The 461,373-nt window shown below is 38.4% G+C and carries 481 protein-coding genes, 1 tRNA gene, 6 pseudogenes, 5 riboswitches and 3 other annotated features (1 of these 496 cut by a window edge); of the genes and pseudogenes, 335 read left to right on the top strand and 153 right to left on the bottom strand.

Annotated elements, in window-relative coordinates; all coding sequences use genetic code 11:
- Positions 1-171 precede the first annotated feature (171 nt).
- The 4 genes and pseudogenes from RGB74_RS13495 to RGB74_RS13480 form a co-directional block, all read left to right on the top strand.
- Positions 172-882 carry a M15 family metallopeptidase gene (locus tag RGB74_RS13495; protein ID WP_310759820.1) on the top strand — a complete coding sequence of 237 codons (711 nt, stop codon included), beginning with the start codon at positions 172-174 and terminating at the stop codon, positions 880-882.
- A 745-nt stretch (positions 883-1,627) separates the two neighbouring features.
- Positions 1,628-1,747: pseudogene (locus RGB74_RS20140) on the top strand (excalibur calcium-binding domain-containing protein); the annotation flags it as partial.
- Between the two features lie 255 nt (positions 1,748-2,002).
- Positions 2,003-3,019 (top strand): DNA/RNA non-specific endonuclease, encoded by a 1,017-nt coding sequence (locus RGB74_RS13485; RefSeq protein WP_310759818.1) that lies wholly within the window; start codon positions 2,003-2,005, stop codon positions 3,017-3,019.
- Positions 3,020-3,236: 217 nt separating this feature from the next.
- A pseudogene (locus tag RGB74_RS13480) lies at positions 3,237-3,531 on the top strand (alpha/beta fold hydrolase); the annotation flags it as partial.
- Positions 3,532-3,554: 23 nt separating this feature from the next.
- Here the strand turns inward: RGB74_RS13480 and RGB74_RS13475 are convergent.
- The gene (locus RGB74_RS13475) at positions 3,555-4,007 is read right to left on the bottom strand and encodes a MarR family winged helix-turn-helix transcriptional regulator (protein WP_310759817.1); all 453 of its coding nucleotides are present in this window, start codon (positions 4,005-4,007) and stop codon (positions 3,555-3,557) included.
- Positions 4,008-4,195: 188 nt separating this feature from the next.
- On the opposite strand from RGB74_RS13475, the gene RGB74_RS13470 reads away from it, so the two are divergent.
- Together RGB74_RS13470 and RGB74_RS13465 are read left to right on the top strand one after the other, a co-directional pair.
- A complete protein-coding gene (locus RGB74_RS13470; RefSeq protein WP_310759816.1) occupies positions 4,196-4,624 on the top strand; it encodes a carboxymuconolactone decarboxylase family protein in 429 nt (142 codons plus the stop codon).
- A 148-nt stretch (positions 4,625-4,772) separates the two neighbouring features.
- Positions 4,773-5,348 carry a histidine phosphatase family protein gene (locus RGB74_RS13465; RefSeq protein WP_310759815.1) on the top strand — a complete coding sequence of 192 codons (576 nt, stop codon included), beginning with the start codon at positions 4,773-4,775 and terminating at the stop codon, positions 5,346-5,348.
- A 209-nt stretch (positions 5,349-5,557) separates the two neighbouring features.
- Here the strand turns inward: RGB74_RS13465 and RGB74_RS13460 are convergent, their stop codons facing one another.
- Complete coding sequence (locus RGB74_RS13460; protein WP_310759814.1) at positions 5,558-6,481, bottom strand: AraC family transcriptional regulator; 924 nt, start codon at positions 6,479-6,481, stop codon at positions 5,558-5,560.
- A gap of 368 nt (positions 6,482-6,849) precedes the next feature.
- Here RGB74_RS13460 and RGB74_RS13455 point away from each other — a divergent pair, with 368 nt between their 5' ends.
- A complete protein-coding gene (locus tag RGB74_RS13455) occupies positions 6,850-7,833 on the top strand; it encodes an aldo/keto reductase (RefSeq protein ID WP_310759813.1) in 984 nt (327 codons plus the stop codon).
- A gap of 36 nt (positions 7,834-7,869) precedes the next feature.
- A complete protein-coding gene (locus tag RGB74_RS13450) occupies positions 7,870-8,721 on the top strand; it encodes an aldo/keto reductase (protein WP_310759812.1) in 852 nt (283 codons plus the stop codon).
- A gap of 331 nt (positions 8,722-9,052) precedes the next feature.
- On the opposite strand, the gene RGB74_RS13445 is transcribed toward RGB74_RS13450, so the two are convergent.
- From RGB74_RS13445 to RGB74_RS13430, 4 genes are all read right to left on the bottom strand, one after another.
- Positions 9,053-10,615: a SagB family peptide dehydrogenase gene (locus RGB74_RS13445; protein ID WP_310759811.1), complete on the bottom strand. Its 1,563-nt coding sequence runs from the start codon at positions 10,613-10,615 to the stop codon at positions 9,053-9,055.
- 39 nt (positions 10,616-10,654) lie between these two features.
- Positions 10,655-12,595: a TOMM precursor leader peptide-binding protein gene (locus RGB74_RS13440; RefSeq protein WP_310759810.1), complete on the bottom strand. Its 1,941-nt coding sequence runs from the start codon at positions 12,593-12,595 to the stop codon at positions 10,655-10,657.
- Positions 12,592-14,508 carry a putative thiazole-containing bacteriocin maturation protein gene (locus RGB74_RS13435; RefSeq protein WP_310759809.1) on the bottom strand — a complete coding sequence of 639 codons (1,917 nt, stop codon included), beginning with the start codon at positions 14,506-14,508 and terminating at the stop codon, positions 12,592-12,594. The genes RGB74_RS13440 and RGB74_RS13435 overlap by 4 nt, the downstream gene beginning before the upstream one ends.
- A gap of 119 nt (positions 14,509-14,627) precedes the next feature.
- Positions 14,628-14,918: a hypothetical protein gene (locus tag RGB74_RS13430; RefSeq protein WP_310759808.1), complete on the bottom strand. Its 291-nt coding sequence runs from the start codon at positions 14,916-14,918 to the stop codon at positions 14,628-14,630.
- Between the two features lie 658 nt (positions 14,919-15,576).
- Positions 15,577-15,680: riboswitch (purine riboswitch) on the top strand.
- Between the two features lie 168 nt (positions 15,681-15,848).
- Between RGB74_RS13430 and RGB74_RS13425 the strand changes: the two genes are divergently transcribed.
- The 5 genes from RGB74_RS13425 to RGB74_RS20135 all read left to right on the top strand — a co-directional run bounded on the left by RGB74_RS13425 (position 15,849) and on the right by RGB74_RS20135 (position 19,029).
- Positions 15,849-16,727 carry a 5'-methylthioadenosine/S-adenosylhomocysteine nucleosidase gene (locus RGB74_RS13425; protein WP_310759807.1) on the top strand — a complete coding sequence of 293 codons (879 nt, stop codon included), beginning with the start codon at positions 15,849-15,851 and terminating at the stop codon, positions 16,725-16,727.
- A gap of 165 nt (positions 16,728-16,892) precedes the next feature.
- Positions 16,893-17,444, top strand: coding sequence for a GNAT family N-acetyltransferase (locus RGB74_RS13420; RefSeq protein WP_310759806.1), 552 nt, complete (start codon positions 16,893-16,895; stop codon positions 17,442-17,444).
- Between the two features lie 127 nt (positions 17,445-17,571).
- The gene (locus RGB74_RS13415) at positions 17,572-18,102 is read left to right on the top strand and encodes an RNA polymerase sigma factor (protein ID WP_310759805.1); all 531 of its coding nucleotides are present in this window, start codon (positions 17,572-17,574) and stop codon (positions 18,100-18,102) included.
- Positions 18,083-18,739, top strand: a complete 657-nt coding sequence (locus RGB74_RS13410; protein WP_310759804.1) for a hypothetical protein — start codon at positions 18,083-18,085, stop codon at positions 18,737-18,739. Before RGB74_RS13415 ends, RGB74_RS13410 begins: the two co-directional genes overlap by 20 nt.
- Positions 18,740-18,846: 107 nt before the next feature.
- Complete coding sequence (locus tag RGB74_RS20135) at positions 18,847-19,029, top strand: cysteine-rich CWC family protein (RefSeq protein ID WP_396135972.1); 183 nt, start codon at positions 18,847-18,849, stop codon at positions 19,027-19,029.
- Positions 19,030-19,555: 526 nt separating this feature from the next.
- On the opposite strand, the gene RGB74_RS13405 is transcribed toward RGB74_RS20135, so the two are convergent.
- Positions 19,556-20,020, bottom strand: a complete 465-nt coding sequence (locus RGB74_RS13405; protein WP_310759803.1) for a DinB family protein — start codon at positions 20,018-20,020, stop codon at positions 19,556-19,558.
- A 91-nt stretch (positions 20,021-20,111) separates the two neighbouring features.
- Between RGB74_RS13405 and RGB74_RS13400 the strand changes: the two genes are divergently transcribed.
- From RGB74_RS13400 to RGB74_RS13390, 3 genes are all read left to right on the top strand, one after another.
- Positions 20,112-20,399 (top strand): hypothetical protein, encoded by a 288-nt coding sequence (locus RGB74_RS13400; RefSeq protein ID WP_310759802.1) that lies wholly within the window; start codon positions 20,112-20,114, stop codon positions 20,397-20,399.
- Between the two features lie 100 nt (positions 20,400-20,499).
- Complete coding sequence (locus tag RGB74_RS13395; RefSeq protein WP_310759801.1) at positions 20,500-21,297, top strand: putative protein N(5)-glutamine methyltransferase; 798 nt, start codon at positions 20,500-20,502, stop codon at positions 21,295-21,297.
- 62 nt (positions 21,298-21,359) lie between these two features.
- Positions 21,360-21,875, top strand: coding sequence for a DUF3189 family protein (locus tag RGB74_RS13390; protein WP_310762879.1), 516 nt, complete (start codon positions 21,360-21,362; stop codon positions 21,873-21,875).
- A gap of 46 nt (positions 21,876-21,921) precedes the next feature.
- Here RGB74_RS13390 and RGB74_RS13385 read toward each other — a convergent pair whose 3' ends face one another.
- From RGB74_RS13385 to RGB74_RS13375, 3 genes are all read right to left on the bottom strand, one after another.
- The gene (locus RGB74_RS13385; protein ID WP_310759800.1) at positions 21,922-22,743 is read right to left on the bottom strand and encodes an STAS domain-containing protein; all 822 of its coding nucleotides are present in this window, start codon (positions 22,741-22,743) and stop codon (positions 21,922-21,924) included.
- Between the two features lie 177 nt (positions 22,744-22,920).
- Positions 22,921-23,841: a heme o synthase gene (gene cyoE, locus RGB74_RS13380; RefSeq protein WP_310762878.1), complete on the bottom strand. Its 921-nt coding sequence runs from the start codon at positions 23,839-23,841 to the stop codon at positions 22,921-22,923.
- A 384-nt stretch (positions 23,842-24,225) separates the two neighbouring features.
- Positions 24,226-25,017, bottom strand: a complete 792-nt coding sequence (locus RGB74_RS13375; protein WP_310759799.1) for a hypothetical protein — start codon at positions 25,015-25,017, stop codon at positions 24,226-24,228.
- Between the two features lie 469 nt (positions 25,018-25,486).
- Between RGB74_RS13375 and RGB74_RS13370 the strand changes: the two genes are divergently transcribed.
- Entirely contained in the window at positions 25,487-25,993 is a 507-nt protein-coding gene (locus RGB74_RS13370; RefSeq protein ID WP_310759798.1) for a competence protein ComK, read from the top strand.
- 45 nt (positions 25,994-26,038) lie between these two features.
- Here RGB74_RS13370 and RGB74_RS13365 read toward each other — a convergent pair whose 3' ends face one another.
- Together RGB74_RS13365 and RGB74_RS13360 are read right to left on the bottom strand one after the other, a co-directional pair.
- On the bottom strand, positions 26,039-26,548 hold the full coding sequence (locus RGB74_RS13365) for a hypothetical protein (RefSeq protein ID WP_310759797.1): 510 nt from the start codon (positions 26,546-26,548) through the stop codon (positions 26,039-26,041).
- 14 nt (positions 26,549-26,562) lie between these two features.
- Positions 26,563-26,985 carry an NUDIX hydrolase gene (locus RGB74_RS13360; protein ID WP_310759796.1) on the bottom strand — a complete coding sequence of 141 codons (423 nt, stop codon included), beginning with the start codon at positions 26,983-26,985 and terminating at the stop codon, positions 26,563-26,565.
- A 115-nt stretch (positions 26,986-27,100) separates the two neighbouring features.
- Between RGB74_RS13360 and RGB74_RS13355 the strand changes: the two genes are divergently transcribed.
- From RGB74_RS13355 to RGB74_RS13345, 3 genes are all read left to right on the top strand, one after another.
- Positions 27,101-27,328, top strand: a complete 228-nt coding sequence (locus RGB74_RS13355) for a hypothetical protein (protein WP_310759795.1) — start codon at positions 27,101-27,103, stop codon at positions 27,326-27,328.
- 104 nt (positions 27,329-27,432) lie between these two features.
- Positions 27,433-27,930 (top strand): 2,4'-dihydroxyacetophenone dioxygenase family protein, encoded by a 498-nt coding sequence (locus tag RGB74_RS13350; RefSeq protein ID WP_310759794.1) that lies wholly within the window; start codon positions 27,433-27,435, stop codon positions 27,928-27,930.
- Between the two features lie 314 nt (positions 27,931-28,244).
- The gene (locus RGB74_RS13345) at positions 28,245-28,571 is read left to right on the top strand and encodes a hypothetical protein (protein ID WP_310759793.1); all 327 of its coding nucleotides are present in this window, start codon (positions 28,245-28,247) and stop codon (positions 28,569-28,571) included.
- 34 nt (positions 28,572-28,605) lie between these two features.
- Here RGB74_RS13345 and RGB74_RS13340 read toward each other — a convergent pair whose 3' ends face one another.
- Positions 28,606-28,923 carry a hypothetical protein gene (locus RGB74_RS13340; RefSeq protein WP_310759792.1) on the bottom strand — a complete coding sequence of 106 codons (318 nt, stop codon included), beginning with the start codon at positions 28,921-28,923 and terminating at the stop codon, positions 28,606-28,608.
- A 189-nt stretch (positions 28,924-29,112) separates the two neighbouring features.
- On the opposite strand from RGB74_RS13340, the gene RGB74_RS13335 reads away from it, so the two are divergent.
- Together RGB74_RS13335 and RGB74_RS13330 are read left to right on the top strand one after the other, a co-directional pair.
- Entirely contained in the window at positions 29,113-29,538 is a 426-nt protein-coding gene (locus tag RGB74_RS13335) for a GNAT family N-acetyltransferase (RefSeq protein ID WP_310762877.1), read from the top strand.
- A 40-nt stretch (positions 29,539-29,578) separates the two neighbouring features.
- Positions 29,579-29,821 carry a zinc ribbon domain-containing protein gene (locus tag RGB74_RS13330; protein WP_310759791.1) on the top strand — a complete coding sequence of 81 codons (243 nt, stop codon included), beginning with the start codon at positions 29,579-29,581 and terminating at the stop codon, positions 29,819-29,821.
- A gap of 34 nt (positions 29,822-29,855) precedes the next feature.
- Here the strand turns inward: RGB74_RS13330 and RGB74_RS13325 are convergent, their stop codons facing one another.
- Positions 29,856-30,245, bottom strand: coding sequence for a YkvA family protein (locus tag RGB74_RS13325; RefSeq protein WP_310759790.1), 390 nt, complete (start codon positions 30,243-30,245; stop codon positions 29,856-29,858).
- Between the two features lie 114 nt (positions 30,246-30,359).
- On the opposite strand from RGB74_RS13325, the gene RGB74_RS13320 reads away from it, so the two are divergent.
- The 11 genes from RGB74_RS13320 to RGB74_RS13270 all read left to right on the top strand — a co-directional run bounded on the left by RGB74_RS13320 (position 30,360) and on the right by RGB74_RS13270 (position 36,610).
- The gene (locus RGB74_RS13320) at positions 30,360-30,644 is read left to right on the top strand and encodes a hypothetical protein (RefSeq protein WP_310759789.1); all 285 of its coding nucleotides are present in this window, start codon (positions 30,360-30,362) and stop codon (positions 30,642-30,644) included.
- Between the two features lie 11 nt (positions 30,645-30,655).
- Positions 30,656-31,462, top strand: coding sequence for a CPBP family intramembrane glutamic endopeptidase (locus tag RGB74_RS13315; RefSeq protein WP_310759788.1), 807 nt, complete (start codon positions 30,656-30,658; stop codon positions 31,460-31,462).
- Positions 31,463-31,477: 15 nt separating this feature from the next.
- A complete protein-coding gene (locus RGB74_RS13310) occupies positions 31,478-31,984 on the top strand; it encodes a chloramphenicol phosphotransferase CPT family protein (protein WP_310759787.1) in 507 nt (168 codons plus the stop codon).
- 141 nt (positions 31,985-32,125) lie between these two features.
- The gene (locus RGB74_RS13305; RefSeq protein WP_310759786.1) at positions 32,126-32,371 is read left to right on the top strand and encodes a hypothetical protein; all 246 of its coding nucleotides are present in this window, start codon (positions 32,126-32,128) and stop codon (positions 32,369-32,371) included.
- 10 nt (positions 32,372-32,381) lie between these two features.
- A complete protein-coding gene (locus tag RGB74_RS13300; protein ID WP_310759785.1) occupies positions 32,382-33,221 on the top strand; it encodes a DUF1835 domain-containing protein in 840 nt (279 codons plus the stop codon).
- A 27-nt stretch (positions 33,222-33,248) separates the two neighbouring features.
- The gene (locus RGB74_RS13295; protein ID WP_310759784.1) at positions 33,249-33,815 is read left to right on the top strand and encodes a GNAT family N-acetyltransferase; all 567 of its coding nucleotides are present in this window, start codon (positions 33,249-33,251) and stop codon (positions 33,813-33,815) included.
- Between the two features lie 115 nt (positions 33,816-33,930).
- On the top strand, positions 33,931-34,224 hold the full coding sequence (locus RGB74_RS13290) for a hypothetical protein (RefSeq protein ID WP_310759783.1): 294 nt from the start codon (positions 33,931-33,933) through the stop codon (positions 34,222-34,224).
- Between the two features lie 98 nt (positions 34,225-34,322).
- Positions 34,323-34,490: a DUF3934 family protein gene (locus RGB74_RS13285; RefSeq protein WP_310759782.1), complete on the top strand. Its 168-nt coding sequence runs from the start codon at positions 34,323-34,325 to the stop codon at positions 34,488-34,490.
- 125 nt (positions 34,491-34,615) lie between these two features.
- Positions 34,616-35,020: a hypothetical protein gene (locus RGB74_RS13280; protein WP_310759781.1), complete on the top strand. Its 405-nt coding sequence runs from the start codon at positions 34,616-34,618 to the stop codon at positions 35,018-35,020.
- A gap of 146 nt (positions 35,021-35,166) precedes the next feature.
- The gene (locus RGB74_RS13275; RefSeq protein WP_310759780.1) at positions 35,167-35,856 is read left to right on the top strand and encodes a hypothetical protein; all 690 of its coding nucleotides are present in this window, start codon (positions 35,167-35,169) and stop codon (positions 35,854-35,856) included.
- Position 35,857: 1 nt separating this feature from the next.
- Entirely contained in the window at positions 35,858-36,610 is a 753-nt protein-coding gene (locus RGB74_RS13270) for a hypothetical protein (RefSeq protein WP_310759779.1), read from the top strand.
- A 56-nt stretch (positions 36,611-36,666) separates the two neighbouring features.
- On the opposite strand, the gene cphA is transcribed toward RGB74_RS13270, so the two are convergent.
- Positions 36,667-39,288, bottom strand: coding sequence for a cyanophycin synthetase (cphA, locus tag RGB74_RS13265; protein WP_310759778.1), 2,622 nt, complete (start codon positions 39,286-39,288; stop codon positions 36,667-36,669).
- Between the two features lie 16 nt (positions 39,289-39,304).
- A complete protein-coding gene (locus RGB74_RS13260) occupies positions 39,305-40,099 on the bottom strand; it encodes a cyanophycinase (RefSeq protein ID WP_310759777.1) in 795 nt (264 codons plus the stop codon).
- Positions 40,100-40,382: 283 nt separating this feature from the next.
- Between RGB74_RS13260 and RGB74_RS13255 the strand changes: the two genes are divergently transcribed.
- The 3 genes from RGB74_RS13255 (at position 40,383) to RGB74_RS13245 (ending at position 42,122) form a co-directional block, all read left to right on the top strand.
- The gene (locus tag RGB74_RS13255; RefSeq protein WP_310759776.1) at positions 40,383-40,877 is read left to right on the top strand and encodes a competence protein ComK; all 495 of its coding nucleotides are present in this window, start codon (positions 40,383-40,385) and stop codon (positions 40,875-40,877) included.
- Between the two features lie 127 nt (positions 40,878-41,004).
- A complete protein-coding gene (locus tag RGB74_RS13250) occupies positions 41,005-41,877 on the top strand; it encodes an alpha/beta fold hydrolase (RefSeq protein ID WP_310759775.1) in 873 nt (290 codons plus the stop codon).
- Between the two features lie 5 nt (positions 41,878-41,882).
- Positions 41,883-42,122: a hypothetical protein gene (locus RGB74_RS13245; protein ID WP_310759774.1), complete on the top strand. Its 240-nt coding sequence runs from the start codon at positions 41,883-41,885 to the stop codon at positions 42,120-42,122.
- Positions 42,123-42,195: 73 nt separating this feature from the next.
- Here the strand turns inward: RGB74_RS13245 and RGB74_RS13240 are convergent, their stop codons facing one another.
- Entirely contained in the window at positions 42,196-43,377 is a 1,182-nt protein-coding gene (locus RGB74_RS13240; protein ID WP_310759773.1) for a DHH family phosphoesterase, read from the bottom strand.
- A 142-nt stretch (positions 43,378-43,519) separates the two neighbouring features.
- Between RGB74_RS13240 and RGB74_RS13235 the strand changes: the two genes are divergently transcribed.
- The 4 genes from RGB74_RS13235 to RGB74_RS13220 are packed head-to-tail and all read left to right on the top strand — an operon-like array spanning position 43,520 to position 47,153.
- Positions 43,520-44,806, top strand: coding sequence for an MFS transporter (locus tag RGB74_RS13235; RefSeq protein WP_310759772.1), 1,287 nt, complete (start codon positions 43,520-43,522; stop codon positions 44,804-44,806).
- A 17-nt stretch (positions 44,807-44,823) separates the two neighbouring features.
- The gene (locus tag RGB74_RS13230; RefSeq protein WP_310759771.1) at positions 44,824-46,116 is read left to right on the top strand and encodes an MFS transporter; all 1,293 of its coding nucleotides are present in this window, start codon (positions 44,824-44,826) and stop codon (positions 46,114-46,116) included.
- A gap of 59 nt (positions 46,117-46,175) precedes the next feature.
- Entirely contained in the window at positions 46,176-46,415 is a 240-nt protein-coding gene (locus RGB74_RS13225) for a hypothetical protein (protein ID WP_310759770.1), read from the top strand.
- A gap of 54 nt (positions 46,416-46,469) precedes the next feature.
- Positions 46,470-47,153: a DEAD/DEAH box helicase family protein gene (locus RGB74_RS13220; RefSeq protein WP_310759769.1), complete on the top strand. Its 684-nt coding sequence runs from the start codon at positions 46,470-46,472 to the stop codon at positions 47,151-47,153.
- 389 nt (positions 47,154-47,542) lie between these two features.
- On the opposite strand, the gene RGB74_RS13215 is transcribed toward RGB74_RS13220, so the two are convergent.
- From RGB74_RS13215 to RGB74_RS13205, 3 genes are all read right to left on the bottom strand, one after another.
- Positions 47,543-48,964, bottom strand: a complete 1,422-nt coding sequence (locus RGB74_RS13215) for a sensor histidine kinase (RefSeq protein WP_310762876.1) — start codon at positions 48,962-48,964, stop codon at positions 47,543-47,545.
- Complete coding sequence (locus RGB74_RS13210) at positions 48,954-49,640, bottom strand: response regulator transcription factor (RefSeq protein WP_310759768.1); 687 nt, start codon at positions 49,638-49,640, stop codon at positions 48,954-48,956. The genes RGB74_RS13215 and RGB74_RS13210 overlap by 11 nt, the downstream gene beginning before the upstream one ends.
- 80 nt (positions 49,641-49,720) lie before the next feature.
- A complete protein-coding gene (locus RGB74_RS13205) occupies positions 49,721-50,767 on the bottom strand; it encodes a hypothetical protein (RefSeq protein WP_310759767.1) in 1,047 nt (348 codons plus the stop codon).
- A 339-nt stretch (positions 50,768-51,106) separates the two neighbouring features.
- Here RGB74_RS13205 and RGB74_RS13200 point away from each other — a divergent pair, with 339 nt between their 5' ends.
- Positions 51,107-52,276, top strand: coding sequence for an acyl-CoA dehydrogenase family protein (locus RGB74_RS13200; RefSeq protein ID WP_310759766.1), 1,170 nt, complete (start codon positions 51,107-51,109; stop codon positions 52,274-52,276).
- Between the two features lie 222 nt (positions 52,277-52,498).
- Here the strand turns inward: RGB74_RS13200 and RGB74_RS13195 are convergent, their stop codons facing one another.
- Complete coding sequence (locus RGB74_RS13195; protein ID WP_310759765.1) at positions 52,499-53,422, bottom strand: MBL fold metallo-hydrolase; 924 nt, start codon at positions 53,420-53,422, stop codon at positions 52,499-52,501.
- Between the two features lie 144 nt (positions 53,423-53,566).
- On the opposite strand from RGB74_RS13195, the gene RGB74_RS13190 reads away from it, so the two are divergent.
- The 4 genes from RGB74_RS13190 (at position 53,567) to RGB74_RS13175 (ending at position 54,946) form a co-directional block, all read left to right on the top strand.
- A complete protein-coding gene (locus RGB74_RS13190; protein ID WP_310759764.1) occupies positions 53,567-53,995 on the top strand; it encodes a VOC family protein in 429 nt (142 codons plus the stop codon).
- A 2-nt stretch (positions 53,996-53,997) separates the two neighbouring features.
- On the top strand, positions 53,998-54,273 hold the full coding sequence (locus RGB74_RS13185; RefSeq protein WP_310759763.1) for a hypothetical protein: 276 nt from the start codon (positions 53,998-54,000) through the stop codon (positions 54,271-54,273).
- A gap of 107 nt (positions 54,274-54,380) precedes the next feature.
- Positions 54,381-54,530 (top strand): hypothetical protein, encoded by a 150-nt coding sequence (locus RGB74_RS13180; RefSeq protein WP_310759762.1) that lies wholly within the window; start codon positions 54,381-54,383, stop codon positions 54,528-54,530.
- Between the two features lie 11 nt (positions 54,531-54,541).
- On the top strand, positions 54,542-54,946 hold the full coding sequence (locus tag RGB74_RS13175) for an NUDIX domain-containing protein (protein ID WP_310759761.1): 405 nt from the start codon (positions 54,542-54,544) through the stop codon (positions 54,944-54,946).
- Between the two features lie 48 nt (positions 54,947-54,994).
- Here the strand turns inward: RGB74_RS13175 and RGB74_RS13170 are convergent, their stop codons facing one another.
- The 3 genes from RGB74_RS13170 to RGB74_RS13160 all read right to left on the bottom strand — a co-directional run bounded on the left by RGB74_RS13170 (position 54,995) and on the right by RGB74_RS13160 (position 57,480).
- Positions 54,995-55,657: a TetR/AcrR family transcriptional regulator gene (locus tag RGB74_RS13170; protein WP_310759760.1), complete on the bottom strand. Its 663-nt coding sequence runs from the start codon at positions 55,655-55,657 to the stop codon at positions 54,995-54,997.
- Positions 55,658-55,724: 67 nt separating this feature from the next.
- Entirely contained in the window at positions 55,725-56,762 is a 1,038-nt protein-coding gene (locus tag RGB74_RS13165) for an ABC transporter permease (protein WP_310759759.1), read from the bottom strand.
- On the bottom strand, positions 56,752-57,480 hold the full coding sequence (locus tag RGB74_RS13160) for an ABC transporter ATP-binding protein (RefSeq protein ID WP_310759758.1): 729 nt from the start codon (positions 57,478-57,480) through the stop codon (positions 56,752-56,754). The genes RGB74_RS13165 and RGB74_RS13160 overlap by 11 nt, the downstream gene beginning before the upstream one ends.
- A gap of 213 nt (positions 57,481-57,693) precedes the next feature.
- Between RGB74_RS13160 and pheA the strand changes: the two genes are divergently transcribed.
- From pheA to RGB74_RS13145, 3 genes are all read left to right on the top strand, one after another.
- A complete protein-coding gene (gene pheA, locus RGB74_RS13155) occupies positions 57,694-58,512 on the top strand; it encodes a prephenate dehydratase (protein ID WP_310759757.1) in 819 nt (272 codons plus the stop codon).
- A gap of 334 nt (positions 58,513-58,846) precedes the next feature.
- Entirely contained in the window at positions 58,847-59,611 is a 765-nt protein-coding gene (locus RGB74_RS13150) for a class I SAM-dependent methyltransferase (RefSeq protein ID WP_310759756.1), read from the top strand.
- A gap of 139 nt (positions 59,612-59,750) precedes the next feature.
- Complete coding sequence (locus RGB74_RS13145) at positions 59,751-61,922, top strand: FUSC family protein (protein WP_310759755.1); 2,172 nt, start codon at positions 59,751-59,753, stop codon at positions 61,920-61,922.
- Positions 61,923-62,145: 223 nt separating this feature from the next.
- Here the strand turns inward: RGB74_RS13145 and RGB74_RS13140 are convergent, their stop codons facing one another.
- Positions 62,146-62,577, bottom strand: coding sequence for a DUF4395 domain-containing protein (locus RGB74_RS13140; RefSeq protein WP_310759754.1), 432 nt, complete (start codon positions 62,575-62,577; stop codon positions 62,146-62,148).
- A 284-nt stretch (positions 62,578-62,861) separates the two neighbouring features.
- On the opposite strand from RGB74_RS13140, the gene paaI reads away from it, so the two are divergent.
- Positions 62,862-63,314 (top strand): hydroxyphenylacetyl-CoA thioesterase PaaI, encoded by a 453-nt coding sequence (gene paaI, locus RGB74_RS13135; RefSeq protein ID WP_310759753.1) that lies wholly within the window; start codon positions 62,862-62,864, stop codon positions 63,312-63,314.
- Positions 63,315-63,410: 96 nt separating this feature from the next.
- Here paaI and RGB74_RS13130 read toward each other — a convergent pair whose 3' ends face one another.
- Entirely contained in the window at positions 63,411-63,911 is a 501-nt protein-coding gene (locus tag RGB74_RS13130) for a peroxiredoxin family protein (RefSeq protein ID WP_310759752.1), read from the bottom strand.
- Positions 63,912-64,311: 400 nt separating this feature from the next.
- Here RGB74_RS13130 and RGB74_RS13125 point away from each other — a divergent pair, with 400 nt between their 5' ends.
- The 3 genes from RGB74_RS13125 to RGB74_RS13115 all read left to right on the top strand — a co-directional run bounded on the left by RGB74_RS13125 (position 64,312) and on the right by RGB74_RS13115 (position 67,091).
- Positions 64,312-65,472: a S8 family peptidase gene (locus RGB74_RS13125; protein WP_310759751.1), complete on the top strand. Its 1,161-nt coding sequence runs from the start codon at positions 64,312-64,314 to the stop codon at positions 65,470-65,472.
- A 410-nt stretch (positions 65,473-65,882) separates the two neighbouring features.
- Entirely contained in the window at positions 65,883-66,884 is a 1,002-nt protein-coding gene (locus tag RGB74_RS13120; RefSeq protein WP_310759750.1) for a S8 family peptidase, read from the top strand.
- A 39-nt stretch (positions 66,885-66,923) separates the two neighbouring features.
- Positions 66,924-67,091, top strand: coding sequence for a hypothetical protein (locus tag RGB74_RS13115; RefSeq protein WP_310759749.1), 168 nt, complete (start codon positions 66,924-66,926; stop codon positions 67,089-67,091).
- 214 nt (positions 67,092-67,305) lie between these two features.
- Here RGB74_RS13115 and RGB74_RS13110 read toward each other — a convergent pair whose 3' ends face one another.
- Both RGB74_RS13110 and RGB74_RS13105 read right to left on the bottom strand, forming a co-directional pair.
- Positions 67,306-67,728, bottom strand: a complete 423-nt coding sequence (locus RGB74_RS13110; protein WP_310759748.1) for an SRPBCC family protein — start codon at positions 67,726-67,728, stop codon at positions 67,306-67,308.
- A gap of 159 nt (positions 67,729-67,887) precedes the next feature.
- Entirely contained in the window at positions 67,888-68,562 is a 675-nt protein-coding gene (locus RGB74_RS13105) for a Dph6-related ATP pyrophosphatase (RefSeq protein WP_310759747.1), read from the bottom strand.
- Positions 68,563-68,822: 260 nt separating this feature from the next.
- Between RGB74_RS13105 and RGB74_RS13100 the strand changes: the two genes are divergently transcribed.
- On the top strand, positions 68,823-69,926 hold the full coding sequence (locus RGB74_RS13100) for an MBL fold metallo-hydrolase (RefSeq protein WP_310759746.1): 1,104 nt from the start codon (positions 68,823-68,825) through the stop codon (positions 69,924-69,926).
- 13 nt (positions 69,927-69,939) lie between these two features.
- Here the strand turns inward: RGB74_RS13100 and RGB74_RS13095 are convergent, their stop codons facing one another.
- Both RGB74_RS13095 and RGB74_RS13090 read right to left on the bottom strand, forming a co-directional pair.
- On the bottom strand, positions 69,940-70,449 hold the full coding sequence (locus tag RGB74_RS13095) for a cupin domain-containing protein (RefSeq protein WP_310759745.1): 510 nt from the start codon (positions 70,447-70,449) through the stop codon (positions 69,940-69,942).
- A gap of 67 nt (positions 70,450-70,516) precedes the next feature.
- Positions 70,517-70,927 (bottom strand): DUF1761 domain-containing protein, encoded by a 411-nt coding sequence (locus RGB74_RS13090; protein ID WP_310759744.1) that lies wholly within the window; start codon positions 70,925-70,927, stop codon positions 70,517-70,519.
- A gap of 418 nt (positions 70,928-71,345) precedes the next feature.
- Here RGB74_RS13090 and RGB74_RS13085 point away from each other — a divergent pair, with 418 nt between their 5' ends.
- The 5 genes from RGB74_RS13085 (at position 71,346) to RGB74_RS13065 (ending at position 75,507) form a co-directional block, all read left to right on the top strand.
- On the top strand, positions 71,346-71,921 hold the full coding sequence (locus tag RGB74_RS13085) for a thioredoxin family protein (RefSeq protein ID WP_310759743.1): 576 nt from the start codon (positions 71,346-71,348) through the stop codon (positions 71,919-71,921).
- A gap of 141 nt (positions 71,922-72,062) precedes the next feature.
- Positions 72,063-72,977, top strand: coding sequence for a CobW family GTP-binding protein (locus tag RGB74_RS13080; RefSeq protein ID WP_310759742.1), 915 nt, complete (start codon positions 72,063-72,065; stop codon positions 72,975-72,977).
- A gap of 285 nt (positions 72,978-73,262) precedes the next feature.
- The gene (locus RGB74_RS13075) at positions 73,263-73,613 is read left to right on the top strand and encodes a hypothetical protein (protein ID WP_310759741.1); all 351 of its coding nucleotides are present in this window, start codon (positions 73,263-73,265) and stop codon (positions 73,611-73,613) included.
- A gap of 400 nt (positions 73,614-74,013) precedes the next feature.
- On the top strand, positions 74,014-74,580 hold the full coding sequence (locus tag RGB74_RS13070; protein WP_310759740.1) for a hypothetical protein: 567 nt from the start codon (positions 74,014-74,016) through the stop codon (positions 74,578-74,580).
- Positions 74,581-74,604: 24 nt separating this feature from the next.
- Positions 74,605-75,507 carry a phosphotransferase gene (locus tag RGB74_RS13065; protein ID WP_310759739.1) on the top strand — a complete coding sequence of 301 codons (903 nt, stop codon included), beginning with the start codon at positions 74,605-74,607 and terminating at the stop codon, positions 75,505-75,507.
- 180 nt (positions 75,508-75,687) lie between these two features.
- Here RGB74_RS13065 and RGB74_RS13060 read toward each other — a convergent pair whose 3' ends face one another.
- A complete protein-coding gene (locus RGB74_RS13060) occupies positions 75,688-76,347 on the bottom strand; it encodes a haloacid dehalogenase type II (protein WP_310759738.1) in 660 nt (219 codons plus the stop codon).
- 126 nt (positions 76,348-76,473) lie between these two features.
- Between RGB74_RS13060 and RGB74_RS13055 the strand changes: the two genes are divergently transcribed.
- The 13 genes from RGB74_RS13055 to RGB74_RS12995 all read left to right on the top strand — a co-directional run bounded on the left by RGB74_RS13055 (position 76,474) and on the right by RGB74_RS12995 (position 90,043).
- The gene (locus tag RGB74_RS13055; protein WP_310759737.1) at positions 76,474-76,812 is read left to right on the top strand and encodes a LapA family protein; all 339 of its coding nucleotides are present in this window, start codon (positions 76,474-76,476) and stop codon (positions 76,810-76,812) included.
- Positions 76,813-76,977: 165 nt separating this feature from the next.
- Positions 76,978-78,273 (top strand): HYR domain-containing protein, encoded by a 1,296-nt coding sequence (locus tag RGB74_RS13050; RefSeq protein ID WP_310759736.1) that lies wholly within the window; start codon positions 76,978-76,980, stop codon positions 78,271-78,273.
- Between the two features lie 201 nt (positions 78,274-78,474).
- Positions 78,475-79,491, top strand: coding sequence for a LacI family DNA-binding transcriptional regulator (locus RGB74_RS13045; RefSeq protein ID WP_310759735.1), 1,017 nt, complete (start codon positions 78,475-78,477; stop codon positions 79,489-79,491).
- Positions 79,492-79,557: 66 nt separating this feature from the next.
- Positions 79,558-81,675, top strand: coding sequence for an amylo-alpha-1,6-glucosidase (locus RGB74_RS13040; protein WP_310759734.1), 2,118 nt, complete (start codon positions 79,558-79,560; stop codon positions 81,673-81,675).
- 18 nt (positions 81,676-81,693) lie between these two features.
- The gene (locus RGB74_RS13035; RefSeq protein ID WP_310762875.1) at positions 81,694-82,950 is read left to right on the top strand and encodes an ABC transporter substrate-binding protein; all 1,257 of its coding nucleotides are present in this window, start codon (positions 81,694-81,696) and stop codon (positions 82,948-82,950) included.
- Positions 82,951-82,975: 25 nt separating this feature from the next.
- Positions 82,976-83,872: a carbohydrate ABC transporter permease gene (locus RGB74_RS13030; protein WP_310759733.1), complete on the top strand. Its 897-nt coding sequence runs from the start codon at positions 82,976-82,978 to the stop codon at positions 83,870-83,872.
- A gap of 12 nt (positions 83,873-83,884) precedes the next feature.
- Positions 83,885-84,709: a carbohydrate ABC transporter permease gene (locus RGB74_RS13025; RefSeq protein ID WP_310759732.1), complete on the top strand. Its 825-nt coding sequence runs from the start codon at positions 83,885-83,887 to the stop codon at positions 84,707-84,709.
- Positions 84,710-84,957: 248 nt separating this feature from the next.
- On the top strand, positions 84,958-85,986 hold the full coding sequence (locus tag RGB74_RS13020) for a phosphotransferase enzyme family protein (RefSeq protein WP_310759731.1): 1,029 nt from the start codon (positions 84,958-84,960) through the stop codon (positions 85,984-85,986).
- A 262-nt stretch (positions 85,987-86,248) separates the two neighbouring features.
- Positions 86,249-86,851 carry a biotin transporter BioY gene (locus RGB74_RS13015; protein WP_310759730.1) on the top strand — a complete coding sequence of 201 codons (603 nt, stop codon included), beginning with the start codon at positions 86,249-86,251 and terminating at the stop codon, positions 86,849-86,851.
- Between the two features lie 15 nt (positions 86,852-86,866).
- Complete coding sequence (bioB, locus tag RGB74_RS13010) at positions 86,867-87,853, top strand: biotin synthase BioB (RefSeq protein WP_310759729.1); 987 nt, start codon at positions 86,867-86,869, stop codon at positions 87,851-87,853.
- 99 nt (positions 87,854-87,952) lie between these two features.
- Positions 87,953-88,795 carry a mechanosensitive ion channel family protein gene (locus tag RGB74_RS13005; protein ID WP_310759728.1) on the top strand — a complete coding sequence of 281 codons (843 nt, stop codon included), beginning with the start codon at positions 87,953-87,955 and terminating at the stop codon, positions 88,793-88,795.
- Between the two features lie 221 nt (positions 88,796-89,016).
- Positions 89,017-89,181, top strand: a complete 165-nt coding sequence (locus RGB74_RS13000) for a Fur-regulated basic protein FbpA (RefSeq protein ID WP_310759727.1) — start codon at positions 89,017-89,019, stop codon at positions 89,179-89,181.
- A 319-nt stretch (positions 89,182-89,500) separates the two neighbouring features.
- Positions 89,501-90,043 carry a class I SAM-dependent methyltransferase gene (locus RGB74_RS12995; RefSeq protein ID WP_310759726.1) on the top strand — a complete coding sequence of 181 codons (543 nt, stop codon included), beginning with the start codon at positions 89,501-89,503 and terminating at the stop codon, positions 90,041-90,043.
- 69 nt (positions 90,044-90,112) lie between these two features.
- Here RGB74_RS12995 and RGB74_RS12990 read toward each other — a convergent pair whose 3' ends face one another.
- Together RGB74_RS12990 and RGB74_RS12985 are read right to left on the bottom strand one after the other, a co-directional pair.
- A complete protein-coding gene (locus RGB74_RS12990; RefSeq protein ID WP_310759725.1) occupies positions 90,113-90,466 on the bottom strand; it encodes a DUF2512 family protein in 354 nt (117 codons plus the stop codon).
- 15 nt (positions 90,467-90,481) lie between these two features.
- Positions 90,482-90,634, bottom strand: a complete 153-nt coding sequence (locus tag RGB74_RS12985; protein WP_310759724.1) for a hypothetical protein — start codon at positions 90,632-90,634, stop codon at positions 90,482-90,484.
- 163 nt (positions 90,635-90,797) lie between these two features.
- Here RGB74_RS12985 and RGB74_RS12980 point away from each other — a divergent pair, with 163 nt between their 5' ends.
- From RGB74_RS12980 to RGB74_RS12960, 5 genes are all read left to right on the top strand, one after another.
- Positions 90,798-91,040 carry a hypothetical protein gene (locus RGB74_RS12980; RefSeq protein WP_310759723.1) on the top strand — a complete coding sequence of 81 codons (243 nt, stop codon included), beginning with the start codon at positions 90,798-90,800 and terminating at the stop codon, positions 91,038-91,040.
- A gap of 121 nt (positions 91,041-91,161) precedes the next feature.
- On the top strand, positions 91,162-91,941 hold the full coding sequence (locus tag RGB74_RS12975; protein ID WP_310759722.1) for a Nif3-like dinuclear metal center hexameric protein: 780 nt from the start codon (positions 91,162-91,164) through the stop codon (positions 91,939-91,941).
- On the top strand, positions 91,926-92,471 hold the full coding sequence (locus RGB74_RS12970) for a hypothetical protein (protein ID WP_310759721.1): 546 nt from the start codon (positions 91,926-91,928) through the stop codon (positions 92,469-92,471). Before RGB74_RS12975 ends, RGB74_RS12970 begins: the two co-directional genes overlap by 16 nt.
- Positions 92,472-92,658: 187 nt before the next feature.
- Positions 92,659-93,225 carry a tyrosine-type recombinase/integrase gene (locus RGB74_RS12965; RefSeq protein ID WP_310759720.1) on the top strand — a complete coding sequence of 189 codons (567 nt, stop codon included), beginning with the start codon at positions 92,659-92,661 and terminating at the stop codon, positions 93,223-93,225.
- 87 nt (positions 93,226-93,312) lie between these two features.
- Complete coding sequence (locus tag RGB74_RS12960) at positions 93,313-94,221, top strand: YitT family protein (protein WP_310759719.1); 909 nt, start codon at positions 93,313-93,315, stop codon at positions 94,219-94,221.
- A 45-nt stretch (positions 94,222-94,266) separates the two neighbouring features.
- On the opposite strand, the gene RGB74_RS12955 is transcribed toward RGB74_RS12960, so the two are convergent.
- On the bottom strand, positions 94,267-94,794 hold the full coding sequence (locus RGB74_RS12955) for an HAD-IIIA family hydrolase (protein ID WP_310759718.1): 528 nt from the start codon (positions 94,792-94,794) through the stop codon (positions 94,267-94,269).
- A 15-nt stretch (positions 94,795-94,809) separates the two neighbouring features.
- Positions 94,810-95,238, bottom strand: coding sequence for a PH domain-containing protein (locus tag RGB74_RS12950; RefSeq protein WP_310759717.1), 429 nt, complete (start codon positions 95,236-95,238; stop codon positions 94,810-94,812).
- 100 nt (positions 95,239-95,338) lie between these two features.
- Between RGB74_RS12950 and RGB74_RS12945 the strand changes: the two genes are divergently transcribed.
- On the top strand, positions 95,339-95,947 hold the full coding sequence (locus tag RGB74_RS12945; protein ID WP_310759716.1) for a histidine phosphatase family protein: 609 nt from the start codon (positions 95,339-95,341) through the stop codon (positions 95,945-95,947).
- A gap of 95 nt (positions 95,948-96,042) precedes the next feature.
- Positions 96,043-97,728: pseudogene (locus RGB74_RS12940) on the top strand (hypothetical protein).
- Between the two features lie 230 nt (positions 97,729-97,958).
- On the opposite strand, the gene RGB74_RS12935 reads toward RGB74_RS12940, so the two are convergent.
- Together RGB74_RS12935 and RGB74_RS12930 are read right to left on the bottom strand one after the other, a co-directional pair.
- The gene (locus tag RGB74_RS12935; protein WP_310762874.1) at positions 97,959-98,981 is read right to left on the bottom strand and encodes a C40 family peptidase; all 1,023 of its coding nucleotides are present in this window, start codon (positions 98,979-98,981) and stop codon (positions 97,959-97,961) included.
- A gap of 889 nt (positions 98,982-99,870) precedes the next feature.
- Positions 99,871-100,414: pseudogene (locus RGB74_RS12930) on the bottom strand (site-2 protease family protein); the annotation flags it as partial.
- Positions 100,415-100,608: 194 nt separating this feature from the next.
- Between RGB74_RS12930 and RGB74_RS12925 the strand changes: the two are divergent.
- The gene (locus tag RGB74_RS12925; protein ID WP_310759715.1) at positions 100,609-101,013 is read left to right on the top strand and encodes a hypothetical protein; all 405 of its coding nucleotides are present in this window, start codon (positions 100,609-100,611) and stop codon (positions 101,011-101,013) included.
- Between the two features lie 62 nt (positions 101,014-101,075).
- Here the strand turns inward: RGB74_RS12925 and RGB74_RS12920 are convergent, their stop codons facing one another.
- From RGB74_RS12920 to RGB74_RS12905, 4 genes are all read right to left on the bottom strand, one after another.
- Complete coding sequence (locus RGB74_RS12920) at positions 101,076-101,921, bottom strand: YihY/virulence factor BrkB family protein (protein ID WP_310759714.1); 846 nt, start codon at positions 101,919-101,921, stop codon at positions 101,076-101,078.
- Between the two features lie 120 nt (positions 101,922-102,041).
- Positions 102,042-102,404 (bottom strand): hypothetical protein, encoded by a 363-nt coding sequence (locus RGB74_RS12915; RefSeq protein ID WP_310759713.1) that lies wholly within the window; start codon positions 102,402-102,404, stop codon positions 102,042-102,044.
- 96 nt (positions 102,405-102,500) lie between these two features.
- On the bottom strand, positions 102,501-103,058 hold the full coding sequence (locus RGB74_RS12910) for a GNAT family N-acetyltransferase (RefSeq protein WP_310759712.1): 558 nt from the start codon (positions 103,056-103,058) through the stop codon (positions 102,501-102,503).
- Between the two features lie 13 nt (positions 103,059-103,071).
- The gene (locus RGB74_RS12905; RefSeq protein ID WP_310759711.1) at positions 103,072-104,568 is read right to left on the bottom strand and encodes an HD domain-containing phosphohydrolase; all 1,497 of its coding nucleotides are present in this window, start codon (positions 104,566-104,568) and stop codon (positions 103,072-103,074) included.
- Positions 104,569-104,880: 312 nt separating this feature from the next.
- Here RGB74_RS12905 and RGB74_RS12900 point away from each other — a divergent pair, with 312 nt between their 5' ends.
- Entirely contained in the window at positions 104,881-105,609 is a 729-nt protein-coding gene (locus tag RGB74_RS12900; protein WP_310759710.1) for a TraR/DksA C4-type zinc finger protein, read from the top strand.
- Positions 105,610-105,685: 76 nt separating this feature from the next.
- Here the strand turns inward: RGB74_RS12900 and RGB74_RS12895 are convergent, their stop codons facing one another.
- Positions 105,686-106,327 carry a LysE family transporter gene (locus RGB74_RS12895; RefSeq protein WP_310759709.1) on the bottom strand — a complete coding sequence of 214 codons (642 nt, stop codon included), beginning with the start codon at positions 106,325-106,327 and terminating at the stop codon, positions 105,686-105,688.
- 152 nt (positions 106,328-106,479) lie between these two features.
- Between RGB74_RS12895 and RGB74_RS12890 the strand changes: the two genes are divergently transcribed.
- Together RGB74_RS12890 and RGB74_RS12885 are read left to right on the top strand one after the other, a co-directional pair.
- A complete protein-coding gene (locus tag RGB74_RS12890; RefSeq protein WP_310759708.1) occupies positions 106,480-107,055 on the top strand; it encodes a cysteine hydrolase family protein in 576 nt (191 codons plus the stop codon).
- Between the two features lie 112 nt (positions 107,056-107,167).
- Positions 107,168-107,401, top strand: coding sequence for a hypothetical protein (locus RGB74_RS12885; RefSeq protein WP_310759707.1), 234 nt, complete (start codon positions 107,168-107,170; stop codon positions 107,399-107,401).
- Between the two features lie 39 nt (positions 107,402-107,440).
- On the opposite strand, the gene RGB74_RS12880 is transcribed toward RGB74_RS12885, so the two are convergent.
- Complete coding sequence (locus RGB74_RS12880) at positions 107,441-107,989, bottom strand: ribonuclease FAU-1 family protein (protein ID WP_310759706.1); 549 nt, start codon at positions 107,987-107,989, stop codon at positions 107,441-107,443.
- Between the two features lie 110 nt (positions 107,990-108,099).
- Between RGB74_RS12880 and RGB74_RS12875 the strand changes: the two genes are divergently transcribed.
- Positions 108,100-108,495 carry a hypothetical protein gene (locus tag RGB74_RS12875; RefSeq protein ID WP_310759705.1) on the top strand — a complete coding sequence of 132 codons (396 nt, stop codon included), beginning with the start codon at positions 108,100-108,102 and terminating at the stop codon, positions 108,493-108,495.
- Positions 108,496-109,380 (top strand): alpha/beta fold hydrolase, encoded by an 885-nt coding sequence (locus RGB74_RS12870; RefSeq protein ID WP_310759704.1) that lies wholly within the window; start codon positions 108,496-108,498, stop codon positions 109,378-109,380.
- Positions 109,381-109,406: 26 nt separating this feature from the next.
- Here RGB74_RS12870 and RGB74_RS12865 read toward each other — a convergent pair whose 3' ends face one another.
- Positions 109,407-110,699: a purine/pyrimidine permease gene (locus tag RGB74_RS12865; protein WP_310759703.1), complete on the bottom strand. Its 1,293-nt coding sequence runs from the start codon at positions 110,697-110,699 to the stop codon at positions 109,407-109,409.
- A 230-nt stretch (positions 110,700-110,929) separates the two neighbouring features.
- On the opposite strand from RGB74_RS12865, the gene RGB74_RS12860 reads away from it, so the two are divergent.
- Together RGB74_RS12860 and flgM are read left to right on the top strand one after the other, a co-directional pair.
- The gene (locus RGB74_RS12860) at positions 110,930-111,187 is read left to right on the top strand and encodes a hypothetical protein (protein WP_310759702.1); all 258 of its coding nucleotides are present in this window, start codon (positions 110,930-110,932) and stop codon (positions 111,185-111,187) included.
- Positions 111,184-111,441 carry a flagellar biosynthesis anti-sigma factor FlgM gene (flgM, locus tag RGB74_RS12855; protein WP_310759701.1) on the top strand — a complete coding sequence of 86 codons (258 nt, stop codon included), beginning with the start codon at positions 111,184-111,186 and terminating at the stop codon, positions 111,439-111,441. Before RGB74_RS12860 ends, flgM begins: the two co-directional genes overlap by 4 nt.
- Here the strand turns inward: flgM and RGB74_RS12850 are convergent.
- The gene (locus RGB74_RS12850) at positions 111,438-111,851 is read right to left on the bottom strand and encodes a phage holin family protein (RefSeq protein ID WP_310759700.1); all 414 of its coding nucleotides are present in this window, start codon (positions 111,849-111,851) and stop codon (positions 111,438-111,440) included. The two genes, flgM and RGB74_RS12850, sit on opposite strands and share 4 nt — an antisense overlap.
- 209 nt (positions 111,852-112,060) lie before the next feature.
- Here RGB74_RS12850 and RGB74_RS12845 point away from each other — a divergent pair, with 209 nt between their 5' ends.
- The 5 genes from RGB74_RS12845 to RGB74_RS12825 all read left to right on the top strand — a co-directional run bounded on the left by RGB74_RS12845 (position 112,061) and on the right by RGB74_RS12825 (position 116,568).
- Positions 112,061-112,342, top strand: coding sequence for a hypothetical protein (locus RGB74_RS12845; RefSeq protein WP_310759699.1), 282 nt, complete (start codon positions 112,061-112,063; stop codon positions 112,340-112,342).
- Positions 112,343-112,645: 303 nt separating this feature from the next.
- Positions 112,646-113,755: a GGDEF domain-containing protein gene (locus RGB74_RS12840; RefSeq protein ID WP_310759698.1), complete on the top strand. Its 1,110-nt coding sequence runs from the start codon at positions 112,646-112,648 to the stop codon at positions 113,753-113,755.
- A gap of 242 nt (positions 113,756-113,997) precedes the next feature.
- Complete coding sequence (locus RGB74_RS12835) at positions 113,998-115,035, top strand: YkvI family membrane protein (protein WP_310759697.1); 1,038 nt, start codon at positions 113,998-114,000, stop codon at positions 115,033-115,035.
- 60 nt (positions 115,036-115,095) lie between these two features.
- The gene (locus tag RGB74_RS12830; RefSeq protein WP_310759696.1) at positions 115,096-115,419 is read left to right on the top strand and encodes a nucleoside triphosphate pyrophosphohydrolase; all 324 of its coding nucleotides are present in this window, start codon (positions 115,096-115,098) and stop codon (positions 115,417-115,419) included.
- Positions 115,420-115,782: 363 nt separating this feature from the next.
- On the top strand, positions 115,783-116,568 hold the full coding sequence (locus RGB74_RS12825) for a DeoR/GlpR family DNA-binding transcription regulator (protein WP_310759695.1): 786 nt from the start codon (positions 115,783-115,785) through the stop codon (positions 116,566-116,568).
- Positions 116,569-116,630: 62 nt separating this feature from the next.
- On the opposite strand, the gene RGB74_RS12820 is transcribed toward RGB74_RS12825, so the two are convergent.
- The 3 genes from RGB74_RS12820 to RGB74_RS12810 are packed head-to-tail and all read right to left on the bottom strand — an operon-like array spanning position 116,631 to position 118,248.
- The gene (locus RGB74_RS12820; protein ID WP_310759694.1) at positions 116,631-117,386 is read right to left on the bottom strand and encodes a DUF4097 family beta strand repeat-containing protein; all 756 of its coding nucleotides are present in this window, start codon (positions 117,384-117,386) and stop codon (positions 116,631-116,633) included.
- Positions 117,383-117,931, bottom strand: coding sequence for an HAAS signaling domain-containing protein (locus RGB74_RS12815; protein ID WP_310759693.1), 549 nt, complete (start codon positions 117,929-117,931; stop codon positions 117,383-117,385). The genes RGB74_RS12820 and RGB74_RS12815 overlap by 4 nt, the downstream gene beginning before the upstream one ends.
- A 5-nt stretch (positions 117,932-117,936) precedes the next feature.
- Complete coding sequence (locus RGB74_RS12810; RefSeq protein ID WP_310759692.1) at positions 117,937-118,248, bottom strand: PadR family transcriptional regulator; 312 nt, start codon at positions 118,246-118,248, stop codon at positions 117,937-117,939.
- A 221-nt stretch (positions 118,249-118,469) separates the two neighbouring features.
- Between RGB74_RS12810 and RGB74_RS12805 the strand changes: the two genes are divergently transcribed.
- Positions 118,470-118,643, top strand: a complete 174-nt coding sequence (locus RGB74_RS12805; protein WP_310759691.1) for a hypothetical protein — start codon at positions 118,470-118,472, stop codon at positions 118,641-118,643.
- Positions 118,644-118,797: 154 nt separating this feature from the next.
- Entirely contained in the window at positions 118,798-120,144 is a 1,347-nt protein-coding gene (locus tag RGB74_RS12800) for an APC family permease (RefSeq protein ID WP_310759690.1), read from the top strand.
- A gap of 43 nt (positions 120,145-120,187) precedes the next feature.
- On the opposite strand, the gene RGB74_RS12795 is transcribed toward RGB74_RS12800, so the two are convergent.
- Positions 120,188-121,195 carry an alpha/beta hydrolase gene (locus RGB74_RS12795; protein ID WP_310759689.1) on the bottom strand — a complete coding sequence of 336 codons (1,008 nt, stop codon included), beginning with the start codon at positions 121,193-121,195 and terminating at the stop codon, positions 120,188-120,190.
- A 419-nt stretch (positions 121,196-121,614) separates the two neighbouring features.
- Positions 121,615-122,655 carry an SEC-C metal-binding domain-containing protein gene (locus RGB74_RS12790; protein WP_310759688.1) on the bottom strand — a complete coding sequence of 347 codons (1,041 nt, stop codon included), beginning with the start codon at positions 122,653-122,655 and terminating at the stop codon, positions 121,615-121,617.
- A gap of 193 nt (positions 122,656-122,848) precedes the next feature.
- Here RGB74_RS12790 and RGB74_RS12785 point away from each other — a divergent pair, with 193 nt between their 5' ends.
- The gene (locus RGB74_RS12785; RefSeq protein ID WP_310759687.1) at positions 122,849-123,769 is read left to right on the top strand and encodes a DUF4349 domain-containing protein; all 921 of its coding nucleotides are present in this window, start codon (positions 122,849-122,851) and stop codon (positions 123,767-123,769) included.
- A 137-nt stretch (positions 123,770-123,906) separates the two neighbouring features.
- Here RGB74_RS12785 and RGB74_RS12780 read toward each other — a convergent pair whose 3' ends face one another.
- The gene (locus RGB74_RS12780; RefSeq protein WP_310759686.1) at positions 123,907-124,137 is read right to left on the bottom strand and encodes an IDEAL domain-containing protein; all 231 of its coding nucleotides are present in this window, start codon (positions 124,135-124,137) and stop codon (positions 123,907-123,909) included.
- Positions 124,138-124,505: 368 nt separating this feature from the next.
- A riboswitch (TPP riboswitch) is annotated at positions 124,506-124,614 on the top strand.
- 120 nt (positions 124,615-124,734) lie between these two features.
- Between RGB74_RS12780 and thiD the strand changes: the two genes are divergently transcribed.
- The 10 genes from thiD to RGB74_RS12730 all read left to right on the top strand — a co-directional run bounded on the left by thiD (position 124,735) and on the right by RGB74_RS12730 (position 131,556).
- The gene (gene thiD / locus RGB74_RS12775) at positions 124,735-125,547 is read left to right on the top strand and encodes a bifunctional hydroxymethylpyrimidine kinase/phosphomethylpyrimidine kinase (protein ID WP_310762873.1); all 813 of its coding nucleotides are present in this window, start codon (positions 124,735-124,737) and stop codon (positions 125,545-125,547) included.
- Positions 125,534-126,424, top strand: coding sequence for a hydroxyethylthiazole kinase (gene thiM / locus RGB74_RS12770; protein ID WP_310759685.1), 891 nt, complete (start codon positions 125,534-125,536; stop codon positions 126,422-126,424). Before thiD ends, thiM begins: the two co-directional genes overlap by 14 nt.
- Positions 126,424-127,095: a thiamine phosphate synthase gene (gene thiE / locus RGB74_RS12765; protein ID WP_310759684.1), complete on the top strand. Its 672-nt coding sequence runs from the start codon at positions 126,424-126,426 to the stop codon at positions 127,093-127,095. The genes thiM and thiE overlap by 1 nt, the downstream gene beginning before the upstream one ends.
- A gap of 30 nt (positions 127,096-127,125) precedes the next feature.
- Positions 127,126-127,617: an energy coupling factor transporter S component ThiW gene (gene thiW / locus RGB74_RS12760; protein ID WP_310762872.1), complete on the top strand. Its 492-nt coding sequence runs from the start codon at positions 127,126-127,128 to the stop codon at positions 127,615-127,617.
- A gap of 73 nt (positions 127,618-127,690) precedes the next feature.
- Positions 127,691-127,930, top strand: a complete 240-nt coding sequence (locus RGB74_RS12755; RefSeq protein WP_310759683.1) for a hypothetical protein — start codon at positions 127,691-127,693, stop codon at positions 127,928-127,930.
- 332 nt (positions 127,931-128,262) lie between these two features.
- The gene (locus tag RGB74_RS12750) at positions 128,263-128,865 is read left to right on the top strand and encodes a helix-turn-helix domain-containing protein (protein ID WP_310759682.1); all 603 of its coding nucleotides are present in this window, start codon (positions 128,263-128,265) and stop codon (positions 128,863-128,865) included.
- Positions 128,862-129,071 (top strand): hypothetical protein, encoded by a 210-nt coding sequence (locus RGB74_RS12745; RefSeq protein WP_310759681.1) that lies wholly within the window; start codon positions 128,862-128,864, stop codon positions 129,069-129,071. The genes RGB74_RS12750 and RGB74_RS12745 overlap by 4 nt, the downstream gene beginning before the upstream one ends.
- 15 nt (positions 129,072-129,086) lie before the next feature.
- Positions 129,087-129,668: an ATP-dependent Clp endopeptidase proteolytic subunit ClpP gene (gene clpP, locus RGB74_RS12740; RefSeq protein WP_310759680.1), complete on the top strand. Its 582-nt coding sequence runs from the start codon at positions 129,087-129,089 to the stop codon at positions 129,666-129,668.
- A gap of 199 nt (positions 129,669-129,867) precedes the next feature.
- A complete protein-coding gene (locus RGB74_RS12735) occupies positions 129,868-131,109 on the top strand; it encodes an MFS transporter (protein ID WP_310759679.1) in 1,242 nt (413 codons plus the stop codon).
- Between the two features lie 15 nt (positions 131,110-131,124).
- Positions 131,125-131,556, top strand: coding sequence for a VOC family protein (locus RGB74_RS12730; protein WP_310759678.1), 432 nt, complete (start codon positions 131,125-131,127; stop codon positions 131,554-131,556).
- Between the two features lie 37 nt (positions 131,557-131,593).
- On the opposite strand, the gene RGB74_RS12725 is transcribed toward RGB74_RS12730, so the two are convergent.
- Positions 131,594-132,445: a DUF1206 domain-containing protein gene (locus RGB74_RS12725; protein WP_310759677.1), complete on the bottom strand. Its 852-nt coding sequence runs from the start codon at positions 132,443-132,445 to the stop codon at positions 131,594-131,596.
- 33 nt (positions 132,446-132,478) lie between these two features.
- Entirely contained in the window at positions 132,479-133,567 is a 1,089-nt protein-coding gene (locus RGB74_RS12720; RefSeq protein WP_310759676.1) for an AI-2E family transporter, read from the bottom strand.
- A gap of 151 nt (positions 133,568-133,718) precedes the next feature.
- Here RGB74_RS12720 and RGB74_RS12715 point away from each other — a divergent pair, with 151 nt between their 5' ends.
- The 5 genes from RGB74_RS12715 (at position 133,719) to RGB74_RS12695 (ending at position 138,854) form a co-directional block, all read left to right on the top strand.
- Positions 133,719-134,732 carry a LacI family DNA-binding transcriptional regulator gene (locus RGB74_RS12715; protein ID WP_310759675.1) on the top strand — a complete coding sequence of 338 codons (1,014 nt, stop codon included), beginning with the start codon at positions 133,719-133,721 and terminating at the stop codon, positions 134,730-134,732.
- An 85-nt stretch (positions 134,733-134,817) separates the two neighbouring features.
- On the top strand, positions 134,818-135,540 hold the full coding sequence (locus RGB74_RS12710) for a ThuA domain-containing protein (RefSeq protein ID WP_310759674.1): 723 nt from the start codon (positions 134,818-134,820) through the stop codon (positions 135,538-135,540).
- Between the two features lie 256 nt (positions 135,541-135,796).
- On the top strand, positions 135,797-136,831 hold the full coding sequence (locus RGB74_RS12705; protein ID WP_396135970.1) for a Gfo/Idh/MocA family protein: 1,035 nt from the start codon (positions 135,797-135,799) through the stop codon (positions 136,829-136,831).
- Positions 136,828-137,889 carry a Gfo/Idh/MocA family protein gene (locus RGB74_RS12700; RefSeq protein ID WP_310759673.1) on the top strand — a complete coding sequence of 354 codons (1,062 nt, stop codon included), beginning with the start codon at positions 136,828-136,830 and terminating at the stop codon, positions 137,887-137,889. Before RGB74_RS12705 ends, RGB74_RS12700 begins: the two co-directional genes overlap by 4 nt.
- The gene (locus RGB74_RS12695; RefSeq protein ID WP_310759672.1) at positions 137,886-138,854 is read left to right on the top strand and encodes a sugar phosphate isomerase/epimerase family protein; all 969 of its coding nucleotides are present in this window, start codon (positions 137,886-137,888) and stop codon (positions 138,852-138,854) included. The genes RGB74_RS12700 and RGB74_RS12695 overlap by 4 nt, the downstream gene beginning before the upstream one ends.
- Before the next feature lie 444 nt (positions 138,855-139,298).
- On the opposite strand, the gene RGB74_RS12690 is transcribed toward RGB74_RS12695, so the two are convergent.
- Complete coding sequence (locus tag RGB74_RS12690) at positions 139,299-140,702, bottom strand: LysM peptidoglycan-binding domain-containing protein (protein ID WP_310759671.1); 1,404 nt, start codon at positions 140,700-140,702, stop codon at positions 139,299-139,301.
- 272 nt (positions 140,703-140,974) lie between these two features.
- Positions 140,975-141,186 (top strand) — a binding site (T-box leader).
- A gap of 168 nt (positions 141,187-141,354) precedes the next feature.
- Here RGB74_RS12690 and proS point away from each other — a divergent pair.
- From proS to RGB74_RS12675, 3 genes are all read left to right on the top strand, one after another.
- Entirely contained in the window at positions 141,355-142,785 is a 1,431-nt protein-coding gene (proS, locus tag RGB74_RS12685; protein ID WP_310759670.1) for a proline--tRNA ligase, read from the top strand.
- Positions 142,786-142,945: 160 nt separating this feature from the next.
- Positions 142,946-144,199: a dicarboxylate/amino acid:cation symporter gene (locus tag RGB74_RS12680; RefSeq protein WP_310759669.1), complete on the top strand. Its 1,254-nt coding sequence runs from the start codon at positions 142,946-142,948 to the stop codon at positions 144,197-144,199.
- Between the two features lie 150 nt (positions 144,200-144,349).
- Positions 144,350-145,228, top strand: a complete 879-nt coding sequence (locus RGB74_RS12675; protein ID WP_310759668.1) for an SMP-30/gluconolactonase/LRE family protein — start codon at positions 144,350-144,352, stop codon at positions 145,226-145,228.
- Positions 145,229-145,264: 36 nt separating this feature from the next.
- Here RGB74_RS12675 and RGB74_RS12670 read toward each other — a convergent pair whose 3' ends face one another.
- Both RGB74_RS12670 and RGB74_RS12665 read right to left on the bottom strand, forming a co-directional pair.
- A complete protein-coding gene (locus RGB74_RS12670) occupies positions 145,265-146,263 on the bottom strand; it encodes an inorganic phosphate transporter (RefSeq protein WP_310759667.1) in 999 nt (332 codons plus the stop codon).
- 12 nt (positions 146,264-146,275) lie between these two features.
- Positions 146,276-146,893 (bottom strand): DUF47 domain-containing protein, encoded by a 618-nt coding sequence (locus tag RGB74_RS12665; protein WP_310759666.1) that lies wholly within the window; start codon positions 146,891-146,893, stop codon positions 146,276-146,278.
- Between the two features lie 566 nt (positions 146,894-147,459).
- Here RGB74_RS12665 and RGB74_RS12660 point away from each other — a divergent pair.
- Positions 147,460-149,328: a heavy metal translocating P-type ATPase gene (locus RGB74_RS12660; protein WP_310759665.1), complete on the top strand. Its 1,869-nt coding sequence runs from the start codon at positions 147,460-147,462 to the stop codon at positions 149,326-149,328.
- Positions 149,329-149,589: 261 nt separating this feature from the next.
- Here the strand turns inward: RGB74_RS12660 and RGB74_RS12655 are convergent, their stop codons facing one another.
- The 4 genes from RGB74_RS12655 to RGB74_RS12640 all read right to left on the bottom strand — a co-directional run bounded on the left by RGB74_RS12655 (position 149,590) and on the right by RGB74_RS12640 (position 152,330).
- On the bottom strand, positions 149,590-150,147 hold the full coding sequence (locus RGB74_RS12655; RefSeq protein WP_310759664.1) for a YtxH domain-containing protein: 558 nt from the start codon (positions 150,145-150,147) through the stop codon (positions 149,590-149,592).
- Between the two features lie 169 nt (positions 150,148-150,316).
- Positions 150,317-150,505, bottom strand: coding sequence for a cold-shock protein (locus tag RGB74_RS12650; RefSeq protein ID WP_310759663.1), 189 nt, complete (start codon positions 150,503-150,505; stop codon positions 150,317-150,319).
- A 68-nt stretch (positions 150,506-150,573) separates the two neighbouring features.
- Positions 150,574-151,527 (bottom strand): helix-turn-helix transcriptional regulator, encoded by a 954-nt coding sequence (locus RGB74_RS12645; protein WP_310759662.1) that lies wholly within the window; start codon positions 151,525-151,527, stop codon positions 150,574-150,576.
- 359 nt (positions 151,528-151,886) lie between these two features.
- Positions 151,887-152,330, bottom strand: a complete 444-nt coding sequence (locus tag RGB74_RS12640) for a MarR family transcriptional regulator (protein ID WP_310759661.1) — start codon at positions 152,328-152,330, stop codon at positions 151,887-151,889.
- A gap of 232 nt (positions 152,331-152,562) precedes the next feature.
- Here RGB74_RS12640 and RGB74_RS12635 point away from each other — a divergent pair, with 232 nt between their 5' ends.
- From RGB74_RS12635 to RGB74_RS12610, 6 genes are all read left to right on the top strand, one after another.
- Positions 152,563-153,432, top strand: a complete 870-nt coding sequence (locus RGB74_RS12635; protein ID WP_310759660.1) for a DegV family protein — start codon at positions 152,563-152,565, stop codon at positions 153,430-153,432.
- A gap of 413 nt (positions 153,433-153,845) precedes the next feature.
- Positions 153,846-154,742 (top strand): phosphogluconate dehydrogenase (NAD(+)-dependent, decarboxylating), encoded by an 897-nt coding sequence (gnd, locus tag RGB74_RS12630; protein ID WP_310759659.1) that lies wholly within the window; start codon positions 153,846-153,848, stop codon positions 154,740-154,742.
- 112 nt (positions 154,743-154,854) lie between these two features.
- Positions 154,855-155,373: an acyl-CoA thioesterase gene (locus tag RGB74_RS12625; RefSeq protein WP_310759658.1), complete on the top strand. Its 519-nt coding sequence runs from the start codon at positions 154,855-154,857 to the stop codon at positions 155,371-155,373.
- Positions 155,374-155,794: 421 nt separating this feature from the next.
- Complete coding sequence (locus RGB74_RS12620) at positions 155,795-157,477, top strand: spore germination protein (protein WP_310759657.1); 1,683 nt, start codon at positions 155,795-155,797, stop codon at positions 157,475-157,477.
- On the top strand, positions 157,474-158,691 hold the full coding sequence (locus tag RGB74_RS12615; RefSeq protein ID WP_310759656.1) for a Ger(x)C family spore germination protein: 1,218 nt from the start codon (positions 157,474-157,476) through the stop codon (positions 158,689-158,691). The genes RGB74_RS12620 and RGB74_RS12615 overlap by 4 nt, the downstream gene beginning before the upstream one ends.
- Complete coding sequence (locus RGB74_RS12610; RefSeq protein ID WP_310759655.1) at positions 158,688-159,818, top strand: GerAB/ArcD/ProY family transporter; 1,131 nt, start codon at positions 158,688-158,690, stop codon at positions 159,816-159,818. The genes RGB74_RS12615 and RGB74_RS12610 overlap by 4 nt, the downstream gene beginning before the upstream one ends.
- Here the strand turns inward: RGB74_RS12610 and RGB74_RS12605 are convergent.
- Positions 159,775-160,014, bottom strand: coding sequence for a YczF family membrane protein (locus tag RGB74_RS12605; protein WP_310759654.1), 240 nt, complete (start codon positions 160,012-160,014; stop codon positions 159,775-159,777). The genes RGB74_RS12610 and RGB74_RS12605 overlap by 44 nt on opposite strands.
- Positions 160,015-160,087: 73 nt before the next feature.
- Here RGB74_RS12605 and RGB74_RS12600 point away from each other — a divergent pair, with 73 nt between their 5' ends.
- Both RGB74_RS12600 and RGB74_RS12595 read left to right on the top strand, forming a co-directional pair.
- Positions 160,088-160,726: an SOS response-associated peptidase gene (locus RGB74_RS12600; protein WP_310759653.1), complete on the top strand. Its 639-nt coding sequence runs from the start codon at positions 160,088-160,090 to the stop codon at positions 160,724-160,726.
- A 249-nt stretch (positions 160,727-160,975) separates the two neighbouring features.
- Complete coding sequence (locus RGB74_RS12595) at positions 160,976-163,423, top strand: DUF6359 domain-containing protein (protein ID WP_310759652.1); 2,448 nt, start codon at positions 160,976-160,978, stop codon at positions 163,421-163,423.
- A gap of 69 nt (positions 163,424-163,492) precedes the next feature.
- Here the strand turns inward: RGB74_RS12595 and RGB74_RS12590 are convergent, their stop codons facing one another.
- A complete protein-coding gene (locus RGB74_RS12590) occupies positions 163,493-163,699 on the bottom strand; it encodes an alpha/beta-type small acid-soluble spore protein (RefSeq protein WP_310759651.1) in 207 nt (68 codons plus the stop codon).
- A gap of 684 nt (positions 163,700-164,383) precedes the next feature.
- Between RGB74_RS12590 and RGB74_RS12585 the strand changes: the two genes are divergently transcribed.
- Together RGB74_RS12585 and RGB74_RS12580 are read left to right on the top strand one after the other, a co-directional pair.
- Positions 164,384-165,310: a DMT family transporter gene (locus RGB74_RS12585; protein WP_310759650.1), complete on the top strand. Its 927-nt coding sequence runs from the start codon at positions 164,384-164,386 to the stop codon at positions 165,308-165,310.
- A gap of 81 nt (positions 165,311-165,391) precedes the next feature.
- Positions 165,392-166,168 carry a Cof-type HAD-IIB family hydrolase gene (locus RGB74_RS12580; protein WP_310759649.1) on the top strand — a complete coding sequence of 259 codons (777 nt, stop codon included), beginning with the start codon at positions 165,392-165,394 and terminating at the stop codon, positions 166,166-166,168.
- A 70-nt stretch (positions 166,169-166,238) separates the two neighbouring features.
- Here RGB74_RS12580 and RGB74_RS12575 read toward each other — a convergent pair whose 3' ends face one another.
- The gene (locus tag RGB74_RS12575; RefSeq protein ID WP_310759648.1) at positions 166,239-166,625 is read right to left on the bottom strand and encodes a hypothetical protein; all 387 of its coding nucleotides are present in this window, start codon (positions 166,623-166,625) and stop codon (positions 166,239-166,241) included.
- Positions 166,626-166,877: 252 nt separating this feature from the next.
- On the opposite strand from RGB74_RS12575, the gene RGB74_RS12570 reads away from it, so the two are divergent.
- A complete protein-coding gene (locus RGB74_RS12570) occupies positions 166,878-168,482 on the top strand; it encodes an N-acetylmuramoyl-L-alanine amidase family protein (RefSeq protein WP_310759647.1) in 1,605 nt (534 codons plus the stop codon).
- 470 nt (positions 168,483-168,952) lie between these two features.
- On the top strand, positions 168,953-169,810 hold the full coding sequence (locus tag RGB74_RS12565) for a patatin-like phospholipase family protein (RefSeq protein ID WP_310759646.1): 858 nt from the start codon (positions 168,953-168,955) through the stop codon (positions 169,808-169,810).
- 42 nt (positions 169,811-169,852) lie between these two features.
- Here RGB74_RS12565 and RGB74_RS12560 read toward each other — a convergent pair whose 3' ends face one another.
- Genes RGB74_RS12560 through RGB74_RS12550 form a run of 3 tightly spaced genes read right to left on the bottom strand, consistent with a single transcriptional unit; the run spans position 169,853 to position 172,399 of the window.
- Positions 169,853-170,818, bottom strand: coding sequence for an ABC transporter ATP-binding protein (locus RGB74_RS12560; RefSeq protein ID WP_310759645.1), 966 nt, complete (start codon positions 170,816-170,818; stop codon positions 169,853-169,855).
- A gap of 12 nt (positions 170,819-170,830) precedes the next feature.
- On the bottom strand, positions 170,831-171,616 hold the full coding sequence (locus RGB74_RS12555; protein WP_310759644.1) for an ABC transporter permease: 786 nt from the start codon (positions 171,614-171,616) through the stop codon (positions 170,831-170,833).
- A gap of 3 nt (positions 171,617-171,619) precedes the next feature.
- Entirely contained in the window at positions 171,620-172,399 is a 780-nt protein-coding gene (locus RGB74_RS12550) for an ABC transporter permease (RefSeq protein WP_310759643.1), read from the bottom strand.
- 339 nt (positions 172,400-172,738) lie between these two features.
- Between RGB74_RS12550 and RGB74_RS12545 the strand changes: the two genes are divergently transcribed.
- On the top strand, positions 172,739-174,829 hold the full coding sequence (locus RGB74_RS12545; protein ID WP_310759642.1) for a peptidoglycan D,D-transpeptidase FtsI family protein: 2,091 nt from the start codon (positions 172,739-172,741) through the stop codon (positions 174,827-174,829).
- Between the two features lie 261 nt (positions 174,830-175,090).
- Here the strand turns inward: RGB74_RS12545 and RGB74_RS12540 are convergent, their stop codons facing one another.
- The gene (locus RGB74_RS12540) at positions 175,091-175,180 is read right to left on the bottom strand and encodes a YjcZ family sporulation protein (protein WP_310256776.1); all 90 of its coding nucleotides are present in this window, start codon (positions 175,178-175,180) and stop codon (positions 175,091-175,093) included.
- Positions 175,181-175,402: 222 nt separating this feature from the next.
- Here RGB74_RS12540 and RGB74_RS12535 point away from each other — a divergent pair, with 222 nt between their 5' ends.
- From RGB74_RS12535 to RGB74_RS12525, 3 genes are all read left to right on the top strand, one after another.
- The gene (locus RGB74_RS12535) at positions 175,403-175,939 is read left to right on the top strand and encodes a copper resistance CopC family protein (RefSeq protein ID WP_310759641.1); all 537 of its coding nucleotides are present in this window, start codon (positions 175,403-175,405) and stop codon (positions 175,937-175,939) included.
- Between the two features lie 315 nt (positions 175,940-176,254).
- Positions 176,255-178,018: an ABC transporter ATP-binding protein gene (locus RGB74_RS12530; protein WP_310759640.1), complete on the top strand. Its 1,764-nt coding sequence runs from the start codon at positions 176,255-176,257 to the stop codon at positions 178,016-178,018.
- 3 nt (positions 178,019-178,021) lie between these two features.
- Positions 178,022-179,830 carry an ABC transporter ATP-binding protein gene (locus RGB74_RS12525; RefSeq protein WP_310759639.1) on the top strand — a complete coding sequence of 603 codons (1,809 nt, stop codon included), beginning with the start codon at positions 178,022-178,024 and terminating at the stop codon, positions 179,828-179,830.
- A 49-nt stretch (positions 179,831-179,879) separates the two neighbouring features.
- Here the strand turns inward: RGB74_RS12525 and RGB74_RS12520 are convergent, their stop codons facing one another.
- The gene (locus RGB74_RS12520) at positions 179,880-180,800 is read right to left on the bottom strand and encodes a metal ABC transporter solute-binding protein, Zn/Mn family (protein ID WP_310759638.1); all 921 of its coding nucleotides are present in this window, start codon (positions 180,798-180,800) and stop codon (positions 179,880-179,882) included.
- A gap of 241 nt (positions 180,801-181,041) precedes the next feature.
- On the opposite strand from RGB74_RS12520, the gene RGB74_RS12515 reads away from it, so the two are divergent.
- The 4 genes from RGB74_RS12515 (at position 181,042) to RGB74_RS20130 (ending at position 183,212) form a co-directional block, all read left to right on the top strand.
- Complete coding sequence (locus RGB74_RS12515; RefSeq protein ID WP_310759637.1) at positions 181,042-181,464, top strand: CBS domain-containing protein; 423 nt, start codon at positions 181,042-181,044, stop codon at positions 181,462-181,464.
- 130 nt (positions 181,465-181,594) lie between these two features.
- Positions 181,595-182,182 carry an undecaprenyl phosphate transporter UptA gene (locus RGB74_RS12510; protein ID WP_310759636.1) on the top strand — a complete coding sequence of 196 codons (588 nt, stop codon included), beginning with the start codon at positions 181,595-181,597 and terminating at the stop codon, positions 182,180-182,182.
- A gap of 123 nt (positions 182,183-182,305) precedes the next feature.
- On the top strand, positions 182,306-182,494 hold the full coding sequence (locus tag RGB74_RS12505; protein WP_310759635.1) for a hypothetical protein: 189 nt from the start codon (positions 182,306-182,308) through the stop codon (positions 182,492-182,494).
- A gap of 436 nt (positions 182,495-182,930) precedes the next feature.
- Positions 182,931-183,212 (top strand): HesB-like (seleno)protein, encoded by a 282-nt coding sequence (locus RGB74_RS20130; protein ID WP_396135969.1) that lies wholly within the window; start codon positions 182,931-182,933, stop codon positions 183,210-183,212.
- Positions 183,213-183,267: 55 nt separating this feature from the next.
- On the opposite strand, the gene RGB74_RS12500 is transcribed toward RGB74_RS20130, so the two are convergent.
- Entirely contained in the window at positions 183,268-183,996 is a 729-nt protein-coding gene (locus RGB74_RS12500; protein WP_310759634.1) for a thermonuclease family protein, read from the bottom strand.
- A gap of 180 nt (positions 183,997-184,176) precedes the next feature.
- Between RGB74_RS12500 and RGB74_RS12495 the strand changes: the two genes are divergently transcribed.
- A complete protein-coding gene (locus RGB74_RS12495; RefSeq protein ID WP_310759633.1) occupies positions 184,177-184,539 on the top strand; it encodes a cupredoxin domain-containing protein in 363 nt (120 codons plus the stop codon).
- A gap of 70 nt (positions 184,540-184,609) precedes the next feature.
- Here the strand turns inward: RGB74_RS12495 and RGB74_RS12490 are convergent, their stop codons facing one another.
- From RGB74_RS12490 to RGB74_RS12465, 6 genes are all read right to left on the bottom strand, one after another.
- Positions 184,610-185,335 (bottom strand): hypothetical protein, encoded by a 726-nt coding sequence (locus tag RGB74_RS12490; RefSeq protein ID WP_310759632.1) that lies wholly within the window; start codon positions 185,333-185,335, stop codon positions 184,610-184,612.
- Positions 185,336-185,351: 16 nt separating this feature from the next.
- Positions 185,352-185,636, bottom strand: coding sequence for a hypothetical protein (locus RGB74_RS12485; RefSeq protein WP_310759631.1), 285 nt, complete (start codon positions 185,634-185,636; stop codon positions 185,352-185,354).
- 86 nt (positions 185,637-185,722) lie between these two features.
- A complete protein-coding gene (locus RGB74_RS12480; RefSeq protein ID WP_310759629.1) occupies positions 185,723-186,484 on the bottom strand; it encodes an IucA/IucC family C-terminal-domain containing protein in 762 nt (253 codons plus the stop codon).
- A complete protein-coding gene (locus RGB74_RS12475; protein WP_310759628.1) occupies positions 186,459-187,277 on the bottom strand; it encodes an ABC transporter ATP-binding protein in 819 nt (272 codons plus the stop codon). The genes RGB74_RS12480 and RGB74_RS12475 overlap by 26 nt, the downstream gene beginning before the upstream one ends.
- A 16-nt stretch (positions 187,278-187,293) precedes the next feature.
- A complete protein-coding gene (locus tag RGB74_RS12470) occupies positions 187,294-188,337 on the bottom strand; it encodes a FecCD family ABC transporter permease (protein WP_310759627.1) in 1,044 nt (347 codons plus the stop codon).
- Complete coding sequence (locus RGB74_RS12465; protein ID WP_310759626.1) at positions 188,334-189,344, bottom strand: FecCD family ABC transporter permease; 1,011 nt, start codon at positions 189,342-189,344, stop codon at positions 188,334-188,336. The genes RGB74_RS12470 and RGB74_RS12465 overlap by 4 nt, the downstream gene beginning before the upstream one ends.
- Positions 189,345-189,529: 185 nt before the next feature.
- Here RGB74_RS12465 and RGB74_RS12460 point away from each other — a divergent pair, with 185 nt between their 5' ends.
- From RGB74_RS12460 to RGB74_RS12445, 4 genes are all read left to right on the top strand, one after another.
- Complete coding sequence (locus tag RGB74_RS12460) at positions 189,530-190,489, top strand: ABC transporter substrate-binding protein (RefSeq protein WP_310759625.1); 960 nt, start codon at positions 189,530-189,532, stop codon at positions 190,487-190,489.
- A gap of 161 nt (positions 190,490-190,650) precedes the next feature.
- Positions 190,651-190,779, top strand: a complete 129-nt coding sequence (locus RGB74_RS12455; protein ID WP_310759624.1) for a hypothetical protein — start codon at positions 190,651-190,653, stop codon at positions 190,777-190,779.
- Between the two features lie 106 nt (positions 190,780-190,885).
- Entirely contained in the window at positions 190,886-191,308 is a 423-nt protein-coding gene (locus tag RGB74_RS12450) for a DnaJ family domain-containing protein (RefSeq protein ID WP_310759623.1), read from the top strand.
- Positions 191,309-191,319: 11 nt separating this feature from the next.
- Complete coding sequence (locus RGB74_RS12445) at positions 191,320-191,694, top strand: cupin domain-containing protein (RefSeq protein ID WP_310759622.1); 375 nt, start codon at positions 191,320-191,322, stop codon at positions 191,692-191,694.
- Between the two features lie 27 nt (positions 191,695-191,721).
- Here the strand turns inward: RGB74_RS12445 and RGB74_RS12440 are convergent, their stop codons facing one another.
- Positions 191,722-191,901: a small acid-soluble spore protein H gene (locus RGB74_RS12440; RefSeq protein ID WP_310759621.1), complete on the bottom strand. Its 180-nt coding sequence runs from the start codon at positions 191,899-191,901 to the stop codon at positions 191,722-191,724.
- Between the two features lie 148 nt (positions 191,902-192,049).
- Here RGB74_RS12440 and RGB74_RS12435 point away from each other — a divergent pair, with 148 nt between their 5' ends.
- Together RGB74_RS12435 and RGB74_RS12430 are read left to right on the top strand one after the other, a co-directional pair.
- Complete coding sequence (locus tag RGB74_RS12435) at positions 192,050-192,985, top strand: magnesium transporter CorA family protein (protein ID WP_310759620.1); 936 nt, start codon at positions 192,050-192,052, stop codon at positions 192,983-192,985.
- 56 nt (positions 192,986-193,041) lie between these two features.
- On the top strand, positions 193,042-193,374 hold the full coding sequence (locus RGB74_RS12430; RefSeq protein WP_310759619.1) for a hydrolase: 333 nt from the start codon (positions 193,042-193,044) through the stop codon (positions 193,372-193,374).
- Positions 193,375-193,393: 19 nt separating this feature from the next.
- On the opposite strand, the gene RGB74_RS12425 is transcribed toward RGB74_RS12430, so the two are convergent.
- Together RGB74_RS12425 and RGB74_RS12420 are read right to left on the bottom strand one after the other, a co-directional pair.
- Positions 193,394-193,618 (bottom strand): hypothetical protein, encoded by a 225-nt coding sequence (locus tag RGB74_RS12425; protein WP_310759618.1) that lies wholly within the window; start codon positions 193,616-193,618, stop codon positions 193,394-193,396.
- Positions 193,619-193,654: 36 nt separating this feature from the next.
- Positions 193,655-194,314 carry a deoxynucleoside kinase gene (locus tag RGB74_RS12420; protein WP_310762869.1) on the bottom strand — a complete coding sequence of 220 codons (660 nt, stop codon included), beginning with the start codon at positions 194,312-194,314 and terminating at the stop codon, positions 193,655-193,657.
- Positions 194,315-194,765: 451 nt separating this feature from the next.
- Here RGB74_RS12420 and RGB74_RS12415 point away from each other — a divergent pair, with 451 nt between their 5' ends.
- From RGB74_RS12415 to RGB74_RS12405, 3 genes are all read left to right on the top strand, one after another.
- Positions 194,766-195,398: a DsbA family oxidoreductase gene (locus tag RGB74_RS12415; protein WP_310759617.1), complete on the top strand. Its 633-nt coding sequence runs from the start codon at positions 194,766-194,768 to the stop codon at positions 195,396-195,398.
- A 364-nt stretch (positions 195,399-195,762) separates the two neighbouring features.
- Positions 195,763-196,986, top strand: a complete 1,224-nt coding sequence (locus RGB74_RS12410) for an MDR family MFS transporter (RefSeq protein WP_310759615.1) — start codon at positions 195,763-195,765, stop codon at positions 196,984-196,986.
- Positions 196,987-197,003: 17 nt separating this feature from the next.
- The gene (locus tag RGB74_RS12405; RefSeq protein ID WP_396135968.1) at positions 197,004-197,378 is read left to right on the top strand and encodes a VOC family protein; all 375 of its coding nucleotides are present in this window, start codon (positions 197,004-197,006) and stop codon (positions 197,376-197,378) included.
- Between the two features lie 331 nt (positions 197,379-197,709).
- On the opposite strand, the gene RGB74_RS12400 is transcribed toward RGB74_RS12405, so the two are convergent.
- Positions 197,710-198,045, bottom strand: a complete 336-nt coding sequence (locus tag RGB74_RS12400) for a ribonuclease M5 (RefSeq protein ID WP_310759614.1) — start codon at positions 198,043-198,045, stop codon at positions 197,710-197,712.
- A 425-nt stretch (positions 198,046-198,470) separates the two neighbouring features.
- Between RGB74_RS12400 and RGB74_RS12395 the strand changes: the two genes are divergently transcribed.
- On the top strand, positions 198,471-198,854 hold the full coding sequence (locus RGB74_RS12395) for a transporter (RefSeq protein ID WP_310759613.1): 384 nt from the start codon (positions 198,471-198,473) through the stop codon (positions 198,852-198,854).
- Positions 198,855-199,298: 444 nt separating this feature from the next.
- Here RGB74_RS12395 and RGB74_RS12390 read toward each other — a convergent pair whose 3' ends face one another.
- On the bottom strand, positions 199,299-199,802 hold the full coding sequence (locus RGB74_RS12390; RefSeq protein WP_310759612.1) for an NUDIX domain-containing protein: 504 nt from the start codon (positions 199,800-199,802) through the stop codon (positions 199,299-199,301).
- 65 nt (positions 199,803-199,867) lie between these two features.
- On the bottom strand, positions 199,868-200,446 hold the full coding sequence (locus RGB74_RS20125; protein WP_396136069.1) for a methyl-accepting chemotaxis protein: 579 nt from the start codon (positions 200,444-200,446) through the stop codon (positions 199,868-199,870).
- 1,032 nt (positions 200,447-201,478) lie between these two features.
- Here RGB74_RS20125 and RGB74_RS12380 point away from each other — a divergent pair.
- From RGB74_RS12380 to RGB74_RS12370, 3 genes are all read left to right on the top strand, one after another.
- Positions 201,479-202,348 carry a hypothetical protein gene (locus tag RGB74_RS12380; protein WP_310759610.1) on the top strand — a complete coding sequence of 290 codons (870 nt, stop codon included), beginning with the start codon at positions 201,479-201,481 and terminating at the stop codon, positions 202,346-202,348.
- A gap of 188 nt (positions 202,349-202,536) precedes the next feature.
- A complete protein-coding gene (locus tag RGB74_RS12375) occupies positions 202,537-203,124 on the top strand; it encodes an MEDS domain-containing protein (RefSeq protein WP_310759609.1) in 588 nt (195 codons plus the stop codon).
- A gap of 95 nt (positions 203,125-203,219) precedes the next feature.
- Positions 203,220-203,363 carry a hypothetical protein gene (locus RGB74_RS12370; RefSeq protein WP_310759608.1) on the top strand — a complete coding sequence of 48 codons (144 nt, stop codon included), beginning with the start codon at positions 203,220-203,222 and terminating at the stop codon, positions 203,361-203,363.
- 271 nt (positions 203,364-203,634) lie between these two features.
- On the opposite strand, the gene cspD is transcribed toward RGB74_RS12370, so the two are convergent.
- On the bottom strand, positions 203,635-203,835 hold the full coding sequence (gene cspD, locus RGB74_RS12365) for a cold-shock protein CspD (RefSeq protein WP_066237152.1): 201 nt from the start codon (positions 203,833-203,835) through the stop codon (positions 203,635-203,637).
- Positions 203,836-204,039: 204 nt separating this feature from the next.
- Entirely contained in the window at positions 204,040-204,330 is a 291-nt protein-coding gene (locus RGB74_RS12360; protein ID WP_310759607.1) for a late competence development ComFB family protein, read from the bottom strand.
- 213 nt (positions 204,331-204,543) lie between these two features.
- On the opposite strand from RGB74_RS12360, the gene RGB74_RS12355 reads away from it, so the two are divergent.
- The 16 genes from RGB74_RS12355 to RGB74_RS12280 all read left to right on the top strand — a co-directional run bounded on the left by RGB74_RS12355 (position 204,544) and on the right by RGB74_RS12280 (position 221,018).
- Positions 204,544-205,227 (top strand): GntR family transcriptional regulator, encoded by a 684-nt coding sequence (locus tag RGB74_RS12355; RefSeq protein WP_310759606.1) that lies wholly within the window; start codon positions 204,544-204,546, stop codon positions 205,225-205,227.
- A gap of 12 nt (positions 205,228-205,239) precedes the next feature.
- Positions 205,240-206,163: a 2,4-dihydroxyhept-2-ene-1,7-dioic acid aldolase gene (gene hpaI, locus RGB74_RS12350; protein WP_310759605.1), complete on the top strand. Its 924-nt coding sequence runs from the start codon at positions 205,240-205,242 to the stop codon at positions 206,161-206,163.
- Positions 206,163-206,954: a fumarylacetoacetate hydrolase family protein gene (locus RGB74_RS12345; RefSeq protein ID WP_310759604.1), complete on the top strand. Its 792-nt coding sequence runs from the start codon at positions 206,163-206,165 to the stop codon at positions 206,952-206,954. The genes hpaI and RGB74_RS12345 overlap by 1 nt, the downstream gene beginning before the upstream one ends.
- Positions 206,938-208,452: a 5-carboxymethyl-2-hydroxymuconate semialdehyde dehydrogenase gene (hpaE, locus tag RGB74_RS12340; protein WP_310759603.1), complete on the top strand. Its 1,515-nt coding sequence runs from the start codon at positions 206,938-206,940 to the stop codon at positions 208,450-208,452. The genes RGB74_RS12345 and hpaE overlap by 17 nt, the downstream gene beginning before the upstream one ends.
- 11 nt (positions 208,453-208,463) lie before the next feature.
- Entirely contained in the window at positions 208,464-209,939 is a 1,476-nt protein-coding gene (hpaB, locus tag RGB74_RS12335) for a 4-hydroxyphenylacetate 3-monooxygenase, oxygenase component (RefSeq protein WP_310759602.1), read from the top strand.
- Between the two features lie 14 nt (positions 209,940-209,953).
- Positions 209,954-210,937 carry a 3,4-dihydroxyphenylacetate 2,3-dioxygenase gene (hpaD, locus tag RGB74_RS12330; RefSeq protein WP_310759601.1) on the top strand — a complete coding sequence of 328 codons (984 nt, stop codon included), beginning with the start codon at positions 209,954-209,956 and terminating at the stop codon, positions 210,935-210,937.
- 521 nt (positions 210,938-211,458) lie between these two features.
- Positions 211,459-212,631, top strand: coding sequence for a beta-aspartyl-peptidase (gene iadA / locus RGB74_RS12325; RefSeq protein WP_310759600.1), 1,173 nt, complete (start codon positions 211,459-211,461; stop codon positions 212,629-212,631).
- Between the two features lie 93 nt (positions 212,632-212,724).
- Positions 212,725-213,180, top strand: coding sequence for a pyridoxamine 5'-phosphate oxidase family protein (locus RGB74_RS12320; RefSeq protein ID WP_310759599.1), 456 nt, complete (start codon positions 212,725-212,727; stop codon positions 213,178-213,180).
- An 84-nt stretch (positions 213,181-213,264) separates the two neighbouring features.
- Entirely contained in the window at positions 213,265-213,642 is a 378-nt protein-coding gene (locus tag RGB74_RS12315; protein WP_310759598.1) for a hypothetical protein, read from the top strand.
- A gap of 88 nt (positions 213,643-213,730) precedes the next feature.
- Positions 213,731-214,222 carry a TVP38/TMEM64 family protein gene (locus tag RGB74_RS12310; RefSeq protein WP_310759597.1) on the top strand — a complete coding sequence of 164 codons (492 nt, stop codon included), beginning with the start codon at positions 213,731-213,733 and terminating at the stop codon, positions 214,220-214,222.
- Between the two features lie 373 nt (positions 214,223-214,595).
- Entirely contained in the window at positions 214,596-215,345 is a 750-nt protein-coding gene (map, locus tag RGB74_RS12305) for a type I methionyl aminopeptidase (RefSeq protein ID WP_310759596.1), read from the top strand.
- A gap of 163 nt (positions 215,346-215,508) precedes the next feature.
- Positions 215,509-215,907, top strand: coding sequence for a DoxX family protein (locus RGB74_RS12300; RefSeq protein WP_310759595.1), 399 nt, complete (start codon positions 215,509-215,511; stop codon positions 215,905-215,907).
- Positions 215,908-216,075: 168 nt separating this feature from the next.
- A complete protein-coding gene (mgtE, locus tag RGB74_RS12295; protein WP_310759594.1) occupies positions 216,076-217,434 on the top strand; it encodes a magnesium transporter in 1,359 nt (452 codons plus the stop codon).
- 163 nt (positions 217,435-217,597) lie between these two features.
- Positions 217,598-219,427, top strand: coding sequence for a sensor histidine kinase (locus tag RGB74_RS12290; protein ID WP_310759593.1), 1,830 nt, complete (start codon positions 217,598-217,600; stop codon positions 219,425-219,427).
- Positions 219,420-220,058 (top strand): response regulator transcription factor, encoded by a 639-nt coding sequence (locus RGB74_RS12285; protein ID WP_310759592.1) that lies wholly within the window; start codon positions 219,420-219,422, stop codon positions 220,056-220,058. Before RGB74_RS12290 ends, RGB74_RS12285 begins: the two co-directional genes overlap by 8 nt.
- A 120-nt stretch (positions 220,059-220,178) precedes the next feature.
- On the top strand, positions 220,179-221,018 hold the full coding sequence (locus RGB74_RS12280) for a GNAT family N-acetyltransferase (protein ID WP_310759591.1): 840 nt from the start codon (positions 220,179-220,181) through the stop codon (positions 221,016-221,018).
- A 495-nt stretch (positions 221,019-221,513) separates the two neighbouring features.
- On the opposite strand, the gene RGB74_RS12275 is transcribed toward RGB74_RS12280, so the two are convergent.
- Positions 221,514-223,121, bottom strand: a complete 1,608-nt coding sequence (locus tag RGB74_RS12275) for an MDR family MFS transporter (RefSeq protein ID WP_310759590.1) — start codon at positions 223,119-223,121, stop codon at positions 221,514-221,516.
- Between the two features lie 75 nt (positions 223,122-223,196).
- Entirely contained in the window at positions 223,197-223,628 is a 432-nt protein-coding gene (locus RGB74_RS12270; protein ID WP_310759589.1) for a MarR family winged helix-turn-helix transcriptional regulator, read from the bottom strand.
- A 205-nt stretch (positions 223,629-223,833) separates the two neighbouring features.
- Here RGB74_RS12270 and chrA point away from each other — a divergent pair, with 205 nt between their 5' ends.
- Together chrA and RGB74_RS12260 are read left to right on the top strand one after the other, a co-directional pair.
- Positions 223,834-225,030: a chromate efflux transporter gene (gene chrA, locus RGB74_RS12265; protein ID WP_310759588.1), complete on the top strand. Its 1,197-nt coding sequence runs from the start codon at positions 223,834-223,836 to the stop codon at positions 225,028-225,030.
- Positions 225,031-225,154: 124 nt separating this feature from the next.
- Positions 225,155-225,874, top strand: coding sequence for a peptidoglycan recognition protein family protein (locus tag RGB74_RS12260; protein ID WP_310759587.1), 720 nt, complete (start codon positions 225,155-225,157; stop codon positions 225,872-225,874).
- Here the strand turns inward: RGB74_RS12260 and RGB74_RS12255 are convergent.
- On the bottom strand, positions 225,868-226,236 hold the full coding sequence (locus RGB74_RS12255; RefSeq protein ID WP_310759586.1) for a DUF2243 domain-containing protein: 369 nt from the start codon (positions 226,234-226,236) through the stop codon (positions 225,868-225,870). The genes RGB74_RS12260 and RGB74_RS12255 overlap by 7 nt on opposite strands.
- Positions 226,237-226,372: 136 nt before the next feature.
- Here RGB74_RS12255 and RGB74_RS12250 point away from each other — a divergent pair, with 136 nt between their 5' ends.
- The 10 genes and pseudogenes from RGB74_RS12250 to RGB74_RS12205 all read left to right on the top strand — a co-directional run bounded on the left by RGB74_RS12250 (position 226,373) and on the right by RGB74_RS12205 (position 243,241).
- Positions 226,373-227,203 carry an STAS domain-containing protein gene (locus RGB74_RS12250; protein WP_310759585.1) on the top strand — a complete coding sequence of 277 codons (831 nt, stop codon included), beginning with the start codon at positions 226,373-226,375 and terminating at the stop codon, positions 227,201-227,203.
- 96 nt (positions 227,204-227,299) lie between these two features.
- On the top strand, positions 227,300-227,509 hold the full coding sequence (locus RGB74_RS12245) for a WYL domain-containing protein (protein WP_310759584.1): 210 nt from the start codon (positions 227,300-227,302) through the stop codon (positions 227,507-227,509).
- A 13-nt stretch (positions 227,510-227,522) separates the two neighbouring features.
- Positions 227,523-227,882, top strand: coding sequence for a YhjD family protein (locus tag RGB74_RS12240; protein WP_310759583.1), 360 nt, complete (start codon positions 227,523-227,525; stop codon positions 227,880-227,882).
- Positions 227,883-227,988: 106 nt separating this feature from the next.
- On the top strand, positions 227,989-228,642 hold the full coding sequence (locus RGB74_RS12235; RefSeq protein ID WP_310759582.1) for a protein kinase family protein: 654 nt from the start codon (positions 227,989-227,991) through the stop codon (positions 228,640-228,642).
- Positions 228,643-228,715: 73 nt separating this feature from the next.
- A riboswitch (cyclic di-GMP riboswitch) is annotated at positions 228,716-228,805 on the top strand.
- A gap of 209 nt (positions 228,806-229,014) precedes the next feature.
- Positions 229,015-229,950, top strand: a complete 936-nt coding sequence (locus RGB74_RS12230; protein WP_310759581.1) for a GGDEF domain-containing protein — start codon at positions 229,015-229,017, stop codon at positions 229,948-229,950.
- A 117-nt stretch (positions 229,951-230,067) separates the two neighbouring features.
- The gene (locus tag RGB74_RS12225; RefSeq protein ID WP_310759580.1) at positions 230,068-231,126 is read left to right on the top strand and encodes a GGDEF domain-containing protein; all 1,059 of its coding nucleotides are present in this window, start codon (positions 230,068-230,070) and stop codon (positions 231,124-231,126) included.
- Positions 231,127-231,404: 278 nt separating this feature from the next.
- Positions 231,405-234,908 (top strand): helicase-exonuclease AddAB subunit AddB, encoded by a 3,504-nt coding sequence (gene addB / locus RGB74_RS12220; RefSeq protein WP_310759579.1) that lies wholly within the window; start codon positions 231,405-231,407, stop codon positions 234,906-234,908.
- Complete coding sequence (addA, locus tag RGB74_RS12215) at positions 234,905-238,651, top strand: helicase-exonuclease AddAB subunit AddA (RefSeq protein ID WP_310759578.1); 3,747 nt, start codon at positions 234,905-234,907, stop codon at positions 238,649-238,651. Before addB ends, addA begins: the two co-directional genes overlap by 4 nt.
- A gap of 11 nt (positions 238,652-238,662) precedes the next feature.
- Positions 238,663-239,843, top strand: a pseudogene (locus tag RGB74_RS12210) (exonuclease SbcCD subunit D).
- Complete coding sequence (locus tag RGB74_RS12205) at positions 239,840-243,241, top strand: SbcC/MukB-like Walker B domain-containing protein (RefSeq protein ID WP_310759577.1); 3,402 nt, start codon at positions 239,840-239,842, stop codon at positions 243,239-243,241. Before RGB74_RS12210 ends, RGB74_RS12205 begins: the two are co-directional and overlap by 4 nt.
- Positions 243,242-243,283: 42 nt before the next feature.
- On the opposite strand, the gene RGB74_RS12200 is transcribed toward RGB74_RS12205, so the two are convergent.
- From RGB74_RS12200 to RGB74_RS12190, 3 genes are read right to left on the bottom strand one after another with little or no spacing between them, the layout of a single operon-like run.
- Positions 243,284-244,408 (bottom strand): Ger(x)C family spore germination protein, encoded by a 1,125-nt coding sequence (locus tag RGB74_RS12200; RefSeq protein ID WP_310759576.1) that lies wholly within the window; start codon positions 244,406-244,408, stop codon positions 243,284-243,286.
- On the bottom strand, positions 244,405-245,499 hold the full coding sequence (locus RGB74_RS12195) for a GerAB/ArcD/ProY family transporter (protein WP_310759575.1): 1,095 nt from the start codon (positions 245,497-245,499) through the stop codon (positions 244,405-244,407). Before RGB74_RS12195 ends, RGB74_RS12200 begins: the two co-directional genes overlap by 4 nt.
- On the bottom strand, positions 245,496-247,106 hold the full coding sequence (locus RGB74_RS12190) for a spore germination protein (RefSeq protein WP_310759574.1): 1,611 nt from the start codon (positions 247,104-247,106) through the stop codon (positions 245,496-245,498). The genes RGB74_RS12195 and RGB74_RS12190 overlap by 4 nt, the downstream gene beginning before the upstream one ends.
- 160 nt (positions 247,107-247,266) lie before the next feature.
- Between RGB74_RS12190 and RGB74_RS12185 the strand changes: the two genes are divergently transcribed.
- Genes RGB74_RS12185 through RGB74_RS12175 form a run of 3 tightly spaced genes read left to right on the top strand, consistent with a single transcriptional unit; the run spans position 247,267 to position 249,034 of the window.
- Complete coding sequence (locus RGB74_RS12185; protein WP_310759573.1) at positions 247,267-247,938, top strand: hypothetical protein; 672 nt, start codon at positions 247,267-247,269, stop codon at positions 247,936-247,938.
- 14 nt (positions 247,939-247,952) lie between these two features.
- On the top strand, positions 247,953-248,705 hold the full coding sequence (locus RGB74_RS12180; RefSeq protein WP_310759572.1) for an efflux RND transporter periplasmic adaptor subunit: 753 nt from the start codon (positions 247,953-247,955) through the stop codon (positions 248,703-248,705).
- Positions 248,705-249,034: an efflux RND transporter periplasmic adaptor subunit gene (locus RGB74_RS12175; RefSeq protein WP_310759571.1), complete on the top strand. Its 330-nt coding sequence runs from the start codon at positions 248,705-248,707 to the stop codon at positions 249,032-249,034. The genes RGB74_RS12180 and RGB74_RS12175 overlap by 1 nt, the downstream gene beginning before the upstream one ends.
- A gap of 16 nt (positions 249,035-249,050) precedes the next feature.
- On the opposite strand, the gene RGB74_RS12170 is transcribed toward RGB74_RS12175, so the two are convergent.
- Complete coding sequence (locus RGB74_RS12170) at positions 249,051-250,808, bottom strand: B12-binding domain-containing radical SAM protein (RefSeq protein WP_310759570.1); 1,758 nt, start codon at positions 250,806-250,808, stop codon at positions 249,051-249,053.
- A gap of 190 nt (positions 250,809-250,998) precedes the next feature.
- On the opposite strand from RGB74_RS12170, the gene RGB74_RS12165 reads away from it, so the two are divergent.
- From RGB74_RS12165 to RGB74_RS12155, 3 genes are read left to right on the top strand one after another with little or no spacing between them, the layout of a single operon-like run.
- On the top strand, positions 250,999-251,883 hold the full coding sequence (locus tag RGB74_RS12165; RefSeq protein ID WP_310759569.1) for a fumarylacetoacetate hydrolase family protein: 885 nt from the start codon (positions 250,999-251,001) through the stop codon (positions 251,881-251,883).
- Between the two features lie 37 nt (positions 251,884-251,920).
- Positions 251,921-253,345, top strand: a complete 1,425-nt coding sequence (locus RGB74_RS12160) for an NAD-dependent succinate-semialdehyde dehydrogenase (RefSeq protein ID WP_310759568.1) — start codon at positions 251,921-251,923, stop codon at positions 253,343-253,345.
- Between the two features lie 29 nt (positions 253,346-253,374).
- Positions 253,375-254,163, top strand: coding sequence for an SDR family oxidoreductase (locus tag RGB74_RS12155; protein ID WP_310759567.1), 789 nt, complete (start codon positions 253,375-253,377; stop codon positions 254,161-254,163).
- A gap of 86 nt (positions 254,164-254,249) precedes the next feature.
- On the opposite strand, the gene RGB74_RS12150 is transcribed toward RGB74_RS12155, so the two are convergent.
- Positions 254,250-255,458, bottom strand: coding sequence for an ornithine--oxo-acid transaminase (locus RGB74_RS12150; protein ID WP_310759566.1), 1,209 nt, complete (start codon positions 255,456-255,458; stop codon positions 254,250-254,252).
- A 145-nt stretch (positions 255,459-255,603) separates the two neighbouring features.
- On the opposite strand from RGB74_RS12150, the gene RGB74_RS12145 reads away from it, so the two are divergent.
- Positions 255,604-255,963 carry a YisL family protein gene (locus RGB74_RS12145; RefSeq protein WP_310759565.1) on the top strand — a complete coding sequence of 120 codons (360 nt, stop codon included), beginning with the start codon at positions 255,604-255,606 and terminating at the stop codon, positions 255,961-255,963.
- A gap of 657 nt (positions 255,964-256,620) precedes the next feature.
- Positions 256,621-259,554: an EAL domain-containing protein gene (locus RGB74_RS12140; RefSeq protein ID WP_310759564.1), complete on the top strand. Its 2,934-nt coding sequence runs from the start codon at positions 256,621-256,623 to the stop codon at positions 259,552-259,554.
- A gap of 26 nt (positions 259,555-259,580) precedes the next feature.
- On the opposite strand, the gene RGB74_RS12135 is transcribed toward RGB74_RS12140, so the two are convergent.
- The 6 genes from RGB74_RS12135 to RGB74_RS12110 all read right to left on the bottom strand — a co-directional run bounded on the left by RGB74_RS12135 (position 259,581) and on the right by RGB74_RS12110 (position 266,649).
- The gene (locus tag RGB74_RS12135; protein ID WP_310759563.1) at positions 259,581-260,609 is read right to left on the bottom strand and encodes an ABC transporter permease; all 1,029 of its coding nucleotides are present in this window, start codon (positions 260,607-260,609) and stop codon (positions 259,581-259,583) included.
- Complete coding sequence (locus tag RGB74_RS12130) at positions 260,590-262,098, bottom strand: sugar ABC transporter ATP-binding protein (protein ID WP_310759562.1); 1,509 nt, start codon at positions 262,096-262,098, stop codon at positions 260,590-260,592. Before RGB74_RS12130 ends, RGB74_RS12135 begins: the two co-directional genes overlap by 20 nt.
- A complete protein-coding gene (locus RGB74_RS12125) occupies positions 262,095-263,222 on the bottom strand; it encodes a sugar ABC transporter substrate-binding protein (RefSeq protein ID WP_310759561.1) in 1,128 nt (375 codons plus the stop codon). The genes RGB74_RS12130 and RGB74_RS12125 overlap by 4 nt, the downstream gene beginning before the upstream one ends.
- Entirely contained in the window at positions 263,219-264,277 is a 1,059-nt protein-coding gene (gene mtnA, locus RGB74_RS12120) for an S-methyl-5-thioribose-1-phosphate isomerase (protein WP_310759560.1), read from the bottom strand. The genes RGB74_RS12125 and mtnA overlap by 4 nt, the downstream gene beginning before the upstream one ends.
- Before the next feature lie 3 nt (positions 264,278-264,280).
- Positions 264,281-265,498, bottom strand: coding sequence for an S-methyl-5-thioribose kinase (gene mtnK / locus RGB74_RS12115; RefSeq protein WP_310759559.1), 1,218 nt, complete (start codon positions 265,496-265,498; stop codon positions 264,281-264,283).
- A gap of 83 nt (positions 265,499-265,581) precedes the next feature.
- A riboswitch (SAM riboswitch) is annotated at positions 265,582-265,753 on the bottom strand.
- A 113-nt stretch (positions 265,754-265,866) separates the two neighbouring features.
- On the bottom strand, positions 265,867-266,649 hold the full coding sequence (locus RGB74_RS12110; RefSeq protein WP_310759558.1) for a carbon-nitrogen family hydrolase: 783 nt from the start codon (positions 266,647-266,649) through the stop codon (positions 265,867-265,869).
- A 109-nt stretch (positions 266,650-266,758) separates the two neighbouring features.
- On the opposite strand from RGB74_RS12110, the gene RGB74_RS12105 reads away from it, so the two are divergent.
- The 5 genes from RGB74_RS12105 (at position 266,759) to RGB74_RS12085 (ending at position 271,551) form a co-directional block, all read left to right on the top strand.
- Positions 266,759-267,925: a pyridoxal phosphate-dependent aminotransferase gene (locus RGB74_RS12105; RefSeq protein WP_310759557.1), complete on the top strand. Its 1,167-nt coding sequence runs from the start codon at positions 266,759-266,761 to the stop codon at positions 267,923-267,925.
- 69 nt (positions 267,926-267,994) lie between these two features.
- A riboswitch (SAM riboswitch) is annotated at positions 267,995-268,113 on the top strand.
- A 343-nt stretch (positions 268,114-268,456) separates the two neighbouring features.
- Positions 268,457-269,698, top strand: coding sequence for a 2,3-diketo-5-methylthiopentyl-1-phosphate enolase (locus tag RGB74_RS12100; protein WP_310759556.1), 1,242 nt, complete (start codon positions 268,457-268,459; stop codon positions 269,696-269,698).
- Positions 269,695-270,363, top strand: coding sequence for a 2-hydroxy-3-keto-5-methylthiopentenyl-1-phosphate phosphatase (locus RGB74_RS12095; RefSeq protein ID WP_310759555.1), 669 nt, complete (start codon positions 269,695-269,697; stop codon positions 270,361-270,363). The genes RGB74_RS12100 and RGB74_RS12095 overlap by 4 nt, the downstream gene beginning before the upstream one ends.
- Complete coding sequence (locus RGB74_RS12090; RefSeq protein ID WP_310759554.1) at positions 270,360-271,037, top strand: methylthioribulose 1-phosphate dehydratase; 678 nt, start codon at positions 270,360-270,362, stop codon at positions 271,035-271,037. The genes RGB74_RS12095 and RGB74_RS12090 overlap by 4 nt, the downstream gene beginning before the upstream one ends.
- Positions 271,015-271,551, top strand: coding sequence for a 1,2-dihydroxy-3-keto-5-methylthiopentene dioxygenase (locus RGB74_RS12085; RefSeq protein ID WP_310759553.1), 537 nt, complete (start codon positions 271,015-271,017; stop codon positions 271,549-271,551). The genes RGB74_RS12090 and RGB74_RS12085 overlap by 23 nt, the downstream gene beginning before the upstream one ends.
- Before the next feature lie 138 nt (positions 271,552-271,689).
- On the opposite strand, the gene RGB74_RS12080 is transcribed toward RGB74_RS12085, so the two are convergent.
- Positions 271,690-272,778: an AI-2E family transporter gene (locus RGB74_RS12080; RefSeq protein ID WP_310759552.1), complete on the bottom strand. Its 1,089-nt coding sequence runs from the start codon at positions 272,776-272,778 to the stop codon at positions 271,690-271,692.
- Positions 272,779-272,938: 160 nt separating this feature from the next.
- Here RGB74_RS12080 and asnB point away from each other — a divergent pair, with 160 nt between their 5' ends.
- On the top strand, positions 272,939-274,786 hold the full coding sequence (gene asnB, locus RGB74_RS12075; protein WP_310762865.1) for an asparagine synthase (glutamine-hydrolyzing): 1,848 nt from the start codon (positions 272,939-272,941) through the stop codon (positions 274,784-274,786).
- 242 nt (positions 274,787-275,028) lie between these two features.
- On the opposite strand, the gene RGB74_RS12070 is transcribed toward asnB, so the two are convergent.
- Together RGB74_RS12070 and RGB74_RS12065 are read right to left on the bottom strand one after the other, a co-directional pair.
- Positions 275,029-276,384 carry an MATE family efflux transporter gene (locus tag RGB74_RS12070; RefSeq protein ID WP_310759551.1) on the bottom strand — a complete coding sequence of 452 codons (1,356 nt, stop codon included), beginning with the start codon at positions 276,382-276,384 and terminating at the stop codon, positions 275,029-275,031.
- A gap of 109 nt (positions 276,385-276,493) precedes the next feature.
- Complete coding sequence (locus RGB74_RS12065; protein ID WP_396135966.1) at positions 276,494-278,218, bottom strand: glycoside hydrolase family 13 protein; 1,725 nt, start codon at positions 278,216-278,218, stop codon at positions 276,494-276,496.
- Positions 278,219-278,546: 328 nt separating this feature from the next.
- On the opposite strand from RGB74_RS12065, the gene RGB74_RS12060 reads away from it, so the two are divergent.
- The 5 genes from RGB74_RS12060 (at position 278,547) to RGB74_RS12040 (ending at position 284,759) form a co-directional block, all read left to right on the top strand.
- A complete protein-coding gene (locus tag RGB74_RS12060) occupies positions 278,547-279,809 on the top strand; it encodes an extracellular solute-binding protein (protein WP_310759550.1) in 1,263 nt (420 codons plus the stop codon).
- Positions 279,810-279,961: 152 nt separating this feature from the next.
- Positions 279,962-281,224 (top strand): carbohydrate ABC transporter permease, encoded by a 1,263-nt coding sequence (locus RGB74_RS12055; RefSeq protein WP_310759549.1) that lies wholly within the window; start codon positions 279,962-279,964, stop codon positions 281,222-281,224.
- A gap of 1 nt (position 281,225) precedes the next feature.
- A complete protein-coding gene (locus RGB74_RS12050; RefSeq protein ID WP_310759548.1) occupies positions 281,226-282,062 on the top strand; it encodes a sugar ABC transporter permease in 837 nt (278 codons plus the stop codon).
- 23 nt (positions 282,063-282,085) lie between these two features.
- On the top strand, positions 282,086-283,612 hold the full coding sequence (locus tag RGB74_RS12045) for an alpha-amylase family glycosyl hydrolase (protein WP_310759547.1): 1,527 nt from the start codon (positions 282,086-282,088) through the stop codon (positions 283,610-283,612).
- Positions 283,613-283,739: 127 nt separating this feature from the next.
- Entirely contained in the window at positions 283,740-284,759 is a 1,020-nt protein-coding gene (locus RGB74_RS12040; RefSeq protein ID WP_310759546.1) for a LacI family DNA-binding transcriptional regulator, read from the top strand.
- A 268-nt stretch (positions 284,760-285,027) separates the two neighbouring features.
- On the opposite strand, the gene ligD is transcribed toward RGB74_RS12040, so the two are convergent.
- Genes ligD through RGB74_RS12025 form a run of 3 tightly spaced genes read right to left on the bottom strand, consistent with a single transcriptional unit; the run spans position 285,028 to position 287,773 of the window.
- A complete protein-coding gene (gene ligD, locus RGB74_RS12035) occupies positions 285,028-285,948 on the bottom strand; it encodes a non-homologous end-joining DNA ligase (RefSeq protein WP_310759545.1) in 921 nt (306 codons plus the stop codon).
- Positions 285,921-286,883 carry an ATP-dependent DNA ligase gene (locus RGB74_RS12030; protein WP_310759544.1) on the bottom strand — a complete coding sequence of 321 codons (963 nt, stop codon included), beginning with the start codon at positions 286,881-286,883 and terminating at the stop codon, positions 285,921-285,923. The genes ligD and RGB74_RS12030 overlap by 28 nt, the downstream gene beginning before the upstream one ends.
- Positions 286,883-287,773, bottom strand: a complete 891-nt coding sequence (locus RGB74_RS12025) for a non-homologous end joining protein Ku (RefSeq protein WP_310759543.1) — start codon at positions 287,771-287,773, stop codon at positions 286,883-286,885. Before RGB74_RS12025 ends, RGB74_RS12030 begins: the two co-directional genes overlap by 1 nt.
- 165 nt (positions 287,774-287,938) lie before the next feature.
- Here RGB74_RS12025 and RGB74_RS12020 point away from each other — a divergent pair, with 165 nt between their 5' ends.
- A complete protein-coding gene (locus RGB74_RS12020) occupies positions 287,939-289,072 on the top strand; it encodes a histidine kinase N-terminal domain-containing protein (RefSeq protein WP_310759542.1) in 1,134 nt (377 codons plus the stop codon).
- A gap of 63 nt (positions 289,073-289,135) precedes the next feature.
- On the opposite strand, the gene RGB74_RS12015 is transcribed toward RGB74_RS12020, so the two are convergent.
- Both RGB74_RS12015 and RGB74_RS12010 read right to left on the bottom strand, forming a co-directional pair.
- On the bottom strand, positions 289,136-289,273 hold the full coding sequence (locus RGB74_RS12015) for a DUF3941 domain-containing protein (protein WP_310759541.1): 138 nt from the start codon (positions 289,271-289,273) through the stop codon (positions 289,136-289,138).
- 57 nt (positions 289,274-289,330) lie between these two features.
- Entirely contained in the window at positions 289,331-290,197 is an 867-nt protein-coding gene (locus RGB74_RS12010; protein WP_310759540.1) for a DegV family protein, read from the bottom strand.
- A gap of 196 nt (positions 290,198-290,393) precedes the next feature.
- On the opposite strand from RGB74_RS12010, the gene RGB74_RS12005 reads away from it, so the two are divergent.
- Together RGB74_RS12005 and RGB74_RS12000 are read left to right on the top strand one after the other, a co-directional pair.
- Positions 290,394-291,221 (top strand): YitT family protein, encoded by an 828-nt coding sequence (locus RGB74_RS12005; protein WP_396136068.1) that lies wholly within the window; start codon positions 290,394-290,396, stop codon positions 291,219-291,221.
- A gap of 262 nt (positions 291,222-291,483) precedes the next feature.
- Positions 291,484-292,299, top strand: a complete 816-nt coding sequence (locus RGB74_RS12000) for a BsuPI-related putative proteinase inhibitor (protein ID WP_310759538.1) — start codon at positions 291,484-291,486, stop codon at positions 292,297-292,299.
- Between the two features lie 141 nt (positions 292,300-292,440).
- Here the strand turns inward: RGB74_RS12000 and RGB74_RS11995 are convergent, their stop codons facing one another.
- Both RGB74_RS11995 and RGB74_RS11990 read right to left on the bottom strand, forming a co-directional pair.
- Positions 292,441-292,701, bottom strand: a complete 261-nt coding sequence (locus tag RGB74_RS11995) for a NifU N-terminal domain-containing protein (RefSeq protein WP_310759537.1) — start codon at positions 292,699-292,701, stop codon at positions 292,441-292,443.
- A gap of 20 nt (positions 292,702-292,721) precedes the next feature.
- Positions 292,722-293,174 carry a GNAT family N-acetyltransferase gene (locus RGB74_RS11990; protein ID WP_310759536.1) on the bottom strand — a complete coding sequence of 151 codons (453 nt, stop codon included), beginning with the start codon at positions 293,172-293,174 and terminating at the stop codon, positions 292,722-292,724.
- A gap of 148 nt (positions 293,175-293,322) precedes the next feature.
- Between RGB74_RS11990 and RGB74_RS11985 the strand changes: the two genes are divergently transcribed.
- Entirely contained in the window at positions 293,323-293,910 is a 588-nt protein-coding gene (locus RGB74_RS11985) for a GDSL-type esterase/lipase family protein (RefSeq protein WP_310759535.1), read from the top strand.
- 19 nt (positions 293,911-293,929) lie between these two features.
- Here RGB74_RS11985 and RGB74_RS20120 read toward each other — a convergent pair whose 3' ends face one another.
- The 3 genes from RGB74_RS20120 to RGB74_RS11970 form a co-directional block, all read right to left on the bottom strand.
- Positions 293,930-294,259 carry a DUF3813 domain-containing protein gene (locus tag RGB74_RS20120; RefSeq protein WP_396135965.1) on the bottom strand — a complete coding sequence of 110 codons (330 nt, stop codon included), beginning with the start codon at positions 294,257-294,259 and terminating at the stop codon, positions 293,930-293,932.
- Positions 294,260-294,261: 2 nt separating this feature from the next.
- Positions 294,262-294,405, bottom strand: coding sequence for a hypothetical protein (locus tag RGB74_RS11975; RefSeq protein ID WP_310759534.1), 144 nt, complete (start codon positions 294,403-294,405; stop codon positions 294,262-294,264).
- Positions 294,406-294,548: 143 nt separating this feature from the next.
- Positions 294,549-295,361, bottom strand: a complete 813-nt coding sequence (locus RGB74_RS11970; protein WP_310759533.1) for a Cof-type HAD-IIB family hydrolase — start codon at positions 295,359-295,361, stop codon at positions 294,549-294,551.
- 143 nt (positions 295,362-295,504) lie between these two features.
- On the opposite strand from RGB74_RS11970, the gene RGB74_RS11965 reads away from it, so the two are divergent.
- Entirely contained in the window at positions 295,505-296,281 is a 777-nt protein-coding gene (locus tag RGB74_RS11965) for an alpha/beta fold hydrolase (RefSeq protein ID WP_310759532.1), read from the top strand.
- A 3-nt stretch (positions 296,282-296,284) separates the two neighbouring features.
- Here the strand turns inward: RGB74_RS11965 and RGB74_RS11960 are convergent, their stop codons facing one another.
- On the bottom strand, positions 296,285-296,476 hold the full coding sequence (locus RGB74_RS11960) for a hypothetical protein (RefSeq protein ID WP_310759531.1): 192 nt from the start codon (positions 296,474-296,476) through the stop codon (positions 296,285-296,287).
- A gap of 92 nt (positions 296,477-296,568) precedes the next feature.
- Between RGB74_RS11960 and glp the strand changes: the two genes are divergently transcribed.
- The 4 genes from glp to moaD are packed head-to-tail and all read left to right on the top strand — an operon-like array spanning position 296,569 to position 299,060.
- Positions 296,569-297,888: a molybdopterin molybdotransferase MoeA gene (gene glp, locus RGB74_RS11955; RefSeq protein WP_310759530.1), complete on the top strand. Its 1,320-nt coding sequence runs from the start codon at positions 296,569-296,571 to the stop codon at positions 297,886-297,888.
- Entirely contained in the window at positions 297,828-298,370 is a 543-nt protein-coding gene (gene mobB / locus RGB74_RS11950) for a molybdopterin-guanine dinucleotide biosynthesis protein B (RefSeq protein ID WP_310759529.1), read from the top strand. Before glp ends, mobB begins: the two co-directional genes overlap by 61 nt.
- The gene (locus RGB74_RS11945) at positions 298,357-298,815 is read left to right on the top strand and encodes a molybdenum cofactor biosynthesis protein MoaE (RefSeq protein WP_310759528.1); all 459 of its coding nucleotides are present in this window, start codon (positions 298,357-298,359) and stop codon (positions 298,813-298,815) included. The genes mobB and RGB74_RS11945 overlap by 14 nt, the downstream gene beginning before the upstream one ends.
- 5 nt (positions 298,816-298,820) lie before the next feature.
- Positions 298,821-299,060, top strand: coding sequence for a molybdopterin converting factor subunit 1 (moaD, locus tag RGB74_RS11940; protein ID WP_310759527.1), 240 nt, complete (start codon positions 298,821-298,823; stop codon positions 299,058-299,060).
- 6 nt (positions 299,061-299,066) lie between these two features.
- Here moaD and RGB74_RS11935 read toward each other — a convergent pair whose 3' ends face one another.
- The gene (locus RGB74_RS11935; protein WP_310759526.1) at positions 299,067-299,228 is read right to left on the bottom strand and encodes a hypothetical protein; all 162 of its coding nucleotides are present in this window, start codon (positions 299,226-299,228) and stop codon (positions 299,067-299,069) included.
- Between the two features lie 244 nt (positions 299,229-299,472).
- Here RGB74_RS11935 and RGB74_RS11930 point away from each other — a divergent pair, with 244 nt between their 5' ends.
- A complete protein-coding gene (locus tag RGB74_RS11930) occupies positions 299,473-299,802 on the top strand; it encodes a hypothetical protein (protein ID WP_310759525.1) in 330 nt (109 codons plus the stop codon).
- A 92-nt stretch (positions 299,803-299,894) separates the two neighbouring features.
- On the top strand, positions 299,895-300,074 hold the full coding sequence (locus tag RGB74_RS11925; protein ID WP_310759524.1) for a YjzC family protein: 180 nt from the start codon (positions 299,895-299,897) through the stop codon (positions 300,072-300,074).
- 80 nt (positions 300,075-300,154) lie between these two features.
- Here the strand turns inward: RGB74_RS11925 and RGB74_RS11920 are convergent, their stop codons facing one another.
- Positions 300,155-300,334 carry a YjzD family protein gene (locus RGB74_RS11920; protein WP_310759523.1) on the bottom strand — a complete coding sequence of 60 codons (180 nt, stop codon included), beginning with the start codon at positions 300,332-300,334 and terminating at the stop codon, positions 300,155-300,157.
- 413 nt (positions 300,335-300,747) lie between these two features.
- On the opposite strand from RGB74_RS11920, the gene RGB74_RS11915 reads away from it, so the two are divergent.
- From RGB74_RS11915 to RGB74_RS11905, 3 genes are all read left to right on the top strand, one after another.
- Positions 300,748-301,488 (top strand): alpha/beta hydrolase, encoded by a 741-nt coding sequence (locus RGB74_RS11915; protein WP_310759522.1) that lies wholly within the window; start codon positions 300,748-300,750, stop codon positions 301,486-301,488.
- Between the two features lie 117 nt (positions 301,489-301,605).
- Positions 301,606-302,499, top strand: a complete 894-nt coding sequence (locus RGB74_RS11910; protein ID WP_310759521.1) for an NAD-dependent epimerase/dehydratase family protein — start codon at positions 301,606-301,608, stop codon at positions 302,497-302,499.
- Between the two features lie 87 nt (positions 302,500-302,586).
- Complete coding sequence (locus RGB74_RS11905; RefSeq protein ID WP_310759520.1) at positions 302,587-302,766, top strand: ComZ family protein; 180 nt, start codon at positions 302,587-302,589, stop codon at positions 302,764-302,766.
- A 36-nt stretch (positions 302,767-302,802) separates the two neighbouring features.
- Here the strand turns inward: RGB74_RS11905 and RGB74_RS11900 are convergent, their stop codons facing one another.
- Positions 302,803-303,105: a YppG family protein gene (locus tag RGB74_RS11900; RefSeq protein WP_310759519.1), complete on the bottom strand. Its 303-nt coding sequence runs from the start codon at positions 303,103-303,105 to the stop codon at positions 302,803-302,805.
- A gap of 188 nt (positions 303,106-303,293) precedes the next feature.
- Between RGB74_RS11900 and RGB74_RS11895 the strand changes: the two genes are divergently transcribed.
- From RGB74_RS11895 to RGB74_RS11885, 3 genes are all read left to right on the top strand, one after another.
- A complete protein-coding gene (locus tag RGB74_RS11895) occupies positions 303,294-304,226 on the top strand; it encodes a beta-ketoacyl-ACP synthase III (RefSeq protein WP_310759518.1) in 933 nt (310 codons plus the stop codon).
- A gap of 43 nt (positions 304,227-304,269) precedes the next feature.
- Positions 304,270-305,508, top strand: a complete 1,239-nt coding sequence (fabF, locus tag RGB74_RS11890; RefSeq protein WP_310759517.1) for a beta-ketoacyl-ACP synthase II — start codon at positions 304,270-304,272, stop codon at positions 305,506-305,508.
- A 137-nt stretch (positions 305,509-305,645) separates the two neighbouring features.
- A complete protein-coding gene (locus RGB74_RS11885; protein WP_310759516.1) occupies positions 305,646-306,392 on the top strand; it encodes a YjbA family protein in 747 nt (248 codons plus the stop codon).
- A gap of 297 nt (positions 306,393-306,689) precedes the next feature.
- Here the strand turns inward: RGB74_RS11885 and trpS are convergent, their stop codons facing one another.
- Positions 306,690-307,679, bottom strand: a complete 990-nt coding sequence (gene trpS, locus RGB74_RS11880) for a tryptophan--tRNA ligase (RefSeq protein WP_310759515.1) — start codon at positions 307,677-307,679, stop codon at positions 306,690-306,692.
- A gap of 57 nt (positions 307,680-307,736) precedes the next feature.
- Positions 307,737-307,985: a binding site (T-box leader), on the bottom strand.
- Between the two features lie 25 nt (positions 307,986-308,010).
- Complete coding sequence (locus RGB74_RS11875; RefSeq protein ID WP_310759514.1) at positions 308,011-308,388, bottom strand: DUF3899 domain-containing protein; 378 nt, start codon at positions 308,386-308,388, stop codon at positions 308,011-308,013.
- 431 nt (positions 308,389-308,819) lie between these two features.
- Between RGB74_RS11875 and RGB74_RS11870 the strand changes: the two genes are divergently transcribed.
- From RGB74_RS11870 to RGB74_RS11845, 6 genes are all read left to right on the top strand, one after another.
- The gene (locus RGB74_RS11870) at positions 308,820-310,499 is read left to right on the top strand and encodes a peptide ABC transporter substrate-binding protein (protein ID WP_310759513.1); all 1,680 of its coding nucleotides are present in this window, start codon (positions 308,820-308,822) and stop codon (positions 310,497-310,499) included.
- A 232-nt stretch (positions 310,500-310,731) separates the two neighbouring features.
- Complete coding sequence (gene opp3b, locus RGB74_RS11865; RefSeq protein WP_310759512.1) at positions 310,732-311,661, top strand: oligopeptide ABC transporter permease; 930 nt, start codon at positions 310,732-310,734, stop codon at positions 311,659-311,661.
- On the top strand, positions 311,661-312,683 hold the full coding sequence (gene opp3C / locus RGB74_RS11860) for an oligopeptide ABC transporter permease (protein ID WP_310759511.1): 1,023 nt from the start codon (positions 311,661-311,663) through the stop codon (positions 312,681-312,683). The genes opp3b and opp3C overlap by 1 nt, the downstream gene beginning before the upstream one ends.
- Positions 312,684-312,700: 17 nt before the next feature.
- The gene (locus RGB74_RS11855) at positions 312,701-313,720 is read left to right on the top strand and encodes an ABC transporter ATP-binding protein (protein ID WP_310759510.1); all 1,020 of its coding nucleotides are present in this window, start codon (positions 312,701-312,703) and stop codon (positions 313,718-313,720) included.
- Positions 313,720-314,718, top strand: a complete 999-nt coding sequence (locus RGB74_RS11850) for an ABC transporter ATP-binding protein (RefSeq protein WP_310759509.1) — start codon at positions 313,720-313,722, stop codon at positions 314,716-314,718. Before RGB74_RS11855 ends, RGB74_RS11850 begins: the two co-directional genes overlap by 1 nt.
- A 119-nt stretch (positions 314,719-314,837) precedes the next feature.
- Entirely contained in the window at positions 314,838-315,689 is an 852-nt protein-coding gene (locus RGB74_RS11845) for a DegV family protein (protein ID WP_310759508.1), read from the top strand.
- Between the two features lie 21 nt (positions 315,690-315,710).
- On the opposite strand, the gene RGB74_RS11840 is transcribed toward RGB74_RS11845, so the two are convergent.
- From RGB74_RS11840 to RGB74_RS11830, 3 genes are all read right to left on the bottom strand, one after another.
- A complete protein-coding gene (locus RGB74_RS11840) occupies positions 315,711-316,250 on the bottom strand; it encodes an HD domain-containing protein (protein ID WP_310759507.1) in 540 nt (179 codons plus the stop codon).
- A gap of 110 nt (positions 316,251-316,360) precedes the next feature.
- Positions 316,361-318,121 (bottom strand): UbiD family decarboxylase, encoded by a 1,761-nt coding sequence (locus RGB74_RS11835; protein WP_310759506.1) that lies wholly within the window; start codon positions 318,119-318,121, stop codon positions 316,361-316,363.
- Positions 318,122-318,214: 93 nt separating this feature from the next.
- Positions 318,215-318,397, bottom strand: coding sequence for a hypothetical protein (locus RGB74_RS11830; RefSeq protein ID WP_310759505.1), 183 nt, complete (start codon positions 318,395-318,397; stop codon positions 318,215-318,217).
- 125 nt (positions 318,398-318,522) lie between these two features.
- Between RGB74_RS11830 and RGB74_RS11825 the strand changes: the two genes are divergently transcribed.
- The 3 genes from RGB74_RS11825 (at position 318,523) to spxA (ending at position 319,987) form a co-directional block, all read left to right on the top strand.
- On the top strand, positions 318,523-319,137 hold the full coding sequence (locus RGB74_RS11825; protein WP_310759504.1) for a GNAT family N-acetyltransferase: 615 nt from the start codon (positions 318,523-318,525) through the stop codon (positions 319,135-319,137).
- Between the two features lie 37 nt (positions 319,138-319,174).
- The gene (locus tag RGB74_RS11820) at positions 319,175-319,309 is read left to right on the top strand and encodes a hypothetical protein (RefSeq protein WP_310759503.1); all 135 of its coding nucleotides are present in this window, start codon (positions 319,175-319,177) and stop codon (positions 319,307-319,309) included.
- 279 nt (positions 319,310-319,588) lie between these two features.
- Positions 319,589-319,987, top strand: a complete 399-nt coding sequence (gene spxA, locus RGB74_RS11815) for a transcriptional regulator SpxA (RefSeq protein WP_251312756.1) — start codon at positions 319,589-319,591, stop codon at positions 319,985-319,987.
- A gap of 157 nt (positions 319,988-320,144) precedes the next feature.
- Here the strand turns inward: spxA and RGB74_RS11810 are convergent, their stop codons facing one another.
- Positions 320,145-320,813, bottom strand: coding sequence for a TerC family protein (locus tag RGB74_RS11810; RefSeq protein WP_310759502.1), 669 nt, complete (start codon positions 320,811-320,813; stop codon positions 320,145-320,147).
- A 322-nt stretch (positions 320,814-321,135) separates the two neighbouring features.
- Here RGB74_RS11810 and mecA point away from each other — a divergent pair, with 322 nt between their 5' ends.
- The 4 genes from mecA (at position 321,136) to RGB74_RS11790 (ending at position 325,867) form a co-directional block, all read left to right on the top strand.
- Positions 321,136-321,807 carry an adaptor protein MecA gene (gene mecA, locus RGB74_RS11805; RefSeq protein WP_310759501.1) on the top strand — a complete coding sequence of 224 codons (672 nt, stop codon included), beginning with the start codon at positions 321,136-321,138 and terminating at the stop codon, positions 321,805-321,807.
- 47 nt (positions 321,808-321,854) lie between these two features.
- Complete coding sequence (locus RGB74_RS11800) at positions 321,855-323,141, top strand: competence protein CoiA (RefSeq protein WP_310759500.1); 1,287 nt, start codon at positions 321,855-321,857, stop codon at positions 323,139-323,141.
- A 76-nt stretch (positions 323,142-323,217) separates the two neighbouring features.
- Positions 323,218-325,035, top strand: a complete 1,818-nt coding sequence (gene pepF, locus RGB74_RS11795) for an oligoendopeptidase F (protein ID WP_310759499.1) — start codon at positions 323,218-323,220, stop codon at positions 325,033-325,035.
- Between the two features lie 337 nt (positions 325,036-325,372).
- On the top strand, positions 325,373-325,867 hold the full coding sequence (locus RGB74_RS11790) for a GNAT family N-acetyltransferase (protein WP_310759498.1): 495 nt from the start codon (positions 325,373-325,375) through the stop codon (positions 325,865-325,867).
- Between the two features lie 174 nt (positions 325,868-326,041).
- On the opposite strand, the gene RGB74_RS11785 is transcribed toward RGB74_RS11790, so the two are convergent.
- From RGB74_RS11785 to RGB74_RS11770, 4 genes are all read right to left on the bottom strand, one after another.
- Positions 326,042-326,920 (bottom strand): ClpXP adapter SpxH family protein, encoded by an 879-nt coding sequence (locus tag RGB74_RS11785; protein WP_310759497.1) that lies wholly within the window; start codon positions 326,918-326,920, stop codon positions 326,042-326,044.
- 13 nt (positions 326,921-326,933) lie between these two features.
- On the bottom strand, positions 326,934-327,335 hold the full coding sequence (locus RGB74_RS11780; protein ID WP_310759496.1) for a globin domain-containing protein: 402 nt from the start codon (positions 327,333-327,335) through the stop codon (positions 326,934-326,936).
- Positions 327,336-327,447: 112 nt separating this feature from the next.
- Complete coding sequence (locus tag RGB74_RS11775) at positions 327,448-328,113, bottom strand: lytic transglycosylase domain-containing protein (RefSeq protein ID WP_310759495.1); 666 nt, start codon at positions 328,111-328,113, stop codon at positions 327,448-327,450.
- Positions 328,110-328,700: a CYTH domain-containing protein gene (locus tag RGB74_RS11770; RefSeq protein ID WP_310759494.1), complete on the bottom strand. Its 591-nt coding sequence runs from the start codon at positions 328,698-328,700 to the stop codon at positions 328,110-328,112. The genes RGB74_RS11775 and RGB74_RS11770 overlap by 4 nt, the downstream gene beginning before the upstream one ends.
- A gap of 124 nt (positions 328,701-328,824) precedes the next feature.
- On the opposite strand from RGB74_RS11770, the gene RGB74_RS11765 reads away from it, so the two are divergent.
- From RGB74_RS11765 to RGB74_RS11750, 4 genes are read left to right on the top strand one after another with little or no spacing between them, the layout of a single operon-like run.
- Positions 328,825-329,223: a UPF0738 family protein gene (locus RGB74_RS11765; protein WP_310759493.1), complete on the top strand. Its 399-nt coding sequence runs from the start codon at positions 328,825-328,827 to the stop codon at positions 329,221-329,223.
- A 2-nt stretch (positions 329,224-329,225) separates the two neighbouring features.
- Positions 329,226-329,867, top strand: a complete 642-nt coding sequence (locus tag RGB74_RS11760; RefSeq protein WP_396136067.1) for a GTP diphosphokinase — start codon at positions 329,226-329,228, stop codon at positions 329,865-329,867.
- A 14-nt stretch (positions 329,868-329,881) separates the two neighbouring features.
- Positions 329,882-330,682: an NAD kinase gene (locus RGB74_RS11755; protein WP_310759491.1), complete on the top strand. Its 801-nt coding sequence runs from the start codon at positions 329,882-329,884 to the stop codon at positions 330,680-330,682.
- The gene (locus tag RGB74_RS11750; RefSeq protein ID WP_396136066.1) at positions 330,682-331,575 is read left to right on the top strand and encodes an RluA family pseudouridine synthase; all 894 of its coding nucleotides are present in this window, start codon (positions 330,682-330,684) and stop codon (positions 331,573-331,575) included. The genes RGB74_RS11755 and RGB74_RS11750 overlap by 1 nt, the downstream gene beginning before the upstream one ends.
- Before the next feature lie 262 nt (positions 331,576-331,837).
- On the opposite strand, the gene prpE is transcribed toward RGB74_RS11750, so the two are convergent.
- The gene (gene prpE / locus RGB74_RS11745) at positions 331,838-332,578 is read right to left on the bottom strand and encodes a bis(5'-nucleosyl)-tetraphosphatase PrpE (RefSeq protein ID WP_310759489.1); all 741 of its coding nucleotides are present in this window, start codon (positions 332,576-332,578) and stop codon (positions 331,838-331,840) included.
- A 66-nt stretch (positions 332,579-332,644) separates the two neighbouring features.
- Positions 332,645-333,802: an FtsW/RodA/SpoVE family cell cycle protein gene (locus RGB74_RS11740; RefSeq protein WP_310759488.1), complete on the bottom strand. Its 1,158-nt coding sequence runs from the start codon at positions 333,800-333,802 to the stop codon at positions 332,645-332,647.
- 153 nt (positions 333,803-333,955) lie between these two features.
- On the opposite strand from RGB74_RS11740, the gene RGB74_RS11735 reads away from it, so the two are divergent.
- From RGB74_RS11735 to RGB74_RS11705, 7 genes are all read left to right on the top strand, one after another.
- Complete coding sequence (locus RGB74_RS11735; protein WP_310759487.1) at positions 333,956-335,800, top strand: monovalent cation:proton antiporter family protein; 1,845 nt, start codon at positions 333,956-333,958, stop codon at positions 335,798-335,800.
- A gap of 506 nt (positions 335,801-336,306) precedes the next feature.
- Positions 336,307-337,086, top strand: coding sequence for an enoyl-ACP reductase FabI (gene fabI, locus RGB74_RS11730; protein WP_310759486.1), 780 nt, complete (start codon positions 336,307-336,309; stop codon positions 337,084-337,086).
- 636 nt (positions 337,087-337,722) lie between these two features.
- Positions 337,723-338,172, top strand: a complete 450-nt coding sequence (locus RGB74_RS11725) for a hypothetical protein (protein ID WP_310759485.1) — start codon at positions 337,723-337,725, stop codon at positions 338,170-338,172.
- A 95-nt stretch (positions 338,173-338,267) separates the two neighbouring features.
- On the top strand, positions 338,268-339,065 hold the full coding sequence (locus RGB74_RS11720; protein WP_310759484.1) for a CsxC family protein: 798 nt from the start codon (positions 338,268-338,270) through the stop codon (positions 339,063-339,065).
- Positions 339,066-339,247: 182 nt separating this feature from the next.
- Positions 339,248-340,198 (top strand): CsxC family protein, encoded by a 951-nt coding sequence (locus tag RGB74_RS11715; protein WP_310759483.1) that lies wholly within the window; start codon positions 339,248-339,250, stop codon positions 340,196-340,198.
- A gap of 538 nt (positions 340,199-340,736) precedes the next feature.
- Entirely contained in the window at positions 340,737-341,294 is a 558-nt protein-coding gene (locus RGB74_RS11710) for a polysaccharide biosynthesis protein (protein WP_310759482.1), read from the top strand.
- A 5-nt stretch (positions 341,295-341,299) separates the two neighbouring features.
- Positions 341,300-342,106 (top strand): dTDP-4-dehydrorhamnose reductase family protein, encoded by an 807-nt coding sequence (locus RGB74_RS11705; RefSeq protein ID WP_310762863.1) that lies wholly within the window; start codon positions 341,300-341,302, stop codon positions 342,104-342,106.
- Between the two features lie 235 nt (positions 342,107-342,341).
- Here the strand turns inward: RGB74_RS11705 and RGB74_RS11700 are convergent, their stop codons facing one another.
- Together RGB74_RS11700 and RGB74_RS11695 are read right to left on the bottom strand one after the other, a co-directional pair.
- The gene (locus RGB74_RS11700) at positions 342,342-342,491 is read right to left on the bottom strand and encodes a hypothetical protein (RefSeq protein ID WP_310759481.1); all 150 of its coding nucleotides are present in this window, start codon (positions 342,489-342,491) and stop codon (positions 342,342-342,344) included.
- Complete coding sequence (locus RGB74_RS11695) at positions 342,488-343,528, bottom strand: hypothetical protein (RefSeq protein ID WP_310759480.1); 1,041 nt, start codon at positions 343,526-343,528, stop codon at positions 342,488-342,490. The genes RGB74_RS11700 and RGB74_RS11695 overlap by 4 nt, the downstream gene beginning before the upstream one ends.
- Positions 343,529-343,650: 122 nt before the next feature.
- Here RGB74_RS11695 and RGB74_RS11690 point away from each other — a divergent pair, with 122 nt between their 5' ends.
- The 5 genes from RGB74_RS11690 to RGB74_RS11670 all read left to right on the top strand — a co-directional run bounded on the left by RGB74_RS11690 (position 343,651) and on the right by RGB74_RS11670 (position 347,475).
- Positions 343,651-344,784, top strand: coding sequence for a BMQ_0737 family morphogenetic spore coat protein (locus RGB74_RS11690; protein ID WP_310759479.1), 1,134 nt, complete (start codon positions 343,651-343,653; stop codon positions 344,782-344,784).
- 136 nt (positions 344,785-344,920) lie between these two features.
- Positions 344,921-345,814, top strand: coding sequence for a hypothetical protein (locus tag RGB74_RS11685; RefSeq protein ID WP_310759478.1), 894 nt, complete (start codon positions 344,921-344,923; stop codon positions 345,812-345,814).
- Between the two features lie 63 nt (positions 345,815-345,877).
- The gene (locus RGB74_RS11680; protein WP_310759477.1) at positions 345,878-346,141 is read left to right on the top strand and encodes a hypothetical protein; all 264 of its coding nucleotides are present in this window, start codon (positions 345,878-345,880) and stop codon (positions 346,139-346,141) included.
- A 113-nt stretch (positions 346,142-346,254) separates the two neighbouring features.
- A complete protein-coding gene (locus RGB74_RS11675) occupies positions 346,255-346,485 on the top strand; it encodes a hypothetical protein (protein ID WP_310759476.1) in 231 nt (76 codons plus the stop codon).
- 72 nt (positions 346,486-346,557) lie between these two features.
- The gene (locus RGB74_RS11670; RefSeq protein WP_310759475.1) at positions 346,558-347,475 is read left to right on the top strand and encodes an MBL fold metallo-hydrolase; all 918 of its coding nucleotides are present in this window, start codon (positions 346,558-346,560) and stop codon (positions 347,473-347,475) included.
- On the opposite strand, the gene RGB74_RS11665 is transcribed toward RGB74_RS11670, so the two are convergent.
- From RGB74_RS11665 to RGB74_RS11650, 4 genes are all read right to left on the bottom strand, one after another.
- Positions 347,447-348,142, bottom strand: coding sequence for a YetF domain-containing protein (locus tag RGB74_RS11665; RefSeq protein ID WP_310759474.1), 696 nt, complete (start codon positions 348,140-348,142; stop codon positions 347,447-347,449). The genes RGB74_RS11670 and RGB74_RS11665 overlap by 29 nt on opposite strands.
- A 124-nt stretch (positions 348,143-348,266) precedes the next feature.
- On the bottom strand, positions 348,267-348,701 hold the full coding sequence (locus RGB74_RS11660; RefSeq protein WP_310759473.1) for a GNAT family N-acetyltransferase: 435 nt from the start codon (positions 348,699-348,701) through the stop codon (positions 348,267-348,269).
- A 2-nt stretch (positions 348,702-348,703) separates the two neighbouring features.
- Positions 348,704-349,222, bottom strand: a complete 519-nt coding sequence (locus RGB74_RS11655; protein WP_310759472.1) for a YjcG family protein — start codon at positions 349,220-349,222, stop codon at positions 348,704-348,706.
- A gap of 59 nt (positions 349,223-349,281) precedes the next feature.
- Positions 349,282-350,013: an alpha/beta hydrolase gene (locus tag RGB74_RS11650; RefSeq protein ID WP_310759471.1), complete on the bottom strand. Its 732-nt coding sequence runs from the start codon at positions 350,011-350,013 to the stop codon at positions 349,282-349,284.
- 142 nt (positions 350,014-350,155) lie between these two features.
- On the opposite strand from RGB74_RS11650, the gene RGB74_RS11645 reads away from it, so the two are divergent.
- The 5 genes from RGB74_RS11645 to RGB74_RS11625 all read left to right on the top strand — a co-directional run bounded on the left by RGB74_RS11645 (position 350,156) and on the right by RGB74_RS11625 (position 353,591).
- A complete protein-coding gene (locus RGB74_RS11645) occupies positions 350,156-350,713 on the top strand; it encodes a phosphatidylglycerophosphatase A family protein (protein ID WP_310759470.1) in 558 nt (185 codons plus the stop codon).
- 368 nt (positions 350,714-351,081) lie between these two features.
- A tRNA-Val gene (locus tag RGB74_RS11640) sits at positions 351,082-351,157 on the top strand.
- Between the two features lie 131 nt (positions 351,158-351,288).
- Positions 351,289-351,747 carry a CotD family spore coat protein gene (locus tag RGB74_RS11635; protein WP_310759469.1) on the top strand — a complete coding sequence of 153 codons (459 nt, stop codon included), beginning with the start codon at positions 351,289-351,291 and terminating at the stop codon, positions 351,745-351,747.
- 124 nt (positions 351,748-351,871) lie between these two features.
- Positions 351,872-352,618 (top strand): SDR family NAD(P)-dependent oxidoreductase, encoded by a 747-nt coding sequence (locus RGB74_RS11630; protein ID WP_310759468.1) that lies wholly within the window; start codon positions 351,872-351,874, stop codon positions 352,616-352,618.
- Between the two features lie 91 nt (positions 352,619-352,709).
- Complete coding sequence (locus RGB74_RS11625) at positions 352,710-353,591, top strand: cation diffusion facilitator family transporter (RefSeq protein WP_310759467.1); 882 nt, start codon at positions 352,710-352,712, stop codon at positions 353,589-353,591.
- Between the two features lie 10 nt (positions 353,592-353,601).
- Here the strand turns inward: RGB74_RS11625 and RGB74_RS11620 are convergent, their stop codons facing one another.
- Together RGB74_RS11620 and RGB74_RS11615 are read right to left on the bottom strand one after the other, a co-directional pair.
- Positions 353,602-353,964 (bottom strand): VOC family protein, encoded by a 363-nt coding sequence (locus RGB74_RS11620; protein ID WP_310759466.1) that lies wholly within the window; start codon positions 353,962-353,964, stop codon positions 353,602-353,604.
- A gap of 6 nt (positions 353,965-353,970) precedes the next feature.
- Positions 353,971-354,702, bottom strand: coding sequence for a sulfite exporter TauE/SafE family protein (locus tag RGB74_RS11615; RefSeq protein WP_310759465.1), 732 nt, complete (start codon positions 354,700-354,702; stop codon positions 353,971-353,973).
- Positions 354,703-354,824: 122 nt separating this feature from the next.
- Here RGB74_RS11615 and RGB74_RS11610 point away from each other — a divergent pair, with 122 nt between their 5' ends.
- The 5 genes from RGB74_RS11610 (at position 354,825) to RGB74_RS11590 (ending at position 359,571) form a co-directional block, all read left to right on the top strand.
- Positions 354,825-355,694, top strand: coding sequence for a transcriptional regulator CcpC (locus RGB74_RS11610; RefSeq protein ID WP_310759464.1), 870 nt, complete (start codon positions 354,825-354,827; stop codon positions 355,692-355,694).
- Between the two features lie 69 nt (positions 355,695-355,763).
- The gene (dapD, locus tag RGB74_RS11605; RefSeq protein WP_310759463.1) at positions 355,764-356,480 is read left to right on the top strand and encodes a 2,3,4,5-tetrahydropyridine-2,6-dicarboxylate N-acetyltransferase; all 717 of its coding nucleotides are present in this window, start codon (positions 355,764-355,766) and stop codon (positions 356,478-356,480) included.
- A 27-nt stretch (positions 356,481-356,507) separates the two neighbouring features.
- Complete coding sequence (locus tag RGB74_RS11600) at positions 356,508-357,629, top strand: N-acetyldiaminopimelate deacetylase (RefSeq protein ID WP_310759462.1); 1,122 nt, start codon at positions 356,508-356,510, stop codon at positions 357,627-357,629.
- Between the two features lie 280 nt (positions 357,630-357,909).
- Positions 357,910-358,158 (top strand): YkuS family protein, encoded by a 249-nt coding sequence (locus RGB74_RS11595; RefSeq protein WP_310759461.1) that lies wholly within the window; start codon positions 357,910-357,912, stop codon positions 358,156-358,158.
- Between the two features lie 114 nt (positions 358,159-358,272).
- A complete protein-coding gene (locus tag RGB74_RS11590; RefSeq protein ID WP_310759460.1) occupies positions 358,273-359,571 on the top strand; it encodes a hemolysin family protein in 1,299 nt (432 codons plus the stop codon).
- A 4-nt stretch (positions 359,572-359,575) separates the two neighbouring features.
- On the opposite strand, the gene RGB74_RS11585 is transcribed toward RGB74_RS11590, so the two are convergent.
- The gene (locus RGB74_RS11585; RefSeq protein WP_310759459.1) at positions 359,576-359,779 is read right to left on the bottom strand and encodes a ChaB family protein; all 204 of its coding nucleotides are present in this window, start codon (positions 359,777-359,779) and stop codon (positions 359,576-359,578) included.
- A 252-nt stretch (positions 359,780-360,031) separates the two neighbouring features.
- On the opposite strand from RGB74_RS11585, the gene RGB74_RS11580 reads away from it, so the two are divergent.
- Together RGB74_RS11580 and RGB74_RS11575 are read left to right on the top strand one after the other, a co-directional pair.
- Positions 360,032-360,580: a peroxiredoxin gene (locus tag RGB74_RS11580; protein WP_310759458.1), complete on the top strand. Its 549-nt coding sequence runs from the start codon at positions 360,032-360,034 to the stop codon at positions 360,578-360,580.
- A gap of 147 nt (positions 360,581-360,727) precedes the next feature.
- On the top strand, positions 360,728-361,393 hold the full coding sequence (locus RGB74_RS11575; protein ID WP_310759457.1) for a potassium channel family protein: 666 nt from the start codon (positions 360,728-360,730) through the stop codon (positions 361,391-361,393).
- A 44-nt stretch (positions 361,394-361,437) separates the two neighbouring features.
- On the opposite strand, the gene rnjA is transcribed toward RGB74_RS11575, so the two are convergent.
- Together rnjA and RGB74_RS11565 are read right to left on the bottom strand one after the other, a co-directional pair.
- Complete coding sequence (gene rnjA, locus RGB74_RS11570; RefSeq protein ID WP_310759456.1) at positions 361,438-363,108, bottom strand: ribonuclease J1; 1,671 nt, start codon at positions 363,106-363,108, stop codon at positions 361,438-361,440.
- A 3-nt stretch (positions 363,109-363,111) separates the two neighbouring features.
- Positions 363,112-363,321 (bottom strand): DNA-dependent RNA polymerase subunit epsilon, encoded by a 210-nt coding sequence (locus RGB74_RS11565; protein WP_310759455.1) that lies wholly within the window; start codon positions 363,319-363,321, stop codon positions 363,112-363,114.
- 672 nt (positions 363,322-363,993) lie between these two features.
- Here RGB74_RS11565 and RGB74_RS11560 point away from each other — a divergent pair.
- A complete protein-coding gene (locus tag RGB74_RS11560) occupies positions 363,994-364,902 on the top strand; it encodes a DMT family transporter (RefSeq protein ID WP_310759454.1) in 909 nt (302 codons plus the stop codon).
- 109 nt (positions 364,903-365,011) lie between these two features.
- Here the strand turns inward: RGB74_RS11560 and def are convergent, their stop codons facing one another.
- The gene (gene def / locus RGB74_RS11555) at positions 365,012-365,563 is read right to left on the bottom strand and encodes a peptide deformylase (protein ID WP_310759453.1); all 552 of its coding nucleotides are present in this window, start codon (positions 365,561-365,563) and stop codon (positions 365,012-365,014) included.
- 531 nt (positions 365,564-366,094) lie between these two features.
- Between def and pdhA the strand changes: the two genes are divergently transcribed.
- From pdhA to lpdA, 4 genes are all read left to right on the top strand, one after another.
- Positions 366,095-367,177: a pyruvate dehydrogenase (acetyl-transferring) E1 component subunit alpha gene (pdhA, locus tag RGB74_RS11550; protein ID WP_310759452.1), complete on the top strand. Its 1,083-nt coding sequence runs from the start codon at positions 366,095-366,097 to the stop codon at positions 367,175-367,177.
- Between the two features lies 1 nt (position 367,178).
- Positions 367,179-368,156, top strand: a complete 978-nt coding sequence (locus RGB74_RS11545) for an alpha-ketoacid dehydrogenase subunit beta (RefSeq protein WP_310759451.1) — start codon at positions 367,179-367,181, stop codon at positions 368,154-368,156.
- A gap of 107 nt (positions 368,157-368,263) precedes the next feature.
- Positions 368,264-369,595, top strand: coding sequence for a dihydrolipoamide acetyltransferase family protein (locus RGB74_RS11540; RefSeq protein WP_310759450.1), 1,332 nt, complete (start codon positions 368,264-368,266; stop codon positions 369,593-369,595).
- Between the two features lie 4 nt (positions 369,596-369,599).
- Positions 369,600-371,012 (top strand): dihydrolipoyl dehydrogenase, encoded by a 1,413-nt coding sequence (gene lpdA / locus RGB74_RS11535; RefSeq protein ID WP_310759449.1) that lies wholly within the window; start codon positions 369,600-369,602, stop codon positions 371,010-371,012.
- A gap of 460 nt (positions 371,013-371,472) precedes the next feature.
- Here lpdA and RGB74_RS11530 read toward each other — a convergent pair whose 3' ends face one another.
- Positions 371,473-371,898 (bottom strand): DUF1885 family protein, encoded by a 426-nt coding sequence (locus RGB74_RS11530; RefSeq protein WP_310759448.1) that lies wholly within the window; start codon positions 371,896-371,898, stop codon positions 371,473-371,475.
- 216 nt (positions 371,899-372,114) lie between these two features.
- Between RGB74_RS11530 and RGB74_RS11525 the strand changes: the two genes are divergently transcribed.
- On the top strand, positions 372,115-372,414 hold the full coding sequence (locus RGB74_RS11525) for a DUF3055 domain-containing protein (protein WP_310257263.1): 300 nt from the start codon (positions 372,115-372,117) through the stop codon (positions 372,412-372,414).
- A gap of 115 nt (positions 372,415-372,529) precedes the next feature.
- The gene (locus RGB74_RS11520; protein WP_310257265.1) at positions 372,530-372,652 is read left to right on the top strand and encodes a GapA-binding peptide SR1P; all 123 of its coding nucleotides are present in this window, start codon (positions 372,530-372,532) and stop codon (positions 372,650-372,652) included.
- A gap of 80 nt (positions 372,653-372,732) precedes the next feature.
- Here RGB74_RS11520 and RGB74_RS11515 read toward each other — a convergent pair whose 3' ends face one another.
- The gene (locus tag RGB74_RS11515) at positions 372,733-374,211 is read right to left on the bottom strand and encodes an aminotransferase class I/II-fold pyridoxal phosphate-dependent enzyme (RefSeq protein WP_310759447.1); all 1,479 of its coding nucleotides are present in this window, start codon (positions 374,209-374,211) and stop codon (positions 372,733-372,735) included.
- A gap of 124 nt (positions 374,212-374,335) precedes the next feature.
- On the opposite strand from RGB74_RS11515, the gene RGB74_RS11510 reads away from it, so the two are divergent.
- Entirely contained in the window at positions 374,336-375,298 is a 963-nt protein-coding gene (locus tag RGB74_RS11510) for an NAD(P)H-dependent flavin oxidoreductase (protein ID WP_310759446.1), read from the top strand.
- 102 nt (positions 375,299-375,400) lie between these two features.
- On the opposite strand, the gene RGB74_RS11505 is transcribed toward RGB74_RS11510, so the two are convergent.
- Entirely contained in the window at positions 375,401-376,030 is a 630-nt protein-coding gene (locus tag RGB74_RS11505) for a YktB family protein (RefSeq protein WP_310759445.1), read from the bottom strand.
- Positions 376,031-376,179: 149 nt separating this feature from the next.
- Between RGB74_RS11505 and RGB74_RS11500 the strand changes: the two genes are divergently transcribed.
- Both RGB74_RS11500 and RGB74_RS11495 read left to right on the top strand, forming a co-directional pair.
- Entirely contained in the window at positions 376,180-376,368 is a 189-nt protein-coding gene (locus RGB74_RS11500; RefSeq protein WP_310759444.1) for a hypothetical protein, read from the top strand.
- A 116-nt stretch (positions 376,369-376,484) separates the two neighbouring features.
- Positions 376,485-377,276 (top strand): inositol monophosphatase family protein, encoded by a 792-nt coding sequence (locus RGB74_RS11495; RefSeq protein WP_396136065.1) that lies wholly within the window; start codon positions 376,485-376,487, stop codon positions 377,274-377,276.
- Positions 377,277-377,321: 45 nt separating this feature from the next.
- Here RGB74_RS11495 and RGB74_RS11490 read toward each other — a convergent pair whose 3' ends face one another.
- Positions 377,322-377,492, bottom strand: coding sequence for a DUF5325 family protein (locus RGB74_RS11490; RefSeq protein WP_310759442.1), 171 nt, complete (start codon positions 377,490-377,492; stop codon positions 377,322-377,324).
- Between the two features lie 152 nt (positions 377,493-377,644).
- On the opposite strand from RGB74_RS11490, the gene typA reads away from it, so the two are divergent.
- The 3 genes from typA to RGB74_RS11475 are packed head-to-tail and all read left to right on the top strand — an operon-like array spanning position 377,645 to position 380,131.
- On the top strand, positions 377,645-379,480 hold the full coding sequence (gene typA, locus RGB74_RS11485) for a translational GTPase TypA (RefSeq protein ID WP_310759441.1): 1,836 nt from the start codon (positions 377,645-377,647) through the stop codon (positions 379,478-379,480).
- Between the two features lie 31 nt (positions 379,481-379,511).
- Positions 379,512-379,841 carry a YlaH-like family protein gene (locus tag RGB74_RS11480; protein ID WP_396135963.1) on the top strand — a complete coding sequence of 110 codons (330 nt, stop codon included), beginning with the start codon at positions 379,512-379,514 and terminating at the stop codon, positions 379,839-379,841.
- Between the two features lie 11 nt (positions 379,842-379,852).
- The gene (locus RGB74_RS11475; protein WP_310759440.1) at positions 379,853-380,131 is read left to right on the top strand and encodes a hypothetical protein; all 279 of its coding nucleotides are present in this window, start codon (positions 379,853-379,855) and stop codon (positions 380,129-380,131) included.
- 169 nt (positions 380,132-380,300) lie between these two features.
- Here RGB74_RS11475 and RGB74_RS11470 read toward each other — a convergent pair whose 3' ends face one another.
- Together RGB74_RS11470 and RGB74_RS11465 are read right to left on the bottom strand one after the other, a co-directional pair.
- Positions 380,301-380,501, bottom strand: coding sequence for a YlaI family protein (locus RGB74_RS11470; protein ID WP_310759439.1), 201 nt, complete (start codon positions 380,499-380,501; stop codon positions 380,301-380,303).
- Between the two features lie 95 nt (positions 380,502-380,596).
- Complete coding sequence (locus tag RGB74_RS11465) at positions 380,597-381,229, bottom strand: YhcN/YlaJ family sporulation lipoprotein (protein WP_310759438.1); 633 nt, start codon at positions 381,227-381,229, stop codon at positions 380,597-380,599.
- A gap of 134 nt (positions 381,230-381,363) precedes the next feature.
- On the opposite strand from RGB74_RS11465, the gene RGB74_RS11460 reads away from it, so the two are divergent.
- Positions 381,364-382,698 (top strand): PhoH family protein, encoded by a 1,335-nt coding sequence (locus RGB74_RS11460; RefSeq protein ID WP_310759437.1) that lies wholly within the window; start codon positions 381,364-381,366, stop codon positions 382,696-382,698.
- Positions 382,699-382,741: 43 nt separating this feature from the next.
- Here the strand turns inward: RGB74_RS11460 and RGB74_RS11455 are convergent, their stop codons facing one another.
- Positions 382,742-383,245, bottom strand: coding sequence for a molybdopterin-binding protein (locus RGB74_RS11455; protein ID WP_310759436.1), 504 nt, complete (start codon positions 383,243-383,245; stop codon positions 382,742-382,744).
- A gap of 143 nt (positions 383,246-383,388) precedes the next feature.
- On the opposite strand from RGB74_RS11455, the gene RGB74_RS11450 reads away from it, so the two are divergent.
- The 3 genes from RGB74_RS11450 to pyc all read left to right on the top strand — a co-directional run bounded on the left by RGB74_RS11450 (position 383,389) and on the right by pyc (position 388,493).
- Positions 383,389-383,658, top strand: coding sequence for an Fpa/YlaN family protein (locus tag RGB74_RS11450; protein WP_396136064.1), 270 nt, complete (start codon positions 383,389-383,391; stop codon positions 383,656-383,658).
- 197 nt (positions 383,659-383,855) lie between these two features.
- Positions 383,856-385,025: a putative lipid II flippase FtsW gene (ftsW, locus tag RGB74_RS11445; RefSeq protein ID WP_310759434.1), complete on the top strand. Its 1,170-nt coding sequence runs from the start codon at positions 383,856-383,858 to the stop codon at positions 385,023-385,025.
- A 24-nt stretch (positions 385,026-385,049) separates the two neighbouring features.
- Complete coding sequence (gene pyc / locus RGB74_RS11440; protein WP_310759433.1) at positions 385,050-388,493, top strand: pyruvate carboxylase; 3,444 nt, start codon at positions 385,050-385,052, stop codon at positions 388,491-388,493.
- A 290-nt stretch (positions 388,494-388,783) separates the two neighbouring features.
- On the opposite strand, the gene RGB74_RS11435 is transcribed toward pyc, so the two are convergent.
- Positions 388,784-389,689 (bottom strand): COX15/CtaA family protein, encoded by a 906-nt coding sequence (locus RGB74_RS11435; protein WP_396135962.1) that lies wholly within the window; start codon positions 389,687-389,689, stop codon positions 388,784-388,786.
- 366 nt (positions 389,690-390,055) lie between these two features.
- On the opposite strand from RGB74_RS11435, the gene cyoE (RGB74_RS11430) reads away from it, so the two are divergent.
- From cyoE (RGB74_RS11430) to RGB74_RS11400, 7 genes are all read left to right on the top strand, one after another.
- Positions 390,056-390,949, top strand: coding sequence for a heme o synthase (cyoE, locus tag RGB74_RS11430; RefSeq protein WP_310762860.1), 894 nt, complete (start codon positions 390,056-390,058; stop codon positions 390,947-390,949).
- A 168-nt stretch (positions 390,950-391,117) separates the two neighbouring features.
- A complete protein-coding gene (coxB, locus tag RGB74_RS11425) occupies positions 391,118-392,137 on the top strand; it encodes a cytochrome c oxidase subunit II (RefSeq protein WP_310759431.1) in 1,020 nt (339 codons plus the stop codon).
- 31 nt (positions 392,138-392,168) lie between these two features.
- Positions 392,169-394,013: a cytochrome c oxidase subunit I gene (ctaD, locus tag RGB74_RS11420; protein ID WP_310759430.1), complete on the top strand. Its 1,845-nt coding sequence runs from the start codon at positions 392,169-392,171 to the stop codon at positions 394,011-394,013.
- A complete protein-coding gene (locus RGB74_RS11415) occupies positions 394,013-394,633 on the top strand; it encodes a cytochrome c oxidase subunit 3 (protein WP_310759429.1) in 621 nt (206 codons plus the stop codon). The genes ctaD and RGB74_RS11415 overlap by 1 nt, the downstream gene beginning before the upstream one ends.
- A 3-nt stretch (positions 394,634-394,636) precedes the next feature.
- Complete coding sequence (locus RGB74_RS11410) at positions 394,637-394,981, top strand: cytochrome C oxidase subunit IV family protein (protein ID WP_310759428.1); 345 nt, start codon at positions 394,637-394,639, stop codon at positions 394,979-394,981.
- A gap of 235 nt (positions 394,982-395,216) precedes the next feature.
- Complete coding sequence (locus RGB74_RS11405) at positions 395,217-396,089, top strand: cytochrome c oxidase assembly protein (RefSeq protein WP_310759427.1); 873 nt, start codon at positions 395,217-395,219, stop codon at positions 396,087-396,089.
- A 289-nt stretch (positions 396,090-396,378) separates the two neighbouring features.
- On the top strand, positions 396,379-397,101 hold the full coding sequence (locus tag RGB74_RS11400) for a nucleotidyltransferase domain-containing protein (protein WP_310759426.1): 723 nt from the start codon (positions 396,379-396,381) through the stop codon (positions 397,099-397,101).
- 31 nt (positions 397,102-397,132) lie between these two features.
- Here RGB74_RS11400 and RGB74_RS11395 read toward each other — a convergent pair whose 3' ends face one another.
- Entirely contained in the window at positions 397,133-397,483 is a 351-nt protein-coding gene (locus tag RGB74_RS11395) for a YugN family protein (protein WP_310759425.1), read from the bottom strand.
- Positions 397,484-397,652: 169 nt separating this feature from the next.
- Between RGB74_RS11395 and RGB74_RS11390 the strand changes: the two genes are divergently transcribed.
- Both RGB74_RS11390 and RGB74_RS11385 read left to right on the top strand, forming a co-directional pair.
- Positions 397,653-398,081: a CBS domain-containing protein gene (locus RGB74_RS11390; RefSeq protein ID WP_310759424.1), complete on the top strand. Its 429-nt coding sequence runs from the start codon at positions 397,653-397,655 to the stop codon at positions 398,079-398,081.
- A gap of 108 nt (positions 398,082-398,189) precedes the next feature.
- On the top strand, positions 398,190-399,224 hold the full coding sequence (locus tag RGB74_RS11385) for a CAP domain-containing protein (RefSeq protein ID WP_310759423.1): 1,035 nt from the start codon (positions 398,190-398,192) through the stop codon (positions 399,222-399,224).
- Positions 399,225-399,288: 64 nt separating this feature from the next.
- On the opposite strand, the gene RGB74_RS11380 is transcribed toward RGB74_RS11385, so the two are convergent.
- On the bottom strand, positions 399,289-399,762 hold the full coding sequence (locus RGB74_RS11380) for a PaaI family thioesterase (protein WP_310759422.1): 474 nt from the start codon (positions 399,760-399,762) through the stop codon (positions 399,289-399,291).
- 169 nt (positions 399,763-399,931) lie between these two features.
- Between RGB74_RS11380 and ylbD the strand changes: the two genes are divergently transcribed.
- The 4 genes from ylbD to RGB74_RS11360 all read left to right on the top strand — a co-directional run bounded on the left by ylbD (position 399,932) and on the right by RGB74_RS11360 (position 401,686).
- A complete protein-coding gene (gene ylbD / locus RGB74_RS11375; protein ID WP_310759421.1) occupies positions 399,932-400,333 on the top strand; it encodes a spore coat protein YlbD in 402 nt (133 codons plus the stop codon).
- A gap of 16 nt (positions 400,334-400,349) precedes the next feature.
- Complete coding sequence (locus RGB74_RS11370) at positions 400,350-400,652, top strand: YlbE-like family protein (RefSeq protein WP_310759420.1); 303 nt, start codon at positions 400,350-400,352, stop codon at positions 400,650-400,652.
- A gap of 44 nt (positions 400,653-400,696) precedes the next feature.
- Complete coding sequence (locus RGB74_RS11365) at positions 400,697-401,134, top strand: hypothetical protein (protein ID WP_310759419.1); 438 nt, start codon at positions 400,697-400,699, stop codon at positions 401,132-401,134.
- 117 nt (positions 401,135-401,251) lie between these two features.
- Positions 401,252-401,686, top strand: coding sequence for a YlbF/YmcA family competence regulator (locus RGB74_RS11360; protein WP_310759418.1), 435 nt, complete (start codon positions 401,252-401,254; stop codon positions 401,684-401,686).
- 3 nt (positions 401,687-401,689) lie between these two features.
- On the opposite strand, the gene RGB74_RS11355 is transcribed toward RGB74_RS11360, so the two are convergent.
- Positions 401,690-402,013, bottom strand: a complete 324-nt coding sequence (locus tag RGB74_RS11355; RefSeq protein WP_310759417.1) for a hypothetical protein — start codon at positions 402,011-402,013, stop codon at positions 401,690-401,692.
- A gap of 87 nt (positions 402,014-402,100) precedes the next feature.
- On the opposite strand from RGB74_RS11355, the gene RGB74_RS11350 reads away from it, so the two are divergent.
- Positions 402,101-402,376 carry a YlbG family protein gene (locus tag RGB74_RS11350; protein ID WP_310759416.1) on the top strand — a complete coding sequence of 92 codons (276 nt, stop codon included), beginning with the start codon at positions 402,101-402,103 and terminating at the stop codon, positions 402,374-402,376.
- A 168-nt stretch (positions 402,377-402,544) separates the two neighbouring features.
- Here the strand turns inward: RGB74_RS11350 and RGB74_RS11345 are convergent, their stop codons facing one another.
- Positions 402,545-402,922 (bottom strand): DUF7147 family protein, encoded by a 378-nt coding sequence (locus RGB74_RS11345; protein ID WP_310759415.1) that lies wholly within the window; start codon positions 402,920-402,922, stop codon positions 402,545-402,547.
- 479 nt (positions 402,923-403,401) lie between these two features.
- Here RGB74_RS11345 and rsmD point away from each other — a divergent pair, with 479 nt between their 5' ends.
- Complete coding sequence (rsmD, locus tag RGB74_RS11340) at positions 403,402-403,953, top strand: 16S rRNA (guanine(966)-N(2))-methyltransferase RsmD (protein WP_396136063.1); 552 nt, start codon at positions 403,402-403,404, stop codon at positions 403,951-403,953.
- A gap of 23 nt (positions 403,954-403,976) precedes the next feature.
- Positions 403,977-404,465, top strand: coding sequence for a pantetheine-phosphate adenylyltransferase (gene coaD, locus RGB74_RS11335; RefSeq protein ID WP_310759413.1), 489 nt, complete (start codon positions 403,977-403,979; stop codon positions 404,463-404,465).
- Here coaD and ylbJ read toward each other — a convergent pair.
- Positions 404,462-405,679 (bottom strand): sporulation integral membrane protein YlbJ, encoded by a 1,218-nt coding sequence (gene ylbJ, locus RGB74_RS11330; RefSeq protein WP_310759412.1) that lies wholly within the window; start codon positions 405,677-405,679, stop codon positions 404,462-404,464. The two genes, coaD and ylbJ, sit on opposite strands and share 4 nt — an antisense overlap.
- Positions 405,680-405,805: 126 nt before the next feature.
- On the opposite strand from ylbJ, the gene RGB74_RS11325 reads away from it, so the two are divergent.
- The gene (locus tag RGB74_RS11325; protein WP_310759411.1) at positions 405,806-406,600 is read left to right on the top strand and encodes a patatin-like phospholipase family protein; all 795 of its coding nucleotides are present in this window, start codon (positions 405,806-405,808) and stop codon (positions 406,598-406,600) included.
- A complete protein-coding gene (locus RGB74_RS11320) occupies positions 406,590-407,633 on the top strand; it encodes a SepM family pheromone-processing serine protease (protein WP_310759410.1) in 1,044 nt (347 codons plus the stop codon). Before RGB74_RS11325 ends, RGB74_RS11320 begins: the two co-directional genes overlap by 11 nt.
- Before the next feature lie 135 nt (positions 407,634-407,768).
- Here RGB74_RS11320 and RGB74_RS11315 read toward each other — a convergent pair whose 3' ends face one another.
- On the bottom strand, positions 407,769-408,971 hold the full coding sequence (locus tag RGB74_RS11315) for a nucleotidyltransferase (protein ID WP_310759409.1): 1,203 nt from the start codon (positions 408,969-408,971) through the stop codon (positions 407,769-407,771).
- Positions 408,972-409,123: 152 nt separating this feature from the next.
- Between RGB74_RS11315 and RGB74_RS11310 the strand changes: the two genes are divergently transcribed.
- From RGB74_RS11310 to RGB74_RS11295, 4 genes are all read left to right on the top strand, one after another.
- Positions 409,124-409,642, top strand: coding sequence for a YceD family protein (locus RGB74_RS11310; RefSeq protein ID WP_310759408.1), 519 nt, complete (start codon positions 409,124-409,126; stop codon positions 409,640-409,642).
- Positions 409,643-409,693: 51 nt separating this feature from the next.
- Positions 409,694-409,867 carry a 50S ribosomal protein L32 gene (gene rpmF, locus RGB74_RS11305; RefSeq protein ID WP_066240492.1) on the top strand — a complete coding sequence of 58 codons (174 nt, stop codon included), beginning with the start codon at positions 409,694-409,696 and terminating at the stop codon, positions 409,865-409,867.
- 78 nt (positions 409,868-409,945) lie between these two features.
- Positions 409,946-410,707, top strand: coding sequence for an enoyl-CoA hydratase/isomerase family protein (locus RGB74_RS11300; protein ID WP_310759407.1), 762 nt, complete (start codon positions 409,946-409,948; stop codon positions 410,705-410,707).
- Between the two features lie 90 nt (positions 410,708-410,797).
- Complete coding sequence (locus RGB74_RS11295; RefSeq protein WP_310759406.1) at positions 410,798-411,361, top strand: RsfA family transcriptional regulator; 564 nt, start codon at positions 410,798-410,800, stop codon at positions 411,359-411,361.
- A gap of 290 nt (positions 411,362-411,651) precedes the next feature.
- Here RGB74_RS11295 and RGB74_RS11290 read toward each other — a convergent pair whose 3' ends face one another.
- Entirely contained in the window at positions 411,652-412,131 is a 480-nt protein-coding gene (locus RGB74_RS11290; RefSeq protein ID WP_310759405.1) for an N-acetyltransferase, read from the bottom strand.
- A 165-nt stretch (positions 412,132-412,296) separates the two neighbouring features.
- Here RGB74_RS11290 and RGB74_RS11285 point away from each other — a divergent pair, with 165 nt between their 5' ends.
- The 44 genes and pseudogenes from RGB74_RS11285 to RGB74_RS11070 form a co-directional block, all read left to right on the top strand.
- Complete coding sequence (locus tag RGB74_RS11285; protein WP_310759404.1) at positions 412,297-413,640, top strand: acetyl-CoA carboxylase biotin carboxylase subunit; 1,344 nt, start codon at positions 412,297-412,299, stop codon at positions 413,638-413,640.
- Positions 413,641-413,658: 18 nt separating this feature from the next.
- Entirely contained in the window at positions 413,659-413,871 is a 213-nt protein-coding gene (locus tag RGB74_RS11280; RefSeq protein ID WP_310759403.1) for an acetyl-CoA carboxylase biotin carboxyl carrier protein subunit, read from the top strand.
- Between the two features lie 51 nt (positions 413,872-413,922).
- A complete protein-coding gene (locus RGB74_RS11275; RefSeq protein WP_310759402.1) occupies positions 413,923-415,461 on the top strand; it encodes an acyl-CoA carboxylase subunit beta in 1,539 nt (512 codons plus the stop codon).
- A 472-nt stretch (positions 415,462-415,933) separates the two neighbouring features.
- A complete protein-coding gene (locus RGB74_RS11270) occupies positions 415,934-416,830 on the top strand; it encodes a ketopantoate reductase family protein (protein ID WP_310759401.1) in 897 nt (298 codons plus the stop codon).
- 216 nt (positions 416,831-417,046) lie between these two features.
- The gene (locus tag RGB74_RS11265; RefSeq protein ID WP_310759400.1) at positions 417,047-417,301 is read left to right on the top strand and encodes a DUF3397 family protein; all 255 of its coding nucleotides are present in this window, start codon (positions 417,047-417,049) and stop codon (positions 417,299-417,301) included.
- Between the two features lie 213 nt (positions 417,302-417,514).
- Positions 417,515-419,137 (top strand): bacillithiol biosynthesis cysteine-adding enzyme BshC, encoded by a 1,623-nt coding sequence (gene bshC, locus RGB74_RS11260; RefSeq protein WP_310759399.1) that lies wholly within the window; start codon positions 417,515-417,517, stop codon positions 419,135-419,137.
- 129 nt (positions 419,138-419,266) lie between these two features.
- Positions 419,267-419,698, top strand: coding sequence for a division/cell wall cluster transcriptional repressor MraZ (mraZ, locus tag RGB74_RS11255; RefSeq protein WP_310762859.1), 432 nt, complete (start codon positions 419,267-419,269; stop codon positions 419,696-419,698).
- A 33-nt stretch (positions 419,699-419,731) separates the two neighbouring features.
- Complete coding sequence (rsmH, locus tag RGB74_RS11250) at positions 419,732-420,664, top strand: 16S rRNA (cytosine(1402)-N(4))-methyltransferase RsmH (RefSeq protein ID WP_310759398.1); 933 nt, start codon at positions 419,732-419,734, stop codon at positions 420,662-420,664.
- A gap of 15 nt (positions 420,665-420,679) precedes the next feature.
- Entirely contained in the window at positions 420,680-421,039 is a 360-nt protein-coding gene (ftsL, locus tag RGB74_RS11245; protein WP_310759397.1) for a cell division protein FtsL, read from the top strand.
- Between the two features lie 8 nt (positions 421,040-421,047).
- Positions 421,048-423,258: a penicillin-binding protein gene (locus tag RGB74_RS11240; protein ID WP_310759396.1), complete on the top strand. Its 2,211-nt coding sequence runs from the start codon at positions 421,048-421,050 to the stop codon at positions 423,256-423,258.
- Positions 423,259-423,331: 73 nt separating this feature from the next.
- Positions 423,332-425,266 carry a stage V sporulation protein D gene (locus RGB74_RS11235; RefSeq protein ID WP_310759395.1) on the top strand — a complete coding sequence of 645 codons (1,935 nt, stop codon included), beginning with the start codon at positions 423,332-423,334 and terminating at the stop codon, positions 425,264-425,266.
- A gap of 398 nt (positions 425,267-425,664) precedes the next feature.
- A complete protein-coding gene (locus RGB74_RS11230) occupies positions 425,665-427,131 on the top strand; it encodes a UDP-N-acetylmuramoyl-L-alanyl-D-glutamate--2,6-diaminopimelate ligase (RefSeq protein ID WP_310759394.1) in 1,467 nt (488 codons plus the stop codon).
- Positions 427,128-428,510, top strand: a complete 1,383-nt coding sequence (murF, locus tag RGB74_RS11225) for a UDP-N-acetylmuramoyl-tripeptide--D-alanyl-D-alanine ligase (protein ID WP_310759393.1) — start codon at positions 427,128-427,130, stop codon at positions 428,508-428,510. Before RGB74_RS11230 ends, murF begins: the two co-directional genes overlap by 4 nt.
- Entirely contained in the window at positions 428,507-429,481 is a 975-nt protein-coding gene (gene mraY, locus RGB74_RS11220) for a phospho-N-acetylmuramoyl-pentapeptide-transferase (RefSeq protein WP_310759392.1), read from the top strand. The genes murF and mraY overlap by 4 nt, the downstream gene beginning before the upstream one ends.
- On the top strand, positions 429,482-430,834 hold the full coding sequence (gene murD, locus RGB74_RS11215; protein WP_310759391.1) for a UDP-N-acetylmuramoyl-L-alanine--D-glutamate ligase: 1,353 nt from the start codon (positions 429,482-429,484) through the stop codon (positions 430,832-430,834).
- A 63-nt stretch (positions 430,835-430,897) separates the two neighbouring features.
- The gene (spoVE, locus tag RGB74_RS11210; protein WP_396136062.1) at positions 430,898-431,971 is read left to right on the top strand and encodes a stage V sporulation protein E; all 1,074 of its coding nucleotides are present in this window, start codon (positions 430,898-430,900) and stop codon (positions 431,969-431,971) included.
- Between the two features lie 537 nt (positions 431,972-432,508).
- Entirely contained in the window at positions 432,509-433,417 is a 909-nt protein-coding gene (gene murB, locus RGB74_RS11205) for a UDP-N-acetylmuramate dehydrogenase (protein WP_310762858.1), read from the top strand.
- 240 nt (positions 433,418-433,657) lie between these two features.
- Entirely contained in the window at positions 433,658-434,437 is a 780-nt protein-coding gene (locus RGB74_RS11200; protein WP_310759389.1) for a cell division protein FtsQ/DivIB, read from the top strand.
- Positions 434,424-435,119, top strand: a complete 696-nt coding sequence (locus RGB74_RS11195) for a DUF881 domain-containing protein (RefSeq protein ID WP_310759388.1) — start codon at positions 434,424-434,426, stop codon at positions 435,117-435,119. The genes RGB74_RS11200 and RGB74_RS11195 overlap by 14 nt, the downstream gene beginning before the upstream one ends.
- 5 nt (positions 435,120-435,124) lie before the next feature.
- Complete coding sequence (locus RGB74_RS11190; RefSeq protein WP_310759387.1) at positions 435,125-435,832, top strand: DUF881 domain-containing protein; 708 nt, start codon at positions 435,125-435,127, stop codon at positions 435,830-435,832.
- Position 435,833: 1 nt separating this feature from the next.
- Entirely contained in the window at positions 435,834-436,187 is a 354-nt protein-coding gene (locus RGB74_RS11185; RefSeq protein WP_310261497.1) for a small basic family protein, read from the top strand.
- Between the two features lie 143 nt (positions 436,188-436,330).
- A complete protein-coding gene (gene ftsA, locus RGB74_RS11180) occupies positions 436,331-437,611 on the top strand; it encodes a cell division protein FtsA (protein WP_310759386.1) in 1,281 nt (426 codons plus the stop codon).
- 32 nt (positions 437,612-437,643) lie between these two features.
- Positions 437,644-438,819, top strand: coding sequence for a cell division protein FtsZ (gene ftsZ, locus RGB74_RS11175; protein ID WP_310759385.1), 1,176 nt, complete (start codon positions 437,644-437,646; stop codon positions 438,817-438,819).
- Between the two features lie 780 nt (positions 438,820-439,599).
- On the top strand, positions 439,600-440,511 hold the full coding sequence (spoIIGA, locus tag RGB74_RS11170) for a sigma-E processing peptidase SpoIIGA (protein WP_310759384.1): 912 nt from the start codon (positions 439,600-439,602) through the stop codon (positions 440,509-440,511).
- A 30-nt stretch (positions 440,512-440,541) separates the two neighbouring features.
- Positions 440,542-441,261, top strand: coding sequence for an RNA polymerase sporulation sigma factor SigE (sigE, locus tag RGB74_RS11165; RefSeq protein WP_310759383.1), 720 nt, complete (start codon positions 440,542-440,544; stop codon positions 441,259-441,261).
- A 122-nt stretch (positions 441,262-441,383) separates the two neighbouring features.
- The gene (gene sigG / locus RGB74_RS11160; protein ID WP_066240567.1) at positions 441,384-442,166 is read left to right on the top strand and encodes an RNA polymerase sporulation sigma factor SigG; all 783 of its coding nucleotides are present in this window, start codon (positions 441,384-441,386) and stop codon (positions 442,164-442,166) included.
- A 90-nt stretch (positions 442,167-442,256) separates the two neighbouring features.
- Positions 442,257-442,541, top strand: coding sequence for a YlmC/YmxH family sporulation protein (locus RGB74_RS11155; protein ID WP_310261507.1), 285 nt, complete (start codon positions 442,257-442,259; stop codon positions 442,539-442,541).
- Positions 442,542-442,611: 70 nt separating this feature from the next.
- Positions 442,612-443,436, top strand: a complete 825-nt coding sequence (gene pgeF / locus RGB74_RS11150) for a peptidoglycan editing factor PgeF (protein ID WP_310759382.1) — start codon at positions 442,612-442,614, stop codon at positions 443,434-443,436.
- A gap of 33 nt (positions 443,437-443,469) precedes the next feature.
- Complete coding sequence (locus RGB74_RS11145; protein ID WP_396135961.1) at positions 443,470-444,150, top strand: YggS family pyridoxal phosphate-dependent enzyme; 681 nt, start codon at positions 443,470-443,472, stop codon at positions 444,148-444,150.
- 13 nt (positions 444,151-444,163) lie between these two features.
- On the top strand, positions 444,164-444,586 hold the full coding sequence (locus RGB74_RS11140; protein WP_310759381.1) for a cell division protein SepF: 423 nt from the start codon (positions 444,164-444,166) through the stop codon (positions 444,584-444,586).
- 22 nt (positions 444,587-444,608) lie between these two features.
- Positions 444,609-444,881, top strand: a complete 273-nt coding sequence (locus tag RGB74_RS11135; protein WP_310762856.1) for a YggT family protein — start codon at positions 444,609-444,611, stop codon at positions 444,879-444,881.
- 14 nt (positions 444,882-444,895) lie between these two features.
- Positions 444,896-445,669, top strand: coding sequence for a YlmH family RNA-binding protein (locus RGB74_RS11130; protein WP_310759380.1), 774 nt, complete (start codon positions 444,896-444,898; stop codon positions 445,667-445,669).
- 128 nt (positions 445,670-445,797) lie between these two features.
- Positions 445,798-446,307 carry a DivIVA domain-containing protein gene (locus RGB74_RS11125; RefSeq protein WP_310759379.1) on the top strand — a complete coding sequence of 170 codons (510 nt, stop codon included), beginning with the start codon at positions 445,798-445,800 and terminating at the stop codon, positions 446,305-446,307.
- A gap of 39 nt (positions 446,308-446,346) precedes the next feature.
- Positions 446,347-446,569 (top strand) — a binding site (T-box leader).
- Positions 446,570-446,670: 101 nt separating this feature from the next.
- The gene (gene ileS / locus RGB74_RS11120; RefSeq protein WP_310759378.1) at positions 446,671-449,433 is read left to right on the top strand and encodes an isoleucine--tRNA ligase; all 2,763 of its coding nucleotides are present in this window, start codon (positions 446,671-446,673) and stop codon (positions 449,431-449,433) included.
- A gap of 127 nt (positions 449,434-449,560) precedes the next feature.
- Positions 449,561-450,031 carry a signal peptidase II gene (gene lspA, locus RGB74_RS11115; protein ID WP_310759377.1) on the top strand — a complete coding sequence of 157 codons (471 nt, stop codon included), beginning with the start codon at positions 449,561-449,563 and terminating at the stop codon, positions 450,029-450,031.
- Positions 450,018-450,932: an RluA family pseudouridine synthase gene (locus RGB74_RS11110; protein ID WP_310759376.1), complete on the top strand. Its 915-nt coding sequence runs from the start codon at positions 450,018-450,020 to the stop codon at positions 450,930-450,932. Before lspA ends, RGB74_RS11110 begins: the two co-directional genes overlap by 14 nt.
- A gap of 169 nt (positions 450,933-451,101) precedes the next feature.
- Complete coding sequence (gene pyrR, locus RGB74_RS11105) at positions 451,102-451,644, top strand: bifunctional pyr operon transcriptional regulator/uracil phosphoribosyltransferase PyrR (protein ID WP_310762855.1); 543 nt, start codon at positions 451,102-451,104, stop codon at positions 451,642-451,644.
- Positions 451,645-451,817: 173 nt separating this feature from the next.
- Positions 451,818-453,143 (top strand): solute carrier family 23 protein, encoded by a 1,326-nt coding sequence (locus RGB74_RS11100; RefSeq protein WP_310759375.1) that lies wholly within the window; start codon positions 451,818-451,820, stop codon positions 453,141-453,143.
- A 127-nt stretch (positions 453,144-453,270) separates the two neighbouring features.
- Entirely contained in the window at positions 453,271-454,191 is a 921-nt protein-coding gene (locus RGB74_RS11095) for an aspartate carbamoyltransferase catalytic subunit (protein ID WP_310759374.1), read from the top strand.
- Positions 454,166-455,458 carry a dihydroorotase gene (locus tag RGB74_RS11090; RefSeq protein ID WP_310759373.1) on the top strand — a complete coding sequence of 431 codons (1,293 nt, stop codon included), beginning with the start codon at positions 454,166-454,168 and terminating at the stop codon, positions 455,456-455,458. Before RGB74_RS11095 ends, RGB74_RS11090 begins: the two co-directional genes overlap by 26 nt.
- A pseudogene (locus tag RGB74_RS11085) lies at positions 455,455-456,578 on the top strand (carbamoyl phosphate synthase small subunit). The gene RGB74_RS11090 and the pseudogene RGB74_RS11085 overlap by 4 nt, the downstream one beginning before the upstream one ends.
- Positions 456,545-459,751, top strand: a complete 3,207-nt coding sequence (gene carB / locus RGB74_RS11080) for a carbamoyl-phosphate synthase large subunit (RefSeq protein WP_310759371.1) — start codon at positions 456,545-456,547, stop codon at positions 459,749-459,751. Before RGB74_RS11085 ends, carB begins: the two are co-directional and overlap by 34 nt.
- Positions 459,748-460,518 (top strand): dihydroorotate dehydrogenase electron transfer subunit, encoded by a 771-nt coding sequence (locus RGB74_RS11075; protein WP_310759370.1) that lies wholly within the window; start codon positions 459,748-459,750, stop codon positions 460,516-460,518. The genes carB and RGB74_RS11075 overlap by 4 nt, the downstream gene beginning before the upstream one ends.
- A protein-coding gene (locus RGB74_RS11070; RefSeq protein ID WP_310759369.1) for a dihydroorotate dehydrogenase crosses the window boundary here: on the top strand, positions 460,515-461,373 show its 5' portion. 80 nt of this gene lie beyond the right edge of the window; the window shows 859 of its 939 coding nt (coding positions 1-859); it begins with the start codon at positions 460,515-460,517; the stop codon falls past the right edge of the window. The genes RGB74_RS11075 and RGB74_RS11070 overlap by 4 nt, the downstream gene beginning before the upstream one ends.

Below are 461,373 nucleotides of genomic sequence, written 5' to 3'. Positions count from 1 at the left end.
AACGTTGTTTGCTATACGAATGCACTTATTAATTACCATACCAATTGTGCCGAAAAAGGGTTAAAAGGCAGATATAAAGAATATATATAAAAGTTAAGCTGATGTTATTCAATAATCGATCAGGGTTGTGGAATAAAGTTATTTACTTTTTGATCGCTAAGGATGAGAATGATGAATGATAAAGAATTTTTATATATACCAGATATCAAACGAATCGAAGGTTGGAAAGATATAAAGATAGACATAAGTAGTGAAAAATTAGTGCCGCTAAGTCAAAGGAATAGTTTTATTGTAGAGCCTATGTATTATTTAAATGGAATACAAGGTGCTATAAATGAATGCTATGTTCGTGAATCTCTTGTTTATATGTTAGAGCAAGCATCTTTAAAACTTCCAATCGGTTATAAATTTATTATTTGGGATACTTGGAGACCAGTAGAAGTACAACAGTCAATATTTAATAATTTTAAAAAAGAATTATCTTCGAAACATCCAAATACCACCGAAGAAGAGTTAATAACTTTGACACAAAAATATGCAGCATTACCATCTACTAACGTATTAAAACCTTCTCCACATTTAACAGGTGGTTCAGTGGATTTATCTATTTTAGATGAAAAAGGAAAACTACTTAATATGGGAACAGATTTTGATGATTTATCTAATAAAGCTTCAACGAGGTACTATGAAGTCAGGGGAAACGACAATGAATTAAATCGTTTTGAGAAAGAGTGTTTACAAAATAGAAGATTGTTATATCACACACTTACGTCAGTAGGTTTTACTAACTATCACGAAGAATGGTGGCATTATGATTTTGGAAATCAACTTTGGGGAAAAGTTTCCAATAACAATGCTATATACTCTTCAATATACATTTAATTTTAAAGGCTGTTTTAGTATATAGATTGTTCCCTATACTCAAATAATTTAGATGTTTACTCCACAATTGGGTGCTTTAATTGAATAAGGCTATAAGAAAACGACCAGACATATCTGGTCGTTTTTTAATGTGATTTACATATCCAATTATATTGCCATTTCACCTGCTAAAAGGCTTGTGAATTACAATTTTCTCCTCCAAAAGAGAACCCGTTAGCTTTAGCTTGGAATCTTTTTTTTAAATTATAAAAAATTTATTCGTTTTATGAAGTATTTTAGCAGTATAATAGTATTGGTATTTACATAAAAATTTACAAAAAGGGGACAATTTATGAAGAAATTAACCTACTTATTTATGGCGTTTTTATTAGTTTTCCTTGTAGCTTGTTCATCAAATGAAACAACTAGCAAAGAGGAAAATGCTGAAACAACGAAAGAAGAGAAAAAAAAGGAACAGGGTGTAGCTGAGGCTAAAGCAAAGGCAGAAGCTGAAGCCAAAGCGAAAGAAGAAGCTGAAGCTAATGCAAAGGCAGAAGCTGAAGCTAAAGCGAAAGAAGAAGCTGAGGCTAAAGCAAAAGTTGAGGCAGAAGCTAAAGCAAAGGCAGAAGCTGAAGCTAAAGCGAAAGAAGAAGCTGAGGCTAAAGCAAAAGTTGAGGCAGAAGCAAAAGCAAAGGCAGATGCTGAGGCTAAAGCAAAAGCAGAGGCAGAAGCAAAAGCAAGTTCAACTACTTCTAGTAGAGAGTCAGAGGTTTTTGCCAACTGTACTGATTTAAGAAAGGTATATCCAAAAGGCGTTCCAGCTAATCATCCAGCATACCAACTTAAAATGGACAGAGATCATGATAATTATGCTTGTGAGAATTAATAAACTTATGAGGTAATATATTTGTACTAATCGGTCCCTCTCAAATAAATGAGAAGGGCTTATTTTCTGTAAGAATATAACTTATTAAACTTTAAATGGTTTATTGTGGAATGTTTGACGCATTCTGAGGATGTCTTGGAGTATATACTCTTATTAACTTTTTTATTTGTTATTAGTCAAAAATTCTTCTAAGAATTTGTTAACCCAGATATATATTGTTAAATAATTCCAATTCAATTAAAAAAGAGGTTCAATATGCAACTAAAATGGTATCAAAAATCATGGGGGAATATTTTATTACTCCTTTCACTACTTATTTTATTTACTAGTTGTTCACAACAAAATAATACAGAAATCAAAAAAAATAAAACTCAAGAAGTAAGCAAAAAGAGAGCAGCCACTGTTGAAAGCAAAAAAAGTGCACCTGACGATGAAGCGGAAAAAACGACTAGTGAAAGCATAGGCAGTCCAAGCGTTCCTGCCACTAGTACACCAACGATAACAAGTGTTAATGGTGACTTTGACTACAATAAATATACACTAATTGTAGTAGATGGCGGAGATATGTCAGTTTATAGAAAGCCGAATGTCAGAGTTGATATCGGGTTTGGCGACAGGGAATACTGGGCTTTTACCAATGAATACGGACAGCTAATTCGTGTTGAGGCAAAAAATATAACACTCCAAAATCCGAATACGGAACATGTTTTATCGTCTGGGAGATACTATTCTGATGAAGCAAAGGTTCCCGGTACAGAGAGTGAAGAATTAGATGAAGGGCATGTGATTGCTGACTCACTTGGGGGAGTATCAAACGCATATAACATTACACCTCAAGACAGCATTCTCAATAGGCACGGAGATCAAGCTTATATGGAAAAAGTGATTCGAGATGCAGGAGGTTGTACAGATTTCGTAGCAGTGATTCAATATCCAAATACCCAGACGCAAATTCCTAACCATTATAAATTCACATACAAAATTCAGGGCAGATCCATTACAGATGAATTTGACAATGTAAACCCAGATGAAGTGAACAAAAATTTAGGAGAAACGACAGGTACTAGCAGTACGCCACCGAAAACAGACCATGTACCAGCAATCGAAACGATAAGTAGTAATGAAGATGTTAGTAAGGTGGATACCAATCATAATGGAAGTGTTACGATCGCTGAAGCCAAAGCTGCTGGCTTTAAAATGCCAATTACGAGCGATTCATGGCTCTATAAATATATGGACGATCGAGATGGTGATGGACTAGTAGGTGAGTAAACAAATCGGATATTTATACACATTTAACACACAAATGAAACAAAATCGGCAAAAATAAGTGCTCTCGGTGTCTTAAACCTTGATCAAGTAATTGAGTTTATAGCATTACATGAAAAAAGGCATATTGAACAAATAAAGGATATCATTAAAGCTTTTAGGTAAACAGAAGGGATAAGCCTTCTGTTTTTTTATTAACAGAGCACAAGAAGAGCTGTAAATCGAGATTAGAGGTAAAAAACTCTATGTTGAATGCTATGGTCCGATTGATAAACCACCTATTCTTTATCTTCACGGTGGTCCTGGGGAAAGCTGTCACGACTTTTCATACCATCAATCAAAAAGATTAAGAGACAAATAGATTGATTGCTATTGATCAAAGAGGCGTTTGTCGATAAGAAATTATACGTGATAACGAACAATTTGGATTAAATGATCTTATCTAAGACTGTGAAGCATTAAGAAATCACTTTAACATTGAAAAGTGGTCAGTTATTGGACATTCCTTTGGTGGAATACAGGATAAACCAAATCTAGCTTACTCGTATAATTCAATTGATTTTTGTATGATTTTTTGAGTTTCTAAAAAATTTTTGTATGTTTCTTTACCTATATCATTTACGATTCTTTCTTGTATTTGTGACCAAATGTAAGTTGCTTCTTTTAATTTTTCAATTCCTAAATCGGTTAATGTAATAATTTTTGTTCTGGAATCCTGGTGATCTTTTATTATGTTAACATAGCCGTTATTCCTTAAGATATTCACATTCCGAGTAACTGTTGTTTGGTCAAGGAGCATAACCTCTCCTAATTTACTAATCGAAATGTCTTTATTTCGTTTAATGTTAACAAGCATAGAATACTGGGTGATTTTTAAGCCAGTGGGTTGTAGCAATTTATCATATAATTGAGTAACAACTCTTGATGTTTTTCTAAGGTTTGAACAAACGCAAATTTGCATATAGTCTATATCATTGAGATCAATAATCATTAGGTAGGTCTCCTTTTACTTAATTGGATTATTTCTTGACATACAGTATGGTTGTTACTATCATTTTATATGTATATACATATTAATAAAAGGATAAATTTTTTTACTTAAATATATGTATATACATATAAGTCTCGTCTTCTTTTTTCAAGGTATAAAAATAAACATATTTAGGAGGATTAATAGAAATGGATAAAAGTCGTTATCAAAAAGGTTTAGCTAAATTAAAGGAATTTACCGCATCGAACAACAAAGATGTATCCACACATTCCAAAATCACGGAAAATTTCAAAGATATCGCACCAGCAGTAAGTAAATATATGATTGAATTTACCTATGGTGACGTTTATACTCGTCCAGGATTAGATAACAAACAACGTGCCTTAGTTACTATTGCATCTCTAGTAACACAAGGAACAGAACCCCAACTGGAATTGCATATAAATGCAGGATTAACAGCTGGATTGACTCCAGAGGAAATTATTGAAAGTTTCATACAATTACTATCATATACAGGTTTTCCTCGTGTTATTAATGCAGTGAATGTGGCAAAAAGAGTGTTTGCTCAACGAGGTGTGTCTGTTAAAATACCAGAATTTGATCAAGTTATAGATTAAATAGTAAAAGGAGCAATAAACTTCTTTAGTTTGTGACTTAAACTAAAGGGAGCATTAATCGAAAAAGGATTAATGCTCTTTTTTATTGAATTTATTAAACGAACGTAGCAAGTTTGAGCAATAAGTACCTTGTTTCAGGGGGGATAAAGTGCAATTAATATTTATCAGACACGGGCAAGGTGAGCATACGCTTAATATTCCACAAAGTTTACATTCATTTGACCCAAAATTAACTAATAATGGAGTCAATCAAGCCCATTTGCTTAAAAAACTATTTCCCTTAACTAATCAAGATATTATAATAATTAGTCCTCTAAGAAGAACTTTGCAAACAGCTTTAATTTGGAGTGGTGAAATAAAGTGCCATAAAATAGCAAGTCCCTTGGTATCACCAAGAATGTTTCCGCAAAAAGCGAATTGCAAAACTTTGCCTTGTGATGAAGTTTTGGATAAGGAAACAATAAAAACAGATTTTCCTGATTTCCAAATAGAAGAGGGTTTATCAGTTGATCTATGGAAATATGGAATAAATACTTTAACTGAGGAAGAATTTAATGGGTTAGCGGGAAACTTCATTCGATGGTGTAAAAAACAAGATAGTAAGAGAATATTTATCGTTTCCCATGATGGAACTATAACTTCTTATAGGCAATATATTAGCGGTAAAAAATTAACACGAGATGATTTTCCAAAAGAGACTGAGTGGATTAAAATTGAGTGCTAATCTTCCACAATAATTCAATACTTAAGAAAAGGGCAGGATTGTAGAAAAAGAAGAATGAAACTTCAATGGAAATTAAAGTAACTATTGGAGCGACCTGTTATTAACAAAAAGCTGTAAACGAATCTGTTACAAGCTTAACAGAGAAGTATATTAAATGAATTATTGGTAGAGGTTTAATAAAGTCAAATTTAAAGAATGGAAAAAGTGCATTACTCCGATTCTGGATTAAAGCACTTTTTTATACATATGTCGTCTTTCAAGCGGTTTATATCTTCTTTTGGTGGTAAACCAAACATGCGGGAATATTCACGACTGAACTGGGAAGGGCTTTCGTATCCTACCCTGAAGGCTGCTTCAGTGGCATCTGTAGACTCGGATAATAACAGGCGACGAGCTTCCTGTAGCCTCAGTTGTTTTTGGAACTGAATAGGGCTCATTGCGGTTACCTCTTTAAAGTGTCTATGGAGAGAAGAAACACTCATATTTGCAATTTTTGCAAGGTCCTCAATTCGAAGAGAATGGTCATAGTTATTCATGATATGTTCGATAACGTCACTGATTTTATAGGCGGAACTTCCTTCAATTACAATTTGCCCTAGCGTAACTCCATGCGGCCCTTGTAAAACTCTATAGATGATTTCTTTCGTGATAAGAGGGGCAAGTACCGGTATATCATTAGGGCTATCAAGCAAACGGACTAATCTAGTCACAGAGTCCAGCAGGGAGAACTCTAATTGGTTTACATACATGCCTCTTTTAGTATTTTCTTTCTGTTTAACAGAATCTCGCAAAATCTCTAAGATTTGATTTGGAGTAAATTCGAGTTTGAGTGCTAAGTATGGATTCTCGTTAGTGGCTTTTATGACTTGTCCGGAAATTGGCAAGTTAACAGATGCAATAAGGTAGTCGGCAGGACCGTATTCATAGTGCTCCTGTGCCAGTAAAACCACCTTCTTACCTTGAACGACAATGCATAAAGAAGGCTTGTAAACTCCGTAATTCGGACCAGTAACATTAGAGTAACGAGAGAAAATTAGAGACGGAATAGCAGTCGAATGAGAACCATCCTGACTTGTATGACGCTCAATGAGTTTTGTAAGTTCAGCTTGTTTTTCAAAAATTTGTTCAGACATTAGAACCTCCTTGTATCTTTAATCTTGCTAGTCTGATTGTAATATATCTACCTCTGGTGCGTAAGTGGTTGTGAGAGGATTAGGCAATCATTTGATACAAATGTGATAACGGTTGCTTTTTAATTTATTGCATAATAAGGATACCAAAGTTTTTTACACCTGGTTCAACACACAGCCTGAATAGAAAATTTGTCCGATTTTGGTTTGCATCAAGTACTGGTTTAGGCGGAATTGATGTAGGTAGCTCATCAATAATGGTGAACTGTTGGGTTGGTTCTACCACAGTTGTGAGACTATCCAACATCAGGTAGCGGATAAAATTAAAAATTTCAATATTACATCAAAAAATCAGAAGGGAAGATTAAAGAATGGAAAAACGCAAATTAGGGAATAGTGGTTTAGAAGTTTCTGCGATAGGACTCGGATGCATGGGGATGAGCCATGGTTATGGTCCGGCATCTGACAAGAAAAAAATGATTTCACTTATCCATGAGTCAATTGTACGGGGTGTTACTTTCTTTGACACTGCTGAAGTTTATGGTCCATTTGTAAATGAGGAGTTAGTAGGTGAAGCACTTACTCCTTATAAGGGGAAAGTAGTCATCGCAACTAAATTTGGTATTCAAATGGTGGATGGCAAGCAGGTGCTTGACAGTAAGCCGGAGCACATTAGGCAATCAGTCGAAGGCTCACTCAAACGCCTGAAAGTTGATACTATTGATCTTTACTATCAACATCGGGTTGATCCAAATGTGCCAATTGAGGAAGTTGCTGGAGTAGTACAAGACCTAATCAAAGAAGGTAAGATTAAATATTGGGGACTTTCTGAAGCAGGGGTGAAAACTATTCGTCGTGCACACGCTGTTCATCCACTCACTGCTATTCAAAGTGAATACTCAATGATGTGGAGAACTCCTGAAGAAGAACTTCTCCCTGTACTTGAAGAGCTTGGAATTGGATTTGTTCCGTTTAGTCCGTTGGGCAAGGGCTTCCTTACCGGAAAAATTAATAAGGACGCAACATTCGTTAACTCCGATTTCCGCAGCATTGTTCCTCGCTTCAAACCTGAGAATATGGAAGCAAATCAAGTTTTGGTCCAACTGATAAAGAAGATTGCTGTAGGTAAAGATGCAACCCCGGCTCAAATCGCACTAGCTTGGGTTCTTGCACAAAAGCCATGGATTGTTCCAATTCCGGGTACACGAAAATTGGAGCGCCTCGAAGAAAATCTTGGTGCAACTGAGGTTGAACTGACTCCTGATGAACTGAGTGATTTGAACGATGCGCTGTCAAAGATCGAGATTGCGGGAGATCGCTATCCTGCAGAATACGCAAATAGAGTAGGTAAATAACGGATATCTAATATTTAATAAACAGGAGGATATTATATGCAAAAAGTAATTTTAAACAATGGTGTTGAAATGCCTATACTTGGTTTTGGTGTTTATCAGATTCAAGATGCAAATGAATGTGAACAAAGCGTTTATGACGCTATTATGACAGGTTATCGGCTGATTGATACCGCAGCCTCTTATTTAAATGAAGAAGCAGTAGGAAGAGCCATTAAACGGAGTGGTGTTCCAAGAGAGGAATTGTTTATTACAACAAAACTATGGGTACAAGATACTGGTTATGAAAGTACAAAAAAAGCATTCGCAAGATCATTGGAAAGACTGCAATTGGATTATTTGGATTTGTATTTAATTCATCAGCCATATGGTGATGTATTTGGTTCCTGGCGTGCTATGGAGGAATTGTATCGTGAGAGAAAAATCAGGGCAATTGGAGTTAGTAACTTCCAGATGGATCGTCTAATGGATTTGATGATTCATAATGAAATCATTCCTGCCATAAACCAGATTGAAACGCACCCTTTCTGCCAACAAACAGAAAGTCATAAATTTATGAAAGAGAATAATGTTCAGATAGAGTCCTGGGGACCTTTTGCTGAAGGAAGAAATAATATGTTCCAGAACGGAATTTTAGTATCAATAGCCGAAAAGTATAATAAATCCGTAGCTCAGGTGATTTTACGTTGGCTGACACAAAGAGGAGTCGTTGCAATTCCAAAGTCTGTTCACAAAGAAAGAATCATAGAAAACATCAATATATTTGATTTTCAATTAAGCCAAGAGGATATGGATAGAGTGGCTACATTAGATACGGAAAAAAGCTTGTTCTTTTCACATAACGACCCGGAAATTGTGAAATGGATAGGGACACGTAAACTTGATATTTAATACTCTTTCTTACAAGAACAAGAACTGGAATATCATATTCAAGTGATGTAATATACTTTATTCACTGATAGAGTGCGATTGCAGGATAAAGGTGATCGGTTCTTCAATTGCTCAAAAAGGCAAGATTGTAGAGACAGTTATAAATAATAACATTGGAGTGCAATGTAAGAGACTACGGCTAGGATCAGTGTGCCTGCTTTATGAACAAGTGACGAAAAAACATTAACTACTTCCAAGAGCAACAATTGCTACAAAAACATGCTATTGAAAAAAAGAACCAGCCTCTAGCACCTATTCGTGCAGGTGTAGACTGGTTCTTTTTATTTTAACTTTAATAATGCAAAGCCCCTTGTAACCTGGGATGTGGCTGGTAGTGTCCGATTGGAATCTGAAGCAGGCTGGTTTGATCTTTTGTTTTCAGTCGATAGAGTTCATCGTACGAATGCACATCAAATCCCAGAATAGGATGCCCTCCCATATTTAATGCAGAAGCGGCCAACAGCAACCGGTGAGATAGAAGGCCAGCTTCCATATGCTGAATGCGATGTCCTCGGTATCCATAAGCTTTTCGGTAATGGTTCTTATCACCAGTAATGTTGAAGGAGAGCGGAATTTGCGCCATGGTTACAAATTCGGATAACAATCCGTCTTGTAAAGCGCGTCTGAAATCTCCTGATTGAATTTGTTTTAATGCATGTGCTGACTCATCATAGTTATAAGCACCATCAGGCAACCCTTCTATATTATACGTGCAGCAGTGAAGTGAAACACGAGAAGAGAGATTATGGATTCTGTTGTCTAAATCATTCCGATAAGAGCAATTTGAAATCGTTTCAAATAAAAGTGATGACAATGTATGTTGATGAATCGGCATTAAAACAAAATCCATTCCAGGGGAATAACGTCTTTTACAAGCAGAAACGAAATCATAAGACAGCCGATCAACTCGTGGCAGCTTGATGTTTGAACCGCCTGCTTCTTTTCCCTTTTTGTGCTCCACTTTTTGATGGACTGGGAACTCATCCATCCTGCACGCTTCATTCATTTTGATTATCGTCGGATACTCTCTGATTTCTTTGGAACGAACGTAATGTGTATGTTTTAGCGGTTCCAGCTCACTGCACAATTCTTCGGCCGTAATGCTTTCTACCACTTCTTCACGAAACCAATTCATCGTTTTTTCCACTGAAAGAGGAATGACGCCATACACATTTTCTTCTTTTTCGTTAATCCCTACCAGGTGGTTAACGGAACGGTCAAGAAAGTGGTAATAGACTCCTGTTTCAAAGCCAAATCGACTTCCAACTTCTAGTAGCTGACCGATCACAAATCCGGAATCGAGCCCTTGCAAGCGGTACGAGAAGTTATGGTATTTAAAGAAATTCTTCCAAAAATACGTCGAGATAAAGACAGTCCCAAAAGTGGAGGACATGTCACAGCGATTACCTAGAGCTCGGCTTAAGTAACTGTCAAAATTCCCTTCCCTCAAACAAAGCAATCGATGGTGTGCTGCGTCATAATGATAGATGCCTTCAGGAAGGTCAGCGATTTTTAAATAGATATATAGTTCGTTCGGATACAATGCGCCGCCAGAAGGTACAAACCGCCGCAATGTTGTCACCGATTCCGTTTGACCAGCAAAAGGCAGCGATTCGCTAACTTGTGTGAGTCCGAATGTAAGTTTTAGAAAGTGACTGATCTCTTTAAGATCAGGTATTGTGTTTCTTTCCTTTTGTTCGAATTGGAATGGAATGTCCGCTGATAGTTCCACCACAGGCAAACCTTGGTAAAGCTTATAGGGAAGAGGGGCGTCTTCCCAGTTCACCTCCCAGTCAGGGGGGATGACTTTGTCTGTTTCATAATGAAGTTTATATAAAAACTCATCGAGGTTCATTCCTTTTCCCCCTTAGCTGCTAATTATGGAAACCACTCGTTATGGAAATGGATGAGGATATGGATTGAGCTCGCTATAGGTCAGCGGCTTTTTCACATATCCGAGTTTCGCTGGTACGTTCAACACCCGGTCCAGTCCTATTAGCCGGGTAAGGTGATGTCCGAATGTCATGGGCAGCATCCCAGGTATTGCAACTTTTACACAATGCAGCCCATTTCGTTTAAGTTCAGGACTTGTTTGGTCAACAACAATGACCTCGAGCTTCAGTTTTTGAAAAACATCTAAGACTCCTTTTAAATCATCTAGTAAATCTGCTGATTTTCGAACTGGACCAAATTCCTGATGAAAGTCCTTTACTTGCCGCCGATCGAGCAGGAAGTACAAACGTTTCTCCGCTTCTTTTAAACCATACAGCATCGAGTGGTCTTCCATTTTTTGAACGAGGTGAGATTGTTTATACATCTCTTCATACTTCTTACGGTTCTTTTCAAACTTATCTTTCGCGTTGAGCAGCATGCCAGAGAGTTCCTGGACAGCTCCTTTTACAGCTCGAATAGGATCGATGTGAGCTCCTGCGGCACATGTAAGATTCAAACCTTTTTCCTTCGTGTTTTTAGCCAGGGCAAATATGCTCGGAATACCATTTTCGGTCGTCGCATTAAATAAATGGACCTCATATCCGGTCACTGCGTTTATGCGCTGAATCATGAGCTGCAGCTCTTGGTCGTCTATCGATTTATTATCAAGACGAGGGATAGGAAGCTGGCCGTACCAAGTCATAAGAAAGGAATCCCGTTCCACAATTTCGAAAATGCCGTAAAGAATAGCTTCCTCTAAGCTCCCGCCAACTGCACAGCCGTTCGAAGTTTCATAAACAAAACCTTCTCCACTCCCCAAACTGTAATAAGCAAACATCTCAGGAACTAATTTAGGCTGGTTCTGTGTTAAAGAATAACCCCAAACCCAATGTATGGGCCGGTCAGAATCCAATGGTCTGAAAGGGAAGCCGGGCATCTCATATTGTTCATGTGTATGCAGTCCTACTGAATGTGGATTAATCGCATGTTTTTCCACCTTGGAATACGGCTCATACACCATCGTTCGTTTACCCCTTGGACCGTAACCGCAATTTCTTTCCAAACCTTCTAAAATCCCTCCAAGTTCACTTTGTGCATAAGATTGGGTACGTCCAGCATTCAGTTCATCGCCATTTATCAAAGGTAGATTGATTATTGTGTCGGCAAAAGGGGAGATGTAGTCATATCTTTTGTAGTTAAGGACACCCGTCCGGTTATCTAAGTAATCTTGGCTTAGAACCTTCTCCAGATCTTCCAATGAGCGGCATCGATAGCTATCGATTGTTGTCTTTGGACTTTGTTTCAGTATTATTTTTGCGTTATCCGCTGTATCTTCAGGCAGGTCACCGCACACGCGACAGTAGGGATCTGGCAAAAAGAAATGACGTGATAGTTTAAGTGTGTTTAAGTGGAGCAGCAGCATGTGCTCATGCGTTCGGGTTTTTTCACCGTTCAAAAATCGATGAACCTCTTCTTGAATAAGGTAGGAAGTTTGTAAAATTCCTAGATTAGAAGCCCATGGGTCTCCTTGCTTTTCGCGTTGATCCGACATATATTCCTTGATTTCAAAGAGTTCTCTTCGGTCAGTCCCCGCCATAAGACGGCGCTCATCCGCACATTGCGAGCAGCCCTGTTTGTCTGGAAGAACAAGAGGGCCAATGATTGCTTCACCAAAGGATACGAATCCCCGAAGCCAAGGGGTGCCCAATGACCGAAAGAAGTTTTCTGCTTCTAAATGTTCAGCGGGATTCCATAAATCGTGCAGCACTAAGACTAGATTTTCTTTATTCGGAGTGGCTTCTTTTATAGTAGACCACCGCGTGATTTGATAGAATTCGGTTAATTGTTCACATACCGAGTCCGCTAACAAACATTCTCCGATAATGGCGATGGAGTGGCTCATGCCATTTCACCCCCGCTTATCGTCATTCCGAACAGTCCAGCCGTATTCTCGCTTAAAATAGACTCCGCATGGATCGTAAAGAAACGCACCTGCATTTTGTTATTTTTTAAGGTGTCTAATGCCCAAGAGAAGGTTTCTTGAAGTGACTCCTCCTCAAAAGAAGGGACCGGAGCATTTGGTTGTACCTCGTTCTTCAAAGTAATGGATGAAACCATAACGCCATAGGGATTTCCGAACGTTTCCTTATTTTGTGCATCCATCAAAGCAGTCTGTAACGCTCTGCATAAAGCTATCTTCCTATTCAATCCAACGCTTCCATACCACTCGCAGTTTGACTTCACCCATACGACAGGAAAACCGAATAATTCTTGGCCCAAATAGAGTTCTGGTTCAGACCTCAAAGTTGATAAAGCATTTATAAAAAATTGACAGCGATCATTGTTTACTAGACTTAATTCCAGTTTACTGACTGCACCAAGATGAGATTGTTTCACTAATTCTTCATGAAGCCCATTTTGCAGTGCTCTGCATAAGCTGTCTAGAGCGGTTGCCCCCGTACCAATACCCCAAGATGAAGTGTGGTCTGATTGATCCAAGAGATGTCCAAAACTTCTAACATACATTTCGATTCCGCTCAGTCCTGCCTCTAGGCGAGCTTCTTCATGTGTGAGTCCTGAACAGACAATCTCGGGATGAAGCTGGGTAGGACCTTCTGAACGCGGATCAGCAACCTGAACTTTGCATTGTGACAAAGGGAGCTGTAGTAAGTCTTCTTCCTCACAGAGATGAAAAATCCCAGATTCTTTTGAAGTAATCTGATAAAACAAGGAATGCAAATCCTTTTGTTCCTTATTTGCTTTTTCTAAAAAGGCAAGCGGGTCTTTAATAGGTTCTGCATTAACACAACCACTCACTAGGGGGTGGGGAATAAGGGTGTGCCAGTTACCTTCGAGCGTTTCCAAGTTTAGAAGATAATAGAGTTTCTCTTTTGTACCATTTTGTATTTTGGCCTGCACTCCAGTGATTTCTTTAAACAGCTCAAAAACGGCCACATTCGCTAACAGTGCACCTGCTGTTGTTGAATAGGCGTTAGAACCATTGCTTTCATACGACCGCTGGTGCAATCGGCGGTACAGAGACTCCCAGCATCCTTCTGATTCAGCAGAAACGAACGGTCCGGCAAATGCTAAATCTTTTAAGATCGTAACCGGAAGAAAATGTTTTCCTTGATCTCTGCAAATTCCTTGAATGGTTCGAAGCTGATCGAGATCACTGTCCTTTGAACCATATAATATGAAATCAAAGGGTTCTAGATTTTCCTTTGATACATTTTTCTCAGCGAATAAGAGGGTGATTTCCGTTTCAGGCTCTGAGCTACTGGCTTTTGCTATTATTTCATCTAACCGGCGGTGATCAATTTGCTCAGAATCAGTTGAGATGATAGTGAAGTTAGGGTGTCCTGATTGAATCATCGATAGAACGAGAGAGAGGAGAAGAGAACCTGAACCAATTACAGCTACTTTCGCCTGGCGGTAGACTTGAAACCGGTATCCGCCTGAATCACCGTTATGATTGATATATTCGATTTGGGAAGCGTATTTCGTAACAATGTGATCAGGAAGCTGATGGGAGAGATCCTGGCTGATGTCTCGGACAAACCCTTTTTCATATAGAGCTTGTGCAATTTTATACACTTGATCTTTGTAGGAATCAGGTAAACCGTTTGTTATATATTCAAGGGTATGGTTGCCGTCAAATAAAGGAATTAATTTTTCAAGCCATTTTTCAATGGTGTTTCCTTCCATTCTTATTGAGGTGACGTTGTTCCGAAGATAAACACCTCTGTTCGAGTCTGGATAAACAAAAGTATCTCTATTCACTTTCAAACACATAGTAGAATTTAATGCTTGCATGGTACCCCTCCTTTTCATAAGCTCAACATCTTTTGCATCATTTATTTCTATGGATTCCTTGTGTCCATTATGTCTATTTAACGTAAAAAGCCCTGCAACAATACATGCAGGGCAGAAATTTAATAAAAATAAGAGAGGAATTCCTGATTAATGTCCGCCGCAGCGACCACCGCAACGACCACCGCAACGACCACCGCAACGACCGCCGCAACTACAGCTACAGCTACAACTACAGCTACAGCTACAACTACAGCTACAGCTGCAACTACAGCTACAACTACAACTACAACTACAGCTACAACTACAACTGGAGCAACGAGTACAGAAACCAATACAGAAAAAAACGCAAAGTCGAGATGAATCGTTTGAATTCTGATCTTGTGGATTATGAGGTGTACCACCGCTGACATGTAAATCACCAGTGCTTAATCCCTCAAGATTCCATTGGTGTTTCTTATCCAATAAAAACACCTCCTTATTGATTTATCTGATCAAAACTGGTTGAGGAGATGAACAAGAATCAAATAATATTTCCTGAAATAATTTCCTCAATTCCTCATATTAAAATATGGGATAAGCGTGTACAAAGTTACTGTATTTAGGAATGGATAAAGAAATCAAACAAGCATTTTTCCTTTTTTAAATGTTGTTTTCTAACCATTGTTGCTCTTGGAAGTGGTTGATTTCCGCTTACACGTGCTCGCATTTCGCGGGGCGTGCGGTAAGCCCCCTTGTCGCTGCGCGCCTCTTGGGTATCTAAGCTAAATGTTCAGAATGCAAAGAGCGCCTTTTTTTAGCCCATTCATCCTATGCTTGTCGGGGCTGAGCAATCCGCTTCCGCTTTTAGACTGTCCCGCTAATCCTAGCCTGAGTCTCGCACCTTGCTCTCCAATCAACTTGCCAATGAAGTCTCTTTACGAAAATGTCCTATAGCAAAAATTTTTTAGAAAAGAGCCTTTTAAAATAAAGATTTGAGTTATTAAAACACGAACAATAATAATGTTTTGTATTATTAAAATTCAGTTTTTGTTGATTTTCGGTTATCTATTTGTTATATTATCAAAGTATTTAACTTAAAAACGAATTACTCGTATATGCTCGGTAATATGGTCTGAGTGTTTCTACCTGGTTCCCAATGAAAGAACCGGACTACGAGTTGAAGCATTTGGCTGTTTGTTCAGATTCGAGTCAGCCAAATGATGATTTTGCAATTTTTCCTATGCTTAATTATGTTACTTTAACTCCTATGGTCTAGAGGGTAGAAATGTTTCTATTACTTTAGGCTTTTTTTATTTGAGCAGAATCTGCAGTGATTCCTTTCAGCGGAGGAGAAATCAACGATGGAAAAGAGAATGGGGAAAAAGTACGCATTTATTGCCATTGCGGCGGTAATTATTTTATCAGCACTTGCAGGATTTAGTTTCTCACAAAATGAGTCTGGCCAAGGAAAGAAGAAACAACCGATTATCATTCAAGGTCCAATGCCGATCGAAGCTGAAAACTTTGCTAAACGATTGAAGAATATGAAAGAAGAAAAGTCAGGGAACTTTGTGTTCTATAAAGGAAAGTTGGACAATTATCCTGTCATTGTTATGAAAACAGGTAAGGGGATGGAGAATACAGCGGCTGCTACAGCAATAGCGATTGAAAAATATCATCCGATCGCGATCATCAACCAAGGAACATCTGGCGGTCACGATCCTAACTTGAATGTTTTTGATATAGTATTAGGGGAAAGAACGGTTAACTTAGGTTCTTTAAAAACACCTCCAAAAGAAAAAAACGAAGGCATCCATCCATCGGATTGGTTTCCTATGGACTTAATGGCATCTGAGGGAAGTGCAGGGGAAGATCCAAATGCTAATAAGGCTCGTTATTATGAGGGAGACGAGGAACTGCTAACAGCCGCTCATGCTGTTAAAGACAAGTATACAAAGGGCAAAGTAGTCGATGGTACAATTGGTTCTGCAGACGTTTGGAACAATGAAGTTGACCGGATCAAGTGGTTTCATGAAACCTTTGGCACTTCTGTAGAAGAAATGGAAGGTGCATCCGCTGCGCAAATATCAAAAGCTTATGACGTAGCATTCTTGGGCATTAGAGTATTATCAAACAATAAAACGAATGGCGGAACATATAACCCGAATACAGCTGCAGCCAATCAAGATTATGTGTATGAAGTTGTAAAAGAATATATAGCAAGGATGCAAAATAAATAATGTGAAAAGAGAAGCAGGTTATCCCGTTTCTCTTTTTTTTGATGTGCGGCAATTAGGAATTGTAAATCTTTATACGAAAATATCATGGTTTATATGGAAAAAATTGATATAAATGTGATAATAGTTTTAGAGAAATATAGCTGATGTTCAAGGGGAGTGAAATGCATGTCAAAAGAATTTCCTGTAATGGAAACGACTAGATTGATATTAAGAGAAGTGACTGCAGAGGATGCGAAAGATATGTTTCCTTATTTGTCTGATCCAGAGGTTATGAAACATATGGGATTGGAGCCATATGAGACTGAAGAAGAAGTATTGAATGAAATAGAATGGTATCAATCGATTTATAAAGAAGGTACTGGGATTCGATGGGGAATTACGGAAAAAGGTTCGGATAAGGTGATTGGCAGCTGCGGTTTTTTGAATAGGAATAAGAAGCATTTTCGTTCTGAAGTTGGGTTTGAATTGAGCAAAGAGTATTGGGGAAACGGGATAGCCGGTGAGGCGCTTGCAGCTGTAGTGAAATACGGTTTTCAGAAACTTCAGCTGGAAAGGATTGAAGCATTGATAGAACCTGCTAATCTACCTTCACAAAGATTAATTGAAAAACAGGGATTTCAAAGAGAAGGATTACTGAGACATTATGAATTCACATGCGGCAAATTTGATGATTTGTATATGTACTCCATTTTAAAAGCCGATATTGAATTAGAATAGTGACACCACAGGCTGGCTTATTCCATAAGTCGCCTTTTTTACATAGAAAAAATGTTATTACAACTGAAATCAAAGGAAAGTTCAAACGTCTAATAGGTAAAGGATCTGTTGAAGAGGGAGAGAGGGTATGAAAAACCATGATTTAATTCAGCAATGGTTTCAGGAATATCACGAGGATATTTATAATTTTCTCATCTATTACATGGGTACGCGTGACGTTGAAGATATCGTCCAAGAGGTGTTTATCAAAGGGTTCCATCATATCGGTCATTTCGAAGGACGGTCCAATCCAAAGACATGGCTGATCTCCATCGCACGGAATATTGCGATTGATCACTCACGTAAGAAGAAACGCCAGCAGCAGCTGTTCCACACCTTAAAGAATCTGTTCTCAGGTAAGGAAAGAGTTCCACAAGACTGGTTGTTGGAAGATGAGCGAAAAAAAGAGCTGTACGAAGCGATCAACAATCTAAAGCCAGATTACCGTGACGTTGTTATTTTAAGAGGGATCATGGATTATACGTCAGATGAAGCTTCTCAAATTTTGAGATGGCCGATAAACAAAGTAAACCTTACCTATCACAGGGCTGTACAGTCACTAAGGAAAAAGCTTGATGCTGGGAATTGGAGTGATAACGTTGAAACGATTAACGAATGAAGACCTTATTCTTGAGTTGAAAGTCTTTCGTAAATATGAATTGGAAGCAGATAAGCAGAAGTCGATTATTAGAAAGCTAGAACATCTCGAAAAAGAGAATCAAAAACTTCGTGTGTCGCGTTACTTAAATCCAGTGTTGAGTATAATTGTTTTGCTCGTGTTTTTAGGCAGTGCCACTTTTTTTGCCATTAATGAGAACGAAGTGCCGTTGGATAAACTAACAGGGTTGTTCATGTTTGATCGAAGTGGAGAATCGTACAAAATGCGATCAGGAGAGGATTTTACCATTCGAAAAAGAAGTGACGGCACTGCAGTTTTTAAGGCTGGAGATAAACAAGTTGGAGGAATTGAACCCCTAAATGAAGATGAAATGTACAAGAGTTTAAGCAAACAGAACACGTTTAAAAATGAAGATGTGGAAGGATACCGTTATCAGGCGAAAGTAACGCTGGATCACCAAAAAATGTTGGAATACACTCAGATCGTTCATTATTATTTTCAGTCGCCAGAAAGTAAATTAAATTATCACGTGTACTTTTACACCCCATTCTTCACTGAACAAAGCGCGGATGTATTTGCAAAATCATTTAAGATTTATAAATATGGCAAAGAAATTCATTCAAAAACCAAACATTAAAAGTTTGGTTTTCTTGTTGTTACTTATACGATTGAAGGAGAATCAAATGAGTAAAACGATGTCTCGTTGATCGTATTGATTTTACTACTAAGGTGGTGTCTCAAACTATGAAATCAAATTGTCCGATATGTAATGAAGAAAACCATTGTGCAATTTCTAGAGGGGAGAACCCGGAAACCTGCTGGTGTATGAACGTAACGTTTCCGGCAGAGGTGCTTGAAACTCCTGAGGTAAAGAATCGTTGTATATGTGAGAAATGCATAAAAGAAAAGGAACATAGTGTAGATTAAGTGAACCTTAACAAAATTTCAAAGAGGTGGTATAAATGGTTATTCATTTTAAAGACAAAGAAAAGGAATACGAGGAATGGTGCAAAGAACATAAGAATGGTTTTGTGTTCAACAATGCAGGCGGAAAGACGGGTAATGTACTCCATCAAGTTGGTTGTCGTTACTTAAACGCTACTCGTTACATTGGTACTTACACAACATGTTACCCGAAATACTGCTCTGAAAAAATAAACGAACTATCAGTGTTAGCTGATAAATTAAGTAACCCATTTAGTTGGAGACGGTGTAAGGCTTGTTTTACAACAAACTAAATCTATGTTTCTGTATGTGTTTGAACTTGTAAACGTCAACTTGCCGTTCTAATCCTATGCACTCGGTGGCTTTTTTGTGGTTATGTTGTTTCAAACGCATTTGAAACTTTAAATGGAGTTATTGCTGGTTTTATAGTTTCTACAAATATCGTGATAGGGTAATAGATTAAAAAAAACCAAACTTTTCACGGTTTGGTTTTTCTTTATGATTCGTTCTATCTCACAAAAAATTCAGGCGGTTCGATACCGAGCATTCTTAAATAAGTGTAACCTTGTCCTCTGTGATGAATCTCGTTTTCTAGCGCATATTGAAATCTTGCAAAATGGCTTTGTTCGGGTCCGAAAAAAGGATCTTTTACAATCTTCTCAAGTCTTTCCGCCGTCATTTCCGACCACATTTTTCTTGTTTCCTCTCTGATCTCATTACTCACTTTAATTAGTTCATCTTTTGTAGAAATACCAGCGAACAAATCTTGATATTCCCAAACATCGAGTGCAATTCCACGCATATAGCCATTCTCGATATTCATAATTTCTTTCGTCATTTCTGCAAAGGGACGGAGCTTTTCATCCGGTTTATAATTAAATAATTTGTCTTCCGGAAAAGCTTCGATTATTCGCATCGTTAATCTTCTGTTTCCTTCCATGATCTCAAACAAATCCTCTTTTGATAGAAACATTGTGTCACTCTCCTTGGTTAACTATTCTCAGTATGAAAGTTCTTTTAATCATTGAGAATTCCTGCCATATAATTTCTGAAATGAGGATGTGATGATGAATGAAACGTCATTTTCAACGAACCAATTGACCATTCCAACAAGAGAATGTCATGATACGCAACTAACATGTGAGAATCGCTCTCACTTTATTATCAATAAGCGGTATCAGTCATTCGATTTTCACATGGTTGATGGAGATGGATACGAAGTACACATTCACAGTCTTAGGGCTGATCGGTGTTTTCTTACAGCGGGTCACGTACCCGCTGATGAAGGATGCATCTTTAAAAATGAAAAGCAGAAAAGGATAGACAATGCAGACAAGAGGCTGACCTCATAAGGGTTAAGCCTCTTTTTCAGTAGAGCACTTCGTTTATTAAAAAGGTAATAAGGGTTACATAAAGAACTATAAGCTTATGTAATTGCTGGGGGTGATCATTATGAAAACCGTCTCTCAAAAAGATGTAACATTTCACGAAATTGTAAAAAGGCTGCAGGATGCTGGCTGTGTTTTCGCAGAAGATGAAGCTCGATTGCTGATTTCAGAGGCTCTGACCGCAAGTGATCTTGATGCTATGGCAGATCAGCGGGTAGCTGGTTTTCCCCTCGAACAAGTGATTGGCTGGGCAGAGTTTTATGGTTACAGGATAGCGGTAGATCATGGAGTCTTTGTACCGCGTCGGCGAACCGAATTTCTTGTAAGTCAGGCTTCTGGAATTATCAGACCCGGTGACATCACCGTTGACCTGTGCTGTGGTTCAGGTGCTGTGGGGGCAGTGCTGGCGAAAACAGAAGAAGGCATCCATTTGTATGCTGCTGATATTGATCCTATCGCAGTTAAATGTGCTCTTCGGAATGTTTCTGATGTCGGCGGTTTTGTATACGAAGGTGATCTATATGATCCTCTTCCGTCTGAGTTGTTCGGCCATGTCCATTTAATTGTTGCCAACGCTCCATACGTACCAAGCTCCGCCATAAAGCTGCTTCCTTCTGAGGCGCAAGACCATGAGGCTCGAGTCGCCCTCGACGGCGGGAAGGATGGGCATGACATTCACCGTCAGATTGCTGCTGGGGCGTCACATTGGCTTGCACCGGGTGGCCATTTGCTTGTAGAGACAAGCGAGCGGCAAGCGCTACATACTCTTAAAATTTTTACCCAGAGTGGACTAATTTCACGAATTGTGAGATCTAGCGAATTAGATGCCACTGTAGTTATTGGGGCGAAATCTGCGGAATAGAAAGTATATCTAGGCCAAAATGGGTGATAATTATGGATGAAATGATCTTAGGAGATGTTAATATGATCTTTATCTATAATGATTATGGAGGAACGCACACGACAGCCCTTGCAGCTGCTTTTCATCTGAAGAAGCTTCCCTCTAATCAATCACTCACAAAAGAACAAATATTGAACGTAGATTACTTCAACAAACTCAAATCATCTGATATGGGAAAAATTATCTTTCATGGAGTAGATGAGGACGGTCATTCTGTTTATACAGTCGGCAGAGGCAACTCCAAAATTTTCGTACCCGGGCTGAAAAACATGGTTGAACTGCTGCAAAACGGAAACAATTCTGGCGAAAGGGTCGTGTTTTCGAACACTTCACCGACCGTTCCTATATCCATGACGTTTGGAGGGTTATTTTCGAGAAGGCTAGGAATCGACTTTATCGGAGTTCCTCTTTTGGTTCAGGGAGCAAAACAGGCTTCCGCTCATATCGCATATCTCGTTGAACATACGAAAGAAAGAGCCAAGCTGTCTGATGAAAAGGTTTTGATTTTAGAGAACACAAAAGAGTTTTTATATGCTTAAATCTGAATTTGAAAAAGCTCCCTGCAAAGGAAGCTTTTTTTTCGTCTTAGAAATTAAGAGCTTGGGCTAGTGTGGAAGTGATTTTTATGTTATCAAAAGAAACACCTAGCTGAACGGCGGTTTGTGCAATCTCTGGCCTTAATCCTGATAAGATCGGATCGATGCCTAACAATTTCAAAGAATCAACCAGTTTGAAAATTTGATGAGCGACCATTGTATCGATGACAAAAACGCCGGAAAGATCAATAAAAAGTCTGTCGATGTTCTTTTTCGTACATTGCTCTAATGTATTTTCAATCAAATGCTGTGCGCGGTGGGTATCTATATCACCAACGATAGGGAGCAAGCCAGTGTCTCTGCTCAATTGAATCACCGGGGAACTTAGCTCTGTTATAACATCGCGTTGAATATCTAACTTTCCTAAACTATTCTTGTGGTCGGCTTCTACAAATTTTAATGTGACGAGATTAATAGCATCGATTATCGCCCGGGTCCACATAAGGGATTCCTTTGGCACGTCGTTTCTGAATTCTTGGCGTATGAATTCTTGGATGAGGTCTAGGAAAAGGTCCTGAGTACGTTGAAGTTCTCTTAAGATAAAGTGGAGCGGAGTATTCAAAAATTCGCGGTTCTTTATCATGGTATCTATCCATCTTTCCAAATTTTGCTGAAAAATGACGTTATCGTCTGAAAAAACAGTGCATAGAATGAGTTGAAAATCCTGATTTGATTTTTTATACGACTCAATAATATGAGGATCTCTTGATGAAAAGACACCGGTTGGGTCTTCCTTAAGAAGTGTAGTATACCAATTCTCTGAAGAATCTTTTGCTCGGTTCAATAAAAATTGCTGCAACTTGTAGTTCATCTGTTTCCTCCATTACCCGAAATATAAACCCCTTTAATTCAATAATATTCTTTCTAATTAACGGAGTCTATCTTTAATTAATCAATTATCAAATATTTCGATGGTTGTAAGATTTAAGAAAAAAAAGGCTGTCAAAAAGTAAAAAATACTTTTGAACCAGCCCTCGATATCAAGATTTTATAAGAAATAGATTCCTACGAGCGAGTAGACAATAACGGTTGAGAACAAGATCGTCATATGAATCAAAGAGTAGATAAACAATAACTTTGCCCATTGCTCTGAATCCTTATTTTTTTTGTAACCATAGATACTAAGAACGAGCCAACCGACATTCATCAGCAATGCGACTAATGTAAGTCCTAAGCTCAAAGGCAAGAAAAGGAAGCTTGTAGCACTGAGCAGAACCAAGTAAACATTCGTTTGTTTGTACGTTCGGTCAACACCTTTTACTACAGGAAGCATCGGGATTCTTGCTGCCTTATATTCATCATGGCGTCTAATTGCAATCGCATAAAAATGCGGCATCTGCCAAATAACCTGAATGATGAAAAGAGCTGCTGCAGCGGGGTGAGCAATACTTCCGACCATTGCAGCCCACCCGATAAGCGGAGGCATTGCTCCAGAAATACTACCGACTTCGGTGTTGTAGATCGTTCTTCTTTTCGTCCACATCGTATAAGGAACAACGTAAAAGAAAAGTCCGAGAAATCCTAACACCCCAGCGAGCGGAGTAGTAAAGACAAGAGCTGTAAGTCCCGCAACAGCCATCAAAATTGCAAGCAGCAAAGCTGTTTTCGTGTTCATCTCACCCGTAACCGTCGGCCTGCTTTTCGTTCTTTCCATAATCGCATCGATATCGCGATCGTATAAATTATTAAACGCCCCGGCAGAACCGATTACAAGAATCGTTCCGATTAAGGCAAAAAGGATATCAAACAGCTTATCGGCGGGGTTAATATCGTACGTATATAAGGCCAGCGTCAATCCAGCAAACATCGGAACGAGATTCGATTTGATGATTCCCGTTTTCACAGTTTGTCCGAGAATGGCTGACGTTTTTTGTTTTTGAATACCTGTATCCATAATAAATGACACCATCTTCATTATATTCGTCTCACTATCATAACCAATTCATTGTAATCCTAAATCTTTCTCTCTTCAAATAATAAAACGTTAGAAAGCATATTAGGAAGGGATTTTATGAACATTTTGTGAGAAATTGCACAAACTTTAAGAAACGATGTATCAAGAACAGTTCCCCTTAGATAAGGGCTGTTCTTTTTTGTGTGTGAGAAATGATTATGTGAATTTGAGTGGTATCGGGATGTCGAAATTTGTAGAAAGACTCAATTATTTCTAATTAGACTCAATTCTTTAAAATTAGACTCAATTCACCTCCAATTAGACTCAATTAGCAGATTCGCACCATATGAATGAACAAAATAAAAGAAAAAACCGATCTCGATTAAAGATCGGTTCACATTATTTGAACATTACTGCAATTTTTAGCGCAATCATCGGATCATCTACTTGATCGAGCGTATAAACGGTAGATTCTTTCTGCCAAAGAATCCGATTATTGGTACCGGTGGCATCAACATGAACGTAGCCATGTTGTTTTGGAATCGGCAAGGTGTGTTTTTCTAAATATTCCACTGTATCTCGGGCGAGTTGTTCGCCGTCAACCGGTCTGGAGGTTTGAGTATGACTCGTAAGTGCCCAGCGACCTTCGTTCCAGCTGGTCCACAACGAACCTGCGCCAGCATCCTGATAACCAATAATGTTATGTCCGAGGTCAAGCTCCTGTCCGCCAACCTGGCTGAAATCCTGAAAAGCGATCTCTTCATCAGCCTTTTTTTGCGTATCGTATTTATGAACTGTGAGACGGGCAAGTGGTTTTGCATCAGAACTGCCGTTTTTTAGTGCTTGGTTGTTGATTGGGGTGGGTTCGGGCCCAACAAAAAACTGAACAGTATACATGTTCGTTTCGGATTGAGTAGTGGCTGATAAATGATCACTTTTATTTAGCGGAAGTTTTTCTGGGAGTGTGATAGGAATGTATATATCGATTTGTTTTTTAATTTCCGCGAGCACTTCTGTCTGTGATAATTCTTTTTCTTTATCAGGGTTTTGTTTCGGTTCAGCGTTTTGATCTAAAGCACCTTGGTTATTGTCTATCTGTTCGTTTTGCTGGGAAACATCTTCAGCTCCGGAACATCCGGTTGCCAGTATGAGAACGGCTACAACAGAACATAAGCATCTAACCCTGTTCATTACGTATCATCCCTTTTTGTTGTGATAGTGTAATTTTTCCCTCTTGCAAAATTGAAAAACGTCTATATTTCAGGTTTAATAGGAAAATTGGATTTTGAGTGTGAGCTGAGATAAAACCATTTTCTGAAATCCCCGTTTCTAGAATCTTTTAGGTGTATTGTAAAAAATAATAAATGATTGAAAAGCGATTTTTAGAAGTGATTTCCACAAAGACCAGAGACGTATCGTTATGAAGTAACTCGAATTCTGGTATACTATTTTGTCTATTGATGAAATATTCTGAAAAATATCGTCGAATTGGGTAGACTTGGAAAAAATGTAATGGTAAGATAGGACTACATAATTCGTTTAACTAGATAATTTGATCTATAAAATTTAGATAGGAGGTTAGATGTTAAAGTAGTTATTTCTGTTGGTGTAGTAAATAAAACCATAATATTACACATTTCAAAATTAAAGGAGCGAGTTGATGACATTAACAATGAAGCATGAAAAAGTAGAAAGCTATATTATTAATCCGGATACGATAGCGATTGTTCCCTTTATTAATGAGCGAGGGCAAGTTTGTTCAGAAATTTATGAACGAGATGCAATCTTGCTGGTTGAACAAAAACCGATCCGAATCATTAAGAACAGCTGCTATTTTTACGGAGGTTCATGGGAAGGCAAAAAAGATGCTGCCCGAAAGAATCTTGGTTTCATTCATTTTGCACCGATTATGATTGATTCTAAACTTAACCTCTATTTCTTCCCGATCGAATCACCACGAAGTGACACCTGTATTTGGCTGTCGCAGCCTCACACACGGAAAATTGAAAAGATGGGACATAAACGTTCCAGTGCCATTTTTTCCAACGGCATAGACTTACCCATTAATCGTTCAAAAGGATCTTTAGAATCCAAACTCCATCGAGCAGCTCAATATCGAAGCGTTCTAAACGATAGAACAAAAGAAAGAGAACCATCTCTTACATAGAAAAAAGCGCCTGATGAGATTATGTCATCAGGCGTTTATCATTTCTTACAAATTAAATATCTCATGTGCTTTATCCGCTCTCATTCGGTTATGGGAAAGTTTGAAGAGGTCAGCGGCAAATCGTTCAACGTCTTTTGGTTTCTGCGGGATTGGAATGTGAACAGTTAAAGAACCAAAAGTCTGTTTAAAATAAGATTTTCGTATATCGTTCTTTCCATCCCTTTTCAATGGATTGTATGTCCATATCAATTGAGGGATTTCATCTATAGTCGATGTGCGCTGTATTTCTGCTACAGTGGTTGATTTGTTATGAGTATAGATAACCAGGTAAAAGTTGTCATTTCTATGCCAGTCGATAAACAGAAAATAATAGCCGTTTTCTTCAGGAATCGATACGGAAAAAGCGGCAAGTACTGTTTTTTCCTTTGTCCATTGGTGGAAGTCAGGAAGCTGGTTATCAGTTAAACGAAACTTTTGAACATCATATTTGGCTGATGGTTTTTCCTGCCATTTGTCCATTAGAGTGATAATTGAGATCGCTAATTCTTTTTCCATAGGGATTCTCCTATCTAAATTACTGCATGCTTAGAATATACGCAGTTCTTTTCAAAATCTGCCAGGATGTGGGAAGGCAGATACAGTTGAAGCTCTTCTGCTGAAACCCATTTAAAATCTGAGTGCTCGTCAGAAATCACAACATGAGATGTTCCGCTTTTACATATGTATTTTAGAAGGATGACTTTTCGCTCTGTACTTGTAAAAAAGGATGTTGCATACAAAAGCTTGTCTACCATTATGTCCAATCCAGCCTCTTCTTTTGTTTCCCGAATAAGAGCGGTTTCTAATTCTTCCTCAAATTCGATCTTACCTCCGACAAATTCCCTTGTTCCGGCACCAAACTCGTCATCATCCGAACGTTTTACGATGAGCATTTTTTTTTCATGAAAAATGATTCCTTTAACAACAACATCTATGATTTCAGTGGCTATCATAATCATCACTCTTTCAATTTTATGGAAATCATTACAGGTTAATAGTATCATAATAATGAAAGGGCACTATAATAAAAACAGCAGTGATTATCGAATAATAAGGGAGAGAATCAATATGGCGAAAACGCAAGCCAGGAAACTAAGAGATAAATTAGTTCGAGAAGGAAAAAGAAATCCGGAGTCGAACAGAAGTTCATTCGCGACCGCGGACATTTACAAAATGATGGCATCAAAGAAAACGAAAACAAAGAAAGACAAATTGAATCAGGTGAAACATAAAGGGCGATTATCAGGAGCTGTAAACAGCGACGGTGGTAATGGCTCTTATTTATTGGCGGGATAAAGTTTTAATGGAAAATGTGTATTTAAAAAGGAATTTGTTCATTTCCACAGAATTTGTATTCAGTTCTTAGTTAAGACTTTACAGATAGAAAGAGGTTCGATGAAATGAACAAACTTGTGGATGATGGTTTAATAAAATTTGCAGAAATTCTCCAGCTGCCCGAGAGAGTAGTGGATACGGAAGAAATGCCATGGATTCCTTTTGAAGAGAACGAAGTATGCCACTTTAAGCCGATTCGATTCGACTTCACAAGAGGAACGTGGACTTATTTGTTTAAAATAAAAAGTAATCAAACGTTAACACGGCACAGGCATACAGGTGGAAGTGTGATGGGTTATAATCTCCAAGGGAGGTGGCGATACGCAGAGAAAGAATGGATCGCGAAACCGGGAACATTCATATTCGAACCGCCTGGAGATATACATACATTAATTACTGAAGGAGAAGATGTGATTTCCCTCTTTATTTTGGGCGGATCCCTTCAGTATTTCGATGAACAAGACCAAATCATCGGCCAAGATGATATTTTCTCCGTATATAAGAAGTATTGCGATTATTGTAACGAAAAGGGCATGCCGATTCGTGAGGATTTAAGGTATTAAGTACAGTGGAGACTTGATCACTTGCAGCGAATCCTACCAAAGTGGAGGAGAATTCTACCAAATGAGGTATCAATCCTACCAAAAAGAAGAGTAATCCTACCAAAAAAGATAATTATCCTTTTTTACTCAGCAAAAACGTTATACATATTTAAACTCATCACGCTCGGCTTCGCATTCAGGAAAGTGCTTTCAGCAAACAAGTCAAACAGGCTAATGAAGAATACATGGCAAAATAATTATCAAGCCGAACTTTTTATAAGAAAACTCCATATGATATCTGGGTAGAAGTTTATGTTCAGACTGGAGTGATACCGTTGAATTATTATAGGGTCCCGGGAGTTGTCAAAGACCCTCCTGCAACACCATCTGCAACGGATGGTGATGGGAACTTTGTATATAAACCGCCTAATAATACCGGAACGTATTTGGCAATAATTGGCGGTATCCTAAATGTTATTGGAGATACGTTCGGAACAATAGGTGATATTATACAGCTAAACTCAGATGTTAGTGCTGATTTTCAATCTCAGGTAGATGATTTTAAGTCTGACCAAGAAAAAGACAAAATGCAGAAACAAATAGATGATCTTACAGAAACCGTGAAAAAGCTGGAGCAGATGATAAGGAATAACCAAAAATAAAGATAACTTCTTTGGAGGGAAGTTATCTTTTTCTTTAATTTTCTTTAATTTCACTAACATTCTCGATTTTCTCTACGAACATCTTAAACACACTGCGTTTTTCTTCGAGCTTCTTTATCGTTTCTTTTAGCTCATTGTACTTCACTTCGAAAGGCTTTTGATAAGTTGATTTGATATTGTTTATGATTTCCTCATTGATCGTGGATTGAATCACTTGTTTTGTTATACCAAATTTATAAGAATAAAGCTGAAGTTCACTTTTCACTCTTTCATATTCTTCATCTAATTCATTCTTTTGCTTTGCAATTTCTTCTTTCCACTCTAGCAGAGCATCTTTTACATAAGGCTCCATTTTTTTCCTCCTTTAAAACAGTTCACATAAGTCATGATCGTTTATGTACTCCTTAAACTATTTATAATGAAACGCTCATTTATGGGGGTTGATTTTTCTCGTTGACTAAATTTTTCCATAAACATATGATTGAATTACCATTACTAATTGTTGAAAAAGGGGACGAAATGGATGATTTAAACGAACAGACTGAAAATCATTCCGGGGGATCATGCCTTTACATCCAAGTTATCTCCAGATGATTATGAGATCCACGGTTTTATAAAAAAATATTTAGAGAACTTGAAAGAGGATGCTAGTCTGCTAGGCTGGGGTGTTTGGTTTGTTATTGAAAAAGAATCAGGCATGATTATCGGTGACATCGGCTTTAAAGGAAAACCGGTGGATCACACTGTTGAAGTTGGGTATGGCATCATTCCATCGGCTCAAAATAAGGGCTATGCGACTGAATCCGTTCATAGAATCATAGAGTGGGCGTTGGACCATCAGGAAGTACATAACGTGGTTGCGGAATGTTTAGATGATAACACTGCATCCATAAAAGTTTTAGAAAAACTAAAAATGAACAAAACAAGGCAAGATGGGAACATGTTGAAGTGGGAGCTGGTTAAATAATCAGCAATGGGAAGTTATTTACGTTAAGGAGATGATGAAGATGAGCAGAGTGGGAGAGGCGATCCGAAATAAATTTAAGTGTACAAAATGCAGTCATTCACAGTGCAGAACAAAGGAACTTGCTATGACTGGATCAGGTTTAAGCAAACTCTTTGATATCCAGCATAATCATTTTCTTTTTGTGTCATGCGCAAATTGCGGATATGTCGAAGTGTATGATCCGAATGTGTTAGAAGGCAAAAAGGGACAGTTAAGTACAGTCTTAGATATTTTGTTTGGTTAATGAGGAAAGGAGCTGTTGATCGCGCAGCCCTTTTTTACTGTCGAAATCCAATTACTAATTTGCCTATCCAAACGGCTAACAAGATCCAAATCATAATAAAGATAATTCCGACAAACCAGTTCTTCGGTTTACCTTTTTGTTTTATTTGTTCAGCCATTTCACGATTTTCGTCAATCACGATCTGCGGGATTAATTTTAAAGCAAGGGAGATCCCGAGAGGAACGATGATCAAGTCGTCCAGGTATCCCAAAACTGGAATGAAATCGGGAATTAAATCAATGGGGCTGAAGGCATAAGCCACCACACAAATAGCAACTGCCTTGGCATGCCAAGGTGTTCTATGATCTTTGTACGAGAGATATATGACAAATAAATCTTGTTTTAATTTCTTTGCATAGTTTTTTAACTTATTTAATACTCCCATTACGTACCTCCGTTTTCTTTTGATTATAAATAAGAATTGTTTCGGCGTAAAACGAATGGAAAAAAGAAACGGAAAAGAACGTTTAAAAAGACAAGAAAGGATGCTGATTTACGCATGACAACAACTTTTTTTTGGCTTATTTTGCTTGCCTTTCTTAGTTTTAGTGTATTAAGTATGGTTATTAAATCTATTTTAAACCGTAATTGGAAACTCTTTTATACTGCATTAAGTGAGGAGAATTATTTTCAAATTACCGGAAAGCTGAAAGAGGCCGGTGTGAAATATAGAACGGAAGTCCCCGTGAGTGTACGAGCCCGTCATTATAATGAAAACACGCAATTTGATATATATGTAAAAAAAGAAGAAGAACATAAAGCAGTGTCAGTACTGCGAAAATGAGGATGCAAACGATGAAGAAATTAGGGTTTGGTTTAGGTGGATTTATTCTACTCGATTTGTATTTTAATGTCACGACTCATATGATCTCGAACACAATCATTCAATTTATTAGTATTTTGCTATTTTTTCCGATCGCTTCCTATATTGCAAAATTAAATGGATTACCTGGTCTGCGAGGGATTGGATTAACAAAGAATTCAAATTACATCAAGTATTTCTTTGTTAGTTTTTTGTTTGGCTTTAGTGTTTGGTCACTTTTGTATTTTACATATTGGAGTTTAGGCAAATTTGAAATAACAGGTGTTCAAATGGGTTGGAATGCCGCGTGGAATTTGCTTCAAGTGCTGGTTGGTTTTTTTCTTGGTTCGTTTATTAACGATCTTGTTACACGCGGCTATGTGATGAATCTATTAAAAGGAAAGTTGTCTCCTATCATGATTGGGATCATCAGCATTATCATTTATGCACTGGATGATTTTTGGAACGGTGACTTTACGCTTATGAACTTTGTCTTTTCTTTCGTATTAGGTTGTTCACTAACCTTTGCGTTCTATAAAACAGGAACCATCTGGGCGGATACCGGCCTTCATTTTGGGTTGAACATCGCTTATGGATTATTATATGGACTCATCGGGAAACCAGGCGGCGGAATCATTCTTATTTCCAAAGGTGAAATTAGTCCGGTGGTGAATAACATGATCGTGTTGATGATGGCGTCACTGCTGTTTGTAATCGTGTATTTTTATTATCGGAAGAAGGAACAAATTGTAACTGAAATACAAATTCAGGGTAATTTAACACTGAATACAAAATCATGAATAAGAGAGGGAAGTATGAGTAAAGGAAGAATTATTTTATTAAACGGTGTATCCAGTTCGGGAAAATCTACATTATCCAAAAAATTAGTAGAAAAGCTTCCTGACTATTTTCACTTAAGCATTGATGATTTTGATCGTGTCATTGAAATGATGGAAAACCGGGATCAAAACAAGTTAATTCCGGTTCCGACAGAGTATTTTTTTCATCGAACGGTAGCCATGTTTTCTGATAAAGGAATTAATCTCGTTGTCGATCAGGTAATGCATGATCAGTTTTCATTGGAAGATTGCCTGGAAACACTGAATGAATACCCCGTTTTTATTGTCGGTGTGCACTGTCCTCTTGAAGAGTTGGAACGAAGAGAAGGGGTAAGGGGAGATCGTACTATCGGGCAAGCAAAGAATCAATTAAAATTTGTTCATCAGCAAAATGAAAGGTACGACATTAACGTTGATACTTATCATGATGGAATTGAGGCTTGTGTTGATAAAATAGTTGAAAGATTAGCGATTGTAAATTAATAATTGCCAGCCTTTAAATATGAAAGGGTGGTTTTTTTATTGATGAGCAAGTGAGAAATTTTATTTAAAAGTTTGAATTATCTAATTTTTCTTATGGGTAATTGTGGTAAAATTTTTAAGACAGCATAAGGGGGGACGGGAATGGGGCAAATTGACAAACGGAAAAAGCTTGATGAAGAGATTTTTACTTATCGCTTAACGAAGAATAATACGGTGTTTATTGATTACAAAGGGAAGCAAGTTATGATTTTAAAAGGCAAAGAAGCGGAGAAAATAATGAGCAGGATCAACTCTGCGAACAGTGAAAAAGAAGTTCAGCTTATCCTTGCCAAAGTGACCGGTAACTTTAAGAGAGGAAACGAACGGTCTAATTCGAATAAAAATTAAAGGAGTCTTCATGAACGTACATATTTTGTTTGGTGAATCTCCAGCTGGCTGCATGAAATGGATGCTGAAAGAAAGCGGACAAGAGGATTTGAATAGAGTAATAGGTTTTGGTGATTTATTTTCTATTGGCCCCCTTCACCATTTAGAGAATGATTCCGGGATGATAAAACGAGCGAATTGGCTGAATGAACTGAATCTGGCTGACGATTTCTTTGATAAAGATTTTGAGCGGAATTTTCAGCAAACACTTCATGAGATTGAGATGATATCTGAGGATGAAATGATCACGATTTGGACTGCAAATAATGCGCATGAACAAACTGGATTACGTTTTGTGCTGAAGCTGCTTCAAAACAAAAGGAATGAAATACTCGTGATTAACTCAAATGAAAGCTTTGATATGTATTGTAAAGAGCCTGATCTTTATTATGATTCCTTACGAACAGGGGAGATATCTCCAGAGAATATGAATATAATCATGAAAAAGACAAAAGATGATGAGCGTCTGCCATTGGAGAAGAAACAGTTGTTTATTAATGAATGGAATCAATTAAATGAAACACGCGAGATTCTTCGCATATGGGAAGATCACAAGATTAAGAGTGTAGAAAGCGATTATTTTGATTCGTTTATTATAAAAATGGCTAAACGCATACATGGAAAACGGAGCGGAGATTTTATGAAGGCTCCCCGATTGATCGGAACTGTTCTCGGCCATATGACACAGTACACAGGAGATGCTTTTATTCAAAACCGCCTGCTTCATTTGATCGAAAAGGGAACATTCGAATATGAAGGAACACTGGACAGTATGAGAAACTATAGTATTCGGCTTGTTAAAGATCAATGAGGAAGATTCGAGAAAGGAAGTGATCGGATGGAAAAGATCATGGATTTGAGTGAGAAGTTATGTGCTGAACATATTTATTTAAGGTTTTTAAGCAAGGAAGATACGGAGTCTATGCTGCAGCTGCAGTTGGAAAATAGAGATTTCTTTGAACAGTTTGCCCCTGAACGAGATGAAGAATATTATACGCTGGAAGAACAGCAAAAACGTTTGGAGACGTTTAAAGAAAGCGCAAAGAAGGATAACGACTATTATTTTGGTCTTTTTTTAAATGAGAGCGATGAGCTAATTGGTACGATCAACCTGTTTGCAATCATGCGAGGCTCGATTCAGAGTGCGTATGTCGGCTACTTTTTGGATAAAAAGCATAATGGAAAAGGTTATATGACAGAGGCTGTTCAGCTGATTGTTGCATACGCTTTTGAAGAATTGAAGCTGCACCGGGTTGAAGCGGGAGTGATGCCGCATAACCTAGGTTCGATACGCGTGCTGGAAAAGGCGGGATTCGAAAGAGAAGGGCTTAACCGAAAAAATGTAAAAATCAACGGCAAGTGGGAAGACCACGTACACCTGGCCATCGTGAATCCGAATGACTAACTAAGTAATGAGTGAGTCTAAGTGGTAGGTTCGTGTAATTCAACAAACGAAGAGCCCAATCCGACAAACAAGGGCTAAAATCCTGTACAAACTTAAAAGGAAAGGCTGTTTCAATATGAAACTATACAACCGCATCGTCGATTACCTATTCAACAATCGGAATGAACGAAAGCTGAGTGAATTGCTGACTTACATCACGATCATGTGCACGCTTCACTTATTGAACTTTCCTCATCACTGGAATTTCATAATGATCTTCATCAGCTTTTTAATTATTGCCTACATTCTTTATCACCTTGTCGACCGAATATTTCGCTTTATACTTGGAAAACGAAATATCGAAGTTGGATTTAGGTCTTTCATGATGGGATGTGCTGTCATCGCAACGTTTAACACATTCGTAAATTAATATTCCGGATTCACCCCGTTTTCTGCCCGAGTGTAGTATAATTCAATCTTAATACTTAATAATGATACTAAGATATATAAAGTTCATGGAGTGATAAGATGAGTAAAGCAAAAGGCAAAGGCGGAACGGGCAGAGGGACTGGGAAAAAGGGCTGGAACCGTTGGAAAACAAGCAGCAAGAAAAAAGGACCCAAACCTTATGTAAGTAAAGGAACGAAAAAACCAGAGAATCAAAAAGAAAACAATAGTGATGATGTATTGAATTAATAGGAAAAACTGACTCGAACGATTATTGAGAAATAATCTACAGAAGAGTTAGTTTTTTTATTTGAAGAATAAATGTCTCCTTTACGCAATAAGATTAAATAACATTTCGTATTGGAGGACGAGCCATGGCTAACCAAATAGATTACACGATTTCAGAGGATTTGGTGATTAAATACCAAACACTCAACGACAGAAAAAAAGAAATCGAAAAAGAACTAGATGAGCTCAAGAAAGTTTTTCATATTTATTTTGACAGCATGGTTGGGAAAAACGAAAAAGGCGAAGTAACCGTAAATAATTACAAGCTCCAGCGCCAAATCAGGAAATCAGAAAAATTTAATGATGAGAAGACCGTTCAAAAATTAGAACAATTAAATATGAATGATCTTATCCAGCTCGTTAAAAAACCGGATGAAGACAAAGTGAAATCAGCACTCACATTAGGATTTTTAAAAGAAGAAGATTTAGAAGGGTGCCTCATCAAGAGTGCATCACAAGCAATTGTGGTGAAAGAGATTCAGAAAAAATAAAGCATTAGGTCAGGGCATTACTTTAAAAAGTAATACTTTTTTTTATTTCCAATATAACCCACAAACTTAAATTATTGGTACAATATTCCTAATTAGGATTTACAGAAGGCGGTGTTTTTATCATTCATTTTGATTATGATTTCAACTTGGCATCATTATTAACGACAACCATAGCTTGGATTATCATTGGATTTCTTATTTATCGTATTTATAGAAAACAAGATGTGAAGCCAAAAATCTGGAAAGTCATAATCATAGTAGCTGCCGGTTTTGTTACATTTTCCTTTAATATTGAAGTCGCGCATACGAAGGTGAAGATTCCCGTCTTACCGCTCGGGGTTTGGTTACTTTATCTCAGCTTCAGAAATCGGAAAGGAAGATGGAAAGTGTATCGTCGGTTCGCATGGCTTGGATTCTTTACAAACTTTATTTTCTTAGCAGGTGCACTGGGATCACTTCAAATTTATAACGCGATGTATCCTGACGACAAGCTTTCTACATATATCGCAAAGGTAGATAAACCGGCTATTATTCAACTGCATCCATCTGCAAAAAACGCCGAACTAAATGAAAACCTCATTAAAGTCATACAGAAGATGAAACCTGCAGATATGCATAGTGATGAGTGGGTAAATGAGACGATTACGATGGAGATTGAGCCAGAAGACAGAAAAGAACGATTTCCTTATCAGCTGACAGGGGCTATCCCGAAATGGGGGAGTGAAACCGAGCCAATGATTTATATGGAAGAAGACGGAAGAGGTTTGCTTATCACTTTATACCAAAAACAATATTATTTCCGCTCTGAGCATTCGCTGCTGAAAGGAGTGGAGTAGCTTGAAAAAGAAACGCTATCTGTTCACCATTCTTGGAATCATTCTAATTCTATCCGCTGTTCTACTTATAAATAGATTTTATTTTTCGAAGCCTGAACCATTTCTATCTAATAATCAAATCATCAACGGGATCAATAACTTTTTAATTGAAGATCCAGCCAATAAAGTTCAAAAAGCACTTCAGGTGGATTCCCGTCATTACTTTGTTCCGTTTATTACAAAAGAAGGACATTACGGCACAAGCTATTGGGAATGGAAAAAGCACGAATGGAAGATGCTCTATGCAGGAAACAGGGGAGAACCTCGTTTGTGGCGGATTGATATAAATGACCCATCGACGTTCTGCATCGTGTGGAACATGGATCCAAAAGATAAAGTAAGTGATATTGATTTTTATTTATCAAAAGACAGGAACTATTCAATAGACAATGGGACAGAACATTATTATTCTCCTAAAGTACAGATGAAAAAGACAATCGCGGTTAATCAAAAGTCGTATGGTGTTCTCAAACTTCCAAAAGAGTGGCAAACCGTGATAGAGTCTGTTGTAAAATCGAAAACAAAAGGGCAAACAAGTCCATTCATAGAATTCAATCTTAATCAGCAAATGTATTTTGGCTGGGTCCCGTATGATGGTGCGGGAAAAAGAGCTACACCGGGATTGGATGGGTATGATGGTTATGGGTATACGAATGACAACATAGATTTAGATTATTTGAGATACTTAAATGAATCCGAATTGGAATCTAGATAAAAACTTAAAGAAAAAACAGTGCATCTCCTCCAATTGAGAAACTGCACTGTTTTTTCTTATTCTGCTTTTTGTAAAATAGGTTGAGAGTTTTTGATTTTTTGCAGGAAGCACTCTATGGAAGTGTACTCGTCATAGAGGAAGACAATAATGTCATTTGGCAGTGAGCGTTCCCAAGCCTGAATCATGGCATCAAGTTCTTTTGGATATACATGTATGTCTGGTTTGCGCTGGGATTCTTTAATACCTGTATAAAGCAGATGAACAGTCTCGCCAGGTATACGCCCGCGCAAGTTTACGTCTTCCTTAATGATAAAAATATCAGAATGACTGCCAAAAATTCGGCCCATCTCTTGAATGGTCGTGTCCTTTCTGTCGCCTGCGGCGGATCCAACTGTGATGACTCGTCCCTTTTTCAGATGATCAACCGTTTCGAATAGCGCTTTTAATCCAGCCGGATTGTGTGCGTAATCTACTACGATCGTTCGGTCTTGAATGTTTACGATATTGAAACGGCCACGATTCTGAGTCTCAGTCGGCAGAAACGTAATAATCTTGCTGCGCAGTTCGGATAATTGATGCCCTAAAGATTGAGCAGCAGCCAAAGCCGCAAGTACATTTGCGACATTATGACGAGCTGCACCATTTATCGTCAGCGGAATATGAGAGACAGGCAAGAACCTTTCTGTTTTTCCCTTCTCGCTGAACATCACCCAGTCGCTCTCCAAATACCAAACTTTAGAGCCTTTCGTTAACGCCTCTTGAACAACAGGGTTCATGAGTGACAGCGAAAAATAGACGACTTCACCGTTCGTATGCTGCGCCATATCCACGCAAAGCGGATCATCTGCATTTAAAATGCACGTACCTTCCGGAAGAACAACTTCAGGGATCGTTTGCTTCAGCTTCTTAAGGTCTTCTAATGTTTCAACACCATTCAGCCCAAGGTGATCTTCGCTGACGTTCGTTACAATTCCCACATCACAATAACGGAAAGCGAGTCCTTCTCGGAGCATCCCGCCTCTCGCTGTTTCCAAAACTGCAACATCAACCCCTGGATGTGATAAAACTTTGCGTGCACTCTTAGGACCGCTGCAATCTCCTGAATCCAATTGCTGATCACCCACCCAGACGCCATCAGAACAAGTCAGGCCAACCGTCACATTATCTTTTTTCAGCAAGTGTGAAACCAAGCGGGAAGTGGTTGTTTTACCATTTGTACCTGTTACAGCAACTACAGGAATCGCAGCTTCTTCTCTTGAAGAGAACAAATAGTCAACGATTGCTCCGCCTGCATCACGGCTTTTTCCTTTCGATGGATAGAGGTGCATGCGGATGCCTGGAGCTGCGTTCACTTCAAGGATAGCAGCTTCGCCTTCTATAAAAGGAACCGTAACATCGGTAGAAAGGATATCGATTCCTGCGATATCTAAACCGACAGCCGTCGCCGCTTCGATCGCCATTTTGCGATATTGAGGATGAACTTCATCCGTTACATCTACCGCAGAACCTCCAGTCGAAAGGTTTGCGTTTCCAAGAACGGCCAAAGCTTGTCCTTTTTTTAGAACAGATTCCAGAGAATAACCGCATTTTTCAAGATGCACAACTGTTCGTTCATCGAGAGGGATCTTTGTCATCGCCTTCTCGTGCCCCTCACCGCGCAGCGGGTTTACGTTTTCTTCTTCAATTAATTCAGCAATCGTTTTGCGTCCATCTCCGATCAAGATAGGGGGCATGCGCAAACTTGCGGCTACCAATTCACCGTTAACAACAAAAAAGCGATAATCATTTCCAGCATAATAACGCTCAAGAATATATAGCGTTCCTTCACTATATACACAGCGGAATGCCGTGATTAAATCGTCATCATTTCGAATGTCTGTTACAATATTCTGTCCTTGTCGTCCGTTCAGCGGCTTAATTACCAGCGGGTAGCCGATTTTTTCAGCCGACTTAAGGAGGTCATACTCGTTTGATACAACATCACCAGAGGGTACAGGAAGACCTGCACTTTTAAGCAGCGTTTTTGTCATGTCTTTATCACACGAGTTTTCCACAGCTAAATAAGATGACTGAGAAGAAATGGTAGCTTGCACAGACTTTTGCTTTCTGCCCGTTCCGAGTCTAAGGATGCTGTTTGATCCGATTCGTTCGACTGGGATTTTGCGTGCTCGAGCTGCCTGATAGATCGCTTCTGTACTAGGACCTAGTTTATGCATGTGATAAAGATCAGACGTGTGCTGGATATAAGAACCTGCACTGATCTCTTTTCCTTCTAAAATAGCTGTCACGATTTCAATGGCTGCTTCAAACGCGTAGAACCCAGACTTCGGCTCTACATAATCATAGGTTACGAAATAAATACCCTTTCGCTCGCTCGTAATGGTCTTGCCGCGTTTTACCTTAATACCTGCAAGGTGTTGAATCTCGAGTGCGATATGCTCTAAAATATGTCCCATCCAGGTACCTTCATGCAGTCTTTCTACAAACCCGCCAGCATAGCCTCTCGAGCATGAATGCGTGTGTAGGGTAGGGATGACTCGCAATAAGTTTTCAGTGAAACCCGGCAGCATGTTAGACGGCTTTTCCTCGTATTCTTCTATATCAAGTTCAATCCAGATAGTAGGTTTGAAGCTGTAAAGGTTAGGTCCTGTTAAATAATTGACGCGATTGATTTTCATTTTATTCGTTCGCTCCTTAAGAGATGATCAATTCTCGTGTGTGTAAATTGAAAACCGCGCCCGCACCCAGCGTATGGAAACGGATATCGGATATGGTCATGTTCCCTTTGTTTTCAGCAATATCAATGTAAGTGGAAGTCTTTCCATCAAATATGCTTACGTTATATTCGCCGATTACTTCAAATTGTTCACCATCATTATGTACCCAAATGGCCGTGTTTTCATCGATACCGATGCCAATGATCTGGGGATTTAACGCGATGGCCCGCATTAGCCGGCTAAAACGATCTCGTTGAGAAAAATGCTGATCTATAATAACGTCTTCTAAAAAGCCAAAGCCTGAGCCCATCTCCAAAACAGAAATATCCTCTTTTTCATAAAGCTTAGAAGAAATAATCATCAATCTGCTCATGACTGCAGCACCGGCACTCGTTCCGCCGATAATCAATCCGTTGTTCCATTGTTTGTGAAGGTGTTTATAAAAGGAGGTTCCTCCGAGAATACTCGTCAGTCTCAACTGGTCTCCGCCGGTCATGAATAATCCAGACAGGGAAGAGAGTTGTTCCGGGAGTGCTGGATCTTCCGCTTTTTCACGGGAATCTAAATGGAAAAGGATAGGCTTTGTTCCATGTAATGATTTAAATAGTCTTTCATATTCGCCGCCAACTTCTTCAGGTAAACCAGTTGCTGTTGTCAAGATTCCGATCGGACCTTGACGGTTTCTGCATAAAGCTGCGAACCTCGACAGAATTAATTTGTTTTCGCTTTTGTCTTCATTACCGCCAATGATCAGCAGATCACCTTTTGCCATTTTTCAACCGCCTTTTTTGCTTAAGTTTGTAATCCGAAAAATAGGTCGAAAATCTCAAGTCCTATTTCGCCCTGTTATGTATACCACTAATGGATGAACCCGAAACCAAATTCAGTAAAATATGTACTTATTTTTAATAGATTTGAAATTATTGTAAAAATACCTAGATTATTGTCAGAATAGTCAGTATAATTTACCTATTGGATGATTAAAGTATTTAGATTCTTTCATTTTGAAAGGAGGGTTGTGTAAAAACGCAAGGAAAAATAAGGAGGATGAATGAATGGAAAAAAACGTACTTCTCAGTTCCTACGAAATTGATACGAGCACAATGGCCCTTTTACCTTTTTATAACGAGTATGGCGATGTAAATACTGAAGTGCTCGAAACTGAAAAAAATGAAAGGATTGAAGTTAGTCCAATTAAAATCATCAACGAAAGCTGTTTGTTTTTCGGTTCCAGTTATGAAGGCAGGCGTGAAGCCGTTCGCCGCTCCATGGGTTATGTTAGTTTGTCCCCTATAATGATTAACCTCGAGCTTGGCATATTCTTTTTTCCCGTAGAATCTCCCAAAAATGAATCATGTATCTGGCTGTCTCAATCTCACGTCCAGCGTATTGAATCGGTAGACTCCGACACGTGCAGCGTCCACTTTAAAAACACCGCAAACCTGATTTTACCCCAATCGAAATACGCACTTGAGGCCAAACTATTCCGAACCGCTCAGTACCGTTATATCCTGACAGAACGGATCAGTGAAAGAACACCAAGATATTAAAACTTATATGATAAAAAAGCGCCCGGTGCAGAATGTTGCACGGGCGTTTTGTGTTTAAGAGCAAAAAAGGAATTTGTTTACAAATATCGAAATAAAGATAATAGTATGCAGAAAGTACGGGTGTAAAGTGAGACATATAGAATTTTTATATATCGAAGGTAAGATACTTGAATATTCAATTGTTGGGCAAGGCGCGCCTATCCTTATTTTCCATGGAGGCCATTCCAATTGTTATGAGGAATTTGGTTATGCAGAATTAATAGAAGCTGGTTATCAGTTAATCACTCCATCGAGGCCGGGTTACGGAAAAACTTCTTCAGAATGGGGAAAAGACTTAGATACGGCAAGTAATGCATATATAAAATTATTGGACCAATTAGGTATTGATCAGGTTCATGTGATTGCGATTTCTGCTGGAGGGCCGAGCGGATTGCACCTTGCAGCTTCTTATCCGGAGCGGGTAAAAAGTTTAGTTCTTCAATCAGCAGTTACAAAAGAGTGGCTTACACCAAGGGATAAAGAATACAAGGCAGCTCACTTGTTATTTCGTCCGAGTACCGAAAAACATGTGTGGAAGCTGATTGGTTTTATGAGTAATCAGTTTCCGAGATTTATCTTCAAGCAAATGCTCTCTTCATTTAGTCAAATGAGAGGGAGTGAAATTTGGAATCATATAAGCGATGATGACCTTGATGCATTTCGTAAAATGAATAATCGCCAGCGTTCTGGCTCAGGATTTTTAATTGATATCAAACAAACAAAACAAATAAAGCATTCACACCTAAACGCCATTAAGAGACCAGTTCTAATCATGCATAGCAAAAATGATTCCGCCGTTCCGATAAAGCATGCCAAATATGCTCAAGAAAATATTCCGAATGCACAGCTAGACATTTTAAATACATGGGGTCATCTGATCTGGATTGGTAAAGGTTCATCTGAAGTGAATCGTAAAGTGATTGATTTTTTAAAACTTAGGACATTAATGATAGGAGTTTGAACAAAATGAAGTACTTCGGTCCAGCATGGCTTGTTTTTCTCGGTGGTATTATTTTGCTTTTTTCTGTAGGTGGCTTATTCGGTGAAATAAATGGTGAGGTGATTCTTACTGTACTGATATTATATTTATGTGCGGTGATTACGGGCTGCACATTCATGATAGTTGATGCAATTAAGGGAATAAATGAACCAAAAGAACAAAAAGAAAAAAAAGAACAAAAGAGTATTAAACATCTCGATTATTGATTTTAAGTGAAAATACATAAAAGTAGGAAAAATTAAAAACGCCCAGACCAATGTGTCTGAGCGTTTTTCAGTATTAGTGATTACTTGCCTCATCATCACGCATGAGCCAGCCTTCAAAGTGGCGTTTCACATAATTTTCTGCCGCCTTGAAGCTATCAAATTTTTCTTCTACTGGATGTGTTTTATGCGTAATCAACCACGTTTCGCCGTCTTCAGAATAAATCTTTGAAACATCTTGATATTTGTTCACATATAAACTGCCATCCGGATTTTCTTTTACGTTTTGTTCGTTCTTCGGTGGATCGATTCTGCGGGCTTGCTCTTTGAAAGCAGCGACAACAAATTTTTCAAAAGCTTCTGGAGTTATCATTCCGCCAGATGCTTTAGGGTGTCCGCCACCGCCATATTGTTTTGCATAAATGGAGCAATCCACTTCGTCATGTATCGTACGTAATCCGATTCGCTTATTTGCAATGTTAAGAATAACGATTAGATCCAGATGTGGGTTTTCGCGATTGATTTCATTACCAAGTTCAGAATGGTAACGTTCAGCATGTAAAACACCAATCTTGTAAGTTTTCTCCTCAGATCCTTCACCTAAGACCCACGTATCCCAGATTTCAACCATTTGACGCTGTTTTTTCTTGATGTAGTCCGAGATGTTCGCTTCTTCTAGTTCAAGAATGGTTGTTTCCGTTTCGGAAAACTCAAAGCTATTACCTTTAAGCCGTTCCATGATGCGTTCTTCAAATTGATCTGGAGGGAGGATAAAGAATAGATCATTCAAGCGTTTTGCTTCGATCTTTTCATCAAACCATTCCCAAGTGTCATAAAGTCTTACAAGTTCAACATACTCTTGAAGTGCACCAGTTTGTTTTAATTTTCCGTTTTCTACTAAATATTCATAGAAAAGAGAAGTAGCACACGTTAGGCGATCGTCGTCATAACGAACTTGTACGTGCCCCCAGTCAAAGCCGTTGAAGTGTAAAGCTGTTGCATGGTGATCAATAAGTTTTACCTTGCCTCCAGCGTTTGATCTTTCATCAAGACGCATCATCAAGTCTTCGTTTACAGCAATATCTGTAATGATAATTTCCGTTTTTCTTTCTTTTGGATTATCTAACAGCTGCTCAACGCGGTCGTTAATCGTTCCATGAGAACAATACGATATTTTGCAGTTGTCTCCAAAAGCCAGCTGGGCCAAATAGCCGCAAGATTTTCCATCTAAATCATTATGTGAAAATAAATGAATCATGTCAGTATCCTCTCTATTTTGCTCTCTGTCTAGAGTATCGTCATAATGCCGAAAGTTCAACCTAAAAAAACATTTACAAAAGTTGGAATTAGGTAGAAAATGGTAAGTGTAGTGTGGAAGTTCGTACAATCGGGGGTTAGTTATGAAGGATTTTATGAAAATATTTCAGAACCGCAATTTCAGTAAACTGTTTTTTGCAGGATTTACTTCTACGATGGGCAGCATCATTGGTGTGACAGCGTTTATGTTTTATTTGCTTGATAAATTTGGTGAACAGCCTATATATGCCACAATGGCAGAACTGATGTATTCACTGCCAACGCTCGCTGTCTTCTTTATTGTTGGAGTATTGGCAGACCGAATGGACCGTCAGAAAATCGCTTTATATTGTGATTGGCTCTGTGCTGCTCTTTGTGTGGCGCTCATGGGTGCGATCTGGCTGGATTGGATGCCGCTCGTTTTTGCGATTCTATTCTTGCGAAGCGCAGTCGGAAAGTTCTTTTTCCCGGCGGATCAGGCGATGGTACAAGGGATTTTATCGAAAGACGAATATGCCATTTCAGCAGGGCTCAATCAAATGGTAGGAAGTATGTTCATGCTGTTTGGAAATATGATTGCTATTTTTATTTATTGGTCCGTTGGTATTCAAGGCGCGATTGCATTTGATCTCATTACATACATTATCTCTGCATGGTTGATCACGAGCATGAAAATTAAAGAAGATGTTCGTTTGCCGAATGGAAATCATAAGTTTAAAGATATCAATATCAAAATGGTATGGAAAGACTTTGCAGGTGGCTTTGTTTATATAAAAAACTCAAAATTATTGCTCTCCCTGATTCTTGGTTTTTTCATGTTCGGAGTGGTAAATGGCGGATTGTCGGTAATGCCGGCCTTTATTATGAAATACAAATTGTCACCAAATAATTATGAACAAATGATGATGTGGATGGGTATTGTGTTTGGGATCTCGGTACTTATTGGAAGTGTGCTTTGTTCAATGATTGCCAAAAAGATAAAGCTTTCCACGGCAATCATCTTGGGGCTATTTGGAGGTGGCCTTAGTCTTGGGGCATGTGCCTTAGCTGAAAATGTGTGGGTGTTCTTAGGAATTACAGCTATTACCGGTCTGTCAATTCCGCTAGTAAACATCGGGATCGGCGGGTGGCTGCCTAAAATTGTAGACCCAAAAATGATGGGACGGGTGCAAGGCTGGATTACACCATTAATGATGCTGTCACAAACAGTTACTCTCATGTTAATAGGGATGTTCTTCCCAAAGATTTTAACCGTTGAGTCCTTATTTTATGTAGTGGGCGGTTCACTGGTTATCGTAGGTATCTTTTATATGATGACGTTGCCGAAATATGAAAAAGAAGCAACGGATGCAGAAAAAGAATCGGCAGCAACTGAGAAAATCCCAGTATAAAAAGGAGTTTTTCTATTGTGAAAGTGTTTGCAGATATCTTCAAAAATCGTGCATTTACTAAGCTTTTCATTGGCAACACGATCTCGCAGCTTGGGAGTGTTATTGCTATCACGAGTTTTATGCTTTACTTGTTGGACAGATTCAGCGATCAGCCTGCATATGCATCTGTTGTTGAATTAATGTACGCATTGCCGATGCTCACAGTTTTTTTGTTTATCGGTGTTTTTGCAGATCGTCTTGATCGGCAGAAAATTGTAGTGAACTGTAACTGGATCAACGGGGTTCTATGCATCATGATGCTCGGAACGGTTTACATGGATTGGATTTATGCCACTTTTGGCTTATTGTTTATCGGTACTGCTATCAATAAGTTTTTTAATCCGGCGATGTATGGATTGATTCAAGGAATTTTAAAAGATGATGAATATGCGACTTCGTCAGGGCTTACGCAAATGGTCCAAGCTGTGTTTATGTTATTTGGCAACTTGATCTCAGTCTATCTTTATTGGTCATTTGGGATATATGGAAGTATATTGATTGATGCATTAACATATATCGTTGCAGCTGTAATAATCACATCATGCAGCATGCCCGAGAAAGCGAGAATTCCGAATGGATCGCATCGCTTAAAAGAATTAAAGTTTCAAATCGTGATGAATGATTATAAGCTCGGTTTTAAATACATTACTGGCTACAAGTTATTGTTGTTCATCATTGCAGGAGCTTCAATGTTCGGAATAGTAAATGGCGGTTTCTCAGTAATGTGGGTTTTTATTTTAAAATATAAATTAGCACCGGATACCTATGAACAAATGCTGATCTACTTAGGGGTCGTATTTGGTGTGGCGGTGATGATCGGCAGTGTTGTTGCTACTCTCATAGCAAAGAATATTAAGTCATATGTTACTGTCATCCTTGGAATCCTGCTGATGGGCATTTCAATTTGTTCGATTGCATTATCTAACAGCGTATGGAGCTTTTTTATACTTTGTGGGTTCTGTGGATTTGTCTTACCGCTCGCCAATGTTGGTTTTGGAGGCTGGATTCCAAAGGTCGTTGACCCGAAGATGATGGGTCGTGTGCAGGGGTGGATCAATCCTGTTCAAATGCTGCTGCAATCGTTAACCTTAGTCCTAATTGCAGCTTTATACCCTAATTTTTTGACCATCGAAAGCCTGTATTATATTGTTGGAGGCATATTGGTAATTGTTGGCTTGTTCTATACCATAACGATACCTGCCCTTGTGAGGAAAGATAATGAAAGACGAGCTGTAAGTGAAGCGAGTGAAAAAATACCAGCGGCATTATAGCCTAAAAAAAGTGGAGAAAGTAACGAACCCCTTATATAATGAAAAGCGGAGGGGAAGTTATGTCTGGAATTCAAACTGTTTTGTTTTGGTTTTTTGTCTTTTTGCCCGTTATCTTATATCTGGTAGCCCTCGCACGAACATCATGGGTTTTGATAATTGTTAGTTTACTTCTCGCATTGCCGATTGTGTTTTTGGTGAGCTGGATGACAGATCATTATGGAGCAGTATTCGTTGTATTAGCCATTCACATTGTCACAGGAATCTGGCTGTGGACGAAGAGACAGCGTCTGGATTTTTAATTGTTTAAAAGAAAAAGTTTCTGCAGCCAATACTTGTTTGTAGAAGCTTTTTTTGTGAAATTTTTTAAAAATATACATTGGGGTGATAGTATGTCATTAATTTGTTTTGAAGGGGCAAGTGCAGTTGGAAAAACTACAACATCTAATGAATTGGCTAAACGTACTAATACATATGTAATTCCGGAAGTTAACCTTTTATTTGAACGTCCAAAATCAGAGTCGAAAACTTGGTATTTGGAACGTCAAGTTGATCGCTGGCTGATCGCTCAAGAAAAACTTAAAACATATGAAACTGTTCTTCTTGACGGTGATATTTTTCAGCCCTTAAGCTATAACTGGTGTTTTGATTTTAAATTATTTGATCTAGATTTAAGCTTTATAGCTGAATTTTATCGTAATGAGATAAAGGAAAAAAATATCGGATTTCCTGATAAGTACTTCTATCTTTACACAGACAAAAATAATTTAATCCATCGTAAAGAAAATGATGTTACAAGAAAACGAGGTAATTTTGAACAGAATCTTGAAATAGTAGAACCTCACAAACAATATTACAATGCTCTAAATTCATTTATTCCTGATTACGTGCATTTGATTGAAGCAAAGAGCGTAGAGGAAATTATAATCCAAATTATAGATCACATTCCAAGATCACCGGTAACAATAAATTCGTTACATTTATTTGATGAAATTGAAAACTGGCTTACAAACAATAAAGTATTGCTACAGCATAAATAAAAAAATTCAATTGAGAGACAAGCCTTTTTGACAGGTTTGTCTTTTTATATAGATCTGAAAGAAAAAACACTTTTCCTTTATTAATTCTTGTTTACCATTTTATCTTTTTATTGCGCAATTCCTCAATCGGTGGATCTATCAAAAGGTTATTTTGGTGGTCAGCTGCAAGTATTCGAATCATGATATCTCCTATTGAATGTTAATAGTACACAGATTAATCATGGAAAGGTACGACACAAATTAAAAGATTATATGGATAAGTTGAAACCAATAAGAAACGACCGGCTGGGTAGGCCGGTCTGCTGGTGGGGAGGTTAGTCGTTGGAAAATCTAACCTAACTATAGAATAATACGAACAAGTGTTCTTGTCAATTTGTTTTATTAATTATTTATATTCTGCTTTTCCTTTCCCAAACAATTGAGAAAGTGGTTCCTTGTATTGAGCTTTTCTTTAAAATTAAATCTGTTCCCATTGCCTTTGCCAGCATTTTGCTGAACGGTAATCCTAATCCGAGCCCGCGTACTTTTAGTTTTTTCATTTCTCCGCGAAAGAACCTTTCAAATACATATGATTGTTCTTTTTCTGGAATTCCTGATCCGGTATCTTTAACATCAATTGAGTGCTCTGTTAATGAGACGGTGATAGAGCGTTGTTCACCTAAAGCTTGGTAAGAGTTGTTTAATAGATTGATCAAGATCTGCTGCAAGCGTAGGGGATCCGTTTCTTTAAAAATTGGCTCGACAGGAACTTCCACATCCAAGTCTATCTCATCATTCAAAGTGATTTTCCACTGATGTACGATATCCTCAACAAGTTTATTCATGTTGCATTTTTCATTTCGGATCGTGAATGCACCGGCAGAGAGAGAATTAAAGTTTAGTAGATCTTCAATCATTGTTTGGAGGCGATGGACTTCCTTTAGTGTTATATCCAGAAATTCTTTTTGTTCGTCTCCTGTAACGATTCCATCTTTAACGGCTTGGACGAGACCGCTGATCGATGTGACAGGTGTTTTTAAATCGTGTGTGACACCAGCCAGTAATTCTGCACGAAGTTTTTCGAGCTGTGTTAAACGGTTAGTCATTTCTTTAAAAGAAGATAATAATTCATATAATTCCTGTTCTTTTGCGTCTGTTTGCAGCTGGACCTCATAATTTCCTTCTTTTATTTGCGAAGCGGCATGAGCGACATCTTGAATCGGTTTTACGATCTTTTTGGAAAGAAGATAGATGACAGCCCAACCTAAAAGTCCTAGACCAAGTAAAAGTATGATCAATAAACGGTATTCTTGATTGATGTCAGCTAAATCGGAAGCGTCCTGCATGACGACTACCCATCCTGCTTGATTGTTATCGTAGATTACAGGTTTTTTAACAGAATAAATACTAGCCCCAGCCATCTCTATTTTTTGTACGGATTTGTCATTTTTAAGTATGCCTGATGGGATTACCTGCAGTTCGTGAAAGGGCTCGTTATCAGGCAACCGTCCTTTTCTTGGTGGACGCTTATTCAGAACATTTCCTTCAAGATCAGTTATAAAAAGCTCAGGTTGTTTTTCCATTTGAAGGACACTCGCTCGTTCTTCAAGCCTTCGGTTAAACATGCCGAAATCATCATTTCGGTCAGAATGGGCGATTCGATCTGCTGTTTCAACGGCCAAGTATTCCATAATATTCAAACGGTTTTCCAGAGTTGTATGTCTGATCCACCATAATGAGCCTGCAGCTAATATAAACAATCCTGCGAATAAGGTTATAAGATATCTCGTTGTCCAATATCTTAAAAGAGTTGTTCGCTTCTTATTTTTCATAAACACCGAACTGATACCCCAATCCTCGAAGTGTACGGATTTCACCTTGTGAAACTGGCCAGCTGGCGAGTGCCTGCCGTATTCGTTTTATTGCCAAATCGACAGCTCGATCACTTCCGTCATAATCCAATCCCCATACATTTTCGATTAAATTATCCCGTGTGAACGTACGGTTTGGTCTCGTTGCTAAAAAAATGAGCAGGGAGAGGTCTTTAGGTGTTAAAACGACCGTTTCTCCGTTTATTTTAACAGCATGTGAATCTAAATGAATGCTAAGACTTCCATATTGTTTCGTATTTTCAGTTTCGAGTACATGAGCAGAGCGCCGCAGTACCGCATTGATTCGCGCGACCACTTCTTCACCAATAAAAGGCTTAGTTATATAATCATCAGCTCCTTGATTTAATCCCTTCAAGCGGTAATCGATGTCCCCTAGAGCAGTAAGCATGATGACAGGGCAAGAACTGATCTGGCGAATCTCTTGAAGGACACTCCAGCCGTCTCTGTCTGGAAGCATCACATCAAGTAAAACAAGATGCGGTGCAAGATCGTTGAACATCATTAAAGCACTTTCACCATCAAATGCCTGCAATACTTCATGCCCCTCATGTTTGAGATAAACCGATAATACCCTTGATATCGTTTCTTCATCTTCCACTACCATTATTTTCTTCAAGTTCCGCCCCTCCGTTTCTCTGATATTCTAATGATACAAGAAAAATCTCCGGCAAAATAGACCGGAGATAAACCGTTAAATTACATTTCGCTTCCGCTAGCGGAGGGATTTTCTCCATTCATTGGACGATCACCATTCATCGGACCATTCCCGTCAAATTTTCCGCCACCATGATGCATTCCTCCACCATGACGACCACCTTGTCCAAATCCGCCTTTGCCTCCAAATCCGATGAAAGTGTCGTCACCCTGAAGTTCTTTCAATTTGTCTGGATTTTTGTTTTCAATCGCTTCTATCAACTCGCGGTTTGTTTTGTCTGTAGTTGAGATTCCTAGTTCTTTTGCTAGATTCTTCACTTTTTTCTCTTGAACTTCTTGTGCGATTTCAGGAATCATTTTTCCATCAATCGTGATGTTCAATTTTTTTGCTTCTGCTTTAACTTTAGCCTTCATCACTTCTTGCGCTACTTCTCTAATGTCTTTTCCGTCTACTGTAATGTTTAGTTTTTTCGCTTCTTTCGTTATGGATGCTGTGAACACTTCTTGCTGTAAGGTTTGAAGATCTTTTCCATCTGTTTTTACACCTAATTCTTTTGCTTTTTTGTTAAGGGAAGCGGTCTGAATATCTTGTCTTAATGTTTGAGCATCTTTGCCATCTGTAGTAACGCCAAGTGCTTTCGCTTCTTTCTTAAGTTGGGCTAGGTGGATGTCATCATGAAGCGTTTGAGTATCCTTATTCGTTGTAGAGATGCCAAGTGCTTTCGCTTTTTTCTGCAGCTGTACGAGCAGGACTTCTTCAGCTAACTTATCGATTGTCTTGCCAGAAGTTTTGATGCCTAATTCTTTCGCTTCTTTTTTGATTTGTGCATCACGCATTTCTTTCATCAATGTTTCTGCGTCTTTGCCGCTTGTGCTGATGCCTAAACTTTTTGCTTGTTTCAGCAGTTCATCTGAATTTCCGCGGAAAAAGCCACCATGGTGTCCAGGTCCTTTTCCTTTCATTTCCCATTTTGGTTTTTCAGCAGATGACTTGCTCGCAGTATCATTGGTTGCTGCCAGGGAAGTAGTTGCATAACCTCCGACTAATAATGCCCCTGCAATCGTAAAGCCTATAACTGATCTTTTCATAAAAATGTTTCCTCCTAGATTGTTTGTATAGAAGGTTCTTGTCTGTTTGAACCTTGTACATTTAATTTAACCAACAAAGATGTCAGCCCAATGTCAAGAAGAGGAAAATGAAAATAATTTTTAAGAAATTTAATTTTCATGAAAAAGAGGAGGCGAGATATATTTTTTATGGATTACTTTGCCGTTTGTGTAAAAAAAATTGTGTCAGGAAGAAGTCAAAGGGGAAAATAAGGTGAAAAGCATAGGTCATATACCTTGCCGTTTTGAAAGAAAAGGACATACACTATACTTTAAAACATATTATTCTGATCTGTTTTTTTATGGAGGGATTTTCTTAACATGACTTATTTATATGAGATGTATATAAAAACAAAAATGCAAAGAGATTGGTTTGAAAAGATTGATAAACTAGCGCAACAATTTTCAGAACGCGCAGATCAATATGACAGGGAAGGCAGCTTTCCGTTTAAGAATGTGGACGAACTAAAACAAGTAGGTTATGTCTCGCTGACGATTCCTAAAGAGTATGGCGGGGAGGGATTGAATTTGTATGAATTTGTCCTTCTCCAGGAAAGGATTGCTCAAGGTGATGCAGCAACAGCATTATGTTTGGGATGGCACCTTGGAGGGCTTTTGGAGTTGGCGGAAGAACGAACTTGGGATGAAAAGGCTTTTCGTTCTTTATGTGAAAAGGTGGTTCAGAATCAAGCACTTCTAAACCGTGCTGCAACAGAACCTGCTACAGGCAGTCCAACTCGCGGAGGGATGCCGCAAACAAAAGCAACAGAAGATGGAGCAGACTGGATCATCAATGGAACAAAGACATTTACATCAATGGCACCAGCATTGGATTATGCCATCGTTTCTGCTCAAATCGGTAATTCAGGTAAAAAAGGGAATTTCTTAATTGATATGAAACAAACCGGTATTAAAATTGAAGAAACGTGGGATACGGTCGCGATGCGAGGTACGCGGAGTGATGATCTTGTGTTGGAAAATGTAAGGGTGAGAAAAGAAGCGCTCGTAGAGGAAGAACGAGGAATATCAGGACTGCCTAAAGCATGGCTGCTCCATATTCCGGCATGCTACCTAGGAATTGCAATTGCTGCCAGAAATGAAGCCGTTCATTTCGCGAAAACGTACAAACCAAATAGTTTACCAGGTCCAATAGGTGAAGTTCCTGAAGTACAGCGCAAAATTGGCGAGATGGAGCTAGAGTTGTTTAAGGCACGAGAGTTGATGTATTCTGTGGCTGCCAAATGGGTGAACGAACCGGAAACGCGAATGGAAATGGGGCCATCTCTTATGGCCGTAAAACATGTAGCTACAAACAGTGCGGCAAAAGTAGTAGATCTGGCGATGCGTATTGTCGGAGCGAGAAGCTTAGCGATGTCTAGTCCATTGCAGAGACACTTTCGAGACGTGAGAGCAGGCCTTCACAATCCACCGATGGATGACATGGTCATCAGCGCATTGGCTCAAAGAGCATTAAATTCAAAGGGGGACTGACCCCTAACAATTTATTCCCCACTATTGTTTTGAGGAAATTGCTTTGACGAGTTACTCCATTTCACTCTGGAGTAACTCGTCTTTTTAATTTTTGTTACTGAAAAATCAATGTTTATTTCCTAACAAAAAAGGATGACTCTAAATCGCGCAATTATGCTGTCTTTAGAGTCAACCTTTTCTATTTATATTCAATTTTATAAAAACAAATCTGATTCCTCGATGTTAGTTTGTTTTTATTAATTTTTTAAGATTTTGCACGTTGTTTCTAAATAAACTAGAAAACGACCAATGACGATATGCAAGAGGAATTTCGATGCTTTCAATAGATTCAGTATTTCCAGCGATTTCGCGAATGTCTTCTAAGTATTGACTGATTAGATGAAAATCTGATTTTGAGCCGACAGGACCATGACCAGGTATCGCTGCATCAATATCCCACGTATCAAATTGATTTAATATCCGCAGCCAGTTGTCAACGTCCGATTCTTCGAAAAGAGCAGGATGTGTATCAATCACTAATAAATCACCCGTAAAAATAACACGATCTTCAGGTATATACAGAAAAGAATCACAATAAGAATGTGCACCGCCCATTGTGTATATTTTTGCTGTTCGTTTTGAACCATAAATTGTAAAAGATTCTTCAAAGGTATATTGTGGGAGCGTTAATTGCAACCCAGGCAGTGAAATCGCAATTTCTTCCAAAAAGCTAATTTCAAATTTTAATTCTTGGTCTTTCGTTTCTTCATATTGCTGTTTCAGTTTTTTAATATGACCTTCTAAACCAGCTAGATCTAGTTTTTGTTTTTCAATTCGGGCAGGATGATTTTCTTTCATCTCGGTGAATGTTGTTTCACTCGCAAGAATATGACTAGATGAAAAGACTTGATTCCCGCGTATGTGATCACCATGGTAGTGACTGTTAACAACCCAAGTAATAGGACGATTTGTCAGCTCTTCAGCCATGTTTTTAAGATCCAGAGCAGCTTGTGGAGTGTTGAACGTATCAAAAATAATGGTTTGATCACCTAAATCGATGAATCCGGCATTTCCTACAGCGCCGCCCCCGTCTTTTGCAATAGCGCCGTAAATACCATCTCTAACTTTTTCAAGTGTAAAATGTTTGCTTTGATAATCTTTCGTCATACTGAATTCCTCCTTTTCTCTATTTCATGCATTCTATCATTCTCCATATCTTTCCTATTGGGATATATTACAAAATCGTGTCGATAGAAGGATTTTCCTTCCAAACAAAGAATTTAAAAGAACAGAAATTTGAGGTGAATAGCTATGAATCAAAAACTTTTACGTGTTGGAACAACTTACTTGCCGGTTCGTGATCCAAAGAAGTCGGCTATTTGGTATTCAGACAAGTTAAGTGCGGAAATTAACTATCAAGACGATGAAAAAGTGATTTTAAATCTAGCAAATCAAAGTTTCTTCCTCGTAAAGTCTCCAGAAAAAGAAACATCTAATTTCAGAGATCAAAAAGGAAATGTGAGATTTTGTTTAACTTTTGAAGTGGATGGTATGGAAAGCCTTTATTCCTTACAAAAGGAATTATACAAATCTGGTGTACGAACAGGAGAAATAGAAGACCGCGGCCACCAGGGTAAGAATTTTGTATTCTTTGATCCTGATGGGAATATGTTTGATGTATGGAGTGAACTAAGTCCAGCATTTAAGCAGTTGCAAAATTTACTTCAAACAGAGGTGTAACTATGAGATGGGTCATGGGTGTTGCTTTCTCATTGTTAGGTGTTGCTTTGTTAATGACTGGAATGAACGTCAGATCTCTATCGGAAATAGAAGGGGACGGTATAGGGATTTCTTTTTTAGGAATGAAAATTAATGGGAGTGTCGCAGCTGCAGATATTCCTTCATACGCGAATGGATTTTTAGGTTCAGGTACGATTTTCTTAATTCTTGCCGTGTGTTTGTTTTTTATTTTATTAAATGAAAAAAATGTTCATAAACAGTTACGAGTAAAAAAATAAGCTTAATAAATAAGAATGCGGGGAAATTCATAGTAATCAAATACGTGAACCGAGTAGGAAACTCTTGGTTCTTTCGTTTTTATAATTAACGGAAGAAAGGTGTGTATATGAAACTAGTGATCGTACTATTATTTATCTGCGTATATCTATTAATAGGTCCTCCTGCAACAGCATTGTCGGTAGCCGCAAAAGAACAAAATCCTTTATCTATCCACCTTCCACCTCTTTGTACAGCTATAGGTGAAACGCATTCTTGATGGAGGAAATAATGGATAAAAGCAGACCAAGGGCATTTGCCGCAATATTAAAAGATGACACAATTCTTATGGTTCGTGAAGTTAACAAAACGAATGATTTTTGGACACTGCCTGGAGGAGGGCTGGAATTTGGGGAAACCTTTGAAAAAGCTGTTGTCCGAGAAGTGCGTGAGGAAGTAAACTTAGACGTAAAAGTAGTGAAGTATTTATTTTCAAGAAACTATGAACACGGCATCGAAAAGTGTTATTTAGTTGAAGTGACTGAAGATGATAGAGAGCCATCATTAGGTTTTGATCCTGAATTTCCTTTGAACGAACAAAATTTGTCAGAAGTAAAATGGCAATCAATTAAAAATATGAAAAACGATTTGCATGTATCTGAAGTAATCAGGGCAATGAATATTAAAATGAATTAATTTAACAAAAAACCCGCCTCATGAAGTAAGATGGCGGGTTTTCTCCATTTATTTTTGTTTTCCACTCAATCCATACATAACGAATTGAACGATCTGATCAATCTCTTTTTCGTCATCCCAATCATGAGAAGGAAACAGTATGACTCTTGGAAGAATGTAACTCATGATACTGGACGCGGTCATTCGCATAACGGCAGATGGCGGTAGGTTGGTGATTTCTCCTTTTTCTTGAAAGTGTTCGATCACTTTTTTGAACTTTGGGTAAATATGTTCGATAACCAGCTTTTGATAGGGTTCTCGAAGTTCATCGTGAAACGCGATTTCCTGGATGAAAATTTTTAATACAGGAAAGTTCTTTTTCACAAACTCCAGACGATTTTTTGCAACCGTCCTCAAGAAATCCTCATAATGTTCATATTCGTTATCAAACACTTCTTTTGCAAATGATTTTATAAAAAAGGGTGCTACAAACTTTCCCATTGTGGGTGTGACGATCGATAGCAATAGCTCCTTTTTTGTTTTGTAATGGCGGAAAATTGTACCTTCAGCAACACCAGCTTTTTTGGCGATTTCACTCGTAGATGAAGCGGCGTATCCTTTTTCGGAAAAAATATCAATCGCAGCTTCGAGTATCTTGCGCTGTTTATCACTGAGATCGAGATCATTATTGTCAGCATTTATTAATTCTTGAATCCATTCTTGATCGGTCATGCGGTTTTCTCCTTTAAATCGTGCATTTGATTTCATTATAGACACAATTAAACTGCGGACAAACTCCCTACAGTTTGCGGTGCTTTTTCAGCGCGAGTGTATTGAGTACCATAAATAGAAGCGAAAAACCAGCAAGCACTAGAACTTCGTCGTATATTTGTGACCAGCCGTCTCCTTGTATCATGACATCACGAATGGCCTGACCGCCATAAGTGAGCGGCATGATATAGCTTAACGGATGCAGCCAGTCAGCCATTGTATCGATGTTGAACAAACCTGAGAAAAAGACTTGTGGAACGACGACGATCGGTATGAATTGAATCATCTGAAGTTCGTTTTTCGCAAAGGCAGATAACAAAGTTCCGAGTGACAATGCCGTTATAGCAAGCATGAGTGTGATCAGTATGACGTACCAGATCGAACCTTCCATCATGATGTCCAACACATAGATCGCAAACGAAACGATGATGGCGGATTGGATAATCGTGAAGATTCCAAATCCGAGCACATACCCGACTACCATTTCCCAGCGGCGCATTGGCGTTGCCAATAGTCTTTCCAGTGTCCCAGTGGTCCGCTCACGTAAAAACGATACGCCGGAAATTAAGAATACGAAAAAGAAAATAAAGAATCCGATCAGAAACGGACCGATGTAATCAAAGGAATCCATTTTAGATGAACCATGCAAGTATTCAACTTTTGGTTCTACAGCCTTTTGAAGATTATTTAGCGGATTCATCTTTTTAAGTGCTTTTTCCACTTTCATCATAACGGCTTTATTTGCAGTCGGGTTACTGCCTTCAAGTTTAATTTTCGTTGAAGGCGGGTTCACATACAAAACAGCGTCAAGTTTTTCATTCTTTAAATCATCTTCAGCTTTCTCACTATTTTCATATGGAATAAAAGCTTTATCTGCTTTTTCAATTTGATCTGCGATTGGTGCTTGTTTACTTATGACAGCAATTTTCGGATTATAATCGTTTCCTGAAAAAACGAGAGAAACGAGTGTCAAAATAAGCAAAGGAGCTAGAAACATCATAGCAAGCGTCCGTTTATCTCTTTTAAATTGTCGGATGATTCGTTTGACAAGTGCTCTAATTCTCATGACGGACACCTCCGTAATAGAGGAAAGCATCCTCGATTGTTTCACTTGATGTTGTATCTTTTAGTTGCTGTGGCGAACCTGAGGCAATGAGCCTGCCATCACGAATCATACCTAGTTGACCGCATTTTTCCGCTTCATCCATTACATGTGTTGTTACAAGAATGGTAGTTCCATTTTCGCTCAGTTTGTAAAGTTCGTTCCAGACAGACTGGCGGAGGACTGGATCAATTCCGACTGTGGGTTCATCCAATATCAGAATTTCTGGTTCATGGAGCAGGGCTGCCGCAAGTGAAAGGCGCCGTTTCATTCCACCAGAATATTGATTCACAGGCTTTTTTAAGAAATCAGTCAAGTTGACAAGAGCAGCTGTTTCTTCGATTCTTTCTTTTTGCTTGGCTCCTTTAAGTCCGTAGATTGATGCAAAAAATTCAAGGTTTTCTTTTCCGCTTAGCTCGCTATAAAGGGCATCGGACTGTGCCATAAAACCGATACGTTTCATCATTTGCAGGCTCGGCATATTCGTATCGAGTACAGTAATTTTTCCAGATGTAGGTGTTTCAATCCCTGCAATCATTTTTACTAGAGTGGTTTTCCCTGCCCCAGAAGGACCAAGCAAGCCGTAAATTTCGTTTTTGGTGACGGAGAGGGAGATGTCTTGTAGTACATCATGTCTGCCAAAACTTTTGGAAACGTTTGAAACGTCAATAACAGGATTCATGTGATTTACCTCCTTGTGAGATTATAAAAGTGAGTAATCACTCATTATCTAATTTCAGTCTATGCGAGTAAGAAGTTTTTTGTCAAGTGAGTACTCACTCATTTTTGTAATGCGATATTTAATAATATTTATAGTCATATTGAAATTTATCAGTTGTTTAATGAAACAATAGATGTATACTGATATGAAAAGAAAAAAAGGTGTGTTTTAAAAATGAAAGTGGCGTATTTAGGTCCTCAAGGAAGTTTTTCAGAAGAAGCTGCATTTCGTTATTTTACGACTGAGCTTATTGAGTGGGTTATGTGTGATTCGATTCTGGAAGTCATTGAAGCTGTTGGTGAAGGAGCGGCTGAAAAAGGGATAGTTCCAATCGAAAACTCCATAGAAGGTACGATTAATATAACTGCGGATGGATTATTAACGCATGATTTATTTGTGGAAGCTGAAATCATATTTCCGGTTTCGCTCCATCTATTAGCTCTAGAAGGGGCTAGTGTTGAAGGAATCCGTGAAGTATGGTCCATTTATCCAGCCATCGCTCAATGCCGGGATTTTATTAAAGCAGCAAAAATGAAAACGAGACAGTTTGACAGTACATCATCAGCTGCTCAAGCCGTTAAAAACCAAGAAAGAACAGATGTTGCTGCCATTGCATCAAAAGGTGCTGCTGATCTATTTAATTTGCAAATTACGAAAAGCAATATACAAGATAATAGCAATAATCATACGAGATTTGTTGTAATCAGCAATGAAAATACGAAACAAAGCGGAAACAAAACTATGCTGTTGATTACGCCGTGTCAAGACCATTCAGGTGTATTATCATCCATTTTAAATGTGTTTTCTGCTTTATCGATCAATCTAACTTGGATTGAATCGCGGCCAACTAAGAAAAAATTGGGGACGTACCATTTTTTTATCGAAACAGAAAATGGGTTGCATGAAAGCAAAATGAAAAAAGCAATTACCATTCTGGAAGCTTATGAACATGATATTCGAGTTTTAGGCAGTTATCATACAACAAAACTATAAATTTCTAATAACAGTAAAAAGCACTGCGAATTTCTTAATTGGAATGGAAGGCAGTGCTTTATTTTTTTTTTTGCAAGGTTGTGAGACTTCTGTGTGCTCATCTCAAGCATTACGGAAATCAACCACTTCTAAGAACAAAAATATCGCTATGGCAGAAAAATATTGATTAAATTTTCTGGAAATCAGATAATGATTCTAACTTACTTAGAAATGAGGGATTGTGATGTTAAAAATGAATCTGACAAACATTGAAATGATGAAGGTGCGGAAGGGTTAATATTTAAGAAATTACCCCTCCGTGTGTACAATTTCAAAAACATGGGGGAATTCAGGAATGTCTTTTAGTAATTATGGAGAACTTTGTACGGAAGTTTATGATCTGACAAAAAAGGTCGGTCAATCATTCGGCGGTGATATTGAGTATTATGCGGATCGTTTAAATGGAATAAAGGGAAGAATTTTAGAAGCAATGGTTGGTTCAGGAAGGGTTATCATTCCACTTTTAGAAGCTGGACTTCAAGTTGATGGAATAGACTATTCTTCTGAAATGCTGGCTTCTTGTCAAAAGCGTATTGATGAAAATGGCTTTACCTCTAAACTTTTTCAAGGAGATCTTCAAAATCTTCAACTGCCGCATAAATATGACGCCATTATCATTCCGGGCGGATCTTTTTTATTAATCGAAAAACGTGAAGAATCACTTGCTGCTTTAAAACAAATGTATGAAAACCTGGCAGAAGGCGGACGTCTGATTTTTGATATCTTTTTGCCGACTGATCATTTTGAAGCCGGAAAGGTACTCAGAACGTTAACAGTCGAGTGTCCGAACGGAGATATCATCACGATGGAAGATAAACTAGTAGAAGTGAATTTCTTTGAACAATACAAAGTTTCTTATTTGAAATACGAAAAATGGCGTTCTGGTAATCTGATTCAGACCGAGTTGCAGCGGTTTGCGATCCGGTGGTACGGGACCCATGAGTTAAAACTAATCATGGAAAGTATCGGCTTTAAGAATGTGTCCATTAGTGCAGATTTTCAGTATGGAAAAGAACCAGCACATGCACGCCAAAGTTTTGTGTTTGAAGCGACAAAATAAGGGATAAGTAGAACCATCAGCATTTTTTGCTGGTGGTTTTTTTAAATCGTTAACGTGGGATAATAAATAAGCGTGTGTTAGCATTAACGAAAGAAATAGGGTCTTATTGTGATATGTGTTTAGAGCAGGAGGTGAAACAATGAAACAGCTTCATAGAAAACATTACTGGCTTGGGAGGCTGCTGGCATCTGACCCAGGGTATATAAGACTGCATAAAGCAGCAAGAGCAACCGTTAGTTTAATGGTGTCTATCTTTACAACGCTTTTTATTTTGCATACGACAGGGAAACCGCTGCTTACTCCAGCCATTGTATCCGGAATGATCGGCATGATGGGGATCATGGTAGTTGTGGATGAAACAAAGAAAGAGATGAAGGTAACGACACTATGGCTAGGTGTTTCCGCCATGATTGGGGTAACATTGGGTTCTTTATTCGCAAATCATGCCTATTACATAGATGTCCTTCTCGTCCTTATTGTTTTTAGCACTTTTTATTTTACTCGTTTTGGAGTTCGGTATTTTTCGCTTTTTATGATCGGATTTATGACGGTTTATTTTTCTTCTGTCCTAAAATTATCAAGCGTTCAGCTTCCATGGTTTTATATGGGAATTGCAATTGGAATTTTTTACGCATATGTGCTGAATTTCATCCTGTTCCAAAGTACTGCCAAAAATCTAAAAAGAAGTATTCGTTCCTTCCATATTCAGAGCAATCTTACGCTTAACCTATTAATAAAAGGAGTACAGGATAAGGGACTGAACCAGAAACAGAGAAAAAATATTCAGAAAAACGTAATGAAACTTAGAGAATATGCCATCATTGTGTCTGGTTACATAAATTCAGATGATGTTCAGAAAACGTGGCCGGGGTTGACTCCTGTGCAATTGCGTTTGTATGTGTTTGATACAGGTATGCTGATAGAAACTTTGACTGACTCTATTCGAGGCTTGAAGAATGCGGATGCACTGGAGATTGACGAAATTAGATATCTTCTCATTTGGGTGACAGAGTCTCTTCGTGATGCTGAGGTTCTCGCTCCAAATTACGAGGAACAAAATTTAGAAGAAGCAGAGCGAGCTGTACAAAAATTAAGACAGCTTATCATGGATTTATTGAATCGTGATCAGCAGCCTAAAGGGTGGGTATTTTTAATCCGGCGTATTGAATCCATCGCAAATCATGTAATTGAAGGTGCCGTTACGATTCAGCAGTCTCTGCATCGTAAATACATAGAAGGAAATGTATCAGAAGTGACTGAGGAACCAAATGATGATGAAGGCGATAACGAAGAAAAAGGGCTCAAGCCATCTACGAAAAAAGCTTATCAGGCATTGGTAACAGGCGTTTTGGCCATCATTATTGGTCAATTTATCTCCCCTTCAAAACCATACTGGATTCTTCTTACGGCGTTTGTTGTCTTACTCGGAACAGATTCGATTGGGCGTATATACACGAGAGGATTTCAGCGTTCACTTGGAACTATTATTGGAGCAGTTCTTGGATTTACGCTCGCAAAATTGCTTACTGGACAATCTTTTATTGAGGTCATTTTTATATTTGTCGTCGTGTTTTTAGCTTTTTATTTGTTGACCGTTTCGTATACGCTAATGAATGTGTTTATTACGATGCTCATCGCATTTATGTATGACATATTGCTCGGTGGAATCACTTTTTCACTGATTGGTGCCCGCGTACTTGATACAATTATTGGAGCTGCTATTGCCTTGGGCGTTTCAACATTTGTATTTCCTAAGAAGACAAAAGATAAAGTAAGTGAGTCAATCAATGATTTCTTTGACGAGCTTAAACCATTTGTAACGGAGTATATAAGAGGATTTAGAGAAGATGTGAACATAAAAGAACTTTCCGAATGCGCCTTTCATTTGGATCAAAAGCTTCAGTCGATTAGGGACGAGTCTCAATCGCTTTTTCAGCGGCCAGGATCTGCTACCCATGCGGATATAACCCGATGGATGACCGTATTAGCAGCAATCAATTATTATGCCAGGCATTTAGTCGCCTCTTCGTATCGAAAAGGATTTGACTACCCAGAGGAACTCACTGCAGTCTTTGAGAAAATGGAAGAAAAAGTGAGTCGTAACATCGATTCATTAAACGATCTGATAAAAAGAACCGAAATTAAAGCTACGATCTATAGCCTTAACCATGAAAGGGAACAAATTGAACGGCTTGCACCAACAAGAAAAGAATCTCAACGTGACCTTGTCCATCATCTTTATTATGTATGGCGGATTAATGAGTCAATTATTGAGTTAGCCTTAGAATTGGGTGCAGTCGAGGGTGAATAATTATAATCTTCTTCTTTATAACTTCAAATAACAAAGAAAATGACCTAATAGAGTGTTTTTAGAACACGTTTAGGTCATTTTTTTCTTGCGACAAAAAAGAGATAAACTACTGCAAAATTGCGCTCCTTTTTAGCCAGCACCGTTTATTAAAGTTTCTCATAAGGCTTTATATTAATAGAAAAAGACTCCTGAAATCAGGAGTCTTTAATTATATTAGCATTAGTTACTGTGTTTTATGTGTCTTGTGATACCGATATTGCTGCCATCTGAAGCGGATGAAACAGCCGATGCAAAAGCCTAAAATAGCGATAAATGAGGCTGCTGCAACCATGACCGTAGCAACGACGGCAATAGTAGACCAGTTCATCATATAGCTAATGAAGCCCATGGCAAGAAGGGAGATGGCGATGACTTGGTTGAATTGCTGCTGATCTTTGTCTTCTGGGATATATTCTGACGGCTTTTTCTTCAAAAATAGTTTAGCCGCTCTCATAATAGGATTAAAATTCAGGAACATGCCCAGCAATCCAGCTGTTAATGGAAGTAAGAGAATCCAAGCTTGCCCCGTTAGCCAAGTGGCAACGACAGATAAGAAAATAAACCATTGATTCGTACGGACTAAAGGTCTGGGGATTGAAGAAATGTTGTTTGTCATTTTAATTCCGACCTTTCTTATTGGATTAGTTATTACATTGTACGGTTATTTATTGGAAATGTGAAGTGTTATGCACAAAAATTGTATTTGAACAGAAGGGGGTGTAGAATTGCCTTTCCTTAAAACAGTTGGCAGTAAGGTATCCTAGCTTTACATTTGTTATTCTTTACAAATCTGGTGAGACGGTTAAGAGTTTACATAACCGTATGATTTAAAAGAATGTTATTAAGTAGTTGAAGGTGTTTCATATATGGGAAAAGAATTTTCTAAAAGAGGTGATAGAAGTGAAAACAAAACGAGATGACAATGAGGTACACTACCAATATGCAGAAGAAATTCGTGAAAAGCTGAACCAAGATACATTTGCCAAATGGCTCGGAATCGAGTTGATGGCTATGGGTCCAGGCAGTGCAATTGCCGAGATGACGATTACAGAAAATATGCTGAACGCCCATGGAACGGCACACGGTGCTGTATTGTTTGCAATCGCTGATTTTGTATTTGCTGTAGCATGTAATTCATACGGGAAAACATCGGTTGGTTTACAAGTGAACATAGGGTATTTGGCTGCAAGCCGCCAAGGTGAGAAAATTACCGCAAAAGCAACAGAGATTAAACGGAATAACCGCACTTCTTGGTATGAAGTTACAGTAGAGAATGAAACAGAACTCGTCGCTCACTTAAGTGCTTTATCTTACCGTAAAAATGATTATTTTGTTGGAGGGGAAGAGGGCTAAGCTATCATATATCTACGTTGTCAGAAGATTTATCAAAAATTTAACTAGGACAGTAATACTGTCGTGAATACAAGAAAGAGTGAGGTGCAAACGCCCTCACTCTTTTAATGTCTTTTTAATATATTTAATCGTCTTTCTTAAATCTTCAGCAGAAGGACGCCCGAACGGTCCAGTTTGAACATCTAAATAAAGGACGCGTTTTTTATTATCGACTAAAAAAATAGCCGGTTCCCCATGACCTCCGTGATCTTCATATAGATCATCATTATTATGATAGTGCACACCATATGGCTCTGCGGCGTTACGCTCAGGGTCGCTGAATACAGGGAATGAAAGAGCGTGTGTTTCTTTCATTTTGTTCAAATTCTCTCGTTCATCCGTGGAAATGGCGAGGATATGAACGTTTAATTCTTTAAAGGTGTCGAGGTTTTGTTCCAGTTCTTTTAATTGATCATTACAGACCGGACACCATTCGCCTCGAAAAAAGACTAGCAGATGGAAGCGGTCGTCTTTTTCCAGATGCTTATGGAAGGAAAAAGGATCTCCTGTCTCATTGTACAAAGTAAAATCTGGTGCTTGATCGCCTGCGTTTAACATACGAATATCCCTCCTGAAAAATTAGCTTGTTACTATAGCTATTCCTCATACGTAAGAATTTAAACAAATCCTTATTTAAAAAGAAAATATCTATGAAAAGTTCGATATAGTAAACCATTTAAATAAAATAAAATGTGGTGAAATAAACAAATAAATGCACCAGCATTTTGATAGAGAAGCCACCATTAACAATAGTGCATCAGGCTTAGTCAGATATGAGAAAAGATAGATAAAATCTAAAGCGTTACAAATGACTTTTTACCCATTTTAAGTTATAACTTTAAAATTTTAGTAGGATATATTTGTTTTTGTTAGAATAGTAAAATTTTTCTTTATTTTCTGTTATTTCACCCCTATATTAGAAATTGCTAGCAAACAAAAATTCAAAGGAGTGAAGTAAATGATTAAGAAAATCGCCACTATGGCAGCAGTAGTACCGTTAGTTATTTCTCTTGCGTCACCAGCAGCAGCGGCAGTGCAAACTGAAAAGAAGGTGACAAATACTCCTCAAGAAATTATTGTAAAATTTAAAGACAGCGTGTCAGAATCAGCAGCAAAATCGTTTGCTGTAAAAGCAAAAGATGAAGTGGTAAAGAATAATTCAAAGTTCGCCGTAATCAAAGTTAAAGATGGAGATGTTAACGCAGCGATTAAAGAATACAAGGAAAGCGGTAAGGTAGAGTACGCAGAGCCGAACTATACATACCACGCTACCTGGACACCGAATGATACGTACTTCTCAAATGGCGTGCAATGGGCTCCACAAAAAGTAAGCGCACAATCTGCTTGGGATATCACTCGTGGTTCATCCAGCGTAAAAGTGGCGATCGTCGATACAGGAGTTGACTACAATCATCCTGATCTGGCAGGGAAAGTAGTTAAAGGATATGACTACGTTAGTGATGATACTGATCCAATGGATTTAAACAACCATGGTACACATTGTGCAGGTATCGCTGCAGCAGCAACGAACAATGCGAGAGGTATCGCTGGAATGGCTCCAAACGTTTCCATTCTTGCAGTTCGTGTTCTTGATGCAAACGGAAGCGGTACTCTAGATGATGTTGCAAATGGAATCTATTATGCAGTAGATAATGGTGCAAAGGTTGTTTCATTGAGTCTTGGCGGGACAAGTGGTGCAACTTCTCTGCAAAATGCAGTAAACTATGCAGCGAGCAAAGGTGTAGTTGTTGTAGCAGCAGCTGGTAACGAAAGTACTTCAGCTCCAAGTTACCCTGGTTACTATTCAAACGCAATCGCAGTAGCAGCAACAGGAACAAATGATACATTAGCTTCTTTCTCTAACTATGGTTCTTGGGTTGATGTTGCAGCTCCAGGCGTAGATATTGCATCTACAATCCGTAACGGCGGATATGCATACATGTCTGGTACATCAATGGCGACTCCGCTTGTAGCAGGAATTGCAGGACTCTTAGCTTCCCAAGGGCGCAGTGCAGCCAACATCCGTGCAGCGATTGAGAATACAGCAGATCCAGTTTCTGGAACAGGAACATACTTCTCTAAAGGCCGCGTAAACGCAGCGGATGCTGTTCGCTACTAAGTTATTAGATAAAAAATAGAAGACTCCCAAAATCGGAGATTACTCTCGGTTTGGGAGTTTTTCCTTTTGTGAAATAGTATCATTGAACGGGGGGATTCTGTCGAATGAAAGGATAAATGATTAGAATAACCTTAATAATAATGCATTTTATGTCGATTTGAACAAATAGACTCATTTTTAAAATAGGACTTGTTACAGCATTTTACAGTTTGATAGAATAGTAATAATAACATCCTTCACCTTAGATCATCAGTTTCCGAAAAATGATTTTGGAAAGGAGGATCACTTCATCTTCGTATACGTCTTCTCATACCTTTTGTAAATCGCAGCAAGAACTCCACAAATCTTTTTTGCAACTCCTGTCTTGAACCAAATCAATGTCTTAAGATTAAAAAAAGGAGGTAAGCATAATGAGTGAAGTTCGTTTAATTCCATATGTTATGGAAGAAGTCTTGCAGTCTGCAAAAGAGGAAATTCCATACGGCGTTGAAATGATCAATGCACCATCGTTTTGGCGAGAAGGAGAAACAGGAGAAAGCGTTGTAGTCGCCGTACTTGATACGGGCTGTGACACAAGTCATCCAGAACTAAAGGATCGAATTGCGGGTGGCCGGAATTTTGTAGACAGTAACCCGGATGATTACACAGATGCTCATTACCACGGAACACACGTAGCCGGAACCATTGCTGCAACTCTTAATGAGGCGGGTGTAGCAGGAGTGGCACCAGAAGTGAAACTCCTGATCTGCAGAGTCCTCGGAAAAGACGGAAGCGGATCATATCAGGGAATCATTGACGCAATTGATTATGCTGTTGAGTGGCGCGGCGAAAATGATGAGCGTGTCCGTGTTATTTCGATGTCCCTCGGTGGTCCAGAAGATGTGCCTGAACTGCATGAAGCCATTCAACGGGCAGTATTAGAAGATGTGCTAGTAGTATGCGCGGCTGGAAATGAGGGGGACAACAAAGAGAACACAGATGAGTTTGCTTATCCTGGTGCTTATAAAGAAGTAGTAGAAGTGGGTGCAGTGGACGCCAAAATGAAGCTGGCTTCCTTCTCGAACACCAATGATGAAATTGACCTAGTAGCACCGGGTGTTAATGTAATCTCAACGTATCCTGGAAATAAATATGCCAAGCTGTCTGGAACATCTATGGCTACACCACATGTTTCAGGTGCTGCAGCTTTATTGATCGCACGAGAAGAAAAGTTATTTGGGCGTAAGCTGACTGAGGCAGAAGTATATGCTCAATTAGTTAAAAATACATTAAGCATCGGATTAACGAAAAAAGCAGAAGGAAACGGTCTGCTCGTATTAAATGCGCAAGAGAAAGCGGTGTGTGACCAAGAGAATTTCAGAGTGATGAGAACTCCGGTCGAAACGGCTGCATCAATAGAGTCAGATTCATAACAGCGCGCAATTTCTATTTTGGGAAAGGCGTGATGGAAGATGGCGTTTAAAATCCTGGCACTGCTGATTAGTTTTGCTACTCTTTGTGTAAGGATTTATGAAGAGATGAGGCGGCGTGCGAAAATACAAGCACAAAAAGAAGAACTCGAGCGTAAAAAGAAAAGACGAAAGAAAGTCACAAAGAAAAAAGAAAAGGATACTGCATAAAAATGAATAACTTAAACGAAAGCTGATCTTTTGGACAAAATGGTGTCCATATATAGATCAGCTTTTTAGTATTGTTATGTGAAAGGGCTAAAAGGTTTGCGGAAATTGTAGAATGTTGTCTGTTCGCGGGTATTTGGAGCAAAAGTCTTGTTCGCAAAAAAAACAGGAGATAACATATCCTCCTGGTTTTCATACATTCATATGTAGGCATAAGTTATTTAACTAATGCTGCTCTCAAATTAGCACCATATTCTAAATAACCCTTTAAACAGGTCAACATATAAACCCATCCCTCTTTATTATCTATCATTAGAGTTATTACTTCTTCATCACTTTCTTTAAAACCTTCTTCGTTAACTTCAACAATTGTACTCGAGTTATCCAACTCTCTAAGAGTAATGGTAACAATATGTCCCTTCCCCCACTGGAACACTATTTTCTTATTTATTTCAACTTCCATTACTTCTATTTCCCCTTGGGCATTGTACTCATCATATTTCAATATAACCGTCTTGCCTTTTTCCCATCTTTCAGAGCTCGATGAGAACCAAAAATTTCCGATTAACGAAGGATCTACAAAGGCTTCAAATACTTCATTAGCTGGCTTTACAATTTTCATTTTCGTGAGGTTATTCATACTAAATCAACTCTCTTTCGGTATAGTTGATGATTCTTTCATGAATATCATTAATAAATAAATTATATACTTTCTTTACTTCTAAAAAAATCCCTTTATTAATATGGTTCTTCTTCTGACTAAACTACCCCGTTCGTTCAATGATGCCAAACAGCTGATTTAATTTTTGTCCAATAATCGGCACGATTGAATATCTAAAGACCATAATCCCGAATTCAAAACAGCATCTGATCTCGTTATTTCGATTTTTTTATGAAAAATGGGACCATCTAAAACAAATGTATGGTATTCCCCTAATTCCCCCATAACGCAACTAGCTGTTTGATTGATCTTATCATAAAAGCTCCAATCAACATCTCTACCTGTCCATGTTTGGTCAAAATACTCAGTGGACGCACGACAAACTACTGACTGAAAACCTAGCGATATAAAATCAAAAAGAAGTTTGGAAGAGTGGTTTTGCGAAATCCACACTGGAAATAGAGGCTCAATTCCAGATTGATAGGCTACTTGCTCATTCCACCTTCTATCTTCATTCGAGTATAAACTCCCAAATACAACTGATTCTACGCCAGATCGCTCTCTTAGGAGGGAAAGTGCCCTTTTTAATGAGACCTCATATTCCCCTGCTGAATCTACCAAAATTAAAGGTAATCCCAAAGCTTCAGCTTGTAATTTTAAAATGTCTAATTGTATTCCATGTGCGTGATTTCGAGCATCTTTTTCTGAAACCATAGATAATAAACAAATTACTTTATGGTTTTCTGTTAGTGTACGGTATAATGCAAGGCAACAATCTTTCCCGCCACTCCAGCAAACAGCTACCTTTTTCACTCTACTTTCCTTCAAAATTCTCCCAACCTTTTAAGTGAGTTTTCTGTATATATCTTATCATAATGTAAAAGAGGCTCACCTCAAGAGGGAAAGCTACTGATTGTGAAGGTAGAAGATATCGTTTTTTTAAAAGAGCAATTATAAATTTGATTCATGCAACTAAAAATATCACTAAATCTAATACAATCCCAAAAATTGATTTCGCTTCCTTTAATCGGTAGTATATTTTATACCATTGTATTGCAGAGAGGAAACGAATCATGATCATAATTGGCTTAATCCTGTTCACCATACTATTAATCACCGTATTATTTTTGACGCTAAATCCTGTTTTCGGAAGGCCGCCATCCCAAAATATGAAAAGCGAATTTGATAGGCTAGACCATTTTTCTGAAGGAACATTCGTTAATCAGATACCAACTGTGATGGCGACGAACTTCCGGGAGATGCTGCCAGTATTAAAAGAGTTCATAAAAGGAAATCCCAATAGGCAGCCTAAACAGCCGATTTCGATCGAACCATTAAACCTAACTGCACAAACCAGTGATCACCAAACGAAAATTACTTGGTTTGGTCATTCTGCATTTTTGCTGCAAACAAATGGGAAGAACATATTGATCGATCCGATGTTTGGTCATGCCCCATCACCGGTTCCGATTTTCGGAAACAAACGGTACAGCAAGAAACTGCCTTTCAAAATCGAAGAACTGCCTGAAATCGATCTCGTCATTCTTTCACACGATCATTATGACCATCTTGATTATGGGACGATAAAAAAACTAAAGGAAAAAGTTTCCCAGTTTGTTGTTCCTTTAGGAGTAAGTGGCCATCTAGAGAGATGGGGGATTCAGAAAGAAAGAATAAAAGAATGTAACTGGTGGGATGAAGTAGAGTTGGCAGGACTCGAACTCGTTTGTTCACCTTCGAGACATTTTTCGGGCAGAAGCTTAACAGACCGAAATTCTACATTATGGTGTTCATGGGTGATAAAAGGGGAAGACTTCAACCTGTATTTTAGCGGTGACAGCGGATATGGTCCCCATTTCAAGGTGATCGGTGAAAAATATGGTCCATTCGATTTAACATTAATGGAATGCGGTCAATATCATGAAAAATGGTCTGCGATACATATGCTGCCGGAAGAAACCGTCCAAGCTCATCTGGATGTGGGAGGAAAGCTTTTGATTCCGATTCATTGGGGTGCTTTCACCTTGTCATTGCATGATTGGACAGAGCCGGTAGAACGAGCTATAAAAGCTGCCTCTGCTCTAGATGTTACCGTTTCAACACCGAAAATCGGGGAGACTGTGATTTTAACTAAATCTGAATATCCGCATTCATTTTGGTGGAAACAAAAAAGCTAGGATCTCAAGAATCCTAGCTTTTCCATAGTTCGAACATCGGTCCTTCTTTTCCGAAAACAGGATCGGTGTCTGGAAACGGAACTAGCATAATGTTGTCTAAAACTTCTGGACGATCATCAGCAAGACCTTTTTTTAAATCATGCTCCATACCGTTTGGATAAGCACCTGCCACTTTAAAATCATTACTGGCACTTATCTTTTTGTGTCCAGTTCCCGCCGGCAGAATGATTACGTCCCCTTCCGAAATTTCTAAAGGAACACCTTCTTCACCGCCAAGCTGAATCACAGCCTCTCCGCTTATGACAGCAAGTACTTCATGCGTATTGCTGTGGTAATGGTGATAATCAAACACACCGTTTTCCCAGCCGTTGCTCCAGCCGTTCACTTCAAACACATTCAATGCATCTTCTGGCACTTCATTTAATGCGCCGACATATAAAAGCACTGGCCATGATGGATGATTCGGAATCTTTCCGTCATCTGAGAAAAATAAAGTTTTCACATCTTCATTTAATGTTTTCATAGATACATAACTCCTCATTGGTTTTATCCAAATGATTCCCCGTGAAGAGTTTCTTAAATCATTTTATTTAGATGAAAGCTGCAATAATGATTCCCATAAGTGTAAGTGATACCGTGTGATAGCCGGCACTGATAAAGAATAATTTCTTGCTGCGGTCTTCAAACATCGTTGGTGCCAGTTCTCTCATTGAGGCAATACCAAATCCACACAGAAATCCTGTGAATGCTCCTGTGCCGATCGTCATGTTTTCAAATGAAGATAGAATGAGAGATAAAGAAATGGCTGAAATCAGTGCTCCGATCATCATGAATGCATAAGAGGATCCCATGCCATTTCTATTGATCTCTTCCATTTTCAAACCTCTTGCAGCAACCCATTGATTGGCAAACAGAACGGGTGAATACCATAATGCTCCTAAAATACCGTTCGCAGCGACACACAAAAGAATAGCCCAAATGTTCATACTCGTAAAGTCCATCAAACTCTCCCTCTCACAAAAAAATTTATAATTGCATTTCCATTATATAGCAAACGTGTGTTCGTTACACTATATTTTATTAATAATGAAAACAGAAGAAAATCCTCGAAAAACAAAAGAAATTGGCGAAAACTTATGTGTTTAAAATAGTTTCTTTTATTAGAAAAGGTGGTATAAACTATAATACAAGGTTTAAATGTTAGCGAAAGGTGGAAATCAGTATGAAGTACAAAGTGAAGGACTGGCTTCGGTTAACGCCGCATGAAAGATACTTGCTTTTGTTCGCTGTTTCCCAACTTCAGAAAAAACATCGCGCGGGATAAAAGTAGCAATTAAAAAAATTTAGGCGTTTTCATTGCCACAACTCCCCCTTGTTTGGTTACAATAAGAATAGATAAAGAACAGGGAGGAAGACAAAATGGCAGACCTCAATCCATGGTTTGAAAAAGGCATGACACGCTATGACTATATAAACAATATGAAAACACACAAAGATAACCTGCTAACCATCTATAATGCTTTTGTTCTGCCAGATCCGATGAAAGATGCATTACAAGGCATGCAAAAGAGCCGGTTGAGAGCAATTGCCATCACAGAAGACTGGTGTGGTGATGCAATGCTGAATCTCCCTGTATTTATGCGTATGGCTGATGAAGCGCTGATTGATGTGCGTTTTATTTTACGTGACCAGAATCCTGAATTAATGGAACGCTATTTAACAAATAAATCGAAATCGATCCCAATCATCATATTTATTGATGAAAAAGGAAAAGAAATAGCAAAGTGGGGCCCGCGTGCACCGAAATTACAACAGCTGGTAGAAGAGCGGAAAAAGAAGATTCCAGCCAAGGATGATCCACGATATGAAAAAGCATTCAAGCTTTTTGCAGAAAAAATCGCTTCATTATTTACGACTGACCACGCTCTTTGGGAAGAAGTTAGTCTTGATATCATTAAAAAATTAATAACGAAAACTAATGTGAACAGCCTTTGATCAAGGCTGTTTTTTATTTGTTGATTTGTTGATTGATAAGCGGCGAATCTCTTCGTCAGTGACGTTTTCTCAGGTGCATTGTTTCTATGTCACTTTTAATATAGTAAAATAAGTGGATGATTATTGATGATGAGGTGCAGTATGAAAAAAGCGAATGTATTGATCCTCGGTGGCTTTTTAGGAAGCGGGAAAACGACACTGCTGAAACAGATTTTGCAGCGGGAAAAAGATCTGAATCACAAAACAGCAGTTTTAATGAATGAACTTGGGGAAGTTTCAATTGATTCTGATGCGGTTCCAGGTGAAGTTCCGTTAAAAGAGCTTCTTAACGGTTGCATTTGCTGTTCTTTGTCAGATCAACTTGAAAAACAGCTTTGGGCACTGTGTAAAGAGAATGAATTGGATACGTTAATTATTGAAGCAACGGGTGCGGCTCATCCGATCGATGTCGTAGATGCTTGTTTATCGCCTTATCTATTGGACGAATTGTATGTGGCAGGTATTGTTTCCGTGATGGATGCACCTCGCTGGCTAAATCGTGACTCGATGAGTGTACAATCAAAAATGCTGATGATCGAGCAAATTAAGCATGCGGATTACCTCATTTGGAATAAGAGCAAGAAGTTAAATGAAAATGAGATTCAGCAGCTGCAAGATGATGCAAAACGTTTGAATGAAGGAACCCCTTTTATTCTGACTGACTTTGCGAAAGTTGATCTTAATGTATTGATGAACTTAACTCAAAAAGAACGAAAAGAACATCAGCCTGTTTCTGCAGCGAAACTGAAAGTCAAAACGTGGGTTTATCCTTTTAAAGGTGCTGTTAAGAAAGAAGTATTGGAAAATTGGCTGCGGAATATGCCATCCTCTATCTATCGAATCAAAGGATATATTAAACTTGAAGACGAACAAATCTATTTGTTTCAATATTCTTACGGGCTCCCCAATTATGAAAAAGAACTCATGAAAATGCCCCTTCGGCTTGTTTTTATTGGAGAAAATTTAGATACTGCAAATTTAAGAGAAAGCTTAGATAAAATTGAAATGAAAAACTGAGATATGTCAGGAGAATGGGCGGTTCTCCTGTTTTTTTATGAGGAAAAAAGCTCTTATGTTCAAAAAAATACCAGATATATGGGAATGGAAGACCTTTATGTGTATTGGTGAAAAAAAACACGTACCTTAGAATAGCGGATTTCTTTTGAGGTAGAAAATACAAAAATGGGTTATTTTTTCTAATATCGCTTTGTTTAAAATATTTTTGTGTTCTTGTCCAAACCTATTTCTAGAAAACACATATATTATCATGAATGATAATTTATTTATGAGAGTTGGATTTTTTTGCGAAACAAAAGGCTAGCTTCATCAGAAGTTGTCGGTATAGTCGGTAAATATGGTATAACCAGTCTTCCAAACTATGGTGAGGTCATTGTTTTTGTAAGGGAAATTTATTACGTAACAGGAGAGAAAAAGTTTTTAGTTCATTTAACAGTATATACTCCACAAGGTGAATTCAAAATTGCAGTTTTTGATGATCAGATGAATGGCTGGACTCTTTATAATGGTCCAATTCCTCCCCAATTTAGCAGTCTTCCAGGTGGCATGGGTGGACAAGGCTGGGGACAAGGTCAATCTTTCCCATCTCCAGGAGGTCAAGGACCGGGCAGTTGGGGAACTTGGGGAGGATTTTAAGTTAAATGTATAAGATTAGTCATCATTTTCTGCAAACTTGCGCAATAGTTAAATATCCATAGAGCATTTATGTAACTCTTCTCATGAAGCTAACAGGCAGTAGAGGTGAAAGAATTTATTGAATATCTTTACAATCATTAAATTCCCTTCTTCCACAATCAGATGCTTAAATTGAATAAAGGTATATGAAAACGGCCAGACAAAAATCTGGTCGTTTTTGATGTGATTATCTTTACTAATTTTACTGCTATTTCACCTGTTTAAAGGCTTGCAAATTACAATATACTTCTCCAAAAAAGAACAGTTACTATAGAGAGCATTCTTTTTTCATTCACAAAACATCTTTTTATGATATTCTAAAATTATCATAATTTTCCAATATTGTTTCTTGAGGTGTGAAATGAGCACAGATAAAGTGAGGTTTAGTCTGGATATTCAAGAAGATAATAAAATTCCTTTCTATTTAATCTTGGTTGCTATGGGGCTGTTTCTTTTAATCTCAATAACTGGTTTTTTCATCGCTCATCGTCCCCAAGATGAAATAAATGCAGAGTATACAGCACAGGAATGGTCAAAAGCTGTTCTGCAGTCGAATGACCCGGTGAAGTACGATCTGCTGACTGATGCAGGACGCGAAAAATTGCTTGACCAGTTGCGAAATGAGAAGAACATGGAAGAGGCTTATTACAAATTTTTAAACTACGATATTATTCAATGGAAAAAAGATAGAAAAAATATGGTTTATAAATTTCATTATTATGGGTTGAATTCTTGTTCTGATTGTCAAAAAGATATATGGGTTCATGTCGTGAAAAATGATGAAGGATGGAAGATTCCAGACATTCATTTTTCAAATGCTCAAGCAGAAAAATTCATTCGGAATTTAAGCGGAAAAACCGTTTATTCTTCAACAGATGTGGAGGAAGAAAAACCACTGTTAGAACGGATTTTTCAAAAGTTTTTGTAACAGAAATAATCGGGGGAACAGTTTATGCAGAATACAGAATATCAACCATCAGTGAATCAGGTCCGTAAATTATTAGACAGCCAGTTTCCACTTTTAGCGTCTATGGAAATCAAAAAATTAGGTGAAGGACTTGATAATACGGTTTACCTGGTTGGAGAGGATTATGTTTTTCGTTTCCCAAGGCTGGAAAGTACAGTACCAGGACTAAGAAGAGAGTGGAAAATCCTTCCTGAACTTGAAAGTGTTATTGATCTTCCTTTTTCAAAGCCATTATTTTACGGAGAAGGAGATGAAAATTATCCGTTTCCATTTCTCGGCTATCCTTTTATGAGAGGAAGCTTTCCAATCGGACTGGGTGATGAGCAGCGAGCAATGTCTGCAGTAATCCTGGCTCAATTCCTAAAACGATTACATAGCTTTCCATTAGAAACCGCTCGTGATCTCGGACTATTAAACGACGCACGTGATTTGTTCAATATCAAGGATAGAAAAGAATATGTAATAAACCGCTTTTTGGGTGACTTATCTCTACATCTAGAAAAAAATGAGTATGAGACCCTGTCGAACTATTTAAATCAGTTAGACACTGATTTTGTTCAGCAAAGAGAAGTCTTTCTTCATGGTGATCTTCATTTTAAAAATATCATGGTGGATGAAGCGGGGGAAATCTCTGGAATCATCGACTGGGGAGATATGGGGATCGGTCATCCTGCTTGTGATTTAAGTGCGGTTTATAGTATTTTGTCCTCACAATCAAGAGGAGCTTTTTATGAAGTATATGGAGAAGTTGATGAAGAAACAAAGGTGTTAGCTAGATTCATAGCCGTTTTTATCGCGATAGTATTGTTGCTCCAAGCCGTTGAAGACAAAGATGATGCGGTCTTAGTGGAAGCGAAGGCAACGATAAAGCGTGCTCTTACAGATTGAAAAAGGGTGATTACGATGTTATTAGGTATAATCGGGCCAGGAAGCATAGGTTTAATTCTTTTTCCCATTCTATTGATCCTTTTAATCGCTTATTATGTTAAATATTTTAATAGAAAACGCAATACAAAATAGATCAAAAAGGAAAAGAGAGCTGCAGCTCCAGCTCTCTCTTTAATTAAACTAAACGTTCAGTATCCCTCTCAGAACCTCAAAAATATAATCCGGTTGAATCCCGATTACATCGGGTTCTAATCCAGATCTGTTGATCCAGGCGGTCCGGAAACCAAATGATTTTGCACCTGTAATATCCCAAAAGTTCGAGCTCATAAATAATACCTCGTGCCGTTCCAATTCTAGTTTTTCGAGAGCATATTTATAGGCTGCTGCCGCTGGTTTGTACTGTTTCACATCATCGACAGATAAAATATCAAGCAAATTATGGAGCTCTCTTTTTTCAACAAGGGGCTCGAGCATGTTGTATGTACCGTTTGAATAGATGGTTCTTCTTTTTCCGTTATCTTTTAAAAGCTGAAGGGTTTCTATTACTTCCTCGTATACATCTAATTCTAGATACGAATCCATCAACTGCTCAATTTCATTTTCTTTGCATTCTTCATTCAGATTTTTTAAAGTATATAAAAGTGCATTTCGCGTCACATCAGAGAAAGGTTTGTAATTTCCTGTGATCTGATGAAGCATAAAATATTCGACTTGTTTTTTGCGCCATTGCTGACTGATCTCTTTTCCTTTACCCGGGAACAGGCGATCTGCCGTTTCCGAAACCGAATGGACATCAAAAAGAGTACCATAGGCATCAAATACATAAGCTTTTATTGTCATGAACAACACCACCTTACTCACACATCTTACCCGAAAAAGTAAGAACTCAAATCTCGAAAAAATATTTTAGAGGATTCAGGTAAAATTTTAACCTTTACGGGAATACATAACAATGAGGTGATCGATATGAAAATGCAATTGTACTTAATTTTTGGATTTATTTTTACCCTTGTGATTGCAACGTTTGCCGTCATTAATGTAGGCGATGTTGAAATCAATTATCTTTTTGGAACCGCAAAATGGCCGCTCGTACTTGTAATTCTAGGATCCGCAGGTATTGGAGGTTTGACGGTTGGTCTTTTCAGTTTAATGAAAATCATTCAGCTGCAAAGACAAGTTAAAAAGCTGCACGGACTTCATAATGAAAAAGAAACTTGGAATGCTAATCAGAAAAGAGAAACTGTAACAACAAAAAATGTGGAACAACCTCAAGAAATTCCTTATGAGAGAGCGGAAGAGAAATAAAAAAGAGTGAAGAAAGCGCTTCTAATGGAGAGCGCTTTTTTTATTGACTAAAAAAATAAACGAATAACCTCCTTCATATGCACAGACGGCTAGTCTTCTATGTACATAAAATGAGTACAGGGTGCAATATTTCCCTCGAATACAAATACGAAAAAAGGTGTAAAAATGCCAATTATTAATCCAAGTTTTGAAACGGGTAACTTCACCGGATGGACTGTAACTATACCAACAGGCGGTTCAGCCGCTGTTGTTACTTCATTTACAACTCCATTTGCTCCTACTCTTACTTTTAATCCGGTTAACGGTAATTTCTTTGCACTGCTTAAAACTGACGGTCCAGATAATTTTACCAGTGTTTCGCAAACATTTTCTGCATGTGCGGGCGATACAATTTCAGGATGGACCTTTTTTCAGTCTCCGGAAATTCCCATTACTCAATTTAACGATTTTGCGGAGGTACGAATTTTATTAGGAGCAGCTGTAGTAGCTACTCCTTATTTTGCTTCGGTCAACACAACAGGGGATACTGGTTGGGTTAATTGGACTCATACTTTTATTTCCCCTGGAACTTATACTTTAGTAGCGCGTGTCACTAATGTTGGACGTGCTGCATTTGATTCTTTTATGGGACTGGATGCAATCAGTTTAGTAACAGCACCGTTAACGATTACATGTCCAGGTAACATTACGGTATCCAATGATCCTGGAGAATGTGGAGCAGTCGTAAACTACCCAGATCCTATCGTTTCATGTCTTGGTGTTTCAAGCACTTGTTCACCACCATCTGGATCTTTCTTCCCAGCAGGAACGACAACGGTTACTTGTACTGCGACTGATGCTTCTGGTAATACAGCGACCTGCACGTTTACCGCAACAGTGAACGATACAGAGCCGCCAACCATTACCTGTCCGCCTAGCATCACAGTACCGAATGATCCTGGAGAATGTGGAGCAGTCGTAAACTACCCAGATCCTCTCGTTTCCGATAATTGTCCTGGTGTAACGAGTTCTTGTTCACCACCATCTGGATCTTTCTTCCCAGCAGGAACGACAACGGTTACTTGTTCTGCGACCGATGCTTCTGGTAATACAGCGAACTGCACGTTTACCGTAACTGTGAACGATACAGAACCGCCAACCATTACCTGTCCGCCTAACATCATAATAACTGGTGACCCAGATCTTGGCGGGGCAATTGTTAACTACTCAAATCCTGTCGTTTCCGATAATTGTCCAGGCGCTATCGCAATTTGTTCTCCGCCTTCAAGCTCCTTATTCCCATTCGGAACAACAACTGTAACTTGTACAGCGACTGATGCAGCAGGGAACACAGCTGCATGTTCGTTTACAGTAACTGTAGTAGAGCAAAGGTTCAGACTATCATCAAAAATGATAATAAATCTAAGGCTGAAATTACTTCAAAACCAACAAATTCGTATAGAAACGGACGAGAATGACTAACCATGAAATTCCTCATGAAATAGCTTAGGAAAAATAATTTTCTGTTGAAACTCTGAAAGCTTTAATGGGCTATTTTTCAGGGTTTTTTTATTTCTACATACTTAATTCCTCTAAATAATATTGATTTACCTCTTGAAAGCGGATTCAAATACCGTTAAGATAGAGAACAAATCACATCCGAAACGTTTTGGGGGATTGGAATTGGCCACTATTAGAGATGTTGCAAAGAAAGCTGGAGTATCAGTTACAACGGTTTCAAGAGCATTGAACGGATACTCAGATGTAAATGAAAAGACAAGAGAGAGAATAAAGGCGATCGCACAAGAATTAAAATACAGTCCAAATCTTTTAGCGAGAAGTCTTGTCATGAAGAAGACGAAGACGATCGGGCTGCTCGTTTCAGGATTACAAATCGAAGGAAGCAAAGATAACTTCACATATGAAGTATTGTGCGGTGTGAATGACTGTGCAAGTGAGATTGGATATGAGCTTGTCCTGTTAAGCACGAACTCGAAAAAACAGCAGGAAAAAACGTACAACCAGCTTTGTCAGGAGAGAAAAGTGGAAGGTGTGATCCTGCAGGGCATCAAAACGGATGATCCTTACTTAGAAGAAGTTTTGGAAAGCAAGATACCATGTATTCTGATCGACATTCCTGTAGAAGGGGAATCGGTTGGATATGTGACGACTGACAACAAGGCTGGTGCGAAGGAGGCAGTCGATCATCTGTTAAATCTCGGCCATCGGCACATCGGGATGATTAACGGACATAGTAAAGCATTCGTCAGTAAAGAGAGACTGCAAGGCTATGAAATGGCATTAGCAGATAGAGAACTGCCATTCAAAAAGGAATACGTTGTCGACGGAGCATTTTTAGAAAAAAGTGCTGAAGAAAAAGCGGAGGAGCTGCTGCAAAATTATCCCGAAATTACCGCATTATTTTGCGCGAGTGACCTGATGGCAATGGGAGCGATAAAAGCTGCGAAGAAACTGGGGAAACAACTTCCGGAAGAACTTTCGATCGTGGGATTCGATAACATCATTCTATCGGACTATTGTTCTCCAGCTTTAACGACTATCGCTCAAAATCGTTATCAGTTAGGTTATGAGGCGACCATTCTGCTGACGAACATGCTGGAAGGAAATAAGGAAAGCAAGATCAAAGTCCTGAACACAACTTTAATAAAAAGAGAATCTACTGCTGAAAACCACATCTAGTGGTTTTTCATTAACAATCGACCGAAAACGTTTCGGATAAACAATGAGGAGATGGAGGAAACACTTATGAACTACAGGGTAATCAAGGAGAATGACCTGTTTTTTTTAACGGATGACAAAGGAAATATACCGCAAGAAAATGATTATGGCTTAGGTCTCTATACAAAGGATACCCGTTTTCTAAGCAAGTTCGATGTGAAAATAAACGGTCAGGATCCAATTCTTCTTTCATCAAATGCTGATGAGAACTACATGGCCACCATTTTACTGACGAATCCTCATATGGAAGAGGACGGAATATTGATCCTATGGCGAGAATCGGTTGAAATTGAGCGTAAGCGTTTAATTTATGATGGTGTGCTTTATGAAACCATCCGGTTGAAAAACTATTATCCAAAGCCTGTTGATTTCAAAATCAGTGTTCATTTGGATGTTGATTTTACGGATATGTTTATCATTCGCGGCTTTCAGTCAGGCGAGGTCGGGAAGCGTTCTGGAGAAGAAGTCACGAAGACGAATCTTACTTATTATTATGAAGGCGTAGATCAAATCAAACGGACAACAAAAGTTAGTTGGAATCGTGAAGCGGCATCTGCAGACAAAAATGGTTCAGTAGAATTTGATTTTCACTTAAATCATGGTGAAGCCCAGGCGGTCACCTTTACTATCGCACCTGAAATTGACGGGGAAAAAGGTACTGTGATTTCCCCTGAAGATGCACTTAGCAAACTGAAGGCTTCATATAGTCACTGGGAATCGGTAACGACGAGTATTCATACGGACTTAGAACCTCTTCAACGATTAGTAGACAGAGGAATTATGGATTTGCGAGTTTTGCTTACTGATATTGGACAAGGTCCTTTTCCCGTAGCGGGACTCCCATGGTTCGGTGTTCCATTCGGCCGGGACAGTTTGATTGCAGCACTGCAGATGCTTTCATTTAATCCAGGTATCGCAAAAGGAACGTTATTGACTATGGCTTCGCAGCAAGGTACAAAAGTGGATCCGTGGCGGGATGAACAGCCAGGAAAGATCATGCATGAGATCCGTTACGGGGAACTCGCTGCAACTAACCAGATTCCTTTCACTCCTTATTATGGAACGATTGATGCTACACCCCTGTTTCTCGTTCTTTTATCCGAATACACAAAATGGACGGGAGATCTTGCATTAGCTGAGGAGCTTGCCGGTAACGTAGAAGCCGCACTCCACTGGATCGATGAATATGGTGACCGTGATAAAGATGGCTTTGTGGAGTATCATCAAGAATCTAGCAAAGGGATCGCCAACCAGGGCTGGAAAGATTCCGGCGATTCGATCGTTCACATGAATGGAGATTATGCAGAATCTCCTATCGCTTTATCTGAAGTGCAAGGCTATGTGTACCAAGGGAAGATAGGGATCGCTGCGATTTATGAAGCGCAAGGAAGAACGGAAGCAGCAGCTAAACTCCGTGAACAAGCCCAACTGTTAAAACTACGGTACGATAAGCATTTTTGGATGGAGGATAAGCAGTTCCACGCAATTGCTCTGGACAAAGAAAAAAATCAGGTAGGGACGTTAACATCGAACCCAGGACATGTCCTTTTTGCAGAAATGCTGGACGATCATAAAGCGAAAGCAGTCATTGAAAAGCTTGTGACGCCAGTTTTCAATTCAGGTTATGGCATACGCACGATGGCAGAAGGGGAAGCGGGATATAATCCGATGAGCTATCATGATGGAAGTATTTGGCCGCATGATAACAGCATGATCCTTCTCGGAATGAGCAAGCTCAACTATCAATCACATGCCAACAAAGTCATCAATGGTTTGATGGAAGCGGCACGACATTTTGAATACGACCGCTTGCCGGAACTATTTTGCGGATATGATACATCGGCAGGACGTGCAGTAAAATATCCAGTGGCATGCTCACCTCAAGCATGGGCAGCGGGAACACCACTAGTATTTATTCAAACGATTCTTGGACTATTTCCAGATGCACTCAAGAAAGAAATCCATCTATCTCCTAAACTGCTAGACAATATGAACGAATTAAAAGTAGAGAAAATTAAGATTGGCAGAGGATATCTGTCAATAGAGGTTTGCAGCGAAAGCGGAAATACACGTGTCGTGATCAATGAAAATACGACGGGGTATAAGGTTATTCAGAAAGAGCAGCACACATCACTATTTTCATAAGAAAGGAGATTTTCTATGATGAAATCCAAAAAGTGGCTAAGTGCAGCGGGCATTTCAACTCTATTAATGTCTATTGTACTCACTGGATGCGGTAATGGGGATGACGAATCGAAATCTGGTAAAACAGAAATCGTTCTAAGTGGATGGGGCGGAAATCCTGTCGAGAAAAAACTTTTGAATGAAGTTCTTGCCGATTTTGAAAAGAAGCACCCTGATATCAATGTCAAACTGAATACGATTAATGATCAGTATATGGATGTGCTGAAAACACGGTTGATCGGCGGTACTGCGGCTGATGTATTCTATCTGGATGCGTTTGAAGCCCCTGCTTTAATTGAGACAGGTGCTGTCGAACCGCTAAACAAATATGTAACAAAAGACTTTGACACCGATGACTTTGAGAAGCCGATGCTGGATGCTTTTAAAGATAATGGTGAACTTTATGGACTTCCAAAGGATTACTCAACGCTCGCCCTTTTTTATAATAAAAAAATGTTTAAAGAACATGGAATCAAACAGCCCCCAAGAACGTGGGAAGAGATGGAAGCAACAGCAAAAAAGCTGACTGATGCAGAAAAACAAGTGTACGGATTCGGTTTTATGCCTCAGATTGAGCGTATGTTTTATTTAGCAGAATCGGGCGGCGGACAAGTAATCACGGACGGACGTGCCACTTTCGCGAATGACAAAGTGGTCAATGCCATTCAGCCCGTAGTAGATATGCATTTAAAAGATAAATCTGCTGCATCTCCTTCAGAAGTTGGTGCAGGGCAATCGGCAGGTGAGATGTTCGGACGCGGCAAGGCAGCTATGGTAGTGGAAGGGAACTGGAACATTCCATTCTTGGAGGATACTTTTCCTGATCTAGAATACGGAACAGCAGAACTGCCAACGGTTGATGGGAAGAAAGGAACGATGTCTTTCACAGTTGGCTATGCTATGAACGCTGAATCTAAGCATAAAAAAGAATCGTGGGAATTGATTTCTTATCTGACTGGCAAGGAAGGAATGAAAAAGTGGACGAGTAAGGGATTTGCATTGCCAACCAGAAAGTCAGTTGCAGCTGAACTCGGATATGACAAGGACGAATTGCGCGCACCTTTAGTTAAAGGAGCTGATTATGCAACAGTCTGGCAGGATGGACCGTCACTTCCGATTGTCATGAACAATTTTAACAACCAGTTTCTAAGTGCATACCTCGGCGACAGGCCGTTGAAAGAAGCATTAAAAGACGCTGAGAAACAAGCGAATCGAGAAATCAAAGTTACAGAATAACGGAAACGAAGTGAGGTGACTGAACATGAGACCATTTTCAAAAAGGGAGAGAAGAGAAGCCGGCCAAGGTTATTTGTTCCTGCTTCCGGCACTGCTCATTCTTGGTGTCTTTGTAATCGCTCCAATTCTATATGCAGTTTTTCTATCCTTTCATAAAGTGGAGCTGATCGGCGGAGCTAGCTATGAGTTTCGCGGACTTGATAACTTTAAAAAGGTTACTTTTGATGACCGCGCCATTATCGCATTGAAGAACACTGCCATTTATGTTGCTGTCGTTGTTCCGGCACAGACATTTCTGGCACTGGTGCTTGCAGCTTCACTTAACGCCGGGCTTAAAGGACAGAAGTTTTTCAGAGTCGTTTACTTTTTGCCGACATTAACGTCATCCGCAGTGTTAACCCTGATTTTTATGTGGATGTATAACCAAAATGGTTTGATTAATTTTGTACTGAAATTTCTGCACCTGCCAACCTATAACTGGATTGGTGATCCTGATGTTGCGCTTATTGCCATTATGATAATGAACATTTGGGCGACTGCGCCGTTTTTTATGGTGATCTATCTTGCTGCACTTCAGGATATACCAGACAGCCATTATGAAGCTGCAGAGCTGGATGGAGCTGGTACAGTTCAGAAGTTCTGGCACATTACAGTTCCGAACCTTCGACCTGTTACTTCCTTTGTTGTGATCATGGGACTGATCGGAACGTTTCAGCTATTTGACCAGTCGTATATTTTCTCAGCAGGATCGGGCGGACCTAACAATTCTACCTTGACTGTTGTTCTTTTAATCTATCAATATGCATTTAAAACACTAGGTACGATGGGATATGCTACAGCGATTGCATTCATGCTGGCGATCATTATCCTGACAGCGACACTTCTGCAGCGCAAATTCTCTAAAGAGGAATCACTTTACTAAGGAGGGGATACCATGAAAAAACGATCGGCTGGAAGAAAAACTCTTTATGTTCTTTTGATCATATATGCGATCATCACTGTCATTCCGTTTTTATGGGCACTATCTTCTTCCTTTAAGTCACTAGGGGAAATTGTAAGCGGATCGATCAACTTTATTCCAAAAGACTTCACGTGGGATAATTATAAACAGATTTTTTCAAAGGAACCGTTATTCGGCAGATGGCTTTTTAATAGTCTTTTCATCGCAACTGTAGGTACATTGCTCAACTTATTGTTTAATTCAATGGCAGGCTATGCACTTGCCCGGCTCAGTTTCCCGGGAAAAAAGAGTATTTTCCTGATCATTCTCGCTGTGCTGATGATTCCGTTCCAGGTTACACTCATTCCGAACTTCTTGATTTTAAAAGAGTTAGGCTGGCTGAACTCGTACCAAGGGATGATCATACCTGGCGCGGTTAACGCGACGTTCATTTTTATGATGAGACAGTTCTTTGTAAACTTCCCGAAAGAAGTAGAAGAAGCTGCTGCAATCGATGGACTCGGTAAATTCGGAACATTTTTCCGTATTGTACTGCCGCTCGCAAAGCCAGCATTAGCTGCACAGACGATCTTTGTGTTTATGGCTATTTGGAACGACTTTATGAGACCGCTCATTATTTTGTCTGATCAGGATATGTTCACACTGCCGCTCGGTTTGAACTCGTTCAAAGGGCAGTTCATCAGTTACTGGAACTACATCATGGCAGCATCAATGGTATTCACACTGCCAATTATCATACTGTACGCCTTCTTTAACCGGTATTTTATAAAAGGCATTAAGTTTACCGGGGATAAATAGAGTTATTGAGAGGATTGTCCTGTTCGGGCAATCCTTTTTTTTGTTGGGAAATGGTTAATCCAACGGGTTTTACAGATATTCCAACGGATTCAAACGATAATTCAACGGAAACAGGCAATAATCCAACGGGTTTTAATCATAAAGTCCCGAGTCGACAAAAGTTGACACAGTCACCCGTGAACAAAAAGGAATTTAGCGAGTTTTAAAGAATTAGTGTATCTGATAGAAAAGAAGAATAGGTGAATAACTTGATAAAAGATATGCATTATTTAAGACAAGCCGCGGTGCTTTATGGAACAGAAGTTGAGGAATTACAGCCCATTACTGAAGGATTTCAAAATGAAATCTATCAATTTTCAAAAAACAGCACTGAGTGGATAGTAAGAATTACGGCAGGTAAACATAAATCGGAGCATTCGATCAAAAGCGAGCTTGAATACATCCAATTTCTAAAGAGATGCGACATTTCAGTAAGTGAACCCGTTCCATCAATGAAAGGGAACCTGATTGAGGAATTACGATGCAATGGTGAATCCTATTATTGCTCAGTATTTGTAAAAGCAGAAGGCGGACCCATTCGTGTTCAAGATCCTGCTCAATGGAACGCGTCTTTGTTTAAAAATTGGGGCGAATTGCTTGGCCGTTTACATCAGGTAGGAAAACAATATGAAATTGAATTAACAGATGTGCAAGTAAAAAGACCTCGGTGGAGTGAGGAACATCCATATAACCATGAGTTTTTTTTGAATTTGAAGCCTGGTGCTGTGAAAGAAAAGTATGAATCCGTTGTTTCCGCACTTCATACATTTCCGATGGACGCAAATCATTTTGGACTTATACATAACGATTTTCACCAAGGTAATATTTTTGTAAAGGATGGAACAATTACGTTATTTGATTTTGATGATTGTTCTTACTTTTGGTTCGCCTATGATGTTGCGGCTGCTTTTTATCATGCCTATTGGCAGCATACTTCTTTTAATGGACCCGATCCAACATTTGATCAAACATTTCTTGTGCCTTTTTTGAAGGGCTATGCTAAAGGTAATATCTTATCAGAAGAACTTATCGATCAGATTCCCTTTTTTCTCAAATTAAGAGAACTGTTTTTATATCAGCTCTTTCACAAAGTGTGGAACATAAATCATCTCGAGGACTGGCAGGCATATACGATCAATAACCTGAAGAAAAACATCGAAGCAAATACCGTTTATGCTAGTTTAGATCAAAACCGAATACTACAAATTAAAAAAGCATTAAACGTGTTTGATAAATAAGACTCAAAAGGGGCAGCGATGCTCCTTTTGAGTCTTATTTTGATTTGTATTGAGCAGGGAATCCAAAACGAGTAAATGGAGTAACGTCATTTGGGGCATCTGTACATAACAGCAAACTGAAACCGCGATGGGAAATAAATAGTTTGGGGTCTGTCCCTCATCTTTTATGTCAACCTAATATTTTTGTTGGTTGACGAAAATAAAAACCTCCGCTACTCTTAAATGGTAAACAGTTTATACATACATATGGAGGTTTATTGAGATGACAACGAGAAAAAAGGGGTTAAAAACAATTGATCTTACGCTGATCGGGATGTTTGTTTCATTGATGGCAATCGGGGCAAACATTACGAATATCTTTCCGTTCATGGTTGTTGGCGGGGTACCGATCACTTTGCAGACGTTTTTCTGTATTTTAGCAGGCGCATTATTAGGAAGTCGCTTAGGTGCGATTGCGATGAGTATTTATGTAGTGGTTGGATTAGTTGGTGCACCCGTTTTTGCACAGTTTAAAGGTGGGTTTGCGACGGTTGTCAGTCCAACTTTCGGGTTTTTGCTATCTTTCATATTAGTTGCTTATGTAACCGGTCTTATTATTGAGAAAAAGGACAGTAAAAATTCGTATATTCTTGCTACTCTTGTTGGTTTGGTCATCAATTATGTTGTTGGGACGAATTTAATGTTCTTCGCTTATAAAATGTGGGCTGCAGCTCCAGATGGTTTTACATACAAGATGGCATGGGCATGGATGATGGTTCCACTTCCAAAAGACATCCTTTTAGCGGTTTGTGCAGGATTAATCGCTCCAAGAATCAACATAGCTAGAAGAAAAACAATGTCACATCACACAAAACATGCATCATAACAGGGAGGACAAACAATGATTTGGAATCTGCTAGCGGAAAAGGTTTTGGCGGGAAATGAAATCACGGACGAAGAGGCACTTTCTATTTTGGAATGCCCTGATGAAGACTTGCTATTACTCTTACACGGAGCATATCAGATCCGGAAACATTATTATGGGAATCTAGTAAAGCTGAACATGATCATCAATACGAAGTCAGGTGCTTGTCCGGAAAACTGCGGATATTGTTCACAATCGATTGTCTCAACAGCTCCGATCGAGACGTATAGAATGATGGATAAAGACGAGATGGTAAAAGGAGCAGAGCAAGCCTATAACTTGAACGTTGGCACGTATTGTATCGTGGCCAGCGGACGCGGTCCAACTAACCGGGATGTAGATAAAGTAGTGGAAGCTGTGAAAGAAATAAAAGATACATACGGAATGAAAGTGTGCGCTTGCTTAGGGATCTTAAAGCCAGAACAGGCTGCTCGTTTAAAAGAAGCAGGTGTAGACCGCTACAATCATAACTTGAACACTTCTGCCAGAAACCACGAGAACATCACGACATCTCATACGTATGATGACCGTGTAAATACAGTTAATGTAGTAAAAGAAAGCGGAATCTCACCTTGTTCTGGTGTCATTGTTGGAATGAAGGAAACGAAGCAAGATGTGATCGATATGGCGAGAAGTTTGAAGGTACTGGATGCCGATTCGATTCCGGTTAATTTCTTGCATGCGATCGATGGGACGCCTCTAGAAGGTACAGATGATCTGGATCCTCGTTATTGCTTAAAGGTACTTGCGCTTTTCCGTTATATCAATCCTACAAAAGAAATCCGCATTTCAGGCGGCCGTGAAGTGAACTTAAGAAGCCTGCAGCCATTCGGACTTTATGCTGCAAATTCGATTTTCGTAGGAGATTATTTAACAACAGCCGGTCAAGAATCAACGGCTGATCATAAAATGCTCGAAGATATGGGATTTGAGATCGATAAAACACCAGTTACAGCACAATAAAACAAGTAAGCTATTTTTAGTTATCATTTGAAATGCCGCTCTCAGTCTTGCTACAATAGGAACTATTCTATTTTATAGTAGCAATGGGAGTGGTTTTTTTTGGAGAAATGGCTGGAGAAAATAAATTGGGCTAAATTATTGCTCGATGCTGGAATATGGGCAGGTAAGTTTTTATTAATAATCGTGCTCTTTTTCATCATAAGATCGATTGGCAGAAGCGTAATCAACCAGATGTTTAGTCGTGCTGCTACACATAGAAAGATGCCGAGCGGCCGAGTGATTACACTGCAAAAACTGATTATTAACTTGTTTTCTTATATTTTAATCTTTATTTTTGCCGGAATTGTATTTAAACAGTTTGGTCTCGAGATCGGTACATTGATCGCAGGTGCAGGTGTTGTCGGACTGGCGATTGGTTTCGGTGCACAAGGACTAGTAAGTGATGTTGTTACAGGTTTCTTTATTCTTTTAGAAAAACAAATGGATGTCGGTGATTACGTTACGATTGGCGGTGTGGATGGAATTGTAGAGGAAGTAGGACTCCGAACAACTCATATCCGGTCGTTTGACGGAACGCTTAATTACATGCCAAACCGTGAGATCAGCACACTGGCCAATCATTCACGCGGAAATATGCGCGCGCTTGTTGATATCGGGATTGCCTATGAAGAGGACATTGATACCGCGATCCAAGTACTGCAAGAGGCTTGTGATAAAGTAAAAGCAAACAATGACAGTATTTTCGAAGGGCCAAGTGTGCTGGGGGTTCAAACATTAGGCTCGTCAGATGTTGTAATCCGCATCATTTCAAAAACAAGGAATGGGGAACAATGGGCAGTTGAACGCCAGCTGCGTCAATCCTTGAAAGAAGCATTAGATGCAAATAATATTGAAATTCCATATCCACATCAAGTTGAAGTGAGAAAAGTGGAGAAAAAATAAGGAACTTGAGGATGGTGATCCTCAAGTTTTTTTATTGTGAAATAAGAATTAACAGTCAAAATCCGCCTAGAAATTATTGACATTTATAGTAAATAAGCGTAAGGTAAACACATAAACTAATCTCTAAATATTTCTAAAATTTCGTATTTGTATTTTAAGTGTTTTTCCTTATTATTTTGCGGGTAAGAATAGTTGAAGAGATTTTTCAGGAGGGATCGAGCGTGTCAGGCGACCATCAAAAAAGGGATAACCTTATTGCGAACTTATTGCGGCATGATATATACAAGACAAAAGATGGCCGGCAGCTGTACGAGCTTACTTTAGAAGATCTGGAACAACAGTATCAGGATATTCTTTCGCCAGCTGTTCAGGAAAAAACAACTTGAATCATTAAAATAATGGCAAACTGACTCATGGAGGTTGAATTGGAACCTGGAGGAGTCAGTTTTTTATTTTGTGTGAAGCTAAAATGGATTATGAATCCACGAATCCTGCGAAATCAGTCAAAAGGACTACCACCGCTTCTTACCTTCAGTCACCGCAGCAAGGAATCCTACCAAAACGCAGGTGAATCATACCAAATGAAAGTACAATCCCTCAAACTCAATTTCCAATTCTACGAAAGTAAATCCTCACCACTTTCCGATAGTTGAATAATATATATAAATCATATCGACTTAATCGGAATTAAAGTGAGGAATCAAAATGCATTTAGGAACTGGTGTGTTTATTCAGAAATTTATCCAATCACCCTTACAGGTAGGCAGTCTCTTTCCGAGTTCGAAAACTTTAGCTAAGAAAATGACATCTATCGTAAACTGGAACAACATAAGAGAAGTGGCTGAATTAGGGGCAGGTACAGGCGTGATTACAAAAGAAATTGTAAATTCGATGGCTGCAGATACTTCTTTGTATATTTTTGAAAAAGACATAGAGATGCGTGAAGGTCTTCAATTGGAATTTCCTCAGTGTTTCGTTCATGAGGATGCCAGCCGCATGACAGATAACATACAGGAAGGAACACTTGATGCCGTTTTTTCAGGATTGCCTTTTGCAAATTTTAATCAAACAGTGCGCAAACAAATTGTTGAAGAAGCTTATCGAGCACTAAGGCCAGGAGGGGTAATGGTTGCCTTCCAGTATTCAACTCAAATGAAAAGTACATTTCAATCGTACTTTAAAGAAATTGAAATTTCATTCGTTCCAAAAAACTTTCCACCAGCCTTTGTATATCTTTGTGAAAAATAAAAAAGAAGAAGTCCAAATAAAGAAAGACTTCTTCCAACATACATAATTCAAATGAACTTAAATGCCGCTCTATCGATAGGAATGATCCAGATGATCCGAAATGAGATGTTTATGGACCATGGCTTCCATACAGGTTGTAATAAGTGCAATTAAAAATGAACCCCATAATGAAATTTCGACCGCCGGAAGAATGAGAGCCAATAAGTAAACTAAAATAAAAGTAGCTGCAAAATCAATAAACAACTGTTTTCCATAAGTAATTCGAGGGATCACAACATATTCCATCACGACACCGATTGGAGCTAAAACGGCTGTAAACCAAATGATCGGATAGACAAGCCTAAAATCAACACTCTTAAATAAAAAATTGCACAGGACTAGAATGAGAGGAATACCTATGATTTTTATCATTAAGCTTTGCAAAAACTTTCACTCCTTTTACAAGTTGTTATTTTGCTGACTGATTTCAGCTTCTTTTAAATATTGGTTTGCTTCTTCAATACTTTTATGGGAATCGACAGAGTCTCCTCGATATGCATCAGATCGTTTAAGTCCAGGGTTTTGCTTTTTCTCGCGTTTATCATCTGTCATTATGCTTGCCTCCTCAGCAACATATTAATTAGTTTTATTATCAGAATGAGCGTTCCATCCTGCTTTTATACCTTTTTTCAAAAGTTCTTAAGTGAAGTGTCATAAAATAGGTAAAGTCCGGGTATTACTTTTTGTAAGAAAGTATGAATAGGAGGCGGGAGATGTGGAGTATTCGCTGTACAAAAAAGACGGGAAGTTTCCATGTGATGTTACGGTCGATTATGAAAACATGGTCTTTACGATTCGAGACAGCGACACAACTGGTGAGGTGTTTAATAGTGCAAGTGAAGTTGCCGATTGGATTAGACAACATTGGAAAGTCGAACAATTTCAGCAGCCTGATGACTATTATGACTTAATGAAACAAATAGAATCCATTGAAAGAGGAAGTTTAAATAACGAATAAAAAGATCGGGTGAAATTCACCTGATCTTTTTTTGATGAATAATAAGCATCGAATCTCATTATAGTTTTTGATGGAAAATCATGACATAATTAAAGGAGATGATAAAAAAGGGGAAGAGATAATGAAAACAAGTGAATTTGAAAAGCTGACAGCATCATTATTTGGTGAATGGCTAACTACCTTTAAAGATGAGGGAGAATATGGCTTTACTTACCGTGTTGAAAAAGAGATCAAAAGGATTGCTTATGCTACGAATCTAACTCCAGAAACGGTGGAAAAAGCAGCAAAATCAAATGCTGACCTTTTACTCACCCATCATGATGCTTGGGATTTTCTTTATGGAATGAGAGAAGTATGTACTGCAGAATTAGAAAAAAATGAGATCACACATTACTTTACTCATTCCCCGCTCGATTTTGTACAATTTGGAACGTGTACTTCTTTGTTTGAAAAAATTCAGATTGACGAGATAACCAGCTACTCAACTTGCCGAAATGATAAAGACTACCCAGGAATCGGCATATTCGAAACGGCTGTCCCTTTTGCTGAACTGAAAGAGCGACTTGAAAAAGTCTTGAATGAACCTGTTAAAGCTTGGCAGAATAATGACCGGCTTGTAAAGAAAGTAGCGATCTTAACTGGAGCAGGAAATAATAGTGATTTTATAAAATATGCAGTGGAGCAAGGCTGTGACGCATTTATTACAGGTGAAAGAACGCTGTATTCTGTGCAGTATGCAAATTTTACAGGGATAAATTTATATGTGGGAAGCCATACCTTTACCGAAGTATTTGGGGTAGAAAGTTTCGCAAAAAAGGTACAAGAGGCGTTTCCTGAAACCGAACTTATTCTTATTGAAGAAAAGCACACAGAAGCAAACGACAAATGTCTCGTTGGTTAAGAAGATTTTTATTGCTTATTTCAGTTGGGTTAGCTTGCTTCATTGTTTATTTTGTTACACATTTTCACACAACAAGGGATGGGGCTTATCAAGAACTAACTCATTGTGATAAAACTTATATCCAGCTAAGCGATGACCGATATGTGCTTGTAATCGATAATGAAGGAAATTTTTCGTTGGCTATAACAAAAATTATTTATCCGTTCGGCTTTTATAAAGATTATGAAGTTTTTCCGACTACCCTAAATCTCCATGATAAACTTCCGAAAGTCGGTGTTTCTTATTCGGCTATTTCAGCTTCTAAAGAACTCTATTTTGGTATTACAGATCGAACCGACATTTCCTTTATGGCTTCTGTTCCAAACTTAAGCTTTTCTGATAAAGAATACTTGAAGAGAGAAGCAGTATCATTAGTTCCATTAAAAAATCAAAAGAAATTTTGGTACAACTATGAACCATCTAAAAAGGGAAAGCCTCCAGAACACATACTGTTTTTAAATGACAATAAAGAAATAGTGAAAGTTTGGTAATAAAGAAAGTCTCCACAAGGGGGCTTTTTTCTATTTATTAAGGTGAATGATGTAACAGAATAGGGGAATTCTATGAATTGAAATATAGGTATATTAGGGAATTTAGCGAATATAAGCATATCGTTTTTATGTTACATAATATAGTGTTATAATAAGGTTAAGTAACATAGTTAAGGTGATGATCCTGATGGAATATGTGGAAGCATTAAGGGATATAAAGCAGATTAATGCGATCAAACGCTATTTGAAAAAACAATCAGAACGGGACTATGTTCTTTTTGTGTTTGGTATTAATACAGGATTAAAAATTACTGAAATTCTTTCAATTAAAGTAGATGACGTTATGGAGGAGGATTTCATGATCAAACCATTTTATTGCCTGTCCTCTAAAGAAGCAGAGATCTCTAAAGATATTTATCTAAATGAGACCGTTCGGAAAATTCTTCAGCATTATATACTTCATACTGATCTAAATTGCCAAGATTATTTGTTTTCATCTAGAAAAACAAAATTACCGATTTCACGGCAGCAAGCATATCGGATCATCCATCAAGCTGCTGAAGAGGTAGGAATTAAGGGGAAGATCGGTACGAACTCAATGCGGAAAACGTTTGGATTTCATGCGTACAAGCGGGGCATCGCTATTTCACTTCTGCAAAAACACTTCAATCATTCAAGTCCATCTGAAACATTAAAATATCTAGGCATTTCAAAAGAAGAAAAAATCAAAACAGAGATAGATGTCAGACTTTGATTGATTCCTTAATGTAAAACAAAAATACGTTAAAGGAGGAGTTAGTGTGAACATGAAAGAAAAGATTGTAACGAGGGGGAATAACTCATGACTGAAGAAGCACAGATCAATGAGGGAATGATTGAACAGCTGAACAGACAGCACCGTAAATTAACAAAAGGAAAACTTGCAATCCGTGCGGTTTTAATCACATTTGGAGCTATCCTAATGGCAGTGGGGCTTGAAATCTTTTTAATTCCAAACCATGTAATTGATGGCGGCATAACAGGTATATCCATCATGCTTTCTCATATTACCGGCGTTAAATTGGGAATCTTCCTCTTTCTATTCAACCTTCCTTTTATTTATATGGGCTATAAACAAATTGGCAAGACATTTGCATTTTCAACATTATATGGCATTATTGTCCTTTCTTTTGCAACATCATTTCTGCATCCAGTACCGGCATTTACTGAAGATTTGCTCCTTGCAACGGTGTTTGGAGGCATTTTTATCGGTATCGGAATCGGTATGGTTATCCGAAGCGGTGGTTCACTTGACGGAACTGAAATACTGGCTATTCTTTCAAACTCCAGAATTCCATTTTCCGTCGGTGAAATTATCATGTTCTTTAACATCTTTATTTTAGGAGCAGCTGGTTTCGTGTTCTCATGGGACCGTGCGATGTACTCATTAATTGCTTATTTCATTGCTTATAAAACGATAGATGTGACAATTACCGGTCTAGAAGAGTCCAAATCAGCGTGGATCATCAGTGATAGCCACGAAGAGATTGGAGAAGCGATTCTTCACAGACTTGGGAGAGGCGTTACGTATCTAAAAGGTAAAGGCGCGTATACTGGAGATGATAAAGGAGTCGTGTTCTGTGTCATCACACGTTTGGAAGAAGCTAAACTAAAAGATATTGTAGATGAATTCGACACCAGTGCCTTTCTTGCGATTGCCGATATTGCTGAAGTAAAAGGCGGCCGATTTAAGAAAAAAGGAATTCATTAAGAAACAAAAAACGCCTGTCGGGGGCGTTTTTTTAATTGATCATTATTAAACTTTAATTGTGCTAAATAGCCATTCGGCAGCGTCATGTATATTTTCAGCTGTGTAATCTGGCTGTACGGGAGAATGAAGATGGTTTTCTTGCCAGGAAGCAGCTCCCGATCCAGTTAAAACCAATATGGCAGTACAGCCTACCTTCTTTGCTGCCTCAATATCTGTCCACCTGTCTCCGATAACGGCACATCGAGTTAAATCCAGCTGATGTTCAAAGGCAGCTTTGTCAAGCATTCCTGTACCAGGCTTGCGGCAAAAGCACCCATCCCGATGATGATGTGGACACAGATAAATTCCTTCAAATCCAAATCCTTTAAGTTCCTTTATGAAGTCTTCTTCTTTTGCCATGCCTTGACTAATGCCAGGCTGGTTCGTGAAAGAGAAGACACGTATTCCTTGTTTTTGAAATGATTCTATCGCTTTTTTCGTAAAAGGAAAAAGTTTCAGTTCACCAGGATATTCGATTTGCATTGAACCTCCGATTGTTCCATCACGATCTAGAAAAACAGCTTGCAAAGTCATTTTATTCACCTCGGTTCAATAATCTTTGGAAATGGTTGCATTCGGACATTTTTCTGCTAACAAAGTGAGAAAACCATCACGGTCTTTTGGCGAAATTAGCGCCATACCGAAAACGTGCAGGATCTCGATCCGCTTAAGTGACAAAGCTGGACTTGATATTGGATTTCTGGATTTCCGCGCAGACTTGATTTCATAATAAAGAATCTTTTTCCGAATGGGTCCTGAACGAATAATCAGCTCCTTATCACCTAATACATAATAAGTTGTTTTCATAAGCCATATAAATAATCCACTGAAGAGAACAGCAAGAAGTATGGTAACCAATGCTTGATTCATACTGGCATTCCCTTTTAAAACAGGAACTAATGCACTGCCGAAGCTGATTGCAAAAGCACCAAAAATGAGAATTACGAGCCACAGATCAATTTTTGATTCGAATTTCATAATTGTCCCCTTTCTATAAAAAATTCTATATTCTTAATTTCCAGTATATAGTAAAATGGTGTTTGGATGTTAAACCGAGAATAAGAAATGAGGAGATATTTTGCAAATCTTATTGATCAGACACGGAGAATCAGAGGCTGATATTTTACAAGTTCATGAAGGAAGAGCAGATTTTGAATTAACGGATAGAGGGCGAAAACAAGTTAGAGCAATGGCTGAAAAAGTAAATAAAGATTATTTGCCAGAGATTATCTATGCAAGTACTTTAAAAAGGGCTCGTGAAACAGCAACCGTATTATCTGAAGTTACAGGTGTTCCTTTACAACTCGAGGAAGAACTGATGGAATACAACAATGGAGTTCAAGCTGGCCTCGGTTTTGAAGAAGCAAAAAAATATCCAACACCTGTTTACTTGCATGATCGGTACGAAGAAGGAGAATCACATATCGAATTCCGGATGAGAATTGAAACAATCTTTTCCAAAATAATATCCGCTTCCACACAAGAACGTATCGCGATCGTAGCGCACGGCGGGGTGATAAACTGTTTATTGCGCTCCTATTTTCACATGCCCATTTCACAGGATTTCTATTTCTTAAATGGGGATACTGGTATTAGTTTATTGGAGATTAGAGGTTCAAAAAAGGTTGTCCATTTTCTTAATAATACAAGCCATCTGGATGTTGACGAAGAGCTTAAGTCTTTTTAAGCTCTTTTTTTTATTATAGTTTAGATCAAATGGAACTTTTTGTATGATTGTTCGTATAGATGATTAGAAAGAAAATGAGTAAGAGGGGCTAAAGAATGAACATCTTTTTATTTTCCATTATCGCAGGTATCTTTTCGGCATTGATCGTTTCACCGTACTCGATCAATAAAAGAAAAAAATCCACGATGAAAGAAGGAGAAAACTACTTAGCGGGAGCAATTATAGGTACATTAATATTGACCATCCCAATGGTTTTCCTATTCTATTACATTACAAATCTAGACCGAAATCTATCATCTTTATGGTTATTAGCAATCATAGTAACAGCAATCGGGGCGTTCTTTGCGACTGGAAAAGAGCGGATGATCAAATTAATTCTATTTGGATTTAGTATTATAGTAGGTATCTTTTTCTTTACCGCTTTCCTGTTTAATGCAAATGAAAAATATGATACAGCTAAAATGACACAGAAGACAGAGATTGAGACGTTTGATGAAAAAGAAACGCCTGCAAGTGTTCCGCCGAAATTCGCACGAAATAAGATGAGAAAATCGTTTGGGCAGGTGCCGAACACGAGCTTTTATGAGCTTGGAAATTTGCAGATACAAAAGGTGAACGGAAAGTATGTCTACATTGCCCCAGTTGAATTTTCAGGACTGTTTAAGTGGTGGAAAGGTGATGTTACACCAGGGTATTTTATGTTGAGTGCTACTGATTCTTCAGATAACCCTAAGTTTGTCAAAGAGAAAATGGCGTACACTCCATCTTCTTTTTTTGGTAAAAACGTTGAAAGGCATATGCGTTTAAACTATCCAGAATACATTTTTTATGGTGATCCTCAATTAGAGATCGATGATGATGGAAAACCATACTATATTCGTTCATATGGAGAATTTGTATCCGCACGGAATGGTTTTGATGTGAAAGGTCTTGTTTTGGTTGATCCAAAGACTGGCCTAACGAAAGAGTATAAAATTAAAGATGTTCCTTCGTTTGTAGACGGTGCTGTATCTCCTGAGGCAGTCAGTCTTCAAAATAGTTATTTTGGGAACTACGTGCACGGCTACTGGAATAGTTTATTTGGGAAAAAAGATGTGAAGCTGCCTTCAGATGAAGGTACTGAAGCAAATGTGAGCCCTATTTTTGATGAAGATGGAGAAATGTATTATTTCACAGATTTCACGAGTCCAAAAGAAGGTGTAGACTCAATGCTTGGTTACTCGTTAACAAACGCGAGAACAGGTAAAGCGACTTATTATACGGGGAACTTAAAAGAGTCATACATGGATTCACAAGGTGCCCTGCAGATCATCGAAAAAAGATTCATAGAAAAGAAGTGGGACGGTGAGATGCCAGTTCTGTATAACTTCTACGGTGAAGCAAGCTGGCTGACACCTGTGTTGGACTCGAACGGTTTCCTGCAAAACTATTTTATCGTGTCAGCTGCAAACCCTGAAATTTCAGCTTTTGCTAATACTCCTAATGATGCGCTGAAACAGTATAAGACTGCACTTCAAAGAGGCGGAAGTTCTGTTGATGGAAGCTCGAAAGCAGATGCTAAGCAAGTAAGCGGTACAGTGGTTCGTGTGTACAAAGAAAAATCAGGTGAATTTACGTTGGCGTCGTTCTTATTAGACAATCGTTAAAGTTATATCGTATCTTCTGAAAACAGCCCACTCGCAATCTACCTAAAAGAAGGAGACAAAGTAGGGTTAACCTATTTAGATACCGGCGAAACCTTTATGCCGGTAAAAGAGCTGAAGATCGCAGGACTTGAATAAAGGGGGACTGACCCCAAACAATTTATTTCCCTTTCTGTTATTAAATTTTGCTTATGTGAGTTTACTCGATTTTATATCCAAATTAAAGTCCGTTTTCATTTACTCCTGTTTCTTACAAAGGTTATTTCCGGAAATCTGAGAATTCACACAAACCAAAAAGACTCAAAAGGGTGCTGTATTGCAGCCTTTTGAGTCTTTTCTTATTAACAAGCACTTTACTTAACCGAGGCTTATTGTTCAGGCACGTATCTTCTTGCACCTGAAAACTCTACAGCATAGGCTGGAGTTGAAATCGGGTCAATACGTACTGTAGATGCGGTATTCGGTGAATGGATCATCATCCCGTCACCTGCATACATCGCCACATGGTGGACACGGCCTTTGCCTTCATCATAGGCGAAGAACATCAAGTCACCAGGCTGCAAATCTTCTTTATTTATAATCAATCCCGCTTTTGACTGAGGACCAGAATCTCTAGGAATCGTGATGCCGTTTGCTTTATGGATCGTGTGTGTGAAACCTGAACAGTCAAATCCGAATCCGGAAGCACCCGCCCATAGGTAAGGAAGCCCAAGGAACTTCTTCGCTTCTTTTACAAGTTCTTCACCTGTTGCGACAGGAATATCGCTCTCGCTTTTATAAATAGCTGCATCATTTGCATCTAACCAGCGAACTTCACCTTCAGGAGTTATAACAGCAATAGAACGGTGAAGCTTAACTAAAACAGGAAGTTTCGTATTATAACTGAGTTCTAGATCTTTCTTCTTTCCGTATGGTGTTTTTGACAGCCATGCCGTTGGACTTTTAATCAGTGCGAAAGGCTTTCCGTCAAAATGCTCAAAGCGGTCAGATGTTGTTAATTGACTGACCGGCATCCATCCCGGATATCCTAATTCGTTTCTTGGAGTGGGCTGACCATAGACGGCAACTTTTACCCAGTCGCCTTGCTGTTCGAGTACACGTACTTTTTGTCCGTAAAGCGCTTGTGTTTCCAGCTCGCCAACTAACCAAAGCTTCTCATCGTAAGACATGCTAGTTGTCCAGTCTCTGAGATCGACTGGATTTGAGAGGGAAGCTTCATCTAACGGCCGTGCTGTGTTCGGATTACTCCAAAGCGTAGCGGCGGCAACATCCACATATAAATCTTGTCCGACAACACTGCTCTCCGTTTTTCCTTTTTCAGCAGAGACGGTATTTGTAAATAAGCCAAGCAATAACGCTAATGAAAATAAAACTTTAATAAAACTTCGAATCATTTTAGTCGCTCCTTTTTCTTCTGTTTTTCTTCACAATTCGAGTTTATTAGCAGAACCCCTTTATGGAATTAGAAAGATAAGTCAAATATACCTGAAAAAGGAATGGGGATACCGGACAATTGGACTAAAATAAAGGGAACATATGACTAAAGAAGGATATAAAAAACACCCTGGGTACAGGGTGTTTATTTTTACATAATCAAATGGCGATTTACTTCCATAAGGTGCATGCCGTAAACGACAAAAGCTGATAATATGCCTGCTAAAAGTAAATACAGAACTAAAATCGTAATCTTTGTTTTCAAGCTGGAAACATAATAATTTTTCCTTTGATCGTATAGTTCCTCGGTTTTTCTTTGCTCAATCCGCATGCTTTTTTCATAAGCGTCAAAATATGCCCGGTGATCAAAAGGCGTTAACTCCGGTAATGCATCTGTATCACTTTCACGGTACTGTTCGATCACAAGGTCTTTGTTTCTTCTATCATTCTTATATTCTTCTCTTAAAGTTGATAAAAAACGCTCGCGCTGAATCAATACTTCTTCCTCAATGAGGGCCGTGTATTTAGCCAGTTTCTTCTTATCCTGAAAAAAAGGAAATGCATAGCCTGTTGGAATATTTCGTCTCAGTCTGTCTTTTGCCACTCGAACATCTTCTAAATAAGTTCCGATAATATATTCAAAGTTTGGCATATCACGATATTCGTCCATCTCATCTTTTATTACATCAAGCTTTTGCTGCTCTGTTTTAATAATCTCGAGAGTCTGTACAAGTTTATTCTGTTCAAAATCTTCACGAACTCTTTTCCACCATGTCAGAATTCCAAATAAGAAAATAAGGAACATGATCGGATCAGGTGATATGAATAAATATGGGATGATGATTAAAAGTCCAACAAACCAAATTTTTGTAGAAAGTACTCCCACAATTCTTCCGCCATCGAGCGGTGAAACAGGGAACAAGTTAAACAAGTTAATCATAGCGCCTAGCTGAATAACGAGAGCCCAGAATGGCTCCCCTGTTGATTGGTATAGTAATACAGCCGGTAAAAAAGAGAGTAGACCAAACAGCGGCCCTGCATAAGCCACAAAAGCTTCATCTTTTGCATTTTTCGGCAGTTCTTTCAAACCGATCGCAGCACCCATGAATGGTATAAAGATAGCAGGCGATGTTTTTAATCCTTTTCTCTTGGCGGCGACTAAATGTCCCATCTCATGAACAAATATTAAATAGACAATCGCAACTGCAAATTTCCATCCAAAGAAAACGGCATATGCGCCTAATGAAAGAAACATAGAGATGAGCGTGGCGAACTTCCCAAGTTTTAATAAACCAAACACCCATTTTAATTTATTTAAGAGGAATAAACCGATTCCCGCTAATACGGTCCAAATGCGGGATTTCCCCCTTTTCACTGCTTTTTCAGACATGTAAAGATCCTCCAGATTCTTTTTCTTTCTTCTATCTTAAAGTAAATACGGCTGAAGTGGAAATAAGTTTCTATTCACATCAATTATTACCACCGTTTTTCTTTATCATTTTGCGGGTATACGAAATAACGTACCCCTTTAATGATAGTCTGAAAATACGAATGGTTTATAAAGAAAAAGGAGGAGGGATCGGTTTGTCGATACAAAAATATCGAATGTTAAAAGCAGACCCTTTTGTTATGAGCAATTGGGAAGTGCTTAAAGCTGTCCGAAATTACTTAATACAAGATGGCTATGCCGTAAAAAGCAATTCAAATGAGAACGGGGAAGAGCTAATCGCTGAAAATGAATACCATACACTTGTTATTCATGCATTAGGAAACCATGAAGAACAGCATGAGAATTTTACTACATACTTCAGTAATCAGCTTGTTACATTATTAAGAAACTATGAAAATATTCCAGGAAGAACACTCGTGATGGCTAACCCTGATACACCTATCATCCGTCAAAATATGGACAGTATCAAAACAGCACTCGACGAACTAGGCGTTGTTCGTTTCTGGGTAAAGAAAGATTTGACGATTGAGTGGGAATGAAGAATTAAATGTCAAAGAAGCCAATTCATAAAAAGAGTTGGCGTTTTGACTGTTTAAAGTCGTCATGGCTTGAAAAAGGATTCCCATTTCAAGGCATCAACTTTGTTTTTTACGCTGAAAAGCACTGCGTTGATAATTCCTCCAATAACAATAACCATACCTGATAAATAAAACCACATTAATAAAATGATAACCGCACCAAGACTTCCATAAGTGGAAGAGTAGTTTTCAAAATTCGTAACGTAAAAAGAAAACGCAAGTGAAATCAGCTGCCAAGAGAGAGTGGCAAAAACAGAACCTGCCCATACTTCTTTAATGTGAAATCGCTGGTTTGGAGCTAAATAGTAAAGCATCATTAAAACAACAGCCATAACACTAAAACCGACGATCCATCTTAAAAAATTAAATAAAACCGAAATGTGATTTGGCAAATAGATGAAATGTGATATCTCCTGAAGCAGGGTCTTTCCGAAAACGGGCAGCAGGAGGGTGAGGACAACGACAACTACAATACCAATGGTAAGGAAAAGTCCATATAATTTTATTTTCCAGATCGGTCTCGTTTCTTCCGCTTCGTAAGCATAATTGATAGCTCGGATAATTGCGCTTGTGCCAGCTGAAGCAGACCATAGAACTGCGATAATACTAAAAGATAAAAGACTAGTGTTCGATTGTTTCAATAAAGCTTGAATTTGTTTTTCGAGCATATCCCCAGTATTGCCTGGTGCGTATTCCTGAAAAAAAATAACGATCTCTTTTGGTTCTAAATGTAAATAGGGGAGAAGAGAAAGCAAAAAAATCAAAAGCGGGAAAATAGACAATAAAAAGTAGTAAGCTAATTGAGCGGATAAATCACTGATATTGGCTCTCTTCAGTTCAATGATTAGGCGGTTCAAGAAAACAAGCATAACTGATGCCCTCTTTGCGATAGAATGGGTTGCACCTTGTCCGTTTTCTTTACTAAGTCTATGTTTGAACTTGAGCAGTATGTTTTTTTAGTAAATAAAAAACACCGGAATTTTCCGGTGCTATTTCACTTTTTCAATTCGGTCATGACTGGATTCGTATAGTTCAGGCAATACGTTCATCTCCTCGATGTCCCGTTTTGTTTGTTCCGTACCTAATAGGTAGAGATAGCGGAATAAATCATAAACGAGTTTGCTGTCAATCCCACGGTGGAAAATGGCATTAGAGTCATCAAATACACGGGTTGGTTTAAAGATATCAAGACCTTCTTGCTTATTATTGGCATGCATTTCATAGAAAAGGTGTTCTAGTTTCTGTTTTTCTGGTATTGAGGCTTCAATTTCAAAATAATGAATGTGATCATCAGTCCGGATCGGCTGAATTTCCCCTTTTGCTGTAACAAAATACGTTTCCTTAGGTTCCATTATCAAAAACCTCCTTTTATAATCCATTCCTTTTACTGTAGTTTTCAAAACATGTCACTCTAAACAAAAAAGCCTCTCCGAAATGGGAGAAACCTTTTAATAGAACTTTGCATTCTTTTTTAATAATGAATAGACGTACATATCGTAAAAATCATTGCCGGCTTTTTGGTATTCTTTAAGCAATGCTTCTTCCGTAAATCCTAATCTGTTTACAAGATCACGGGAGGATGCGTTTTCAGGCCGGATCACTGCTGCCACACGATTGAATGCCATGCTGTTGAACCCAAAATGAAGGATCGCCTGAAGTGATTCGATCATATAGCCTTGACTCCAGTACTTGCGATTCAGCTCATAGCCAAGCTCAGTCCTGCGATCTGTTTTGCTCCAATTATGAAAGCCGCATGTGCCGATCAGTTTGTCTTCATCTTTTAACGTAATTCCCCAGCGAATCGCACTTCCAGAAGTGTATCCTTTATCAAAAGCTTCAATAAGAGAAAAAGCTTCTTCTTCATTCTTTAAAGGTTCCATACCGTAATACATTAACGCTTCAGCATCGGAGAACGTTGAAAAGATCTCAGCTGCATCTGTTTTTTGAACAGGCCGTAATGTGAGTCTATCTGTATTTATTACTGGGAATCGCTCAAAAGAATTCAAAAGAAAAACTCCTTTATGAAATTGACTTAAGTTTCATTTCATCAATAAATAGCTGTGTGAGGTAAGGATCCCACTGTGTTCCTCTTCCATCTTCTAAAATTGCTAAAGCTTTTTCGTGAGTCATGCCTTTTCTGTATGGTCTGTCTGATGTCATTGCATCATAAGCGTCTGCAACGGCAATAATCCTTCCAAAAATGGGGATATCATTACCTGAGAGGTTTTCGGGATATCCTTTTCCATCAAAGCGTTCGTGGTGATAGCGTACACCTGGCAGTAAAGGTTTCATCGCTTCGAATGGCTGAACCTGTGCAAGTATGTCTGCTCCAATGACAGGGTGTTTCTTAATCATTTCAAACTCATTATCCGTTAATTGATCTTCTTTTAGAAGAATCATATCAGGAATGCCGATCTTGCCGATATCATGAAGAAGAGCTGCTTTCCTTAACTGCAAAAGCTGCTGGAAAGGAAGACCAGCCATCTGCCCGATTTTCATTGCATAATCAGCTACTCGCAAACTATGACCAGCTGTATAAGGATCTCTTGCGTCCAATGTTGCAGCCATCGTTGCGAAAAAACTTTCCAGAAGCTGTTTGTTTTCTTGGTCACGCGATTGGATAGCCCGTCCCATATGGTTAAACCCTTTAATCAGCTTTGAAAATTCATCTGAGTAGAGGTCATCAACTTTGGCATTGCTGTTGCCGGTTCTAACTTCATACATACCTGCCTGCAGTTCGTTCATTGGCTGTTGAATATCTTTAAATAGAAGATAAGCCCCGTAAATCGCAAAAGAGATTCCGATAATGAGAACAAACAAAGCCCAGCTCCAGTAGGAACTATTAATAGGTCCTGAAATTTGATAAAGACGTACTTGATTTGCAAGTGCAAAAAGAAGAAGCGGAAATGTTCCAATAAAAAGGGTACTCCACTGAATTTTTCGCTGAATGGATATATGTCTGGAAGAAGCGAGTGACAGTGTGACACCATGATCTTTTAATGTCCGGTTCAGTATATCTTTTAAAATAGGCTGAACTGCTTTTGTAGTCAAAAAGAATTCGATGATCGCGTGCATACCGGCAACTAGAATAGCTCCAAGTGATGCAAGATAAATATAGTAGTATGGCAAAGATAAAAAGTCAATTTTTATAGCAGCAGCAGTTAAAACAATGGCTGGAATAGACAAACCGAATAAGTGCGGTCCTAATATCCGTTTTACTGTCCGTACAGGGAAATGATGAGCATGAAAATAAACTTTTTCCGCCAATTGGATAGAAGGAATCTTTTTGGAATAATATGAACGGAAAACAGCAGTGTGCATATGAAAAAATAAGTATTCCAATGAAAACATAAAGATACTTGAAAGGAATAGTATACTGCCGATTATTAAAATTTCTTTCCATGAAAAACGCAGTGTAGTAAATAAAAAGACGCCACCTACTCCAAGAACGGCTGCTGTTGAACCAAGTATATAATTTTTTAGTAATCGTCGCTCAAACTGCTTATACAGCGTCATATTTCACACCGCCTTTCTTACTAGTGCTTCAATAAAGATAATATAAGCATACCTTACAAAAACTTGGAAAAAAAGAGATTTTTCAACACATTTTTACATATTTTTTTAGATGAACGTTTAAACCATTGATATTTAGTAAAAAAGAGACCTTCCAATTATAAATTTTGTATTTGTCCAAACGGCTGATTCTTAATGAACGGTGGTGAGATAAAGTATAGCATCTACTCGTATTGTACAAAATACACGGGATGGATAATTTCTTAGTAAAACGGGTATGAAATGGTATACGGACGTAGGAAGGGAGTTTGAATTATGACATTAACAAATAAAGAAATTGAACATTTTAAACAAATATTAAAGTCACGAAAAGAAGAGATAAAAGGGATGCGCGAAAGAAACGACTCGTTTGGAATCGATTCTGAATTTCCAAAAGAATCAACAGGGGAATTATCGAGTTATGATAACCATCCGGCAGATTTAGGCACAGAGCTATTTGAGCGTGAAAAAGATATTGCGATCAACGATTTGCACGAAAAAGAACTCGAAGACATCGATACGGCACTTATGAGTATTGAAAGAGGCAAGTATGGGGTTTGCAAAACTTGCGGTGATGATATTCCTAAGGAACGATTAGAAGTTGTGCCGTCCACATTATATTGTAAAGAACATAGCCCGGGGCAGCATTCATCAGATGATCGGCCTGCAGAAGAAAATGTAGCAGGACCCGATTATTCTAAACGAAGTAATGATGATAAAGACGCCACTTTTTTTGATTCCGAAGATACTTGGCAATCCGTAGCTCAATACGGAACGAGTGAGACGCCTTCTGATTTCGAAGATCCTGAAAAAGAAGATTACAATGCTATGTATGAAGACTCTGATGATGATGATGGATATGTGGAGGCATATGAAGGTTTTGTTACAACAGATATCACAGGTAAAAATGTGGAAGTAGTGCAGAACCGAAAACATGAGAAGTATGAAGAAGAGCTCGATGAAGAAGAGGATCGACAATTAGACAGGGAGAAATACGAAAAGTAAAAACAAGATAGATTATTCGATAAAGGGACACTAAAACTTAGAAAGGTTTTAGTGTTTTTTTATTTCTGGAGAGGCATTACGGCATGGATATATTAATTAATTTTATTCCAAGATGTAACGCAAATCCCAATAAACCAGTGCCTGCAAAGAGCATAAGCCACCGGACGGCAGTCTCATTAATAAGGGTTCGAAAAAAGTGAACAGTAAAGGCAACGTTAACATTCCATAAAACGATACCTACTATGATAAAACAGCTTAAAAAACCAGTTGCAATGTGTCCAAATTCATCTGGAAGACTTTGCAGGGTACCTCCATATATACCAAACCAGAACACAAAATTTAATGGGTTCATTAATGCTAGAAGAAAGCCTGTCCAATATGGTGTTTGAGCAGGTGGGGCTTCATCTAATACTAGTAAAGCTCTCTTTTCGAATGATGCTTTTATAGTTGTAGTTCCTAAATATAAAAGCATTAAAGTACCTATTGAAAGCATTATAATTTGAATGATTTCAAGTTGTAAAAAGGGTGTTAAACCTATAAAAATACAAAACATGAAAAAGAAGTCTGCTGTTACAGCTCCTAATCCTACAAGCCATGAATGCCAAAACCCTCTGCTTAACCCCCGCTTAATCATTTCTAATTTTATTGGACCAACAGGAACAGCAAGGCTGATTCCTAACACGATAAAGCGGATCATCCAACTTCCGAAATCATCCATCATTTGCCTCCTGCCACTAAACTTAACTTGTCCTTTTCTAAGATTATGAGATCAGAAGGAAGAATATTACGGAAGGAAATTGGATGGAGATGACGAAAATTAAAAGAAAGGTGATTCAACATCATTTTTTTATAAAGGAGTCTAACAAAACTGTGAAAAAAGCGTGCCTATTAATCATTGATGTTCAAAAAGGATTTGAAGATGTTGATTTTTGGGGAAAACGAAATAATCCATATGCAGAAGTGAATATGCTTTCGTTAATGGATGCATTCAGAAATGCTAAACGGCCTATTTTTCATGTTCAGCATCAGTCTGAAAATGAAAGTGCACCGCTTCATCCTGCAAAATTAGGTTATCAGCTGAAAACAGGGTTCGAACCGAAAGAAAATGAACCGCTTTTTATTAAAAGCGTAAACAGTGCGTTTATTGGAACGAGTTTGAAAGAAGAATTAGACAAAAAAGGTATTGAACTTTTAGTGATTGTGGGACTGACAACGAGTCATTGTGTTTCTACTACGGCTCGAATGGCTGCTAATTTAGGATATGATGTTTGTGTAGTCCATGACGCAACAGCCGCATTTGGAATGGTTTCTTATGATGGGAGACGATACTCCGCTCAAGAAGTGCATGAAACAGCTTTGTCTCACCTAAATAAAGAGTTCGCGGAAATTGTGGGTACTGAGGAAGTTTTGACGAAATGGATCAGTTCTTCCCAATTTATTCAATAGATAAAGTCAATATTCCCCAGGAAATGTCGGATATTGCTAATGGTTTAGAGGATTTGATTTAGGGGAAAATAATGGACAAAACATTCATGAGAGTTAGAGGAGTCATTTAAACATGGAAAATGATCAAATAGAAAAACTTATGCAAAATCCAGAACAAGAATTGGAGTTTTGGATTGAGGAAGATAAACAGAGAGAACTTGTAAGGATTAGATATGTTCCTCAAGGTGACAGTGGTTATTTTCAAGTCACATATTTAGATGAAGAAGAAAGTATATTGGGATCACAAGTATTAGATGAAGTAGAAGATGCTTTGCGCTTTTTAAGGAAAAACAAACCTATCAATTAAAAATAAACCAGAGGTAACGGGCCTCTGGTTTTCGTATATTTAAAGAAACTTTTTTTCACAATGCCATTCCGAAGCGTGTTTTTTGCATACATCTAAATCTAGGAATTTCCCATCGTTGAAATTATTGATAATATCCTCTGCTGTTTCCTTGGCTAATTTTACCTCTTTCTCAGTAATATCGCCTTTCCTGTATGCATCCATAAGTTCGTTATCATCCAGTACGAAAATTTGGTTGTCAGGAAGGATAACAATATCTAAATAAAGATCTAAATACCACGGAACTCCGTCTTCATTCACCCCGTGATCTCTGCACATATCAATATACCATTGAACGATTTCTCCATTTTGATCAAGAATCGTTGTGACCGCGTATTTTTTTCCTTCAGGAAAGTGCTGAAACCATGTATATCCTGTATCGGCTATACGAACATCTCGATCTTTGTAATTGACAACGAGTGGATCAGAAACCTTTTTTAGATGAATAGCCGTTACTTTTCCCTTAAAACATGAATCTTCTCTATCTACTACTTCAAACGATCTTTCAATAACTCTTTTCCAATTAGGCCGATCTGCTGTCTTATGTTCCATAAGCACCTCCATATTTTTGTAAAATTATAGCAAAATTTATACTTGAATGGAAGGAAACAAAGAATTGGAGAAGAAGATTTACAGAATGGAAAGACGGAGGTTACTAGATCATGAAAAACTTACATGAAAAACTTGAACGATTTCAAAAAGAGAAAGGATGGGAAATCAGTACAGAAAACTCCGGTGATTCTAGAGAATCATTGCTGCTAAACCACATGCTCTTAACGACAGAAATCGCTGAAATAGCAGAAGAATTGAGAAAAATGATGAATTACGAATATGAAATGATTGAAAAAGGTCTGGATAAAGAAGAAGCCTTCTTGTTTGCTAAACGTGAAGTGTCTGAAGAAATAGGGAAAGAAATCGCTGATTGTATCGCGTATTTATGTAAATTTGCAACGTTTTTTGAAAGGGATATAGAAGAAGATATTTTAAACAAGCTTCAAGAAATCAATAATCGAACAAAGACTAACCTGCAAAAAAGAATGAAAGAGGAGGTCAAATAAATGGACATCACATCGGATAGATATGATTTACTATCTTCAGACGGAACAAAAATTACAGCATATGACCACGGAGGTACAGGAGAGCCAATAATATTTCTTCATTATTTAGGCGGTATTGCCCAATTGTGGCAACCCGTAATCAAGCATTTCATTCAAAATCATCGGGTCATCACTTATGATTTGCGAGGGCACGGAAAATCTGATCAACCAGAAGAAGGGTACACTTTTGAAGATACGGCAAAAGACCTGGATACCGTTTTAGACCATTTTAAAGTAAATAAGGCTCATCTTGTTGGAAGTTCATATGGATGCATGGTTGGGCTCTATTATGCTTCAAACCGGAAAGACCGAGTTTTGTCCCTCGTTCAATGTGATGGTGCAATGATAAATAACACCGGTGATAATGGCTTGTATGAAGAGACTTTAGAAGAACATTTAGCGAAATTTAAAGATCAATTTGATTCTGATTACGAATCTGTTGAAGCTTACAAGCAATTTTACCGTGATAACTGGGAACCTTGGAATGAATCGAGAGCTTTTTACGTTGAACAATATGAGCCCCGTATTAAAAAAAACGGTAAGGTTGGACCTCGCACAAAAAGAGAAACGCTGGAGAAAATCATTTCTGAATTATATTATGTGGACTTTTTGACTTGGTACGAAAAAGTGAAATGCCCTGTTCTCTTTTTACCAGCAGAACAAGAAGGTCATCTAGAAAAGACAAAAGAATTTCTTGGAAAAGTTTCAAAAGTACTGCCTTACTGCAAAACAATTATTATTTCCGGAACAATCCATTTAATGATGTACGATCATGAAGAAAAGTTAATAGAAGCCATTCAACTATTCTACAAAGAACTACCGGTGAATACATCTCCAGCAAAATAAGAAAAAGCTCCCGGTGTTCAGGGAGCTTAATGTTCACTCTTTCTCGATTTTCTTCGTTTGTAAAACTGCTCTAAAGCAATGCAAGTGAGCATTCCCATAATCAGTCCATTGCTTAAAAGGGTGACGATAATACTCGGCCAATCTTTTAAAGCGGCTGCAGGGATGAACAAACTGCCGATCCCGACCATTAGTGATGTACTAATGATGAAGAGATTTTTATCTGAATGTAATTCTGTTTTGTACTCTCTGAACGCCAATCCGATCATACTTGAGAAAGGCAGGAAAATCGTTGCATATCCAACTGGTGCAGGTATTCCGGCAAAGAAAAAGGTGAGCGTAGGGAAAAAACTGATGATAATAATTAATAGGTTTCCGAGCAAGAAAGCTGCACGGCTAAACATTTTTGTTGTTAATATAAAGCCTGACGCACCGGAAATTGGTACACTTGCGACAGCTGAGAACAGTCCGGCAATCCAGGTGTTTAATCCCATCATAACGGATGACCGATTGTAGTTAACGGGTTCATAATTTTCGTTCTCGGAATCATACGCTTTTTCAACCACATTGATACTTGCGACCATGTTAGTCAATAAAAGCATTCCTACAAATAGTGAAGTTAGAATTGCTCCTCCTGATAGTTCGGGAGTACCCCAGGCAAACCATTCTGGAAAGGAAACTAGTTTTGCGGATTCCATCGGTTCTTTTGTTATATGCAGGACCTTGAAAAGTCCCCAACCAAGAAGTAAGGCAATAAGGATAGAATAACTTCTTAGCCAACGGACAGTGGATTTTCCTAAAACAATCGAAAGAACAAGAATAAAAAGTGAAGCAATTGCTACTTTGGAATCTGCTTTTTCTTGTAGATAACCGATTCCAAGCATCCCTTTTATAAAAGATCCGCTTAACTGTGATACGAGCAGAATGAGATAGGTGCCTGTAACCAGCGGAGTAAACAACCCACGGACGTAAGTGATTATTCGAAATATACCAAGAAGGAAAAATAGAACCCCGCTAATGAGCATCCCAGCAGTTAATTGCTGAAGACCATTTGCCGCTGTCAGAGCCCCTGATGCTACGATTCCCGCATACACTGTAAAGACACCCCACCATAAACCGGCAGGTCCTTCATTAATAGGTAGTTTATGTCCAAACAGAACTTGCAGAATACCAGAGATTCCTATAATGAAAAAAGAACGCTGCAAAAGTTCTGCCGTTTCAGCTTGTGACATTCCGAATGCAGCACCAATTGCAATAGGTGCTACAAGACTTCCGGCGAGTATAAAAACCATCCATTGCAGAGATGAAAAAGTTAATCTCATAAAAACACCCTTTATATATATTTGTCATCTTATTATAGTCTTCTAAACAGGATACTTTAAAGAAAAGAGGTTTAACAACAGAGCATTTATGGGAAAGTCACCAAATAGAAAGAACATGACAACGTTTGAAATTTTTGTAAATATTTTTCTGCTATCCTCATAAAGCATATGAGGGGGTCGAAAGATATATTTACAGGTAATGACGAACAAAAGACAAAGGACGAATTAAGATGCAGAAACTTTCACACGAGGATGTTATCCAATGGTTAGAGAATCATCTGTTGGACTTTGAACAATTTACGCCATACTTGTTTACTTCTCAATGGATTCATTCTTTTTGCAAAGACAAAGAAAATGGGTTTGAATTTGAAGTGAAATGGGATACTTATGGACAGGATTTGTTTATGAGATTATTAGACAACCTGGATTCTGATGGACAATGGAAATGGCTAGGAACGATTAACCAAGCAGGAGAGGTGATATCATGAGAATTGATGGACAGCAACCGGTGCAGCGGAAATATGATGTAAATAAAATGTATCAGCAGCCTTCAGTTAAACCACCTTCATTTGCCAAAGATGATCTATACATATCGAATGAAGCAAAAGCCTTAAATGAGAATGCACAATTAAACATAAGAGAAAAGAAACTTTTAGATATAAAAAAGCGCATCGAATCTGGAGACTACCAGATTGATGCACAATCGATCGCTAAAAAGATTTCACAATTCTACACAACTTAATCATCTTTATTTTGGTTGCCGCTTTTCTGTCTTAACAGGGAAACGGCATTTTTTATGAACGGAGGAATGGGAACGTTTAACCTGCCGGCATTTTCAATCATGGATAACAGCTCATTTGATAAATAGAAAAAAATGGTGGCGGTTTTGATGATGTTGCCGCCAGTCAGTTGATCGAGAGAATGGGCTATGGCTACAATTGCAAATATCATTACTTTTTTGAGTATTCCTTTAAAACCTATCTTACTGTTTAGTTTTCCTTCATAAGCCGAAGAAGCCATCCCTGTTAAATAATCTAAAACGACAAACAATACAAGTGTTTTAAATAACAAGCTAGATGTTCCGAAAAGATAACTTGAAATAGCACCTAACGCAATCACTGCCATGTTATAAAACATAGAAATTTTCTCCACTCCACTAAATCCTCCCTCATCTCTCGCTAAGTTTAGTATATGCACGCAAAAAGCAATACGAATTGGCTAATGTCAGGGGTTGTCCTCCTATTTTTTAGAACTTTTGTTTCAAATGTGTTAAATAGTCAAAAAATTTAAAAAATAATAAGTCAGACATGCACGGTTTCTGTTACAATGAAACAAATCCGGAAAGGGAGGAAAGAAATGCAATGAACAAAATCACGTTGGGCTTGCCTCCACATTGCCACAAAGTATCTTATGATGGAAGAATGATCAAGATTAAGGACTCTGGTAATAACAAATGGACGTTTCCTCTTTCTAACACCGAAAATGCCGTAGTCGATCAAGTGAATGATGAGACAGGACTGCTCACCATTCATGGAAAGGATAAGATACTGGCTACATTAGAAATGCCGATCCGATTTTGTGAAGTAGGCAGAGGCTGGCTTCTCGATAAGTTACCGAAGAAAAAACGAATTAAGCTTAAATAAAAAATTCTCAGCACAGCTGTTTACGAAACGGCTGTGCTTTTTAGTTTTGGGGGCTCTGGATCAAATCCACTTCCTTTGGAGGTAGAACAGTCGAGTTCGTTCCATACTTTCGCTAGAGTGGTAATGCCAGACCTTACGGCAGGAGTATCGCAGATTTCCCTACAATCAACAATGCCTTTAAACAATGCTTAATAGATATGTCACATAGAACTAGAAAAAAGAGTCATCTACCAAAAAGAATTTCATTGAGATTAGGAAATAAATGTTATAATTAGTTTGGAATAGGTAGATGGGGTGAATGCTTTGGGGAATACACGCCTGCCTGCACACTTTAGCCATGTTGCTTGGAACCGGAAAATATTAAATTTTTTTTGGGTCATCATTTTTGTCTCTGTGTGCGTAGAAGGCTTAAACAGCTTATTAACTGATAGACCGTTTAAGGAATTTTTATTGATTTTTATAATTGTACCAACTGCTCTCTTATCTTTTGTCACGCTTATTGCAGAATGGGCTTACCGAAAGAGAACTAATTACATAGATTATATTGTTATTGGATCTGCGAGCTTGATTGCAGGCATTTTAGTAGCTGTGCATTCAGAAATAAATGTGATGTATGCTTGTCTGTTCTTTCCCATGCTGATTTCAACCATTTATTTTGAAAAGAAAAAAGTTTGGCTGGCGTTTTCTATTTCTCTATTTATATATCTGGCTCTTTCTGCGTTTCATCCGATCATCAGCCAGTTAAATGATATGATGGATCAATTGTCGATGACATGCATTTTACTGACTTCTACACTTGTTTGTATCGGAATCATGCAGCGAGGCTATGAAATTTGGGAAGATTTGAAAAAGGCACAAGCAGAGCATCAGGAGCTTATGGTGAAATCGACGATTATGGAAAAACAAGTGAAGACCGATGCTCTAACCGGACTTTACAACCACATGGCTTTTTATGAATATTTGGATGTGTTGATTCTGCAGGCAGAAACGTTTCAGAATCCATTTCATTTAGCGGTAATTGATATCGATAACTTTAAGAAAATAAATGATACATATGGGCATGGTGCAGGTGATTTGATTTTAAAACGGATTGCCCATACGATTAAAGAAAATGTATCGAACGATGATTTTACAGCTCGATACGGCGGTGAAGAATTCGTTGTTATTCTGAATGATGTCTTTGAAGAGCAGGCGTTTACCGTATTGGAAAATGTCAGAATGGCTGTTGAAGATGTTGTCCATCCTGAAGTAATGAAGGAACAGATTACGATCAGTATTGGTCTGCAAACCTATCGTTTAGGTATGCACAAACAGGCATTTTTTGAAGGGGCAGATAATAGTTTATACGCGGCTAAACGGCTTGGAAAAAATCGCGTCATAACAAAAGAAACCCTTCAGCCAGTTGAAGTTTAATAAAAAAAATGGAAGCAGCGAGGAGAAATCCTTGCTGTTTTATTTTGTTCATTGATAAGCTGCGAATCAAAACATCAATTTTGTGTGCAACTGTAATTACTCGCTGCAACTTGCAGTTTTGTGTAAAACTTGCTCGTTGTTTTCTCGAAACTTTACTTCCACGACCTTCTTGCTTCTGATTTTTCTTCTAAAAATCTTGTCCATGCATATGTTTGTAAAGATATAGCCATGGAGGTGAGGGTATGAGTGGTCGGACGAAACAAATATTGCAGATTGCCGCCACTTACATCGGCACTGTGGTGGGTGCTGGTTTCGCTACAGGAAGGGAAATTGTTGAGTTTTTTACTAAATACGGTTCTGCCGGATTTGCTGGAATTTTAATCAGCGGCTTTTTATTTATCATGATTGGTACAAAACTGATGATTATTGCTAGAAGAATTAATATTTACTCGTTTGATGAAATGAATCGTTACTTGTTCGGAGCGGCTGTATCCAAAGTAGTAAACTTGCTGATGCTCATTATGCTCTTCGGTGTAACAGGCGTGATGCTCTCTGGGACAGGTGCTTTGTTTCGCGAACAGCTGCAGCTCCCATTTCAAGCAGGAGTAATTGTAACGGTAATCATAACGTATATTGTAATGAAAAAAGGTATTCAAGGTATCCTTTGGACCAACTCATTGATTGTTCCTGTTATGGTATTGTTTTCGATCGTCTTGTCTATTTCACTATTTGATTTTTCGGCAACAAGACACCTATTTCTTGCTGATGACTTTACAAGGGAATGGAGATGGATCCTCAGCCCTTTTTCATATGCAGCTTTTAACTTAACATTGGCGCAAGCTGTATTGGTACCTTTATCAAGGGAAGCAGAGGATGAGTCGGTTATCAAATGGGGAGGTTTTCTTGGCGGATTAGGGCTGACATTTATTCTATTAAACAGTCAGTATGTGCTTTATTCTGTTCCGAGAGTATTAAGCTACGATATTCCTATTGCAGAGATCGTTGGGGGGCTGGGTGTAACTGTTCATTATATTTTTATTTTCGTAATCTTTGGGGAGATCTTTTCCACGCTAATTGGAAACCTGTTTGGGCTTGCCGGATCCCTTCAGAAAAACATGAGACTATCAAACAACCTCATTTTGATATCCTTATTGGCAGGCAGCTATTTACTAAGCCAAGTTGGATATTCGGAGCTGCTTCATTATTTATATCCGTTATTCGGCACGATCGCTCTAGTGTTTTTAGGGGTTGTATCTATTAAAAATGTAAATGGAAGTTAGTGCTAGTACTGATGAATTAGGTTCTGATATAAATGAATTTGTTAGAAGGGAAAAAAGAACATGGCTTATTATAATAAATTAGTCCGTGATAAAATTCCAGAGCTGCTTGAACAAGCTGGAAAAAAAGGAACGTTTCGTATTTTAGGAGATAAAGAGTTTGAAAGTGAACTAAAGAAAAAATTGATCGAAGGTGTGAAAGAGTTCAGAGATGCAAGACGGGAAATTGATGCGGTAGAAGAATTGGCTGGACTGTACGAGATGCTCATAGAGTTATCGAGGCTTCGTCAGCTCAGCATTCGAGAGATGGAAGAAATCCGTAAAGAGAAAGTAAAGAAGCACGGTGGCTACAAAGAAAGACTGTTCCTGGTGAAGGTAGAAGACTGAGCGTGGGGGGACAGACCCCTGACAAATACAAATCGAGGATTTGTATTTGTCAGTAAGACAGTTGCATCGTAAGCTTGTCAAAGATTGTCGAGTCGTGGTTTTCTTGGGCATTAATGTGGTATTGAAGTCCATTTACATGGAATTAATATCAATTTTTGTGTAAATATCAAAATAAGTGTGGAAATAATTCTGTCTCAAATAAACAGGCATAAAAAAGCATTAAATAACGCTTTTTTATGCCTTTTTTATCATAAAAAATGAAAAATACAGAAAAAACATGCATATTTATTTTGACAAACAAGCATAATCTGGCATATGATGGATATACCACGTGGAAATAAGAGGTAATGGAGGAAAATTATCATGTTTTCTGAGGAAAGAAGAGAAAAGATCTTAGAATTGCTTAAAAATGAAGGTCGAGTTCTTGCCAAAGAGTTATCAGAAGCACTCCAGGTTTCAATCGATTCCATACGCAGGGATTTATCGTCTATGGAAGATAACGGTCTGCTCAAACGCACACATGGCGGCGCGATTCCTGTAACTGAAGTTCGAAAGGGACCTTCGCCTAATGCTATCCGCTTTGGAGAAGGATCCAAATATGAAAGAGCCATTGCACGAGAAGCGGTAAACTGGATAAAAGAAAGAGACACCATTTTTATGAGTGGCGGAGGAATGTATCACGAGCTGCTGAAACATCTCCCGAATATACCGCTTACGATCGTGACAAACTCTTTAGTTACAGCGGATTTTCTTCGGGAGAGAGAGAATGTTGATGTGTATGTAATCGGAGGAAAAGTGAAGAACTCTGGAAACATGACGGATGCTCTAGCAACAAATGCCGTTCGTCAGTTTACATTTGATTTGGCGTTTGTTACTGGTGGAGGAATCTCAGAGCGCGGCATTACCACAGCAACACCGGAAGTGGCTTCTTTTATGAACGCAGTAGAGAAAATATCACGTAAACGAGTTGGCTTATTCCCTCATTATAAAGTGGGAGTTAACGCATTTGCACATGTTGGTCCAATAACGAATTTAGATGTCATTATTACGGATGAAGAATCCCCACGCGATCACTTGACCGCTCTAGAACAGCAAGGTGTTAAAATCGTTATTGCATCCTCTGAAACTACTCAATCTGAAAAAAATTAACTTCATACTTATGTAAAATAGACCTCCTAATCAATACATAGGAGGTCTTAATGTTCTGATATTTATTTTTGTAATGAAAGTGTCAGATCCCCAACATCAGATATCATCGATACTAATGGGCCGCCTGTACCTATCATGCCATTTTTCTCGTTAGGCAGTTCCACTGTTTCATCGCCAAGATTATTTTTCAAATGAGTTTGCAAGTTTTTGGGTGCGTTCTTTGTAATAACGGAAATGTCTCCTACATTAGATTTAGCGGTAATATCTTTTGTAATTTCATCAACATACATATTCATATCTCCAACGTCAGATTCAGCGTTGATCTTTCCGTTAACATTATGCAGGGTGATGTCACCAACATCTGAATTTAGATAAAAATGGTGCGCGGAAATTTCTTTCAGATTTATTTCAGCTGCATCTGTTTTCACAGTTAATTTTTTAAAATCCTTATTCGGCATTTTAATCAGTAAATCATAATCGTTAAAAACCACAAGAAAACGCGGCTTTTTATGAGCTGTATGAATGGTAAGTTTGTTCCCATTTTGTTTTACTGCCAGCTCAACATTATCAGTGTTCATATTCGTGCTTCTGCCTCTCATATGAACTTCGATTTTTTCACTGTCGTTCGGAATAATTTTAACATCACTAATGTTTGATGAGACTTTGATATCGGTAATACTTCCAGAGTCTATCAGTCGCTTTTGATCAACTTTTGCTGAGTTGAAAGGGGATTTCCCTATCAAAAATAAAACAGCATTACCAGCGATAGCAAGCCCGATTAAAATAATGGCAATACGTAAAATTCTTTTTACATTCATGAGTGGTTCCTCCTTACGATGCTAAGGTTGAAATTTAGATAACTCAGTATGACTTTATAAAAGAGTTTGAAAACTTTAATCGCAAAAATAATGAATAAAAGTCCGATGCCAATAAAGCCCATAATCAAGAAAATGTTAGTCAAAAAGGAGGTTGTAAATCCTTCTTGTATTAATAGAATAATAGGTGAACTTAAAAAAACAGCTGCGATAATGATCAATGCAATCGGAATGATAATCATGACTAGGAAAGGTGCCAGCACGAAAATCAAGTTGAACAAACCAAGACCTACCGATGCAAAAACCGCTTTGGTGACACTGCTTAAGGATGGATTTTCAGCTGCTTTCGCAATTTCCGTTTGGGCAAGCAATTCTTTTGCTATTTTGCGAGGAGAGCCCAATCCTCTGATGATATCTTCATCAGACCTGCCGCTTTCACCCGCCATTTCAAAATGTTCTTCATAATCTTCCAGTACTTCTGTTTGCTCGTTTATAGGTAACGTACTAATCTCTCTTTTTAACGCTTCTAAATACGTTTTTCTGTTCAATTTTTTTATTCCTCCTCCAGCATTTCGCCAACGCCTTTTGTGAACTCCTGCCATTCCTGCACTAATTTTTCTTTGACCTTAATACCCTCATCGGTAATTTTGTAGTATTTTCTTGGCGGTCCTTCAGATGATTCCATAAGGTAAGTGGAAAACAAGCCATCTTTCGTTAGCCGTCTGACCAGGGGATAGATCGTGCCTTCGGAAATCATGAATTTCTTGGAGATTTCTTCAACGAGTTCGTATCCATAGCGGTCTTTTTTTGAAGTTAATACGAGTACACATAGTTCAAGGACTCCTTTTTTAAATTGAACATTCATTGATATACATCACCACTTTACTAGGTACTGTTTAATGCACGGTACTGTTAAGTAAGATATTACCATCATAATTTATATAAGACAAGGAAAATTTGGAATTTTTTACATGATAATTTTCGTGTTAGAAAATATAACGCAGATTCTGATTATTAATAAATTATGGAATATTCTATTGTTATATGTAAATTCACATAACATCTATAGAAGAGAGGTGATTTCTTGTGCTTCAATCTTCTCATTTTTCGTCTGAAGAAAAGTTCGTAATCAAAGAGCTGAAGAAGAACATTCGAGCAGCAGCAAATCCAGAAGAAAAAAAGGAGCTTGAAAAACAACTTAACTCCATCATGGAAAAAGCTTTCATTAAAAAACAGTTAAGAAGGAGAAACGAGCTTTGATCAAGCTGATCCAGACAGTAAACCCTTTCAAAAAACTGAATTGCCTGTCTATTTTGGCAAGTAGTGACATGTATGTAATGTTTATGGTAAAGTGACACTAGTCTTTTTCAGATGGACAAAAAGAGACAATTGTTTCCTAAGGAGTGGACACAGCATGAATCAAGAAGCAGCATTGAAAAAAGACATTGGGCTTTCTGTAGCCATGTCCATCGTAATTGGAACGGTAATTGGATCAGGCATTTTCATGAAACCTGGCAGTGTCCTCGAATACACAGGGGATTCATCATTGGCGCTTCTCGCTTGGGCTCTTGGCGGCTTGATCACATTAGCCGGCGGATTAACAATCGCGGAAGTTGCAACTCAAATCCCAAAAACGGGCGGTCTTTATGTGTATATGGAAGAAGTATACGGAAAACTATGGGGTTATTTAAGCGGCTGGGTGCAAACGGTCATATACGGCCCTGCCGTGATCGGTGCCCTTGGCTTATATTTTGGCTCTTTGCTCACCAATTTGTTTTCCTGGGAAAAACAGTTGGGGCCTTGGATAGGGATAGCGACTGTTCTTTTTTTAACGATTGTTAATAATTTAGGGACTAAATATGGCGGCTTCGTGCAAAACATATTTACCCTTGGAAAACTGATTCCCATTGCATTGATCGCAATATTCGGGGTGACCAATGGAAATGAACAAATTCTAAGCTCGCCGAGTGGTTCAGTTGCCGAAATCAGTATGGGTGCAGCGATACTCGCAACATTATTCGCATATGATGGCTGGCTAATGGTCGGCTTTGTAGCAGGAGAAATGAAGAATCCTGGTAAAACTTTGCCGAAAGCAATCATTGGTGGAATTCTTATTGTAATGGTCGCTTATCTTTCAGTAAATATTGCCTTATTGCATATTTTGCCAGCATCTGAAATCGTAAAACTTGGGGAAAACTCTGCAGCAAGTGCTGCTGTGGTTCTTTTTGGACCACTCGGAGGAAAGTTGATCGCTGTTGGTATAGCTGTCTCCATTTTTGGCTGTTTAAATGGGAAGATCCTGACGATTCCGCGGGTGCCTTTCGCGATGGCTGAACGCAATCAGCTGCCTTTTGCAGCTATTTTCAGCAAAGTTAGTGAAAAACACGGAACGCCGATTGCAGCGACTTATTTGCAAGTAGTGATCGCAGTATTCATGATGATTGTAACAAATCCAGATTATTTATCAGAAATGGCTATTTTTGCTGTTTATATCTTTTATATTTTCGCTTTTTACGCGGTTTTCAAATTGAGGAAACGACACAAAGGGAAAGCACGTGTGTATAGTGTACCGCTGTTCCCGGTCGTTCCGATTTTCGCCATTTTAGGCTCAGTATATATCGTTGGGGCAACGATCCTCAATGACCCGTTTGATAGTTTAACTGCTATACTCATAACGGTTGCGGGATTGCCGCTTTATTATTGGCTGCAGCGTGGCGAAAGTTCAAAGAATAATGCTTCTGCAAGTATTGAAGTAAAATAAAAAAGAAAAGACCCGGCTATCGGGTCTTTTTTCCGTGAGATGATTATTTGCTTATATCAACTAAACTTTGTTGAAAATCAGTGTCGTTTAAATAATGATCATGAAGCCAAATTGACAAGGCATCCAGACCTTCTTGGTGCAACGGGCGAGAAGGAAGAATCTTGAGCAGCTTTTTCATCTTTAAAATAGTCATTTCCTCAGTCTGTACACGGAATCCATGTTCCATATTTTTAATAATATGAGTCTCGTAATCTCCTTTTACAAGTGTACGTAATTCTTTCAGGAAATCAGTGTCTACAAGAGGATCCTTGTCACCAAATATGGCTAGAACAGGACATGTTACTTTTCTCAAGGCGGCTCTAGTATCATAAGCAAAATGTTCTTTCATCCATTTTACAGGTTGTTTTATAAAAAATAGAATCTTGTATACATCCTTATTTGAGGCAAACATTTTTTGCATCAGTTTTCTATTTTTGGTTTCTTGTTTTTCTTCATTAATTAACAGTCTCAAAAGAATCCCTTTCAGACCTTTTGAACTTCGTAATTCTTGATATGCTAATTTTCTTTGGTGTGTTGTAAATTCATCTAAATTACCGACGCCGCCCGAAAGCAGCATTAAACCATTAATAGGCTGCCTTTCCGAAAGGGCAGTTCCAATGATCGTTCCTTCACTATGACCGAGTACAATGATTTTGTCAGGGTCTACTTCAGGACAGTTATTAAGGTAAAGGAACGCATTTTCAGCATCATCGACAAAATCCCAAAACCCAGTTGAAATGAAGTCCCCCTCGCTTTTTCCTGTTCCTCGTTTGTCGAACCGGAGCGTTATGAAGCCTAGTGCTGTAATATACTCGGCAAGCTCTTTGTACACATTCAATTGAAATTTGCCTTTTGGACCGTTTGCGTTTCGATCCAGTGGTCCGGAACCGGAAATGAATAAAACAGCAGGCAATTTGTCATTTTCACTAAGTTCAGCCGGGATTGTAAGAGTCCCGCATAGCTGATTTTTTCCCTTAAAAGTTATTTCTTTTTCTGCGAATAAACTAGTCATTTTTACTCCTCCAACATATGGAAAAATCTTGCTATATTGAGCATATTACAAATTGCTCAAAAATCAATCTTTTTCATTCAGGATGACTGATAAATAAAGGCTGTTTTACTTAAAGATTGTTGTTTTTGGCGCATATTGTTTATCCTCTTCATTGAAAAGTTGATTGGAGTGCAAGGTGCGTGCCAGCCACCTGAATATACTTCTCGCAAGGCATGCGACGAGGAAGCCCACTTCGGCAGGATTTCTTGCAGACGCAGGAGGAAGTACTTCATATGTCTTTCACCGTGGCTCACCGCACGCCCCGTGGAAAGCGAGCATCCTGTAACGGAAATCAACCACTTCCAAGAGCAACAAAGATTGCGAAAACAGCCTAAATAAAAAACCCGCCAGGGAAATCCTGACGGGGAATAGGTTCATTCTTACACATTTAATGTTTCTTTCATTTCACGGTAGCGTGACGAAAGGCTGCCTGGTGATACACCATACTTTTTAGCGATTTCGGATTGTGTTGCGTCAATGCCAGCAATATCTTTTGAAGCCAGATACTCAAGTGCTGCAGCATAAATCTCTTCTTTTCGTATAGTCGGCTTAGTTTCTGAGATGTAATTGTACCAAAGCTTTTCAGCTTGCTGAGAAACTTCAGCTTCCGAAGTGGAATTTAAAAGATCTAACACTGCGGTGTACTTGTCATCTTTCTCAATTGTTTTCTGCCCAGCTTCAGTTTCAGCAAGGTTATGAGATTCAGAAGCTTTTTCAGTTTCCGTAGATTCTGATTGCGGTTTTGGTACGCCATTTGAAATATCGATCAAAGAAAGCTGAAGAACAGCTGGGAACTTTGTTTTGAAAATTTCCTTCGGGTCACTGCTAGGATCGAGCCTTTCGATCGCTTCTTTTAATGGCGGCAATTCTGAAGATGGCATTTCTACATAACCTACATAATATTCATAATTCACGCCGTTTGAAACGAGTGTACCAAGCAAAACACTATCTATTTTTGGCTTTTCAGCCGCATTAACTGTTACATCAAATGTTTCACCCGTCCAAACATCTTGGACAGTGAAGATAAAGCCAGTTTTTTGTTCCATTACTTTATAAAGAGATGGCAGTGTTTCCGTCCAGCCAGAAATAATCTTAGCTACTTCAGGCTTAACAGAGCCTTTTACTTTCTCCGCATAAAGTTCAACGGGTGTTCTGTTGTCTCTTACTTTTGAGCAAAAGACTTCCCAGCATACTGCAATATTTGCATATGTTTGTGTTTGATCCTTTGCAACAGGATATTCTTTTACATATTCAGAAGTACGGGCTGCTAATTCAGCTTGGTAGTTCTCAAGTGCGTATTTTATCAATCCCTCTTGATGAAAAGAGACTTCGCGCGTTTGTTCTTCTTTATGAAGACAACATTTTTTATATTTTTTTCCGCTGCCGCACACACAGGGATCATTTCTTCCTATCATTGACATGCTATTCCTCCAGTAAAACACTTACTCAACCTTGTACATACTAGCATAGATCGAGTTTATTTCAAAACACTTACTATTAATCTCTATTCTAACATAATTTATACATTGGAAAAATTAACTGGAATGGATAGCTTCAGCGGTTTGAAACCTTTATTTGGAAAAAACGTCTATATATAAAAGGGGGATTTACGATATGTGGAAAAAATGGAAAGCAGGGGTGTTTCTTTGTGTCTTGCTTTTTTTAGCAGCCTGCAGTTCTGGTGAAAAATCAGCTGAAAAATCGATGGATGAAGCTGGAGGATCTTCTAGCGGGAAAATAGCGGAAAGTAAATCACTTGAAAACAGTGATAAAGCAGAATCAGATACAAAGAATTCAGGTGAGGGAAAATCAGCTGAAAGCATAAAAGATCAGCGGAAAGTAATCTACAATGCAGATGTAAGCATAAAAGTAGAAAAGCTTCAACATTCGATGGAGAACGTCAGAACGATGGTCGAAGATAAAGGCGGCTATATTGTTGAATCGAATACCAATACTGGTGAGGCAGGCTATGAGGATGGAAGGATCGTAGCGAGAATTCCGATGAACGAATTTCGTCCCTTTCTAAAGCAAGTTAAAAGCTTAAGCAAAGGAACTCCGAATGAAAGAGTAAGCGGGGAAGATGTAACAGAAGAATATGTTGATTTAGCTTCTCGTCTAAAAGCGAAAGAACAGGTCAGGGATCGATTAGAGACTTTTATGAAAGATGCAAAACGAACGGAAGACTTATTAAAAATATCGTCTGATCTTGCTAATGTTCAAGAGGAGATTGAACAAATTCAAGGGCGGCTGAACTTTCTAAAAAACCAAAGTGATTATTCAACGGTTACGATTAACTTTGGCGTTAAAAACTTGAAAGCAGAAAAACTTCAAACCGAAGAGTTAAACACGTGGAAGAAAACGAAAAAGCTATTTATGGAGACTGTAAATTTCTTTGTTTCTGCCGTGTCCTTTATTATCGTTGCTTTGATCGGTCTGGCACCACTTTGGCTGATAATGGCTGTGATTGTTTATTTTATTTGGAGAAGAAAAAATAGGCAAAAGAAAAAGCCGGAATCCCCGACATCGATGTCTTAATTATTTGATTTAAAAATGTGATAACAGGCTGTGACGTCACAAACACCCTCTGCAGCAGGATCTTTATTCCGTGCTGTTCAAAGGGTGTTTTGGCTTTTTGGTTAACCTTTAGTGATTGATTAACCTTCGTTCAAGCCTTAAGCGAGGAAAGCTTGGTATTCTTTCGTTAGCTTCATAAAACGATCTTTATCTTTTGCATCCAAGGCATTGTTGATTTCTCTCTCATAATACTCGTGATAATATTTGTGAAGAGCTTCGTCTAGTACCATCTGGGCAATGAGGCTGAAGGAAAATGGGTCTCTTTTTTGTTGTTTGTACTGAACCATTTCGTTTTGGTTTTTGTTAAAAGAAGTATTCTTGTCTTTCATCCTGATTCCCTCCTTAAGATTATCTCCCTATCCATTTTTTATGGTTTCTAGGTTTCTATTAGTATACTGAGCAAGGTGCTAACTGACAACCATTTTATTTGAAAATTCTGAAAAAAATTATGACATTAATTCGAAAGTACTGTTTCTTCACCACCTTTTGGAAGTTGTTTGTTATTTTTTGTCACTTGTATTGCCTTTTTCTAGAATTTGTTACAATTGTTATTTTTTTGTGTTTGTTTTGTATAGCTGGTGTTACTTACTATTTCCCCGTATTAGGGGATGCTTAAACACATGAAAACTGCAATTTGCTAAAATCGTTTGACAATAAGCGTGCAGTGTTAGTAGGATTGATATAAATCAATATAAACATTTTTCGCTAGGGGTGCTCACGGTTTTGAGCTGAGAGAAGGAAATTTCCTTTGACCCTTTGAACCTGATCCGGATAATTCTGGCGTAGGGAAGCGGCGTGGAACCTAAAGGATATTTGTAGCTCGGATATAACTTTAACTGCCACCCGCTGACTGTTGCGGGTGGTTTTTTGTTTTTTTGTGAATTCGATGAATGAGAAAAAGAGGAGGATGAGGTATGGGACAATTAATAAAGGTGTGCAAGGCACTTACGATTGCCGGGTCTGACAGTGGCGGTGGAGCTGGAATTCAGGCGGATCTCAAAACGTTTCAGGAATTCGGTGTTTACGGTATGTCGGTTATTACTGCCATTACTGCACAAAACACGACAGGCGTACAAGGGGTGTACCCTGTTCCTTTGGAAGGACTGGAAAAACAACTGACATCTATAGGAAGCGACTTAACACCAGACGCATTGAAAACGGGGATGCTATTCTCAGGTGAGTATATTGAAAGAATAGCCTATTATATTCAAAAATTCGGCTGGAAAAACGTCGTTGTTGATCCCGTTATGATTGCAAAAGGCGGAGCTGAATTACTAGGAGAGGAAGCTTTGGAAGCGATGCAAAAATACATGCTGCCGTTAGCTAAAATCGTCACACCTAATATTCCAGAAGCAGAAGCACTTACCGGAATCGATATAACCAGTACAGAAGCAAAAATGGAAGCTTCACGTATCTTGTTTGATCAAGGAGCAGATTATGTGGTGATCAAGGGCGGTCATATGGATGAAGAAGAGATCGTGACCGATTTTATTTATGATGGTGTGGAAATTTGGGAACTGACGGATAAACGAGTGGAGACAAAAAATACGCACGGGACAGGCTGTACGTTCTCAGCTGCATTGACAGCTGAACTTGCTTACGGGAAAACGGTTGAAAGTGCAATAGAAAGAGCTAAAAAGTATATTCAAACCGCGATTGAGCATGGAATTGATGTTGGAACAGGACACGGCCCGGTAAATCATTTTGCTTTTAGGAGGATTGGACATGACCAAAGATAGAGTGCAAGAGTGGAGGACGTTTATAGAACAAGTAAGAAATGGACGTTCACTCGTTCATCACATCACGAATAATGTAACGATGAATTTCTTGGCGAACGGTGTTCTTGCTGCTGGCGGAAGTCCGATGATGGTGCACGATGCATGTGAAGTAGAAGATGCTGTTGCCGTATCAGATGCACTTGTCCTTAATATTGGAACTTTAGAAGAAGCGACAGCAAAATCTATGGTTCTAGCATTGAGAAAAGCAATGCATTCAGGAGTGCCTGTTGTTCTCGATCCTGTAGGAGTAGGATTATCCGCATTTCGTCAAGAAACCGTCAAAACATTATTAACGGAATATTCAGAATTGAAGGGGGTCAGTCCCCAAACAATTCTGACAATTTGCGGGAATGCAGCAGAGATGAAGTTTTTAGCGGGGCTAAGCTGGGAAGGCAGGGGAGTTGACGGTGACCTGGAATTCGCTGAAGGCGGTCTTGCAGAGCTGGCGATTACGGCAGCAAAACGTACTGGATGCATCATTGCCATGACAGGTGAAACGGATGTGATTACAGATGGAGAAACGGTTATTGAACTATCCCACGGTCATCCAATGCTTTCACTTGTCACAGGTACAGGTTGCTTTGCGACTTCCATGACTGCACTTTATCAAGCGAATCATAAGGCTGGATTGACTACAAGCCTCTCACTTTTAGAAAGAACAGCTTTAGCGATCTTGATGCTGACTAAAGCAGCAGAAGCAGCAGTCCAAACGGCCAAAGGACCTGGAAGCTTTCAGCAAAACTTGTTGGATGAATTATATTCTTTAGAGACAACAGAATCGATTTTAGATGGGACGATCAATTGGAAAGAACTGCAGAATGTGAAGGAGAAACAGTAATGGCGAATTTAATGCAAGAAGAACTCGCACAAAAACTATCTCTTTATTTTGTAGCAGGTACGATGAATTGTGAGGGCCCTGACGATTTTAAAAGAATCGTAAAAGAAGCGATAGATGGTGGCATTACCACCTTTCAGTACCGTGAAAAAGGGGAGAATGCCGTAACGGGAGACAAGCAGTTTGAGATGGCATTATATGCAAAGAATCTATGTAAGGAAAATGACGTTCTTTTTATTGTGAACGATGATCTGGAATTAATGAAAGCTGTAGATGCCGATGGTCTCCACGTTGGGCAGACCGATGGAAATCTCGATGTGATCAGGAAAGAAACGAAGGAGAAGATTCTAGGGATATCTGCGCATACATTGACTGAAGCGAAAGATGCTGCAGAACGTGGAGCGGATTATGTTGGTGTAGGTCCTATTTTTGCCACATCCACAAAGCCTGACGCAGAAGAGCCAGTAGGAACTGGGATCTTTAAAGAACTTCAAGACAATGGCATCTCAATCCCACTTGTTGCTATTGGTGGAATCTCCATAGAAAATACGTCTGAGACAATTACAGCAGGGGCTGATGGTGCTGCGATCATATCTGCAATCACTTTATCTGCTGATCCAAAACGAGCATCTAAAGAATTACTCTCAATCATTTTAAAAGCAAAGAGGGGATAAAAATTGAGGTTTTCTGTTCAAAAGCTCACAATGATGGCCATGTTCGTTGCGATCGGTACACTTTCATCTCATTTACTATGGATTCCTGCAGGAGCAGCGAAGGCGTTTCCTGTCCAACATGCAATTAATGTCATAGCAGGAGTTATTTTAGGACCGCTTCCTGCAGTTGTTATCGCTTTTGCAATCGGGCTGCTGCGGAATATTTTAGGTGTTGGATCATTGCTCGCTTTTCCTGGTGGAATGATCGGTGCGTGTTTAGCAGGATATTTTTATAAGAAAAGAAAGTCATTACTTTCAGCAGCGATTGGAGAATGGATTGGAACAGGTATAATCGGCGCATTAGTTGCTGTTCCGATTGCATCTATCTTTCTGGGTGCAAAAACGGGAGCCTTTTTCTTCATCCTTCCATTTCTAACAAGTTCATTTGCAGGCGGACTGATCGGGCTGTTTATTTTACGTATCGTCCTTAAAAATAAAGCTATAATGAAATTGCAAAGCGAATCACGCAAAACTTCTGTGTAAGGATATGCACAGAATAGGCCTCCTCACCGTACACTGTTTACTATCATACGGTGAAAAGGGGGCCTTTTTCGATATGAAAAAACGTCCAAAACGTTGGGTTTACGTAGAAATGGTACTCATGTTCATAGGTTTGTTGCTGGCGATTTACAACGGCAAGCATTGGGAGAACCCTACCGTGTTGTTTGGGATCTTAATGGTCATTTTTTCTTTTCGCGCTTTGGAAAGAAAAATGTTTAAGCAAAAAACTGAATTTTGGTTTAACCTCGTTATGGCAGGAATTTTTTTCATACTCGGTGCCATACCAATGCTATAAATTTTGTGAAGACAGGCGGTTCATTTATGTGCAGCCTGTTTTTTTTGTTAATTTTTTAAGCTTTTTTGGTAACCGATATTGTTCTTAGAAGTGGTTGATTTCCGCTTACTCGTGCTCGATTTCCACTAGAGGTAAGGTGAGCCGCGGAATATGCTGCTTCTGTGTCTGCAAGAAAATCCTGCAACATCTGCTTGAAATTTATCCCAATATTTAGGCTAACGTATATTTTGTGTAAATCTTTGACAAAATGAAGTGTAACGTAATAAAATAATTTTACGTAAAAGATTATTTTTACGTTTGGAACATAAATGCTGTATTGTGAGGTGATGTGAGTGAAAAGGAATCAAACGGTGCCAGAAACGTTTATCGTCTCAGAACCTGAACAGGCTGCTGCACTTCTGCATCCCGTCAGATCAGAAATCATAAGCTTGTTAAAGGAACCTAGATCTGCGACAGAGCTTTCAAAACAAATGAACGATTCCGCTCAAAAGGTGAACTATCATCTAAAGACACTTGAAAAAGCAGGGCTCGTCGTTCGTGCTGGAACAAGGAATGTAAGGAATCTTGTGGAAGTACTTTATAGAAGTGTTGGAAAGTCGTTCCTTTTATCTGATTCGCTTGGTCTCTCACAAGAACAAGTAAGAAAGCTGCAAGACCAAACCGCTCTTGCACATATTTTAGCTTTTACTGAAAAAGTAAAGCGGGATGCAGTTTCCCTCATGGAACAAACAGAGGAGGAACAAGTTCCAAGTGCTGTTATGGAGCTGGAGATTTCGCTAGCTGGTTTAGCTGAACGGCAAGAATTTTTACAAGATTATTCGAACATGCTCACTGAACTGATCAAAAAACATCACGATCCTAAACAAACTGATTCCAGAACGTTTCATGTTTCAATGGCGATGTACCCAAAACCAGAAGGAGGCGGCACAGCGTGAAGAAGGAACAGAGAAGTACAGTCACACCGATTAAACCGGATCAAAATCTGGAAGAAACAACCGTAATTCCAATGAAAAAAGAAGTGCAGATCGATGGTTCTGACAATCAGGAGCAGCCGGCAACGATTATATTCATTACTTCAGGATTTGGTAAAATAAGTGTACCTCATACAACAAACACTAGCCCGATGGCAATCGCGGCATAATAAGGAGGAAACAAGATGAACTTAATCCCAATGGTCGTTGAATCCACAAATCGTGGAGAACGTTCATATGATATTTACTCCAGACTATTAAAGGATCGTATTATTATGTTAGGCAGTGCAATCGATGATAATGTCGCAAATTCTATCGTGGCACAGCTTCTTTTCTTAGCGGCTGAAGATCCTGACAAGGACATTGCAATCTATATCAATTCACCGGGCGGAAGTGTGACAGCAGGTCTGGCTATTTATGACACCATTCAATACATCAAACCAGATGTTTCGACGATTTGTATCGGAATGGCTGCATCAATGGGCGCTGTACTGTTAGTGGCAGGGGCGGAAGGGAAACGTTATGCTCTTCCAAACGCAGAGGTGATGATTCACCAGCCGCTTGGAGGCACACAAGGACAGGCAACAGATATGGCGATTCATGCAAAACGAATTCTCCAAACACGCGAACTATTGAATAAAATTATCTCAGACCGCTCTGGCCAGCCGATCGAAAAAGTAGAAAAAGATACAGATCGCGATTACTTCATGTCTGCAGAACAAGCATTAAAATACGGAATCATCGACAAAGTCATCGATAAGATTTAATTGTATGTAATTAAAGTTGAAAATGAAGCCAGCCCGGCAAGAAACCGGGCTGGCTATTTACGTTGGGAAATGGGGTCAGACCCCCTACAATTTATTTCCCAGCCTAATTTTTAGAAAATTCCCATCTTGATATGGTACTATTTGTAGATAAATAGTTTCAGGTTTTTAAGAGATGAAAAAGAGAAAGAAGGAATGCAGCATGGCTGTATCGACTAGCAAACCAGCAATACCAGGATCTTCTGAACAAAAAACCATTTACGCTATCCTTTTTGCTATTAGTTTTGTACATATGCTTAATGACTCTATGCAGGCTGTTATTCCTGCTATATTCCCCATTCTGGAGAAGTCGATGGGGCTCACTTTCACACAGCTAGGATGGATTGCGTTCACGCTTAATATCACTTCATCTATCATGCAGCCGGTTGTCGGGTGGTACACCGATAAGACTACGTCTCCTTACTTGCTGCCGTTTGGTATGATGGCTAGTTTAATAGGAATGCTAGGAATCGCGTATGCGGATTCCTTTTATCTGATTATCATTTCCGTTATTGGAATCGGACTTGGCTCTGCAGTCTTTCATCCTGAAGGTTCACGTGTCGCCTATATGGCAGCTGGGAATCGGCGAGGCTTAGCACAGTCCATTTATCAAGTAGGAGGCAACTCAGGATCGTCTCTAGCTCCTATTATGACTGCTCTAGTTTTTGTTCCACTTGGTCAGTTTGGAGCTGTATGGTTTACATCTTTTGCGGCAATAGCTATTTTTGTATTGTTTTTCGTTTCGGGCTGGTACTCAAAACAGCTTGTTCATTTTCCGCGTGTGAAAAAGCAAACCGGGGAGAAGAAGGCGATTAATAAGAAGCGCAAAAATCAAGTCATAGCCGCCATGGGATTGCTCGTTTTCTTAGTCTTTGCCCGTTCTTGGTATTTTTCAGGAATCGGCAACTATTATCAATTTTACTTGATTCATGATTACGGACTGACCATCCGCCAGGCGCAAGTGTACATTTTCGTCTTTATGGCCGCTGGTGTGCTGGGAACCTTTTTCGGCGGACCGATCTCAGACAGATTAGGAAAAAGGAACATGATCTTCTGGTCGATGATCGGAACTGCGCCACTTGCACTTCTATTGCCGCATGTCGGGCTATGGGCAATCTTCCCATTATTTTTCGTAATCGGTTTTATCCTTAACACTAGCTTCTCGGTAACCGTTGTGTACGCACAAGAACTTGTACCGGGGAGAATCGGGATGGTTTCCGGTTTGATTGTCGGACTCGCTTTTGGTATGGGAGCTCTCGGTTCAGTCGTGCTTGGGAAAATTGCTGACATTACAAGTATTTCGCACACAATGCTGCTCGTCAGTTTCTTACCGTTGCTCGGATTATTAACCGTTATGCTGCCAACTGACAAAAAGCTTGCAGAATGGTCGATGGATGATAAATAAAAGGAGGAAGGAAAGATGGTTCCAGCAAGAGTAAGCTTAATAACGATTGGAGCTTTCAACTTACCAGTATTACGTTCTTTTTATCAAAAACTAGGATGGGAAGAGACACCGATTAGTTCCGATAAGTATGCTGTTTTTAAGACAGTGGGTGTGTTGCTTTCGTTGTATCCTATCGAAGACCTAACACGAGATGCAGGCATTGAGATAACTTCTTCACCAACGGCTTATAAAAATATATCGCTTGCAATTAATGTCGATAAGCCAGATCAGGTAGATGCAATAGTGGAACACATTAAAATGGCAAATGGGAAAATATTAAAAGAACCATATAACGCTTTTTGGGGAGGAAGGATCGCTTATTTCGCTGATCCGGAAAACAATCTTTGGGAAGTTGCCTGGAATCCTGATTCTGTTTTTGATGAACGGGGTGCCATGATAAGTTTTTAATTAGAAGAAACCCTTGCTCATTTACGAGACAAGGGTTTTAGTTTTTCAATCGCCTGTATCTGGCACTTGCAAACATGAATACACCATATGCCATGAATCCAAGAGAAACGATGGCCAATAATATCGGACCAAATGGCTTTGTGAGGAGTTCAGCGAGGGCTCCGTCCAACCCTTTTGTTTCCCCTGGGTCAGCCTGCCAAGCTGTTCTAATAAGGAAAAATGCGATAATCATGAACACGATACCGCGGGCGCCAATCCCAAACGTACCGATATATCCGCTCCATTTCCATTCTTCCTTGTTCATTTCATTCTTCTTCAGATTTTTTTTGAATTTGAACGATATTGCCCGTACTAAAAATACAATTCCTATAATCCCAATGATCAAGCCGGCAAGTGCAATAAGGGTTTGTCCGAACGGCTGCGCAAGCATTTTTGCCGATAGCACTTGGTACTTTTTATCAGAGGACTCTGCTCTGGCACGGAACAAAATGCGAAGTGCACTGACGCACAAAGCGGTATAAATGCCTGCGATGATCAAGTAGCCAAGTCTGTTAAACCACCTTTTCCAATGATGATTCGAGCATTCCGGGTCAAAAACAACTTTAACGAGCTGCCAAAAGGCATAAGCACTTAAACCGACTGCCAGTATTATTAATAAAACAGGTCCGAATGGCTGTTTTGCAATCGTATAAAGAGCACCTTGTGAACTTGCTTCATTCGGGTGTTTGCCAATCGACATAAGCAAGGAAAGTATCCCAATTACTACATAAACAATACCTTTTGACAGGTACCCGATTCGGGCAAAGCGATGTACCCATGGTCTGTAAGGTTTTAATTTATTGTTTATTTTATCCTTTAAAGTTAATTCTTTTACAAAAGGCTGTTTCACGGTGAGATCGCTTCTCCTTTTTATCATTATCCTTTATAGTAAATCACTTCTCGTCTCGGGCGGATTGTATAATAGATAGATTCGGTAAAGATTGCTGATGATCGTTTTTGTTACAGCATAAGTTGGAATAGCGAGTAATAGTCCGATAAAACCAAACGCAGCTCCAGCCATCAAAACGACTAAAATAATGGTAAGAGGATGTATTCGAAGCTGTTTCCCCATAATTTGAGGTGATAGGATATTTCCTTCCACTTGCTGAACGACTAATGTGACAAGAGCAACTTTTATTGCCATGAAAGGATCTTGAATGAGCCCCACCAGCAGTGCAGGGAAAACCCCGATAAAAGGACCTAAAAATGGGATAACATTCGTCACCACAGCAAAAAGAGCGAGAACTAATGCGAACTTAAGTCCGATTAACAAGTAGCCGAGATACATGAAAATACCTACAAAGAGAGCAACGAGCAGCTGCCCCTTTATGTAAGAAGATAAAGTAGAATCAATATCTCTTAAAATCGCTGAGATATCGTGTTCATGGTGCTTTGGAGCAAGCCGCAAAAAATAATTGAAGAATTTGTGATCGTCCATTAACAAGTAGAACAGAATAAAAGGGACGACAAGTAAGACAAGCGCTATGTTCGTCAGAGTGGTGATGAGTGAAATGACATCTTTAGAAATAGAACTTGTAAATTTTTCAAGCCTTTTTGTGGCGATCTTCGTCACTTTTGTACTATCGATAAACGATTTGTTTTTTCCGGTTATCATTGTTCCAGTCTTTTCAGTAGCTTCTCCGATTTTTTTCGGGAAATCATTTGTGATATTTGACATCTGATCGCTTATTACGGGTACTGCCACTGTTGAAAGTCCGGAAATTGCCATAATCAAGATGAGAAAAACAATTGAAATCGCGAGCAGCTTTGGTACTTTATGCCGAATGAGGCGGCGGATCAACGGCCGCAGTAAATAATACAAAATGCCAGCGATAAATAACGGAAAAAACACGCTTGAAATGACAAGATAAAGGAAGTCTAAGAGATAATCGATTTTTCCCAATAAAAATAGAATAGTGAGCAAAAGTACTGCTCCGGCTGCATATTTAAAAAATGAATGCTGATACCACATCGAAGGACCTCCATTTCATAATACTAGTCTTTTCCCTTTTTTTTGATTAGTAATCTTTTTTAATTAATTTGTAATTGACTTTTCTTGTTAGCGCTGATAGATTGAAAGTGTAAATGTAAACGTTTACGTAACTAGAAAGCAGGTTGATGTTTTGAATCCAACCATTAAAGATGTAGCCAAATATGCAAATGTTTCAATTGCAACGGTTTCCCGCATCGTAAACGGATTGCCAGGCTATACCGAAGACACGAAAAAGAAAGTGCAAGAAGCCATTGAAGCACTGGGCTATCAGCCAAATGCGATCGCTAGGGGACTGATCAACAAAAGGACTCAGACGATCGGGGTCTTGTTTCCGGAAGTGTCGGGTATGCTTTCATCCGAGGTGTTAGAAGGTGTAGAGAATGCCGCGCATGACGGAGGATTCAGTGTTATCGTGTGCAACACCACATCAAGCGGAAAGCGTACGGTTAAATATCTGCGGCTGCTTCAGGAAAAAAGAGTAGACGGCGTTATTTTTGCCAGCGAAAATGTGAAGGAAGAATACTATAAAATCTTTCAGGAAATGCAAGTGCCTGTTGTTCTAGTATCGACCGGCTCACAGTTCGACCTGCCATTTGTCCGAGTGAACGATTATGAAGGAGCTTTTCGTGCAACGGAATATTTAATTCAAAAAGGTCACAAGCAGATCGGTATGATCGGAGGAAGTTTTGACGACCCAATCGCTGGAGTTCCAAGGATGAAAGGATTTCAAGATGCACTAGAGAAACATGGACTGGATTTTTCGGATCAGCATATGACTTCAAATGAAGGCTACCGTTTTCAAAACGGGAAAGAATCACTGCCATTGCTGCTTGAAAAATTGCAGCATATGACTGCTCTATTTGCAGCAAGTGATGAAATGGCAATAGGTGCAATGGCAGCTGCACATCAGTTAGGTATTCGGGTGCCCGAAGAATTGTCGATTATCGGATATGATAATTTAAAGATCGCAGAGATGTGTTATCCAGCGCTGACAACAGTCTCACAACCGTTAAAAGAGATGGGACAATCAGCAGGAGAAATTTTAGTGAAATTGATTAAAGGTAAAGAAAAAGAAGCAGAAAGTCGTTTCATGCCATTTACGATCGTAGAGAGGCAGTCTGTCAGTGATTTACGTACAAAGTAAAACTGATCATAACGTCCGCTTCATTTTTATTTGTAAATAACGTAAACGTTTACGTAAAACGCTTACAATTTTAGGAGGATATCAGATGATTAAAGTAACAGTATGGAACGAAAACCGCCATGAGCAAAAGAACCCGACAGTAAGAGAAATTTATCCAAAAGGAATTCATGGAGCGATTGCGGAATTTCTAGAGAATGCCGGCCACGATGTAAGAACTGCTACATTAGATGACGCTCAGCATGGATTGACAGATGAAGTTCTTAACAGTACAGACGTATTAGTTTGGTGGGGACATCTTGCACATGACGAAGTAAATGATGAGATTGTAAATAAAGTACATCAGCGTGTTTTAGAAGGTATGGGACTGCTCGTTCTCCACTCAGGACATTTTTCTAAAATCTTCAAAAAGCTGATGGGAACATCATGTGATCTTAAGTGGCGTGAAGCGGATGAGAAAGAACGCATCTGGATTGTGAATCCGAGCCATCCTGTTGCAACAGGTCTTGGTGAATACATCGAACTTGAAAAAGAAGAGATGTATGGTGAGCATTTTGATATTCCAACTCCAGACGATTTGGTTTTTGTCAGCTGGTTTGAAGGCGGAGAAGTGTTCCGCAGCGGTTGTGCATATAACCGCGGAAAAGGAAAGATTTTTTACTTCCGTCCGGGACATGAAACATACCCGACTTATCACAACAAAGACGTTCAAAAAGTAATCACGAACGCAGTGTCATTCTTAGCTCCATCTGGAAGTGCAGCACCTGTTTACGGCAATGCTAAGCCGCTAGAAGCAATTGCAGCAAAATAAAAGGATGTTTTTGTACATTAACCCAAAAAGGTGAGGTTGATTTCCGTTCCAGGATGCTCACTTTCCGAGGGGCGTGCGGTGAGCCACCTTGCGCTTTGCGCCGGTTGTGTCTCACCTGTCTCTGCTCCCAAAGGAGTCTCGCGCCTTGCACTCCAATCAACTTTTCATCTAATTGTGTTAAAAGCCTGTTAAAACAACAATCTCTAAAAAAACAGTCCAATAAAATATTAACCAAGATTATGAGGAGGAACTAATTATGACAATAAAAGTTGGGATCATCGGATGTGGAAGCATCGCTCAGCACCGCCACTTACCGGAATATGCAAACAATCATGAAGTAGAAATCGTTGCGGTCTGTGATGTTGTAAAAGAACGTGCCGAAGCTGCCAATGTAAAATACGGTGGAAAGATTTTCACGGACTACAACGAACTACTTGCGTTTGAAGAAGTGGAAGCGGTTAGCGTTTGTACGCCGAACTATTTGCATGCTCCTATTTCTGTAGCTGCATTAAAAGCAGGCAAGCATGTTTTATGTGAGAAGCCGATGGCAACTTCATTAACCGAAGCTGAAGAGATGATTGATGCAGCAGAAAAAAGCGGCAAGACACTTATGATCGGCCACAACCAGCGTTTTGTTCCAGCTCACCAAAAAGCTCGTGAAATCATTGAGAGCGGTGAGCTTGGCAAGATTTACAGCTTCCGTACAGCTTTTGGCCACCCTGGACCTGAAGGGTGGAGCGTTGATGGCAAGAACAGCTGGTTCTTTAAAAAGGATGAAGCTTTTATCGGTGCGATGGGCGACCTCGGCGTTCATAAAACAGACCTCATGCGTTACATCCTTGGTGAAGAAATCGTTGAAGTAGGTTCATTCATTGAAACGAGTGCAAAAGATTTTGCTTCTGTAGACGACACGGCAGTATGTGTGCTGAAAACGGAAAACGGAATCATCGGTACACTGGCAGCTAGCTGGTCATACACAGCGAAAGAAGACAACTCAACCATCATTTATGGGGAAAAAGGTATTCTTCGTTTAGAAGATGATCCGAAATACTCGCTTGTAGCACAGTATACAAACGGATCTGTTGTCCGCTATGAGCTTGGTGCAATTCAAACGAATGAAAATCAATCAAACTCCCAGGTTGTCGATCATTTTGTTGAATCGATCGAATCAGGCAGTGCACCGTTAATCACCGGTGAAGAAGGAAAACGTTCACTGGCTGTTATTTTAGCGGCACTTGAATCAAACGAAAAGAAGACCATCGAAAAAGTAAAAACGGGTGTTCACGCATGAAGTTAAGAATCGGCATAATCGGGGCTGGCGGCATTGCACAAGGCCGTCATATCCCGGCATTTCAACAACTTGGAGACAAAGCTGAAATAACAGCAATCAGTGATGTTAATGTAGAAGTGGCAAAAAGTGTCGCGGAAAAATTTCACGTACCGAACTATTTTACGACGTTTCATGATATGTGGGACCACGTTGATGCGGTTGTCATTTGTACCCCGAACAAGTTTCATAAAGAGATCACAGTTGCCGCATTAGATGCAGGTAAGCACGTGCTTTGTGAAAAACCGATGGCTATGACAGTAGAAGAGTGTGCTGAGATGGTCGAAGCTGAAAAACGATCAGGAAAAGTGCTTTCCATTGCTTATCATTACCGTTTTATGAAAGAATCTCAAGCTGCTAAACGGGTGATGGAAGCGGGAGAAGTGGGCAATCCGCTAGTAGTTCGTGTACAAGCTTTAAGAAGACGTAAGGTACCAGGCTGGGGAGTTTTTACAAACAAAGAACTTCAAGGCGGAGGAAGTTTAATAGATTATGGCTGCCACTTGCTGGATTTGACGCTTTGGCTGTTAGGAAATCCAAAGGTGGTTGAAGTTTCCGGCCAAACGTATAACACAATAAGCCGTGAAGCTGAGCAAGTGAACCAATGGGGTTCATTTGATGCTGAAACGTTTGAAGTGGATGATCATGTTACTTCATATATCCGTTTAGGAAATGGCGCGACTGTTTTGTTTGAAACGTCGTGGGCAGCAAACATTCCTGCTGATGCCGAGCTGTTGAGCATCTCTGGCGACCGAGGCGGACTTAACGTATTTCCTTTCGCAGTGAATAAAGCGGAAAATGGCATGATGACAACGACAAAAGCGGATTGGATCTCAGGTGATGACAATCCGGGTATCCCACAAGCACTGAACTTTGTGGAAAGCTGTTTAGGGCAAGCTGAACCTTTAGTAAAAGCTGAAGAGGCGATGAATACTTCGCGTATTATCGAAGGCATTTACGCAAGCAGTTTGATGGGTAAAAGCATTCAGCTTCAGAATGAAAAAGGAGTGACAAAAGCATGAAATTAGGTGTATTTACAGTTCTTTTTTCGCAAAAAACATTTACAGAAATGCTTGATTACGTAAAAGAAGCTGGGGTTCAAGCGGTTGAGATCGGGACTGGAAACTATCCTGGAAACGCTCACTGCCCACTAGACGAATTACTGGAAAGCGAAGAAAAGCGAGCTTCTTACCTGCATGAAGTGGAAAAGCGCGGCCTGACGATTTCAGCGTTCAGCTGTCACGGAAACCCGATTTCTCCTGATGAGGCATTTGCTAAAGAATCACATGATACGTTTGTAAAAACTGTGGAGCTGGCAAGTCTGATGAAAATTCCTGTCGTAAACTGTTTCTCAGGTGTACCAGGTGATTCCGAGAGTGCGAAGTATCCGAACTGGCCAGTGTCACCTTGGCCGAACGAATACAGCGATGTACTGAAGTGGCAATGGGAAGAGAAACTGATCCCGTACTGGCGCAAATGGGGACAGTTTGCAAAAGATCATTGTGTGAAGATCGGCTTAGAACTGCACGGCGGTTTCTTAGTACACACACCGCATACTTTGCTAAAACTGCGTGAGGAAACGTGTGACGCAATCGGTGCTAACTTAGATCCTTCTCATCTTTGGTGGCAAGGCATCGATCCAGTAGCTGCTATAAAAATCCTTGGAAAAGCTGGAGCGATCCATCATTTCCATGCGAAGGACACATACTTGGATCAAGACAACATCAACATGTACGGTCTAACGGACATGCAGCCATACGGCGCTGTACAGAAACGTGCATGGAGCTTCCGTTCTGTTGGATGCGGCCACTCTGTTCAAGATTGGTCTGACATGATGAGTGCGCTGCGTACATACGGTTATGACTATGTGGTAAGCATCGAACATGAAGATCCTATCATGTCGATCGAAGAAGGGTTCACTCGAGCGGTGAAGAACCTTCAGTCTATTTTAATCGCCGAACAGCCTACAGAGATGTGGTGGGTCTAGTACAAAAGGAGGGGGTCTGACCCCCTAAAAATACAAATCACCAGATTTGTATTTGTGGGGTGCACACCCCTTTATTAAGAAAGCCTGCGATCCAGATTAAGTTGGATTGCAGGCTTTTTTTCATCAATGCACTGATTTTATTTAAATAAGGGACAGTTTTGAATCAAAACTGATCAACATTTCATAAATAAAGACCATTTATGTAATGAAGGGAAAATAAAATAGCAAGTTAAGGTCTGAAGATAGTGAACGGTGATCTCCAAATAAAATAATCTAACGAATTTCTGCAATAATCTCACGAGAAAGCTCTATAATTCAACGGATTTTTACAATAATTCAACGGAAAATGGCGATATATCCCCGAGATGACATCATCCGACAAAATTAGACATCTACTTGAGGACAACTTCAATGTATATATAGAAAATATATTCAAATCTATTATCAGATCTTCCTCACTCTCATCTGATCCCGTATCACAGGCCAATTCTGGGGGAATGGTATGCCGAGCACCCAGAAGCTTACTCCGCGCAACCCGTATTCTTTGGCAGTTTCATATTTTGCTTTCATACTTCTCGCGTCCTCAAACCAAACTTCGTGCACTTTACCTTGCGAGTCTGTGTATTTGAACCAAGGTGAGGCATCGCCTTCGTCAAACTCGATATTTACTTTCATTTGTGCGGCGAGATTGACAGCGGCTACAGGGCTCAGTGTTCTAGCGAATGTTCCTTGAACAAAAGGCAATGTCCAATCACGTCCATATGTCGGAACTCCCATCATTATTTTTTCACGAGGGATGACTGTTACTGTATAATCCAGTACTTTTCTTACTTCATCCAGTGGAGCAATCGCCATTGCACGTCCCCCTGCCCATCCCCATTCATATGTCATTACGACGACAAAATCAACAATTTCTCCATGTGCTTTGTAATCGTGTGCTTCATACAGTAAACCGGGCTGATCTTCTTTATATTTAGGAGCAACTGCGGTAGAGACGGAATAGCCCAAAGGTTTGAATTTTGCAACAGCGCGTTTTAAAAAGTTGTTGTAGTCTTCTTTATTCTCTGGATAAACGTACTCAAAATCAAAGTTTACGCCTCTAAAGCCTTTAGTCTGCATCGTGTTTAAAATGTTTGTTAACAGCGTTTCTTGTAAACTCTCACTATCGAGAACCGTTTTTATTAATTCTGAATTGAATGCTTCGTTCTCAATGTTAGCTACACCCATAATCGGCGCAACTCTATTTATTCTTGCGGCTGATATGACTCCTTCATCTTGTAGAGAAATAAGCTCACCAGTCTTTGTTATCGAATAACTGAAAGGCGTAATATACGTTAAGAAAGATCCAACATTTCTTACTTCCGCCTGATTTACAGCTCCAAAGTTTGTAATATACGCGTTCACTTCTTTTACCGGTCGATTGTAAGGAATTGAAAGTCTAGTTCCAAGATAGATCAAGTTTGGATTTGTGATTTTATTTTCTGTTTGAATAGCCTTTACCGTTTCTCCGTACCGATTCGCAATGGTATACAATGATTCACCTTGTTTTACAACATGTATGGGAATATCAATCACCTGGCCAACATAAATAACAGAGGCTAAGGGAATATTGTTCCAGCCAATTAAACTGGTAACAGTAGTGCCATAACGCGCTGCAATATTACTCAGTGTATCACCGGATTGTATGGTGTATATAGGAAAGTCGTTTGGAATAACAAGAGCCTGACCAACTACTAAAATATTTTGATTTTCAAGTCCGTTCGTTTTGACGATAGAATTGATACCTACCCCATACCGCTGTGAAATCTTCCAAAGTGAGTCACCGCCTTGAACGACATGAATGTACATACAAACGCCTCCTTTTCCCTGTAACTAATATATTAAAAAAAGCAGATTATATGAGAGTAGGAGGGGGACAGACCCGGGTCTGTCCCCACCTTGAAATTTTCAAAAATTAAATTGATTTTTCAGAAGCGAGAAGGTCGAGGAAGCAAAGTTCTGAGGATTGGAGCGTATATACGTGAGTACCGTAAGAACAAAGATGACGAAGAGATTCGAAGCTTATCAAAATCAATAATTGACAGATCATGCCAAACTCTATATAATTTTCAAAAACAACAATCGAAACATGGATGAGGATTAGTACGTTGTGTTTGTCTTTTCCAGAGAGGGAGCTAAATGCTGAAAAGTTCCTACTGACTGCCAATCGAACCTGCCTTTGAGTTCTGTATCTGATCAACGAGAAGATAACAGCGGTTCAAAACCGTTATCATGAAAGAGTGTAAAGCTTTGCTTTGAATTAGGGTGGTACCGCCAAATTTTGGTCCCTAATGATGAGCAGGGCTTTTTTATTTACACTTTAGGAGTGCATAGCTTGTTTCCACGGTGATTAGCATCGCAGTGACAAGTTAAGGTTTAAAGTATAAGTGCAGTTAAGGCTGACGGATAAGGATAGGCGTCAGCTAAGTTTTCTTTATCAAAAACTGTGAGGTGCTAGAAGATGACGAAGGAATTTGTAAAAGATGTAACAAGTATGGAAGATGATTTTGCCCAATGGTATACCGATGTTGTTACAAAGGCTGAGCTGATCGACTATTCGAGTGTACGCGGCTCCATGATTTTGCGGCCATACGGATACGCCATTTGGGAGAACATCCAGCAGCAGCTTGATCAAGCAATTAAAAAAACAGGGCATGAGAATGTTTATATGCCGCTTTTTATTCCAGAGAGTCTTCTCCAAAAAGAGAAGGATCACATCGAAGGATTTGCACCAGAAGTGGCATGGGTAACACATGGCGGAGAAGAAAAGCTAACTGAACGCCTCTGTGTTCGGCCAACCTCTGAAGTCCTTTTTGCTGAGCATTTTAAAAACATTATTCACTCCTATCGTGACCTGCCAAAGCTTTACAATCAGTGGTCAAACGTTGTGAGATGGGAAAAGACAACACGGCCATTCCTTCGAACTCTTGAGTTCCTTTGGCAAGAAGGTCATACGTGCCACGAAACGGATGAGGATGCACACGACGAAACGGTGCGTATGCTTAATGTATACGCAGAGCTTTGTGAAGAATATTTAGCGCTGCCAGTGATCAAAGGACAAAAAACGGAAAAAGAAAAATTTGCTGGAGCAAAGTATACGTACACGATCGAAAGTTTGATGCATGATGGAAAAGCATTGCAGTCAGGTACTTCTCACCATCTAGGGGATGGATTTGCAAAGGCATTTGGTATCGATTTTACAAACAGAGAAGGTAAGCTGCAGACCGTGCAGCAAACATCTTGGGGCTTTACGACGAGGATTATCGGTGCCATGATCATGGTTCATGGTGATAACAGAGGGCTTGTAGTACCGCCAAAAATTGCACCAACTCAATTGATGATCATACCAATTGCACAGCATAAAGAAGGCGTGCTCGATTATGCGTACAAACTAAAAGAACAACTCTCAGGAAGTATTCGTACCAAAATCGATGCAAGTGACAAAAAGCCAGGCTGGAAGTTTAATGAGTATGAAATGAAAGGAATACCTCTCCGATTGGAAGTGGGACCAAGAGATATCGAGCAAAAACAGGTTATCCTCGTTCGAAGAGACACCGGCGAAAAACAAACCTTGTCTGTGAGTGACTTAGAATCTCAAGTGCAAAAGCTGCTGACAGATATTCAGAAAAACCTATACGAAAAAGCGCTGAAACATAGAGAAGAAAAAACATCGATTGCAAAAACGTATGATGAATTTAAAGAAACACTTCAAGAAAATACAGGTTTTATTAAAGCCATGTGGTGCGGTGACCAAGTGTGTGAGGACTTTATAAAAGATGAAACAGGGGCAACTTCCAGATGTATGCCGTTTGTCCAACAAAAGCTGTCTGATCAATGCGTTTGCTGCGAGAAAGAGGCAAAGCACTTAGTCTATTGGGCAAAAGCTTACTAAAAGTAACAAAAGAACCCAAAAGTGAAAAAAAGGAGAGGGGGACAGACCCGGGTCTGTCCCCCTCTCCTTTCTCCTATTTTTCAAAGTACCTCTATGAAAATAATTTTTTACGTTTAAAATATATAAAGTAACAATGAAATTATTAAGGGAGAGTATTATTATGAAAAACACATGGAAAGCCTATCGCTCGCCTATCATCCTGCTCATTTCCATCGCAATCGGAAGTGTAATAGGCTCTGTCATGGGAGAGAAGGCTACTGTACTTAAACCGTTCGGGGACTTATTTTTAAATGTAATGTTCATGATCGTTGTACCCCTTGTTTTCTTCTCCATCTCGTCGAGTGTCGCTAATATGGCAGGCGCAAAGCGATTTGGCAAGATTATCAGTTCTATGATGAAGGTCTTTTTATTTACTGGAGTTGTGGCAGCTGTTGTCAGTATGGCAGCAATTAAATTTTTCCCGCCAGCTGACGGTGTAAAGATTGACCTTGTTAAGCCTGATGCTGCAAGTGAGAAAGTATCAATTGGAGAACAGCTCGTCAGCACAGTAACAGTTCCCGATTTTGTGGATCTGCTAAGCCGTGCTAACATGTTGGCACTCATTCTTTTCTCAGTATTGCTTGGACTCGCAACTTCGGCAGTAGGTGAAAAAGGAAAGCCGCTTGCTGGTTTTCTAACCGCTGGAAGTGCCGTCACTTTGCAGATGGTTAAATACGTTATGTATTATGCACCAATTGGACTTGGCGCTTATTTTGCAGCGCTAGTAGGTGAGTTTGGTCCAACTTTATTAGGTTCTTATTTTAGAGCAGTTATGTTTTATTATCCATTTTCGATCGTTTATTTCTTTGGATTCTTTACACTTTATGCGTGGATGGCACACGGGAAACTCGGAATCCGCACGTTTTGGAAAAACATGGTCTCACCATCTGTTACAAGTCTAGCAACGTGCAGTTCTGCGGCGAGCATTCCTGTAAACTTAGAAGCATCCAAAAAGATGGGGGTTCCCTATGATATTAGTGAAACGACCATTCCGCTTGGTGCAACTCTTCATAAGGATGGCTCCGTTATCGGCGGAGTATTGAAGATTACCTTCTTGTTTGGTATTTTTGGAATGGATTTTTCAGGTTTTAACACGTACCTTTTAGTAGGTGCGATTGCACTGCTCGTTGGTATGGTAATGGGTGCGATCCCTCAAGGAGGTCTAATTGCAGAGATGCTTATTCTCTCTTTATTTGGATTTCCTGTTGAAGCTCTTCCAATCATAGCAGCTATTTCTGCGATCATTGATCCTCCAGCAACACTGTTAAATGCTACTGGAGATAACGTAGCCAGCATGATGACAGCACGACTTGTCGAAGGAAAGAATTGGCTAACGAACAAAACGTCTTCCAAACAAGAGAAAATGGGAGCATAAAAAAATTACCTGAGGGTGCCCAGCGTCAGAAATACAGACGGTGGGTTTCTTCTTTTCACAAAAGAGCCAAGTTTTCTTCTCATCATGCATTCATTTTATTAAACGAGGGAAATGATAAGCAGCGAATACTAGAATTGAGGTGTTATTTTTATGAAAAAAGAAATTCAACTTGTCGTTGATGCAAAAGCTACACTTGGGGAGGGACCATGCTGGGATCGTGAAAATCAGCTGCTTTACTGGGTTGATATTCAGAATAAAAAAGTATGCATTCATAATCCGAACACGAATGACAACAAAGAAATCCAGCTTGATCAGCTAGTAGGAGCTGCAGTTCTTAGAAAATCGGGCGGTTTGATTCTTGCTATGGAAAAGGGTTTCTACTCTTTAAATCTGAAAACATATTCACTAGAACAAATTGTTGATCCTGAAGGTCATATGCTTGGTAATCGCTTTAATGATGGAAAGGTAGATCCTAAAGGCCGCTTTTGGGCAGGTACGATGAGTCTGAATGAAGAAAAGGAGAAAGGGTCTCTTTATTGTTTACATACTGATCTAACAGTTGAGAAAAAAGTCAGTCAGTTAACGATTTCTAACGGTATCGCTTGGTCACCCGATCATCGATATATGTATTTGATTGATACACCTACAAGAAAGGTAACAAGATATCAATACGATAACGAAACAGGAAATATTACGAATCCAGAAGATGTTATTGCTTTTCCGCAGGGAGTCGGCAACCCGGATGGCATGACGATTGATGAAGATGGAATGCTGTGGATTGCTCATTGGGGCGGTGCGAGAGTTTCCCGCTGGAATCCTGAAACAGGGGAACAAATAGACGAAATCTGTGTTCCAGCAAAAAATGTGACATCATGTACGTTTGGCGGTGAAAGTCTTGATGAGTTATACATTACAACTGCCAGAACAGGTACGAATGATGAAGAATTAGTCAAATACCCTCATGCAGGCGGCGTATTTAGAGTAAAAATGGAATGTATAGGCAGCTGTAATTATTATTTTGAAGGATAGTAAAAAGCCAGGACTCCAGTTCCTGGCTTTTTCTTATTAGAAAATTAAGTTTAGCGCGAAATAAATTAATCCAGCTAATGTAGCAGAGATCGGAAGTGTGATGAACCAAGTAATAATCATCGTTTTTGCCGTTCCCCATTTAACGCCTCTAAGTCTATGAGAAGAACCTACCCCTAATATGGAAGAGGTAATAACGTGTGTTGTACTTACTGGAATACCAAGAGCAGATGCTCCCAAGATAACAGATGCCCCAGTTAAATCAGCGGCTACTCCATTTACAGGACGGATTTTCATGATTTTACCGCCGACTGTTTTAATGATTTTCCATCCGCCAATTGAAGTTCCAAGTCCCATTGCAATCGCACATGAAATTTGAACCCAAGTCTGAATATCTGTGCTGTCTGTATAACCATTTGCAATTAGAGCCATTGTAATGATCCCCATAGCTTTTTGTGCGTCGTTCGTTCCGTGAGAATAAGCTTGGAACGCCGCCGTTACAATTTGTACTTTGCGGAATCCATTGTTAGTTTTTGATAAATTAGCATTTTTGAAAATTGATTTGATAATTAAATAGAAAACAAAACCAACGGCAAATGCTAAAACAGGCGAGATAAGCAAGCCTTCGATAATTTTAATGAAACCTGAGTAATGCAGCGAGTCAAATCCTGAAGCTGCAATCGCTGCACCTGCAATGGAACCAATGATCGCATGTGAAGAACTGCTTGGAATTCCGTAATACCATGTGATTAAGTTCCAAGCAATCGCTGCGATAAGTGCTGCTAGAATAACGACATCCCCATTATGAAGAGTGAAAGGGTCGACGATGTCTTTCGAAATAGTTTTCGCTACACCAGTAAATGTCATAGCCCCGACAAAGTTCATGACAGCAGCTAAAATAATAGCTCTCCTTGGTGTTAATGCCTTTGTTGAAACAGAAGTTGCAATGGCATTTGCTGTATCATGAAAACCGTTGATAAAGTCAAACGCGAGTGCAAATCCCACAATGAGTATAGTTATTAGTAAAACTGTATCCATACCGATCACCCGTTACGCGTTTTTCATGATGATAGATTCAAGTGTATTCGCAACGTTCTGGCAGCTGTCGGCAATGCCTTCAAGCACTTCGTACATTTCTTTATACTTGATAACTTTGATTGGATCAGTTTCGGTTGAAAATAATTGACGCTGTGCTTCACGATAAAGATCGTCACATCTTGATTCATAATCTTTCACTCTAATTGCGTGTTCACGCATAGCAACTAATTTTTTATCAGCAAGTAAATTAACAGAGATCAGGATCTCTTCAGCACATAATTTAATGTTCTCAACAAATTTCACCATGTATTCGTCTGGATTTGTGATCGCATAAATATCAAAAAGAGCAGAAGACTGTTCAATACCATCTAAAATGTCATCCATTGTCATCGCAAGCTGAAGAATATCTTCTCTTTCGATGGGAGTAATAAATACCTTGTTTAATTCTAAAATAATTGTATGAACGAAGGAATCCCCTTTAGATTCAAGTTCTTTTAAACGATCTGCAAATTCACGCAAATCACTTTCGTTCTTAATTTTAAAATCGTGGAAATATTCAGCAGACTCCTTTAAGTTGCTGGCAATATCCAGTAGCATGACAGAAAACTTGTCCTTTTTCTTGTTAAACATAGTACCCTCCAAAAGAAATGTCTTTAATCCTTTTTCTGTAACTTTATTGCTGGCAGTATTTTCTCTTTTTTTTACCACCCAACACATTATACAAAAAAATGTGAGCCATTGTCGAAAAAGATTGAATTGTAACGAATAATTTACAATTCGTTTACAAAGTTAATATATCTTTATCAGTTTACCCTCTATATAAAAGTTCAGACAAAAAAAGAGCTTTCGGTTGAAAGCCCTTGAATTCACACTAGTTTCTGCTTGGAGTCTTATTAGGTATTTCTCGCTAATACTGTTCAGCTTTAGTGTGGTCGTTTTTAAGAAAAGGAATTTACCTTTGTAATCGTTTAGACTGCTTCTTAAGGAAGTAGTTTTTCTCATTTTTTAGGGGTATAATGAAAAAATAATACATAACTCATAAGCACGTTTTATTAGATTGAACATAAACTAGTAGGGCTAGGAACCGAATATTGGAAAGTTTTCAGGCTGCTGTCATTGAGACGGCAGCATTTCTACTTTTATATGGGTATTGAGGATGATTGTTATTCTCAGGAAGCGATGAGGAGGGAATACGGATGGAGCTTTCTGCACGTGCACAGCTTATTCTTGCAACGACCTCAGGCGCATTAATACTTGTAGCCTGGCTAACGGAAACATATTCACAATCTCCTTACTATGTTCTTTTTTATATTCTTGCCTTTTTATTTGGCGGATACGCGAAAGCGGTTGAAGGCGTTCAGCAAACGTTAGAAGAGAAACGGTTAAATGTAGAACTGCTGATGATGATAGCCGCAATTGGTTCGGCTTCAATCGGTTACTGGGGAGAAGGTGCTGCACTCATTTTAATTTTTGCTTATTCTGGTGCACTTGAAATGTACACACTGCAAAAAAGCGATCGCGAAATTAAAGCGCTCATTTCCATGCAGCCTGAAGAAGCAATGCTTATTTCAGGAACTAAAGAAGTCAGGGTAAATGCCTCGACTTTAAAGCCAGGCGATACGATAAAAGTACGGCCAGGTGAAAGGATACCCGCAGACGGCATAGTACAGATGGGATCTTCATTTGTAAATGAATCAGCTCTAACTGGTGAGGCTGCAGCAAAAGAAATTAAACCAGAATCCAAAGTGCTTGCTGGGACGCTTAATCAATCAGGATTGTTAGAAATTATCGTGACGAAGTATATGAAAGATTCTGTTTTTCAAAGAATGATCGATCTTGTTCATAGAGCGCAAAACGAAGCTCCTCCTGTTCAGCGTAAGATAGAAGAATTTGAGGCGAAATATGTTCTTTTTGTACTAATGGCTGCAGCTTTAACCGTAATTGTTCCCGGTTCTGCTGGTTTTTGGAGTTATTCGGAATCTCTTTATCGTGCATGTGTTTTGCTTGTAGTCGCTTCTCCTTGTGCACTTGTTGCCTCTACAATGCCTGCTTTACTAGCTTCCCTTTCAAATGCAGCCAAACAAGGGATTTTATTTAAGAGCGGTATTTACTTAGAAAAAATAAAAAGTGTAAACGTTATGGCTTTTGATAAAACAGGAACATTGACTGAAGGAAATCCAACGGTGAAAACAACCGTATTCAATCACCCTTCACTAAAAGAAGAAGAAATCCGTCCGGTTATATATGCTATTGAAAAAAACAGCACACATCCATTGGCAAAGGCTATTTTAGCTATCCTGGAAGTAAATGCAGAAGAAAATAAAGTTGAGTTAACGGACTACGAGGATATTCCTGGTTTAGGCGTAAAAGCGATAGCGAATGGGATTAGATGGAGTGTAGGCAGCCGTGAGCTTGCAGGTATCACTGATAAAGAAGAGAGAAAGCTTTTTTCTAAGGTGTTTGCAGAAGGTGATGTGAATGCGCAAACTGTTGTGTATGTGACAGCGGATAAAGTTTTGGCAGGTTATTTTCTTATTGGAGATTCTGTTCGTGATGAAAGTGTTGAAGCCATTCAAGCTCTTCAGCAAAAACAAATTTTAACTTTAATGCTGACTGGTGATTCGAAACGCGGAGCAGAGGAGATCGGCAAATTAGCAAAGGTGGATGAGGTCGGCTATTCTTGTATGCCAGAGGATAAGGTCAATACACTGAAAAAATGGAAAGATAAACAAGCGATAGTTGCCATGATAGGAGACGGAGTTAATGATGCTCCAGCTCTAGCTGTTGCAGATATAGGTGTAGCAATGGGAATGGGCAGTGATGCTGCAATTGAAACAGCGAATGTAGTGCTAGTTAAAAATGATTTAAGTAAACTGCTCTATGCTATGAACTTATCTGAACGTCTTTCGAAGATTGTCAGGCAAAATATCATTTTTTCCGTTTCAGTCATTTGCCTCTTGCTTGGAGCGAATTTCTTTCAAGTGCTAACACTGCCATTTGGTGTAGTCGGACACGAGGGAAGCACGATATTAGTCATATTAAACGGACTTCGATTATTAAGATAATAAGAAAAAAAGAGACGACTCAAATAGATAAATGAACCTATTTGAGCCGTTTTTTGTTATTCGAAGCTATCAATATTATTTAATTCCACGGTAATGTCCATTATATCCACGTTAATTTCGATAATTCCACGGAAACGACCATTATATCCACACTAATTTCAATAATTCGACGTAACTCACAATTATTCGATTTTTCGACAAAAAGAATGACCCAATCGATTAATGGATCTTCTTTTGGGTCATCCTCTTTTTATTTATTGATTATTTGTTTAGATCACTTTGTTTTTTTGCGTACGCTGTTTCATCAGTTCCTGTTTTAGTTACGGTAACTGATGATGTGGGAGCTGCTGATAGACCGTTAGAGGAAGTTGATGTTGATTGCGTAGAATAGTTATCTTTTTTCGCTTCTTCCTTTGCCTCATTTACAGCATCTTTCGTGTCCTTCTTCATTTCACTTGCTTTATTCTTAGCTTCTTGCAGTTTCTGGCGAGCAGAAACAGATAGATTGGTTGATTTTTCTTTCATAGAATCAACACCATCTTTAGCATCCATTTTTCCGAGTTTTGCTTTTAACATTGTCTCATCTTTCATTTGCATTGTACGTTCTTTTAGCTTAATCGATGAATCGCGCAAGTCTTCACGCAGTTCGTTTCCTTTCTTCGGAGCTAATAGCAAAGCCGCAGCGGCACCGGCTAGTCCTCCAAGAACGAGTCCCGTAGCAAATCCAGATCCTTTATTCTCCGCTGCTTCTTGTGTTTGATAATCTGAGTGAGTAAAAACAGGTTCGGCTGTCGCAGTAGTTGTTGTTTCGTTATGCATAATATCTATTCCTCCTTTTTTACTTGTATAGAAAACGTACCCGCATCTGTTAAAAGATAAACACTTAACATAAACGACGGGAGCGACAATATAAGCAGAAAGAGGTATAGAGCAGAGACAAATAGAAAAAGCCGGGGGTGTTTACCCGGCTCGCTTCATCTATCTGTTATTAGCTTTTGAGTTCAGGAAGCATACGAATTTCTTCACTCATATCAGATTTACAAATGGGACATTGCGGTTCTTTTTGCAAAGAATAATCAGCGCGCATCCAGCATGTGCAGCCATCACCTGTGCAAGCCCATACCTTTGTTTCTACGTCTGGAATCGGCTCTGAAGGTTGTTTTGAAAAAAAAGCCATAGTTATCCCCCTTTTTCTTTACTACTTATAGTATACTCCCAAATGACGGAAATTATGTATCAATTAGATTACATATTTAGCAAAGTGGAATATTTTTGTGAGATTTCTTCAGACCATTGCATATGTAATTGCCTGATTTCCTGCGGGGAATGTACAATGATGTCTCCTTTTAAAATCCACAAATACTCAGCGAACTTTTTTATATGCATGTATAAAATTTGTCCATTTAGATGCGCTGCACCATTTTCATCAATCGTTAACATTGTTTTCAAATAAGGATGCGACTTACAGTAAGATATTCCTTCGGGTTCAATATCAGCATCCAGATGCAAAAAAGACCGAGGGACGATTTCGGCTGCCCAATTATGGATCGTAATCTCTGAAAAATCTTTCACTTCCATTGGTTCAAAGTTGATTACAGCATTCAAGACGTCATTTAAACAAAAAATATGAAAATCTGAAAGGGAATAGGAATAGGCTGGACAGTACCAATCCCCATTTTCACTATAAATTCCTATAGGCTGTATGTTGCTGTATAGTTTAGTACCTTCTTCTTGATGGTGAATCGTCACTATTTTTTGTTTAATGGCTGCTTCAAGCATTACTGGTGCAAAATTGCTGTGCTTTGGAAGAGGCTTCTGAACGAATAATCGCTTTTGTACATCATTCCAGCTGTCCTTTGCATCATCTGGGAGATAATGAAGAAGCTTATTAGCAACTGAACGGCTCTGAATTTGAAAAGGAAAGCTTTCTTCTTCAAATGTTTGCAAACTAAACAAGATAGCAGATGCCTCCATCTCCGTGAAACCGATCGGTGGTAGAATACGGTCATTTACCATACGATATCCACCATGAGGTCCAAACTCAGAAATAATAGGCAGTCCCATCTCCATCAAACTTAATAGATCACGCTGTATAGTCCGGGTAGAAACTTGAAATTCCTCCGCTAATTCTTTTAAAGTAAAATGTTTTTTTGAATTTATGGAAAGCAACAATCTTTCCAATCTTTTGATTCTCGACATATATGACTCCCATAATTAGAGATATTGTAAACCTTTAGCACTATTCTGTTTATTTAATATCGTACATTATGGGAGAAATGTTAGTGTTTCATGAAATTTGTTTGAATAAAGTGCTATTACTTTTCCATTGATTTTACATAAAATGAATGAAAACATACTCTCTTTATAAAAATGAACATATAGTCTGCTTCTGATCCTTCGTTTCAAAGGATACGGCAGTCTTTTTCTAGCCAAAGTACCGCAGTTTTCCTATGAACAAGAATAAAAAAAACACGCCGCATTTTCAGAGACGTGTTAAACCATCTATATAAATTAGTAGGAATAAGCTGCGATTAGTTATTAGGATAGGTTTAATAATATTAGTTTTTTACAATGGAAGAAAGTTGTTCGATACAGCTGACCATTTCAGTCAATTGTTTTTCTGTAAGTTGAGAAACGTATTTGAGAAGTACTCCGTTTCTTTTCTCTTGAATGCGTTCAAAATTATCAAAACCACTTTGGTTAAGATGAACATAAACGATTCTGCGATCTAGTTCAGAACGATAACGGTCAACGTAACCTCTTTTTACAAGACGATCGATGATTACAGTAGTAGCACTTGCACGTACTTTCATGGCATCAGCGATTTCAGAGACTGTCCATTTGTCACGCGTGGAAAGTGTTTTCAATATTTGAAACTGTGTAGAGGTAATCTCTTCATCTTCCCAAATTTCAGGCTTGATTACGTCCATAATTTCTAAGAACGCTTTTTCTATTCGCTCAACTTCTACTAAAATATTCGTTTTTTCCACTAACACTTTCACAGTAATGCCTCCTTAGCTTACAGTACACCACTTAAAAATCGAATACCATTCGATTATACTACGATTACTTTATTATTAGTATAAATTATCTAGTACCCAATGTGTATACATGTGAGAGTATTTAAGTTATTTAAATATAAAATTTTGTAGTATTGTAAATATTTTTTATTGGCAAAAGAGGATTTTGTTTCCTAAATAGCCAATAGAAGAGAGAGAAAAAGGGGGAAATTGAATGACACGTATCGCTTGGGTTACAGACAGCACGAGTTGTATTACGCCAGAAGAAGCGAAACAACTTGGTGTACATGTTATTCCTGTATCCATTTTAATGAATGAAACCATTTATAAAGACGGAGTGGACATTACTCCGGATGAGTTTTATAACAAGCTGGATGACTGTGATGAATTGCCAAAGACAAGTCAGCCTACACCTGGTGAATTTTCCGATTTCTATGAAGTGTTAAAGCATAATTATGACTGTGCGATAGCAATTCATGTTTCTGAAAAATTCAGTGGAACGATAAACGGTTCGAGACTTGGATCTGAAGCCGCCGATTTTCCTGTTCATATTGTAGATTCTAAAATTGTTTCAGAATCCATGAGGCAGCTTTTATTAAAAGGAAAAAAACTCGAAGATGAAGGGCTTGGACCAGAAGAAATAGCAGAATCTTTGCGTGAAACGGCAAATCGGGTAAATGGGTTCGTATGTATTGGAAGCTTAGAGCAGCTAAGGCGAGGCGGTAGATTGTCCGGCGCAAGCTTTTTAGTTGGGAATTTGCTGCAGATTAAACCGATTTTGACGTTTGATAATGGCTCCCTCGTTCCTTTTGAAAAAGTGAGAACGCTGAAAAAAGCAGAAGCACGGGTATTAGGGCTATTTGAGGAAGCGGCAAACCGCTCTCCTGTAGAAGGTGTTAGTGTTGTTTACAGCGGATCTTCAGAAAAAGCAGAAACGTGGGCTGCTTATTTGCGAGAAAAGTATCCGGATATAACGATAAACTTAGGGAAACTGAGTCCAGCTATCGGCGTACACGTAGGCGCAGGCACGCTGGGCATACTATGGTACAAGGGGTCTGACCCCATACAAATACAAAATCCCTGATTTTGTATTTGTGGTATGGACACCATTTTATTCTGCAATATAAAGACGATGACCTAAAAGACGATTTTTTAATCTTTTGGGTCTTTTTTTGTCGGAAATCGGTTAATTTAGAGTTGCGTGGAATTATCTAAATTAACGTGGGAATATTGGGGATTACTGTGGAAATAAGTAAAAATGATGGCTCAACTAAAAACATCAATTTAATAAGATATGTGGACAACCGATTTTTGTTATAGGTTAATGGTTATTAATATAAAAATCCTTTAGTAAATTAGAGAAAATACCTAAAATAATTGTATTTTTATTGATTTTTCGATAATGTAATAGACAGTGTTGCAAGTAGAGGTTAAGTGCCTTTATTTTGTGGAATAATACGAGAAGTAAGAAATACATAAAATGGAGTGATTGATACTATGGAAATCGGTTTAATCGGCCTTGGTAAAATGGGCTTTAATATGGCATTGAACATGAACGACAAAGGATATACTGTAATTGCGACAGACGTTAATAAAGATACAGTTAGCGAGATTTCTTCTCAAGGTGTTAAAGGAGTAAACTCAATCGAAGAGCTTACGAACACTTTTACTGGGAAAAAAGCGGTTATATTGCTTGTACCTGCCGGCGAAATCGTAGACAAAGTAATCAGTGAACTTAAACCACACCTGACTGAAGGTGACATCATCATTGATGCAGGGAACTCCATGTACAAACATACATTACGCCGTTATGAAGAGCTGAAAGCAGAAGGAATCCACTTTGTAGACGTTGGTACGAGCGGCGGAACAGACGGTGCTCGCCATGGACTTTGCGCGATGATGGGCGGAGACGAAGAGGCTGTAAATTATCTTGCACCACTTTATGAGAAAATCTGTGTTGAGAACGGATTTATGATCACTGGTCGTGCAGGAAGCGGACATTTCCTAAAGATGGTTCATAACGGAATCGAGTATGGCATGATGCAAGCAATCGGTGAAGGATTTGAAATCCTTGACAAGAGTGATTTTGATTACGATTACGAAGCGGTTTCAAAAGTTTGGAACAATGGTTCAGTGATCAGAAGCTGGCTTATGGAGCTTATGGAGAATGCTTTCAGCAAACAGCCGAAACTTGAAGATATTCGCGGAGTGATGAATTCATCAGGCGAGGGGATCTGGACAGTCGAAGCTGCACTTGATTATCAGGCTTCTGCTCCAGTCATTGCTCTTTCTCAATTCATGCGATTCCGTTCATTGGAAGACGATACTTTCCACGGAAAAGTGGTAGCAGCTCTTCGAAATGAATTCGGCGGACATGCTGTCGTTAAAAAATAACTCACTGTATTCTAAGACCTCTGTGTGTTGTACAAGCAGAGGTCTTTCCATATTTCAAAGAAAAATATCAAAAACTAATAATGATGTTGAAAATGGATAGGAGTTTGAAATAATGAATGAAAAATATGTGATGGAATCCAGAACGGTTAAATCCTCTGTTGTACTGCCGCCTGATACAAACAATCACGGAACACTTTTCGGCGGAAAACTAATGGCTTACATTGATGATGTTGCAGCAATTTCGGCAATTCGGCATGCACGAAAAAATGTAGTGACGGCTTCAACAGATTCAGTTGATTTTCTTCAGCCAATAAAGGTTGGACATTCTGTATGTCTGGAATCTTTTGTAACATGGACAAAGACAACATCCATGGAAGTTTTCATAAAAGTCATCGCTGAAAATCTATTATCTGGAGAGCGTAAGGTTTGTGCAGTCTCATTTTTAACCTTTGTTGCATTGGATGAGGAAGGAAAGCCTACTCCTGTGCCAAAAGTCATACCTCAGACAGAGGAGGAGAAATGGCTGCACCAACACGCTCCAGAACGAGCAGTTGCACGTAAAAAGCGGCGTGAAGAAAGCAAAAAATTAGCAAAAGAATTCGGTGTGAAAAAGCCTTGGGAGATAATTTGAGTATAAAGATTTATTTTTGAAATTTCGCGGTGTAAAGATTCGCAAATAAGAAATAAGATGATATAATTAAGCTAACCTTTTTCCAGCCAGGGATACAGCACCCTGGCCTTTAATTTGTTACGTTCCTACAAGCCTCTGATGCTTATCAGAGGCTTTTTTATATGGTTCATAGATTTTATCTTCTGCCCCGCAATTAGTCACCGCTATTCGTTGTTTGTAATGCAAGCAACAGCCCGTCGATTCCTCGAAAACCTTTCTGCCATGATGATTCTGGTTCTGTCTTTTGTAAACCTTTTTAATCGTTCCTTTATTGATTTTTTTGCTAGTGAGATGGTTGTTAATTACCTTCCTTTGAATCCATTTACATAACCATAAGCTGATGTGCAAATGATAAGAAAAGATTGGAAAAAGGCGGATGGTTATGCGAAATAGAAGGAAACGTCCTTATATGAAGACACAAAAGCTTTCTGAAATGGTTGCTAACAATAAAATAGGTGACAGCCCTTTCTCTCCTTCAGCTTCCCATTCTGAAGATAATGGCAGTTCAGAACAATATTCTAACAATGAAACTGTTGAAGAAGGAAAGCTAAGTCCTGTGCTGAACACTACGTTCAGGCAGCTGAAAACCCGGCTTGGAGATCCACTGGATCTAATCATTAGAGAATTCGAAATTGAAATGAACCACAATCAAAAAGTAACGGCAGCAGTAATTTTTTTAGAAGAATTGAATGATCCGGTGCTAGTCAATGAATTTATTATCGAGCCTTTATTGGCTCTAAGACCTGTAAAAAGGACAAGAACGATATCATTCGAACACACTCTTCACTATATTAAGCAAAATGGGATTTCTATTGGAAAAGTATCAGATGTCGAAACAGAAGAAGAATTAATCGAGTCCTTATTAGCTGGGTTAAGTGTCTTGCTGATTGAGGGAAGTAAAAAGGGACTTAAACTAGGCACATGCGGCGGTAAAGCGAGAGGAATTGAAGAACCTACGACAGAAGTGGTAATACGCGGTCCGAAACAAGGGTTTACGGAAACAATAAAGACGAATATTTCCATGATACGAAGAATTGTAAGGTCACCAGATTTAAGAATTGAAAAGTTTGTAGTCGGTGAGGTCACAAAAACCGATATAGCGATTGTTTACTTAGATAATATTGCAAATCCGCTCTTAATTAAAGAAGTAAAAGAACGGATCAACCAAATAAAAACGGATGCCATTATTGAATCAGGACAGCTCGAAGAATTTATTCAAGATGAAACAATTACGGTTTTTCCTCAGATGGTTGATACAGAAAGGCCAGATGTTGTTGCAGGAAACATCTTAGAAGGACGCGTGGGAATTCTAGTTAATGGCACTCCGTTTGCATTAATCGCCCCCACGCAGTTTATTCAGTTCTTCCAATCTGCTGAAGACTATTATATGAGGTATGACATCAGCAGCTTTTTAAGGCTGCTACGATTTTCAGTTTTCATCATCTCGTTGATCGCTCCATCAACTTACATAGCTCTGACCACTTTCCATCAAGCGATGATACCGACAACGCTGCTTTTTGGTATTGCAGCTCAGCGGGAAGGAGTTCCTTTTCCAGCACTTGCCGAAGCAATGATAATGGAATTTACATTTGAAATTTTGCGTGAAGCTGGTATTCGGATGCCGCGTGCGGTTGGGGTTACCGTTTCGATTGTTGGGGCACTCGTATTAGGTCAAGCAGCAGTTCAGGCAGGACTTGTGTCTCCGGTTATGGTAATCGTTGTTGGAATTACAGCGGTAGCTAGTTTTGCTGTGCCATCATTTGCGGTAGCTACTTCTGCCCGTTTATTACGTTTTCCGCTAATGCTGATCTCTTCTATTTTCGGTTTTTACGGACTCACTCTTGCATTGATTGTTATCGTAGCGCATCTTACTAGCTTAAGGTCATTTGGTTATCCATACTTAAGCCCGTTTGCCCCATTGCAAGTTCAGGATTTAAAAGACAGTTTATTCCGTTTTCCAATTACACAGCTGCTGAAGCGGCCTGAGAAACTGGCAAGAAAAAATCAGACGCGCACAGCACCTTATACAGTAAAGAAAAAAAGGGAGGAGGATACGACAAGATGAAGATCTTGAAGCGTTTCATTCTCTTTTCATTGTGTTTGTTATTGTTGACTGGGTGCTGGGATCAGCATGAGTTAGATGAACTGTCTATCGTGATGGGAATGGGCATTAATGTGGCAAAAAATGGTGATTTAATCGTAAGTTATCAAATCGTAAACCCGACGGAAGTGGCTCCAGGTATTACAGGGGCCGGAGGAGGAAAACAACCCGTATTTACTGTTTACGAAAGCAGAGGTAAAAACATAATGGAAGCCACTCGCAATGCTTCGAGACAAACTTCGCGCCGTCTATTTTTTGCACACGCAAGGATGCTTGTACTCAGTGAAAAGCTTGCGAAAGACAGTATTTATCAAGCGCTCGATATGGTTTCCCGGGATCCCGAGGTTCGTTCTACGATACAAGTGCTCGTTGCAAGAGGAACAACACCTTCTAAAATTTTGAGAACTTTTTCCGCGATTGACAAAGTAACTTCTGATGAGGTAGCGGCTATCTTAAGAATAACAGAAGAAAACTGGGGGGAAAATCTTCAGCAAGATATTAACGAAGTATTGCAGTCAATTATTAATGAGGGCGGTGAACCTCTTATCAACGGCCTCGAAATCGTGGGGGACAAGGAACTCGCCGTAACTGCAAAAAACTATGAAGTTGGAGACCCTGCACGAATCAGGCTGTCTGGTATGGGCGTTTTTAAAAACGGTAAATTAAAAGGCTGGATAGATGGACCAGAAGCCAGGGGAGTTGTTTGGATAAAAGGAAAAATTAAAAGCTCTGCCATCTCGGTTGGCTGTAAAGGTTATAAAGGTGCCGTTAATATCGAAGTAGTACGATCGAAAACATCATTATCAGCCTTAACAGAAGGGGATATCCCTGAGATAAAAGTGGCTGTTTACCCAGAGACTAATATAGCCGAAGTAAACTGTCCAGTTAATCTGGAAAACGAAGCTGAAATTTTCAAGCTTGAAAACACATTTAACAAGGTGATAAAGAATGAAATAGTTAAAGGCGTATATGCTTCACAAAAACTTAATAGTGATGTATTAGGATTTGGAGAACTTTTATATCGCGAAGATCCAAAGAAATGGTTAAACGTTTATAGTAAAAATTATGAAAGTATCTTTCCTCAAATGAAAGTAAAAGTTCACGTAGAATCTCGAATTAGAAGGTCAGGTATTCGTACATCACCATTTTTATTTGAAAAGAAAGAAGGACCATCATGAAAATGTATAAGATTGATATTCAACAATATTTCATCATTATCGTTTTGTTCGAACTCGGGAGTGCTATTCTTGTGGGAGTCGGCATGAGTGCGGGACGTGATGCGTGGTTAGCCATCTTGATGGGGATGGTTATAGGAATGGTGATGTTTACGGGATATTATTATTTATCCAAACAGTTTCCTGAAATGTCACTTACGCAGTATCTTCAGGTTTTGTTCGGTAAATATGTCGGGAAAACTTTAGGGTTTTGTTATTTGCTTTATTTTCTCTACTTGGCAACAAGGGTGCTGCGTGACTTTGGAAGCTTGCTTTTATCAGCAGTATTTGTTCAAACACCAATCATTGTCGTCAATACACTAATGATCGCTACAATCATTTATGTTCTTAAACTAGGCTTTGAAGTCCTTGTAAGAACAGGTGAGATTTTTTTTACGCTTGTGATAATGCTTGGACTGACACTAGGTGTTCTCGTTTTTTCGGCAGATTTAATGGATCTTAATTATTTACTTCCTTTTTTAGGGCAGGGGTTAGTGCCTGTCATAAAAGCGGCATTTCCTGTAACTCCAACGTTTCCATTTGGTGAAATGGTCGTATTTCTGATGCTGTTCCCATATGTGAAATCCAAAAATAAAACATTAAAAATAGGGTTGTTCGCGATGCTGGTCAGCGGGCTAATTTTAAGCGGTACGATAGCGGTGGATATCATGGTTCTTGGAGGTCATGTTGCTACTCATGTCTATTTCCCGCTATTATCCGCAGTTGCAAAAATCAATTTAGGAGAGTTCATTCAGCGGATGGACGCACTGGTAGTATTCACTCTGATTATCGGGGGCTTCTTCAAGATAGCCATCTTTTTATACGTTGCAGTAAAAGCGGCTCAAGATGTATTTGAAGTAAAGGATGAAAAAACACTCATAACTCCGATTGGAATTATAGCGGTTATTTCTTCTGTTGCGATTGCATCAAACTTCGTAGAACATATAAGAGAGGGTTTAAGAATTGTCCCACATTTTATTCATATTCCTTTTCAAGTCGTGCTGCCCTCTATCTTTATTATCATTTTTCTAATCAGAAAGAAGAAACTTAAGCATTTCGCTGCTTCTTCTTCACCCACATCTGCCAAATAAATAGGAGGATCGGGTAAATGAGCAAAACGATGATGAGGAAAAATTCAATCCTGTCCACATAACGGAAGAAAGAGTAAAACGACCTGTATAGGATTGTCACTAACGGAGTTCCTACGATTACATCTATTGTAATCAGCAGGGTTAACATACTTAAAAGAAGAATGATATAAATAAGTAAAGGTTTTGAAATTTTCATGTACAGCACCTCCTGTTACATAGTTTTTACTGGAATTGTGCTCTTATCCGTTTTACAGGAAAGGAGAATATCAATGTGCGGCCGTTATATGCTTTATTACGAAAAGGATGTAATCATTGATGCTTTTAACTTGATCAATGAATTTGATTATGAAGAACGATACAATATTGCTCCGAGCCAGCAGATACTTGCGATTGTGAAAAGTAAAGATGGAAACAGAGCCGGTAATATGCAATGGGGACTCATTCCGAACTGGGCGAAAGATCCAAAGATCGGCAATAAACTCATCAATGCACGAAGCGAAACTGTCAATGAAAAGCCAAGTTTTAAAGAGTCATTTATTAATAAAAGGTGTTTGATACCGGCTAGTGGATTTTATGAGTGGAGAAAAGAAGGAAGTAAGAAGCAGCCATATCTGTTTTGCTTACCGGACAAAAGACCGTTTGCTTTTGCAGGAATATGGTCGAGATGGAAACAGGAATCGGATGGAAGAACTGAAGAGAAAATCACTTGTTCTATTTTAACAAAAAAAGCAAATGCCTCTATCGAAGACTATCATGACAGAATGCCTGTAATGTTTTTGCCGGATGAAGGTGAAGAATGGCTCAATAAAACAGCTGAAACAAAGAGATTAATACATCTGATTGATCAAAGTAATTTCACTCTTTTTTCTGAAGCTGTAACACTGGAAAGCCCCGCAAAACAAAGATAGAAGCCATTTAAAGACTCCAGAACAGGAGTCTTTTTAATTTAGGAAGTTAAAGGTGTATTACTATTGCTGAAGTAAAGTCTGAGCAGCCGATAAGTTTCTATATGAGAAATGTGTACTATTTTGTAAATTTTTTGTAAGTCTTTCTAACTATTTTTACATAATTCTTACAATTAACAACCGCAGATTATGTTATATTTTTCATGGAATTACTTCGATTTACAAACTAATATTTTAGGATGGTGGACCGATATGGTGAGGAAGAAACCAAGAATTTTGACTCATGTTTTCATAATTTTTGCAATGGTTCTCAGCTTCGTATTACCCATGACTCAAACAGCAAAAGCAGCTGATGTGTTAACCGTCAGTGAAGCCATAGCGAACAACACAGGTTCGGATCAAACCGTGGAAGGTTATATTGTTGGAGTTGTAAAAGGTGGAAGTGGTGCAACCATTTCATATCAGTTTGATGGGCCGTTTTCTGTGAATACGAATCTAGCACTAGCAGATTCGCCAGATGAAAGAGATAAAACGAAACTTTTACCCGTTCAGTTACCTAACACTTCTTTACGAACTGAATTAAATTTAGCGGATCACCCTGAAAACCTTGGGAAAAAGATTCAGATCAGAGGAGACCTCCTCGCTTATTTTTCGGTTCCTGGGCATAAAAATGCAGATGAATATCATTTTGTTGACAGTACACCTGCAGAACCACAAGTAGAAGATATTACAGCTACTCCTGAAGTAGGAATTGTTTCAATAGGATCAACAATTTCACTTGCTACAGAAACTGCCGACACATCAATCTACTACACGACGGATGGTTCGGATCCTACGATAGACAGCACATTATACACAAGTCCAATTACAATTAATGAAGATACAACCATTAAAGCATTAGGTGTTAAGGAAGGCTTGAAGAATAGTGATATTGCAACATTTAGCTACCAAGTCGCTTTAGCCGGACTCCGTATTCATGACATCCAAGGAGCGAGCCATCAATCACCTGTTGCTGGTAAAACAGTTGAAGGTGTTAAAGGTGTCGTCACACATGTAGTAGACTCCAGCAATTTTTATATGCAGGACTTACATCCAGATGCTGATGAAAACACGTCTGAAGGAATTCTTGTTTACCAAAAAAATCACGGTCAAGTAAAAGGAAATGTAATTGAAGTAAGCGGACAAGTCAAAGAGTGGGTGCTCGATGGCTATTCTGATAAATTAAAAACCGATCTTGCTGTAACAGAATTGAATGCTGATAGAGGAACAATTACAGTTTTATCAGAAGGACAAGCATTGCCTAGAGCTACGATCATCGGCATGTTCGGTCGCCAGCAGCCAACGGAGATCATCGATAATGATAATTTTGGGCTGTTTGATCCGAAAGAAGACGGAATTGACTTTTATGAAAGTATGGAAGGAATGCTTGTACAAGTAAATAATCCTTCTGTCATCGCACCCCAGCAATACGGGGAACTTGTAGTTGTTCCAGACTTTTGGAGAAAGCAAAAAGAATTTAATACATCAGGTGCTTTAAACATTACTGCAAATGATTATAATCCCGAACGTATTTTTGTGGACATGAACGACGAATCGTTCGTTGCTAAATCAGGTGACTTCTTCCTTGGGTCAATTAAAGGGGTAATGAGCTATGGGTTCTCAAACTATAAGCTATTAACCAATCGGGAAGATCTGCCAACCTTTGTTGAAGGCAAAACGAAACGTGAAATCACAAAGTTCCATCAGAAACATAAAGAACTTACAATTGCCAGCTTCAATGTTGAAAATTTCTCTGCTAACGAAGAAGGAAAAGATGGAACAAGTGATGAGAAAGTAAGCCGTATTGCTGAATCGATTGTTTACAACTTGGATGCTCCTGATATCGTAGGTTTACTTGAGATGCAGGATGGAAACGGACCAACGAATAACGGTTATACAGACGCAAAAGAAAGTGCAGATCGGTTAATCGCTGAAATCGAAGCAAAAGGCGGTCCAACTTACGCATACACTGATATTGCTCCTGCGGATGGCAAGGATGGCGGAATTCCAGGCGGAAACATTCGCGTGGCATTCATTTACAACCCTGAGCGCGTGTCACTTGCAGAAGCAACAAAAGGTTCAGCAACAGATTCTGTTCATTTTACAGATGGAAAACTGACACTAAACCCAGGACGTATTGATCCAACGAACCCGGCATTTGAAGATAGCCGCAAACCATTAGCAGCACAATTCCTATTTAAAGGCGAAAGTGTGATCGTCGTTGGCAATCACTTTAACTCGAAAGGCGGAGATCAGCCGCTGTTTGGAAAAAATCAGCCTCCTATTTTGAAGAGTGAAGAACAAAGGTTGAAGATTGCTAGTATCGTAAACGGTTTTGTGAAGGATGTTAAAAAGGAAGACCCGAATGCAAAAGTGGTATTACTTGGGGATTTCAATGACTTTGAGTTCACGCCAACACTTCAAACTGTGAAGGGCAATGAAATGACGAGCATGATTGAAGAAGTCCCATTTAAAGAACGATATACTTATTCCTATCAAGGCAACGCACAGGTGCTCGATCATATTCTTGTCTCTAACAACATGGCTAAAAAGACTAAAGTAGATATCGTTCATATCAACTCGCAGTTCATGGAAGAACACGGAAGGGCGAGTGACCACGATCCTGTTATGATTCAAGTAAAGTTAGACAAAGTTAAATAAATAAAGTACAAAATAAAAAGTCATCCTTCTTTTGGGATGACTTTTTCAAACATCATTTTACGATTGCGATTAGCGGCGGTATCCGCCACCAAGTTGCTGTTCAGCCATTTGAACGAGACGTTTAGTGATTTCGCCACCTACTGATCCATTCATACGGGAAGTTGTGTCTGGACCAAGCTGTACGCCAAATTCAGAAGCGATTTCATACTTCATTTGTTCTAATGCTGCCCAAGCTCCAGATACTGATAAATCGTTATTAGAGTTGTTACGTGCCATATGTATCACCTCCTTGTAATACTAGTTTGTATACCTTTTACAAAAATATGCATGTACTGGAAAATATTTATATAGGTATACGCATATTTTGATATTTGCCTACACAACCTTGTTGGTTTTTTCGTATAGTAAATCATCCCCCTATTTTTATTTTCATACAAAACACTGTTCAGGTTTCCTGCGCAGTGTTTTTCTTTATTTTAAGTGTATTCGAGTGGGAGGGTAATATCGGTGGATGTTCGAAATTTGTAGAAAGACTTAATTATTTAAAATGAGACTTAATTCTGCTTAATGAGACTTAATTCTGCTTTAATGAGACTTAATTTTAATAATTCAGACCTAATTCATCAGCGAAGAGACTTAATTATTTAGAATTAGACATAATTTACGAACTCTCAAATGATAATCTTCATTCTCCATAGGCTCCTTCACTATGATTTTGTCGGGTTTGTACCTTGATTAACAGATAGCTGACAGAGATTTGAAGATTTCCCGCTGAAATATCCCTTATAGTTATAAAAAAACGATCTCTGTATGAGATCGGATAGTATTTATCACATTTATTCGTTCGTTTTACAAATAAATATATATCTTCAAAGAATCTCTAAACTATAATAGAAAGGAGATTTACAGAAAGTATCGTATATCCATGAAAAAATTAGAAATGGTAAGGAGGATATGGTAGTGCAAAATGAAACAACCTCCAGATGGAAAGGAATCGTATTAGCCTTAACTGGTGCATCACTATGGGGATTTTCAGGAAATGCAGCAGAATGGATTTTTTCCCATTCAGCAATTGAAGCAACATGGCTTGTATCTGTTCGAATGGTTATGGCTGGAGTACTTTTATTATGCCTTTTGTCCATAAAGACGAACGTGTTTATAGTATGGAAGAATAAAAGAGACAGTATAGATCTCGTCGTGTTTTCCTTAACAGGAATGATTGGTGCACAGCTTGCGTTTTTTCTTAGTATAGAGGCTGGAAATGCACCTACGGCAACGCTTCTTCAATTTTTAGGTCCGGTTTTTATTACAATCTATTTCGCATTAAAAGTATTGAAGTGGCCGAAGCGAAAAGAATGGATTGCTGTTCTGATAGCACTTACGGGAACGTTCTTACTTTTAACAAACGGTAAACTTAACTACATAACCGTTTCTAAGGAAGCTATCTTTTGGGGTGTTTTATCTGGTATTTCAGTTGCAGTTTATACCGTTTATCCAGTTAGACTTTTAAAGAAATATTCTTCTGCAGCTATAGTAGGATGGGCGATGTTTATTGGAGGACTCGGCGTCTCCATTTTGACACGGCCTGGGGCAGATGGAGTAATGTGGTCTCCGTCTCTCTTATGGATGCTTGCCTTTGTAGTGGTGTTTGGTACGCTTTTGCCATTTTATTTGTATTTGCACAGTTTAAAATACATCACATCAACAGAGACGAGTCTGCTGGGAAGTGCTGAACCTTTAGTGGCCACAATCGTTTCTGTGATCTGGCTTGGAACCTCATTTGGATCATATCAGTCAGCAGGCGGAATGCTCATTATATTAACGGTATTTTTATTATCTATGCCTGAAAAAGGGATTCTGAAGATTAATCAAACAGTTAATAAATAAATCTGCATCGATTCATTTGACTTTTTCTACGAATCGTACCACTATGGTAGGGTAAGTCTTACAACAGGAGAAGATGCAAAAATGAACGATAAAATTGTATTTTTTGATATAGATGGAACACTTGTAAATGATGAGAAACAAATTCCTGAAAGCACAAAAGAAAGTATCCAAATGCTCACTGCTAATGGTGTTCATGTAGCGATTGCCACTGGTCGTGGACCTTTTATGTTCGAACCGATTCGAAATGAATTAAACATTGATTCATTTGTCAGTTTCAACGGATCTTACGTTGTGTTCAAGGATGAAGTGATCCAGAAGGTTCCTCTTTCAACTGAAGCCATTTCGAAAATAGAAATAGAAGCTGACAAAGCAGGTCATCCCCTTGTGTATTTAGATCATCAGCAGGCAACATGCAATGCAGATAATCATGACATAATTAAAAATTGTACGTTTAATCTAATGCCTGCCTATCCCGCTTATCATCCTGCATATTATAAAGAAAATGAAGTTTATCAAGTTCTTTTATTTTGCCAGGAACAGCATGAAAAAGGGTATCGCGATGGTTACAAAGGAACGTTTGATTTTATCAGATGGCATGAGGATGCACTAGATATCCTTCCAACAGGCGGTTCGAAAGCCAAAGGAATCGAAGCGTTTATGAAAAAAATGAACATGAAACCAGAAAACGTTTATGCATTCGGTGATGCTTTAAATGATATCGAAATGCTCAAAACTGCCGGAACCGGAATTGCAATGGGGAACGGTCTTTCAGAAGCAAAAGAAGCAGCGGATTATGTAACAAAATCAGTAGATGAAGATGGTATCTACCACGGTTTAAAACATTACGGTTTGATATAAATACGAAAAACTGGCTCTGATGAGGCCAGTTTTTTTCTGCTTAAAACACTATATCGATTCATTTTTTGCTTTAAATCCCATTCCAGCTCCGATAATAGAAAAAAATCGAAAATATTAACAGGATTCCAGCACCTGGACCTGGAACCTCAGCAGGATCTTTAAAAGGAAGCACATTGTTAAAAAGAACGATAAAGATGAGGAAATATGGAATCCACAGACCGACAGCCCAAAAATTTGTCTTTCTAAAATCAATCCAATACTTCTCGATGATCAGTAATAGAATGGTTGATAAAACGAAAAAGGTTATATAAATTATTGGACTGAATCTTTCATATTGGTCTATATTTAATCCTGCAGCATTGCTGATTCGGTATGTATTGAGCATAAGTTCGATCGTACAGAAGAAGATAAATCCAAAAACTGCGCTTAAAACATTTAAATTGAAAAAACACTTCATAATCCTTCCCTCCTATTCCAGTGTATTAAATCTCGATTCGGAAATGATATCCCTATTTATTCTATTCTTGCCCTTTGTTACCTTCTATTTGCTTATGTCAAAAAAACAAGAAATTTATAGAAAAAAGTAGAAATGATGGAAAATTTGCAGAAGGAAAATTGTTCTATTTGGCGAAAAAACACTTAATGAACAATGGAGACTGACGATATAAGCTTTACAGCAAGAAAAGACGACATATAGGAGTGGAAATGGGTGAAAACAACCGGGAAAGTTGTAAACTTATTTTTATGTGCAATCATAATTCTTTCTATGTATAAGGCAGTACCTGCAACTGCTGATAATAGTGCAACTGTCAATGCAACGAGTTTAAATGTTCGTTCAGAGCCATCTTTAAAAGGGAAACAAATCGGGTCTTTGAAAAGCGGGGCATCCGTTACGGTTTACAAAACAGAAAAGGGATGGGCTAACATTTCCTTTAATGGCGGCAGAGCATGGGTGAGTGCCGAATTCTTAAAAACTTCTAAAACAAGTGCAGCTCAATCCTCTAAACCAGTTGCTGTAAAACAAGCTAAAGTTACAGCAACATCTTTAAACGTAAGAAAAGGACCAAGCATTAATTACAGCACAATTGGATCATTACGAAACGGGACAATCGTAACCGTTCAAAAAGAACAAGGCAAGTGGTCAAATATTACATCCGGTGCCCTTAATGGGTGGGTAAGCAACGCCTACTTGCTTGATCAATCAGCTACAGCACCAGTTAAGCCCGCACCATCTGGTAATAATAGCAATCCATCTACTCAAGGAAAGTGGGCAAAAGTAACAGCTACTTCTTTAAACTTCAGATCATCAGGGAGCGCAAATGCTCCAATCATTGGTTCTTTAAAGAATGGAACTGCCGTTCAAATTTTAAATGAAGCGAACGGATGGTCTTCCGTACAAACAGCCGACGGAAAAAGAGGTTGGGTTTCAAATGTGTATTTATCAGTTCAAAACGGTCCATCACCTGTCCAAACTACACCCAAGCCAGATGTGAAGCCTCCTGCAGCACCTCCTTCTTCAGTATATAAGAAGGTAGTTGTAATGGCTGACGGTGTAAACTTGCGTCAAGGTCCTTCCACATCTTATCTTATCGTTGGAAGAGCAGATCAAGGTGATGAGTACGCCTATGTACAATCCAAAAATGATTGGGTACAGATTAAATTATCCAATGGCAGCAGTGCATGGATCGCTGGCTGGCTAGTAGCGATTCAGCAGCATTCACAATCACCATCAACAAGTCCAGGACCAGTATCTTCAAATCCTTCAATGAAAGGATTAAAGGGGAAACGGATCGTTATTGATCCAGGTCATGGCGGGTATGATCCAGGGACGAACGGAAAAGCACAAGGTACACATGAATCAGACCTTACGTTAATGAGTGCTCGTTTGCTTGCTACAGAATTAAGCAAGGCAGGAGCAATTGTTGTTTTGACACGAAGTGATAACACATATGTCTCATTAAATAAGCGAGTAGAGATCAGTCATTATTACTTTGCAGATGCCTTCGTAAGTCTGCACTACAATTCTGCGAATGATTCAAGAGCAACAGGGTTATTAACGTTCTATTACGGTCAAAAAGATATCAGTCTGGCAAACACTGTACATAAAGGACTTCTGGCAGCGGGTACAGGACTTCCTGGTGGAAATGTCAGATTTGGCGATTTCCACGTATTGAGAGAGAATAAGCAGCCTGCTATACTTGTTGAACTAGGATTCCTATCAAATCCGTTTGATGAAAGAACTGTGAGAAGCAATTCATTCCAGTCAAAAGCTGCGATCGGAATCACGAATGGACTCGCAAACTATTTTCAATAGATGAACGAGAAGGATGCGGCTCAAAAGAGAAATGAAACTCTTTGAGTCGCTTTTTTGTTATTTTGATGCTTTTTTTTCGACGACATTTTTTTAGAAAAACAAGATAAACCCGTTAAACAGGTCGTCTTATCCTAAAATCCATCAGTTTTCTTATCATTTGAGTTAACCTTTTTATTTAAATCCACGGTAATGGCTGATATAACCACGTTAATTTCAATAATTCCACGTTACTCCAATTATTCGATTTTAATTTTTGAAAAAATCATCAAAAGACCTTCACTGATTTTCGGCTATCCAGCATTTCCCCTTGGAAAGCGAGCTCGTGTGCGCAGAAATCAATCAGAAAATAGCAGCATCGATTACGAAAACATCCATTTAATAAGACTCTTTGCTAGATTTTTTATTTCAAAATTTTTATACTATAGAACATAAATAATAAAGTAAGTTAACTATAGGTGGTGGCAATGTTTATGGAAAACTCCGGATTGATCCTTGAAGGCGGGGGGATGAGAGGCGTATATACTGCGGGTGTACTCGATGTATTTATGGAAAATGAACTTTATTTTCCTTATGTAATAGGCGCTTCAGCTGGAGCCTGTAATGCAGCTTCCTATTTATCCAGACAGCATGGGAGAAACCGGACGGTAAATTTGGATTACTGTTCGCATCCTGAATATATATCTTATCGAAACTGGCTGTTTAAGAAAAAAGGACTATTTGGTATGGATTTTATTTTTGATGAACTACCAAACCGGCTTGTTCCATTTGATTATCACGCGTTTCATCAGTCACAAGAAAAATTTGTTATCGTTGTCACAGATTGCAGAACAGGAAAACCTGTTTATCTGACAAGAGATGATTATGATGTGAACGATATATCCAAGGTATTGCGTGCTTCTGCTTCTATTCCGTTTATTGCTCCAATGATTGAATTAGCAGGCAAACATGTCATGGATGGCGGAATTGCAGATCCGATACCTGTGCGTAAAGCAGCAGCAGATGGTGTTTCAAAAGCGGTCGTTGTGTTAACACAAAACCGTGAATACCGAAAGAAAAAACCAAAATTAACTTGGGTCACAAAGCGCTTTTATCCTGAATATACAGGGCTCGATGAAAGCTTAAAGGGCCGTTACTTAAAATACAATGAAACATTGGATTATATTGAGGAAGAAGAGCAAAAAGGGAATCTGTTCGTTTTGCGCCCATTGGAAAAAATGAAGGTGAAACGGGTAGAACGGGATTCTCAAAGACTTGCACTGCTCTATGAACAAGGAAGAAAAGATGCGACAGAACAGCTGGATCAATTAAGAAGCTGGCTGACGAATTAAATGAAAAACAGTCCAAGCATATGCTTTGGACTGTTTTTTTTGCTAATAGATTTTCCGGATGACTTCCTCTATTTCTGGCTCTTTCATCTGGATGTCGATCGGTTCACCCCATTTTGTAACAGATTGCAATAGAGCAGGAGAAGAAAGAATACTCCGGTCGTATAAAAGAACCAGTTTTTCGTTTTCCCAGCTGATTTTCTCAACGCCATTTAATGGCTCAATGCTATTCGGTTTACTTCTGTACTGCACTTCCATCACACTCGGCAATCCAATCGTTTGCTTTAGATCATTTAAAGTACCATCCAGTATTAGCTTTCCGTGATTAATAACAATCACACGGCTGCATAACTGTTCAATATCATCCATGTCGTGTGTGGTTAGGAGAATTGTTTTCTTTTCGTTCGTGTTCAGTTCTTTTAAGAATGCACGGATACTCGTCTTCGCATTGACATCGAGTCCAATCGTCGGTTCATCCAAGAACAATACATCAGGATCATGAATCATAGCCGCAGCTAAATCTCCTCGCATCCGCTGACCTAAAGAGAGTTTTCGGACAGGCGTATTCATGAATTTTCCGATTTGCAGCATATCATCATACAGCTTAAGAAACTGATTGTACCTGGCATCGGGGACTTTGTACATTTCTTTTAAAATATCAAACGAATCTCGGAGAGGCAAATCCCACCAAAGCTGTGTCCGTTGTCCAAACACAATTCCGATCTTTTTTGCCACCTCTTTTCTTCGTTTTTGAGGACTTAGACCGCTCACCTCGATTTTTCCTGAGGTAGGGTGCAAGATCCCAGATAGCATTTTAATAGTAGTCGATTTACCTGCTCCATTTGGTCCTATGTAACCGACGAACTCTCCTTCTCCTATTTGAAAGGAAATATCGTTAACGGCTTTTACGACATGATGTTTCGCTGAAAAGAGGGAAGTCATTGACCCTAAGATGCCTTTTTTCGTTTCATAAATTTTAAAATGTTTGTTTAACTGGTGTGCAACAATCAAAGTGATTCCTCCTTAACTTCCTGTACTATGGTAATGCCGAATGCCGAACTGCCAAAATCGCAATGTAAAAAAAAGAAAAATAAGAGCCACAGCTGGTGGTAATGCTAGATTCCACATACTCCCGCCTTTATCTAAAAGAAAAAGAATGGGTGTGTAATTCATGAATCCTACAGGTATCACAGTGAAAAATATGAGCTTTAGCCAGCTTGGATAAATGTTCATCGGATAGTTAGCAGCATTAAAAGGTGCGTAAAGCGTAAAAACTTGGAAGTCTTTAATGCGCTGAGTCCAAAAAGCGATTGTAGCAGTCAAAAGCCCGAGCGAAAAGCAAATGATGATACCCGAAATAATTGTAATCGGCAAATAAATGAGAAGCAGGAACATATCAAAATTTTCCAAATTAAGACCAATAATGGAGATAGCCAAAATCAAAACACCTTGAACGGTTCCTCCGATTCTTGAGAGATCCAGATTTTTTGTTAACAAAAGTGACAGTGGTGAGACAGGTCGAATCAGAAGACTATCAAACTCTCCCTCAACCATGTACTTCTCAAAGTTGTGGATCTCAACCCCAAATACTCTGTAAAGGGTCAGCGCAACAGAAGAAATACCGTACAGTAAACCTACCTCGTATAAGTTCCAGCCTTTCACATTATCAAAACGGTGCAAAATAGCAGCCAGCAAAATAAAATCAACTGCCATGATCAAACCATATGATAGGGAGGATACAAGAAAATTTATTTTGTACTGCATCTGTGAACGAATGCTTCCTGATACGAGTTTTATAAAAAGGTTCATCTATTAACCTCCTTGAATCTCGAGTTTTTGACGTGCTCTTTCCGTTAACCAAAGATTTAAAAGGGTTAAAGCCACCGTCCAAAATAACTGAATAAAAATAACATGACTTGAAGTTTTTTCGAGAAAAATCATGACTGGATAGTAGATTGCACTAGCAAAGGGCAAGTATTGGGTTATTGCCGAAAGCGGCGCTGGAAGGAAATCAATGGGAACAAACTGCCCGCCCAGCCCTGCTAAAAGAGTGAAGTTGACGAAGTGAGCCCATGATATTTCGGTCGTCCAGCAGGCACTTATACCGACAAGATAGTGCAGATTGATTGAGATAATAATAGCAAGAAAGATCGATAAACATAAGAAAAGATAGGTCGGCATTTGCTGCGGTACATAAAAGCCAACAGTTATGGCAAATACGAGTCCGATCGGGACCGAGCGAAAGAAGAAGTTATAAACGAGCCGTCCGGCTTCTTGAGAGGTAACATATAGAAAAAAGTTAGTTGGTCGAACAAGTTCCAACGAAATGGCGCCGTTGCGCACCCCATTTTGAATATTGAGTCCCGCAGTTAAAAAACCTGAAACCCAGAGGATACATTGAACAGCAGCAATGTAGTAGGTCATGTCCAAAACTCCATATGGACTGTTCTGTTCCTTGCCTTGCAAAACGCCTGTCCAGATCGCGATAAACACAAACCCAAAGATCGCACTAGCCGCATTATTTATGAGGTGAGCTACCTTATACTGCAAATTCCGCATAAAACTTTTTTGTAATAGAATCCAATAAACCATATGTCCCCCTTATTTCGTTTTTTGCGCAGAATTATAAAATAGCAAATTTTACAAAAGTTTGCAATTCTTTTTTTACTAACTAAAAGTTTAAAAAACAAGCATACTAGATGATATTCAGTTAATTTTGTTCACTCTATGTTCAAGACGCACAAAGATCTTTTTTTAACAGGCTTATTCTCTAAGGCGCTCTTATTTTCCAGCAAAATAAAGCATCAAAACTTTATGTGAAAAATGTTAAGAATATGTTGGAATTTAGTCCAACATCTAGTAATCTAGTAATAGATGCTTTTGTAATATAATTGTAAAATTAACGGGAAAATTTCCAAAAGGGGCGAAATGATGGTAACGAAAGTGGATCCAGAAAAAAAGAAGAAAAAAGCACAAATACCCTTTCGTTTAAATGTCTTGTTTTTATTTGTCTTTTTACTATTTTCAATTCTTGTTTTACGACTGGGTGTTCTGCAGATTGTAAATGGAGAAGAAAAACGACTTGAGTCTGAAGCCGTAGAAGAAGTTATTGCTAAAAAGGAAGCGCCGCGGGGCAAACTGCTCGATAGCAATTTCCGAGAGATTGTAGGAAACGAACCTTTCTTTTCCTTAACGTATACGAAAACAGTCGATACGAAAACAGAAGACACGATGAGAATTGCGAAATGGCTGTCAGATACATTAGGCGTTACTGAAGAACAAATAAAGAAAATTACGATGCGGGATAAAAAAGATTACTTTATCGCAAAACATGACATCAAAGAATTAATGGAAGAACGATTAAGTAAACAAGAAAAGAAACGTAGCGATAAAGAACAATATAAAGCGCTAGTAAATACGATTTCTGAAGAAGAAGTTAATAATCTTTCCGATAAGGATATAAAAATTCTTGCTTATAAAAGGGCGATGGAAACGGGTTATGCATATTCGGCCCAGCGAGTTAAAACAAGGTTGAATGAGAAAGAAATCTCTGTAATCTCGGAAAACCTGGCAAACCTTCCGGGCATCGATATCATGGCGGATTCAGAGCGGATATATCCATATGGAGATTCAGCAATATTTGGATCTGTTAAGCAAATCCCTAAAGACAGTATGGGGTATTTCATTAGCAGGGAATATGACAGAAGTGATCAGGTCGGTGTCAGTGGCTTAGAGGAACAATACCAGGAAGTTCTAAGAGGAACAAAAGAAAAAGCCGTATACTTAACGAACCCGAAAAACGGAAAGACGATTGGTGAACCAAAAACCATTCCTGGTCAAAGAGGAAAAGATATTGTACTTACGCTGGACATGGAACTGCAATTCCGATTAGAGCGTATTTTAGAAGAAGAGTTATTAAAAGCGAAATCACTGCCAGGGAACGAACTTCTTTCATCCGCTTATATCGTTATGATGAATCCGAAAACGGGTGAAGTAAAGGGAATTGCGGGGAAAAAATATAAAAACGGCAAATTTATTAATGATGAATACGGTGCCTTATATAATTCATATGAAATAGGATCAACAATTAAAGGTGCCACTGTATTAATGGGCTTGCAAAAAGGCCTCATCTATCCAGGACAAGTTATTGTGGATAAACCCTTTACAAAAAAGGGATTAAATAAGTCTTCCTGGAAAAACATGGGTCCCATTACAGACTTAGATGCTTTAAAAATGTCTTCGAACGTCTATATGTTCAATATTATGGACCGCATGATTGGCCCTGAACATTGGACAGAAACCTATGATAAAGCCCGATATATGTATAATCAATTCGGACTTGGCGTAAAAACGGGAATTGATTTTCCTAATGAAGCTACTGGCTATCAGGGAACACCGATTCCAGGAGAAAATGGTACATTGTACGATATGGCGATCGGTCAGTTTGATACGTATACGACGATGCAGATGGTTCAATATGTATCAACCATTGCAAACGGCGGATATCGTGTAAAACCGCAGCTAGTAAAAGAAATTCGCGAGCCAAGTACAAGTGATGAACATGAGGGTAAACTAATAAAGCGTTTTGAACCTGAAATATTAAATAGAATTGAAGTTGATGATAAGTATATTGACAGGGTTAAGAAAGGCTTCTGGCAAGTAATGCATGCACCGCACGGAACGGCAAAAGGGTATTTTGATGACGAAGAGAAATATCACAATCCGTCGGGAAAAACAGGTACAGCACAAAGGATATTCAAAAACCCGCGAACGGGACAATTGATTGAAAAACACAATCTAACATTAGTGGGGTATGCGCCATCTGATAACCCTGAAATTGCTTTTGCGGTTGTTGTTCCTGAAGGTACCCCTATGAACGGATTCCAACGCATCAATAAGTTCATCGGACAGCGTGGATTGGAAGCATATTGGGAACTGAAAAAAGAGTACGGATCCAGTGCAGAAACGATAGCAGCAGACGCTAACAAATCCAAAAAAGAAGATGATGACTCAGCACATTGATGCTGGGTTTTTCTTTTTTGTGCAGGAAATTTTTTTGGCTGTGGATTTTCCAACTGGAAATCATCTGAATTTTATTTAAATGAAAGCAATCCAAAGGGATTGGGTTTCCTGTCTTGATATGAATATTAACAATAAAAGATAACCGGTCGAATAATGAAAAAAAGCCAGCAATTAAGCTGGCTTTTTTATGATTGGAGATATCTTTCATCAATCATGGTTCGATGATGAGCTGCATTAATTATATGCATACCCATTACTTCATTAGCAGCAAACGAAAGCTGCACCCACAATAATCAAAAGAATAAACAACACGACAATTAATGCAAAAGCATTACCATGACTTGAACCCATTGTTTTTCCTCCTTTAAACCTGCAATTGTTAGTACACTGTATTGTATGCCTGTTTTCATTTTTCGAAGTGGGCAAATGCCCAGTTTTAATTAAAATAGGCTAAAATGTATGTATGTGCTTAGAATTGTCAACGATTTGTAAAGACTGTGTACTTGTGAAAAGTGAGTTATTTTTGTTTTAATAAGATAGAGAAGAAAATTTTGCTAACAGGGAGTTAGATGAATGATTAAAAAGGTATTATCCTTTCTTTTATTATTTGTATTTGTAATTCAATTGCCAGTTTCCGTATTTGCGCACTCTGAGCTAGAATCTGCTCAGCCATCAGAAGGAGAAAAAGTTACGACGGATCTTGAAGTATTGGTTTTAACTTTTTCTACAAAAATCGAATCATTAAGTACGATGAAACTTAAAAATGGAAATAAGGAAATTCCACTTCAAATTAGCAATGAAGATAATCAGATGACTGGAAAAATGACGAAGCCGCTCAAAAATGGCACTTACACAGTTGAATATCGAATAATTGGTGCCGATAGCCATGTGATTGAAGGGGATTATACCTTTTCTGTAGACAGACCGACCCAGAAGGAAACAGAAGAAAAAGCAGAAGCGAAATTGCCCAAGCAAGAAAATGGCGATGAACAGACAGCTCATAAACATGAAAATAAACCGAGTAATCCCAAATACTTTGCGCCGTTAACAATTGTATTAGTATTATTAATCGCTGTTGGATCATTTTTGGTTTTTAGAAAAAGAAGCTAACAAAGATAAAAAGAGGAGTGTGTATTCTAAACACCTCCTCTTTTTTGTATTTTGAGGCTACTACAGTGGAAGGAAACAGCCATATAGAATCAATCAAGTTTTCTCTATGTGAAAATTCAATCATAAATTTTCAACGTGGTTCATAATATCATTGTTCATTGTTATTTTTTGAAATTGCCTCAAAGTCATGAATGCTTAATAAAGTAAATTTTTCAATTAATTTAAAGAAATTGGAGCACATATATAGTTTTTTCTAACTATTCTGTTATATGATGTATATTGTCTTTAAATTTCTATAGGGGGAAGGTGCTTAGTTTGGATACATTTAGGAGATTAAAAGACTTTTATTGGCCATATCGAAAATATTTTTACTGGTCGATTCTAACGTTGCTCTTTGTATCATGTATTACGGTTGTTTATCCAATGGTGCTGCAATTTACCATTGACGAAATTATTTTTAATGGGGAGTACAACTATGTTCCATATGTAGCTATCGGGTTTATCGTACTAATGGCTCTAAAAGGAGCAGCTACATATTGCACGCAATATTATGGAGATCTGTTTGGAATCAGTTCTGTATTCCAGCTTCGTGAATCTCTGTACGAGAAATTGCAGTTTATGCCGTTCAATTACTACGACAATGCAAAAACGGGCGATTTAATGTCACGGCTAACCGCAGATGTTGAAGGATTCCGTTTCTTTCTTTCATTTGGATTTTCACAACTCATCAACTTTGGTCTCATCATCGCATTAAGCTTATCCGTTATGTTCTACTATTCAATTCCTTTAGCGATCATTACGCTTTGTATGCTCCCCTTCTTAACAATCGCCGTGTATAAGTTTGATAAAGAAGTACATCCTGCCTTCCGAGGTATCCGAAAATCTATGGCAAATCTTAACACGAAAGTTCAAGAAAACATAAGCGGGATCAATACGGTCAAATCACTTTCGAGAGAAGATTTTGAGATTGGTAAATTCAATCATTCGAATGAAGACTATAAATCTCAATTTCTGTATACCTCTCATATTTGGGCAAAATATTTTCCGGTTATGGAACTGATCGGCAACTTATCTGTCGTACTTCTATTAGCCTACGGTGGATACTTAGTTATCCAGGGAGATCTTACCGCGGGAGAACTCGTAGCCTTTTTCAGTCTTGTCTGGTATATCATGGGACCCATCATGAACTTAGGTTTCGTTATGAATACGTTTTCTCAATCGAAGGCATCTGGTGAAAGATTGCTAGAGATCTTAGATGAACCGCTTGAGATGAACGAGGAAGAGCGGGTGATCAATAATGTACGTCTAAATGGCGATGTTGTTTTTGAAAACGTTACCCATCAATATAAAAACGAGACCAAAACAGCGTTAAAAGATGTATCTTTCTCGGCAGAACAAGGGCAGACGATAGGTTTGATTGGAGCAACAGGCTCTGGTAAAACTTCGATCACACAGCTGATTTCCAGATTTTATAAGCCAAAATCAGGAACGATATTTATCGATGGAAAACCAATTCAAGAATACGCTTTGCGTTCCTTGAGAAAAAATATCGGAACCGTACTGCAGGAGTCTTTCTTATTTTCATCTACTATTAAGGATAATATTTCTTATGGAAACCCACATGCAGATATGGAGAAAATTATTGAAGCTGCCAAGCGTGCACAGGCACATGATTTTATTATGGAACTGCCAGACGGGTATGAGACAGTACTTGGAGAAAGAGGACTCGGCCTTTCTGGTGGCCAGAAGCAGCGAATCTCAATTGCCCGCGCGATACTCATTGATCCAAGCATTCTGATTTTAGACGATGCAACAAGTGCAGTAGACATGGAAACTGAATTTAAAATTCAAAAAGCATTCAGAGAAGTAATGAAAGGCAGAACAACATTCATCATTGCGCACCGTATTTCATCTGTAAAACATGCTGATGAAATTTTGGTTCTTGAAGAAGGTTCTATCGTGGAGAGAGGAACACATGAGGAGCTAATCGGAAATGATGATGGTCATTATCGGCGCATTTACGATATTCAATATCAAGATAAAGAAAAAGTCTTTCAAAAAAACGGACAGGGGGCGTGACGGATGAAAGAAGCTAAAAAATCAAACAGGTTCCGTTATTCCTCTGAACAAGTTATCGAGAAACCTTTTAACTGGGGGCAGGTTATTCGTTTGTTTGGTTATATGAAGCCCTATGGGAAAGACTTGCTGCCCAAAGCATTCATTGCCATGCTTGTATCTACAGCTGTACGGCTTGCAGTTCCAGTTTTCATAGGGGTATTAACTTTTGACCATGCCATTAAAAATAAAGACACATCACTGTTGATCAAACTCATTATTGCTATATTTGGGCTTTACCTTATTTCATGGGGAGCCAATACGCTTAGAATCCGATGGATGAACTATCTTGGCCAATATGTGATCTATGATATACGCCAGCATCTGTTCAGGCATATCCAGCGGCTGTCACATCGTTTTTTTGATCAGCGTTCCGCAGGTTCTATACTGGTCAGAATTATTAATGACGTAAATTCTCTTCAGGATTTATTTACGAATGGTGTCATTAATGTTCTGATGGATGTGATCATGCTGTTTGGTATTATTGTGATCATGTTTGTGTATAGTCCCGAACTCACATTGGCGATCATGGTGATCTTGCCTTTAATGTTCTTCATATCAACAAGCCTTAGAAGAAAAATCAGACGTTCTTGGCAAATCGTTCGAATCAGACAATCAAAGCTGAATTCCCATTTGAATGAAAGTATTCAAGGCATACGAGTGACAAAGTCATACACACAAGAAAAAGAGAATATGAACTTTTTTAACAGCATCAATCACGAGAATTTTGAAAGCTGGAGGGACGCAACGAGGCAAAACGCCATGTTCCGTCCATTTGTGGAAATGTCGAATGCTATAGGGACAGCGATTCTATTATGGTACGGTTCTCATTTGATTCAAGGCGGCTCTCTAGATATAGGAGTTTTCGTTACTTTTGCATTTTACTTAGGCATGTTTTGGGAGCCGATATCGAGATTGGGCCAGGTTTATAATCAGCTGCTGGTCGGAATGGCTTCCTCAGAACGAATCTTTGAGTTTTTAGATGAAAAGCCAAACGTAGCTGAAAGAGAAGATGCTCACACGTTTGACCGAATTAAGGGAGATATTGAATTCAAAAACGTTGAATTTTCTTATGATGACAAACGAAAAGCATTAAAAGGAATCAACTTGAAAATGTATGCAGGACAGACGGTTGCATTAGTCGGTCATACAGGATCTGGAAAAACGACAATCGCTAATTTGGTCAGCCGATTCTATGATCCAACAAGCGGGCAGGTAGAGATTGACGGTGTGAACTTAAAAGATGCCAGCTTGGGCAGCCTTCGGGAAAAAGTCAGTGTGGTTCTGCAAGACACTTTCATTTTTTCAGGGACCATTCAGGACAATATCCGCTTTGGAAGACCTGATGCAACGAATGAAGAAGTTCAAGAAGCTGCAAAAGCAGTAGGAGCGCATGCTTTTATTGAAAAACTGTCGAACGGATATGAAACAGAAGTTGAGGAACGCGGAAATGTTCTTTCTGTTGGAGAAAGGCAGCTGCTTTCCTTTGCAAGAGCGCTTTTGGCAGATCCTGATATTTTGATTTTGGATGAAGCTACTGCAAGTATAGATACGGAATCCGAACTGAAAATCCAAAAAGCATTGAAGACACTGCTGCATGGAAGAACTGCGATTATCATCGCACACCGGCTTTCTACAATCCGTGAGGCAGATAATATAGTGGTCCTCGATCATGGTGAAATTATCGAACAAGGAAACCATGCTGAACTGATGGACAAAGAAGGAGTATATTATCAGTTGGTTGTATCACAATTCAAAATGCTTGATGCAATTTAATACGATATTAAATGAAAAAACGCCTGGGAAATGAATCCCAGGCGTTTCTTTATTGAAGTGCTTTTGATAATGTATCGATATTATCGTACATAATGGATAAATAATCGCGTTTCTTCTTCATGTCTTTTTTTGTTAAGGTCTCTATGTTTTGAAGGGTCAAGCTTTTTGTTCCTGTTTCTTTTTTGATGGTAGCAGCCACTTTGTTATTGACGTTGGCTTCGAATAAGATGTATTTTATGTTTTCTTTGTTGGTGTATTCAATAATGTTCTGGATTTGATGCTGTGTCGGTTCGTGAGCAGGTGAAAGTCCACTGATGGCGATCTGCTTTAAACCGTATCTTTCTGCCCAATAACCATATGCAGCATGTGAAACGATAAAAGTATCTTTTGGAGCTTTTTTCACTTTTTCTTTAAATTGAGCATCTAAAGCTTGCAAGTCTTTTATTAACTGGTCATGATTTTTTTTGAAATCCTTCTTTGCTTCAGGTTTTAGTTTTACGAGTTGATGATAGATATTGTCAGACATTTGCTGTGCGAGTACAGGGTCTAGCCAAATGTGTGGATCATATGCACCATGATCGTGCTCTTTTTCGCTCTCCTCATGCTCTTCCATATGAGCAAAGGCAATCCCATTTGCTGCATCAATTACTGGAACTTTTTCTTCTTTAAGTGTATCAGCTACTGAAGAGGAAAATTCATCTGATTTGGATTTGTTGTATATAAACGCATCACCGTCTGATATTTTTACCATATCTTTTGTAGAAGGTTCAAATGTATGTGCATCTGCACCGGGTGGAATAATGGCAGTTACATCTGCATGTTTTCCAGCGATTCTCTCTGTAAAGTATTGAAGAGGGTATATCGTTGTATATATGTTCAATGTTCCGTCCGTTTTAGTTGATGTGTTGTTACCGCATGCTGTAAGTAAAGCTGCTAGTAATGCGACACTTATTAATCCTAGTTTTCGCATTGTAGTTAATCTCCTTTCTTTCAATCCTTATCCATTATAAGCGTAATGATTACGATTTGTAAAATATTATTCTTATTTATAAAAGTTATTACATAAACCTAATATTAGTGTAGCTAGACAAGTAATATATGTATAAGTTAAATAAAGCAGATTACACTACTTTTTGATATAATGGAATAGGTGTTAATCAAAGCGTTTAAATAAGCGGGAACTATGCTTAAAAAGGAGAGCGCGTACTAACATGAATATTGCTTTTTATTTGTTGCCGAAAGACGAAGTGAAATTCTTAAATCCCGAAGCAACGGTGAGGCAGGCATTAGAGAAGTTATCGTATCACAAATATACTTCTGTGCCGCTCGTATCAGAAGAAGGCCATTATATCGGAACCTTAACAGAAGGCGATCTACTCTGGAAACTAAGAGAAGCACTTGAAACGAGTTATGAAGAAGTAATAAAGACAAAGTTAACAAATGTACCCCAGCGGGTCAATAACATTTCAGTTTCGATCAACTCGAATATGGAAGACCTGATTACTTTGTCAACGGATCAAAACTTTATTCCAGTGACCGATGATAACGGTTATTTTATCGGGATTATTAGAAGAAGAGACATTATTAAGTATTGTGCGAATTTAATTTGGAACAAGGAAGTAGCAAAAGATTAAGGCTTTTTGTCTTAGTCTTTTTGTACATACACAATCATGATAAATTTATTTCTCACATACATATGAAGAGTATTGCTGTATGGACAAGTTATGAAAAGGGAAAATACAATTTAATCTTTAAGGAGATACAATGAAAGAATTAGTCATTTCGTTATTAGAATGGATTATGAGTTTAGGTCACCTTGGCATCGCACTTGGCCTTATGATCGAAGTGATTCCAAGTGAATTAGTGCTATCATATGGTGGATATATGGTTGCAAAAGGACACTTGAATTTTACAGGAGCAGTCATTGCCGGTACAATCGGCGGAACCATAGCACAGCTGTTTTTATATTGGATGGGTTACTATGGCGGTCGTCCGTTCTTAGAAAAATACGGAAAGTACATCTTGATTTCTAAAAAGCAAATTGATCTTTCGGAAAAATGGTTCACGAAGTATGGAGCAGGGGTTATCTTTTTTGCAAGATTTATTCCTGTTGTACGACATGCGATCAGCATTCCCGCTGGGATCGCAAAAATGTCGTTTGCTAAGTTTACCTTCTATACAACGGTAGCGATCATCCCGTGGTCGATTCTTTTTATCGAACTTGGAAGCCGGCTCGGCAGTAACTGGGAAGATATTAAAACATATGCGGCACCTTATACAAGAGGATTCATGGTTGCTGCAGTCGTTATATTATTCGTTTTGATTGTGTATAAAGTGAAAAAGAAGAAGTAGTTTTTTTCAAAAGCCTGGCTGTTTTCAGCCAGGCTTTTTGGGTTTTGTAGGACAAATTCTAATGTAGACTGTCCAGCACATATATATCCCTACGTTGAAAAAATTTCATGAGGGGGTATGTGTATGGAGGCATTCATAAAAAACTACCATGAATCGTACAATGTGGCAAAAGTAAATGAGCTGCTGCAGCGAATAAAAGCTCATCATAATCATGCGAAAATAGAAGGCAGAGTTTCAGAAGCTATGAAAATTTGCGGATTTAATCAGATAGACATAGACCAAGTGCTGAAGCAAATGCGAGGGGGGAGGTAAAAAAAGGTGGGGGGTCTGTCCCGGGGACAGACCCCCTACAAATACATATGGAGCATCTTGTTCATTTGAGGCGGACAAGATATTTAAAAAACATTTATGGTATGTACTCTTTAATCTGTTATATCATTCCACTTAAAATTTTTATTAAATTTCCATTTTCACTCTTAAAATCAGTTTTCACACTCAAAATGCTTTTCGATCTCAAAATGTACTTTTCACAATCAAACGGCTGAAAACAAAAAATAGGAAGATTCCATTCGGGAAATCCACTATCTTATTAAACTTTATATTTTTTAAAAAAATTTGTTTTAAAACACTATTAACATTACCTCAATGGCACTATTTTCGTACAAGACAGCTCTTCTGATGAAGTCAAGCCTTCTTCATTCAATATGTACCTTAAATAGGGTATACTACGTGTAACGAGGTGATGGTTATGGAAATTACATTGAGCGCAAAAAATTACATCCAAGAAGTGCTTGAGCTTAATGATGCAAATGGTATTCGAGTTTACTTCTCAGGTATGGGCTGAGGTGGTCCAAAGCTAGGACTGGCTCTGGATGAGCCTGAAACGACTGATATCATTGAAGAAATTAACGGAATTCGTGTCGCGTTCGATCCAAGAATAAAAGATCAGACTACTACACTAAAACTTGATTTTGAAGACTCAAGTTCTGGTGCAGGACTTATCATGCTTGGGCAAAACGACTGCTGCTAACCAATTTCACAAAAAAACCGCTGAGACTATCAATAGTCAACCAGCGGTTTTTCTATTATTGCTGCGATTTTCTAAACCCAGCATCAACAGCCTCTTTTTCAGAACAAAACCACTTTTCCGGCTTTGTTATTTTGTAATACCGGCCGCTTTCAACGTGATAAATTTTATCACCCGAAGAATTGATATTCCCCTTAATTGTACAGTTTCCATTAGTGACAGATTCTGCTTTTTTAGATGCCGATTCTTCAGTTGTTTTTTGGTCAGAATCGAAACCATCTTCTGAAGCATAATTTTCTAAACTCCAAATTCCGATCGCTTGTTTTTGGGCTTTGCTTTGAATTTCTCGATATTCATCTATGTACTTCGTGTTTGGTTCAAACACATAGGCAACACGCGCAAGTCCTTTTTCTAATAATGCTTCTTGAACACTTTTCCCATCAGCATACACGTAAGCTAACAATCTTCCATACTTATCCCGTTCACCGATCCCGAGTTCCAGTTCAACATTAGAACTCTGAGATAATAATTTTTTCGTATAATTGCTTGCTTCTTTACTAAAAGGCTGAACAGGTTTGTTCGGATGAACACTTTCAGGAGTATCGACTAGAAGGAATCTGACGGTCTCGTTTTTTCCATCCAATTCAACATGGATTGTATCGCCGTCCACAACTTTCAATACTTTTACAGGTATTCTTCCATTGTTTTCACTAGATTGGCTGCAGCCTGCTAGAACAAACAAGAGGGCTGATGTAATCACCAGCCATAAACTAAAATATTTTTTCATTTCTATCATCCTTCAACCATTAAATTCATAGTAAGAATACCATAACACAATTATAAAAGGCGGAATTCAAAGAAAGAAATATAAAGGGAATTATGTGTGATATCTGTCACAGATTATCCACTTTAGATGATCTAAAATATGGGTATAATAAGAATAGAAACACATAAGGAGGCAATTCATATGTTGAAAAAATCATTATGGCTTGCAATGATTGCAATCCTAGCTGTTGGTTTGTTAGCAGCTTGCGGTGGCGGAAAAGATAAAAAGGAAAGCACGAAAAAAGCAGAAGAAACAGTAACAATTGAAGCAAAGAATTTTGAATTTGATAAAAAAGAGTATAAGATTCCAGCGAACAAAGACGTTGCACTTAAACTTAAAAATGTAGAAGGCAGCCATGGCTTGATGGTTGAAGGAGAAGATGTGAATATCTCTGGAGACAATTCCGACGTGGTGAACCTTAAGCCAGGTGAATATACAATTCGCTGTTCAGTTCCATGTGGACAAGGACACGCTAATATGGTGTCAAAACTAGTAGTTGAATAAAATTTAGAATTTAAAAAACCTTCCAGTTCTTTATGAAATTGACCTGGAAGGTTTTTTTACTTTTTAAAAGTTAAAACAACGGCTGTATTCTCACTAATTTTTCGTTATAAGGAATGCTTTTAGAAGTTGAAGCCCATAAGTTTCCTAACAGCCGGGGCATCATCTGGTCTGAAGGAATTTCCCCACCGTTGCGGATAAAGTGTGTATAGTACAATATATAAAGCCAGGAAGAAACAGGTAATAAAATGTTTTCGTAGAATGATTCGCTCTCAGTAATGGTTGCAAATGAATGCGATTCCCACCCGGAAATAAAACGGGATCGTTTTCCATTCAATAAAGACTCTATGTAATGAAGGGAATGAGCGACTTGAGGATCATCATCACCATCGGCATGTGCTAATCGTGACTGTGTATTTAATGGAACCTCATCGATCGAATCCACCTCTAAAACAACATGACAAATTGCTTTATCATAGTGTGAAATGGCAGGTGACCACCCATTTCTTTCAAGCATCATTATAAAAGACAGTTCTTCATCAGGTATATCATTATAAGGTGGACTAAAAGTCTGTCTGCCGTATTTTAACCCATGCAGTGTATTTTTAATAAAATGCGCTCCAGCATACCATCGTTTATCAATACCGAAGAACAAATACTCGCCAGTAGGAGTAGAGTAGGCTGTAAACAAGTCTTTTTTATTTAGTTCGTATAAAGGCAGAGATTCTTTTTTAAGCTGTTTAACATATGAATCTTGTGGAGTGTTAATCTCTGCCATGGCAAACAAGTGTATGTTCAAGAATGTCCACATTCCTCTAGTTTTTAATTTTATGAATGGTGTCTTTCCATCCGGAAAAAGCTTCTTTAACGGCAACAAAACTATTTTTCTTCTGATAAAGATCATAACGCAAGTAGTCTTTCTTTTCTTGAAGCAGCTGCTGCTGTGCTTTAATATCATTCATTTTTGCTGTCATGCTGTCGCCAGTACTTTTCATTTTTTGAACGGTTGTCATTGATTCTTTCATTGCCTTAATGCCAGGGATCAAAAAGTATACGGCCACAAAGGCACATGCTGCTAAAAATATCCATAACCACATCATTATCGCCTCCAATTCTCTTATCTTATTTAAATTACCCGTAAACATTAAAGAAAAAACAAAAAATCGTGGGTAGTTACACCACGATTTTAACGCTTAGGACAAGTTTTGCAGCATGTCCCGTTTTCAGTTTTATAATACAAACAACAAGTTTTCCTGATTTTCGTAAAATCATTACAGCCAATAGGTGGAGCAAACCGTTGAAAAGGATTCTTTGACAAACCGAAATGGAAAGCCGGAGCATTCATGAAGAATGCATAGTCAGCTTGAATCTGCTGTTTCACTTCTAATGGATGATCTTCTCCCAGCCACGTTTCATAAACCCATCGTATGTAAATCCAAGCATTTTCCCACAATGTAGCTTTGGAAATACGGGCAGTATGTGCAACATGGTTAAGCATAACGGTTATATTTTCTTTAAAAAGAGATTCTAAAACACTTGACCGCCAATCTTCACGACTACCTGTACAAATACGAGCCGACGCATCTTTTAATGTAAAAGAAGGGAGCCACATGCTCTCAGAGGCATGGTCGATTAAATACACATTATCGAGATTCATATCAAAAGATTTGTTGAGTATCGTCATCCCATAAAGACTCGACGTTAGACTGCAAAAAGCATACCGTTTGAAGAAAAGGGAAGCAGTAACAGGCCGCTGCTTTGCTCCTATACGAGGACCTGTTTGATCCAAATAATTCAGCAATGTCTCATCATCAAGCAGCTGGGAAGCAGAAACGACTACCTCGTTTTTGAAAGGAGCTTGAAAGGAAAATCGATAATTGTTGCTGATATGTTCTTTTTCATCTTTTGTCCAGCCGTTAGAATTAGGCGTACTGAGGAGTATTGACATGTCGAACAACACGACCCTTTCCAAATGGGATACACATTGGTGTGCCGAATACAGGATCTGGAATCACTGAACAAGGCATTTGAAATACATCTTCAACTAGCTTTTCTGTCAAAATTTCTTCGGGAGCACCTTGTGCATAAACCGATTTATCCTGAATGGCTACAATATGATGTGCATAGCGGCATGCCAGATTTAAATCATGGAGAACCATCACTATTGTACGCTTTTCACGCTCATTTAACTCAAATAATAAATCAAGAATTTCAATCTGATGTGTCATATCTAAATAAGTAGTAGGTTCATCTAGTAGGATCGTTTCCGTTCCTTGAGCAAGTGTCATGGCAATCCATGCTCTTTGTCTTTGGCCGCCGGACAAAGAATCAACCGGCTTTTCCATAAACGGAATCAAATTTGTCGCTCTAAGTGCGTCCATCACAGCTCGTTCATCTTCTGGTGACCATTGATGCAACCAAGACTGATAAGGAAAACGGCCTTGTTTTACAAGCTGCAGAACTGTTAATCCCTCAGGAGCAACTGGTCCTTGTGGCAGGATGGCAAGCTCTTTAGCAACTTGTTTCGTCGAGCGCTTAGCAATATCTTTTCCGTTTAAGAGAACATTGCCTGATCTAGGACTTAAGAGACGTGCCATTGACCGTAACAGGGTGGATTTACCGCAGCCGTTGCTTCCGATAAAGACAGTTATTTTTCCTTTTGGTATTTGTAAATTTAATTCGTCAATGATAGGTTCTTTCCCATAAGCTAACGTCAGATCTGAAGTTTTTAAAACGGTCATCTGTCATCCACTCCTGTTATTGATTTCTAAATAATAAATAAATAAAGTATGGTGCGCCGATTGCTGCTGTAAATACGCCAGCCGGCACTTCTAATGGTGAAAAAAGAGTTCTTCCAGCTAAGTCTGCTAATACGACCATTGTTCCGCCAATAAAAGCAGATGCGGGGAAGAGACCGCCGAATGATGAACCTGTAATCCTTCTCGCGATATGAGGTCCAATCAGACCGACAAATCCGATAGCGCCGGCAAAAGCAACGGCGGATCCAGCTAATGCTGTGCAAACCATGAGCAACAGAAAACGTTCACGGTGAACTTTTATTCCTGCTCCCGTTGTAAGGTCATCACCGAATCCTTGGATGTTCAGACGGCGAACGAGCAGTACAAGTAATGGCAGCATGGCGATAAACCAAGGAAGGATCGCTTTTACTTCTTTCCACGAAGTACCGTAGACGGTACCCGTCAGCCAGATCGTTGCTTGACTGGCTCTATAAATGGGACCCATTAACATCATTAGTGTTGTAAGTGCTTGAAAGAGCGCCATAACACCGATCCCGATTAAAATGAGACGGATCGGGGTCACACCATTTTTCCAAGCGAGACCGTATATTAAGAAAGCGACGATCGTTGCTCCGGCAAATGCGAAAACAGGTAAATAATTAATACTTATTAACAAGTTGTTGCTGTCATCACTAAACATCGTTAAAAACGTAACAGCAGCAAATCCTGCTCCACCAGTAATTCCAATCATATCAGGGGAGGCTAAAGGATTCCTGATCACACCTTGCAGGATAGCGCCAGAGAGAGCAAGTGACGCACCTGCAATAAAAGCAACGATTACTCTTGGCAGCCTGAATTCAGTAATAATCAGCTGATTCATATCCAATCCGTATCCGAAAAGGGCTGAGAAAACATCCCATGGGGCGATATATAATTCGCCGACCCCGATACTGACTAACATTGAAACTAATGCGATCAGCGCTAAAATGATAATTGCAAAAGTGGTTTTTTTATCAATTAAGTAAGAAAATGACTTCTGTTGAATGACCCAATACTTTCTCATTTTTGAAATATTCCTTTACGAACAATGTAGATAAAGAATGGTGTCCCGATCAGTGCGGTTACAACTCCGACGGGGGCTTCTTCAGGCATAATGATATATCGGGCACCTATGTCGGCAGCAACTAGCATGATCCCGCCTATTAACGCAGAGAATGGAACAATCCATCTATGGTCGTTTCCAACTAAGTATCTAGCAAAATGGGGAACGACGATACCTATGAAACTAATAGGTCCTGCAATCGCAACTGATCCGCCAGCAAGCAAAATGACCATAAGTGCAGCAAGAAACTTAAACAATACTGTTTTTTGCCCCAAACTGACCGCAACATCTTCTCCTAATGCAAACGCGTTTAACTGGCGTGAAAGAAGAATAGAGACAATCCATGCTGTTAGAAGAGCAGGCATGACTGTTATCAGCATCGAAAGTTTTCGGCCTTCAACCGATCCTGCCAGCCAAAACAATACTTCATCCAGAGCTTTCTCATTCGTTACAAGCATACCTTGCGTTAGAGAAGCGAATAATGCGGCCATAACTGCTCCAGCAAGCGTTAACTTAACGGGTGTTAAACCGCCTTTTCCGGCAGAACCCAGTACATAAGCCATCCCAGAGGCAACGGCTGCACCCAAAAATCCGATCCACATGAATTCCTGTATGGAAGATATCCCCAGGAAAGTAACGCCAAATACGATAAAAAATCCTGCACCCGCATTGACTCCGAAAATATCAGGAGAGGCAATCGGATTTCGCGTTAATGCCTGCATCAGGACTCCGGCAATGCCTATGCTCATCCCTACTGCCATACCTACAAGTGCTCGGGGAACACGTGAAATTTTAATAATTAACTGTTCATTAGAACCGTTAAAAGCTGTATAAGCATCAATAGCTGTTGATAAGGAAGTGTCTGTGTATCCCAAAATGACACTTAGTACCAGGATGATAAAAGTAAAAACGATTCCGACTATCAATCCTGCAGTCTTTAATTTGTTTCCATGTAATATACCGTTCATTGCAGCCTCTTTTAATAATGAAAGTTATTCTCAATTACAGTTTAAGAGTTTCTAAAGCATCTGTCAATGACTTTGAAAATCATTATCAATTAATTGTTGACAACGGATACATCCCGTATTATGATACGTATTGTAATTGATTCTCATTATCATTTACACATACGAAAAAGGGGAGAGAATTGAGAATGAAAAAGATTACATACAAATTGCTTGCGTTTGCTGCAGTATTATCACTTATGCTTGCTTTAGCAGCATGCGGCGGCAAGGATAAAACACAAGAAGGTAAAGAATCATCTGGATCAGATTCTTCTTATAAAGTAAAACACGCAATGGGAACAACTGAAGTGAAGAGCAACAAACGAGTAGTTGTGTTAACAAACGAAGGAACAGAGGCTGTATTAGCTTTAGGAGTAAAGCCAGTCGGTGCAGTTAAATCTTGGCTAGGTGACCCTTGGTATGACCACATTAAAGACGACATGAAGGGTGTTGAAGTGGTTGGAGACGAAAGCGCGGTTAATGTTGAGAAAATCGCTGCACTAAAGCCTGATTTGATTATCGGTAACAAGATGCGTCAAGAAAAGCAATACGATGAACTAAACAAAATCGCACCAACCGTTTTCGCAGAAGATCTTCGCGGTGACTGGAAAGTTAACTTTGAACTATATGCAAAAGCATTAAATAAAGAAGAAAAAGGCAAGGAAGTATTGGCTGCGTTCGATCAGCGTATCGAAGACTTCAAGAAAGAAGCAGGCGACCAGCTTAACAAAAAAGTATCCATGGTCCGTTTTATGCCTGGTAAAACAAGAATCTATCACCAAGATTCATTCTCTGGTGTTATTTTAAAGCAGATCGGATTTGCAAGACCTGCTGACCAAAATAAACCTGATTTCGCTGAAGAAGTAACCCAAGAGCGTATACCTGATATGAATGGTGATGTTCTGTTCTACTTCACATATGAAGCAGGAGATGGGAAAGCAACAGACACAGAAAAAGAATGGACGAATAACCCGCTTTGGAAGAACTTAGAAGTCGTAAAATCAAATAATGCGCACAAAGTAGATGACGCTGTTTGGAATACTGCTGGCGGTGTAAAAGCAGCTAACTTGATGCTTGATGATCTTGAGAAGTTCTTTTTAGAAAAATAAATGATTTGGAGGAGGAAGCGATAATCGTTTCCTCTTTTTTTATTCGAAAAAATCCTTCAACTAATGATCGTTTCCTTACCCTATTTTTCTTATAATAGAGTTAGTATGAGATAACCCTTAGAGGAAGGATAAATTATGAATCTGTCAGGAGAGATTTTCATTTGTCAATGCTGCCAGGACGCTTTTTTGTTATGGGGGGATCGATGGTAATGCTGGTCGCCGTACATATTTTCATGCTTCCTCTTATCATAAAGCAGAATCAATCAAAATCGGATTTAACGATTTCTTAATCTGTCGCATTTCTGTTATAAATTTGCCATATTTAACACGAGGGAAAATGTCTGTCTTGCATAAATTAGTAAGTAAGAAGTAAAAATATTCCTGGAGGTTTTTGATATGAGCAAAAAACCATCAATTAATAAAGAATTACAAAAACGTGAAATTTTAATGAAGGACGAGCAGACAACCGGTTTTTTCTACGAAGATCATATTACAGCAATTGTGAATCGTGCTCGAAAAGAAGGGGCTTTTGATGACTTAGAAGGATTGGGTAAACCACTCAACATTGACATGGATCTTCAATACAATCCTGAGAAACGTCTTCAAAAAGTGATGAAAGATAATAATATTTTGCCGAATTGGGTGAAACTAGGCAAAGAGATAGACGTATTAAAAGAAGAACTAAAATCATACACAGTGGAGTACAACATAAAAAAGACGGTAGAAGTGATTAATCAAAAAGTATTTCAGCACAACCTGTCATGTCCGCCTACAGCACAGCGTATGAAGGTGAAACTGGAAGATGTTTTGAACAGATAAACGGAGGGCCAATGTCAAAAATTAGCACTGAGAATGCTGAACATTATCAATGGGGAGATGCTTGCGATGGATGGTTTCTTCTCAAGAGGGATGACATGAGTATCATTCATGAAAAAATGCCTCCCCAAACATCTGAAGTCAGGCACTATCATGTTTTTTCCAAGCAATTTTTCTTCATTCTAAACGGAGAAGCTATTGTAGAACGTGAAGGAGAAGAATATGTATTAAAAGCTAACGAAGGAATCGAGATCCCCCCAGGCATACCTCATCAAATCAGAAACGAAAGTAAGCATTCCGTTGAATTTCTAGTAACTTCAACACCCCCGTCACATGGAGACAGGGTTGTAGTAAAAAAAGTAAAAACGATAAGTTATGTGACCCTTTAATCCACGGATAATAAAGGGTCATTATTCTTACTGTTCGTTTAAGCTTGAAACATCAACACTTTGCTTCTGCTCCGGATTATTAAGGGAATGGATTGTCGCTTTTCCTGTTTCTTGATCCACATGCTCAATGTAGATTTGCTCACCATTACAAGTAACGTTTGCCATTTCTGATGAAGAACATATTTCTTGTGCTCTTTGTGCGTCCAAATATCTCACCTCCAAACTACATGACAGCAAATATAATATTTGTTCAAATCGTTTCTCATATTCTTATTTGGCCGTATTTCTTTCCAGCTGTTATGTAAATTCAATGAAAAGGGGACAATGATGAAAATGGCATACACAGGAGATTAACATGCTAAAGTATACGAAATCATCGAATAGCACAGCTAAAAATGATCATTTTAACTTTCCAAATTCTGATGAAACTCTATTGATGTTTTATAATTCCCCTGAAGAGATGCAAAAGGATGAAGTTCTGCAAAAGATGGAGATTCATCCTCTGGCTAGCCAAGCGTTCTCCGCGTTTTCAGATCACCCAAAGATTAATATTTATGCGAGTCATGTAGTTGTTTCCACTTTTTATTTGGATACAGAAGATTTTAAACCGATTAGGATCAACTTGCTTATCGGGGATCAATATGTAATCGCAATGTCTGAGAAAGTTCTCCCTTTTAGAAAAAAACTCGTAACAGATTTTTTAGAGAATCCGGAGCACATGGAGCATGTCAGTTATATTCTTTATTATGTGATGAGGGATATCGTTGATTCGTATTTAGAAGTCGTTGATAAACTTTCTGATGAATTTTTAGATTTGGAAAAACAAGTGTTTGTTGATCCTATGAAAAGAGAAATCGGACATAACGTTTATCGATGGAAAAGCAAATTACATAACCTGAGGCAGTATGTAGAGGCTGAGGAGTTCGTCATTCAAAAGATGGGACATGATGATTTTGAATTTGCAAACGAAGAATCAGGTTTTTATTTCAAAGATTTGCTTTCATCTTTTTCGAGAGTAACAGCTGCATTTGACAGCTATAAGGAAAATTTAAAAGGTGTCCTGGATCTTCAAATGTCATTAAAATCAGATCATATGAACCGTATTATGAAGACACTGACCCTTGTCAGTGCCGTTTTTGTACCACTTACTTTTATCGCTGGTTTATACGGTATGAATTTTGAATATATACCAGAATTGAGATGGAGATACGGCTATTTTTATGTTTTAACCCTTTGTTTTTCTCTGGCTGTTTTGATCATGAGTTATTTTAAGAAAAAAAGATGGTGGTGACATTTACATAAAAAGCGCAATATCGCGAAAAGCTATTCATAAAGGAGGTGCTTCACTTGGAGAAAAGACCTTATTATGTGAACGTGGAAAGCGGAGAAATCCTTCCAATTAAAACTGCTTCCACATTTCAGTTTGAAATCTCAGCATCAGACGAAGATATCCGGAAACTCGCTCAAAAGTTTGAGGAAGTAGACAGTGCTTCAGCAGACACGTTTGTAAGAACGCATGTACCGTATGTCCCTTATTCTGATGATCCTGATAATGACCGGTATGATCAAAAACTAAGAGAAGCATACGAAATCATTCATGATTTGGGACAAGACGAGACAAGAAAATTTATAGAAACAATGAGTATTTGGAACAAAGAAAAAAGGCCTGAGACTGAATAATCTCCTGGCCTTTTTTTAATTAATAAACAAAGAACGCGATATAAATGATCACTGTAACGATTACACTAAACGCAACGTAAGTCAGGAAAACTGGATTGAATAATACGGTATGCCGTGTAACCGCTGGGTTTACTTCATCTTTCGTATACGTCTTTTGTTTTTTTGCGAGCTGAAATGTCCATATAAGACCAGCTCCAAGAATAAGGACAAAAAGAATAGTCAGCAGTGGGAAAATGACACTCACTCCTTAAATCATGTTTGTCCTTTAGTTTTTGTAACTTTATCGTGTTTCATTCATAAGAGCAGGCTGTTCTTCCAATGAATCGAGACGGTTAAGTTCACCTTTTACTAGTGAAAGTATCTTTTCTTGATCTTTTTCATCAAAAATGTTGTACTCTTTACTTTCAATGATAAGAACTGGTGTCTTGTCATAAGCCTTGATCCATTCCTTATATTTGCCATGGAGAGTTTTATAATATGCCAAAAGCTCGGGATTTTCATCAACTTGTTCATATGAACGTCCTCTTTGTGTGATTCGTTCAAGTACAGTGTCTAGATCACTATCTAGATAAATCAATAAATCAGCACGTGACTTTGGCGTTTTATCGATTTCGTTCATCATCGTTTCAAGCAAGTCTTTGTACGTATCAAATTCAAGCTGAGTCATATTGCCGGAGTCGAAATTAAGCTCTGCAAAAATTAAATCTTCATATAAGCTGCGATCCAGAACATTGTCTGGATTTGAACGCGCTTGACGAATCGTTTTAAAGCGTGTGTTTAAAAAGTAAATCTGAAGCGGGAAAGCCCATCGCTTCGGGTTTTTGTAATAATCGGGTAAAATAGGGTTATCAACGACGCTTTCATAATAAATTTCGCTTTCAAGCTCACGGCTCAAAAACTCAGCGTATGTTGTTTTACCAGTACCGATCATACCTGCCATTAAAATCACAGTGTATCCTCCTAAAATGAAATGCTGAACCAGCCGTTAGGACACGACAAGCACATAATCTCCTGACAACGGATACGCTTTTTGTATCCTAGGAAGGAGAGATGTGACCTCGAGTGTCTGGCTGTTGAAGCTGGACAAGAAATGCTGAACCGGCTCGTTCAAAAGCGACAAGCGTACAAGTTTTAGAGTGTAAACACGCTTTTTGTGTTAAGCGTAAAAACGGTGCGACCTCGAGCTTTTAGCCGGTGAAGCTGGACAAGAAATGCTGAACCGCTTCATTTCAAATATCAAATCAATATGTATTAAAGAAAAATCTATATATGGTATGTATGACATAAAGCCTTTCTAAATATATCACGGAATGAAAAATGTGAATAGAGGTTGTTGTCGGAAATTGGAGAAAAATAAGAGATAGAGATGATAGAAGGAAGGATGAAGAATCATGCCAATACCCATTAAAGTTTATTCAGACTTCGTTTGTCCGTATTGTTTTTTAGCAGAAACACCTCTATTGAAGGCAATTGAGGGAAAAGATGTAACGATCGAATGGATACCTTTTGAACTGCACCCTTATCCGCAAGAAACTTTAAAACCAGAAGGCAGCTATATTCAAAGATCATGGTATGAATCTGTATTACCACTTGCAAAAAAATTGGGTGTAGAAATGATTTTGCCAGATGTTTCACCACAGCCACATACTCATTATGCACATGAAGGCTTATTGTTTTCAAAAAGACATGGTAAAGAAAAAGAATATGCTCACCGAGTATTTACTAGTTTTTATCAAGAAGGAAAAGATATCGGAACGATAGAAGTACTCCGAAATATTGCTGAAGAAGTTGGAATGGACGGAAGAGCATTTGAAGAATCCCTCCATTCGCGTGAATTTCGCAGCGAAAGAGAAGAATATTTACGAATGGCGAGTGAAGAAGGTGATATCACCGCGGTTCCAACCATGTGTATCGGTGACCGTGTATTAAAAGGACTCCATCCGCAAGCTAACATCGAACGAGCGTTGCGAGGTGCGGTACGGGATGAAAAAATGGAGTTTTGCGAAGGTGATGAGTGTGAATAGAACAGAAAAAAGAGCGCTTAGAAGGTTGTCCTTCTTGGCGCTCTTTTAACGTTCTTAACAATGAAAAAAGGGGGTTGTTGATAGGGATGTCTATAATATAGCAAGTATGATTTAAAAGATGAGAAATATGTGATTTTTTTGATAAACGTTATCACTTTGTGACAAAGACGCGTTAATGAACTAATGCCCTTAAAAAATAATGGGGAAAGAGCCCAAGTAAGGGGTGGGCTCTTTCAGGAAAAGGGGGTACACCTATATAAGACGAGGCAAATAAAAGAAAGTTTCAAAAAATGTAAATTTTCTTTCCAATGTATCTTTAAAAAGTGATAAAGTATATAAGCAGAAAAAGAAGAGAGGGATGGGGATGAGGGGATTTTTCGAAAAGTGGCATCCTGCTGTTATTGTTATTGTTGCTGGGACGCTTTTTACAAGAGCTGCTTTTTTTATGACGATGCCGTTCTTGGCGATCTATTTATACAGTGAAAAAGGAATTGATCCAGCTACAGTTGGAATAATCATCGGTGTCAGTGCTCTTACGGGAACTTTTGGCGGTTTTTTTGGCGGATATCTATCAGACCGCGTCGGTCGTCTTCCGGTAATGACAGCTGCAATATTCACTTGGAGTATAGTATTTGCTGGGTTTGCACTCGCTGATCATGTTTGGCATTTCTTTTTATTGAATATGTTAAACGGTTTATGCCGATCTTGGTTCGAGCCGATTTCAAGAGCTTTGCTGGCTGATGTAACGACGAAAGAAAATAGGCTTCGTGTGTTTAATGCCCGCTACTTCGCGATTAATGTAGGAGCCGCAATCGGACCGGTAGTCGGAACACAGCTAGGCACTTCTTCTTCTACACAAGCTTTTTATATAACAGCTGGTGCTTATCTGATTTATGGCCTTTTAATAGTAAGTACGCTGACAAAATACACTTCTGAATTAAAAGGCGGAGAAGAAAGAAAGTTCTCGGTGAAATCTGCGATAACTGTATTATCAAAAGACAAAGTGCTTGCGTTTTTCTTAGTAGGAAACACAATTGTTATGATGTCACAGTCACAAATGGACACTACTTTAGCGCAATATATAGGGAATGCCCCTCAATTTGAGAATGGTGTAAAACTATTTGCGTATTTAGTCGTAGCTAATGCGGTAACGGTCCTTTTACTGCAGTTTCCAGTAACGAATTACATAAAGCGATGGGAACCTATGAATGCACTTCGGTTTGGAAGCATTGCCTTCAGTCTCGCTCTTTTAGGATTTGGTCTATCCACAAATGCCGTATTTTTGGTCATAAGCATGGTGGTCCTTACAGTGGGTGAAATCATTGTATTCGTCATGAGTGATGTACTTTTGGATGATTTGGCACCGGACCATATGAGGGGTACATATTTTGGAGCGATGTCTTTCCGTTCAATCGGCTTTAGTGCCGGGCCGTGGATCGGGGGGCTGCTTCTGAGTTCATTTGGTTTTCATCATGGATTTTATGTATTTGGGTGTTTAACACTCATTTCATTATTATCACTTCCATTTTTTCAATATGGGGAGATCGTCCGTAAAAACACAGCGTCAAATCAATCTGTCTCAACATAAGAAAGGAGAATTAAATCGTGATAACAGGTATAGAACATACAGGTATAATGGTTTCTGATATGGAGAAATCACTTTCATTTTATTCGGATATTTTAGGTTTGGAGTTTATAGACCGATTCGATCACACGAGCGTTGATGTGAATTTAGCATTTTTAGGACTTAATGGAAAAGTACTAGTGGAATTGATCGCAGGTTATCCAGGAGAGGTAACAAACGAAGGAAAAGTGCATCACCTCGCTTTTTCTGTAAAAAATATTGAAGAAAAATTTGAACTGCTAAAAGAAAAAGGAGTCAAATTAAAAGATCACGAGATTACAGAACTGCCAAACGGAAAGTATTTCTTTTTTTATGGACCGGATGAGGAATCGTTAGAGTTTTTTGAAGCGAAATAATTAGATGAAGGCTGGCTCTTGTCTTGCGAGTCAGCTTTTTTAAATTTAATTCAAAAAAGCCGCCAATAGGGAGAGGTAAAAGGAAGAAGATGGGTCAAATCATCTTCTACCATTATAATAAAAGCCTCTTAACAAGCTCCAAACGCCACCACTGTTCCATTTATCCACGATAATCGTTAATAATTCCACGGTTTTCTGCAATATATCCACAGTAAGGAGACATATATCCACGTTAGGTTCCCATTTATCCGATTTTCGAAAACGTCGCCAGCTAGCCATCGTCAGATGTGAACACATAAAACGGGCTCACAAACGAGTCCGTTTTATAATCCTATATTCCTGGCAATGTCTCTTTTAAATATTGGTTGGAACAATACTCAACACCGTATTTATAACGGTGTTCACGAACGTTTCGAGCTTTCTTCGGGTCTATTAAGATACGTCTGATCTCAGGGTATGCCTCCATAATCTTTTGTGCGATTTTGTCACCTGGTTCATCTGGATCCGTTAAAACGTATACCTCATCACACAAAACCAATGCTTCCTCAATCGCTCTTCGCTCTCTATGACGAAAGGAAATCCCGTTTAATATAACAAAATGAGCCTCTGGATCTACACACTGAACTCTCAGTTGATCACTTTTGCCTTCAACAATGTATCCGGTCATAGCGCCTCCTGTAAATCATAAGATTCATTATGATTTTATGGCGGGCACTATGAAAATAGTACAACTTCAAAGACATAACTGAAAATATTCATGTCACGTACGTCGTTATGCTTATAAACCTCAACATTAAAAAGAAGCCATGGCTTCTTTTTAATGTTCCTTATCTATTTTTTAATTTCCGAGCGATAATCGGCAGTAATTTCTTTTTGCCTTGTTTGAGCAGAAATGCGAAAGCCATCCCCTTAATTCCCTTGCTGATACGTCCCATGTTGCATACCTCCTCAGAAAGCTTGATTTCTAGTAATATACCCGAAATGGGGAAGCGTCAATCTTAATTATTATAAATTAGGATACTTGTCTATACGTCTAGCAAATCCGTGAATAAGATAGTAGGGCACAAACAATTTTTATAGGAGTTGGATATTTTGACGCAAAGAATGTTTCCGTTCTTTCCTGGGCAGGGAGGACAAGGACAAGGATTTGGACCTCCAGGTGGGGGAGGCGGCGGTGGAATGGCTCCGCAATCACCTCCACCATCATACACGCCACACCAGTCTCAAGGTTTTAGTTTAGGAGGCGGGGGAGGCGGTGGCCAAGGAGGACAGCCTGGCCTTTACGCAGTAGATCCAGGAGCAATTCGTCCTTGCTTGTACCAGTTTGTCTTTATCTGGCCGAGCTGGGGACCTGGGTTTTGGGCATGGCTTACTTTTGTAGGCCGCCGCTCTGTAGCAGGCTTCAGATGGAACGGCAGACGTTGGGTGTACTTCGGAATGGATACACGACAAATCAATTCATTTTTCTGTTCATAAAAATAACCGCCGTTTGGCGGTTGTTTTTATTTTAAGGCTGTTTTCTAAAAGATTGTTGCTTTCAAATCTCTTTTTTATTGTCTTCTTAGATGGTTGATTGGAGTGGAAAGTGCGAGACTCCTCGAAAATGAAAATCACATTTTCTTCGTGCGATATAACGCTGCCGAAGCCTTCCTTGTCCTGCGGGACAGGCGGGCAGTCCGAAATGCGGAAGCGGTTGGGTCAGCCCCGACAAGCAAAAGGGAAATGGGCTGAGAAGGCGCTTTTTGCATTCGGGACCATTAAACTTTTGACCTCGAGGGGCTAACCGCTTCAGCTAGACAGGTGAGACACTTAACGTGAAACGTCCGAATGTGGCTCACCGCTTGCCCCGCGGAAAGCGAGCAACCTGGAACGGAAATCAAATACTTTCAAAAGAAACAATGAATACGAAAACAGCCTATTTTAAGTAACATTTTGATATAGATATTCAGGCGCTCCAAGTACGTCCCATGATTCATAGCATTTCATATTCATGGGGAAAGGATAGTTTTTTAAGTATTGTATAGCTTCCCAGACTAGAGGGGAGCACCACTCTTCTTGCACTTTTGTTGGATCGATCCATAATGTACCTTTAGAATCCTGATCAGGAATAGAGGCTAAAGCAAGCTGATTAGCTTCATCTACTTTTCCGATAAAGTAAACAGCTGTATGCTGCGAAAGCGTCCATTTTTTATACCGCCACGGTATCTCGTAAATTCTTTCACCTAGTTTATTAGCTGACTGAACTTGATAACCTGTTTCTTCATATACTTCACGTACAACTGTTTCTAATTCAGACTCTTCATTTTCAGGGGTCCCGCCGGGAAGATCTAAGCGGTTAATGTAAGGTCCTCCGTTTTTTTCAATCGTTAGCAGATGACCAGAATCATTCACACAAATTAAATAGATTCCTTTATGTGTATGCAATGTAAAACGTCTCCTTTATAATAAACGCCTCTTCATTAGTATGAAAAGGCATTCACCCGAAAACTTTATTCTTTTACAAGTTCATTCAGCTCTGAAGTTAATGCTTCGAATTTCGTGAAACTTTCCACAACATCTTCTACACATCTATATTGTTCTTCGACACTAGCAAGTACTTCTTCCACAGCACCACTGGACGATTCAGCCGTTCCAGACACAGATTGAATTTCGCCTACAATCTGTCCTGTAGATTCATATAGCTGATTGATCAAAGATTGAACTTGTGATGATTGAGCAGCCACCTGATCTGTGTTCGATAAGATTTGTTTAAAATTATTTGCTGTTTTTTGAGTCGCTTCCAGACTGGAAGAAACAACACCTTGACTGCCATCAACGAATTGGGCAGCTTGTTTTGCTTTGGTGCGGATTTCCCCAAGGATTCCAGCAATCTGTTTTGTTGAATTTTGCGAGTCTTCCGCTAATCGTCGAACTTCATCAGCTACAACGGCAAATCCGCGTCCTTGGTCACCAGCTCTTGCAGCTTCAATCGCAGCATTTAATGCTAATAGATTCGTTTGTGAAGAAATTTCTTCAATCGTTGTTAAAATATCTCCAATTGACTCGCTCTGTTCATTAAGTTCATTCATTAATGTATTGGTCTGCTTCATCAGTTCACTTACTTCTTCCATTTTAGCTGTAAGTTCTAGAACCTGATTTTCACCCGTCTTCGTTACATGGGCAGTTTCTTCTGACAATTGTTTCATGTCAGTAGAATGCTGGAACAAACCTTTTGCCACATCGTTGGTACTCGTAACCGAATCGTTCATGCCGCCTACGCTGACTGCTTGAGATTCAACACCTCTTGCCACTTCGGTGAAAGCATGAGTAATGTTGCTGGAGATTTCGCCGGTTCTTGTTACGTTTTCTTTTACTGATTGGCTGAATAGATGAAGATTTTCAGTCGCATCTTTTATTTTGGCTAATAGATGCTCCAGTTTTACTTTATCATTCTCAGCACGCTTTTCCGCCTGCAAAATATTGTTTTGCATCCGCTGCCCCATCTTTGCTTGAGCAACGAGTGCTGATGTAATTACGATTAAAAAGACATTTAAAGAAATGATAATCTTAGGGTCTTGTCCAGCAAACATTGTATCTTTATATTGAAAAAAGAAAAAATTCGTTAAAAATAAACCGCTAACACCCGATAGTAATATAGAAATGTAGTTATGATAAAGCGTTATGAAAGCAAGACAAACATAAGTCATCAAATAAGTAGAGATTTTCGGGTTTGATTCAGCCATGATAACAGCGAGTATAGTCATACCGATTACAACAAAAAACTGAACGGCGCCTGGAGCCCATTTTCTGCTAGTCCAAATTGTGAGGGTGAGAAGGATAATCAGGCCTCCAATCCCGTAAAAAGAAACGCTTTCTAATGTTTTCGTACTGGCATATGTACTTCCGAGACCTAAAAAATACATACCCCATAACATTTTTGTAACGAGTTTGTTCGTTTGTAAATTTGAGGCAAATGATGGATTCAAATTTTTTCATCTCCGTTTTAGAATATAAAAGTGCTATTCTATATATCGACATTAATTTTGAAGAATTAACGGTATTTTCACCCTAATGTAACAAAATTTTCTAATAACTCGTCTAAATCTAAGAGGTGACCAAACATGACAAATAAAACACGAATGAAATGTTTTTTATTAATACTGGCTGTTATGTTATCAGCATGCAGCAACGATCAGAGTTCAGAGCCAAAAGAAGGAAAGAAGAAGACTGCCGCAACTGCACCCGTAACGGAACAAAACAAAGATACTGAAGAGAAAGCAGTAACGGATCAAACCTCTATTCAAGCTGAAGGAACTTATGTTGGGCAGATTGATAACAATTCAATCGAAGTTGATTCGGATGGAGAAATTCTTGTCCTTCGTTTAACAGATACAACACGTGAATCGCTAAAATCATTAAAAGATGGTTCAACTGTCTCGATCACATATAAAAAAGATGATAATGATCAAAATATTTTAGAAAAAATTATGGCGGTTGATTCTGGAGAAGTTGCCCAGCCTCCAACGAAAATATTGGAGTATACCGTTGATGGAAGAAAGGTTCAAAAAGAAGCAGGACTCATTCAGAGTGAACAAGATTATTCCTTTTATAAAGTTGATGACTTTGAATATACTGCTGAAGAACCAGGTAAAGACATCTTATTCGCATCAGAGGATGCAGAAACATTTGTTAGAATTGAACCTCTAACAGATGAAGCATCACTCGATGATTTAAAGAAATGGGCAAAGGATGAGCTAGAAGCGATAGGGGAAGTAAAAGAAGTAAAAGGCAGTGAAGTTGCAGGTCCTGCGTTTGAAAGCTCAGTTCTATTTTTAACTGCTTCAAAGGATTCCTATTCAAAATATATTGTCATTCAAAAACTTAAGAATGATAAGCTGATAAAGTATACAGTAAATCTGGCAAAACATGCGAAGTCCAGTGAGTGGGAACAGGCAATCTGGGCGATGTTATCCACTTTGGAAATGAAATAAATATATATTTTAGAGCGTACCCAACTCGGGTGCGTTTTTTTATTAAAGCTCTTTTAAACATCGTTGTTGAAATTGCAATGACTTCCAAGGATTATCAACACTTTCAATTAACAAAAGGATTTATATGATATATGAAGAATTTAAAGTAGATAAAGGTATAGATATTGAAATAAGTTAGGAGGCTTCAGATGAAACAGAAATTGAACCAGATGCTAAGTGATCAAAAAAATGCTCATATTTTTTATTCATTTAGTGATACTCAGAAGTATATACAAAACACGATAGCCTATATTCTTGATGGGATTGAATCAGGGGATTCAGTTCTGCTTATTGAAAGTGAAAGAATGCTGCCACAGATATTAATTGAACTAGAAAAACATTTGGATGAAAAGGATGAAAAGAGAGTTCACCATATTAGTAATTTTGATTTTTATTTTTCAAGTGGAAGCTATCATCCACCAGCCATTTTTAAATACATTGAAAATTCGCTGCAGCCATTTTTAGATCATAATATTCCAGTTCGGACTTGGACACATGTTGAGTGGAGTACGATCGAGGGACCATTATCCATAGTAGAGGAGCTGGAAGAAGGCGTAGATAAACTCATTGCTGAGCTGAATCTGAAGGTAATGTGTGCATACAAAGAAGTAGATATGCCTGACCCGTTTAAATTAGCGTTATTACGTACTCATAAATACGTCATGACTGACGATGATCTGTTCTTCTCAGATCAGTATAAAGAAAACGATTTAAAGGTTATTTCAAATGAACGATAAAAAATAGTTTTCATATAGAGTCATTAAAGTAGCATACGGCATATAATGTTTTCAAAGGATAAAAAAGTTTCCTTAAGGAAAGACAGGTGGATGCCATGTGGTACAAAGAAAGCTCTTTATTCAAACTGCAGCAGTATACGTTGATCCTTCATAAACTTGGAATTTTCTCTACTGAAGATAAAGCGGATATACTTGGAAAAATAGAAAATTATAAATCGAAAATTATGGTGAAAGAATAGAGGTTTTTTCTAACGAAGAAACCTCTTTCGTTTTTTTCTATAAACAGTTTCTGGAGGTTTTTCTAAAAGATTGTTGCTTCCTGGACTACGGCTAGGAGAAGCTAGACAAGTGAGACATATCAGGTGCAATTAGCCAGCACACCTTACCCTCCGCGGAAAGCGAGTATCGTGAAACTGAGATCAACTACTTCCTAGAGAACGAAGAATACCAAAACTTTCTTTACATAAGAAAAAACCGGCAGAAGGCTGCCGGTTCGTGTATTGGTTTTGATTATTTTTTAGTTACGTTAGCAGCTTGTGGTCCACGAGCTCCATCAACGATTTCAAATTCTACTTCTTGACCTTCATCTAAAGATTTGAAACCTTCAGATTGAATTGCTGAAAAGTGTACGAATACATCGTCTCCGCCTTCAACTTCAATAAAACCAAAGCCTTTTTCTGCGTTAAACCATTTTACTTTACCTGTTTGCATGTGAATGCCTCCTAAAACGTTTGCACAATTGTGCCGGAATTACCAAACTTCCTTTCAAACTCTTAAACACATAAGATGTAATCCAGTCGAGAATGGTTGAAATCAATATATCACAAAGAAAAAGCGCTATCAAGGGACTTTTCTGAAAAATAGGAATAAAGAGACAGAGTTAAAAATGGCTTGATGATACAGAAAAACCATCTTCTATTCGGAATAGGAAGATGGTTCTATTTCATGTGAAGGTCGCGTTGCTACGATTCCAGTTGCTTTAACGATCTGATTTAAAATATTAACTCGAGATTGGTCATCAAAGTTTTGTGCTTTTACGTATGCATAGCCATCTTCATTTGAAACATATCGGGGCGGCAAATTGTTGAGTGTAATCGCGTAAACATCCGTTTTACAAATCTCACATTTGCATGGAAGCTGAAGTTGGCCCCAGTAATTCGTTAATGCTTCTTCTACAAGTATTTCCATCGCGTTAATAACTTTCATGGGTTTATTTACCCCTTTGTATACATTCTATAGGATTAGAATAGCTTATTCTTACTACATATGTAAACTTCTAATATAGTTAACATGACAATATCCCTATCAATTTTCACGATATGTTCATAAAACATTACTATCTTACTAAATTGACAATAATATATGATTTTTCTGAAAATAATGTTGAAATCATATATGATTTGAGATTAACATAGAGATATGAATACTACACATAAACCCAACAAGCAGCAATATGCTTATCAAGTCATCCGTTCCCGTATTCTAGATGGAAGATATCCGCCTGGTCACAAATTAGTAATTGATCAGCTGGCAAGAGAGCTCCACACAAGTGCAATTCCTGTTCGAGAAGCAATCAGGCAACTGGAAGCAGATTCTCTCATCTCATTTAAACCCTACTCAGGAGCGATTGTTACCCCATTTGATGAAGAAGCATATTTAGAGACATTGTCAGTTTTAGCAGTATTGGAAGGTTTTGCAACTGCAGAATCGTCTGTCCACTTTCCTCATGAAAAGCTGAAGAATTTAAGAGCGTTTACTCGACTAATGGAAGATGCACTTGATGTACTCGATTTTTCTCTTTTCTCCAACTTCAACAAAGAATTCCACAAACTTACTTACACTTACTGCCATAATCAATTTTTAATGGAACAGATACAAGCAACATGGGAACGGCTCAGTACCGTCCGGAAAAACGGGACTACAATGCAGCCTGCAAGAATGAAGCGTTCCATTGCTGAACATTATCAATTAATCGAAATGATTGAAAAGAGAGAAGATCCCAAAAAAATCGAGGCATTTACCCGCAGCCACAAAATGAACACCCTTAAAGCTTTTCAGGAAGACAAAACGATTCAGTCAAGAACCAAAACGAAAACTTTATAAGGAGATGAAAGAATGAACGTAGAAGAAGCAAAAAAGAATATTCGAGGGTCTATCGCGCCAATCATTACCCCTTTCCATGAGGATGAATCGCTTGATCTTAATTCACTTAAAAGTTTAATAGACTGGCATATTCAATCTGGAAGTCATGGTATCTCAGTTACTGGAACAACTGGTGAACCCTCCTCACTTACGTTAAATGAACGGGAACAAGTGATGGAGAAAGCCATTAAAGCTGTAAACAAACGCGTACCAATCGTACCTGGTACAGGATCAACCAACCACCAAGAATCCCTTCACTTAACAAAACTCGCACAAGAAATGGGAGCAGATGCCGCAATGGTCATCGTTCCATACTACAACAAGCCATCACAGCATGCACTTTACAAACATTTCAAAACAATCGCTGACAGCGTAGATATACCATTAATCATCTATAACATTCCAGGCAGAACCGCTGTAAACCTTGAAGTAAAAACATTAGCCCGTTTAAATGAGGATTGTCCGAATATTATCGGTGTAAAAGAATCCAATAAAGACTTTGAACACGTAAATCGAGTGCTCATGCATTGCGGACGTGACTTTTTGCTGTATTCGGGCATTGAACTTCTGTGCTATCCGATGCTTGCGATTGGCGGAGCTGGGTACATATCAGCGACGGCTAACGTTCTGCCGTCAAAAGTGGCAGAAGTGTATAACGCTTGGGAGTCTGGTAATGTTCAAGAAGCACTTAAACTTCATTACGATCTCATGCCGCTAAACGATGTTCTTTTTAAAGACACGAATCCAGCTCCACTAAAAGCAGCTTTAGGGATGATGGGTAAAATCAATCCAACATTAAGAATGCCGATGGACCTTCCGGCTGAATCACTGCAAAAAGAAATTAGATCTGTATTAGCTGATTATGGTCTTGTAGAAAAAATAGGGAGTGAAGCGTAATGAAACACGCACGTGTTATTTATGAAGGAAGAGAGCAAAAAGGAACAATAGTTGATGAAACAATCACCTTTTCATCAGGGAATACAGCAAATATAAAAGATATTGAAACATGGCTTCCTCCATTTCAGCCGAATAAAATGATCGGACTCGCATTGAACTATGCGGATCACGCAGATGAACTTGGCCTAGAAAAACCAGCAGAACCGGTATTGTTTATCAAACCAAATTCATCTTTGGTCGGACATAAAGGTCAAGTGTTCTATCCGGACGGCGCAACTTACATGCATTATGAAAATGAGCTTGCTGTTGTAATCGGTAAAGAAGGAAGAAACATAAAAGCTGAAAATGCGATGGATTATGTAAGCGGTTACACGATTGCGAATGACGTTACTGTACGTGATTTTGTAAACAATTGGTACCGTCCGCCAGTACGTGCGAAGGGCCATGACACTTTTGGTCCGATGGGTCCGTTTTATGTGGATGAGGCAGATATTCCTGACGTAACAAACCTAGAACTTCGTACGTATGTGAACGGCGAACTCAGACAGCAAGGGAACACGAAAGATTTAATGTATTCGATTCCTGAAATTATTGAATTCGTGTCATCATTCATGACACTAGAACCGTATGATGTGATTTGGACAGGAACGCCAAAAGGTATTTCACATATACACCCTGGAGATGTTGTCAGACTTGAAATCGATTATTTAGGCGCACTTGAAAATACAATCGTAGATGGCCGTACGGAAAAGGTACCAACAGGAGGGAAGGATCATGAAGCCAGAGGTTAAAGAAAAGATTCAGCACTATATTAACGGGCAGTTCGTATCTGGTCTCGACGGTGAGACATTTGTGAATCTGAATCCTTTTACAAACGAAAAAATTAATACAGTAAGTGAAGGGACGAAAGAAGATATTAACCTAGCTGCAAAAGCAGCAAAAGAAGCTTTTAAACGAGGCCCTTGGGGAAAGATGAAGCAGGGAAAACGTCTTCAATTTATTTATAAAATTGCGGATTTGATCGATCGTGATATAGAAGAGATTGCTTTGCTCGAGTCATATGACACAGGGCTGCCGATTGCACAGACGAGGAAAATGGTTGGCCGTTCAGCGGATAACTTCCGTTTTTACGCAGAGATGGTGAAAAATCGTATGTCTGGTGAAGCTTATCATGTTGACGATGAATTTATGAACTATACCATTCAAAAGCCCGTAGGTGTTGCAGGGCTCATCACACCTTGGAACGCACCTTTTATGCTTGAAACGTGGAAGATTGCGCCAGCACTTGCTACAGGAAACACTGTGATTTTAAAACCAGCAGAATGGTCGCCGCTGACAGCTAACAAACTAGCAGAACTTATCCATGAAGCGGGACTGCCACAAGGTGTTTTCAACGTTGTTCACGGATTTGGAGAAACAGCTGGAGCGTCACTCGTTGCCCATCCAGACGTCCAGTTGATCTCGTTTACCGGAGAAACAAAAACAGGTTCAGAGATTATGAGAAACGGAGCGGCTTCATTAAAGCGATTTTCGATGGAACTTGGCGGCAAGTCACCAATTATCGTATTTGATGACTGTGAAATTGAACGCGCGATTGACGCCTGTGTATGGGGAATCTTTTCTTTCAACGGTGAACGGTGTACAGCAAATTCAAGACTTTTTGTACAAGAGACGATTAAAGACGAATTTATTAACCGCTTGAAAGAACGAGTACAGAATATTATCGTTGGTGATCCATCTGACCCTGATACAGAAGTTGGTCCTCTCATTCATAAAGATCATTATGAAAATGTAAAATGGTATCTAAAGATCGCAGAAGATGAAGGAGCAGAAATCTATTCACAATCACTCTCTGAAACTCATAAAAAAGGAAACTTTGTTGCTCCATCTCTTTTATTAAATGTAAAAAATGATATGACTGTGGCCCAAGAAGAGATCTTTGGTCCTGTATTATCAGTTATGACGTTCAAAGATGAAGAAGAGGTCATTGAGTTCGCAAATGATATCAAATATGGTCTTGCTGGCTATATCTGGACGAACGACATGAAGAAAGGTCTTCGTGTTGCCAACAGTGTAGAGGCAGGAATGCTTTGGCTGAATTCTCAAAACGTACGCGATCTACGTATTCCATTTGGAGGGTCCAAAAACTCTGGAATCGGACGCGAAGGCGGACATTATGCCTTTGAATTTTACACGGAAATGAAAGTGGTGCATGTTGCACTCGCTGATCATCATATACAGCAGTTCGGAAAGAAAAAACAAAAGCTTCAGACTGAAGCCAACCACTAGGAGGGATTTCTTTGCCTGCACGCACGGGGGAACAATATATTCAAGGAATTCAGAAAGCGAAAAATAACGTTTGGATTCACGGTGAAAAAGTGGATGATGTGGCTTCACACCCTGCATTCCGTAATACGGTAAGATCCATTGCTAATTTGTATGACCTCCAACACGAAAAAGCAGACAAGATGCTATATACCTCTGAACAGACTGGTGATCAAGTAGGTCTTTCTTTTATCGCTCCGAAAACAGTAGAAGATCTTATCCGCCGACGTGAAATGATATCCGAGTGGGCGGGTTATACAGGTGGAATGATGGGACGCACACCCGATTATTTAAATACGAGCGTAATGGCGTTCGGAACTTCTGGAAGTTTCTTTGCCCAGGATGATCCGATGTTTGCGGAAAATGCCAAAAAGTATTACGACTATTGCCGTGAAAATGATGTGAGTTTAACGCATACCTTGATCCACCCGCAAACGAACCGCTCAAAAAAACAGTCCGAACAAAAAGATCCATATCTATCAGCCCGTATCGTTGAGAAGAACAAGGATGGAATCGTTGTGAAAGGAGCTCGTTTGCTTGCGACGCTTGGTGGAGTGACAGATGAAATCGTTGTTTTTCCATCAACTTTAAACAAAGCTTCTGCAGAAGACGATCCATATGCTATGGCATTTGCGATTCCAAACAATACGGAAGGATTAAAATTCTTATGCCGTGAATCATTTGATACTGGAAAAAGCCAGTGGGATCATCCATTAAGTTCCCGATTTGAAGAAAGCGATGCGATCGTTGTTTTCGATAACGTCCTTGTTCCTTGGGAGCGTGTATTCGTAAGCGGTAATTCTGATATCTGCAATAGAACGTATGTTGAAACAAATGCGATCGTTCATATGGCTCATCAAGTTATTGCAAAAAACACAGTTAAAACAGAGTTTGTTCTTGGAGTTATTTTAAACATGATGGAGTCGATCGGCATCGATGTGTTTCCTCACGTCAAAGAAAAAGCCTCAGAAGTAATGCTGATCTTAGAAACGATGCGATCACACTTGTATCGTGCAGAGCATAACGCTTCGATCGATAAATATGGAAACATGACACCAGACTTTGCACCGCTCAATGCTGCACGCAACTGGTATCCAAAAATGTATCAGCGCATTGTTGAAATCGTGAGGATTCTTGGAGCTTCAGGTTTGATGGGAATTCCGACGGAGGCAGACTTTAATGCAGACGATATCGGAGAACTCGTTCACCGTTATACGCAAGGTGCCAACATTGATGGTTATGAGCGTGTTCAGCTGTTCCGTCTAGCTTGGGATATCTCAGTAAGTTCTTTTGGAGGGCGTCAGGCGCTTTATGAATATTACTTCTTTGGAGATCCTGCACGTATGTCCAATGTTTATTACGACCAATTCAATAAAGAACCATATAAAGTAATGGTTCAGGACTTTTTAAAGCGTGTGAATTCCAGCAGTCATAACTACACGCGTGTATAGAAAGGATGGAGCATATGGACTTTAACATTATCCGGATCGCCCGTGTTGTTATGAATGTAACGGACTTAAATGCTTCAAGAGATTTTTACGTCAATGCATTAGGTTTTATTGAAACAGATTCCAGTTCAGAATGGATCGCATTGAGGGGACTGGAAGAACATTGTCACCATAGCCTTCTTTTGAAAAAAGGAGAAAAGCCTGGTGTTCATGTTGTCAGCTACAAAGTATGGGAAGAAGCCCATCTCGCTGCGTTAGAAACTTTCTTTAAAGGGAAAGGTTCCAAAGCGATCTGGTATGAAGCTGATGATGCAGCTGGAATCGGTAAAACATTGCGAGTGGAAGATCCCTCAGGCATACCTTTAGAATTTTTTGTGGAGATGAAAGGTGTCGAGCGCTGCATTCAAAAGTACGATTTGTACCGAGGTGCACGTGTTCAGCGGATCGACCACATTAATTGTATGGTACCTGATGTGGAAGCGGCTGTTTCCTTCTATACGAAGGAACTAGGATTTAGAGTTTCGGAGTATACAGCAACAGAAGACGACCGGACTTGGGCGGCATGGTTGCACCGTAAACCAACAGTCCATGATGTTGCTTTTATGAACGGTGAAGGACCAAGACTGCATCATGTTGGTTTCTGGCTGTCTGATCCGATGAGTCTCATTCATTGCTGTGACGTGATGGCGAGTATGGGTTATGCGGATAACATCGAGCGCGGTCCAGGACGACATGGATTATCAAACGCATTCTTCCTGTATGTCCGTGACCCTGACGGCAATCGAATTGAACTGTACAATGGGGATTACTTAACGAGTGATCCCGATTTTAAACCAGTTAAATGGGATATTAACGATCCTCGCCGGCAAACATTCTGGGGGCATAAAGCGCCTGACAGCTGGTTTAACGAAGCAACAGCCTTTTTAGACATGAAAACAGGAGAAGCTGTAAAGCAAAAAAGCCCGACACTTGCACAACGCAAGCCGGACTTTGTAACTTGATTGGATAAATGAATGAAACCTGTCCCGGAATTGTTTTCCGGGACAGGTTTTTTAAAAAGATAAGAAATTATATAAAATATTCTTGTTTCTCATGACTTTCATTTTTGTCGATTTTAGTCGGTTCGTGGGTATTTTATGCAAAAGTGTGGAATGAAAGCTAAAAAGTGTGAGATTCAAACGGAAAAGTGTGGGAATATCTCATGTCATTCTGATATTCGGATTAAAAGGGAGAATACAGATTGTCATTCCACTTCATTTCGTGTTCAAATATTAGATTACGGTCAATAAAGCTAAAAAAAATCTAAATAATAAGGAAGGCAGATGAGAAAAGCCAAGTTGAAACGGATTTAGTATTCAAGGTGATTACCGCACGCCGTGTGGAAAGCAACACTTCTAAACGGTGCAAAGGTTCCGAAAAAAAGCCACGTACATGTATTAAGCTTCAGCAGATTCTTTTTACGATTTTCACAGTTGCAGGTATAATTGTCATACTACATTATTTATTAAGGACTGGTATTTTCATGTTTAAACTCATTAAAGGCGGTGAGGTATACGCACCTCATTATCTTGGTAAAAAAGATATACTTTTAGCAGCAGGAAAAATTGCAAACATCTCTGATAGTATTGTGTGGTCTTCTTCTATTGACATAGAAGTGATTGATGCCTCAGGTAAGATCATTACACCTGGGTTTATTGACGGTCATGTTCACATTACTGGAGGCGGCGGGGAAGGCGGATACAAAACGAGAACACCTGAAATCTATCTGTCGGACATCACTACTTCAGGAATAACTACAATTGTTGGTGTGATTGGAACAGATGGAACCGCTCGAACCATGACTAATTTAATCGCAAAAGCGAAGGGATTGAAAGAAGAGGGGATTTCGTGCTACGCCCACACTGGCTCTTATCAAGTACCTGTTAGAACGTTGACCGACAGTATCCAGACAGACATTATGATGGTTGAAGAAATTATTGGAGTCGGCGAAATTGCGATTGCAGATCATCGCTCAAGTCAGCCGACTGCACATGAGCTTGCAAGACTTGCCGCACAAGCTCGGGTTGCCGGCATGCTTTCAGGAAAAGCGGGAGTCGTCAACATACATCTTGGTGACAGCAAAAGTATGCTTTCATTGATCGAAGAAGTGATCGCGACAACTGATCTGCCGATTTCGCAATTTTATCCCACACACATTAACCGAAATTCATATGTGTTTGAAGCAGGGATCCAATACGCTATTAAAGGCGGTTATGTTGATTTTACAACTAGCACGACGAAGCAGTTTATTGAAGAAGGCGAAGTAAAGTCCAGTACTGGTTTAAAGAGGATGCTTGATGCAGGCGTCAATAGCGGACAAATCACATTTACTTCTGATGCCCAAGGAAGTTTACCGGCTTTTAATGAACGTGGAGAATTTATTGGTCTTCGCATCGGGAAAGTGTCTTCTTTATATAATGAAGTTAGAGACGCTGTTCAATTAGAGGGAATTCCACTGGAGACGGCCTTGCAGACGATTACTTCCAACCCTGCAAGAATTTTAAAACTGAAAAATAAAGGACAGCTGCTGACCGGGCTTGATGCTGATCTAGTTCTTTTAAAGAAAGAGGACCTTACCATTCATACTGTTATTGCACTCGGTCAAGTCATGGTGCGTGAAAGCAAGTCTGTTGTAAAAGGAACTTTTGAGGAATAAGGGTAGAAACAACGCCTTTTTCTATTTAAAGTTAGAAAATTATGATAAAATAAACACCATACATAATACAAAAAATGTAAGGTGGCGACTATTATGGCGAAACAGGAAATACCTGCAACATTAAGTCCAGAACTGTTTGAATACCTGCAAGGAGAACAGCTCGTATTACTCGGAACAATAGATGCAGAATCCAATGGACCATCTATTAATGCGATTTCCTGGGTAAAGAGTTTATCTGAAAGCAAAATCCGTTTTACCGTTACAAACAATTCTCGGATCGTAACAAATATAAAGGCAAATTCCAATGTTGTTCTAACTGTAGTTGCACTCGAAACGGTTTATTCCATTAACGGAAAAGCGAACATTCTTGAAGACACTATGGATGACGTTCCATTGAAACTATCAAAAATCGAAGTAGATATTGAACATGTTTTTGAAAGTATGTTCTGGGGTGCGAAGATCGTACAGGAACCTGTATATGAAAAAACGTATAATGAAAAGAAAGCGAAAGAACTAGACGAAAAAGTGTACCAAGCTTTAATGTCATAAACATAATAACGGATAATCGCAGAAAACCGTCTGACATCATGTGGTGCGACGGTTTTCTTTTACATTTAGGAAGGGAGTAAAGATATGGCTCCATGGCGATTGTTTTCGTTTTCAGGTCTATTATCGGTTTTTATAGGAATCATGTATATTACAAGCCCTCTTCTTTTTAAGACGAAAGGATTTAACACGTGGGGTTATCTGCTATTATTTTGGGGAATTGCGGTAATATTGCTTTCAATTAATCGCCTGAGTCTTCCTGCTTTGTTGAAAGGGATCGCGGCGATTGGAATTCTTCTTCATGGTTCCGTTTCGTTTTATTGGCTGCTGTTTCCGAATAGTCCTGAAACTTCAGCCCTTGATCATTCGGTGATTTTATTTTTGATTCCAGAGGTTCTCATCACCGTTTTTTGTTTATATATTCTTGGTATTAAAGCCGGAAAAAAATATGATAAAATAAATTGAAAGAACTCCTTGTTTTTCCTGTAATCGGTTTTAAATGAGTGAACAATGGCAACGATGAGGGTATGAGGAAGAAATGGGTGAGCGACCGATGGACTGGAGAAACTTGCAGCAGTATTTTACAGAAAAAAATATACTTAATTTACTTGAACAATATCGTGATCTTGGTTTTTTACCAGGTATATTGCTTCCGATGCTTGAATCGTTTTTACCAATCTTGCCTTTATTCATTGTAGTAGCTGGAAACGCAGCCGCATATGGATTTTGGTTAGGTTTTTTATATTCTTGGATCGGGGTCTGCTTAGGCTCCATAATTGTATTTTTAGTCGTACGGAGATTCGGACAAAAAAAGTTCTTGGATTTCTTAAACAGGCACGCAAATACAACCCGTATGTTAAATTGGGTGGAACGACACGGATTTGGGATGCTGTTCCTCATTTATTGTTTTCCGTTCTCACCGTCAGCGCTAATTAATGTAGTTGGTGGATTGTCGAGAATTAATACACGAACTTTCATTTTATCCTTGACGCTTGGAAAACTTGTCATGATCGCGATCGTCTCTTTATCGGATATGATTTTGTAGATGTTCTAAAAAGTCCATTGAAATTAGGACTGATTGTATTTGGGATATTCGTGTTATGGCTCGGCGGAAAAATAGTAGAATCCAGATTGAAATCCTCTGAACGCCAGGCATGATTTACAGTAATAATATGATAATTACGTTAAAGACTCAAAAGACAGCCAGTAAGCTGACTTTTGAGTCTTTTGTTTTGCACCTTGGAATAGTGAAAACGGAAAAAATTTGGCTTTAAAAAGAATAACTTCTCATAGGAAGATTCCTAAAAACATAAAGAAAAATAAATTGTTTGGGGTCAGTCCCCCTCCTCCTCATTAATCAAGCACACATATATTTTCAGTGGAATATAGTTTTTACATGGGAGAAGGGAGTATTTAAATTGATTCATTACAAAACAAATGAACAAATTGAAAAGATGCATCGTGCTGGTCAACTGCTTGCTTCTTGTCATAAATCGCTGGCTAAAAAAATTCATGAAGGCATTACAACTTGGGAAATCGATCAATATGTGGATCATTACTTGGAAAGCAATGGTGCAAAAGCGGTGCAAAAAGATTATATGGGCTATCCTTTTGCTACATGTGGTTCAGTAAACAATGTCGCTTGTCATGGGCTTCCAAATAAAATACCGCTTAAGAACGGCGATATTGTAACGATTGATTTTGTCGTTGAGTTAAATGGGTGGCTGGCTGACTCAGCTTGGTCTTACGGGGTAGGTACGTTATCTTACAGTGCAGAAAGAATTATGAAAACAGCAAAAGAAGCGCTATATAAAGGGATTGAAAAAGCACAAATTGGTAATCGCATTGGTGATATCGGTTACGCCATTCAATCATATGCTGACAAAAAAGGATATTCCATAGTAAGAGAATTTATTGGGCATGGCATTGGACAAAAGATTCATGAAGAACCTCAAGTACACCATGTTGGAGAACGCAATACGGGGGAGGAGCTAAAAGAAGGTATGGTTATTACGATCGAACCCATCTTAAATCAAGGTTTGCCGTTTTTAACAATGGCTGGTGATGGCTGGTCAGCACTGACTTTTGATGGCAGTTTATCTGCACAATATGAGCATACAATCGCCATTACAAAAAAGGGTCCAATTATTTTAACTGAACAGACGTAAATTATGATTACGCCGCATATCCTTAAATAAGGGGTGCGGCATTTTTTTTACCCACCATTTTATTTTTTTAAAGTAGCTTGACATAAGTAAGTGACATATCGTAATATACTAACATAAAGTAAGTTATTAAATAAAAAATTAAAAAAGAAAGAGGGAATTATTTATGCTATCTTTAGGATTATTAATTATTCGTCTTGTTGTAGGCTTGGCACTTGTTGGTCATGGCGCTCAAAAATTGTTTGGCTGGTTTGGAGGCTACGGCTTAAAAGGAACTGGTGGCTGGATGGAATCAATCGGAATCAAACCAGGTTATACGATGGCACTTTTAGCAGGGTTAGCCGAATTTTTTGGCGGTTTGCTATTCGCTTCAGGGCTATTTACAACAGTAGGAGCAATTTTAATTGCGGCAACAATGGTCGTCGCTATAGCAAAAGTTCACTTGAAGAATGGTTTTTGGGTAACGGCGAATGGATATGAATTTAACTTAGTATTAATTGCTGTCGTAATCGGGGTTGCATTAATTGGTGCAGGGACTTATTCACTCGATCATTTATGGTTTTAATAAACAACTAATCGAATAAAAAGTACTAAACCATCTTAATCACAATATTAGGATGGTTTTTTCTATGGAAAAAACAAAAAATAAGGGTATTATTATATTCACATACATAGTCACATATAGAAAAATCACTTATAATGAATAGGTATTTTGTAAGGGAGGTGACGTTCCTTGTTTAAAGAAATGTCAGAAAACGAAATTTTATTATATGTCATAAAAAACTTAAAAGAGCTTCGAAAAAAAGAATTTCAATTGTTAATGGACGAACTTCATCCTTACGATATTGCCATCGTTTATAAAAATTTGCCTGAGAAGCATAGGCATAAATTTGTTACTTTCTTAACTACCAGACAGATAGCATCGCTGATTCAGGAATTAGAAAGTGACTTGCAGATGGAGATCCTGCATAAATTGGGCATCGAGCGTTCATCTCATATTATGAACTTGATGGAAAACGATGACCTGGCGGATTTGCTGGCAAACCTTGACGTGAATGAACTTCAAGATTTCCTAGGATCCATGAAGGCAGACGAATCCAAATCTGTTCAAAGTCTGATGCAGTACGAATCTGATACGGCCGGCGGGATCATGACGAATCGTTTTGTATGGATTCCTCAAGTCTACACCGTTCGTGATGCGGTTGAAAAACTAAAGACATTTGCCGGATTTGCTGAAAACATTTATTACTTGTATGTCATTAATGATGAAAAAAAGCTAGTTGGGGTTGTTTCGTACAGAGATCTATTATTAGCTGAGATGGATGAAAAAATTGAAGAAATTATGTACAGCAGGGTTATTGCCGTTCCTGCTGATATGGACCAGGAAGAAGTTGCCCGAACCATTGAGCGTTATGATTTTATCGCAGTACCGGTACTTGATGAACAAGAACGGTTAATTGGTATTGTAACAGTCGATGATGTCCTCGACGTTTTAATAGAAGAGGCGAACGAAGATATTGAAAAGTTATCAGCGACTGGTAAATCAATCGACTTCCAAACGAGTGCAATCGTTGCATCCTATAGACGGTTGCCATGGCTTATTCTATTGCTTTTTATCGGTATATTATCCGGAAGTATCATCAGTAACTTTGAAAGTACGATACACCGGGTTGTTGCACTCACATACTTCATGCCTATGATCGCAGGTATGACGGGGAATACTGGAACCCAATCGCTCGCGGTTGTTGTTCGCGGGCTCGTTTCAAACGATATCGACAAAGCGACCATTATTAAATTGATTCTTCGGGAATTCGGAGTAGGTTTTATTATAGGCGTAACTTGCGGTATTTTAATCGCACTTGTTGCTTATTTGTGGAAAGGGAACCTCATATTAGGTATGGTCGTTGGCAGTTCCTTATTCTTTACTTTAATAATAGGTACATTAGCAGGAACATTGATTCCATTGCTGCTTTACCGTTTTAAAGTCGATCCAGCCGTTGCATCCGGTCCACTTATTACTACATTGAATGATATTTTTTCATTACTTGTTTACTTTGGGACAGCAACGATGTTCTTATCTCATCTTTTATAATCACGATGTATAAAAATTGCAGTATTCCGAAATTGGTTAAAGGTATATGCTAACTAGCCAATTTCGGTTTTTTTCGCTTTAAAACCCACATATTGGATTGAAATTGTTGGTTTTACCCTGTGTTATAATAAATTAACAGAATTTTTCTAAAAGAGGTGTAATTGTGGGACTAAATCGTGAAGCGGCAGCAATTCGTTTTATTTCGTTAATCATAGCGGCTGGTTTACTTACTTGGCTCTATAGTGCATTCTTTTTATCGCCAATCCCTGACCTTCTTATTTTTTCAGCGTTATTAATGCTGCTGTTGATTACAGAATTTTTTCCGATTCCAGTTTGGAAAGGTTTTAGTTCTTTAAGTTTTCCTCTTGTTTATACAATTGAGCTTCTTTATGGCTGGGGAATGGCAATTTTTATCTTTGGAGCTGTTATTTTTACAGTAAATGCCCTAAACAAGCGACCATTACGTGTTGTTTTTTTTACTCCAGCACAGCTCGCTATCAGTTTTTTTGGTGCTATACATGCATCAAATTTCTTATTAGAAACGATTGCAAAAGGATTAGCGCCTCTCTGGTTCGCAGAAATACGCATGATATTGATTACTTTGCTTTATTTCTTGTTTAATAACCTTATCATAGATGTTTTATTATGGATCCGGCCAATGCCTTATACTCTCAAGATATGGAAGACAAAGACCATTTCAGAATCACTTGTTGCCTTATTCTCGATTCTGTACGTAACATTAATGGTGGCTCTCGGTAATCAAAACAGAGGTATTGTCGATGTTTTTTCTTATATTTTTTTCTTCTCACCACTTGTAGCCATTACCTTAATCTCATCCTTTATCGCGCGGTTGCAGCAGGAAAGAAACAGGTTAAAGGCTTTATATGATATTAGTACAAATTTTAATGAGCACTTGCCGTCAAAAGACTGGCTTGAAAAAGTGGAGCTGCCTATCTTAGAATTTTTAGGTACAGATGCCGTTCTGCTGTTTTTAAACGATGGACAAGCGTGGCGAAACATATATGAAAGCGGTGAAGTATTGTCAGGGAATCAATTAACGGAAACCGTGATGAAGAGGTTTGAAAAAGACCAGGTCCAGTATTTATTTAATCAAAAAACGAAAGAAAATGAATGGGCTTTTTCCTTTTTTAAAGCAAGCATCAAATCTATAATGGTGTCCCCATTGATTACTGAAGGTGAAGTGATGGGTGTATTGATTACAGGGAGAACGAGGACGAACTCTTTTAGAAGTATCGATTCCCAATCGATGGCAACCCTTGTTAACCAGCTAACCGTTGTATGGAAAACAAAGTTGTTATTATCAGAAAGAGAAAAGCGGGTATTATTAGAGGAGAGAAACCGCATTGCGCGTGAAATCCATGATGGGATTGCCCAAACACTAGCGGGATCTGTCATGCAGCTCGAAACTGCAGGACGCCTTTTCACAACTAAACCAGACAGAACGAAAGATTTAGTTGCACTCAGCACAGAAAAGCTGCGAGGAAGTTTGCAAGAACTGAGAGAGTCCATTTACGCTTTAAGACCATATCCTACAGAACGGATTGGATTACTTCAAGCAATTCAAGCAAAAATAAATTTCGTAAAAGAAGAAGGTCAACCGTTTCAGATTCGTTTTCAAGAGCGGGGAGAATTCAGGCAGCTGAGTACGATGGTTGAGAAAGTGATATTTGATATCTTTCAAGAAAGCCTTCACAACACAATTAAACATGCAAAAGCGAACAAAGTTGATATTCTTCTAAGTTATTCAAATGAACAAGTTCTCTTTAAAATAAAAGATGATGGAATTGGTTTTTCACTTTATGAATCTATGATAAAAGCTAAAAATGAACCTCATTATGGTATTTTAAACATGAATGAACTTGCAGAGAGTCTTGGAGCCGCACTTCATATTGAATCAGCTAAAGGAAAAGGTACAGAAATCAGATTGCAAATACCGAACTTGGAACCAAAGGAGGCGCATTCAATTGATTAATATTTTACTTGTAGACGACCACGCTATTTTAAGAGATGGTTTGAAAAACATCATATCGTTTGAAGAGGATATGCAAGTAGCAGGTGAAGCTACTTCTGGCGAAGAGGCACTAGTCTTGGCTGAGAAATTGTCACCAGATGTGATCATCATGGATATCAACCTGCCCGGAATAAACGGAGTTGAGACGACATCACTTATAAAAGCAAAAAAACCAAACGCTCGGATATTAGTCTTAACGATGTATACACATGATGAATACTTGCTTGCTTCGTTAAAAGCAGGAGCAGATGGCTATTTACTGAAAGATGCACCTTCAGAACATGTAATTGACGCTATTAAAGCTGTACACCGCGGGGAATCAATGATTACACCTCGTATGACAAAGAAACTTGTCACGATGCACTTGCAGCAGACGCAAGTTAGGAGGGAAGATTCAAATCTTACTGACCGTGAACAAGAAGTTTTGATCGGCTTAGTTGAAGGATTAAGCAATAAAGAGATTGCTGAAAAATTGTATATCAGTGATAAAACGGTAAAGATTCACGTAAGTAAGATCTTTAAGAAACTGGAAGTGAAAAGCCGTTCTCAAGCAGTTATCTATGCAGTTCAAAATCAGCTCGTTTCAATGTAAGCCATTTTAAAACACTCTTATGAGTGTTTTTTATTTAGAAAAATTTAACAATAATTATATTGATTTTTTCCAATTTACCTATAGAATAGATAGAAAATATAGGATTGGAGTATCAGACAGATGATTGTAAAAACAGATCAAACCTGGCACGAAAAGGTGATGGAATATCTTAGTACCGAACCAGCATTAAATTTATTTATCATCGCTGACATTGAAAACTTCGGTTACGAAACAGACTTTCAAGATATTTGGGCAGATGTGGATGATGAGGGAAACATTCAAGGAATTCTTCTGCGTTATTTGGGAAACTATCTGCCATATGCAAAAGGTGTGATTAATGCTGAAGCATTTTCAACAATCATAAACAGTGATACTGAGTACGAAATGCTTTCGGGTAAAAAAGATATAACAGAACAATTTTACAACTATGTAAATTTTGAACGCACAAAAGAAACGTATTTTGCAGAGTTAAAAGACGATCGATTTTTAAATAGGGCAACTAACAGAGAAAGTATTCAAATAGCAAAGTTAAGTGATGTAGATAAACTGATGCAGCTTAAAAGTATGATCAAGGAATTCCATATTCGCCAGACTGCGCGCCAAAGCTTAGAACAATCGATTACAACGAAGACAGGACGAACTTATTTCATTGAAGAAGGAGACAAGGTTGTTTCTTGTGCATCAACGACTGCTGAAAACTCTTTATCCGCTATGATAGTAGGTGTTTGCTCACATCCGGAAAAAAGAAAAAAAGGATTGGCGACGATTTGTATGAACGCATTATGTCTGGATGTGCTGGCAGAAGGGAAAACACTCTGCCTGTTCTATGATAATCCGAAAGCAGGATCCATCTATAAAAGGCTTGGATTCAAGGATATCGGATTATGGAGTATGAATTTTCCTTCACGAAATAATGAATTAGAGCAAGTAAAAACGGCTGTCAGAAATGTTCCTGAATAATTATCAACGATGCTCTTATATAATTTTGTATTTAAAGGAAGACAGATTAAACGTAAATTGATGTGTCCTAGATGAAAAATCACTTTGAACAGGGAGAGGCATCAGAAATTAATATTATCATTAAATCAGAAGCAAGGAGCAGAAACCTATAAATGCTAACTGAATCCATATCAAAAGTGAACCAAAAGACGATCTATTAATCTTTTGGGTCATTTTTTTGTTGGAAATCGATTATTTGAGAGTAGCGTGGATATATTAGGCATTAACGTGGAATTATCGAAAATAACGTGGATATATTGGGGATTACGATGGAATTAAATAAAAATGATAGCTTCACAAGAGTAAAAACAACCAGTATTTTAGGATAGGACGGTTCGGATTACATCATTGTCCATTTTTTCAATAAAATAGCGGTTAAAAGTGAAAAAATAGACTTTTAAATAAAAAAAACGACTCAAAGAGGTCAATTTCTCTTTTGAGTCGTATTTTTTTTAGTTAGGCAGTTTCTGATTTCGAGGCAGCTTCTGCTTTTTCATGATTTGAAGTTCTTAGCGGTATTTCTTGTAAGAAGAAGAAAGTAAGAATTAACGCTAAACTAATAACGACTGCCCCAGTCAGGAAAACACCGTTTAGTGCATAGCTTAATGATTCACGCAAAATGCCAAGTACTTTTTTGAGGAACATAACGGATTCAGGAGGCATACTGCTGAATTTCTTCATGACTGCTTCTTGGTTTAACAATACTTGCGGATTAGCAAGTTCGTGAATTTTTTCTGTCATGCTTTTTGGAAAGTTAGGAGTAGCAGCGATCAGTTTTTGTGATTTTTCATTAAAATGATCTGCAAGCTGGTTATTCATTACACTTCCCATGATTGAAACGCCAATTGTTCCTCCAAGCTGCCTGAACAGCTGAACAGAAGAAGTAGCAACACCTAAATATTTATGCTCTGTAGCATTCTGAACGGTAAGGGTGAAGATCGGGAATGCGATACCGAGGCCAGTACCGACTAAAATCATATTTAAAATAGCTGTTACGTTTGTTGTTTCAGTGTCCATAAAGTGCATGCTGGACATACCGCATACCATAATGAATAGTCCGAGCATCGCTAATTTTTTGTACTTACCGGTCTTCGTTACGATCTGGCCGGAAATCGTACTGCCTGCAACCATAGATAATGTCAGCGGCATCATAACAAACCCTGATTTCGTTGCTGATGTACCCATAACACCTTGGATAAAGAACGGCATATACATGATGGAGCCGAACATCCCTGCTCCTAAAAAGAAACCAATGATATTAGAAACTGTAAACACCCTATTTTTAAACATTTCTAATGGAAGAACAGGACTTGATACACGTTTCTCTGTAAAAATAAAGAGAATGAAGGCTGCGATTGTTACTGCGAATAGACCGATGATCTGTGGTGATACCCAATCATATTGGTTGCCGGCCCAAGTGAAAGAGAGGAGTAACGGTACCATTGTGATCGTAAGGAATAAAGATCCTGCATAATCGATTGATTCTTTTTTCTTGTGGTCTACTGATGGAAATAAGAAATAGATAGCTGCGAACGCAACGAGTCCAAACGGAAGGAAAATCCAGAAGACCCAGTGCCAATGGAAGTGATCAACGATATATCCGCCAAGTGTCGGACCGAATACACTCGCTAATCCAAACACACTGCTCATGATTCCTTGCCATTTACCGCGCTCACGTGGTGGAAACAAATCCCCTACCGCTGTAAATGCTGTTGACATTATCATGCCGCCTCCAAACCCTTGAATTCCACGGCATAAAATGAGTTGAATAATACTATCAGACATTCCGCAAAGGAGTGAACCTGCAGAAAAAACACCAATTCCCAGAAGTATAAAAGGCTTGCGTCCGTAAATATCGGAAAGCTTACCTACTAAAATGGCAGTGACGCTGGATGCTAGCATAAATATCGTGAAAATCCAGCTGTAGTATTCAATACCTCCTATGTCGGAAATGATCTTCGGCAGTGACGTTCCAACAATCGTCTGGTTCAATGCTGCAAAAAGCATTGCCGCCATAATGGAAATCATAATTATGACTTTACGTCTCATTTCGAGATGTTCCATGTTTGTGTTGTCCCCCTATTCATATAGTAAATAATTCACAATGTGAAGTATCTTCGAAAAACAAAACTGCTATGATCAATCCAGCAGTTTTGTAAAAAAACTTATCATTGACTTCATTTCTTCATCTGATAAGTGACTGAACTTATCCCCAAAATACTCATTTTTGATTTCGTCCATCTCAGCGGCGATAGTTCTGCCATCATCCGTTACTTCTAAGTAGACAATTCTGCGATCAGAATCAGATCTTACTCGTTGGATGTACCCCTTTTTTACAAGCCGGTCAGTCACAGCTGTAATGTGGCTGGATGAAACTTTAAGTTCATTGGCTATTTCTGAAGCCATCAGTGGACTATGATTACTCAGCGTTTGCAAAACAGCGAATTCATTACTTGGAATATAATCTGTGTATAGCTCATTTAGTCCTTTTCGCAGAGTTCTAAAAAGCCTGCGAATGCTCATTTCTAGCTCGTGTTCGATTACTTTGCGTCCCTGCTCAACATTTTTCATATAAACACCCTTGTTTTTTGTTTCTTCTAATAGTATATGATAGTTTATAGTTAAAAAGAAAGTAAATAGTTTAAGGGGAAAAAACGATGAAAAATTCAACTTTGTTTTTGTTGCTTTTAGGTTTTGGCTTTTTAATCGGAATCGCTTACTGGGTGTGGGCAATCGTTACACAATCACCACCTGGAGGCGGGATGTAGAAAGGAAGATGTTTTCCTTGAAGGAAGCGAAAAAAAATAGACACTCTTTAGTAGAAATATTTTTTACCGCATTACGATTGGGGCTGACTTCATTTGGAGGTCCAATCGCACATTTAGGCTATTTTCGAGATGAATATGTCCAAAAAAGAAAATGGCTGGATGATCGTACATATGCAGATTTAGTAGCACTTTGTCAGTTCCTTCCTGGCCCCGCGAGCAGTCAGGTCGGTATTGGTATCGGAGCGATGCGCGGTGGTCTTCTAGGCGGCTTTTTAGCATGGCTTGGTTTCACGATGCCATCTGTTATTGCACTTATTTTATTTGCTTATTTTTTAAAAGGAACCACGTATGATCTGGATGGTTTGATTCATGCGCTAAAAATCGTTGCCATAGCAGTAGTTGCTCAAGCGTTGCTTGGAATGGGAAGGAATCTTGCAAACACGAACAGCAAAGCCGGACTTGCTGTACTTGCAGCAGCAGCAGCTCTTTTAGTGCCATCTGCACTCGTTCAGCTTGGTATTATCTTAATAGCTGCAATTATTGGTTATTTTTTATATCGTGAAAATAGTAAAGATAATGAACAGTTTGAACCAACTTCTAAAAGAGGTAGAGGCTGGGTTTGGTTAGTTCTGTTTGCAGTATTGCTCGCTATTTTGCCGTTTCTTCGATCACAGTTTTCCGGAATTGAAGCTGCGATTATAGATACGTTTTACAGAGTTGGGTCATTGGTATTTGGTGGAGGTCATGTTGTCCTGCCAATGTTAGAAAGAGAGGTAGTGCCATTACACTGGGTGAGCAGTTCGGAATTTCTAGCCGGATATGGAGCAGCCCAGGCTGTTCCGGGTCCTCTTTTCACCTTTGCTGCATACCTGGGAACGATGACAGCTGGGATCACCGGTGGATTAATTGCAGTCATTGCGATTTTCCTGCCTTCCTTTTTACTTGTGTATGGAGCACTTCCATATTGGAATTCGTTTCGAAATAATATGAAATTCTCAGCAGCTTTAACGGGTGTGAATGCGGCCGTAGTAGGGTTGCTTCTTGCGGCATTTTACGATCCTTTATGGACGAGCACGGTAAAAGCACCTCTAGATTTTGTTTTATCTGCGCTTGCGTTTACAGCACTCGTAATCTGGAAATTGCCTCCTAGGATGATTGTAGCTGCGGCTGTTATTGGCGGTATGGTTACATCATTAATCTCGTAATTGTTTTATTAGTAAGGCTCTTTTCTGGCTTGGCGATTCGTCCACGGAAAGGGAGTGGATTTTCTGACTTTCAAGGATTATCAACACTATCAATTAACAAAGCTTTAAAAAAAGAGCCTTTTCGATGGCTCTTTTTTCTTTTGTTCAGCTACTTATAGATGAAGGGAAGAAAAAATTAGGAGCTGATGAAATGGAAGAGAAGTACCCCGTAACCTATCAATACATAAAAAAGGAGCTGCAGCAGCGACCAGGCGGTAATAGAATTCCCCGCTATGTTGTTGCACACGATACAGGAAATCCTGATTCTACTGCACAACAAAATTACCGTTATTTTAACAGCAGGCAATTAGGGTCATCAGCGCATGTCTTTATTGATGATAAACAGATTCTAGTCATTATTCCTTTGCAAGAAAAGGCTTGGCATGTGAGGTCGAACGTATCAGATGCAAACGAGTGGGCAGTCGGGGTTGAGTTGTGTTACGGCCAGTCGATTAATTTTACAGAGGCATACAACCGTTATGTATGGTTCTTTGCTTATTTGTGTGAAATGTATAGTTGGGATCCCGAAAACCATATAAAAGGACATTTTCAGCTGGATCCAAAACGAAGATCAGATCCGCTTAACAGTATGCATCAGTATGATAAGTCATTTCCCTTTTTTATCGAGGATGTAAAATATGAATTGAAAAAAATGATTGTTCAAAATGAAGTATTTAAAGATACAGTTACTGCTTCTAAAAATCTTTATAAAGTTCAAATCGGTGCTTTTTCATCCAGAGATAATGCACAAAAACTGGCAGCCAAAGCAAAAGCAGCGGGTTTTGCAGTCTTTATTGATCATTGATAATTTTTCGGCTGCTCTTTTTTCCACGTATAATAAACAAGACCGATTCCTGCGATCACAAATAATGGTTCTAGGATATTCGCTTCTGGACCGCTAGTGATGCGATGCAGCCGAAACACCCAATGAAATAAAATATTGTCTACTGTTAAAAATAATCCGATAGCAGCCAAGAATCCGTGGAAAAACGAGGAGTCATACCGTTTGTAGATTAACATTAATATAATGATTAATATGGCAACCCCAATAGAAACTGCACCAATTCGTTCTGCAGCGGTTTCTGCTTTTAATTCAAATGCAAAAGCGTAAGTCGACCAATGAGACATAGCGAAAAGTCCAAAAATAAACCCCAACCAAATTTTCATAAGTATCCCTCTCTAATTAGCGATCCGATAAACTTCTTTTTTATTCAAATAAAAATGTTTACCTCATGTATAATAATGGTATATAGATAGGAGCTATGCAATATTTTTATATATTTTTAGGGGGATCATAATAGAGATGGAAGTTCATTTGCAGCAATTGGGGAAGAAAATCGTAAAACATAAATACGAACTAGCAAAAAAAATTGATGAAGTAAGAATCCAGCATGGTCAAAATCCACCGGAGCTCACTGAACAAGTACTTCAATTACGCGGAGAACTCTTTTCATATTTTGGAGAAGCGTTATATGAAAATTTAGAAGAAGTAGAAAGAGCATTCATCGAATGGGGAAAAAGAAATGGAGAACTTGCTGTTCAGTATGAAGTTCCTCTTGATCTGGCATTGCACAGTACCCGTTTTTACAGAATTGTATTATGGGATTTTATTAGAGAAGAGATAAAAAAGCAGACATCCTCTGCAGAAACGGTGTTAAAAGCAGCCTCCATTATAGATCCACTGCTCGATGAAGCCGTTCACGCGTTTAGTGTAGCTTATGTAGAAAACAACAATAAAGTATTGGGACTTGCACGTGAAGCGATCGAAGAATTATCTGTACCCGTTGTCCGTCTTACTCGATCGATTGCAGTACTCCCGCTTGTTGGGACAATTGATACACATCGTTCAAAGCTTATAATGGAAACAGCTTTGGAGAGATGCACCGAGTTACAGGTAGAACATCTATTTATAGATTTATCAGGAGTACCAGTTATTGACACGATGGTTGCACACAATTTATTTAAAGTAATCAATTCCTTAAAATTATTAGGTGTTGAAGTGACATTAAGCGGTATGCGCCCCGAACTTGCACAAACAGTAGTTTCTTTGGGAATCAGCTTTGATGGAATTTCGATTGCGGGAAATCTGTATCAGCAGCTTGAAGCGATGGGCTTTGAGTCAAAAACGAAATAATTTTTGTAAAGATACTTGCCCAAATAGGGCAGGTATTTTTTTCTAGTGTTAAAAGAACGTGTGTTCGTATATACTGATAAAAAGGAGGTCTCTAACATGACAAGTATGTTTTTGAGATGCATCCAAGAAAGGGCGCCGATTGAGGTGATCTACCTTTCTAAAAGCGGTGCAATCACACAACGCCTTATCACGCCTTATGCTTTTGACGGTAAGCTTGTTACGGCTTTCTGTTCTGAGCGAAAACAAATAAGAACCTTTGAAATCAGCAATATTTTATCTGTTCAATTTAAATTTTTGCCTTCTTAAAAGGGGGATCTATATGCAGTATGGTAATGAAGAGGAACGTTCATTAATCGATAAATTCGTAATGTATCCGATTATATTAACGGTTTTTCACCGTGATTTACAAGTTGTAAACCGTTCAGCATTTAAATTAAAGCAGCCTTACATCGCTCTCTTAGAGCAGATAATGAATCAAATTAGCAAAGACTTGCATGATGTTCGCGTTGAACTAAGAAAAAGAAAAATTAAGGTGATGGATGGCCAGAAAGATAACGATATTACCGAATATGAGATATTCATTCGAGGTTATCGTGAAATTATGAGATTTCCGAATGTCCATTTGAAGAATAAAGCTGAAACCCTCATGATGTCTTATCTTCGCGTTGCATCACAATAGAAATTTCTTTCCTTCAAATTGGTTTCCTTTTTAGCTGGTTGTGTATACAATGAACGTATTGCTAGATGCTAAAACTCATGGTATACCAACGAAAAAGAGGAAATGTATGGAACACTTTATCCAGCTTACAAGACAGTTAAATAGAGAAATGATTATAGAGAGTCAGAGTCCGTTTGATCCGGTATGCCCTATCAACACTCCTCATCCTTGGAAATTGATCGGCTGCGGAAACTATGCCGCAGTATTCCTTCATCCTGACTATCCCGCTTATGTTGTTAAAATCTATGGAAGAGAAGCGCATGGCCTTATCCAAGAAAAGAAGGTATATGAAAAACTGGGAGAGCATCCTGGCTATTCCGTATGCTATTATACGGAAGATCGATTCCTGATTTTAAAGAGAATTGAAGGGGTAACTCTCTATGATTGTGTTCATAAAGGTGTTAAAATTCCTGAAAAAGTCATTTATGATATCGATGAAGCTCTGAATTATGCGAAGAAAAAGGGCTTATTTCCTGTTGATGTTCATGGGAAGAATGTCATGATCAGTAACGGCAGAGGAATTATTGTCGATGTTTCTGACTTCTTAAAACAGGTAGAATGCAGAAAATGGGCAGATTTAAGAAAAGCCTACTTCAAATTTTACAAAAAAACACTTTACCGTTTCCCTATACGCATTCCATATTTTGTTTTAAATCTAGTTCGAATAGGGTATAGATATTATCGAAAGTTAAAATATTCTATCGAAAAGAAATTACAATAGTTAATATTGCCTATAAAAAATATTGGCACATTTTCCCTATATAGGATATAATAACTATAAATCATAAAAACCTTTGTAATAAGGGCAAACCAGTTGAAAAGCTGGGACGCAAAGCTATGGGCCTAAAGTATGTGGATGCATACGATGGCAGCCGGTTGCCAAAGGGGAACGATGCCATATTAATGTTTCTGAAGCTAGAAGATCGATGATGTGGAGTTCAGAGGAGTTCAGTGTATTGCTAATACATGAGCACCGGAAGGACAAAACAAGACGAGATTCCAAGTTTATCAAGCATTAAGAGCCATTTCCCTTTAATTCTTAAGGGGGATGGCTCTTTGTATGTAAATTATTGAAGATTTGAGGGTTGCTAATATGGAAGAAAGCCAACTAGACCTGCGCGCACTCAAAAAAGATTTGTATAAAAGATTTATAAAATCCATCCCATCTATGATTGATATACATAAAAAAGAGCTGCATTTATATGAAGATTTTAATACTTTTCTTAGCAGCTTTGTTGAACAATATGAGCGGGTGCTGGAAAAATTTTTACGCGGAATTGTACATGCTGTGTTTTTGAAAGAACATCGTTTTCAAGACTTCTTGAAACAAGCTGAGGAAAAAGCGTTTCGCTCAGGTATTCATTTTTTGAAGCATCAGCGTATTCCGCACCGTTCTCTCGCTTGTTTCTCAACAAGTATAAGAGAAGCCGTACTGCAAGAGATGAAGAAAGTCACTAAAAGTGAAGATATTTACATTCAGCTTATCATGCTTGACCGATGGAACCATGCGGCTCATCGTTCGATAACAGGCTTTTTGAGCGGATTTTCTTCACAGCAATTTAAAGATTTAAAAGAGATCAGTATCAGGGATCCTTTAACGAATCTGTATAATCGCCGTTATTTTTATGATTGTCTGGAAAGTGAAATTAAAAATGCTAAGAAGATTAAAATGCCAATCACGCTTGTTATGTTTGACATTAATAACTTCAAACATATTAACGATGTTTACGGTCATCATGCCGGAGATGAACTTCTGCAGCAAATTGCTGAATTGGCTAAACGGCTAAAGCTTTCGTCTGGCTTTAGATTTGGAGGCGATGAGTTCGTATTCTTACTGCCAGGTTTAAATGAAGAAGATTCGTATCTTCTCGTCGAAAAAATGGAGAACCAGCTTATGAATTGGAATAAAGACATTTCGCTCGCCTATGGTGCTATAGAGCTCTTAAATGATGCATATGAAAATATTGACTATTATCTTCAACTAGCTGATGAACGAATGTATAGCAATAAACGGGAAATCAAGACATAATTCCCGTGCCAAATGAACCGTTTTACTAATATGTAAAGAAAAGTCTTATCAGGGAAGTATGCCCATATGCTATAATTTCTAGAATTAGGAACATAAATACGAAAGAAGATGGCAGTAATGAGAGACTTATTTGTAATAACAGATCATCGTTCAGAGACAATCTCGTCACTTTTACGGTGGTTTTTTGTAATCGTTTGCGTACCCTTATTTTATTACAATCCGATTGCGAGCGTATTGAACTTTAATAAAGAGACATTTCCTTTACTTTTAACAATAGGAATTGCTTATATGGGAGCTACTCAGTTTGTTCTATGGCGCTTTCATGAGAAATCCTATTACTATCGGATATTTACGCGTGGAGGTATTGTTTTTGATTTTATCGTATACTCGTGGCTGCTGCTCCTTACCGGAAATTCAGAAAGTCCGTTTATTCCAGTAGGTTATTTGATTGTAATCCATGCTGCGATTTACTGGAGACTAAAAGGTTCTATCGTTTTAGCTGCCGCCATATTTACAGGATTCGTATCCCTATTCTTGTATGATGCAGGATATTTAGAAACAAAAACCTTTTTTAATTTCTTTATTAACAGTACTTTTTTGTGGCTGATTGCTTTATATGGCGGGGTATTAGCTTCGAAGGAACGACAGAACTTTTTTGAGAAAAACATGTATCAGCTTCAGTCTGTTCAAGATTATTTAACCGGTCTTTTCAATCATCGTAAATTTCAAGAAGATGTATTAGAAAAAACAAAACATGAATCTTCCTTTACACTTGTTTTTTGTGATATTGATCATTTTAAAAAAGTGAACGATGTTCATGGACATGTTGTTGGTGACGAAGTGCTGAAGCTTGTTTCTTCTGTCTTCACACGGTATTTACCAATGAAAGAAGGAACTGCATACCGTTATGGGGGAGAAGAATTTGCCTGGATCATACATACAGATAAAGAATCGGCAGTTAAGAGATCGATCGAACAAGTGAATGACCATTTAAAAAAATACCCCTACAGATTAAACCAAGGGGTTCTGCCTGTAACATTAAGCTATGGTATCGCCGTCCATCATCCTGGCGAAAAGCCAGCAAATCTCATTAAAAGAGCGGATACACTTCTTTACGATGCGAAAACATCGGGAAGAAATACATTCAAAGTAGATCATAAAAAGGAAATCAGCTGAAATAACAGTGGGTTTTCTTTTTTTTTTATTGTTATTAGAGATGGCGATGTTGATTTCCGCTCCAGTCTTCTTATCAAAGGATAGTTTAACCAAATCTTATTAAAAAACAATAATCTTTAAGAAAAGAGCTAAAACAATATTAAACCGAGCTTTTTATTAAGAGATATCCTTTAAATTCCAGCTTTATTTACTTGTTTTTGAGAATGCTAACCTTTGTTCTCATAAGAGATTATGAGATAATAAAAACAGAAATTGTGTACGGAACAGGGGATGAAAATATGAGTTTGCAATTTATTTTGGGGCGATCCGGCAGCGGAAAGTCCCACTCTGTCTTTCAGGACATCCAACAAAAGTTGGCAGATGATCCATCTGGAAGTCCTATTATTTATTTAGTACCAGATCAGATGACATTTCAATCAGAATACAAACTTGCAGGTACACCAGGTTTGAACGGAATGATGAGAGCCCAAGTCTATAGTTTCTCAAGGCTAGCCTGGCGTATTCTTGGTGAAACAGGGGGTATGACGCGGCTTCACATCACAAGTTCTGGAGTACGGATGATGCTCAGAAAGATTATTGAGAACAAAAAAGAAGAACTTAAGATCTTTAAGAAAGCATCAGAGCAGAATGGTTTTTATGAATTACTAGAAATGATGATGACAGAGCTGAAGCGATATTGTGTATCTTCAGAGCATTTAACTTATAATGCAGAAACGCTTTTAAGTCTTGGTCAGAAAGAAAACAATAAGAAGGTACTGAAAGATAAATTATCCGATTTGAGCGTAATTTCAAGTGCGCTGGAAAAGGCGCTGGCTGAACAATATTTAGATTCAGAAGATTACTTGAGATTGCTGCAGGAAAAAATCGCTTATTCAGAAATGATCAAGAACTGTGAAATTTATATAGACGGTTTTCACTCGTTTACACCTCAGGAGCTAGAAGTAACAGCAGCATTGATGCAGCATGCGAAAAAAGTAACCATTGCACTTACTGTAGATCCATCACAAGAAAATGGGTCTGAACCTCATGAATTAGATGTGTTTTATATGACGATAAGAACTAGGCAAGTATTATCACAAAAAGCACAAGAACTTGGTGTGGAATTGATGGAGCCGGTTTTACGCTATGAAACTCCGAAATTCAGATCGCATGCTATTTCACATATTGAAAAACATTATGATACAAGACCTGCAATGACTTTTCCAGATTCATCAGGAATACATATTGGAGCAGCGGTTAATTTAAGATTAGAAGTAGAAGGAGCAGCACGGAAGATTATTGAGCTGGTTCGTGATCATGGATACAGATATCGTGATATCGCCGTAACTGTCCGTAACTCAGGAAGCTACCAGCCATTGATCGAAACCGTTTTTGCCGATTATGACATTCCTGTATTTTTAGATCAGAAAAAATCGATGCTTCATCATCCGCTGATCGAATTGATTCGTTCTTCCTTAGATATTGTGCTGAAAAATTGGAGGTATGAGGCAGTTTTCCGAGCGGTCAAAACAGAATTGCTATACCCGGCTGATGAGATCAGCAAAACGACAACAGAGATCAGAAGAGGTATGGACGAACTAGAAAACTATGTACTTGCTCTTGGTATACAAGGAAGTAGATGGACAGACTCTAAACCATGGCAATATAAGAGATTCAGAGGGTTTGAAGCCGAAGATTTTGGTAAAACTACACGCGATGATGAGAAAGAACAACTATTCAATGATTTGCGTGAAATGATTGTTTCACCATTAAAACGCTTGTCTAGGAGACTGTCTTCAAGTAAGACGATTAAAGATTATTGCAGTGCGCTTTATACATTTCTAGAGGAGCTCAGCATCCCTTTAAAACTTGAAAAAATGAGATTCAGATCCGAATCTGACGGGAAACTTCGGGCAGCAAGAGAGCACGGTCAAGTGTGGAATGCTGTGCTGAACCTATTAGATGAGATGGTTGAACTAACCGGAAAAGAAGAACTTTCAAAAGAAACTTGGACGCAGATGCTGGATACAGGGCTAGAAAGCATGAAATTTGCATTAGTTCCTCCATCACTGGATCAAGTTCTTGCAGGAACAATCGAACGATCCCGATTTACTGATGTAAAAGTGAATTTTATTTTAGGTGTTAACGATGGTGTTATTCCTGCAAAACCAAAAGATGACGGTCTATTATCTGAAGATGAACGAGATGCTCTTTCCAAAAATGGTGTCGAACTTGCACCTTCATCACGCCGTAAATTGCTTGATGAACAGTTTATGATTTATTTGGCTTTAACAAATGCCAGTGACCGTCTATATGTGTCGTATGCTCTTGCCGATGAAGAAGGGAAAACCCTGCAGCCCTCAATGGTTATTGGGCGTCTTCAAGACCTTTTTCCGGCATTAAATGAAGAGCTGTATCAAAATGAACCATCTATAGAAGGAAGTATGGACTTTATTCAACATCCTTTAAAAAGTATATCCTGCCTAAGCGTTCAGCTTCGCGAATGGAAAAGGGGATATCCGATTTCGCCGATATGGTGGGATGTGTACAATTGGTCCATAACTAATCATAAATATGGCCATTATGCTGCAAAAACGATATCCAGTTTGTTTTATTTAAACCGAGAAGCGAAATTAAGCGAAGAAGTTTCCAGAGAACTGTACGGTGAAACAATCCTAACAAGTATTTCGCGCATGGAACTTTTTCAGTCTTGTCCGTTTTCTCAATTTGCATCGTATGGATTGAAATTGAAGGAGCGGCAGATGTACAAGCTCGAAGCTCCCGATATCGGACAGCTTTTTCATGCTGCGTTAAAGCAGATGAACGATGCATTGCAGCAGAGAAGAGTGTCTTGGAGCGATCTCTCAAAAGGGGATTGTTACCGTATGGCTGGAGATATTGTAGAATTATTGGCTCCACAGCTTCAGCATGAAATCTTACTGAGTTCGAATCGGCACCTTTATATAAAAAAGAAATTGAAAGAAGTGGTCGGGAAAGCTTCTCATGTGCTGAGTGAGCATGCAAAAGCAAGCGGTTTTACGCCGGCCGGACTGGAACTTGCGTTTGGGACAGGCGGGACATTGCCGCCTCTCATGTACAAACTTCCAAACGGTACAACCATGGAAGTTGTCGGCCGTATTGATAGGGTCGATACAGCAGAAAGTTCTAATGGGTTATTAATGCGTATTATCGATTATAAATCCAGCTCTACTGGATTGAGTTTATCTGAGCTTTATCATGGAATTGCGCTGCAAATGCTTACGTATCTTGATGTAGCAGTTACTCATTCAGAAAAGTGGCTTGGTAAAGAATCGATACCGGCAGGTGTGCTTTATTTTCATGTTCATAATCCATTGCTGAATAAGAAGAAGTTATTATCTGTCGAAGAGATTGAGCAGGAAATTTTGAAAAAGTTCAAAATGAAGGGTCTTGTGCTAGCAGATGAAGAAGCGGTAAACCTGATGGATAGCACAATGGAGAAACGTTCAAATATCGTTCCAGTTGCTCTGACGGCAAAAGGATTTCACAAAACACAGTCTTCTGTTGCAACTAGCCCGCATTTTCAAACTATGCGTAACCATGTGCGCAAGAAAGCAGTGGACAGCGGTGCAGGAATTACGAATGGAATCATTGATATATCGCCATATGAGATGAGTAAAAAAACGCCTTGTACGTATTGTTCTTATAAACCTGTCTGTCAGTTTGATCAGACACTCGATGAAAATCAGTATCGTCAGCTAAGATCAGAAAAAGATGAAATTATTTTAGAGAAAATGATGCAGGAAGGAGGGGACTTAATTTGAAAACGTTAATTCCTAAACCTGAAGGTTCTACCTGGACAGATGAACAATGGCAGGCGATTCAAGCAAGAGGTGAAAATATTCTCGTAGCTGCTGCCGCTGGATCCGGAAAGACGGCTGTCCTTGTTGAACGAATAATTACGATGATTCGGGAACAATCTGCTGATGTTGACAGACTGCTTATCGTAACGTTTACAAATGCAGCAGCTGCAGAAATGAGAAAGAGAATTGGTGAAGCGATCGATAAAGAACTGTCACTGCATCCTTCTTCGCTGCATTTGAGAAGACAGCTGAATTTACTCAATAAAGCTTCAATCTCAACTCTCCATTCGTTCTGTATTGAAGTACTTCGAAAACATTATTACGAAACGGATCTGGACCCCGGTTTTCGTGTGTCAGAGGAAACAGAAGCAGAACTGATTCGCCAAGAAGTGATCGAGGATTTGTTTGAAGAAGAATACAGCAAGGGGGAAGATCACGCTTTTTATCAAGTAGTGGACGCCTATAGTTCCGACCGAAATGACATCGATCTGCAAAAGCTTGTGCTGTCACTCTATGATTTTGCAAGAAGCCACCCAGATCCTGAGAGCTGGCTTGATCAAATGGCTCAAAACTATAATGTGAGTCATTTATCAATCGATGATCTGCCTTGGACAAAAGAGCTTCTCTTGGACATTGGATTGCAGATTGAAGGTCTTAAAGCAATGACAATCCGTGCAAATGAGCTTGCCGAATCCCCAGGTGGTCCGGCGGCATATGTTTCTGCGTTACAAGAAGACTTGCAGTTCCTGAACGAATTAAATCAGGCTAAGAACAGCTGGAATTCTTTATACGAAATCTTTCAAAACTTTGAACCAGCAAAGTTAAAAGCAGTGCGAGGACAAGAAGTTGATGAAATTCTAAAAGAAAAAGTAAAAGGTATGAGGGATACCATTAAGAAACGTCTAAGTACGATGAAAGAAGAGTACTTTGAACGCCATCCAGAATCATATGTCACCCATATTGAAGAAATGGCTCCGATTGTTCTTGAATTAACCTCTTTAGTAAAGGAATTCGGCCGACGATATTCACAAGCAAAACGAGAAAAGTCACTCGTTGATTTCGGAGATCTGGAGCACTATTGCCTGCATGTATTAAAAGGTGAAGGATCAACAATGGATCATCCAGTACCATCAGATGCTGCAAATGAGTACCGTGAACGTTTTGTTGAAGTTTTAGTTGATGAATACCAAGATACAAACTTTGTACAAGAATCAATCGTACGGCTTGTAGCAAAAGATGAAGATCAAGGCAACATGTTCATGGTGGGTGATGTAAAACAGTCGATCTATCGCTTTCGGTTAGCTGAACCACTGCTTTTTTTATCAAAATATAAGCAGTTTACAAAAGAAGGTGGAGCAGGTCTCAGAATTGATCTCGCTAAAAACTTCAGAAGCCGTGAAAGTGTGCTTCACGCTACTAATTATCTGTTCAGACAGATTATGAATGAGACAGTTGGAGAGATCGAATATAGTGAAGATGCTGAACTTAAGCTAGGCGCATCTTATTATCCTGAGTTCGAAAACAATGAGCCAGAATTAATTTTAATAAATAAAAGCGAGCCGGCAGTTGATGAAGAAGGTTTGGATACAGGTGAAATGGAAAAGTCTGAGCTTGAAACCGTTCAGCTTGAAGCAAGAGTAATCGCTGAAAAGATTAAAGAAATTATTGGTGCAAATGGTGAACCTCCACACCTTGTTTTTGATAAATATACAAAATCGATGCGTCCTGCAAAATATAAAGATATCGTTATGCTTTTTCGTGCAACATCAGCTTGGGCTCCTGTTATTTTGGAAGAGTTTAAACAACAAGGAATTCCTGCTTATGCTGAATTATCTACTGGATATTTCGATGCAACCGAAATTCATGTTATGATGTCTCTTTTAAAAGTGATCGATAATCCGCTGCAGGATATTCCCTTGGCTTCCGTTCTCCGTTCACCACTAGTTGGCATGTCTGGAGAAGAGCTTGCTATTGTACGCCTTATCCAAAAAAAGGATAACTACCTTGGAGCTGCCGAGCAGTACAGTAAGAGCGGAAGTGATCCTGCTATTCGTGAAAAGGTTTCGTTCTTTTTAGAAAAGCTGGATACATGGAGGAATCAGGCCAGACAAGGCTCACTCGCAGACTTGATCTGGGATATTTATAGAGAAACAGGCTATTTTGACTATGTCGGCGGCCTTCCCGGAGGAAAGCAAAGACAAGCTAATTTAAGAGCGTTGTACGACCGGGCTAAAATGTATGAGAGTACATCTTTCCGCGGACTTTTCCGCTTTCTTCGTTTTATTGAAAGAATGCAGGAACGTGGAAAAGATTTAGGGGCCGCTAGAGCACTTGGTGAGCAAGAAGATGTAGTTAGGATCATGACGATTCATAAAAGTAAAGGGCTGGAGTTTCCGATTGTGTTCGTAGGAGGCTTGAATAAACAGTTCAATACACGGGATCTAAAAGAAAAGGTGCTGCTTCATAAAGAGCTTGGTCTCGGAACGCAATATATCAATCCGCAATACCGTGTGATGTACCCGACACTTCCGAAGCTTGCAATTACAGGGCGCAAGAAGATGGAACTCATAGCAGAAGAGATGCGAGTTCTCTATGTGGCGCTGACGCGTGCAAAAGAGAAATTGTATCTAATTGGAACAGTGAATGATATTGAGAAATCAGCAGACAAATGGAGTGATTCCCTTTATGAGGAAAGCTGGCTGTTACCTGATTTTGAGCGTACCCAAGTAATGAGTTATCTTGATTGGATTGGACCAGCCGTTATCCGTCATAAAAATGCAGCGCCGATATTGGCTCATTTACAATCTAGTGAACAGGGCCGTGGGGAAGTGTTCATCGATCAGGCAGACTGGAAAATTACGATTCTCCCAGCTAGTGATTATGAGGAACTGAATATTGAACAAAAACAAGATCAGCAAGAGCTGATAACGACGCTGCAAAAAGGTGAAACAGTTGGATTAACGAGTGAAGCTAATGAAAAAATCATACAGCGCCTAGAGTGGAGATATGAATATTCACAGTCGTCTGTTACCCGATCTAAGCAATCTGTTACCGAGATAAAAAAGCAGTTTCAAAGCCATGATGAATACAGCGGTACCGACTTGGTAAAAGTGGCACAGCCTGTCATCCACGAACGTCCGAGATTTATGCAGGAAGCACAGCTGAATGCAGCAGAAGCAGGGACAGCGATGCACATGGTTATGCAGCACATTGATTTCAACTCATCTATATCATTAGAAGATTTGGAAGAACAACTTGCGGCAATGACTGCAAAAGAACTCTTAACTGAAGAACAAGCTCGTTACATTCAACTTCCGCAAATTAAAGCTTTCATAGAAGGTCCATTAGGAAGAAGAATCATCGAGATTGGAAACATTCATCGAGAGATCCCTTTCAGTCTGGCACTTCCTTTGTCAGAAACAAAGACAGGATGGAGCGGGGAGGAAGATGAGCACATACTCGTTCAAGGTGTGATAGATTGTTTAGTTGAAGAAGACGATGGTTTTATATTAGTTGATTATAAAACAGACAAAATTACAAATCGATTTACTAACGGATTCATAGGTGCAAAACAAGTGCTGCTTGATCGTTATGAAGTGCAGCTTACTTTATATGCAAAGGCGATTGAACGGATTTTAAAGAAGCCTGTAAAAGAAAGCTATCTGTACTTTTTTGATGGCGGACATATTTTACAAGTTAAATAGGAGGTTTTCTGATGCGATTGCTTCATACAGCTGACTGGCATTTAGGACGGTCCTGGAGGGACGCAGCCGGTTGGAAGAACAGCAAGCTTTTTTAGACGAATTAACAGATATCGTCATACGGGAGAAAATTGATGCTGTCTTGATGGCAGGGGATGTGTTTGATACAGTAAATCCCCCTGCCGCAGCCGAGCAGATGTTTTACGAAACGCTTGCTAAAATAAGCCGCAAAGGGACATGTCCATTTATTGCGATAGCAGGAAATCATGATCAGCCAGACAGGCTTGCGGCTTCATTTCCGCTATCAAAAGAACTTGGTATTACGTTAGTCGGTCTGCCCTCATTAGAGCTATGCAAGGTGCCTATAGAACGTACAGGAGAGATACTGGAGATCGCGGCACTGCCGTATCCTTCTGAATCCAGGTTAAAGATGCTGCTCAGTGAATCAGCTGAAGAGCTTGATGTTCGAAACAAGTATGACCTTTGGGTAGACTCTTATTTTAAAGAGATGACAAAAAAGTTCCAGCCTGGAAATGTACACATTGCAATGAGTCATTTATATGTGGCCGGAAGCAAGGAGAGTGACTCAGAGCGTCCTGTTCACATCGGTGGAGCTTACACAGTTGCAGCAGAAAGTCTGCCGGCTGCGGCTCAATACGTAGCACTCGGTCATCTTCATAGACCGCAAGTGGTAAAGCGGGCAAAAACTGATGCAAGATATTCCGGCTCGCCTTTGTCTTATAGCTTTTCAGAGAGCGGACAAACGAAATCGGTTTTCATCATTGATGTGGAACCGAATTGCCAGGCTCAATTGGAAGAAATTCATCTTAAGAGCGGAAAACCACTCGTGACTTGGGAAGCAAAAAACGGGATACAGGAAGTTTTGCAAGGAATTGAGGACGGCATGCACCGAAACTGCTGGATTGACCTTTCTATCCATGTACAAGATTCCCTATCGATGGAAGAAATTCAAAGGCTTAGAAAAGCCCATGAAGGAATCATTCATATCAAACCAGTATTCATTGAAAATAGTATTGAACAAGCTGCTGTTTCGGCAAATAAAATGCCGATAGATGAACTATTCACCTCTTTTTATAAACGCCAAACAGGCGGAGCACAGCCAGATGAAGCATTAATATCCCTTTTCTTAGATCTCGTTGGGGAAGAAGATACGGAGGCAGAGAGCGCCATATGAGACCTGTTTCACTAACCGTATCAGGATTGCAAAGTTTCCGAGAGGCTCAAACCATCCCATTCAGTGAATTATGTTCAGGTGGAGTGTTTGGTATTTTTGGACCGACTGGAAGCGGTAAATCAACCATTCTCGATGCAGTGACGCTTGCTTTATACGGTAAAGTAGAACGAGCAGCTAGCGGAACACACGGAATATTGAACCAAGCGGAAGATAAGCTTTCCGTTTCTTTTACATTTCAAATTGGTCAAGGAGCTGCGGAAAAACATTACACTGTTGAACGTTCTTACAAAAGGTCAGGCGAGCACACCATTCGGACAAGTACTTCCAGACTATTTGAAGTAAACGGTAATGATTCCGTTGTACATGCAGATAAAGAAAGAGATGTAACCCGTCTTGTTCAAGAGCTGATTGGGCTTACAATTGAAGATTTTACTCGAGCGGTAGTTCTTCCTCAAGGAAAGTTTGCCGAATTTCTTTCACTGAAAGGCGCTGACAGACGTCAAATGCTTCAGCGTCTTTTTCAGCTTGAAAAGTATGGTGATGTACTTAACCAAAAGCTAAAAAGAAGATCGGATGAACAGAAAAACAGACTTAACGAAATCAATGCCGAGCAAGCTGGACTTGGTGATGCATCTAGTGAAGCGTTGAATGAAGCGGTTAAAGTTCTTAAAGAAAACGAACAAAAACTTAAATTAGTTTCTGAACGAATGAAGAATGAAGAAGAGGTTTTCACAACTTTAAAATCCTATTGGGAAGTTCAGACTGAAAATGAAAAACTGTTAAAAGCTCAAGTTGAACTAGACCAGCAAAAACCTGAGATGGTACAGCTCAAACACCGTCTAAAGCAGGCTATTTATGCGGATCGAATATATCCTTATGCAAAAGAATGGCAAGACTCAATTCTTACTGAACAAAAGCTTTGCAAAGAAAAAGATGAACTTCAAATGCTTACCAAAAAGTTAAAACAATCATTTGAAGAATCGGAAAAAGAATATGAGTCTAGTAAGACAGAAAAAAACAAGCAAGAACCTCTTCTTTTTGAAAAAAGAAGTGGCTTAAAAGATGCATTTGAATGGGAAAAAGAGCTTAAAGAAAAACAGCTTTCCTTAAAACAAGAAGAACAAAGACATAATCAATTGTTAAATGATTTTGAACAAGGTAAAAAAATTGAATCAGATGCAGAGCAAATGCTTCAAAAAGGTAAAGAGAAACAATCAAAGCTAAAAACAGAACTGTCGTCCATTGAAATTTCCCAAAAAGATAGAACAATGTTTCAGCAAGCTTTATTGTTATTTCAGCAATTTCAAAATACAGAAAAAGAAGAAAATAAACTTCAAAGCGAATTGGATGAGACTGAGAAAAGTGCCCATACCATTATGCAATCCAAAAATGAACTTCAAAACCATTTATCTGAATGTATGGAAATGTGGAAAGGTATGTCCAATGAAGTGGAACGGTTATACGGAAATACGTGTGAATTAATTCGAGAAAATGAACAGCTTACGACTTCACTGCAGAATGAGTTGAATTCGGCTAAATCCGTCCAAGAAAATAACCGTGTTAAACATCTGGCAGCTCAGCTTTCTTCACAATTAAAAGATAATGAGCCATGTGCAGTATGTGGATCAAAAATCCATCCATCTCCTATAAAGGAATCTGAAAAAGCAGAAGAACAACAGGAGAATATTGAAGAGCTGGAATCGGCAAAAGAATCACTAAAAAGTTTGAATCATAATCTTAACCATATTCGTGAATCGCTTGAAAAAGTTTCAGAAAAAATCTGGAACAGAATAGGTTCATCCAATTTTGAAATTGCAGCAGCCAGAGAAACATTGACATTAGAAACGGTTGAATCGACATCACGTTATGATAAAGAGAATGTGAACAGACATTCCGCTCGTGTAAAGGGAATTTTACAAGACAGACTCACAATGGATGAAAGATTTGAATCTACACACCAACATATGGATGAACTTCAAAAAAAGCTGGAACGAATTGTGTTTGAACAAGAGAGTTCGGAAAACTTGCTGCAGAAGCTAAGAGGTAATCTTTCGGACATTCATATAAAAACGGAACAAGTTCAAAAAGAGTGGGATGAAGCTAATATTCCATTCGATCGAAAACAGCTTATTGAAATGTGGCAAGAATTCCAACGAAGAGAAGACCGTCAAGCTGAGATTCAAAAAAGTCTCGAAGTAGCTGTCGGATTTTTAGAAGAACAAACAGATAAAATTGATAAAGCTAAAGGTGAAAAAGGAAAGCTTGAACTGGAATTGAATACATCTTTAAATAAGCAAAAGCTACTGCAAAAAGATATTGAAATTCTTCAGGAAAAACTTCAAAAACGGATTGGAAATAAGAGTGCACAAGAACAATTAATAATGGTGGAAGAAAAGCTTAATGAACTGCAGAACCATTTTAAAATCGCAGAGGAGGGTTATAAAAAAGCTCGTGTACAGTTTTTAGAATGTGACAAGGAATACCATTCCATTTTGCAGCGTTTTGAAGATGTGCAAAAAAGAAAAACTAAAGCAGAAGATGAATGGAAAGTACAATTGGAAAAGTCTATGTTTTCCTCCTTTGAAGAATATGAAAGTTGTTTTACGACAGAAGAAGAACAACAGTCTTGGGAAAAGACCTTAAATCACTATGATGACCAATGTAAAGCTGTGCGTACATCAATTGAGACTTTAAAAGAAAAGCTTCCTCCTGAACGTTTGACTGAGGAACAATTAACAGCTGCAAAAGAACAATTAAGAAAATCAAAGTCAGAAACCGATGAGTCACGAGAAGCGGTAGGCCAATCTAGACAACAGTGGATAACGATCGAAAGAAATCATTCTCGCTTTAATGAACTCGATGGTGAGAAGTCAAAAGTTTCGACACTACTTGAACAAATCGGGAAGCTTCAGACTGTGTTCAGGGGAAATACTTTTGTTGAATTTATGGCCGAAGAGCAGCTGATTCATGTTACTCGCGATGCTTCCAGCCGTTTGTCAAAGCTTACACGAGGGCGGTACGCTATTGAAGTAGATTCTAATTCTGGATTTGTCATTCGTGATGATGCGAACGGTGGAATAAAGCGTCCGGTTAGTTCTCTTTCTGGAGGAGAGACTTTCCTGACTTCATTGGCACTTGCACTATCACTTTCTGCACAAATTCAGCTAAGAGGAAAGTATCCGCTGCAATTCTTCTTCTTAGATGAAGGGTTCGGAACACTTGATCAAGGATTGCTCGATACCGTAGTTACCGCACTGGAAAAAGTGCAGATGGAGAATTTTGCAATCGGCGTGATCTCGCATGTTCCTGAACTAAAAGCACGATTAACCAAAAGATTAATCGTCGAACCAGCTGAACATTCCGGTAAAGGAACGAGAGTACGGCTGGATCAGGTTTAAAACGAAAAAGGATTCAAGGTTTCTTCGCCTTGAATCCTTTTTTTATTCAATTATCCCATGTCCTATTACTGTAATGTCCACTTTTGTATGGATAGGGATTTTTGGATATTCTTTTTCCCAATCTAACTTTTTCCAAAGAGGATAGTGAAATGCCATTAATTCACTTCCAATTCCAAACGTATCTGCATTCATTTTTTGAAGTTTCGCAACAATTCTTTGAGACTCTTTCGTTAATACTTTTGATAATGCTTTTTCAACTTTCATTACTTCAGCAGGTGTATTCAGGTTATCGTGAGGATATTCAGTGATGACTACTGTTGTTTTTAAATGAAGATCGACGGATATTTCACCAGAAGGAGATACAGTTACATCTAATATCCGTCTGTTTCTTTTTACTTTAAATGTGGTGTAATTATTGAGTTTACTTTTTCTGTCTGTTGAAATTTTTTTTGTGGTTGACATCGCTTTTGTGTAATGTTTTCCTGTCAACATAACGTACAATACTGATTCAGGTCCTAGTAACTTTCCTACCATTTTTTCGCCATGGAAAACGGCAACACCATCTACTTTAGCCGTATGTTTCAAAGGAATGATATAAGGTAATGTAAAATCCTGTCCGGGATCGAACATGACGGGGCATATGGATTGAATGTTTTCTTTTGAAACAGTTGCCGCCTCTTCAGAACTTTTAACAACATCTCGTAAATATTCTCCGATCCCTGTTGCCCCTTTTTCTGTTTCTAAGTACTTGTTGCTGATTACATCTCCAGCTCTGCCTTTCGTAACAGCTAATTTGGCGTTTAGTGCAGATTTTGGATCACGGTAAAAAACGTCCAAGAGCGGGTAGATGTCTTTTTTTGCAGCATCTTCACCAAAAATTATGATTTGGTTCTTAGATGCATCTAATCGTTCAGACACTTTTCTGTCAAGTCTTAGCCGGCTTTGACGTGCTGTGTGACCTGTTGCGAAAAAGGCTTGATTTACGAGAGATTGTCCGCCAGCTACCGATGTTGTTGTCTGTGGAATCGATGCTGTTGTGGTGACATCTCCCTTTTTTGTATAATCAAATCCACCTGCTGTAATTAGTTTTGTTTGATTTAATGCAGTTGTATCCCAGCAGCCTGTTAAGAGAAAAAGAACTGGGAAACAACACCACCTTTTTTTCATGAAGAAGCAGCTCCTTTGTCTTCTTTTTTTCTTATAACCGCAATAATTAAAAGAAGAACAGGGAATATAGCTGAAAATGCTAATGACGTAAGACTTATATATTTATTCCAAGTGGATATTTCGAGTTTATCGTTTGGAATTACTGCAATGAGAGTACACAGAATGGCTATATATGGTGCCGATTTTTTATTATCTTTCAAACCAAAAAGTTTTTGAACACCTTTGGCAGTTAAAAATAAATAACTTATAAAAGAGGTAGCAACAGAAACCATCCAAATGGAAATAAAGACTAAATCTGTCCGTTCTATGATACTGAAAGAAAATGCTTTTAACATGTATAGTACAGGCTCAGGCACAATAACAATTTCTAAAGGATTAAAGTACATATAAGTTGTCAGTACAATAAAAGTATAAAGAATTGTTACAAATAGTGATGCATAGGATATCACTTTAATTTTCTTCGATCTAGCCCCTTCTGTATAAGCTAAGAATACGAGGGCAACATCGAATCCTAATAAAGCAACGACAGCGTCTTGAGAGCTTTTTAAGATTGTACTCATGCCCACTTCACCCATAGGCAGGATATAGAGTGGATGAACTCCAGTGTAGCCGTACAATATGAAACCAAATAAGATGAGCAAAAGGGGTGTAACGATAGTTGAGAACCTTGCTATTTCCCTTGGTGAACTTGAAATGAAATAAGCACCAGTGAATGCCATAATTAATATAATTATCCAACTTGGCGTTTCAAATAAAATCCACTTTGCTACAATGCTGTTATACAAGATTAAGATTAGGACAGAAATGAATAGAAAGTGGAGTGTGTAAATAACATTGAAAATCAATCCTAAGTACTTCCCTAATATTTTTGGCAGAAAATCAAAAAGTGTTTTTTGTGGAAAGCGATCGCAAAGCTTCCAAATGGCAAGCAAAGAAAATTGAATCAAAATCCCAGCAATAAGAAGTGACATCCAGCCATCAATTTTTGCTTTTTGAAACAACGAATATGGAAGGGAAAGGATGCCCACACCGATTTGTGCTTGAATGACAACAAAAAATAGCTGTCTATGTGTTATTGTATGATGCTTCAATTTTTATCCCACTTTCTTGTGCGGTTATCTTGATCTGATTTCAAAGGAGTCACATCGCTTGGACGTTTATTCTGTTTCCAGAATGGCAACCTGATAAAGGCATCTTTTAGGTCATCGATCTTTAATGGTGCTAAAGGAGCAAAATATGGAGAGCCAAACGTATAAAGTTTGCACAAATGAAACAGCAAAATCATAAAGCCGAAAACAATTCCAAGAAAACCTAAAGTAGCAGCTGCAAGCATGAAAGGAAACCGCATAATTCTCACTGCAGCACTCATTTCGTTAGAAGGAACGATATAAGCTGCAATAGCGGTAATCGCCACAACAATGATCATTAAGTTAGAAACGAGACCTGCTTTTACAACAGCATCTCCGATTACTAAACCACCAACGATCGCAATGGTCGTACCGATCCGAGTAGGGAGGCGGATTGAAGCTTCCCGTATTAATTCAATCGTTAACTCCATCAGCATTGCTTCAAAAAGTGGAGGATAAGGGATATCTTCAAGTGATCCTTTGATTAACAAAATCAGGTTAAACGGTATAACCTCAAAATGAAAAGAAACGATCGCGATATAGAGTGCAGGAAGACCAATAGCAATAAAAAAACTAAAAAGTCGTATGAAACGAAAAAACGATCCAATATGCCACCGCTTATTATAATCGTCAACAGATTGATAAAAAGTAAAAAAGTTTACAGGCATTACGTGAGCAGTAGGCGAAGTATCATAAATGAGTGCGATTCTCCCCTCCATAAGATTAGCTGCAACCCGATCTGGCCGCTCCGTACTTAACATTTGCGGAAAAAAACTAAACGGTTTTTCCTCGATACTCTCTTCTATGTTTCCAGGCGTATAAACAGCATCAGCTTCAATGGAAGTAATTCTTCTTTCTACTTCTTTAACATGATCAGGGTTAGCGATATTCTCAACGAAAGCCATCGCAATATTCGTATGTGTTTCTTTGCCGACTCTATAATACTTAAAAGTAAGCTTAGGGGATTTTAACCGTTTTCGGATGAGAGCGAGATTCATTGTCATACTTTCAATGAATCCTTCATGAGAACCTCGAATAATCGCTTCATTATCGGGTTCTTTTATGTCTCTTTGTGTCTTTACTGGTGCTAAAACGGAATAGTAGCAAGATGTATCTTTTGTAAAAACAAGTGCATTCGATTGCAGCAAAAGTTGGGGTACTTGTGTGAAATCCTCTTGTTTCTTTAATTCAATTTGTGCTATTTCTTCAAACGATAATTTGTCAATGTCTTCCTTAAGTTCAAAGAATGGATTTAAAATGTGCAGCTTCAAAATACTTTTATCGATAATAGAATCAAGAAATAGGAAAGCAATTTTGGTGTTGTCAGAAGGAAGGGTAATCCAATGCGTCACCATATCTTCTGTATTTGAAAAAGGTTTTTTTACCTCTTCAACTAATTCCTCGATTGTCATTTGTCCTACTACGGAAATATCCTTACTTTCAATTTGAGAACCGTTTTGAGCGTCTATTTTAGTGTCATTATTCGAACTGTTTTGAACAGATTGTTCATTTGCTTCTTTATTTTCTTGCATGACTTGTTTTAATTTTTTGGGTTTTTTAAAGAAAGTCATTTCGCCTCATCCCGATCACAGAGTTTGGCTTAGTTTTTGTTAATGAAATGTAATTATGCGGAGATATGACTATTTTTTGATGAAAACGTCAAAAATTGTCATTCACCGAAGGTAATCTGTGATAGGATATAGACATAAAGAGAGAGAAGGGGGAGGCCGTATGACAGGAAACGCTCAGTTTATTCCTGCACTGACTAAGCCTTATACATATTTTTCATTTTTCAAAGAATCAAAGGACAAAGAAGGGTTTTGGCTGCGGTTTGTGGCGATATTGGCAGTCAGCGGTTTACTTCATGCATTGTCTTTTTTTGCTGCATTTCCTTCGTTTAAAACCATTCATTTTGTAGTTTCAGCAAAGCTCTCTGCACCTGAATTAGAGCTCCTACGATATTTACTGGGATTAGCTGGTTTAGTATGGGGAATTATCGTGCCATTTTTTGTTATTCAGGCAGGTACACTTTTTCTATATTTGTTTTTCCGTGATATTGGCTATAAAGCTCTTTTTTATGTAATGAGTGTGATCTATATCTTGTTTTTGGCAGGTATGGCCTTTGAACTTCCGTTTCAGTTTACATCAGGCGGGGAAGAAGTGGTTCAGCCGCTGGGATTAGGGTTTTTAGGGGTATTGATTTTTAAACATGGATTTTGGCAGGAGCTTCTAAACTTCATAAATGTATTTACTGTTTGGGGAACGGCAGTGACTTATTATGCACTTGTTCGATTATCTTTTAAGTCCAAATCTTATTGTTTAATTATCACGCTTGGAACTTGTGTTTTTTGGATTGTTTTATTTTCTCTATATTCTGCACTAGTCAGCGGACAACTGGTGTAAGGGGGAGCGTATAAATGAATAAATGGAAGTGGATTTCAGCAGGTGTAATCGCTGCTCTCCTATTAACAATGAATATTATGCTGTTTGATCGAGAAAAAACAACTGCAGTAGAGGCACCAAGACTTGAAACGGAACTATCAAAAGAACGTGATTTTATTAAAAAGTGGGAAGTTACAGGATTAGCTAAGTCCAAAAATACGTTTGATGTACATCACAATCCATCTCTTGGCTCGATAAAAGAGATACAGGTTACTGAAGGAGAAACCGTTACTTCTGGTCAAACGATAGCAACTTATGAAAATAATGATTTAGAAAAAGAACTTCGCAATCTAAAAAGAGAAAAAGAAGCGGCAGACGTAAAAGCGAGTCATTATTCAAGTGAAATTACAGACTGGCAAAGTGAATTGTCCAGTTTTGATGAAGAAAAAGATACGGCAGATACAAAAGTTATGATACAAAAACAGCTGGCAGATGCTGAGCTGCAAGCAGACTTAGCTGAAAAAGAAAGTGCCGTATTGTTTGATGAAATACTGGAGTTAGAAAAAAAGCTAGACGAGCAATCTGTTAAAAGCCCGGTAGATGGTGTTGTCACAGTAGTAAATGGAAGCGATAGCGAAAAACCGCTTGTAGAAATTGTTGGACAAGGCAATTATGAAATACAGGCAGAAGTGAACGGGGATATCGCGAGCATTGTGAAAACCGGTGATGAAGTTGAATTTGCAACATCAGCTTCTAAAAAGAAGCAAAAGGCAACGGTTCAACTATAATGCCTTCAAAGAAAGATCATCTATTTGTGATTTCTTTTCTTGCACAAGACGAATCGGCTTTAACGGAAGGACAGAAAGCTGATATCGTCATTCCTGAAACCTTATCTGCTAATGCAGTGAGTGTTCCGCAAAATGCAGTTATTAAAAATGATGGCAAACAATATATGTATACGATTGATAAAGACAAACTATATAAAGTAAACGTTATAACAGGATTAAAACAAAAAGGTGTCATTGAGATTAAAAAAGGACTTAAAAAGAATGAAGCAGTTGTGGTAAACCCTTCTAAAGTCTTCGTCTCAGGTGAGCCCGCTTTTAGCTTAAAATAAAACAAAAAGGATGCGGTTACGCATCCTTTTTTATTTGAAAAGCAGATTTTGGCAACGTGAAAATTTGTGTGTTATCCAGTTTTGGATCGAATAACGCAATGAGTATATAAGAAATTGTTTCATTCGGCTTTAGCTGATCTGACAACGGATCAATCGCCGCTTCTGTAACGAATCCATGCTTATGAAGATCTTTCTCTGTCATAATTGGAAAACCGTCAATTAAATCAGGTTCATTTGCAAGAATAGTAAGGACTTTTGAGGATTCCTCTTTGTTTTGAGTGTGTTCCCACCATGGCTTACGTGGTTTGAATTGCTGACGCTCTAAATAATCAAGCTTCATTAAACTTTCTGCAACCGGTAGAGAGTGTGGTGCAGCTTCTGTTAAAAACGCGATAAGCCGTTTATATAAATCCTCGAGCTGATGGCCGATACGAGACCAGCCTCTTGTTTCCCAATACGTTCCAAATTCTTGGAAGAAATCGAAAGGTGATTCAAATACATGGTTGATCAAATATTTTACTGTATGATCCATTCGATGATCGTTCCAATATTTTTCCAATACATCTTCTACTTGTTTAATACGAATAATTTCCTCAAACGATAAAACATTATTCCCTAGAATTTCATATGGAGAATGATCCATATAAACATAATCATGTTGAGCTGCTGTAAGACGAAGCCCAGTCCCTCGAAGCATTTTTAAGAATCCAAGCTGAACTTCTTCGATGCCGAATGCGAAAACATCATTGAATGTTTTTCGGAAAGATGTGTAATCTTCTTTAGGCAACCCAGCGATTAAATCTAAATGCTGTACAATTTTTCCACCATCACGAACGGTCGTAACCGTACGGGTAAGCTTCTCAAAGTTTTGTCTGCGTTCTACAAGAAGGTTAACCGCGTCATTTGTTGATTGAACACCAATTTCGAAACGGAATAGTCCTTTTGGCGCGTGTTCATTTAAATAGTCAATGACTTCAGGCCGCATAATATCTGCCGTGATCTCGAACTGGAACACGACCCCGGGTCTTCGATTCTCTATTAAAAAGGAAAACATGTCGAGTGCATAATCACGGCGAATGTTAAACGTGCGATCGACGAATTTAATGATTTTTGCTCCGTTATCCATCAAAAAGATTAGATCTTCTTTTACAGCATCAGGATGAAAATAACGTACTCCAACTTCAATAGAAGATAAACAAAATGCACAAGAGTATGGGCATCCACGGCTCGTTTCAAAATAAGTAATCCTTTTAGAAAGATCCTGAACATCTTCTTCAAAACGGAAAGGAGAAGTGACTGTTTTTAGGTCTAATTTTTCACGAGGACCGTTGATTTTTGGTTTTCCTTCTTTCCGGTAAGCTAAACCAGCTACTTTTTGAAACTGACTTTCATTTTGAATCTCGCTCAACAAATGTTTAAAAGTTTCTTCTCCTTCGTTGACCACGATAAAATCAACTTCAGGAATACGGTCAAGCCAGTAAGCAACATCATAAGAAACTTCGGGGCCTCCAAGAACGATCTTCGTCTCAGGCTTGATCTTCTTAAACATTTGAATGACTTTAATCGTTTCTTCAATGTTCCAGATATAGCAGCTGAATCCGAGAACATCAGGCTGCTGATTAAACAAGTCAGTGACGATATTTAAAGAAGGATCTTTTATCGTAAATTCGCGGATCGTTATAGGAAAATCAGGCTCGCTGTAAGCTTTTAAATAGCGAAGTGCCAGACAAGTGTGTATATATTTTGCATTTAACGTACTTAGTACAGTTTTCATGATTTATAACCTCATTACGATTACCCTAAAATCGGGTTATTTAGATGACACACTATTTTACCATATTTTAAAAAGAAGTAAAAAATCAGTTTTATCAAAAAACAGCATTGCATATTGCTTTACGGCTAAAAGTAAGAAACTTTATAGTAGATATAAATGATTTCATTCATAACTAGGAGGCTTTTGATAAATGAAATTTGCAACCGGGCTTCATAATGAAAATCTATTCATTGGTGCAGTTAAAGGCGAGAGTATCATCAACCTTACTGACTTGGCACAACATAATGATAAAAACTTTCCAGGAACCCTTTTAGAAGGTGTTGAACAAGGTCCTTCCTTTGTTTCGCTGGCAGAGGAGTTAATTTCGCGTTTTGATGTAAGTGATTTTACGTATTCTTTAGAAACAATCGAATTATTAGCACCTATTCCAAGACCATCAAAAAATGTATTCTGCATCGGAAAAAACTATCGTGATCATGCAATTGAGATGGGGAGCGAGGCTGATATTCCAGAGGATATTATGGTGTTTTCAAAAGCCCCTACATCCATTATTGGTCATAAAAAAGGAATTCCAAGCCATGTGAATCTGACAGATCAGCTCGATTATGAAGGTGAACTTGCCATAATCATTGGAAAAAAGGGTATTCATATCTCTAAGGAAGAAGCTATGAATTATATTTTTGGCTATTCGATTATCAATGATGTTACAGCACGCGATCTGCAGCAAAAGCATAAACAGTTTTTGATCGGAAAAAGCCTGGATGGCACATGTCCAATGGGGCCATGGATTGTTCATCATTCTGAAATCCCGAATCCAGAGAAATTATCAATTCAGACGAAAGTAAATGGCGAGCAAAGACAAGACGGTAACACGAGAGATTTTATTTTTGACATCCCGACTATGATAGCTGAACTGTCAAAAGGAATGACACTTGAAGCAGGAGATATTATTGCAACAGGTACTCCTGCCGGTGTTGGAAAAGGTATGAAACCGCCTGTGTTTCTAAAAAGTGGTGACACGATAGAAATTACAATAGAAGGAATCGGGACACTCAGTAATGAAATAGTAGAATGAAGTCGAATTTTACAAGATACATAGAGGAGGAATTCACATGGATAAACTGCTTTATATTAATGGTTCTTGGACAGGAAGCGATCTTGAAAAGATAGAGGTTTATAACCCGGCAAATGGTGAAGTAGTTGGAACCGTGCCTTCATGTGGAAAAGACGAAACGAATGCTGCTATCGATGCAGCTCATCATGCATTTGCAGGATGGTCAAAATTAACCGCATATGAGCGGGCTGACTATCTTATGAAGCTGCATGATTTAATGGTTGAAGAAAAAGATGAACTTGCTGAACTGATGACATTGGAGATGGGTAAACCATTAAAAGAATCTGCAGGTGAAGTACTGTATGCCGCGTCATTTATAAAATGGTATGCGGAAGAAGGAAAGCGGATATACGGCAGAACGATTCCTTCGAGCGGTCAAAATAAGAGAATGCAAGTCTTGAAACAGCCAGTGGGGGTTGTTGCCGCGATTACCCCGTGGAACTTTCCGGCTGCTATGATTACAAGAAAACTAGGACCGGCGCTTGCAGCAGGTTGTACATTTATCGTGAAGCCTCCAAAAGAAACCCCTTTGACGGCCATTAAACTAGTAGAACTGGCTGACAAGGCAGGCTTTCCTAAAGGGGTTATCAACCTTGTAACTGGAGCTTCATCTGTGATCGGAAAAGCGATCATGGACAGTGATAAAGTAAGAAAAGTAACATTTACAGGTTCTACTGAAATCGGCAAAAAACTGATCGAGCAAAGTGCTGCAACCGTAAAGAACGTATCTATGGAGCTAGGCGGGCATGCACCAGCCGTTGTGCTAGATGACGCAGATCTGAAAAAAGCAGTTGCGGGAGTTGTAGCTTCAAAGTTTCGTAATGCTGGTCAAACATGTATTTGTATAAACAGAGTATATGTGCATGAAGATATATATGATGAATTCACAGCACTCGTAGCTGCAGAAGCGAAAAAGCTAAAAGTTGGAAACGGGCTTGTAGAAGGAACAGATATCGGACCAATCATCAACAAAGATGGATATGAAAAAATAGCGGAACATGTTGAGAACGCTGTTTCGAATGGCGCAGAGTGTGTGACTGGCGGGAAGGGAACAGCTGAAAACGGCGCATATTATTATGAGCCAACGGTGCTGAAAAATGTGAACCAAGATATGCTGATCATGAACGAAGAAACATTCGGGCCTGTTATACCCATTCATAAGATTTCAACAATTGAAGAAGGTATTATGCTTGCGAACAAAAGCCCATTCGGCCTAGCGGCATACGTCTACACAGAAAGCTTATCAAAAGGGACACAAGTAGTAGAAGGTCTGGATTATGGAATCATCGGATGGAATGATGGCGTTCCATCAGCCGCACAAGCGCCGTTTGGCGGAATGAAAGAAAGCGGCCTAGGCCGTGAAGGCGGAATTGAAGGAATGGAAGCTTATTTAGAAACAAAATATGTAAGTTATGTTTTATAAAAAAAATAAATAGAATCGGGTGAGCACTTATGGATTTAGGATTAAAAGGGAAAAACGTATTAGTTCTAGCGTCTAGCAAAGGACTCGGAAAAGCTTGTGCCTTGCAGTTTGCGAAAGAAGGTGCAAACGTGATGCTGACGAGCCGCGATGAAGAGCTGCTTTCAGAAACAGCGGAAGCGATTAACATAGAAACAGGTTCGAACGTTCGTTATAAAAAGTGCGATATTACACAGCGAAACGAGATTGATGAGCTCGTTGCAGAAACAGTTGAAACCTTCGGAAGTATCGATGTATTAGTCAATAATGCTGGTGGTCCTCCTGCTGGAGGGTTTAATGATTTTGAAGACGAACATTGGCAAGGAGCGTTTGAGCTGACACTGTTAAGTCTTGTCAGGACAGTACGTGCTGTCACACCAAACATGGTTAAAAATGGCGGTGGACGAATTGTAAATATCGCATCCTCTTCATTTAAGCAGCCGATCGACGGACTGATATTATCGAATACGTTCCGAACGGCAATTAATGGTCTTTCTAAAAGTTTGTCCCAAGAATTAGGGAAAGACAATATTCTGATTAATACGATTGGACCTGGCCGAATCGGAACTGATCGGGTAGGAGAACTGGACCAAATGGCAGCCGAGAAAAAAGGTATTTCAACAGAAGACGTGAAAGCAAGTGTAGTGGGAGGAATCCCCCTTGGACGTTATGGGACACCTGAAGAATTTGCTAAAATGGTCGTCTTTTTATGCTCAGGCGCTAATTCATATATAACCGGACAATCTTTGTTAATAGACGGCGGTATGGTAAAAGCATTGTAAGGTTAAATTTGAAAAGAAGCAGTAGTGGCTGCTTCTTTTTTATTTTGAGAAAAAAAGCCGGCTCATGTTACGAGCCGGCTTCAGCCTTATACGGACAATACGTTCTTGATTCGCTCAATTGCCCATTCCAAATCTTCTTCAGAGATGATTAACGGAGGTGCAAAACGGATTACGTTTTCGTGTGTTTCTTTACAAAGCAACCCTTGTTCTTTTAATCGTTCACAGTAAGAACGCGCTGCCTCGTTTAGTTCAACACCGATAAATAATCCCTTTCCTCGGACTTCTTTGATCGCAGGATTGTTGACCTTCTTAAGTTCGTTTAAGAAATACTCTCCAAGTTTTAAAGAACGTTCTACTAAGTTTTCTTCTACCAGAACGTCAACAGAAGCGACTGAAACGGCACAAGCAAGTGGGTTTCCTCCGAAAGTAGAACCATGTGAACCCGGGTTGAATACGCCTAGTACTTCACGATTAGCTGCAACACAAGAGATCGGCATAACTCCGCCGCCAAGTGCTTTTCCTAAAATGTACATATCTGGCTCAACTTGCTCCCAGTCACATGCAAACATTTTACCAGAACGGCCAAGACCAGACTGAATTTCATCAGCTACAAACAACACGTTTTCTTGTTTACATACATCAAGAGCTTCTTTTAAAAATCCTTCGCGCGGGATGACGATTCCAGCTTCACCCTGGATCGGTTCTAAAACAAAAGCTGCTGTGTTAGTTGTGATGGCAGCTTTTAATGCATCCAAGTCACCATATGGAATCACTTTTATGCCGGGAAGCATTGGTCCAAATCCACGCTGATAATCAGGGTCAGATGACATAGATACGGCTGTCATCGTACGTCCATGGAAGTTTCCTTCACAAACGATGATCTCAGCTTGGTTTTCAGCGACACCTTTTACATCATAAGCCCAGCGTCGGACAGCTTTAATGGCTGTTTCGACTGCCTCAGCACCAGTGTTCATCGGAAGAACCATATCTTTTTTCGTTAAGCTTGATACTTTTTCATAAAAATCGCCAAGCTGATCGTTATGGAAAGCACGCGATGTGAGCGTTACTTTGTCTGCTTGATCTTTTAAAGCTTGAATGATTTTCGGGTGACGGTGTCCTTGATTTACTGCAGAATATGCACTGAGCATATCCATGTAGCGGTTTCCTTCAGGATCTGTTACCCAAACCCCTTCAGCTTTGGAAATCACGATCGGAAGCGGATGATAGTTATGAGCACCATATTGTTCCGTTTTAGAAATAACTTTTTCCGTATTCTTCGTTTCTGTCTGTTTCATGGAAACACCTCTATTCGCAAGTTTTCTCACAACGCTATTATACCAATGAAAAGGCTTTCGTTGTAGGGTAATCTCTTTTAGTTGTCTTGTCCATACGACTTCGTGGTATAGTAATATGGAGAATTATACATAGGAGGATATATTTATGATTATCCATTATCACGTAGCAGCTTGGTTTCTAGCGCTTATTCTGTTTGTTGTAACGTATATGTTATACAAAAAGAATGCAGGGAAAAAGGCGAAAATTTTTCACATGATCACACGCGTTTTGTATTTAGCAATCCTGGCAACAGGCGGACACATGTTTGGAAGCTATCTAATGGACGCGGGTATTGTAAACAAAGGACCGATTATTATTAAAGGTATTCTTGGTATTACATTAATCGGTTTGATGGAAATCATCCTTGTTCAAAGAAAACGCGGCGAAGTTCGACTGCTAAATTGGGTGTTTTTCTTTGTAACCTTCTTATTAGTCTTGTTTTATGGTTACATTGTAATTGGATAAGTTAAAATTAATGATTAAGAAAGACCCAATAGAGTGCTGGATTGCACACTTTTTGGGTCTTTTTTTGTTTGCTTGGTAGTGTAGGCTTTTGGAGTGAGTTTTTGTCGAAATTTGTAGAAAGACTTAATTGACTAAAATTAGACTTAATTATAGTTTAAAGAGATTAAAAATTATAAATTAGCTTAATTGGCAACACATCAGACTTAATTTTTTGTAAAACAGACTTGATTACGAAAAAAGTGACTTCATGAACTATTATATGAGACTAAGAAAAAGCCGATTTGGTTACCGAGCGGCTTTTTCTTTCTTTTTTCATTGAATTTAAAATATTTGACGATGAATTGATATGATTTTTTATGTGGTTTGTTTTCAGCTTCTGAAATGAAGTCTTCTATCCAGCCACTATCCGCTTAACCTAGGAAATAATCAAATGAAAAAAACTTAAACTTTGAAATGCACTCTATTACGATATCAAAATCGAGGATCTGATCAGATTGATTATAGGAAAACGAAGAGGGAAATAAATTGTAAGGGGTCAGTCCCCCCTAAAAGCATCTGTAAAAAAATACCTCCAACTATACTGTTAAAAAATAACACATACCACCGATAATAATAGAAGTATAATATTCGAACGTTCTTGTTAATTGAGGTGTTAGCATGAAAACCTTTAACTGTTTATATAAAAATGAAATCCAGTTCAAAAAATGGATGAAAGAAAATGACATAAAACAACATAAAAAGATGTTAGTGCAAGTTTTCACTGGAAGACTCGACAAGGGATGGATTAATAGATTAAGAGAAAAACTAACCATCCATTTGCCTGATGCCAAAATAATAGGTGTAACAACGGATGGGGAAGTTTTGCAAGGCCGTGTGACAACAAAGGAGACCGTTATTTCTGTTTCGGTATTCGAAAAATCTTTCCCCCGAACTTCTTACATACCACTATTGGATAATAACAACAGTGAAGAATTAGGAAAGCAGCTTGCACAAAATTTCATTAATGAAAAAACGAAGCTGCTTTTCATATTTGGTAACGGCATGTACATGGAAAGCTCTTCTTTTTTGCAGGGTATTCATTCCGTAGCACCGGAAGTAATCGTATCAGGCGGAAATGCAGGCGATAATGGACTTTTCAAAAACATTTGCCTTTTTACGGAAGAAGGTGTGTTTGATAAAGGTGTTGTAGCAGCTGCTATTGATAGTGAAGAATTATACATAAGTACGATGTCATATACAGAGTGGAAACCTGCAGGTAAGGTGTTTACTGTTACAGACGTATCTGAACGGGGAGAATTAGAGATTGATGGTATGTCAATCTATGAATTATATGCTCAATATATGGGGAAAGAGATCGCCGAAAGCCTCCCAAAGTCTGCGGTTGAATATCCGCTGATCAAAAAGAAGGATAAAAGCTATCACCCCTTGTCTATTAAGTCATCGGAACAGGAAGATCATTACTCGTTCCACCAAAATATTCAGACAGGAAATCAGTTGCAAATCGGGTATCGTGATGCAAGCCTCTTATTAAATTCGATAGATATTGTGACAAAGGATCTGCAAAAAAAACCTGCTGAATCTATATTTATGTATTCGTGCATGGCAAGAAGAAGATTTTTAAAAAGCACACTAGAAGAAGAGTTTTTTGCTATAGAACAATTTGTTCCTACAACAGGTTTCTTTACGTATGGGGAATATTTTCATGATGGGAAACAAGTTCATCTGCTGTCACATGCACTTACTCTGTTGATTTTAAGTGAATCTGCTGACGCGACTTTAGAAAAAAAATTCAGCGCCAAGAAACCTGAAAAATCAAAAGAGATCGATGAACTGCTAGCATTATCGCACTTAATTCAAACAAGTACAGAAGAGATGCAGCAGTTAAATGATAATCTCCTGGAAAGTGAACAAAGGTATAAATCTTTATTTGACCATAATCCTGATTTAATCTATTCAATGGATCTGAAGGGCTACATTACGAGTGTCAATCCTGCACTTGTGCAAACGCTTGGCTACTCACAAGAAGAATTGATGCGTTCACTTGCATTAGATTTTGTTTGTCTGGAAAATCACAAACAGGTTATTGAACACTTTAAGCTTGCCATACATGAAAAGCCTCAAACATTTGTAACAACGATCCAAAAAAAAGATGGGAAAAATATCGTTTGCAGCATAACCAATATTCCGATCGTTGTAAATCAAAGAGTTGTGGGAATCTACGGGATCGGAAAAAATATTACGTGGCAGAAAAAGGCAGAAGAAAAAATGGAACGATTGGCGTTCCATGATTCATTAACCGGATTGCCAAACCGCAGTTTGTTCGAAAAAAGGCTTCACGAACTTTTGGAAGAAAGCGATCATAATAAGCAAAAGCTTGCAGTTATGTTTATTGATCTGGATCGTTTTAAAATCATAAACGAAAGCCTTGGCCATCACATTGGTGATGTAGTGCTGAAACATGTCAGCAAGCAATTAAGACAGGCTACGAAAAACCACGATTTGTTATGCCGGTTCGCTGGAGATGTATTTGCACTCATTTTGCCGTCGCTTAATAAGCCCGGTGAAATTATTGAAACGACTGAACGGATTACAGAAGCGTTAAAAATGCCGATTTATTTAGATGGAGAAGAGTATACAGTGAGTGCGTCGATCGGGATCAGTATTTATCCGGATGACAGCATCAGTACAGATGTTTTATTGAAAAATGCTGATATCGCTGTACACAAAGCGAAAGAAAAAGGATTTGGAAAGCGAGAATTCTTTACCGGGGAAATGAACGCTTTTACACTGGAGCGGTTAAGGTTGGAAGGCTTCCTTCGCAAAGCCATTCAAAAAGGTGAATTAGTGCCATATTACCAGCCGCAAATTTGTATGAAAACAGAACAGATTAATGGATTTGAAGCTCTTATTCGGTGGAAACATCCAGAACTAGGACTTGTTTCGCCTATGCAGTTTATACCTCTTGCAGAAGAAATAGGACTGATCGATGAAATTGGACGATTTGTTCTCTTTGAATCTTGTAAACAGCTAAAACAATGGCATGATGAAGGTGCCGCTCATTTATCAATCTCTGTAAATGTATCCAGCAGGCAATTCCAGCGTTTATCCTTTGTATACGAAGTGAAAGAAGTGCTGCAATTAACCGGTATACCAGCAGAGTGCCTGAACCTTGAACTTACCGAGAGTACGATGATTCATAATGTGGAATATAGCATCAGCATCATGGAAGAGCTTCGCGAACTTGGCGTGAAACTATCAATCGACGATTTTGGAACGGGATATAGTTCGTTAAGTTATCTCAAAGATCTGCCAGTCGATTCGTTAAAAATTGATCAGAGCTTTATCCGCCATTTAAGTGAGGATTACTTCAATTCAAGTGATGCCGCAATTATTAAGGCAATCATCATGATGTGCGAAGGGCTGTCTTTAACAACCGTTGCTGAAGGTGTAGAAACATATGAGCAGTTGAAACTATTAAAAGAATACGGGTGCCATCACGCTCAAGGGTATTTCATCTCAAAACCAATGCCGGCTAACGAGGCTGACGTTTTTCTTAAATTTTCTTCCATCATAAAAAACAGCCTATCCTGATTAAGGGAGGGGCTGTTTTTTTTATCCTAAGCGTTTTTCTTTTCGTAGTACATAAAAGCGAGAGCTCCTATTAAAATAGAACCTTTCACAATATCTTGAGCGTAATACGGCACATTCAGCATCGTAAGACCATTTAACAAAATTCCGATCAAAACGGCACCAACAAATGTACCGATCACATTTGGCTTGCCGGCACCAAAAACAGAATAACCGATAAAGGCAGCAGCAACACCGTCCATCAACAAGGGAGCACCTGCCGAAACTTGGCCGGTTCCGATTCTGGCTGCTAGCAGGATACCAGCAAGCGTCGCGAAAAAGGAGGATAAAAGATAAGCATACATTTTATAACGCTTTACACGAACACCTGAAAGGCGCGCAGCTTCTTCATTTCCGCCAGTAATATATAGAAGTCTTCCAAAACGCGTTTGCTGCAAAATGAAATGAACCACAATAACCGCCACAAGCATAATGATAACAGGGAAGGGAACCGAGAAAATCTCACCTTGTCCTATAAACAGGAATGACGGCAGAAATACACCAGGTGCAGTTCCTCCTTCAGCTAACGGCATATTGTTATAGATGGAAAATCCCTTCGTAAATGTCAGGTGCAGACCATTAATAATGTACATCACCGCAAGTGTGGCAAGAAGATCAGGCAATCGTACTTTCACAACGAAAAATGAATTTAATAATCCTACGAGCAGTCCGATTATGATCGGGATTAAAATGGCAACAATCGTTTCTTGACGGTAAAGAACAAGAGCGGCAGCACTTGTAACCGTAGCAAGACTTGCTGTCGAGCCTACAGACAGATCAAAGCCGCCGACGATGAGTGAAATCGTCACCCCGATCGCAAGCAAGGTGATAATGGAGATGGAGCGTAATATATCTGTGAAGTTATGATAACTCAAAAACTTATCGTTGATGAGACTAAATGTTATCACCGTTAATAAAATAACGAGCAATGTTCCATAACGGTATAAAAAAGGAAATAGTTTATCAGTAAAAGGCAGTTTCGTATTTTTAACTGATTCTTCATGAACGTACTGTGCCATAGTGACCTCCTGTCGCGTAATACATAATTTTATCTGTTGTTGCATCTTCTTTGCTTAGTTCACCGGCTATTTTTCCATCGAACATTATGAGGATCCGATCACAAAATGCAAGGAGTTCACTGATCTCACTCGTAAAATAAAGAATACCTTTGCCTTTTAAAGCAAGATTTTGAATACATTGAAACACATCTTGCTTAGCGCCGACGTCGATTCCTTTTGTTGGCTCATCAAAAATAAAAATCTCACCATCATTTAATAGCCATTTACCGATAGAAGCTTTTTGCTGATTTCCGCCGCTTAGATGATTCAGGCGGGAAGAAGAGGATTGAGTCTTGATTCCAAGCGTTTTTATCCACTTTTCAGCTTCAGTTTTTTCTTTCTTTTTTTGAATGAGCCCGAATTTCGTAAACTGTTTTAAAACAGGGAGAGTCAAGTTTTCTATCACATTAAAGTCTACTAAAATTCCTTCTTTTCTCCGCTCTTCTGGGATAAAAGAAATACCTGCAGAAATTGCTTTTGCAGTACTCGTTAACCTTAATTTTTTGTTATGAACGTAAACAGGATCTATTGAACGGTCGGCTCCAAAGAGCGCTCTAGCGGTCTCAGTCTTGCCTGCACCTACAAGACCTGCTACTCCCACGACCTCTCCTTGTTTTACAGATAATGAAACGCTTTCACCTGTAGAGGGAACTCTGAAATCTTTTACTTCAAAAATGGTGTCTCCATGGTTTCTTGCCTCATCTTTGTTTGAAATTTCTTCTAGGACGTTTCCGAGCATTGCAGATATGATTTCTTCCTTCTGGCATAAATCCGTTTCTTTATGCAGAGAGACGTATCCATCTTTTAAAACAGTCACTTGATTGGAGAGTTCCAGCACTTCCGGTAGCCGGTGAGAAATATAAATAATTCCAACTCCGTCACGCTGTAGCCCGCGCAGAACATCAAATAAACGTTCGGCTTCTCTTAAACTTAATGGAGCAGTCGGTTCGTCAAGAATAATAAAAGACAGGTCACGCGACAGAGCTTTTGCAATTAATATTAATTGTTTTTCCGCTAAAGTACATTGAGAGACGGATATAGCAGGGTCCAGTTTCAGACCGACTCGCTGCAGAAGTGCAGAAGCTTTTTTGTTCCGCTGTCTCCATGAAAAAAAGGAGGGGCCATTAATAATGGCGTTCATCATTATGTTTTCAGCAACGCTTAAAGAAGAGACGAGAGCTGTATCCACTTCCTGTACGACCATTTCAATGCCGGCTTCTTTCGCATCAATAGGAGATTGAAAGTTTTGTTGTATTCCGTCTAAGAATATCGTACCTTCATTTTTTTCATAGTCTCCGGAAAGAATTTTCATAAGCGTACTTTTGCCAGCACCGTTCGCTCCTAGGAGAGCATGGACCTCGCCGCTTTTGACAGTGAAATCCACTCCTTTTAACACGTTCTGATCACCGAATGATTTTGTGATTTTACTTAAATGAAGTTCACTCATCATTTACTCGCCTCTTTTAATGTTTTCATCCAAGTGGACTTCGCTACATCAGATTTGCCCCAGCTCTCTACGTATTTGCCCATCTCGCTCATCGATACTTTTGAAGCGGGAAGTGTCTCTTTTTTAACTAAATGCGGCTGGACACTGTATACTTGCGGCGTTTCTTCACCTGCAACTTTTTGATAAAGAAAACGAACCTGCATCTTTCCGACATCAGCAGGGTCTGTGGCAGCGGTTGCTTTCCAAGGGCTGCCGTCAGCTTGCATCAGCTGAAGATCTTCATCGCTAAGGTCGATGCCATATACTTTTATTTCGTTCCGACCGGCCTGCTGAATAGCTCTTGTCGCTCCTTTGGCAAACTCATCCCATGGAGCAAAAACAGCATCGATATCTCCTTTGTTCGGATATTTTTGTAACAGAGCTTCCATTTGTGATTGAGTGTCTAATGCTGTATTCTGACTTGCATTTCCAAAGCGTGCGATTTCCTTAATATTTGGATAGCGCTTCTTAAATGCTTCATACATCACATTTCTCCGTTCCATTGGCGTAAAGCCACCAACCCAAACATATACAATCTTTCCCTTGCCATTTAAGTCTTGAGCCATTGTACGCAGTGAGTTCCAAGCGAGGCTATAGTCATCCTGATCGATGACAGTTACTCCAGGGATGTTAATATCACTGTCGAAAGCTACAACAGGAATTCCTTTTGCCACTGCTTTTTTAACACTAGGAGCTATGGCATCGGCACGGCCATGATCGATCAAGATTCCATCAACTTGTTGATTGATGGCGGTTTCCACATACGCAGCCATTTTAGATAAATCGTTGTCCGCATTATATACTTGAACGGAACCACCGAACTCTTCTACTTGTTTCTTAACACCGCTCACGTATTGAGAAGAGAAGGTGCCGATTGAAAATTGATTAATAGAAGCAATCTTTAATGGTTTCTGAAGCTGAGATGGAATTTCTTTGGATGATACATCCTTTGATTTGTTTGTGGGTTTCTCTGCGCTAACCGTTCTCGTCTCTGTTTTTTGAGCGACTGCGTCTTGTTCACTCGTGCAGCCAGTAAGAAGAAGAGAGGCAGTCACGATTCCGGCAGACAGTGCTTTCCATGATTTCAATTGGTTTCCTCCTCCTTAAGTTTTGATAGGGACTGAATATAGTTTCCTTCGACGATACCTTTTTCCGTAATGATCGCTGATATGTAATCAGCAGGAGTGACGTCAAATGCCGGATTAAAAACCTTGATTCCTTCTGGTGCAATACGGATACCGTTTAGGTGAGTGACTTCTTCTTCTGGCCGCTCCTCGATCGGGATTTCTTCACCGCTTTTTGTTTCCAAATCTAAAGTGGAGAGGGGGCAGGCGACGTAAAAAGGGATATTAAGCGCTTTAGCTTGTAACGCAAGTCCGAACGTTCCGATTTTATTGGCAGTATCTCCATTAGCGGCAACACGGTCACATCCTACAATTACAGCCTTAATATTCTTCGTTTTCAGCGTATGGGCTGCCATGTTGTCCGTGATCAGAGTCACGTCTATATCATTAGATTGAAGTTCCCAAGCGGTTAACCGGGATCCTTGCAGGACGGGTCGCGTTTCATTTGCATATACACTGAGATTCCATCCTTTTTCCTTTGCAAGATGAAAGGGTGCAAGTGCTGTCCCGTACTTACTTGTTGCGATGGCACCTGCATTGCAAATCGTCATTACTGAATCTCCGTCCTGAAGTAGAGATAGTGCGTATTCACCGATCTTGCGGCATGTATTTTCATCTTCTGTTTGAATATTTTTGGCTTCCTGCTCGATTCGTATTTTTGCGTCCTCGACAGATAGGGCACTTTGAGCGGAAGAAGTAACACGGTCAATCGCCCAGAAAAGGTTAACAGCTGTAGGACGGGAAGAGGCAAGATAATCACGCTGCTTAATCAGTTTTTCTAAAAATAAACTCAAGTTCGTTTCTTTTTCTGCATTACTCCAAAGAGTGAGTCCGAATGCAGCCGCAATTCCAATTGCTGGGGCACCGCGGACTTTTAGTTTTGAAATAGCTTCCCATACATGCTCGATTCTGGTTACGTTTAAGTAAACCGTGTTGTGTGGAAGCTGCTGTTGATCTAATAAAAGGAGGTGGTTGCCTCGATAGCGAACCGAAGCCACCCATTTATCTGTGACTGTCATTCCTTATGCACCTCTGATCCAATCTGTTAGTTGAGTAATCGATGTGAAATTTGATCGTTTCTTAATGAGCTGACTGCCAAGCTCCAGTGCTTTCTTTTTGTAAAACAGTTCTACTTCTTTGTTTTCGATAGAGTCTAAGTCAGCTACATGAGCAAGACCGATCGTCCGTCTGATTATTTCGCATCCTGCAAAACCTATACTGTCCTGGAATGTTTGCCGAATGAAATCTTTTAATACTCCACTCGTTTTTGAAAAGGGACCTTCCGCTTTTTCATGCCATAAATCCGAGAAAGTCTTTTCATACGTATCCCAAGTTTTTTGAATCGTTTCGAGTAAATAATTTTGCAATGCTTCACGGTTAAAAGGTTCTTTTGCATGTGCGTTTTGTGAAAGATAGTTCAGTGCCAAATTTGCCAAAAAATGGCCTAAATCAAATCCGGCAGGTCCGTAGAAAGCAAATTCAGGATCGATAATTTTTGTAGAATCTGCTGTTACAAAAATACTGCCTGTATGAAGATCACCGTGCAGCAGAACTTCAGATCGGGTTAAAAAAGAGTAGCGTAATTGTGATACGTTTCTTAAAAGTTCATTATCATTCCATAGCTTTTTGACATTGGTAGAAAGTTCATTAGGAAAATCGTTCGTGTCATGGTCGAAGAAAGGATCTGTAAACACGAGATCTTCTGTGATCTTACAAAGCTCGGGGTTGATAAATTTAGCAACTTGTTCTTTTTTCTTAAAAGGATGAAGATAAAAATCACTGGAATAAAATGCTGTGTTTGCTGTAAACGTTCCGATATCTTCAGCTAGCTGCGAATAGGTGTTTCCTTCAATCAATGCTTTTCTTAATATCGTATGGTCGGACAAATCCTCCATTACAGTCACTGCTAGAGTTCTATCTGTGTGATACACCTGAGGAACAAGATGGGGAACCGATTCACCTTTTGCCCGTAAAGCGTCACTTTCTATTCGTGCTCTGTCCAATGTAAGAGGCCAGCTTTCTCCTACAACCTTTGCATAAGGCAATGCCTGTTTTACGATCAATGATTTTTTTGTGGAAGGATGTTTAATATGAAACACGAGATTTAAGTTTCCATCGCCAATTTCATTTACTACTAATTCGTTTTCGTGTTCAGGTAGAAAATAATTTAAATCACGAATGACTTCTATCACGTTTAATTCAGTTAACGGTTCGTATGATCGCTCCAATTGGATACTCATTTCCGTTTCCCCCTTATATATTGAAATATAAAAAGCCCCTTTTCTATATAAGAAAAGAGGCTCGGAAAGGTATAGTCCCGTGCCTCTTATCTTAGCAAAACAAAAATGTTCTGCTGGAATTAGCACCGTGCCATACGCTTTAATTCATTCATTCAGCGGCTCCCCCTAAATTGCGGGCGCCCCATTTCACAATGGAATTACGGTCGGTTGCTGGGTTTCATCGGGCCATATCCCTCCACCTGCTCTTGATAAGAGACCTGTTATTCAATTAAAAGTACAAGGCGAAATAATATTCGCACAATTCATAATCGTTATACTACATCGATAATAAAAGGTTGTCAACCACATTTTTGGGAAAAGATTACGAATTAATACAAATCCACACGACGGTCATTTAATGCTGGAACCTTTGTGCGAACTTCATCAACGAGCGTTGATGAAAGGTCTGCAACTAAAATTTCTTCCTCTGTTTTTGAAGCTTCCGCAACGATCTCACCCCATGGATCTATAATCATCGACTGCCCGGCAAAGGTATTATTCGGATCACTTCCTATACGGTTGCAAGCAATGACATAACATTGGTTTTCAATGGCTCGCGCGATGAGCAAAGCCCGCCAATGAATCTCTCTCTGGATCGGCCATTGTGCAGGAACGAAAAGTACTTTTGCCCCATTTAAAAAAGGTTTGCGAATCCATTCAGGAAAGCGGATATCGTAGCAGATAACCCCTGCCGAAAGAATGCCATCCACCTTGAATAAACCAGTTGCATCTCCTGCTGAAATGTATTTTTCTTCATCCATCAGTGTAATGAGGTGGGCTTTTGAATAAGTTCCAATATGCTCTCCATTTCGGTTAAAGCTCATCATTGTATTGTAAACGGATTGCTCGTTTCTCATGGCAACAGAGCCGCCAATTATGTTGACCGCAAACTCTTTTGCAAGAGAGCTTAATAACTTCTTGGCTTTTTCGCCGTTATCATCGCTGATTACATCTAATCTGGTTAAATCATAACCGGTATCCCATAGCTCAGGAAGAACAATTGTATCTGGCTTATAAAGGTGTACTGTCTCACGTATCTTTTTTTCAATATGTTCATAGTTTAATTGCGGTTTGCCAAATTGAACATCCACTTGTATGCATGCAATTTTCATTGAATAACAACCCTCCATGGTAAAAAAAAGTCTTTACAGAATTTCCTTAAGCGTATAACATAACTCATTAGAATTTCAAGAACATTCAAATTAGACTGGAAGTGATTCTGTGAAACGTTTTGAACAGGCAGAGGTTTTGGGAAAGCTGCCGGAACAATTTTTTGCTAAGCTCGTAAAAAAAGTAACGGATTATGTGGATCAAGGTTATGATGTTATCAATCTTGGACAAGGTAATCCAGATCTGCCTACACCAAATCATATTGTTGACGCACTAAAAGAAGGGGCAGATCATTCGGGTTATCACAAGTATTCCCCTTTTCGCGGCTACCCGTTTTTAAAGCAGGCCGCTGTTGATTTTTATAAACGGGAATATGATGTTGATCTCGACCCTGATAAAGAAGTAGCTGTTCTTTTTGGAGGCAAAGTCGGACTTGTTGAACTTTCTCAATGCTATTTGAACGCTGATGAAGTTGCACTTGTTCCTGACCCAGGCTACCCGGATTACTGGTCAGGCATTGCAATGGCAGGAGCAAGAATGGAAACGATGCCACTCAAAAAAGAAAATGAATTTCTTCCTGACTATAAGAGCTTGGATGAAAGCGTGCTGAATGAAGCGAAACTCATGTTTTTAAACTATCCGAACAACCCGACTGCAGGTGTTGCTACAAAAGAATTTTTTGATGAAACTGTGAAGATCGCTAAAGACCACGATATTTTAGTTTGCCACGATTTTGCGTATGGTGCGATCGGATATGACGGGCAAAAGCCAGTAAGTTTCCTTCAGGCTGATGGTGCAAAGGATGTAGGAATCGAAATATATACATTATCTAAAACATACAATATGGCTGGGTGGCGTGTTGGTTTCGCGGTCGGAAATGAACAAGTCATTGAGTCAATCAATCTATTACAAGATCATTTTTACGTTAGTCTTTTTGGCGCTGTTCAGCATGCAGCGGCAGTTGCTTTAAATGGACCACAAGACTGCGTGGATGAACTCGTCCAAACTTACGAAAGGCGACGAAATGCATTTATCGGGCGGTTAAAAGAACACGGATGGAGTGTCCAGGCGCCAAAAGGATCCTTTTTCTGCTGGCTCCCAGTTCCTGATGGATTCACTTCAGAAACATTCGCTGATCATGTGTTAGATAAAACACATGTTGTCGTAGCACCGGGAATCGGGTTCGGAAAAGAAGGTGACCGATACGTACGGGTCGGGCTTCTTACTTCAGAAGAGCGGCTAATAGAAGCTGCAGACCGCATTGCAACGTTGCTATAAATTTTTTTGTTGACAGATCGTAATGACCCTGTCATAATCACATTTAACATTATATTCAAACAATTTGCACTCTTATTAAGAGCAGGTGGAGGGACTAGCCCGATGAAACCCGGCAACCATTCAGCTTATTTTTTATGCTGAAAACGGTGCTAATTCTTGCAGTCTATAAAAGGACTGAGAGATGAGAGGAAGCGTGGACTGTGATTTTTGGCGCCCCTTCCTTCTTGGATGGGGCTTTTTATTGTGTTTGATCATTGATAAGCGTCGAATCTCGTCGTCAGTTTTGTTTTCTCGGTGCTCATGTAGGAGGACTACATTCCGCGCCTCGAAACCTTCACTTTCTCGACCTTCTCGCTTCTAAATGATCAAACGATTGGAAGATCATTAATAAGCGTCGAATCTCGTCGTCAGTTTTGTTTTCTCGGTGCTCATGGAGGAGCCAATAAATGATTCCTAGACTTTCTTGCCTTTAAATGTTCAAAGGATGAAAAGTTTATAGCAAGTTTTGTGTTTGAAAGGAGTATAACAACGATGAGTAAAGTAACAGCGACATATTTGGTACATGATAAAAAAGGAAATTTGGAAAAGAAGGCTGAGGGGATCGCACTCGGTCTGACTGTAGGATCGTGGACAGATCTCCCGCAATTAGAACAAAATCAGCTGGAAAAACATAAAGGCACTGTAGAAAGTGTCGTGGTATTGGATGACGACAATAAAACAAATCAATTTTTAGGAAGCAAGCGTACAAAAGGATTAATTAAAATTTCATATCCTGCTGCCAATTTTTCACCGGATCTTCCGGCGATTTTAACGACTATTTTCGGGAAGCTGTCACTAGATGGTGAAATAAAGCTAGTAGATTTAGAGTTAGATAAGCATCTGGAGCAGCGTTTCCCAGGGCCGAAATACGGTATTGATGGTATCCGAAATATTCTCGGTGTTCACGACCGGCCGCTCGTTATGAGTATCTTTAAAGGAGTATTAGGCAAAGATATATCATTTTTTGAACAACAGCTTTACGAGCAAGCTTTAGGCGGTGTTGATCTTGTAAAAGATGATGAAATTCTTTTTGATAATCCGCTCACACCGTTTGATGACAGAATAAGAACGGCAAAAAAAGTGTTGCAGCAAGTTCAAGAACGAACAGGTGAAAAAACACTATACGCAGTTAACTTAACTGGACGTACGAGTGAACTGAGAGATAAAGCGAGGCTTGCAGCTGAGTTAGGTGCGAACGCTTTACTTTTCAACGTATTGTCGTATGGACCTGATGTTCTTCAAGAACTGGCAGAAGATAAAGAAATTCCGCTGCCGATTATGGCCCATCCAGCGTTATCAGGAGCAATTGGATCTTCATCCCTTTATGGAATTGGATATTCTGTTCTATTAGGAAAATTATTAAGATATGCTGGTGCAGATCTCGTCTTATTCCCAAGCCCATATGGAAGTGTTGCACTTGAACGCGGTGAGGCACTCGGTATAAGTGAAGCATTGACAACAGACAATATCAAGCTTGCAAAATCTTTTCCAGTACCATCAGCGGGAATTCATCCGGGACTGACACCTATTTTGTTCAAAGATTTTGGTGTCGATAGTGTGATTAATGCAGGTGGTGGAATACATGGCCACCCGGATGGAGCAGCTGGCGGTGCACGAGCTTTCAGGCAAGCGATCGATGCAGTCGTCAGAGGTGAAGACTTCGAGAAATATGCTGAACATCATCCTGAACTTTTAAAAGCATTAGAGCTTTGGGGAGGAGTGCCTGCTACATGACTAGCCAACCTGTGATTTTTTGTGATTTTGATGGAACGGTCACTGAAAAAGATAATATTGTTGCCATCATGGAGGAGTTCTCACCAGAAGGATGGCAGCCAATCGTGAACAATATCTTGAATGAGTCAATCTCGATTCGAGAAGGGGTAGGGAAGTTGTTTTCCAGAATATCAGCTAATAAACGGAATGATATTATCCAGTTTGTTCTAACCAGATCAAAGATAAGAGATGGTTTTGAGGAATTTATCAATTTTACAAAAAAAGAAAACATACCGCTTTACATTGTGAGCGGAGGGATCGACTTTTTTGTTCATCCTGTTTTGGAAAATAAGTTAGAGACAGAACACATCATCTGCAACGGCAGTATTTTCACAAAAGATTTTATTGAAATTACATGGCCGAATTCTTGTGATGAGCAATGCACGAATGATTGCGGCTGCTGCAAACCATCTGTCATTCGTAACTTAGAGGAAAAGCATCCTCATTCTCAAAAAATAGTAATCGGTGATTCAATAACAGACCTTCAAGCAGCCAAGTTAGCCGATGTTGTATTTGCCAGAGATTACTTAATAGAAAAATGTAAAGAAAATTCAATTCCGTATACGCCTTTTGAAACATTTTTTGATGTGATTCATGCTTTAGTGAAAAAGGAGGTAAGAAGTTGACGATACATGAAGAACGCTGGAATGAACTAGCTGATGTAAAGGACGAACTTGCTGCAAGAAACTGGTTTCCTGGAACAAGCGGCAACGTATCGATCAAAGTGTCTGACGATCCGCTTACGTTTTACGTTTCAGCAAGTGGAAAAGACAAAACAAAACGCACAGCTGAGGATTTTTTATTAGTAGATGGAGAAGGGAAAGCTGCAGAACAAACTTCACTAAAAGCTTCGGCGGAAACTGGTATTCATTGCGAGGTCTACAAACTAACGGATGCGTGCTGTTGTCTTCATGTCCATACCGTCGACAACAATCTTATTTCTGAGTTGTATGGAGATGCTGGGAAAATCACGTTTAAAGATCAAGAGCTAATCAAAGCATTTGGTATCTGGGAAGAAGACGGAAGCATTACAGTTCCAATCGTAAAAAATCATGCTGATTTGGAAATGCTGTCAAAGACTGTTGCTGAAGTCATCACACCAGAAACGAAAGCAGTCTTAATCCGAAACCATGGTATTACAGTGTGGGGAAGAAATGCTTTTGAAGCGAAAAAACATCTAGAGGCATTTGAATTTTTATTTTCTTATCAAATCAAGCTTCAGTCACTGGCTTTACTAAATAAAAAACATAAATTCAATTCATTTGGAGGGGTTAAATATGGCACATTTAAGATTTCATGATAACAATGAAAGAATTGAACCACAAAATGAGGTAGAGTCTTATTTAAATAGCCAAGGTGTTATTTATGAAAAGTGGAATATCGAAAAATTGCCAGAGAATCTTCGTGAAAACTATAACTTAACAGATGAAGAAAAAGCAGAAGTGATTCATACATTCCGCGGGGAGATTGATGACATTTCTAAACGAAGAGGTTATGTGACAGAAGATGTAATTTCCTTATCTGATGCTACGCCTAACCTGGATGAAATGTTGAAAAACTTTTTGGCAGAGCATCATCATACAGATGACGAAGTTCGTTTTATCGTATCAGGTCACGGGATTTTTGCGATCGAAGGTACGAACGGAAGATTTTTCGATGTAGAGCTTGAGCCTGGCGATCTAATCTCCGTACCAGAAAATTACCGTCATTATTTTACACTGCAAGAAGACAGAAAAGTTGTTGCCGTCCGCATTTTTAAAGCAAAAGAAGGATGGGTTCCAATCTATGATAAAGAACCTCAGGAAGTAAAATAGCTAAATGGTAAAAACAGCCCGCTGAAAATTTCAGCAGGGCTGTTTTTACGAGCGGAACCAGATAAATATGCGCGCCATACGGAAAATATGCGCGCCATTCCCTATATAAAACAAAAACACCGGTCGCCTGGTGTTTTTTTATTGTTGCTGTTCTTTTCTCAGTTTTATTAGTCGATACGTATGAAGTACGATGACTTTCAAAACCGCGTACACAGGAACTGCAAGAATCAATCCAAGCAAACCGCCAAGGCTTCCAGCAACGAGCAAGATCGAGATAATCGTAAGCGGGTGAATATCGAGCTTTTTCCCCATTACTTGCGGAGAAATCAAGTTACCCTCTATCTGCTGTGCAATCACCATAATTATAAGTACTTTAATGACCATTGCAGGAGAGTCAACTACAGCAACTATAAGAGCCGGTACGACTCCAATAATGGGTCCTAAAAAAGGTATGACGTTCGTAAACATGGCAATAATCGCTAGGATCAAAGAATATTCAATTCCGATGATCAAATAACCGATATAAAGCATCGTTCCTACACATACACTTACAAGAATCTGACCTTGGATGTATGAACTTAACGCAATGTCCATGTCTTTTAAAATTTTCCAGCCATTGTTGCGCTGTCTTTCAGGCAATGTCTGCAGTACCATCTGCGGTGCTTTCTCGCCTTCTTTTAACATGTAGTACAAAATGAAAGGAACCGTAACAAAAATCATAATAATGTTCGTGATTATTCCAATGAAGTTCGCGATGTTTGTTCCAATGGTCTGTACACTGTGTGATAAGTAAGAAGATATCTTATCTGAGATTTCTTTTACATCGAATTGATCGCTTTCCTGAAAACGATTTACCCATTCGTTTTGCTGAAGATCATTTAATTTTCCACGAATCGAATCAATGAGAGCAGGAGTATTTTCGATTAGATTGCTTACTTGTCTCTGCAAGATCGGTCCGATTGAATAAAACAGTAATACGAACAAACCGATCGCAAGCAAATAAATTAGCAAAATTGAAATAACTTTAGGAACTCTCCTTTTATGAAGAAACTGCACGATAGGACGGAATAGATAGTACAAAACGCCGCCCAGTAAAAAAGGGAAAAATAATGTTTGTACAAGGACCACTACTGGTCGGAAGATAAAATCAATCTTTGTTCCTACTAAAATGACAAGAAAAATAAGCAGCAATCCGTAACCAAAACGAAAAAACTTTGACTGTGGCATCCCAAAACCCCTTGTATTCTCAAAATATAGATACATTATACACAGGATGGAAGAACTTACACAAATATTAGTTGAACACTGGTACAAGAAGGAAAGCATATGATAAGTAAATGGGCAAATGTATTCGACTTGCAGTTTGAAGAGAGAAAGGATGAAACCAATGTGCGGAATAACAGGTTGGGCAGATTGGAATCGAAACCTCAATGGAGAGAAAAATATACTGATTAAAATGGCAACACCATTATCTAAACGCGGACCTGATGCTTTGAATGTATGGAGTACGATTCATGCGGGGTTTGGCCATGCACGTCTTGCAGTAGTTGATATCGAAGGCGGAGTTCAGCCGATGACCAGATACAAAAACGACAAGACGTATACCCTTTGCTACAACGGAGAGCTGTATAATACGGAAGATATTCGAAAAGAACTACTGAAAAGAGGGTATAGGTTTGAAGGTCATTCAGATACAGAAGTGCTCCTTGTCTCGTACATGGAATGGGGAGAAGCCTGTATTGAAAAATTTAATGGAATCTTTGCGTTTGCGATATGGGACGAAGAAAAAGAAAGCCTGTTTTTAGTTCGTGACCGATTAGGAGTGAAACCTTTCTTTTATTATGAAGGCGGCGGGACATTGCTTTTTGGTTCAGAAATGAAAGCCATTCTCTCACATCCAGATATTAAAGCAGAAGTCGATCGTGAAGGCTTGCAAGAAGTTTTTGGGCTAGGACCATCGAGAACACCAGGTAATGGTGTTTATAATGGAATCAAAGAGCTGCGTCCTGCACACGCGGCAACATATACGAAAAATGGTTTAAAAATATGGCGCTATTGGAATGTTGAGAGCAAACCGCATCAAGATTCTTTAGCAGATACGATTGAAAATGTAAGGTTTCTTGTAAATGACGCCGTAACACGTCAGCTTGTCGCAGATGTACCGGTTTGCACATTTTTATCTGGCGGAGTCGATTCGAGCGCAATAACAGCCATTGCGGCTAAATATTTTCAAGAAGAAAATAAAGGTGAACTTCATACATTCAGTGTTGATTATGTTGATAATGAAAAATATTTTAAAGCGAGTGACTACCAGCCGAACTCAGATGCGCCATGGATAGAAAAAATGGTGGAGGCAACAGGTTCTGTTCATCATCGCTGTGTCATTGATAACGAACTGCTGATCAACCATCTTCGTGAAGCTGTAACCGTTCGTGATCTGCCTGGCATGGCAGACGTCGACTCTTCACTTCTATGGTTTTGCCGTCAGATCAAACCGCAGTCAACAGTTGCTTTGTCAGGTGAATGTGCAGATGAGATTTTTGGAGGATATCCATGGTTTCATAAAGAGGAACTTATGAATCGGGCAATGTTTCCATGGATGCGTTCAACGGAAGCAAGGCAAAACCTACTACACGATTCATGGGCAAGAAAATTAAATCTATCATCATATGTTCAGCAGCGATATGAAGAAACAATAAATGAAACACCTGTATCAGATGGCGAATCAAAATTAGAAGCAAGAAGACGAGAAATCTTTTACTTAAACATGCTCTGGTTTATGACAACGCTATTAGACCGGAAAGACCGCATGAGCATGGGAGCCAGCTTGGAAGTTCGAGTACCTTTTGCAGATCATAGAATCGTAGAATATGCGTGGAACATCCCTTGGGAAATGAAAATGCTTGGGGGCAGGGAAAAGGGAATTCTTCGTAAAGCTTTAACCGGAATTCTGCCTGATGATGTATTGTACCGAAAAAAAAGCCCTTATCCAAAAACATTCCATCCGGAGTATACAAACGGCGTAAAAGATTGGCTGCAGAACATCGTGAACAAGAAAAGCTCTCCGTTGTTTGAAATACTGAACCGAAATAAAGTTCAAGAAATTATCGATACGAACGGAGAAACATTTAAAGAACCATGGTTTGGCCAGTTAATGACCGGACCTCAGCTCATGGCGCATTTAGCACAGATCGACAGCTGGCTGACAGATTATAATGTAAACATAATAGATTAATTCAAAAAAATGATTTAGAAGGTATTATTCTATTATCCTTTTAAGTCATTTTTACTTTTAGACGGCATATCCAAAAACTGAAAGACTGATTTGATAGTTAATGGCGAAAGTAAAGAGTTTAAGGATGAAAACCCACTTTTTCAGTGGAATCGTGTAACAGAAAAAAGAATATGTTTTGTAAAACAAACAAGAGCTGATCCTAGTGCGGCAAGCACACTTTTAAATCAGCTCTTAATCATTCGTCAAGCAGTTGCTTCACTTTTAACCAAATGTTTTTTCTGCCAGCCTCGTTTTCGCCATCTCCATAACATAAAGAGACCGCGCAGCCATTCATCCGCCGCAAAGGCTATCCAGATTCCAGTCAAACCAAGTTCGAACACAATTCCAAGCAAATATGCCAGCGAAACACTCACTCCCCACATCGAAATGATACCCATCATAATCGGGAAATTCACGTCTCCAGCTGCTCTTAAACTAGAAATAATGACAAGGTTAAAAGAACGGCCAGGCTCAAGTAACAGTGTTAAATATAATAACTTCGTGCCTTCATTCAAAATTTCCGGGTTATCCGTAAAAATGGACAATAGAGGTTTTGCAAAAAGAGATGCCACACCAGCCATCAAGAAGCTGATGATCATCGCGTAAGTCTGACTTCGCAAACAGGTTTTATATGCTTTGTCATAAGATTTTGCCCCGATTAAGTGTCCGATTATGATCTGTGTACCTTGACCAATAGCAACTGCGAACAGAAAAATGAACATCATAATGTTAAACGTATACACTTTTGTCGTCAGAGCAGTCGTACCTAACATCGTAATAAAAAAAGTCACGACCATTTGCGAACCGCTGTAAGAAAGGTGTTCGCCAGCAGAAGGAAGACCGATTTTTAGTACACTTTTAATATGAATCGGGAATAATTTGAATGATTGCTTAAAAGGTAATGGAAACGGAGAACGTTTAACTAACAAGAACAAAATAACGAGCAGTCCTAGAAAACGGCTGAAAGAAGTCGATATGGCTACTCCCTCTACACCTAAAACAGGAAAGCCGAACGCCCCAAAAATAAATAAATAGTTACCGATCACGTTCAATATGTTCATACCGATCGTGACAAACATCGCATCTTTCGTAAAACCATTACTGCGGATTGCAGCTCCTGCAGACATGATGACAGATTCAATAAAAACAAAACCGCCTACAATCAGCAAATAACTAGACGCTTCTTCCATCAGTTCAGGAGGGGTATTCATCCATTTTAAGAATAAGTCTCCCCAAATGACTAAAACGGCACTAATTACTATACCAAAAATTAAATTTCCAAGTAATGCGACAACAGCTACTTCTGCTGCTGTTTTCTGAAGCTTCGCCCCGAGTGATTGAGCAATAACAACTGTAGCCCCTGTTGCTACAAAACCGAACATAACGATCACGATTGATAATAGCTGATTAGTAAGACCGACAGCTGCAACGGAATGATCTGAGTACTGACTGAGCATGAGGGTATCTGCATTGCCCATCAGCATGTGAAGCATAATGTCTATGAAAATGGGCCACGTAATGGCAAAAAGGGAAAGCTTGACTGCTTTATTTCCTTTCATGTAAATCCCTCTCCATCTATGGATTGAAATGTATTTTCCTATTGTACAATAAATTGATTGTTATGAAATGAAAACCCCCTACTTTTTTTACAGTAAGGGGAAGTTTTATTTACAGTTTTCTATAGATGCTGAAGCCATAAGCTGGTAATGATCGTGAATAATCCCCACCAAAAATCAATTCGTAATTTTTCGGGATATCAAATGCAGGTTCAGCTTCCTCTTCATCTGCATTTAATAATATGAGCATGCTATCTTCATTAGACGCTCTTTCATACACGATTGAATGACCTTCAGCATACAAGAAATTCAACGATCCTTCATTAGCTAAAACAGAATATTTCTTACGAAGCGAAAGAAGACTTTGAACGTGTTCAAATAAATCAAGATCTTGTTTTTCTACGTTCCACTCCATACATGCTCTGCAGCCAGGATCTCTCATACCGCTCATTCCTATTTCATCACCATAATAAATACAAGGCGTTCCTTTAAACGTCAGCATCAGTAGAAAGAGCTGCTTTAATTTATCCTTGTTGTCATGGCAAAATGTTAATGGACGGGCTGTATCATGTGATCCTAGCAAATTAAAAGCCACTTCATTCACATTTTCGGGATACATATTCATTACAGCTGTAATTTTTTCTGAAAAGGTTTTTGCATCGATCTTCTCTTTTGCTACAAAATCAAGGACCGCATCTGTAAAAGGATAGTTCATGACTGCATCAAACTGGTCTCCTTGAAGCCAGCCGATTGAGTCATGCCAGATCTCTCCGAGTATATACGCTTCTGGCTTAACGGACTTTACCGTTTTTCTAAAGTCTCTCCAAAAAGAGTGGTCAACTTCATTTGCCACATCAAGTCTCCAGCCATCGATATCAAATTCTTCAATCCAGTATCGTGCGACTTTCAGTAAATACTCTCGAACTTCAGGATGCTCGGTGTTTAGCTTAGGCATCGTTTTTTCAAATGCAAACGTATCATAATTTGGACGAGGTTCAGTCTGAATAGGGAACTGATGAAGATAGAACCAATCTTTATAACGGGAGTTTTCTTCATTTGCCAGCACATCTTGAAAAGGCTCGAAATAGAATCCGCTATGATTAAATACTGCATCCAACATCACTTTAATGCCGTTTTCGTGACAAACCTTTACTAATTTTTTAAATGTTTCTTTATCCCCAAATTGAGGATCAATTTCTAAATAATTAATCGTGTCATATTTGTGATTGGATTTAGCCTTAAAAATAGGAGTGAAGTAAATTCCTGTTATTCCAAGCTTAACTAGATAATCAATGTGATCGATGACACCTTGAAAATCTCCTCCAAAAAAATTATTAGGTTTAGGTTCCTCACTGCCCCAAGGGAGCGCGCCATCTGGATCAATACTTGTATCACCATTTGCAAACCGTTCGGGAAAAATTTGATACCAAACCGTATCTTTTACCCAAGATGGTGCACGGAATACATCGATTGCATTTAGAAAAGGAAAACAAAAATAATAGGCTGTATCATCTAAAGGTGGATCTTGATAAAAGCCTTTTTCGGTATAACAAACAGTTTCATTGTTGCTTTCCAGAATAAATCCGTAACGTAATCGGCGGTGAGGTGGTTTTATATCAATAAAATAATAGTCAAACCATTCATCGGTTCCGCTTAATTGCATAGGAGCAAGTGAAGTTTGCCACCCATCTTTTGTCCAGTCGTATGGATCGCCATATAATAAAGACGCTTTTTGAACATCACCTTTTTTCGTCCTAATTCGGATATGAAGTGTCTGATCGTCATACGCATAAGCAAAACTGTTGCCTGGTCTGTGATAAATCGCTTCTTTTAACATCGAATATACTCTCCCTTCAACTAAAAAGAGGGCACAACCTAATCGAACTTAGGTTGTACCCCCACAAGTGTACATTGCCTTCAAATTGTTAATGGTTGTAGTATAAACAGTTCAATTGTTTAAATCAAGAAAAATGAAAGCGAATTCAAAAAAAGTTAAAAAACTATTGTAAAAATTCAACAGGGAGGTATAATGAAATTGAGCAATCAATGCAATCGTTTTCATAAACGACAAAAAAGTACATATTTCAGTTGGGATTTATTTTTTTGATCCATTGTGCAAACGTTTGTATGCTTTTGATTTTTTATATTTAATGGGGGGTACATTCATGAAAAAGTTATTAGCATTGCCTTTAACTTTTGCTCTTGCTGCAAGTGCTCTAGCTGCTTGCGGACCGCAAGATGACGACAAGTCAACAGGCGGGAAAGAAGCTGCTGGTGACAAACCAGATAAGCTAGTTATTTGGGAAGACCAAGAAAAAGGTGTTGGAACAACGGATGCTATTAAGAAATTCGAAGAGAAATACGGCATTAAAGTTGAACTAAAAGAAATTCCAATGCTAGATCAGCAAGAAAAGCTTCGTCTTGACGGACCAGCTAAAAAAGGACCAGATATTATTACAACTCCACACGATCGTATTGGACCTTTAGCAATTGAAGGTTTAATCACACCGATCGAAGTGGCTGATGATACTACAAAACTTTACACAGATTCTTCTATTAATGCACTAACTTACGATGGAAAACTTTATGGTCTTCCAAAATCAACTGAAACACCAGTATTTATCTACAACAAGAAGCTTATGGATAAAGCTCCTGAGTCTTTAGATGATTTACTTGCTTTCTCGAAAGGTGACAAAGGCGGAGCTCAATACGGTTACTTAGCTAACTGGACAGATTTCTACTTTGCTCATGGAATTCTTTCAGGTTTTGGTGGATACGTATTTAAAGATGACAACGGCAGTCTAGATCCTAAAGATGTTGGACTTGCTAACGAAGGTGCTGTTAAAGGTCTAGAATACATCAATAGCTGGTACAACGACGGATTATTCCCTAAAGGAATCATCGGTGAAAAAGCTGGATCGACAATTGATGGGTTGTTTACTGAAGGTAAAGCTGCATCTGTAATGAATGGTCCATGGTCTTTCCAAGGTTATAAAGATGCTGGTATTGACATCGGTGTTGCTCCTATGCCTAAACTTCCAAATGGTGAGTATGTGAAAACATTCATCGGAGTTAAAGGATATAACGTAAGTGCATTCTCTGCAAACAAAGAATGGGCTACAAAGCTTGTTGAATTCATCACGAACGAAGAAAGTGCAAAAGCTCGTTATGAAAAAACAGCGGAGATTCCACCAGTTGTATCTCTAATGAAGGATCCAATTATTGCAGATAACGAAGCAGCAAAAGCAGTAGCTGTTCAATCTGAACGTGGTGTTCCAATGCCTAACATTCCTGAAATGTCAGAAGTTTGGGCTCCAGCTGCTAATGCACTTCAATTAGCTGCAACAGGAAAATCTAAGCCTCAAGCTGCATTAGAAAGTGCAGTTAAAACAATTAACGATAACATTAAAGCTAACCACAGCAAATAATAATGGATTTATTGAAAGCGGTACCCAGCGTTGCCGGGTACTGCTTTCTCTCACTTAAGGTGTTTGTTGGAAAGGTTTTGCTGGTAAGGGTCCTGAAATCTTTCGAACAAAACACCAAAACTAATGTGAGATATAGAAAGGAGAACCCTGAAATGACATATCGTAAGACGGCAGCTCTTCTGTCCATTATTCCAGGAATTGGCCAGTTTTTTAATAAACAATGGGTAAAAGGAATTGCATTTTTATTTTTGGCAGCATGTTATGTAATCGCTTTTTCAGATTTTCTAAACATCGGTCTTTGGGGAATCGTTACGCTTGGTACTGAAGTTCCGCGTGACCACTCAATTTTTCTACTTGTACAAGGTGTTATTTCTTTGCTTGTCGTTGCAATAGGTATCGGGTTTTATGTATTTAATATTTATGATGCTTATCAAAATGGCAAAAAGCGTGATATGGGATTAACACTGAACACTTTAAGAGAACAATATCACAATGTAGTAGATAAAGGCTTTCCGTATTTATTGATTGGACCTGGATTCTTATTATTATTGTTCGTCGTTATTTTTCCGATCATTTTCATGCTTCTTTTATCTTTTACAAACTATGATTTATATCATTCACCGCCTGCTAAATTAGTAGACTGGGTAGGTTTGCAAACATTTACTCAAATCTTCTCACTAGATATTTGGCGTGAAACATTTGTATCCGTATTTGCATGGACGATTATTTGGACGTTTACAGCTACGACATTGCAAGTTGCGATCGGGATTCTTCTTGCCGTAATTATTAACCAACCAGATTTGCGGTTTAAAGGGGTTATCCGTACATTATTAATTCTTCCTTGGGCAGTGCCAGCGTTCGTTTCAATCCTGATCTTTAGCGGATTGTTCAATGATACGTTCGGCGCAATTAATACTGATATTTTAGGAGCTCTTGGAATCGATCCCATACCCTGGATGACAGATCCGTTCTTCACAAAGATTGCATTGATAATGATTCAGTCGTGGTTAGGTTTTCCTTTTATTATGGCTATGACTACAGGTGTACTTCAATCTATTCCGGGTGAATTATATGAAGCCGCGACTGTTGATGGTGCTTCTACGCTGGATAAATTCAGAAAAATTACGCTTCCTATGATTCTATTTGCAATTGCACCAATATTAATCACACAATACACATTCAATTTTAATAACTTTAACGTCATTTACTTGTTTAATAACGGTGGTCCAGCAGTGCCTGATCAAAATGCAGGCGGTACTGATATTTTGATTTCATGGATCTACAACTTAACGATGACGTCTGCTCAATATAGTAAAGCAGCAGCGGTAACCGTAATGCTTTCCATTATTATTATTACAGTTGCTCTTTGGCAATTTAGAAAAACAAAAGCATTTAAGGATGAAGGGATGATTTAATATGAGTATAAAAAAAGCAAAATTTATCCGTTTAACTTTATCCTATCTAGTTCTTATGATTGCCATTGCTGTTGTCATTTATCCAGTACTTTGGGTTGTCGGTTCATCACTCAATCCAGGCAACAGTTTATCAAGCTCTACAATCATTCCTACAAATGCCACATTGGCTCACTACAAAAAGCTATTTGCTGAAACCGAGTATTTAACGTGGTATTGGAATACATTAAAAATCTGTTTCTGTACGATGGTTCTATCTGTTATCTTTATTGGGCTCACAGGCTATGCTTTTTCAAGATATAGATTCGTTGGACGTAAAAACGGCTTGATGACATTCTTAATCTTGCAGATGATTCCACAGTTCGTTGCGATTCTAGCAATCTATATTCTAGCGAATCAAGTTGGTCTTTTGGATACACATCTTGCATTAATTCTTGTATATGTTGGTGGAAGTATTCCAATGAACACATGGCTTGCTAAAGGATACTACGATACGATTCCGAAAGAATTGGATGAGTCAGCACGTATAGATGGTGCAGGACACTTCCGTATTTTTTGGCAGATTATTTTGCCTCTTTCAAAACCAATACTGGCTGTTATCGCACTATTTACCTTTATCGGACCGTTCGGAGATTTTATCTTAGCTTCAATCTTGATCAGTTCAGATGAAAAGCAAACACTTGCTGTTGGATTGTTTAACATGATTTCTAATAAATTCGGTAATAATTTTACACTTTTTGCGGCAGGTTCCGTTTTAGTTGCAATTCCAATCGGGCTTTTATTCCTGTCACTGCAGCGTTTCTTCATCTCTGGGTTAACAGCTGGAGGTACAAAAGGATAAGTAGTCATCAAGGAGGAACGGCGATGGGCAAAAGAATGATTCTCTTGGCTGTCTCGTTTCTTCTTTTTTTATCTGTACAGAATAAAGCGTTTGCAGAAAAAAAGGAAGAACGGACATGGAAAGATGAAAACATTTATTTTATAATGATTGACCGGTTTAATAATGGTGATAAAGAGAATGACTTTGAAGCAGATCCTAATGATCCAACCGCTTATCAAGGCGGGGATTTTAAAGGGATTATGGACAAACTGGATTATTTAAAAAGCTTAGGTGTTACAGCAATTTGGATGACGCCGGTCGTGAAAAACGAACCAAAAGGCTATCATGGGTATTGGACGGAAGATTTTTTTGAAACAGAAGAACATTTCGGAACGAAAGAAGAACTGAAACAGCTCGTTAAAGAATCACATGACAGAGGTATTAAAATTATTCTGGATTTCGTTGTGAACCATACGGGCTATAATCATCCGTGGCTGCAAGACCCCAGCAAAAAGAATTGGTTTCATCCTGAGTTGGAAATTACAAATTGGGATGACCAGAAAAATGTTGAGAACGGATGGCTGGCAGGTTTGCCAGATCTGAACACAGAAAATCCTGCTACGAGAAAGTACTTGCTGGATGCTGCACAATATTGGATTAAAGAAACTGATATTGATGGCTACAGATTAGATACGGTAAAGCATGTACCAAAAGATTTCTGGAAAGAATTTTCTCGGAAAGTGCAGGAAACGAAGCCGGATTTTTATTTGATAGGCGAAGTATGGCACAATGATCCAAGATATATTGCAGAGTACAACAAAGCAGGGATCCAGTCTTTTGTAGATTATCCTTTATTCAATGAAATGGTTAAAGCTTTCAGAGAAAGCGGACAGTCTCTTTCTGAACTGCAATCAGTATGGGAACGAAACAAATATTATTACAACGACCCTTATACATTGGGTAACTTTATTGATAATCATGACAATATTCGATTTGTCCGAGAAGCGCTGCTTAAACAGGAAAATCCTGAAAAAAGGCTAAAACTAGCGCTCACATATTTGTATACTGCACCTGGAATTCCTATTTTGTATCAAGGTACAGAGCATATGATGGATGGGGCACAAGATCCTGATAACCGCAAAATGACGGACTTTAATCAAAACAAGAATATCGAAACATTCACTGCATCACTGGCAAATCTTCGTCAAAAGTACACCGCACTAAGACGAGGTGACCAGAAAATGATAGTAGATGATGGTGCAATAGCTGTATTTAAAAGAAAATACAAAAATGAAACCATTTATGTCGTTTATAACAACGATAAAAAGAAACACACAATAAACTTTTCAGAAAAAGATTTGAAACAGCATAAACTTTTAAATTTATTAAAAGATGAAGAAATAAACGTGAATGATAATAAAGTCTCTATTGAAATGAAGGGTGAAACAGCACAAGTTTTTATTTTAAGAGAAAGTAAAATGAACACGATGTTGTATGTTGGAATCGGACTGGTTCTTATATTTGTTCTCTTTTTATACCTTTTTTTCAAGAGCAAAAAGAAAAGTTCGTAACACTTTACAAACTTTACCAAAAACCATTTCTTTTTTTCTTGTGATTCTATACAATTATGAATGGATTTAGTAAGCGTATACAATGGTGTTTATGAGTAAATAAGGATTTTGAAAGGGGGTCTCATAAATGTCAGTTACCATTAAAGACGTAGCAAAATTAGCAGACGTTGCTCCTTCAACTGTTTCGCGTGTCATTGCCAACAATCCGCGAATATCAGAAAAGACAAAGAGAAAAGTGAAAGAGGCAATGGACTATCTCGGTTATCATCCGAATTTTAATGCAAGGAGTCTTGCGAACAGATCTACGCAGGCGATTGGACTTGTTATGCCAAGTTCAGCAGATAAGACGATGCAGAATCCATTTTTTCCAGAAGTCATTCGGGGCATTAGTACCATGGCCCATGAACAGGAATATGCATTATACATGTCTACAGGAAACACAGAGGAAGAGATCTTTGAAGGTGTAGTCCGCATGGTGCAAGGCCGCCGAGTAGATGGAATCGTGATGCTATATTCTCGTGTGGATGACAACATCATGTCATATTTGCAAGAACAAAACTTTCCCTTCACGGTTATAGGCAAGCCATTTAAAAACGCTGAAAATATTACGCATATTGATAACGATAATTTTAAAGCGGCAGAGGAAATGACTGAGTATTTGCTTTCATTGGGACATGAACGGATTGGTTTTGTTGGAGGTAATTTGAACTTAGTTGTAACCATTGACAGATTGTTAGGTTATGAAAAAGCCATACGAAAAGCTAATATGCCATTAAATGATGAATACATCGTTCATGAAGAGTTTTTAAAAGAGGGCGGACAGGAAGCGATTAAAGAATTGTTGGCCTTAGATAATCCTCCTTCTGCATTAATTGTAATGGATGATTTAATGTCGTTTGGTATTCTGCATACGTTAAATGAGCTTGGTCTTGGTGTACCAGAAGATATTTCGATCGTTAGTTTTAACAATGTAATGTTATCTGAGTTATCCTCACCATCCTTAACGTCAGTAGATATCAACATTTTTCAATTAGGATATGAAGCGGCTAAAGGTTTATTAGATTGTATTCAAAGTCCTAAGCATAATCCTAAGCGTGTCACAGTGCCATATAAACTTGTAAAACGCCAATCATGCGGTAAGTTCTAATAATAAGGCTGTTTTCGTATCCATTGTGGCTCTTAGAAGTTGATTACCACTCCAGGTAGCTCGCTTTCCTCGGAGCGTACGGTGAGCCACCGTGGCGCTTTGCACCTGCGGGGTCCCACCTGTCACACTGATCCCGAGGAGTCTCGCACCTTGCACTCCAATCTACTTTTCAATGAAGAATGATTACTAAAATAACCAAAAAGCAACAATTGTTTAGAAAGCAGCCTAATAAAAAGCCTTTAGCGGTACAGATCTGAAAATCTACTCGCTAGAGGCTTTTTTCTTTGAGAGCCTTGATTATATGAAGTATTGGCTGTGTATCTTTTGCAGTAAAAAAGGATTCAAATGGATTTCCTTTTTCCTTAATTCTTTGTTCCATAACGGGCATTGGGAATAATTCTGGCTTTAAAGTTCTAGACACTTCTTCCCAAAATAAAGGGGCTGCTATTAATGCATCTTCATTTCCTCTAACAGAATAGGGTGCGATAATGGTTTTCCCTTCAGCATGTTGAATATAATCAATATAGCATTTATTACCTCGGTTCTTTTTCAATCGTTCAATTGTAAACCATCGGGGTTCCCGTTCAATCAAATAGTGAGCTAAAAATTCTGTAAATAGACGTGTATCTTCAAAAGATATTTGATTGTCTGGAAGCGGAATGTAGATTTGCATTCCTTTATTACCGCTCGTTTTGACAAATGTCTTTAAGTGAAGATTATCGCAGACTTCTTTAATCATTAAAGCCGCTTCAACAGATAATATAAAATCATTTCTAGACGGAGGATCGAGATCCATAACGATTTCTGAAGGGAACGATGCTTCGGCTAAGCGGAATGGGATATGAAATTCAAAAGCAAGCTGATTGCCTAACCAGATTAAGGTCTGAAGGTTATTGCAGACAATATAGTCAATGTCTTCTTGGCGAATCGTTGATACAAACTCAGGTGCATAATCAGGACAGTTTTTTTGATAAAAACGTTCCTCGCCGACTCCATGCGGATAACGGATTACTGTTAACGCTCTGTTTCTTAAAAACGGGAGGATATAAGGAGCAATTTGAGTTAAGTAATTAATATATTCAATTTTGTTCAAATCCACTTTTGGCCACAAAGGTTTATCAGGGCTCGTAATCGTTACAAGATCACCATTAATTTGTACATTTAATTGTTCTTTTGCAGGCTTTCCCATGTACAATCCTCCCACTTCACATCAAACCGAAACCTTATAAAACGCGGTTGTCTTAGTTGCTCTTTGTACAATTCCAAAAAGGAAAGTTCAACGCATATAGAAGGTTTTATCTCGATAAACGAACCTCTTCGCGCACTTTGATTTTTTTTCACGATTTGAACTAATGCTTCTTTCTCTTCATCTGTAATCCCATGAGCAAACAATCCGATGAAAGTAACGATTTTTTCTTTTAAAATTCCTACATGAAAGAATCCATTTTCGGTATCAAGTCCAAGAAGAAAAAATGTTCCCATTTTAAGGTTTTTTACTTTGATCCAAGAAGGAGTTCTAGCAGCTGTTGACCATTTACTCATTGTCTTTTTCGCTACGATTCCTTCACCATGATGATTTACAACCAGCTCTTGTATATGACTTAAGTCGGTTGTAAATGGAATGTAATTGAATGGGGAATCAATCGATATTTCTTTAGCAGGTATATCCATTTCACCAAAAATCTTGATCAATACTTCTTTTCTTCTCAAAAAAGGTTCATTACAAATGTTTTTTCCGGTTATCGTAAGAAGGTCAAACGCACAAAAAGATGAAGGGAATGCGGAAGAGGCGTGTTTGATTTTTGCACGGGATTTGAGTCTTCCTCTTTTTTGAACCAGTTCAAAACTGGCTTTGAATGGATTTTCCAAAATGCATAATTCTCCATCAATTAAGAATGGGAAATAAGGTGATAATTTTTTTGTATAAACAGATAGAAATGCAGGGATTTCAGGGAAAATTTCATGTAAAGGATGGCCATTTCTTGATGTCATGATAATCGTATTCTCATCCCAATAAAGCAGACACCGAAATCCATCATATTTTACTTCATAAACCCAATTTACTCCGACTGGCAGTGTTTCCGCTAAAGTGGGGAGCATTGGTTTTAAAAAATGCTGTTTCATTAAGAGCTAGATGCTTTCTTTTTGTTCGTTGATTTTTTCTTTTTGGTACTCTTTTCTGAAGCTTCTTGTTGTTCTTTCGTCTCTTTTCCTTTTGTTTCTTCTCTTTTTGTGTCTTTTTCTTTCCCTTTACTTTCATTGATCGAAGCTTGCAGTGCTTCCATTAAATCCACAACATTCGATTTCGGTTTTTCTTTAGAGATTTTAACTTCATTGCCAGAAATTTTTGTATGGATTAGTTCAAGAACAGCTTCTCGGTATTCATCTTCATATTTTTCCGGTTCAAATGGCGCGGTTAACTGTTCAATAAGCTGCTTAGCCATGTCCAGCTCTTTATCATTAAGAGATACTTCGTCAGTTAAGCCTGGAACATGGTCTACGTTTCGTACTTCATCCGGATAAAAAATCGTTTCCAGAACTAAGCCGTTTTTATAAACGCGAACCGCTGCCAAATGTTCTTTAGAGCGAAGAGTAAATTTTGCTAATCCGATTTTCCCGGTGTCTTCCATAGCTTTTTTTAGAAGAGCAAAGGATTTTGTTCCGTTTTCTCCAGGACCAATAAAATAAGAACGGTTATAGAAGATAGGATCAATTTCTTCTAATTGTATAAAATCAATAATCTCTATGGATTTATCTGAGACACCAGCAAGTTCGTCAAGTTCCTCTTTTTCGACTACAACAAATTTGCCAGGTTCATATTCATATCCTTTTACGATTTCTTTTGCGTCAACTGTTTCCTCACATGAAGGACAAATCTTTTCATATTGAACAGGAGTATGACATTTTTCGTGTAAATATCTCATTTTAATGTCTTTGTTTTCTGTAGCAGCAAATAACTTAATCGGTATATTTACTAAACCGAAGCTAATTGCACCTTTCCACATCGTATGCATGAATATCATCCTTTCACGGTCTTTTAGTACTTAGTGTTTGAATTAATGTCGTTTCCTCCTCATGTATATTTTTCCAAGTGTATACACATTTCGACAATTCATTGTAGATTTTGCAAATATACTTCATAATGGATGAAGAGATTGTATGGGTAGAGGGTGAATACATTGGCAGAGTGCGATACTCAAGTAAAAGGGAATAAGAATCTCGCTCAGTTTTTACTAGAGCAGAAGTCAAATATTGTTGATATGTGGCTAGAACACGTGCTGCTTCCGCAGAATGACCCTTTTTATACAGAAGTTAAATCGAACGGGTTACAAACGATAGATGAATTAATTTATTTTTTAGAGAGCGGGTCTCTGGAACATGTAGGAACGCTTACAACTAAAATGGCCAAAGAACGTATAGAGGCGAAAGCGAACATCGGGGATTTTGTTCATAACATAAATATAGGCAGAAGCATAGTATATGAACTTTTGATGTGTTCATTATTGAAAGAGCAGGAAAAAGGGGAAGGCGTACTTCTGATGCAGCGCTATTTTGATCATTTATTGTTATTAAGCGTTGAGCACTATACATCTTTGAAGGATTCCATAATCGAAGACAAAAATCAGTTTATACAAGAAATGCATCATGATAGACTAACTATGCTTGGCCAGATCGCAGCCAGTTTTGCACATGAGTTTAGGAATCCGCTCACTTCGGTAAAAGGATTTATTTATTTGCTGCAAAAGGAATTGGAGAAGACAGAGCAATCAGAGTATTACTTTGAAATTATTCAAAATGAGATGCTTAGTCTTGAAGAAAAAATTAGTCAGTTTTTATATTTATCCAAAATGAGGGGCCTTGAGGACAATCTTGTTAAAATCCCTTTTACAAAATTGATTAAAGAAATGTTTGCATTTATGTATCCGCGATTTACTGAAGCAAATATTATCGTTCATCTAAAATTGAACGAAGAAGTATATATTAATGGTGACAGCTCACAAATCAAGCAAGTTCTACTTAACATATTAGTCAATGCCGTTGAAGAATTAAGCGAGTGGAATGGCGAAAGAAAAATCGAAGTGACATTAAAAAAGAAAGAAAATCATGTGGAACTTTCGATTTGCAACAACGGAAAACCGATTCCAGATTATTTATTAGAAAATGTATTCCAGCCATTTGTTACGACCAAATCGCTTGGCACGGGCCTTGGACTGTCTGTCTGTAAACAAATTGTTGAGAAACATAACGGAACCATTGAAGTAAAATCAAAAAAGGAATTTACGTGCTTTACGATTTCGTTTCCAATGGTTTAATGACAGAGCAGCATAAGAAAAGGCAGCCCAGTTGGGTTGCCTTTTTTAATATGAGTTGACTTTTTATAAATGGTCAGGCTTCTTCGAGTATGGCTGTTTGCCTTTTTGTTTGGTCGCCATCTCAGCTTCGTTTTTCAGCTGATTCATTGCCTGATTGTCTTCGGGTCTCTTATCGTTGTCTTTTGTATATCGATGTGTCATGTTTGAATCCCTCCTGTCACTAACATCTGTCAGAAGGGAATCGTTTATACGTATGTTTTAAGATTCTTTTAATGGTGTATTTAAAAAGAATAATGCAATCGTGCCTGGTCCAGCATGTGCTCCGATGGCACATCCGATCATCGTAATCAGGATGTTTTTATTTCCTGTTTCTTCAATAATCATTTCTTTAAGAGCCTGGGCAGTCTCAACATCATCTGCATGACTGATTCCAATTGTTGAAATATTATCCGTTGTTTGCGATCTTTCTTTCATGATTTCAACCATACGGCCTAACACTTTTTTCTTGCCTCTTAATTTCTCAAGAGGGAAAAGCTTTCCGTCTTCCATGTGCAATACAGGTTTTATTTTTAAAAGAGTACCCATCACTGCAGCTGTTTTGCTTATTCTGCCGCCACGCAATAAATATTCAAGGTCATCTACGGTAAAAATAAGTTCAAGGTGCTCTATGTAGTGATTTAGGGTATGTATTATTTCGTCAAACGATTTGCCGTCTTTAGCTTGTTTAGCGGCTTCATATACCATTAAACCGTATCCTAAAGAGGCAGCCTGACTATCAAAGACTTCGATATTAGCATCAGGATATTCTTCAAGCACTTCATTTTTCATAAGTACAGCTGTCTGGTATGTACCGCTAATACCAGAAGACAGTGTGATGTATATTGCAGACTCTCCCTTTTTTGCGATAGTTTCCAGTGTTTCTTTAATAAGAGCAGGAGGTACTTGTGCAGTCTTTGGAGCTGCACCATCTTTCATATATGTATAGAGCTGTTTGGGTTCAATCGTTGAACGATCGAAGTATTCTTCGTTGTTAACTTGAACGACTAGCGGAAGCATGATGATATCCAGCTCGTCCATGATTTGTTTCGGCAGATCGGAACCTGTATCAGTAATTATATGTATCATTTTTTCACCTGCTTAATGGCTTTTTTTATAGTTTACCTTGTGTTGGAATGAAAAGGCAATGCTCATGTTTATAAAATAGGAAATCTGGCTATTGACGCGGTTCTCGCTTTTCTGGTAAAAATGAATCTTGGATGTCGAAAGGAGGACCCATATGATAAGAGATCGTTTTCGTATTTCTGAACTTGGAATTACTGAAATGAAGAAAATATTTTTTATAATAGTTGGGGCAATTTTAAATGCTGTTTCATTAAACATGTTTTTAATTCCTGCAAAAGTCTATGCAAGTGGATTTACAGGGATCGCTCAGCTTTTATCTTCACTACTCGAAAATACAAGTTTTCCTATCACAACAGGTATTTTATATTTCGTTTTTAACATTCCAGTTTCTATATTAGGATGGTATAAGGTAGGAAAGTCCTTTACGGTATACAGTTTTTTTAGTGTACTTATGATTACATTTTTCTTGCAAGTTATTCCGATCACTGTTGTATCCACTGACATATTATTAAATGCCGTATTTGGCGGTGTAATTGCTGCTCTTGGTGTAGGAATAACATTGAAATATGGTGCTTCAACAGGTGGATTAGATATCATTGCAATGGTATTATCCAGAATGAAAAACAAGCCGATCGGCGGTTACTTTTTCATTTTGAATGGCTTAATTATTTTAGCTGCAGGTTTCTTGTTCGGCTGGGAAAAAGCGCTATATACACTTGTAGCACTTTATGTATCCTCAAGGGTCATCGATACAGTCCATACACGTCACGAGAAATTGACAGCGATGATCGTCACGAAGAAAGGAAAGGAACTGCAGGAAGCTATACATGGTCAGATGGTAAGGGGAATTACGATTATTCCTGCGAAAGGGGCATTTTCTAATCAAGAAAAAGAGATGCTCATCATCGTTATTACACGCTATGAACTGTATGATTTGGAGCAAGTCTTAAAAGAAGTCGATCCAAATGCCTTCACGAACATTGTTCATACCACTGGCATCTTTGGATTCTTCCGCAACGACGGCTAGGGGACAGACCCCATACAAATACAAATACCGCATTTGTATACGTGGCACGGACAAAAAGTCTGTGCCACGTATTTTTTTTACTTTAAGAAAGTATAACTTGTTAGCAGGATGAATTACGGGACGCAGTGACAAGTTTAGGTTTAAAGTATAAGTGCAACTAAGGCTGACGGATAAGGTTTGGCGGCAGCCGAGTTTTCTTTATGAATCTTTTCGTTAAAACAGCCATATAAAGGTAAAAATGAATTTAAAGGCGGTGATTTGATTGAAGCGTTGGGGAAGTTTAGATAGGGTTGTTCCAATCTTTTTATTAGCTTTACTGTTTACCATTTTTTCAGGATGCGTAAACGATAAAGATAAGAAGCAAACTCATAAACAACAAGTTAGTTCTCAGTTAAGCCCAGTACTTTCAATTCAACAAAGGAATGAAGAAATTTCATTTTTAATCGCATTAGAAAATAACAGCAATCATACTGTTACCTTAACATTTCCGACCTCAAAAATGTTTGATATAACTGTCACCGATACGTCTGGAAAGAAACAGTTTAGGCATACAGATAATAAACAATACAGTGAAAATCCTGAAAAAGTTGCAATTAAAGCAGGAGACAGCCATATTTGGACATCGAGCTGGAAATTAGCACCTGGTCGAAACGGCGGAATCTATAAAGTAAATGCAGAAGTTCTACCGGAAAAAATATCACCAGGCTCCTTAAAAACTGAAACGCTAACTATGGAAGAAACGTTAACACTGCAGTCACCAGCAGGAAAACTAGAAAATAATTCGTTCCGTAATATTCATTTCACTGGAACTGATGGGAAATATAAAGTAACAGGAGAGGCGAGGGTGTTTGAGGCTGCATTTGCCTATACTGTTACCGACGGACATCAAGTTTTTGATGAACAGCATAAACAGGCTTCTGCAGGAGCACCAGCTTGGGCGACTTTTTCATTTGATGTTCATATACCAGAGGATGAATTGCCGATTAATGGTACATTAATACTTGAATTGTACTATTTCAGTCCAAAAGACGGATCAAAAACAGATGTTCTAGCAATTCCGCTGCAAACTTTTAAATAGCTGTTCGAAAAAAATGTAAAATACGAGCGCAATATGGAAAATATGAGACAACATAAGAAATACCTGCACAAAACATTAATACAATCGTAATTCAAAAAAGCAGCCCTTCGATAAAATCAAAGGAGCTGCTTCTTCATTTTTTTACGCGTTTTCTTCTAAAGCTTTTTGAATCTCGGGCATAAGTTCGTTCCAATCACTGTCGTTCGTTTTATTAACCGTAATAAAGTTCTCAAAACCGAAGATCGATTCTACACCATCAATTGATAGCAGTGCTTTTGCAAGTGGTGAGTCCGAATCGTCTCCTGCCCGGGCAGATAATCTGCCTTCTAAAAATTTTTCAGATGCATCAAACTTAATTGCGTTTGGATTTGGTGTAGGCTGGATCGAAAATTCAACTGCCATAATAAACACTCCTTCTATTATTAAAAATGAAATGCATACCTTTTTGAGATAATATCATGAAAATCAAGGGAATTATACAAATGCTTTGTAACCGAATTGTTTATTCCCGTTTCAAGCTCAATAGATTTTATACCGTCTCTTTCAGCCCAATAGATCAAATGAAGAAGCAGTTTGCGGGCAATACCTCTGTTACGGTGCTCTTCATGTACAAAAAGATCATTTAGCCATAAGTACGGTCCGCCGATTCGAATACTTACACCTAGATTGAAAAACGCCAGGCCAATAATTGAGTCTTCATCCTCAGCAACAATAATCCCGCTTTTATCCGGGTTTTCAAGGGCCAGCTTAATTCCAGTAATGGTACGAGAATGTTCTTCAGGTTCACCATCCATGGTTCGCTGCTGCAAAAACAGCTGAGCAATTTCTTCAATGTGATTAGATTCTACGTCATTCGTAACACGATAAATTTTCATACAATGCCCCCAGATAACAAAAACATATATACTTCTACAAAAACATACATTACTCATTATATCAAATTTAATCATCCCATGACGTTTGAGAAATGGAATTTTCTTTCGAATAATGTAAGAAGGATTACAAAAGAGGAGATGTGTGGGTATGAAGACATTGGTTTGTTTCGGTGATAGTATTACATCAAAAGAAAAGAGTGAAGATGGCTCCTTAAGACTAACATCTCGATTAAGACAAAAGCTCACAGAATGGGTAGTAATGAACGCAGGTATACCAGCAGAAACAACGAGGGCAGCTCTAGTTCGTCTGCAGGATGACGTTTTGCGGCATGAGCCCGATTATGTAACAATACTTTTTGGTGCAAACGATTCCAGTGATCATCGGCTAATTCCGCTGAAAGAATACGAAAAAAATTTAACTTATATGGTAAATAAAATAGGACCTCAAAAAGTGATTTTAATTAGTCCTGCTCCTGTGTTTGAAGAGAAGCAAAAAGCCCGGACCAACATACGAATGAAAAACTATGCCCAAATCGTAAAAAAAGTTGCTAAGCACGAAGGAACAGCATATGTACCTCTTTTTGAAACATTGGATACAAAAGATATTCAACATTATTTAATTGAGGATGGACTTCACTTTAACAATTTTGGCTATGAAGAATTATACGAACTTGTCTTACGAAAATTACAAATATTATCTGGTATAGCTAATCCAAAAAAACAGCTTTCTCCTTGATAGAGAAAGCCGTTTTTCGTTAATTGTGCTGATTATTATCAAAAAGATCTTCTACAGAATTAGCTCCAGCTTCTTCCTGTACCATTGAAGTTGAAGTAGCTCCTGCTTGTGAAGTTCCAGGGTTTGTATGTGCATCAAGCTCTTGCTGAAGTTCTGCAAGCTGAGCACGCTCCGCATCTGATGAATTAGCCATTGCTGAAGAAAGCGCGTTTTGTGCAATCTCCAGGTCATGACCAGAAAAATTGGAATGAGCTTCTGAATGTGCACTTCCTTCATTAGAAGAACCTTGAAACTTTCCAACCGCATTTTGGACAGCACTTCTAGCCATTTGGAATAATCGGTTTGCCATGTTTATATACCTCCTAGTGCATTTCTTTCTTCTTTTTCTCTTTTTCTTTCTGTTTGTTCATCTTTGCTGAATGCCATTGTTGTTTCTTGGCTTACCATATCAGCACCTTGCTTGATGGAACGTTTTGAACGGCTTTTTTTGCTCATGTGAAAATACCTCCTTTTCTCCCGTAACATTAGTTTTTACCGATTAAATAACATTATGTAATATAAGAAATTGGAAGGCTGTCATAAAATAAAAAATCTCCGGTAAAGGATACCGAAGATTCTTACTAAAACTAATTATTCATTTAAACAAGAGCTAGAACTTCAGTTAAATAATGAGCGACCCCGTCTTCTTCATTTGTTAAAGTAACGTAATTTGCTCGTTCCTTCAATTCATCAATAGCATTTCCCATTGCAACTCCGTGTCCAGCGTATTCAATCATTTCAAAGTCATTGTCTTCGTCTCCAAAAGCAACAATTCGTTCCTGAGGAATATTGTAATAAGCAGCTATTTTTTCTAGACCTTTTGCTTTGTTGATACCGGAACGAATTACTTCAATGATATTCCATGGAGCAGCCCAAACTCTTTGGTCGATAACTTCAGCATGTTCTTTTTCCAGCATGGATCTTAATTCACTAATGTGATGATCTTCAGGATGGACGAGAATAGCTGTTGGATTTTCAGTTAAAGTCTTGTGAAGATCACCGATATGCAGCGGATTTTCATCCATGATAAAGGTATTAACGATTACTTCATCATGTTTTTTTAAATAAACATCATCCAAAACCTCAACCATTATATTTTTCACATGAAAAGTTTCGCACGCTTTAATGATTCTTTTTGCCACATCAAGCTCGAGGGGTGAATGATGAATACCAAACTTAGCATCATGAGGATGGTGCACGAAAGCTCCATTGAAGTTAACAATCGGAGAATTTAATTCGAGTTCCTCATAGTACATATTGGAAGAGCGATAAGGTCTTCCTGTTGAAATACAGACATGATGACCTTTTTCCATCAGTTTAAATAATACTTCTTTAGTCTTTTTCGAAATTTTCTTATCATCTGTTAATAAAGTACCATCAAGGTCCAGTGCAATTAAGTATGGTTGTGTCACGAATGTACCTGCCTTTTTATATATGAATACTTAAAGTGTAATATTTTCCCTAAAAAAAGTCTAATGATATAAAACGTCATTCATGTAAAAGGAACTGTGACATGATAAGATGGAAAAAATGAGAAAGAGAGAAGGAGATACACGTGGTTTCGATTAAAAGAGAAGCAGTCGGGAGTATTCCCTTTATAATGGCTGAGAAACATGAAAATGCCGGGAAACCTTTGCCGCTTTTCATTTTTGTTCATGGATATACAAGTGCAAAAGAACATAACTTGCATTTTGCTTATACATTAGCTGAAAGAGGAATGCGCGTCATTCTGCCAGATGCAATGCACCATGGAGAAAGAGTGGATGATCATACAGCAAAAAGAAATGATTATGATTTTTGGAATATTGTTGCTCAAGGGATACAAGACGTAGGAATCCTTATAAATTGGGCGAAGGATCGAACACTCATTTCAAACGGGGAAATTGCTTTAGGCGGAACATCCATGGGAGCCATCATAACATATGGTTCACTTGTACAGTATCCTGAGATTAACGCTGCTATTGCTTTAATGGGCACACCAGCTCATGAAGCTTTTGCAAAATGGCAAATTGAAAGAATTGAAAATGCAGGTCATAAGCTTCCGTTTTCTGATGAAGAGTTAACAAAAACTTACGAGTATTTAAGAAGTTTTGACCTTACACAAAATTATGAGAAATTAAACAAGCGGCCATTGTTTATTTGGCACAGTGAAGTAGATCAAGTTGTCCCGTATGAATTTGCAAAGCCATTTATTGAAGACTTAATCGTACAAAATGAGAAATCTGTTTACATGAACGATAAAACTTCGGGTCATAAAGTTTCACGTCCTGCTTATTTGAATGCAGTTGATTGGGTCCTGGAAAATATTAAAAAAACAAAAGAAACGGTGTAGACATTACCCCGTTTCTTCGAGTTTTAACCGGTATGATTTTTTTGGCTGATACATATGATCAATTTCATCAATTTGTTTTTGCAGAGAATGCATAATCCGGAAAGTCCAAACCCCGTATTCGTTAAACTCTTCAGGGATGTCGGTAATGGTTATTTTATTGCCGCTTCGATGGTAATATTCATAAGAAACTTTCATAAAAACAACATCCTTTCAATTGAATTAAATAAATCATATCAAATATAATCAGAAAAGTAAATATATTCTGACTATTTAAAAGGAGGAAACATATGCCGGTAGAAAAAAGAACCCCTATACCTGTTGGAGATGCTGTGAAAAAAATCTTGGAAAGGACAGAAACATGGGGAACAGAAACCGTTGCTATAACCGATTGTGATCAGCGAATATTGGCAGAAAACCTCATAGCATCGAATGATGTGCCTCCTTTTCATCGATCGCCTTATGATGGGTTCGCGATTTATTCCAATGATACGAGAGAGGCATCAGAAAACAATCCCGTTACATTGCAAGTTTTAGAAACAATAGGTGCGGGACAAGTGGCAAAGCATAATGTAAGAAGCGGAACTGCCATCAGAATAATGACGGGTGCTCAAATTCCGGTTGGTGCAGATGCTGTGATCATGCTTGAATTAGTAAAAGAAGCAAGTGAAAACGGACAAACTTTTATAGAGATCAAAAGGAAAGTTAATAAAAATGACAATATCTCATTTCAAGGAGAGGATACGAAAGAAGGGGAATTGTTAGCGGAGAAAGGTACGGTTATTACTCCTGGAATTGTTGCGCTGCTCGCAACATTCGGCTACCATTCAGTGTCTGTTTTTAAAAAACCAGTTGTCGGGATATTATCTACCGGCACAGAACTTTTAGAAGTAAATGAAACATTACAACCGGGAAAAATTAGAAACAGCAATGCCTATATGACTGCAGCCCAAGTAAAGGCAATGGGAGGACAAGTTAAGCTTTATCAGCATAGAGAAGATGACTTTGAATCATTGTATGAAGCAGTTACAGAAACTCTAAATGAATCTGATCTTGTCATAACCACTGGCGGCGTTTCTGTTGGAGATTACGACTATCTGCCGGCTATCTACAAAAAATTAGGTGCAACTGTCCTATTCAACAAGGTTGCGATGAGACCGGGAAGTGTTACGACTGTAGCAAAATACAAAGAAAAATGGCTCTTCGGTCTATCAGGGAATCCTTCTGCTTGTTTTGTGGGCTGTGAGCTTTTCGTGCGTCCAGTCATTTTAGCAGGTATGAATTATAAAACACCACATTGTTCATTATACAAAGCGACACTTGCCGCCGACTTTTCGAAAGCAAATCCGTTCACCCGATTTGTTCGGGCAAAATTATCAATAGGAATTAATGAAAACACGGTTAAACCTGCAGGTCTGGATAAATCAAGTTCAGTTTCATCCCTCTTGGATGCTAACGCTTTAATCGTCTTGCCCGGCGGAACTAGAGGATGGGAGAAAGGCAGCCAAGTCGGAGTTCTCTCATGGGATGGGGAAGGGAGTGAGTGGCCATGGGATTCCCCGTTATTCTCCAAATCATCGGATATCAAAACAGCGGGAAAACAACGGTAATCACTTCTTTATTGGAACGTTTAACAAAGATGGGGATAAGAACAGGTGTAATTAAGCACCATGGTCATGATTCTACTCTTCCTTTCAATGACTCCGGTAAAGATACAGATCGTCATAGAAAAGCAGGTGCAATTGTTACAAGTGTTTCATCAGATGCGAATACTATCATATACATGGATCACTCTTTGTCGCTCGAAAACACAATCGAAATGTACAAATTATTAGACATGGATTGCGTTTTGATCGAAGGTTATAAACAAATGCAATACCCTCGGGTTGTGCTTTGCAGAAATAATAAAGATAAAATGTTAATCGAGAATTCATTAGTTCCAGTTGTCATAATTAGTGATAAAAGTTTAGATGAAAAATATCCATTTCCCTTTTTTTTATATGAAGATCAAATACAATGGCTGCCCTTTTTAATGGAATATATAAATAAGGAAATGAGTAAGGGGAAAGAAAGTAATCATGAAATTCTTTAATATATGTAAAGAACCCATTGATAATCAAAAAGTAATAGACCAAGTTATACACCAAAATGCTGGTGCAGTTTCTGTTTTTATAGGAACTGTAAGGGAAATGACAGGGGATAAACAAACAAAATACCTTGAATACGAGGCTTATGTTCCTATGGCAGAAAAGCAGCTTGAAAAAATTGGAGAAGAAATTAACGAGAGATGGCCAAATGCCAAAACAGCCATTACCCATCGAATAGGAACTCTCCAAATTTCGGATGTTGCTGTAACGATTGCCGTGTCAACTCCTCATCGGCAAGATGCGTTTGAAGCGAGTCGCTATGCAATTGAGCGCATAAAGGAAATAGTTCCGATATGGAAAAAAGAACATTATATCGATGGAGAAGAATGGGTCGGCAACCAAAAGGGAACGAAACATTATCCACAGGGTCACCCTGAAAGGAATGAATAAGAATTATGGTACGTGTATTACTATTTGCAGGTCTTGCACAGCAAGCGGGCACGCAAGAATTATCACTAGTAGTTAATGATCCAGTAACCATCAAGGAAATAAAAAAGAGGCTTCAAGAAAAAATAGGAAAATTAAACGGACTGGACCATTGTCTAACAGCAATTAATGAAGAATATGCGGATGACTCTTCAACTGTGGATGCAGGAGATACGTTAGCGTTTATTCCCCCAGTAAGCGGAGGGTGAATCCATTTAGGAATTTGACGATCGGTAATCGTTGGATTCCTTCTTCATTTCTTCAACACATGTAAAGCAGAACGTTTCACCGGAGTCACTGACCTCTGCTTGGAAAAAACCATCCATGCAAAACAATTCTTTTTCACAACGAACACATTTGCCTACCAATTCCTTCATTTGTTTTGCCCTCCCTTTTTTAAGACAATTTGCACTTTTCATTCGGGATATCGATTTGAAAACCACGAAAGAATTCTCTTCATATCTGATACATTTCTTGATTGTTCTAAAAATAAATAACTCACTTATTCCTTCTCCAAGTTGTATGAATTCCCTTTTATAACTTATCTGTGATTGCATACATATAGACACTTGAACCAACTCTTTTCCGAATGAATAGGATAGGTTAAAAGGAGGGTGTGTTATGTATCCATATAATATGGGGAACTTTCCAGGTCAATCATCGGGTGGACAATTTGGTTTCGGAAACAGCAAGTCTCCATTTAAAAAAATATATAAAACCTGTTTGAAAAATAAAGATCAGCATGTTCAGCTTATGTTAATCGACGGGGTAACTTATAACGGATTCATTGAATACGTTGATCAGCAGAATGTTTATTTCGCGATTCCATATCTGCAAAATCAAATGAATGATGTGCGGAGTTCTGATATGCAATATAGCGTTTCGGGTTATCAGATACAACGATGTATGTTTCCGCTTCATGCAGTAGCGGGAGTAAACCCAGCTTATTAGATGGTTTCATAAGAGTGTGTATCTTTTCTTTTTTTTAGCAAGTGTTATCAGGCAAAGGGCGGGTAACCTATAAAAGAAAGGAGGCATACCAAATGGGTCAGCATAGACATTTTACGCACGGTCAAAAAGCACCAAACAATGGTATGTATGTGGAGATTGGTGAAACAGGAAGCATGGTAAATGATCCTAAACAAATTCATTTATCAGCAGGAGACCGTTTTCCGGAAACGACCAACCATAACCGGGTCTGGACATATAAAAGAAAACCTTAACCTGATACCATGTCAGCACAATATAATGTAAAAATAAAAAAACCCGGATATTTAAACCCGGGTTTTTGACGTTTCTTGGGTTAAACTTCCTCACTTTGTGAAGGTAAAATTTCTCCAAGAACGGAAATAACAACTGCAAAAATAACACCAAAGATTGAAGCTTTAACAAGATCAAAAGTACCGCCTTGCATTGATACTAAAACATAATACATCATATTACTTAATAATAAAGACCAGATAAACGTCCAAATGTAACGCATGCTCACATTCACCTCTTTATGTAAACGAATTCTTTTTCTTCCCTCCTGTATAGTAACAAATGTTTGGAAAAAGGAAAAGATTCTTTGCGAATTTAAACATATAAATAAAAGTAATTTTCATAAAATGTTCAAGCTTAACAGGAAAGTCAAGCTAATATAAAGAAAAAGGTAACAACAGCAGCAGTATTTAGCTAATTAAAAATGAAACATGGGGGTTTTTTCACATGGATCAAAAAAAGGAAGAACTAAAAGCGTTAGAAGAACAGGATGAGAAAAATCTTACGCCACAAGGGAAAGAAACATTGGATCAGCTTAAAAAGGAGCTGAATTCTTAAATTTGTAGGCAAATAACTTTAGCTAAATTTTTTCCTCTGCATACATTAGTTAAGAACCGCTAATGAGAGGGGAGAACTGTGAGTATCGATAAACGCTGCTTCCAAATAGACAATCAATGGAACATCATCCATCTGCCATATCGGCCAAATGGTTTTGCTGTTATGATCATAGGTGATTGCAGTCATTATGTTGATGAACATACAAGTCTTTGGAAACAAAATACGGAGCGCGCCCATCTCATTCAATCTTTGAAAGAGCAAGGCTATACCATTTTTTATTCTAACCTTTACGGCCGTCATTGGGGAAGTCCTCAAGCTGTCATCTTGGCAAAAAGACTTTATCATTATGTGATGAAGCATGAAATTTTAAATCCGAGTATTCACGTGATCGCCGAAGGTATGGGAGCACTTGTAGCTCTTCAATTAATGGAAGAAATGGAAGGGCAAATTCGATCAGCGCTTTTTATAAACCCGTGTATTGACTTGAAACATCATTTTAATCATGAAAAACAAAACCGGCTTTTTTTTAAAAGACTCGTACGTGAATTAAGTAACTCTTACAAAATAACACAAAAAGAAGTACCTGAATTTATAGATACAATAACTGATGTGAGTGATTGGCAGGCTAAAACGCCAGTGAAAATTTTTCACGCAGCAAGAGGTGTTTTATTCAGCTTTAAAGAACATAGCAGAGTGTATGAAAGAAAGAGGTTGGAAATCAAAGCCCCCATCTCTTTATCCCTTCATGTTCCAGAGCGAACGTTTAATCCAGCAAACGCCTTCAGTGAATATTTTAAAGAACACGAAAAAGTGCTTTAGACCTCATTACTTGAAAAATATCGGTAATGAGGTTTTTTAAATGTAAAAAAGTATCGTATTCTCGCTCTTTACCCCATAGGATATTAAGAAGAGAAAAAAGATACTGGAGGCCCACTCATGAAAAAAGCATTTGTAACCGGAGCGGCGGGGTTTATCGGCTTTCATTTGTGCAGCCGGTTGTTAAATGAAGAAATTGATGTAATTGGAATAGACATGGCGGAATCACCTGACCGCATAGATTTTATTGCTCGCCATGCTGGATTTCAGTATGTTCCTTCTGATATAAATGAAGTTGAATTGAAACCTTATATACTTGGATGCGATGTTGTTTTTCATCTTGCTTGTTCGGTTAAACCTACTGCTCCATGGGCAAATATTGAGGATGAAGTACAACGACATGTTTCTGTATTAAAAAAGCTACTCTCCCATGCGAATGAGAATATAAAAGTGGTCTATGTTTCTTCTTATGATGTATATGGCAAAAGATCTGGGGAAGTTGTAGAAGAATCCCCCAAAAATCCGGAAACGCTATTTGGACTTATTAAATTAACAGAAGAAAATATGATTAAACAGCTTGCAGAGAAGCATTCTTTCCCATTTATTATTATGCGGCTGCCTACAGTGTATGGACCAGGGCAGCCTGATCATCATACTTACCATCAGCTTATTTCTTCGAACGTCTCAGAAAACCGGAAAAAAGATTCAATTACAAAAGATACAGTTACAGAGGATCTTCTTTTTGTAGATGATGCAGCAGAAGCATTATTTCTTGCAGGGAAATCCGGGTCTGTAAATCAGATATATAACATATCAAGCGGAAACCCGAATCATTGGCAGGAGGGACTGAAAGAATTGAAGGCTGAAAAAATGTCATTTACTGAAAAACGAAAGATGCGGATAAAAGGGGAAAAGGCGGAGGCAGAACTAGGTTTCAGAGCGAAAACAAAGATTAAGGAAGGCATACAAAAGCAGATTATTGATTTTATTAGCAGGAAATCAGACTCAAAATAATTTAGCAGCAGTAAAATTAATTTCGTAATGGTACATTTTTTATTATAATTTAGAAGGTGCATAAATTTTTTACAGGAGGACCTTCTAATGAATAACGAACTTAACATGAAACTTATGCAGATTGCCATGACACATCTGCCGGAAGCAAAAGCTTTTTTTGAGCAAAAAGGAATTGAGCTTGGTATGGAAGATATTCAGCCAATGCTACAGCTTTTAATGAATGTAATGAACGATGCGTATGAACTTGGAAAAGCAGAAAATAAATAAACAGCAAAAAAGCCAACCTGACCCGGTTGGCTTTTTTTACTTCTTTTTAAACGCGGAAAATATGGGTGATATTTGCTGTGCGACTTTTACAGATTGATCAATTACTGAAAAGATTTTATTGTAATCCAACGATCCTTCCTGCGTTCTGAAAGAATGTAAAAATGGGCGGGGAAATGGCTGTTGAAACGGCACTGGCGGCATCTGACGAAACATTGGGTTTCCGAAATTATGGGGTTGCATACCTGGCTGCATTGGATGCTGCTGGTCAGAACCCATCTGAAAACGTCCAGGAAACTGTGGAGGATACATCGGCTGCTGTCGATACTGAGAATTGTACATGTTGAACCACTCCTATAGTCAATTTCACTAAACTTACATTTTTCTTCCTTACAGGATATGCCCTTATGCGTTTGTTGGTGAAAGAATACCACTTTTAACTAGACAAAAACATAAATTTCACATAAAATTAGTACCAGGTCATAATATTTGATATAAAATTTAAAAATATAAGCCAAAGGGGTAATAATATGAAAGCAGGAATTATCGGAATGGGCAGTTACATTCCAGAGAAAATTTTGGCGAACTCAGACCTGGAAAAAATGGTAGATACTAATGATGAGTGGATCCGAACTCGAACTGGCATTGTAGAACGAAGAATAGCAGACGAATCAGTAAATACATCACATATGGCAAGACATGCAGCAGAAGAAGCGTTAGAAGATGCAGGAATTAAGGGAGAAGATATAGATTTAATAGTTGTTGCTACAGTAACTCCAGATAATCCGTTCCCGTCAGTAGCGTGCCTTCTGCAAGATTATTTAGGTGCAAAAAAGGCAGTAGCCATGGATGTTAGTGCTGCTTGTGCAGGGTTCATATATGCTACAGTAGTCGCAAAACAATTTATTGAATCAGGTACTTATAAAAATGTATTAGTAGTAGGTGTTGAAAAGCTTTCTAGAATTACTGATTGGAAAGACCGCAATACTGCAGTACTTTTCGGTGATGGAGCTGGAGCCGCCGTACTCTCAACAGTTAGCGAAGGTAGAGGGATCTTGTCATTTGAACTTGGCTCAGACGGTACGGGTGCAAAACACCTTTATCAGAATGAATTTATCCATATGAATGGAAGAGAAGTATTTAAATTTGCTGTAAGACAAATGGGAGAATCATCTTTAAATGTAGTTCACAAAGCCGGGTTAACAAAAGAAGATGTTGATTTCTTAATCCCGCACCAAGCAAATATAAGAATCATGGAAGCTTCAAGAGAAAGATTAGAGCTACCAAAAGAAAAAATGATTATGACCATTGACCGATTTGGCAATACTTCTTCTGCCTCAATACCAATGGCATTAAAAGAAGCTTTAAAAGATGGTAAGATAAAAGATGATCATACAATCGTACTTGTTGGATTCGGCGGGGGACTCACTTGGGGTGCTTTAGCCATTAAGTGGGGAAGATAATCTCTAAACGAACTTACGCAGCTTAAAGGAGAGTTGATTTACGATGAAGAAAAGAGTAGTTGTAACTGGTATGGGAGCAGTGACTCCCCTAGGAAATAATGTTGAAGAAACTTGGAAAAAGATTATAGAAGGACAAAGCGGGGTAGGTCCGCTTACGAGAAGAAATCCAGATAAATTCCCTGTTAAAGTAGCAGCAGAAGCGACGGAATTCAATCCGGAAGATTTTATGGATAAACGCGACGCGAGAAGAATGGACCGCTTTACTCAATTTGCGGTAGCTGCTTCAATAATGGCGGTTAAAGATGCTGACTTAGAAATCACAGAAGAAATTTCTCCGCGTGTGGGTGTATGGATTGGATCTGGAATTGGCGGAATGGATACGCATGAGGAGCAGTTCCGGATTTTTGAAGCAAAAGGAGTAAGACGTGTTAGTCCGTTCTTTGTACCGATGATGATTCCTGACATGGCATCTGGCCAAGTTTCGATTGCTATTGGAGCAAAGGGGATAAACTCTTGTACGGTAACTGCTTGTGCATCTGGTGCAAACTCTATTGGTGATGCGTTTAAAGTTATTCAGCGTGGAGACGCAGATGCTATGATTACAGGCGGTACAGAAGCGCCTATTACAGATATGGCTTTAGCTGGTTTCTGCCAGGCAGGCGCCCTTTCGACTAATCCAGATCCAAATACTGCAAGCCGTCCATTTGATAAGAACCGTACTGGTTTTATTATTGGTGAAGGTGCAGGTATATTAGTACTTGAAGAATATGAATTTGCTAAAAAACGCGGTGCAAAAATTTATGCTGAAATCGTTGGTTACGGTGCTACAGGTGATGCATACCACATTACACAGCCTGCTCCTGGTGGAGAAGGCGGAGTTCGCGCGATGAAACAAGCTGTAGAAGACAGTGGTTTGGCATTGGATGAAATCTCTTATATTAATGCACATGGTACTAGTACAGATTATAATGATAAATTTGAAACTGCTGCGATTAAAGAGCTTTTTAAAGAGCAAGCCTATAAAATTCCTGTAAGTTCAACAAAATCTATGACAGGTCATTTGTTAGGGGCTGCTGGCGGTATTGAAGCTATCTTTTCTGTAAAAGCAATTCAAGAAGGTATCCTTCCTCCAACTATCAATTATGAAACTCCGGATGAAGAGTGTGATCTTGATTATGTACCAAACGAAGCGAGACGTGCTGAAGTAAATGCTGTCTTAAGTAATTCATTAGGTTTCGGCGGACATAATGCATCCCTAGTGTTTAAGAAAATTGCAGAATAAATAAAGCCTAACCCCGTTGCATAACAAAAGCAGCGGGGTTTTATTTAAGTTTGTAAATTGCCTTATTTTAGAATAAAAAGGACAACCTCTGACTATACTGATTTTAAATACAAATCGGTAAAAAGTGAGGGGTACAAATGTTATACTTGCGTGATGTTTGGGTCAACTGGTTTGAGGGAGAGGAGAACGGTTATAACGTTTGTGAGTTTCATGAATGGCGAAAAGACGACTATATTGAGTTGTTGGATCAAGTGCCAATCTTAAAAATAGAATCAACACTTTTTCATTATATTGAAAATGATTTAAATGACCTCCCTGATGCCTTATTAGAAGAAGTACATCAAAAAGCGTATGTAAGAAAAAATAACCAACGCGTACAGCTGGAGCATTGTTTCATCATCACAGATATGAAGAAATCACTCATTGCAGATACAATGGGATACAGAATTCCAATTCGTAAAAGCAGACTCATTCCGAGACAAGAACAGCTTGTATTTGAAATGGCAGAACAAACCGATACAAAAGTTTTTACATTCAGCCAAAGACAGATAGACAAAGAATATCATATCCTATCTCCTAACCCTGACAGCATGAGAGGTTTAACAAGAAAAGAAAGACAATTAAAACAGCTGCTGTTCATGGCACTCGATCAGCTTCATTCTACAAAAAATGCCGCTGAAATGCGCTATTGGTGTACAGAATGGATGCCTGAAGCATACGGGAAAATCCAGAGAATGGATTTTGATGAAGCGTGGGAAGCTCTTTACGGGGAATTAAAAAGCGGCTGGTCGAAACAGCATTTGGATATGTGTGAACGGTTAGTAAAAGGTCAGCCTTATTTCGAAAAAATTTGGGAGCTTGAAAACGGAACACATGTGAACTAACTAAAATTATATTAAAAGTACTCAAAAGACGTTGATGAACAACACTTTTGAGTCTTTTTTTGATCATTTTTTTAATGAGATATGAATAATCCACCGGGTTTTGGCGTTATTCCACCGAGAATTAACAATATTCCACCGACTTTTACTCGTAATTCACCGAGAATTCTTCATATACTCCCGAACCGACAAAAAACGACATCCAGATACCGAACCTGCATTAAAAAAGCTGGTCTCAAATGATGTATAGTACAGGACATCAAGAGCCAGCTATTTTAAGTTTTTTTCTTGTTTTTCGGACTAAACTCTTTTACGAGCTAATCCCATAGCACGTTCAGCTTTATTTAACGTCTTGTTCGCTACTCTGTTTGCTTTTTCAGCACCGCGATCAAGAATGTCATCTAACTCAGAAGACTGTACAAATTCGTGATATCGTTTTTGGATCGGTTTTAATGTGTTAATAATAACTTCTGCAACTCCTTGTTTGAAGTCTCCGTATCCTTTGCCTTTATACTTTTCGACGATTGAAGAAATGCTCTCTCCAGTTAGTTGAGAGTAGATGGTAAGTAGGTTTGAAATACCAGGTTTTTTCTCTTTATCATATGCTACAACTCCATCAGAATCAGTAGTTGCGCGTTTGACTTTTTTCATGATAACAGATTCATCATCAAGCATTGAGATATATGAATTTTGGTTAGGATCCGATTTGCTCATTTTCTTTTCAGGATCCACAAGTGACATAATTCGAGCACCTTCAGTAGCGATGCGAGGCTCTGGTATAACAAAAATATCACGGTACTTTTTATTGAAACGTTCTGCAATATCTCGAGTAAGCTCAAGATGCTGTTTTTGATCATCACCTACTGGGACAATCCCAGTGTTATAGAGCAATATATCAGCGGCCATAAGTGGGGGATAAGTTAATAATCCTGCTGAAACAGCTTCTTTACCCGTTGATTTATCTTTAAATTGTGTCATGCGTTCCAATTCACCGATATATGACACACATTGCAGCATCCAGCCCATTTTCGTATGTGCAGGTACTTCCGATTGTATGAAAAGTGTCGACTTTTCTGGGTTAATTCCCGCTGCTAAATAAAGAGCTGCCAAGTTTCGGCTGTTTCTTTTTAATGCAGCAGGGTCCTGAGCGACTGTAATTGCATGCTGGTTTACTACACAGAAATAACAATCATGTTCATCCTGGAGCTCCACAAAATGCCTTAATGCCCCGATATAATTCCCGATCGTAATATTTCCGCTCGGCTGTATGCCTGAAAAGATTACAGACATGTTTCATCTCTCCTTTATAAATAAATTCAATATAAAAAGGCCCACTCGTCGCCTTATGCAAGGGACGAATGGACCGCGGTGCCACCCTTATAATTCTCAAATTAACTGAAAATCACTCAATACGTACGGGAATAATCCGATACGGCGTCCATTTATATCGTGCGGACATATACACGTCTGAGCCTACTAAAATGTTCGGTCAGAATGCTCCAAAGCCCATTCCACAAAGGTTCACTGCCTGTTTTCACCAACCACAGGCTCTCTAAAAGCTTCACTTCATGTACTCTTCTTTATCATCACATTATCATTTATTTTTTGTAGTATACACAAATCAAAGCGTATATGCAACGGCAATAGAAAAAATAGTTAAGATTATTCCGCTTATAAGAAACGATCGCATATAACTTCCGCTTACACGCTCTGAAATTCGGAAGTTTGTTTCAAACCTAGTTTGCTCATCGTAATCAGGATTCCTGGATAACGCTTTTGTCATCTTCTTAAAACTGAATGCAAAAAAATCAAAAAATCCGCTTTTGCCAACGTACATAGCAACACCAATTAAAGCGATTGGCAGTCCTATATAAAAAAGCGTAGTGATGAATGTTTCCAGGAACGCTCTGGAACCGTTATCAACAAATAATGTAATAGCAGCAGCAATTATTATTGCGACTCCCGAAATGATAAAGGACTTTTTTAACTCTTCTTTCATAATTGAAATCCCCCGACTAGTAAAAATTACACCAAAACTACTTTCAATGTAACACATATTTGAAAGTAGACCGTCCGACTTTACGCCTATTGTAACAAATGAAATATAAAAATGACGAAATTTAACAGAGATTCACTCCAATGTAAGTTTAAAGACTTCATCGAGAATGTAATAATCATGCTATTTATCCCCTATTATTGGTAAAATTTGTAGAATTATCAGAAAAAACACACTATGAATATATAGGTCTTTATCCCTATTTTTTGTTAAGGAAAAGTAAATATAATGGGATTTTTGTAAAAGTCTTAAAAAAAACAAATGCACAATTTTTTGAAAACTTGTATAATCGAACTTGTAGATGAAAATATCTGATAATTCTTGATGCTTTTATCTGCTAACAAATTAATGGGATAAAAAGGGGAGGTCGACTCATGAAGAAGTCAAAATGGTCATTACTTCTTACTCTAGTTCTAGTTTTGAGCATGTTCCTTGCTGCGTGTAGTGGTAAAGATGGCGAAAAACCTAAGGATTCAGGTAATGGAGATGGCGACAAAGCAGCTGCACCAAGTGAGCCGCAAGTACTTAACTTAACAGATGGTTCTGAAATTCCTTCAATGGATTCTTCACTAGCAACAGACCAAGTTTCATTTGAAGTTATGAACAACGTTATGGAAGGTCTATATCGTCTAGATAAAGATAACCAACCAACTCCAGGTGTTGCTGAAAAGTACGACCTAAGCGATGACGGTTTGGTTTACACGTTCCATTTAAATCCAAACGCAAAATGGAGTGACGGATCTCAAGTTACTGCTAAAGATTTCGTTTACTCTTGGAGAAAAGCGTTAAACCCAGATACACTTTCTGAGTACGCTTATATCATGGGACCAGTTAAAAACGCTAACGCAATCCAAGATGATCAAGATCCGTTATACGGAAAAGTTGATCAACTAGGTGTTGAAGCAGTTGATGATGCAACTCTTAAAGTAACTCTTGAAGCTCCAGCTCCTTATTTCTTAGGACTAACTGGATTCGCAACTTTCTATCCTCAAAAAGAAGAGTATGTTAAGTCTCAAGGCGACAAGTACGCTTTAGAAGCTTCAAACCTTCTTTACAATGGTCCTTTCGTACTTTCTGATTGGAAGCATAACGAAGGATGGCAGTTTAAAAAGAACGATAAATACTGGGATGCTAAAACAGTAAAATTAGATGAAATCAACGTTAAGATTGTTAAAGACGTAGCAACAGGCGTTAACCTTTACGAAACTGGTGCAGTTGATACAACTGGACTTAATGCAGAATTCGTAGATCAATACAAAGATAATCCAGATATGTATAAGCGTGGGGATGCTGCAGTTTACTTCCTTCGTTTGAACCAAAAGAACCCAGCTCTTAAAAATGCAAAAATCCGTAAAGCGCTTGACATGGCTTACGACAAGAAATCTATGAACGATGTTATCAACAATAACGGTTCTACTGAAGCTTACTACTTAGTACCAAAAGATTTCACGTTTAGCAAAGACGGAGAAGATTTCCGTAAAACTAACGGTGACTTCGGTGGATACGATCCAGAAGGCGCTAAGAAGCTTTTTGAAGAAGGTCTAAAAGAAATTGGCAAGAAAGAAGTTTCTCTTGAACTATTGAACTACGACTCTGAATCTTCTAAGAAGATCGGTGAGTTCATCAAGAACCAATTAGAAAAGAACCTTCCTGGTATGAAAGTTAGCATTAAAGCACAACCTTTTGCACAAAAACTTGACCTAGAATCAGCTGGAGACTATGACTTCTCATTCGCTGGTTGGGGACCTGACTATCAAGATCCAATGACGTTCCTTGACATGTTCGTAACGGATGGATCTCATAACCAAATGGCATACTCAAATCCTGCGTATGACAAGCTAATCAACGATGCTAAGAAAGAAGCTGACCAAGATAAGCGTTGGAACATGATGCTTGAAGCTGAGAAAGTTCTTTTCGAAGACCAAGCGATCTCTCCAATGTACCAAAAAGGTGTAGTTGGACTTCGTAAGCCTTATGTTAAAGGCACAGTTAACCACTTATTCGGAGCTGATACTTCTTACAAGTGGATCTATATCGATGGTAAGCAAAAGTAAGTTCTTTGAAAAACAGTAAATAGCAATTCTCAGGAGAGTACATGTGTTCCTGACATGTGCTCTCTTTTTTGCCATGAATTTACCGTTGGAAATATTTAAACTAAGAAAGAAATCAGAAAATGTCGAAAAAAAAATATTTTCTATTGATATAAAATATTTTGTCCCTTAGAATTAATATTACAGAAAGATTTCAAAGACATTCTAGTTTGAAACATTGGGGGAGGTGTTTGTAATGTTGCGCTATATATCAAAGCGAGTATTCGCTATGCTTTTAACACTTTTTATCATTGCAACTATTACATTCTTTTTAATGAAGCTTTTACCGGGTTCTCCATTTAAAAATCAAGAAAAGTTAACGGAAGCCCAAAAGTATGCTCTTAACGAAAAATACGGGTTAAATGACCCGGTGCCTGTTCAATACGTTACTTATCTAGGGAGATTGGCACAGGGTGATTTAGGATATACATTCCAGTTTAATGGTCGTACCGTTAATAGCATGATCGTAAATGGTATGGGACCATCAGCCACAATCGGGGTTGAAGCACTGATTTTTGGTACACTCGTTGGTTTGATCTTTGGTGTCACAGCCGCCTTAAAACACAACACATTTATTGATTACGGCGCCATGGTTATTGCTGTATTCGGAATTGCAATACCTTCATTTGTTTTTGCGGGACTTTTGCAGTACTACGTAGGTGTAAAGCTTCAATGGCTGCCGGTTGCCTTTTGGAACGGACCTGAGTATCACATAATGCCGGCGTTTTCGCTATCCGTATTTGTAATTGCGACAATTGCTCGTTTTATGAGAACTGAAATGCTAGAAATTTTAGGAACCGATTACATTTTAATGGCGAGAGCAAAGGGCGCTAGCAAAATGTCAGTAATTATCAAGCACTGTGTGCGTAACAGCTTGATTCCAATCATCACAATTTTAGGACCGATGGCAATCGGCTTGATTACCGGCTCACTTGTAATTGAAAATATATTTGCCATCCCTGGTATTGGTGAGCAATTCATTAAAGCCATTCAAGTAAATGACTATCCGATGATTATGGGGACTACGCTGTTTTTCAGTTTCTTAATCGTAGTTATCATTTTAATCGTAGATATTTTATACGGAATTATCGATCCTCGTATCCGTGTAGCAGGAGGTAAATCATAATGAATGTTACAGAAAAACAACTTACACCTGATTTATTCCGCCCTGCAGAATTAGGAACGGGCAAAAGCGAAGAGATTTCTAAGCCAAGTTTAAGCTTCTGGCAAGATGCGTTTAGACGGTTAAGAAAAAATAGAGGTGCAATGCTCGCTTTCTTCGCTATCGTGTTCATTATTGCCTTTTCACTTATCGCTCCGTTGTTTAGTAAATATGGTATTGATGACCAAGAATTAATGAGATCCAATTTGCCCCCTAAAATTCAAGGACTAGAAAAAATTGAATTTTTAGGTGTAAATGGAGTCGATATTCGCGGCACAAACCCATATGAACTGAAAAACATTCCAAAAGATCAATACTTCTGGTTTGGAACAGATGGCTTAGGCCGTGACCAATGGGTTCGAGTTTGGAAAGGTACTCAAATTTCACTTTATATCGCGTTTCTTGCTGCTGCCATCGATTTAATTGTGGGTGTAACATATGGCGGTATCTCTGCTTTTTATGGCGGTAGAACAGATGATTTAATGCAGCGTTTTGTTGAAGTTTTATATGGTATTCCAAACCTGGTCGTAATCATTTTGTTTATTATCATTTTGGACCCAGGTATTCTATCCATTACACTAGCCATCTGTATAACAGGGTGGATAGGGATGTCGCGAATCGTACGTGCTCAAATTTTAAAATTAAAGCATCAAGAGTTTGTCCTTGCTTCAAAAACATTAGGGTCGACCAATGGCCGTTTAATTACGAAGCATTTATTGCCAAACACACTAGGTGCGATTATAGTATCAGCAACATTTACAATTCCAGGCGCTATTTTCTTTGAATCTTTCCTAAGCTTTATCGGTCTAGGAATTCAACCGCCTACAGCTTCTCTAGGTTCATTGATCAGTGATGGGTTCAAATCGTTGCGTATTTTCCCGCATCTGGCATTGTATCCTGCATCTGTTATGTGTATTCTAATGATCAGCTTTAACCTGATCGGGGACGGATTGCGTGATGCACTAGATCCTAAGATGAGACGATAGGAAGGAGATTTTATAATATGGAAAAGCTATTAGAATTAGATAACCTGCATGTCTCCTTCCAGACATATGGGGGAGAAGTTAAAGCCGTTCGAGGTGTTAACTTTAGTTTAGAAAAAGGTGAGTCCCTAGCAATCGTTGGTGAATCAGGTTCTGGTAAATCTGTTACTTCGAAAGCAATTATGAGATTATTGCCGAATAAAATTGGTTCAATTAAAGAAGGTTCTATCCGTTTTGAAGGAAAAGATCTGGCTAAGGCTACAGAACGTGAAATGGAAAAAATCCGTGGTGCTGAAATCTCAATGATTTTCCAAGATCCGATGACATCTCTAAACCCAACGATGACTATCGGGAAACAAATCATGGAAGGTCTTCGCAAACACCAAAACATGTCTAAAAGCGAAGCGAAAGAACGTGCAATTAATTTGCTTAAGCTTGTTGGTATTCCTAACCCTGAACTTCGTATTTTGGAATATCCGCATCAATTTTCTGGCGGTATGCGCCAGCGTGTTGTAATCGCAATCGCACTTGCGTGTAATCCGAAAGTATTGATTGCAGATGAACCAACAACAGCTTTAGATGTTACCATTCAAGCTCAGATTCTTGACTTGATGCGTGACCTGCAAGATAAGACAGGTACAGCTATCATCCTTATTACACATGACCTTGGTGTTGTTGCTAATTTAGCTCAGCGTGTAGCAGTTATGTATGGCGGTATCATTGTTGAAACAGGAACAGTTGATGAAATTTTCTATAAGCCTAAGCATCCATATACATGGGGATTATTGGCTTCTATGCCTAAACTGAATGCTGAATCAAAAGAATTGATTGCAATCCCGGGAACACCGCCTGATTTAATGAATCCTCCAAAAGGATGTCCATTTGCAGCGCGTTGCCCTTATGCAATGGAAGTTTGTTTAGAGCATATGCCTGAAGCTATAGATGTTTCTTCTTCACATAAAGCCGCTTGCTGGTTATTAGATGAGCGAGCTCCAAAAGTAGAACCGCCTGAAGCTGCAGTTGTTGGAGGTGCGCAATAATGGCAGTAATTGAAAGAGAAAAATTACTTGAAGTAAAGAATCTTAAAAAACATTTCCCAGCTGGAAAAAAGGCCGTACTAAAAGCTGTTGACGGTGTTTCCTTTGACATTTATAAAGGTGAAACATTAGGGCTAGTTGGCGAATCTGGTTGTGGAAAGTCTACAACTGGACGTACAATTATCCGTCTATATGAAGCTACTGATGGTGAAGTACATTACGAGGGTGAAGATGTACACGATAGTAAATCACGCTCCGAACTGAAGAAATTCAATCGGAAAATGCAGATGATTTTCCAAGATCCTTACGCTTCACTGAATCCTCGTATGACTGTAAAAGATATCATTGCGGAAGGTATTGATATCCATGGTCTTGCAAAAACGAAAAAAGAGCGTAATGAGCGTGTAATTGAATTGCTGGAAACGGTTGGTTTGAATCGTGAGCACGCAAACCGTTATCCACATGAATTCTCAGGTGGACAGCGTCAGCGTATCGGGATTGCTCGTGCACTGGCTGTTGATCCTGACTTTATCATTGCCGATGAGCCGATCTCAGCATTGGACGTTTCGATTCAGGCACAGGTTGTTAACTTGATGATGAAGCTTCAAAAAGAACGCGGACTCACTTACCTATTTATTGCCCATGATCTATCTATGGTTAAACACATTTCTGATCGTGTCGGTGTAATGTATTTAGGTAACATTGTAGAGCTTACGGACAGTGATGAGCTTTATGAAGAGCCGCTGCATCCTTATACACAAGCATTATTGTCTGCAATACCTGTACCAGATCCTGAACTTGAGCGCAGCCGTGAGCGAATCATCCTGGAAGGTGACGTACCAAGTCCTATTAACCCTCCAAGCGGATGTAAATTCCGTACACGTTGTCCTCATGCGATGGATGTGTGTGCTGCAGTCCAGCCAAAATGGCAAGAAGCACGCGAAGGACATTGGGTTGCTTGCCACTTGTATGATGAAGAGGCAATGAAGCAAAATAATTAAACATTTTGAAGCGGTCTCCTTATTACAGGAGGCCGTTTTTTATGTTAAACTAATTTGTATATGTAAAGCGTATACAAACCTTACTTGAAAAGGTATGAAGCAGAAATGAGGTAGTGATATTGAAGCTTAGTTTTGTTGTGGATAGTGCAAGTGATATTAAAATTAATGAAGAACAAATAAACACCCCTTTAATAGTAGTTCCACTTAATGTACAGTTTGGTGAAGATCACTATTTGGATGGGGTTAATATAACCGACGATGAATTTTATAGCCGGATGGCTAGAGAAGCTGATCTTCCAAAAACAAGTCAGCCTTCACCACAATCTTTTTTTGATACATTCAAAAAAGAACTAGATAAAGGTAATCATGTCTTATATATCGGATTATCATCAAATCTAAGTGGCACTGTTCAGAGTGCTACAATTGCAAAAGGAATGTTAAATGAAGAAGAACAAGAAAAAGTCACTATTTTTGATTCTGGTATTGCTTCTGCAGGGGTGAAAATACTTTTGCATGAAGCAAACGAGATGCTTTTAAATAATGCGTCAATTCAGGATATATTGAGTAAATTAGAAGTTACAAAGGCTGGAATAACAGGATATTTACTAATAGAAACAATCGAAAATCTTAAAAAAGGCGGCAGAATTTCAGCTGTTCAGGGTGCTATTGCGGGAATGCTGAATATTAAGCCCATGATTTCAATAGAAGATGGAACGGTTGAAACGATTGGTAAATATAGAGGATCAAAAAAGGGAATTGCTAAAATGAAAGAAATGATTCTTCATTGGAAAACAAGCAATCCTGGAAAAACGCTATATATTATCCATAGCTTATCATCCACTCAAGAAGTAAAAAATGAGTTTGCAGACATATTTGATTTTTCAAGTTTTCCTAATGTTAATTATACTCGTTTTGGCAGCACTATTGGAACCTATGCCAGTGAGCGAGCAATTGGATTTGTAAGTTATTAATTTTAAAAACACTCTTTTCCATTAGGAAACAGAGTGTTTTATTTTTTTTTCAGCATGATATTCATCTACCATTTCATCTAGTTTTTTTAGCATAGCAATCGCTTTTTTATCGCTAATTGTCCGGTAATGGTGGTTTCCGCCTGGTTCTTCATCACTTTCATCCGCTAGTGCCACAACTTTTTGCAGCGGGTTTAATTCAAGGCTTCCTTCTGGAAGGTACGAATCAGTATGAAGTAAGATTGCCAGGGCAATTTCTTTTGCTTTTCTTCGATCTTCTCCAAGTGAAACGAGTATTCTGTGTGCACGCTCTGCTCCTTTAATAGCATGAATGTCGTTTTCTTTGTACATATCATAGTCCCAGTGACCATTCTTATACCATGTATAATGACCAATATCATGAAGAAATGCTGCCTTAGTTGCTAAGTCAGGATTAACTCCAAGTTTAACTGCTAAGTGATAAGCGTGGTAAGCAGTCGAAATCGCATGCACCATTCCTGATCTTTTTACATATTTTTGTACATCAGGATGATTATATAAGCTCAATAATGTTAATTGTCTCATTTGGTTTTTCTCCTTTCTATAAAAATGTATATTGTTATATACAATACCACCGAATAGACAAGTTATCAACTTAAAAATACAAAAAAGAAGCGAATAATCGCTTCTTTTTCTTATCTAGGAAAATACTCATCCCAGCGTTCTGTTACCTTTTGATCGATATCTTCTCTTGTTTCTACAACATCTGGGTAAAATGGTTTCATTCTTGCATCAATGATAATAGTACCTTCATATTTAATGCGGTTACGGTCGATCGTACTCTTCGCATAGACATCATATGCAGGATCAAATCGGGTGAAGGTTGTCCATAAAAATTCAGATTGAGTAGATGCGATTGATGCATCATCCACTAAGAAAACGAGCGGCCACTCTTTGAAAGAATCATGGCTATTTTTTAATAAATGTTCAGCAAAGTCAGGAGCATCGGCAAATGATGGACCGCTTACGGTTAAGCAGCCACCGCAAAATACACCAACTTGATCGATTCCAGAAATAGTTCCGCCTTCATATGTGCGTTTTAATTCACGCACAGGTTCGCCTAGTCCAGTCATTATGGCTTTTGAACCGGTATTAAACTTTCGGCCGGTATAATCCAATGTATCCATCGATGTATCATGAATAATTAATAAATCGCGTTCAGGTAAGAATCTTTCTAGTACACCTTCAGCTAGCTCAGCAAAATTCTGCAAGTTTACAGCCTTGTTTGTGACCATTAAAAATTTAGTTAAAGTCAACTGTCCTTCACCCATGATTCTGAAAGCGTGGGCAAGTCCTTCCTTATAATAAGATTCTCTTACCACTGCGCCGGCCAGGGCATGGAAACCTGTTTCGGCATATGTCCATAAATCACGGACGCCATTCATGACAACAGGGAATAGCGGACTCATTAAACGCTGCAAATACTCACCTATGAAGTAATCTTCTTGTTTTGGTTTCCCTACAACGGTAGCAGGATAAATAGCATCTTTTCGCTTCCACATTTTTTCAACGTTAAAGACAGGGAAGTCATGTGCCCAAGAATAATACCCATAATGATCACCAAACGGTCCTTCAGGTTCACGTACATTTGGAGGCACTGCACCTCCAAACGCAAATTCTGCCTCTGCAATCAATGGATGGGGGTGGCCATCAACATGTGTTAAGTTCAGTTTATCACCCATTAACATCGAGGAAAACATGAGTTCGGGCACTGCTTCTGGAAGCGGAGCGATCGCACTGATCATCAGCGAGGGTGGACCGCCTAAAAATAAAGTTACCGGTAATGCTTCGTTTTTCTTTTCAGCTTCATAATGATGGAATCCCCCGCCTTTATGGATCTGCCAGTGGATGCCTGTTTTGTTTTTTTCTTTTATTTCAATTCGGTACATTCCAAGATTATGCTCATGCTTATCTGGATGTTCTGTATAAACGAGCGGCAGTGTGACAAAAGGATTGCTGTCTAAATGCCAGCCTGTTAACGCTGGCAGGTCAGTCATATTGACGTTTGTCGTATATGTTTCAAGCAAAGGTGCTTTACTTTTCCCTACTTTTTTTGTGCCCAGAGATAAGACATCCTTAATCATCCCTTTTTTCTTCCAAAGTATTGATGGAGACGGAGGCATGAGTTCATCCAAAGAAGAAACAAGGTCTTTTACCAATGCTTCTGGTTTTGGACCAAATGCCATATCAACTCGTTTGATCGTTCCAAATAAATTTGTTACAACTGGGATGTTTTTTCCTTTAATGTTTGTAAATAAAAGAGCTGGACCTTCTTCCTCAATAACACGTCTATGTATTTCAGGAATTTCGAGATAAGGATCAACTTCTGCGTTGATTTCTATGATTTCGTTTTCTTTTCTAAGCTGGTTAATGAAAGTTCTCAGGTTTTTATGCATTTGGACACCTCGGGTTTCGTATGTTACCCTTATCATTATAAATCAGTTTGCTTTGTAAATGTAAAAAAACAACCCATTTTTCGGGTTGTTTCATCACGTTCTTCTTTTAATAGGATTCCAATTTTGTTGAATGGACTTCGATTTATCCACGAAATGATAAACTTTTTTGCCGCCAAATAATTTGACAGCGATTACTTGGGAAATAGTTCCCATCATTGCTGTAATTCCAACCACGCACAAAGCCAAAAGGATTAAATCGGTAAAAAATGCAGCCAATTGGATTCCTCCTTTTTACTGAAATGGTTCACGTACTTCTGTCTTCTATTTTAACGAATGATAACAAAGGAAGAAAGAGGGAAAACTATATTTAATCATAAAAATAAGGAGATGATGGGGAAACGATGAATTGGTATGAAAAATTAAATCAATACTTTCCGATTGAAGAGATGAAATCAAAGGAGCATATGGAATTGCTTCTTGATGAAAAAAGCGATATTTATCATAAAGATGAAGGGAAAAACCATGTACTGATGTATGTAGAACTCCCTAACTTTGTCTTTATTGATTATTTATTTGTTTCAAAGGAATCCAGAGGTGAAGGACTGGGGCATAAGCTTATTGAGCAATTGAAGGGTAAAGGAAAGCCGATACTTCTTGAAGTAGAGCCGGTAGATTACGAAGATACAGATACAGAGAAAAGACAGCGTTTTTACAAACGAGAAGGATTCAAACATGCTGCTAGTATCGGATACCGCAGAAGATCACTTGCAACGAATAAAATAAATGAGATGGAAATATTATTTTGGGCGCCAAGTGAAGAATCTGAGGAAACTATTTATGAAAACATGAAAAAGACGTATAATGAAATACACACATACAAAGATAGTGAATTGTATGGAAAGTCTTATCAGCCAGCGAGTGAAGTGCTTGTACTTGAATATGAAGACACAGGCAGCATAGCTGAACCTGAAGTGCTAATAAAGGATGAAACTGAGCGAGAGTCCGCTTCTGAGTAGTCTAGACCATTTTCCTTTTAAGGGAGGATCAGGTATTATGAAACAAAAAGACAAAAAGAAAAAAACGAAACGCGAACTTTGGAAAGAAATGCTGAAGAAAAACTTGAAGAATCTTAAACCTTCTATGCCAAGAAAAGGTCCAGCTTCTCAAGTGAAAAAAACGATTGCATAATGAGAAATGGGTGGCTTTTGTCCACTCTTTTTTATTTTTTATGTTTTATGAAACTTTTTATTGGGTAATACGTCTATATATATGTACATAGTAAATTGCAGTTTATGTATATACGGGTATGAACAATGTTGTATTACATTTGTATGTCAAATTAGTAAAATTGTATAAATGCTTGTATAACACCTACCTAAATGATAAAAAGTGTAGTATACTATGAATGATGATTTAATAACTTTTTTAAAGTACCTAAATCAAAAGAGGGGAAGGAGAGATCCGATTATGGTCACACTATTTACTTCGCCGAGCTGTACATCATGCCGAAAAGCAAAAGCATGGTTAAAAGAAAATGAAATTCCATATCAAGAAAGAAACATATTTTCAGAGCCACTCTCAATAGAAGAGGTAAAGCAAATTTTGCGAATGACTGAGGACGGTACTGATGAGATTATATCAACTCGTTCCAAGACGTTCCAAGAATTAAACATTAATCTTGAATCCATGCCTTTGCAGGATTTATATCAGCTCATTGCAGATCATCCAGGATTATTAAGACGTCCTATTATTTTGGATGAAAAGCGTTTGCAAGTCGGATACAATGAAGACGAAATTCGACGCTTCTTACCAAGAAAAGTTCGAACATTCCAGCTTATGGAAGCACAGCGTCTTGTAAATGAATAATATAAAAACTTCCGTTAGTTTCAGCGGAAGTTTTTTATTTAACTGCGGATTCCAGTTGTCTTACTTGAGAACAAAGAAAATGGTAATAACAAATGAATTTCGGCGTTGATCAATAATAATAAAAATCCTGCCCCGTTATGGAGGCAGGATTTTATTATTAGTTATTTGTTTTTCCTTTTAACTTATTCGTAAAGATTCCACCGAAAATCACACCTAGAATCAAGAAGATATATACTCCGTATTCAAGCAATGGATTATCTGCAAAAACAGAATGAATCATTTTTTCCTCTGTAATCATACCTGCTGCAGTAAAAGCAAGAACACCCGCTCCTAAATAAATTAATAATGGGAAACGCTCCATAAAGTGTAATATTATTTTACTGCCCCATATAATTATAGGTACAGAAACTAAAAGCCCAATCATGACTAAAATAATATTTCCATGTGCAGCACCGGCAACTGCCAATACATTATCAAGTCCCATTGCAATATCAGCAAATACAATGGTTTTAACAGCATCAGATAAACTTTTACCAGCTTTCACATTAAGATCTTCATCTTCTTCAAGAATAAGCTTATACGCGATGATAACTAGCAGTACTCCGCCAATTAAGTAAAGGTAAGGTATATTTAATAAATAAACGGCCAGGACTGTTAGTATGATACGAACTATGATTGCAAGACCCGTTCCCAAAAAGATAGCCTTATTTCTTTGAGTTTCAGGTAAGTTTCGGCTTGCCAGAGCAATGACAATGGCATTATCACCACCAAGAAGGATATCAATTGCGATGATTTGTAAAAGGGATATGAGAAAATCAGTTTCCAAGCTTAAGCCCCCCGTGATTAATGAAATTTCATGTGAGTTATGGTACAATATGTTAACCCTTAAGACCTAATGAATTATAGTCTAGCTTGTACTTTGCGTCAAGTTTCAAGCTGTGTTGTACTTCACATTGAGAGGTAAAAAAGGGCAGTAATTTTACGCCTTTTTTATTTCCATATTAGCTGATTTGTCATAGAATAAGGTACAAGAGGTTTATAGTGATTGACGTGTTACTGGTTGGAAACTTAAAGGAACTTTGAAATGCTTTTTTCTAGGGGTATTTATCCCTTCACGAACAAACCGGAGAGAAGGGAGAGAAGCAGACATGGAAATTGAAAGAGTGAATGAGTTCACCATAAAATTTTTTATTACGTATCGTGACATAGAAGATCGAGGATTTGACCGCGAAGAAATATGGTCTGATCGAGAAAGAGGAGAAGAACTTTTTTGGGAAATGATGGATGAGGCCCATCAGCAAGAACAATTTCCACTAGAAGGTCCTCTTTGGATTCAAGTCCAAGCTTTAGATAAAGGACTCGAAATTATCGTAACGCGTGCCCAAATGTCTAAAGACGGCAAAAAAATTGAACTCCCTATCGGTGATGATAAGCTGGATCTTCCCGTTGATCAGCATATTGAGAAGCTGCTCGACCAGCAATTTCAAGTTGAAGAAGAAGAATACGATGAATTAGAAGAATCGGATGAGGATTATTTATCGTTCTTGTTTACGTTTAATGACTTTGAAGATGTTATTTTATTAAGTCACACGATCGATTCTTCGTCATTTGAAAACTCGTTGTATCATTTCGAAGGAAGATATTTTCTATATGTGACATTTAATGCAGAAGCTACTGACAAAGAACAAGATGATTTACTGGCACAGCTTCTCGAATACGGAAACGACTCTGACCTATCTGTTTATCGGATTCAGGAGTATGGAAAAAATATTGTATCCGAAAATGCATTAGATCACGTTCAAGAATATTTTAAATTATAAGTTTTTGCCGATTTCAGTTTCTATTGAAATCGGTTTTTATTTTTTTTATGGGTAATATTCTTAAAAATCAATTGATTGCAGTTAATTATATCGAATTTACAAAGATGAACATGCATGTATATCCCTTCATAATAAGTGAAAAGAAAGAAGGGATGTCATTGTTAGTAGCGTTGTTTCAAAATCAGTCTGTTAATATGCTCGGAGATATTACAAAAGAAGGATGGAAGGAAATATTAAAGATAGATGTGCTGCTTTGTCCAGTATGCAAAAATAAAGTCATACCAAAGTGCGGAACAAAAAAGGTATGGCATTTTGCCCATTCTCAAGATTCAAATTGTCTTCCTTATCATGAAGCAGAGACAGAATATCATTTGCTCGGAAAGAAAAAATTGTATCATTGGTTTCAGAGTTTTAAAGAAGAGCCAATATTAGAGAAATACATACGAGGTATCGAACAGCGACCGGACATCTATCTCCCATTACAAAACCATGCCGTAGAATTCCAGTGCGTTTCTATGAAAAAAGAAATATTTTGCAGGAGAATAAATGGATATAAGTCTCTGAATATGGAATCAGACTGGATTTTTGCAAAGAAGCGTCTGAAAAAGATACATAATGAGCTTTATTCGATTCAAAGTGGTGACTTAACTGCTGCAAAGAAAGATCTGAATGGGAATCTATATCTTTATTATTTTTGCCCCTTACAGCAGAAATTTTTATTAGTGCATAATATTATACCGTTAACATCAAACAAAATTCTGGGAAAAGTTCAGAGCTTTTCTCTAAAAGATTTAAGGGGGTTAAATGATGTAAAAAAGGGTTCAGTTGATTCGAAGTGTTTAATTACACAATGGATGAACCAAAAAAAGAGTTGGAGAAAAACAGCTTTTAAAAACATCAGCCCTGCAAGTATGTATTTGAAAAAAGTCCTCTATTATCATCATAAATCCCTTACGCTGTTTTCTCCTTTAGCAGGTGTGCCAACTCGTGATTTTTATCACTTCGATACTGCCGCTTTCATTTGGCAATCCTATCTTCTTTATTACATTGAAAAGCTCCCTAATACATTTCTGTTTTCTCAAATCGAATCAGAATTTTCAAGATTGATTTTTAAAAGAATATTTTCTACAAGAAGCTTTCCATATTTGAATGAGAACTTTAAGACAGCTCTCCATGGTTATTTAACTTTTTTAGAAGAAGAAAAAGTGATCGTCCAAATTCATGAAAATTTCTATAAAAAACTAGATGCAATTTCATATCCAGCAACTTTGGACGAAGCGTTCCAACTAGACAAAATTTTCAGTTTAAGAGGCGGATTTTTTGACTTTGTATAAGCATTTTCTGGTAAAATGTAGATATACATAAGAAGAATGTTAGCATTTTTCTTTGAATTTACTTGGAGGTGTGGGTATGTCTCAAACTAAAACGAAATCATTACCGAAACGTAATGAAGTTCCTGTAGCGGATACATGGGATTTAGAAGCGATTTATTCTACGGATGAAGTGTGGGAAAAAGAGTTCACAGAAACGAAAGATCTGCTTCCAGAATTAAAATCATTTCAGGGAAAATTAGGAGAGTCCGCTGAAACGCTTTATTCCTATTTTCAAAAACAGGATGAAGTTACGAAAAAGCTTGGTAAGCTATATACATATGCTCATATGAGATATGACCAGGACACTACGAATTCCCTATACCAAGGTTTAAACGACCGTGCTTCCAATCTGGCTACACAAGTCAGCAGCACTGTTTCTTTTGCTGTACCTGAAATTTTATCACTTTCAGAAGAAACTCTTGTTGAATATTTAAAAAGCTATGAACCTCTAAAACTTTACAAGCATGCTTTGGATGAAATTAACCGTCAGCGCCCTCATGTTCTATCTAAAGAAGAGGAAGCTCTGCTGGCTGATGTAAGAGAAGTAGCGAATACTTCAAGCAACACTTTTGGTATGCTCAACAATGCCGATTTAAAATTCCCTGTAATTAAAGACGAGAATGGTGAAGAGATAGAAATCACACATGGCCGTTATATTCGTTTCTTGGAAAGCTCTGACCGCAGTGTTAGAGAAGAGGCTTTCAAAGCGGTTTATGGAACTTATGACTCTTACAAAAATACTTTTGCAAGTACACTTGCTGGAACTGTAAAGCGTGATAACTTCTTTGCGAAGGTGCGCCATTTTGATTCAGCACGTCAAGCTGCTCTAAACAATAACAATATTCCTGAAGCTGTATATGACAACTTAGTAAAAACGGTAAATGATAACCTGAACTTATTGCACCGATATGTTCGTCTGCGTAAAAAAGCGCTTGGTCTTGAAGAGCTTCACATGTATGATCTTTACACTCCGCTTGTTAAAGATGCTAAGATGGAAGTAACCTTTAAAGAAGCGCAACAGCTTGTTTTGGATAGCTTAGATCCAATGGGTGATGAGTACAAAACAATCGTAAAAGAAGGTTACGAAAAGCGCTGGATCGATGTTCATGAAAATGCCGGCAAGCGCAGTGGTGCTTATTCTTCTGGCGCTTATGGGACAATGCCATATATTTTAATGAACTGGCAAGATAATGTTAACAATCTTTTCACTTTGACACACGAAATCGGTCACTCAGTTCACAGTCATTATACGCGTGAAAATCAGCCATATCCGTATGCTGACTATTCCATTTTCGTAGCAGAAGTGGCTTCAACATGTAATGAAGCGCTGCTTAATCACTACATGCTTCAGAAAACATCTGATAAGAAGGAAAAACTGTACTTGCTAAATCATCATTTAGAAGGATTTAGAGGTACTGTATTCCGCCAGACTATGTTTGCAGAATTCGAACAGGAAATCCATGTTCGTGCTGCAAATGGAGAACCTCTTACTCCTGAACTATTAACGAAAATTTATTATGATCTAAACGTTAAATATTTTGGTGAAGATCTCGTAATCGATGAAGAAATTGGTTTAGAATGGGCTAGAATTCCTCACTTCTATTACAACTTCTATGTTTATCAATATGCAACAGGATTCAGTGCTGCGGCTTCATTATCTAAACAAATTCTTGAAGAAGGAAAGCCAGCTGTTGACCGATACATGGATTTCTTAAAAGCGGGAAGCTCTGACTACCCGATCGAAGTATTGAAAAAAGCCGGCGTTGATATGACAACACCAGAACCAATTGAAAATGCGCTAAAAGTATTTGAATCTATTTTAGATGAAATGGAAGAATTACTTTTTGCCGAGTGATTCAAAATAAGAAAAATCCTGTCCAAATTGTTGGGCAGGATTTTTTACATTAACCAATTCTTTTAAGTTTTGAACGATAGTTATAGCAAAGCGTGGTAAAAAGAATCGCAATAAATAGAAGCGGAAATGCTAAAATCTTTGGTGCCATATTTAACAGGGAGAGGACAAAGTAATAAAAACTTCCCCCTAGTGAAATTAAGCTGATGAGAAAAAGAATTAAATACATTGTGACTCCTCCTTTGTACATATTTATTCTGCTAGAATGAGGATATGCAAGCACGTCCAAAAGATGTCTATAATAAATGAATAATATTCTTAGAAAGAAGGAACACCGCAGATGATACAGATTAGAGAAGCTGTTCAGCAGGACTTGCCAGAGATTTTGGAGATCTACAATTATGCGATAATGAATTTAGCAGCCACTTTTGATTTAAAAGAACAATCACTAGAAGAACGACAGATCTGGTTTGACAAATTTAATGAAAAGTATCCGCTTATTGTAGCCGTTGAAGAAAATAAAGTGATTGGCTATAGCTGCTTAAGCCCTTTCCGAGATAAACCTGCTTATGCAAAGACTACAGAACTATCTATCTATATTCATTGGGGACAGCAGGGAAAGGGGATCGGAAATTTACTGATGAAAGAAATTCTGCAAAGAGCAGACACTCTTGGCTATCATACAGTAATTGGCGGAATTACAGGCGGAAACGAAGCCAGTGTACATCTTCATAAAAAATATGGATTTGAATTTGTAGGCTGTTTTAAAGAGGTAGGTTTCAAATTTGAAGTGTGGCAAGACGTCCACTTTTATCAATTACTGCTGAGGAATTAAATTTATCAGACAAAAAACGAAGGTAATCAATAGTGAGAGCAATCAGACAAAAATTGAAGGTAATCAAACAAAAAGAAAGAGCAATCAGACAAAAATGTAATTTCGAAAAATAAAGAAATAAATAAAAAAGCTGATCCGAAAAGTACAAGCACTTAAGGATCAGCTTCAATTTTTTTAGCGGTTCTGAACATATCTCCAGAAAGTTCCGTATTTCACGGGAATACGTTCGACTTTTTGCTTTAAAACAAGTCGTTTTAACTGTTTCTCAGCTTCTTCATTACTGATTTGATAAACGACAGAAACTTCCTTTGTCGCTACAAATGTATAGATTGAAAGAAATTCTTCAAGATCTGGCAGCGGTGCAGGTTCGATAGGAAAACCTAACATCTCCCGTAGTATTTCTACATAAACATCATAGGAGTAGCGACCTGATATTTTAATGCCATCATCGTCTGTCTTGTCATTAAATACAATAAGAGTCGGGATTTGAGTGACATCCATCTCTTTCGAAAATTTCAAATCACAGTGCAGGGCTTTTATTGCAGCAGCGGATGATAAATCTTTTAAAAATTCTTCTTCATCCAGACCAACCGATCGTGCAATATCACAAAGTACTTCTTCATTTCCGATATCTCTTTTGTTTAAGAATAAATTTTCCTGCAGCTTTCTAAGAAACTTCATTCCTTGCTGTTTCCCTTGCAGTTCAGCAGCTTTTATTGCCAAAGTAGCTTTAATAGGTGATGAGACAGGGTTTTCTAACCATACATCCCCATCACAACTCATCCCTGTAAGAGAAGCAGTTTTCTTCCATTTTTCAGCAATTTGCTCGGCTGTTTTTAAGCCTTTTCTATTTTTAGGTACATACGTATTTAATGATTCCAAACTTCCACTTACAAAGTGGCGAAGTGTAAAGTAGCGACCATACTGAACTTGCAGCTTCTTTAAAACAGGCTCCAATGACCAACATTCTGGACAAAGCGGATCGATGACAGAATAGATTTCCAATGGCTTTTGATTAACTTGACGGTTAAAATTCTCATGGTCGTCGTACAAAAAATTGGACTTATTATGTGTCAGCGTTCTCGCTCCTTTCTGTATTAACCATGTGATAAGCTGTCATTTTCAATCGGCTTAATAAAAATTCCTGCAGGTGTGTTTCTAGCTTTTGTCCTGTCATCGCCCGTTCCATACAATTAAGCCATCTTTCGGCATGTACATCAGTAATCGGAAAAGGCATGTGGCGTGCTCTTAACATAGGATGTCCGAATTCTTCGGTATATAAAGGTGGTCCACCCAAAAACTGGCTTAAAAATAGTGTCTGCTTGTATGCTGTTTCCGATAAGTCTTCCGGAAAAAGAGGAGACAGCACAGGATCTTTGCTTACTAATGCATAAAAGGAAGTGACAAGCTTTTCAATTCCTTGCCTTTCCCCAATAAGTTCATAGGGTGTTTTTTTTTCATCAAACATGGTGCAAAAGCTCCTTGCGTTAATTTGTAATTTTATTGTAGCAAGGTTCTTCAATTGTACGCAAACAATAAGAACATTTTTAGCCCAAATAAAAACCCTCCTAAAGGAGAGTTTAGATGTTGGAACTATACGTATTCATGATTTTATTAACGTAAGCTATTGTTTCTTTGAAAGGAGGTATTCCGTTATATTTATCCACATTTCCAGGTCCCGCGTTATAAGCGGCAAGGGCTAGTTGTTCGTTACCATCATACTTTTCAAGCATCATCTTTAAGTATTTAGTCCCAGCTTCAACATTTTGTACGGGATCCAATGCATTTGTAACGCCGAGGAATTTAGCAGTAGCTGGCATAAGCTGCATAAGACCTTGTGCACCAGCATGACTGACGGCAGTACTTTTAAAGTTAGATTCGTGTTTAATAACCGAACGAATCAAGTGTGGATCAACACCAAATTTAGAAGCGGTACGAGTGATAAGATCATCAAGATTCTTAGACGGTATGCTCATTTTCTCAGAGGAATTTTTACTGACTGGAAATGATGTACCCAACAAGTTTGAGTTTAGCAATGGTACTTGGCTTGACATTTGAAGCATTGGGCTTGGGTTCATTTGTGAACCACTTTCAGCAGATGCCATACCTGCCTTAGAATAAGCTTCTTGTAAAAGTGACGAAAAAGAATTCTCACTGTTTTCTCCTGAATTCGAAGAGGCAGGATTTATATTAATTTGCTGTAAAGCTTGGATTTCCATTAGGGCTTTCCAAGATTGAATGTTCAAGAGAGTCCACCTCGATTGAGTTTTTCCAGAAAAAAACGATGAATTTTACTTTCTGTAGCCCGCGCTGGGATGTTATTTGCTTGCAAGAGTTCAAGGAAAACTTCTTTCCCTCTTTTATAATCGGTTGATTCGTATTCAAGTTCATAGTCGATTTTACCTAAATAATGATTTTTATCTAAAACAAGCAGACCCATTTCATATGAAACTTCAGCCCGGTGTGTGGTTAACTCGCCTAAGTGCCGAATTTCATTAAGAGGAATATGTAAGTTTTCTAAGACTGCATTAACTTCTCCAGCTGGCAGCTTGCCACCTTTAATTAGGCTTGTGAATATTTCTTCACTCAATTTTTGATGTGTTTCTAAAATATGTTCTTCATATTGCTGTTTGAGGGTTAGCGTATACGAATTATTTTTTAGTCGAATACGCAGAGCACTTTTATGAGCCTTCAAATGAAAGTCCGGAGTATCAAAATAAAAGTTTGTTTGTTCTGTAAATGCACTCTTTTTAACAGAAAACTTATCCAGGAGTCGCAAAAATTCATCATATGTAAGGATATTTTTAAATTCGATCTCAATCTCTTGTGCCACCGCATTTCCTCCTGTTGTTTTAAGAAAGTAAAACCATTATCTCATAGTCAAACAAGCTTCTCAATTTCATAATTAGGGTCCATTTTATGTTACACTATTAGAGAAGAAACAGGAGGTTTTTAAGATGATGCCACTACGATTGAATGTGCAGTCAACTGCATGGGAGAACAACACACTAGTATTAAATGTACCACTGAAAGAAAGTAAAGGAATCATGGAATGGAATGATAGTGAAAGAATGCTGGTAGATTCAGATGGCCTATCTTTCATCTATGTTTTAGAAAACACTGAAGGATTTATTTATATAGCAATTGATAACAATCATTGGGAAGATGTCAGAAAAGCAATTAATAACAGCTCTGACGTATGGATCCAGAATGATTCTGGTGAAAAGATGAAATTAAAATCCTTTAACAAGGAAATGGAATATTTGACTGAGAATATTAAAGGTAACGCAAACTATGGTCAGAAAATGGAAGATGAAGTAATGAAAATATTTGGCACAGAGGAGAACGCCGGATGAATATGGACTGGGAAACTCTGTTAGTTCCATACAAGCAAGCTGTAGATGAACTTAAAATTAAGTTCCGGGGAATTCGGGAACAATTTGAAAAATCAAGTCAGTCTTGTCCGATTGAGTTCGTAACAGGCAGAGTGAAACCGGTAAAATCAATAATTAACAAAGCGTATCAGAAGAATATTACTGAAGACCGGTTAGAGAGTGAGCTGCAAGACTTAGCTGGTATACGAATCATGTGCCAGTTTACGGACGATATTGAAACAGTGATTAATCTTCTTCGACAGCGCAATGACTTTACCATATTGGAAGAACGTGATTATATCACCCATAAAAAGCCAAGCGGTTACAGGTCCTATCATGTTGTCATTGAATACCCCGTTCAAGTACTTGAGGGGGAGAAGAAAATTTTAGCTGAAATTCAGATCCGTACACTGGCTATGAATTTCTGGGCAACCATTGAGCACTCCATTAATTATAAGTATCAGGGACAAATCCCTGAAGATATTCGAGAGCGTCTTCAACGAGCAGCTGAAGCCGCTAACCGTCTTGATGAAGAAATGTCTCAGATCAGGGGCGAGATACAAGATGCTCAGCTCGTGTTCTTAGAGCGAAACGATCAATCCAGTGAAACGAATCTTGATTCATAAAGGGTGGATACGAAATGAAATTTGCCATCATATCAAAAGGAGACAACAAATCGAACACGCTTACAGAAAAAATCAGGTCTTATTTGGAAGAGTTCGAATTGGTCTATGAAGAAAAAGAACCAGATATCGTAATTACAGTTGGTGGTGACGGAACGTTGTTACATGCCTTTCATCACTATGTCCACCGAATTGATCAGACCGCGTTCGTTGGTGTTCATACAGGACATCTTGGTTTTTTTGCTGACTGGCTGCCTGAAGAAGTAGAGAAACTTGTCATACATATTGCAAAAACACCTTTTCAAATTGTGGAATACCCATTGCTAGAAGTAACAGTAAGATATATTGATGGCATTGATGAGAAAAGGTACTTAGCTGTAAATGAATGTACGGTAAAAAGTGTTGAAGGTTCATTAGTTATGGATGTTGAGATAAAAGGAGACCGATTTGAAACATTCCGTGGTGATGGTTTATGTATTTCGACTCCATCTGGAAGTACTGCTTATAATAAAGCTTTAGGGGGAGCGATCATTCATCCATCTCTTGCTTCAATTCAGTTATCTGAGATGGCGTCGATTAACAATCGAGTATTCCGTACGATTGGATCACCGCTCGTATTGCCGCAGCATCACACATGTATTTTAAAACCTGTGAACGATGTTGATTTTCATATTACGATTGACCATTTATTTTTGGTTCAGAAAAAAGTAAAGTCCATTCAATACCGAGTAGCAGAAGAAAAAATTCGATTCGCCCGATTCCGACCTTTCCCATTTTGGAAAAGAGTAAAAGATTCTTTCATTGGCGGCATAGAATGATGAAGTTTTTTTCAATTAAATGGACTGTTTCTGATGTTGAAGCTCCCATTTTGTTACGTGAATTTTTAAAGCAAAAACAAATATCAAAAGCTGCGCTGACCGATATAAAGTTTCACGGCGGCGCTCTTTTTGTGAATGATGCTGATTCAACGGTAAGAAAGTTGTTGAAAGCGGGGGATGTTGTTACAGTTTGCTTTCCTCCTGAAGTAAAAAGCGACTCAATGGAAGCAGAAGATATTCCCCTAGATATTGTTTTTGAAGATGACCATTTTCTTGTTTTGAACAAACCTCCTGCCATGCCTACGATTCCATCATTATACCAGCCAAAAGGGTCACTTGCTGCAGCTGTACTTTATTATTATGAGAGAAATAAGATACCAGCAACTTTTCATGCAGTGAATCGATTAGATAAAGACACTTCTGGTATCGTCTTGGTTGCGAAACATCGATTTGCACATTCACTTATGTCGCAACAGCAAAAAGCAAAGACGATCAAGAGAGAATATGTGGCTTTTGTGCATGGAAACGTAGTAAACGAAAAGGGAACAGTGAATAGCCCAATCGGAAGAAACCCTGAAAGCATTATTGAACGTATGGTGAGAGAAGATGGACAGCCATCCATTACACACTATGAAAAGTTAGACTATGACCCTGAATTTGATTTTTCAGTAGTTAGACTCGTTTTGGAAACAGGAAGGACTCATCAGATAAGAGTACACATGGCATCCATAGGCCATCCCTTACTAGGAGATGACTTATATGGAGGAAGTCAAAAATTAATCATGCGCCAAGCCTTGCACAGTGAAAAAACGACATTTACCCATCCTTTTACAAACGAATCCATTCAACTATGCTTAACACTTCCTGATGACATGAATGTGTTATTAAAATAATTTACTAGCTAAATATCCATTCAAAATGCGCCTTCATTCATTTAATAGTAATAGATCAATGGTGGTGAAATCTTGTTAAACAAACTGACAGATCGTAATGAGCGGCATTGGTTCTGCAATTAACTTAGAAACAATATGATTCAGTTACAATGCGATTAGTCAAAAAAATTTACGGAAAAGATTTTGCTATGTTCGGATATGATCCGAATGTCTTAATATAAAGGAAGGAGCTGTAGTTAAATAAATACAGTTCCTTTTATTATTAATCATCAAAAGAACGGAATTTCTCTGTAACGAATGGCATGCTGGACGGAACACTCACCGTTTCCATCTCAGGATATCTTAACGCGCTTAATTGACCGCCAAAGACGCATCCTGTGTCAATGTTCCATGTGTTTTGAACATGCCTAACATTTTCTACTGGAGTATGTCCATAAACAATTGTCTGTGGACCTTGATGTTTTTTTGCCCAATCTCTCCGAACAGGAGTTCCATCTGGGTTCGTCTCACCTGTAATATCACCATAGAGTACAAATGTTTTTACTTTATTGCCTGATTGTCCTATAAAATCTGCTCGGATACCGGCATGTGCAACTACTAATTTTCCCCCATCCAATTCTAAATAAAGAGGAGCATTTTCATAGAGAAAGCAAAAGTGTTCATTAATTTCTTTTCTTTTATTAGAATTCAGTTCTTCTAGTTCAGCTACTGTAGTTTCAAGTCCATGTCTGACCTGAACTTTTCTCCCCAAAAGATATCGGTAAAGCTTGTTGCAGTGGTTGCCAGGTGTATAAAGTGCAAAATTATTTTGGACAAGGCGATAAACGTGTTCCATCACTTGAATGGAAGCGGGACCTCTGTCTGTTAAGTCTCCTAAGAAGACAAGCTTTCTAGCATCGTTATGCCGAGGTAAACCATTGTTCCATACATACCCCAATTTTTCTGTAAGCAGTTTATATTCATCAAAACAGCCATGAATATCTCCGATGATATCGTATTTCATTTTAATCACCTCATTCCTCATTAGGATAACTCAATAGCAAAAGAAAAACACCTGCTAAGGCAGGTGTTATTCAAACATGTATTTAACAGTCCGTGACCGGACATTTAGAACGAGACCGAACGCAATCATATAAGCCAGTATGGAGCTTCCTCCGTAGCTGATAAAGGGAAGCGGTATCCCTGTAATCGGCATAACTTGAATGTTCATTCCTATGTTCTGGAATACTTGGAACGTTAACATCCCGATAACACCTGCACAGAGGTAACTTCCGAATGGTTCATTGCTCTCCAGTGCTGTGTTAATCATTCGATATATCATTAAGAAGAAAAGTGAAATAATGATGCTTGTTCCTAAAAATCCCCATTCTTCACCAATGATTGAAAAGATAAAATCTGTTTGAGCTTCTGGTAAATAAACAGTTCCTTCTGTGAATCCTTTTCCGAATAACATACCGCTTCCGATAGCAAGCAAGGCGTTACGCGTATGGTAACCGGCATCTTTGTGCCCGTATGGATCGAGCCAAGCGTAAAAACGGTTTAATTGATATTGATCAAGGATATGTTCAACAAAAAAGTGCGGAAACGTAAAATAAATCCAAACTAAGATTGAGATGAACAAAATAAAGGAAAGAATAAGAACAAAGATTATTCTCCATCTGATTCCAGACACAAGTAAAAGGCTTATCGTAATGGCCATAAATACTAAAGTTGTGCCGAGATCGGGCTGCATGAGAACAAGCAATGTTGGAACCCCTGCAATCAGTGCAATTTTACCAAGCAGTAAGAGGTCTTCATGCATCGTTCTTATAATATACTTTTCATTATGAGTAGTAATCGTATTGGCAAGTGAGATTACGAGTGCCACTTTAACAAGTTCTGATGGCTGAAGTGCAAAAGGTCCAAATCTGTACCAGGCTTGAGCACCGTTAATATTCGGTACGATACTTTCTGGAGCAATGATGATACCTATCAATAACAGAATTCCAAGTCCGTAAAGATGCCAAGATAATTTTCTGAACTGATCAAAGTCCAAGAACATTACGCCGATAATAGCTATCCCACCTACAAAGTACCAAGCAAGTTGTTTAATAACAAAGTTGCTTCCGTACTGATCCATCATCTGAGCGCTATAGATTGCAATACAGCTTGTGATGACCATCAGAAATAAAATAAATACTAAATTGTAATCGATTTGCTGCCATGGTGATTTATGGTTATTTTGCATATTGGACCGTCTCCTTAAGTAAAACAATAACATGTATTATCTTACCTAAAATCGAGACGTTTGCAAATGAATTTACACTCAATCGTTTGACATTTCTTTTTCTTTCTTACTATAGTAAACCATTAAATCGATTTTAGAAGATACGGAGGGCTTATGGAAGAACATGCATCTTTTACTTCATTAGTATTAGTCATTTTAACGGCATTTGTCATACCGATTCTGCTTAATAAGTTACGTTTGCGTGTAATACCTGTAGTTGTAGCGGAAATTATTGCAGGAATTATTCTAGGAAAAAGTGGTTTTGATGTTGTTCATTCTGACGCATGGCTAGAAATTTTATCAGTGCTGGGCTTTATTTTCCTCATGTTTTTAAGCGGGCTTGAAATTGATTTTAGCATCTTTGCCGGAGGAACTTCACAAAAGAAAAATAATGAGAAAAAGAAAGAGCCGAATCGGATATTTGTCGCTTCTGTAATTTTTCTTTTTATTTTCATTCTTTCTTATGGATTATCGATGTTGTTTGTCTGGGGAGGATTTGCGCAAAGCACCTTCTTTATGACATTAATTATCTCTACGATTTCGCTAGGTGTAGTTGTGCCAACTTTAAAAGAAGAAAAGCTCTCAAGGACAACAATTGGTCAAATCATTTTGTTGGTCGCTGTAATAGCAGATCTCGTAACGATGATATTACTAACATTGTTTGTTTCTATCGAATCAGGAGACTCCAGCAGAATGTGGCTTCTTCTTATTCTTTTTGGAGCAGGAGTAATTCTCTACTTTATTGGAAAAAAAATAAGACATCAATCCTTTATCGATACGATGTCAAAAGGAACGATTCAACTTGATACAAGAGCAGTTTTCACGCTCATTATCGTTTTAGTCGGGTTATCTGAAACGGTCGGAGCTGAAAATATTCTTGGAGCATTTTTAGCAGGTGTACTCGTTTCCTTATTGTCACCGAATAAGCATCTTGTACACAAACTTGATTCATTTGGCTATGGATTTTTAATTCCTATCTTTTTCGTAATGGTAGGGGTAGAACTGGATATCCGTTCTATTTTCGCAGATTCTAAAGCGCTGGCACTCATACCGTTATTACTTTTAGGACTTCTTATTTCGAAGTTTTTACCGATTTTGTTTTTAAGAAAGTGGTATGACTGGAAAACGGTCACTGCTGCAGGATTTTTATTAACTTCTACTTTATCACTCGTAATCGCAGCGGCTAAAATAGGTGAACGTATAAATGTTATTGACAGCAGAACATCTTCTGCGTTAATTTTAACGGCTGTCATTAGTTCCATAATTACGCCGATTTTCTTTAAAAAGCTGTTCCCGAAGAAGAAAAAAGGGGAAGCAGAGAAAAAGCAGCTCGTCATAGTGGGGGCCAATCAATATACGCTGCCGATAACAGCGGAGTTAGACCAATCACGATTCGATTTAAGAATTTATCACACAAAACAAGATGAAAAAGACCAAAAACAACTCGAAAGTTTTAATATTCAGGAACTTGAAAATTATGATCTTGAAACTTTAAAAGATTCTGATGTCCTTTCAGCTGATGTTCTTATTTGTGCTACAGGGAAAGATGAAACGAACCAAGAACTGGCTCTATTTGCAAAAGATGAAGGAGTAGAGAGAATTATTGCGCGGATTGAAAACACAGAAAAAAGAGATTCGTTAAAGAATGAAGGAATTGAGGTTTATTCTGTATATTTCTCTTCACAAGTTCTATTAAAAGCATTAATAGAAAACCCGACGGTAGTTGACATCTTAACTGCACAAGACAACAAGTTGAATGAAATTAGAATAATCAATAGTTTCTATAATCGCACAGCCCTAAGGAACTTCCCGTTCTTAGGGGACAGTATCATTGTTAGAATCTATCGTGGAAAAGAATCAATTATGCCTCATGGAGATACTGAGCTCCTAGTAGGAGATAAGCTGGTCGTGACTGGAAGCAAGCAGCAAATTCAACAAATGAAAGAAGCTTTGTCATAAGTAGGAAAGAAGGAGACAAAAGGATGCTGTAAGCAGCCTTTTGTCTCCATTTTTTTTGTTGGGTAATAAATATCAATAAAAGGTCACTAAAATTGAGAACTGTATAAAACCATAGAGAATAGTGAGTAAACTACCCTGATGAAATTCAAAAAATCGATAGGGAAATAAATTGTAAGGGGTCAGTCCCCCATTTTTTTTGCTGTAATTGAGCATGCTAATTATATATACAAATGAAAGGTGGATTTTAATGATTCCTACTGTTTATTGCCCTAATTGTGAGAGAGAGCATAATTTAAATGAGGAAGTGCTGATTGCTCAATCCAATCAAAATGTGATATTTCGCTGTTATTCTTGCGGGTTTGAAGTGAAAAATATTCAGACTAGTAAAGGTTAACTAGTGATTTATTTCTCTCTATCTGTTATAATAATTAGGACTTGGTACTAATAACAATTACTAATACTAATGAAATGTAAAAGATGAACAGATATTGAGGAGGCGTTTTAATATGTATCAATTATCATTAAAAGATAAAACTTTTGTCGTAATGGGAGTAGCGAATAAGCGCAGTATTGCTTGGGGAATCGCTCAGTCTCTATCAAATGCAGGTGCCCGCTTAATTTTTACATATGCAGGTGAAAGACTAGAGAAGAACGTACGTGATCTTGCTGAATCATTAGATAGCAATGACTCAATAGTATTGCCTTGTGATATCACAAATGATGAAGAAATCAAGAAAACTTTTGCAGACATTAAAGAACAAGTTGGCGTTATTCATGGCCTTGCACACTGTATCGCATTTGCAAATACAGAAGAATTGAAAGGCGAATATTTGAATACAACACGTGATGGGTTTTTATTAGCTCACAACATCTCTGCTTATTCATTAACAGCAGTCGTTAAAGAAGCTCGTCCATTAATGACTGAAGGCGGAAGCATTATTACTCTAACTTACCTTGGGGGAGAAAGAGTTGTTTCCAATTATAATGTAATGGGTGTAGCAAAAGCCGCGTTAGATGCGAGTGTTAAATATCTTGCTAACGATGTTGGGAAAGATGGCATCCGAGTTAACGCGATATCGGCAGGTCCAATCCGAACGTTGGCTGCAAAAGGAATCGGTGATTTCAACTCAGTACTAAAAGAGATTGAAGAAAGATCGCCGCTTCGTAAAGCAAACACGCAAGAAGAAGTTGGAGATGCTGCATTATTCCTTATGAGTGATTTGGCTCGCGGTATAACAGGGGAAATCCTCCACGTAGACAGCGGATATAACATCATCGCACGATAAAAAATTTATAGACTAAACCCCGAATGCTCACATGGCATTCGGGGTTTTTTCTGTTTTCATCATTATGCTTTTAAAAAGTAGGTTGTTAATATTAATGATCAGTATCAGCCTAAAATTGAGGAAAAACGGTACGCAAATACTAAAGAAGTGACCAAATTGTATGAAGAGCAAATCATTTTATGTTTCTTTGATATTTTTAGAGAACCTTATCTTAACCTATTAATCGAAAGTGTGCTAGTTGACTTTAACTTTTATTCAAGGGTTATCACCCCAGGAAAGCCTTTTTATTAGAAATCAGCTTATTGCCGTTACCTTTCTATCCTAACTAACATCTACTGTAATAAGAGTAGGACAACATATGTGAAAACTGTTCATTAAGAATAAACGATATGAATTACAGGATTTTAAAGGTGTTTGATAATGGTCAGAGTAGGACTAAAATCGGCATTATACTCTCATAAAAATTATTAATATGTTTATTACAAGATGTTGTCAGACTCCTTATAGTGTATGGTTATTTTTCCCTTGGGGAGGTGTTCGTTAATTTGTTAAGTAAAAAATTGAAAAAAAAGCATAATTGCCATAACGATAAAAGTAAATGGGAAACATCAGGTCTCTTTAAAAAGGTACGCAGAGATGATTGTTGTGACTGTCACCGTCATAAAAAGCACAATGATTGTTGTGACTGTCACTGTCATAAAAAGCACCGTGAATGGCCAGACTGTCACTGTCATAAAAAACACAAGGAATGGCCAGATTGTCACCGTCATAAAAAGCACCATGAATGGCCAGACTGTCATTGTCATAAAAAGCACCATGAATGGCCAGACTGCCATTGTGATAAAAAACACCGTTGTGATGATATGTGCGACTGTCATTGCGATAAAAAGCATCGATGTGATGATATGTGCGACTGCCATTGGGATAAAAAGCACCGTTGTGATGATATGTGCGACTGCCATTGTGTTAAAAAGCATTGTATGTGTTGTTGTGAAATTACACACGAAAGGTGCTGTTCCCACAGCTGCGATAACTGTTGCGGCTGGTAACGAAATACTGCTAAAAAAAGGCGATAGACTTGGATAATCCGCCGTTTCAAATATACCCTTTTTAGCATTAATTAAAGAAGGGAGAGTTTTACTTGCTCCCTATTCCTAAAATATCAAGGAGGAAAAAAATAAATGTCTGTTCAACCATTTCCACGTACCACCTCAACTAATCATTGTGAGGCAACAAATGTCACGCCACGTCCAATTGCTGCAAGTCCAGATCCAATCATTAAAGTGCCTGTAGTCTTACAGGAAGTATCGGTTCAAATTCCGGCACATGCTGAAATTACTTTTCCAGCTGGTCAACGAGTACTAGAGATTAAAACAATTGGGAAAAAGGTATTCACTACTCAATGCCGTCTTGTAAACCGTCCCCCAACAGCAGCCGAAATTGCTGACCCTTCCACTTTTAGTGCTAAGCTTTTTATAGCCGGTTTTGTACGCAAAAATATTCAATATGCTGCTAACCCTACAGTCGATGCTCAAGGGGAAATTCTATCCGCTATTAATTCATTGACAGTTGAAGTTCCTTGGAGTTGTGTAGCTGAAATCAATGGTTTCCTAAACGCCCCTGTCGGACCATTCACTGATCAAAGAGCGGATTTCGGCTTTTTGGTTTCTCAACCCCTTCCAAATGATATGAATTTCGCTGTAAAGGATCGTTTAGAGGGTTCTGACCTTTCTCAATTCCATCAAGTCAGCACTCAGTTCTTTAACGAGCTTCCGTTCTGTGAACTTATCCAAGCCGATATTATCGAATTCGATGAGTCCTTAGACCGCATACCTTTAACTGGAGGAACTGGAGATCAACAAATCGTTGGCGAAGGTACGTTCACACGTCTTTCTGAAAAAATGATTGTAGATCTTACACTAAAACTATTGCAAAAGCAACAAGTCCGTATTGACTCTTTGGGTCCTGCAAACGGCTAAAAATCTTTAAAATAAAGAGCCTTTATGGCTCTTTTTTTAATGGCTTTAAGCCGCATTGATTCGTAAAAGGAACAAGTAGCCAGACAGTGATATTCGTCCAAACAGTCCAAGGATTTTTGCATACAATAAAAAAGTGACCTAATAAAAAATCGGAGGAAAAAAAATATTGGAGGCAAAAAAAAATGAGTGTTAGCCCATTTCCTAGATCTGTATCAACAAATTTTTGTAAAGCAAACATTGTAGACCCTTTTATTGTATCTGCTCATGGCACTATTATTAAAACTCCAGTCGTTTTACAGGCATTTTCGGTACAATTACCGATGCATGCTAAAATAGCATTTCCAAAAGGAGAAGAAGTTCTCGAAATTAAACAAATCAAAAAACGAGTTTTCATCACTCAATGTCGTCTTGTTCAACCCAAGGGCAGCACCGCAACAGGTAACCTTTTTCTCAGCGGGTTTGTCCGCAAAAATATTCAATATGCGGCTAATCCTGTAGTAGACTGCAAGAAAGAAGTGCTATCGACCATCAATTCGTTAACGGTCGAGTTACCTTTTGACTGTGTAGTTCAAATTGAAAGTTTTCGAACACCCCCTGTTGGACCCTTCTTCGACTCGCAGGATGAATTTGGTTTTTTTACTTCCACTCCCCTTGGTGCTGGATTTCCAGAAAAAGATCGTTTGGAAGGAACTGACCTGTCTCAATTCCATCAATTAAGTACCCAATTCTTCAATGAGCTTCCATTCTGTGAAATTATCCGTGCGGATATCACAGAGTTCGATGAATCCCTTGATCGCATACGTTTTACTGAACCTGTACCATGTGAAATAGAGTGCAGAGTAATAAAATGCCGCAGCTGTCATGAAAGAAAATGTAAATGGTGTAAGGATTCAGGGAGAATTAATCAAAGATCATCATTATTTGACCATTCCCATAGTTCTATGAGTTATAAAAAATGTAATCGGTGTAATGAAGGGAAACCAAAACGATGTGAAAAATGTGCTAAGTGTACTTGCAAAAAATGCAATAGAAAACCGTTAATGAGAGAAGGTACATTTACAGAGTTGTCAGAGAAAATGATACTAGACTTAACCCTCAAACTGCTTCAGAATCAGCAAGTTTTATTGGATTGAAAAAATACATTCATGCGCCTTCTATCATATAAACCTCTTGATAACCTCAAGAGGTTTATAATGATTGATTTATAATCTTCGTTTTGCAAAAACAGCTACTTTAGTTTTTATATGCCATAATATATGAATTTATATAAATAATTCAAAGCTGTGAATATAGAATTATCGCCCTTTTTAAGGAATCACGGGTAGTGGTCTAGTCCTAATGGGATGATAAATCATAGTTTAATGTATATAAAGATTTTATTTAGCAAAGAAAGAAGAGTTTCATTGAAGATTGTAACCATACTTAGTATACGGCTAGAAATAGTCATTCAAAGCTTAATTATAAAAAATTTAGATCAATTAGCAGATGAGACATATTTTAATTCATACAAGACAAAATTTTACACATTCGTTTAAAAATAATATATTTTTCAAGAATTTTAAAGTAATGACGAATGAACAAAAAAACATGACCTATTCTTGAAGGATATGACGTGACGATCTAAATGATTCTGACAGGGTTGTAAAGTTTACTTTAGGAGGAAATTAAATTTTGTTGTTTAATAAAAAAATATTAATTACGGGTGGAACAGGCTCCTGGGGACATGAGCCTGTCAAACGGCTGTTGCCCAAAAATTTAAAAAAGATCATTATTTTATCCCGTAATGATAAAGGACAAGTAGGTATTTCTGATTTCCAGATGACTCGGTTCTTTTTAACACTTGAAGAAGCTATCAGCTTATTGTTTAAAGCTAAGTATGAAAGTGTTGACGACGAAATATTCGTTATGAAAATGCCAACCTGCAAGATTACAGACTTAGCACAGGCCGTTATTGATTATTCAGATAAAAAAGGGATGACAATGGTTGAACTGTGGAAACGTCCCGGTGAAAAGCTTAATGAAATTCTCTTCTCTGAATATGAGAGTGCAACAACTGTATATTTCAATAGTGAGTACCTTGTCATTTTGCCGACAATTGAAATTAAAAGTGTAAATGAACATTATGCAAATTATGAAAAAGTAGAATATGAAACCTATAGTACAGAGAATGATTTGATGACAAATGAAGAAATTCACCAAATGCTTGTTGAAGGCGGTTTCTCGAATTGAATATCATGATTTTAGGAGCTAATGGAATGGCGGGTCATATGATAGCTTCCTATTTTAGAAAAAATACACCATATACTCTGCACTTGACATCTAGAGACGATGATGAAGGACAAATTAAGCTGGATGCAACCGACCTTAATCAGATTAAAGAAGTCATTCAAAATTATAAACCTGATATCATCATTAACTGTATCGGACTATTAAATGAACATGCTGCATTCCATCAAAGAGAAGCGATCCTAGTAAATAGTCTACTGCCGCATGAATTAAAAAAGCATCTTGCAGAATACGGCGGGAAATTAATTCATATCAGTACAGATTGTGTGTTTAGCGGAAACGGAGGCAATTATAACGAAGAATCAGTTCCAGACGGCATCACCATGTATGCTAAAACAAAGGTACTCGGAGAAATTAAATCAGGACAACACTTAACAATTCGAACTTCCTTAATTGGTCCAGAAATAAAAGATGGAATTGGTTTGTTTCAATGGTTTATGAAACAACAAGGAACGATTAAAGGGTTTACTCATGTGATGTGGAATGGTGTAACAACGTTAGAATTAGCGAAATTTATCCACCATGCAATCGAAAACCCAGTTTCAGGTTTGTATCATTTAACAGCACCAGAAACGGTTTCAAGACATGAATTACTATCCTTAATCAAACAAATATTTCAAAAAGATAATATAAACATAATCCCTCATACTGAACTCCGAATAGACCGCACTCTATATAACGCCAGACTCGATTATCTATACAAAGTTCCTTCTTATAAAAAACAGCTTCAAGAATTAAAAGAATGGTTGGCATGAGAAAAACCATTTTAATAACTGCGATATCCTTTTTCAAAAGAAACTGCAGGTATGCATATCTGTAAATCCTGCATCTGAAGTGACTTCTACAAAGTGGGAGATGGAGGGATGTGATCTTTCGGGTAAATCACAGATTTTACACCTTACAAAAATTGGACTCATCTCAAATTTCATGGGGATAGTAACCCCGCAAGTTAATAAATTAAAGTGCCGTTGCATTAGCAACAGCACTTTTTCAGTTCAATTTATTTGGTTTCCAAGTTACTTTGCCACAAGAACTGCAGCCTTTTTTTTCTTTAGGTTTAAAAAGAGTATTATTTCCTGATGCATTTGTTTTATTAGCTTTGATTTCAGAGTAAAGCTTCTGAAGATCATCCTTATTCACTTTCCATCTCTCCTCTTTCTGAATATGTTCGATGTGTTTTTATTATATTCTTGATTCGATGACGGGGTGTTTTGTTTTGATTGAAATGGACGGATGATGGACTTAGGATTTGCATCCAAAGTGTTTCTCGAATGAAAAGGCTGTATGGTATTTTTTTTAGCAGTCGTTGAGTTAAAAGGCTTTATCGGTTCTGAAATCTGATAATGCAGCATATCAGAAGAAAATGGTTTTGGCGAGCTGCTAGTAATTAAAGAACCATTTGCAGAGAATGGTCTGATTTGTGGAACAGATACTTTTTGTCCTGATGGTTTAACTAGATCAGGAGTTTGCTGCATTTTATTAGTAAATTCTTTTGATGGAACAAATTCTGGTACTGGAATTGATTTTTCAGGCATTACTTCTTTGATTTTTTTTGGATTAACTTTCTTTGGAGTCTTAAAATCATCGGGTAGCTGATTAGCGGCAAAACTATCATTTACCTGATACAATACTTTTTCAACACAAGATATAAAAGTAGTTTCAGAAATAGATGTTAGAGATTCAAATGAAAACCGCAAAAAACTTTGAATGACGATATAACTGATCCACTCTGCGATTTGCTTTTCAAATGCAGGCTGAACGGCTAAAAAAAGCGGACCGTCTTTTCTTTTTAAGGTAATTCCTTTATGGATAGCAGACTGAACTGGAAATTGGATTCTTGTTGCTGGATTTAAATAATAAAGCTGCCTGTCTGGTGTTTTTACAGCTAAAGGCATTGGATGATTTTCATGAAAATCTACAAAAAATCGCTGGCTGCATTTTTCATCATGATCTGTTGTTAGTGTTATACCGGTATGCTGTAAAAGTTGTGAAAGCTCTTTTACTTTTTGTTGAGATAGACCATGAATTCCTAACATAAAAGTGGATAAAGCACCTGAAATTTCTTCTTTATTTTCAAAGAGCTGCATCCCCCAGTAAGGCAGCAATAGACAAAGTGCCTCATATTCAGATGAAGTAATATCATCGACTCGCTGATTGTTATACGAAACAGATTTCATGGTTGTTCCTCCTTATACGCTTTTCACTATAAAAATAGGCTTTCGTTCTTGTGTCATAACCTACTCTATTCCCATAGTATGTATGGAATCTTGAGATCATGATGAGGAAAGGAAGGGAAACAATGGGAAACAATTATAATCAGTTGCAGGATGAGTGTATCCGTGTGCAGAAAGTTTACGACTGGGTGACGGATACCCTTAATGTAAGAAAAACAGTTTCTTTTACATCTGAACAGATTTCTGCAATAGAAAAAGTTCTTGAAGATCCTTCTCTGCGCCCGTTAAGGATCGTTGCAAAAGTTCCAAAAACAACACCAGTCACTGAAACGAATGAAGATACGAATGAACATTACCTATGCGAACAAGTTGGAGATAAAAGAGACGTAACTGTAATGCTAAACGGAGGGCGTGCAGAAGCACAGCTTGTTGAACTACTGTTTACAGCAGATTCTCTTATCCAAATTGTAGACAGAAACGGTGATCTCGTAACGGAATTATTAGTAAATGCTTCTGTATTTGAATCATTTGTGCTTTGTTACCCAGACGGAACAGAACTTTATGCTCGCATTTCTAAAATCTTTTCCCGCATACCATCTGGTACTGTCCTGTTAAACAGCCCGGCACCAACTGGTTTGGAAGTGGATATTACTTTCTGTGTCGATATCCAAGTTGAAGCAGAAGTAAGACTAGAAGTACTTGCTAAATTCTGTTCTCCTCGTGAAAATGATTTAGTCGCACCCGAAATCGTACCCGAAAGTGAAGGTGAATTATGTCCAACGGTATCGTTCCCAAAAAGATGCCCAGACATATATCCCAGGCCAGGATACATGATTAGAGCTACAGGAGAATCAAGCGGATTAACTAGCAAGTCAGAAGGAGCAACAGAAACCGGAAGTGTAGCAATTTTGGTTGATATTAGCCCGAATGATCAACTTGCAAACAGTACATTCCGTTTAAGTTTCGATGACACTTCAGACGACCAAAGAGCATTTAACTTTATTGCTACAGAATTTTCTCAAGATACTTTAAGCTGTGAAGAGTATCGTGGGGGCTTAAAGCTAACGATCTCTGGAACAGGCAATGTTGATACAACTGGAGAACAATTTGATTTTAATTTAGCTCTTGTACAAACAACAGATGGAAATCTTTTTGAAGCAGAGCTCATCAATTCTGAAGGTGAAAAAGAATTCTCAACAGGAACAGTTACTGCTGACGAAGGTCAAATTGTTGTTGAGAATTATTTACAACACCATTAAACAAAAGACAGAAAAAAGGACCGCTGGTTAGGAAAAGCCAGCTGGTCTTTTTTTAGTTTAAGAAAAAAGAGTGAACGATTAGATGGGGCATACATACAATAAAAAAAGAGCCTATTTTTGCAAGGGGGAAAGTTGAATGGGTACAAAAGATAAATTAAGCTATGAACGGCTCATATCACGGGTGGAATATTACAAGGAAAAAGCGCTTGATCTTGAGAAGAAGCTAGTCTTTGCAGAAGAGACCATTGAACGACTGGAGAAAGAAATAAACACGAGTGATTCTCTTCAAATCATTGAAGAACAGGAAAAAGAACTTGTTGCTTTAAGAGCAGAGATGAAAAACCTGACACGTAAGGTGCAAAAATTAGAGGAGCATGAACTTGAAAAAAGAATAAAGAGTTATGAAGATTTATTAATCAGTATTCAAGAAGAATTAAATGATAAAGATCAGCAGATCGACTTGTATCAACAGCGTATAAAAAGTATGGAGAAACGGATAAATATTAACCGTACATCAGAGCCTGTATTTGAAGAGGAAGAACCAGGAAAAACAGATTCAGAACCGCGTCAGAAAGAAGAATTCAACAGTATGAGCTTTTTTGACTATTCGGTTATTTTTACGCAAGAAAGAACCGGTTTTGTCAGAGGATCTTTTTATATTGAAAATACAGGTACAAAACCATTAGATAATCCGTATATTTGTTTTCGTTTCGAGCCTGCTGAAGCACTAGCTTTAAAAGGAAAGATCATATCATTAATAGCTTCACCAACACAGGAAGAAATTTCACAATCAATCTGGATATACATGGATGATAATGAATGGGCAGAAAAAGCAAGAGAAAGAGGAGAAATCTGGATTTGTCCGCTCCGCGAAACAAAATTAAATAGCGGGGATCGTATATCGTTAGATGACTTCCAAATTCCTATAAAAAGTAAAATCGATGAAAATATCACAGTTGAGGCATTTGTTTATTATCATAAACAAAACTTCCGAGCAAAAGCAGTTAACCATATCTCTATCAATTTTTAGTGCGACGGCCTATAACCAACTCGATAGACATGCATAAAATGTACTATGCGAGGAGGTTGAAACATGGGAGACTATTTTTTCTTTGAAAAGAAAAAGAAGAACAAAAAGAAAAAGAAGAAGAAAAAAAAGAAAATTCATAAATACGAATCCTCAAGTTCGAGCAGTTCCAGCAACTTTTGCAAGTGTGAGTCCTCAAGTTCGAGCAGCTCAAGTAAGCATGTGTCTTCATCATCAAGTCATAAAAAACTAGAAATATCATCAAGCAAGCTTGGATCTTCTTCTAGTTCCAGTTCTAGTTCCAGCAGTTATTACGACCCTTGGGAGTAAGATTTTCATGTTTTGCAGGAGAGTGCTCTAAATAGAGGAGTACTCTTTCTTTATTATGGGAATACAAAATTATAGAACAAAAACTATAAATTAATTAGAGGGAGAGAGACAAGATGGGTTACATATTACCGTATTTACCTATTCAAAGCATGCAATATGCAAATCGAATGGAAAAAATGGGACAAGGAATCCCGGTTGTTTCTAGCGTTACGCCTATTCAAAATGATATCAAAAATAAATTTTCTGAGCACCATAAAAGCAGCCAGAACCATAAAAAATTAAGTTTCCAGCAAGTTTTGAGCCGTATTGAAGGAAAAGGATTAACGATTAACGAAACCATCTAATAGGGTTTCTTTTTTTTGAACAGATGACCTGATAAAAATACATGCATTGTATGATATACGGGAGTGTTCATGATGGAATTTATCAAAATAAAAGAGAACTGTTTCTACTTTAATAGTGCTGTTAATATCGGTTATATTACGAATGAAGAAAAAAAATCCGGGATGCTGATCGATGCTGGGCTAGAAGCTGCTGCTGCCAAGAAAGTTATGAGGGTTCTTGCAGAAAATGAATTACCCCTCACACATTTATTTATAACACATGCACATGCTGATCATTTCGGGGGCGCCCATTATATTCAAAAACATTTTGATGTCCATACGATCGCACCTTTATTAGAAGAAGCGATTATGAAATATCCACTATTAGAACCTATCTATTTATTTCATGGGAATACACCACTAAAAGAGATGAGAAACAAGTTCTTAGAAGCTCAACCAATAAGGATAGATGAAGTGTGCGAAAAAGGAAAGTGGAATCAATCCACTCTTAATGTTGAATTTATTCATCTCCCAGGGCATAGCTATAATCAGTTCGGAATCATTTATAATAATATTTGTTATGCTGCAGACTCTTTTTTGGGATTTGAAGCCCTTGTAAAACATAAAATTCCTTTTATAGTCGATTCAAGGGATAATAGAATGACTTTGGAATATTTGCTTCAATTAAATGTTGAGGGAATGGTACCAGGGCACGGTTCTTATTCTGAAAGTTACAAAGATGCAATTTTAGCTAACTTAGACACTCAGTCTAAAATTGAGAGTCAACTTTTTAATATAATCTTAGCAAAGAGAGATCGTGGTTTATCTATAGAAGATCTAGTAGCAGAGATGTTAAATAAACAAGAAATACAGCCTGATAACTTAGGCGTATATTCTTTATTCCGCACTGCGATTACGGCATATCTTATCCAGTTCATACATGAGAAAAGAGCAGTCTATAAAATTCATGAAGGGCGGCCTGTTATCTTTTTGGGTCAGTCATCGGCATAATAAGCAACTTTCCTTCTGACATTTCAGCATATACGATTTCAGAGTAAGTTTTATAACCTTGGTCATGGAGCATCTCTATCAGTTTTTCTTCAGTAATTTGTGCTGTTGATAAGTTATCTCGATTAAGTTCTCCGTCTAGAATAAGGGTAATAGGCAGTTCAGGCTGATGTTGACTAAATAACCGCATGTCTTCTCGAGTTGGAGCACCGTATTGAAATTTAGGTAAGATGCTAAGTGTTCCATTCGATTCTAAAATGGCATATTCAACTTCTCTAAGACCAAAGTATCCTTTTTGCCTTACCAAATTTTGAAGCTGATTTATATCCAGCTTATTCTTTTTTAGTTGTTCTCTATCAATCATTCCTTTGCGAATTACAATAGAAGGAGCACCTTCTAGAAACTTTCTAGTTTTTTTGAATTTTTGTGAGATGATCTCAACAACGTATACGAGAGTTCCCCAAATAAAAATGGCATAAAGAATCATAAATATAGAAATTTCATCATCATACATCGCATTTCCGACCAATTCACCCAAAAAGATAGATGAAATAAAATCAAAAGGTGTAATTTGTGAAATTTGTGTTTTTCCCAAAACCTTCGTCAGTACAAAAAGTGAAATAAAGCCTACTGTTAACTCAACAGTTAACTGGCCAACGTGAAAGTCCATTCCAACCATGTCTCCTCAAAGTGAATGTATTTAGTACTTTTAAGGCTTGCCGCCAGTCAAGTTTTCTTTATCAGTTTTGACGAGTTCGATCATTTGTAAACTAAAAAAAGTATTGATTTCGCCATTAAGGCGATTTCAATACTTTTTTCATAGCTACATGTGGAATATTAGCATCTAAGAAAGGTTTTGTTGATGTAGTTTCATATCCGAGTTTTTTGTAAAAGTCTTCAGCTTGAATTTGCGCATATAATATAAGGCTGGAATATGATTGATCAATAGCAGTTTGTTCCATTGCTGTCATCAATTTTTCACCTAGCCCTTTCTTGCGGTGAGAAGATAGAATGCAAACTCGTTCAACCTTACCATCGTTATTCACTTGGCGAAGTCTGCTTGCACCAACAGGCTTTTCTTCATCATATAATACAAAATGCAGAGAAGAACCTTCAAAACCATCGATTTCTTCACTTTCATCAATTTGCTGCTCATGAACGAACACGTTTCTTCTTACGTGTAAAGCATCTTTATAGCCTAGGTCCTCAGTTGAGTACTTCTTAATCAAACTTATTTTACACCCTTTCCAAAACGAAATGTTTCATAAACGGTCCAGGAACCATTTTCTAATTGGTAGAGTAACTGGAATCGGTCAATCGTTTCTTCATGTTCAATATCAATCATTCGCAGTCTCTCCAGCACATCTGAATGCTCCTCATCAGAAAGCTTTTGACCCAGCGTTAAATGAGGAACAAAATTGTATGGCTGCTGGTGGTCAAGAGGACCGGTATACAGTTGATCGTGCAATGATTTTAATTTCTCTGAATCATTAATTTTTAAGTATATTACATTATTAACAGGATGGAATGATCCCACCTTATTTATGTTGATAGAAAATGGCTGTGTATCTTTTGCGATAGTAGAAATAAAATCAATTTGATTTTGAAGTTCATCTTCTGTAGCTTCAAAAGGCTCTTTTAACGTAATATGCGGTGCGATAAGGGCATAATGGGGATCGTACCTTTTTCGGTATGAATTAACTTTATCTTGTAAATTTTTTGATGGAAAAATAGCTATGCCGTATTTCATGATTCTTCCTCCCTCATCTTTTGAAATAGTATACCAAATATTCTTTCTATTTCCCACTTTTAGTGATCGTTGTAAAGAAACCTTAATGCGGGTATCAAATCCTTTTGCCAGTTTACCCAAAGATGATTTCCTTGAAACTCTTGGTATTCATAATCAAGCGCAAGATTATTTAACAATTTATTCATTCGGCGATTCGGGTCCAGAAAATCACGTGTGATTCCTTCGGGGTTTGTAAAACTATGTTCTTCATCACCAATTGAATGATAAATCGTCAGCGTCTGCATTTGCTCAATAGCCTGAACAGTTTGAATGAGTTCTTCAGGGACATACGGGGATTGAAGAATACATTTACCAAATGTATGCGGATATAGGAGACTTAGTTTTAATGCCACATAACCACCTAGAGAATCCCCAATCAATCCCAATCCTGCACCAAGCTGAAGCGTATTAAACTTGTCATTTAAATAAGCCGTTAATTCACTGGCCATGAAACGTATATAATTTTCGTGCTTTTCACCTGTCGGATCATATTTAGCTTTTCGATCTTCAATTCCTTTATGAATAATCCCAATGATAATACAATCTTGAATCTCGCGTTCTTCCATAAGGCGATCGGCTGTTTTTGCGAGTTTTCCTAACTGAAAATAATCTCTGCCATCCTGAGCGATTAGAATAGGATATTTTAAAAGCGGTGTAAATCGGGAAGGGAGGTAAATTAAAAGATCTATTGTTTCATCTAAGTATTTACTATAAACTTTATCGTCTGTAATGGATCCTTTTAAAATGGCCACGAAAAGACCTCCTTGTTTCAAGTTAATAAATTATAAAAAAAGCGGTTTCATTCAACTCGTATTATTGTATCACACAATGATATAATGAAAATATCAATAAGATTAAGCTTTACATTGAAAGAAATAGAAGAGGTGAAGTCTGTTGAAAAAGAGAGTGCACAGTCGGGAAGTTGAAGCAGCAGCAAGAAAATTGCTGATTGAAAGAGGCGTCACTATTCCGGAAATTGCTGAAATCGTTTATGAAATGCAAATTCCGTTTTCACCTGGTCTAACGATACAAGATTGCATCGAAAGTGTAGATGCAGTTTTAACAAAACGAGAAATTCAGCATGCTATTTTAGTAGGTGTTGAATTGGATATATTAGCCGAGAAAAAAATGTTATCCGAGCCCTTGCAAAGCATCGTTGAAATGGACGAAGGATTATTTGGTGTTGATGAAACGATTGCACTCGGAGCGGTATTTGGCTATGGTAGCATTGCGGTAACGACATTTGGTCACTTAGATAAATTTAAGATGGGCATCATACAAAAGCTTGATACCAAAATTGCGAATGGAAAGGTTCATACCTTTTTAGATGACCTCGTAGCCAGTATCGCAGCAAACGCATCCAGCCGCCTCGCCCACAGACTTAGAGACAAACAAGAACGGCTCGATAATGAAGAAATTATGATGCGGGAAGAAGAAGAGAAAATCGGATAAATTATAAGTGCTGAAGACCCGAAAGCTGATGCAAAACATCGCTTTTGGGTCATTTATTTAATATTGAATAAAATTATTTAGGGATATGGCTGATTTTTTATAAAAAAATCTCCTAATTCAACCTTCGAAGTGAGTAATACAACGCGAGAAAGCTTTGAGATAACAAAATTAGAGTCCATTCCTACCAAAAGAAGGTGTAATCCAACAAACGAATGCACAAATCCAACAAACGAAGGCTAAAATCCAACAAACGAGCAGTACCATCATTCAGTGTCAGATACTACATTGAGGGGATTTTAACTTGGGCATTTTTTTATTGACAGAAATCTGTCTGTATCGTATATTTTTAATTGTCCGAAAAAAACAGAGATCCGATAGCTCAGCTGGGAGAGCGCTACCTTGACAGGGTAGAGGTCGGGGGTTCGAACCCCTCTCGGGTCACCATAACAGTACATACATCCTCCTTGGTCTTCCAAGGAGGTTTTTTATTATAAAAATTTGGACGAACTTTTTAAGTTGTCTTACATAAAATATAGAGAAATAAGTATCAAAGATTTTTGAAAGGAGAACTATTTTTGTTTAAACGCCCTCTATTCCCGAAAAAAGGGATGGGATCACCTGTTCAAGCAGCACAAATGGCGCAAATGGCCCAGATGGCACAAATGCAGCAGATGCAAGCTGTACAGGCAGCACAAATGGCACAAATGCAGCAGCAGCCTTCATGTGGATATCCTCCAGTGTCACCGTCACAATACTACCCGCCACAAGTATTGGGAGCGCAATATAGTCCGACGAATCAGCAATTACAATACAATCAGCAAGATGTCTATATTCCGATGATCCATCCAACTCAAACTACGCAAGTTAACCAAATGAACTATAAGTATGTGCATTATTTCCCTCAGAACACGAACGTTATCAACCAAGCAACACAGCAAAATCTTTGTGGATCTACAATGCCTGCGCAAACATTGCCAGCACAACAACTTCCATACCCACCTTGTCCTTGTTCATCACCTTACAGGAAAAAATAGTTATAAAAGCTGTCAACTAATATAGTTGGCAGCTTCATTTTTTATAGCATTTTTTTCAAAGTTGATGAAAAAATTAAAAACTGGGGAATGAATAATATAGCTGAAATTATGGGAGGTAACTTAAATGAAAAACAATAGAAAGACAGTACTAATCACAGGGGCTGCACAAGGGATCGGAAAACAGCTGGCGATTGATTTTGCAAAAGCGGGTTGGATTCCATCTTTAGTGGATATTGATCAAAGCCAGCTGGATAAAACGTTAATTGAAGTTCGTGAAATAGAGCCAGAAAGCATTGCCATAGTATGTGATGTTAAAAAACCAAATTCAATCATAAAAGCCGTAGCGGAAACACAAGATAAGCTACACAGTATTCAATGTGTCATTAATAATGCTGGTATTTCCAAGTGGAAATCACCATATGAATTATCAATAGATGAATGGGATGAAGTTATACATACTAATTTAAGAAGCGTTTTTCTATTTTCAAGAGAAGCGGCTAAATTCATGTCTCGTTCAAGCGGTGGAACGATCATAAATATGGCTTCGACCAGGGCTTTTATGTCAGAACCAGATTCAGAGGCTTATGCAGCTGCAAAAGGGGGCATAGTCGCCCTGACACATGCACTGGCTTCCTCATTAGCACAAGATAAGATAACGGTAAATTCAATTAGTCCTGGCTGGATTCATACGGGTGATTATTCAGATCTAAGAGATATTGATCATGAACAGCATCTTTCAAAAAGGGTAGGAAAACCTTCGGATATTTCAAGAACTTGTCTGTTTCTTGCCAACCCCGAAAATGATTTCATTACAGGGGAAAACATTGTGGTTGATGGTGGGATGACAAGAAAAATGATCTATGAACACTAATGTTTCCTATGGGGAAAAAGATTGCTCTAGACCCACTCGGTAACCTTTCATTATGATTAATTAGGTATCATGTAACGAAGGAGAAAAGAGAATGCATTTAGATCAGCAAAAGAGAGTGGAACGCGGGGTTTATATTAGTTTAGGAGCATATATTTTTCTTTCAATCGTAAAGTTAGTGTCTGGTTTTTTCTATCATTCAGATGCATTATTGGCAGACGGATTAAACAACGCGACAGATATTATTGCCTCTATGGCAGTATTAATCGGGTTGAAAATTTCCCGGAAACCCGCAGACGAGGATCATCCATATGGTCATTTACGTGCAGAGACGATAGCCTCAATGGTAGCTTCATTTATTATGGTAGTGATAGGTCTGCAAGTATTAATATCTTCAATTAAAAAAGTGTTTAAAGGAATAGAAACAGAGTCATCATTACTTGCAGCGATTATTGCATTATTTGGTGCTGCCGTGATGCTTGGCGTTTATTTTTATAATATAAAAGTAGCGAAGGAAACGGATAGCCAAGGATTAAGAGCAGCAGCCCTCGATAACCGTTCAGATGCATTTGTAAGTATTGGTGCTGCTGTCGGAATTTTTGGTGCCCAGATTGGTCTGCCATGGCTCGATCCAGCAGCTGCAGTTTTTGTAGGTCTTATTATTATTAAAACCGGATGGGACATTTTTTCCGAAACCTCACATAACCTTTCTGATGGATTCGATTATGAGGAAGGAAAGGAAATGGAGGACAAGATTTTAAATGTGGATGGTGTTGAAAAGGTAGGAGACTTAAAAGCCAGAAGGCATGGGAACCGTGCAATCATAGATGTAACAATAAAGGTAGATCCTACATTAAATGTGATTGAAAGTCATGAAATTACCGAAAAAATTGAAGATACGATAAAAGTTGCCTACAATGTTGAAAGCATACAAGTTCACGTTGAACCGGAAGACGGAAAAGATGAAAAAAAATAAGCCCATTCAATTAGATGGGCTCGATGAATTCCAAGCGGTTATCAAAGGGATCACGAATAGAAAAACGGTTAAAACCGGGAATGGGAATTTCTTTTTGAATGACAACTCCTTGTTCAAGTAAATGGTTGTGCCATTCGTTAACGTCTTGTACTAAAAATGCAGGGTGTTGTTTTCCTTTAGGTATTGATTGGGGTTCCACACCAATGTGGAGTTCCTGTGGACCGATCTTGAACCACATTCCGCCATTCTTTTTCAGTTCATCTGGTTTTTCTATTTCTTGAAGCTGAAGAATTTCATTATAAAATTTTTTTGCTTCTTGCTCTTTATCAACAGGTATACATAATTGAACATGATGAACGCCAATTATTTTCATTTCGAATTACCCCCATTTAAAAATTAACTGAAGAATTAAAATGACGGTTACAGTCCTCATAAGGATTGTAACCTGTTTTGTGTTGAGTTTTGGTGCAAGCCTGATTGCCAGCTGTGCACCGCAGATACTTCCAATCGTAAGAGGAATTGCCACATTCCACATATAGTGGCCTGCAAAGAAATAAGTGAAAACAGCTCCAGTACAGCTTAAGAATGTATTAAAACGGGTAAAAGAGACAGTTTGTAAGTATGAGAATCCGTTTCTTAAGAATAATTGCATTTGCATCGTCCCTTGCCCAGGTCCGAACATACCGTCATAAGCCCCGATCCCATACAAAAAAGGATAGACTCGAGTAGGCAGTTTTTTCATTTCATTAGCCGGAGTAACATCTTTTTTTGTTTTTACGAACGTTAAAAAAAGAGCACCGCATAATAAAACTAATGCAATAATAGTTAAGTGTTTCCTGGAGATAGAAGAAGCTATTAAGCCGCCGCTTATGCCACCTGTTAAGCTTAAGAGTCCAGATAACAAGTAAGGTGTAAGTTTTGTATTGCTCTTTCTGATAAGTACAAAAAAACTAGAAAATGAACTGAACATATTTGCAAACTTATTTGCTGCAATAGCAGAGTGAACAGGTACACCTAACAGAAGCATAATCGGAAAATTTATCATACCACCGCTTCCTGCCAAAGTACCGACAAAAGTTGCTGCAAATCCGACGATTAATAAGATGTACATAAAATCACCACCTATATTTTTCTGTTTACATTATTATCCTATGTTAAGGTATACTTAAATAAAATTACAAAAAAACAGCATCACTTAATAAGAAAAACTTATGGTTTGAAACGGGGTAAATTATGCAGCTGTCTGAATTCCGCATTTTACAAGTTCTTGCTCAAGAATTAAATATGAGAAAAGCTTCTGAAAGACTTTATGTTTCACAGCCTGCTCTAAGTCAACGGCTTCAAACAATTGAGAGCAACTGGGGAACAATCATTTTTATCCGATCCCAAAAAGGGCTAACAATAACGCCTGCTGGAGAAAAAATAATTTCCTTTGTAAATGAAGTTCTAAAAAATGAAGAAGCAGTGAAAGAAGAACTGCAATCATTGTCAGAGCATGTACATGGGACACTGAAGCTTGCGGTTGCTTCAATTATTGGACAGTACTGGCTTCCGAATGTTTTAAAAGAGTACGTAAAGCTTTATCCGCACGTCAATATCTCGTTAATAACTGGCTGGAGTTCGGAAATCATTAAACATTTGTATGAAGACAGAATCCATTTGGGAATCGTCAGGGGAAACCCGGAATGGAGAGGGAACAAAGAACACATTTTGTCGGACCATCTTTATTTAGTAGATACGAAAATTTCTTCTATTGAAGAGCTTTCTGAAACGACAAAGCCATTTATTCAATTCAGAAGTCATTCAACGTACTATCAGGAAATTCAAGACTGGTGGCATACTCACTTTAATACCACCCCGCAAAAGACAATTGTTGTGGATCAGATTGAAACATGTAAACAGATGGCTCTTAACGGCATCGGATATGCAATTCTACCATCGATTAGCCTTAGACCTGAAGATGACATGTACAAAATTCCATTAAGTGATAAATCCGGAAATGTACTGAAACGGGATACATGGCTGATTCATCATGGAACGGCCTCTGAACTGAAACAAGTAAATGTGTTTATGGAATTAATCCAAAAATTCATAAGTGAATAAGGTTTGAATGTTTCAATATTTAGTGGTTTAATACAATACAGAATGATTTTTTTAAGGAGGACATGCATTATGAAAATGATGGATGCAAATGAGATTATCTCGTTTATTCAAAACAGTACAAAATCAACACCTGTAAAAGTTTACGTAAAAGGAAATCTTGATAATATTGATTTCGGTAAAGAAACAAAAGTTTTCCCTTCAGGCAATACAGCAGTATTATTTGGAGAGTGGAAAGAAATTGAAGCTGCACTTAAAGCGAATGAAACGAACATTGAAGACTTTGTAGTAGAAAATGACCGTCGAAATTCAGCGATTCCTTTGCTGGATATGAAAAATATTAAAGCTCGTATCGAGCCGGGCGCAATCATTCGTGATCAAGTTGAAATTGGAGACAATGCTATCATCATGATGGGTGCTTCAATAAATATCGGATCTGTAATCGGTGAAGGTACGATGATCGATATGAACGTTGTACTTGGAGGTCGTGCGACAGTAGGAAAGAACTGCCACATTGGTGCAGGTTCTGTATTGGCAGGCGTTATCGAACCGCCATCAGCAAAACCGGTTGTAGTTGAAGATGATGTAGTAATCGGTGCGAATGCTGTTGTTCTTGAAGGTGTTACAGTAGGTAAGGGTGCTGTTGTTGCTGCAGGAGCAATTGTTATTGAGGATGTAGCTCCTTACACAGTTGTAGGCGGCACACCTGCTCGTGTTCTAAAACAAATCGACGAAAAAACTAAATCAAAAACAGAAATCAAACAAGAATTACGTCAATTAAACGATTAATTATAGTTTTTGAGGGGATGAGATTAAGTGAAGCCATTAACAGAAATCAGGAAAGATCTGCATAGAATACCTGAAATAGGATTTCAAGAGTTTAAAACACAAAGGTATTTGCTGGATCTCATCTCTTCTTTTCCATCTGATCATCTTGAAATAGTAACATGGGAAACAGGTATTTTCGTGAAAGTCCAAGGAAAGAACCCGAAGAAAACTCTTGCTTACCGGACGGATATGGACGGACTTCCTATTAACGAAGAAACTGGTTATGAGTTTGCTTCTATTCATGATGGAATGATGCATGCTTGCGGACATGATCTTCATATGACAATAGCAATTGGTTTGTTGTCACATTTTGCAGAGAATCCATTGGATGATAACCTGTTATTTATATTCCAGCCTGCAGAAGAAGGACCAGGTGGAGCACTTCCGATGAGGGAGAGCGATCTTTTTCAAAGCTTCCAAGCTGATCAAATAACGGCACTTCACATTGCTCCTGAATATCCAGTCGGAACAATTGCTTTAAAAGAAGGTCTTTTATTTGCAAATACATCTGAATTATTTATCGATCTTAAAGGTAAAGGCGGTCATGCAGCCTATCCCCATTTTAGCAACGATATGGTGGTAGCCGGAAGTCATCTTGTTACACAATTACAGACCATAATCTCACGTAACATTGACCCTCTTGATTCTGCTGTAGTGACAATTGGTAAGATTACCGGTGGTACAAAGCAGAACATTATTGCTGAAAATGCAAGACTGGAAGGTACAATTCGTACACTTTCTCCAGAAGCGATGGAAAAGGTGAAAAAAAGGATTGAATCACTGGTCGATGGTATTTCAAGTGGTTTTGATTGTGAAGCTGTCATTGATTATGGTTCAAACTATCGTCAAGTTGATAATGAATCAGTATTAACGAGAGAATTCATGGAATTTGCTGCAAACCAGCCAAATCTAACTGTTATTGAATGCAAAGAGGCGATGACAGGAGAAGATTACGGTTACTTTTTAGAAAAATTACCAGGATTCATGTTTTGGCTTGGTGTTGATACACCTTTTGGACTTCATCATTCAAAATTAACTCCGCAAGAGGGAGCAATCCAGCACGCGGTAGAATTACTGAAGAAATATTTTACTTTTAAAGGTAAACGATAAAAAACGGCCGTTGTGCTGTTTTTTTTTTTGCTCTGTTAAACACCGTTGTTGAAATGGCAAAAAAAATCTACGACACTCAGGCTAGAAAAGCGGGCTGTCGAGACCCCGCAGGAGGTACGGCGAGGAGGCTTGGCGGTTCGTCCGCGGAAAGGGAGTGGATTTTCTGACTTCCAAGGATTATCAACACTATCAATTAACAGAGCTTTTTTTTGCTGCAAATGTCTAAATTACATATTCCTTTCCACAGTTGGAAACATTAACGTGGTAAGGAGGTGGGATTATGGGTAAAAGAATTGGTGTAGAACAGTCTTTAACAAATGTGAGTGATGCATTAAGAGCAAAAGGTTATGACGTTGTGGAACTTCAACAGGAACAAGATGCAAATGGCTGTGACTGCTGTGTAATTACAGGACAAGATCAAAACGTAATGGGAATTCAAAATGCTGCGATTCAAGGTTCTGTGTTAAATGCTCATGGTATGTCTGCAGAGGAAGTGTGTCAGGCTGTTGAAAGCAGATTTCAATCATAACATTTCCCGGGGACAGCCTTGCTGCCCCTTTCTTTCTGTTTAATTCAAGAAAGAATAGGGAATAAGTTGACCAATCTCACAATTATACCTAGAACTACAGATGGGGAGGATCTTATGCCATATATAAACATACTTCTGATCATTTTACTCATCATACTCACTGCGTTCTTCGTCGCAACTGAATTTGCAATTGTAAAAGTCCGCAAGACCAGAATTGATCACCTAGCATCAGAAGGAAATAAGAAAGCGATAGCTGCAAAACAAGTAATTGAGAACTTGGATGGTTATCTTTCAGCTTGTCAGCTTGGAATTACAATCACAGCATTAGGATTAGGTTGGCTTGGTGAGCCGACTGTTCAGATTTTCCTGGATCCTATTTTTAAAAAAGCTGGATTAAGTGAAGGTTTAACACACACATTGTCATTTTCAATTGCTTTTTCTTTTATTACATTTATTCATGTAGTTCTTGGAGAGTTATCACCTAAAACTTTCGCAATTCAAAAAGCAGAAGCTATTAGTTTAGCTACTGCAAAACCCATTATTACTTTCTATAAGGTAATGTATCCGTTTATATTCATATTGAACGGCTCAGCAAATCTATTGACTAAGATGTTTGGTGTCAGTCCTGCTAGTGAACATGAAGCTGTACATACAGAAGAAGAACTGCGGCTAATTTTATCAGAGAGTTTAGAGGGCGGAGAAATCAATCAGTCTGAGTATCGTTATGTGAATCGTATCTTTGAATTTGATGATCGAGTAGCCAAAGAAATAATGATTCCTCGAACCGAAATGGTATGTTTGTTTTTAGATAATACGAGTGCAGAGAATTTGGCAATCATGCGTGAAGAAAAGTTTACCCGTTATCCTGTTGCTACTGATGATAAAGACCATATCACGGGTCTTGTGAATATTAAGGAATTTTTCAACGAGCACTTTAATAATCAAGAATATGATCTTCAGGATTATATTCGTCCAATTATCACGGTTCACGAATCAACGCCTATTCAAAAATTGCTGGTTAAAATGCAGAAAGACCGTACACATATGGCTGTTTTAGTGGATGAATACGGTGGAACAGCAGGTATAGTAACTGTCGAGGATATCTTGGAAGAAATAGTCGGTGAAATACGTGATGAATTTGATATCGATGAAGTACCTGAGATTCAGCAAATTTCGCCAACAAAAACGATTGTGGATGGGAAAGTATTAATTTCAGAAATCAATACATTGTTTGCTCTCGATATAGATAACTCTGAAATTGATACCATTGGCGGCTGGGTGCTGACACGTCCGATTGATTTGGAAAACGATAATGATTTTGAATATGGAAGTTATCATTTTACGATATTAGAGCTCGATGGGCGGCAAGTTAAAAGAATACAGATTGAAAATATAAAAGAAAAAGACTCCTGAGTGATCAGGAGTCTTTACTTACCCACTTTCCATTGTTTGATTTCTCATACTTATTCTTAACAGCGCTCCATGCAACTTTGTGTGCAGTTTCTTCTTCCTTATACTCATCAATTGCAGAGTTGAATGCTTCTTTATAAATTTCTTGAGCATGATGAGGAAGATTGTCTTTAACACCATCAGGCAGATCTTTTAAAGAATCATAAGGCATTTGAATGCACCTCCTTACTTTATTGAATTCCCAAGTAATCCTCAATTTAAACGGTTGTAATGAGAATAGATGAGAGATGAAAACAAGCGTATTATTTCACATTTCGTGTTTAAATTGCTATGATTAAGGAGAAATTAAGACGTGGGAAGCTATGCCTTATTTAAATTGATTATTATTTAATATTGACTAAAAATAAGGAATGTACTATAATTACCCATGTAAAAAACATGTTTTTTGGAGGGATTTACACCTATGGCAGAACGTATGGTAGCAAAACAAGCACCACGATTTGAAATGGATGCAGTTTTACCAAACAAAGAATTTGGCAAAGTTAGTTTAGAAGAGAACATGAAAAACGATAAGTGGACTGTACTATTCTTCTATCCAATGGACTTCACATTTGTATGTCCAACTGAAATCACATCTTTAAGCGATCGTCATGATGAGTTTGAAGATCTTGATGCAGAAGTAATCGGTGTTTCCACTGATACAATCCATACTCACAAAGCTTGGATCAACACTCCACGTGATATGAATGGTCTAGGAGAGTTAAACTATTCATTAGCAGCGGACACAAACCACTCAGTAGCACGCGATTATGGTGTACTTATTGAGGAAGAAGGGGTTGCTCTTCGAGGGTTGTTTATTATTTCTCCAGAAGGTGAATTAATGTATTCCGTTGTTAACCATAACAACATTGGCCGTGATGTTGAAGAAACATTACGCGTTCTTCAAGCACTTCAAACTGGCGGACTTTGCCCTGCAAACTGGAAGCCTGGACAAAAAACTTTAGAAGTTTAATTAATTGATGATGAAATAACCCAAGAGATTTGCTCTTGGGTTATTTTTGCACATATTCAAATACATAATAATTTTTATCAGATTAATTTGTTTAAATGCTTTTGTGGTAAAATAAGGATACATCGATAACGGATTGGAGTGGCACGTTTGAAGAAGCAATATGCTGTAATAGGACTTGGACGTTTTGGCGGCAGCATGGTTAAAGCATTGTCTGATCAGGGAATGGAAGTTTTGGCTATTGATATTGATGAAGAGCGAGTTAATGAATTTTCAAACATCGCTACACATGCAGTAATAGCTGATACTACGGATGAAGGTGTCTTAAAAAGTCTTGGAATCCGAAATTTTCAGCATGTTGTTGTTGCGATCGGTGATAATTTACAGGCTAGTATTTTAACAACCTTAATCTTAAAAGAGATGGGTGTTGAAAAGATTACTGTAAAAGCTCAGAATGATTATCACGAAAAAGTGCTTAAAAAGATCGGTGCCGACAAGATTATTCATCCTGAACGTGATATGGGGATTAGAATTGCACATCAAATTGTCTCGAGCAGTGTACTAGATTACTTAGAATTATCAGATGAACATAGTATGGTGGAACTTAAAGCATCTGAAAAGATGAATGGCAAAACATTAATCGAACTTGATATTCGCGCAAGATTTGGTTGCAACGTTGTTGCTATAAAAAGAGGAAAAGAAATTTATGTGTCTCCCAAAGCCAACCAGTCCATTCACCCTGATGACATTCTAATCGTAATTGGACGAGATAAAGATATAAACCGTTTGGAAAAACATATAACAAATGAAGCATAAAAAAACCGTTCCCTTTAAAAGGGCAACGGTTTTTGATTTGTTGATTAGATTTCCATGATAATTGGAAGAATCATTGGACGTCTTTTTGTTTTTTCATATAAGAAAGGTGATAGTGTATCGGTAATTTCATTCTTAATTTCAGACCATTGAGTCGTTCGTTTCTCACTCATAATTTTTTGTAGATGGTTACTTAATAAATTTTGAGCATCTTGGATAAGATCACCTGATTCACGCATGTATACAAAACCGCGCGAGATGATATCAGGTCCTGCTTCAATTTTAAACTCTTTCATATCCATACTGACAACAACGACAACAAGACCTTCTTCTGATAAAATCTTGCGGTCACGAAGTACAATGTTACCTATATCACCGATTCCACTGCCATCAACGTAAACAGATCCAGAAGGAATCTTTCCGGCAACCATTGCTTCATTTTGAGATAAAGCCAGCACTTCACCGTTGTCCATTATGAATGAATTCTGTAAAGGAACGTCACATTCTTCAGCTAGTTTCGTATGCATTTTTAACATTCGATACTCACCATGGATCGGTAAGAAGAACTTCGGTTTCATCAGACGAAGCATTAATTTCTGTTCTTGCTGCCCTCCATGACCAGAAGTATGAATATCACTTAATGATCCATGAATAACTTCTGCACCTGCACGATATAATTGATTGATTGTACGGCTTACACTCAGTGCATTACCAGGGATAGGCGAGGAAGAGAATACAACAGTGTCTCCTGGAATGATCTGAATTTGACGGTGAGTACCGTTAGCGATTCTAGACAATGCAGCCATAGGTTCTCCCTGACTTCCTGTACATAGGATTGTAACTTGATTGTCAGGCAGGCGGTTGATCTGATTGGCATCCACAAATGTATTTTTAGGAGCTTTGATAAATCCGAGTTCCTGTCCAACATTTATTGCAGAATCCATGCTTCGTCCAAATACAGCAATTTTACGGTTGTTTGCAACGGATGCTTCGACAACTTGCTGTAATCTATGAATGTTGGAAGCAAATGTAGCAAATATAACTCGCCCATCCATTTTTCTGAAAATATCTTGAATGGTTTCTCCAACTTTTTTTTCAGATAAAGTAAAGCCAGGAACTTCGCTGTTTGTACTATCAGAAAGCAAGCAAAGGACGCCTTCTTTTCCGATTTCAGCCATTTTAGTTAAGTTTGCTGGTTCACCAACTGGTGTGAAGTCGAATTTGAAATCTCCTGTATGAACGATATTCCCAGGAGGTGTTTTAACAACGATTCCAAAGGCTTCAGGAATACTGTGTGTTGTTCTGAAAAAGCTAACAGATGTTTTTCTGAACTTCACGACCTCATCTTCTGTAATTTCATGCAATGTAGTACGGCGGAGAAGACCATGTTCTTCTAATTTGTTCTTAATAAGAGCAAGAGCTAACTTGCCTCCATAAATCGGAATATTCACTTGCCTTAATAAATAAGGAATTCCGCCAATATGGTCTTCATGACCGTGGGTGATAAATAATCCTTTTATCTTTTCTTCATTTTTAACAAGATACGTATAGTCAGGAATAACATAGTCAATACCTAAAAGCTCGTCTTCAGGAAATTTTATTCCTGCATCAATCAGAATTATTTCATCCTGAAATTGTACGGCATAGGTATTTTTGCCGATTTCCCCTAGACCGCCGAGGGCGAACACGGCAGCTTGATGGTTTTTTACAAATTTCATATATTATACATTCTCCAATTTCAATGAATTCGTTTCTTTTTCATAATCAAGAAAATTACCTTTAATTTCTTGTATGTACTCAATATTGTATTTGCGGTCAGCTAATTTTTGACGAACTTCATTTACTGTTTTAGCTTCAACGTACACTGATTGTGTGTGTTCGCGAACAGGAACCTCAGTTAAACTTTTTTGGAAAAATACTTTATAAATCATTTTCATGTCTCCTTACCGATCATTAGTTTTTTCTGTCTTCGTTCTATTATAAAGGAAAGCGACATGTTTTTCATGTATTTTTCATAGCGGAGCATGATTATTGACAACGCTAACAAATATTTGCTGTTAAGCAAACGATAAAATCCTTTATAATGGTTTTAGCAACGTATATTAGTTCATAATTAGTTTGCCATTATTATTTTGCCTTTTTACCCAATTTTTAAATTTCTTTAAGAAACGTATTTTCTTTTTCATTTATTACCCTCCGTTCCATTTTTTATTACATAGTATGCGTAATAACGGATAATTTTTCAGAGGGAAATTGTGTAAATCAATGAGCTGTTTCAGCTTTTATTTACCCAACTTCAATGACCAGTCCCTCGAGGTCACTTTCCTCTTTCCTAAGACACAAAAAGCGTGTCGTCAGTCAAGAGTTAAGTGCTGACACCACAGGCACAAGTGCAACATCAGTTTCCAAACTACGTAAACTGTGTTTTCTTTGTCGGGACTAAACGGTCATTTCAGCATTTATATATATATCCAGCTTCAGCGGCTAAAAGCTCGAGTTCACAACGTTTTTTTGAGGAACACAAAAAGCTTGTTCACACTCAAAAACTTTTGTGCTTGTCGCTTTTAAACGAGCCGCTTCAGCTTTTATAACTAGGAGGTATTATGAAACTTTATTCTGCTCTTTTTACCCTGAGTCTGATCTGGGGGATGTCATTTTTATTTATTAAAGTCTTATTAGAAGTGTTTGATCCTTGGCAGATTGTTTTCATTCGATGTGTTCTTGGGGCGTTAACAATCCTCCCGATTATTTTATTGCGCAGACAGAAAATAAATATAAAAGCACTTCCATTGAAATCTTTATTTTTTGTAGGATTACTAAATGCTGGATTACCTTGGGGGTTGATTGCTATAAGTGAAACCTTCTTGGATAGCGGTTATACAGCAATCCTAAATGCAACCACTCCGATTTGGACTGCAATGATGGGGGTCCTTTTTTTCTCTGTTAAGATGAAGTGGAAACAATGGACGGGTGTCATGGTCGGATTTGTGGGAATTATTTTTTTAATGGGTGCTAATACACCGGGCCTATCAAAAAATGAATTGATAATAGGTATTTTGTTAATGCTTTCTGCAACTTGCTGTTATGGGTTTAGTTCGCAATATGCTAAAAAGCATCTTCAGTTAACGTCTGTATGGATCACTGCATTGGCTACTTTAATTGTAGGCTCAATAATTAGTGGGATGATTATGTTGTTTACAGGTGGGTGGCATATACCGATTCAAACTGTAACGAATGAAGCTGTTTTTTCTTTACTGGGTTTAGGAATATTTGGCTCTGGTCTAGCTTACTTACTCTTTTATTATATGATTTCAGCAGGATCAGCTGAATTCGCTGCTTTAGTAACCTATCTTGTACCGGTTTCAGCTGTCATTTGGGGAAGTGTATTGCTTAATGAAAAAATTCCGCCTATTGCCTTTCTTGGCTTATTCTTAATTTTCCTTGGGGTTTATTTAACCGGAAGAAAAAAATCTGCAGTATCAGCATCGATCGAGCATAATCGAACAGCCTAGAAAAGAAGGTGTGTTTATCCTTGTGTGAATATACTTATTAAAAGAAGATTTGGGTGCAAAAAAGCTGGCTATCCACGTATTTATCGTGTATAAGCCAGCTTTTTCATAATTAACGAACTGTTGCTGAATTTGAAGGTGGTTCAAAGGGCTGCTTATCGTCTATCCGATCATAAAACATGATTCCATCCAAGTGGTCCATTTCATGTTGAATACAAATACCAGGGAGACCTTTCAATTTCAACTCTACTAAGGAACCATCAGGGGTGTAGCCTTTAACGGTTACTTTGGCGTAGCGGGGGACGAGTCCTGGAACGTCGCGGTCTACTGATAAACAGCCTTCACCGCCATCTAAATACGTCATTTTCACGGAATGACTCATTAACTTAGGATTGATTAATGCATAACTAAACAAGTTTCCTTCATCATCTGTTACATGCATAGCGAAGATCCTTTTGGATACTCCGATTTGAGGAGCTGCGAGCCCGATGCCAGGTCTAAGTTTATGTTTTAGAGAAATTTCGGGATCTTGGCTGTTCTTTACATATTCAAGGAGTTGATTTGCAATAGCTACATCTTCCTCTGAAAATGGCTGAGAAACTTCGGCAGCTTTTTGTCTAAGAACGGGATGTCCTTCCCTCACAATATCTTTCATAGTTAACACACGCAAAACCTCCGGCGACCTAATATGTTTTTTATGCAATCTGCTCTTATCATAACATAGAACATTTTTTGTAAAAAAGAACTCAAATTAATAATTAGTCTTCATTCTTATAAAATACAAATCAGTTTTCACTTAACTGTTTTAAGACTGATACAGAATAGATTAACATATGAAACAGTTTTATAATACAGCGATTACAGGAATAGGAAAAGCTGGTCTGGAAGTTGTCGAAAATCATATTTATCATAAGGATTGACGGACTAAAATGCCTAGTGTAAACTAATTTACGTGCAAAGGGATATTGTGTTACTATAAATACATATTTGAAGTAATACAGTTAGGATGCCTCCAATTGGTTTAGCTCTTGCATACAAGGGAAAACTTTTATTGGACATATAGGCATGCCTAAAAACCTTTAATATATTAAACCTGTCTTAAAAATGTAGTGCTTTGGGCAACCTGTAAAATATGTGCAACTTTTTATAGATAGGGAAATTTGACAGGGTAAAAGAAAGGAAGAGGTGATTTTTCATGGCGAAAACAATTGATGCTGTTCAAGATCAATTTGAAACTTTTCAAATTCTTTCTGAAGATGGAGAAGTAGTTAATGAATCAGCAATGCCTGACTTATCTGATGAACAGCTCCAAGAAATTATGCGTCGCATGGTTTACACTCGAATTTGGGATCAGCGTGCTATTTCATTAAACAGACAAGGACGTTTAGGTTTTTATGCACCAGTAGCCGGGCAAGAAGCATCTATGCTCGGATCACAATTTGCTTTAGATAAAGAAGATTGGATTTTACCGGGGTACCGTGATATTCCTCAAATCGTATTTCACGGATTTCCTTTATACCAAGCATTTTTATGGTCACGCGGACACTTCCAAGGCGGTCAGATTCCTGAAGAAGTAAATGTATTGATGCCGCAAATCATTATCGGTGCACAAATCATTCAAGCTGCCGGTGTTGGTTTTGGTTTAAAGAAAAAAGATAAAAAGAATGTTTGTATCACATACACAGGTGACGGTGGAGCATCACAAGGTGACTTCTATGAAGGTCTTAACTTTGCTGGAGCATACAAAGCGAACACAATCTTTGTTGTTCAAAATAACCGTTTTGCTATCTCAGTACCAGTTGAAAAGCAATCTGCAGCAAAAACAATTGCACAAAAAGCAGTTGCAGCTGGAATCGAAGGCATCCAAGTTGACGGTATGGACGTGCTAGCAGTTTATGCAGCTACGAAAGAAGCACGCGACCGTGCAATTGATGGTGAAGGACCTACTTTAATCGAGACTTTAACATATCGTTATGGACCTCACACAATGGCTGGAGATGATCCTACTCGCTACCGTACAAAGGATTTGGATAGCGAATGGGAAAAGAAAGATCCTCTTGTACGTTTCCGTAAATTCTTGGAAAAGAAAAACCTTTGGACTGAAGAAAAAGAAAATGAAGTAGTTGATCAGGCAAAGGAAGATATTAAAGCAGCGATTAAGAAAGCTGATGGAGCTCCAAAACAAAAAGTTACAGATCTTATTAACTTCATGTTTGAAGAAGTGCCATTTAACCTTCGTGAGCAATTAGAAGAATATACAGCAAAGGAGTCGAAATAATATGGCTCAAATGACCATGATTCAAGCAATTACAGACGCAATGCGCACTGAATTGAAAAACAATGAAAATGTGCTTGTATTTGGTGAAGACGTCGGTCAAAACGGTGGAGTATTCCGTGCGACTGAAGGCCTTCAAAAAGAATTTGGGGAAGACCGTGTATTCGATACTCCTCTTGCAGAGTCTGGAATTGGGGGACTTGCAATAGGTCTTGGGCTTACTGGTTTCCGTCCAGTTATGGAAATTCAATTCTTCGGTTTTGTATTTGAAGTATTTGATTCAGTAGCTGCTCAAATGGCTCGTATGCGTTACCGTTCTGGTGGAGTTTATAATTCTCCTGTAACGATTCGTTCACCATTCGGCGGCGGAGTTAAAACGCCTGAATTGCATGCAGACAACCTTGAAGGGTTAATGTATCAAACGCCAGGGCTTAAAGTTGTTATTCCTGCAACTCCATATGATGCGAAAGGTCTATTAATCTCAGCGATCCGTGATAATGATCCGGTTGTGTTCTTAGAGCACATGAAGTTGTATCGTTCCTTCCGTGGTGAAGTGCCAGAGGAAGAATACACAATTGAAATCGGAAAAGCTGATGTGAAACGTGAAGGTAAAGATGTTTCTATCATTACTTATGGAGCAATGGTTCATGCTTCGTTAAAAGCAGCGGAAGAGCTTGAAAAAGACGGTATTTCTGCTGAAGTTATTGACCTTCGTACGATCAGCCCTATTGATATTGAGACGATTGTTGCATCTGTTGAAAAGACAGGTCGTGCAATCGTGGTTCAAGAAGCACAAAAACAAGCTGGTATCGGTGCGTTTGTAGTAGCTGAAATTAATGACCGTGCAATTCTTAGCTTGGAAGCTCCTGTATTGCGTGTAACTGCACCAGATACAGTATTCCCATTTGCGTCTGCTGAGGATGTTTGGCTTCCAGATCATCGTGATATTGTAGAGAAAGCAAAGAAAGTCTACAATTTCTAAAATAAAAATTAAATGTTAGCTGAAAGAGTTGTCTGCATAAGACTGCTTCTTTCAGCCTTTTCACATCAATGAAAAAAATAGATTGAAACAAATAGGAGGCGTTAATCTTGGCATTTGAATTTAAGCTTCCCGATATTGGTGAAGGAATTCACGAAGGTGAGATAGTAAAGTGGTTTGTAAAAGCAGGGGATGCAATTAAAGAAGATGATATCCTGCTAGAAGTTCAAAACGACAAAGCCGTAGTTGAAATCCCATCTCCAGTAGACGGTAAAATTTTAGAATTAAAAGTTGACGAAGGTACAGTATCAGTTGTTGGTGATGTACTCTTAACTATCGAAGCTGAGGGAGAAATCCCTCCATCTGCACATGGTGACAGTGAAGAAGCACCTGAACAGCCAAAAGCGAAAGAAGAAAAAGAAGTGACGGCTGATCAAGCAAAAGCAACTGACAAATCAGATGACAAAGTTGAAAAAACGGAAGACACTGCAAAAGATGAGCCAGTTGATGAAACGAAGCGCGTGATTGCAATGCCTTCTGTACGCAAGTATGCCCGCGAAAAAGAGATTGATATTCGTAAAGTCAGCGGTTCTGGAGACAACGGCCGTGTACTTAAAGAAGATATCGACAAATTCGTAAGCGGTGGAGGAGAAGCTGCTCCTGAAGCTCCTAAAGCTGAACAAACTGATCAAAAGGCTGACACAGCTAAGAAAGAAGCTCCTAAAGCCATTCCAGCTGGTGAAATGGAAACTCGAGAAAAGATCAAAGGAATCCGTAAAGCGATTTCAAAAGCGATGGTGAACTCCAAACATACTGCTCCACATGTTACACTTATGGATGAAGTGGACGTTACTGATCTTGTTGCACACCGTAAGAAGTTCAAACAAGTTGCGGCTGATAAGGGAATTAAGCTGACTTATCTTCCATATGTGGTAAAAGCATTGACTTCAGCTCTTCGTGAATATCCAGTGTTGAATGCATCAATCGATGATGCAAATGAAGAAATCGTGTACAAGCACTATTTCAACATCGGTATTGCAGCTGATACAGATAATGGATTAATGGTTCCAGTTGTTAAAGAAGCGGATCGCAAATCTATCTTCAAGATCTCTTCTGAAATTAACGAACTTGCTACAAAGGCTCGTGATGGGAAGCTTTCTGGTGATGAAATGAAGGGCGGAACTTGTACGATCACTAATATCGGTTCTGCCGGCGGACAATGGTTCACACCAGTTATTAACCACCCAGAAGTAGCGATCCTTGGTATTGGCCGTATCGCTGAGAAAGCAGTTGTTAAAGATGGAGAAGTTGTTGTTGCACCAGTATTAGCTCTTTCTCTAAGCTTTGACCACCGTCTAATCGATGGAGCAACTGCACAAAATGCATTGAATCACATTAAGCGTTTGTTGAACGATCCACAACTATTAGTAATGGAGGCGTAATTCGATGGTAGTAGGAGATTTTCCGATTGAGTTAGACACACTTGTTATTGGTTCAGGTCCTGGGGGATATGTAGCCGCAATTCGTGCTGCACAATTAGGACAAAAAGTGGCTATTGCGGAAAAAGGCGAGATGGGCGGCGTTTGTCTAAATGTCGGTTGTATTCCATCAAAAGCTTTAATAAATGCAGGTCATCGTGTTGAACACGCAAAACACTCTGAAGATATGGGGATTAAAGCTGAAAATGTAACAGTTGATTTCAGCAAAGTCCAAGACTGGAAAGCAGGTATTGTTAAGAAGCTTACTGGCGGGGTTGAAGGTCTTCTAAAAGGAAATAAAGTAGAAATCATTCGTGGTGAAGCATATTTCGTTAACGAAAATACGGTTCGTATCATGGATGAAAAGAATTCTCAAACTTACACATTTAAAAACGCTATTATTGCTACGGGTTCCCGTCCGATTGAAATCCCAGGATTCAAATGGAGTGACCGTGTCATTTCTTCTACAGGAGCACTTGCACTTAAAGAAGTTCCTAAGAAGATGGTTGTAATCGGCGGCGGTTACATCGGAATGGAGCTTGGAACAGCTTATGCTAACTTTGGTACAGAAGTAACAATCCTAGAAGGCGGTAAACAAATCCTTCCTGGTTTTGAAAAGCAAATGAGCCAAGTAGTATCTAAACGCTTAAAGAAAAAAGGCAATGTGGAAGTGTTCACAGAAGCAATGGCTAAAGGCGTTGAAGAAACTAAAGATGGAGTAACAGTAACAGCAGAAATCAAAGGTGAGTCTAAAACTTTTGAAGCTGATTATGTTCTTATTACAGTTGGTCGCCGTCCAAATACTGAAGAGCTTGGTCTTGAGCAAGTTGGCGTAGAAATGTCAGAACGCGGTTTGATCAAAATCAACAAAAAGGCTCAAACGAGTGTTAACGGCATCTATGCAATAGGTGATGTAGTAGAAGGTCCAGCTCTAGCTCACAAAGCTTCTTATGAAGGTAAAGTGGCAGCTGAAGTGATCAGCGGACATGCAGCAGAAATTGACTATATGGCGATTCCTGCAGTTGTATTTACAGATCCTGAACTTGCTACAGTCGGTTATGATGAAAAATCTGCTAAAGATGCAGGATTTGAAGTAACTGTATCTAAATTCCCATTTGCAGCTAACGGACGTGCTCTATCTATGAACGAGACAGATGGTTTCATGAAACTAATCACTCGTAAAGAAGATGGACTTGTACTAGGAGCTCAAATTGCAGGTGGAAATGCATCTGATATGATTGCTGAATTAGGTCTTGCAATTGAAGCAGGAATGACTGCTGAAGATATTGCTATGACTATTCATGCACATCCAACATTCGGAGAAATTGCAATGGAAGCTGCAGAAGTTGCAATCGGATTGCCGGTTCATATTGTTAAATAACGCATCAATAAAAACCCCTTTGTGATACATTCACAAAGGGGTTTTTTGTTTAGAAGATCTTATTAAGTTTGAGTGGTCTCCACGACTTATTCTGTAAGTTGTCTCATACGATTTAATAATAGTATGTGATGGAGGGCAGAATGAATATATTTATTTGTGTAATTACTCAAATCACGATTTGGTGCGGTTACTCTCTAGTTCTTTACCTATCGCACCATGATCATTCTTTTTATGAAACTGTATTATTGTTCATGTTTGCTTATTTTGGTTATCTTGTAGCTCTAAGATTCTTTCAAAACAATCAACTATCTATTTTTTTATCACTAAGTGTCGCTTTGATTTATGTGATAGGAAGAATAATTCTTTTTTCTGATATCATCCCTATTTAATAGTAATCCTTCATCAAAAAACAAAAAGAGAGTCTTTAGGGTCATTTAGACTCTCTTTTTGTGCCGTCTTCTTATTTTTTAGGATAATAATACATCACTCTGCCATTAAATAGATGCAGCTCTGCTTTTAATTTAGAAGCCAAATATTTACAGTATTCATTAGCCTTTCCTTTGTCACCATGAGTTGAAATGTCAGTAAGTGTGAATTGAATATAACTTAATTGATCATTTTCATCTGTTTCTTCAGAGCCAACACCAATTAAAATATATTTATGTGTTCGAGGCTCTTTTCCCTTTAAATAAAACCATTTGCCATTAGCTTCTTCTTTTTCTTCGAAAGTGTAGGGAAATGCAGCTTCAGAATAACCCCAAGAAAGCTGTTCACCTGTTTTTGCTGTGTTGGTCTTATAAAAATTAAATAATTCTTTTACTTCTTCCAAGGTGATTACTTGTTTCAAAGAAGCAGGAACAAGTTTGATATACGCATTTTTAGACAATGTGCCTCACTCCAGTAAGTCATTTTTAACAAAATATGTACATAGAATAGTTTATCATATTTTAAGAAGATTTTGACAATATAAGTTTAACGACCATTGAACAAGGGTATAACCTATACACTCAAAACGTATATCACTAGTATACCTATTCATTACATGACAAAATGACATACTATGCGCCATTGAGAGCATTTCAATCATACGAGGAGGGTTAATATGGAATGGTTTGAAAAATTGTATGATGAAAGTGAATCAGTGAACGTTAGGTTTGTAGGTTTTACGACAGATACGGTCCGATATGACTTTGGTATAGTGTATACAAATATGTTCTTTGGCAAGCCGCTAGTGGTTTGTATGCAAACAGGAAGATCTGCCTTGCTGGATTCCAATGATATGAGGAACCTTGATTATATTAAGCAGGTATTTCATATAAAATCGCTTAAAGAAGCTGAGGATCTAGCACTTTTCTTTGAAGAAGCGGTGCCAACTTTGCCCGTAGTTGAACAATATGATTAAGAATCATAATTTTTTTAATGTGTTATACTAAAAACCGTTGACAAATCAATTGTGACATAATATTATACATGTATAAACGGTAAGCGCTTTCAAAATGTGAAAGGAGATGGATCAGATGGGAGTTATCATTTGCCAAACGTGTGAAACTACAATTGAACATTTTGAAGAAGAGAAGGTAACCACTTTATATTCTAAAAAATGTCCGCATTGCCAAGAGCAAGCTAAATTAGAGAAATAATAAAAAAAGAAGACCTTCGGTGGTCTTCTTTTTGTGTTAATTAAAAAGTTTTATGAAAGTGATCAGTTAAAAAGATGCAGTTAGCGTATCGCTACTTGTTCTTTAATGACTTTTAAATAATTTAAGCTTGCATCTTCTGGACCTTGAACTGGTAATCCTGCTTCGAGGTTTTCTTTAATATAATCTAAATTTTCCTTAGTAATAATTTCCCCAGGAATGAAAATTGGAATACCTGGGGGGTATACCATAACAAATTCAGCAATAATTCTTCCAGCTGATTCTTCAAAAGGAATACTCTCTGTATTTGCATAAAAAGCATCACGTGGAGATAGAGCCAATACAGGAATATCAGGTACGTGAACGGGAAGAAGAGATTGAACTTCAGTTGTTTCAGTAGAGCTTTTTAAAGCCGATAATTGAGTCAATGCGTTTACAAGTACCATCGTATCTTTCTCGTGGTCTGCTGTCGTAATTAAACAAAGTATGTTGTATAAATCGGATAATTCAACTTCGATGTTATGTTCTTCGCGAAGCCACGTTTCAGCTTCATATCCAGTGATCCCAAGATCTTTTACAGAAATAAGCAATTTTGTAGGATCATAATCGAACGTAGCTGATGTACCGAGTCTTTCTTCGCCTACACAATAAAGGTTGGGAATATCATTAATTTTTGCTCGAGTTTCATTCGCTAATCGTAATGTTTTTTCTATAAGTGTATACCCTTCAGTGGCAAGGCGTCTTCTTGCTGCGTCTAATGATGCCAACAAAATATAGGATGTTGAAGTAGTAGTCAGCATACTTAAAATCGTTTGTATACGCTCAGGAGAGACAAGACCTTCTTTTACATTTAAAATAGAACTGCCAGTTAATGATCCGCCGAGTTTATGAACACTTGTGGCAGCCATATCTGCACCAGCTTGCATCGCTGATAACGGCATATGATCATGGTAATGGATTAAAACACCATGTGCTTCATCAACAAGAACTGGGACATTCGATCGGTGAGCAATATTAACGATTTCTTTCAAATCAGCGGCGAATCCAAAATAAGTAGGGTTGATAACCAAAACGGCTTTCGCATCTGGATGCTGATTTAAAGCTTTCTCTACACTGTCTGGAGTTATTCCGTGTGAAATTCCTAATTCAAGGTCGATTTCAGGGTGAATAAAGATTGGTGTCGCTCCAGAGAAAACTATAGCTGTCATTATCGATTTATGAACATTTCTAGGTACGATAATTTTATCGCCGGGAGACACAACGGACATTATCATTGTCATAATGGCACCGCTTGTTCCTTGAACGGAAAAATAAGTGTGGTCAGCGCCAAAAGCTTGAGCAGCCAAATCTTGAGCTCTTTTAATCATCCCTTTTGGATGATGAAGATCATCTAATGGTGCAATGTTGATTAGGTCGATGGATAGGGCATTTGGTCCAATGAAGTCTTTAAATTCTTCATCCATTCCTTGCCCCTTTTTATGACCGGGAATGTGAAATTGTAATGGGTTATTGCTGGCATGTTTACGCAAGCCAGTAAACAATGGAGTTTCATGTTGAGACAATTTTTACTACACCTCATCTATTGTGAACTAAAATGCAATATCAATAATTTATAAAACAAATGAAGTATAACAGAAAATGCATGAAGATGTAAGTAAATGATTGAATTTTCAAGGGGGATATTTTATGTTCAAAACACGAGTCACGACATTGCTAAACATTGAAATGCCGATTATCCAAGGTGGATTAGCTTATTTGGCTTATTCTGAACTGGCTGCAGCGGTTTCAAATGCTGGCGGCCTTGGTCAAATCACTGCGATGTCTCTTTCTGACAGTAAAGCATTGCAGGCAGAAATCAGAAAAACAAAGAACATGACATCAAAACCATTTGGTGTTAATTTTGCAATTGGCCAGCATGGAAGATCATATGAAGAGTTGCTGGAAACGGCAATTGAAGAAGGAGTTGAAGTCATTAGTATTACAGGAGGAAATCCAGCTCCTGTATTAAAAAGATTAGAAAACACAAATATCAAAAAACTTGTTCTTGTTGCAAGTAAAAGACAAGCCATAAAAGCAGAACAATTGGGTGCAGATGCAGTGATGGCTGTTGGACAAGAAGGAGGAGGGCATATTGGCAAAGATGATATAGGTACGTTTGTGCTTATTCCTCAAGTTGCTGACAGTATATCAATCCCCCTCATCGGTTCAGGTGGAATAGGAGATGGAAAAGGTCTAATGGCTGCTTTGGCATTAGGTGCTGAAGGGATTGAAATGGGAACTCGTTTTATTGCTACAAAAGAATGTGTTCATGCTCATCCAAATTATAAAAAACTGATCGTCGAAAGTTCAGAAAATGAAACCGTTGTAATAAAAAGAAAACTAGGTATGCCGGGGAGAACTTTGAACACTCCATTTGCACAAAAAATTATGGTGGAAGAAAGCAAAGATCCCACATATGAACATTTAAAATCGTATATTAGCGGAAGTGCTAACCAGAAGTTTATTTATGACGGAATTGATGGTGAGGGATTTGGATGGGCTGGCCAAGTGATCGGGAGAATTAATGAAATCCTTACAGTGGAAGAACTATTCCGGCAGATTAAGAAAGATGCCAAGTCTGTTCAGCATAAATGGAACAGCCTTTTATAACACTTTTCTAACAATAGTGATACATACCCATACATTTGTGTATGACGGCAATATACTAGTGGTAAGAAGCAGTAGAAAACCTGCTTCCTGCCACTTTTTTTATTAAAGTTCTTTTTTTAACTCGTAGAGAGGCATTAACGTTTTAAACGTCTGATCCAAAAGTTCATACCAGTCATTTGCTGACATTTTAACAGCTTCATCTTTTGGTATGTGATTTCCGCATAATAGTTCTGCTTTTTTTACAGTACTTAGACGTACAGCCATTTCTTCTAATTTTTTCTTCTTTACGTCACCATGCTTGTAGCTTTCTGGTTTCGTATGATCATCCGACCAGACATATGTATCTGGGATTGTAGTTTTTATCTTTTTAAGATTTTTCTTAAACACTTTCCCATATGTGCCTTTAATCGGAGCTTCATAAATCAAGGCAAACCAAACAAAAACATGCGTCTCGAATAAGCCAATCTGAAAATGAGGCAGCATCTTATAGCCTCTCTTATTAGGAGCAAATGCAACCCAAGTATCTTTTGGGGGATTCACTGTCCGTCTTGCATGTTTGGCTACATGAAAGTGCATTTCCTCACCAGTTAAAACGGTTAATTCATCAGCATATTTATTTCCAAGTGTTTCGAGTTTAGGACGGATCTGATTTATGATCTTTTCCATCCGCTGTTCCAGACCATCTGTTTGAAACACATTAAAATCATCTACTTGAAATCCATTAAAAGACATTTAAATTTTCCTCCTGATTAGAAACGATACAAAAAATTCTATCACACAAGCCTCTTTAATAAAAAATGTTTGCATAAAAGCCGTCTCAATATACATCTGCCATTCATAAAATAAACAAAAGAAAACGAAAAAGAAAGGATGTGCCGGCAATGAAACAAGTAATTAACACTCTTAAACGAACGGATGCTGAAAGAAGAATTCCTGTACTGCGTCTTGAGATTGATTATGAGTTGGCTACATTGTTTGATGCTTTAAAAGATAAAGATCAAAAGCAAATTAATGAATGTAAGCGAAAACTAGAACGATTAAGGCTGGAGCTCGTGAGATTAGAAGCATGATTCAACAAAGGAGCGGATAGCAAAAACGAATCCATCAAGAAAGGATGGTTCGTTTTTTTGTGATGAAAGACAATTTGGCATATACTATTAAAGAAAGGCAAGGGGTGGTATAGATGATAAATGAAGAATGGATCACAATCGAAAAATCCGCAAAAATTTGGGTACTGGAAGCTGCAAAACTTTTAAAAGACTCATTCGAGAACACACTAACGATTACATATAAGTCTCATATCGCAGACCTTGTCACTGATATGGATAAAAGGATAGAACAATTTTTTATTCACAAAATTCAAGAAGCATTTCCGAAACATAAAGTGCTTGGTGAAGAAGGCTATGGCGATGACATTCAAAGTAAAAAAGGCATAATATGGATTATTGATCCAATTGATGGCACGACAAATTTTATTCATCAGCAATCAAATTTCGCTATTTCAATCGGTATTTATGAGGACGGGGTTGGAATATTGGGTATTATCTTTGATGTGGCAAGCGGCGATTTTTATTTTGCTAAAAAGGGTGAAGGTGCATTTTTAAATGATGTTAAGCTTCCGAAGCTGGAAAATGTCACACTTTCAGAAGCGGTTATAGGGGTAAATGCGACCTGGGTAGGCCCGAATCGAAGAATTAATCATGAGAATGTTCAAAGTATAGTAAGGAAATCTCGCGGCACTAGATCGTATGGATCTGCTGCCATTGAACTGGCATATGTGGCTTCGGGGAAAATAGATGCATATTTGACAATGAGACTTTCTCCGTGGGATTTTGCAGCAGGAATAATTTTATTAAATGAAGTAGGCGGAATTGCAACAAATGCGGATGGGAAAGCAGTCCGTTTACTCGAACAAAATAGCATACTTGCCGGCAAACCCGGGCTTCATGAAGAGATTTTAAATCATTTATTAAATTAACAAGACACATTTGCTAATAGTGAATAAAACAGAGAGAGCATTCAGTTACGAACGCTCTCTTTGTTTTTTTCTTAATGAAAATCCTAAACCCATCAAAATAAAAACCAAAACTACAGAAATAATAAAAATAAGTAAACTTTTTTCACCAATTGCAACACCAATACCACAAATTGATAATGCCGTTAACAGCGAAATAATAAAGAAAATAGCCTTCATGATGACCTCCACTGTAAAAAACTTGTCAATACTTCCTAATAAGTGTATCGAATTTATGTAAAAAGAAAAAGCCTAAACATAAAAATATGATATAATAGTCAAGTTGAACAAAAAATGACTTAAAGAGATATAGTTATAAGGAGAGAATAACTTTGAATAGAAGAGAAGATTTACGCAATATAGCGATTATTGCCCACGTTGACCATGGTAAAACAACGTTAGTGGACAAACTGCTTCATCAATCAGGAACTTTTCGTGAAAACGAACAAGTAAACGAACGTGCAATGGACTCAAATGCCCTTGAACGTGAACGCGGAATTACAATCCTTGCAAAAAATACAGCAATCAATTATAACGACAAGCGTATCAATATCATGGATACACCTGGACATGCTGATTTCGGCGGAGAAGTTGAACGTATCATGAAAATGGTAGACGGAGTACTTCTTGTTGTTGATGCATATGAAGGATGTATGCCTCAAACACGTTTCGTTTTGAAAAAAGCATTAGAACAAAAATTAACGCCTATCGTTGTAGTTAACAAAATTGACCGTGACTTCGCTCGTCCAGAAGAAGTAGTTGATGAAGTAATCGATTTATTTATTGAGCTTGGTGCTGAGGAAGATCAATTAGAATTCCCAGTTGTATATGCATCTGCATTAAAAGGAACAGCAAGTATGAATCCAGAAAAGCAAGATGAAAACATGACTGCATTGCTTGATACTATTATCGATACAATTCCTGCACCAGTTGATAACAGTGATGAGGCACTTCAATTCCAAGTTACTATGCTTGATTACAACGATTACCTTGGACGTATCGGTATCGGCCGTGTATTCCGTGGAACAATTTCAGTTGGCCAACAAGTTTCACTTATGAAGCTAGACGGTTCAGTTAAGAAGTTCCGTGTAACAAAACTATTCGGTTTCTTAGGCTTAAAGCGTATCGAAATTACTGAAGCAAAAGCTGGAGATCTTATTGCTGTATCAGGAATGGAAGAAATCAACGTAGGTGAAACAGTTTGCCCAGAAGGTAAAGAAGAAGCACTGCCTGTTCTTCGTATAGATGAGCCTACTCTTAAGATGACTTTCCTTGTTAACAACTCGCCATTTGCTGGCCGCGAAGGTAAATTTGTTACAAGCCGTAAAATTGAAGAGCGTCTAATGTCTGAGCTTGAAACGGATGTAAGTTTACGTGTTGAAAACACTGAATCACCAGATGTATGGATCGTTTCTGGACGTGGGGAACTACATTTATCCATCTTGATCGAAAACCTTCGCCGCGAAGGATTTGAACTTCAAGTATCAAAACCTGAAGTAATCGTTCGTGAAATTGATGGCGTTAAATGTGAGCCTGTAGAACACGTACAAATCGATATCCCAGAAGAATACACTGGTGCAATTATGGAATCATTAGGTGACCGTAAAGGCGATATGAAAAACATGGTTAATAATGGATCTGGTCAAGTTCGTCTTGAATTCATGGTACCTGCACGTGGATTGATCGGTTATACGACTGAGTTCTTAACGCAAACACGCGGTTATGGTATCTTAAACCATACTTTTGACAGCTATCAGCCGATGGTTGCTGGTAATGTTGGTGGCCGCCGTCAAGGTGTTCTCGTTTCAATGGAAAACGGAAAAGCTTCTCAATATGGAATTATGGGTGTTGAAGACCGTGGTACGATCTTTATCGAGCCAGGGACAGAAGTTTACATGGGTATGATCGTTGGGGAACACACTCGTGAGAACGACATCACAGTAAATATCGTTAAAATGAAGCAAATGACAAACATGCGTTCAGCAAATAAAGACCAAACAGTAAGCATGAAAAAGCCGCGTATCATGTCATTGGAAGAAGCTCTTGAATACTTGAATGATGACGAGTATTGTGAAGTAACACCAGAAAGCATCCGTCTTCGCAAGAAAATTCTTGATAAGAGCGAACGTGAAAGAATCGAAAAGAAAAAGAAGCTTTCTTCAAACTAAACTTCTTTTTTGATGAGCGGGAGTGGGACTCGTGAAAGAAAACAATATCATGGCAGCAACTGGGGAAGATTCATCATCGATTGCTTTGCTATTAGGCATTCAGGATGATCCTGTCAGAGGTTTTTTACTGCTTTATTTACTCATCACCGTACTAAGTATTGTTGTTTTTAAATTAGGATTCGCAAAAAAACTGCCACCGTTGAAGACAGTCGTGATTTATCTGTTCTTAATAATTGGGTGCATACCCCTTGCTTTTTTTGGGATCGGTCTACCGGTTGCAGAAGGTTTGATTGCAGCAGCTTTGATTCTTATTATTTATAAAGTAAGACTGCATCAAAGCAAGAAAGAAAAAGCTGAGTAGAGGAATTCTAAATGAAAATTACAGACGCTCTTTCTAATTGGCTAAGTATAAAAAAAGTTCATGAAGAACGACCTTCGGATTTAGCTGCAAAAGATACGTTTGATTTTTTTAGCGAGATTTTAAAAGAAGATCATAAAGTTGAAAACTTATCAGTATCGTTACAAGGCCCATTTTATATTGTGGACTTTACGATAGATGAGGTTGAACAATCGGAACGCTTTTTTGCCGATATGATCGATGCTTTATATGAAGGAATTGCAAATGAACCTAGATTCAATGAAGAGTGTTGATTAATTATCAGCACTCTTTTTTTGTATTTGTTAATTGATAAGCTGCGAATCTCTACGTCAGTTTTGTTTTCTCTGTGCTCACATTACAAAACTTTTTACGTGCAACAAAAAACCCGCTGCGAAACCAGCGAGTTTTATTTTTTATCGTTTATTTAATTACGAGTTGTGTTTACCAATCGTTATTTGTGTCGGGACTTCTATATAAAGTGAAATTACCTGTTGCAGCCCTTTGTGCTGTTTTTTCAGTAATGCGTTCTTTGCATTTTTCACACATAAAAGTGTGTATAGGGCGATTTCTTAGTTTTTTTGCTAGTAAACATTCGTTTTCAATGACTTCAATATTATCACATAATACGCATTTTACACGCATCGTATTTCACCTCTTTGTGTAAGTATACCACAAAGAAAATCCTAAATTAAACCAAAACCCCGGACATCTCAAATAAAAAGACACACTGGGAGGTTTTATTGTGTATTCTTCATACGCTGCGGCTGGCTCTTATCTGATTTTTCTTGTTTCTTTTGTTCATTTTTAAGTTTCTGTTCATCTCTTTTGTTGAGCTGTTTATTATTCGTTTCAGTAGGTGAGGGCTTTTTTGTATGAGTAGCTTGTGGTATTTGAGGCATTAATCTGCCAACAATAGCCGATAATTCTCTCATGATACCACCAATAGGATGTCCTTGACGAATTTCTATTCCCATTTGACGCAATCTTTCTACAGTATCAGGGTCTGCGGTTATGACTGCATTTTTTCCATTTGGATCTTCCTTTAGAGCCTCTGCAACTGAATATTTAATTGTTCCTGCACGTGAGTTGTCCAGTTTGCGGTCTATATCAATTCCAACAACAGCATACGGTCCAAGTACAACAGCAGTTGCATCTTCTACTCCGGGAATACCAGTTGCTAACTGAACAAGATGTTTTGAAACGGCTTGGGATCCTTTAGTTCCTTTTTCCTTATTTTCGGCCGTTTGATTTACTTTTGTAAGCTGTGGGACATTTTGATCGTTTTGTGCATTTTCATTTTTTTTATTATTCATACAGCCAAATAAGACGAAAATTGCACTTAAAACGGCAAGAATGCGAAGTGTTTTCATTGCAATCAATCCTTCCAAGTCATTTCGGTTATTTTTTGTTCATTCTTCTAACTTTATTCCTTTACACATACATTTTTAAAAAGGCAGTCCATAAAAGTAAATCAACTTTCAATACATTTTAGTCAGGAGGCTGAATGTTGAATACACGATACGTACTTGATACGAACGTGCTGTTACAGGACCCTTATTCAATACAATCGTTTGGAGAAAGTGAAGTAATTATACCTGCTGTTGTTTTAGAAGAAGTGGACTCCAAAAAACGTTACATGGACGAAATAGGAAGAAATGCAAGGGAAGTTTCTCGACTGATAGACAGAGTTAGACAAAATGGGAAGCTTCATGAAGGTGTACCCTTGGAAAACGGTGGGAAGCTTCGGGTGGAACTTAACCATAAATCATTTCAAAGATTACAGGAAACATTTGTAGAACCAACAAATGATAATCGTATTCTTGCGGTTACTTTAAATTTAAAATTAGAAGAAGAAGCTAAGAAAAGCGGCATTAATGTTGTGCTTGTTTCTAAAGATGTTCTTGTGAGGGTAAAGGCGGATGCATTAGGAATCGAAACTGAAGATTTTTTAAGCGACCGGGTAATTGATAAAAATGACCAGACTTACACTGGATACAAAGAGATTTATGTTCAAGGAGATCTTCTAAATAAATTTTATGAAAAAGGTGAACTTCAACTTATTGAGCTAACGGGCCATTCATTTTATCCGCATCAGTTTGTTATTTTAAAAGACATTTTTAGAGCTTCGGTTTCGGCATTAGGAAAAGTGGATGAAAACGGTAAGTTGTTGAAACCACTGAGATATGACTCGGAACAAATTTGGGGGATAAGAGCGCGAAATGTTCAGCAAAAAATGGCTTTTGAATTATTGTTGCGAAAAGACTTGCCGCTCGTGACACTGATCGGAAAAGCGGGAACTGGAAAGACACTCATCACGCTTGCTGCGGCACTTTTGCAAACCGAGGATCTGAAGGATTATATAAAATTGTTTATCGCTCGCCCAATTGTACCAGTAGGGAAAGATATCGGTTATTTGCCTGGTGAAAAAGAAGAAAAACTTAAGCCTTGGATGCAGCCGGTTTATGATAATTTAGAGTATCTATTTAATACGAAAAAACAGGGCGAACTTGAAAAAATCCTTGCTGGAATTGGGTCTATTCATGTTGAAGCCCTTACTTATATAAGAGGAAGAAGTCTTCCAGATCAATTTATCATTATTGATGAAGCGCAAAACTTAACGAAACATGAAGTAAAAACCATCTTAACAAGGGTAGGGGAAGGAAGTAAAATCGTCCTGCTGGGAGATCCGCAGCAGATTGATCATCCTTACCTTGATGAATTTACAAATGGTTTGACATACGTTGTAGAGAAATTGAAAGATCAGCCAATAAGCGGACATGTAAAACTTGAAAAAGGAGAACGTTCTTCTCTTGCACAATTAGCAGCAGATTTATTATAAGAGAGTAAAAAGACAGCTCGTAAATGAGCTGTCTCCTGCCAGATTATATTAATGTTATAGCCGTAATGTTTTTTAAAGGGTTTTTCTTATTACGTCCATCGCCAAAATAAAAATGTACAGGTCCATCTTCTTTTAGCGGTTTACCGTTGTCTGAAAAAGCAAAATATCCTTTTTGAGCTTCGTCCAAAGGGATTTCAAGATCACCATCGGCAGAAGTAATCAAAACTTTTTCTGTACCGGGCTTAGGCTGTGCATTGAAAATAAAGTACGAAAGTGAAATGGCAAACGAACCTGTCAGCAGTGTTTCTTTTAAAGTTTTTTTGGGCTGCTGTTTTTCCTGTTCAGAAGGGGGCATGGCTCCTTCTTGCAATTCTCTGTCCCAATGGGCAGAAACATCTTTCAAATATTTCTCTTGTTCACTTTCATTTGCTTGATCAAAATCAAACAAAGTAGTCAAATCTTTCTTTCTATCATCAAATATCCAAACTCCAGGATCTAAAGTTAATGGGTAATTGACATTTCCGTTTAGAGATACAATAAAATCCATAGAAACCTCCTTGAAAAATAAAACACTATCAAAAGCATAGCATGATTATCAGAATACTGTAATATGTTGATTTTTTTATTTCAAACCTTTATATTTAAAGATAGAAGTTCGTGGGAACGGAGGGATGATCATTGTCCGCTGAGATGGCAACAGGACATCAGGAAAGAGCATATGAGCTTTTAAAAGCAGATGCAGATAAAATCCTGAAATTAATTGAAGTTCAAATGGAAAACTTAACTATGCCGCAATGTCCCCTCTATGAGGAAGTGTTGGACACGCAAATGTTTGGTTTATCCCGTGAAATAGATTTTGCAGTTCGCCTCAATCTAGTAAATGAAGAGGCAGGTAAACAATTATTAGAATCACTTGAAAAGCAGCTTACTGCTTTGCACGATGCCTCAATAAAAAAATGATAGCTGACCAGTCCGAAACATTTGGACTGGATTTTTTTATATAGTCAACTGAATAGAAGTCGTCTACTAAAAACAAAAAAATGAATATAGCTTCGAATCATTATAAAACGGGTAAGGAGTGAGAATAAAAGAAAAAGGTTTTCTGTGATACAATATCTAATAATAAATACATAAAAGATATAAGAGAGAGGAGAAATGTGAAGATTGTGAAAAAAGTAGTGCGGCCGTATGACTATTCACTGCTCGTAGCCGTCCTATTGTTATGTAGTGCCGGATTAGTCATGATATATAGTGCGAGTATAGGGGTAACGATTAATAAGTATGAATACAGTACAAATTTTTTCTTCCTCAGACAGCTCGTTTTTTTAATTGTAGGTCTTTTCCTCATGTATTTTACAATGAGATTCAACATCCAAATTTACAAAAAATTGATGATGCCGATCGTGCTTCTTTCGATTGGAATGCTTATTGCGGTTTTGCTTTTCGGAAGGGAAGTTAATAATGCGAAAAGCTGGGTATATATAGGACCAGTCGGTATTCAGCCAGCCGAGTTTATTAAGTTATCACTTGCTATGTATTTAGCAGCGATCTATTCAAAAAAGCAAGGAAAAATGCATGATTTCAAAAAAGGAGTTATTCCTCCATTAAGTATTTTTGCTGTCATGTTTATGTTGATTTTGATGCAGCCCGATTTAGGGACAGGTATTATCGTAAGCGGTGTAGCAGGTGTAATCCTATTTTGTTCTGGTATAAAGTTTAAGCATATCTTTTCTATGATCGCAGTTGCCTTAATATTTGCAGGCGGGCTGTACTTGCGGCTTAGTGATGAGCAGCTATCCCGTTTTGATGCAGCATATGCACCGTTTAAAGATTCAGCTGGAGATGGATATCAGTTAGTTAATGCCTATGTATCAATGGCAGCCGGCGGAATAACAGGGTCAGGCTTAGGTGAAAGTATTCAAAAGTATGGTTTTCTGCCCGAACCGCATACTGACTTTATCATTGCGATCATTGCAGAAGAACTTGGTTTTGTCGGAGTATTTGTAATCATCTGTCTTTTAGCCTATATTGTATTAAAGGGTTTTTGGATTGGAATGCAAAGTACAGATACGTATTCGAGTCTATTAGCTTTTGGTATTTCCGGAATGATAGGAATTCAGACAGTTGTTAACCTTGGAGCTGCAATTGGCTTGCTTCCGATCACAGGAGTACCTTTACCATTTATTTCTTACGGCGGATCATCCCTATTATTATTCTTAATGTCGATGGGGATTTTAATAAATATATCTGCAAAAGTAAAACTGAATAACAAAGTACCTGACAGAAAGCCGAATGTTAAAGAAAAGAGATTACGAGCAATAACGTAACGGTTAAAAGGAGAGGAACTTGGAATGAACAGAAAAATCAGCAAAGTCTTAGTAGCAAATCGAGGAGAAATCGCAATCCGGATTTTCAGAGCTTGTACAGAGCTGAACATTCGAACAGTAGCCATCTATTCGAAAGAAGATACCGGTTCCTATCATCGTTATAAAGCGGACGAAGCCTATCTTGTTGGTGAAGGCAAGAAACCAATTGATGCTTATTTAGATATTGAAGGCATAATTGAAATTGCGAAAACAAACGGTGTGGACGCTATTCATCCTGGCTATGGTTTTTTATCTGAAAACAAAGAGTTCGCAGAGCGTTGCCGTGAAGAAAATATTATTTTTATCGGTCCTGAAGAAAGACACTTGGATATTTTCGGAGATAAAGTAAAAGCGAGACAAGCTGCAATTGATGCTAATATTCCTGTTATTCCTGGAAGTGACGGTCCGGCTAACAATCTTTCTGAAGTAAAAGATTTTGCAGAGTCAAACGGGTACCCAATCATCATCAAAGCTTCAATGGGCGGCGGCGGCCGAGGTATGCGGATCGTCAGGAGTGAAAATTCGCTTAAGGAAAGCTATGAAAGAGCTAAATCAGAAGCAAAAGCTGCATTTGGTAAAGATGAAGTGTATGTTGAAAAGTTTATCGAACGGCCAAAGCATATTGAGGTTCAAATATTGGCTGATAAAGAGGGGAATATCGTTCATTTATTTGAACGTGATTGCTCAGTTCAAAGAAGGCATCAAAAAGTTGTGGAAGTTGCACCAAGTGTTTCATTGCCGGATTCTTTGCGTCATGAAATCTGCCAGTCCGCTGTATCCCTTTCTGAACATGTAGGTTACCTGAATGCAGGAACGGTAGAGTATTTAGTAACAGAGGATGGAAAATTTTATTTTATTGAGGTTAATCCAAGAGTACAGGTTGAACATACAATTACTGAGATGGTTACAGGTATTGATATTGTGCAATCTCAAATATTAATTGCAGAAGGTTATTCACTGCATAGCGATGTGCTAGGGATTCCTGAGCAAAAAGATATATATTGCCACGGATATGCAATCCAAAGCCGTGTAACAACAGAAGACCCTGCGAATCAATTCATGCCTGATACAGGAAAAATTATGGCCTACCGTTCTGGCGGCGGTTTTGGAGTACGCTTGGATGCGGGGAATGGTTTCCAAGGGGCTGTTATTACACCTTATTATGATTCACTCCTCGTAAAGCTTTCTACATGGGCATTGAATTATGAACAAGCAGCTTCTAAAATGTATAGAAATCTTAAAGAATTCCGTATTCGCGGAATTAAAACAAATATTGCTTTCTTAGAAAACGTCGTAACACATGAAAAATTCCTCTCGGGGAATTATGATACGTCGTTTATTGATACAAGCAGTGAATTATTTGTGTTTCCTAAACGGAAAGACAGAGGAACAAAAATGCTTACTTATATCGGTTCAACGACAATCAATGGTTTCCCAGGATTAGCAAAAAAGGAAAAGCCATCTTTTGATACTCCGCGTGTTCCGAAACTAAAATTAACTGAGCCTATTCCTGCAGGTACAAAACAGCTCCTCGATAACGAAGGGCCAGAGGCTGTTGCAGAATGGGTAAAAAATCAAAAGAAACTATTGCTAACAGATACAACATTCAGAGACGGGCATCAATCGCTTTTAGCAACACGTGTAAGAACAAATGACTTAGTAAATATTGCAGAGCCTACGGCGCGCCTTATGCCTGATTTGTTCTCATTGGAAATGTGGGGCGGAGCAACTTTTGATGTTTCATACAGGTTCTTGAATGAAGATCCATGGGAACGATTATTGAAGCTTAGAGAGAAAGTTCCGAATGTTCTGTTTCAAATGCTATTAAGAGCTTCAAATGCAGTTGGATACAAAAATTACCCGGACAATGTTATTGAAGAATTCGTTAAAAAATCCGCGATGGCAGGAATTGATGTATTCAGGATCTTTGACAGTTTAAACTGGGTAGAAGGAATGAAAGTAGCGTTAAGAGCTGTCCGTGAATCAGGAAAACTTGCTGAAGCAGCAATCTGCTATACAGGTGACATCCTTGATTCGAGCCGTCCGAAATATGATATGAAGTATTATGTGAATTTAGCAAAAGAGCTCGAACAAGAAGGAGCACATATTCTTGCAATTAAAGATATGGCTGGTTTATTAAAGCCGCAAGCTGCCTATGACTTGGTTTCTGCATTAAAAGATTCTATCGATATTCCTATCCATTTGCACACGCATGATACGAGCGGAAATGGTATATATACGTATGCGAAGGCAGCTGAAGCTGGTGTTGATATCGTAGACGTAGCATTAAGTGCGATGGCTGGTCAAACTTCACAGCCTAGCAGCAACTCGCTTTTATATGCATTAACAGGCAACGATAGACAACCTGAACTCAATATTCAGCATGCTAATCAGCTTTCGTCATATTGGGAGGATATCCGTAAGTATTACTCCGGTTTTGAAAGCGGAATGACATCTCCTGATCCTGAAGTTTACGAACATGAAATGCCAGGCGGCCAATTCAGCAACCTGCAGCAGCAAGCAAAAGCAGTGGGTCTTGGTGAGAAATGGGATCAAGTGAAACAAATGTACCGCAGAGTAAATGATATGTTTGGTGATGTTGTAAAAGTAACGCCATCTTCTAAAGTTGTCGGCGACATGGCATTGTATATGGTCCAAAACAATTTATCGGAAGACGATGTTTATGACAGAGGCGAATCACTAGACTTCCCAGATTCGGTAGTTGAGTTCTTCCAAGGTCATCTTGGTCAGCCTTATCAAGGATTTCCTAAGGAACTTCAGCGAATTATCTTAAAAGGAAGAGAGCCTTTAAATGTACGCCCTGGCGAACTTTTAGAAGCAGCCGATTTTAATGATATTAAGGAAACACTTTTCCATAAAATTAATCGTCAAATCACTAGTTTTGATGCCCTTTCTTACGCTTTATATCCAAAAGTGTTCTTAGATCGGGAAAAAATTTATGCTCAATTTGGAGATGTTTCCGTACTTGATACACCAACATTCTTCTATGGAATGACTTTAGGAGAAGAGATTGAAGTTGAGATCGAACAAGGAAAAACGTTAATTGTGAAGCTTGTTTCAATCGGTGAAGCACAAAATGATGGATCAAGAGTCCTTTATTTTGAACTCAATGGACAATCGCGTGAAATTATTGTGATAGACGAAAGTGCAAAAGTTTCTGTAACAGCAAGACAAAAATTTGACCCTTCAGTTCCGGGGCAGATTGGTGCAAGTATGCCTGGAACTGTAATTAAAGTTCTAGTTGAGCCTGGTGAAAAAGTAAAAAAAGGTGACCATTTAATGATTACAGAAGCCATGAAAATGGAAACGACTGTACAAGCACCTTTTGATGGCAGAGTGAAAGAAATTAATGTAAAAGATGGAGAAGGCATAAGTGCTGGAGACCTGTTGATCGAATTAACAAAATAAATCAAAAGAAGGATGACCTGTTTATTGGGTCATCCTTTTTGGTATTCTCGATTTAATGGGATTTTAGGAGATTTAAGAGAGAGACATTTTGTAATGATGGCGAAAATTGTAGAAAGACTTAATTAATTGAATTTAGACTTAACTGTTATTCATTTAGACCTAATTAGCTGATGTATTATCACTGAATCTCTTAATTAGTATTTGCGGTACTTTTGTATCAAAACGCTCTAACACTCCGGAAATCCCGCCTTGATCAAAAAAAAAGCCGACAAAATGCGCCGGCTTTCATATTAGGAACTTTTCTTGCGGTATACAATTAATGCAATATAGGATAATGTTCCAAATAAAAATGAAATAATTAATCCATGTGATAAAGCTACGAATAAATTAAGTTTCGAGATCACAATCAATACTCCTGATACTGCTTGAAGGAAAATGAAAAGGAGTGCAAACTGAAAGCCCTTATTTAATACTTTTTGATCTCTGTAATGTTTCCTAGCATGATACCACGAATATAAAATCCATATAAAAAGAATGAAAGCAGCTGTGCGATGCATTAGATGGATGCCCGCTTGTTTACTGATTTCAGGAAGGAGCGATCCGTTACACAACGGGAAGTCGTCAGAACAACCCATGGCTGATCCGGTATGCCTTACAAGTGCACCTGTATATACGACAAGATACATATAAACAAAGAGCCAGTAGATGTTCTTTTTAAATGAATCGGAAACTGTTGCTACGAACGGTCTGTCCCGATCCTCAAAAGATAGAATAGATAGGAGTAGCACACTGGCAAAGGAAACGAGAGAAAATCCGAAGTGGGAAGCTAAAATTGCCGAAGATTGGCTCCATATAACGGCAGCTGCACCTAAGAGGCCTTGCAATACAATGAAAAATACTGAGACACCAGCAAGTATTTTAATCTCTTTTTTGTGCGGCTCTCTTCTCCAAGCCCAAATGGCTAAAACGATGACCAATATTCCAAGCCAAGCTGAAACTGCACGATGACTGACTTCAATGATGGTTTCTAATTTTGGCTGACTGGGTAAAAGCTGACCATAACAGAGGGGCCAGGAATTACCGCATCCATCACCAGAATCTGTTTTGGTAACGACAGCCCCCATTAACAGTACAAGCAGCATTCCAAGGGAAGTGATGATCGAATAGATTTGATATGCTTTTTTCAATTGATTCACCTGCTTTAATAAAAATTGAACACTTCACAAATTTGTAATAATTTAAACTGGTATTCTAATCTGCCTGATAGTACAAGTAATATAAGGAATTGTCAATATTTGTTGAAGTATACAAAGTACATGATTTGTTTTATAATGTTAAAGGACATTTTCTTTAATTATGTCCATCGTAACATAAGGTTAAATAGAGTGTTTTCCTATATTGTGAACAGATAAGCACATTTTTTAACCATTGCTTTTACATACAAGCCCATATAGAATGAATGAGGGCTTACTTTGCACAATTTGTGAATTTGAACAGAAGTTTCCATTGAGAAGGGGGTGTATCTGTTGAGCAAAACTGCTTTTGAAGCAGCTAACAAAGTTATGGAACCCGGTCCTCTTTCTGAATCGAATCCTTCAGGAACATGGAAAGATTTTTTAACCATTGCGAAACTTGGCATTGTTTTTAGTAACTTGATTACGACATTTGCTGGTTTTTTTCTGGCTATCAAATATAATAACGTCATATTTTCTGAAAACATTGGGACGTTAATACTTTGTGTTCTCGGCGCAGCATTAGTTATCGCTGGTGGATGTTGCTTAAATAACTATATTGATAGAGACATTGATCAACATATGGAGAGAACAGTTAAAAGGCCAACTGTAACAGGCAGAATTCCAGCTAGTCAAGTGTTATGGGTAGGTATTATTGTATCAGCGATAGGTACTGTTCTACTGGCAATGACAACCCTTACAGCAGCTGTAATTGGTTTGATCGGTCTATTCGTATATGTTGTTGTTTATACGATGTGGCTGAAACGTACTCATTCAATCAATACAGTCGTTGGAGGAATTTCTGGTGCAGTACCTCCTTTAATTGGCTGGGCAGCAATTGATGCAAATCTTCATTGGGTTGCATGGATTTTATTCCTTATTATGTTTTTATGGCAGCCGCCTCACTTTTTGGCACTTGCGATGAAACGCTGTGAAGATTACCGTAACGCTGGTATACCGATGCTTCCTGTTGTATCAGGATTTGGTATCACTAAGCGCCAGATGATCTGGTATGTTGCTGCGTTGATTCCAGTATCACTTTACCTATTCGATTTTGGAATTATATATTTAGTTCTCGCTTCCGTTTTAGGAATAGGATGGTTAATTTTAGCCCTTTCCGGATTAAAAACGAAAGATGATATGAAGTGGGCACGCATGATGTTTGTTTATTCCTTAAACTATTTAACCATCATGTTTGTTGCTATGATTTTAGTAAACATATAGTATTTCGACCCGGAACAGTGTGTTTGTGCGCTGTTCCTCTAATTGCCTTTACATAAAAGGGCTTACAAAAGCTATTTAGCTATTTCCATTCAAATATACTATTTGAATTGAATAGATAGACAATCCAGTCAAAACAGACTACAACGAGAAAGTGGGGTATATGTAGTGATGAGAAAATGGCTACACAAAGGGCGATTTGTTTCCTTATTTGCCATGTTGGCTCTTCTTTTGATGGGGTGCGGAGATCCGACATTATCAACGTTAATTCCGCAAGGTGAAGTTGCTGACAAACAGTATCAGTTAATGTTAATTTCCATTAGCATTATGATTTTGGTACTTGTGGTAGTTTTTGTTCTTTATGCATTTGTATTATTAAAATTCAGAAAGAAAAAAGGCGACGAATCAACACCAAAGCAAGTTGAAGGAAACCACATGCTTGAATTACTTTGGACAGTTATTCCAATTCTTCTTTTAATTATCCTGGCAGTACCGACTGTAATGAGAACGTTTGAATTCTCTGCAGATGCTAAGCCAAGCTCAAAAGATGAATTAAGCCTTAAAGTAACTGGACACCAATATTGGTGGGAGTTTGAGTATCCGAAAGAAGAACTTATTACGTCTCAAGAATTAGTATTGCCGGCAAATACGAAAGTACATGTTGAGTTATCATCTGCTGACGTAATTCACTCCTTCTGGATTCCATCTCTAGCAGGTAAAACAGATACAAACCCAGGGGATAAGAGCAAGAACTATATGTGGTTTGATACTGGAAGCAAGACAGATGTTGTCTACAAAGGTAAATGTGCAGAACTTTGTGGTGCATCACATGCTCTAATGGATTTTAAAGTTAGAGTTGTATCTAAAGAAGACTATAAAAACTGGGTTGCAGGCTTTAAAGCTGCAGACGGAAAATCTTCTGCAAATGCTAATGGACAACAAGTTTTTGAAAAGAACTGTTTATCTTGTCACGCAGTTGGACAAAACGGCGGAAACACAGGACCAAGCTTAAATGGATTTGGGGATAAAGATCGTGTTGCTGGCATTTTAGAACATAACAAAGAAAACGTGAAAAAATGGATTAAAGATCCTCAAGAAGTTAAACCGGGCAACAACATGCCAAAACTTAACCTTTCAGATGAGGAAATTGATGCTGTAGCGGATTACTTGTTAGGTCTTAAACTTAAATAGTCTAAAGCGTAGCGGAAAAGGAGGGTAAACCGTGGCAACTCATGAAAGTCACAAAAAGAGAAGTGGGCTAATGGATTGGCTCACAACCGTTGACCATAAGAAGATCGGTATTTTATATCTTCTAGCTGGTGGGTTCTTCTTTCTAATCGGAGGACTTGAAGCTGTATTAATGCGAATTCAATTAATGAAGCCTGAAAATGATTTGTTTACAGGTGAACTGTTTAACCAGTTATTAACGATGCACGGAACAACAATGATATTCCTGGCTGCGATGCCGATGATTTTTGCATTTATGAACGCAGTTATTCCATTGCAAATTGGTGCGCGAGATGTTGCGTTTCCTTATGTAAACGCTGTAGGGTTTTGGTTGTTTTTCTTCGGTGGTGTGCTTCTTAACCTAAGCTGGTTCTTAGGCGGGGCACCTGAAGCAGGATGGACTGCTTATACACCTTTATCAACAAGCGCTGAAGATACTGGAGTGGATTTTTACGTACTGGGTCTTCAAATTGCTGGTGCTGGTACTTTGGCCGGAGGTATTAACTTCTTGGTTACAATTATCAACATGCGAGCTCCGGGTATGACGTTTATGCGTATGCCGTTGTTCACTTGGGCATCATTTGTAACATCTGGACTTATTTTATTCGCTTTCCCAGCTCTTACTGTAGGGTTCTTCCTATTAATGTTCGAGCGAGTATTTGATGCTAATTTCTTTAATCCTGAAATGGGCGGTAACATTTTAATCTGGGAACATATTTTCTGGATTTTCGGACATCCGGAAGTTTATATTCTGATTCTGCCTGCTTTCGGTATTATTTCTGAAGTAGTATCTACATTCTCAAACAAGCGTCTTTTTGGTTACAGTGCGATGGTATTTGCGACTGTGCTAATCGGATTCTTAGGTTTCATGGTTTGGGTCCATCACATGTTTACGGTTGGACTGGGTCCTGTTGCTAACTCTATTTTTGCGGTAGCAACAATGGCAATTGCTATTCCTACTGGTGTAAAAATCTTTAACTGGATTTTCACAATGTGGGGAGGTCAGATTCGTTTTACAACAGCTATGTTATTTGCAGTTGGATTTATCCCGACATTTGTAATGGGTGGGGTAACAGGTGTAATGCTTGCTGTACCAGCGGCTGACTATCAATACCATGACAGTTACTTCGTAGTAGCTCACTTCCATTACGTTATTGTTGGTGGATTAATTTTAGGATTGTTTTCTGGGTTATACTATTGGTACCCAAGAATGTTTAACCGTGTGTTGAATGAAACTCTTGGTAAAATTAACTTTTGGTTATTCTTTATCGGTTTCCATTTAACATTCTTCCCTCAACACTGGTTAGGATTAATGGGAATGCCTAGACGTGTGTTTACATATATGTCTGGACAGCATCTTGATGAAGCTAACTTTGTAAGTACAATTGGTGCACTTTTCATGGGTGCTGGAACAATTGCACTGTTAATTAACATCATTATTACTGCATCGTCTAAAAAAGTTGCAGATAAAGATCCATGGGATGGCCGTACTCTTGAATGGGCAATGCCAGTTCCGACTCCTGAATACAATTTTGCTCAAACACCACTTGTTCGTGGTCTTGATGCACTGTTTGTTGAAAAGATGGCAGGAAACGGTAAGATGACACCTGCAGAACCTGTAGGAGAAATTCATATGCCAAACGGTTCAATTCTTCCTTTCGTTTTATCTTTAGGAATGTTTATCGCAGGGTTTGCTTTAATCTATGCAAACTGGATCATTGCTGGAGTCGGCCTGGGAATCGTGTTATTAACTATGTTCCTTCGTTCAATCCTTGATGATCACGGTTACCATATCCACAAAGAAGAAGTGGAAGCAGACATTAAAGGGGGTAGAGCTTAATGAATGCAGGTGAACGTTTAACTGATGCTAATTTTCCTGCTCATCCGGAAAAAGCGACCCTTGAAGGTAAAAATAAATTTTTAGGCTTCTGGCTTTTCCTTGGAGGAGAGACAGTACTATTCGCAACATTGTTTGGAACTTACTTAGGACTCAGAAACATGCATTTAGACGGTCCTACAGGGGAAGAACTATTTAAATTACCATTAGTCTTTCTTGCAACAATGCTGCTTTTAACAAGCTCATTAACGAGTGTGTATGCAATTCTTTCTTTAAAACAAAATAAAGTTCGTTCATTGCAAGGATGGTTTCTCGTAACTTTATTATTAGGTCTTGGATTCCTTGGCTTAGAGATTTACGAGTTTATCCACTATGTACATGAAGGACATACATTTACTAGTTCTGCTTTCGGATCTGCATTCTATACACTAGTTGGGTTCCACGGAGCTCACGTAGCGTTTGGATGTTTATGGATTACAACGCTAATTATTAGGAACTGGAACAGAGGTATCTCATTATATAATGCACCTAAGTATTATCTGTTTGCTCTTTATTGGCACTTTGTCGATGTAGTATGGGTATTCATTTTTACAGTTGTTTATCTAATGGGAAAGGTAGGTTAAACCATGGCTGATCAACATCAAACTCCTGAAACAAACGTACACCGTCATGAGGCGGTTCAGCGCAAACTTGCCTTAAAAGAAGAAAGAAAACATCATAATGTTTCTTTTATTATGATGATTCTTTTGACAATTGTTGCTTTCTACGCCATTTGGAGTGATAAAATCAGTGATTCTTTCGCTATTTTGTTTATTCTTACATTGGCAGTTGTTCAAGTATTTTTCCAGCTTTACGTATGGATGCACTTAAACCACAAAGGTCATGACTTCCCGATCTGGGGGATGGCTACAGGTATATTAGTAGCAGCCGTTACTGTAGCTTCATTAATGGGAATGATCTGGACATCATAATAATAAAGGGCTGCTATCTGGCAGCCCTTTTTATTTGCACTAACATTAAGAATAGCTTGTCGGCTAACTGAAACTCGATACATTAACAAGATAATACTGAAAAAATACGAAAGCGAAAGCTCCATCCATGTTTACTTTGTTACAAAATAAAGAATTGTCATTATATGACGATTACAAGTTGTAAAAAGACTGTTATAGTTAGTACGGGTACTATCTATAAAGGAGATGAATGCAAATGCATCATGATCACCATCATATGCCTATGAGTTTAAGTGATTATAGTTGGTATGAATTATATCCACCTGCTGTTTACATATTCGCTGTTGTTTTAGCTGTACTTTATTATCAGTGGATTGCAAGGGGAGATAGTAAAGTAATCATTGCATCACGCTGGCAGCAGATCTCAATGATATCAGCCATTATTTTAATGGTTATTATTAAAGGAACTCCTGTACAAGTTCTCGGTCATCATTATTTATTCAGTGTTCATATGGCACAGATGGCTGTTCTATACTTAATGATTGTGCCGATGATCATTCTTGCAATTCCATCAAAGCAATGGGGAAAATGGCTAAACCAACAAAATTTCATAACTAAGATTTTTCATGCACTTACAAAACCATTGATTGCATTGTTAGTTTTTAATACAGTATTCTCGTTGTACCATATTCCTGCTATATTTGATGCAGTTGTTCAAAATATGTTTTTACATTATCTTTATCACATCGTATTGCTAGTTACAGCTTTTACAATGTGGTGGCCAGTGCTGTGCCCTGTTAAAGAACTTGAAACATTATCTGACATTAAAAAAATCGGATATATCTTTGCTAATGGAGTGCTGATGACACCTGCTTGTGCGCTGATCATGTTTTCAGACATGCAATTGTACGACGCTTACCGTAATGTGCCGCAAATATATGCTGCAATGACACCTGCTGAGGATCAGCGTGTAGGCGGAGTTACCATGAAAATATTCCAAGAAGTGATATACGCCTTTGTACTTGCTTTAATATTTGCTCGATGGGTAAAGAAGGAAAGAGCACAAGATAAAGTTGATCTTGAAATGATCAGAAATGAAAATAGACATCTGCATCCAGAATTGAAATAATCAGCCATTAAAGTGCTGGTTATTTTTTTTGCATTTTTTTAAGCGATTGTAGATAAAGTGTCATTTTCGTAAAGAATCTGTACGGACAAGTTGACTTCGAAACTCAGGCTAGGATCAGCTTGCCTATTAATAAGCCAATTTTTAAAGTTTCCTGAAGCATAAACAGCAAGTTCTCTCTTCTTTAATAGCGAAAAAATTAATACTGGATATTTACATTCTCAAAAAAAGAAATTGACCAGTTGATGTCGAATATAAGAAAGATACCAGTAGATTGAAAAGGAGAAGCCATATGAGAACAAGTGCCAGAGAAGCTGCAAAAAAATTTATAGAGACATACTTTTCTTCCTGTGATGTGGCCTATTTGGCTGGCAGCGTCGTACGAGGAGAAGACACAGAGAACTCAGATTTAGACATTATTATTATTGACAGTAATGTAAGGGAATCGTACCGCCAATCATTGCACGAATTTGATTGGCCGATCGAAGTGTTCGTATATAATATGTTTTCGTATAAGAACTATTTTAAAGAAAATATGGATCGTGCTAGACCATCTCTGCCTCAGATGTGTGCGGAAGGAATTATCCTACGCGATAATGGGCAAGCTTCCCGTATTAAAAATGAAGCACTTCAGTTATTAAAAGCAGGTCCAACACCATGGAAAACGATTGAGATTGAAAAAGCAAGGTACCATCTGACAGATTTATTAAATGATTTGGAAGGATCAACAAACCCATTGGAAGATTTGTTCATTGTCACAAAATTAGCAGATTTGACACATGAGTTTGTTTTGCGGGTAAACGGTCACTGGATAGGGGAAGGAAAGTGGATTGTTAGGGCTTTAAAAGAGTATAATGATTCTTTTGCAGAAAAGTTTTCCAGCATCTTTGATCATTATTTTTCAACGCGTGACAAATCTTCTGTAATTCATTTTGTAGATGAAATTATTTCGCCATATGGCGGCAGATTATTCGAAGGGTACTTATCTCAAACAAAGGAAAGTGCAGCAGAATAGAAAAAACCCTCAATATTGAGGGTTTTTTCTTTTAAACGTTAAGTTCGTTATGTAAGGATTCAATTAATTTGTTGCAGTGTGTTACTACATTTTTTGGGAACTCTTCATCATATTCAACACCGTGTGGATAATAGTGTTTACCTAAATAAGGAGTACCAAGTTCAACTTTAGCGTGCGGTGTTTCAGTTTCAGCTTCAGTTACGTTGCATGGGAAGCGGAAATAGTATACATCACCATTTGTCATGTCTTCAAATTTATAATCGTATGTAATTCGTTCATAATCCCATTGTCCAGCACGGATTATTCCGTGTTTTTCCATGACATGTTCTAACAGTGAGAACTCGATAACTTTCCCGTTTAAGCCGCTTTCTTCAAATTTCATTATGAAACCTCCTAGGAATTCAATAAAAAATTACAATTACTTCTTAATGATATTATGAAAGCGCTAAAGATGCAATCCTTCTAAAATTGCTATGCATATTTACATCATATCGGTTAAAGGATAAAGGATGAACATATTGTTAATCAAACGAAAAGAGGAGGAATTGTTCATGAAACAAATTCGTGATGTGATGACGGCTAATGTAGACTTTGTTACCCCAGCGGACAATGTATATGAGGCAGCTGTCAAAATGAAACAAGATAATGTTGGAGTTATTCCTGTATGTGAAAATAATCAGTTGCTGGGAGTAATTACTGACCGGGACATTGTTATTAGAGGTGTTGCTGAAAAGCGCCCTGGTTCAACGAAAGTTTCGGACATAATGAGTTCTGATTTATACACAGCGTCTCCAGAAATGAGTGTTGAAGAAGCTTCAAATCTGATGGCTGAAAAACAAATCAGAAGGCTGCCTATCGTTGAAAACAATAAATTAGTAGGCATTATCTCTTTAGGAGATCTTTCATTAACAAAAGAGAGCAACTCTGCTGCTGGCCACACTTTATCAGAGGTCTCTGAACACAATGACCAGCTGCAGTAAAATAAAAAGCAAACAGTGTCATCACAGATGATGCTGTTTTTTTATTAAAGCCATATAAGTACCTGTATGCTACACTAATAATAACAGACAGATACAGGGGGAACCTTAATGCGTGGATTGGCGACATTTTTTCTTTCCGTCCTTATTTTAATTGGGTTGTTTTTTCAGGATTTGCTTCCAGATTTCAAGACTGAAAAAGAACCGATTAAAACGAAACTGGAATATGCAGGTGAACAATCTGTTAAGATTCCAGATGATGCAGTATCAAATTGGATAGGTAAAGACATAAAGTCCTTTAACAAAAGGTGGGGTGAGCCTGAGAGAATTGATCCCTCAGCTTATGGATATGAGTGGTATATTTATGCGAGTAAAAATACGAAAGGGTATTTGCAAGCTGGAGTTGAAGACGGGGAAATCGTAACACTTTATGTTATTGGTTCAGATGTAAATACAAAGCCGTTTACTATTGGAGCGTCTTCTAATGACATTATTCAGAACTATCCAGTTGAAAGTGATATTACCATTCATGATGGGGAAGATTTTTTTAAATTCGAACTTTCAGAAGAAGAAGTTATGATTAGACCGCTTGTTGATTTAGGGAATGATGTTTGGGTTCAGCTTTATTTTGATAAATTCACAAATAAATTGTCGAGTGTAAGATACTTAACTGCAGATATTCTATTAAAGCAGAGACCTTATTCGATTGTGTACCGTGGAGATCTCCCATCTCTTCCAAACATTACAGAGGCAAAACAAAAAGAAATTGATGATTCTGAACAGCAGGAAATTTATGAACTTTCGAATGTGATTCGGATGAACTATAATTTAAATCCGCTTGAATGGGATAATGCTGCGTCTGAAGTTGCTTTTCTTCATTCAAAAGATATGGCTGATCAAAATTATTTCTCTCACAAAAGTAAGGACGGAAGGACGTTATCAGACAGACTAGAGGATGGGAATGTAACGTTTTTACAAGCGGGAGAAAATATTGCGGCCAATTATACAGATGGTATCGCTGCTGTCCAGGGATGGATGAATAGCGAGGGTCACAGGAAAGCTTTATTAAATAAAGAGTATACTCATCTGGGCGTTGGTGTTTATAAGAAATATTACACACAAAATTTTATAGTACCAGCACAATAAAAAACTGGCTCTGAAGCTGCATTCTTCAGAAGCCGGTTTTTTTGTTTTTCCTATAAGGTCCTATTTATAACTTGAAGAAAGTACCTGTGGCTGAAGCTATTAAAGTCCCAGTCTCATTTCTTATTTTCCCTTCCGTTCGGACCAATTGCCTCCCGTTATGTACAACTTCAGCTCGGCAAATGAATTTTTCACCGACTCCAGGAGTTAGAAAATCAACTTTCATTTCAACTGTAACAGCACCTTTGTTGTTTCCGGGAACACGGCTAGCCAATGTTCCCATAGCTGTATCAAGCAACGTTGCTGTAAGACCTCCATGAACAATGCCTATAGAATTATCAAGCAGAGGAGTGTTCGGCATAACCATTTCCAAAGCCTTATCGTCCATGTAAGTTGTTTCAAATTGTAATAACCCAGATATATGGGTTTTGCTAGGCTTATGACGCTTAGCTTTTAAACTAGTTAGAACAAGCTTTAATACATCTTGTTCTTCAGAACTGCTTTCTTGAATAAAATGATTTAGTTCTTCTCTAATATCCATGATGATGTCCCTCAACCTTTTTCCTTTATTGTAACTCTTTAAGTACAGTTGAATAAAGTAAACAGAATTTATAAGAAAAATTATAAAAAAATGGGCGCACCATTTTATGGGCATTTATGTATCATGTAATAGATAATGAATCGTCAGTGGACGGCTGGGGGTGTATTCTGTGGTAAAGACTGATATTGAAAGTTTTAAGGAATTTGTACAAAAACATCCTGATCTAGTTAAAGAAGTTAAGAAAAATAACCGGCCTTGGAAAGAAATATATCAAGACTGGATTATTTTAGGCGAAGAGCATGAAAGCTGGAACCAGTATACAAGAAACAAAAGTAATAACAAAAAAGAAAAAACTCCTTTAAAAGAACGAACGAAAGCGGAACTGACAGTTGGAGATATTGTTTCTGGGTTAAGCAAATTGCAAATCACTGATGTTCAAAAGTATTTATCTCAATTTGGAAGTTTAATGGATGCTGTTCAGGAACTTCTGCAGCAATTTAACAATCAGTCTGACAGATCTACCCAGCTGCCGGAGAATAATATTCATGATTATCCTTCCTATAAAGATTAAAGGATGTGTATCCGGAGTGCGCAGAGATATATTGGAATATTTAAATACAAGACCTGATCTTAAATATTTTATAAGAGAGAAGCCGGAATGGTATCGCAAATTAAGCCGAAATCCATTTTCAGTTGCAGAGTTAGAAGAAGAATCTAAAGTGTTTTACGGAAGAACGTTTGGACAGCGTGTCGATCGTTTCCATCAGCAAGTGCAAAACTTCGGACTTCTTATGGAGCTGATCAGTGTAATGGGTGAAGATAAATCAGAAGGGCTGCCAGATCTGCCGCCAGATATCCCCTTGCAAGACATCCCGATAATGGATAATTAGATATGAAATGGAAAAAACTATCTCTAGAAGGAGTGGTTTTTTTCATGAATAAAAAGAAAATAAGATTACTAATCGTTTTTTTAAGTACATTTGTTTGTGCAGTATACTTCATTAAGTTCAGTAATAACCAACTGCAACAGCAAAATGATTCTATCGAAAATCGTGAGACAATTGAAGCAACGGCCAGCTATCCATTATCAGGTCGTGATTGGGCTGTAAAATATCGTGTTAAAAAAAAAGGAATTTATTTCGAAAATGTTATTTCGAGATTCTCTTTTCAAGGCAGCGATTCTAACCTTCCGTCAAATATGGATGGGTATATTGCAGTATTCATAGACGGAAAATGGAAGATGAACGTACACAAGTCGATTTTCATAATAAAGCAGTTGCCTCAAGGAAAACATGAAGTTTCACTGAGGTTAAAGAAAAAAGATGGTACTGATTATGGATTAAAGAAAGATATTTATGTTCATGTTCGCTGACCCTTCTTAATGAGAGGGGTTTTATTTTTTGACGGGATATGTACACCATGCTTTTATATAAGAGTGATATCCGCTATAATAATATAGAAACCTCATACCTAAAGGGAGGTGTGAAGTATGAGTATAGATCAGAAGGAATTGCTGGATGGTTCATTTGCATTGGCAGACATGGTTGCAAATTCCAGTATTGCAGAAGACTATCGAAATACGAAACATATATTAGAACAAGATAGACAAGCTCAGAAAATGATTGCTCGTTTTTCTGAGATGAAGGATAAATACGAGGAAGTTCAGCGGTTTGGGAAGTATCATCCTGATTTTCATACTGTATCTAGTGATGTTCGAAAGCTAAAGCGAGAACTTGATTTTCATGAGAACATTGCAAATTTTAAAAAAGCTGAAAAAGAATTGGAAAATCTTTTGATAGAATGCAGCAGAATATTGGCTTATAGTGTTTCAGAACATATAAAAGTGCCGACTGGTAATCCATTTTTTGATCAAAGTTCTTGCAGCGGCGGCTGTGGATCTGGCGGTTCATGCGGGTGCGCATAAACATTATTGATTTTTTAACCTGATACAATCAAAGCATAAATTTCCGCAGCAGAACATTTTCTCTTGCGGAACAAGGAAACGCATCCGAAATACAAAAAGGTTTTCTTCAGACCTTACAAATGCCAGTTCGAGTGTAAGCCGTTTTCCTTTCATTGCTTTAACCGCATACTTCTTTAAAATGGATATTGTATCATCCAACGTTGTTCCGGGATCAGCAGATACATAAACAAAAGGAATGCCTGCCATCACCTTTTTATCGATGGAGATGATGTGAGAATTTATCTTAATATGATTAAAGAATATAATCCATATGTCATTTAAGTCCATTATGCAGCACATCCTTATTCAACTATTTTTAAAATTCTACGTATTTTAGCATATATTTTTTTTAGTATAATAAAAGGGGCTTTTATTATGATAGGTAACCGCAGAGGACTTTCTGTCTATCTTCATTCATTAAAGTTTTCAAAGCAATTGCGCCGCTACGGCAATGTTCATTATGTATCCAGAAGATTAAAATATGCCGTATTGTATTGTGATGGAAATAAAATTGATGAAATAGCAGAAAAGCTTACTTCACTGCATTTTGTAAAAGAAGTAAAAAAATCTCACAAACCAGATATTAAAACTGAATACGAAAGCAAAATCGTAGACAAAGCAAAAGAATACGATTACAAAATGGGTATTTAAATACAGGCAAGCAATGCCAATTAGGCTGCTGCCTGTTTTTTTATTTCACTTTAAGAGAGTATAACTAATTACCTCGCTGAATTACGATGTAGTGACAAGTTTAGGTATTATGTTTAAGTGCAGCTAAGGCTGACGGGAAAGGCTTTGCGTCAGCCAAGTTTTCTTTATCTACAATAGAGGCGGTATTAAGTAGTTCAATCGCAAAATACCAGTTAAGTAATGAAAAAATAGTTCGGTATCAGCAAAATCAGTTGATGGTTTAACATCAAATGTAATGATTTCTTTGTTCACTTCATCAGCTTTAGCTTTAAACAATTCATATCTTTTTGAGGGAACCGGTATCCCTTCTCTGCAAATATATAGCGGCTGAAATTTCCCTTCTGCGGCAGGGTCTAGTACAGCGATGAACGAAGCATATTCTTTATTATCTTTTTTAACCTTTAAACATAAAAGCTGGGATAAACGGTTCTGATTGGTCTCTATAATCTCTAACAGCTCATAAAGATCAGAATACCCTTCTCCGAGTTCTATAAATCGTTGAATCATAGTGTGCTGCTCCTTTCTTCTCTTAAAAATGTAGCACAAAGGACAAAGAGGTTAAAGAGCTTTATCGATATTAGAAGCTAAATGCAGCAGGAAGTGAAGAATCGAGGAATGACGAACAAAGCTTACTCAAAGACCGTGAGTTGCGACGATTAATGAAGGATCAAAACTGTCAAAGAGATTCGCAGCTTATCTTGATCAACAAACAAAAAAACCTGCAGCTACTAGCTGCAGGTTGCCTTCAAAACAAAATCACTTCTGTTCAAAGGCGATGGGAGAGGAGAAACCGGATGAAGAACTTATGGGGAGTAAGTCTTCTCCGCGGTTGGCAACAACATCGTTCACTGATGTTGTTAAATGTAGTATGACCTCATTTATTTTGCCTTATACTTATAGGAATAAGATTTCATTATTTGATTACATGAATACTTATGATAGGATAGGTAATGGAAAAAAGGATAAAAGAATCAGGTGAAAAAATAGTGAGAGTAATAGCAGGCGATTGTAAAGGAAGACCGCTTAAGGCGGTACCAGGAATGGGTACAAGACCTACAACTGATAAAATAAAAGAATCAATCTTTAATATGATCGGTCCCTATTTTGATGGTGGACAAGGACTGGATCTTTATGGCGGCAGCGGCGGATTGGGCATTGAAGCGCTCAGCCGGGGAATGGATCATTTTATTTTTATCGATAAAGATCAGAAAGCCTTACAGACGATTAAAGAGAATTTAAAACAATGTAACTATGAGGAAAAAGCTGAAATTTTTCGAAACGATGCAAAACGTGCATTGAAAGCGCTTCACAAAAGAGAGCTGTGTTTTGATATGATATTCTTAGATCCTCCATACGCAAAACAAATGTTAATGAAGGACATTGAAGAAATTGATAAGCTTGCTCTATTATCGGACAGTGGAAGTATAGTAGCTGAGCACGGAACAGATGTTTCGCTTCCTGAAAAAATAGGTGATTTCGAGCTAGTTAGACAGGAAACTTACGGCAAAACAACGACAATCTCGATTTTTAAACGCTAATTAGATGATATGAGGTGGATTTTATGCCAACGACGGCAGTATGTCCTGGAAGCTTTGACCCTGTAACTCGCGGACATTTGGACATTATTAAACGCGGTGCTGATGTATTTGATGAAGTAATTGTAGTCGTAGCAAATAATCAAAGTAAAGATCCGTTATTTACGGTAGAAGAAAGAATAACTCTTTTAAAAGAAGTAACGGAAAAATTTCCGAATGTAAAAGTAGATTCCTTTAATGGTCTTTTGATCGATTATGTAAAAAGCATTGGAGCTAATGTAATCTTAAGAGGACTTCGTGCCGTATCTGACTTTGAGTATGAAATGAAAATTGCATCCATTAATAAAAAGCTGGATGATGGGGTAGAAACGTTCTTTATGATGACAAACAATCAGTATTCATTCTTAAGTTCGAGCATTGTAAAAGAAGCAGCAAAATATCACGCAAACGTTTCTGATCTTGTCCCTGAAATCGTAGAAAAAGCTTTAAAAGAAAAATACAACAGCCCCCGCTAATAGCGGAGGCTGTTTTTCTTCATCATATTTCGGCTCCATATACCGATAGAAATAAGCAAAAAGACGAGTGTTACATAATGACTGTTCGTTAGAGCAATCATACCCCATTCTCCAAGGTTTTCACTTTTTTCTTTAATAAAGTTAAATGCAGGTGCGGCATTGCTTTTAACGTTATACAAATAAGGGAATACTAACATGCATATTGCAGCTGACAAAAATCCGTGAATAATCCTGGCGAAAAAGAAGGGGCTGAATTTTATATCAGTTTCTGCGAGAATACTTGCAACTTGTGCCTGTACAGAAAGACCACTGAAAGCAAGAATAAAACTTGTTATCGCCGCTTGTTGTACAACAGATGATTGGGCAATACTTGTTAAATTGCTTCCTAATGTAATCTCAAATATTCCTTTCATAAGTGGGAGACTAAGCGTTTCTGAGAATGAGAATAAAAGAAATACAGGACTGATCAGTTTTGAAAGCAGCTCTGTAATTTGAAGAAGATCCATCATACGGCTGAGCACCGAGAAGAGTATGATAAATCCGCCGATCATAAGCAATGTTCTAGTAGATTGCTGTACTGCATCACCAAGCAGCTGTCCAATTGGCCGGTTATCTGCAAGGCGGGCGTTATGCATTTGTGTGAGAGCGTTCTTAATACCGCCGCCTCTCACAAAATCTTTTGAAAGAGGAGAATCTTTTTTGCTGCCATGAAACCGCATAATTAAACCGACAATGAAATTCCCGGCATAGTGGCTGACAGCAAGAACGATCCCAAGGGCTGGATTATGAAAAAACCCAACTGATATTGCGCTGAACATAAAAAGCGGGTTTGAACAGTTAGTGAATGAAACAAGTCTTTCAGCTTCAATCGTTGATATTTGTTTTTGATGCCATAGTCTCGCCGTCAGTTTAGCACCTGCTGGAAAGCCAGAGGAGATTCCCATTGCCCAGACAAAGCCTCCGCTACCGGGTACTCGAAACAACGGCCGCATGAGCGGTTCAAAAATGACTCCTATTAGATGTACAACACCAAACCCCATCAAGACTTCTGATAAGATAAAAAAAGGCATAAGTGAGGGAAAGACAACATCCCACCACATTTTAAGCCCATTAACAGAAGCTAAATACGTATCTTTTGGGTATATAATAATGGATAAGGCAATAATAATGGCCGAAACTGCCAGCACGACAGATTTAAAGTATGCTTTGTTCATCAATGGAGAGCTCCTCTCACTAAATAATACAAGTCTTACCTTGTCCTCATCCTTATTTATACGTATAGCCATACTCTTTAGACCATATGTTAAAAAAAGACGATGCTTCTAAAGGAGGAGCAATGGATGAATCAGCCGAAAATCGGACTTGCTCTTGGTTCAGGAGGAGCTAGAGGATTTGCCCATGTTGGAGTAATTAAAGCTTTGAGAGATGCAGATATCCCTATAGATATGATTGCAGGGAGCAGCATGGGTGCTCTAGTGGGTGCGATGGTTTGCATCGGACAAAGCGATGAGAACATGTATAGAATGGCAACTCTTTTTAAAAGAAAATATTATATGGATTATACAGTGCCGAAAATGGGCTTTATATCTGGAAAAAAAATAAAGGAACTCATGAAACTTCTTACAAAACAAAAAAATATTGAAGAAGCGGAAATTCCTTTAGCAATTGTTGCTACTGATCTAATCAAAGGGGAAAAAGTTGTTTTTAGACAAGGATCAATAGCGGATGCAGTAAGAGCAAGTATATCTATTCCAGGAATACTAGTGCCTGAAAAGATGGATGGCAAGCTATTAGTGGATGGGGGGGTAATTGACAGAGTTCCAGTTTCTGTAGTCAGGGAAATGGGAGCTGACTTAGTTATTGCTGTTGATATATCTCATTTTAAAGCCGAGCAGCAGGTATCCTCTATTTTTGATGTCATCTTTCAAAGTATCGATATTATGCAACGGGAAATGGTAAGATGGCATGAAGTTTCCTCAGATATTATGATCCGTCCAATGGTTGAACAATTTAGTTCAACAGCTTTTAAGGATGTTAATGATATAATTGCTATTGGGGAAGAATCAGGGAAAAAACATATACCGAAAATTCTAGAAAAGATTAGCGAGTGGAGGGAATCAACAAATGTCCAATAGTAAAGATGAGAAAAAGAGAAGCTTTTTCTCAAAGAATAAGGGAATTCTTTTAACCATATTGATCTTTGCCGTTTTAGTCTTTTATCCGCTGCCTTATTACATCACATCTCCAGGTGATGCAATGGTACTGGATCCAATTATTAAAGTAGAGGGCGGGGACGAAGATAAGGGGGAATTCATGCTTTTAACAGTAGCGGTGGGCAAAGCAAACATTCCTCAATACATATGGGCAAAATTCAGTGATTATAAAGAAGTTATACCTGCCAATCAAATTCGAAGTGATGAAGAAACCGATGAAGAATACAATCAGCGCCAGCTTCAGATGATGGAAGATTCGCAGCATGCAGCAACTGTTGTAGCGTTTCAGAGTGCTGGAAAAAAAGTAGATATTAAATATCATGGAGTGTATGTTACTGGAATAATGGAAGGCATGCCAGCTGAAGGCAAGTTAAAAGTCGCAGATAAAATAATCGCAGTTGACCATAAATCTGTTATGACAACTAAGGAACTTCTAGATGTACTTGGACCTAAAAAAGCTGGAGAAAAAGTTGATCTTACTGTTCTTCGCGGAGAGAAAAAAATGAATGTGAATCTTAATGTAGAACAGTTTCCGAAAAAATATATTCAAAATGAAGGACCTAAGGCAGGGCTTGGTATTACTTCTCCCGTAACTGATGTTTCGATTGCTACTGATCCTTCCATTAAGATTAATACTTCTCAAATCGGAGGGCCGTCAGCAGGCTTAATGTTTACACTCGAAATTATGGACCAGCTGCTTGATAAAGATATGACACACGGCAAAAAGATAGCAGGGACAGGGACAATGGATCTCGAGAAAAATGTAGGGCCTATCGGAGGTATTCAACAAAAAGTTGTCGCAGCTGAGGATGCGGGGGCTGAGATCTTTTTTGCGCCAGTAGCGGGTGATAACTACAAAGATGCACTAAAAGCAAAAAAAGATATCGGTTCAAAAATGAAGATAGTTCCTGTTAAGACGTTAGATGACGCACTGAATTATTTAAACAAGCTGTAAAAAAAGAAGGATGCGTGCGGTTTATTGATAACCGCACGCATTTTATGATTTTAATTGCATAAAAAAAGCTCGATCAGCAGGTTAATTACCCGCTGATCAAGCGCTATCCGAGAAATACGAGAACTATCTGCATTCCTATACCCTAATAGGCGGTGTGTTAAATTCTTCTTTCTCTGCTTCCAGCTTATTCTTTAGAACTCCTTGTGCATAAATTAAGGATGTTTTTGCTTCCATGTTGAGCCCTTTAAAATCATGCTTCGAAACAGTAGTTACCAACGGAAGTTCTAACGATTTTTTTATGGAACTTAAATATTGCTGACCTGTCTCTGTCATTCCTAATATCCGTAGGTAAGCAGGAGGAAAGTCTAAGATTTGGTGCATTTCTTCTTTTGTAATTTTATTTAAGATATGAAGACACGCTCTCTGAAGTCTAGTCCACGTATAACGCTTTGTTTTTAAATTTGTCATGAAAGTATGGAAATCAGAGGATATCTTCATCGCTTCAATCATTCTATACTCTAAGCCTTCTTCCACTTCATAAAATTGGTTTAATTCAGAAGGACTTGAAGATAATAGTTGATAACGAAGGAGAGGATAAAATCGTTCCCAGTTCATTAAAGTGCCTTTTTTTTCGATTTCTTCCGTTAAAGATTGAAAGGTAAAAGAAGGCATATAATTTCGAGCTTTATGAATATCATGAGAAAATACAGCTTCTCGAATGGCTGTTGCGCTGGCAATATTGCCTTTTCCAAGAGCAACATCATGATAATCTGCATTTTTTCTTTTTATTGAAAAAGGTTCTATTACTGAGCCGAGGTCACGTGCAGCTCTAATATACTCAAAGCCTAATATGTTATTTGGCTTGCTAAGATCTAAATGTAACGGTGTTTCGAGTGATTGATATGCTTTTGCAGCTGAAGCAGGATATGATAATCCTTGTGACGTAAATTCTTGAACATATGTATCAAAATCATTAGCTTGAGATTGGAGCAGATCGTGAGTATTTTGAAAAGCTGGAATGTCCCCAGATTCACTTCCAAAACAAAAAGATTCACATCCAGCAGCTTGTAGTAAAAAGATACTTCCAAACGCAAAACGCTGTGCATGGCTGGTAGCAAAGGAATACGGTAATTCGATTACGAGGTCAGCACCTCCTGAAAGAGCCATTTTTGTACGAGACCATTTTGAAAGAAGGGCTGGTTCCCCGCGCTGAAGGAAATTGCCGCTCATTACTGCGATTATACATGCAGCATCTGTTACTCTTTTCGTTTCTTGTAAATGATAATAATGTCCATTATGAAACGGATTATATTCTACAACAACACCAGCAGCCTTCATACTTGCACTCTCCCTTTACAGAGCTGTAATCTTTTACGTTTACATTGTACTAAAAACAAGTTAAAATCAAAAGTACTGCTGTAAAGATATCATATTGACAATTTATATTTTGACCGATATAATTACTACTGTTGCCTTGAGGTGATAAAGAGATGAAATGGTCACTACAAGAATTAAAAAATTTTTACCGTAAGCCGTTAACATTTGAACAAAATGTTGATGCTAGCGGTGTGATGGAAAAAGACCAAGAGATCAGAAGCATTGAACCTGTTCATATAGAAGGACATGCAGATGTAACTCAGCAAAAAGCCACTTTTTATTTGACAATAAAAGGGAAAATGGTGTTGCCTTGTGCTAACACTTTGGTTGATGTGGAATTTCCATTTTCGGTAAAAACAACGGAAATTTTTATTTTCGATCCCAATTATACGGAATATGAAGACGAAGAAAGCCTTCATAAAGTAGAGGGACATTACGTTGATCTTCTTCCTATCATCGAAGAGCATATTCTGCTTGAAAAGCCGTTGAAAATTACTGCTGCTGATGTTAAGGAAAGTCCAGCTCCGGATGAAGGAGAAGGATGGCAGAGGATTACGGATGAAGACCTAAAGAATCGGGTTGACCCGAGAATGGCCGGTCTAGCTAAATTTTTTGACAAAGACAATGAATGAAAGAATAGGTTATAATGATTCTTTCAAGACCTTTAAGGAGGTGGATACAAAATGGCAGTACCTTTTCGCAGAACATCACAAACTCGCCAAGCGAAGCGTCGTACACACTATAAGCTTTCCATGCCTGGTATGGTAAAGTGTCCACAGTGCGGAGAATACAAGTTATCTCACCGTGTTTGTCGTGAGTGTGGATCTTACAAAGGAAAAGAAGTAGTTAGCAAGTAATGAAAAACAGGGAGCCTTTGCTTCCTGTTTTTTCATATACATAAATATAAAGCGCTTTCTTGAACGGGGGTATGGAAGTTGACTGAACAACCTGTACTTTGGCATAAAAATAATCAAATCGGCTGGATTACCATTAACAGACCACATGTGAGAAATGCCATTAATTTTGATGTGATGAGTAAGCTTCAGGAGCTTTTTAATCTGGCAAAAGATGATGATGATGTAAAAGTTTTGGTTATTACAGGAGCCGGAACGCAAGCTTTTTGCTCTGGAGGGGATCTGGGCGCTTTTCATAGTTTAAAAACAGAACAAGAAGCACTGGGTATGTTATTAAAGATGGGAAAGGTACTGGAAGAATTATTTTTCTTTCCAAAACCAACAGTTGCTTTAGTAAATGGATTCGCGGTTGGCGGCGGATGCGAGCTGGCAGCAGCGTGTGATATAAGGCTTGCGCGCGCAGAAGCTAAAGTAGGTTTCATCCAAGGACGATTAGGAATTACAACTGGCTGGGGCGGAGGAAGTTATTTGTTAGAGAGAATCAGGCAAGAAGATGCGATGGATCTTCTTTACAGTTCTTCTCCCATTACTGCTAAACAAGCTATGGATCGCGGTTTTGTTCAATATGTAATTAAAGGCAGCAGCATAAAAGAAACCGAACTGTATTTGAGCAGATTTACGAAACAGCCTCTAGGCGTAATTACTTCATATAAATTACTTCAGCTCCAAAGAATCGATAAGAAAAAATTGATCGAGAATGTAAAACAGGAGATTTCCAGATGTGCAAAACTATGGTCTTCTGATGAACATCATAAAAGAGTAGATGCATTCTTAAGAAAATAAGTCATTCTCTCCCATTTAGTAGAATAAAAAGTCTATCTTTTCTACTACTAGCATATTCATATTACAAACCACTAAAATGGGGGGATATAAATGACGAATTTGCGCCAGGATGCCTGGACACAAGAAGAAGATACGATTCTTGCTCAAGTAACACTTAAACACATCAGAGATGGAAGTACACAGTTAGTAGCATTTGAAGAAGTAGGAGAAAAATTATCCCGGACTCCTGCAGCTTGCGGATTTCGATGGAATTCGCTCATCAGAAAACAATACGAAAGTTCAATTTCAGAAGCAAAGCAAGTGAGAAAAGACCGTAATAAAAGAAAAGGAAAACAAAACACTTCATACGCTGAAAAAACGGCTGTGGTTAACAGCCGAGACATAAAGCAAAGAAGCGGAAAACACCCTTCAATCGATGACGTCATTCACTTTTTGCAACAGTTGCAGCTGGAGAATCCACAAGCTGAAAATCTGGAAGTGGAAAATAAAAAGCTGCTCCTCAAACTTCAAGAGATTAAAAAAGAGAATGGGCATCTCAAGAAAAAACTAGATAAAGTAATGAAAGAATTCAATACCGTTTCCAGAGATTATAAAGAATTATTGCAAATCATGGATCGAGCAAGAAAGTTAGTTGAAGTACCTGTGAATAATTAAAATGTATCGACCCAAGAGCGCTGATTTTCGAGCTTTTGGGTCTTTTTGTTCTGTCTTATGACTAGTACTAAACGGAAAGTTGAATAATTCAACGAGTTTCGAAGTGAATCCAACAGATTTTGGCAATAATCCAACGAGTTTAGGACATAATCCAACGAGTTTTCATTATATACTCCCGAACATCCAAAAAACTACAACCTTCGACAATACCGAAAGTGTAGTTTAATCAAAAAAAAGAGGCGTGACCACAAAAGTTTTTTACTTTTGGGATCAGCCTCTTTTTGTTCATGTTATGCAAGACGTTGCTCACTTACTCCTTTTGGATACCATACGTAAGGATTTTGCCCTCGGTCTCGGTCTTGATTATAGGTTACTGCTTCAAAGCCCATTTTTTCCCAAAAGCCGCTGGATTGCTGTCTTCCGTTTGTTTTAACCGGCAGATTTAATGTCTTAGCAAACTCAACTAATGCTCTGCCAAGCCCTTTTGTTTGGTGATGAGGAAGGACTTCTAATTTCCAAAGTTCCAAATAATCCTGAGGCGGATCAAAATATTGATCATATGCTGCTTCAATCCGGTATAAGCTCATTCTGGCAACTAATTTATCACCATAATAAATACCATAAAAAGGTGACTCGCTGTCGTTCTCTATCATATTGTCCTGCAGATCTTCGAGCATTGAAAGTTCCTGAACACCATATTCTTTGAAATGCTTGAACTCTTCCAATGTTTTATAGTTAACTAACAATTTTTTTACTTCGTACTTAACCATGTTCTCTCCCCCTGCCATTCTGTACTTTTCTCTATAGTTATAGTATATACTAATTATGCTAAAAATTCTTTAAAAATAAAATATTCATTTAGTTTGCGCTTTCAAAAAGGAAATACCGTTTTTTTGTCGAAAAACGTTATGTTGACATCAGGAAGGAGGATGAATGTGAAAAAAATCTTAATTGCTAATCGAGGAGAAATTGCGCTTCGAATTATGAAGACATGTAAAGAAATGAACATTGAAACAGTTGCAGTTTATTCAGACGCAGACAAAGACCTCCCTTTTGTAAAAGCTGCTGATTATGCGGTGCATATTGGGGAATCACCGGTTGCCAAATCTTACTTGCAGAGTGATGCTATTTTAGAAGCTGCTATTTTGCATAAGGTGGATGCTGTCCACCCTGGTTACGGACTTTTATCTGAAAATGATGAGTTTGCCAAAAAAATAGAGAATGCGGGTATAAAATTTATTGGTCCATCACCACAAACCATCGAGTGGATGGGTGACAAAATCATGGCTCGGAAAACGATGCAGCAAGCAAGCGTTCCGATTGTACCTGGTACGATCGAGCCTATAGAAGATGTAGAAGAAGCTGTTAAACTTGCGGAGAAGATCGGCTATCCAGTCATGTTGAAGGCGAGCAGCGGCGGTGGCGGAATCGGAATGGTAAAGTGTTTAAATGAAGAGGACCTTCATAAGCATTTCATTTCAAGTCAGCAGCGTGCAAAGAACTATTTTGGTTCAGGCAGAATGTTTATTGAAAAATGCATCGAAAACGCGAGGCATATTGAAGTTCAGATTATGGGCGACAATCAGGGTAATATTGTTCATTTGTTTGAAAGAGACTGCAGCATTCAACGCAGAAATCAAAAAGTAGTCGAGGAATCACCATCGCCATTTTTAACGGAAGACCTGCGCAAAAGTATAACTGCTGCTGCTGTAGATGCAGCAAAGGCTGTTGATTATGTGAATGCGGGGACTGTTGAATTTGTAGTTAGTGAAACTGGTGAGTTCTACTTTTTAGAAATGAATACACGGCTACAGGTTGAACATCCTGTTACTGAAAGTATCACAGGGGTAGATTTAGTCAGATGGCAGCTCCAGGTTGCAAATGGTGAAGCATTGCCGCTAACACAGGATGAAATTGTTAGTAAAGGTCATGCGATTGAATTTAGACTTTATGCAGAAGACCCGGTTACTTTCTTTCCGTCTCCTGGAAAAATTGAAGAACTTGTATGGCCGCAAATGGAACATGTTAGAATAGACTTAGGTTATGAAAAAGGGAATCAAGTGACACCGTTTTATGATCCTATGATTGCGAAAATTATTGTAAGCGATTTCACAAGGGAAGGCTGTATCAATAAAGCAGTACAATTTTTTAATGAAATAGAAATCACCGGTCTTAAAACGAACACCGCTCTTTTTCAAAAATTATTAATAGAAGAAGATTTTAAAAAAGGTAATTATACTACTGATTTTTTATTAAAAAAGTCTGTATCTAAACCGTAAATATGAGGAGAGAGAGAAATGAAAGAAATTACAGCATCTATGGCAGGGACAGTATGGCAAGTATTAGTTAGTGAAGGTGATGAAGTTACAGCAGGACAAACTGTTGTGATTCTGGAATCTATGAAAATGGAGATCCCAGTGGATGCGGCAGAAGCTGGAACTGTTGAGAGCATCAAATTTGCATCAGGCGATTTTGTTAATGAGGGTGACGTATTAGTTACTTTGAAATAAGCGTATGCATACATTCTGAGCGAGCGCTCACTCTCTTGAAGGAGGTATAAAATGGTTGCTAAACTAGAAGATCAATTAAAAGAAAAAATTGACCAAATAGAAGCAGGCGGTGCACAAAAATATCACGAAAAAAACAGTGCTCAAAATAAGATGTTTGTTCGGGACCGTCTGAAACAATTGTTTGATGATGGAGAATATAGCGTTGAAGATGCAAAGTTTGCTAACAATCAAGCTGGAGACCTTCCTGCTGATGGTGTTGTCACGGCTATCGGAAAAGTTGGCGGTAAAACGGTTTGTGTTATGGCGAATGATTCAACGGTAAAAGCCGGTTCTTGGGGTGCAAGAACGGTAGAAAAAATTATCCGTATTCAAGAAACGGCTATGAAGCTGAAAGTTCCGATGATGTACCTTGTTGATTCTGCAGGTGCAAGAATTACAGACCAAATCGATATGTTTCCAAACCGCCGAGGTGCAGGGAAAATATTTTATAACCAAGTCAAAATGTCAGGAATGGTTCCGCAAGTTTGTGTACTATTTGGACCTTCTGCAGCTGGTGGAGCTTATATACCAGCATTCTGTGACATCGTTATCATGGTCGATCAAAATGCATCAATGTACTTAGGAAGTCCGCGTATGGCTGAAAAAGTCATCGGTGAGAAGGTAACCTTGGAAGAGATGGGCGGAGCAAGAATGCATTGTTCTGTAAGTGGATGCGGTGATTTACTGGCGTCAGATGAAACAGAAGCGATTTCAGAAGCACGCCGTTACTTATCTTATTTTCCAGGTAATTACAAGGAAGCTGTGCCGGTGATAGAAAGCGTTTCTCCAAAAGCCGGAAGAGAACTTGAGGAAATTGTACCGGAAAATCAAAACGTGCCTTTTGATATGTATGAGTTTATCGACCGATTGATCGACGAAGATAGCTTTTTTGAAATGAAAAAACTATTCGCGCAAGAAATTATTACAGGATTTGGACGTATGGATGGAAAGCCAGTAGGAATTATCGCGAATCAGCCTAAAGTTAAAGGCGGAGTTCTATTCGTTGATTCTGCAGACAAAGCAGCTCGCTTTATTACTTTATGCGATGCTTTCTCAATCCCACTTCTCTTCTTATCAGATGTACCAGGATTTATGATCGGCACTAAAGTTGAACGGGCAGGAATCATCAGACATGGTGCAAAGTTAATCGCTGCGATGAGTGATGTTACCGTACCGAAGATTTCAGTTATCGTACGTAAAGCTTATGGTGCAGGGCTATATGCGATGGCAGGACCTGCGTTTGAGCCGGATTGCTGTCTTGCGCTGCCTACAGCCCAAATTGCTGTAATGGGACCGGAAGCTGCGGTAAATGCTGTTTATTCTAATAAAATTAATGAGATAGAAGATGTGAAAGAACGAATTCAATATGTTCAGCAAAAACAACTAGAATACAAAGAACACATCGATATTTACAAACTAGCATCTGAAATGATTATTGATGATATCGTTTCACCTTCTTCTTTAAGAAGTGAACTGATTAACAGATATAAATTTTATAAAAATAAAGAAATGATATTCAGCGAACGGAAACATCCTGTATATCCGGTATAAAAAAAGCAGAGGGGCTGACACAAAAGTAGAATAACTTTTGAGGTCATGCCTCTTTTTTATAGGTTTTTCGCTAGTCTATTTTCTAAAAGATTGTTGCTTTTATCGAATATTGGTTATAATCTTCATTGGCCAGTTGATTAGAGTGCAAGGTGTGAGACTACGGCTAGAATAAGTGGGATTATCATAAAGCGGAGGCGGCTTGCTCAGTCCCGGCAAGCATAAAATGAATGGGTTAAGAGTGCGCTCTTTACCTTCAAGACCATTTAGCTTATGACCTCGAGGGGTTAACCGACGTAGACTAGACAGGAGAGACTCTGCTGGTGCAAAGCGACGTAGAGGCTCACCGCACACCACGAGGATTGCGAGCATCCGTAACGGAAATCAATTCACTTCTAAGAGCAACAAAAATTGCGATAACAGTTTTCTTTATATGGTAAAATTGCGCTAATAATCATTTGATTTGGAGGTACATATGAGAGTAAGTGTGATTGGCGGAGGAGCCATCGGATTATTAATTTCATATTTTCTTAAATTAAATCAACATGAACCGGTTCTTTATACGCGTACACTGGAACAGGCAAAAGCAATAAATCAATCAGGTTTAACATATATTGATAATTTCGGAAATACGGAAACCATACATATAGAAGTGAAGCAAGTAGAGGAATACGCAGGATTTGAAGACTATTGTGTTGTAACGGTAACGCAAAACGCCATTAAAGACCTGCGCTTTTTACATCAAAGGACGTTTAATAATATTTCGCTCTTGTTTCTGCAAAATGGAATGGGTCATATTGACTGGATAAAGAACTTGCCGCAAGAAAATATAAGCGTTGGTGTTGTTGAACATGGTGCAATGAAAGAGGGTTATACCTCTGTCCATCATGTTGGGATGGGGAAGGTTAAAGTTTCAGCATTCAGAGGCAATTTTGCTCTAGATTGGCAATCCATTTTTTCAAAGGTAGAATTATTTCCAGTCACATTGGAATCTAACTGGGAAAAGATGTTGTTGATAAAGCTAATTATAAATGCTTCAATCAACCCTGTTACAGCAATGCTTCGTATTCCAAATGGTCAATTATTAGATAATGGGTATGCATATAAGATGATGAAACATCTATTTGAAGAAACGATTCATGTTTTAAATATGAACGGAATGAAAGATGATTTATGGAAGGAATTGTTAACGATTTGCAGAAATACTTCCTTGAATCGATCTTCCATGCTAAAAAGCATCGAGAGTGGGAAACAAACTGAAATTGATAGCATTACGGGAGAAATTATAAAGCAAGCAAATAGTATGAATAAACCAGTACCGTTTTCTCGTTTTGCCTATTATGCTGTGAAAGGATTGGAATGGAGAGGATAAAAGGTTCTCAACCTTTTTACGCGGAGTGATAGCTACATTCGTAACAATTCCATATATTGTGTTTTTTGCAGTTTATCAAATTATCTTTAAAATAAAGGCTCTTTTCTAAAAGATTGTTGCTTTCATAACTCATTTTTATCATCTTCTTTGGAAGTTGATTGAAGTGGAAGGTAGCCAGACTCCTGCGGGACAGGCCGGCAGGTGAGACACTTAAGAGTGAAACGTCCGAATGTGGCTCACCGCCTGCCCCGCGGAAAGCGAGCAACCTGCAACGGAAATCAACTACTTTCAAAAGCAACAATGAATACGAAATCAGCCAAAATAAAAAAACGAAAAATGGCTTTTGAAGCAGGGACGGATGTAACAACTTTTTTCTTACTTATTTCGATAAACAGATTGTTTGTGGAAATTTGGGGTCATACCTATTATTGGATCCTTATTATTTTGTTTTTAAGCGGCTGTTTTTTATAACGATGCTCATTTGGAGAAATGATGTGGAGCTTTCTATAGTAAGGTTGAATTGGCGTTTGCAGTTTCTCATCCTTTCTGTTGGGTATTTTTCGTTAATTACATATGGCGTACTAAAACGAATTTTGGAAGTTTAGAGCAAATCTTTTATTGTAAGTTAAGTTAATTTGCTATACTCGATAAGGATGTAATTGAACGCAGAAAGGAAGTACATAAATGAGACTGGAGGAAATGAAGCTTCAAACGTCACCATTTCTTGAAGGTTATTTACAAGCAGATTTGGACGTTGCTCGTTTTTTTGATTATCAAAAACCTTACAATAAGCAGGAATGGATGAAAAGACATGAAGAACTGAAGCATCATCCATTTCCGAGAAAAGAACTGACAGAGTATTTGTTTACTTACAATGAAAAGATCGGATCTTCACGTAAAACGATGGATGCTATTCAAAAATTAAATAATCCAGAGACTGTTACTGTAGTAGGAGGTCAGCAGGCAGGACTTTTAACAGGACCTCTGCTTGTAATATATAAATGCATCAGTATCATTCAGTTAGCAAAACAAGCAGAAAAAGAATTAGGAATGCCGGTAGTTCCTGTTTTCTGGATCGCAGGTGAGGACCATGATATGGATGAAATTAACCATATTATGCTACCGAAAAATAATACAGCAAAGAAAACCTCATTTAAAGAAGCATCAGCTATTAAATCGTCGGCTTCTCTTTGGAAGTGGAATACGGAAAATGTAAAACCATGGATAGCAGAAGTTTTTCGATCATTCGGAGAAACGGCATACACACAAGACTTTAAAATAGAGACTGAAAGAATTCTCGATGAATCAGATTCCATCGTCACTTTTTTTGCAAAACTGCTTACGAAATGGTTTTCGGATGAAGGGCTAATCTTTTTAGATTCAGGTGATCCGGATTATAAGAAGCTTCAAACTCCTTATTTGGAAAAGATAATCAAGAATAATTCAGATATTGATGAGGCATTCAGATCTCAATCGAAAGAGCTTAATAAATTTGGATTTGATGATCCAATTGAAATTCAATCAAATAATGCTCATTTGTTTTATTCAAAAGAGGAAGAACGAATCTTGTTATATAGAGAGGGAAGCAGCTTTACATCGAAGGAAAAGGATTTTACAATCACAGAGGATCAGCTATTAAAAGAAGCAGCAGCTCATCCTGAGCGTTTCAGCAACAACGTTGTTACACGTCCGCTTATGCAGGAGTTTTTGCTTCCTACCCTCTCGTTTATTGCTGGCCCTGGAGAAATTGCCTACTGGGCAACATTGGGTAAGGTTTTTCATCTCTTTGACCGGAAGATGCCGATCCTTACTCCTAGACTGTCTGTAACGTTAGTTCCTGAAAAAACGACGCATCTATTAGAAGAAAAAGGTCTCGTTGTATCACAAGTTCTTGAAAATGGAACAGATGAGTATAAAAGAGATTGGTTTAATAAAAACCGGCCAGTTGAAACGAATGAAACCATTCAAACCGTCAAAGCTGAAATAGCAGATTCATATTCTCAGCTTATAAAATTAGCCAGTAAAATTGATGAGAATTTATTGCCAGTCACAGAAAAAAATCTGGATAGAATTTATGCAGAGATTGAATATATCGAGAAAAAAATGGAGCAGCGTGTTCGCAAAAAAGTAAAGGAACCGCTGGCGCAATTTGATGAACTTATGCTGGAGCTAAAGCCAGTTGGGAGCCTTCAAGAACGTGTGTGGAACATCTATCAATACATGAATGAATTCGGACCGGATCTCATCCGTCAACTTGTACAGTACCCGTTTATATTCAATGAAAAACATAAAATTATATATTTATAAATTTAATAGAAATATTTTTAAAAAAATCCTGTGTGACAGCAGGATTTTTTTTTTTGTACACGAATAATAGTTGTAGTGGTGAAAAGTGGAGCGTTGTGGTAGATTTAGGGGAGAAAGTGGGTGAATCATATGTTCATGGGCGAATATCAGCATAGCATCGATGAAAAAGGACGTATGATCATCCCTTCTAAATTTCGTGATGAGCTAGGCTCAGAATTCATTTTGACACGAGGATTGGATCAATGTGTATTCGGCTATCCTTTAAATGAATGGAAAGTAATTGAAGATAAACTCAAGACCTTGCCATTTACAAAGAAGGATGCCCGTGCTTTTACCCGGTTTTTCTTTTCAGGGGCTGCTGAATGCCAGCTCGATAAACAGGGAAGAGTGAATATTGCATCCACACTAAGAGACTACGCCAAGCTAGAAAAAGATTGCGTAGTAATAGGTGTCTCGAATAGAATTGAAATTTGGAGTAAATCGATTTGGGAAGAATACTTCTCCAAATCAGAAGATTCTTTCGGAGAAATTGCAGAAAGTCTGATGGACTTCGATTTATAAAACCCTATAGTTTACAGCAGAAAGGAATTTTCCATGTTTGACCATATAACCGTTTTAAAACAAGAATCAGTAGATGCATTAAACATTAAGCCAGATGGTATTTATGTTGATTGTACGTTGGGTGGGGCAGGTCATAGCAGCCTCATATTATCAAAACTTGAAACAGGTCATTTGTATGCTTTTGATCAAGATGACAAAGCCATTGAAAATGCACGGGAAGTTTTAAAGAATTATGAAGGAAAGTACACAATCATCCGCAGTAATTTCCGCTACATAAAAGAAGAACTGAACAATCTTGGGGTAGAAAAAGTTGATGGAATTCTATTTGATCTAGGGGTTTCATCTCCTCAGCTAGATGAAGCAGACAGAGGATTCAGTTATCAGCACGACGCAGAACTTGACATGCGTATGGACCGTTCGAGTGAATTAACTGCACGTGAAATAGTGAATGAGTGGTCTTTTAACGAGTTGATGAAAATTATTTCTCGTTATGGTGAAGAAAAATTCGCCAAACAAATCGCTAGAAAAATTGAAGCGGCTAGGGAGAAAAAAATTATTCAAACAACTGGTGAACTTGTCGAAATAATTAAAGATGCTATACCTGCACCAGCAAGAAGAACAGGTGGACATCCAGCAAAAAGGACATTTCAAGCCATTCGTATTGCAGTTAACGATGAACTAAACGCTTTCGAGGATGCTTTGAATGACTCAATTGAGCTTTTGAATATCTTCGGCAGAATTGCGGTTATAACCTTTCATTCTTTAGAAGATCGTGCGTGTAAAAATATACTTAAAAAAGCGAGTCAAGGCCCTGAATTGCCGCCAGGACTTCCTGTGATACCTGAAGAATACAAACCTACTTTAAAACTGGTTACAAGAAAGCCTATCGTGCCTGATGAGGACGAGCTAGAAGATAACAGACGTTCAAGATCAGCAAAACTAAGAGTTGCCGAAAAACAGAAATAGAGAGGAGAAATTAATTTGAGTAATTTAGCATATCAAGTACAAAAGCAGCAAATTCAAGCGCAAAATAATCCAAGACCGATAGAAGCACCATCCCGCAAACTTTTCACAAAAGGTGAAGTCATGATATGGGGTCTTATGGGTGTGGTATTAATCGCAGGTCTTGTTTGGTTGATCTCCCTTTATGCTTCCGTTTATCAAGCGACTGCAAAAATCGAAACGATGCGCAAAGATATTTCTGCTGAATCAAAGATTGTAGAAGATTATCACCTTCAAGTTACAGAATTAAGCAATCCAGAACGCATTATGAAGCTTGCTAAAAAACAAGGCTTTGTCCTAGATAGCAAGAACGTTAAAGTGGTTGAGAATCAAGAGTAGGTGCTATTATGAGATTTAAGCTGAAAAGAAAAAACGTTGGAGCAGGTATCCTTATGGCTGTGTTTACCTTGCTCTTTTTTATATTAGCGGGTAAGTTCTTTGTTGTTGCCTATTCCCAGTCAGCAGAGGGAGTAAATTTGATCGAATATGGAAAAAGAAAATGGCTGAAAAGTGATGAACTCGATGCGAAAAGAGGGACAATATTTGATCGCAATGGTGAGGAGATCGCTGCTGATATTCCATCTTACAGCGTAATCGCGATACTAGATAAAAAGTATCCTAATCACGTAAAAGATCCTGAAAAGGCTGCAGAAAAATTAGCAGGAGTTCTAGATACAGATGAAGGAAAACTAGAAGACTTGCTTAGTAAAAAGGGAAGATTCCAAGTAGAAATCCCCGCAGGAAGAAAAGTTTCTTATCGTACAAAACAAAAAATTGATCAAATGAAAATTGAAGGTATCGATTTTATTAGAGAATCTAGACGTTATTATCCAAATCAAACATTTGCTTCCCATGTGCTCGGCTACACAGGGAGAGGGGATGATGGCGCGCAAAAAGGACTAATGGGTCTTGAAAAGTCGTTGGATAAATACTTAAAAGAAAAAGATGGTAAGGTTACTTTTGTTGGAGATGCATATAGCCGTGCAATCAATGAAAAAAAAGAAACAATAGAGCCACCTAAGCATGGAAAAGACGTTTTTTTGACACTAGATGAGAAAATCCAACTCTACTTGGACGAAGCAATGGGAGAGGCTGCAAAAAAGTACAAACCAGAAAAACTGATCGGTGTTGTTGCTGATCCGAAGACAGGCAGAATTTTAGCGATGAGCAACTATCCGTCGTTTAATCCAAATGAAAAAGATATTACCAACTATACGAACTTCGCTATTTCTGATGCTTATGAGCCAGGTTCAACAATGAAAATATTTACGTTGGCATCTGCAATAGAAGAAGGCGTTTACAACGGCAATGAAAAGTTTCAATCGGGTTCATATAAACTTCCGAACATATCGAGGCCTATCTATGACCACAACCGAACAGGGTGGGGGACAATTACGTATGACGAAGGAGTCCGTAATTCATCGAACGTTGCTTTTTCAAAATTGGTTCGTGAAAAACTGGGGTATGAAAAATTCAGAAGCTATCTTTCCAAGTTTGGGTTAGATCAGAAAACGAACATTGACTTGCCGAATGAAAAGAGCGGTTCCATACTTTATAACTATGAAATTGAGAAAGTTACAACGGCATTCGGTCAAGGGACGACCGTTACACCAATTCAGCAAATTCAGGCGGCTACAGCAATCGCTAATGGCGGGAAAATGATGCAGCCGTATGTCATCGATAAAATCATCGATCCGAAAACGAAGAAAACCGTACTCACACATCAGCCAAAAGTTGCGGGCAAACCAATTTCAGAATCTACCGCCAAAAAGGTAAGAGAAATTTTAGGGACGGTTGTTACAGACGGAACAGGTAAACCGTATATGATCGAAGGCTATGATGTCGCCGGTAAAACAGGTACAGCACAAGTACCTGGTAAAGATGGTAAATATTTATCTGGCTGGGGGAAAAATATTTTCTCCTTTATGGGAATGGCTCCAAAGGATGATCCTAAATTGCTGATGTATGTGGCAATCGACCGTCCAAAAGTGGAATACCCTGAGATGGGTTCTACACCGACTGCAAATATTTTTACGAGTGTAATGAAAAGCAGCCTTCAATACTTAAATATCCAGCCAGAAGCTAAGGAATCTAAGCAAAAATCTTCATCATCCAAGTCATTTGGAAAAGACTTGCCTGATTTTACTGGACAATCTGTAAATGATGCTAAATCACAGTTAGAACATTTCGGGATGAATGTAACGGTAATTGGTTCAGGAGATGAAGTTACTCAACAGGAACCTTATGATGGTGCATTTGTCATTAAAGGTGAAAAAGTTATTCTTCGCACGAGCGGAGAAGTGAAGATGCCTGATTTGAAAAACTGGTCCTATATGGATGTATTACGCTTAAGTAAATTGATGGGACTTAAAGAGACGATTACAGGCAGCGGATTTGCAGTTAAGCAAAGCGTAAAACCAGGATCTCTGATTAAAAAGGGAGATTTCTTAGTTGTGCAGCTTGAAGAACCAAAAGAGACAGTGCCGAAACCAAAAAGGGATAGCTCTAGCGGCGGTGAGCAAAATACAGAAGATGAAGAAACCATTGTTACCGAATAGAAAACAGCTTTAAGTTCTATGCGCTTGTGTACAAGCATATATTTGAAACGAATCATACAGGGGAGGTATATGTGTGAGAGTTTCAAATGTAACAGTACGCAGGCGCTTAATTTTTGTTCTTATTTTTGGACTAGCTTTCTTTTTTGTTATATCTGTCCGATTAGGGTATGTTCAATTTGTTCTAGGGGATATGCTTACTGACAAAGCTCTGGATTCGTGGAGCCGAAATATACCTTTTGAGCCGAAACGAGGCAAAATCGTCGACAGAAATGATGTAGCACTTGCTACAAATGTCAGTGCACCGACTGTTTTTGTAGTTCCAAGGCAAGTGAAAGAAACGGACAAGACTGCTGAAGAGTTGGCCTCCGTATTAAATATTTCTAAAACAGAGGTTTTTAAGCGGATTACAAAAAAAGCATCAATCGTTAGGATTGATAATGGCGGCAGGAAAATCAGCAATTTAAAAGCAAAAGAAGTTGAATCTTTAAATCTCCCGGGTGTTTTCGTAGCGGAAGACAGTAAAAGACATTATCCTTATGGCTCCTATCTTTCTCACGTTTTGGGATTTGCTGGCATCGATAACCAAGGCCTAACAGGATTGGAATTGTATTATGATAAACAATTAAACGGTAAAGAAGGACACGTATCCTTTTTCTCGGATGCCCGCGGAAGAAGAATGCCTTCTTTGTCAGATAAATATGAGAAGCCTAAAGACGGTTACGATCTAAGACTTACAGTTGACTCAAGAGTTCAGACCATAATCGAACGGGAATTGGACATTGCTCAAGCCACATATAATCCAGATGGAGCGATCGCAATTGCCATGAATCCCAACACTGGTGAAATTTTAGGAATGAGTTCGAGGCCAGATTTTGACCCTGAAGAATATAAAAGGGTAGCTCCAGAAGTCTATAATCGCAATCTGCCTGTATGGGCTCAATACGAGCCGGGTTCTACGTTTAAGATTATTACACTCGCAGCAGCATTAGAAGAAGGAAAGGTCAACTTAGAACATGATACTTTCAATGACCCGGGATCGATTGAAGTGGCAGGGCGAAAACTGAAATGCTGGAAAGCAGGAGGTCATGGCCATCAGACTTTTTTAGAAGGTGTGCAAAATTCATGTAACCCAGGCTTTGTTATTTTAGGACAGCGTCTTGGCAAAGATAAATTATTTAATTATATAAGAGAATTTGGCTTCGGCGAAAAAACAGGAGTAGATTTAGCGGGAGAAGGAAGAGGAATTCTGTTTTCGCCGGATCGCGTCGGTCCGCTGGAACTCGCTACTACAGCATTTGGCCAAGGGGTTTCTGTTACGCCTATACAGCAAGTTGCTGCAGTGTCTGCGGCCGTAAACGGGGGGTATTTATACGAACCATATATAGCTAAAGAATTAGTAGACCCTGTAACGGGCAAAGTGGTGAGTAAACAAACTCCAAAGTTAAAGAGAAAAGTAATTTCTGAGAAAACCTCAGCAGAGGTTAGACACGCATTAGAAAGTGTTGTTGCTCAAGGAACTGGTAAAAATGCATTTGTAGACGGTTATCGTGTCGGCGGGAAAACAGGTACCGCGCAAAAAGCGGAAGGCGGAGTGTACCTTAAGAATAATCATATCGTGTCCTTCATCGGTATGGCCCCGGCTAACAAACCTGAAATTGTTGTTTATGTAGCGATTGATAATCCAAAAGAAACTTTGCAGTTCGGTGGTGTCGTAGCTGCTCCGATAGTGGGGAATATTATTGAAGACAGTCTCTCTGCTATGGACATAAAAAAACAAAAAGGCCAGATCGAAAAAGAAAAGACTTGGCTGGATGCACCTGAAATAGTAGTTCCGAACTTAATAGGCAAAAAAACAAAAGATTTAACAAATCTGCTTTATAATTTAAAAATTGATGCATCAGGGCAAGGAAGTTATATCGTGCAGCAGGCACCTCAACCCGGAGTGAAGCTTCAGGCAGGCAAGACAATTCGTTTATTTTTGGGTGACAAAAAAGATGTAGAAGATTAAAATAAAGGATGTACACATAGCCAAGCGCGTAATCTTGCCTTGGCTTATTTTTCTTAATGGCTCTGCTTATGAAGCAGTTGAACTGTGTATTCAACAAGAGTTTCTAATAGTGTTTATTTAATAACTGTAGACTCTTTTTAAAAAGACTGTTGCTTTTGAGCGATTTTCGTTAAGTTCTTCACTGCAAAGTTAATTGGAGCGTAGGTGGCAAGACTCCAGTGGGATTAGTGTGACAGGTGAGACCCCTTATGGCGCAACGCGCAGAGTGGGCTCACCGCACGCCCCACGGAAAGCGAGCCACTGAAGCGGAAATTAACCTCTTTCAAAAGCATTAAAGTTTGCGATAAAAGCCTAATTAATAAATAATTAACGTTGACTAGAGGAGAGGTCAGGATTAAATGGAATTACAAGAATTGCTTACATATTTAGTGAATTATGAAATGGATATAGAAGCCAATCCTGAAATTACCTCCATTGAAATGGACTCCAGGAAAGCCGGGAAAGGCTGTCTATTTATTTGTATTGAAGGTCTTGTCTTTGATGGCCACGATTTCGCCGAAACAGCTGCAAGGAATGGGGCATCTGCAATTTTGTCAGAAAAGGATTTAAATGTGAATGTTCCAGTAATTAAAGTGAGAGACTCAAAAAAAGCGATGGCTATATTAGCCGATGCCTTTTTCGGTCATCCTTCTCAAAAACTGCACCTCGTTGGGATAACAGGTACAAATGGCAAAACAACAACATCACACTTGATTGAAAAAGTCTTTAGTGAATCTGGCAAGGCCACTGGTATGATCGGCACAATTGAAATGAAAATAAAGGATCAAAGATATAAAGTAGCAAATACAACACCTGATTCTTTATACCTTCAAAATGCATTTTATAAGATGATAGAAGAAAATGTAGATACAGCAGTAATGGAAGTTTCATCACATGCCCTCGTACAAGGGAGAGTGTGGGGCTGCGATTATGATATTGCCGTTTTTACGAATCTTACTCAGGATCATTTAGATTATCATAAGAACATGGAAGAATATCAGTTTGCAAAAAGTCTCTTATTTTCTCAAATGGGAAATACTTATCATAAGTCTTCAAAGAAATTTGCAGTTTTGAATAATGATGATCCGGCATCTGAAATGTTTAAAAGAATAACGTCAGCAGAAGTCATTACTTATGGCATCGACAATGAGAGTGATGTTAGAGCTACTAACATTACCATCGGATCGCAAGGCACTACTTTTACACTGCAAACTCCAAAAGGTAAAAGAGAAGTTAAATTAAAGCTAATGGGTAAATTTTCTGTATACAATGTTTTAGCTTCTATTTCTACGTGTCTGCTTTCTGGGATCGAATTAGATCAGATTATTAAATCGCTAGAAGATGTGACAGGGGTTTCCGGAAGATTTGAACCTGTTATTGCAGGACAGGATTATACAGTGATTGTAGATTATGCACATACTCCTGACAGTTTAGAAAATGTGTTACGGACAATTAAAGAATTTGCAAAAGGTTCGATTACAGCAATCGTTGGCTGCGGAGGAGACCGTGATAAAACAAAGCGCCCGCTAATGGCAGGTATCGCTGCGGATTTAGCAGATAAAGCAATTTTTACGAGTGATAACCCTCGAACGGAAGACCCGATTCAAATATTAAAAGAAATGGAAGATGGAACGGATAAAAATAATTATGTAACAATTCCAGACCGTAAAGAAGCAATCGAGTATGCAGTTGAACGAGCAAAAGCCAATGATGTTATACTGATTGCAGGAAAAGGTCATGAAACTTATCAAATCATCGGTAAAGATGTACTTGATTTTGATGACAGAGTTGTAGCGAGGGAAGCAATTAAGGCGGTGAAAAAATGAAACTGGATATAAAAGAACTAGTCCCTTTTGCAAATAAGACTGCTGGTAATGTGGAGAACACAGTGATTGAAGGGATTTCAAAGGATACTCGTTTGAAAACTAAAAATGCACTCTACCTTCCAATCGCTGGAGAGCGGTTTGACGGTCACGAATTTTTATTTGATGCGATAAACCAGGGCTGTACAGCAACCGTTTGGCAGGAAGGTATAGATCTTCCCGCAGGCTTGCCAGCAGATTTCCCTGTTTTGTTTACTTCAGACACTATTGGATTTTTACAGAGAATCTCTAAATATTACTTAAAGAAAATAAATCCGATTGTTGTAGCTGTTACAGGAAGCAACGGGAAAACGACGACGAAAGATATGATTGAAAGTGTATCTTCTACGACATTTAAGACGTTCAAGACACAAGGAAACTACAACAATCATATCGGACTGCCGCTTACTATTCTTGGAATGGAAGAAGGTACAGAAGTTCTCATACTTGAGATGGGAATGAGTAATTTCAATGAAATTTCATTATTGAGCAAACTTGCAGAACCGGATGCGGCTATTGTTACTAATATTGGTGAAAGTCATCTCGAACAACTCGGCAGCCGTGAGGGGATCGCAAAGGCAAAGCTGGAAATTGCAGATGGACTTAAACCGGGCGGACTTCTTATCATTGATGGAGATGAGCCGCTTCTTTCTCATGTAAAAGGAGAAAATGTACTTAAAGTTGGATTTGGTGATTCCACAACATTAAAATTAGTAGATATGCAAACCGATCAAGAAGGTGTTTCGTTTTCTTTAGAAGAAGGTACTACTGTGTATCGGATACCAATGCTTGGAAAGCATAATATTAAAAATGCGGCATATGCAATCGCAGTCGGGCATTATTTGAATATAGAAGAAAATAAAATCAAAGAGGGACTTGAAAGATTAAAAGTTACGGCGATGCGTCTTGAGATGAAAAAAGGGAAAAATGGCACATTGCTTATTAATGATGCATATAACGCCAGCCCTACTAGCATGATAGCAGCACTTGCAACTTTAGCAGAACTTAATGATTTTAATACTAAGGCAGCTGTTCTCGGCGATATGTATGAACTGGGCTCAAATGAGGAAGAAATGCACAGGAATATTGCTGAGCACATTGATGAAAGCATCAACTACATTATCGCATTAGGACAAAAAGGTGCTTGGATTGCAGATGAATTAAAAAAAAGAAAAGTAAAGGGTGTTGAAATAACTCATTACTTAACAAAAGAAGAGGCAGTGAAGCCGATTCAACAATTATTATCCGAGAATACCGCAATATTATTTAAAGCTTCGAGGGGTATGGCATTAGAAACACTTATTTCTACTTTCACAGAAGATGAACAGGAGTCGAAAAAATGATTGAGCAAGTCTTACTTTTTACATTAATTGCATCTTTTTTAATTGCGGTGCTGAGTTCCCCCTTCTTTATTCCTTTTTTGAGAAGGCTGAAATTCGGGCAAAGCATACGTGATGAAGGACCAAAGTCACATCAAAAGAAACAAGGAACCCCTACAATGGGTGGAATTGTTATTTTATTGGCGCTTGCAGTTGCAACATATGCAATGACAGCGAAATTTTTTACGATTACAACAAAAACACATCTTTTGCTGCTAGTAACACTAGGTTTTGGACTTTTAGGATTTTTAGATGATTTTATTAAAGTAGTGAAAAAAAGAAATCTAGGTTTAACTTCTAAGCAAAAACTCATAGGGCAGCTGGTTATTGCTGCAATTTTTTACATTGGATTAAAAACGATTGATTTTTCTACGAAGATTTCTGTCCCAGGTACTGAATGGTCATTTGACCTTGGGTGGTTTTATCCTGTGCTTGTCGTATTCATGCTAATTGGGGCATCTAATGCAGTTAACTTGACAGACGGACTCGATGGATTACTGGCAGGTACTGCAGCAATTGCATTTGGTGCATTTGCTGTTCTTGCATCAACACTGCTTCAATTTGAAGCCGCAATTTTCAGTGTTGCAGTAGTGGGTGCAGTCCTTGGATTTTTAGTATTTAATGCACATCCCGCAAAAGTTTTTATGGGGGATACAGGTTCATTAGCTCTTGGTGGTGCTATTAGTGCTATTGCTATTTTAACAAAAATGGAAATTCTTCTTGTTATCATTGGTGGAGTGTTTGTTATTGAGACACTTTCTGTAATGATTCAAGTAGCTTCATTTAAATTAACTGGAAAACGAGTATTCAAAATGAGTCCGCTTCATCATCATTATGAATTATCAGGCTGGAGTGAATGGCGAATTGTTGTAACGTTCTGGCTGGTAGGACTTGTTTTTGCTGCATTAGGAATTTATTTAGAGGTGTGGGTTTAAATGAAAAACACAAAAATGTTTAAGGGGAAACATATATTAATAGTTGGATTAGCTAAAAGCGGTTTTGCAGCAGCAAAACTGCTTAATTCTTTTGAAGCTAAAGTCGTAGTAAACGACAAACAGCCAAAAGAAGGTAATTTAGAGGCTGAATCCTTAGAAAAACTAGGAATCTCTGTTGTATGTGGTGGGCATCCAATATCATTGTTGGATCAGCCAATTGACTTTATTGTTAAGAATCCTGGTATTCCTTATCAGAATCCATTAATTGAAGAAGCACTTCATCGCAATATCCCTGTTTATACGGAAGTTGAAATTGCAGGGCTTATCTCTGAAGCTGAAATAATTGCTATAACTGGATCAAACGGAAAAACGACAACGACAACACTTGTCGGAGAAATGCTGAGAAACAGCAATAAGACTCCTATTGTAGCTGGAAACATCGGAACTGTATTTTCTGAAGTAGCTTCTAAAGCAACAAATGAAGATATTTTTGTAGCAGAACTATCAAGTTTTCAATTAATGGGTACAGAAAAATTCCAGCCTCGTATTTCGGTTTTTTTGAATTTGTTCGAGGCACATTTAGATTATCATGGATCTTTAGATGAGTATGGAAAAGCGAAAGCAAAAGTAACAGTGAACCAGGATGAAAATGATTATGTCATTTATAATGCTGATGATCTCCAAGTAACTGAGCTAATTAAACATTCAAAAGCCCAGCATGTCCCTTTCTCAGTTCAAAAACAACTGAAAAATGGAGCTTATATTCAGGACGATGCATTATATTTTCAAAATCGTAGAATCATTGAATTAAAAGAAATAGTATTACCAGGTAAACATAATCTATCAAATATTATGGCAGCAGTTGCAGCTTCATTGCTTGCGGGAGCAGATATTAAACAAATTCAAGAGGTTTTAAAAACGTTTGCAGGTGTGACGCATCGCCTTCAATATGTTGGAGAAGTTCACGGCCGCCGATTTTATAATGATTCAAAGGCTACTAATATACTGGCAACGAATGCTGCCTTATCCGCATTTGATTCACCAGTGATTTTACTGGCTGGCGGTCTTGATCGGGGAAATTCCTTTGATGAGTTAATACCTTCATTAAAGAATGTAAAAGTTTTGGTGACATTTGGACAAACATCAGAAAAACTGACTGAAGCTGGAAGACAAGCAGGAATAGAAACGATTAAACGTGCTGATAATGTTGAAGATGCCGTTCCCGCAGCGTTCAGTCTTTCTGTATCAGATGACGTAATATTGCTCTCTCCTGCATGTGCAAGCTGGGATCAATATAAGACTTTTGAACAAAGAGGGGACATGTTTATCAACTCTGTGCATAAACTTAAATAAGGTTTGTACAAATAATTAGAGTTGAGGTGTTTCCCTTTGCCTGCAACGAAATCTACCCCTGATATGATTTTAATCATTGTAACGCTTATGTTGTTATCGATTGGCATTATTATGGTATACAGTGCGAGTGCAGATATGGCGCTGTATAGATTTCATGATTCTCTCTTCTTTGCCAAGAGACAGCTGTTATTTGCCGGTGTTGGAATTGCTGCGATGTTCTTTCTCATGAATATTAATTACATGACTTGGAAGGTATGGTCAAAAGTTATATTAATCATTTGTTTCTTTTTGTTAGTAGCAGTATTAATTCCAGGAGTAGGAATGGTCCGCGGCGGTGCAAGAAGCTGGATTGGAGTCGGCGCATTTTCCATACAGCCATCTGAATTTATGAAGCTTGCTATGATTACCTTTTTAGCAAAATATTTATCTATGCATCAAAAGAAAATAACATCCTTCAAAAAAGGATTAATTCCGACACTTGGATTAGTTATGATCGCTTTCGGAATGATTATGCTGCAGCCGGACTTGGGTACAGGTACTGTTATGGTAGGCACAAGTATTGTCATGATTTTTGTAGCAGGTGCCCGTATTTCTCACTTCGTTGGACTTGGGCTTGTGGGAATAGCAGGCTTTGTAGGGTTGATCATATCGGCACCTTACCGCATAAAGCGGATCACATCGTTTCTAGATCCATGGAGCGATCCGTTAAATAGCGGATTTCAAATTATCCAATCACTACTTGCGCTTGGCCCTGGCGGATTATTAGGACTTGGACTCGGCCAGAGCAGGCAAAAGTTCGGTTATTTACCCGAACCGCAAACAGATTTTATTTTTGCCATTCTATCAGAAGAATTGGGATTTATAGGTGCTGTGTTCGTTCTAATCTTATTTAGTTTATTGTTATGGAGAGGGATTCGGATTGCTTTAGGAGCACCTGATTTATTCGGCAGCTTTTTAGCGATAGGAATTATTGGTATGGTGGCGATTCAGGTCATGATTAACATTGGTGTAGTAACAGGATTAATGCCCGTAACAGGAATTACATTACCATTCTTAAGTTATGGCGGTTCATCCTTGACACTTATGCTTGCATCTATAGGTGTTTTGTTGAATATAAGCCGTTATTCAAGGTATTAATACTTGAGTTTCACAACGAATTCTCTTATCCTAAACATATATACAGCAATGTTACCCTGTCTGTTTTGGCAGGGTATTCTTTATTATTTAGCTCTTTTCTAAACTCTCTTTTCTAAAAGGTTGTTGCTATTGAGTGATTTTTGAGAAATGCTTCATGGAAAAAGTTAATTGGAGCGGAAGTGGCGAGACTCCTCGAAAATGAAAATCACATTTTCTTCGTGCGATGTGAAGCTGCCGAAGCCTTCCTTGTCCTGCAGGATGAGTGAGACAGGTGAGGCCTCTCAATGTACGCAGTACGGAGGGGGCTCACCGCACACCCTGCGGAAAGCGAGCCCATGCAGCAGAAATTAACCTCTTTCAAAAGAAGAGCAACAAAGTATGTAAAAACAGCTGTTTATTTTTATAAGATAGAAATAAATTGAATAGGTTGTACGAATACTTCTTTGTTGATGTTTATGAACATATTAAACATGGAAAAGAATAATGCATAGCATATAAAGATAGGTATGCGAGAGGCTATAGGGGGTTTTTATAATGATAGAACAATTAGCAGAAAAATTTAAAACTGAAAATCTAGGAAAAGTACTGTTAAACGAACCTTTAAAAAATCACACAACATTTAAAATTGGCGGACCAGCTGATTTGTTTTTTGAACCGAAGGATATTGAAAGCTTAAAAAAAGCAGTTGTTTATATGAAAGAGGCTCATGTTCCGATTCGTGCAATTGGAAGAGGTTCAAATCTTTTAGTGTCTGATGGTGGCATTGAAGGAGTAGTTATAAAAGTTGGTGAAGGTCTTAACCATTTAGAGAAGGACGGAAGTAGAATTACTGTAGGTGGAGGCTATTCCATTATCCCTCTTGCGACTGTATTGTCCCGTGAAGCCTATACGGGTCTCGAATTCTCTGCAGGTATCCCTGGTTCAATAGGGGGAGCAGTGTTTATGAACGCTGGAGCACATGGATCAGACATGTCCAAAATTGTTGATAAAGCCTTAATTCTTTTTCCTGATGGTGAGCTAAAATGGCTTACAAATGAAGAGCTGGAATTTTCATATCGTACATCGGTACTTCAAAAAAATGGCGGAATCTGTGTAGAAGCTGTTCTAGTACTCGAAAAAGGCGATAAGGAAACAATCTTGACTGAACTAAAGAAAAATAAGGATTATAGAAGAAACACTCAGCCATGGAACTATCCATGCTGTGGAAGTGTATTTAGAAACCCGCTTCCTGAATATGCAGGAAACTTGATTGAAACATCTGGCTTAAAAGGGACTCAAATAGGCGGAGCGCAAATATCGGATATGCATGCTAACTTCATTGTAAACACTGGAGAAGCCAAAGCGAAAGATGTATTAGATTTAATTAGCTACATTCAAAAAACGATTAAAGAAAAACAAGGAATCGAACTTCAGACTGAAGTAGAAATTATAGGCCGAAATGAATAACAAAATTTTGGATATTTAGTGCTATACTGGGACTTATCCGTGCTATAATACAAGAAACAAGAAAAAAGATATCAACGACGTTTAGGAATGGAAAAGATTTTCATTTTTTTGCCGATTTTATAGGTGTATATTTTAAGCCTACAAAAAGTGCTTGGCGTCTTATGGCCAAGTTCTTTTATTTGATAGATAAGTAATATTGATTTTTCTTGTGCGAATTAACTACTAAAACGGAGGAAGAGGATGGACAAGGTAAAAGTCGTCAAGATTGAGGACCGCATTCCGAAGCTTAAAGAACACCGCAAACAAAAAGCAAATCGCCGTCTTGTTTTTTACTTGTCCTTTTTCTTTCTGTTGCTGATGGTTGTAGTATATTTTCAATCTGATCTAAGCCACGTTAAACAGATTTCAGTTTCTGGAAACTATTTTGTGACAGATAAAGAAATTCTTGATAAAAGTTTACTATCCGCTTCAACAAAATTTTTAAATGTCTCAGAAAAACAAATTAAAAAGCGGCTTGAACCTGTAGCTGAAATTCGTTCAGTTTCGGTTGAGAAAAAATTCTATAACCATATTGTAATCAATGTTAAAGAATATCAGCGGGTAGGGTACTTTAAAAAAGAAAATACATATTATCCGATGCTTCAAAATGGAAGAATGCTAGATCCATTAAAGGAAGATGAAAGACCAGTAAATGCTCCTGTAATCGTCAGCTGGAACGATCCCGAAAAATTGGAATCAATGGGACAGGAGCTGCAAAAACTTCCTGAAGGAATCATTCATAGAATTTCAGAAATTAAACTTACACCTGATTCCGGAAGTCTTGATAAGCTAACTCTGTTTATGACGGATGGAAATAAAGTAATTACGTCAATCGCAAAGTTTTCGGAGAGACTATCTAATTATCCGGTATTAATCAGCAAAATTAAACAAGAAGAAAAAGGAACGTTTTATTTAGGGATAAGCACAAGATTTGAACCTTACAACCGAGAAGTGACGGAGGAAACAAATGAGGAAAATTAATGGGAAACACCTCTTTTTGTCTCTTATTCTTTTAGTTACCGGGTTCATATTATCTTTTTCTTACCAGAGAGCTCAAATCCGGGAAAACGAAGTTACACAAAGTAACGAATGGAAAAAGGAAGATTCACTAAGGAGTCAAATCTTAACACTGCAAAAAAACAATAGAAGCCTGTCTTCAGATCTCCAAAAGCTCCAAAGAAACGTAGAAGTGAAGGAATCTAAACTTGCGGATCAAGAAAAAGCCTCCTACAATTTAGTGAAAGATTTGAAAAAGCTCAGAATGGTAGTTGGTAATGTGAAAGTGAAAGGGGAGGGGGTAAAGGTAACTTTATCAGACTCCTCTTACGTACCGGAGGGTGAAAACCCCAACGATTATATTGTTCATGAAGAACATATTAGAAGTGTAATTGATGAATTGCATATTTCGGGGGCAGAGGCCATCGCTATCAATGGGCAAAGAATCTCACATGATACATATATTTCTTGTGTCGGACCTGTCGTAAGCGTGGATGGAAATCAATATCCGGCACCTTTTATCATAACAGCGATTGGAGATTCTAATGCTCTTGAAAAGTCTCTTAACCTCTATATAGTTAATAAAATTGTAAATGATGGCGTAGAAGTTCGCGTTGAACAAGAAAGCGCGATAACAATGGAGCCATTTATTACAGAAGAGGGATGAGAAAGTTGAAAGAAAGACAATGGATGTTCGCAACTATTGCCCTCATACTTGGCGGAATGCTGGCTATTCAGTTTGAAACGACGAATAACCCTATTATTCGGGATACTCGGGATCTTTATGAGCTTAGAGCTGATCTGGAAAAAGAGAAACAGCGGCAGCAGGAACTCAATGAGGAACTAGAGCGTTACAATGACCTTTTGGAGAATTATAAAGGGAATGGCAAGGAAGAAAAAATTGCCGCAATGGAAGAAGCTTTGGCAGATTTAAAAAAACAAGCAGGATTAACGACGGTTAGCGGACAAGGAATCGTGATTACAATCGAACCTTTTAATGACGAGCTAATTGGAGTAGATCGCCCTGTTGCAAAGATTGAACCTGATATGCTTAGAAGACTAGTAAATGAACTGAACAGATATGATGCAAAAGAGATAAGCATTGGTGATCAGCGTGTCATATCAAAAACACCAGTCCGGGAAGTAAATGGAGACATTTACATAAATAATGAACCGATTTCTTCTTTTCCGATCGAAATCAAAGTTCTGGCAAAAAACAGCGAAAAATTACAACAAAAAATTATCGCTTCACCTGCGGTTGAAGAATTCGTACGTGAAAATTTTAACGTTGAATCGACTCCAAAATCGAAGGTGATCCTGCCAGCTTATGAGAAACCTGTGAGGGTAAAGTTTATGAAACCGGTAAAGGAGGGAACATAAGATGTGGTTACCGGTACTTGGACTTTTGCTTGGTCTTTTATTAGGTTTCATGTCAGATATCCGGGTTCCTCCAGAATACGCAAATTATTTATCAATTGCTGTATTAGCTGCACTTGATACGTTATTTGGCGGTATCCGTGCAAGTTTACAAGGCAGCTTTGAAGATAAAGTATTTATTACAGGTTTTTTCTTCAACATTCTACTAGCAGCCGGATTAGCTTATTTAGGGGTTCATCTCGGTATAGACTTATATTTAGCCGCAATTTTTGCCTTTGGGGTAAGATTGTTTAATAATATAGCTGTAATTCGTAGGTTGCTAATCTCTAAATGGACAGATTCACGTAAAAAGGCCTAAAAAATTTGAAAAAACCTTTAAAAAAAAAGAGGGAAAACCCGTTATTTGTGGAATTTATTCCATAATTAAGCGAAAATAAAGGGAATTTGATTATCTTTATTGATGAAGATTTAATGGGAAGAAAGGTTAGGAGGTGCCACAGAATGAACAGCAATGAAATATATGTAAGTTTAGACATCGGTACATCCAATATTAAAGTTATCATTGGAGAAATGACCAGTGAAACCTTTAATGTAATTGGTGTTGGCCATGCAAAATCAGCTGGAATCCGTAAAGGTTCCATTGTAGATATCGATGAAACTGTTCGTTCGATTAGAAAAGCCGTTGAACAGGCAGAGAGAATGTTAGGTATCCCTATTAATGCGGTAATTGTAGGCGTCAAAGGAAACCATATTCAACTGCAGCCATGTCACGGTGTAGTAGCAGTATCCAGAGAAGATCGTGAAATCGGAGACGATGATATTGCTAGAGTAATAGAAGCAGCACAAGTTATGTCTGTGCCGCCAGAACGAGAAATCATTGATGTGATTCCACGCCAGTTCATTGTGGATGGAACCGATGAAATTATTGACCCAAGAGGCATGTTAGGTGTTAGATTAGAAATGGAAGGGACTGTAATTACTGGTTCCAAAACCATCTTACATAACTTACTTCGATGTGTAGAAAGAGCCGGGTTGACCGTAGCTGATATTTGCCTTGAACCCTTAGCAACGGCTTCCATCGCACTTTCACGTGATGAAATGGATCTGGGTGTAGCGCTCATAGATATTGGTGGCGGTTCTACTACATTGTCCGTATTCGATCAAGGGACGATGCAGCTTACATCCGTTCTTCCTATCGGCGGAGATTTTATTACAAAAGACATTTCAATTGGATTAAGAACTTCTGCTGAAGATGCTGAAAAGATTAAATTGAAACATGGTCATTCATTTGTTGACTATGCTTCAAAAGATGAAACCTTTAACGTTTCACAGATTGGTTCATCACAGGAACAAGAAATTTCCCAATATGAACTGTCTTTAATCATCGAAGCACGTATGGCTGAAATATTCGAAATGATTGATGATGAATTGCATCAGCGCGGCTATTCAGAATTGCCTGGCGGTTTTGTTATCACAGGTGGTGTAGCAGCAATTCCTGGAGTGCTTGAATTGGCTCAGGATATCTTCCAGCAAAACGTAAGGGTATCTTTACCTGATTACATCGGTGTAAGAGAGCCGAAGTTTACTGCAGGAGTAGGGCTTATTCATTTCACACATAAAAATATTAAGGTGCAAGGCAAAGAAGTTGCATCTGCATTATCAGACGACGCTGTCCAGTCAGCACCGAAGAAAAAACAAACAAGCCAAAAACCAGCACAGGAAAAACAACCTGGTGGTATGAAATCAAAAGTCAAAGACTGGTTCGGTTTATTTTTTGAATAACAGTTCGGAACTAGTCATTAGGAGGAACGCTCATGTTAGAGTTTGATATGAATATGGATCAGTTAGCAACGATTAAAGTAATTGGTGTTGGCGGCGGCGGAAGCAATGCTGTTAACCGAATGATTGAACATGGAGTACAAGGAGTGGAGTTCATCTGTGTAAATACGGATGCTCAAGCTCTAAACCTTTCAAAAGCTCCTGTGAAGATGCAAATCGGAACAAAGTTGACAAGAGGGTTAGGCGCTGGTGCTAATCCGGATATCGGTAAAAAAGCGGCTGAAGAAAGCCGTGAACAAATCGAAGAAGCACTTGCTGGTGCTGATATGGTATTCGTAACTGCTGGAATGGGTGGAGGTACTGGTACCGGTGCTGCACCAGTAGTAGCTGAAATCGCAAAAGATTTAGGAGCACTTACTGTTGGAGTAGTGACTCGTCCATTCACATTCGAAGGCCGCAAACGTTCTACGCAGGCAGTTGGCGGAATTTCTGTTCTAAAAGAAAAAGTAGATACATTGATCGTTATCCCAAATGACCGTCTATTAGAAATCGTTGATAAAAATACTCCGATGCTAGAAGCATTCCGTGAAGCGGATAATGTTTTACGACAAGGTGTACAAGGTATTTCTGATTTAATCGCTGTACCAGGATTAATCAACCTTGACTTTGCTGATGTTAAAACAATTATGACAGAGCGCGGTTCTGCACTTATGGGTATCGGTGTTGGAACAGGTGAAAATCGTGCAGCTGAAGCAGCTAAAAAAGCGATTTCATCTCCACTTCTTGAAACTTCAATCGATGGGGCAAAAGGTGTATTGATGAACATTACAGGTGGAGCTAACCTAAGCCTTTATGAAGTGAATGAAGCTGCTGACATTGTTTCTTCTGCATCTGATCCTGAAGTAAACATGATCTTTGGGTCAGTAATCAATGAAGAGCTTAAAGATGAAATTTTAGTTACTGTAATTGCAACTGGATTTGATGAGAATGAAAAATTGGTAAACAACCAACAAAGAGAGCAGCGTCCAAAAATGCAGTCCTCTCAAAATTTACACCAAACTAACTCTAATCCAACTCAATCACAGTCACAACCTCAATCACGTGAGGAAAATCAATCAGAGTCTAGAAACTCATCGTATTCAAACGCTGATTCTGAAACGCTGGATATCCCAACGTTCTTGCGTAACCGCAGCAGAAACAGAAGAAGATAAATGGAAAAGAGAAAGACCCAAAAGAAGATCTACTCATCTTTTGGGTCTTTTTTTTGTGTTAGAAAACGTAAATTTTTGAGTTTCGTGGAAATATCTGAAATAACGTGGATATATTAGACTTTAACGTGGAATTATTGAAAATAACGTGGATAAACTGGGCATTACTGTGGAATTAAATAAAAATCAAAGTTTCAAAAGGTTAGAAATAACAAAATTTTTGTATAGGGACACCTAGCTAACGCTTTTGTCCTATACTTTTAAAAAAAATGTACAAAAGTGAATAAATAGACTTTTAAATTATAAAAAACGACTCAAAGAGAATAATTTCTCTTTGAGTCGTTTTTTTTTTCTTTGGCAGTTGATTAAAAGGCTCTTTTCTTAAAGCTTTTAGCTCGTATTGTCCATTCTCATCATTGATATGTTGATTGGAGTGTATTGCGAGAATACGGCTAGGATCAGCGAGCCAGCACCTGAGTATTCTTCTCGCAAGGCATTCGATAAGGAAGCTCGCTTTTACAGGATTTTCTTGCAGACACAGAAGCAGCTTTTTATATGTCTTTCACCTTGCCCCGCGTAAAGCGAGCACGTGTGAGCAAAAATCAACCACCCTCAACCATGATAGTTTACGAATGCAGCCGCTAATTTCTATGCTTATTTTATACATATAAGAATTTTTGACAAAAAAAGTGAAAATAAGAACTATACTGCACTCAAAAACTGACAGACTTTCAAACAACCTATACGTTATACTAACTTCAAAATTAAGAAAGGAGAAAACCAATGACAGTTTATTTGGACGTCATTTGGTTTCTTAATTTCTGCATTGATTATGTATTAATTTCCTTAACAGCATATGTTTTAAAGCGCAATGCATCGAAAAAAAGAATCCTCCTTGCAACTCTTGCCGCGTCTAGCTATGTATTATTAATTGTCTATCCAGAGTTTATGGTCTTTTCTCAGCCTGTTATTAAGTTCTTATTTTCCATTGTGATTATGCTAATAGCTTTTGGATTTAAACGATTTCGTTATACGTTAAAAAACTTGGCTATGTTTTATTTTGTTTCCTTTGTGACGGGCGGCGGAATTTTTGCACTCCATTATTTTATGCAAACCGATGCTGAGATTATGAATGGTGTTTTGACTACGAAAGGAACTGGAATGGGTGATCCAGTGAGCTGGTTGTTTGTAATTATAGGTGTTCCGGCATTGTGGTATTTTTCAAAAAAAAGAATCGATGACATAACCGTTCAAAAAATGGATGCAGATAGTCTTGTTACAGTTTGGATTAGGATTGATGAAATTGAAATTCAAGCAAATGGACTTATTGATACTGGCAATAAATTATACGATCCAATCTCTAAGATGCCTGTAATGATACTTGATATGAATATCCATGGATATACCTTTCCAGACGTGATTCAATCAGCATCAAAGGATGTTTTATCCCTCGGAAGTGATTATGGAGATCACCCTTGGATTAACAGGTTAAGAATTGTACCATACCGTTCAGTCGGCAATCAGCAATTTCTGGCGTGTATTAAGCCTGATTCTATTGAAATTGTTAAAGATGGAAACTCGGTAAAAACACCCCAAAGCTTAGTGGGATTAAGCTGGACAGCATTATCAAGTGAAGGGCAGTTCGATGCAATCATCCATCCAAAAATGTATCTTCAGCATGTACAAGCTTCGTAAATGAGATTTTACTGTGAGAGGGGAGTATTTATGTTCAAGTGGCGTCTTAAAATTACGATGTTCTGGTATAAGTTATTGTTTAAACTTGGTTTAAAGTCTGATGAAATATATTACATCGGGGGAAACGAGGCACTTCCGCCCCCCTTAAGCAAAGAAGAAGAGGCACTTTTGCTTGAAAAGCTTCCTTCTGGTGATAAGGCAGCAAAATCGCTGTTGATTGAACGAAACCTTCGATTAGTTGTTTATATCGCCAGAAAGTTTGAAAATACAGGCATTAACATTGAAGACTTAATAAGTATTGGGACAATCGGTTTAATCAAGGCTGTGAATACATTTAATCCTGAGAAAAAGATAAAGCTTGCGACTTATGCCTCCCGTTGTATAGAAAACGAAATTTTAATGTATTTAAGACGCAACAACAAGACCCGTTCAGAAGTGTCATTTGATGAACCTCTAAATGTCGATTGGGATGGAAATGAACTGCTTCTTTCCGATGTTTTAGGTACAGAAGAAGATATCATTACAAGAAGGATCGAAGCTAACGTAGATAGAAAACTACTGTTGAAAGCATTATTTACGTTAAATGATCGGGAAAAGCAAATCATGGAGCTGCGATTTGGATTATCCGGCGGTGAAGAAAAGACTCAAAAAGATGTTGCGGATATGCTGGGGATCTCCCAATCGTATATTTCGAGGCTTGAAAAAAGGATAATAAAACGGCTTCAAAAAGAATTTAATAAAATGGTTTAGAGTATTATCCTAATTAAACTTTAATGTGTTTTTACATTTTTTATGAAAATCACAATTGCATAAATTTCCCTCCGTTCGGTGATACTTAATTTGAAATTAGCTCCCGGCAGGAGGGAAAAGACTTGACAAGAAATAAAGTTGAGATTTGCGGAGTTGATACATCAAAGCTTCCTGTTTTAAAAAATCCAGAGATGCGCATTCTGTTTGACAAGATGCACAAAGGTGACCCGGATGCGCGTGAAACACTGGTAAATGGAAACCTTAGGCTGGTTCTGAGTGTCATACAGCGATTCAATAATCGCGGTGAGCACGTTGATGATCTATTCCAAGTGGGCTGTATCGGGCTTATGAAGTCCATCGATAATTTCGATCTTGGTCAAAATGTTAAATTTTCTACTTATGCTGTACCCATGATAATCGGAGAAATAAGGCGATATTTGCGTGATAATAATCCGATTCGAGTTTCAAGGAGCTTAAGAGACATTGCATATAAAGCTCTGCAAGTTCGTGACCAGCTCATGAACAAACTTTCTCGGGAACCCACTGCACAGCAAATTGCGGAAGCACTAGACGTTCCAAAAGAAGAAGTTGTATTTGCGCTTGATGCGATTCAAGACCCTGTATCACTGTTCGAACCGATTTATAATGATGGCGGCGATCCCATTTTCGTCATGGATCAGATCAGTGATGATAAAGCGAAAGATATGCAATGGATTGAAGAAATAGCATTAAAAGAAGGTATGAGACGTCTAAACGATAGAGAAAAAATGATATTGACAATGCGTTTCTTTCAAGGCAAAACACAGATGGAAGTCGCTGATGAAATCGGTATATCCCAAGCACAAGTGTCCAGGCTTGAAAAAGCAGCGATCTCACAGATGAATAAAAATATTCAAAGCAGCTAAACCCGTATTTTTGCGGGTTTTTTTGTTGATAAAAAAACATGAAACAGCTTGGTTCTTCATATAATGGAAACAGAAAGGCGGGGTGTCCATATGAATAAAATATCTGATTTTCAAGTAAAAGATGTTGTAAATGTAGCAAATGGAAAAAAACTTGGTCACATTGCAGATCTTGAAATAAATTTAAATACGGGAAAAATTGACGCTATCATTATTCCTGGGGCCGGAAAAATGCTTGGTTTCTTTGCAAGGGAAAATGATATCGTCATTCCATGGCGCAATATTGTTAAAATTGGAGCTGATGTCATTTTAGTTAGACATATGGATGCAAGCGAATTACATGAATACACGAAAGAACCGTATGATCAATTGAAATAGCGGTTCTTTTTCTTTCTTATCTAATAATGTGGTAAAATAAACATAAAACTTTCCAGGAGGACAACATAAAATGAATTTATTTAAGCAAACTGGAAAGCAAATGTCTTTGCAATCATGGCAAAACGAAAATCCGAATATTTTGGCAGGTTTTACGACTCGGACTGGCGGATTTAGTACGGATTCATTTCAAACTTTAAATATGGGATTTCATGTAGAAGATAATCCAGAAAAAGTCCAAAAAAACAGACTGGCATTTGCAGAGGACATTGGGTTTCCTATACAAAATTGGGTAGGAACACAGCAGGTACATGGAACAAACATCATGAAAGTAACACCGCAAGATATAGGAAAAGGATCTTTGGATTTTGAATCAGCAATAGAGAATACAGATGGTATTTATACAGAAGTAGAAAATGTATTATTAACTTCTTTATATGCTGATTGTGTTCCTCTCTACTTTTATTCACCCGAAAATAATCTTATTGGCTTGGCTCACGCAGGCTGGCGAGGGACTGTCGGAAAGATCGGTCCAAAAATGGTTAAACTGTGGTGTGAAAAGGAAAGGGTAGACATACAAGATATAAAAGCCGCTATTGGTCCTGCGATTGGCGACTGTTGCTATGAAGTAGACGAAAAAGTAATCACAGAAGTAAGAGCTGCAATGGGTGGACGTGAGGATAATAATGTTTTTTCTAAAAACCAATCAGGAAAATATCAGCTGAATTTACAAAACTTAAATGAGATTTTTTTGATTAATGCTGGATTATCTCCTGAAAATATTACAAAATCTCATGATTGTACAAGTTGTAAAAACGACATCTTTTTTTCTTATAGGAAGGAAAATGGTAAGACAGGTCGAATGATGAGTTTTATCGGCAGAAAACATCTTGTTTGAGACGGTTGTTTTTGAAAGGAGCAAAATCAAAGATTGACTATTCAAGAAAATAAAGAACAAATTGAAGAAAATATAAATCGTGTTTGTCGTGAAAAAAACAGAGAGCCAAAGGGCGTTAAATTAATAGCCGTAACGAAATATGTTAGTAATGAAACTGCAAAGGAAGCAGTCCAGGCGGGGATTGAACACCTGGGAGAAAATAGAGTAGAAGGACTCCTTGAAAAAAGAGAGCATCTTTCAGGATTGCCTGTCATTTGGCATTTTATCGGTAGCTTGCAGACAAGAAAAGTGAAAGATGTAATTAATTATGTGGATTATATACATTCTCTTGACCGTTTAAGCCTTGCAAAAGAAATTCAAAAAAGAGCTGAACGAACTATTTCTTGTTTTATTCAAGTAAATGTTGCAGAAGAAGACTCAAAACATGGATTATCAGTAAAAGATGTGATGCCTTTTGTCGATAAACTAAAAGAGTACGACAAAATTAAAATCGCAGGGCTCATGACTATGGCTCCATTTACAGAAGATGAGTCATTGATCCGAAATGTTTTTTCAACGTTAAAACAATTACAAATCGACATTCAAGATCAAGATTTTTCCCACGCACCGTGTACTGAGCTATCAATGGGAATGTCGAATGATTATGTTATAGCAGTTGAAGAAGGGGCTACCTTTCTCCGTATCGGTACGAGCTTAGTAGGTAAAGAATTTTAGGAGGTGGATTTTAATGGGCATTAAAACGAAATTCAGACGCTTTTTTGACTTAGAAGATGATTATGAATATGAAAATGAGTATGAAGAAGAGTCATATGAAGAAGAAGAAGAGATCACACCATCTCATACGAAAAAAGGTAAAGCTAATGTTGTCAGTCTGCAAAGCATTCAGCAGCAAGTAAAGGTAGTACTTGTTGAACCGCGTGTTTATGCTGAGGCACAAGACATAGCAGATCAGCTCAAGAACCGCAGAGCAGTTGTTATGAATCTGCAGCGCATTCCCCATGACCAAGCAAAGCGGATTGTAGACTTTTTATCAGGTACTGTTTATGCAATCGGCGGGGACATTCAGAAACTTGGTCCAAATACATTCCTTTGTACACCAGAAAACGTCGATGTTTCTGGAACGATTTCAGAAATGATGGACGAAGATTAATACAGGCAGGTGAAATTGTTTGATAGAAACAATAGCTGGAATACTTGTTAAATTACTAGATGTTTATTATTACATGATAATTGGTTACATATTACTTTCTTGGTTTCCTAACGCAAGAGAATCCTCCTTCGGCCAAGTTCTGGCAAGATTGGTGGAGCCATACTTGTCACCTTTCAGAAAAATCATCCCGCCTCTTGGAATGATTGATCTGTCGCCAATTGTAGCTTTAATCTCTTTGCATTTTGCAAAATATGGGATTTATGTTGTAGCAGACATGCTTAACAATACATTTTAGCCTGGTAATGAATGATGAGCATTTACCAGCATTACAGACCAGAAGAACACGAGTTTGTTGATCGCGTAGTCGGATGGAAAGAGGACGTTATTGAAAGATACAGTCCTAAACTTACTGATTTTCTTGATCCGCGAGAGCAAGAGATTGTGAGAAGCATCGTTGGAAATGATGCGGAGATCCGCCTCTCTATGTGGGGAGGCTCTTCTTATTCTGAACGAAAAAGAGCGCTCATTTATCCGGATTATTATGAAGCAAATTCAAGTGACTATCAGCTCGTTTATTTTGACATTACATATCCATCTAAATTTTCAACGATTGAACACCGAGATGTGTTAGGTGCTTTAATGAATATTGGAGTGAAAAGAAGTAAATACGGTGATATTCTTGTAAAAGATGATCAAGTGCAATTTGTATGTGCAGAAGAGGTCTCCGGTTTTATTGAAATGAACTTAACGAAAATCGGCAAAACAGGTGTAAAGCTTAAGCATATCGATGAAGGTGCATTAGCGGTAATCGAAGCTGAATATGAAGAAAGAAACGGTACGGTATCTTCTTTGCGTCTAGATGTCATAATCGCAGAAATTTACAATCTTTCTCGTTCAAAAGTTTCGCCTCTTATCGTTCAAGGCAGAGTGAAGCTGAATCATAAAATCACTGACCAGACTTCTGTTGAAGTAAGGGAAGGTGATGATTTTTCGCTTCGGGGATTTGGCAGAAGTAAATTGATCGCGATTGAAGGAACAACTAAAAGAGAAAAATGGCGAATACGGTACGGACTTTTAAAATAAGACGCGGAATTCAACCGTTTATTAGCAACAGAGTTTATAACAGCCTAAATAATTTTTTTGTGTAGAAGGAATACCCGAAAAATTGTCGAATTTAGGTAAAAAACAATGCATCTATGGAGGTGGCTTTAGTGCCCTTAACACCGTTAGATATTCATAACAAAGAATTCACTAGAGGTTTCAGAGGATATAGCGAAGATGAAGTGAATGACTTTTTAGATCAGGTAATTAAAGATTACGAAGCAGTTATTCGGGAGAAGAAATCGCTGGAAGAAAATGTTGAAAAGCTGGAAGAAAAAATTTCGTACTTTAAGAACATCGAGGAGACGCTAAATAAGTCAATTCTCATTGCACAAGAAACTGGTGAAGAAGTTAAGCGTACGGCAAATAAAGAAGCTCGATTGATTATTAAAGAAGCGGAGAAGAATGCTGACCGTATTATCAATGAGTCTTTATCAAAATCTAGAAAAATCTCAATGGAGATTGATGAACTTAAAAAACAATCTTCAGTTTATCGTACTCGCTTCAGAATGTTGATAGAAGCTCAGCTTGAGATGCTAAAAAACGATGATTGGGATTCTTTAAATGCTCCCGAGAATCTAGAAGGTTATGAGCTCCAGGAAGTAAAGACGGAAGCTTGACATTCGTTTAAAAAATCGCATATACTTTTGTAAGATTAATAAATGACGTAGACAGGGACAGTAAAATACTTTCACTCTATTGTAGCGAGCCAGGGGCTGGTGCAAGCCTGGTATAGAGCAGTATTCGAAGATCACCCTTGAGTTCCTGAACTGAAAAAGATAGTAAGTTTAGGCGCATCATCCACGCTACGGATGGCTAAGCGGGTTTTTATGTTAAAAACCTATTAGGGTGGTACCGCGGGAAAACCTTCTCGTCCCTACTTTCATAAGTAGTGGACGGGAAGGTTTTTTCGTTTCAGCAACCTTGAAAAAAGCCAAAGGAGCAGTTGAGTCTGCATGATTGAATACAAGGAGGATTTGTTAATGAATTATAAAGACACTCTTTTAATGCCCAAAACAGAGTTTCCAATGCGCGGCAACTTGCCTCAGCGTGAACCTGTTGTACAAGAAAAATGGAATGAAATGAATATTTATCAAAAAGTAATGGAGAACACGAAGGATCTTCCACCTTTTATTCTGCATGATGGTCCTCCATATGCAAATGGAGATATTCATATCGGGCATGCTGAAAATAAAATCTTGAAAGATATCATCGTTCGTTTTAAATCGATGACAGGTCATTACTCCCCATATGTACCAGGTTGGGACACACATGGATTACCGATTGAAACTGCTTTGACAAAGAGCGGAAAAGTAAAACGTAAAGAATTATCCGTTGCGGAATTCCGTAAGCTTTGTGAAGAATATGCACTAAAGCAAGTTGATCACCAGCGTGAACAATTTAAACGATTAGGTGTCCGCGGTGACTGGGATAATCCTTATATCACACTTGAAAAAGGATACGAAGCAAGACAAATCGAAGTATTCGGCGAGATGGCAAAACGAGACCTAATTTATAAAGGGTTGAAACCTGTATATTGGTCTCCATCATCAGAGTCTGCATTAGCAGAAGCTGAGATTGAATATCAAGATAAGCGTTCGGCATCTATTTTTGTAGCATTCGAAGTGAAGGATGGCAAAGGTGTTCTGGATACTGATGAAAAACTTGTCATCTGGACGACCACACCATGGACGATTCCTGCTAACTTAGGAATTTCTGTACACCCTGAACTGGACTATGTTTCCGTCCAAACTGAAACTGGAAAATATGTTGTAGCTGAAGCATTATTAGAGTCTTTAAAGAAAGACTTTGAATGGGAGCAAGCAGAGGTTGTAAAACGTTTCAAAGGTGCTGAAATTGAACGTGCAGTGGCTAAACATCCGTTATATGACCGTGACTCACTTGTTATGCTTGGTGACCACGTAACGACTGATGCAGGTACAGGATGTGTTCACACTGCTCCTGGCCACGGGGAAGATGACTTTTTAGTAGGTAAACGTTATGGACTTGATGTTTTATGCCCGGTTGATGATCGTGGAATGATGACAAAGGATGCTCCAGGATTTGAAGGAATGTTTTATGATGAGGCAAATAAGCCGATTACAGAACAGCTAAAAGAAAAAGGCGCTTTATTAAAACTATCATTTATAAAACACTCATATCCGCATGACTGGAGAACGAAGAAACCTGTTATTTTCCGTGCTACTGCACAATGGTTTGCTTCAATCAAAGGAATTCGTGAAGATATGCTGCGTGCGATCGAAGAAGTAAACTGGATTCCAAACTGGGGTGAAACACGTCTTCATAACATGATAAAGGATCGTGAAGACTGGTGTATCTCCCGTCAGCGTGCATGGGGTGTTCCGATTCCGGTTTTCTATGGCGAGGATGGAGAAGCGATTCTTACAGAAGAAACAATTAGTCATGTAGTAGAATTGTTTAGAGAACATGGATCAAACGTCTGGTTTGAAAGAGAAGCAAAAGATCTGCTTCCAGATGGTTTTACTTCTTCACACAGTCCAAATGGACGTTTCACAAAAGAAACTGACATCATGGACGTTTGGTTCGATTCTGGAACATCACATTGGGGTGTATTAGAAGAAAGAGAAGATCTAGTTCGCCCTGCTGACCTTTATTTAGAAGGGTCTGACCAATACCGCGGATGGTTTAACTCTTCCCTTTCTACATCTGTAGCGATTACAGGAAAATCGCCTTATAAAGCGATCTTGAGTCACGGATTCGTTCTTGACGGTGAAGGCCGAAAAATGAGTAAGTCGATCGGGAACACTTTAGATCCAATTAAAGTAATGAAGCAACTAGGTGCTGATATTATTCGACTTTGGGTTTCATCCGTTGACTATCAATCAGACGTACGTGTATCTGATGACATTTTAAAACAAGTTGCTGAAGTTTATCGTAAAATTAGAAATACACTACGATTCTTATTAGGAAATCTGCATGGATTTGATCCGAAACAGCATTCAGTAAAGTTTGATGAGATGCCGGAACTCGAAAAATACATGATGGTGAAATTGGATAACGTCGTATCTAAAGTTAAAAAGGCATATGAAGAATATCAATTCATTACGGTATACAATACAATTCATAATTTCTGTACGATTGAATTGAGTTCTTTCTATTTAGATATGGCAAAAGATACTTTGTATATTCAAGCGGAAGACGATCATAAGCGAAGAAGCATCCAAACTGTACTTTATGAGGCATTAATGGCTCTGACGAAACTTTCTGCACCAGTATTAGCACATACTGCTGACGAAGTGTGGGAGTACATTCCAGGTGTTGAGGAAGCTAGTGTTCAATTAACAGTAATGCCTGAAACTAAAAATTATACGTGTACTGAACAACTTGAAAAAGATTGGGATACTTTCATGGATGTCCGTGATGAAATTTTAAAGGCCCTGGAAGATGCAAGAAGTCAAAAAACGATCGGTAAATCTTTAACTGCTACAATTACATTGTATCCTTCAGAAGCACTTAAGATTTGGTTGGAAAGTGTTGAAGATTTAAACAAACTATTCATCGTATCTAAAGCAACAATCGCAGGGGAAAAATCAGAAGCCCCAGAAGATGCACACTATTTTGAACACGTTGCTGTCGTTGTAAAACCGGCAGAAGGTGAAACATGTGAGCGCTGCTGGGTAGTGTCAGAAGATGTTGGAGAGAACGAAAGCCACCCAACACTTTGTGCAAGCTGTGCTGATATTATTGAAAAGAATTATGCATAAAAAAATCCCGCTACGGCGGGATTTTTTTCACTGATTTGCCACGGGTTTGGACAAATTAAAATTGTAGAATTTCTGATTGCTGTGCTACAATTCATAAAGACAACATTTCTGAATCGGAGGAGTTCTATTGTTTTATTATCTTTTTGCATTGTTAGTCTTTGCTTTAGACCAGCTGACAAAATGGACGATCGTTAAAAATATGAACCTCGGGGAATCTATACCCATCATTGATGAAGTATTTTACATAACCTCGCACAGAAACAGAGGCGCAGCGTTTGGTATTTTACAAGATCAGAGATACTTTTTTATAATCATCACACTTGCAGTGGTTGGAGCAGTCGTATATTATTTGCAAAAACATGCTTCAGATAAATTATTGAAATTTGCATTAGCCCTTGTTTTGGGAGGGGCTATTGGAAACTTTTCCGACAGATTAATAAGAGGAGAAGTTGTTGATTTTCTAAATGTATATATCGGAAATTATGATTTTCCGATTTTTAATGTTGCAGACAGCGCTTTGGTAATTGGTGTTGGTTTAATTTTTATTCAAAGCTTCATGGAGAGCAGCAAGAAGGAGACAAAAAATGAACAAATTTGAATATACGGTAACTACTGAACAGGAAGGGAACCGTATTGATAAAGTTTTATCAGACGTCCAGGATGAATGGTCACGATCACAAATTCAAAACTGGATTAAAGAAAAACAAGTAATTGTAAATAGTAAACCGATCAAGTCTAATTATAAATGTCAAAACGGAGATTTTGTTGAAATTGACATTCCTGAACCTCAAGAATTGGATGTTGTGCCAGAAGAAATGGAACTGGATATTGTATATGAAGACAGCGATGTCCTTGTTGTAAACAAGCCTAGAGGTATGGTCGTACATCCTGCACCTGGACATCACAGTGGTACACTTGTTAATGGTCTTATGGCTCATTGCAAAGATTTATCTGGTATTAATGGTGTATTGCGTCCGGGCATTGTGCATCGTATCGATAAAGACACTTCAGGACTGCTGATGGTCGCTAAAAATGACATTGCCCATGAATCTCTTGTGGATCAGTTAAAAGATAAAACAACAACAAGAAAATATAAAGCGATTGTTCACGGAGTAATGCCGCACGACCATGGAACAATCGATGCTCCAATTGGCCGTGATAAAAGTGACCGTCAAAAAATGACAGTAACGGATGATAACAGCAGAAATGCCGTTACACATTTCAATGTGATTAAACGCTTTAAAGATTTTACATTTGTTGAATGTCAGCTCGAGACAGGCAGAACGCACCAAATTCGTGTTCATATGAAATATATCGGTTTCCCTCTAGCTGGTGATCCAAAATACGGACCTTCTAAAACGCTTCCTATTGAAGGACAAGCCCTGCATGCACAAACGTTAGGCTTTGATCATCCGCGTAAGGGCGAATATATGGAATTTGAAAGAGAGATTCCACAAGATATGGTAGAACTTCTGGATTTATTAGAGAAAAGAAGTTGACAAAGACAAGCACCTCTGCCATAATCAATGTAACTTAACAAGTCCTTTAAACATTAGTCCCGTGAGGCTGAGAAGGAAACGGTAAATAAGAGTATCCAGCAGGATAACTCTATCCTCTCGTCATGTGGACGGGAGGATTTTTTTTATGGAAAGAAGAGGAGGGTTTGCGATGTCTAAAACAGTTATTATGGATGAGCAGGCTATAAGAAGAGCTTTAACCCGTATCGCTCATGAAATCATTGAGCGGAATAAAGGGGTTAATGATATTGTATTAACAGGCATAAAAACCCGGGGTGAATTTTTAGCTAAAAGACTGGCTGAAAGAATTGAGCAGATCGAAGGCAATTCTGTATCTGTTGGAGTGATTGACATTACGCTGTACCGGGATGACTTGAAAATTAAAACAGAAAATCAGGAACCTCAATTAAAAGGGACGGACATTCCCGTGCAGGTTACAGATAAAAAAATAATTTTAGTAGATGATGTACTCTTTACTGGAAGAACAGTTAGAGCTGCCATGGATGCAATAATGGACCTTGGCCGCGCTGCTAATATACAACTTGCAGTTTTAATCGACAGAGGACACAGAGAACTGCCGATTAGAGCAGATTATGTTGGCAAAAATGTTCCGACTTCCAGCAAAGAAATTATTTCCGCTGCATTAGCGGAGGTTGATGGACTTGACGAAGTAGCCATCTCAACAAATGAATAATTTGTCCCTTTAATACAGTCCAGAGAGGCTGACAAGGGAGGTTCAATCATATGTACAAGGGATTTCTGTACATGTGTACCTCCTACAGCCTCTTTTGCCAAAAAAGCAAGAGAGGTTTTTTTATTGGATGAATTTTTCGTCCAGCTTACATTTCAAATCGGGAGGTAACAATAATGGAAAATAACAATAAAGCAATTTTAGATGTACATGAAAAACCGAAAACAGCTCAATGGTTCACTTTATCACTTCAGCACTTGTTTGCCATGTTTGGTGCAACTGTACTGGTACCATTCTTAGTTGGACTTCATCCTGGTGTTGCACTTGTTTCAAGCGGTCTTGCTACACTTGCTTACTTACTTGTAACGAAAGGACAGATTCCTGCCTATCTTGGATCTAGTTTTGCTTTTATTACACCCATTATTACTGTAAAGGCATTAGGCGGCCTTGAAGCTGCTATGATCGGAAGTTTTCTGGCAGGTCTTGTATACGGAGTAGTTGCGCTCTTAATTAAATCATTCGGTCTTAAATGGCTAATGCGACTTCTTCCACCAGTAGTAGTAGGTCCAGTAATTATCGTAATCGGTTTGGGACTTGCAAATGTCGCTGTGGGAATGGCAATGAATAATCCAGTAACGAAAGAGTACAGTTTAACTCATTTCACGGTTGCGCTATTCACACTTGCTGTAACAATTATATGCTCGATATTTTTTAGAGGAATACTTGGAATCATCCCAATCTTAATCGGAATAATTTCCGGATTTACATTTGCTTACTTCAGAGGAATTGTGGATTTTTCGAAAGTAGCTGAAGCAAACTGGGTTCAAGCACCAGACTTTTTAGTACCATTTGTAAACTATACCCCTCACTTTTCGTGGAGTATAGCAGCCATCATGATGCCTGTTGCAGTAGTAACCATCTCAGAACATATTGGGCATCAGCTTGTTTTATCAAAAGTAGTTGGAAGAAACTTTATCGAAAAGCCTGGTCTTCATCGTTCTATATTAGGTGACGGATTAGGTGTTATGATCGGATCATTGATCGGTGGTCCTCCAGTGACAACATATGGTGAAAATATTGGTGTACTTGCAATTACACGCGTTTATTCCGTGTTCGTAATCGGAGGAGCTGCAGTGACAGCTATCCTGTTCGGATTCTCTGGAAAAGTTACTGCTCTGATCAGCACAATACCGACAGCTGTAATGGGCGGTGTCTCTATCCTTCTGTTCGGAATCATCGCTTCATCAGGCTTGAGAATGCTAGTCGATAATAAGATCGACTTTGGAAATAAGAGAAACTTAATTATTTCATCTGTCATCCTAGTTACGGGAATTGGCGGAGCTGCACTTAAGTTTAATGCAAATTTTGAAATAGCGGGAATGGCGCTAGCTACAATAATCGGGATTTTCTTAAACCTCATATTGCCTGGCAAAGAAAAAGATGAAGATTTGATGAATAACATGTTTAAGGCCGAGACTAATGACAACGGTACAGCTGCATAAACCGCCTTTTAATTAAGTACGAGAGACTTAAAAGGGTGATCGAAAGAGAAGAAGAAAGCTTTCTTCTGTTAAGGGCACCCTAAAAATTTTTAGGGTGCTATTTTTATACAAAAAAGGAGAGTTGAGGATGAATCATCTACTTTCAATGAGCGAGCTGACGTTAAATGATATTCAGTACATTCTTAACAAAGCAACAGATTATATCAATGGGAAAAAAGAACACCGTATACAAGATCATATGGTTGCAAACTTATTTTTTGAACCAAGTACAAGAACAAGGTTTAGTTTTGAAGCAGCAGAACACAGACTTGGGCTTAAGCCAATGAATGTAGAAGGAAGCAGCTCGAGTCTTCAAAAGGGTGAATCACTGTATGACACTTTGAGGACACTCGAAGAAATCGGGGTATCAGCTTTTGTTATAAGACATCCACAAGATCGTTATTTTGATGGGTTAGCTGAAAAATTAAATGTACCTATTATCAATGCGGGTGATGGGTGCGGCAATCATCCGACTCAATCACTCCTTGATCTATTAACGATTCAGCAAGAATTCATTGTTCTGCAAGGGCTGACTATAGTGATCGTGGGAGATATTCTCCATAGCCGAGTCGCTCGATCAAATGCGGAAGTCCTCAGAAAAATGGGGGCGAGAGTGCTATTTTCGGGACCAGAAGAATGGTTTGTCGATGAGTGGAGAAATGACTTTATCCCGATGGATGAAGCAGTAAAGACTGCTGACGTCATGATGATGCTTCGTATCCAGCACGAAAGACATAGTAAAAGTATGCTATTGCCAAAAGAGGAATATCATCAGAAGTTTGGATTAACGTTAGAACGTGAGAAAAAAATGAAGCCTCATAGTATCATAATGCATCCTGCACCTGTTAACAGAGGTGTTGAATTGGCGGACGAGCTTGTAGAATGTCCGCGCTCAAGAATTTTTAAGCAAGTACAAAATGGTGTGTATATTCGAATGGCTGTTCTTAAATGGGCATTAAACACAAATCAGGAGGCGGTTGCAAATGGGTTATTTACTAAAAAATGGTAGTGTTTTAGATGGGAACAACCAATTAATTAAACAAGATATTCTGATTGTAGAAAATAAGATTAAAGAAATAGGTACCCACTTAGCCGTTGAACAGCATGAAGTACTTGATGTCAGCGGGAAGCTTATTACTCCTGGATTTGTCGACCTGCACGTACATTTAAGAGAGCCAGGCGGCGAGCATAAAGAAACGATTGACTCGGGAACAAAAGCCGCTCTCAAAGGCGGATATACAACGCTTGCAGCTATGCCGAACACTCGGCCAGTTCCGGACTCGATCGAAACGATGGGGCTTGTACAAAAAAAGATAAATGAAACCGCAAACTGCAGGGTTTTACCCTACGCATCGATCACGATTAGACAGATTGGAAAAGAAATGACTGATTTTAACGCTTTATTGAACAAAGGAGCTTTTGCATTTACCGATGATGGTGTTGGAGTACAATCAGCTGGCATGATGCTGAGTGCAATGAAAGAAGCCAGCAAACAAGGCGCTGTTATAGTAGCACATTGTGAAGACAATACCCTCTTAACGAAAGGGGCTGCATTTCACGAAGGGAATTTTACCGAAAAAGAAGGTTTGCCTGGGATTCCATCAGTGAGTGAATCGGTCCATATTGCAAGGGATATTTTGCTCGCTGAAGCGGCTGACGCAAGGTACCATGTTTGTCATGTGAGTACAAAAGAATCAGTCAGAGTGATTAAAGATGCAAAGCGAGCAGGTATAAAAGTGAGTGCAGAAGTAACGCCTCATCACTTGATCCTTTGTGATCAAGATATAAAAAGCAACGATACTCATTATAAAATGAATCCACCTTTAAGAAGTTCTGCAGACCGGGAAGCTTTGATCCAAGGTTTAAAGGAAGGGACATTGGATTTTATCGCTACCGATCATGCACCGCATAGTGAGGAAGAAAAAAAACAAAGTGTTGATCTTGCTCCATTTGGAATTGTGGGTCTTGAAACGGCATTTCCACTTCTTTACACAGAACTAGTAATAAACCAAAAGGTATTAACGTTACAAGAACTGGTAGATATGATGACAAAAAAACCTGCTGATACATTCAATCTGCCTTATGGTTACTTAATAGAAGGTGCACCAGCTGATATCACTATCATAGATTTGGAACATGAAGAAGTAATTAATGCAGAAAAGTTTGTTTCTAAAGGAAAAAATACCCCTTTTAATGGCTGGATTTGTAAAGGATGGCCAGCAGCAACGATATTTAACGGTAAGCTTGTTTATCAAAAGGAGGAGAGCTTCGTATGAAACGTTTCTTAATTTTAGAGGATGGCACAATCTTTGAAGGTTTAGCATTTGGTTCAAATCGCGAGTCAAACGGAGAAGTAGTTTTTACAACAAGCATGACAGGTTATCAAGAGGTAATGACAGATCCCTCTTATTGTGATCAGATTATCGTTTTCACTTATCCTCTAATCGGAAATTACGGCATCAACCGCTCTGATTATGAGTCAATCCGTCCTGCAACAAGCGGCATTATCGTAAATGAACAAGCAGATTTTCCGAGTCACCATGAAGGAATGCAATCACTAAGCAGCTGGCTAACAGCTAAGGATATACCTGGATTATATGGAATTGATACGCGCAAGCTTACAAGAAAAATCCGTAAGCACGGTACGCTGAAAGGCAAATTATCAAATTCTCTTGAGAATGTCACTCAAATAATAAATGAATTGACTGAATTACCACTTAATACAGATCAAGTAAAAAAAGTTTCAACAAAAACTCCATACCATTTACCAAACAGCGGCTACCGTGTAGTTGTTGTGGATTTTGGAGTGAAAAGCGGGATGCTCCGAGAATTATCAGCTAGAAACTGTGATGTCATTGTTGTGCCGTACAACACATCAAGTTCAGATATTATACGATTACAGCCAGATGGAATTTTGCTGAGCAACGGTCCTGGAGATCCAAAAGATGTTCAGTGCGGAATATCCATGATTAAAGAATTGTTGAATCATAACATACCAATGCTCGGAATCTGTTTGGGACACCAGCTTCTTGCGCTTGCATGCGGCGGAAATACAGAAAAATTAAAGTTTGGACATCGAGGATCGAACCATCCAGTCAAGGATTTAACTACGGGGAAAATCGCTCTGACTTCTCAGAATCATGGGTATGCCGTAACAGAGAATTCTTTATTGAATACAGAACTTGAATTTACACACCAAGCTGTAAATGATGGAACAGTAGAAGGATTGAAACATAAAGTTAAACCAGCTTTCTCTATTCAATATCATCCTGAAGCTTCACCAGGGCCACATGACTCGAATCCGATATTTGATGAATTCATGATGATGATTAAAACAACAAAGAAAGAAGGTTTGATGAATTATGCCTAAACGACATGATATTCGAAAGATTTTAGTAATCGGTTCTGGACCTATTGTAATTGGACAAGCAGCTGAATTTGATTATGCAGGAACTCAAGCGTGTCAAGCTTTAAAAGAAGAGGGATATGAAGTTGTACTTGTAAACTCGAACCCAGCAACAATCATGACGGATCCGAATATGGCAGATAAAGTGTACATTGAACCATTAACACTTGAGTTTGTAAGCAGAATCATCCGTCAAGAACGTCCAGACGGACTTCTCGCAACACTGGGCGGCCAAACAGGTTTAAACTTAGCAGTTGAACTTTCAGATTCAGGTATTTTAAAAGAATATAACGTTGAATTATTAGGAACGAAGCTTCATTCAATCCAGCAAGCGGAAGATCGCGATTTGTTCAGAGACTTGATGAACAAACTCAATGAACCTGTTCCTGAGAGTGCAATCGTTAGAAACATGGATGAAGCAAAAGTTTTTGTAAAAGAGAACGGTTATCCAGTCATAATTCGACCAGCGTTCACATTAGGCGGAACAGGCGGAGGTATAGTCAGCAACGAAGAAGAATTTTTGGAAATTACACCGGCAGGGCTGCATGCAAGCCCAGTAGGACAAGTGTTAATTGAAAAAAGCATTGCTGGTTTCAAAGAGATTGAATATGAAGTGATGAGAGATAAAAATGATACAGCGATCGTTGTATGTAATATGGAAAACTTTGACCCAGTAGGGATTCATACTGGTGATTCCATCGTAGTCGCACCGAGCCAGACATTGTCAGACCGTGACTATCAGATGCTCCGCAACGCTTCATTGAAAATAATTAGAGCACTTGAAATAGAAGGGGGCTGTAACGTTCAGCTCGCACTCGATCCAAACAGCTCTCAATATTACATTATTGAAGTCAATCCGCGAGTGAGCCGTTCATCAGCTTTGGCATCAAAAGCAACAGGTTATCCAATCGCTAAACTAGCTGCCAAAATTGCAGTAGGCTACACACTTGATGAGGTGAAGAACCCTGTCACAGGGACAACGTTTGCCTGTTTTGAGCCAGCACTGGATTACATTGTTTCAAAAATTCCGAGATGGCCATTTGATAAGTTTGAAGGAGCGAACCGTAAGCTAGGAACTCAAATGAAAGCAACGGGAGAAGTAATGGCAATCGGACGCAACTTTGAAGAGTCTCTTTTAAAAGCCGTCCGGTCACTTGAAATTTCAGCTTTTCATATTGAGCTAAAAGGGAAAGATTTTTCAAAAAATGAAATAGAGGAAAAAATTCTTGAAGCGGATGATGAGCGTTTGTTTTATATCGCGGAAGGTCTTAGAATCGGAATCACTGTTGAAGAAATACATGAATGGACGAAAATCGACTACTTCTTTTTAGAAAAATTGCAAGGCATTATATTACTAGAGAAAAGAATGAAAGAACGTAAAAACGATACCAGTCTTTTACGAAAAGCGAAAGAAAAAGGATTTAGTGACAGATGGATCGCTGAAGCCTGGGGTATAGATGAATTTGAACTTTATAAGCTTAGAACAGAAGAAGGAATAAAACCTGTTTTTAAGATGGTGGATACATGTGCAGCTGAATTTGAATCGGAAACACCATATTATTACGGAACATATGCAGAAGAAGACGAGTCGGTTATTACGGATAAAAAGAGCGTTGTCGTTCTAGGATCAGGACCAATCAGAATCGGGCAAGGAATTGAGTTCGATTATGCAACGGTTCATACAGTATGGGCGATACAGGAAGCAGGATATGAAGCGATCATTATCAATAACAATCCTGAAACTGTATCGACTGACTTCAGTATGTCTGACAAATTATACTTTGAACCACTTACAATTGAAGATGTAATGCATGTCATCGACCACGAAAAACCAGAAGGAGTAATCGTTCAATTCGGAGGACAAACAGCAATCAATCTTTCAGAAGAGCTTGAAAGAAGAGGAATTAAGATTTTAGGAACATCAATTGACAGTATGGACCTTGCAGAAGACAGGGAGCGGTTTGAGCAAGTAATGAAAAAGCTGGAGATTCCACAGCCTGCTGGAAAGACGGCATTCTCAGTAACAGATGCAGTTGCTATCGCATCAACGATCGGCTATCCGGTACTTGTTCGCCCTTCTTATGTTCTTGGCGGAAGAGCAATGGAGATTGTTTATCAGGAAAGTGAACTTCTGCAATATATGGAAAATGCGGTTAAAGTAAACCCGGATCATCCGGTACTGGTCGATCGTTATCTTATAGGAAAAGAAATTGAAGTAGATGCGATTTCTGACGGAACTGATGTTTTTATACCAGGTATGATGGAACATATTGAACGGGCTGGTGTTCATTCAGGTGATTCAATCGCTGTATATCCTCCGCAAACCTTGCCAGCAGCAATTAAAGAAAAAATCATTGATCGTACGATTTCGATCGCAAAAGGTTTGAAGATTATCGGATTGCTGAACATCCAGTTTGTCTGGCACAAAGATGAAGTATATGTATTAGAAGTGAACCCGCGTTCGAGCAGAACAGTGCCGTTTTTAAGCAAAATTACTGGAGTACCTATGGCGAATGTTGCGACTAAAATTATTTTAGGAGAAACCTTAACTTCACTTGGATATGAAACAGGCTATCAAGAGGAAGCAGATGAAGTATCTGTGAAAGTACCAGTGTTCTCTTTTGCAAAACTTAGAAGAGTAGATACTTACCTCGGGCCTGAGATGAAGTCAACAGGTGAAGTAATGGGTCGTGATAAGAATCTTCAAAAAGCGCTTTACAAAGGACTTATTGCATCAGGTATGAAGATTCCAGCATACGGAACCGTACTCTTTACAGTAGCTGATAAAGATAAAACTGAAGCTCTTAAAATGGTAAAAAGATTTTCTGAGATCGGTTATTCGATCATGGCGACTGAAGGAACTGCACATATGATTGAAAAGGAAAATATTCCAGTAGAAGTTGTCGGGAAGATCGGCAGTCCAGGCAGAAATTTATTAGAAGTTATTAGAAAAGGCGAAGTTCAGTTTGTAGTAAACACGCTAACTAAAGGAAAACAGCCTGCTAGAGATGGTTTCAGAATCAGAAGAGAATGTGCAGAAGGCGGCGTTGTCTGCTTAACGAACTTAGATACAGCAGTTGCCCTTTTAGAAGTACTAGAATCCATCTCTTTTTCAGCACACGCACTGTCATCATTTACAAAACGTGAAAAGGTGTTTGTATGAAAAAACATCTTCTGACAGTTCTATCTAATAAGGAGATTGCACAGCGTATATTTGAAATGAAATTGTCAGGTCCTGGTGTAAAAATGATGGTTACACCGGGGCAGTTTCTCCATGTAAAAGTTGGGGATCATTCCAGCAAGCTATTAAGAAGACCGCTGTCAATTTGCGATGTTGACCTAGAAAATGAAGTGGTTACACTACTTTACCGCGCGCATGGAGATGGAACGGTACAACTCAGTGAAAAACAAACAGGTCAAAAAGTTGATGTTCTTGGTCCGTTAGGAAACGGATTTACAACAGAAACAATAAATCCTGAAAAAAAAGCATTGTTGGTCGGTGGAGGAATCGGAGTGCCTCCTCTCTATTATCTCGGTAAAAAATTGGTAGAAAAAGGAATCGAAGTTTCATTTGTTCTAGGTTTTCAATCTGAAAATGACAGCTTTTATGTTGGGAGATTTCAAGAAATCGGAGAGACACATGTTACAACCATTGATGGTTCACTCGGCACAAGAGGTTTCGTAACGGATGCGATGGATTCTCTTTTAACTGATGGAACGTCCATTTATTCGGTAGGACCTGCAGTAATGCTGAAGGCTGTGGAAGAAAAGGCGGCTGGATTAGAGGGCTATCTGTCACTTGAAGAACGTATGGGTTGCGGATTAGGAGCGTGTTTCGCCTGTGTATGTCCAGCAGATACAAGAGAATCAGGATATGTGAAAATCTGCAGTGATGGTCCAGTATTTAAAATGGGGGAGGTCGTGTTATGAATCGGCTAAACGTAAATTTGCCAGGTCTTCAAATGAAAAATCCCATTTTACCTGCTTCAGGCTGCTTCGGATTCGGGAAAGAATACGCGAAATGGTATGACTTAAGTGTTTTAGGAGGCATTACAATAAAAGCTGCCACGTTAGATGGACGCTTCGGCAATCCAACACCGCGAGTTGCAGAAACAGAAAGTGGCATGTTAAACGCCATAGGTCTGCAAAATCCAGGGGTGAAAAAAATTATGGAACAAGAAATTCCTGAGCTTGAACCATTTAGGATCCCCATCCTTGCTAATATCGCAGGATCTACAGAAGAAGAGTACATCGAAGTAACAAAACAGATTTCTGACCATCCATTAGTTTCGGCAGTTGAACTTAACATTTCTTGTCCGAATGTGAAAGAAGGCGGAATCCAGTTTGGTATCGACTACAAGTCCGCTGCTTCACTTACCCGAAAAGTAAAAGCGGCTTCTTCAAAACCAGTCTATGTGAAGCTTTCACCGAACGTTGCTAACATCGTAGAGATGGCTTTAGCCGTCGAAGAAGCAGGAGCAGATGGATTATCGATGATTAACACATTAATCGGTATGAAATTGGATTGGAGAACAGGTGCACCCATTTTGGCAAACAGAACTGGCGGGCTATCTGGTCCTGCTATTAAACCTGTTGCGGTCCGCATGATCTATGAAGTGAGCAGTAAAGTATCTCTTCCGATAATCGGTATGGGAGGCGTCAGCTGTGCAGAAGACGTAATAGAAATGATGTCAGCCGGAGCATCAGCTGTTGCAGTTGGAACAGCTAACTTTGTAAACCCATATACTTGTCCAGAAATTATTGAGAAACTGCCGTCATTGCTTG

The organism is Bacillus sp. NEB1478 (genome assembly GCF_031582965.1).
Lineage (GTDB): Bacteria > Bacillota > Bacilli > Bacillales > Fictibacillaceae > Fictibacillus.
The sequence above is the reverse complement of the archived record's forward strand: the minus strand, read 5'-3'. Positions and strand labels throughout refer to the sequence as shown.

What these genes read in the sequence shown, in the direction of transcription:
- RGB74_RS13495 (WP_310759820.1), top strand. Translation starts at nt 172, where the DNA reads ATGAATGATAAAGAATTTTTATATATACCAGATATCAAACGAATCGAA.
- RGB74_RS13485 (WP_310759818.1), top strand. Translation starts at nt 2,003, where the DNA reads ATGCAACTAAAATGGTATCAAAAATCATGGGGGAATATTTTATTACTC.
- RGB74_RS13475 (WP_310759817.1), bottom strand. Translation starts at nt 4,007, where the DNA reads ATGATTATTGATCTCAATGATATAGACTATATGCAAATTTGCGTTTGT.
- RGB74_RS13470 (WP_310759816.1), top strand. Translation starts at nt 4,196, where the DNA reads ATGGATAAAAGTCGTTATCAAAAAGGTTTAGCTAAATTAAAGGAATTT.
- RGB74_RS13460 (WP_310759814.1), bottom strand. Translation starts at nt 6,481, where the DNA reads ATGTCTGAACAAATTTTTGAAAAACAAGCTGAACTTACAAAACTCATT.
- RGB74_RS13455 (WP_310759813.1), top strand. Translation starts at nt 6,850, where the DNA reads ATGGAAAAACGCAAATTAGGGAATAGTGGTTTAGAAGTTTCTGCGATA.
- RGB74_RS13450 (WP_310759812.1), top strand. Translation starts at nt 7,870, where the DNA reads ATGCAAAAAGTAATTTTAAACAATGGTGTTGAAATGCCTATACTTGGT.
- RGB74_RS13445 (WP_310759811.1), bottom strand. Translation starts at nt 10,615, where the DNA reads ATGAACCTCGATGAGTTTTTATATAAACTTCATTATGAAACAGACAAA.
- RGB74_RS13440 (WP_310759810.1), bottom strand. Translation starts at nt 12,595, where the DNA reads ATGAGCCACTCCATCGCCATTATCGGAGAATGTTTGTTAGCGGACTCG.
- RGB74_RS13435 (WP_310759809.1), bottom strand. Translation starts at nt 14,508, where the DNA reads ATGCAAGCATTAAATTCTACTATGTGTTTGAAAGTGAATAGAGATACT.
- RGB74_RS13430 (WP_310759808.1), bottom strand. Translation starts at nt 14,918, where the DNA reads ATGTCAGCGGTGGTACACCTCATAATCCACAAGATCAGAATTCAAACG.
- RGB74_RS13425 (WP_310759807.1), top strand. Translation starts at nt 15,849, where the DNA reads ATGGAAAAGAGAATGGGGAAAAAGTACGCATTTATTGCCATTGCGGCG.
- RGB74_RS13420 (WP_310759806.1), top strand. Translation starts at nt 16,893, where the DNA reads ATGTCAAAAGAATTTCCTGTAATGGAAACGACTAGATTGATATTAAGA.
- RGB74_RS13415 (WP_310759805.1), top strand. Translation starts at nt 17,572, where the DNA reads ATGAAAAACCATGATTTAATTCAGCAATGGTTTCAGGAATATCACGAG.
- RGB74_RS20135 (WP_396135972.1), top strand. Translation starts at nt 18,847, where the DNA reads ATGAAATCAAATTGTCCGATATGTAATGAAGAAAACCATTGTGCAATT.
- RGB74_RS13405 (WP_310759803.1), bottom strand. Translation starts at nt 20,020, where the DNA reads ATGTTTCTATCAAAAGAGGATTTGTTTGAGATCATGGAAGGAAACAGA.
- RGB74_RS13400 (WP_310759802.1), top strand. Translation starts at nt 20,112, where the DNA reads ATGATGAATGAAACGTCATTTTCAACGAACCAATTGACCATTCCAACA.
- RGB74_RS13395 (WP_310759801.1), top strand. Translation starts at nt 20,500, where the DNA reads ATGAAAACCGTCTCTCAAAAAGATGTAACATTTCACGAAATTGTAAAA.
- RGB74_RS13390 (WP_310762879.1), top strand. Translation starts at nt 21,360, where the DNA reads ATGATCTTTATCTATAATGATTATGGAGGAACGCACACGACAGCCCTT.
- RGB74_RS13385 (WP_310759800.1), bottom strand. Translation starts at nt 22,743, where the DNA reads ATGAACTACAAGTTGCAGCAATTTTTATTGAACCGAGCAAAAGATTCT.
- cyoE (WP_310762878.1), bottom strand. Translation starts at nt 23,841, where the DNA reads ATGGTGTCATTTATTATGGATACAGGTATTCAAAAACAAAAAACGTCA.
- RGB74_RS13375 (WP_310759799.1), bottom strand. Translation starts at nt 25,017, where the DNA reads ATGAACAGGGTTAGATGCTTATGTTCTGTTGTAGCCGTTCTCATACTG.
- RGB74_RS13370 (WP_310759798.1), top strand. Translation starts at nt 25,487, where the DNA reads ATGACATTAACAATGAAGCATGAAAAAGTAGAAAGCTATATTATTAAT.
- RGB74_RS13365 (WP_310759797.1), bottom strand. Translation starts at nt 26,548, where the DNA reads ATGGAAAAAGAATTAGCGATCTCAATTATCACTCTAATGGACAAATGG.
- RGB74_RS13360 (WP_310759796.1), bottom strand. Translation starts at nt 26,985, where the DNA reads ATGATAGCCACTGAAATCATAGATGTTGTTGTTAAAGGAATCATTTTT.
- RGB74_RS13355 (WP_310759795.1), top strand. Translation starts at nt 27,101, where the DNA reads ATGGCGAAAACGCAAGCCAGGAAACTAAGAGATAAATTAGTTCGAGAA.
- RGB74_RS13350 (WP_310759794.1), top strand. Translation starts at nt 27,433, where the DNA reads ATGAACAAACTTGTGGATGATGGTTTAATAAAATTTGCAGAAATTCTC.
- RGB74_RS13340 (WP_310759792.1), bottom strand. Translation starts at nt 28,923, where the DNA reads ATGGAGCCTTATGTAAAAGATGCTCTGCTAGAGTGGAAAGAAGAAATT.
- RGB74_RS13330 (WP_310759791.1), top strand. Translation starts at nt 29,579, where the DNA reads ATGAGCAGAGTGGGAGAGGCGATCCGAAATAAATTTAAGTGTACAAAA.
- RGB74_RS13325 (WP_310759790.1), bottom strand. Translation starts at nt 30,245, where the DNA reads ATGGGAGTATTAAATAAGTTAAAAAACTATGCAAAGAAATTAAAACAA.
- RGB74_RS13320 (WP_310759789.1), top strand. Translation starts at nt 30,360, where the DNA reads ATGACAACAACTTTTTTTTGGCTTATTTTGCTTGCCTTTCTTAGTTTT.
- RGB74_RS13315 (WP_310759788.1), top strand. Translation starts at nt 30,656, where the DNA reads ATGAAGAAATTAGGGTTTGGTTTAGGTGGATTTATTCTACTCGATTTG.
- RGB74_RS13310 (WP_310759787.1), top strand. Translation starts at nt 31,478, where the DNA reads ATGAGTAAAGGAAGAATTATTTTATTAAACGGTGTATCCAGTTCGGGA.
- RGB74_RS13305 (WP_310759786.1), top strand. Translation starts at nt 32,126, where the DNA reads ATGGGGCAAATTGACAAACGGAAAAAGCTTGATGAAGAGATTTTTACT.
- RGB74_RS13300 (WP_310759785.1), top strand. Translation starts at nt 32,382, where the DNA reads ATGAACGTACATATTTTGTTTGGTGAATCTCCAGCTGGCTGCATGAAA.
- RGB74_RS13295 (WP_310759784.1), top strand. Translation starts at nt 33,249, where the DNA reads ATGGAAAAGATCATGGATTTGAGTGAGAAGTTATGTGCTGAACATATT.
- RGB74_RS13290 (WP_310759783.1), top strand. Translation starts at nt 33,931, where the DNA reads ATGAAACTATACAACCGCATCGTCGATTACCTATTCAACAATCGGAAT.
- RGB74_RS13285 (WP_310759782.1), top strand. Translation starts at nt 34,323, where the DNA reads ATGAGTAAAGCAAAAGGCAAAGGCGGAACGGGCAGAGGGACTGGGAAA.
- RGB74_RS13280 (WP_310759781.1), top strand. Translation starts at nt 34,616, where the DNA reads ATGGCTAACCAAATAGATTACACGATTTCAGAGGATTTGGTGATTAAA.
- cphA (WP_310759778.1), bottom strand. Translation starts at nt 39,288, where the DNA reads ATGAAAATCAATCGCGTCAATTATTTAACAGGACCTAACCTTTACAGC.
- RGB74_RS13260 (WP_310759777.1), bottom strand. Translation starts at nt 40,099, where the DNA reads ATGGCAAAAGGTGATCTGCTGATCATTGGCGGTAATGAAGACAAAAGC.
- RGB74_RS13255 (WP_310759776.1), top strand. Translation starts at nt 40,383, where the DNA reads ATGGAAAAAAACGTACTTCTCAGTTCCTACGAAATTGATACGAGCACA.
- RGB74_RS13245 (WP_310759774.1), top strand. Translation starts at nt 41,883, where the DNA reads ATGAAGTACTTCGGTCCAGCATGGCTTGTTTTTCTCGGTGGTATTATT.
- RGB74_RS13240 (WP_310759773.1), bottom strand. Translation starts at nt 43,377, where the DNA reads ATGATTCATTTATTTTCACATAATGATTTAGATGGAAAATCTTGCGGC.
- RGB74_RS13235 (WP_310759772.1), top strand. Translation starts at nt 43,520, where the DNA reads ATGAAGGATTTTATGAAAATATTTCAGAACCGCAATTTCAGTAAACTG.
- RGB74_RS13225 (WP_310759770.1), top strand. Translation starts at nt 46,176, where the DNA reads ATGTCTGGAATTCAAACTGTTTTGTTTTGGTTTTTTGTCTTTTTGCCC.
- RGB74_RS13215 (WP_310762876.1), bottom strand. Translation starts at nt 48,964, where the DNA reads ATGAAAAATAAGAAGCGAACAACTCTTTTAAGATATTGGACAACGAGA.
- RGB74_RS13205 (WP_310759767.1), bottom strand. Translation starts at nt 50,767, where the DNA reads ATGAAAAGATCAGTTATAGGCTTTACGATTGCAGGGGCATTATTAGTC.
- RGB74_RS13200 (WP_310759766.1), top strand. Translation starts at nt 51,107, where the DNA reads ATGACTTATTTATATGAGATGTATATAAAAACAAAAATGCAAAGAGAT.
- RGB74_RS13195 (WP_310759765.1), bottom strand. Translation starts at nt 53,422, where the DNA reads ATGACGAAAGATTATCAAAGCAAACATTTTACACTTGAAAAAGTTAGA.
- RGB74_RS13190 (WP_310759764.1), top strand. Translation starts at nt 53,567, where the DNA reads ATGAATCAAAAACTTTTACGTGTTGGAACAACTTACTTGCCGGTTCGT.
- RGB74_RS13185 (WP_310759763.1), top strand. Translation starts at nt 53,998, where the DNA reads ATGAGATGGGTCATGGGTGTTGCTTTCTCATTGTTAGGTGTTGCTTTG.
- RGB74_RS13180 (WP_310759762.1), top strand. Translation starts at nt 54,381, where the DNA reads ATGAAACTAGTGATCGTACTATTATTTATCTGCGTATATCTATTAATA.
- RGB74_RS13175 (WP_310759761.1), top strand. Translation starts at nt 54,542, where the DNA reads ATGGATAAAAGCAGACCAAGGGCATTTGCCGCAATATTAAAAGATGAC.
- RGB74_RS13170 (WP_310759760.1), bottom strand. Translation starts at nt 55,657, where the DNA reads ATGACCGATCAAGAATGGATTCAAGAATTAATAAATGCTGACAATAAT.
- RGB74_RS13165 (WP_310759759.1), bottom strand. Translation starts at nt 56,762, where the DNA reads ATGAGAATTAGAGCACTTGTCAAACGAATCATCCGACAATTTAAAAGA.
- RGB74_RS13160 (WP_310759758.1), bottom strand. Translation starts at nt 57,480, where the DNA reads ATGAATCCTGTTATTGACGTTTCAAACGTTTCCAAAAGTTTTGGCAGA.
- pheA (WP_310759757.1), top strand. Translation starts at nt 57,694, where the DNA reads ATGAAAGTGGCGTATTTAGGTCCTCAAGGAAGTTTTTCAGAAGAAGCT.
- RGB74_RS13150 (WP_310759756.1), top strand. Translation starts at nt 58,847, where the DNA reads ATGTCTTTTAGTAATTATGGAGAACTTTGTACGGAAGTTTATGATCTG.
- RGB74_RS13145 (WP_310759755.1), top strand. Translation starts at nt 59,751, where the DNA reads ATGAAACAGCTTCATAGAAAACATTACTGGCTTGGGAGGCTGCTGGCA.
- RGB74_RS13140 (WP_310759754.1), bottom strand. Translation starts at nt 62,577, where the DNA reads ATGACAAACAACATTTCTTCAATCCCCAGACCTTTAGTCCGTACGAAT.
- RGB74_RS13130 (WP_310759752.1), bottom strand. Translation starts at nt 63,911, where the DNA reads ATGTTAAACGCAGGCGATCAAGCACCAGATTTTACTTTGTACAATGAG.
- RGB74_RS13125 (WP_310759751.1), top strand. Translation starts at nt 64,312, where the DNA reads ATGATTAAGAAAATCGCCACTATGGCAGCAGTAGTACCGTTAGTTATT.
- RGB74_RS13120 (WP_310759750.1), top strand. Translation starts at nt 65,883, where the DNA reads ATGAGTGAAGTTCGTTTAATTCCATATGTTATGGAAGAAGTCTTGCAG.
- RGB74_RS13115 (WP_310759749.1), top strand. Translation starts at nt 66,924, where the DNA reads ATGGCGTTTAAAATCCTGGCACTGCTGATTAGTTTTGCTACTCTTTGT.
- RGB74_RS13110 (WP_310759748.1), bottom strand. Translation starts at nt 67,728, where the DNA reads ATGAATAACCTCACGAAAATGAAAATTGTAAAGCCAGCTAATGAAGTA.
- RGB74_RS13100 (WP_310759746.1), top strand. Translation starts at nt 68,823, where the DNA reads ATGATCATAATTGGCTTAATCCTGTTCACCATACTATTAATCACCGTA.
- RGB74_RS13095 (WP_310759745.1), bottom strand. Translation starts at nt 70,449, where the DNA reads ATGAAAACATTAAATGAAGATGTGAAAACTTTATTTTTCTCAGATGAC.
- RGB74_RS13090 (WP_310759744.1), bottom strand. Translation starts at nt 70,927, where the DNA reads ATGGACTTTACGAGTATGAACATTTGGGCTATTCTTTTGTGTGTCGCT.
- RGB74_RS13085 (WP_310759743.1), top strand. Translation starts at nt 71,346, where the DNA reads ATGGCAGACCTCAATCCATGGTTTGAAAAAGGCATGACACGCTATGAC.
- RGB74_RS13080 (WP_310759742.1), top strand. Translation starts at nt 72,063, where the DNA reads ATGAAAAAAGCGAATGTATTGATCCTCGGTGGCTTTTTAGGAAGCGGG.
- RGB74_RS13070 (WP_310759740.1), top strand. Translation starts at nt 74,014, where the DNA reads ATGAGCACAGATAAAGTGAGGTTTAGTCTGGATATTCAAGAAGATAAT.
- RGB74_RS13065 (WP_310759739.1), top strand. Translation starts at nt 74,605, where the DNA reads ATGCAGAATACAGAATATCAACCATCAGTGAATCAGGTCCGTAAATTA.
- RGB74_RS13060 (WP_310759738.1), bottom strand. Translation starts at nt 76,347, where the DNA reads ATGACAATAAAAGCTTATGTATTTGATGCCTATGGTACTCTTTTTGAT.
- RGB74_RS13055 (WP_310759737.1), top strand. Translation starts at nt 76,474, where the DNA reads ATGAAAATGCAATTGTACTTAATTTTTGGATTTATTTTTACCCTTGTG.
- RGB74_RS13050 (WP_310759736.1), top strand. Translation starts at nt 76,978, where the DNA reads ATGCCAATTATTAATCCAAGTTTTGAAACGGGTAACTTCACCGGATGG.
- RGB74_RS13040 (WP_310759734.1), top strand. Translation starts at nt 79,558, where the DNA reads ATGAACTACAGGGTAATCAAGGAGAATGACCTGTTTTTTTTAACGGAT.
- RGB74_RS13035 (WP_310762875.1), top strand. Translation starts at nt 81,694, where the DNA reads ATGAAATCCAAAAAGTGGCTAAGTGCAGCGGGCATTTCAACTCTATTA.
- RGB74_RS13030 (WP_310759733.1), top strand. Translation starts at nt 82,976, where the DNA reads ATGAGACCATTTTCAAAAAGGGAGAGAAGAGAAGCCGGCCAAGGTTAT.
- RGB74_RS13025 (WP_310759732.1), top strand. Translation starts at nt 83,885, where the DNA reads ATGAAAAAACGATCGGCTGGAAGAAAAACTCTTTATGTTCTTTTGATC.
- RGB74_RS13015 (WP_310759730.1), top strand. Translation starts at nt 86,249, where the DNA reads ATGACAACGAGAAAAAAGGGGTTAAAAACAATTGATCTTACGCTGATC.
- bioB (WP_310759729.1), top strand. Translation starts at nt 86,867, where the DNA reads ATGATTTGGAATCTGCTAGCGGAAAAGGTTTTGGCGGGAAATGAAATC.
- RGB74_RS12995 (WP_310759726.1), top strand. Translation starts at nt 89,501, where the DNA reads ATGCATTTAGGAACTGGTGTGTTTATTCAGAAATTTATCCAATCACCC.
- RGB74_RS12985 (WP_310759724.1), bottom strand. Translation starts at nt 90,634, where the DNA reads ATGACAGATGATAAACGCGAGAAAAAGCAAAACCCTGGACTTAAACGA.
- RGB74_RS12975 (WP_310759722.1), top strand. Translation starts at nt 91,162, where the DNA reads ATGAAAACAAGTGAATTTGAAAAGCTGACAGCATCATTATTTGGTGAA.
- RGB74_RS12970 (WP_310759721.1), top strand. Translation starts at nt 91,926, where the DNA reads ATGTCTCGTTGGTTAAGAAGATTTTTATTGCTTATTTCAGTTGGGTTA.
- RGB74_RS12965 (WP_310759720.1), top strand. Translation starts at nt 92,659, where the DNA reads ATGGAATATGTGGAAGCATTAAGGGATATAAAGCAGATTAATGCGATC.
- RGB74_RS12960 (WP_310759719.1), top strand. Translation starts at nt 93,313, where the DNA reads ATGACTGAAGAAGCACAGATCAATGAGGGAATGATTGAACAGCTGAAC.
- RGB74_RS12955 (WP_310759718.1), bottom strand. Translation starts at nt 94,794, where the DNA reads ATGACTTTGCAAGCTGTTTTTCTAGATCGTGATGGAACAATCGGAGGT.
- RGB74_RS12950 (WP_310759717.1), bottom strand. Translation starts at nt 95,238, where the DNA reads ATGAAATTCGAATCAAAAATTGATCTGTGGCTCGTAATTCTCATTTTT.
- RGB74_RS12920 (WP_310759714.1), bottom strand. Translation starts at nt 101,921, where the DNA reads ATGCTTGTTTTCTTGAACCGCCTAATCATTGAACTGAAGAGAGCCAAT.
- RGB74_RS12915 (WP_310759713.1), bottom strand. Translation starts at nt 102,404, where the DNA reads ATGGAACCTAAGGAAACGTATTTTGTTACAGCAAAAGGGGAAATTCAG.
- RGB74_RS12905 (WP_310759711.1), bottom strand. Translation starts at nt 104,568, where the DNA reads ATGACGCTGTATAAGCAGTTTGAGCGACGATTACTAAAAAATTATATA.
- RGB74_RS12900 (WP_310759710.1), top strand. Translation starts at nt 104,881, where the DNA reads ATGACATTAACAAATAAAGAAATTGAACATTTTAAACAAATATTAAAG.
- RGB74_RS12895 (WP_310759709.1), bottom strand. Translation starts at nt 106,327, where the DNA reads ATGGATGATTTCGGAAGTTGGATGATCCGCTTTATCGTGTTAGGAATC.
- RGB74_RS12885 (WP_310759707.1), top strand. Translation starts at nt 107,168, where the DNA reads ATGGAAAATGATCAAATAGAAAAACTTATGCAAAATCCAGAACAAGAA.
- RGB74_RS12880 (WP_310759706.1), bottom strand. Translation starts at nt 107,989, where the DNA reads ATGGAACATAAGACAGCAGATCGGCCTAATTGGAAAAGAGTTATTGAA.
- RGB74_RS12875 (WP_310759705.1), top strand. Translation starts at nt 108,100, where the DNA reads ATGAAAAACTTACATGAAAAACTTGAACGATTTCAAAAAGAGAAAGGA.
- RGB74_RS12870 (WP_310759704.1), top strand. Translation starts at nt 108,496, where the DNA reads ATGGACATCACATCGGATAGATATGATTTACTATCTTCAGACGGAACA.
- RGB74_RS12865 (WP_310759703.1), bottom strand. Translation starts at nt 110,699, where the DNA reads ATGAGATTAACTTTTTCATCTCTGCAATGGATGGTTTTTATACTCGCC.
- RGB74_RS12860 (WP_310759702.1), top strand. Translation starts at nt 110,930, where the DNA reads ATGCAGAAACTTTCACACGAGGATGTTATCCAATGGTTAGAGAATCAT.
- flgM (WP_310759701.1), top strand. Translation starts at nt 111,184, where the DNA reads ATGAGAATTGATGGACAGCAACCGGTGCAGCGGAAATATGATGTAAAT.
- RGB74_RS12845 (WP_310759699.1), top strand. Translation starts at nt 112,061, where the DNA reads ATGAACAAAATCACGTTGGGCTTGCCTCCACATTGCCACAAAGTATCT.
- RGB74_RS12835 (WP_310759697.1), top strand. Translation starts at nt 113,998, where the DNA reads ATGAGTGGTCGGACGAAACAAATATTGCAGATTGCCGCCACTTACATC.
- RGB74_RS12830 (WP_310759696.1), top strand. Translation starts at nt 115,096, where the DNA reads ATGGCTTATTATAATAAATTAGTCCGTGATAAAATTCCAGAGCTGCTT.
- RGB74_RS12825 (WP_310759695.1), top strand. Translation starts at nt 115,783, where the DNA reads ATGTTTTCTGAGGAAAGAAGAGAAAAGATCTTAGAATTGCTTAAAAAT.
- RGB74_RS12820 (WP_310759694.1), bottom strand. Translation starts at nt 117,386, where the DNA reads ATGAATGTAAAAAGAATTTTACGTATTGCCATTATTTTAATCGGGCTT.
- RGB74_RS12810 (WP_310759692.1), bottom strand. Translation starts at nt 118,248, where the DNA reads ATGAATGTTCAATTTAAAAAAGGAGTCCTTGAACTATGTGTACTCGTA.
- RGB74_RS12800 (WP_310759690.1), top strand. Translation starts at nt 118,798, where the DNA reads ATGAATCAAGAAGCAGCATTGAAAAAAGACATTGGGCTTTCTGTAGCC.
- RGB74_RS12795 (WP_310759689.1), bottom strand. Translation starts at nt 121,195, where the DNA reads ATGACTAGTTTATTCGCAGAAAAAGAAATAACTTTTAAGGGAAAAAAT.
- RGB74_RS12790 (WP_310759688.1), bottom strand. Translation starts at nt 122,655, where the DNA reads ATGTCAATGATAGGAAGAAATGATCCCTGTGTGTGCGGCAGCGGAAAA.
- RGB74_RS12785 (WP_310759687.1), top strand. Translation starts at nt 122,849, where the DNA reads ATGTGGAAAAAATGGAAAGCAGGGGTGTTTCTTTGTGTCTTGCTTTTT.
- RGB74_RS12780 (WP_310759686.1), bottom strand. Translation starts at nt 124,137, where the DNA reads ATGAAAGACAAGAATACTTCTTTTAACAAAAACCAAAACGAAATGGTT.
- thiM (WP_310759685.1), top strand. Translation starts at nt 125,534, where the DNA reads ATGACCAAAGATAGAGTGCAAGAGTGGAGGACGTTTATAGAACAAGTA.
- thiE (WP_310759684.1), top strand. Translation starts at nt 126,424, where the DNA reads ATGGCGAATTTAATGCAAGAAGAACTCGCACAAAAACTATCTCTTTAT.
- thiW (WP_310762872.1), top strand. Translation starts at nt 127,126, where the DNA reads ATGATGGCCATGTTCGTTGCGATCGGTACACTTTCATCTCATTTACTA.
- RGB74_RS12755 (WP_310759683.1), top strand. Translation starts at nt 127,691, where the DNA reads ATGAAAAAACGTCCAAAACGTTGGGTTTACGTAGAAATGGTACTCATG.
- clpP (WP_310759680.1), top strand. Translation starts at nt 129,087, where the DNA reads ATGAACTTAATCCCAATGGTCGTTGAATCCACAAATCGTGGAGAACGT.
- RGB74_RS12735 (WP_310759679.1), top strand. Translation starts at nt 129,868, where the DNA reads ATGGCTGTATCGACTAGCAAACCAGCAATACCAGGATCTTCTGAACAA.
- RGB74_RS12730 (WP_310759678.1), top strand. Translation starts at nt 131,125, where the DNA reads ATGGTTCCAGCAAGAGTAAGCTTAATAACGATTGGAGCTTTCAACTTA.
- RGB74_RS12720 (WP_310759676.1), bottom strand. Translation starts at nt 133,567, where the DNA reads ATGTGGTATCAGCATTCATTTTTTAAATATGCAGCCGGAGCAGTACTT.
- RGB74_RS12710 (WP_310759674.1), top strand. Translation starts at nt 134,818, where the DNA reads ATGATTAAAGTAACAGTATGGAACGAAAACCGCCATGAGCAAAAGAAC.
- RGB74_RS12705 (WP_396135970.1), top strand. Translation starts at nt 135,797, where the DNA reads ATGACAATAAAAGTTGGGATCATCGGATGTGGAAGCATCGCTCAGCAC.
- RGB74_RS12700 (WP_310759673.1), top strand. Translation starts at nt 136,828, where the DNA reads ATGAAGTTAAGAATCGGCATAATCGGGGCTGGCGGCATTGCACAAGGC.
- RGB74_RS12695 (WP_310759672.1), top strand. Translation starts at nt 137,886, where the DNA reads ATGAAATTAGGTGTATTTACAGTTCTTTTTTCGCAAAAAACATTTACA.
- RGB74_RS12690 (WP_310759671.1), bottom strand. Translation starts at nt 140,702, where the DNA reads ATGTACATTCATGTCGTTCAAGGCGGTGACTCACTTTGGAAGATTTCA.
- proS (WP_310759670.1), top strand. Translation starts at nt 141,355, where the DNA reads ATGACGAAGGAATTTGTAAAAGATGTAACAAGTATGGAAGATGATTTT.
- RGB74_RS12680 (WP_310759669.1), top strand. Translation starts at nt 142,946, where the DNA reads ATGAAAAACACATGGAAAGCCTATCGCTCGCCTATCATCCTGCTCATT.
- RGB74_RS12675 (WP_310759668.1), top strand. Translation starts at nt 144,350, where the DNA reads ATGAAAAAAGAAATTCAACTTGTCGTTGATGCAAAAGCTACACTTGGG.
- RGB74_RS12670 (WP_310759667.1), bottom strand. Translation starts at nt 146,263, where the DNA reads ATGGATACAGTTTTACTAATAACTATACTCATTGTGGGATTTGCACTC.
- RGB74_RS12665 (WP_310759666.1), bottom strand. Translation starts at nt 146,893, where the DNA reads ATGTTTAACAAGAAAAAGGACAAGTTTTCTGTCATGCTACTGGATATT.
- RGB74_RS12660 (WP_310759665.1), top strand. Translation starts at nt 147,460, where the DNA reads ATGGAGCTTTCTGCACGTGCACAGCTTATTCTTGCAACGACCTCAGGC.
- RGB74_RS12655 (WP_310759664.1), bottom strand. Translation starts at nt 150,147, where the DNA reads ATGCATAACGAAACAACAACTACTGCGACAGCCGAACCTGTTTTTACT.
- RGB74_RS12650 (WP_310759663.1), bottom strand. Translation starts at nt 150,505, where the DNA reads ATGGCTTTTTTTTCAAAACAACCTTCAGAGCCGATTCCAGACGTAGAA.
- RGB74_RS12645 (WP_310759662.1), bottom strand. Translation starts at nt 151,527, where the DNA reads ATGTCGAGAATCAAAAGATTGGAAAGATTGTTGCTTTCCATAAATTCA.
- RGB74_RS12635 (WP_310759660.1), top strand. Translation starts at nt 152,563, where the DNA reads ATGACACGTATCGCTTGGGTTACAGACAGCACGAGTTGTATTACGCCA.
- gnd (WP_310759659.1), top strand. Translation starts at nt 153,846, where the DNA reads ATGGAAATCGGTTTAATCGGCCTTGGTAAAATGGGCTTTAATATGGCA.
- RGB74_RS12625 (WP_310759658.1), top strand. Translation starts at nt 154,855, where the DNA reads ATGAATGAAAAATATGTGATGGAATCCAGAACGGTTAAATCCTCTGTT.
- RGB74_RS12620 (WP_310759657.1), top strand. Translation starts at nt 155,795, where the DNA reads ATGCGAAATAGAAGGAAACGTCCTTATATGAAGACACAAAAGCTTTCT.
- RGB74_RS12615 (WP_310759656.1), top strand. Translation starts at nt 157,474, where the DNA reads ATGAAGATCTTGAAGCGTTTCATTCTCTTTTCATTGTGTTTGTTATTG.
- RGB74_RS12610 (WP_310759655.1), top strand. Translation starts at nt 158,688, where the DNA reads ATGAAAATGTATAAGATTGATATTCAACAATATTTCATCATTATCGTT.
- RGB74_RS12605 (WP_310759654.1), bottom strand. Translation starts at nt 160,014, where the DNA reads ATGAAAATTTCAAAACCTTTACTTATTTATATCATTCTTCTTTTAAGT.
- RGB74_RS12600 (WP_310759653.1), top strand. Translation starts at nt 160,088, where the DNA reads ATGTGCGGCCGTTATATGCTTTATTACGAAAAGGATGTAATCATTGAT.
- RGB74_RS12595 (WP_310759652.1), top strand. Translation starts at nt 160,976, where the DNA reads ATGGTGAGGAAGAAACCAAGAATTTTGACTCATGTTTTCATAATTTTT.
- RGB74_RS12590 (WP_310759651.1), bottom strand. Translation starts at nt 163,699, where the DNA reads ATGGCACGTAACAACTCTAATAACGATTTATCAGTATCTGGAGCTTGG.
- RGB74_RS12580 (WP_310759649.1), top strand. Translation starts at nt 165,392, where the DNA reads ATGAACGATAAAATTGTATTTTTTGATATAGATGGAACACTTGTAAAT.
- RGB74_RS12575 (WP_310759648.1), bottom strand. Translation starts at nt 166,625, where the DNA reads ATGAAGTGTTTTTTCAATTTAAATGTTTTAAGCGCAGTTTTTGGATTT.
- RGB74_RS12565 (WP_310759646.1), top strand. Translation starts at nt 168,953, where the DNA reads ATGGAAAACTCCGGATTGATCCTTGAAGGCGGGGGGATGAGAGGCGTA.
- RGB74_RS12555 (WP_310759644.1), bottom strand. Translation starts at nt 171,616, where the DNA reads ATGAACCTTTTTATAAAACTCGTATCAGGAAGCATTCGTTCACAGATG.
- RGB74_RS12550 (WP_310759643.1), bottom strand. Translation starts at nt 172,399, where the DNA reads ATGGTTTATTGGATTCTATTACAAAAAAGTTTTATGCGGAATTTGCAG.
- RGB74_RS12545 (WP_310759642.1), top strand. Translation starts at nt 172,739, where the DNA reads ATGGTAACGAAAGTGGATCCAGAAAAAAAGAAGAAAAAAGCACAAATA.
- RGB74_RS12540 (WP_310256776.1), bottom strand. Translation starts at nt 175,180, where the DNA reads ATGGGTTCAAGTCATGGTAATGCTTTTGCATTAATTGTCGTGTTGTTT.
- RGB74_RS12535 (WP_310759641.1), top strand. Translation starts at nt 175,403, where the DNA reads ATGATTAAAAAGGTATTATCCTTTCTTTTATTATTTGTATTTGTAATT.
- RGB74_RS12525 (WP_310759639.1), top strand. Translation starts at nt 178,022, where the DNA reads ATGAAAGAAGCTAAAAAATCAAACAGGTTCCGTTATTCCTCTGAACAA.
- RGB74_RS12520 (WP_310759638.1), bottom strand. Translation starts at nt 180,800, where the DNA reads ATGCGAAAACTAGGATTAATAAGTGTCGCATTACTAGCAGCTTTACTT.
- RGB74_RS12515 (WP_310759637.1), top strand. Translation starts at nt 181,042, where the DNA reads ATGAATATTGCTTTTTATTTGTTGCCGAAAGACGAAGTGAAATTCTTA.
- RGB74_RS12510 (WP_310759636.1), top strand. Translation starts at nt 181,595, where the DNA reads ATGAAAGAATTAGTCATTTCGTTATTAGAATGGATTATGAGTTTAGGT.
- RGB74_RS12505 (WP_310759635.1), top strand. Translation starts at nt 182,306, where the DNA reads ATGGAGGCATTCATAAAAAACTACCATGAATCGTACAATGTGGCAAAA.
- RGB74_RS12500 (WP_310759634.1), bottom strand. Translation starts at nt 183,996, where the DNA reads ATGAAAAAATATTTTAGTTTATGGCTGGTGATTACATCAGCCCTCTTG.
- RGB74_RS12495 (WP_310759633.1), top strand. Translation starts at nt 184,177, where the DNA reads ATGTTGAAAAAATCATTATGGCTTGCAATGATTGCAATCCTAGCTGTT.
- RGB74_RS12485 (WP_310759631.1), bottom strand. Translation starts at nt 185,636, where the DNA reads ATGATGTGGTTATGGATATTTTTAGCAGCATGTGCCTTTGTGGCCGTA.
- RGB74_RS12480 (WP_310759629.1), bottom strand. Translation starts at nt 186,484, where the DNA reads ATGTCAATACTCCTCAGTACGCCTAATTCTAACGGCTGGACAAAAGAT.
- RGB74_RS12475 (WP_310759628.1), bottom strand. Translation starts at nt 187,277, where the DNA reads ATGACCGTTTTAAAAACTTCAGATCTGACGTTAGCTTATGGGAAAGAA.
- RGB74_RS12470 (WP_310759627.1), bottom strand. Translation starts at nt 188,337, where the DNA reads ATGAGAAAGTATTGGGTCATTCAACAGAAGTCATTTTCTTACTTAATT.
- RGB74_RS12465 (WP_310759626.1), bottom strand. Translation starts at nt 189,344, where the DNA reads ATGAACGGTATATTACATGGAAACAAATTAAAGACTGCAGGATTGATA.
- RGB74_RS12460 (WP_310759625.1), top strand. Translation starts at nt 189,530, where the DNA reads ATGAAAAAGATTACATACAAATTGCTTGCGTTTGCTGCAGTATTATCA.
- RGB74_RS12450 (WP_310759623.1), top strand. Translation starts at nt 190,886, where the DNA reads ATGAGCAAAAAACCATCAATTAATAAAGAATTACAAAAACGTGAAATT.
- RGB74_RS12445 (WP_310759622.1), top strand. Translation starts at nt 191,320, where the DNA reads ATGTCAAAAATTAGCACTGAGAATGCTGAACATTATCAATGGGGAGAT.
- RGB74_RS12435 (WP_310759620.1), top strand. Translation starts at nt 192,050, where the DNA reads ATGCTAAAGTATACGAAATCATCGAATAGCACAGCTAAAAATGATCAT.
- RGB74_RS12420 (WP_310762869.1), bottom strand. Translation starts at nt 194,314, where the DNA reads ATGGCAGGTATGATCGGTACTGGTAAAACAACATACGCTGAGTTTTTG.
- RGB74_RS12415 (WP_310759617.1), top strand. Translation starts at nt 194,766, where the DNA reads ATGCCAATACCCATTAAAGTTTATTCAGACTTCGTTTGTCCGTATTGT.
- RGB74_RS12410 (WP_310759615.1), top strand. Translation starts at nt 195,763, where the DNA reads ATGAGGGGATTTTTCGAAAAGTGGCATCCTGCTGTTATTGTTATTGTT.
- RGB74_RS12400 (WP_310759614.1), bottom strand. Translation starts at nt 198,045, where the DNA reads ATGACCGGATACATTGTTGAAGGCAAAAGTGATCAACTGAGAGTTCAG.
- RGB74_RS20125 (WP_396136069.1), bottom strand. Translation starts at nt 200,446, where the DNA reads ATGAATGAACTTAATGAACAGAGCGAGTCAATTGGAGATATTTTAACA.
- RGB74_RS12380 (WP_310759610.1), top strand. Translation starts at nt 201,479, where the DNA reads ATGACAAATAAAACACGAATGAAATGTTTTTTATTAATACTGGCTGTT.
- RGB74_RS12375 (WP_310759609.1), top strand. Translation starts at nt 202,537, where the DNA reads ATGAAACAGAAATTGAACCAGATGCTAAGTGATCAAAAAAATGCTCAT.
- RGB74_RS12370 (WP_310759608.1), top strand. Translation starts at nt 203,220, where the DNA reads ATGTGGTACAAAGAAAGCTCTTTATTCAAACTGCAGCAGTATACGTTG.
- cspD (WP_066237152.1), bottom strand. Translation starts at nt 203,835, where the DNA reads ATGCAAACAGGTAAAGTAAAATGGTTTAACGCAGAAAAAGGCTTTGGT.
- RGB74_RS12360 (WP_310759607.1), bottom strand. Translation starts at nt 204,330, where the DNA reads ATGAAAGTTATTAACGCGATGGAAATACTTGTAGAAGAAGCATTAACG.
- RGB74_RS12355 (WP_310759606.1), top strand. Translation starts at nt 204,544, where the DNA reads ATGAATACTACACATAAACCCAACAAGCAGCAATATGCTTATCAAGTC.
- hpaI (WP_310759605.1), top strand. Translation starts at nt 205,240, where the DNA reads ATGAACGTAGAAGAAGCAAAAAAGAATATTCGAGGGTCTATCGCGCCA.
- RGB74_RS12345 (WP_310759604.1), top strand. Translation starts at nt 206,163, where the DNA reads ATGAAACACGCACGTGTTATTTATGAAGGAAGAGAGCAAAAAGGAACA.
- hpaE (WP_310759603.1), top strand. Translation starts at nt 206,938, where the DNA reads ATGAAGCCAGAGGTTAAAGAAAAGATTCAGCACTATATTAACGGGCAG.
- hpaD (WP_310759601.1), top strand. Translation starts at nt 209,954, where the DNA reads ATGGACTTTAACATTATCCGGATCGCCCGTGTTGTTATGAATGTAACG.
- iadA (WP_310759600.1), top strand. Translation starts at nt 211,459, where the DNA reads ATGTTTAAACTCATTAAAGGCGGTGAGGTATACGCACCTCATTATCTT.
- RGB74_RS12320 (WP_310759599.1), top strand. Translation starts at nt 212,725, where the DNA reads ATGGCGAAACAGGAAATACCTGCAACATTAAGTCCAGAACTGTTTGAA.
- RGB74_RS12315 (WP_310759598.1), top strand. Translation starts at nt 213,265, where the DNA reads ATGGCTCCATGGCGATTGTTTTCGTTTTCAGGTCTATTATCGGTTTTT.
- RGB74_RS12310 (WP_310759597.1), top strand. Translation starts at nt 213,731, where the DNA reads ATGGACTGGAGAAACTTGCAGCAGTATTTTACAGAAAAAAATATACTT.
- RGB74_RS12300 (WP_310759595.1), top strand. Translation starts at nt 215,509, where the DNA reads ATGCTATCTTTAGGATTATTAATTATTCGTCTTGTTGTAGGCTTGGCA.
- RGB74_RS12280 (WP_310759591.1), top strand. Translation starts at nt 220,179, where the DNA reads ATGATTGTAAAAACAGATCAAACCTGGCACGAAAAGGTGATGGAATAT.
- RGB74_RS12275 (WP_310759590.1), bottom strand. Translation starts at nt 223,121, where the DNA reads ATGGAACATCTCGAAATGAGACGTAAAGTCATAATTATGATTTCCATT.
- RGB74_RS12270 (WP_310759589.1), bottom strand. Translation starts at nt 223,628, where the DNA reads ATGAAAAATGTTGAGCAGGGACGCAAAGTAATCGAACACGAGCTAGAA.
- chrA (WP_310759588.1), top strand. Translation starts at nt 223,834, where the DNA reads ATGTTTTCCTTGAAGGAAGCGAAAAAAAATAGACACTCTTTAGTAGAA.
- RGB74_RS12260 (WP_310759587.1), top strand. Translation starts at nt 225,155, where the DNA reads ATGGCTCTTTTTTCTTTTGTTCAGCTACTTATAGATGAAGGGAAGAAA.
- RGB74_RS12255 (WP_310759586.1), bottom strand. Translation starts at nt 226,236, where the DNA reads ATGAAAATTTGGTTGGGGTTTATTTTTGGACTTTTCGCTATGTCTCAT.
- RGB74_RS12250 (WP_310759585.1), top strand. Translation starts at nt 226,373, where the DNA reads ATGGAAGTTCATTTGCAGCAATTGGGGAAGAAAATCGTAAAACATAAA.
- RGB74_RS12245 (WP_310759584.1), top strand. Translation starts at nt 227,300, where the DNA reads ATGACAAGTATGTTTTTGAGATGCATCCAAGAAAGGGCGCCGATTGAG.
- RGB74_RS12240 (WP_310759583.1), top strand. Translation starts at nt 227,523, where the DNA reads ATGCAGTATGGTAATGAAGAGGAACGTTCATTAATCGATAAATTCGTA.
- RGB74_RS12235 (WP_310759582.1), top strand. Translation starts at nt 227,989, where the DNA reads ATGGAACACTTTATCCAGCTTACAAGACAGTTAAATAGAGAAATGATT.
- RGB74_RS12230 (WP_310759581.1), top strand. Translation starts at nt 229,015, where the DNA reads ATGGAAGAAAGCCAACTAGACCTGCGCGCACTCAAAAAAGATTTGTAT.
- RGB74_RS12225 (WP_310759580.1), top strand. Translation starts at nt 230,068, where the DNA reads ATGAGAGACTTATTTGTAATAACAGATCATCGTTCAGAGACAATCTCG.
- addB (WP_310759579.1), top strand. Translation starts at nt 231,405, where the DNA reads ATGAGTTTGCAATTTATTTTGGGGCGATCCGGCAGCGGAAAGTCCCAC.
- RGB74_RS12205 (WP_310759577.1), top strand. Translation starts at nt 239,840, where the DNA reads ATGAGACCTGTTTCACTAACCGTATCAGGATTGCAAAGTTTCCGAGAG.
- RGB74_RS12200 (WP_310759576.1), bottom strand. Translation starts at nt 244,408, where the DNA reads ATGAAAAAAAGGTGGTGTTGTTTCCCAGTTCTTTTTCTCTTAACAGGC.
- RGB74_RS12190 (WP_310759574.1), bottom strand. Translation starts at nt 247,106, where the DNA reads ATGACTTTCTTTAAAAAACCCAAAAAATTAAAACAAGTCATGCAAGAA.
- RGB74_RS12185 (WP_310759573.1), top strand. Translation starts at nt 247,267, where the DNA reads ATGACAGGAAACGCTCAGTTTATTCCTGCACTGACTAAGCCTTATACA.
- RGB74_RS12180 (WP_310759572.1), top strand. Translation starts at nt 247,953, where the DNA reads ATGAATAAATGGAAGTGGATTTCAGCAGGTGTAATCGCTGCTCTCCTA.
- RGB74_RS12175 (WP_310759571.1), top strand. Translation starts at nt 248,705, where the DNA reads ATGCCTTCAAAGAAAGATCATCTATTTGTGATTTCTTTTCTTGCACAA.
- RGB74_RS12170 (WP_310759570.1), bottom strand. Translation starts at nt 250,808, where the DNA reads ATGAAAACTGTACTAAGTACGTTAAATGCAAAATATATACACACTTGT.
- RGB74_RS12165 (WP_310759569.1), top strand. Translation starts at nt 250,999, where the DNA reads ATGAAATTTGCAACCGGGCTTCATAATGAAAATCTATTCATTGGTGCA.
- RGB74_RS12160 (WP_310759568.1), top strand. Translation starts at nt 251,921, where the DNA reads ATGGATAAACTGCTTTATATTAATGGTTCTTGGACAGGAAGCGATCTT.
- RGB74_RS12155 (WP_310759567.1), top strand. Translation starts at nt 253,375, where the DNA reads ATGGATTTAGGATTAAAAGGGAAAAACGTATTAGTTCTAGCGTCTAGC.
- RGB74_RS12150 (WP_310759566.1), bottom strand. Translation starts at nt 255,458, where the DNA reads ATGAAACAGACAGAAACGAAGAATACGGAAAAAGTTATTTCTAAAACG.
- RGB74_RS12145 (WP_310759565.1), top strand. Translation starts at nt 255,604, where the DNA reads ATGATTATCCATTATCACGTAGCAGCTTGGTTTCTAGCGCTTATTCTG.
- RGB74_RS12140 (WP_310759564.1), top strand. Translation starts at nt 256,621, where the DNA reads ATGAAAACCTTTAACTGTTTATATAAAAATGAAATCCAGTTCAAAAAA.
- RGB74_RS12135 (WP_310759563.1), bottom strand. Translation starts at nt 260,609, where the DNA reads ATGGCACAGTACGTTCATGAAGAATCAGTTAAAAATACGAAACTGCCT.
- RGB74_RS12130 (WP_310759562.1), bottom strand. Translation starts at nt 262,098, where the DNA reads ATGATGAGTGAACTTCATTTAAGTAAAATCACAAAATCATTCGGTGAT.
- mtnA (WP_310759560.1), bottom strand. Translation starts at nt 264,277, where the DNA reads ATGACAGTCACAGATAAATGGGTGGCTTCGGTTCGCTATCGAGGCAAC.
- mtnK (WP_310759559.1), bottom strand. Translation starts at nt 265,498, where the DNA reads ATGAGTATCCAATTGGAGCGATCATACGAACCGTTAACTGAATTAAAC.
- RGB74_RS12110 (WP_310759558.1), bottom strand. Translation starts at nt 266,649, where the DNA reads ATGAAAATTGCATGCATACAAGTGGATGTTCAATTTGGCAAACCGCAA.
- RGB74_RS12100 (WP_310759556.1), top strand. Translation starts at nt 268,457, where the DNA reads ATGAGTAAAGTAACAGCGACATATTTGGTACATGATAAAAAAGGAAAT.
- RGB74_RS12095 (WP_310759555.1), top strand. Translation starts at nt 269,695, where the DNA reads ATGACTAGCCAACCTGTGATTTTTTGTGATTTTGATGGAACGGTCACT.
- RGB74_RS12085 (WP_310759553.1), top strand. Translation starts at nt 271,015, where the DNA reads ATGGCACATTTAAGATTTCATGATAACAATGAAAGAATTGAACCACAA.
- RGB74_RS12080 (WP_310759552.1), bottom strand. Translation starts at nt 272,778, where the DNA reads ATGCCACAGTCAAAGTTTTTTCGTTTTGGTTACGGATTGCTGCTTATT.
- asnB (WP_310762865.1), top strand. Translation starts at nt 272,939, where the DNA reads ATGTGCGGAATAACAGGTTGGGCAGATTGGAATCGAAACCTCAATGGA.
- RGB74_RS12070 (WP_310759551.1), bottom strand. Translation starts at nt 276,384, where the DNA reads ATGAAAGGAAATAAAGCAGTCAAGCTTTCCCTTTTTGCCATTACGTGG.
- RGB74_RS12065 (WP_396135966.1), bottom strand. Translation starts at nt 278,218, where the DNA reads ATGTTAAAAGAAGCGATTTATCACAGACCAGGCAACAGTTTTGCTTAT.
- RGB74_RS12060 (WP_310759550.1), top strand. Translation starts at nt 278,547, where the DNA reads ATGAAAAAGTTATTAGCATTGCCTTTAACTTTTGCTCTTGCTGCAAGT.
- RGB74_RS12055 (WP_310759549.1), top strand. Translation starts at nt 279,962, where the DNA reads ATGACATATCGTAAGACGGCAGCTCTTCTGTCCATTATTCCAGGAATT.
- RGB74_RS12050 (WP_310759548.1), top strand. Translation starts at nt 281,226, where the DNA reads ATGAGTATAAAAAAAGCAAAATTTATCCGTTTAACTTTATCCTATCTA.
- RGB74_RS12045 (WP_310759547.1), top strand. Translation starts at nt 282,086, where the DNA reads ATGGGCAAAAGAATGATTCTCTTGGCTGTCTCGTTTCTTCTTTTTTTA.
- RGB74_RS12040 (WP_310759546.1), top strand. Translation starts at nt 283,740, where the DNA reads ATGTCAGTTACCATTAAAGACGTAGCAAAATTAGCAGACGTTGCTCCT.
- ligD (WP_310759545.1), bottom strand. Translation starts at nt 285,948, where the DNA reads ATGGGAAAGCCTGCAAAAGAACAATTAAATGTACAAATTAATGGTGAT.
- RGB74_RS12030 (WP_310759544.1), bottom strand. Translation starts at nt 286,883, where the DNA reads ATGAAACAGCATTTTTTAAAACCAATGCTCCCCACTTTAGCGGAAACA.
- RGB74_RS12025 (WP_310759543.1), bottom strand. Translation starts at nt 287,773, where the DNA reads ATGCATACGATGTGGAAAGGTGCAATTAGCTTCGGTTTAGTAAATATA.
- RGB74_RS12015 (WP_310759541.1), bottom strand. Translation starts at nt 289,273, where the DNA reads ATGACACATCGATATACAAAAGACAACGATAAGAGACCCGAAGACAAT.
- RGB74_RS12010 (WP_310759540.1), bottom strand. Translation starts at nt 290,197, where the DNA reads ATGATACATATAATTACTGATACAGGTTCCGATCTGCCGAAACAAATC.
- RGB74_RS12005 (WP_396136068.1), top strand. Translation starts at nt 290,394, where the DNA reads ATGAAGAAAATATTTTTTATAATAGTTGGGGCAATTTTAAATGCTGTT.
- RGB74_RS11995 (WP_310759537.1), bottom strand. Translation starts at nt 292,701, where the DNA reads ATGGCAGTTGAATTTTCGATCCAGCCTACACCAAATCCAAACGCAATT.
- RGB74_RS11990 (WP_310759536.1), bottom strand. Translation starts at nt 293,174, where the DNA reads ATGAAAATTTATCGTGTTACGAATGACGTAGAATCTAATCACATTGAA.
- RGB74_RS11985 (WP_310759535.1), top strand. Translation starts at nt 293,323, where the DNA reads ATGAAGACATTGGTTTGTTTCGGTGATAGTATTACATCAAAAGAAAAG.
- RGB74_RS20120 (WP_396135965.1), bottom strand. Translation starts at nt 294,259, where the DNA reads ATGGCAAACCGATTATTCCAAATGGCTAGAAGTGCTGTCCAAAATGCG.
- RGB74_RS11975 (WP_310759534.1), bottom strand. Translation starts at nt 294,405, where the DNA reads ATGAGCAAAAAAAGCCGTTCAAAACGTTCCATCAAGCAAGGTGCTGAT.
- RGB74_RS11960 (WP_310759531.1), bottom strand. Translation starts at nt 296,476, where the DNA reads ATGAAAGTTTCTTATGAATATTACCATCGAAGCGGCAATAAAATAACC.
- glp (WP_310759530.1), top strand. Translation starts at nt 296,569, where the DNA reads ATGCCGGTAGAAAAAAGAACCCCTATACCTGTTGGAGATGCTGTGAAA.
- mobB (WP_310759529.1), top strand. Translation starts at nt 297,828, where the DNA reads ATGGGATTCCCCGTTATTCTCCAAATCATCGGATATCAAAACAGCGGG.
- RGB74_RS11945 (WP_310759528.1), top strand. Translation starts at nt 298,357, where the DNA reads ATGAAATTCTTTAATATATGTAAAGAACCCATTGATAATCAAAAAGTA.
- moaD (WP_310759527.1), top strand. Translation starts at nt 298,821, where the DNA reads ATGGTACGTGTATTACTATTTGCAGGTCTTGCACAGCAAGCGGGCACG.
- RGB74_RS11935 (WP_310759526.1), bottom strand. Translation starts at nt 299,228, where the DNA reads ATGAAGGAATTGGTAGGCAAATGTGTTCGTTGTGAAAAAGAATTGTTT.
- RGB74_RS11930 (WP_310759525.1), top strand. Translation starts at nt 299,473, where the DNA reads ATGTATCCATATAATATGGGGAACTTTCCAGGTCAATCATCGGGTGGA.
- RGB74_RS11925 (WP_310759524.1), top strand. Translation starts at nt 299,895, where the DNA reads ATGGGTCAGCATAGACATTTTACGCACGGTCAAAAAGCACCAAACAAT.
- RGB74_RS11920 (WP_310759523.1), bottom strand. Translation starts at nt 300,334, where the DNA reads ATGCGTTACATTTGGACGTTTATCTGGTCTTTATTATTAAGTAATATG.
- RGB74_RS11910 (WP_310759521.1), top strand. Translation starts at nt 301,606, where the DNA reads ATGAAAAAAGCATTTGTAACCGGAGCGGCGGGGTTTATCGGCTTTCAT.
- RGB74_RS11905 (WP_310759520.1), top strand. Translation starts at nt 302,587, where the DNA reads ATGAATAACGAACTTAACATGAAACTTATGCAGATTGCCATGACACAT.
- RGB74_RS11900 (WP_310759519.1), bottom strand. Translation starts at nt 303,105, where the DNA reads ATGTACAATTCTCAGTATCGACAGCAGCCGATGTATCCTCCACAGTTT.
- RGB74_RS11895 (WP_310759518.1), top strand. Translation starts at nt 303,294, where the DNA reads ATGAAAGCAGGAATTATCGGAATGGGCAGTTACATTCCAGAGAAAATT.
- fabF (WP_310759517.1), top strand. Translation starts at nt 304,270, where the DNA reads ATGAAGAAAAGAGTAGTTGTAACTGGTATGGGAGCAGTGACTCCCCTA.
- RGB74_RS11885 (WP_310759516.1), top strand. Translation starts at nt 305,646, where the DNA reads ATGTTATACTTGCGTGATGTTTGGGTCAACTGGTTTGAGGGAGAGGAG.
- trpS (WP_310759515.1), bottom strand. Translation starts at nt 307,679, where the DNA reads ATGTCTGTAATCTTTTCAGGCATACAGCCGAGCGGAAATATTACGATC.
- RGB74_RS11875 (WP_310759514.1), bottom strand. Translation starts at nt 308,388, where the DNA reads ATGAAAGAAGAGTTAAAAAAGTCCTTTATCATTTCGGGAGTCGCAATA.
- RGB74_RS11870 (WP_310759513.1), top strand. Translation starts at nt 308,820, where the DNA reads ATGAAGAAGTCAAAATGGTCATTACTTCTTACTCTAGTTCTAGTTTTG.
- opp3b (WP_310759512.1), top strand. Translation starts at nt 310,732, where the DNA reads ATGTTGCGCTATATATCAAAGCGAGTATTCGCTATGCTTTTAACACTT.
- opp3C (WP_310759511.1), top strand. Translation starts at nt 311,661, where the DNA reads ATGAATGTTACAGAAAAACAACTTACACCTGATTTATTCCGCCCTGCA.
- RGB74_RS11855 (WP_310759510.1), top strand. Translation starts at nt 312,701, where the DNA reads ATGGAAAAGCTATTAGAATTAGATAACCTGCATGTCTCCTTCCAGACA.
- RGB74_RS11850 (WP_310759509.1), top strand. Translation starts at nt 313,720, where the DNA reads ATGGCAGTAATTGAAAGAGAAAAATTACTTGAAGTAAAGAATCTTAAA.
- RGB74_RS11840 (WP_310759507.1), bottom strand. Translation starts at nt 316,250, where the DNA reads ATGAGACAATTAACATTATTGAGCTTATATAATCATCCTGATGTACAA.
- RGB74_RS11835 (WP_310759506.1), bottom strand. Translation starts at nt 318,121, where the DNA reads ATGCATAAAAACCTGAGAACTTTCATTAACCAGCTTAGAAAAGAAAAC.
- RGB74_RS11825 (WP_310759504.1), top strand. Translation starts at nt 318,523, where the DNA reads ATGAATTGGTATGAAAAATTAAATCAATACTTTCCGATTGAAGAGATG.
- RGB74_RS11820 (WP_310759503.1), top strand. Translation starts at nt 319,175, where the DNA reads ATGAAACAAAAAGACAAAAAGAAAAAAACGAAACGCGAACTTTGGAAA.
- spxA (WP_251312756.1), top strand. Translation starts at nt 319,589, where the DNA reads ATGGTCACACTATTTACTTCGCCGAGCTGTACATCATGCCGAAAAGCA.
- mecA (WP_310759501.1), top strand. Translation starts at nt 321,136, where the DNA reads ATGGAAATTGAAAGAGTGAATGAGTTCACCATAAAATTTTTTATTACG.
- RGB74_RS11800 (WP_310759500.1), top strand. Translation starts at nt 321,855, where the DNA reads ATGGGTAATATTCTTAAAAATCAATTGATTGCAGTTAATTATATCGAA.
- pepF (WP_310759499.1), top strand. Translation starts at nt 323,218, where the DNA reads ATGTCTCAAACTAAAACGAAATCATTACCGAAACGTAATGAAGTTCCT.
- RGB74_RS11790 (WP_310759498.1), top strand. Translation starts at nt 325,373, where the DNA reads ATGATACAGATTAGAGAAGCTGTTCAGCAGGACTTGCCAGAGATTTTG.
- RGB74_RS11780 (WP_310759496.1), bottom strand. Translation starts at nt 327,335, where the DNA reads ATGTTTGATGAAAAAAAAACACCCTATGAACTTATTGGGGAAAGGCAA.
- RGB74_RS11765 (WP_310759493.1), top strand. Translation starts at nt 328,825, where the DNA reads ATGATGCCACTACGATTGAATGTGCAGTCAACTGCATGGGAGAACAAC.
- RGB74_RS11760 (WP_396136067.1), top strand. Translation starts at nt 329,226, where the DNA reads ATGGACTGGGAAACTCTGTTAGTTCCATACAAGCAAGCTGTAGATGAA.
- RGB74_RS11755 (WP_310759491.1), top strand. Translation starts at nt 329,882, where the DNA reads ATGAAATTTGCCATCATATCAAAAGGAGACAACAAATCGAACACGCTT.
- RGB74_RS11750 (WP_396136066.1), top strand. Translation starts at nt 330,682, where the DNA reads ATGAAGTTTTTTTCAATTAAATGGACTGTTTCTGATGTTGAAGCTCCC.
- prpE (WP_310759489.1), bottom strand. Translation starts at nt 332,578, where the DNA reads ATGAAATACGATATCATCGGAGATATTCATGGCTGTTTTGATGAATAT.
- RGB74_RS11740 (WP_310759488.1), bottom strand. Translation starts at nt 333,802, where the DNA reads ATGCAAAATAACCATAAATCACCATGGCAGCAAATCGATTACAATTTA.
- RGB74_RS11735 (WP_310759487.1), top strand. Translation starts at nt 333,956, where the DNA reads ATGGAAGAACATGCATCTTTTACTTCATTAGTATTAGTCATTTTAACG.
- fabI (WP_310759486.1), top strand. Translation starts at nt 336,307, where the DNA reads ATGTATCAATTATCATTAAAAGATAAAACTTTTGTCGTAATGGGAGTA.
- RGB74_RS11725 (WP_310759485.1), top strand. Translation starts at nt 337,723, where the DNA reads ATGATTGTTGTGACTGTCACCGTCATAAAAAGCACAATGATTGTTGTG.
- RGB74_RS11720 (WP_310759484.1), top strand. Translation starts at nt 338,268, where the DNA reads ATGTCTGTTCAACCATTTCCACGTACCACCTCAACTAATCATTGTGAG.
- RGB74_RS11715 (WP_310759483.1), top strand. Translation starts at nt 339,248, where the DNA reads ATGAGTGTTAGCCCATTTCCTAGATCTGTATCAACAAATTTTTGTAAA.
- RGB74_RS11705 (WP_310762863.1), top strand. Translation starts at nt 341,300, where the DNA reads ATGATTTTAGGAGCTAATGGAATGGCGGGTCATATGATAGCTTCCTAT.
- RGB74_RS11695 (WP_310759480.1), bottom strand. Translation starts at nt 343,528, where the DNA reads ATGAAATCTGTTTCGTATAACAATCAGCGAGTCGATGATATTACTTCA.
- RGB74_RS11690 (WP_310759479.1), top strand. Translation starts at nt 343,651, where the DNA reads ATGGGAAACAATTATAATCAGTTGCAGGATGAGTGTATCCGTGTGCAG.
- RGB74_RS11685 (WP_310759478.1), top strand. Translation starts at nt 344,921, where the DNA reads ATGGGTACAAAAGATAAATTAAGCTATGAACGGCTCATATCACGGGTG.
- RGB74_RS11680 (WP_310759477.1), top strand. Translation starts at nt 345,878, where the DNA reads ATGGGAGACTATTTTTTCTTTGAAAAGAAAAAGAAGAACAAAAAGAAA.
- RGB74_RS11675 (WP_310759476.1), top strand. Translation starts at nt 346,255, where the DNA reads ATGGGTTACATATTACCGTATTTACCTATTCAAAGCATGCAATATGCA.
- RGB74_RS11670 (WP_310759475.1), top strand. Translation starts at nt 346,558, where the DNA reads ATGGAATTTATCAAAATAAAAGAGAACTGTTTCTACTTTAATAGTGCT.
- RGB74_RS11665 (WP_310759474.1), bottom strand. Translation starts at nt 348,142, where the DNA reads ATGGACTTTCACGTTGGCCAGTTAACTGTTGAGTTAACAGTAGGCTTT.
- RGB74_RS11655 (WP_310759472.1), bottom strand. Translation starts at nt 349,222, where the DNA reads ATGAAATACGGCATAGCTATTTTTCCATCAAAAAATTTACAAGATAAA.
- RGB74_RS11630 (WP_310759468.1), top strand. Translation starts at nt 351,872, where the DNA reads ATGAAAAACAATAGAAAGACAGTACTAATCACAGGGGCTGCACAAGGG.
- RGB74_RS11625 (WP_310759467.1), top strand. Translation starts at nt 352,710, where the DNA reads ATGCATTTAGATCAGCAAAAGAGAGTGGAACGCGGGGTTTATATTAGT.
- RGB74_RS11620 (WP_310759466.1), bottom strand. Translation starts at nt 353,964, where the DNA reads ATGAAAATAATTGGCGTTCATCATGTTCAATTATGTATACCTGTTGAT.
- RGB74_RS11615 (WP_310759465.1), bottom strand. Translation starts at nt 354,702, where the DNA reads ATGTACATCTTATTAATCGTCGGATTTGCAGCAACTTTTGTCGGTACT.
- RGB74_RS11610 (WP_310759464.1), top strand. Translation starts at nt 354,825, where the DNA reads ATGCAGCTGTCTGAATTCCGCATTTTACAAGTTCTTGCTCAAGAATTA.
- dapD (WP_310759463.1), top strand. Translation starts at nt 355,764, where the DNA reads ATGAAAATGATGGATGCAAATGAGATTATCTCGTTTATTCAAAACAGT.
- RGB74_RS11595 (WP_310759461.1), top strand. Translation starts at nt 357,910, where the DNA reads ATGGGTAAAAGAATTGGTGTAGAACAGTCTTTAACAAATGTGAGTGAT.
- RGB74_RS11590 (WP_310759460.1), top strand. Translation starts at nt 358,273, where the DNA reads ATGCCATATATAAACATACTTCTGATCATTTTACTCATCATACTCACT.
- RGB74_RS11585 (WP_310759459.1), bottom strand. Translation starts at nt 359,779, where the DNA reads ATGCCTTATGATTCTTTAAAAGATCTGCCTGATGGTGTTAAAGACAAT.
- RGB74_RS11580 (WP_310759458.1), top strand. Translation starts at nt 360,032, where the DNA reads ATGGCAGAACGTATGGTAGCAAAACAAGCACCACGATTTGAAATGGAT.
- rnjA (WP_310759456.1), bottom strand. Translation starts at nt 363,108, where the DNA reads ATGAAATTTGTAAAAAACCATCAAGCTGCCGTGTTCGCCCTCGGCGGT.
- RGB74_RS11565 (WP_310759455.1), bottom strand. Translation starts at nt 363,321, where the DNA reads ATGATTTATAAAGTATTTTTCCAAAAAAGTTTAACTGAGGTTCCTGTT.
- RGB74_RS11560 (WP_310759454.1), top strand. Translation starts at nt 363,994, where the DNA reads ATGAAACTTTATTCTGCTCTTTTTACCCTGAGTCTGATCTGGGGGATG.
- pdhA (WP_310759452.1), top strand. Translation starts at nt 366,095, where the DNA reads ATGGCGAAAACAATTGATGCTGTTCAAGATCAATTTGAAACTTTTCAA.
- RGB74_RS11545 (WP_310759451.1), top strand. Translation starts at nt 367,179, where the DNA reads ATGGCTCAAATGACCATGATTCAAGCAATTACAGACGCAATGCGCACT.
- lpdA (WP_310759449.1), top strand. Translation starts at nt 369,600, where the DNA reads ATGGTAGTAGGAGATTTTCCGATTGAGTTAGACACACTTGTTATTGGT.
- RGB74_RS11525 (WP_310257263.1), top strand. Translation starts at nt 372,115, where the DNA reads ATGGAATGGTTTGAAAAATTGTATGATGAAAGTGAATCAGTGAACGTT.
- RGB74_RS11520 (WP_310257265.1), top strand. Translation starts at nt 372,530, where the DNA reads ATGGGAGTTATCATTTGCCAAACGTGTGAAACTACAATTGAACATTTT.
- RGB74_RS11510 (WP_310759446.1), top strand. Translation starts at nt 374,336, where the DNA reads ATGTTCAAAACACGAGTCACGACATTGCTAAACATTGAAATGCCGATT.
- RGB74_RS11505 (WP_310759445.1), bottom strand. Translation starts at nt 376,030, where the DNA reads ATGTCTTTTAATGGATTTCAAGTAGATGATTTTAATGTGTTTCAAACA.
- RGB74_RS11500 (WP_310759444.1), top strand. Translation starts at nt 376,180, where the DNA reads ATGAAACAAGTAATTAACACTCTTAAACGAACGGATGCTGAAAGAAGA.
- RGB74_RS11490 (WP_310759442.1), bottom strand. Translation starts at nt 377,492, where the DNA reads ATGAAGGCTATTTTCTTTATTATTTCGCTGTTAACGGCATTATCAATT.
- RGB74_RS11475 (WP_310759440.1), top strand. Translation starts at nt 379,853, where the DNA reads ATGAAAATTACAGACGCTCTTTCTAATTGGCTAAGTATAAAAAAAGTT.
- RGB74_RS11470 (WP_310759439.1), bottom strand. Translation starts at nt 380,501, where the DNA reads ATGCGTGTAAAATGCGTATTATGTGATAATATTGAAGTCATTGAAAAC.
- RGB74_RS11465 (WP_310759438.1), bottom strand. Translation starts at nt 381,229, where the DNA reads ATGAAAACACTTCGCATTCTTGCCGTTTTAAGTGCAATTTTCGTCTTA.
- RGB74_RS11460 (WP_310759437.1), top strand. Translation starts at nt 381,364, where the DNA reads ATGTTGAATACACGATACGTACTTGATACGAACGTGCTGTTACAGGAC.
- RGB74_RS11455 (WP_310759436.1), bottom strand. Translation starts at nt 383,245, where the DNA reads ATGGATTTTATTGTATCTCTAAACGGAAATGTCAATTACCCATTAACT.
- RGB74_RS11450 (WP_396136064.1), top strand. Translation starts at nt 383,389, where the DNA reads ATGGCAACAGGACATCAGGAAAGAGCATATGAGCTTTTAAAAGCAGAT.
- pyc (WP_310759433.1), top strand. Translation starts at nt 385,050, where the DNA reads ATGAACAGAAAAATCAGCAAAGTCTTAGTAGCAAATCGAGGAGAAATC.
- cyoE (WP_310762860.1), top strand. Translation starts at nt 390,056, where the DNA reads ATGGAACCCGGTCCTCTTTCTGAATCGAATCCTTCAGGAACATGGAAA.
- coxB (WP_310759431.1), top strand. Translation starts at nt 391,118, where the DNA reads ATGAGAAAATGGCTACACAAAGGGCGATTTGTTTCCTTATTTGCCATG.
- RGB74_RS11415 (WP_310759429.1), top strand. Translation starts at nt 394,013, where the DNA reads ATGAATGCAGGTGAACGTTTAACTGATGCTAATTTTCCTGCTCATCCG.
- RGB74_RS11410 (WP_310759428.1), top strand. Translation starts at nt 394,637, where the DNA reads ATGGCTGATCAACATCAAACTCCTGAAACAAACGTACACCGTCATGAG.
- RGB74_RS11405 (WP_310759427.1), top strand. Translation starts at nt 395,217, where the DNA reads ATGCATCATGATCACCATCATATGCCTATGAGTTTAAGTGATTATAGT.
- RGB74_RS11400 (WP_310759426.1), top strand. Translation starts at nt 396,379, where the DNA reads ATGAGAACAAGTGCCAGAGAAGCTGCAAAAAAATTTATAGAGACATAC.
- RGB74_RS11395 (WP_310759425.1), bottom strand. Translation starts at nt 397,483, where the DNA reads ATGAAATTTGAAGAAAGCGGCTTAAACGGGAAAGTTATCGAGTTCTCA.
- RGB74_RS11390 (WP_310759424.1), top strand. Translation starts at nt 397,653, where the DNA reads ATGAAACAAATTCGTGATGTGATGACGGCTAATGTAGACTTTGTTACC.
- RGB74_RS11385 (WP_310759423.1), top strand. Translation starts at nt 398,190, where the DNA reads ATGCGTGGATTGGCGACATTTTTTCTTTCCGTCCTTATTTTAATTGGG.
- RGB74_RS11380 (WP_310759422.1), bottom strand. Translation starts at nt 399,762, where the DNA reads ATGGATATTAGAGAAGAACTAAATCATTTTATTCAAGAAAGCAGTTCT.
- RGB74_RS11365 (WP_310759419.1), top strand. Translation starts at nt 400,697, where the DNA reads ATGAATAAAAAGAAAATAAGATTACTAATCGTTTTTTTAAGTACATTT.
- RGB74_RS11360 (WP_310759418.1), top strand. Translation starts at nt 401,252, where the DNA reads ATGAGTATAGATCAGAAGGAATTGCTGGATGGTTCATTTGCATTGGCA.
- RGB74_RS11355 (WP_310759417.1), bottom strand. Translation starts at nt 402,013, where the DNA reads ATGGACTTAAATGACATATGGATTATATTCTTTAATCATATTAAGATA.
- RGB74_RS11350 (WP_310759416.1), top strand. Translation starts at nt 402,101, where the DNA reads ATGATAGGTAACCGCAGAGGACTTTCTGTCTATCTTCATTCATTAAAG.
- RGB74_RS11345 (WP_310759415.1), bottom strand. Translation starts at nt 402,922, where the DNA reads ATGATTCAACGATTTATAGAACTCGGAGAAGGGTATTCTGATCTTTAT.
- coaD (WP_310759413.1), top strand. Translation starts at nt 403,977, where the DNA reads ATGCCAACGACGGCAGTATGTCCTGGAAGCTTTGACCCTGTAACTCGC.
- ylbJ (WP_310759412.1), bottom strand. Translation starts at nt 405,679, where the DNA reads ATGAACAAAGCATACTTTAAATCTGTCGTGCTGGCAGTTTCGGCCATT.
- RGB74_RS11325 (WP_310759411.1), top strand. Translation starts at nt 405,806, where the DNA reads ATGAATCAGCCGAAAATCGGACTTGCTCTTGGTTCAGGAGGAGCTAGA.
- RGB74_RS11320 (WP_310759410.1), top strand. Translation starts at nt 406,590, where the DNA reads ATGTCCAATAGTAAAGATGAGAAAAAGAGAAGCTTTTTCTCAAAGAAT.
- RGB74_RS11315 (WP_310759409.1), bottom strand. Translation starts at nt 408,971, where the DNA reads ATGAAGGCTGCTGGTGTTGTTGTAGAATATAATCCGTTTCATAATGGA.
- RGB74_RS11310 (WP_310759408.1), top strand. Translation starts at nt 409,124, where the DNA reads ATGAAATGGTCACTACAAGAATTAAAAAATTTTTACCGTAAGCCGTTA.
- rpmF (WP_066240492.1), top strand. Translation starts at nt 409,694, where the DNA reads ATGGCAGTACCTTTTCGCAGAACATCACAAACTCGCCAAGCGAAGCGT.
- RGB74_RS11295 (WP_310759406.1), top strand. Translation starts at nt 410,798, where the DNA reads ATGACGAATTTGCGCCAGGATGCCTGGACACAAGAAGAAGATACGATT.
- RGB74_RS11290 (WP_310759405.1), bottom strand. Translation starts at nt 412,131, where the DNA reads ATGGTTAAGTACGAAGTAAAAAAATTGTTAGTTAACTATAAAACATTG.
- RGB74_RS11280 (WP_310759403.1), top strand. Translation starts at nt 413,659, where the DNA reads ATGAAAGAAATTACAGCATCTATGGCAGGGACAGTATGGCAAGTATTA.
- RGB74_RS11275 (WP_310759402.1), top strand. Translation starts at nt 413,923, where the DNA reads ATGGTTGCTAAACTAGAAGATCAATTAAAAGAAAAAATTGACCAAATA.
- RGB74_RS11270 (WP_310759401.1), top strand. Translation starts at nt 415,934, where the DNA reads ATGAGAGTAAGTGTGATTGGCGGAGGAGCCATCGGATTATTAATTTCA.
- bshC (WP_310759399.1), top strand. Translation starts at nt 417,515, where the DNA reads ATGAGACTGGAGGAAATGAAGCTTCAAACGTCACCATTTCTTGAAGGT.
- mraZ (WP_310762859.1), top strand. Translation starts at nt 419,267, where the DNA reads ATGTTCATGGGCGAATATCAGCATAGCATCGATGAAAAAGGACGTATG.
- rsmH (WP_310759398.1), top strand. Translation starts at nt 419,732, where the DNA reads ATGTTTGACCATATAACCGTTTTAAAACAAGAATCAGTAGATGCATTA.
- RGB74_RS11240 (WP_310759396.1), top strand. Translation starts at nt 421,048, where the DNA reads ATGAGATTTAAGCTGAAAAGAAAAAACGTTGGAGCAGGTATCCTTATG.
- RGB74_RS11230 (WP_310759394.1), top strand. Translation starts at nt 425,665, where the DNA reads ATGGAATTACAAGAATTGCTTACATATTTAGTGAATTATGAAATGGAT.
- murF (WP_310759393.1), top strand. Translation starts at nt 427,128, where the DNA reads ATGAAACTGGATATAAAAGAACTAGTCCCTTTTGCAAATAAGACTGCT.
- mraY (WP_310759392.1), top strand. Translation starts at nt 428,507, where the DNA reads ATGATTGAGCAAGTCTTACTTTTTACATTAATTGCATCTTTTTTAATT.
- murD (WP_310759391.1), top strand. Translation starts at nt 429,482, where the DNA reads ATGAAAAACACAAAAATGTTTAAGGGGAAACATATATTAATAGTTGGA.
- spoVE (WP_396136062.1), top strand. Translation starts at nt 430,898, where the DNA reads ATGATTTTAATCATTGTAACGCTTATGTTGTTATCGATTGGCATTATT.
- RGB74_RS11200 (WP_310759389.1), top strand. Translation starts at nt 433,658, where the DNA reads ATGGACAAGGTAAAAGTCGTCAAGATTGAGGACCGCATTCCGAAGCTT.
- RGB74_RS11195 (WP_310759388.1), top strand. Translation starts at nt 434,424, where the DNA reads ATGAGGAAAATTAATGGGAAACACCTCTTTTTGTCTCTTATTCTTTTA.
- RGB74_RS11185 (WP_310261497.1), top strand. Translation starts at nt 435,834, where the DNA reads ATGTGGTTACCGGTACTTGGACTTTTGCTTGGTCTTTTATTAGGTTTC.
- ftsA (WP_310759386.1), top strand. Translation starts at nt 436,331, where the DNA reads ATGAACAGCAATGAAATATATGTAAGTTTAGACATCGGTACATCCAAT.
- ftsZ (WP_310759385.1), top strand. Translation starts at nt 437,644, where the DNA reads ATGTTAGAGTTTGATATGAATATGGATCAGTTAGCAACGATTAAAGTA.
- spoIIGA (WP_310759384.1), top strand. Translation starts at nt 439,600, where the DNA reads ATGACAGTTTATTTGGACGTCATTTGGTTTCTTAATTTCTGCATTGAT.
- sigE (WP_310759383.1), top strand. Translation starts at nt 440,542, where the DNA reads ATGTTCAAGTGGCGTCTTAAAATTACGATGTTCTGGTATAAGTTATTG.
- RGB74_RS11155 (WP_310261507.1), top strand. Translation starts at nt 442,257, where the DNA reads ATGAATAAAATATCTGATTTTCAAGTAAAAGATGTTGTAAATGTAGCA.
- pgeF (WP_310759382.1), top strand. Translation starts at nt 442,612, where the DNA reads ATGAATTTATTTAAGCAAACTGGAAAGCAAATGTCTTTGCAATCATGG.
- RGB74_RS11140 (WP_310759381.1), top strand. Translation starts at nt 444,164, where the DNA reads ATGGGCATTAAAACGAAATTCAGACGCTTTTTTGACTTAGAAGATGAT.
- RGB74_RS11130 (WP_310759380.1), top strand. Translation starts at nt 444,896, where the DNA reads ATGAGCATTTACCAGCATTACAGACCAGAAGAACACGAGTTTGTTGAT.
- ileS (WP_310759378.1), top strand. Translation starts at nt 446,671, where the DNA reads ATGAATTATAAAGACACTCTTTTAATGCCCAAAACAGAGTTTCCAATG.
- RGB74_RS11110 (WP_310759376.1), top strand. Translation starts at nt 450,018, where the DNA reads ATGAACAAATTTGAATATACGGTAACTACTGAACAGGAAGGGAACCGT.
- pyrR (WP_310762855.1), top strand. Translation starts at nt 451,102, where the DNA reads ATGTCTAAAACAGTTATTATGGATGAGCAGGCTATAAGAAGAGCTTTA.
- RGB74_RS11100 (WP_310759375.1), top strand. Translation starts at nt 451,818, where the DNA reads ATGGAAAATAACAATAAAGCAATTTTAGATGTACATGAAAAACCGAAA.
- RGB74_RS11095 (WP_310759374.1), top strand. Translation starts at nt 453,271, where the DNA reads ATGAATCATCTACTTTCAATGAGCGAGCTGACGTTAAATGATATTCAG.
- RGB74_RS11090 (WP_310759373.1), top strand. Translation starts at nt 454,166, where the DNA reads ATGGGTTATTTACTAAAAAATGGTAGTGTTTTAGATGGGAACAACCAA.
- carB (WP_310759371.1), top strand. Translation starts at nt 456,545, where the DNA reads ATGCCTAAACGACATGATATTCGAAAGATTTTAGTAATCGGTTCTGGA.
- RGB74_RS11075 (WP_310759370.1), top strand. Translation starts at nt 459,748, where the DNA reads ATGAAAAAACATCTTCTGACAGTTCTATCTAATAAGGAGATTGCACAG.